The organism is Mycobacterium sp. URHD0025, assembly GCF_000426065.1.
Lineage (GTDB): Bacteria > Actinomycetota > Actinomycetes > Mycobacteriales > Mycobacteriaceae > Mycobacterium.
In genome coordinates this window covers 45668-376258 of the sequence record NZ_AUEQ01000010.1, presented here as the reverse complement: position 1 = coordinate 376258, position 330591 = coordinate 45668, and the positions used below count along the sequence as shown (strand labels likewise).

At 67.3% G+C, this 330591-nt stretch carries 313 protein-coding genes, 3 tRNA genes, 1 rRNA gene, 1 other RNA gene and 2 pseudogenes; 126 read left to right on the top strand and 194 right to left on the bottom strand.

Annotated elements, in window-relative coordinates; genetic code table 11:
• The 3 genes from H977_RS0116930 to H977_RS0116920 form a co-directional block, all read right to left on the bottom strand.
• Positions 1-428, bottom strand: a 16S ribosomal RNA gene (locus tag H977_RS0116930); the annotation flags it as partial.
• Positions 429-830: 402 nt separating this feature from the next.
• The gene (gene tyrS, locus H977_RS0116925) at positions 831-2126 is read right to left on the bottom strand and encodes a tyrosine--tRNA ligase (protein ID WP_029108959.1); all 1296 of its coding nucleotides are present in this window, start codon (positions 2124-2126) and stop codon (positions 831-833) included.
• 18 nt (positions 2127-2144) lie between these two features.
• Positions 2145-2756 carry a DNA-3-methyladenine glycosylase gene (locus tag H977_RS0116920; RefSeq protein WP_029108958.1) on the bottom strand — a complete coding sequence of 204 codons (612 nt, stop codon included), beginning with the start codon at positions 2754-2756 and terminating at the stop codon, positions 2145-2147.
• A gap of 80 nt (positions 2757-2836) precedes the next feature.
• On the opposite strand from H977_RS0116920, the gene H977_RS0116915 reads away from it, so the two are divergent.
• The 3 genes from H977_RS0116915 to H977_RS0116905 are packed head-to-tail and all read left to right on the top strand — an operon-like array spanning position 2837 to position 5007.
• Complete coding sequence (locus H977_RS0116915; RefSeq protein ID WP_029108957.1) at positions 2837-3622, top strand: ABC transporter ATP-binding protein; 786 nt, start codon at positions 2837-2839, stop codon at positions 3620-3622.
• Positions 3547-4374, top strand: a complete 828-nt coding sequence (locus H977_RS0116910) for an ABC transporter permease (RefSeq protein ID WP_081681752.1) — start codon at positions 3547-3549, stop codon at positions 4372-4374. Before H977_RS0116915 ends, H977_RS0116910 begins: the two co-directional genes overlap by 76 nt.
• Positions 4375-4380: 6 nt before the next feature.
• Positions 4381-5007 (top strand): TetR/AcrR family transcriptional regulator, encoded by a 627-nt coding sequence (locus H977_RS0116905; RefSeq protein ID WP_036476213.1) that lies wholly within the window; start codon positions 4381-4383, stop codon positions 5005-5007.
• On the opposite strand, the gene H977_RS0116900 is transcribed toward H977_RS0116905, so the two are convergent.
• The 3 genes from H977_RS0116900 to H977_RS0116890 form a co-directional block, all read right to left on the bottom strand.
• Positions 4990-5208 carry a Trm112 family protein gene (locus H977_RS0116900; protein ID WP_003885152.1) on the bottom strand — a complete coding sequence of 73 codons (219 nt, stop codon included), beginning with the start codon at positions 5206-5208 and terminating at the stop codon, positions 4990-4992. The two genes, H977_RS0116905 and H977_RS0116900, sit on opposite strands and share 18 nt — an antisense overlap.
• Before the next feature lie 9 nt (positions 5209-5217).
• Positions 5218-5748, bottom strand: a complete 531-nt coding sequence (locus H977_RS0116895; RefSeq protein ID WP_029108954.1) for a hypothetical protein — start codon at positions 5746-5748, stop codon at positions 5218-5220.
• 76 nt (positions 5749-5824) lie between these two features.
• A complete protein-coding gene (locus H977_RS0116890) occupies positions 5825-8824 on the bottom strand; it encodes an acyl-CoA synthetase (protein ID WP_036476284.1) in 3000 nt (999 codons plus the stop codon).
• 154 nt (positions 8825-8978) lie between these two features.
• On the opposite strand from H977_RS0116890, the gene H977_RS0116885 reads away from it, so the two are divergent.
• Positions 8979-10772, top strand: coding sequence for an ABC-F family ATP-binding cassette domain-containing protein (locus H977_RS0116885; protein WP_029108952.1), 1794 nt, complete (start codon positions 8979-8981; stop codon positions 10770-10772).
• Here H977_RS0116885 and argH read toward each other — a convergent pair.
• The 9 genes from argH to H977_RS0116840 are packed head-to-tail and all read right to left on the bottom strand — an operon-like array spanning position 10769 to position 20102.
• Complete coding sequence (gene argH / locus H977_RS0116880; protein ID WP_029108951.1) at positions 10769-12196, bottom strand: argininosuccinate lyase; 1428 nt, start codon at positions 12194-12196, stop codon at positions 10769-10771. The two genes, H977_RS0116885 and argH, sit on opposite strands and share 4 nt — an antisense overlap.
• Before the next feature lie 31 nt (positions 12197-12227).
• Positions 12228-13427, bottom strand: a complete 1200-nt coding sequence (locus H977_RS0116875; protein ID WP_029108950.1) for an argininosuccinate synthase — start codon at positions 13425-13427, stop codon at positions 12228-12230.
• Positions 13428-13450: 23 nt separating this feature from the next.
• The gene (locus tag H977_RS0116870; protein ID WP_029108949.1) at positions 13451-13927 is read right to left on the bottom strand and encodes an arginine repressor; all 477 of its coding nucleotides are present in this window, start codon (positions 13925-13927) and stop codon (positions 13451-13453) included.
• A 7-nt stretch (positions 13928-13934) separates the two neighbouring features.
• A complete protein-coding gene (gene argF / locus H977_RS0116865) occupies positions 13935-14876 on the bottom strand; it encodes an ornithine carbamoyltransferase (protein ID WP_029108948.1) in 942 nt (313 codons plus the stop codon).
• The gene (locus H977_RS0116860) at positions 14873-16048 is read right to left on the bottom strand and encodes an acetylornithine transaminase (protein WP_029108947.1); all 1176 of its coding nucleotides are present in this window, start codon (positions 16046-16048) and stop codon (positions 14873-14875) included. Before H977_RS0116860 ends, argF begins: the two co-directional genes overlap by 4 nt.
• The gene (gene argB, locus H977_RS0116855; protein WP_029108946.1) at positions 16045-16923 is read right to left on the bottom strand and encodes an acetylglutamate kinase; all 879 of its coding nucleotides are present in this window, start codon (positions 16921-16923) and stop codon (positions 16045-16047) included. The genes H977_RS0116860 and argB overlap by 4 nt, the downstream gene beginning before the upstream one ends.
• Positions 16920-18119, bottom strand: a complete 1200-nt coding sequence (gene argJ / locus H977_RS0116850; protein ID WP_029108945.1) for a bifunctional glutamate N-acetyltransferase/amino-acid acetyltransferase ArgJ — start codon at positions 18117-18119, stop codon at positions 16920-16922. The genes argB and argJ overlap by 4 nt, the downstream gene beginning before the upstream one ends.
• 38 nt (positions 18120-18157) lie before the next feature.
• On the bottom strand, positions 18158-19192 hold the full coding sequence (gene argC, locus H977_RS0116845; RefSeq protein ID WP_029108944.1) for an N-acetyl-gamma-glutamyl-phosphate reductase: 1035 nt from the start codon (positions 19190-19192) through the stop codon (positions 18158-18160).
• 49 nt (positions 19193-19241) lie between these two features.
• Complete coding sequence (locus H977_RS0116840; RefSeq protein ID WP_051288898.1) at positions 19242-20102, bottom strand: helix-turn-helix domain-containing protein; 861 nt, start codon at positions 20100-20102, stop codon at positions 19242-19244.
• 45 nt (positions 20103-20147) lie between these two features.
• Here H977_RS0116840 and H977_RS0116835 point away from each other — a divergent pair, with 45 nt between their 5' ends.
• Positions 20148-20777: a maleylpyruvate isomerase family mycothiol-dependent enzyme gene (locus H977_RS0116835; RefSeq protein WP_029108960.1), complete on the top strand. Its 630-nt coding sequence runs from the start codon at positions 20148-20150 to the stop codon at positions 20775-20777.
• Positions 20778-20784: 7 nt separating this feature from the next.
• On the opposite strand, the gene pheT is transcribed toward H977_RS0116835, so the two are convergent.
• From pheT to H977_RS0116815, 4 genes are all read right to left on the bottom strand, one after another.
• Positions 20785-23277: a phenylalanine--tRNA ligase subunit beta gene (gene pheT, locus H977_RS0116830; RefSeq protein ID WP_029108942.1), complete on the bottom strand. Its 2493-nt coding sequence runs from the start codon at positions 23275-23277 to the stop codon at positions 20785-20787.
• Positions 23277-24317, bottom strand: coding sequence for a phenylalanine--tRNA ligase subunit alpha (gene pheS / locus H977_RS0116825; protein WP_029108941.1), 1041 nt, complete (start codon positions 24315-24317; stop codon positions 23277-23279). Before pheS ends, pheT begins: the two co-directional genes overlap by 1 nt.
• Before the next feature lie 110 nt (positions 24318-24427).
• Positions 24428-26578 (bottom strand): protein kinase domain-containing protein, encoded by a 2151-nt coding sequence (locus H977_RS33375; protein ID WP_036476206.1) that lies wholly within the window; start codon positions 26576-26578, stop codon positions 24428-24430.
• Between the two features lie 35 nt (positions 26579-26613).
• Positions 26614-27501 (bottom strand): adenylate/guanylate cyclase domain-containing protein, encoded by an 888-nt coding sequence (locus tag H977_RS0116815; RefSeq protein ID WP_029108940.1) that lies wholly within the window; start codon positions 27499-27501, stop codon positions 26614-26616.
• A 228-nt stretch (positions 27502-27729) separates the two neighbouring features.
• On the opposite strand from H977_RS0116815, the gene H977_RS0116810 reads away from it, so the two are divergent.
• Both H977_RS0116810 and H977_RS0116805 read left to right on the top strand, forming a co-directional pair.
• Positions 27730-28752, top strand: coding sequence for an oxygenase MpaB family protein (locus tag H977_RS0116810; protein WP_029108939.1), 1023 nt, complete (start codon positions 27730-27732; stop codon positions 28750-28752).
• Positions 28753-28779: 27 nt separating this feature from the next.
• Positions 28780-30018, top strand: a complete 1239-nt coding sequence (locus H977_RS0116805; RefSeq protein ID WP_029108938.1) for an acyl-CoA dehydrogenase family protein — start codon at positions 28780-28782, stop codon at positions 30016-30018.
• 73 nt (positions 30019-30091) lie between these two features.
• Here the strand turns inward: H977_RS0116805 and H977_RS0116800 are convergent, their stop codons facing one another.
• From H977_RS0116800 to infC, 4 genes are read right to left on the bottom strand one after another with little or no spacing between them, the layout of a single operon-like run.
• Positions 30092-30835, bottom strand: a complete 744-nt coding sequence (locus H977_RS0116800) for a TrmH family RNA methyltransferase (RefSeq protein ID WP_029108937.1) — start codon at positions 30833-30835, stop codon at positions 30092-30094.
• A 23-nt stretch (positions 30836-30858) separates the two neighbouring features.
• Positions 30859-31257, bottom strand: coding sequence for a 50S ribosomal protein L20 (gene rplT, locus H977_RS0116795; protein ID WP_029108936.1), 399 nt, complete (start codon positions 31255-31257; stop codon positions 30859-30861).
• A 40-nt stretch (positions 31258-31297) separates the two neighbouring features.
• Complete coding sequence (rpmI, locus tag H977_RS0116790) at positions 31298-31492, bottom strand: 50S ribosomal protein L35 (RefSeq protein ID WP_003885176.1); 195 nt, start codon at positions 31490-31492, stop codon at positions 31298-31300.
• Between the two features lie 40 nt (positions 31493-31532).
• On the bottom strand, positions 31533-32144 hold the full coding sequence (gene infC, locus H977_RS0116785; protein ID WP_196808264.1) for a translation initiation factor IF-3: 612 nt from the start codon (positions 32142-32144) through the stop codon (positions 31533-31535).
• Positions 32145-32408: 264 nt separating this feature from the next.
• Here infC and H977_RS0116780 point away from each other — a divergent pair, with 264 nt between their 5' ends.
• From H977_RS0116780 to H977_RS0116770, 3 genes are all read left to right on the top strand, one after another.
• Complete coding sequence (locus H977_RS0116780; RefSeq protein WP_029108934.1) at positions 32409-32768, top strand: DUF1844 domain-containing protein; 360 nt, start codon at positions 32409-32411, stop codon at positions 32766-32768.
• Between the two features lie 68 nt (positions 32769-32836).
• A complete protein-coding gene (lysX, locus tag H977_RS0116775) occupies positions 32837-36163 on the top strand; it encodes a bifunctional lysylphosphatidylglycerol synthetase/lysine--tRNA ligase LysX (protein WP_029108933.1) in 3327 nt (1108 codons plus the stop codon).
• 74 nt (positions 36164-36237) lie between these two features.
• On the top strand, positions 36238-37572 hold the full coding sequence (locus H977_RS0116770; RefSeq protein WP_036476281.1) for an alpha/beta hydrolase: 1335 nt from the start codon (positions 36238-36240) through the stop codon (positions 37570-37572).
• 51 nt (positions 37573-37623) lie between these two features.
• Here H977_RS0116770 and H977_RS0116765 read toward each other — a convergent pair whose 3' ends face one another.
• The 3 genes from H977_RS0116765 to H977_RS0116755 form a co-directional block, all read right to left on the bottom strand.
• Entirely contained in the window at positions 37624-38160 is a 537-nt protein-coding gene (locus tag H977_RS0116765) for an AAA family ATPase (protein WP_029108931.1), read from the bottom strand.
• A gap of 101 nt (positions 38161-38261) precedes the next feature.
• Positions 38262-39365 (bottom strand): hypothetical protein, encoded by a 1104-nt coding sequence (locus H977_RS0116760; protein ID WP_029108930.1) that lies wholly within the window; start codon positions 39363-39365, stop codon positions 38262-38264.
• Positions 39362-40705 carry a hypothetical protein gene (locus tag H977_RS0116755; RefSeq protein WP_029108929.1) on the bottom strand — a complete coding sequence of 448 codons (1344 nt, stop codon included), beginning with the start codon at positions 40703-40705 and terminating at the stop codon, positions 39362-39364. The genes H977_RS0116760 and H977_RS0116755 overlap by 4 nt, the downstream gene beginning before the upstream one ends.
• 61 nt (positions 40706-40766) lie before the next feature.
• Between H977_RS0116755 and H977_RS0116750 the strand changes: the two genes are divergently transcribed.
• Entirely contained in the window at positions 40767-41210 is a 444-nt protein-coding gene (locus H977_RS0116750) for a hypothetical protein (RefSeq protein ID WP_036476203.1), read from the top strand.
• Between the two features lies 1 nt (position 41211).
• On the opposite strand, the gene H977_RS0116745 is transcribed toward H977_RS0116750, so the two are convergent.
• The 3 genes from H977_RS0116745 to H977_RS0116735 form a co-directional block, all read right to left on the bottom strand.
• Entirely contained in the window at positions 41212-42435 is a 1224-nt protein-coding gene (locus tag H977_RS0116745; protein WP_036476201.1) for a CHAT domain-containing protein, read from the bottom strand.
• Positions 42417-44165 (bottom strand): ATP-binding protein, encoded by a 1749-nt coding sequence (locus H977_RS0116740; RefSeq protein ID WP_029108926.1) that lies wholly within the window; start codon positions 44163-44165, stop codon positions 42417-42419. The genes H977_RS0116745 and H977_RS0116740 overlap by 19 nt, the downstream gene beginning before the upstream one ends.
• Before the next feature lie 72 nt (positions 44166-44237).
• A complete protein-coding gene (locus tag H977_RS0116735) occupies positions 44238-44726 on the bottom strand; it encodes a lipoprotein LpqH (protein ID WP_029108925.1) in 489 nt (162 codons plus the stop codon).
• A 252-nt stretch (positions 44727-44978) separates the two neighbouring features.
• Here H977_RS0116735 and H977_RS36250 point away from each other — a divergent pair, with 252 nt between their 5' ends.
• Together H977_RS36250 and H977_RS0116725 are read left to right on the top strand one after the other, a co-directional pair.
• Positions 44979-45206 carry a PspA/IM30 family protein gene (locus H977_RS36250; protein ID WP_029108924.1) on the top strand — a complete coding sequence of 76 codons (228 nt, stop codon included), beginning with the start codon at positions 44979-44981 and terminating at the stop codon, positions 45204-45206.
• Positions 45207-45209: 3 nt separating this feature from the next.
• On the top strand, positions 45210-46379 hold the full coding sequence (locus tag H977_RS0116725) for a winged helix DNA-binding domain-containing protein (RefSeq protein ID WP_029108923.1): 1170 nt from the start codon (positions 45210-45212) through the stop codon (positions 46377-46379).
• 16 nt (positions 46380-46395) lie between these two features.
• Here H977_RS0116725 and uvrA read toward each other — a convergent pair whose 3' ends face one another.
• Positions 46396-49290, bottom strand: a complete 2895-nt coding sequence (gene uvrA, locus H977_RS0116720; RefSeq protein ID WP_029108922.1) for an excinuclease ABC subunit UvrA — start codon at positions 49288-49290, stop codon at positions 46396-46398.
• Between the two features lie 73 nt (positions 49291-49363).
• On the opposite strand from uvrA, the gene H977_RS0116715 reads away from it, so the two are divergent.
• On the top strand, positions 49364-50047 hold the full coding sequence (locus H977_RS0116715; protein ID WP_029108921.1) for an MBL fold metallo-hydrolase: 684 nt from the start codon (positions 49364-49366) through the stop codon (positions 50045-50047).
• An 18-nt stretch (positions 50048-50065) separates the two neighbouring features.
• Here the strand turns inward: H977_RS0116715 and H977_RS0116710 are convergent, their stop codons facing one another.
• Positions 50066-50509 (bottom strand): universal stress protein, encoded by a 444-nt coding sequence (locus tag H977_RS0116710; protein WP_029108920.1) that lies wholly within the window; start codon positions 50507-50509, stop codon positions 50066-50068.
• A gap of 368 nt (positions 50510-50877) precedes the next feature.
• Here H977_RS0116710 and H977_RS0116705 point away from each other — a divergent pair, with 368 nt between their 5' ends.
• Positions 50878-52416, top strand: a complete 1539-nt coding sequence (locus H977_RS0116705; RefSeq protein ID WP_029108919.1) for a glycosyltransferase family 39 protein — start codon at positions 50878-50880, stop codon at positions 52414-52416.
• 1 nt (position 52417) lies between these two features.
• Here H977_RS0116705 and H977_RS0116700 read toward each other — a convergent pair whose 3' ends face one another.
• Positions 52418-53266, bottom strand: a complete 849-nt coding sequence (locus H977_RS0116700) for an acyl-CoA thioesterase (RefSeq protein WP_029108918.1) — start codon at positions 53264-53266, stop codon at positions 52418-52420.
• Positions 53267-53426: 160 nt separating this feature from the next.
• Here H977_RS0116700 and H977_RS0116695 point away from each other — a divergent pair, with 160 nt between their 5' ends.
• Positions 53427-54317 (top strand): tachylectin-related carbohydrate-binding protein, encoded by an 891-nt coding sequence (locus H977_RS0116695; protein WP_029108917.1) that lies wholly within the window; start codon positions 53427-53429, stop codon positions 54315-54317.
• Positions 54318-54379: 62 nt separating this feature from the next.
• On the opposite strand, the gene H977_RS0116690 is transcribed toward H977_RS0116695, so the two are convergent.
• The 4 genes from H977_RS0116690 to uvrB all read right to left on the bottom strand — a co-directional run bounded on the left by H977_RS0116690 (position 54380) and on the right by uvrB (position 58977).
• Positions 54380-54450, bottom strand: a tRNA-Cys gene (locus H977_RS0116690).
• A 61-nt stretch (positions 54451-54511) separates the two neighbouring features.
• Positions 54512-55279 carry a DUF899 domain-containing protein gene (locus tag H977_RS0116685; protein WP_029108916.1) on the bottom strand — a complete coding sequence of 256 codons (768 nt, stop codon included), beginning with the start codon at positions 55277-55279 and terminating at the stop codon, positions 54512-54514.
• A 75-nt stretch (positions 55280-55354) separates the two neighbouring features.
• Positions 55355-56761 (bottom strand): MFS transporter, encoded by a 1407-nt coding sequence (locus H977_RS0116680; RefSeq protein ID WP_029108915.1) that lies wholly within the window; start codon positions 56759-56761, stop codon positions 55355-55357.
• Between the two features lie 44 nt (positions 56762-56805).
• Complete coding sequence (gene uvrB, locus H977_RS0116675) at positions 56806-58977, bottom strand: excinuclease ABC subunit UvrB (RefSeq protein WP_029108914.1); 2172 nt, start codon at positions 58975-58977, stop codon at positions 56806-56808.
• 81 nt (positions 58978-59058) lie between these two features.
• Here uvrB and H977_RS0116670 point away from each other — a divergent pair, with 81 nt between their 5' ends.
• Both H977_RS0116670 and H977_RS0116665 read left to right on the top strand, forming a co-directional pair.
• Positions 59059-59565, top strand: coding sequence for a ribonuclease FAU-1 family protein (locus tag H977_RS0116670; protein WP_196808262.1), 507 nt, complete (start codon positions 59059-59061; stop codon positions 59563-59565).
• A gap of 11 nt (positions 59566-59576) precedes the next feature.
• Positions 59577-60149, top strand: coding sequence for a hypothetical protein (locus H977_RS0116665; RefSeq protein ID WP_029108912.1), 573 nt, complete (start codon positions 59577-59579; stop codon positions 60147-60149).
• Between the two features lie 2 nt (positions 60150-60151).
• On the opposite strand, the gene H977_RS0116660 is transcribed toward H977_RS0116665, so the two are convergent.
• The 3 genes from H977_RS0116660 to rpsA form a co-directional block, all read right to left on the bottom strand.
• Entirely contained in the window at positions 60152-60886 is a 735-nt protein-coding gene (locus H977_RS0116660; protein ID WP_029108911.1) for a FadR/GntR family transcriptional regulator, read from the bottom strand.
• 106 nt (positions 60887-60992) lie between these two features.
• Positions 60993-62156, bottom strand: a complete 1164-nt coding sequence (gene coaE / locus H977_RS0116655; protein WP_029108910.1) for a dephospho-CoA kinase — start codon at positions 62154-62156, stop codon at positions 60993-60995.
• 75 nt (positions 62157-62231) lie between these two features.
• Complete coding sequence (rpsA, locus tag H977_RS0116650; RefSeq protein WP_029108909.1) at positions 62232-63671, bottom strand: 30S ribosomal protein S1; 1440 nt, start codon at positions 63669-63671, stop codon at positions 62232-62234.
• 226 nt (positions 63672-63897) lie between these two features.
• Between rpsA and H977_RS0116645 the strand changes: the two genes are divergently transcribed.
• The gene (locus H977_RS0116645; RefSeq protein WP_029108908.1) at positions 63898-65085 is read left to right on the top strand and encodes a PrsW family intramembrane metalloprotease; all 1188 of its coding nucleotides are present in this window, start codon (positions 63898-63900) and stop codon (positions 65083-65085) included.
• On the opposite strand, the gene H977_RS33370 is transcribed toward H977_RS0116645, so the two are convergent.
• Entirely contained in the window at positions 65082-65465 is a 384-nt protein-coding gene (locus H977_RS33370; protein ID WP_036476200.1) for a helix-turn-helix domain-containing protein, read from the bottom strand. The genes H977_RS0116645 and H977_RS33370 overlap by 4 nt on opposite strands.
• A 51-nt stretch (positions 65466-65516) precedes the next feature.
• On the opposite strand from H977_RS33370, the gene H977_RS0116635 reads away from it, so the two are divergent.
• The gene (locus tag H977_RS0116635; protein ID WP_051288897.1) at positions 65517-66461 is read left to right on the top strand and encodes an MBL fold metallo-hydrolase; all 945 of its coding nucleotides are present in this window, start codon (positions 65517-65519) and stop codon (positions 66459-66461) included.
• Positions 66462-66485: 24 nt separating this feature from the next.
• On the opposite strand, the gene polA is transcribed toward H977_RS0116635, so the two are convergent.
• Positions 66486-69158: a DNA polymerase I gene (gene polA / locus H977_RS0116630; RefSeq protein WP_196808261.1), complete on the bottom strand. Its 2673-nt coding sequence runs from the start codon at positions 69156-69158 to the stop codon at positions 66486-66488.
• Positions 69159-69289: 131 nt separating this feature from the next.
• On the opposite strand from polA, the gene H977_RS0116625 reads away from it, so the two are divergent.
• On the top strand, positions 69290-70756 hold the full coding sequence (locus H977_RS0116625; protein WP_029108905.1) for a glycosyltransferase family 39 protein: 1467 nt from the start codon (positions 69290-69292) through the stop codon (positions 70754-70756).
• A gap of 118 nt (positions 70757-70874) precedes the next feature.
• The gene (locus tag H977_RS0116615) at positions 70875-71720 is read left to right on the top strand and encodes a hypothetical protein (protein WP_029108904.1); all 846 of its coding nucleotides are present in this window, start codon (positions 70875-70877) and stop codon (positions 71718-71720) included.
• Here H977_RS0116615 and H977_RS0116610 read toward each other — a convergent pair.
• Both H977_RS0116610 and H977_RS0116605 read right to left on the bottom strand, forming a co-directional pair.
• Positions 71693-72406 carry a hypothetical protein gene (locus H977_RS0116610; RefSeq protein WP_029108903.1) on the bottom strand — a complete coding sequence of 238 codons (714 nt, stop codon included), beginning with the start codon at positions 72404-72406 and terminating at the stop codon, positions 71693-71695. The two genes, H977_RS0116615 and H977_RS0116610, sit on opposite strands and share 28 nt — an antisense overlap.
• 102 nt (positions 72407-72508) lie before the next feature.
• Positions 72509-72748: a hypothetical protein gene (locus H977_RS0116605; RefSeq protein ID WP_155946677.1), complete on the bottom strand. Its 240-nt coding sequence runs from the start codon at positions 72746-72748 to the stop codon at positions 72509-72511.
• A 290-nt stretch (positions 72749-73038) separates the two neighbouring features.
• Here H977_RS0116605 and H977_RS33365 point away from each other — a divergent pair, with 290 nt between their 5' ends.
• Entirely contained in the window at positions 73039-73275 is a 237-nt protein-coding gene (locus H977_RS33365; RefSeq protein ID WP_036476275.1) for a hypothetical protein, read from the top strand.
• Between the two features lie 55 nt (positions 73276-73330).
• On the opposite strand, the gene H977_RS0116590 is transcribed toward H977_RS33365, so the two are convergent.
• Both H977_RS0116590 and H977_RS0116585 read right to left on the bottom strand, forming a co-directional pair.
• Positions 73331-74749 carry an FAD-dependent monooxygenase gene (locus tag H977_RS0116590; protein WP_029108901.1) on the bottom strand — a complete coding sequence of 473 codons (1419 nt, stop codon included), beginning with the start codon at positions 74747-74749 and terminating at the stop codon, positions 73331-73333.
• Entirely contained in the window at positions 74746-75315 is a 570-nt protein-coding gene (locus H977_RS0116585; protein WP_036476193.1) for a TetR/AcrR family transcriptional regulator, read from the bottom strand. The genes H977_RS0116590 and H977_RS0116585 overlap by 4 nt, the downstream gene beginning before the upstream one ends.
• Positions 75316-75418: 103 nt before the next feature.
• On the opposite strand from H977_RS0116585, the gene H977_RS0116580 reads away from it, so the two are divergent.
• From H977_RS0116580 to H977_RS0116570, 3 genes are all read left to right on the top strand, one after another.
• Positions 75419-75886, top strand: a complete 468-nt coding sequence (locus H977_RS0116580) for a Zn-ribbon domain-containing OB-fold protein (protein WP_029108899.1) — start codon at positions 75419-75421, stop codon at positions 75884-75886.
• Complete coding sequence (locus H977_RS0116575; protein WP_029108898.1) at positions 75883-77085, top strand: lipid-transfer protein; 1203 nt, start codon at positions 75883-75885, stop codon at positions 77083-77085. The genes H977_RS0116580 and H977_RS0116575 overlap by 4 nt, the downstream gene beginning before the upstream one ends.
• Before the next feature lie 71 nt (positions 77086-77156).
• On the top strand, positions 77157-77381 hold the full coding sequence (locus H977_RS0116570) for a DUF167 domain-containing protein (protein WP_029108897.1): 225 nt from the start codon (positions 77157-77159) through the stop codon (positions 77379-77381).
• Here the strand turns inward: H977_RS0116570 and H977_RS0116565 are convergent.
• From H977_RS0116565 to H977_RS0116555, 3 genes are all read right to left on the bottom strand, one after another.
• Positions 77374-79368, bottom strand: coding sequence for a DUF7064 domain-containing protein (locus tag H977_RS0116565; RefSeq protein WP_029108896.1), 1995 nt, complete (start codon positions 79366-79368; stop codon positions 77374-77376). The genes H977_RS0116570 and H977_RS0116565 overlap by 8 nt on opposite strands.
• A gap of 45 nt (positions 79369-79413) precedes the next feature.
• Positions 79414-81363 carry a primary-amine oxidase gene (locus H977_RS0116560; RefSeq protein ID WP_029108895.1) on the bottom strand — a complete coding sequence of 650 codons (1950 nt, stop codon included), beginning with the start codon at positions 81361-81363 and terminating at the stop codon, positions 79414-79416.
• Between the two features lie 65 nt (positions 81364-81428).
• On the bottom strand, positions 81429-82940 hold the full coding sequence (locus H977_RS0116555) for a carboxylesterase/lipase family protein (protein WP_029108894.1): 1512 nt from the start codon (positions 82938-82940) through the stop codon (positions 81429-81431).
• Between the two features lie 76 nt (positions 82941-83016).
• Between H977_RS0116555 and H977_RS0116550 the strand changes: the two genes are divergently transcribed.
• Positions 83017-83733 carry a hypothetical protein gene (locus H977_RS0116550; protein WP_029108893.1) on the top strand — a complete coding sequence of 239 codons (717 nt, stop codon included), beginning with the start codon at positions 83017-83019 and terminating at the stop codon, positions 83731-83733.
• On the opposite strand, the gene H977_RS0116545 is transcribed toward H977_RS0116550, so the two are convergent.
• On the bottom strand, positions 83730-84071 hold the full coding sequence (locus tag H977_RS0116545) for a hypothetical protein (protein ID WP_029108892.1): 342 nt from the start codon (positions 84069-84071) through the stop codon (positions 83730-83732). The two genes, H977_RS0116550 and H977_RS0116545, sit on opposite strands and share 4 nt — an antisense overlap.
• 124 nt (positions 84072-84195) lie before the next feature.
• Between H977_RS0116545 and rbpA the strand changes: the two genes are divergently transcribed.
• Positions 84196-84534: an RNA polymerase-binding protein RbpA gene (rbpA, locus tag H977_RS0116540; RefSeq protein WP_003880369.1), complete on the top strand. Its 339-nt coding sequence runs from the start codon at positions 84196-84198 to the stop codon at positions 84532-84534.
• Between the two features lie 58 nt (positions 84535-84592).
• On the opposite strand, the gene H977_RS0116535 is transcribed toward rbpA, so the two are convergent.
• The 7 genes and pseudogenes from H977_RS0116535 to cobN all read right to left on the bottom strand — a co-directional run bounded on the left by H977_RS0116535 (position 84593) and on the right by cobN (position 93611).
• A complete protein-coding gene (locus H977_RS0116535; protein WP_029108891.1) occupies positions 84593-85378 on the bottom strand; it encodes a polyprenol monophosphomannose synthase in 786 nt (261 codons plus the stop codon).
• A gap of 9 nt (positions 85379-85387) precedes the next feature.
• Complete coding sequence (lnt, locus tag H977_RS0116530) at positions 85388-87289, bottom strand: apolipoprotein N-acyltransferase (RefSeq protein WP_155946676.1); 1902 nt, start codon at positions 87287-87289, stop codon at positions 85388-85390.
• A complete protein-coding gene (locus H977_RS0116525) occupies positions 87279-88874 on the bottom strand; it encodes an amidohydrolase (RefSeq protein WP_029108889.1) in 1596 nt (531 codons plus the stop codon). Before H977_RS0116525 ends, lnt begins: the two co-directional genes overlap by 11 nt.
• Positions 88875-88891: 17 nt before the next feature.
• Positions 88892-89404 (bottom strand): FxsA family protein, encoded by a 513-nt coding sequence (locus tag H977_RS0116520; protein WP_029108888.1) that lies wholly within the window; start codon positions 89402-89404, stop codon positions 88892-88894.
• A 60-nt stretch (positions 89405-89464) separates the two neighbouring features.
• A pseudogene (locus H977_RS34900) lies at positions 89465-89569 on the bottom strand (PPOX class F420-dependent oxidoreductase); the annotation flags it as partial.
• A gap of 5 nt (positions 89570-89574) precedes the next feature.
• On the bottom strand, positions 89575-89958 hold the full coding sequence (locus H977_RS0116510) for a PPOX class F420-dependent oxidoreductase (protein ID WP_029108887.1): 384 nt from the start codon (positions 89956-89958) through the stop codon (positions 89575-89577).
• Between the two features lie 20 nt (positions 89959-89978).
• Positions 89979-93611, bottom strand: a complete 3633-nt coding sequence (gene cobN / locus H977_RS0116505; protein ID WP_029108886.1) for a cobaltochelatase subunit CobN — start codon at positions 93609-93611, stop codon at positions 89979-89981.
• A 398-nt stretch (positions 93612-94009) separates the two neighbouring features.
• On the opposite strand from cobN, the gene cobG reads away from it, so the two are divergent.
• The 5 genes from cobG to H977_RS0116475 all read left to right on the top strand — a co-directional run bounded on the left by cobG (position 94010) and on the right by H977_RS0116475 (position 99207).
• A complete protein-coding gene (gene cobG / locus H977_RS0116495) occupies positions 94010-95128 on the top strand; it encodes a precorrin-3B synthase (protein WP_029108885.1) in 1119 nt (372 codons plus the stop codon).
• Positions 95129-95137: 9 nt separating this feature from the next.
• Positions 95138-95764, top strand: a complete 627-nt coding sequence (locus H977_RS0116490; RefSeq protein WP_029108884.1) for a precorrin-8X methylmutase — start codon at positions 95138-95140, stop codon at positions 95762-95764.
• Entirely contained in the window at positions 95761-97284 is a 1524-nt protein-coding gene (locus H977_RS0116485; protein WP_029108883.1) for a precorrin-2 C(20)-methyltransferase, read from the top strand. The genes H977_RS0116490 and H977_RS0116485 overlap by 4 nt, the downstream gene beginning before the upstream one ends.
• Positions 97285-97504: 220 nt before the next feature.
• Positions 97505-98137 carry a TetR/AcrR family transcriptional regulator gene (locus H977_RS0116480; protein ID WP_029108882.1) on the top strand — a complete coding sequence of 211 codons (633 nt, stop codon included), beginning with the start codon at positions 97505-97507 and terminating at the stop codon, positions 98135-98137.
• Entirely contained in the window at positions 98134-99207 is a 1074-nt protein-coding gene (locus tag H977_RS0116475; protein ID WP_029108881.1) for an aminoglycoside phosphotransferase family protein, read from the top strand. Before H977_RS0116480 ends, H977_RS0116475 begins: the two co-directional genes overlap by 4 nt.
• A gap of 9 nt (positions 99208-99216) precedes the next feature.
• On the opposite strand, the gene H977_RS0116470 is transcribed toward H977_RS0116475, so the two are convergent.
• The 5 genes from H977_RS0116470 to dprE2 all read right to left on the bottom strand — a co-directional run bounded on the left by H977_RS0116470 (position 99217) and on the right by dprE2 (position 104289).
• Positions 99217-100758 carry an adenylate/guanylate cyclase domain-containing protein gene (locus H977_RS0116470; RefSeq protein ID WP_029108880.1) on the bottom strand — a complete coding sequence of 514 codons (1542 nt, stop codon included), beginning with the start codon at positions 100756-100758 and terminating at the stop codon, positions 99217-99219.
• A 10-nt stretch (positions 100759-100768) separates the two neighbouring features.
• Positions 100769-101518, bottom strand: a complete 750-nt coding sequence (locus tag H977_RS0116465; protein WP_029108879.1) for a cobalt-precorrin-6A reductase — start codon at positions 101516-101518, stop codon at positions 100769-100771.
• Positions 101518-102273 (bottom strand): precorrin-4 C(11)-methyltransferase, encoded by a 756-nt coding sequence (gene cobM / locus H977_RS0116460; RefSeq protein WP_029108878.1) that lies wholly within the window; start codon positions 102271-102273, stop codon positions 101518-101520. The genes H977_RS0116465 and cobM overlap by 1 nt, the downstream gene beginning before the upstream one ends.
• Entirely contained in the window at positions 102270-103448 is a 1179-nt protein-coding gene (locus H977_RS0116455) for a bifunctional cobalt-precorrin-7 (C(5))-methyltransferase/cobalt-precorrin-6B (C(15))-methyltransferase (RefSeq protein WP_029108877.1), read from the bottom strand. Before H977_RS0116455 ends, cobM begins: the two co-directional genes overlap by 4 nt.
• A gap of 64 nt (positions 103449-103512) precedes the next feature.
• The gene (dprE2, locus tag H977_RS0116450) at positions 103513-104289 is read right to left on the bottom strand and encodes a decaprenylphospho-beta-D-erythro-pentofuranosid-2-ulose 2-reductase (RefSeq protein WP_029108876.1); all 777 of its coding nucleotides are present in this window, start codon (positions 104287-104289) and stop codon (positions 103513-103515) included.
• A 35-nt stretch (positions 104290-104324) separates the two neighbouring features.
• Here dprE2 and H977_RS0116445 point away from each other — a divergent pair, with 35 nt between their 5' ends.
• On the top strand, positions 104325-104750 hold the full coding sequence (locus tag H977_RS0116445; RefSeq protein ID WP_029108875.1) for a F420-dependent biliverdin reductase: 426 nt from the start codon (positions 104325-104327) through the stop codon (positions 104748-104750).
• On the opposite strand, the gene H977_RS0116440 is transcribed toward H977_RS0116445, so the two are convergent.
• Together H977_RS0116440 and H977_RS0116435 are read right to left on the bottom strand one after the other, a co-directional pair.
• On the bottom strand, positions 104747-105349 hold the full coding sequence (locus H977_RS0116440; RefSeq protein ID WP_029108874.1) for a DUF305 domain-containing protein: 603 nt from the start codon (positions 105347-105349) through the stop codon (positions 104747-104749). The two genes, H977_RS0116445 and H977_RS0116440, sit on opposite strands and share 4 nt — an antisense overlap.
• Positions 105346-106872 carry an LVIVD repeat-containing protein gene (locus H977_RS0116435; protein WP_051288894.1) on the bottom strand — a complete coding sequence of 509 codons (1527 nt, stop codon included), beginning with the start codon at positions 106870-106872 and terminating at the stop codon, positions 105346-105348. Before H977_RS0116435 ends, H977_RS0116440 begins: the two co-directional genes overlap by 4 nt.
• A 228-nt stretch (positions 106873-107100) precedes the next feature.
• Here H977_RS0116435 and H977_RS0116430 point away from each other — a divergent pair, with 228 nt between their 5' ends.
• A complete protein-coding gene (locus tag H977_RS0116430; RefSeq protein ID WP_231395975.1) occupies positions 107101-107580 on the top strand; it encodes a TetR/AcrR family transcriptional regulator in 480 nt (159 codons plus the stop codon).
• A 12-nt stretch (positions 107581-107592) separates the two neighbouring features.
• On the opposite strand, the gene H977_RS0116425 is transcribed toward H977_RS0116430, so the two are convergent.
• The gene (locus H977_RS0116425) at positions 107593-108720 is read right to left on the bottom strand and encodes a M24 family metallopeptidase (RefSeq protein WP_029108871.1); all 1128 of its coding nucleotides are present in this window, start codon (positions 108718-108720) and stop codon (positions 107593-107595) included.
• Positions 108721-108772: 52 nt separating this feature from the next.
• Here H977_RS0116425 and H977_RS0116420 point away from each other — a divergent pair, with 52 nt between their 5' ends.
• Both H977_RS0116420 and H977_RS0116415 read left to right on the top strand, forming a co-directional pair.
• Complete coding sequence (locus H977_RS0116420) at positions 108773-109648, top strand: hypothetical protein (RefSeq protein WP_029108870.1); 876 nt, start codon at positions 108773-108775, stop codon at positions 109646-109648.
• Positions 109645-110628: a 5'-3' exonuclease gene (locus H977_RS0116415; protein WP_029108869.1), complete on the top strand. Its 984-nt coding sequence runs from the start codon at positions 109645-109647 to the stop codon at positions 110626-110628. The genes H977_RS0116420 and H977_RS0116415 overlap by 4 nt, the downstream gene beginning before the upstream one ends.
• Before the next feature lie 116 nt (positions 110629-110744).
• Here H977_RS0116415 and H977_RS0116410 read toward each other — a convergent pair whose 3' ends face one another.
• From H977_RS0116410 to H977_RS33360, 10 genes are all read right to left on the bottom strand, one after another.
• The gene (locus H977_RS0116410; RefSeq protein WP_029108868.1) at positions 110745-111530 is read right to left on the bottom strand and encodes a DUF4333 domain-containing protein; all 786 of its coding nucleotides are present in this window, start codon (positions 111528-111530) and stop codon (positions 110745-110747) included.
• Between the two features lie 38 nt (positions 111531-111568).
• Positions 111569-114469 (bottom strand): DEAD/DEAH box helicase, encoded by a 2901-nt coding sequence (locus tag H977_RS0116405; RefSeq protein WP_029108867.1) that lies wholly within the window; start codon positions 114467-114469, stop codon positions 111569-111571.
• Positions 114453-115409 (bottom strand): twin-arginine translocase subunit TatC, encoded by a 957-nt coding sequence (gene tatC / locus H977_RS0116400; RefSeq protein WP_029108866.1) that lies wholly within the window; start codon positions 115407-115409, stop codon positions 114453-114455. Before tatC ends, H977_RS0116405 begins: the two co-directional genes overlap by 17 nt.
• Before the next feature lie 75 nt (positions 115410-115484).
• Positions 115485-115742 carry a Sec-independent protein translocase subunit TatA gene (gene tatA / locus H977_RS0116395; RefSeq protein ID WP_029108865.1) on the bottom strand — a complete coding sequence of 86 codons (258 nt, stop codon included), beginning with the start codon at positions 115740-115742 and terminating at the stop codon, positions 115485-115487.
• A gap of 30 nt (positions 115743-115772) precedes the next feature.
• Complete coding sequence (locus H977_RS0116390) at positions 115773-116729, bottom strand: helix-turn-helix transcriptional regulator (protein WP_029108864.1); 957 nt, start codon at positions 116727-116729, stop codon at positions 115773-115775.
• The gene (locus H977_RS0116385) at positions 116726-117715 is read right to left on the bottom strand and encodes a helix-turn-helix transcriptional regulator (protein WP_029108863.1); all 990 of its coding nucleotides are present in this window, start codon (positions 117713-117715) and stop codon (positions 116726-116728) included. Before H977_RS0116385 ends, H977_RS0116390 begins: the two co-directional genes overlap by 4 nt.
• 18 nt (positions 117716-117733) lie before the next feature.
• Complete coding sequence (gene pafA / locus H977_RS0116380; RefSeq protein ID WP_029108862.1) at positions 117734-119092, bottom strand: Pup--protein ligase; 1359 nt, start codon at positions 119090-119092, stop codon at positions 117734-117736.
• 87 nt (positions 119093-119179) lie between these two features.
• Positions 119180-120211 (bottom strand): agmatine deiminase family protein, encoded by a 1032-nt coding sequence (locus H977_RS0116375; RefSeq protein ID WP_029108861.1) that lies wholly within the window; start codon positions 120209-120211, stop codon positions 119180-119182.
• Positions 120208-121200, bottom strand: coding sequence for a nitrilase-related carbon-nitrogen hydrolase (locus tag H977_RS0116370; protein ID WP_029108860.1), 993 nt, complete (start codon positions 121198-121200; stop codon positions 120208-120210). Before H977_RS0116370 ends, H977_RS0116375 begins: the two co-directional genes overlap by 4 nt.
• A gap of 86 nt (positions 121201-121286) precedes the next feature.
• Entirely contained in the window at positions 121287-121958 is a 672-nt protein-coding gene (locus tag H977_RS33360; protein WP_155946674.1) for a TetR/AcrR family transcriptional regulator, read from the bottom strand.
• Positions 121959-122040: 82 nt separating this feature from the next.
• Between H977_RS33360 and H977_RS0116360 the strand changes: the two genes are divergently transcribed.
• Positions 122041-122478 carry a hypothetical protein gene (locus H977_RS0116360; RefSeq protein ID WP_029108859.1) on the top strand — a complete coding sequence of 146 codons (438 nt, stop codon included), beginning with the start codon at positions 122041-122043 and terminating at the stop codon, positions 122476-122478.
• Here the strand turns inward: H977_RS0116360 and H977_RS33355 are convergent.
• Complete coding sequence (locus tag H977_RS33355; protein WP_036476188.1) at positions 122410-123036, bottom strand: TetR/AcrR family transcriptional regulator; 627 nt, start codon at positions 123034-123036, stop codon at positions 122410-122412. The two genes, H977_RS0116360 and H977_RS33355, sit on opposite strands and share 69 nt — an antisense overlap.
• 55 nt (positions 123037-123091) lie before the next feature.
• Between H977_RS33355 and H977_RS0116350 the strand changes: the two genes are divergently transcribed.
• The gene (locus H977_RS0116350; protein ID WP_029108858.1) at positions 123092-123817 is read left to right on the top strand and encodes an SDR family NAD(P)-dependent oxidoreductase; all 726 of its coding nucleotides are present in this window, start codon (positions 123092-123094) and stop codon (positions 123815-123817) included.
• 45 nt (positions 123818-123862) lie between these two features.
• On the opposite strand, the gene prcA is transcribed toward H977_RS0116350, so the two are convergent.
• The 9 genes from prcA to H977_RS33345 all read right to left on the bottom strand — a co-directional run bounded on the left by prcA (position 123863) and on the right by H977_RS33345 (position 131857).
• Positions 123863-124603, bottom strand: a complete 741-nt coding sequence (prcA, locus tag H977_RS0116345; RefSeq protein WP_029108857.1) for a proteasome subunit alpha — start codon at positions 124601-124603, stop codon at positions 123863-123865.
• Positions 124604-125401, bottom strand: coding sequence for a proteasome subunit beta (gene prcB, locus H977_RS0116340; RefSeq protein WP_155946673.1), 798 nt, complete (start codon positions 125399-125401; stop codon positions 124604-124606). It abuts the gene before it with no gap.
• A 62-nt stretch (positions 125402-125463) separates the two neighbouring features.
• Positions 125464-125658: a ubiquitin-like protein Pup gene (locus tag H977_RS0116335; RefSeq protein WP_019343292.1), complete on the bottom strand. Its 195-nt coding sequence runs from the start codon at positions 125656-125658 to the stop codon at positions 125464-125466.
• Positions 125659-125763: 105 nt separating this feature from the next.
• Complete coding sequence (gene dop / locus H977_RS0116330) at positions 125764-127272, bottom strand: depupylase/deamidase Dop (protein WP_029108855.1); 1509 nt, start codon at positions 127270-127272, stop codon at positions 125764-125766.
• Between the two features lie 9 nt (positions 127273-127281).
• Complete coding sequence (thpD, locus tag H977_RS33350) at positions 127282-128214, bottom strand: ectoine hydroxylase (protein ID WP_051288892.1); 933 nt, start codon at positions 128212-128214, stop codon at positions 127282-127284.
• Positions 128211-128603, bottom strand: a complete 393-nt coding sequence (locus H977_RS0116320; RefSeq protein WP_029108854.1) for an ectoine synthase — start codon at positions 128601-128603, stop codon at positions 128211-128213. Before H977_RS0116320 ends, thpD begins: the two co-directional genes overlap by 4 nt.
• A gap of 13 nt (positions 128604-128616) precedes the next feature.
• Entirely contained in the window at positions 128617-129903 is a 1287-nt protein-coding gene (ectB, locus tag H977_RS0116315; RefSeq protein ID WP_029108853.1) for a diaminobutyrate--2-oxoglutarate transaminase, read from the bottom strand.
• A 46-nt stretch (positions 129904-129949) separates the two neighbouring features.
• Entirely contained in the window at positions 129950-130495 is a 546-nt protein-coding gene (gene ectA, locus H977_RS0116310; protein ID WP_029108852.1) for a diaminobutyrate acetyltransferase, read from the bottom strand.
• A 402-nt stretch (positions 130496-130897) separates the two neighbouring features.
• Positions 130898-131857, bottom strand: a complete 960-nt coding sequence (locus H977_RS33345; protein WP_081681748.1) for a DMT family transporter — start codon at positions 131855-131857, stop codon at positions 130898-130900.
• A gap of 72 nt (positions 131858-131929) precedes the next feature.
• On the opposite strand from H977_RS33345, the gene H977_RS0116295 reads away from it, so the two are divergent.
• Positions 131930-132832 carry a LysR family transcriptional regulator gene (locus tag H977_RS0116295; protein WP_029108851.1) on the top strand — a complete coding sequence of 301 codons (903 nt, stop codon included), beginning with the start codon at positions 131930-131932 and terminating at the stop codon, positions 132830-132832.
• 84 nt (positions 132833-132916) lie between these two features.
• Complete coding sequence (locus H977_RS0116290) at positions 132917-134065, top strand: hypothetical protein (RefSeq protein WP_036476263.1); 1149 nt, start codon at positions 132917-132919, stop codon at positions 134063-134065.
• A 4-nt stretch (positions 134066-134069) separates the two neighbouring features.
• Here H977_RS0116290 and H977_RS0116285 read toward each other — a convergent pair whose 3' ends face one another.
• Positions 134070-134567 carry an adenosine-specific kinase gene (locus H977_RS0116285; RefSeq protein WP_029108849.1) on the bottom strand — a complete coding sequence of 166 codons (498 nt, stop codon included), beginning with the start codon at positions 134565-134567 and terminating at the stop codon, positions 134070-134072.
• A gap of 53 nt (positions 134568-134620) precedes the next feature.
• A complete protein-coding gene (gene arc, locus H977_RS0116280; protein WP_029108848.1) occupies positions 134621-136462 on the bottom strand; it encodes a proteasome ATPase in 1842 nt (613 codons plus the stop codon).
• 145 nt (positions 136463-136607) lie between these two features.
• On the opposite strand from arc, the gene H977_RS0116275 reads away from it, so the two are divergent.
• Genes H977_RS0116275 through H977_RS0116265 form a run of 3 tightly spaced genes read left to right on the top strand, consistent with a single transcriptional unit; the run spans position 136608 to position 137962 of the window.
• Entirely contained in the window at positions 136608-137111 is a 504-nt protein-coding gene (locus tag H977_RS0116275) for an MTB12 family secreted protein (protein ID WP_029108847.1), read from the top strand.
• A gap of 8 nt (positions 137112-137119) precedes the next feature.
• Entirely contained in the window at positions 137120-137662 is a 543-nt protein-coding gene (lppK, locus tag H977_RS0116270) for a lipoprotein LppK (protein ID WP_029108846.1), read from the top strand.
• 6 nt (positions 137663-137668) lie between these two features.
• A complete protein-coding gene (locus H977_RS0116265) occupies positions 137669-137962 on the top strand; it encodes a DUF503 domain-containing protein (RefSeq protein ID WP_029108845.1) in 294 nt (97 codons plus the stop codon).
• 105 nt (positions 137963-138067) lie between these two features.
• On the opposite strand, the gene H977_RS0116260 is transcribed toward H977_RS0116265, so the two are convergent.
• On the bottom strand, positions 138068-138928 hold the full coding sequence (locus H977_RS0116260) for a tRNA (adenine-N1)-methyltransferase (protein ID WP_029108844.1): 861 nt from the start codon (positions 138926-138928) through the stop codon (positions 138068-138070).
• A gap of 85 nt (positions 138929-139013) precedes the next feature.
• Between H977_RS0116260 and H977_RS0116255 the strand changes: the two genes are divergently transcribed.
• The 7 genes from H977_RS0116255 (at position 139014) to H977_RS0116225 (ending at position 144066) form a co-directional block, all read left to right on the top strand.
• The gene (locus H977_RS0116255; protein WP_029108843.1) at positions 139014-139841 is read left to right on the top strand and encodes a RecB family exonuclease; all 828 of its coding nucleotides are present in this window, start codon (positions 139014-139016) and stop codon (positions 139839-139841) included.
• Positions 139838-140635 carry a thioesterase family protein gene (locus tag H977_RS0116250; RefSeq protein ID WP_029108842.1) on the top strand — a complete coding sequence of 266 codons (798 nt, stop codon included), beginning with the start codon at positions 139838-139840 and terminating at the stop codon, positions 140633-140635. The genes H977_RS0116255 and H977_RS0116250 overlap by 4 nt, the downstream gene beginning before the upstream one ends.
• Positions 140632-141150, top strand: coding sequence for a DinB family protein (locus H977_RS0116245; RefSeq protein ID WP_029108841.1), 519 nt, complete (start codon positions 140632-140634; stop codon positions 141148-141150). The genes H977_RS0116250 and H977_RS0116245 overlap by 4 nt, the downstream gene beginning before the upstream one ends.
• Before the next feature lie 346 nt (positions 141151-141496).
• Positions 141497-142483 (top strand): acyl-ACP desaturase, encoded by a 987-nt coding sequence (locus H977_RS0116240; RefSeq protein WP_029108840.1) that lies wholly within the window; start codon positions 141497-141499, stop codon positions 142481-142483.
• 107 nt (positions 142484-142590) lie between these two features.
• Positions 142591-142908, top strand: a complete 318-nt coding sequence (locus H977_RS0116235) for an ArsR/SmtB family transcription factor (protein ID WP_029108839.1) — start codon at positions 142591-142593, stop codon at positions 142906-142908.
• Positions 142905-143453: an SRPBCC family protein gene (locus tag H977_RS33340; RefSeq protein WP_051288890.1), complete on the top strand. Its 549-nt coding sequence runs from the start codon at positions 142905-142907 to the stop codon at positions 143451-143453. The genes H977_RS0116235 and H977_RS33340 overlap by 4 nt, the downstream gene beginning before the upstream one ends.
• Positions 143434-144066: a flavodoxin family protein gene (locus H977_RS0116225; RefSeq protein WP_029108838.1), complete on the top strand. Its 633-nt coding sequence runs from the start codon at positions 143434-143436 to the stop codon at positions 144064-144066. The genes H977_RS33340 and H977_RS0116225 overlap by 20 nt, the downstream gene beginning before the upstream one ends.
• Here H977_RS0116225 and H977_RS0116220 read toward each other — a convergent pair.
• The 4 genes from H977_RS0116220 to H977_RS0116205 form a co-directional block, all read right to left on the bottom strand.
• The gene (locus H977_RS0116220; RefSeq protein ID WP_029108837.1) at positions 144032-145408 is read right to left on the bottom strand and encodes an FAD-containing oxidoreductase; all 1377 of its coding nucleotides are present in this window, start codon (positions 145406-145408) and stop codon (positions 144032-144034) included. The two genes, H977_RS0116225 and H977_RS0116220, sit on opposite strands and share 35 nt — an antisense overlap.
• A gap of 3 nt (positions 145409-145411) precedes the next feature.
• The gene (locus tag H977_RS0116215) at positions 145412-145894 is read right to left on the bottom strand and encodes a DUF4126 family protein (RefSeq protein WP_029108836.1); all 483 of its coding nucleotides are present in this window, start codon (positions 145892-145894) and stop codon (positions 145412-145414) included.
• An 89-nt stretch (positions 145895-145983) separates the two neighbouring features.
• Complete coding sequence (hisG, locus tag H977_RS0116210) at positions 145984-146838, bottom strand: ATP phosphoribosyltransferase (RefSeq protein ID WP_029108835.1); 855 nt, start codon at positions 146836-146838, stop codon at positions 145984-145986.
• Positions 146839-146853: 15 nt separating this feature from the next.
• Complete coding sequence (locus H977_RS0116205; RefSeq protein ID WP_029108834.1) at positions 146854-147135, bottom strand: phosphoribosyl-ATP diphosphatase; 282 nt, start codon at positions 147133-147135, stop codon at positions 146854-146856.
• Between the two features lie 37 nt (positions 147136-147172).
• Between H977_RS0116205 and H977_RS0116200 the strand changes: the two genes are divergently transcribed.
• On the top strand, positions 147173-147649 hold the full coding sequence (locus H977_RS0116200) for a DUF7956 family protein (RefSeq protein ID WP_155946672.1): 477 nt from the start codon (positions 147173-147175) through the stop codon (positions 147647-147649).
• Here H977_RS0116200 and H977_RS0116195 read toward each other — a convergent pair.
• A complete protein-coding gene (locus tag H977_RS0116195) occupies positions 147622-149247 on the bottom strand; it encodes a sugar porter family MFS transporter (protein ID WP_029108832.1) in 1626 nt (541 codons plus the stop codon). The genes H977_RS0116200 and H977_RS0116195 overlap by 28 nt on opposite strands.
• Positions 149248-149304: 57 nt before the next feature.
• Positions 149305-149988, bottom strand: a complete 684-nt coding sequence (locus H977_RS0116190; protein ID WP_029108831.1) for an HAD family hydrolase — start codon at positions 149986-149988, stop codon at positions 149305-149307.
• 76 nt (positions 149989-150064) lie between these two features.
• Here H977_RS0116190 and H977_RS33335 point away from each other — a divergent pair, with 76 nt between their 5' ends.
• Positions 150065-150262, top strand: coding sequence for an NmrA family NAD(P)-binding protein (locus H977_RS33335; RefSeq protein ID WP_051288905.1), 198 nt, complete (start codon positions 150065-150067; stop codon positions 150260-150262).
• Positions 150263-150265: 3 nt separating this feature from the next.
• Here the strand turns inward: H977_RS33335 and metH are convergent, their stop codons facing one another.
• Entirely contained in the window at positions 150266-154036 is a 3771-nt protein-coding gene (gene metH, locus H977_RS0116180; protein WP_029108830.1) for a methionine synthase, read from the bottom strand.
• A gap of 447 nt (positions 154037-154483) precedes the next feature.
• Here metH and H977_RS0116170 point away from each other — a divergent pair, with 447 nt between their 5' ends.
• Positions 154484-155362, top strand: a complete 879-nt coding sequence (locus tag H977_RS0116170; RefSeq protein ID WP_029108829.1) for a PAC2 family protein — start codon at positions 154484-154486, stop codon at positions 155360-155362.
• A gap of 83 nt (positions 155363-155445) precedes the next feature.
• On the opposite strand, the gene H977_RS0116165 is transcribed toward H977_RS0116170, so the two are convergent.
• The 3 genes from H977_RS0116165 to H977_RS0116155 form a co-directional block, all read right to left on the bottom strand.
• Entirely contained in the window at positions 155446-156339 is an 894-nt protein-coding gene (locus H977_RS0116165; protein ID WP_029108828.1) for an SDR family oxidoreductase, read from the bottom strand.
• Between the two features lie 38 nt (positions 156340-156377).
• On the bottom strand, positions 156378-157616 hold the full coding sequence (gene mshC, locus H977_RS0116160) for a cysteine--1-D-myo-inosityl 2-amino-2-deoxy-alpha-D-glucopyranoside ligase (protein WP_029108827.1): 1239 nt from the start codon (positions 157614-157616) through the stop codon (positions 156378-156380).
• A 103-nt stretch (positions 157617-157719) separates the two neighbouring features.
• A complete protein-coding gene (locus tag H977_RS0116155; protein ID WP_029108826.1) occupies positions 157720-158481 on the bottom strand; it encodes a 3'(2'),5'-bisphosphate nucleotidase CysQ in 762 nt (253 codons plus the stop codon).
• Between the two features lie 78 nt (positions 158482-158559).
• On the opposite strand from H977_RS0116155, the gene H977_RS0116150 reads away from it, so the two are divergent.
• The 3 genes from H977_RS0116150 to H977_RS0116140 are packed head-to-tail and all read left to right on the top strand — an operon-like array spanning position 158560 to position 160730.
• Positions 158560-159591, top strand: coding sequence for an alpha/beta fold hydrolase (locus H977_RS0116150; RefSeq protein WP_155946671.1), 1032 nt, complete (start codon positions 158560-158562; stop codon positions 159589-159591).
• Positions 159592-159640: 49 nt separating this feature from the next.
• Positions 159641-160315: a DUF6891 domain-containing protein gene (locus tag H977_RS0116145; protein WP_029108824.1), complete on the top strand. Its 675-nt coding sequence runs from the start codon at positions 159641-159643 to the stop codon at positions 160313-160315.
• 7 nt (positions 160316-160322) lie between these two features.
• Positions 160323-160730, top strand: a complete 408-nt coding sequence (locus H977_RS0116140) for a DUF2628 domain-containing protein (protein ID WP_029108823.1) — start codon at positions 160323-160325, stop codon at positions 160728-160730.
• Positions 160731-160737: 7 nt separating this feature from the next.
• Here the strand turns inward: H977_RS0116140 and H977_RS0116135 are convergent, their stop codons facing one another.
• The 5 genes from H977_RS0116135 to H977_RS0116115 form a co-directional block, all read right to left on the bottom strand.
• Positions 160738-161574, bottom strand: coding sequence for an SCO1664 family protein (locus tag H977_RS0116135; RefSeq protein WP_029108822.1), 837 nt, complete (start codon positions 161572-161574; stop codon positions 160738-160740).
• Positions 161558-162145 carry a DUF3090 domain-containing protein gene (locus H977_RS0116130; RefSeq protein WP_029108821.1) on the bottom strand — a complete coding sequence of 196 codons (588 nt, stop codon included), beginning with the start codon at positions 162143-162145 and terminating at the stop codon, positions 161558-161560. Before H977_RS0116130 ends, H977_RS0116135 begins: the two co-directional genes overlap by 17 nt.
• 36 nt (positions 162146-162181) lie before the next feature.
• On the bottom strand, positions 162182-162853 hold the full coding sequence (locus H977_RS0116125) for a histidine phosphatase family protein (protein WP_029108820.1): 672 nt from the start codon (positions 162851-162853) through the stop codon (positions 162182-162184).
• Between the two features lie 87 nt (positions 162854-162940).
• Entirely contained in the window at positions 162941-163771 is an 831-nt protein-coding gene (locus H977_RS0116120) for an undecaprenyl-diphosphate phosphatase (RefSeq protein WP_029108819.1), read from the bottom strand.
• 55 nt (positions 163772-163826) lie between these two features.
• Positions 163827-164138, bottom strand: a complete 312-nt coding sequence (locus H977_RS0116115; RefSeq protein WP_029108818.1) for a hypothetical protein — start codon at positions 164136-164138, stop codon at positions 163827-163829.
• 102 nt (positions 164139-164240) lie between these two features.
• Here H977_RS0116115 and H977_RS0116110 point away from each other — a divergent pair, with 102 nt between their 5' ends.
• From H977_RS0116110 to H977_RS0116100, 3 genes are read left to right on the top strand one after another with little or no spacing between them, the layout of a single operon-like run.
• Positions 164241-165290: a YncE family protein gene (locus H977_RS0116110; RefSeq protein WP_231395974.1), complete on the top strand. Its 1050-nt coding sequence runs from the start codon at positions 164241-164243 to the stop codon at positions 165288-165290.
• Complete coding sequence (locus tag H977_RS0116105; RefSeq protein ID WP_029108816.1) at positions 165287-165556, top strand: DUF5703 family protein; 270 nt, start codon at positions 165287-165289, stop codon at positions 165554-165556. The genes H977_RS0116110 and H977_RS0116105 overlap by 4 nt, the downstream gene beginning before the upstream one ends.
• Positions 165556-166629 carry a quinone-dependent dihydroorotate dehydrogenase gene (locus H977_RS0116100; protein WP_029108815.1) on the top strand — a complete coding sequence of 358 codons (1074 nt, stop codon included), beginning with the start codon at positions 165556-165558 and terminating at the stop codon, positions 166627-166629. Before H977_RS0116105 ends, H977_RS0116100 begins: the two co-directional genes overlap by 1 nt.
• A gap of 56 nt (positions 166630-166685) precedes the next feature.
• Here the strand turns inward: H977_RS0116100 and H977_RS0116095 are convergent, their stop codons facing one another.
• Together H977_RS0116095 and H977_RS0116090 are read right to left on the bottom strand one after the other, a co-directional pair.
• Positions 166686-167210, bottom strand: coding sequence for a YbhB/YbcL family Raf kinase inhibitor-like protein (locus H977_RS0116095; protein ID WP_029108814.1), 525 nt, complete (start codon positions 167208-167210; stop codon positions 166686-166688).
• Between the two features lie 27 nt (positions 167211-167237).
• Positions 167238-168581, bottom strand: coding sequence for a M20/M25/M40 family metallo-hydrolase (locus tag H977_RS0116090; RefSeq protein WP_036476169.1), 1344 nt, complete (start codon positions 168579-168581; stop codon positions 167238-167240).
• A gap of 88 nt (positions 168582-168669) precedes the next feature.
• Here H977_RS0116090 and H977_RS0116085 point away from each other — a divergent pair.
• Positions 168670-168755 (top strand) — tRNA-Leu (locus tag H977_RS0116085).
• Between the two features lie 5 nt (positions 168756-168760).
• Here the strand turns inward: H977_RS0116085 and H977_RS0116080 are convergent.
• Together H977_RS0116080 and H977_RS33330 are read right to left on the bottom strand one after the other, a co-directional pair.
• A complete protein-coding gene (locus H977_RS0116080; RefSeq protein ID WP_029108812.1) occupies positions 168761-170104 on the bottom strand; it encodes an alpha/beta fold hydrolase in 1344 nt (447 codons plus the stop codon).
• A gap of 15 nt (positions 170105-170119) precedes the next feature.
• Positions 170120-171958, bottom strand: coding sequence for a S8 family peptidase (locus H977_RS33330; RefSeq protein WP_036476258.1), 1839 nt, complete (start codon positions 171956-171958; stop codon positions 170120-170122).
• Between the two features lie 209 nt (positions 171959-172167).
• Between H977_RS33330 and H977_RS33325 the strand changes: the two genes are divergently transcribed.
• The 3 genes from H977_RS33325 to H977_RS0116060 all read left to right on the top strand — a co-directional run bounded on the left by H977_RS33325 (position 172168) and on the right by H977_RS0116060 (position 177903).
• The gene (locus H977_RS33325) at positions 172168-174057 is read left to right on the top strand and encodes a peroxidase family protein (RefSeq protein WP_081681746.1); all 1890 of its coding nucleotides are present in this window, start codon (positions 172168-172170) and stop codon (positions 174055-174057) included.
• 8 nt (positions 174058-174065) lie between these two features.
• Positions 174066-175181, top strand: a complete 1116-nt coding sequence (locus H977_RS0116065) for a catalase family protein (RefSeq protein ID WP_051288889.1) — start codon at positions 174066-174068, stop codon at positions 175179-175181.
• A 121-nt stretch (positions 175182-175302) separates the two neighbouring features.
• Positions 175303-177903, top strand: a complete 2601-nt coding sequence (locus tag H977_RS0116060; protein WP_029108809.1) for a LuxR C-terminal-related transcriptional regulator — start codon at positions 175303-175305, stop codon at positions 177901-177903.
• Between the two features lie 15 nt (positions 177904-177918).
• Here the strand turns inward: H977_RS0116060 and H977_RS0116055 are convergent, their stop codons facing one another.
• From H977_RS0116055 to H977_RS0116030, 6 genes are all read right to left on the bottom strand, one after another.
• A complete protein-coding gene (locus H977_RS0116055; protein WP_029108808.1) occupies positions 177919-181989 on the bottom strand; it encodes a bifunctional nitrate reductase/sulfite reductase flavoprotein subunit alpha in 4071 nt (1356 codons plus the stop codon).
• 119 nt (positions 181990-182108) lie between these two features.
• Positions 182109-182501 carry a universal stress protein gene (locus H977_RS0116050; RefSeq protein ID WP_029108807.1) on the bottom strand — a complete coding sequence of 131 codons (393 nt, stop codon included), beginning with the start codon at positions 182499-182501 and terminating at the stop codon, positions 182109-182111.
• The gene (locus tag H977_RS36060; protein WP_286162645.1) at positions 182501-182626 is read right to left on the bottom strand and encodes a hypothetical protein; all 126 of its coding nucleotides are present in this window, start codon (positions 182624-182626) and stop codon (positions 182501-182503) included. Before H977_RS36060 ends, H977_RS0116050 begins: the two co-directional genes overlap by 1 nt.
• Complete coding sequence (locus tag H977_RS0116040; RefSeq protein WP_029108806.1) at positions 182623-184164, bottom strand: tripartite tricarboxylate transporter permease; 1542 nt, start codon at positions 184162-184164, stop codon at positions 182623-182625. The genes H977_RS36060 and H977_RS0116040 overlap by 4 nt, the downstream gene beginning before the upstream one ends.
• Positions 184165-184650 carry a tripartite tricarboxylate transporter TctB family protein gene (locus H977_RS0116035; RefSeq protein WP_196808256.1) on the bottom strand — a complete coding sequence of 162 codons (486 nt, stop codon included), beginning with the start codon at positions 184648-184650 and terminating at the stop codon, positions 184165-184167.
• On the bottom strand, positions 184647-185630 hold the full coding sequence (locus H977_RS0116030; RefSeq protein WP_029108804.1) for a Bug family tripartite tricarboxylate transporter substrate binding protein: 984 nt from the start codon (positions 185628-185630) through the stop codon (positions 184647-184649). The genes H977_RS0116035 and H977_RS0116030 overlap by 4 nt, the downstream gene beginning before the upstream one ends.
• 67 nt (positions 185631-185697) lie before the next feature.
• Between H977_RS0116030 and H977_RS0116025 the strand changes: the two genes are divergently transcribed.
• From H977_RS0116025 to H977_RS0116010, 4 genes are read left to right on the top strand one after another with little or no spacing between them, the layout of a single operon-like run.
• A complete protein-coding gene (locus tag H977_RS0116025; protein ID WP_051288888.1) occupies positions 185698-187320 on the top strand; it encodes a sensor histidine kinase in 1623 nt (540 codons plus the stop codon).
• Positions 187313-187996, top strand: coding sequence for a response regulator (locus H977_RS0116020; protein WP_029108802.1), 684 nt, complete (start codon positions 187313-187315; stop codon positions 187994-187996). Before H977_RS0116025 ends, H977_RS0116020 begins: the two co-directional genes overlap by 8 nt.
• Before the next feature lie 58 nt (positions 187997-188054).
• Positions 188055-188777, top strand: a complete 723-nt coding sequence (locus H977_RS0116015; protein WP_029108801.1) for a type 1 glutamine amidotransferase — start codon at positions 188055-188057, stop codon at positions 188775-188777.
• A 43-nt stretch (positions 188778-188820) separates the two neighbouring features.
• Positions 188821-189501 carry a phosphoribosyltransferase gene (locus H977_RS0116010; protein ID WP_029108800.1) on the top strand — a complete coding sequence of 227 codons (681 nt, stop codon included), beginning with the start codon at positions 188821-188823 and terminating at the stop codon, positions 189499-189501.
• Here the strand turns inward: H977_RS0116010 and H977_RS0116005 are convergent.
• From H977_RS0116005 to H977_RS0115910, 20 genes are all read right to left on the bottom strand, one after another.
• Positions 189498-189866, bottom strand: coding sequence for a hypothetical protein (locus tag H977_RS0116005; protein WP_029108799.1), 369 nt, complete (start codon positions 189864-189866; stop codon positions 189498-189500). The genes H977_RS0116010 and H977_RS0116005 overlap by 4 nt on opposite strands.
• Before the next feature lie 71 nt (positions 189867-189937).
• On the bottom strand, positions 189938-190753 hold the full coding sequence (gene wag31 / locus H977_RS0116000) for a DivIVA-like cell division protein Wag31 (RefSeq protein WP_029108798.1): 816 nt from the start codon (positions 190751-190753) through the stop codon (positions 189938-189940).
• A 207-nt stretch (positions 190754-190960) separates the two neighbouring features.
• Entirely contained in the window at positions 190961-191251 is a 291-nt protein-coding gene (locus H977_RS0115995) for a YggT family protein (RefSeq protein WP_029108797.1), read from the bottom strand.
• Positions 191252-191426: 175 nt separating this feature from the next.
• A complete protein-coding gene (locus tag H977_RS0115990) occupies positions 191427-192065 on the bottom strand; it encodes a cell division protein SepF (RefSeq protein WP_029108796.1) in 639 nt (212 codons plus the stop codon).
• Positions 192062-192895, bottom strand: coding sequence for a YggS family pyridoxal phosphate-dependent enzyme (locus H977_RS0115985; protein WP_029108795.1), 834 nt, complete (start codon positions 192893-192895; stop codon positions 192062-192064). Before H977_RS0115985 ends, H977_RS0115990 begins: the two co-directional genes overlap by 4 nt.
• 33 nt (positions 192896-192928) lie before the next feature.
• A complete protein-coding gene (pgeF, locus tag H977_RS0115980; RefSeq protein WP_196808255.1) occupies positions 192929-193639 on the bottom strand; it encodes a peptidoglycan editing factor PgeF in 711 nt (236 codons plus the stop codon).
• A gap of 34 nt (positions 193640-193673) precedes the next feature.
• Entirely contained in the window at positions 193674-194834 is a 1161-nt protein-coding gene (ftsZ, locus tag H977_RS0115975; protein ID WP_029108793.1) for a cell division protein FtsZ, read from the bottom strand.
• A gap of 234 nt (positions 194835-195068) precedes the next feature.
• A complete protein-coding gene (locus H977_RS0115970) occupies positions 195069-195932 on the bottom strand; it encodes a cell division protein FtsQ/DivIB (RefSeq protein ID WP_231395981.1) in 864 nt (287 codons plus the stop codon).
• Positions 195933-196072: 140 nt separating this feature from the next.
• Positions 196073-197491 carry a UDP-N-acetylmuramate--L-alanine ligase gene (gene murC, locus H977_RS0115965; RefSeq protein ID WP_502691176.1) on the bottom strand — a complete coding sequence of 473 codons (1419 nt, stop codon included), beginning with the start codon at positions 197489-197491 and terminating at the stop codon, positions 196073-196075.
• A 38-nt stretch (positions 197492-197529) separates the two neighbouring features.
• On the bottom strand, positions 197530-198720 hold the full coding sequence (gene murG / locus H977_RS0115960; protein ID WP_081681744.1) for an undecaprenyldiphospho-muramoylpentapeptide beta-N-acetylglucosaminyltransferase: 1191 nt from the start codon (positions 198718-198720) through the stop codon (positions 197530-197532).
• The gene (gene ftsW, locus H977_RS0115955) at positions 198717-200336 is read right to left on the bottom strand and encodes a putative lipid II flippase FtsW (RefSeq protein ID WP_502691175.1); all 1620 of its coding nucleotides are present in this window, start codon (positions 200334-200336) and stop codon (positions 198717-198719) included. The genes murG and ftsW overlap by 4 nt, the downstream gene beginning before the upstream one ends.
• A 14-nt stretch (positions 200337-200350) precedes the next feature.
• The gene (gene murD / locus H977_RS0115950; RefSeq protein WP_051288887.1) at positions 200351-201841 is read right to left on the bottom strand and encodes a UDP-N-acetylmuramoyl-L-alanine--D-glutamate ligase; all 1491 of its coding nucleotides are present in this window, start codon (positions 201839-201841) and stop codon (positions 200351-200353) included.
• A gap of 1 nt (position 201842) precedes the next feature.
• Positions 201843-202922 carry a phospho-N-acetylmuramoyl-pentapeptide-transferase gene (gene mraY, locus H977_RS0115945; RefSeq protein ID WP_029108787.1) on the bottom strand — a complete coding sequence of 360 codons (1080 nt, stop codon included), beginning with the start codon at positions 202920-202922 and terminating at the stop codon, positions 201843-201845.
• Complete coding sequence (locus H977_RS33320) at positions 202919-204541, bottom strand: UDP-N-acetylmuramoyl-tripeptide--D-alanyl-D-alanine ligase (RefSeq protein WP_231395973.1); 1623 nt, start codon at positions 204539-204541, stop codon at positions 202919-202921. Before H977_RS33320 ends, mraY begins: the two co-directional genes overlap by 4 nt.
• Positions 204538-206109 (bottom strand): UDP-N-acetylmuramoyl-L-alanyl-D-glutamate--2,6-diaminopimelate ligase, encoded by a 1572-nt coding sequence (locus H977_RS0115935; protein ID WP_029108786.1) that lies wholly within the window; start codon positions 206107-206109, stop codon positions 204538-204540. Before H977_RS0115935 ends, H977_RS33320 begins: the two co-directional genes overlap by 4 nt.
• Before the next feature lie 52 nt (positions 206110-206161).
• Positions 206162-208090 carry a peptidoglycan D,D-transpeptidase FtsI family protein gene (locus tag H977_RS0115930; protein ID WP_029108785.1) on the bottom strand — a complete coding sequence of 643 codons (1929 nt, stop codon included), beginning with the start codon at positions 208088-208090 and terminating at the stop codon, positions 206162-206164.
• Positions 208087-209271: a cell division protein FtsL gene (ftsL, locus tag H977_RS0115925; protein ID WP_029108784.1), complete on the bottom strand. Its 1185-nt coding sequence runs from the start codon at positions 209269-209271 to the stop codon at positions 208087-208089. Before ftsL ends, H977_RS0115930 begins: the two co-directional genes overlap by 4 nt.
• On the bottom strand, positions 209268-210479 hold the full coding sequence (gene rsmH / locus H977_RS0115920) for a 16S rRNA (cytosine(1402)-N(4))-methyltransferase RsmH (protein WP_231395972.1): 1212 nt from the start codon (positions 210477-210479) through the stop codon (positions 209268-209270). The genes ftsL and rsmH overlap by 4 nt, the downstream gene beginning before the upstream one ends.
• Positions 210454-210885 (bottom strand): division/cell wall cluster transcriptional repressor MraZ, encoded by a 432-nt coding sequence (mraZ, locus tag H977_RS0115915; protein WP_029108782.1) that lies wholly within the window; start codon positions 210883-210885, stop codon positions 210454-210456. The genes rsmH and mraZ overlap by 26 nt, the downstream gene beginning before the upstream one ends.
• A gap of 435 nt (positions 210886-211320) precedes the next feature.
• A complete protein-coding gene (locus H977_RS0115910; RefSeq protein WP_029108781.1) occupies positions 211321-211722 on the bottom strand; it encodes an SCO2097 family morphological protein in 402 nt (133 codons plus the stop codon).
• Positions 211723-211950: 228 nt separating this feature from the next.
• Here H977_RS0115910 and H977_RS0115905 point away from each other — a divergent pair, with 228 nt between their 5' ends.
• The 4 genes from H977_RS0115905 to H977_RS0115890 all read left to right on the top strand — a co-directional run bounded on the left by H977_RS0115905 (position 211951) and on the right by H977_RS0115890 (position 216030).
• Positions 211951-212553: a GNAT family N-acetyltransferase gene (locus H977_RS0115905; protein WP_029108780.1), complete on the top strand. Its 603-nt coding sequence runs from the start codon at positions 211951-211953 to the stop codon at positions 212551-212553.
• 11 nt (positions 212554-212564) lie between these two features.
• Positions 212565-213281, top strand: coding sequence for an LppM family (lipo)protein (locus H977_RS0115900; RefSeq protein ID WP_029108779.1), 717 nt, complete (start codon positions 212565-212567; stop codon positions 213279-213281).
• Between the two features lie 127 nt (positions 213282-213408).
• Positions 213409-214497: a bifunctional (2E,6E)-farnesyl/geranyl diphosphate synthase gene (gene idsA2 / locus H977_RS0115895; RefSeq protein WP_029108778.1), complete on the top strand. Its 1089-nt coding sequence runs from the start codon at positions 213409-213411 to the stop codon at positions 214495-214497.
• Positions 214498-214515: 18 nt separating this feature from the next.
• Positions 214516-216030 carry an alpha-(1->6)-mannopyranosyltransferase A gene (locus tag H977_RS0115890; RefSeq protein ID WP_029108777.1) on the top strand — a complete coding sequence of 505 codons (1515 nt, stop codon included), beginning with the start codon at positions 214516-214518 and terminating at the stop codon, positions 216028-216030.
• On the opposite strand, the gene H977_RS0115885 is transcribed toward H977_RS0115890, so the two are convergent.
• Complete coding sequence (locus tag H977_RS0115885; RefSeq protein WP_029108776.1) at positions 216019-216423, bottom strand: Rv2175c family DNA-binding protein; 405 nt, start codon at positions 216421-216423, stop codon at positions 216019-216021. The two genes, H977_RS0115890 and H977_RS0115885, sit on opposite strands and share 12 nt — an antisense overlap.
• 36 nt (positions 216424-216459) lie before the next feature.
• Here H977_RS0115885 and H977_RS0115880 point away from each other — a divergent pair, with 36 nt between their 5' ends.
• On the top strand, positions 216460-217731 hold the full coding sequence (locus tag H977_RS0115880; protein WP_029108775.1) for a protein kinase domain-containing protein: 1272 nt from the start codon (positions 216460-216462) through the stop codon (positions 217729-217731).
• 7 nt (positions 217732-217738) lie between these two features.
• On the opposite strand, the gene H977_RS0115875 is transcribed toward H977_RS0115880, so the two are convergent.
• From H977_RS0115875 to H977_RS0115865, 3 genes are read right to left on the bottom strand one after another with little or no spacing between them, the layout of a single operon-like run.
• Positions 217739-219136 carry a class II 3-deoxy-7-phosphoheptulonate synthase gene (locus tag H977_RS0115875; protein ID WP_029108774.1) on the bottom strand — a complete coding sequence of 466 codons (1398 nt, stop codon included), beginning with the start codon at positions 219134-219136 and terminating at the stop codon, positions 217739-217741.
• A gap of 33 nt (positions 219137-219169) precedes the next feature.
• Positions 219170-219688 (bottom strand): polyadenylate-specific 3'-exoribonuclease AS, encoded by a 519-nt coding sequence (locus H977_RS0115870; protein ID WP_029108773.1) that lies wholly within the window; start codon positions 219686-219688, stop codon positions 219170-219172.
• Positions 219688-220569, bottom strand: a complete 882-nt coding sequence (locus H977_RS0115865) for a hypothetical protein (protein WP_029108772.1) — start codon at positions 220567-220569, stop codon at positions 219688-219690. The genes H977_RS0115870 and H977_RS0115865 overlap by 1 nt, the downstream gene beginning before the upstream one ends.
• A gap of 83 nt (positions 220570-220652) precedes the next feature.
• Here H977_RS0115865 and H977_RS0115860 point away from each other — a divergent pair, with 83 nt between their 5' ends.
• Positions 220653-221966 carry a glycosyltransferase 87 family protein gene (locus tag H977_RS0115860; RefSeq protein ID WP_029108771.1) on the top strand — a complete coding sequence of 438 codons (1314 nt, stop codon included), beginning with the start codon at positions 220653-220655 and terminating at the stop codon, positions 221964-221966.
• On the opposite strand, the gene H977_RS0115855 is transcribed toward H977_RS0115860, so the two are convergent.
• From H977_RS0115855 to H977_RS0115835, 5 genes are all read right to left on the bottom strand, one after another.
• The gene (locus tag H977_RS0115855; protein ID WP_029108770.1) at positions 221963-222706 is read right to left on the bottom strand and encodes a lysophospholipid acyltransferase family protein; all 744 of its coding nucleotides are present in this window, start codon (positions 222704-222706) and stop codon (positions 221963-221965) included. The two genes, H977_RS0115860 and H977_RS0115855, sit on opposite strands and share 4 nt — an antisense overlap.
• Positions 222707-222823: 117 nt before the next feature.
• Complete coding sequence (locus tag H977_RS0115850; protein ID WP_029108769.1) at positions 222824-223231, bottom strand: hypothetical protein; 408 nt, start codon at positions 223229-223231, stop codon at positions 222824-222826.
• Positions 223228-224502: an ArsA family ATPase gene (locus H977_RS0115845; RefSeq protein WP_029108768.1), complete on the bottom strand. Its 1275-nt coding sequence runs from the start codon at positions 224500-224502 to the stop codon at positions 223228-223230. The genes H977_RS0115850 and H977_RS0115845 overlap by 4 nt, the downstream gene beginning before the upstream one ends.
• Entirely contained in the window at positions 224499-224936 is a 438-nt protein-coding gene (locus tag H977_RS0115840; RefSeq protein ID WP_029108767.1) for an SRPBCC family protein, read from the bottom strand. The genes H977_RS0115845 and H977_RS0115840 overlap by 4 nt, the downstream gene beginning before the upstream one ends.
• Positions 224937-225041: 105 nt before the next feature.
• Positions 225042-225431: a hypothetical protein gene (locus tag H977_RS0115835; RefSeq protein ID WP_029108766.1), complete on the bottom strand. Its 390-nt coding sequence runs from the start codon at positions 225429-225431 to the stop codon at positions 225042-225044.
• Between the two features lie 107 nt (positions 225432-225538).
• On the opposite strand from H977_RS0115835, the gene H977_RS0115830 reads away from it, so the two are divergent.
• The gene (locus H977_RS0115830) at positions 225539-227335 is read left to right on the top strand and encodes an AMP-dependent synthetase/ligase (RefSeq protein WP_029108765.1); all 1797 of its coding nucleotides are present in this window, start codon (positions 225539-225541) and stop codon (positions 227333-227335) included.
• Between the two features lie 31 nt (positions 227336-227366).
• On the opposite strand, the gene pimB is transcribed toward H977_RS0115830, so the two are convergent.
• The 4 genes from pimB to H977_RS0115810 all read right to left on the bottom strand — a co-directional run bounded on the left by pimB (position 227367) and on the right by H977_RS0115810 (position 230970).
• Entirely contained in the window at positions 227367-228509 is a 1143-nt protein-coding gene (gene pimB, locus H977_RS0115825) for a GDP-mannose-dependent alpha-(1-6)-phosphatidylinositol monomannoside mannosyltransferase (RefSeq protein WP_029108764.1), read from the bottom strand.
• A 49-nt stretch (positions 228510-228558) separates the two neighbouring features.
• On the bottom strand, positions 228559-229446 hold the full coding sequence (locus H977_RS0115820; RefSeq protein ID WP_029108763.1) for a peptidase: 888 nt from the start codon (positions 229444-229446) through the stop codon (positions 228559-228561).
• Positions 229415-230551, bottom strand: coding sequence for a peptidoglycan hydrolase RipC (ripC, locus tag H977_RS0115815; protein ID WP_029108762.1), 1137 nt, complete (start codon positions 230549-230551; stop codon positions 229415-229417). The genes H977_RS0115820 and ripC overlap by 32 nt, the downstream gene beginning before the upstream one ends.
• 152 nt (positions 230552-230703) lie before the next feature.
• Positions 230704-230970, bottom strand: a complete 267-nt coding sequence (locus H977_RS0115810) for a hypothetical protein (RefSeq protein ID WP_029108761.1) — start codon at positions 230968-230970, stop codon at positions 230704-230706.
• 42 nt (positions 230971-231012) lie between these two features.
• Between H977_RS0115810 and H977_RS0115805 the strand changes: the two are divergent.
• Positions 231013-232947: pseudogene (locus tag H977_RS0115805) on the top strand (DEDD exonuclease domain-containing protein); the annotation flags it as partial.
• On the opposite strand, the gene trpD reads toward H977_RS0115805, so the two are convergent.
• A complete protein-coding gene (gene trpD, locus H977_RS34895) occupies positions 232885-233979 on the bottom strand; it encodes an anthranilate phosphoribosyltransferase (RefSeq protein WP_081681743.1) in 1095 nt (364 codons plus the stop codon). The pseudogene H977_RS0115805 and the gene trpD overlap by 63 nt on opposite strands.
• Before the next feature lie 122 nt (positions 233980-234101).
• Between trpD and ctaE the strand changes: the two genes are divergently transcribed.
• The 4 genes from ctaE to qcrB are packed head-to-tail and all read left to right on the top strand — an operon-like array spanning position 234102 to position 238430.
• Complete coding sequence (ctaE, locus tag H977_RS0115785) at positions 234102-234713, top strand: aa3-type cytochrome oxidase subunit III (RefSeq protein WP_003885537.1); 612 nt, start codon at positions 234102-234104, stop codon at positions 234711-234713.
• Positions 234714-234748: 35 nt separating this feature from the next.
• Entirely contained in the window at positions 234749-235591 is an 843-nt protein-coding gene (qcrC, locus tag H977_RS0115780) for a cytochrome bc1 complex diheme cytochrome c subunit (protein ID WP_196808258.1), read from the top strand.
• Complete coding sequence (gene qcrA, locus H977_RS0115775) at positions 235588-236796, top strand: cytochrome bc1 complex Rieske iron-sulfur subunit (RefSeq protein WP_029108757.1); 1209 nt, start codon at positions 235588-235590, stop codon at positions 236794-236796. Before qcrC ends, qcrA begins: the two co-directional genes overlap by 4 nt.
• Entirely contained in the window at positions 236793-238430 is a 1638-nt protein-coding gene (gene qcrB, locus H977_RS0115770) for a cytochrome bc1 complex cytochrome b subunit (protein WP_029108756.1), read from the top strand. Before qcrA ends, qcrB begins: the two co-directional genes overlap by 4 nt.
• Before the next feature lie 301 nt (positions 238431-238731).
• Here qcrB and H977_RS0115760 read toward each other — a convergent pair whose 3' ends face one another.
• The 4 genes from H977_RS0115760 to ctaC all read right to left on the bottom strand — a co-directional run bounded on the left by H977_RS0115760 (position 238732) and on the right by ctaC (position 241844).
• Positions 238732-239316, bottom strand: a complete 585-nt coding sequence (locus tag H977_RS0115760; RefSeq protein ID WP_029108755.1) for a DUF2561 family protein — start codon at positions 239314-239316, stop codon at positions 238732-238734.
• Positions 239316-240191 (bottom strand): MmpS family transport accessory protein, encoded by an 876-nt coding sequence (locus tag H977_RS0115755; RefSeq protein WP_029108754.1) that lies wholly within the window; start codon positions 240189-240191, stop codon positions 239316-239318. The genes H977_RS0115760 and H977_RS0115755 overlap by 1 nt, the downstream gene beginning before the upstream one ends.
• A 183-nt stretch (positions 240192-240374) precedes the next feature.
• A complete protein-coding gene (locus H977_RS0115750; RefSeq protein WP_029108753.1) occupies positions 240375-240794 on the bottom strand; it encodes a cytochrome c oxidase subunit 4 in 420 nt (139 codons plus the stop codon).
• A gap of 12 nt (positions 240795-240806) precedes the next feature.
• On the bottom strand, positions 240807-241844 hold the full coding sequence (gene ctaC, locus H977_RS0115745; RefSeq protein ID WP_029108752.1) for an aa3-type cytochrome oxidase subunit II: 1038 nt from the start codon (positions 241842-241844) through the stop codon (positions 240807-240809).
• A gap of 189 nt (positions 241845-242033) precedes the next feature.
• Between ctaC and asnB the strand changes: the two genes are divergently transcribed.
• Positions 242034-244028 carry an asparagine synthase (glutamine-hydrolyzing) gene (asnB, locus tag H977_RS0115740; RefSeq protein WP_029108751.1) on the top strand — a complete coding sequence of 665 codons (1995 nt, stop codon included), beginning with the start codon at positions 242034-242036 and terminating at the stop codon, positions 244026-244028.
• A 54-nt stretch (positions 244029-244082) separates the two neighbouring features.
• Here the strand turns inward: asnB and H977_RS0115735 are convergent, their stop codons facing one another.
• Positions 244083-245057, bottom strand: coding sequence for a carbohydrate kinase family protein (locus H977_RS0115735; protein WP_029108750.1), 975 nt, complete (start codon positions 245055-245057; stop codon positions 244083-244085).
• Positions 245058-245230: 173 nt separating this feature from the next.
• Here H977_RS0115735 and H977_RS0115730 point away from each other — a divergent pair, with 173 nt between their 5' ends.
• Positions 245231-245857 carry an Rv0361 family membrane protein gene (locus H977_RS0115730; protein WP_029108749.1) on the top strand — a complete coding sequence of 209 codons (627 nt, stop codon included), beginning with the start codon at positions 245231-245233 and terminating at the stop codon, positions 245855-245857.
• 20 nt (positions 245858-245877) lie between these two features.
• Here the strand turns inward: H977_RS0115730 and H977_RS0115725 are convergent, their stop codons facing one another.
• Positions 245878-246234: a HesB/IscA family protein gene (locus tag H977_RS0115725; protein ID WP_029108748.1), complete on the bottom strand. Its 357-nt coding sequence runs from the start codon at positions 246232-246234 to the stop codon at positions 245878-245880.
• A 179-nt stretch (positions 246235-246413) separates the two neighbouring features.
• Here H977_RS0115725 and H977_RS0115720 point away from each other — a divergent pair, with 179 nt between their 5' ends.
• From H977_RS0115720 to H977_RS0115705, 4 genes are read left to right on the top strand one after another with little or no spacing between them, the layout of a single operon-like run.
• Positions 246414-247118, top strand: coding sequence for a DUF3043 domain-containing protein (locus tag H977_RS0115720; RefSeq protein WP_029108747.1), 705 nt, complete (start codon positions 246414-246416; stop codon positions 247116-247118).
• A gap of 23 nt (positions 247119-247141) precedes the next feature.
• The gene (locus tag H977_RS0115715; protein WP_029108746.1) at positions 247142-247684 is read left to right on the top strand and encodes a bifunctional adenosylcobinamide kinase/adenosylcobinamide-phosphate guanylyltransferase; all 543 of its coding nucleotides are present in this window, start codon (positions 247142-247144) and stop codon (positions 247682-247684) included.
• Positions 247681-248739 (top strand): nicotinate-nucleotide--dimethylbenzimidazole phosphoribosyltransferase, encoded by a 1059-nt coding sequence (gene cobT / locus H977_RS0115710; protein WP_029108745.1) that lies wholly within the window; start codon positions 247681-247683, stop codon positions 248737-248739. Before H977_RS0115715 ends, cobT begins: the two co-directional genes overlap by 4 nt.
• A gap of 17 nt (positions 248740-248756) precedes the next feature.
• Complete coding sequence (locus H977_RS0115705; RefSeq protein ID WP_036476247.1) at positions 248757-249479, top strand: adenosylcobinamide-GDP ribazoletransferase; 723 nt, start codon at positions 248757-248759, stop codon at positions 249477-249479.
• Here H977_RS0115705 and H977_RS0115700 read toward each other — a convergent pair.
• Both H977_RS0115700 and gcvT read right to left on the bottom strand, forming a co-directional pair.
• Entirely contained in the window at positions 249476-250582 is a 1107-nt protein-coding gene (locus H977_RS0115700; RefSeq protein WP_029108743.1) for a branched-chain amino acid aminotransferase, read from the bottom strand. The two genes, H977_RS0115705 and H977_RS0115700, sit on opposite strands and share 4 nt — an antisense overlap.
• Positions 250583-250623: 41 nt before the next feature.
• The gene (gene gcvT, locus H977_RS0115695; RefSeq protein ID WP_029108742.1) at positions 250624-251721 is read right to left on the bottom strand and encodes a glycine cleavage system aminomethyltransferase GcvT; all 1098 of its coding nucleotides are present in this window, start codon (positions 251719-251721) and stop codon (positions 250624-250626) included.
• 66 nt (positions 251722-251787) lie between these two features.
• On the opposite strand from gcvT, the gene H977_RS33305 reads away from it, so the two are divergent.
• Genes H977_RS33305 through H977_RS0115680 form a run of 3 tightly spaced genes read left to right on the top strand, consistent with a single transcriptional unit; the run spans position 251788 to position 255357 of the window.
• Complete coding sequence (locus H977_RS33305) at positions 251788-252870, top strand: adenylate/guanylate cyclase domain-containing protein (protein WP_036476163.1); 1083 nt, start codon at positions 251788-251790, stop codon at positions 252868-252870.
• Between the two features lie 10 nt (positions 252871-252880).
• The gene (locus H977_RS0115685; RefSeq protein ID WP_029108741.1) at positions 252881-254398 is read left to right on the top strand and encodes a leucyl aminopeptidase; all 1518 of its coding nucleotides are present in this window, start codon (positions 252881-252883) and stop codon (positions 254396-254398) included.
• 26 nt (positions 254399-254424) lie between these two features.
• Positions 254425-255357: a lytic transglycosylase domain-containing protein gene (locus H977_RS0115680; protein WP_029108740.1), complete on the top strand. Its 933-nt coding sequence runs from the start codon at positions 254425-254427 to the stop codon at positions 255355-255357.
• A 2-nt stretch (positions 255358-255359) separates the two neighbouring features.
• Here the strand turns inward: H977_RS0115680 and H977_RS0115675 are convergent, their stop codons facing one another.
• Positions 255360-257096 carry an SDR family oxidoreductase gene (locus tag H977_RS0115675; RefSeq protein ID WP_029108739.1) on the bottom strand — a complete coding sequence of 579 codons (1737 nt, stop codon included), beginning with the start codon at positions 257094-257096 and terminating at the stop codon, positions 255360-255362.
• A 68-nt stretch (positions 257097-257164) separates the two neighbouring features.
• Positions 257165-257518 carry a hypothetical protein gene (locus H977_RS0115670; protein WP_029108738.1) on the bottom strand — a complete coding sequence of 118 codons (354 nt, stop codon included), beginning with the start codon at positions 257516-257518 and terminating at the stop codon, positions 257165-257167.
• Positions 257519-257734: 216 nt separating this feature from the next.
• Here H977_RS0115670 and sucB point away from each other — a divergent pair, with 216 nt between their 5' ends.
• The 5 genes from sucB to H977_RS0115645 are packed head-to-tail and all read left to right on the top strand — an operon-like array spanning position 257735 to position 262885.
• Positions 257735-259483: a 2-oxoglutarate dehydrogenase, E2 component, dihydrolipoamide succinyltransferase gene (sucB, locus tag H977_RS0115665; RefSeq protein WP_029108737.1), complete on the top strand. Its 1749-nt coding sequence runs from the start codon at positions 257735-257737 to the stop codon at positions 259481-259483.
• Positions 259484-259507: 24 nt separating this feature from the next.
• The gene (locus H977_RS0115660) at positions 259508-260416 is read left to right on the top strand and encodes a TIGR01777 family oxidoreductase (protein WP_029108736.1); all 909 of its coding nucleotides are present in this window, start codon (positions 259508-259510) and stop codon (positions 260414-260416) included.
• A gap of 4 nt (positions 260417-260420) precedes the next feature.
• Positions 260421-261152, top strand: a complete 732-nt coding sequence (lipB, locus tag H977_RS0115655; RefSeq protein WP_196808254.1) for a lipoyl(octanoyl) transferase LipB — start codon at positions 260421-260423, stop codon at positions 261150-261152.
• A gap of 4 nt (positions 261153-261156) precedes the next feature.
• Entirely contained in the window at positions 261157-262128 is a 972-nt protein-coding gene (gene lipA, locus H977_RS0115650; RefSeq protein WP_029108734.1) for a lipoyl synthase, read from the top strand.
• 4 nt (positions 262129-262132) lie between these two features.
• On the top strand, positions 262133-262885 hold the full coding sequence (locus H977_RS0115645; protein WP_029108733.1) for a DUF4191 domain-containing protein: 753 nt from the start codon (positions 262133-262135) through the stop codon (positions 262883-262885).
• 39 nt (positions 262886-262924) lie between these two features.
• Here H977_RS0115645 and H977_RS0115640 read toward each other — a convergent pair whose 3' ends face one another.
• A complete protein-coding gene (locus tag H977_RS0115640; RefSeq protein WP_029108732.1) occupies positions 262925-263410 on the bottom strand; it encodes an RDD family protein in 486 nt (161 codons plus the stop codon).
• 155 nt (positions 263411-263565) lie between these two features.
• Between H977_RS0115640 and glnA the strand changes: the two genes are divergently transcribed.
• The 4 genes from glnA (at position 263566) to H977_RS0115620 (ending at position 266942) form a co-directional block, all read left to right on the top strand.
• The gene (gene glnA / locus H977_RS0115635; RefSeq protein WP_029108731.1) at positions 263566-265002 is read left to right on the top strand and encodes a type I glutamate--ammonia ligase; all 1437 of its coding nucleotides are present in this window, start codon (positions 263566-263568) and stop codon (positions 265000-265002) included.
• A gap of 222 nt (positions 265003-265224) precedes the next feature.
• Entirely contained in the window at positions 265225-265656 is a 432-nt protein-coding gene (dtd, locus tag H977_RS0115630; RefSeq protein WP_029108730.1) for a D-aminoacyl-tRNA deacylase, read from the top strand.
• Between the two features lie 31 nt (positions 265657-265687).
• A complete protein-coding gene (locus H977_RS0115625) occupies positions 265688-266098 on the top strand; it encodes a DoxX family protein (RefSeq protein ID WP_029108729.1) in 411 nt (136 codons plus the stop codon).
• A gap of 97 nt (positions 266099-266195) precedes the next feature.
• A complete protein-coding gene (locus tag H977_RS0115620; protein ID WP_051288886.1) occupies positions 266196-266942 on the top strand; it encodes a class I SAM-dependent methyltransferase in 747 nt (248 codons plus the stop codon).
• Here H977_RS0115620 and H977_RS0115615 read toward each other — a convergent pair.
• From H977_RS0115615 to H977_RS0115585, 7 genes are all read right to left on the bottom strand, one after another.
• Positions 266939-267796 (bottom strand): TIGR03619 family F420-dependent LLM class oxidoreductase, encoded by an 858-nt coding sequence (locus tag H977_RS0115615; protein WP_029108727.1) that lies wholly within the window; start codon positions 267794-267796, stop codon positions 266939-266941. The two genes, H977_RS0115620 and H977_RS0115615, sit on opposite strands and share 4 nt — an antisense overlap.
• Positions 267793-268422 (bottom strand): PaaI family thioesterase, encoded by a 630-nt coding sequence (locus H977_RS0115610; RefSeq protein ID WP_029108726.1) that lies wholly within the window; start codon positions 268420-268422, stop codon positions 267793-267795. Before H977_RS0115610 ends, H977_RS0115615 begins: the two co-directional genes overlap by 4 nt.
• Positions 268423-268519: 97 nt before the next feature.
• On the bottom strand, positions 268520-271522 hold the full coding sequence (locus tag H977_RS0115605; RefSeq protein WP_155946668.1) for a bifunctional [glutamine synthetase] adenylyltransferase/[glutamine synthetase]-adenylyl-L-tyrosine phosphorylase: 3003 nt from the start codon (positions 271520-271522) through the stop codon (positions 268520-268522).
• 37 nt (positions 271523-271559) lie between these two features.
• Positions 271560-272900 carry a glutamine synthetase family protein gene (locus tag H977_RS0115600; protein WP_029108724.1) on the bottom strand — a complete coding sequence of 447 codons (1341 nt, stop codon included), beginning with the start codon at positions 272898-272900 and terminating at the stop codon, positions 271560-271562.
• Positions 272901-272951: 51 nt separating this feature from the next.
• On the bottom strand, positions 272952-274475 hold the full coding sequence (locus tag H977_RS0115595) for an alpha/beta hydrolase (protein WP_029108723.1): 1524 nt from the start codon (positions 274473-274475) through the stop codon (positions 272952-272954).
• Between the two features lie 88 nt (positions 274476-274563).
• Positions 274564-276078, bottom strand: coding sequence for an alpha/beta hydrolase (locus H977_RS0115590; RefSeq protein ID WP_196808253.1), 1515 nt, complete (start codon positions 276076-276078; stop codon positions 274564-274566).
• Positions 276079-276143: 65 nt separating this feature from the next.
• Entirely contained in the window at positions 276144-277535 is a 1392-nt protein-coding gene (locus H977_RS0115585) for a WS/DGAT/MGAT family O-acyltransferase (RefSeq protein WP_029108721.1), read from the bottom strand.
• A 156-nt stretch (positions 277536-277691) separates the two neighbouring features.
• Here H977_RS0115585 and panB point away from each other — a divergent pair, with 156 nt between their 5' ends.
• Positions 277692-278549, top strand: a complete 858-nt coding sequence (panB, locus tag H977_RS0115580) for a 3-methyl-2-oxobutanoate hydroxymethyltransferase (RefSeq protein ID WP_029108720.1) — start codon at positions 277692-277694, stop codon at positions 278547-278549.
• A 66-nt stretch (positions 278550-278615) separates the two neighbouring features.
• On the opposite strand, the gene H977_RS0115575 is transcribed toward panB, so the two are convergent.
• Together H977_RS0115575 and H977_RS0115570 are read right to left on the bottom strand one after the other, a co-directional pair.
• Positions 278616-279401: an enoyl-CoA hydratase/isomerase family protein gene (locus H977_RS0115575; protein WP_029108719.1), complete on the bottom strand. Its 786-nt coding sequence runs from the start codon at positions 279399-279401 to the stop codon at positions 278616-278618.
• Between the two features lie 10 nt (positions 279402-279411).
• Complete coding sequence (locus tag H977_RS0115570) at positions 279412-280110, bottom strand: TetR/AcrR family transcriptional regulator (RefSeq protein ID WP_036476159.1); 699 nt, start codon at positions 280108-280110, stop codon at positions 279412-279414.
• Positions 280111-280263: 153 nt separating this feature from the next.
• On the opposite strand from H977_RS0115570, the gene H977_RS0115565 reads away from it, so the two are divergent.
• Positions 280264-281760, top strand: a complete 1497-nt coding sequence (locus tag H977_RS0115565; protein ID WP_029108717.1) for a CYTH and CHAD domain-containing protein — start codon at positions 280264-280266, stop codon at positions 281758-281760.
• A gap of 8 nt (positions 281761-281768) precedes the next feature.
• Here H977_RS0115565 and rnpB read toward each other — a convergent pair.
• An RNA gene (rnpB, locus tag H977_RS34475) (RNase P RNA component class A) lies at positions 281769-282170 on the bottom strand.
• Between the two features lie 29 nt (positions 282171-282199).
• On the opposite strand from rnpB, the gene H977_RS0115560 reads away from it, so the two are divergent.
• A complete protein-coding gene (locus tag H977_RS0115560) occupies positions 282200-282652 on the top strand; it encodes a helix-turn-helix transcriptional regulator (protein WP_029108716.1) in 453 nt (150 codons plus the stop codon).
• 9 nt (positions 282653-282661) lie between these two features.
• Complete coding sequence (locus H977_RS0115555; RefSeq protein ID WP_029108715.1) at positions 282662-283081, top strand: VOC family protein; 420 nt, start codon at positions 282662-282664, stop codon at positions 283079-283081.
• Positions 283082-283088: 7 nt separating this feature from the next.
• Here H977_RS0115555 and H977_RS0115550 read toward each other — a convergent pair whose 3' ends face one another.
• Both H977_RS0115550 and H977_RS36140 read right to left on the bottom strand, forming a co-directional pair.
• Positions 283089-284378 carry a 13E12 repeat family protein gene (locus H977_RS0115550; RefSeq protein WP_029108714.1) on the bottom strand — a complete coding sequence of 430 codons (1290 nt, stop codon included), beginning with the start codon at positions 284376-284378 and terminating at the stop codon, positions 283089-283091.
• Positions 284379-284414: 36 nt separating this feature from the next.
• Positions 284415-285968, bottom strand: coding sequence for an FAD-dependent oxidoreductase (locus tag H977_RS36140; RefSeq protein ID WP_029108713.1), 1554 nt, complete (start codon positions 285966-285968; stop codon positions 284415-284417).
• A 48-nt stretch (positions 285969-286016) separates the two neighbouring features.
• On the opposite strand from H977_RS36140, the gene H977_RS0115540 reads away from it, so the two are divergent.
• Positions 286017-286598, top strand: coding sequence for a helix-turn-helix domain-containing protein (locus H977_RS0115540; RefSeq protein ID WP_029108712.1), 582 nt, complete (start codon positions 286017-286019; stop codon positions 286596-286598).
• 1 nt (position 286599) lies between these two features.
• Here H977_RS0115540 and H977_RS0115535 read toward each other — a convergent pair whose 3' ends face one another.
• The 4 genes from H977_RS0115535 to cobC are packed head-to-tail and all read right to left on the bottom strand — an operon-like array spanning position 286600 to position 290669.
• Complete coding sequence (locus H977_RS0115535) at positions 286600-287709, bottom strand: bifunctional RNase H/acid phosphatase (protein WP_029108711.1); 1110 nt, start codon at positions 287707-287709, stop codon at positions 286600-286602.
• Entirely contained in the window at positions 287706-288434 is a 729-nt protein-coding gene (locus H977_RS0115530; RefSeq protein ID WP_029108710.1) for a zinc ribbon domain-containing protein, read from the bottom strand. The genes H977_RS0115535 and H977_RS0115530 overlap by 4 nt, the downstream gene beginning before the upstream one ends.
• A 55-nt stretch (positions 288435-288489) precedes the next feature.
• Positions 288490-289638, bottom strand: coding sequence for a Nif3-like dinuclear metal center hexameric protein (locus tag H977_RS0115525; protein WP_051288885.1), 1149 nt, complete (start codon positions 289636-289638; stop codon positions 288490-288492).
• Positions 289635-290669: an Rv2231c family histidinol phosphate aminotransferase CobC gene (gene cobC, locus H977_RS0115520; RefSeq protein WP_029108708.1), complete on the bottom strand. Its 1035-nt coding sequence runs from the start codon at positions 290667-290669 to the stop codon at positions 289635-289637. Before cobC ends, H977_RS0115525 begins: the two co-directional genes overlap by 4 nt.
• A 74-nt stretch (positions 290670-290743) precedes the next feature.
• Between cobC and H977_RS0115515 the strand changes: the two genes are divergently transcribed.
• The 3 genes from H977_RS0115515 to H977_RS0115505 are packed head-to-tail and all read left to right on the top strand — an operon-like array spanning position 290744 to position 292764.
• On the top strand, positions 290744-291421 hold the full coding sequence (locus tag H977_RS0115515; protein ID WP_029108707.1) for an HAD-IA family hydrolase: 678 nt from the start codon (positions 290744-290746) through the stop codon (positions 291419-291421).
• The gene (locus H977_RS0115510) at positions 291378-291929 is read left to right on the top strand and encodes a low molecular weight protein-tyrosine-phosphatase (RefSeq protein WP_081681741.1); all 552 of its coding nucleotides are present in this window, start codon (positions 291378-291380) and stop codon (positions 291927-291929) included. Before H977_RS0115515 ends, H977_RS0115510 begins: the two co-directional genes overlap by 44 nt.
• A gap of 4 nt (positions 291930-291933) precedes the next feature.
• A complete protein-coding gene (locus H977_RS0115505; protein ID WP_029108705.1) occupies positions 291934-292764 on the top strand; it encodes an SURF1 family cytochrome oxidase biogenesis protein in 831 nt (276 codons plus the stop codon).
• Here the strand turns inward: H977_RS0115505 and H977_RS0115500 are convergent.
• Complete coding sequence (locus H977_RS0115500; protein ID WP_231395970.1) at positions 292718-293701, bottom strand: cobalamin biosynthesis protein; 984 nt, start codon at positions 293699-293701, stop codon at positions 292718-292720. The genes H977_RS0115505 and H977_RS0115500 overlap by 47 nt on opposite strands.
• 148 nt (positions 293702-293849) lie before the next feature.
• Between H977_RS0115500 and H977_RS0115495 the strand changes: the two genes are divergently transcribed.
• The 3 genes from H977_RS0115495 to H977_RS0115485 all read left to right on the top strand — a co-directional run bounded on the left by H977_RS0115495 (position 293850) and on the right by H977_RS0115485 (position 296268).
• Positions 293850-294242, top strand: a complete 393-nt coding sequence (locus tag H977_RS0115495; RefSeq protein WP_029108703.1) for a VOC family protein — start codon at positions 293850-293852, stop codon at positions 294240-294242.
• Positions 294243-294305: 63 nt separating this feature from the next.
• A complete protein-coding gene (locus H977_RS0115490) occupies positions 294306-294809 on the top strand; it encodes a hypothetical protein (protein ID WP_029108702.1) in 504 nt (167 codons plus the stop codon).
• 283 nt (positions 294810-295092) lie between these two features.
• Positions 295093-296268, top strand: a complete 1176-nt coding sequence (locus tag H977_RS0115485) for a hypothetical protein (RefSeq protein WP_029108701.1) — start codon at positions 295093-295095, stop codon at positions 296266-296268.
• 7 nt (positions 296269-296275) lie between these two features.
• Here H977_RS0115485 and H977_RS33300 read toward each other — a convergent pair whose 3' ends face one another.
• The 5 genes from H977_RS33300 to H977_RS0115460 form a co-directional block, all read right to left on the bottom strand.
• A complete protein-coding gene (locus H977_RS33300; protein ID WP_051288884.1) occupies positions 296276-296611 on the bottom strand; it encodes a hypothetical protein in 336 nt (111 codons plus the stop codon).
• Complete coding sequence (locus H977_RS0115475; RefSeq protein ID WP_502691173.1) at positions 296611-296937, bottom strand: hypothetical protein; 327 nt, start codon at positions 296935-296937, stop codon at positions 296611-296613. Before H977_RS0115475 ends, H977_RS33300 begins: the two co-directional genes overlap by 1 nt.
• Before the next feature lie 198 nt (positions 296938-297135).
• A complete protein-coding gene (locus H977_RS0115470) occupies positions 297136-297351 on the bottom strand; it encodes a hypothetical protein (protein ID WP_029108699.1) in 216 nt (71 codons plus the stop codon).
• On the bottom strand, positions 297348-297497 hold the full coding sequence (locus H977_RS35335; protein WP_155946667.1) for a hypothetical protein: 150 nt from the start codon (positions 297495-297497) through the stop codon (positions 297348-297350). The genes H977_RS0115470 and H977_RS35335 overlap by 4 nt, the downstream gene beginning before the upstream one ends.
• Positions 297494-297736, bottom strand: a complete 243-nt coding sequence (locus tag H977_RS0115460; protein ID WP_029108698.1) for a helix-turn-helix domain-containing protein — start codon at positions 297734-297736, stop codon at positions 297494-297496. The genes H977_RS35335 and H977_RS0115460 overlap by 4 nt, the downstream gene beginning before the upstream one ends.
• 69 nt (positions 297737-297805) lie before the next feature.
• Between H977_RS0115460 and H977_RS33295 the strand changes: the two genes are divergently transcribed.
• Together H977_RS33295 and H977_RS0115450 are read left to right on the top strand one after the other, a co-directional pair.
• Positions 297806-298378 (top strand): hypothetical protein, encoded by a 573-nt coding sequence (locus H977_RS33295; protein WP_155946666.1) that lies wholly within the window; start codon positions 297806-297808, stop codon positions 298376-298378.
• Positions 298375-299760: a site-specific integrase gene (locus H977_RS0115450; RefSeq protein WP_029108697.1), complete on the top strand. Its 1386-nt coding sequence runs from the start codon at positions 298375-298377 to the stop codon at positions 299758-299760. The genes H977_RS33295 and H977_RS0115450 overlap by 4 nt, the downstream gene beginning before the upstream one ends.
• Before the next feature lies 1 nt (position 299761).
• On the opposite strand, the gene H977_RS33290 is transcribed toward H977_RS0115450, so the two are convergent.
• The 6 genes from H977_RS33290 to H977_RS0115420 all read right to left on the bottom strand — a co-directional run bounded on the left by H977_RS33290 (position 299762) and on the right by H977_RS0115420 (position 302587).
• Positions 299762-300115, bottom strand: coding sequence for a type II toxin-antitoxin system death-on-curing family toxin (locus H977_RS33290; RefSeq protein ID WP_286162643.1), 354 nt, complete (start codon positions 300113-300115; stop codon positions 299762-299764).
• Between the two features lie 14 nt (positions 300116-300129).
• A complete protein-coding gene (locus H977_RS0115440) occupies positions 300130-300693 on the bottom strand; it encodes a Panacea domain-containing protein (protein ID WP_029108696.1) in 564 nt (187 codons plus the stop codon).
• Between the two features lie 161 nt (positions 300694-300854).
• Positions 300855-300929: transfer RNA gene (locus H977_RS0115435), tRNA-Val, on the bottom strand.
• A 42-nt stretch (positions 300930-300971) separates the two neighbouring features.
• Positions 300972-301433, bottom strand: a complete 462-nt coding sequence (locus H977_RS0115430; protein ID WP_029108695.1) for a peroxiredoxin — start codon at positions 301431-301433, stop codon at positions 300972-300974.
• Positions 301433-301870: a DUF3052 domain-containing protein gene (locus H977_RS0115425; RefSeq protein ID WP_029108694.1), complete on the bottom strand. Its 438-nt coding sequence runs from the start codon at positions 301868-301870 to the stop codon at positions 301433-301435. The genes H977_RS0115430 and H977_RS0115425 overlap by 1 nt, the downstream gene beginning before the upstream one ends.
• Positions 301871-302014: 144 nt before the next feature.
• On the bottom strand, positions 302015-302587 hold the full coding sequence (locus tag H977_RS0115420; protein ID WP_231395969.1) for an Rv2240c family protein: 573 nt from the start codon (positions 302585-302587) through the stop codon (positions 302015-302017).
• Positions 302588-302732: 145 nt separating this feature from the next.
• Here H977_RS0115420 and aceE point away from each other — a divergent pair, with 145 nt between their 5' ends.
• From aceE to H977_RS0115385, 7 genes are all read left to right on the top strand, one after another.
• Positions 302733-305522: a pyruvate dehydrogenase (acetyl-transferring), homodimeric type gene (gene aceE / locus H977_RS0115415; RefSeq protein WP_029108692.1), complete on the top strand. Its 2790-nt coding sequence runs from the start codon at positions 302733-302735 to the stop codon at positions 305520-305522.
• Between the two features lie 99 nt (positions 305523-305621).
• On the top strand, positions 305622-306908 hold the full coding sequence (locus H977_RS0115410; protein ID WP_029108691.1) for a PucR family transcriptional regulator: 1287 nt from the start codon (positions 305622-305624) through the stop codon (positions 306906-306908).
• 172 nt (positions 306909-307080) lie between these two features.
• A complete protein-coding gene (locus tag H977_RS0115405; protein ID WP_155946682.1) occupies positions 307081-308010 on the top strand; it encodes an ACP S-malonyltransferase in 930 nt (309 codons plus the stop codon).
• Positions 308011-308099: 89 nt separating this feature from the next.
• Positions 308100-308396: a meromycolate extension acyl carrier protein AcpM gene (gene acpM, locus H977_RS0115400; RefSeq protein ID WP_003884427.1), complete on the top strand. Its 297-nt coding sequence runs from the start codon at positions 308100-308102 to the stop codon at positions 308394-308396.
• Positions 308393-309643 (top strand): 3-oxoacyl-ACP synthase KasA, encoded by a 1251-nt coding sequence (kasA, locus tag H977_RS0115395; RefSeq protein ID WP_029108689.1) that lies wholly within the window; start codon positions 308393-308395, stop codon positions 309641-309643. Before acpM ends, kasA begins: the two co-directional genes overlap by 4 nt.
• Positions 309644-309735: 92 nt before the next feature.
• The gene (gene kasB / locus H977_RS0115390) at positions 309736-310989 is read left to right on the top strand and encodes a 3-oxoacyl-ACP synthase KasB (protein ID WP_029108688.1); all 1254 of its coding nucleotides are present in this window, start codon (positions 309736-309738) and stop codon (positions 310987-310989) included.
• A gap of 46 nt (positions 310990-311035) precedes the next feature.
• Positions 311036-312460, top strand: coding sequence for an acyl-CoA carboxylase subunit beta (locus tag H977_RS0115385; RefSeq protein WP_029108687.1), 1425 nt, complete (start codon positions 311036-311038; stop codon positions 312458-312460).
• 85 nt (positions 312461-312545) lie between these two features.
• Here H977_RS0115385 and H977_RS0115380 read toward each other — a convergent pair whose 3' ends face one another.
• On the bottom strand, positions 312546-313295 hold the full coding sequence (locus tag H977_RS0115380; RefSeq protein ID WP_029108686.1) for an SDR family oxidoreductase: 750 nt from the start codon (positions 313293-313295) through the stop codon (positions 312546-312548).
• Between the two features lie 87 nt (positions 313296-313382).
• Between H977_RS0115380 and H977_RS0115375 the strand changes: the two genes are divergently transcribed.
• On the top strand, positions 313383-314261 hold the full coding sequence (locus H977_RS0115375; protein WP_231395968.1) for a LysR family transcriptional regulator: 879 nt from the start codon (positions 313383-313385) through the stop codon (positions 314259-314261).
• On the opposite strand, the gene H977_RS33285 is transcribed toward H977_RS0115375, so the two are convergent.
• The 3 genes from H977_RS33285 to H977_RS0115360 form a co-directional block, all read right to left on the bottom strand.
• On the bottom strand, positions 314258-315382 hold the full coding sequence (locus tag H977_RS33285; protein ID WP_051288880.1) for a T6SS phospholipase effector Tle1-like catalytic domain-containing protein: 1125 nt from the start codon (positions 315380-315382) through the stop codon (positions 314258-314260). The genes H977_RS0115375 and H977_RS33285 overlap by 4 nt on opposite strands.
• Before the next feature lie 80 nt (positions 315383-315462).
• Complete coding sequence (locus H977_RS0115365) at positions 315463-317010, bottom strand: glycerol-3-phosphate dehydrogenase/oxidase (RefSeq protein WP_029108684.1); 1548 nt, start codon at positions 317008-317010, stop codon at positions 315463-315465.
• On the bottom strand, positions 317007-317594 hold the full coding sequence (locus tag H977_RS0115360) for a TetR/AcrR family transcriptional regulator (RefSeq protein WP_029108683.1): 588 nt from the start codon (positions 317592-317594) through the stop codon (positions 317007-317009). The genes H977_RS0115365 and H977_RS0115360 overlap by 4 nt, the downstream gene beginning before the upstream one ends.
• A 50-nt stretch (positions 317595-317644) precedes the next feature.
• Between H977_RS0115360 and H977_RS0115355 the strand changes: the two genes are divergently transcribed.
• Together H977_RS0115355 and H977_RS0115350 are read left to right on the top strand one after the other, a co-directional pair.
• The gene (locus H977_RS0115355; protein WP_029108682.1) at positions 317645-319225 is read left to right on the top strand and encodes an FAD-binding oxidoreductase; all 1581 of its coding nucleotides are present in this window, start codon (positions 317645-317647) and stop codon (positions 319223-319225) included.
• Positions 319222-320121, top strand: coding sequence for a diacylglycerol kinase (locus H977_RS0115350; RefSeq protein WP_029108681.1), 900 nt, complete (start codon positions 319222-319224; stop codon positions 320119-320121). Before H977_RS0115355 ends, H977_RS0115350 begins: the two co-directional genes overlap by 4 nt.
• Here the strand turns inward: H977_RS0115350 and H977_RS33280 are convergent.
• Both H977_RS33280 and H977_RS33275 read right to left on the bottom strand, forming a co-directional pair.
• A complete protein-coding gene (locus H977_RS33280) occupies positions 320031-321080 on the bottom strand; it encodes an alpha/beta hydrolase (protein ID WP_051288879.1) in 1050 nt (349 codons plus the stop codon). The two genes, H977_RS0115350 and H977_RS33280, sit on opposite strands and share 91 nt — an antisense overlap.
• Before the next feature lie 15 nt (positions 321081-321095).
• A complete protein-coding gene (locus H977_RS33275; protein WP_231395967.1) occupies positions 321096-321851 on the bottom strand; it encodes a TetR/AcrR family transcriptional regulator in 756 nt (251 codons plus the stop codon).
• Between H977_RS33275 and H977_RS0115335 the strand changes: the two genes are divergently transcribed.
• The 4 genes from H977_RS0115335 to H977_RS0115320 all read left to right on the top strand — a co-directional run bounded on the left by H977_RS0115335 (position 321839) and on the right by H977_RS0115320 (position 327084).
• Entirely contained in the window at positions 321839-322723 is an 885-nt protein-coding gene (locus tag H977_RS0115335) for an SDR family oxidoreductase (protein WP_036476144.1), read from the top strand. The two genes, H977_RS33275 and H977_RS0115335, sit on opposite strands and share 13 nt — an antisense overlap.
• On the top strand, positions 322720-324174 hold the full coding sequence (locus H977_RS0115330; RefSeq protein ID WP_029108679.1) for a flavin-containing monooxygenase: 1455 nt from the start codon (positions 322720-322722) through the stop codon (positions 324172-324174). Before H977_RS0115335 ends, H977_RS0115330 begins: the two co-directional genes overlap by 4 nt.
• A gap of 124 nt (positions 324175-324298) precedes the next feature.
• Positions 324299-326557, top strand: coding sequence for a DUF4185 domain-containing protein (locus tag H977_RS0115325; RefSeq protein ID WP_029108678.1), 2259 nt, complete (start codon positions 324299-324301; stop codon positions 326555-326557).
• Positions 326558-326559: 2 nt separating this feature from the next.
• Positions 326560-327084, top strand: a complete 525-nt coding sequence (locus tag H977_RS0115320) for a hypothetical protein (protein ID WP_029108677.1) — start codon at positions 326560-326562, stop codon at positions 327082-327084.
• 4 nt (positions 327085-327088) lie between these two features.
• Here the strand turns inward: H977_RS0115320 and H977_RS0115315 are convergent, their stop codons facing one another.
• From H977_RS0115315 to H977_RS0115305, 3 genes are all read right to left on the bottom strand, one after another.
• Complete coding sequence (locus H977_RS0115315; RefSeq protein WP_029108676.1) at positions 327089-327601, bottom strand: DUF3145 domain-containing protein; 513 nt, start codon at positions 327599-327601, stop codon at positions 327089-327091.
• Positions 327602-327716: 115 nt separating this feature from the next.
• A complete protein-coding gene (locus tag H977_RS0115310) occupies positions 327717-328541 on the bottom strand; it encodes a serine hydrolase domain-containing protein (protein ID WP_029108675.1) in 825 nt (274 codons plus the stop codon).
• A 137-nt stretch (positions 328542-328678) separates the two neighbouring features.
• On the bottom strand, positions 328679-329563 hold the full coding sequence (locus tag H977_RS0115305) for a hypothetical protein (RefSeq protein WP_029108674.1): 885 nt from the start codon (positions 329561-329563) through the stop codon (positions 328679-328681).
• Between the two features lie 102 nt (positions 329564-329665).
• On the opposite strand from H977_RS0115305, the gene H977_RS0115300 reads away from it, so the two are divergent.
• On the top strand, positions 329666-330591 hold a 926-nt coding region (locus H977_RS0115300; RefSeq protein ID WP_231395966.1), incomplete at its 3' end, for an S-(hydroxymethyl)mycothiol dehydrogenase.

The following is a 330591-nucleotide window of genomic DNA, read 5'->3' as shown; positions in this document are numbered from 1 at the left end:
GAGGTTTACAACCCGAAGGCCGTCATCCCTCACGCGGCGTCGCTGCATCAGGCTTGCGCCCATTGTGCAATATTCCCCACTGCTGCCTCCCGTAGGAGTCTGGGCCGTATCTCAGTCCCAGTGTGGCCGGTCACCCTCTCAGGCCGGCTACCCGTCGTCGCCTTGGTAGGCCATTACCCCACCAACAAGCTGATAGGCCGCGGGCCCATCCCACACCGCAAAAGCTTTCCACCACACACCAGGAAGTGCGTGGTCATATTCGGTATTAGACCCAGTTTCCCAGGCTTATCCCAAAGTGCAGGGCAGATCACCCACGTGTTACTCACCCGTTCGCCACTCGAGTACCCCGAAGGGCCTTTCCGTTCGACTTGCATGTGTTAAGCACGCCGCCAGCGTTCGTCCTGAGCCAGAATCAAACTCTCCAAACAAAAACAACCCAACCCAAAGGCCAGGTGGAATTCGAATCAGAAAAATCCGATCACAAACAAAAGACACCAACAAACTGGCATCAAAAAACAACAACCACACCCTAAACGGGAAAAAGAGCGTGGCCAAAAAACAACAAACAAAAACCACCAAACACACTATTGAGTTCTCAAACAACACGCCCGAGTTTGTCGCGCAGAAATCCCGCGGCTAAAAGCCGCTGAGCTTACTGCGGGCAGTGAGAAGACCCACCGTAATGGGTGTCTCTCTCGGATTTCGTCTTCGCTCTCCGGCGCTTGTCCGTGTCGCTCTGACTTGGAATAAGTTACGGCAGCGCTAACAGCGAGTCAAATCGCCTGGTCGCTGTCGCGTTTGCGCAGGTCAGCGGCCCGTAGCCGACGGACCTAGACGCCGGCTCGCTCGACGCCGGCAATGTGCCGCTTGCCACGTCGCAACACGAGCCAACGTTCGTACAGGAAATCCGAATGCTGTGGTATCCACTCGTCGCTTTCGATACGGGCGTTGTTCACGTACACGCCGCCCTCGGCGACGGTGCGGCGGGCGTCCCCCTTGCTTTTCGACAGTCCGGTGGCCACCAACAAATCGATGATCGAATCCGGCCCGCCGGGCTTCAGTTCGGCCACCTGCCCACTGCTGGCCTCACGGAGGGCCGCACCCAGGGTGGATTCGTCGAGTTCGGTGAGCTCGGCCCGGCCGAACAGCGCCTGGCTGGCCAACTCGACCGCGGTCGTCGCACCTTGCCCATGCACCAACGTGGTCAGTTCGCGGGCCAACCGTTTCTGCGCTGCGCGTTCATGTGCACGGTTCTTGGTGGCGTCATCGAGCTCGGCGATCTCATCCGGCGACAGGAAGGTGAACCAGCGCAGGTACCCCATGACGTCGGCATCGGCGGTGTTCACGAAGTACTGGTACCAGGCATACGGGCTGGTCATCTCGGGATCGAGCCACACGTTGCCGCCGCCGGTCGACTTGCCGAACTTCTTGCCCTCGGAGTCGGTGACCAGTGGAGTCGTCATCGCATGCACGGTGGCGCCCAGTTTCTGGCGCACCAATCGCGCGCCGGCCACGATGTTTCCCCACTGATCGGAGCCACCGATCTGCAGCGCGCAGCCGTGCCGCTGGTGAAGTTCGACGAAGTCGTTGGCCTGAAGGAGCATGTAGCTGAACTCCGTGTAGGAGATGCCGTCGCCCTCCAGCCTGCGCCGGACTGTCTCCCGGTCCAGCATCACGTTGACCGAGAAGTATTTACCCAGGTCACGGAGGAATTCGATGGCGGACAGCTCAGATGTCCACGACAGGTTGTTCTCGACGATCGCGCCCGTCGGGGTGTCGTCGAATTCGACGAAACGCTCCAGTTGGCCACGGATCCGGCCGGCCCAGTCCTCGACGATGTCGGCGGTGTTCAGCGTGCGTTCTCCCGTGTCGCGCGGGTCGCCGATCATCCCGGTGGCTCCGCCGGCAAGCACGATCGGCCGATGGCCGGCGCGCTGGAATCGCCGCAAAGTGAGCAGGGGTACCAGGTGGCCGGCGTGCAGGCTCGGCGCGGTGGGATCGAAGCCCGAGTAGACCGTCATGGGGCCCTTGGCCAGGTCAGCCGCCAGGGCGTCGCGGTCGGTCGACTGCGCGATCAGCCCGCGCCAGTCCAGCTCATCGAGGATTCCCGTCGCTCCAGAAGTCATGCGATCAATCATCGCGTCTCAGTCACTTGCACCGGGCGCCGGGGCGCGCGGGCTGCGCCGATACGCCGAAACCTCTCCCCGATCCGCCAGCCACAACCGCCATCCGCGGTCGGCGGCCTTGCTCACACCGACTCGCGGTCCCGCTACTGCCGGAGCCGCATCGCGCAACGCCAGGCGCACCGGGCTGTCGGCATCGAATAGGTCAATTCCGTTGTCTTCCATGGTGATTCCCAGCGCCGAGCAGAGATTTCCTGGCCCCCGAGCCAGCGCGGCCGGCAGTATCGCCGGTCCGCGGCGCCGGCTGGCAAGCTCAGCGCCGGCGCACACCGACGCCGCCCGCAGCAGTACCGCGCCCGCGACTCCGTCGAATCCGCAGACCACATTCGCGCAGACGTGAATGCCGTGGCTGCGATAGGTGTACAGGCGCCCGGGCGGGCCGAACATCACGAGATTGCGTCCGCCCGCACCACGAAACGAATGCGAGGCGGCGTCGGGCCAGGGCCCGTCGGGTGGGCCGCCGTACGCCTCGACCTCGACGATGACGGCGCTGACACCGCGGCCGGTCAGCTCGGCCCCCAACAGTCGGCGGGCCGCAAGCAGGGGGTCACCAGTCAACAGCTCGGCGCCCATCTGCAAGCCCACCCGAGCGATTCTGCACTTCTCAACAATCTCCGTTGACACCGGCCGTGCGGGAGCGCAGTATTCATCACATGATGACTTCATCGATTGATGAATTCTCCACAGGATTCCCGACCGGGGCGGCTCCCCCGGCCATCGATATCGCCGGTTTGCAGGTCAACCGGGGTGGCAGGCCCGCGATCCGCGACCTCACCGTCCAGATCACCGGTGGAACCATCACCGGACTGCTCGGACCATCCGGCTGCGGCAAATCCACCCTGATCCGCAGCATCGTCGGAACCCAGATCGTCGCGGCGGGCACGGTCACAGTGCTCGGCCACCCCGCCGGTTCCGCGCCGCTGCGCCACCGCGTCGGGTACGTCACCCAGGACCCGACGATCTACGACGACCTCCGGGTGATCGACAACGTGCGCTACTTCGCCGCGCTCTACGGCACCTCGGCGGACTCGGCGTCCAGTGCCATCCGGTCGGTCGGCCTCGACGACCACCGCACCGCCTACTGCGGCAATCTGTCCGGCGGGCAGCGCACCCGGGTGTCGCTTGCCTGTGCGCTGGTGGCCGAGCCCGAGTTGCTCGTGCTCGACGAACCCACCGTCGGCCTCGACCCGGTCCTTCGCGTCGACCTGTGGGAGCAGTTCAACGAGCTGTCGCGGCGCGGCACCACGCTGCTGGTTTCCAGCCACGTCATGGACGAGGCCGACCACTGCGGCGATCTGCTGCTCATGCGTGAAGGACGACTGCTCGCCCACACCACACCAGACCTGCTACGGAAGGACACGGCATGCACGTCCCTGGAGGAAGCGTTTCTCACCGTCATCCGACGCAGCGGCTCGGACGCGCCCAACCAAGCCGGCTGAGCCCCGCGGCCTACCTGGCCACGACGGGCCGGATCCTGCGGCAGCTGGCCGCCGACCACCGCAGCGTCGCGATGATCCTGGTGGTACCCAGCCTGATCATCACGCTGATGTACTTCATGTTCCAGAACGCGCCGCAGTCGCCGGGCCACCCGAGTCCGTTCAACAACGCCTGCCTGATCATGCTCGGCGTGTTCCCGCTGATCGTGATGTTCCTGATCACCTCGATCACCATGCAGCGCGAACGCGTCTCGGGCACCCTCGAGCGCATCCTGACCACGCCGCTGCGCCGCTTCGACCTCTTGGCCGCCTACGGCACGGCGTTCTCGATCGCCGCCGCGGCGCAGGCCACCCTGGCCTGCATCGTCTCGTTCTGGTTCCTCGGACTCGACACCGCGGGCAGCCCTGGGCTGGTGTTCCTCATCGCGATCATCAACGCCGTGCTCGGCGTGGGGCTGGGCCTGTTGTGCAGCGCTTTCGCCCGGACGGAGTTCCAGGCCGTGCAGTTCATGCCCGTGGTGATCGCACCTCAGCTGCTGTTGTGCGGCATCATCGTGCCGCGCGCCGCCTTGCCGGAATGGCTTCAATGGATCAGCAACGTGCTGCCTGCCAGCTATGCACTCGAGGCTCTGCAGCAGGTCGGCGCGCATCCCGAACTCACCGCCGTCGCGGCGCGAGACATCGCGATCGTGGTCGGATTCGCCGTACTGGCACTGGGCCTGGCCGCGGCCACCCTGCGCCGCCGAACACCTTAGGAAACCGTGAGCACCCACATCGATTCCGAACGGGAACGCAAACGCCCGGGCCGGCCCGCCGGCCCGTCGGACAAACGCGAGCGCATCCTGACCAGCGCACGGGAGTTGTTCGCCCGCAACGGAATCGACAAGACATCAATCCGCGCCATCGCGGCTGACGCCGGGGTGGACGCCGCCCTGGTGCATCACTACTTCGGCACCAAGACGCAGCTGTTCGCCGCCGCGATCCACATCCCCATCGATCCGATGACCGTGATCGGAAAGCTGAAAGAAGTGCCGGTCGAGCAGATCGGGCATACCCTGCCGTCAATCCTGTTGCCGCTGTGGGATTCCGAGATCGGCAAGGGCTTCGTGGCGACCCTGCGCTCCATCCTGGCCGGCAACGACGTCTCGCTGGTGCGGTCGTTCCTGCAGGAGATCATCGTCGGCGAAATCGGCCCACGGGTGGACAACCCGCCGGGGAGCTCGCGGATCCGCATCCAGTTCGTCGCATCGCAACTGGTCGGCGTCGCCATGGCGCGCTACATCCTGGAACTGGAGCCTTTCGCCACGCTGCCGGTGGATCAGATCGTCGAGACCATCGCACCGACCCTGCAGCGCTACCTCACGGGTGAGCTACCCGGACTCCCCTGAGCCGGCCAATTCCATGAGCCGGCGATGCTCGGCGTCGTCATCGATGGCCACTGCCTCGTCGACCAGAAGCACCGGGATGCCGTCCTCGATCCGGTAGGCCCGCCGCAACCGGGGGTTGTAGAGCCAATCCGTTCCGGCGAGTAGCAGCGGCCCCCGGTCCTGCGGGCACACCAGGATGCTCAAAAGCTTGTCGTCGACCACCACGTGAAGTTAGCCCAGCGGGATCTGGATGCCACCACTCGGGCCGGGCTGCGCGCCCCCGCCCGGAACCGGAGCAATGCCTCCCGGGAACTGGCCGATCCCGGGGTTGACGGCACCCTGCTGCGGCACCTGTGCGGCCGACTGCGCCTGCAGCTTGCGCTGATAGGACAGCGTGCTCTTGAGCGCGTTGATCAGCGGAACCTGATTGGGACGCTTGTCGAGTGCCTCGGTGATGGCTTCCCGGTTGGCATTCGACGGCTTGAAGCCCTGCTGACGCAGTTTCAAGATGTCGTGGATCAGGGTCGAAATCTGTCCACCGCCCTCGCCGGTGTCGTAGTCCTTGGCGATGATCGACAGCGCTTCGTCGGCGGTCATCGGCGGCGCCGCAGGCGGCGCATCCGCCTGCGCCGTCGGCTCGGCGGGATCGGCAGCCGCCGTCGGCGCGCCCGCGCCCACGAGCAGCCCGAAGACCAGCGCACCGCCCGTCACCGATCCGGTGACGACGCGACGCCAGCTGTTCACGCCTGATCCCGATGCCATCGATCCTCCAGTCGTTCGGTCGTCTGCCGGAGCGTAACAGCGCACCCTCGCGCCGGCATCCCCTCGACAAACCGGCCTACCCGGACTCCGGCTCGTCATCGGCGGCCGTGCCCGCGACGAGTTCAGCCCGGCTGGCCGCCGTCAGTTTCTTGTACGTACCTGTATCGGCGTCGAAGTACCAGCAGTTACGCCGGCCCGCCTTCGGGATGCCCGCCGCCCGCAATGGCGCGAGCAGCGGCCGGTACGAGGCACCGAGTTCCATGTCGGCCACCACGTGCACGACGTCGGGCGGGTTGCCCACGGCGAGGGCCTCGAGGGCGAGCGAAAGATCGGCCGTGGGCACACTGCCCCCGGGGCGCAATGCCAGCGCCGTCACCGCGAGCTGCCGGCCCGCGGCCTCGACGCCGTAGGTCACCGACATGTCGACCGCGTCCAGTCGACCGACCGCATCGTTCACGGCCGTCGCGAACACCGGCCCCCGTTCGGTACGGATCACCGCGCCGCGGTTGTCGACCAGCCAATAGTCCCCGTCCTCGTCGCGGCGGAACAGGAATTCGGTGGACACCCAGGTGTCGGCGGGCGCGAAAACGCCGCGCTTGACCACGGCCGTCGGATCGACCGGGCCGCGCGGGTGAGCCAGCAGCACGCCCACCTCGTTGGCATCGGCCTTGCGGACAAATCCTTGCTCGTCCTCCAGGATGAGGTCGTCGTCGGCGTCATAGGCGGCCAGTTCGACGGTGCCCCCACCCGGCAGCGGCCGTCCCTTGCTGCCGATCTTGGCGCCGGAGACGTTGGCCAGCACGGCCTGGCCGTCGGTGGTGGCGAAGAACTCCACGACCTGGGCCGGCTCGAACACGTCGACCACCCGCTTCCACAGCCCGGCCGGCATGCCGGAGCCGATGAACAACCGGACCGGGTGGCTTCCGGTGAGCGAGAACGACGGATCGTCGATGACCTCGCGCAGCATGGCCCAGGTGTAGGACACGACCGTGACGCCGTACTGCCGGATTTCCTGCAGGAACCTGTCGGGCTGCAAGCCGCGGGACAACGCGATGCGCGAGCCGCCGACCACCGCACCGCCCAGGCTGACCAGCAGACCTGACTGGTGATGCAGCGGGGTCAGGCAGTAGACCGTGTCGCCGCGACCGAGATTGGCCGCCGACGCGGTGCCGAAAGCCGACAGCGCCCACCGGAAGTTGGTGATCTGGCGGGCCACGAGCTCGCCGCCGACCTCACTGAAGGCGACGAATGCCAGGTCGCGGGCCAAGCCCGGATTGGGGCGGTACCAGCCGGGCAGCTCGACCACATCGGGGTCGATCTTCTCCATGTCAACGACGGCGGCGATGTCGTCCGCTTCATCGGGCAGATCCAGATCACGGCTCTCGCCGCCGCCCAGAACCAGCACGCGTGTGTCGAGTTCGCGGGCCACGTCGAGGTGGCTCGGGTCGGCGATGATCTCGGAGACGCCGCCGAGACGGGCCGCCTCGGCCAGATCCGCCTCGGGAAGCAGCACCGCCACCGCCCCCAACCGGGACAGTGCCGCGATCGCGACCAGTGCGCTGGGCCGGGTGTCCATCAGGACACCGACCCGGGCGCCCTGGCGCACCCCGACGCCGATCAGGCCGTGCACCACGTTGTTGATCCGGCGGTCCACTGCCTCGTAGGTGTGCACCCGGCCGTCGAACAGCAGCGCCTCGCCGTTGGGGGCGCTGCGCGCCTGCTCGCTCATGATCCGGCCGAGTGAGATCCGGGTGTGGTCGTTGACCTGTCCCAACCGGGCCAGGCGCGGCAGCGTGCGGGCCGTCTCGATGACCAGGGTCCGGGCGTTTTTGTTCGCCGCCACCAACGCGTCGGCGGCCGAGCGGGCCACCCCGAAGGCCATCTCGGTGGCCGCGGTGGCTCCGTGCGTGACGCGGGTGGAAAACGACACCCCGCCCTCGGGATGATCGGCCGGCTGCAAACCCATCGGGACCACGCCCCCGGGCATCTGTTCTCCGCCAAGCCATTTCACCCATTGCGCCACCGTCGGCCAGGTCTGCGTGGAGGCCTTGGAGCCCACCACCAACCCGAAATGTCCTGCCCTGATGAGGTATTCGTAGACATCCGCATCGGGCGCGGCCCGCTTGATACCCCGCACGGCGGCCGGCTGGCCGATGTCGTCGACCTCGCCGACCACCGCGAGGATCGGGCAGTCGATGTCGGACAACGTGACCAGATCACCGTGGATGGAGAAGCCGCCGGTCATCATCCGGTTGTGCGAGATGAACTGCTTGAGCAGTTCGGAGATCGCGGGCCCGGACCACGCGATCCAGCCCTCCGAGGACAGGAACCGGCGCTGCTGTTCACGCGGCAGCAGGGCCTCACGGTCGTGCAACTGGCGCAGGAACTCCAGGCGCGACTGGGCGGTCTTGATCGGGTCGAGCATCTGGAAACCGGTGCGGGCCAACCAGCCCGGGATGTCGATGCGGCTGAACACATGGTCGGCCATGAAATCGGCCGCGCCGGCGGCGACCCCGGCCGGGAGGTTCATCGGCAACGCGGCCAGGGTGTCCACCGGGGCACCGAAAGCGATGATGCTGGCCAGATCCTTGGACCGCCGGTAGGCCGCGGTCTGGTAGGCGAACATCCCGCCTTGCGAGTAGCCGGCCAGGTGCACGTCACGACCGGTGACCTCTTTGACGATGTCGATGGCCTCCGACAGCCCCACCACATGGTCGGCGAGGTTGCGCTGCATACCGCCCTCGACCTTGTCGGGTGAGCCGAAGTCGATGACCCATGGGTCGATACCGGCAGCGTGCAGGATGCCGACCGCGCCGTCGTCGCGAGTCACATCCCACATGTCGGCCGACATCATCATCGGATGCACCATCAGCACCGGCGGGCGCGGATCCTGGACACCGGGGCGGGCATCCGGCGGGAAGTACCGCCGGAGCCGGTACATCGGCACGCTCTGGATGATCTGGAAGGGCGACGGCACCGCGCCGGTCTCCAAGCCGCCGTAGCGCAGTACCTCCAGACCGTTCTGCGCGGTCGCCAGCAACCGCTCGACCGGTCTGGTCACTGCCGAGAAATCCACCAGCTTGCTCCCCACACGACAACTCACCCCGACCCCCGGTTGACGAGGTCATCATGGCACAACAGCAACCGGGACCCGACTTGATCACTGCTATGCCCGTAGCCGTCCCATGCGGTGCCCGAGGCCGCGCCGCCGGACGATAGGGTCGGCGGCGATGGCACACCTGCTCGGGGGCGAAACCCTTCATCTGGAGTACCCCACCGGCGTGGTGTTCGACTCGGTCACCGTCGGCGTCAGCGAAGGCGACCGGATCGGCATCGTCGGCCGCAACGGCGACGGAAAATCCAGCCTGCTGGCCATGCTGGCCGGCCGGCTCGAACCCGATTCCGGCCGGGTCACCGTGCGCGGTGGGGTGCGGGTCGGCGTACTCGATCAGGCCGACACCCTCGACGACGCCGACACCGTCGGCCACGCCGTGGTGGGTGATGTGCCCGAACACGAATGGGCCGGTGACCCCCGGGGGCGCGACGTCATCTCCGGTCTGCTGGGTGACCTGCCTTGGGACGCAGAACTCCGCACGCTGTCGGGCGGACAGCGTCGCCGGGTCGCCCTGGCCCGGCTGCTCGCCGGGGATCACGACGTGCTGGCACTCGACGAGCCGACCAACCACCTCGACGTGGAGGCGATCACGTGGCTCGCCGAACACCTCAAGAAGCGCTGGTCCACGTCGTCGGGTGGGCTGCTGGTGGTGACGCACGACCGCTGGTTTCTCGACGAGGTCTGTACGACCACATGGGAAGTGCACGATCGCATCGTCGAACCGTTCGACGGCGGTTACGCGGCCTACATCCTGCAGCGGGTCGAACGGGACCGGCAGGCGGCCACCATCGAGGCGCGCCGGCAGAACCTGGCCCGCAAGGAACTGGCCTGGCTGCGCCGCGGCGCTCCGGCCCGCACCTCCAAACCGAAGTTCCGCATCGACGCGGCCAACGCCCTGATCGCCGATGTGCCGGAGATCCGGGACAAGGTCGCACTGCAGTCGCTGGCGGTGTCACGGCTCGGCAAGCAGGTCGTCGACCTACTGGACGTGTCGGTGAGCTACGGCGACCGCGAAGTGCTGCATCAGGTCGAGTGGCGGATCGCCCCGGGTGAGCGCACCGGCATCCTCGGCGTCAACGGGGCCGGAAAATCGACGCTGCTGGGCCTGATCGACGGTTCGGTGCAACCGACCGCGGGCCGGGTCAAACATGGTAAGACGCTGCAGGTCGCGACCCTCACCCAAACCGTGGACGAGCTTGAGCCCCACCTCCACGATCCGGTGCGCACGGTACTCGCCAACCTGCGCACGTCCTATGTGTTCGGTACCGGGTCGAAGGCCCAGGAACTCACGCCCGGACAGTTGTTGGAGCGTCTCGGGTTCTCCAACGCCCAGCTGTCCACACCGGTCAAAGACCTCTCCGGTGGACAACAACGCCGCCTGCAACTGCTGTTGATCCTGCTGGCACAGCCCAACGTGCTGATCCTCGACGAGCCGACCAACGACCTGGACACCGACATGCTCTCCGCCATGGAGGATCTGCTCGACTCGTGGCCCGGCACGCTGATCGTGGTGAGCCACGACCGGTATTTCCTGGAGCGGGTCACCGACCAGCAGTACGGGATCCTCGGCGGGCGTCTGCGGCATCTGCCGGGCGGGGTGGATGAGTACCTGCGGCTGCGGGCCGCGCATGCGTCGGCCACCGGCGCGGCGCCGGCACCGGCCGCAGGCACTGCGACCGACGGGCTGTCCGGTGCCGAGTTGCGCGCAGCGCAGAAGGAAGTGTCCGCGCTGGAACGCCGGCTGGAGAAACTGCAGGAACAGATCGACCGGTCCAGGACGGCGATGGCGGACCACGACCAGTCCGATTTCGAGGGACTCGCGGCCAAGGTGGCCGCGATCCGCGCGCTGGAGGACGAAGTCACCGAGGTCGAGGAACGCTGGTTCGAACTCGGTGAGCAGATCGGCTAGCGGCGCAAGCGGATTCGTAACTCCTCAGTGGTGTTACGGACCACGCCGAGCTGCTTGGCGACCTGAACCGGTGCGGTACCGCCGCGGGCGCTGCGCGCATTCACCGAGCCCTCGACGGTCAGCACCTCGCGCACCTGCGCGGTGAGTGCAGGGTTGATCGCGGCGAACTCGTCGTCGGTCAGCTCATCGAGTCCGACGCCGCGCCCCTCGGCCGCCTGCACCGCGGCACCCGCGGCCTCATGGGCAACTCGGAACGGAACACCTTGGCGCACAAGCCATTCGGCGATATCGGTGGCGAGCGTATAGCCCGCGGGGGCCAGCGCGGCCATCCTGCCCTCGTCGAAGGTCAGGGTGGCGACCAGTCCGGCCATCGCCGGCAACAACATTTCCAGCTGCGCCACCGAGTCGAAGACCGGTTCCTTGTCCTCCTGCAGGTCCCGGTTGTAGGCCAGGGGCTGCGCCTTGAGCGTGGCCAGCAGGCCGGTGAGATTGCCGATCAGCCGTCCGGACTTTCCACGGGCCAGCTCGGCGATGTCCGGGTTCTTCTTCTGCGGCATGATCGAACTACCGGTCGACCACGAGTCGTGTAGCGTGACGTAACCGAATTCCGTTGTGCTCCACAGGATGATGTCCTCGGCGAGCCGGGACAGGTCCACCCCGATCTGTGCGAAGACGAACGCCGCCTCGGCGGCGAAATCCCGCGCCGCGGTGGCGTCGACGGAATTGTCTGCCGCGGAAGCGAATCCGAGATCCTCGGCGATCGCGTCGGGATCGAGACCGAGTGAGGAGCCGGCCAGCGCCCCCGAGCCGTAGGGCGAGACCGCGGTGCGGTCGTCGAAATCGGCGAGCCGGTCGACATCGCGCAGCAGCGGATGAGCATGGGCCAACAGATGATGCGCGAGCAGGATCGGCTGGGCCGCCTGCAGGTGCGTCTTGCCGGGCATGATCGCCGTCGGATGCGCAGCGGCCTGGGTGGCCAAAGCATTCACGACCTCGAGCACCCCGTCGGCCACGCGGCGGACAGCGTCACGCAGCCACATCCGGAACAGGGTGGCCACCTGGTCGTTACGGGAACGGCCGGCCCGCAGCCGGCCGCCCAGATCGGGACCGACCCGGTCGATCAAGCCGCGTTCCAGCGCGCCGTGCACATCCTCGTCGGTGACCAGCGGCTCGAAGCTGCCATCGGCGACGTCGGAACCCAGGCTGTCCAGCCCGGCCAGCAGACCGTCGCGCTGGTCATCGGTGAGCAGCCCGGCCCGGTGCAGAACGCGGGCATGGGCCTTGGATGCGGTGACGTCGTACGGCGCCAGCACCCAGTCGAAATGGGTGGACTTGCTCAGCGCGGCAAGGGCGGCCGAGGGGCCGTCGGCGAACCGGCCGCCCCACAGCGATCCCTCGTTGGTGGTTCCGTCGTCGGTGCTCATGTCACCCTCACTGCTCGGCGGTGCTTGCTGCTCACAGACCCAGGTCGCGCTTGGCCGAGATCTTGGAGCTCAGGCCGTGCAGCTGCACGAAGCCCTTGGCCGCGCTCTGGTCGAAGCTGTCGCCCTCGTCGTACGTCGCGAGGTTGAAGTCATAGAGCGACTCACCCGAACGACGGCCGTTGACGATGATGGCCCCGGCGTGCAGAACCAACCGGATATCGCCGGAGACGTGCTGCTGGGTGTGCTCGACGAATGCCTCCAGCGAGCGCTTGAGCGGGCTGAACCACAAGCCGTCATAGGTGAGCTCGCCCCACTTCTGGTCCACGCCGCGCTTGTACCGGCCCAGCTCACGCTCCAGCGTCACGTGCTCCAGCTCGGTGTGCGCGGTGATCAGCACCATCGCACCCGGCGCCTCGTAGATCTCGCGACTCTTGATGCCGACCAAACGGTCCTCGACCACGTCGAGCCGGCCCACACCCTGCGCACCGGCGCGGGTGTTGAGCTCCTGGATGATCTCCAAGACGGACGTCGAACGTCCATCTATTGCTACCGGGCGGCCCTTGTCGAAGCTGATGATCAACTCGTCGGGGGCATTGAAGTTGACCGTCGGGTCCTGCGTGTAGTCGTAGACGTCCTTCGTCGGGGCGTTCCACAAATCCTCGAGGAATCCGGTCTCGACCGCGCGGCCCCACACGTTCTGGTCGATGGAGAACGGCGAGCGCTTGGTGACGTTGATCGGGATGGCGTTCTCCTCGGCGAACGCGATGGCCTTCTCGCGGGTCCAGGCGTAGTCGCGAACCGGCGCGATGACGTCCAGTTCGGGTGCCAGCGAGGCGAATCCGACCTCGAAGCGCACCTGGTCGTTGCCCTTGCCGGTGCAGCCGTGCGCGACGACGGTTCCGCCATGGCTGCGGGCCGCGTCCACCAGGTGCTTGACGATCAGCGGCCGGCTGATGGCCGACACCAGCGGGTAGCGATCCATGTAGAGCGCGTTGGCCTTGATGGTCGGCAGGCAGTATTCGTCGGCGAACTCGTCGCGCGCGTCGACCACCACGGCCTCGACCGCACCGCAGTCCAGGGCACGCTGGCGGATGACATCCATGTCCTCACCACCCTGGCCGAGGTCGATGGCGACGGCGACGACCTCTTGGCCGGTCTCTTTCCCGATCCAGCTGATCGCGACCGAGGTGTCCAGACCTCCGGAGTACGCCAGGATGACGCGTTCGGACATGAGCAATCTCCTTGTTTTCTGCTTTATTTCAAGTTCTCGATGGTGCGGGCCAGCTCGGCCCCGGTCATCGGGTCGCGCGCCACCACCAAGATGGTGTCGTCACCGGCGATGGTGCCGACCACATATGGCAGGGCAGCGCGGTCGATCGCGCTGGCCAGGTAGTGCGCCGCCCCTGGCGGGGTGCGCAGCACGGCAAGGTTAGCGCTGGCGTCTGTCGATACCAGCAAGTCCCCCAGCAAGCGGGTCAACCGTTCGGTACCGCCGGACACCCCCCGCACCGGACTGCCGTCCTCGGGGACGACGTACACACCGACGCCGCCGTCGGCGCCGCGAAGTTTCACCGCGCCGAGTTCTTCGAGGTCCCGCGACAACGTGGCCTGGGTGACCTCGATGCCCTCCTGGGCCAGCAGAGCCGCCAGCTCGGTCTGACTGCTCACCTGCCTGGCCGACAGCAGCGCGACGATGCGCGCCTGACGGCCGGCGCGGGTGGGTGCGCTCATCGCGACCTCATCGGTTCTCCAGCAACCAGACCAGCAGTGCCTTCTGGGCGTGCAGCCGATTCTCGGCCTCGTCGAACACCGCGCTCTGCGGCCCGTCGATCACCTCGTCGGTGATCTCATGACCGCGGTGCGCCGGAAGGCAGTGCAGCACAACGGCTGCCGGGTCGGCGAGCTTGAGCAGTTCGGCGTTGACCTGGAACGGACGGAACGGCCGCACCCGGTCGAGTCCGTCGTTCTCCTGCCCCATCGAGGTCCAGGTGTCGGTGACGAGCACGTCGGCTCCGTCGGCACCGGCGCGGGCATCGTCGGTGAGCGACACCGTCGCGCCCGTCTCGGCGGCGCGACGCTTGGCCGCGTCGACGAAGTGCGGGTCCGGTTCGAACCCGGCCGGCGCGGCGATGGTGACGTTGATGCCCGCGGTGACGCCGCCGAGCATCAGCGAGTGCGCCATGTTGTTGGCGCCGTCACCCAGGTACGTCATCGTCAACCCTTTGAGGCCCTCCACCCCGCCCCGGCGCTCTGCCAGTGTCTGCAGATCGGCCAGCACCTGGCAGGGGTGGAATTCGTCGGACAGGGCGTTGACGATCGGGACCGAGGCTCCCGATGCCATGGCCGTCAGCCGCTCCTGGGCGAAGGTCCGCCACACGATGGCATCGACGTAACGGGACAGCACGGCCCCGGTGTCCTCGAGGGTTTCCTCGCGGCCCAGCTGGGTGCTGCGGCCGTCGACCACCACGGCATGCCCGCCGAGCTGGGCGATGCCCATCTCGAACGAGAACCGGGTGCGGGTCGAGTTCTTCTCGAAGATCACCGCGACGCCGCGCGGCCCCTCGAGTGGGCGCCGCGAGAACGGCGCCTTCTTCAGCTCGGCGGCCAGGGCGAGCACCTCGGCCTGCTCATCGGGCGACAGATCGTCGTCGCGCAGGAAATGCCGGATCGGCGGGGTCATGAGGAAGCCTCCACAGCGGTGTCGAGAACGGCGGGCAGAGCGGACAGGAACGTCTCGATCTGCGGTTCGGTGAGGATCAGCGGTGGCGCCAGCCGGATCACGTCGGCGGCTGCCGCGTTGACGAGGAACCCGGCGTCGCGGGCGGCGGCCTCGATGGCCCTGGCGCTCGGCGCGGTCAGCACCACACCCTGCAGCAGACCCTTGCCACGCACGTGGTCGACGAGCGGGTGGCCCAGCTCCTCGATGCCGTGGCTCAGGGTCTTGCCGAGCACGCCGGCACGAGTGATCAGGTCCTCGTCGGTCAGGGTCTTGAGCACAGCCAACGCCGCCGCCGTGCACACCGGATTGCCGCCGAAGGTGCTGCCGTGCAATCCCGGGGTGAGCAGATCACCGGCCGGCCCGATCGCCAGGCACGCCCCGATCGGCAGTCCACCACCGAGCCCCTTGGCCAGCGTCACGATGTCGGGAGTGATGCCGTCGTGCTGATGGGCATAAAACGCACCCGTGCGCCCGACGCCGGTCTGGACCTCGTCGAGCACGAGCAGTGCGCCGTTGTTGGTGGTGATGTCCCGGGCGGCGGCCAGGTAACCGGCGGGCGGGACGACGACGCCGCCCTCCCCCATGATCGGTTCCAGGAATACCGCGGCGGTGTGCGAATCGACCGCGGCCGCAAGGGCTTCGACGTCGCCGTAGGGGACGTGGGTGATGTTGCCCGGCAGCGGTTCGAACGGTGCCTGCTTGGTGGGCTGGCCGGTCAGGGCCAGCGAACCCATCGTGCGGCCGTGGAATGCGCCTTGGGCCGCAACGATATTCGTCTTGCCGGTGAGCCGGGTGATCTTGAAGGCCACCTCATTGGCCTCGGTGCCCGAATTGCAGAAGAACACCCGCGCCTGGGTTCCCAGGTGCCCGACCAGCGCTTCGGCCAGGGCGATGCCCGGCTCGGTGGCATAGAGGTTGGAGGTGTGGCCCAAGGTGTTGAGCTGCGCGGTGACGGCCTCGATGACCGCGGGGTGGCGGTGCCCGAGGAGGTTGACCGCGATCCCGCCGAGCAGGTCCAGATAGGACTTGCCGTCGGTATCGGTGACCACGACGCCGTCGCCGCTGGCCAACGCCAACGGCGGGGTGCCGTAGTTGTTCATCATCACCGCTTCCCAGCGGTCCTGGAGGGTCATGCCGATACCACCTTGGTTCCGGTTCCTTCATCGGTGAAAAGCTCGACCAGCACACAGTGTTCGACGCGGCCATCGATCACGTGCGCACTCGGCACGCCGCCGGCCACCGCACGCAGGCAGGCCTCGATCTTGGGCACCATGCCCGATTCGAGCTTGGGAAGCAGTTGTGTCAGGGCCGCGGTGTCGATCTCGCTGACCAGCGAGGAGCGGTCGGGCCAATCGGTGTAGAGCCCCTCCACATCGGTGAGCACGACCAGCTTCTCGGCACCCAGCGCCTCGGCCAGGGCTGCGGCCGCGGTGTCGGCGTTGATGTTGTGCACCACCCCGTCGACGTCGGGGCCGATGGTGGAGACCACCGGAATACGTCCCGCGGCAATGAGATCCAGCAGCGATTCGGCATTGACATGCTCGACGTCGCCGACCAGTCCGATGTCGGTGGCCACGCCGTCCACGGTGACGCTGCGCCGCACCGCGGTGAACAGATGCGCATCCTCACCGGTGAGACCCACCGCGTACGGGCCGTGAGCGTTGATCAGGTTGACCAGTTCGCGGCCCACCTGACCGAACAGCACCATGCGCGCCACATCCAGCACCTCCGGCGTCGTCACCCGGAAGCCGCCCTTGAAATCGCCTGGGATTCCCAGCTTCTTGAGCATCGCGCTGATCTGCGGACCGCCACCGTGCACCACCACCGGGTGGATACCGCAGTTGCGCAGGAACACCATGTCGGCGGCGAAGGCCGCCTTGAGGGTGTCGTCGGTCATCGCGTTGCCGCCGTACTTGACGACGACGATCTTGCCGTGCAGTTGCTTGAGCCAGGGCAGCGCCGAGGCGAGCACGTGGGCCTTGACGCCGCGCTCTATGGCTTGGCTCATGAGCTGTAGGCCGAGTTCTCTTCGACGTAGGCATGCGACAGGTCGGTGGTCCGGATAGAAGCGCTATGGCCTCCCACGCCCAGGTCCACGACGACGTCGATGTCCTCTCCGGACAGGTCGACATCGCGGGCCCCGGGAGCTCCGGCGCCGTCGACGCATACCGGAGAACCGTTGAACGACACGCTGATCCGTTCCGGATCGAGCTTCACCGGGGCGATACCGACCGCGGCCAGGACCCGTCCCCAGTTGGGGTCGGACCCGAACAGTGCGGTCTTGACCAGGCTGTCGCGCGCGATGACGCGTGCCGCGACGAGCGCGTCGTCCTCGGTGTCGGCACCGGCAACGGTGATCAGGATGCGCTTGGTGACACCTTCGGCGTCGGCCTGCAGCTGTGCGCACAGGTCGTCACACACCCGGAGCACGGCCTCATCGAGGTCGTCCTGGCTCGGTGCGATCTCACTGGCGCCGGAGGCGAGCAGCAGCACGGTGTCGTTGGTCGAGCAGCTGCCGTCGACGTCGAGCCGGTCGAACGTCAGTGCCGCGGCCCGCCGGAGCGCACTGTCCAGTGCGGCGGCGTCCGCGACCGCATCGGTGGTCAACACCACCAGCATGGTGGCCAGCGACGGTGCCAGCATCCCGGCGCCCTTGGCCATCCCGCCGAGGGTCCAGTTCTCCCCCGATTCCACCGAATGGTGCAGCGCAACCTGTTTCGGCACGGTGTCGGTGGTCATGATGGCCCGCGCCGCGTCCTCGCCTCCGGTCAAACCTCCGGCGAGCTCGTGCACGATCTCGGTGACCCCGGTCAGCACCTTGTCCATCGGCAGCCGATCGCCGATCAGGCCCGTCGAGCACACCGCTACCTCGATGGCACCGGTCTCGGTACCCCAATCGCTCAGTGCGCCGGCCACGGCCTCAGCGGTGGCATGGGTGTCCTGGAAACCCAGCGGGCCGGTGCAGGCGTTGGCGCCGCCCGAGTTCAGGACCACCGCGCGCAACCGGCCGGTGGTCAGCACCTGCTGCGACCACTGCACCGGCGCTGCCTTGATCTTGTTGCGGGTGAACACCCCCGCCGCGGCGTAGTCGGGCCCCTCGTTGAAAACCAGGGCCAGGTCGGCCGCGCCGGATGCCTTGATGCCGGCGGCGATGCCGGCCGCCCGGAAACCCGCTGGGGCGGTGACTCCCTGGGTGCGAACCAGCTTGGCGGCCTGGGTCTTGTCGGCTTGACTCGCCTCGGTCACGGTGCCACTCCCACGATCGACAATCCTTCGGTTTCGGGCCAACCCAGTGCCAGGTTCATCGACTGCACCGCAGCGCCGCCGGTGCCCTTGGTCAGGTTGTCGATGGCGGCGATGGCGACAAGCGCGCTCGCCTCGGCATCCACGGCCACCTGGATCTGCGCGGCGTTGCTGCCGATCACCGAACCGGTCTTCGGCAGCTGCCCCTCGGGCAGCAGGTGGATGAACGGCTCTGCGTCGTAAGCCTTTTCGTAGGCAGCCCGAATCTCTGCCTCAGATGCCCCGGTCCGGGCGGTACAGGTGGCCAGGATGCCACGTGCCGTCGGGATCAGCACCGGCGTGAACGAGACGGTGACGTCTTTGTCGGTCACCGACCGCAGTCCCTGGGCGATCTCAGGCGTGTGCCGGTGCTTGCCTGCGATGTTGTAGGCGCGTGCGGAGCCGATCACCTCAGAGCCCAGCAGATCCACCTTGGCGGACTTTCCCGCGCCCGAGGTGCCGCTGACGGCGACCACGGTGACGGCCGGTTCCACGAGATCGGCGGCCACGGCGGGCAGCAGCGCCAACAGCGCGGCCGTCGGATAACAGCCCGGGACGGCGACGCGCTTGGTGTCCTTGAGCCGGCCGCGAGCGCCCGGCAGTTCGGGCAGCCCGTACGGCCAACTGCCGGCGTGCGCCGAACCGTAGAACTTCTCCCAGTCGGCGGCATCGGTCAGCCGGAAGTCCGCACCGCAATCGATGATCAGGGTGTCGGGACCGAGCTGTTCGGCCAGCGCCGCGCTATGACCGTGCGGCAGGCCCAGGAACACCACGTCATGACCGGCCAGCACGTCGGCATCGGTGGCCTCCAGGACACGCGAGGCCAACGGCAGCAGGTGCGGGTGATGCTCGGCCAAGCTGGTCCCGGCGCTGGACGCCGCGGTCAACGCTCCGATGGTCAACCGGCCGTCAGCGTAGGCGGGATGTCCGAGCAGTAATCGCAGGATCTCTCCGCCGGCGTAGCCGCTGGCGCCGGCCACCGCTATCGAAGTCATGCAGACGATTCTGCATTCTTATGCATTCAGTTGCAAATTCATTAACTGGTCAGGCGGCGACCACGCAGAGCGCGTCGTAGAGCCAGCGCTGAACGGATCCCACAGTAGTGGCCTCCCCCGCGATTTCACCGAACAGGTTCCAATACCGGCGGACGTCCGGATCGGTGTCGGCGCCGGCATTTGCGATGAGCGCCCGCCGAAAGCGGGGCGTGTCGGAAACGTGGCGGGCCCGGGCGTGCGCATCGACGAATCGGGCGACGGCAGGTCCGTCCGAGGGTGGCTGACCGGCGCAGACGAGCGGCAGAGCCATGTCACACGCCTCGGCGACACCGGCGACGAGGCCACCACGATCGCTGATGCCGGCCGGCTCGAACCGCCACAATTGCTTGGCCATGACCGTTTCGAACTCCGACCGTCGGGCGAGAGCCACCAGTTCTGCGTACGCGACGACGCGGGCCGCGCTCGTATCGCGGGGCTGTTGCGGCACTGTCATCTCGACGAACTCATCGAACACCGTCGTCGACGTCGCCCCCGCGAACAACCGCCGCCAGAACCCGACGAGGACATCGTGCCCGCGACGTCCGTCCTGAGCGGAGATCAGCCCCTCCAACGCTGCCCGGCGACCCTTCAGGCTGACCAACTCCGCCTCGATGGCTCGTTGTTCGGCCGCCACGGCCTCACCGACCGATGTCCGGCCCGCCAGAATGCCGGCGATGGCGTTCAGGCCGAGCCCGACCGCTCGGAGCCGGCGGATGAGCCGCAACGACTCGACGGCGGTGGCATCGAATATCCGGTGTCCACCGGAACTGCGTCGAGGCGCCAGCAGACCCTCGTCGCAGTAGTACCGAATGGTCCGCACCGGCACACCGGTGAGCCGCGACAACTCACCGATGCTTGTGCTGTGCGTCACAATCGCTTGAACCTCCCCCTGACTGGAGTTTCTAGCGTAGGCCGCATGAACACCGAGGACATCTGGCACGCCGTCGACACCGAAAGGCTCGGCCTGCTGCAACTACTCGAACAGCTCGACGCATCGCAATGGCGCCACGCCAGCCTGTGTGACAGATGGCGAGTCCGCGACGTCGTAGCCCACGTGGCGCTCTCAACCCATGCCCATGTCGGTCGAATTCTGGTCAATCTGTTGCGCGCACGCGGCAATCTCGACCGCATGGTGTGCGATACCGCTGTCCGCCACGCCGCGAGAACCGGTGACCGCGAGCTGCTCGGCGAAATCCGGGGCACCATCGGGTCCCGGTTCACCGCCGTCGGCACCACACCGACCGATCGGCTGATGGACCTGCTGGTACACGGACAAGACATCGCGGTTCCCCTGGGCCTTCATCACGAAATGCCCGTCGAGGCTGCACAGTTGGCGCTCGAACACATCTGGCACCCACGGTTCCCGTTTCATGCGACCACGAGGCTGGGCCCGTACCTGTTACGCGCGGCCGACACCGACTGGGCGGCCGGCGAAGGTCCGCTTGTCGAGGGACCGGTGGCGGCGCTGCTCCTGCTCGCCACCGGACGCGAGGCGGCCGCGCTTCCCCACCTGCGTGGCGCCGGGGTCGCCTCATTACGCCCGTGAGGAGAGGTCAGCCGCGCAGCACGGCTCCGACCCGCTCACCGGCCACAGCCACCGCGGCGTCGCGGGCGGCACTGGCCTCGTCCTCGGTGAGGGTGCGGTCGGAAGCCCGGAACCGCAGCGCCAGGGTCAGCGACTTGCGCCCCTCCCCGATCTGCGGGCCGGTGTAGACGTCGAACAGCCTGACGTCCTCCAGCAGCCCGCCGGCCCCATCGCGGACCGCGTCGACGACGGCCGCCGCGGCCACCTCGTCACCGACCACCACGCTGATGTCCTGGAACACCGCCGGGAAGGGCGATACCGACGGCGCAGGCAGCGCTTCGACGATCGGCACGGCATCGAGATCGAGTTCGACGGCGCAGGCGCCCTTGGGCAGGCCCGTCCGCTCGATGACCGCCGGATGCAGCTGGCCCGCATAGCCGACGGTGGTATCACCGACGAGTACCTCGGCACAGCGGCCCGGATGCCACGGCAGCTCCTGCGCGGCGCGCAGGGTGAACTCCACCCCGGCCGCCCGGCCTATCACACGTACGGCCTCGAACGCGTCAGCCGCCTCCACCGGGCGTCCGGAACCCCAGGGGCCGGCGGGCTCACGCAGACCGGCCAGCACCGCCGCGACGTGCTGGGGCTGGTGCGGCAGCGACGCGTCCAGCCCGGCGATCTCCTCATCGGTGGGCCTGCGGTCATTCGGGATGCGCTCAACGGACCGGGTCTGCTCGGTGGGGTGCACCACCTGCTGAATCGCGAACAGCGCCACATCTGCGGCACCGCGGGATACGTTGCGGCCCAACGCCTCAAGGAGTCCGGGGAGCAACGTGGTCGCCAGCTGCGGCCGGTCGGCCTCCAGCGGATTGAGCACCTTCGTGGCGTTGCGCCGCGGATCGTCGGCAGCAAGGCCCCACGCGTCGAACACCCCGGCAGGCAGGAACGGTGTCGGCAGCACCTCGACGAAACCGGCCAGCGCCAGCGACTTTCCGATCGCCCGGCGCCGCTTCTGCACCGCGCTCAGACCACGCCCGGCAGGTGCTGTCGGCAATACGGACGGAATGGACTCCAGGCCCTCCAGGCGCAGCACTTCCTCCACGAGGTCGGCGCGCTGACGCATGTCCGGCCGCCAGCTGGGCGGGGTGACAGTCAACGGGTCAGCCCCGGTCACGGTCGCGCCGATCTGGGTGAGGCGCCGTGCCGTGGTGCCCGCGGGATACGTGACGCCGGCAGTGCGGTCGGGCAGATCGGCCGGGATCTCGACGGCCGGTTGCGACCAATCGGTGCGTCCGTCCGCGCGCCAGTCGGTCAGTTCCGGCGCGACGGTACCGCCGGCGATCTCGGCGAGCAGGGTCGCGCAACGGTCCAGGGCCGCAACGGAAATGGCGGGGTCGACCGACCGCTCGTAGCGGCGGCCGGCCTCACTGGCCAGGTGCAGGCGGCGCTGGGTGCGCGATACCGCGGCCGGATCCCACACCGCAGCCTCCAGCAGCACGTCGGTGGTGGAATCGCGTACCTCGGTGGTGCCTGCGCCCATCACTCCGCCGATCGCGGCGGTCGCGACGTCGTCGACGATCAGCACGTCGGCCGAGTTCAGGGTGCGCTCGACATCGTCGAGGGTGACGACCTTTTCACCGTCACGCGCGAAGCGCACCGCGAAACCGCCGGTGATGAGACTGCTGTCATGAGCATGCATCGGATGACCGATTTCGAGCATGACGTAATTGGTGACGTCCACGGCGGGCGAGATCGCGCGAATGCCGCTGAGCATCAGCCGTCGCTGCAGCCACCACGGTGACACGGCAGCCGGGTCGATGCCGTTGACCGGGCGTAAACCGAAGCGCTGCACCCCGGTTCCGGGCTCGACGGTCAGCGGCCAGGCCTCCCCCTCGGCGGGCAGCGGCGCCACGTCGGCCAGATCGACGAAGTTCAGATCGTGCGCACAGGCGATCTCGCGCGCCAGCCCGCGCACCGAAAGGCAGTAGCCGCGGTCCGGCGTGATCGCCAGGTGAAACACCACGTCGTCGAGGCCCAGGACCTCGGCGGCCGGCGTGCCGGGTGCGGCGGTACCGGCCGGCAGCACCAGGATGCCCGCCTGATCGACACCCAGGTTCATCTCCGATGCCGAGCAGATCATGCCGTCGGAAACCCGGCCGTAGGTCTTGCGCGTGGCGATGGTGAAGTCCCCGGGCAAGACGGTGCCCGGCAGGGCTACGACCACCAGGTCGCCCACGGCGAAATTCGTCGCGCCGCACACGATGTCGCGCGGCTCGCCGTCCACATTCTGGATACCGACGTCCACCTTGCAAGCCCGGATCGGCTTCTTGAACTCGGTGAGTTCCTCGATCTGGGCGACGCGGCCGATGGTCAGCGGACCACTGACCGGGCCGATCGGGATGATCTCCTCGACCTCGTGGCCGATCCGGATGAACGTCTGCTCAAGCTCCTCGACCGATGCGTCCCAATCCGGGGCACCGGCGCGCACTGCCTCACGCAACCAGCTGAAGGGAATCCGCATCAGGCACCGACCCCGAACGGCAGCGAGAAGCGGACATCGCCCTCGACCATGTCACGCATATCGGGAATTCCGTTGCGGAACTGCAGGGTTCGCTCCAATCCCATGCCGAAGGCAAATCCGGAGTACACGTCGGGGTCGATACCACAGGCGCGCAACACATTTGGGTTGACCATGCCGCAGCCGCCCCACTCGACCCAGCCGGGGCCCCCCTTCTTACCGGGGAACCAGATGTCCACCTCGGCCGAAGGCTCGGTGAACGGGAAGAAGTGCGGCCGGAACCGGGTGCGCCCCTCGGGCCCGAACTGGGCCCGCGCGAACGCGTCCAACGTGCCGCGCAGGTGAGCCATGGTCAGGCCCTTGTCCACAGCTAGCCCCTCCACCTGGTGGAACACCGGCGTGTGGGTGGAATCCAGTTCATCGGTCCGGAAGGTCCGGCCGATCGAGATGATGTAGACCGGAAGCTCGCGCTCCAGCAGTGCCCGGATCTGCACGGGCGACGTGTGCGTGCGCAGCACCTGCCGCGACCCGTCCGGGGCGATCTGGAAGGTGTCCTGCTCACTACGGGCCGGGTGATCCGGCGGGAAGTTCAGTGCATCGAAGTTGAACTGCTCGGTCTCGACCTCGGGACCCTCGGCCAGTTCCCAACCCATCGCCACGAAGGTGTCGGCGACGTTCTCGGCCAGGATCGTGATCGGGTGACGGGCGCCCACCGGCTGGCGCGTCGACGGCAGCGTCACGTCGATGCGTTCGGCGACCAGCACCGCGGCGTCACGTTCGACACGCAGCGCGACCAGACGCTCGTCGTAGGCGCGCTGGGCCTCGCCGCGAGCGACGTTGACGCGTTTGCCGGCATCGGCCCGCTCCGCCTTGGGCAGTGTCGCCAGCGCCTGGCGGGCCAGCGCGATCGGTGCGCGATCGCCGAGGTGCTCGGTCTTGGCGCGTGCGAGCGCGTCGAGGTCACCGGCTTGATCGAATGCCTGCCGGGCCGCTTTCACCGCGTCTTCGAGCGCGGCGGCGGACAAATCCTTCTCGTCACCCACTCGGCGACAGCCTCCTTGATGTCTGCGGCACCGGTGTGACGCAAGTGCTGATCATATGTGATCGGCATTTGGCCGTGACGCTGCGGTTTTGGTTCGGTCGGGCCCGTCCGTCAACGGTGCGCGAGGGCGACTCGCAGCGGCACCGAGCTGTTTTTCCGCGAACCATCGCCCAACTGCCCGGCATCGCCGGCACCCCAGCAGTACACGGCCTCTCCGGCCAATCCACAGGCGTAATCTCCGCCGACGGCAACCTGGGTCACGTCCGCCAATCCGGTCACCCGCACCGGCGGCGAGGTCTCGCCGCCAACCCCGTCGCCCAGCTGTCCGGCGCCTCCGGAGCCCCAGCAGTACGCGGCACCGGCGACCACCGCACACGTGGACAGTCCTCCCGCGCTGACCTGAGTGGCCTGGGTCATCCCTGGCACGGCGATCGGCGTCGCAGACCCCGGGGTTTCCCGCCCCACGCCCAGTTGCCCCATGTCGTTGCTGCCCCAGCAGCTCACGACGCCGACCGACAGGGCACAGAAGTGGTCGGTTCCCACACTCACGTCGCTGACCCGGTCCAGGCCCTCCACGATCGACGGGCTCAGCACGTTGGCAGACGCATCGGCGGCCGGGTCCAGGTGTTGCCCCCAGCAGTAGACCCGCGTGGACGCGACCGCACAGGTCCGGCGTGCGCCCGCCGACACCGACGTCACCGTCCCGGGCAGCCCGGTGACCCGGACCGGCGACAACTCACGATCGCTCATCGCGCCGTTGCCCACCTGCCCGGACTGATTGACGCCCCAGCAGTACGCCTGCCCGTCGGCCAGCGCGCAGGTGTGGTCGTAGCCGGAGCTGACCGCGGTCACCCCGGTGAGCCCCGCGACTTCGACCGGTTTGGGGCTGTCGGCCGTTTTCCCGTTGCCCAGCTGTCCCTCACCGTTGTAGCCCCAGCAGTACGCTTTGCCGTCGGCAACCGCGCATCGATGAGTGCTGCCCGCACCGAGCGCGGTCGCGTCCGACAGGCCCGTGACCTCGACCGGGGTGGGGCTGCTCTCGGACGTCCCGTTTCCGAGCTGGCCATAGTTGTTCTCGCCCCAACAGAACACCGATCCGCTCGCGATCGAGCAGCCACCGGACACCACGCTGGGCACCAACGGCCCGGCCGGTTGGGCCGATGCCCCCGACACCGGGCCCGGCTGCGCGGCGTCGCCACCATGGCCCAGCGTCAGCCAGATCCCGGCTGCCACAGTCACAGCGATCACCGCTCCGATCGCACCGCCGACGACCCATGGCCGCCGCCGGCCTCTACTGCGGGTCACGACGTGAGGCGGCGGTGCCAGCACCGTCGGGTGCGCGGCCGTTTCGACGAACTCGGGCAACACCGCGGCCGGGACAGTGCTCGACACAGGAATGCTCGACACGGGAATTCTCTGCGCCGCACGACCGGCCGCCGACGCTGCGATTGCCTGAGCCAAAACCTCGGCGAACTCGGTACACGTCGGATATCGGTGTGCCGGATCCTTGGCCAACCCGCGCGCCATCACCGCATCAACCGGGCCCAACGCCGGGTCGACGGACGAAACGGGGCGCGGCTCGTCGAGCAGGTGCGCTCGCATCTGTTCGTGCGGCGAGCCAACCGCAAACGGCATCGCCCCGGTCAGCAGCCGGTACGCCGTCACCGCCAGCGAATACTGGTCCGCCGCAGGACCCACTGTCTCCCCGCGAAACGCCTCGGGCGCTCCGAAGGCGAGCGACCCGAGAAACATCGACGTCCCGGTCAACCCGGCGTCGTCGTCAAGCGCCTTGGCGATGCCGAAATCCAGGACCACGACGTCGTCGATGCCACCGGCATCGGTTCGCGTGATGAGTATGTTGGCGGGTTTGACGTCCCGATGCACCACTCCGCGGCCGTGCGCATAGTCCAGTGCCGCCGCCACGCGGGCGATGACGTCCGCCGCCTCGTCGGCGTCGAGCCGTCCGGCCTCCTGCAGATCGCTGCCCGCCAGGTAGTCCATCGTGAACCACGGTGTGCCGTCTTCGATTCCGAAATCGTGGATGCCCACAATGCCGGGGTGTCGCAACGCTGCGGCAGACCGCGCCTCACGGGCAAAACGTTCGCGTGCGGCGGGGTCGGCCATTGCCACAGAGATCACCTTCAACGCCTCGCGGCGCATCAGATGCGGGTGCTCGACGAGGTACACCGTGCCCATGCCGCCTGCCCCGAGCGCGCTCACCACCCGGTAGCCGGCGAACACCTCACCTGGTTCGATCCCCACCCGAAGATCGAATCACATCTCCACGTGCTCAAACGTCAGCGCGCCGGTGGTTGCCCGGAGGTCTTCACCCGGTACATCCCCAGATCGTCGGGCACGCCTTCGGGTTTGTTCGAGAACATCTGCCGCCGTTGGCGTTTCACGCTGACGGCGAGTTCTGCCAGCTCCTCTTCGGAGATGCCTTCCAGCGTGGTGTGGGACACGACGAGGCCGCCGCTGCCGGCCCGCTCCATCACCCGGGCGGTGATGTTCACGTCCACACCCAGCCAGTCCGATCCGATGCGCTGCGGGCGTCCGGTGTGGATACCGACCCGCATGCGCGGTGCGTAACCGTCCATGTCGATGCCCTTCACCCCGTCGAGCGCGACGAGCATCGCCCGCAGGGCGGTACCCGGGTCGGAGAACACCGCCATCATGCCGTCGCCCATGCGTTTGACGATGTGACCGCCGGCCTCCAGCACCGGCGGCTCGATCACTTGTGCGACGCGGCGCAGCAATCGCAGCGTGGCGTCATCACCGGAGCGCAGTGACCACGAGGAGAAGCCGACAAGGTCGGTGAACGCCAGCGTCACCTCGGGATTGGCCGGCGTCCCCGAGATGCGCTCGGTGAGCGCCTGCCACACCTGCAATGCGCCCAGGCTCACCTCGCGCGAGGCGGCGTCACGGTCCAGCAGCCGGTCGGCCACTCTGGCCGCGGCCCGCGGACCGCCCTCGCCGGACGCCGAGAGGCGGTCGCCGAAATCCGGATCCCCGGGAAGTGCCCGACGCGCTCGCCGGACCAGGTCGACGACGGCCGGGCTGCGGTTGGCGTTCTGCAGCCACCCGAACGGGCCCGGCAATCCGGGTCTCTGCGCCGGGCGCTGTTGCGGCGCCTGCTCGATATCCCCGACTTTGCCGGACGGGTCATCGAACGGCTCGCCATCCACAGCGCAAGACTAAGTGGCGCGCGGACCGGGCGGCAATCACGCCACGGGCGGGTTTGCCCGCACTTCCCCCACGTCGGCGAACCGGGCTGGTCACGGCGCTGTGGCGCCACGGTAGCCGCCGAATAACAGTGCGCGACGACGCGCCGCGCCAACGTAGACAACGTGCGTTGTCACTACTATCGTTGGCCGCAGCTGTGATCCACGTCATGACGAGTCAACGAGGACCCAATGACCACACAAGCCGCCACCGGCAGCGAACACGATCCACTCGGCCCCGATTCGCTCACCTGGAAGTACTTCGGCGACCTGCGCACCGGGATGCTGGGCGTCTGGATCGGCGCGATCCAGAACATGTATCCGGAACTCGGCGCCGGCGTCGAGGAGCATTCGATCCTGCTGCGTGAACCGCTACAGCGGGTGGCCCGGTCGGTGTACCCGATCATGGGAGTGGTCTACGACGGGGACCGCGCGCCCGACACCGGCGCGCAGATCAAGGGGTTCCACACCACCATCAAGGGCGTCGACAACCAAGGGCGGCGCTACCACGCACTGAACCCGGAGACGTTCTACTGGGCGCACGCGACGTTCTTCATGTTGATCATCAAGACCGCGGAGTATTTCTGCGGCGGCCTGACCGAAGCCGAGAAGCAACAGCTGTTCGACGAACACGTGCAGTGGTACCGGATGTACGGCATGAGCATGCGGCCGGTCCCCGAGAACTGGGAGCAGTTCCAGGAGTACTGGGACGCCAAGTGCCGCGACGAGCTCGAGATCAACCGGGCGACCCTCGACATCTTCACCATCCGGATCCCCAAGCCGTGGTTCGTTTTGATGCCGACGCCGGTCTGGGACCAACTTTTCAAACCCCTTGTGGGAGCGCAGCGCTGGATCGCCGCCGGACTGTTCGACCCGGCGGTGCGGGAGAAGGCCGGGATGCGCTGGACGCCCGGCGACGAGGTGCTGCTGCGGATCTTCGGCAAGATGGTCGAGTTGGCGTTCGTCGCGGTGCCCGACGAGATCAGGCTGCACCCACGCGCCCTGTCGGCCTACCGCCGCGCGGCCGGCAAGCTACCGGCGGACGGTCCTCTGGTGGAAGCGCCGGGCTTCATGGCCCCGCCGCGCGACCGCAGGGGGCTGCCGATGCATTACCTGCCGCGCAACAAGACCCTGCTGGACCGGGCCGGGGCCCTGGTACACACCACGTTCTCACTGCCGGCGCTGCGGCGTCCTGCCCGCCGCCCCGCGGCCTGACTTTTGACACGTGTCTAAGCTGTCGAGATGCTTGATTGGTCTGATGTAGACATCGCCGTGCGCGACGCGGTTCGCGAATTCGTGGACAAGGAGATCCGCCCGCATCTCGACGAGCTCGAGAGCGGCGATATGGAGCCGTACCCGATCGTGCGAAAGCTGTTCGCCACGTTCGGTATTGACACGATGGCCAAGGAATCGCTGGAAAAGCGGCTGGAGAAGCTCCGCAGCGGCGACGCCAAGCCCTCCGGCGCGCGCGGCGGCATGTTCGGTGGCAGCGGGTCCCCGGGCATGGGATTCGTCCTGATCAGCGAACTGTGCCGGGTATCGATGGGCCTGGTGACGGGCCTCGGGGTCAGCCTCGGCCTGACCGTGTCGACCATCCAGAGCCGCGGCACGCTGGCCCAGCAGGAACGCTGGCTCCCGGGCCTGGTGACCTACGAGAAGATCGGCGCCTGGGCGATCACCGAACCCGATTCGGGCTCAGACGCCTTCGGCGGTATGAAGTCCTATGTCACCCGCGATGGGGACGATTACATCCTCAACGGCCAGAAGACCTTCATCACCAACGGGCCCGACGCCGACGTCGTCGTCGTCTACGCCAAGCTGGATGAACGAGATGGGGCGGACAAGCGCAACCGCAAGGTACTGACCTTCGTCCTCGACCGCGGTATGGAAGGCTTCGTGCAGTCGAAGCCGTTCCGCAAGATGGGCATTCATTCCTCGCGCACCGGCGAGCTGTTCTTCAACAACGTCCGGCTGGGACGTGACCGGCTGCTCGGCGAGACCGAAGGCTCTGCGGACGGCACCGACGAAGGCCGGGCAAGCGCGCGGTCGAACTTTTCGGCCGAACGCATCGGGGTGGCCGCGATGGCACTGGGCGTGATCGAGGAATGCCTGCGGTTGAGCGTCGACTACGCCAAGACCCGCACCTTGTGGGGCCAGGAGATCAGCCAGTTCCAGTTGATCCAGCTCAAACTGGCCAACATGGAAGTGGCCCGGATGAACGTGCGCAACATGCTGTTCCGCGTCATCGAATCCTCTGAGAAGGGCGCCCCGATCTCGCTGGCCGAGGCCTCGGCCATCAAGTGGTACTGCTCGCAGGCCGCAACCGATGTCGCGATGGAGGCCGTGCAGTTGTTCGGCGGCAACGGCTACATGACCGAATACCGGGTGGAGCAGTTGGCCCGCGACGCCAAGTCGTTGATGATCTATGCCGGCAGCAACGAGGTTCAGATCACCCACGTGGCACGGGGACTGCTCAGTTAGGTTTCACATCGGTCCAATGGCCACTTGTGATACCTGAAACGCGAAAAAGCGTGCGACAAGTGGCCATTCGGCGCTAAACGCGGTGGGCGCGGGCGCTCTGATACAGACAGATCGACGCCGCAGACGCGATGTTGAGACTTTCGGAATGACCGGGCATCGGAATGTGCACCCGGTGGTCGGCTGCAGAGGCCAATTCGGTTGGCAGGCCATGAGCTTCGGGGCCGAAGAGCCAGGCCGTGGCCGGCGCGAGGTCCACATGATCGAGGCTGACCTCGCCGTCGATCGTGGTGGCCAGCACCTGCAATCCGGCTGCCTGCAGTCGCGTGACGGCTGCGGCCTCATCGGGTTCACTGATCACCGGCAGAGAGAAGATGCTGCCCGCCGAGGCGCGTAGGCACTTGCTGTTGTAGGGGTCCACGCTGTGGCCGGCCAGCACGACCGCGTCGGCGCCCATCGCATCGGCGGCCCGGATCAGCGTCCCGGCGTTGCCCGGCTCCGAGATCTGCACCGGTACCGCGATCAAGCGGGGCGCGGCAGCCAGAACGTCGTCGAGCGAGACCTCCGGCAGTGTGCACACCGCCACCAGGCCTACCGGGGTGACGGTGTCCGACAACGCTTTTGCCGCGCGTTCGGTGACCAGCTCGACGGGTGCGTCACCGAGCATGGATCGGAAGCGGTCCGCAGCTTCTTCGGTCGCGAACACCTCGGATACAAGTCCGCGCCGCAACGCGGCCTCGACGAGGTTCGGTCCCTCGGCAAGAAAGCGTGCGGCGCGGCGGCGCCCGACGTGGCGCTGCAGTTTGACTGCAGCAGCCACTCGGGCAGAACGCTCGGTGAGCGTCAGGCGGCCTCACCAGCGGACGTCGACGGCGCATTCACATCGGCGGGCAGCGCGGCCTTGGCGACCTCGACCAGTGCGGTGAACGCGGCGGCATCGCTGACGGCGATCTCGGCCAGGTTCTTACGGTCCACCTCGACGCCTGCGGCCTTGAGACCCTGGATCAGGCGGTTGTAGGTGATGTCGTTGGCGCGGGCCGCGGCGTTGATACGCGAGATCCACAGCTTGCGGAACTCACCCTTACGGGCACGGCGGTCGCGGTAGGCATAGGTCAGCGAGTGCAGCTGCTGTTCCTTGGCCTTGCGGTACAGGCGCGACCGCTGGCCGCGGTAGCCCTTCGAGGCCTTGAGTACGGTACGCCGCTTCTTCTGGGCGTTGAGTGCGCGCTTCACGCGTGCCATGGGATGTTCCTATTCTCGGTCGGTACGGGGAGCGGCAGATCTAGCCGTTGAGCATCTTGTTGACACGCTTGGTGTCGTTGGCCGCCACCACAGTGCGGCCGTCGAGCCTGCGGGTGCGCTTGGTGGCCTTGTGCTCCAGCAGGTGGCGCCGGCCGGCCTTCTGGCGCACGATCTTGCCGGTCCCGGTCTTGCGGAAGCGCTTCGATGCTCCGCTGTGGGTCTTCGCCTTGGGCATGAATCCTCAGTTCTGTGTTGAAACTAGTTCTGTGTTGAAACTAGTTCTGCGTGACGTCTGGTTCTTCTGATGCGGCTGGTGCAGCCTGCTGCTGCCCGCCGGGGCGCTCGGCCTGCTCTGCCGCCTTGGCGCGAGTCTTCGCACCGCGGTGTGGTGCCAGCACCATCGTCATGTTGCGGCCGTCCTGCTTGGCCGACGTCTCGACGAAGCCGTATTCGGCGACATCGGCGCCGAGCCGCTGCAGCAACCGGTACCCGAGTTCGGGGCGGGATTGCTCGCGACCACGGAACATGATGGTCACCTTGACCTTGGACCCGGCTTCGAGGAAGCGGACCACATGGCCCTTCTTCGTCTCGTAGTCGTGGTCATCGATCTTGGGACGCAGCTTCTGTTCCTTGACGACGGTCTGCTGCTGGTTCTTGCGAGACTCGCGCTCCTTGAGTGCCGTCTCGTACTTGAACTTGCCGTAATCCATGATCTTGCAGACCGGGGGTTTAGCGGCTGGTGCAACTTCGACGAGGTCGAGATCGGCATCCGCGGCGACGCGGAGAGCATCTTCGATGCGCACGATCCCTACCTGCTCGCCGTTCGGTCCGATCAGGCGGACTTCAGGTACGCGGATGCGCTCGTTGATGCGGGTCTCAGTGCTGATGGGGCCTCCTATGTTGGGTCTGCTGAGGAGACCCCGCCCATCCGCACTTCTGCCCTGTAGAACAGAAAAGCCCTGCTCAAAGCAGGGCCCAATGCCGACCGATCACGGCTTGCGCCGCCTGCAGCTCCGACGCTGGAGCACAGAACCGGCGTCCGAGGACACCGGCGACCGGACCGTTGTACCTTGTGGCCAACGGTGGGAGTGGGACTCCACTTGCTGTCCCTGACGTAAGCCGGGACGGTCGCGCATGACAGTCTAGCAGGCATGACGGATCCGACCGAAATGCCCGACGATGCGACGCCGCAGGTGCGGGAGCTGGCCGACATTCCCGCAGTCGAAGTGATCACCCGGGCTGCGGTCATGTTGATGAGCGCCGCGGCCGAGAAGATCGGGTTGTCTGCCGAGGATCCCGAGGATAGCCCCCACCGTGATCTCGATGAGGCCCGCCGGCTCATCACGGGACTGGCCGGGCTCGTGACGGCGTCGGCCGAGTATCTGGGACCCCACGCGGGCCCCGTGCGCGACGGCCTCAAAAGTCTGCAGCTTGCCTTCCGCGAAGCCAGCGCGGCTCCTGACGAGCCGGGCAAAGGGCCAGGCGAGAAGTACACCGGCCCGGTCTGGTAGGCACTCTCCCCGACCTCTGTGCGCGCGCTCAACCCAATTGACGGGTTGAGCGCCTATTCTCCGGGCGTATGACCGTTATCAGCGGCGGCCACCGCACCGGGCTCCAGCCCGCATCGAGGTTTTCCTGGGTTCCCGCAGCAGCCGGCTGGACCGTCGGGGTCATCGCCACCCTGTCGCTGATCGCCAGCGTGTCCCAAACGGTGCGCTGGCTGATCCAGGTCCCGCGCGAGTTCGTCAACGACTACATCTTCAACTTTCCCGACACCAGCTTCTCGTGGGCCTTCGTGCTGGCACTGCTGGCCGCGGCGCTGGCGGCCCGCAAGCGCATCGCCTGGTGGATCCTGCTGCTGTACATGGTGGGCGCCATCGGCTGGAACCTCGGCGATCTGGTCACCGGCGGCGACCCGCTCGCCGAGGACGTCGGCGAGGTGATCGGCCTGGCGTTCCACGTCACCGCCATCGCGTGTCTGGTGCTGGCCCGCAATCAGTTCTGGGCCAAGGTGCGTCGCGGTGCCCTGCTCAAATCCGCCGTCGTCCTGGTCGCGGGCATGGCGATCGGCATCCTGGCCGCGTGGGCACTGCTGGAGTTGTTCCCCGGCACCATCGCCCCGGAATGGCGGCTGCTCTACGCGGTCAACCGGGTGAGCGGGTTCGCCACCGTTCCGACCGAGGTGTTCGAGGGCTATTCGCATCCCTTCCTCAACGCCATCTTCGGCCTGTTCGGCGCACTGGCGCTGATGGCGGCCGCGGTCGTGCTGTTCCAGTCGCAACGCGCTTCCAATGCGCTGACCGGCGAGGACGAATCGGCGATCCGCGGCCTGTTGGAGGCCTACGGCAAGAACGATTCGCTGGGCTACTTCGCCACCCGTCGCGACAAGTCGGTGGTGTTCGCCCCCAACGGGCGCGCCGCGATCGCCTATCGCGTGGAGGTGGGCGTGTGCCTGGCCGGAGGGGACCCTGTCGGCGACCCCAAGTCGTGGCCGCAGGCGATCGCCGCCTGGTTGCAGTTGTGCCAGACCTACGGCTGGGCGCCCGGTGTGATGGGAGCGAGTCTGGCTGCGGCCGAGGCGTTCCGGGCGGCCGGACTCAACGCGCTGCAGCTCGGCGACGAAGCCATCCTGTATCCGGAGAACTTCCGGCTGTCCGGGCCCGACATGCGCGCGGTGCGTCAGGCCGTCACCCGCGCGAGGCGGGCCGGGGCCTCGGTGCGGATCCGGCGTCACCGCGAGTTGGAGCCGGCCGAGATGGCCGACGTGATCAAGCGCGCCGACGCCTGGCGGGACACCGAGACCGAACGCGGCTTCTCGATGGCGCTGGGCCGGCTCGGTGACCCGGCCGATGGTGACTGCCTGCTCGTCGAGGCGGTGCAGCAGCGCGGAGACACCTCCGAACCTGAAGTGGTGGCGTTGCTTTCGTTGGTGCCGTGGGGCACCAACGGCGTCTCGCTCGACGTCATGCGCCGTTCCCCGCAATCCCCCAACGGCACCATCGAACTCATGGTCAGCGAGCTGTGCATGCAGTCCGAAGCCATTGGGGTCAGCCGGATTTCACTCAATTTCGCGATGTTCCGATCGGCATTCCAGCAGGGTGCGCAGCTCGGCGCGGGTCCGGTGGCCCGGCTCTGGCGGGCGCTGCTGGTGTTCTTCTCCCGATGGTGGCAGCTGGAGACCCTCTACCGGTCGAACATGAAGTACCAGCCCGAGTGGGTTCCGCGGTACGCCTGCTATGAGGATGCCCGGTTGATCCCACGGGTCGGGGTGGCCTCGGTGATCGCCGAGGGATTCCTGGTGCTGCCGTTCTCGCGACGCAACAAGCAGCACACCGGTGAACACGTAGCAGCCCCTGCCGATCTGGTGGATTCGGGCCGGCTGCATCACGACGGCAGCGCACCGGACTTCTCCGGAATGACGACAGACCCCGACGGCGACGAGCGGCAACGGTTGCCCGAGCAGGTCAGGGTCCGGATGGCCAAATTGCGCCAGCTGCAGGCCGACGGTGTCGACGCCTATCCCGTCGGCCAGGCCCCCAGCCATACCGTCTCGGCCGCACTGGAATCCACCGACGGTGACACCGTGAGCGTGGCCGGGCGAATCCTGCGGGTCCGGGATTACGGCGGCGTGCTGTTCGCCCAACTGCGCGACTGGTCGGGCGAGGTGCAACTGCTGCTCGACAACACCCGGCTGTCGCAGGCCCGCACTGCCGACTTCACTGCGACGATCGACCTCGGCGATCTGATCGAGGTCACCGGCTCGATGGGGTACAGCCGAACCGGCACCCGGTCACTGCTGGTCGACAGCTGGCGATTGATCGGCAAGTGCCTGCGACCGCTGCCGGACAAGTGGAAGGGCCTGACCGACCAGGAGGCCCGGGTCCGCGCGCGCTACGTGGACCTGGCCGTCAACACCGAGGCGCGGGATCTGATCCGGGCCCGCAGCGGTGCCCTGCACGCGATCCGGGAAACGTTGTACGCCAAGGGTTTCCTTGAGGTGGAAACCCCGATCCTGCAGCAGATCCACGGCGGTGCCAACGCCCGGCCGTTCCTGACCCACATCAACGCCTACGACCTGGACCTTTATCTGCGGATCGCACCGGAGCTCTACCTCAAGCGGCTGTGCGTCGGCGGTGTCGAGCGAGTCTTCGAGCTGGGCCGCGCGTTCCGCAACGAGGGCGTGGACTTCAGCCACAACCCGGAGTTCACCCTGCTGGAGGCGTACCAGGCGCATGCCGACTACAACGTCTGGATCGACGGCTGTCGCGAACTGATCCAGAACGCCGCCGCCGCAGCCAACGGGGCCCAGGTCTTCATGCGGCCACGTGCCGACGGGGTCCTCGAACCCATCGACATATCGGGCCGGTGGGCGGTCAAGACCGTGCACGACGCGGTTTCGGAGGCCCTCGGCGAACACGTCACCGTCGATACCGATCTGACCACGCTGCGCCGGCTCTGCGACGCGGCACACATCCCCTACCTGACCCACTGGGACGCCGGCGCCGTCGTGCTGGAGATGTACGAGCACCTGGTCGAGGACCGGACAGAAGAGCCCACGTTCTACAAGGACTTCCCGACCTCGGTGTCGCCGCTGACCCGGCCGCATCGCAGCATCCCGGGAGTCGCCGAACGCTGGGATCTGGTGGCCTGGGGCGTGGAGCTGGGCACCGCCTACAGCGAGCTGACCGACCCCGTCGAACAACGCCGCCGGTTGCAGGAACAGTCGTTGCTGGCCGCCGGCGGCGACCCCGAGGCCATGGAACTCGACGAGGACTTCCTGCAGGCGATGGAGTACGCCATGCCGCCGACAGGCGGTCTCGGCATGGGGGTCGACCGTGTCGTCATGTTGATCACCGGCCGCAGCATCCGCGAGACATTGCCCTTTCCGCTGGCCAAACCGCGTTAGCAGGCGTCTCACAGCCGATCCCAAGATTCGGCGGCGACGATGTCAGTGTGACGTTCACCCACCACCTGTCCTTGATGCACGGCTGGGTTCCGACCAGCGTTCAAGTCATCACCGCCGTGGTACTGATCGCCGCAATCGGCTGGCGGACCCGTCGCTGGGCGCTCATCTGGCTGCCGCTGGCAGCTGCGGTGGGCGGCATCCTGGTTGCCGGCACCAACTGGTACATCGAGTCCGAGGGGCTGGCGGGCAACCCGGCGCCCCGGTCACTGTGGGTGTGGATCGCACTGTCCGGTGTGGCGCTGGTGGTCCTGGTCGCCGGCTGGCGCGGCAGCCGGTGGTGGCGGCGCGGGACCGCGGTCATGGCGGTACCGCTGACCCTGCTGTGCACGGCCCTGGCGCTGAACCTCTGGGTGGGTTACTTCCCCTGGGTACAGACCGCGTGGAACCAGCTGACCGCCGGTCCCCTACCCGACCAGACCGATCAGGTCACCGTCGCCGCGATGCAACGTCAAGGCGCCATCCCCGCCAAGGGCAGCGTGGTCGCGGTCGACATTCCCAACACCGCCTCCGGTTTCCGGCACCGTGGTGAGTACGTGTACCTGCCGCCGGCCTGGTTCGCCGCCAATCCCCCGCCACAGTTGCCGACCGTGATGATGATCGGCGGAGAATTCAACACTCCGGCCGACTGGATGCGGGCGGGCAACGTGGTCAAGACGATGGACGACTTCGCCGCGGCCCACCACGGTTACGCGCCGGTGCTGGTCTTCGCCGATCCGGGCGGAACCTTCAACAATGACACCGAGTGCGTCAACGGCAAGCGCGGGAATTCGGCCGACCACCTCACCAAAGATGTTGTGCCCTATATGAACAGCCATTACGGCGTCAAGCCGACCGCGGCCGGCTGGGGCATCGTCGGCTGGTCCATGGGCGGCACCTGCGCGGTGGATCTGGCCGTCATGCACCCCGAGTTGTTCAGTGCGTTCGTGGATATCGCTGGTGACATCGGCCCCAACTCGGGCACCAAGGCGCAGACCATCGACCGGCTGTTCGGCGGGAACGCCGCGGCGTGGGATGCCTTCGACCCCACCACCGTGATCAACCGCCACGGCCAGTACGAGCAGATGGCCGGCTGGTTCGACGTCAACGACACGTCGACGGCGGGCAAGCCCGCGGGCCGCGCCAACGATCAGGCCAAGGCGGCCAACGCGCTGTGCGCGCTCGGGTCGAAGAACGGCATCGCCTGTGCCGTGGTGACCCAGCAGGGCACCCACGACTGGCCGTTCGCGAGCCACGCGTTCTCCTCGGCCCTGCCCTGGCTGTCCGGCGTCATCGGCACCCCGCAGTCGCCCCCGATCGGCCTGCCACAGTCATCGACCTCGCCGGCCTTCATCCAGACCGCCGCCAAATAGCGACGGGTCCAGTACACGAAAACCCGTGTACGGCTTGACCCATCGACCCGCTCAGATCGTATGCGTCCCTGCGCCGACTGCTCGGTGAACGGCTTCGACGGTTTCGGAGATGTCGAGGTCGGTGGTGTCGATCACATTCGGCGCGTAGGGGCCCAGATCGAAGAATTGGTCCCAGAGGGCCAGTATCGGCTGTTCGTCGGTGAGCACTCCTGGTTCTGTGCGCTCCTGAGCACGCTTGAGGGCGGTGCGGCGGTCAGGACGAAGGACCACGTAGTGGACCGTGATGTCAGGGTGCTGACGGCTGACCCGCCGGTAGTGGTGCAGCATCCACGGTCCGACGATCCCGTCGACGATGGTCGTGTAGCCCCCTGCCGCGTAGCCGAAGGCCGCGGCTGCGACCACACCGACAACGGTCTGGTTCTGCGAATCGGATTCCGGCAGATAAGGAGGGATCGCACCGCTGACGATGGCATGCCAGAAATCGTCTGTGTGCAGGTGCACCGCGCGGGCGTACCGAAGAGCCAGCTTTCGCGCGATCGTCGTTTTCCCAGAACCCGGGGAACCGGACACGATGACTACATCGCTCATTCGAACCCCTCCCATGTTCCACGGGCGTCGGCGACGCGCTTGCTGCCCGATTCTTCGTTGCTGCCGGAGGAATTGGCAACGGAGTTTCCTGGCAGCTCTGTTCAGTAGTCGGATTCGGCCGCGAGTATCTCGGCGAGGAACGCATCGGCCGCCCCGGCGAGCCGCGAATTGGATGCCGCGGCCAACCGGGACCGCGCGAACGCACGCACCCGGTCCCGGTCCGTCGCGGACTCGGCAACTCCGACGGCGCCGACCCGCACCGTGGTGTGTGACCAATCCAGGTTCCACGCCCGGGTTTCGCTGAGCGGCATGCCATCTGGATCACGCAAGGGCAGTACGGCGCGGCCCGTGGCGTCGAGGGCACCGGAGCCGCCGCAGCCGCCGCCGTGCACTTCCACCTCGATGCCCGACGGTGAATCCGGACCTGCGAGTGCGACCTGCACCGCCGCATCCGTTCCCTCATCGGCTGCGGTGACCGACCACTCGACGGTGTCCTCGGCAGCATCGAACACCCCTGGCGGTACCGCCGACCAGTTCACGCTCGCCGTCCCGCCGGCGATCAAGCCGGCCGCGTTCGATCCACCGGTCCCGGCGGCCAGGGCGTAGTCCTGACGCCGTGGCGCCGCGCTGACACGTTCCGGCCAGTCCACACCGATGTCGCCGGCCACTTCCCGGCATCGCCTCACCAGTTCGGCGACCCTCGGATCACCTTGCCCGGCAAGCGAATTGAGCGCTTCCAGATGAGGTGACAGCAGGCCTGCCACATCGGAATCGAGGGTCTCGTCGGTGAAGAAGTCGTCGACGGCCACGGTCAACAGCGCGACTTCCGCATCGAGCACGGGACGCTCCAGCGCCGCGATACCGTCCCGGTCGCTGGCCGGCCACCACCGTCGTAGCCAGTGTCCGATCGCCAGACGACGCAACGTATCCGTCGGGCCAGGCAGCAGGTCCACACCTGGAACGTCGAGCGGCTCTCCCGGCTCGCGGTGGCGCAGCGCGTCCAGAACCGCGACATGGCCGGACTCGCCGAGCAGCCGCCACAGCCAGTCCGCGCGTTCCGGATCGGTGAAGGTGATCGCCGGCTCGGCGTCGCCGTCAACCGTCCACGACAGCACGGCGCCGCTGACCTCCAGCACCGCCAGCAACGGTGGCCCGGTGACGAGCGGGCCCGTACTCCACAACCCGGACTCAGCTCCCAATTTCACTGTGCCACCTGCACTTCCAGCATGGCCTTGATCCGCTGCCGGTGATCCAGACTGACTGACCGGGCCACCCCTTCCAGCAGCGACCGCAGGTCATCGACATCCGCGCAGGACTCCTGCCACACGTCGCGGCCGTGCAACCGCGCCCACAGCCGGCTCAGATAAGGCCGGGCGAACACGCCGAGATCATCGATGATCTGTCGCTGGCGCGGATGCACCGCCGTGCCTGCCGCCAGATACCGGCGGGCATGCAGCACGTACGCCTCCTTGGCCAGCCGGGCCTGGATGCGTGCCGACAACTGGTAGCGTCCCGACGCCGTCGCATCGAGCGGGTGCAGGTCGGTGGCCACCTCGATGCCGGCGAGAAGCCCGGCCTGCTTGTCCTCGCCGAGCAACCCCCACGGCGCGCACGCCCTGTCCACCTCCTCGGCGCACAGCAGCGGCAGATCGGGCAGTTCATCGCGGTCCAGCGCCCGGCGCAATGTCGCCCGCACCCGGTCCACCACGCTGCGGTCCAGCGGGCGGTCCCCCGCCCCTGGACCGCTGATCGCCGGAGCTGGTTGTGGCAGTACCGAACTCAGGCCGATGTCGACGAGCGACCATGGCAGCCCGGCCTCGGCCCGGCGCGCCAGGGCACCGAGGTTGTACGGGGTCGCGTCGGCCACCAGGGCCGACCACACGCGCTGCCGGGCCGCCTCGGCGCGGTGACTCTCGGCCGGTCCCAGCACTGTGACCAGACCGGCGAAGAACGGGCCGGTGATCGCGTCGGATGCGACGACGTCATCCCAGCTGCGCTCGAGTTGGCGGCCCAACCGATCGACGACCTGCGGCTCGGACACATACGCGGTGAGCGCCTCCACCGCCGTGCGGTCCCGGCCTCCGTGCAGCTCGGCCAGCACCTCCGCCGCGACCTCGGCCCGATCGGAGGCCGGGGCGCCCCGCGTCACCGCCAGCTCGAAACATGCCGGAAAGTAGAGCTCCTGGGCATTGCCGGTCGTGATGCGCAGCCGCCGGCGCTGCTGTTTGAGTTCGATGAACCAGGCCGCGGCGGCACGCAGGTGTGGCGCGCTGCGGGCCATCTGCTCGTGCAGCTCGGCCGCCACGTCGGGGGCCAGGACCGGCGCCGAGAAGTGTGTGTTGCTGCGCAGCCTGAGCACCAGCGGGTCGATGATCCGTTTGACCGTCCGGCGTAGCGGCCCCCCATCGCCGCCGCTGAACACCTCGACGCCGGGGCCGAGGGCGCGCCACGCCCGGTCGATCACGGCGCGGCGCGGTTGCGCCGCCGGCGTCGCGCCCGCTTTGGCACCGGCCTCGGCGCCGGCTGTATCGGACCCGATGCTCACCGGCACCAGGATAGAGCCGAAGTTGGGTTCGGTAGCGGTCACCCGGCCGGACCCTGGGAACATGACCGACGCCGTGCTCTTCACCGTCCTGTGCCTGTTGGGCGCCGGCGCCGCCATGACCGCCGCCCGTCGGGCGAGACGCCCCGGACCGAACGATGAGGCCGACGAGCGCCTGGTCACCCTCGGCGAACTGGTGGCCGAATTCGATCACATGCTGGTCCGCAAGGGATTGCTGACCGGGGCTCAGGTCGCGCTGATCCGGACCGGAACCCGGTCACGCGGCATCATCACGGGGATGCGCGCCACCGGCGCGATTCGTGAGGACTATCGCGAGGTGGAACTCGACCTGATGGTCAGCCGTCGCGGCGGAGGTCAGTTCCCGGTACGCCAGCGCGCGCTGGTCCCGGCGACGGCACTGGCGAAAGTGTCACCCGGCAACGTGATCGACACCTACTACCGGCCCGGTGACGAGAGCACAGTCGCGGTCTGCGTGTCCCCGGCCTGACTCAGCGGGCGCCGTCAACGGTGAAGGTGGCCAGCGCCGCCCAATGCAGCGGGGTGGCGGTCCGGTCGCCTTCCCGCCATCGGCGCATCGTGGCCCGCTGCCAGCGGTTCACCGCCAGCCCCGCATCGGCGGCGCGATGCGCCAGATCGACGCCGATGATGGTGTCCGCCATGGGATCTGCTTGGCCCGCACCCGCGCCCGCCGGGCTGAACTGGCGGAATCCGGCAGTCGTCGGCAGCGACCACAAGGTCGCCGTCACCGCCTGAGCGCCGCCCAGAATCATCGCCGCGACCAATCCGGCCGCTTCGTCGAACCGGTAGTCACCGCCAGATGCGCACGCCAGCAGCGCGACTCGCGGCGGGATCGGAAGCTGCGCCGCGATCATCTCCCCCGCGCTGAGCGGCCGGTCTTCGGCCAGGTGCAGGGCCGCACGATCGGCGTACCCGGCGGCATCGTCGGCGGCACTGGCATGCCCTACGTAGAGCAGCCGGCTCGGGTCCTGTGCACAGGCATCGGCCAACCAGCGCCGGTCGGTGTCGGTACGACGGAACAGCTCGACGGCCTCGTCGACCTGCGGCAGGACGGCGTGATCGGTCACCAGGTCACCGAAGTGCTCCGACAGCGGCGTCTGCGGCGAGGGGCGGCCCAGCACCGAGCCGAGAGCCGAATCCGGCCGCTGCCCGGGGATCCGGGGGTCGAGCACCAATACCGGTGGGCGATCTGCGCGGTCCTGCCAGCGGGCCGGGCTGCGCGGGGCGTGAACGATGTTGGGCGGCGCGGACATCAGCACGTCGGCCAACTCCATCAATCGGAAGCCGTCGGCGCCGGGCATCGCCACCTGCCCCCACGGCACGCGGCCCAGCCGCGGGCTCGGCGTCACGAACAGCACCGGCCGGATGTCGGCGACGCAATCGGCCAGCAGCTGCCAGCCGTCGATCCCGATCAGGTGCGAGCCGAGTAGCCGGGCCAATTCGAGTTCGGTGTCCGGGGTGGCGAATGCGCCTGTGGTGACTGCCCGTTCGATTGCCTGAGCCGGTGTTTCGGTGTCCATCGGATCGGGCAGCGCCGGGTTGAGGGCGGCCTCCACCGCCTGCATGTGCGGTTCCTCTATCACCCAGGTGACCGACCGTTCCGGCGCGCCGACCACTCGTAGGCTGACGTAGGTCGCGATGCCGACGTCGGCGAACCGCATCACCAGAGTTTGCGTCACGGCCACGTCGTCCATTCCGCGCCCGGCGCGGTGACGTCCCGGCCGTACCGTTGCTGTGCCAGCTCTCGGTAGTGGCTCAATATCGGACCCGAACTGGGGTCGATCCTCAGCGGAGGCAGTGGGCCGAGCCTGGTCAGTGCGCCTTGACCACCGACTGGGGCCGCAGCGGCCGCGACGGCGAGTTGCGGTGCGAGCTCGGCCTCGACCGGTACGGCCGCCGTGGCGGTTTCGGTCCATTCGGCGGCCGTACTCGGCTCATCCGCTCGATCTGTGCTGAACGTTCCTCGTGCGCTGTGGTATTCGATCAGCTCACACGTCAGCTCGGTATTGTCCGATTCCCAGGCCACCGCGAACGCTCCCGCCATCAAGGGAGCCGCAACGCTGTTGGCCCACCGGGCCCTGGCCCCCGCGTCGGTGATCGTGTAGCGCACCGAGTCGACTGCCAATGCGGCCGGGACCTTCAGGTCGGCGGCCCGGTCCAGCTTGACCATCGCCCGGCGGTACTCCGGTGTGCCCGGCGCACAATCGACCACACCGACTCCCGCCGCATGTCGGGCTTCGACCTGGCTCCAGTCCTGACCCGGTTCCCCGACGCCGTCGAAACCCATCTCGACGAGTGCGTCGGCGCGCCAGATGTTGCCGAGGTGCGCATCCAGCCGGGCGTACTGCAACCAACTGCGTCGCGGCGAGGCATCCAGCAGGTCCCTGGCCTCGTCCACCATCGCGATTGCCTCATCGAAGGCGCCGCGGAACAGAGCTATCCAACTCCGTTGCAACAGAATTCGGTGAATATGCAAGGGTCGCTCAATTTCGCGCCAATGCCGCTCGGCGTGCTCCCAGCATTCGTCGGCCTCCCGCAACCTCCCCAGGCCCACCCGGATCAGTCCGAAGTACAGCCAGCTCCGGGATACGTCATGGGCGCGGGCATGCTCGGCGATCACCGGGTAGGCCTCGGTCACCAGGTCCTGGGTTTCGGAGTACTGACCGGCCGACCAGGCCGCGGCCCCCCGCTCGAGCTGGGCGCGGGCGGTGGCCAGTCCCCAATCACGGGCCTGTGCCCGGGCACCGGCCCGGCGTAACCATGGTTCGGCCTCGTCGAGGCGACCGGACTCGATGCAGAACCGACCGTAGCCGAGCGCTCCGGTGACGAAGAGGTGATCGGTCTCGGCATCCTCGGTGTTGGGCGCAGCGCGGTTCTCGAGGACGTCGAGCACCTCGGCCCACACCGGCACCGATGCGGCATAGAGGTCGTCGTCGCACAGGCTGCTCGCAATCAGAATCTTGGTGTGGCAGATCAGGTTGCGATGTTCGGTCCGCAAATCGTCGAAGTCCCCGGCAACTTCGGTCAGGGTCTCCAGATGTGCTGCGGCGCCGTCGTGATCGCCCCGAGCGGCAGCCAGTCCGACTTCGAGGAACTCGACCCGGCGTGTGTAGCGGCAGACCATGTGATCGATCTCGAAATCGGACATGGTGGCCTGTGCGGCGAGGTCGGGCCGTTGTCCCGATCGGATCGAGTCGTAGATCGCCAGACAATCGCGGATACGGGAAATACTCTCCACCACACCCTCATACGCGGTGCGTACCAGATAGATCTCACCGAGTTGGGCGAACACCTCGAGCGCGTAGTCGTCACGGTCGGCCTGCTCGATCAGGGGCAGGAGCGACACCAGCAGATCGCGGGCGGCAACCTCGTCGGCAGCCAGCGCCAGCTGACGGGCGCGGTCGAGATCGCCGACGATGGTCACCCGTGCACCATAACGAAAGCGGCGGGTGCACCCGGCAAATGGTCTGCCGGGCACACCCGCCATGTCGGGAGATCAGCTGCACGACACCGTGATGGTGAACGGCTTGTTGATCATCCCGGCCATCGGGTTCTTCATGTCGGCGCCCGACGCCTCACCGGTGATGGTGTAGGTGTCGCCGTCGACCTTGACCTCGGCAGAGCCGACCTTGACGCCCATGCCCTCACTCACGGCCAGTGCGCTTCCGTCGTACACCAGACCCAGGGATTCGACCTTCGGAGTCGCCTCGTCGGTCATCACCACACCCAGGCCCTGTTGACCACCGATCGCGGCGCTGGCCACGTTGATCTTGCCGCCCTGCTTCACACAGGTGACCGAATTCAGGTCGAGGCCCGCCAGGTCAGACCCATCGACCTTCACCTGGGTGTTGGCCCCGGAGCTGACCTTGGTCTCGGCCGCGGCCGGCTTGTCCGCGGGCTTGTCGGCCGGCTTGTCGTTCGAGCAGCCGACCAGCACCGCGCCGGTCGCGAGCAGTCCCATGGCGCCTGCGATAACTCGATTGATGGTCATTGGATGTTCCCCTTCGTTTCGCGTTGCCCCGATGGCTCCGTCGTGTCCTGAAGTCTTGGCGGGCCGATGCGCTACCGATCCCAAGAAACGTCGGTTCCCGCAGGTAACGTGAGGTGCATGACGGACCCATCGCAGCCGGACCGATCCGAAGAATCCGCAGCAGCCGAGGAGCCCGCCACCATCGAGGGCGAGGTGGTTCCCGCGGCTCCGGACACGGGTTCTTCGCCGGGGCCCGTCCCGGGACCGATTTCCGGGCCGGCCGACCCGGGCTACACCTCAGCCGGGGTGCCGACCTTCGACGCGGTCCGCGAGAAGATCGAGACCCGCTACGGCACCGCGCTCGGAGCGTCCGAACTGGACGCCGAGACACCTGAGGGCCGCTCCATCGAGGAGCAGTACGAGAAGCGCCAGAAGGCGGCGGCCGAACGCTTGCGGCAGATCCGTGAGTCCATGGACAAGCAGGACGACGCCTGACCCGTGCGATCGTTCACACCCGCCGAGCGCCGGGCCCGGCTGGCCCGACGCCATTTCTTGTGCCGACCGGCATCCTCCATCGACGACACGGCGCACGCCTTCGTCGGCCTGCATGCGACTGACCCCTCGACCCCCTACCTGTCCCTGTTCGCCCGCCTGCCCGGCTTCACCATCGACGATCTGGACAAGGAGCTTTACCAGCGGCGCACCGTGCTCAAACACCTCGCGATGCGGCGCACACTGTGGATCGTGCGCGCCGATGACCTCCCGCTGGTGCAGGCCGGCGCGAGTGACCGGGTGGCCGGCAACGAGCAGCGCAAGCTCATCGGCGATGTGGAGAAGGCCGGTGTGGCCGCCGACGGCGCCCAATGGCTGGACACGGCGTGCCAGGCGGTACTGGCCCACCTACGCGAACACGGACCTACGCCTGCGGCCCAATTGCGCAGCGCTCTACCCGAACTCGCCGGGAGTCACAATCCGGCGCCCGGAAAGCGCTGGGGTGGCGAAACACCGCTTTCCCCAAGAGTTTTGACGGTGCTCGGCGTGCGGGGTGAGATCGTGCGCGGCCCCAACGACAGTGGCTGGAACAACTCACGGCCGCGCTGGACGGTCACGTCCGACTGGCTCGGGGCGCCGGTGCCGACCGCCGACCCGGACCATGCGCGCACCGAGCTCGTGCGGACCTGGCTACGGACGTTCGGCCCGGCCACCGTCGCCGACATCAAGTGGTGGTTCGGCAACACCCTGACCTGGGCCCGCCACGCCTTGCGGGATACCGGCGCCGTCGAAGTGGATTTGGAAGGCGCTCCCGGCGCCGTGGGTTATGTACTGCCCGACGATCTCGACATCGAGCCGGACGCCGAGCCCTGGGCGGCCCTGCTCCCGGGCCTGGACGTCACGACGATGGGGTGGTTCGACCGCGACTGGTATCTCGGCGATCATCGTTCCCAGGTGTTCGACACCAACGGCAACGGCGGGCCCACGGCCTGGTGGAACGGCCGGATCGTGGGTGGCTGGGGTCAGGACGCCGACGGCCGCGTCCGGGTGCATCTGCTGGAAGAGATCGGGCGCGACGGCACTCGCGCATTGCAGCAGCGCGCCGACGCGCTGACCGAATGGCTGGCCGGCGCCCGCGCCAACCCCCGGTTCCCTTCGCCGCTGTCCAAGCGCTGACAGTGAAGGATGGGACCTAAGCACTCACCTTGCGCCGCTTGGGTTTCGGTGTGGGCACGTCGATGAGCTCGGCGAGGAACTGGCCGGTGTAGCTGTCGGGATTGGCGGCGACATCCTCCGGTGTGCCCTGCGCGACGACCGTGCCGCCACCGGCCCCGCCTTCGGGCCCCATGTCCACGATCCAGTCCGAGGTCTTGATCACATCGAGGTTGTGCTCGATGACGATCACCGTATTGCCTTTGTCCACAAGGCCGTTGATCACCTTGAGCAACTTGCGGATGTCCTCGAAGTGCAGGCCCGTGGTCGGCTCGTCGAGAATGTAGACGGTGCGCCCGGTGGAGCGCTTCTGCAGTTCGGCGGCCAGCTTGACGCGCTGCGCCTCGCCACCGGACAGGGTCGGCGCCGGCTGCCCCAACCGCACATAACCGAGACCGACGTCGACGAGGGTCTTGAGGTAGCGGTGGATCGAGCTGATCGGCTCGAAGAACTCGGCGGCCTCCTCGATGGACAGATCCAGCACCTCGGCGATGGTCTTGCCCTTGTAGTGCACCTCGAGGGTTTCCCGGTTGTACCGGGCACCCTGGCACACCTCGCACGGCACATAGACGTCGGGCAGGAAGTTCATCTCGATCTTGATGGTGCCGTCACCCGAGCAGGCCTCACACCGGCCGCCCTTGACGTTGAACGAGAACCGGCCGGGCTGGTAGCCGCGGACCTTGGCCTCGGTGGTGGCGGCGAACAGCGACCGGATCTTGTCGAACACCCCGGTGTAGGTGGCCGGGTTGGACCGCGGCGTGCGGCCGATCGGCGACTGGTCGACGCGGACCAGCTTGTCCAGTTGGTCGAGCCCGTTGACGCGGGTGTGCCTGCCGGGCACCTGCCGAGCACCGTTGAGCTTGTTGGCCATCACCGAGGCCAGGATGTCGTTGACCAAGGTCGACTTGCCCGAGCCGGACACCCCGGTGACCGAGGTGAGCACCCCGAGCGGGAACGCGACATCGATCTCTCTGAGGTTGTTCTCCCGGGCCCCGACGACGGTGACCTGACGACGTTTGTCGGTGGGCCGCCTGATGGCCGGGACCTCGATGCTCTCCTTACCGGAAAGGTAAGCGCCGGTGATGGATTCGGGGTTGGTCAGCAGATCCTGGTAGGTGCCGCTGTGCACGATCCGGCCGCCGTGCTCACCGGCCGCCGGGCCGATGTCGACCACCCAGTCGGCGTGCGCGATGGTGTCCAGATCGTGCTCGACGACGATCAGCGTGTTGCCCAGGTCGCGCAACCGCACGAGTGTGTCGATCAGCCTGCGGTTGTCGCGCTGATGCAAGCCGATGGACGGCTCGTCGAGCACATACAGCACACCGACAAGGCCGGAACCGATCTGCGTGGCAAGCCGGATACGTTGCGCCTCACCACCGGACAGCGTGGCGGCGGCGCGCGAGAGCGACAGGTAGTCCAGACCGACGTCGAGCAGGAACCCGAGCCGCGACTGGATCTCCTTCAGCACCTGACCGGCGATGGCCTGCTCGCGATGCCCGAGCGTCAGTGCGTTGAGGAATTCGGCGCAGTCCGCGATGGACAGCTCGGCCACCTGGGCGATGGACTTGGCGCCGAACTCCCCCGCGGCCATGGTCACCGCGAGGATCTCGGGCTTGAGGCGCGTGCCGTTGCATTCCGGGCACGGGATGTCGCGCATGAAGCCCTCGTAGCGTTCCTTCATCTGCTCCGAGTCGGTCTGCTCCATGCGGCGCTGAAGGAACGCCATCACGCCCTCGAAATCGGCGTAGTAGGACCGCGTACGGCCGTAACGGTTCTTGTAGCGGACGTGGACCTGGTGATCGGAGCCTTCCAGGATCGCCTTGCGCGCCTTGGCCGGCAGCTTCTTCCACGGGGTGTCGATGTCGAAACCGAGTTGGTCCCCCAGCCCGGACAGCATCCGGGTGAAGTACTCGGCGCTCTGGCCGATGGCCCACGGCGCGATCGCCCCGCCTGCCAGCGTCAGCTCCGGGTCGGGCACGACCAGTTCGGGGTCGACCTCTTTGCGGATCCCCAGGCCCGTGCACTCCGGGCAGGCGCCATAGGGCGAGTTGAACGAGAACGACCGTGGTTCAAGATCATCCACGGCCAGCGGATGGCCGTTGGGGCAGGCGAGCTTCTCGGAGAAACGTTGTTCCCGGTGCGGATGATCGTCCTCACGGTCGACGAACTCGAGCACCACGATGCCGTCGGCGAGGTTCAGCGCCGTCTCCACCGAATCGGTGAGCCGCTGCTTGGAGCTGGCCTTGACCGTCAGCCGGTCGACCACCACCTCGATATCGTGCTTTTCCTGCTTCTTGAGCTTGGGCGGGTCGGTCAGCGGGTGCACCACGCCGTCCACCCGCACCCGGCTGTAGCCCTGGGTGTTGAGCTTCTCGAACAGGTCGACGAACTCGCCCTTGCGGGTGCGGACCACCGGGGCCAGCACCTGGAACCGCAGGCCCTCGTCCATGGCCAACACCTGGTCGACGATCTGCTGCGGGGTCTGCCGGGCGATGCGCTCTCCACACACCGGGCAGTGCGGGGTGCCCGCGCGGGCGTACAGCAGGCGCAGGTAGTCGTACACCTCGGTGATGGTGCCCACGGTCGACCGCGGGTTGCGGTTGGTCGACTTCTGGTCGATCGAGACCGCCGGCGACAGGCCCTCGATGAAGTCGACGTCGGGCTTGTCCATCTGCCCCAGGAACTGGCGGGCGTAGGCCGACAGCGACTCGACGTAGCGGCGCTGGCCCTCGGCGAAAATGGTGTCGAAGGCAAGCGAGGACTTGCCGGACCCGGACAGGCCGGTGAACACGATCAGCGCATCGCGCGGCAGATCGAGATCGACTCCTCGCAGATTGTGCTCGCGGGCACCCTTGACAATAAGGCGGTCAGCCACGCGTTTCCTTTCCCACGACAGACTTCACGCCCATGCTATGTGCGGCCACCGACAAGCCCGATACGGTGGCGCTATGACCAGCCCTCACATCGCGGTGGACGATACGTACACAGGTCACCAGGAGCCGGGGACCGCCGCCCGGCGCACCCTGCCGAATGCCTCGATCATCAAGGTGTCGGTCGGCCCCATGGACAACAACGCCTACCTGGTGACCTGCACATCCACCGGTGAAACCCTGCTCATCGACGCCGCCAACGACGCCGAGGTACTGCTGGACCTGATCGCCCAGCAGACGCCCGAGCTGTCGCTGATCGTCACCAGCCACCAGCACTTCGACCATTGGCAGGCACTGGAGTCTGTGGCAAAGGTCACCGGGGCACCCACGGCCGCCCACGAACTCGACGCCGGACCTTTGCCCGTCGCCCCGGACCGGATCCTTGCCGACGGGGACACCGTGCGGATCGGTGAGCTCACCTTCGACGTGATCCACCTGCAGGGTCACACCGAGGGATCGGTCGCGCTGGCGCTCAAGTCCCCGGACGGGGTGACCCACCTGTTCACCGGCGACTGCCTGTTCCCGGGTGGTGTGGGCAAAACCTGGCAACCCGGTGATTTCGAACGGCTACTGGGTGATGTGAGCGCCAAGGTGTTCGACGTCTACGACGATCGCACCGTCGTCTACCCCGGCCACGGCGATGACACCACGCTCGGCGCCGAACGTCCCCATCTCGGAGAGTGGCGCGAGCGCGGTTGGTAGTCGGTCAGCCTGTTCGGCTCAGCTGGTGTGGACGATGAGCACGTCGGTCTTGGACCGGCGTGCCACGTTCGCGGGCACCGAGCCCAGCAGGCGTCCGGCAATGGTGCTCAGGCCCACGTTGCCGACCACCAGAAGATCCGCGTTGACATCCTCGGCCAGCTCCACGAGCGCATCGACCGGAGCGCCGACAACCGGCCGCTCTTCGATCTCGGTGGCGCCGGCAGCCTTCGCACGGTCGGTCGCCTCGCGGAGGATGGCGTAGATCGGCGCATTGCCTGCCATCTTGTAGCCCTCGTCCTTGAGCACATCAGCGGCACGCTGATCTTCGCTCTGGGGGAAGTAGGCGGTCGCCACGATCAGCTTGGCATTCGAGCCGGCGGCAATCTGACCGGCGCGGTCGACTGCACGCAATGACGAATCAGATCCGTCCGTGCCGACCACCACGGTTCGATACGCGCTCATCAATACCCTCCCACTGTCAGTTGCAACGCCACCCGAGACAGTAACCCGTCGTCCGCTGACCAGGGGGGCGAATCACGACACCCACTTGGACAGCCGACCACTGAACCCATTTTTCGGTCCCGGAACGGCGATTCGGCCCTGATGTTAACCCTCGGAACCACAAAATCGGTGCCGACCGTGACGTAGTCGACGCGGATCGAATCGGGGTTGCCGCCAGGACGATTCACCACTGTAGTGATCCAGCTCATCTACCGGTGCGCCGATCGACACAGCGGGCAGTAGCTGGGCAATAACACTGTCGGAGAGAGCGAGTCGGGTGCCTCAGGTTAATCTTTGGCATCGGTTGAGGGGGTGACACGGTCGCTGACGTGGATCTATCGCTGAATGAGCGCGCCGACGGCGCGGACCGGCGCCTCGATCGAGACAGCCGATTCGACGCCCTGGCGGTGGCCGCGTTCGCCATCGTGCTGAGCGCAGCAGGGGCTGCCCGGCCCTCACTGTGGTTCGACGAGGCCGCCACCATATCGGCGGCAACCCGATCGGTTTCCCAGCTCTGGGACCTGATCGGCCACATCGACGCCGTGCACGGCCTGTACTACCTCGGCATGCACGGCTGGTTCGCTGTTTTCCCCGCAACAGAATTCTGGTCCCGGTTCTCCAGCTGTCTTGCGGTCGGGGGCGCGGCGGGCGGAGTGGTCATTCTCGGCCGGCAGTTCGGCAGTCGGACGGTATCGGTCTGTGCGGGAGTCATTTTCGCGATGCTGCCCAGGATCACCTGGGCCGGCATCGAGGCCCGTTCCTATTCGTGGTCGACGCTGGCAGCGGTGTGGCTGACTGTTCTGCTCATCTCCGTGATCCGGCGCGATCGCACCGCGCTGTGGGTGTCATACGGTGCGCTACTGGTGATTTCGACCGTGCTGAACATCTTCGTGGTGCTCATGGTGATCCCACATGCCGTGGCCGTCATGATGCTCTGCGACCGCCGTCGCGGCAGAGCCGGCTGGGCTGTGGTCACCGCGGCCGCCGTCCTGATCGTGGTTCCCTTCATCTCGTGGTGCCGTTCGCAGAGCTTCCAGGTCGGCTGGATCTCACCACTGGGCCTACATACGGTCGGCGAAGTCGTCATGGAGCAGTATTTCGACCACAGCGTGGCCTTCGCGCTACTGGCCGCAGCCGTGCTGAGCGCACCTCTGCTGGTGAGTCGGCTACGGCCGACCGATGCCGGCACCCGGCGGCTCGTCGTCGTCGCCGCGGTGTGGGTGCTCGCACCGACCGCGGTACTTTTGGTGTATTCGGCCGTTTCCCAACCGCTTTACTATCCGCGCTACCTCTGTTTCACCGCACCGGCGATGGCACTGCTGCTGGCAGTCAGCGTGGTCGCGGTGGCCCGCAGCCGGGAATGGATCACCACGGCATTGGCGGTGTTCGCCTTGGCCGCGACACCGAACTACATCACGGTGCAACGCGGCCCGTACGCCAAGGAAGGCATGGACTTCAGCCAGGTGGCGGACGTCATCTCGGCCCACTCGTCCCCTGGCGACTGCGTGATCTTCGACAACACCACCTCGTGGAAGCCGGGCCCCATCCGGCCCATCACCGCCGCCCGTCCGGCCGCGTACGCCGACCTTGTCGATCCCGGTCGCGGCACCCCGGCGGCGCAGCGGAATCGGTTGTGGGACCAACACCTCGGGATCTGGGGCGTCGCCGACCAGGTGCGCCGCTGCACGGTGTTGTGGACGGTGTCGGAACGCGACCCTTCGGTGCCGAGCCGACAGAGCGGACCAAAGCTTCAGCCGGGGCCGCGGTTGGACCGTGCTCCGGCCTATCAGGTACCCGAAAGCATGGGCTTCCACATCGTCGAACGCTGGCAGTTCAACTTCGCTCAGGTGGTCAAGTCGACCCGGTGAGTCAATCGCGGCGCGCGCGGCCGAAGTACACCTCCTGGGTCGCCGAGCAGGCGAGTTGACCTGACCGGTTGTAGACGGTGGCGCTGGCCAGGCCGCGCCCGTTGATGCCACTGGGTGAAACCTGGTCGGACAGAACCCAATCCGTCAGATCGGCCGGGCGGTGGAACCAGATGGCGAGGTCGATCAACGCCGAGAAGACCGTGACCTGGGTGGCACGCCGCATCGTCACCGTGGCGTCCAGCAACGCGGTGCCCGAGAAGTAGGTCAGCAGACAGCTGTTGACGATCGGATCATCGGTGACGGGTTCGGCGGGGCGCCACCACATCCGGGTGCGCTCCGGCGGCTCCGGCAGGTCGATCGCCAGCCGAGGAGGCGGGTCGATGTATCGGCGCTCGATCCACTGCGGGTTCACCCAGTATCCGCCGGCCTCATCGGCGAACGCCTGCAACTGTTCTTCGACCGGCGGCAGGGTCTCGGGGTCGGGCACCGCGGGTCTGGGTTGCTGGTAGTCCGCGGCGTCCATCGGGACGCTGAACGAGACGAGCGCTTCCAGCAACACCTCGTCGCCCTGACGGCCGATCACCCGGCGGGTGGACAGCGATCCGCCGTCGCGCAGCTTGGTCACCTCCATGTGCACCGGATACCGGGCGTCGCCGGCCCGCAGCAGATAAACGTGCAGGCTGTGGGGCAATCTGCCGTCGACGGTGCGGCTGGCCGCCATGAGCGCCTGGGCAGCGATGTGCCCGCCCACGATGTGATGGCTGGCGTTGTCCCGCTGCTCGGCGACGAAAATGCCGTCACCCGACTCCACGAGTTCGAGCGTGGACAGGACGTCGGCAAGGGGCAGCATGGGCACCGCTGCATTATTCGATGCGGTGTCCAGCTGTTTGCGACGGGGTCCGTGTGACGGGCATCGACCGGTAACACAGGTAGCGCACTACGCTACGGCGTCCGGCGAGGCCGGCGCACGCTGAGGTCGATTGTCCTGTCGAGACGCTGAGGAGTGCACCATGACTTTCAAACATCTGACGTGTGGAGGCGCGGGAACCGTGCCCGTCGATAGCGGGCTACCCAGGGTCGGTGAACTCTATGGCGTTGAAGCCAACGGAGACCTGCGCTGGTATCGCTACGACGGTGCCGGTCGGAACGGCGAGAACCCGACCGATTGGGCTGCCAACTCACGCAACACGATCGGTAATGGTTGGGCCGGGTTCAAGTTCTTCTGCGGTGGTGGCGACGGGATATTGTTCGGGGTCGAACCCGACGGCGATCTGCGCTGGTATCGATACACGGCCGGCGACGGCATCGAGGACCGCGCCGGATCGCGCGGGTGGGATGCCAACTCACAGAACGTAATCGGTAACGGCTGGCAGGGGTTCGTCAGCCTGGTGTGCACACCGAAGGCAGGCCGCACGTCCAATGACCCGGCGAGCACGCTTTACGGCGTAGAGCCCAATGGCAACCTGCGGTGGTACCGGTATGTCGGCGACGGAAAAGAAGACCGGTCGGGCAATACCGGCTGGGCCGCCAACTCCGGCAACACCATCGGGAACGGCTGGCACAACTTCAAGATTCTGACCGCGGCCTCCAGCGTGCTGTTGGGCGTCGAGCAGAACGGCGACCTGCGCTGGTACCGCTATACCGGTGACGGCACCAACGATCCGAGCGGAGGCACCGGATGGCACGCCAACTCGCGCAACATCATCGGCCGCGGCTGGGACCGGTTCACCCGCATCGTCGGTGGGCCCGACGATCAGGGCGGCTTCGGCGTCGCGTTGTACGCCGTCGAGCCCAACGGCGACTTGTACTGGTACAAGTACCTGGGGAACGGTGAGCACGATCCCAGCGGTGCGACCGGCTGGCACCCGAGGTCAGGCACCAAGATCGGCCATGGTTGGTGACGGTCAGTTCAGCCACATGACGGAGCCCCCTGCAGAATCTCCACAGGGGGCTCCGACGCCCGAGCGAGTGACGGGATTCGAACCCGTGTAAACGGCTTTGCAGGCCGGTGCCTAGCCACTCAGCCACACCCGCGTCGATTGATTACTGTGCCAGGCACTTAGACGCGGGTCGATAGTTTCGATCGCAATGATCACTAATCGTCGGCATCCCCTACCGGCCTGCCGACCACTGCCCCACCCTGCGGCCACCCGGCCGGCGAGTCCTCCCACGGTTCTTGCCGCCCATACGGGGTGAGATCGAGGAACGGGTAGCCCACGGCGGTGTGGTCCAGGCCGCGGGCGAAGGCCGAGTAGGTGTGGAAGACCTCGTCGCCCCGGCGCAGGAAGACACTGGCACCCGGCCAGTCGCCGCGGAGGTCTTCGTCGGCGAAACCGGCATCGTGGAGCTCGTCGACGGACTGGTAGTTGTATTCGATCGGCGCCCGAGCCGGATCGAGCGTCACGTGGAAGTCGTAGGTGAAATCGCCATCGCGTGACGAGTACCACGGAAACGTCCAACCATGCGCGTCGCGGTACGCCGCGATGCTGGCGTAGGGCGCACGGGAGATACAGGCGAACGTAACGCCCTTGCCGTGCAACAGTTCTCGGTCCTGTGCGGTGAAGGTGAGATCGGCCGCAGCGGTGCAGCTGGGACAACCCTGGTCGATCGCATCGATCCACATGAAGTGGTGGATGTAGAGCTGGCTGCGTCCCTCGAACAGGTCGACGAGTCTCACTTCGCCATCCGGCCCTTCGAACGTGTAGTCCTTCTCCACCTTCACCATCGGTAGCCGGCGCCGTTGGGCGTTGACCGCATCGCGCAGGTGCGTCACCTCACGCTCGGCGGCCAGTAGCTTCTTGCGCGCCTCGAGCCACTCGTCCCGAGTGACGACGTCTGGGTAGGCATTGAGTGTCAGCGGCATCGAATCTCCTTGAATCGGTCCTATACGAGTGAGACTCGTACGGCCGGAGAAACTCATCGCGGGCGGCTCGCGGTGCTAGTGGGCCAGGTACTGAGCACCGCGGCCGGACCGGAAGGAGGCCACCGTGCCGACCACCGCCAGCACCGCGAATCCGGCGAACAGCCAACGCGCAGCGGCCGCATCCCCGGTATCGCGGAGGTTCACGACGACACCGGCCAGCCCCGCACCGAACGCCCCGCAGATCAGTTGCACGGTGTTGATCGCCGCCGCCGCGGCGGGACCTTCACCCGGATCGTCCACACTGCCCATGGCCCAGGCGGACAGATGTGGCCACGCGATGCCGATGCCGGTCCCGGTGACCACGAGCGACGCGGCCCACGCAACGACTGCCCACGGCGCCATCCCGTCCCGGATCAACAGCGCGCCGCCCGCCAATCCGACAGCCATGACGATGGGCGCAACTGCGACGGTCCGCCTGATCGTCCGCCGGTTCTGCAGCGACGCGCTGACGATCTCCCCCGCAGTCCAGCCGACAGACAACACCGCGGCGAAGAACCCGGCCATCACCGGTGTCAGGTGTGCCAACCGTTGGCCGAACAGCGGCACATACATGTCGACCATGGTGGCGGCCATCAGCACCCCGAGGCTCAGGTAGATCCATTTGAGCGGACCCGGGCCGAACGTGCTGGGCGGCAAGACCGCCGCGCGGGCCCGACGGTCGACGAACACGAAACCAGCCACCAACGCCACCCCGACTCCGAGCAGTGCGGCGGTGGCCCGCCAATCGTGCGGAATACCAGCCACACTCACCGCCATGGCTGCCGCACCCAGCAGTGCGAGGGACGGAACCGGAATGCCGGGAGCCCGCTCCGATACTGCGCCGGTGCGGTTCGGCAGTGCGACCGGCACCAGCGCGGCCATCGCGGCCGTCAGCACCACCAGCACACCGAAGGCCCACCGCCAGTGGCCGAATTGCGCGAACAGCCCACCCGCCGCGGGGCCGATGATCGTGCCGACGCCCCACATCGCCGAAACAAGCGCAGAAGCCTTGGTCCACAACGTATTCGGCAGCGCGGTGTTGATCACCGCATAGCCCAGACCGGCCAGCAGCCCGCCGGCAAAGCCCTGCACGGTCCGGCCGGCCAGCAACACCTCCATGCTCGGAGCCAACGCACACCCCAAGCTTCCGGCAGCGAATACGGTGAGTCCCGAAAGGTATGCCCGCCGCGGCCCCAGCCGCATCAGTGTCGAGTGAACGGTGGTGGCCGCAACCACCGAAGCGACCAGATACACCGTCGTCACCCACGCGTAGAACCGGTGACCACCGATGTCGGCCACCGCGCTGGGCAACAGGCTGACCGTCAGAAATTCGTTGGTGGCGTACAGAAGCACGCCGCCGGCCAACACGGTGGACGCACCCAGATGCCGGCCGCCCAGTAGTTGCCGCCAGGTCCCGCCGGTGGGCGTCACGGTAGAGGTCACACCGATGACGCTAGAAGCTGAACCACAGTTGAGGCCAACTTCGGCTACTTCAGTCCGGCCGCGTCCATTCCCCGGAGTTCCTTCTTCAGGTCCTGGATCTCGTCGCGGATCCGTGCCGCCAACTCGAACTGCAGATCCCGGGCAGCCGTCATCATCTGCTCGGTCAGATCCTTGATCAGATCAGCCAATTCGGCACGCGGCATGTTGGAGGTGTCCCGGCCCTCCACGATCCCGGCACTGACCGAACGTCCCGGCTCGCCCTGGGCGCGCCGGCCACGCGAGGCGTTGCGCCCCGAGCCTCCGATCTCGACCGACTCGGTATCGTCAGCCTCGCGGTACACCTGGTCGAGGATGTCGGCGATCTTCTTGCGCAGCGGCTGTGGGTCGATGCCCTTGGCCTCGTTGTAGGCGACCTGCTTGGCGCGGCGACGCTCGGTCTCGTCGATCGCCTCCCGCATCGAGTCGGTGATCTTGTCGGCGTACATGTGCACTTCGCCGGACACGTTGCGCGCCGCGCGACCGATGGTCTGGATCAGGCTGCGCGTCGAGCGCAGGAAGCCCTCCTTGTCGGCATCGAGAATCGCCACCAGCGACACCTCCGGAAGGTCGAGGCCCTCACGGAGCAGATTGATGCCGACCAACACGTCGTACTCGCCGAGCCGCAACTGCCGCAGCAACTCGACGCGTCGCAGCGTGTCGACCTCTGAATGCAGATACCGGACCTTGATGCCGAGCTCCAGCAGGTAGTCGGTGAGGTCCTCGGCCATCTTCTTGGTCAGCGTCGTCACCAACACGCGTTCGTCGCGCTCCGTGCGGGTGCGGATCTCCCCGATCAGGTCGTCGATCTGGCCCTTCGTCGGCTTCACCACCACCTTCGGGTCGACCAGGCCGGTCGGGCGGATCACCTGTTCGACGAACTCGCCGCCGGCCTGGCTGATCTCGTAGGCGCCCGGGGTCGCCGACAAATAGACCGTCTGCCCGATCCGGTCGGCGAATTCCTCCCACGTCAGGGGCCGGTTGTCGACCGCCGAAGGCAGCCGGAAACCGAAATCCACCAGGTTGCGCTTGCGCGACATGTCCCCCTCGTACATGCCCCCGATCTGGGGCACAGTGACGTGGGATTCGTCGATGACGAGCAGGAAGTCCTCGGGAAAGTAATCCAGCAGGGTCGCGGGTGCCGACCCGGCGGGCCGGCCGTCGATGTGGCGCGAGTAGTTCTCGATGCCCGAGCAGAACCCGACCTGCTTCATCATCTCGACGTCATAGTTGGTGCGCATCCGCAGCCGCTGGGCCTCCAGCAGCTTGCCCTGCCCCTCCAGCTCGGCCAGCCGAGCCTCCAGCTCGGCCTCGATGGTGGAGATCGCATGGGCCATCCGTTCCGGTCCGGCCACGTAGTGGGTGGCCGGGAAGATCCGCAGCGAGTCGACCTGCCGGACGATGTCGCCGGTCAGTGGGTGCAGGTAGTACAGCGCCTCCACCTCGTCGCCGAAGAACTCGATGCGCACGGCGAGCTCCTCGTAGGACGGGATGATCTCGACGGTGTCACCGCGCACCCGGAACGTGCCGCGGGTGAACGCCATGTCGTTGCGGTTGTACTGAACGTCCACCAACAGCCGCAGCAGCCCGTCGCGTGGCACCTCCGAACCGACCTCCAGCTCCACAGAGCGGTCGAGGTAAGACTGCGGGGTGCCCAGGCCGTAGATGCACGACACCGAGGCCACCACGACCACATCGCGACGGGACAGCAGGCTCGAGGTCGCCGAGTGCCGCAACCGCTCGACGTCGTCGTTGATCGAGCTGTCCTTCTCGATGTAGGTGTCGGTCTGGGCGATGTACGCCTCGGGCTGGTAGTAGTCGTAGTACGAGACGAAGTACTCGACAGCGTTGTGCGGCAACATCTCCCGCAACTCATTGGCGAGCTGGGCGGCCAGCGTCTTGTTCGGCGCCATCACCAGGGTGGGCCGCTGCAGCCGCTCGATCAGCCACGCGGTGGTGGCCGACTTGCCGGTGCCGGTGGCGCCGAGCAGCACGACATCGCGCTCGCCCGCCTTGATCCGGCGCTCCAGTTCGTCGATGGCCGCCGGCTGGTCCCCGGCAGGGTCGTACTCACTGACCACCTCGAACCGGGCACCGGTCCGGACCAGACCGTCGACGGCGTCGGCAGCTGGTCGGTACTCCGAATGCGCGAGCACGGGATGTTCGGTCGCGAAGGCCATGCTCACCAGCGTAGAACTGTGCACCGACAACTTCCGGTCGGTGCTGTTTCCGCGGCCCCCTCCCCGCGTTACGCTTGCCCCATCCACCCGCCCAAACACGAGACATTCGACCTGGTCGCCCGCACGAACACCGACCCAAAAGGCATCGTGCGGGCGGTTGACGTCTACACCGTCGAACCCTGGGGCCTGTACATGGCCCGGCCGACGCCCGGCCGGGCCCAATTCCACTACCTCGAATCGTGGCTGCTCCCCTCTCTCGGGCTGCGAGCCAGCGTGTTCCATTTCAACCCCGGCCACGAGCGCGACCAGGACTTCTACCTCGACATCGGCCACTACACCGCCGGACCGACCGCCTGGCATTCCGAGGACCATTACCTGGATCTGGTGATCCGCAGCGGTCGCGGCGTCGAACTGTGCGATGTCGACGAGCTGCTCACCGCCGTGCGGCACGGCCTGCTCAGTCCAGAGGTCGGCGAGCAGGCGGTGCAAACCGCGGCGACCGCGATCGAGGGCCTGGCGAGCTGCGGCTATGAGCTCGATCACTGGCTGTCTGGCAACGGAATGGCCCTCACGTGGCGAGGCGCGTAATGTCGGGATTCATGAGTTCAGCTAAGTACGTGTGGGGAGCCCTCCCCGCGGTGGCAGGACTGCTCACCGGCGCGCTGTTGATTCCCATTCCGGCACAGGCTGATCCGGAGGCCCCGCCTCAGGTCGAGCCGTTGCCCGGCCAGCAACTCCACAACGTCACCTACCGCGCCCGGATCGACGGGGTGTCGCGCAACGCGACCATCGCCTACAAGATCGACGACGACAACATCAACACCGCCGACCCATCGATGCTGCCGGGCCGGATCTTCGAAGCGACCGGCGTGGTGTCGAACCCGCAGACCGCGGGCATGACGGTACGTATCGACTGGCCGTACTCGGCGAACCTGCACTGCGAGATCCTGGTCGACGACCAGGTGACCGCCCAGGCCGACACCTTCGTCGGCCCGCGGCTGACCCGGCCCAAGGATGACCCGAACTACGGCAGCCTGCCCTGTGGCGCGCCGCTGAGCGCGCCGGTGCCGGGCAATGCCGTCGACACGGCGCCGACCGGAACCGACGCCGCGCTGCCGCCGGTCGATCCCGCTGTTCCGCCGGCAGCGGAACCCGAGCCACCGGCCGCCTAGCGTCAGCGTTTCAGCCAGGACTCCACCGTGTGGCGGGTGTCGTTGATGTGAGCGGTCATCTGCGCGGCGGCCAGCTCCGGATCACGGTTCTCGATCGCTTCGAGGATCGACTCGTGGTAATCGTTGGCGTTGGGCTCCAGGCGCCCGAACATCGCCCCTACCGGTAGCCACATCCGCCGGCGGGCGTCGGCGACCGCCTCCAGCAGCCGGTCATTCTGTGCAGCCTGCGCGATGCCGAGGTGAAACGCCGAGTCGAGGGTCTGAAAGTCTGTGGTGTGGCGCGCCGACTGCTCGTTCATCCCGGTCTGCAGGGCGGACTCCATGCCTCTGAGCAACTTACGCAGTTCGGTCACGTCGGTGGCGCGGCGGCGTTCGGCCGCCAGCCGGGTCGCGCCCGTTTCGACGATCGTTCGGTAGTCGAAGGCGTCGCGGATCTCCCGCTTGTTGCGACGCAACTCCCGGCGCATTTCGGCCGGATCGTACTGCGGTGCCTGCACGGTGAACCCGCCGCCACGACCGCGGCGCACCGTGATCAATCCCTCCCGTTCCAGCACCGCGACGGCGGCGCGCACGGTGGTCCGGGAGACATTGAGCATGTCGGACAGCTCGCGCTCGGTGGGTAGCCGGTCGCCGGGCCGGAACTGCCCGAGTTCCAAGGCCCGCCGCATCTGGTCGACCACCAGTTCGTGGGCGGCGATCTGGCGGACCGGAACCAATGTCGGCTTGGCTGTTGGCATGCGTCCCCCCTTCGGACGCACCAAACGCTACCGCACGAAGCTGTTCAAGGACCCAGACCCGTGACCGCCACGCATATGGACACGAAAACTGCTGTAGCTCAATGCGTTACGGCTTCCATCCGGTCGCATCAGCCCACTCCCAGGCGCGCCGGTAGGCGTCCAGGAACCACGGTTCTTTGGCCACCGCGTAGTCGGGTGTGGCCAGTGCGGCACGCTTGGCCGCCAGGTAATCGGCCCGCACCCCCGGGTTGGCCCGCAGCCAGTCGACGAACATCAGAGCGAAACGCTGATTGGGCCAGCCGTTCACGCGGATGTGCACGTTGGTGGGCCGACCCGGATCCGCCGACGCGTGGAAACGCTTGCGCCACACCGTGGGATCGTCATCGTGCGGGGTATCGGCCGTGATGTCCGGCACCACGGGATAGCCTGCCGTCAACAGTGCCTCGGCGAGCTCGTCGGCGACGGCCAATGACTCCACCGTCACCTGCACATCGATGACGTCTTTGGCATCCATCCCCGGAACAGCGGTTGAACCGATGTGGTCGATGCGCACGGCGCGGTGTCCGCATGCGGTGTTCAGCCGGGCCACGATCCGCCGGGCCTGGTCCGGCCAGGTCGGGTCGTAGGCCACCACGACAGGGTCACGGTGCGCCGGCTGCCGGATGTTGAGATTGTGCGCGAACGGCAGGATCCGCTCGTGCCACAGTGCGCGGGCCTGTTCGACGACGGCGCCGGGGCTGCCCGAGTTGTCCAGCCACACATCGGCCACGGCGCGACGCTGCTCCTCGGTGGCCTGTGCGGCGATGCGGGCCCGGGCGTCCGCCTCGGTGAAGCCGCGGTATTCGATGAGTCGCTTGACGCGCAATTCCGGGTCGGCGTTGACGATGATGACCAACGGGAACATCGGCGCCATCTGGGATTCCACCAGCAGCGGGATGTCCTCGACGATCACGGCGTCTTGATGAGCCGCGGCGATCAGCTCCGACCGGCGGTGCGCCACCAGCGGATGCACGATGCCGTTCAAGGTGGCGCGCTTCTCGTCATCGCTGAAGGCGACCGCGGCCAGCGCCGGACGGTTCAACGCACCTTCGGGCAGCAGGATCCCGTCGCCGAACGCCTCGACCAGCTTGGCCAGCCCCTCGGTTCCGGGTTCGACCACCTCACGGGCGATGACGTCACCGTCGACGATGATGCCGCCGAGATCGCTGAATGTGGCCGACACTGTTGACTTTCCGGCGCCGATACCGCCGGTTAACCCGATGCGAAGCACGCCCAACAGTCTGTCAGGCCCCCGCAACGACGAACGCCCCGACCCAATGGGCCGGGGCGTTCGTTGTGTTACTTCTTAGGCGTTGCCTGCGAGCTTCTCGCGCAGAGCGGCCAGCTGTGCGTCGCTGGCCAGCGTGCCACCAGTGGACTCCTCCGACCGCGAGGACCCGTTGGACACCGGACGCGCGGCCTCCTCGGCCTCCGCAGCGGCGAACTTCTCCATCTGCGTGGTGTGCATCTTGTGCCGGCGCTCGGCCTCGGCGTAGCGGGCCTCCCACTCCTCCCGCTGCTTGTCGAAGCCTTCGAGCCATTCGTTGGTCTCGGCGTCGAAGCCCTCGGGGAAGATGTAGTTGCCCTGCTCGTCGTAGCTGTCGGCCATGCCGTACTTCGACGGGTCGAACTCCTCGGTGTAGTCCTCGTTGGCCTGCTTGAGGCTCAGCGAGATCCGGCGACGCTCCAGGTCGATGTCGATGACCTTGACCATCGCGTCGTCGCCGACGGTGACCACCTGGTCCGGGACCTCGACGTGACGCTCGGACAGCTCCGAGATGTGCACCAGGCCCTCGATGCCCTCTTCGACGCGGACGAACGCACCGAACGGCACCAGCTTGGTGACCTTGCCCGGCACGATCTGGCCGATCGCGTGGGTACGGGCGAAGTGGCGCCACGGATCTTCCTGAGTCGCCTTGAGCGACAGCGAAACCCGCTCGCGATCCATGTCGACGTCGAGCACCTCGACGGTGACCTCGTCGCCCACCTGAACCACCTCGGACGGGTGATCGATGTGCTTCCAGGACAGCTCGGACACGTGGACCAGGCCGTCGACCCCGCCGAGATCGACGAAGGCGCCGAAGTTGACGATCGAGGAGACGACACCCTTGCGGATGGCGCCCTTCTGCAGCTGGTTGAGGAACTCGCTGCGCACCTCGGACTGGGTCTGCTCCAGCCAGGCGCGACGGCTCAGCACCACGTTGTTGCGGTTCTTGTCCAGCTCGATGATCTTGGCCTCAATCTCCTTGCCGATGTACGGCTGCAGATCGCGGACACGACGCATCTCGACCAGCGATGCGGGCAGGAAGCCGCGCAGGCCGATGTCGAGGATCAGGCCGCCCTTGACGACCTCGATGACGGTGCCCTTGACGGCCTCGTCCTTTTCCTTGAGTTCCTCGATGGTGCCCCAGGCACGCTCGTACTGAGCGCGCTTCTTGGACAGGATCAGGCGGCCTTCTTTGTCCTCCTTGGTGAGAACGAGGGCCTCGACCTCATCGCCCACGGAAACGACCTCGTTGGGGTCGACGTCGTGCTTGATGGAGAGTTCGCGAGAAGGAATGACACCTTCGGTCTTGTAGCCGATGTCGAGCAGAACCTCATCGCGGTCCACCTTGACGATGGTCCCTTCGACGATGTCGCCATCGTTGAAGTACTTGATGGTCTTGTCGATCGCGGCGAGAAAGTCCTCAGCCGAGCCAATGTCGTTGATGGCTACTTGCGGCGAGGTGATGGAGGGACTTGGCATGTGGTGGGTTGCTCCGGACAGGTTTACTCGTAGGGACAGTTATATTGCGGTATTGCGGTGGTGCTCATCCGTGGGCAGAAAAACTGTGCACACAGATACGTAACGAGGGTACTCGACCAGGCACACGCAGGACAAACCGCCTCCCTCGGCGCGGACGCCCGGGCCCGCCGATCCGTCGGCCGAATTTGTGCCGGGAATCGAACCGGCCCGCGGCTACGCTCGGCAGGTGGCGTACTACCCGACTCCCGGCCCGGCCCATCGGCAGTGGTTTCCGGTCACCGCTCCGATGCCCAGGCCCGTCCGCAAGGTCGGTGCCCCGCTGGCCGCGATCATCGCCTGCGGCGTCGTCATCGGCGTGTTGATCCTGCTGTTCACGGCACTCAACCCGGTCGGCGCGATCATCGGCTTCACGCTGTCCAGCATCGTGATGACCGGCGCCGTGTTCGCCTACCTGTGGCTGGATCGCTGGGAGCCGGAGCCACCCCGATTGTTGCTGCTGGCCTTCGGCTGGGGCGCGGCGGTGGCCGTCGTCCTGTCGCTCGTGCTGAGCCTGTTCACCGATGCGTTGCTGGCACCAGGCGTCGACTCGGCTGAATCAGCGCACAGTTTCGCCTCGGTGGCGATCCGGGCACCGTTCATCGAGGAGGCCGCCAAGGGCCTTTTCCTGCTGATCATGATGACCGGGCGCCGCCGCAACGAGCTCAACTCGTTGACCGACTGCCTGGTGTACGCCGGCCTGGTCGGGCTCGGTTTCGCCTGGCTGGAAGACATCATGTACATCGCGAGCGCCGATTCGCTGGCCGGATCGCTGCTCACCGCGGCGATGCGCCTGATCATGGCGCCGTTCGCCCACCCGCTGTTCACCACCATGACCGCGATCGGCGTCTACTTCGCGCTGCAACGGCGCAGCGGCATCGGCAAGACGCTGTGCATCCTGGCCGGCTACCTGGGCGCGGTGTTCATGCACGGCTTGTGGAACGGCTCGTCGCTGGTGGGCGCCGGAACCTACTTCGTCGTCTACGCGGTCTGGATGGTGCCGATCTTCATCACGATGGTCGTGGTGGCGATCCTCAGCCGCCGCCGCGAGCAGCGGGTGGTGGCCACCAAACTTCCAGGCATGGTCGCCGCCGGGCTCATCACGCCCAACGAGGCCACCTGGCTCGGCTCGCTGAAGACCCGCCACGCCCTGGTCAAGCACGCCGCGGTGGCCGGGGGGCGCCCCGCGGGCAAGTCCGTCGCGGCGTTCGCCGCCGCAGTGGTCGAGCTGGCCTTCGTCCGTGACCGGATCGACCGCGGGTTCGGCGATGCGCAGGTGTACGCGCTGCAGCAGGAAGAGGTGTACTCGGTGGCCGCCGCCCGTTCGGCCGCCCCGATCCTCCATTGGCTGGCCAATTACCAGGCGCCCGTCCGCTAACGCGCCGATTGCGCGAAACCGGCGCAGTCTGGGCACTCCGAAATCACCGGATGCACGCACGCGACGACGTGGGTGAGGAATTGCGCGGCCCGTTGCAGCCGGGATATGTCCCCCCGGATCCGCTCCAGCGTGGCGCTGATCATGTCGATTCGGTCATCACGGTCAGCGGCCCGCAGATCGCGGATCTCCGCCAACGTCAGGCCGGCATGCTGGCACAACCGCACCAGCCGGGCCCGGGCGATCAGCTCGTCGTCATAGCGCCGGTGACCCGAGGCACTTCGCGACGGAACGAGCACGCCGACGTCCTCCCAGTGCCGCAGCACGTGGGACTCGACACCGACCGCCGCAGCGGCGACTCCGACCGCATATGCCTCGCCCATACCGGTACACCCCTTGACTTCAGGTTGACCTGAAGTTCTAGCTTCGCACACATGACCACCAGTACCTTCCAAACTCCGGTTCGACAGCCGAGCCTGTGGGCCTGCTGCTCGGCATTCGCACAGGTGCCGACCGGGCTCGTCCGACCCCGTCGCCCCGACCGGAAGCTGCTCGACCGTTTGCACGACGCCGGTCTCCCACCCAGCCGCCAGACGGTCGCCGTCCGGCCGCTGCGCCAAGTGCCCAGATGGGCCCCCACCGTCGGCGTCGTCGAGGGAATCCGCACACCGAGGCGCATTCCCATCGCCATGACCGCGTTCGTGGTGGAACATCCGCAGGCCCGCTTCGTGGTGGATCCAGGCATGTGCGCCGATGTCGGTGCGCGCGTGCTCAGCCAGCTCCCCGCCGTGTTGCGTCCGGCCGTCGCGCCACCGGCCGATGCGGTCACCACCGCGGCGGCGCTGGCCGAGGAACTCGGCGAGAAACACGTCGACTTCGCATTGCCGACCCACCTTCACTGGGACCATATCTGCGGGCTTCTCGATCTGCCCGCCATCCCCGTGCACGTCCACCGTCGCGAACTTGAGTGGGCCACCGGAGGTCCGGTGGCACCCGTCGGCGGCGTGCGGGATTCACTCCACAACCGAACGATCACCACGTTCATCCTCGAGGGACCGCCGGTCCTGACGTTCGAGCGCAGCCATGACCTATTCGGCGACGGGGCAGTACAACTCGTCGACCTGGCCGGCCACACACCCGGCAGCATCGGCCTCCTGCTGAATACCGCAGCCGGATCGGTACTGCTGGCCGGCGACGCCGCCTGGCACGACCTCGGAGTGGAACACATCCGACAAAAACCCAGTTACCCGGGGGCTTTCGCCGACGAGGATCGCGACGAGTGCTTCCACACCCTGCACCGTTTACACGCGATCAGAGACCGGGTCCGGATCGTCCCTACGCACGATCACACCGCCGCGACATCGCTCTCCGGCCGCTAGTTGCCGGGCCCGGCCGGTGCGCCGTTAATGCGCCGCGGCGTCCCAACTGCGGCCATAGCCGACCGACACCTCCAACGGCACATCCAACGGATAGGCGTTGCCCATGTGCTCGCGGACCAGCGCCTCCAAGGTCTCGCGCTCGCCGTCGGCCACCTCGAACAACAGCTCGTCGTGAACCTGCAGCAGCATCCGTGACTTCAGGCCGGCTTCCTTGATCGCGGCGTCGACGTTGATCATCGCCACCTTGATGATGTCGGCAGCGCTGCCCTGGATCGGCGCGTTGAGCGCGGCGCGTTCAGCTGCCTCGCGCACGTTGCGGTTGCTGCTGTCGAGTTCAGGCAGGTAACGGCGGCGGCCGAGCACGGTCGAGGTGAATCCGTCCTTGCGGGCCTGGTCGACCACGTCACGCAGATAGTCGCGCACCCCGCCGAACCGGTCGAAGTACTGCTCCATCTGGACCTTGGCCTCTTCGGTGGAGATCTTGAGCTGGCTGGCCAGGCCGTAGGCGCTCAAACCGTAGGCCAGGCCGTACGACATCGCCTTGACCCGCCGGCGCAGCTCGGGAGTCACCTCGTCGATGGGCACCGAGAACGCCCGCGACGCGACGAACGAGTGCAGGTCCTCACCGGTGTTAAAGGCCTCGATCAGGCCCTCATCTCGCGACAGGTGCGCCATGATCCGCATCTCGATCTGGCTGTAGTCGGCGGTCATCAGCTCGGCGTAGGGGCCATCAGGGCCGTTTCCGACCACGAACGCGTCGCGGATGCGGCGACCCGCCTCGGTGCGGATGGGGATGTTCTGCAGGTTCGGCTCGGTCGACGAAAGCCGCCCGGTCGCCGCGATGGTCTGGTTGAACGTGGTGTGAATCCGCCCGTCGGAGGCCACTGCGTTGAGCAGGCCGTCGACGGTGACCTTGAGCCGGGTCGCGTCGCGATGCGCCAGCAGATGCTGCAGGAACGGATGTCCGGTCTTGTCGAAGAGGGATTGCAGCGCATCGGCGTCGGTGGTGTAACCCGTCTTGGTGCGCTTGGTCTTCGGCATTTCCAGCTCGTCGAACAGCACGGCCTGCAGCTGCTTGGGCGAGCCGAGGTTGATCTGCTTGCCGATCACGGCGTAGGCGGCCTCGGCGGCGTCGCGGATCTGATCGGCGAACTCGCTCTGCAGCTCCTGCAGCTTGTCCAGATCGACGGCGATGCCGATGGACTCCATCTCGGCGAGGGCCCGCTGCACCGGCAGCTCCATCCGGCCCAGCAGCGACGACGAGTCGATGCGGGCCAGTTCCTCGTCCAGCGCATCGGCGAGGTCCAAGACCGCGCAGGCGCGCAGGATCAGCGTCTGCACCGCCTGCTCGTCGACGCCGTCGGAGTCATCCAGCAACGAAAGTTGTTGCTGTTCAGGAGATTCAGCGCGCAGCTCGCGCCGCAGGTAGCGCACCGCCAGATCGTCGAGCGCGAAGCTGCGCTGCCCCGGCCGCACCAGGTAGGCGGCCAGCGCGGTGTCTGAGGTGACCCCGCGCAGCGTCCAGCCGCGTCCGGCCAGATCGTGTATAGCCAGCTTGGCCTCGTGCAGTGCCTTCGGCGGACCCGGATCGCCCAGCCAGCGCGACAACGCCTCCTCGTCCTCCGGCGTCAGCGTGGCGGTGTCGATGTAGCGCCCGTCGCCGTCGGCCGCCACGATGGCCAGCGCCGTGGCGTCGGCGTCGTACGCGAGATGCGTGCCGACCACGGCCAGCCCGAACCGGCTTCCCAAGCTGTGCTCGGCAAGCCACGCAGCGAGCTCGCCGGGCTCGAGCGCCCGACCCCGTACGTCGAACCCGTGCTCGACCTCGGGCTCGGACGCGACCAGCGTCTCGAACAGCCGATCGCGCAGGACGCGGAATTCCAGGTCGTCGAACAGCCGGTGAATCTGGTCGCGGTTCCAGGGTTGCATCCGCAGGGTGTCCGGCGTCTGCGGCAGCGGCACATCGCGCACCAGATCGGTGAGTTCGCGGTTGAGCACGACACTGGACAGGTTGGCGCGCAGCGAATCACCCACCTTGCCCTTGACCGCGTCGACGTTGTCGACGAGTGCCTGTAGGGAGCCGTATTCGGCGATCCACTTGGTGGCGGTCTTCTCCCCGACCCCGGGAATTCCGGGCAGGTTGTCGCTCGGGTCTCCACGCAGCGCCGCGAAGTCCGGGTACTGCGTGGGGCTCAACCCGTACTTCTCCACCACCGCCTCGGGTGTGAACCGGGTCAGCTCACTGACGCCCTTGCGGGGGTAGAGGACCGTGATGTTGTCGGTGACCAATTGGAGCGCGTCGCGATCGCCGGTGACCACCAACACGCGGTAACCGTCCCGCTCGGCCTGGGTGGCCAGCGTGGCGATGATGTCGTCGGCCTCGAAACCGGGTTCGGCCAGCGCCGTGATGCCCAGCGCGCCGAGCACCTCTTTGGTGATGTCGATCTGACCGCGGAACTCGTCGGGGGTCGCGGACCGGCCCTCCTTGTATTCCGGGTACTTCTCTTTGCGGAAGGTCTGACGCGAGACGTCGAACGCCGCGCCGACGTGGCTGGGCTGCTCGTCCCGCAGCAGGTTGATCAACATCGAGGTGAACCCGTAGACAGCGTTGGTGGTCAACCCGCCCTGAGTCTTGAAATTCTCGGCGGGCAACGCGTAGAACGCCCGGAAAGCCAGCGAATTGCCGTCGAGCAGCATCAGTGTGGGCTTCTCGTCGGCGGTGGGATTCAGCGCGTTCTTGGTCTCGGTCTTGGCGGGGCTCACGGCCCTCACTCTAGGCACCGGCGGTGACATCCCGTTGACCCCCGACGCCACTATCGTGGACCGCAGTGGCTGAAACAACGACGGACACCGTATCCGTGGACCCGCCGGTCGACGTCCCGCAGCCGGCCGTCCGCGCCGTCACCGCCATCACCCTCGTCACCGGAGCCGTCCAGCTGGCGGCCGCCATCGCCGGCCGGGGCTACTGGTTCGACGAGGTGTACATGCTGGCCATCGGCCGCCGCCATCTCGACTGGGGCTCGGCCGATCAACCGCCACTGGCACCGGCACTGGCCGCTCTCAGCGATCTCATCGCTCCCAATTCCATTGTCGCGCTGCGTATCCCGGCGATACTGGCGACGATGGCCGCCATCGTCGTGGCCGCCCTGATCGCCCGCGAGATGGGTTGCGACCGTCGCGCCCAGGCGTTGGTGGCCTTCGCCCAGTCGACCGGGGCGTGGGTGTCGTTCGCCGGACACTGGCTCACGCCGTACACACTCGAGCCGCTCGGGTGGCTGCTCCTGGTCTGGTTGGTGGTGCGCTGGCTCCGGCTGCGCGACGATCGACTGCTGCTCGCCCTGGGTGCGGTCGCCGGGCTCGCGGCGATGACGAAGTTCCAGGTACTGCTGCTGTGTGGGGTGATGCTGTTGGCCGCACTCGCGGTCGGTCCGCGCGCGCTGCTGCGCCGCCCGCTGCTGTGGGCCGGCGTCGGCGTGGGTGCGGCGATCACCGCACCGACCCTGTGGTGGCAGGCGCGGCACGGTTGGCCGCAGTTGAAGATGGCCGAGGTGGTGGCGTCCGAATCGGGACCTCTCTATGGCGGCCGTGGCGGTATCGCGGTGCAGCTGATCGTGTTCGCCGGCGTGATCGGGGCGGCACTGGCCCTCTACGGCCTCTTCCGTCTCGTCAGGGACCGCACCTTGGCCGATTACCGCTTCCTCGGCGTCACTTTCGTGGTGCTCTATGTTCTCTTCGTAGCCACCGCCGCTCGGCCCTATTACCTGTGCGGCCTGTTCCCGCCGCTGGCCGCAGTCGGTGCGTTGAGCCTGCAGCGCCGCCGCGAGGCAGGACACTACCGATGGCGATGGGTGGCGTGGCCGGCGTGCGTCCTCAGCGCCGCACTGGCGGCTGCGGCCATCGCTCTCAGCATCACGATCGGCCGCGAGGGCACCGACGAACAGATCGCGCAGCGCACCGCTGCGGCTTATGCGCGGTTGCCCGCCGGCCAACGGGAACACACCGCCATCGTCGGCGAGTCCTACATCGTGGCCGCCTTCCTCGACGGCTACTCCGACAAATACCAGCTGCCCGCGGCATTCAGCCCGACCCGCAGTTACGGCTACTTCCCCGCACCTGCGCCGGACGTCGACACCGTGCTGTTCATCGGCGAGGAGCCGGTGCGCCTACGCCCGTTCTTCGCCCATGTCCGCAACGTGAGCGGCATCACCGACGACCTCAGCGCGTGGTTGCTGACCGGCCGGACCGAGCCATGGGATTCGTTGTGGCCCAAGATCCGGACGCTGTCGGTGGGCTGATCACCCGGCGAGCCATCTCGATCAAAACCTTGGCGGCCGGACTCATCGGCCCCTGCGCCCGCGCGGCGCGATTGGCGCTGCGCCGGCAGCCGGTGTCGGTCGACGTACGATCCGCTGTGTGAAGCTGTCGACGCTGGATCTGGCAACGCGCAAGTTCTGGCGCGTCGCCGGCCGCGAGGTTGACCTGGGCGGTACCCAAGCGTGGCTGCAGGCGCCGATGGGTACCGAGGCCGGCGGCAACGGATGGTTGCGGGCCGAGGCTGCCCGGCGCGGCGGCGCACTGGCAGAGGATGATCCCGATGCGGGCCTGCAGACCGATCTCGTCGGCCTGGCGGGCCCGGGATTCGATCCCGCAGCCGTTCACCCGATGATTCACGACTTCTATACCCACACCGCGCGATGGCGTATGGAGGTCTGGAGCAGCTGGTCGCCGTTGTTCTGGCCCGGAGGTGAGCTGGTTTCGCGATTGTTCGGCAAGCGGGTGCGTCAGCTGGCGCTACCGATGCGTCCCCTCGATGTGGCTCGCGGCATGGACGGCACGGTGTCGGTGATCACCGATACCAGCGGCAACCAGGTGGCGGCAGGCTGGATCCGAACCCTACGCCGCAACGGCGACACCGTTTTCAGCGGATGTTATTCGCGCAGAACACTTCCCGGGGCGCTGCGGCCCAGCGTCCACGTGACCTTTCCGCTGGAGGAGGGCAACGTGCAGGTGTTCCTGCAGCCGCAGAACCGACCGGGCGACGGCCTGCGGCTCGTTTCCCCGGCCGGGCCGTGGGGCGCCGACGGTGCCTACGTGTTGGTGCGCGATCAGGGGCGCTACTTCGCCAAGCGCGTTCCGGTCCACGAGACATTCGATCTGTATGTCGACGATGAGCAGGTGCTGCGCACCGATCACGTACTCCGCATGTGGAACATGGCTGCGCTCCGCCTGCATTACAAGCTGGAACGCCGCGGTACATAACCGGTATGCCCGTTCCAGCTGCCGTGCTCGGACATCGGACGGAATCGGTAAGTCGCGAACTCGTGATGAAAGTCGCGGCGGCGCCGCTCCGCCATCGCGTCAGCATGCCGCGTGGGCTTATCGACATCACTGTGACCGTGCACCATGTCGGTCATCGCGCGCACAGACCGCCAGATCGAGAATGTGGAGATCGACCGGGGCGGACGCATCGCCGCCAGCGCGAGCGTGACGTTCGGATCGTCACGCACCAGTCGCTCCACCGGCTTGCCCCAGGTGAGAAAGCGGGGCACTTCGGGTAGCCGCATGCGTGCCAGCGTGACCGCGACAACGGGCTCCTCGTCGTCGGCGGTGTCGGCCTGCTGGGGCAGGTCGGGCAGCACAGCCAGCCGGGACCAGCGCCGCAGAAACGTCATCCGCACATGCCAGCCGGACGCGAACCGCTCACCAGTTCCGCCCAGGAAATTCTCGATCGCGGCCTCGTCGTCCCACCGGGCGAACATCGCCAGCCGCCGTAACTGCAGCCGGTCAGGCGAGACGGTCGGCGCGCCGAGCCGCATCAGTGACAGGCACTCGGCATAGCGCAGGCCCACCACGTCGTGCTGTTCCGGTGGACGCAGCAGTAGCGGCAGCGCGGCCGTCGCGGGCATCTCGACGAGATGGAACGTGAAGACGCCGAGATCGGTCATGTGCCAATTATCGGTGCGGCGGTCGATCTCCTCAGCACCAGTTTGGCTATTGGCTGTGCGTCGGTCTCTGGGGGTGCTCCGGCACGGTGTTCCGGCGCCGGCTCAGAAGACGTGGGTTGTCGTAGGAGTGAGAACGAATCCGTGGTCGCCGACCCGGCATGCTGTCGTTCTGTCGGCGGAGGTGGCACAGGTGATGCAGTCGTAGAAGATCTTGTGCATCGGCGGCAAAACCTCGGGCAGCTCTTCTTCGCTGGGCCGGTAGTCGGGATTGCCTGGCGCAGTAGCTTTTTCGATTGCTGCTGCGATGCAGACCCGCCCGAGCCGAGACAAGTTGTCCGACATGTCAGTACGCTCCCACCGCCCGCTCATCGAGTTCTACCGCTATGTCTGACCTGGGGGTGTCGACGCGCTGTACATCGGATACTTTGCTGCACCGCAACGGCCGCATCCATCACGATACTGTTGCGTCGTGAGTGAGCCGCAGCTAACTGCCACTGACGGCGCCGGTGGCGAACCGGTGCGTCGGCTCCCTCGCGGCGCACGGATCGCCGACATCACCGTGTGTGTGCTGTTGTTCGTGGGGCAGGGCGGGTTTGGGGTTGCTCGCGTTGATGAGCTTCATGGTTTTTCCGATGAGCACCGACAATTGCGCTTACGAGGCTTGTGGCGACGGCAACTGGATCAACTGGGCGATGTGGATGGCGCTCGGTTCGATTGTTCCGGCTGGGTTGTTCTTCAGTCTGGGTGTTATCCAGTTGGCGCGTCGTCGGATCGCGTTTTGGTTGCCGCTGCTCGGCGTCCTCGCCCAAGTTGGCCTCCTCCTGGGTGCCTGGCGCGTGGCCGATCTGGCCGGGCCGATCGCCGGCTGACCGACTGGCCAGGGGCCCGGATTCGCCGACCGGTCTCCCTTACGGCACGGTGACCTCACTCCCCGGCTCGACGGAGTTGGTCGCGGATGACCTCGGGCCGGGCGCTGATCGCGCCGACATAACCATCGGGCCGGACCAGGACGAACGTGCCGACGGGTACGTCGTAGTCCGCGCTGGGCGCGAGGCGCACCCCCGGGATTCCGAAATCGACTGGTTCGCAGCCGAATTGCAGCACGGTCCAGTGCGGGCCGCGGAACACGTCGAACAGTCTGCGACCGTCCGGCAGTAGGCCGTCGGGCGCCCGGTCGCCGGCGCGCAGCGCACCGGTCGGATCGGTGTCGACGGCGAGTGGGCCTCCGCGGTAGTTGATGTCCAACTGGTGGATGGCGGCCGGCGCGGGTCCCGCCGCGCCGAACCCCTGGCGGTGCAACAGGCCGCTGAGGTGCAGCACATCGGCGGCGACGGGCAGGCGCTCCGCCTCGTAGCTGTCCAGCAGACCGTCAGGCGCTCCGGCCAGCACTGCGGCCAGTTTCCAGCCGAGGTTGTGGGCATCCTGGACCCCGGTGTTGACACCTTGTCCCCCGGCGGGTGAATGGACGTGGGCGGCGTCTCCGGCCAGCAGCACCCGGCCCATCCGGAAGCGTTGCGCCAACAGCAGATTCACCCGGTACAGCGAGATCCACCGCAGATCCGACAGTGTCACGTCCCGGCGTCCCGACCTGTCCTGCAGTACCGCCTGCATACCCCCGAGAGTCAACGCGGGAATCTCGTCGCCTGGCGCCATCGTCACCACGAGTTGGTAGTGCTCGCTGCCCGGCAGGTTCCACAGCGAGAACCGGGTGGACCGGTCGCCGTCACGGGTCAGCAGGTGACAGCACCGACCGTTGAGCCCACTGGCCCGCACGTCACCCACGATGATCCGCTCCTCGGTGAGCGCACCACCGAGAAAGTCGACCCCGGATACCTTGCGGACCGTGCTGCGGCCACCGTCGGCCCCGACGAGGTAGTCGGCACGGATCGTCCCCCGGTTCGTGCACACCGTGACACCGTCGGCATCTTGCGTGAAATCCGTTACCTCGGTGTCGAACTCGATGGTTCCCCCGAGTTCGGCGAAGCGCGCCGCCAGGATCTGGTCGGTGCGCCATTGCGGGAGCAGCCACGTGTACGGATACGGCACCGCCGGCGAGGCAACCAGCTCCGGCAGTCCCAGCAGCTCGTAGATCGGTTTCTCCCACACCACGTCCGCGCCACTGTAGAGCCGCATGGGCGGAAAGGGCTCACCGGCGGCCAGCACGGCGCCGATCACGCCGATGTCGTCGAAGACCTCCAATGTGCGTGGCTGCAGGCCCTTGCCACGAGAGCCGGGAAACAACGTCGCGGCCTTCTCCAGCACTCGGCATGGCACGCCGCGCCGGGCCAGCTCGATGGCCAGGGTCAGTCCGGTCGGTCCGGCGCCGGCGATCACGACGGTCATCCGTGGGCACCTCCGAGCAGCATCAGCAGCACGTCGTCGACCAGGCGTGCACTGAACGCCGCGTCGACGGGGAGGTCGAGGTGGATCTGTCGCAGGATCATCGCTTCGGCGACGTCGTGGATCAACTCCACATCGGTGTCCGTCGCGATGTCTCCGCGGGCGATGGCCCGTTGCAGCGCGTCATGGAAGGGCGAGAGCTCTTCTTTGTCGAGATGTTCGCGCAGGGCCTCGGCCAGCTGCCGGTCGTGCCGCATGAGCGTGGCCAGCTCGGCGGTCACCCGGGTCAGCGGCTCGGCCACCTCCGCGGCCAGCGCGTCCATCACCGCCAGCAGGTCATCGCGCAGGTCACCGGTATCGGGCACGGCCGCGTTGCGTGCCGCGTCGGCTGCGTCCAGGGCGGCGCGGACCAGCTGGGCCTTGTTCGGCCACCGGCGGTAGATGGTGGCCTTGCTGGCGCCGGCCCGCGCGGCGACGGCGTCGATGGTCAGCGCCGGGTAACCCCGTTCACCCAGCAACTCGACCGTGGCGGCCAGGACCGCCTGCTCGCGTTCCATTCCTCGAACCATGGCGGAAGTGTACGAAACAGTTTCGTACACTTCAATCGGATATCGCGGAGCCGAAACTGCAACACGTTTCAGTTTCGCGGTCTTGATCGTTTAGGCTGGCCGCGTGCCAGCAGCATCTTCGCAACCCGCGATCGACGGATGGTTCGCCTCCGACGACGCCGGTGCCACCCACCTGATCGGCGGCAAGTGCACCCAGTGCGCGACCTACGTGTTCCCGCCGCGCGATAACAACTGCCCCAACCCGGCCTGTGACAGCGACACCCTGGACCTGGTTGCGCTGTCTCGTCGCGGAAAGGTGTGGAGTTACACCGAGAACCGGTATCTCCCGCCCGTTCCGTACCCGCAGACCGACCCGTTCGAGCCGTTCGCGATCGCCGCGGTCGAACTGGCCGACGAAGGCCTGATCGTGCTCGGCAAGGTTGTCGAAGGCACCCTCGCCGCCGATCTGAAGGTCGGTATGGAGATGGAGCTGACCACCATGACGCTCTACACCGACGACCAGGGCGTCGAGCGCACCACCCACGCCTGGAAGGTTGCGGACGCGAGGAGCATGGAGGAAACAGCGGAATGAGCACTCCCGAACCCCTGTACATCCTCGGCGCGGGCATGCACCCGTGGGGCAAGTGGGGACGCGACTTCACCGAGTACGGCGTCGTCGCCGCCCGCGCCGCACTGGCCGAGGCCGGTCTGGATTGGCGTCAGATCCAGTTGGTCGCCGGAGCCGACACGATCCGCAACGGCTACCCGGGCTTCATCGCCGGGTCCACGTTCGCCCAGAAGCTGGGCTGGAACGGCGTTCCGGTGTCGTCGAGCTACGCAGCCTGCGCATCGGGCTCGCAGGCACTGCAGAGCGCCCGCGCTCAGATCCTGGCCGGGTTCTGCGATGTCGCGCTGGTGATCGGTGCCGACACCACACCCAAGGGCGCCTTCGCACCCGTCGGCGGTGAGCGCAAGAACGATCCCGACTGGCAGCGCTTCCACCTGCTCGGCGCCATGAACCCGGTGTACTTCGCGCTGCTGGCCCGGCGCCGGATGGACCTCTACGGCGCCACCGCCGAAGACTTCGCGCAGGTGAAGGTGAAGAACTCCCGCCACGGCCTGCAGAATCCGAATGCGCGCTACCGCAAGGAATCCGCGATCGAGGACGTACTGGCCAGCCCGGTCGTGTCCGACCCGCTGCGCCAGCTCGACATCTGCGCCACCTCTGACGGCGCCGCGGCACTGATCGTCGCGAGCAAGTCGTTCGCCGAGAAGCACCTGGGCTCGCTGGAGGGGGTGCCGTCAGTGCGTGCGGTCTCGACCGTGACTCCGCGCTACCCGCAGCATCTTCCCGAATTGCCGGATATCGCAACGGATTCCACTGCCGTGGTGGCCGCGCCGGAGCGGGTGTTCAAGGACCAGATCCTCGACGCCGCCTACGCCGAGGCCGGTATCGGACCCGAGGACGTCAGCCTGGCCGAGGTATACGACCTGTCCACCGCGCTGGAGCTGGACTGGTACGAGCACTTGGGCCTGTGCGCCAAGGGTGAAGGTGAGCAGCTGCTGCGTTCGGGCGCCACCACCATCGGCGGCCGCGTCCCCGTGAACCCGTCGGGCGGTCTGGCCTGCTTCGGCGAGGCCATCCCGGCCCAGGCCATCGCGCAGGTGTGCGAGTTGACCTGGCAGCTCAAGGGGCAGGCCACCGGCCGGCAGGTCGAGGGCGCGAAGGTCGGCGTGACCGCCAACCAGGGCCTGTTCGGCCATGGCTCCTCGGTGATCGTCGCGCGCTAGTCACCGACGCCGAACGTGAACAAGATGTCGAGTTTTTCGCGAAAATTCGCACACTTCTTCACGTTCGGCGCATGACCACCGTCGTCGTGCGGGTCAAGCCCGGCAGCCGCAAAGGTCCTCTGGTCGAGGTCGGCGACGACGACTCGCTCACCATTTATGTCCCCGAGCGCGCTGTGGACGGCAAGGCCAATGACGCGGTCACCAAACTGCTTGCCGCACACCTCGGGGTACCGCGCAGCCGGGTGGAGTTGATCTCCGGAGCGACCGCGCGGCTCAAGCGTTTTCGTATCAGCTGACGTTGCGGTTCCACTCCAGCCAGCCGACACCGTCGCGCCCGTCGGCGGTACGCACCTTCGCCCAGGCGCGGGGGAACTGGCTGACCCGACCGTCCGCCGCCGTGAGCAGCACCGGGGCGTGGCCCTGGATGTCGATGCTCGCCTCGATGTCGCCGGGTTGCAGGGTCAGCGTCGTCGACACCGGCAGATCGTCGGCGCCGAGGGCGTGTTCCGCAGTCACCTTCTGCAGTTCGACAAGCGGTTCACCGGCACGCTGCGTGTAGCCGATACCGATCGGCGGCATCCCCGGGATCCGGATGTCGACGCCGTGCAGATGGGTGCCGTCGTCAAGATGGATGGCACTCCACACCCAGTTCATCGACCACCAGTCCCGCACACCCCACGAATGGTCGCGCTGGCCCGCGACCGCTTCGATGGTGTGGGTCTGATCGCCGATGATCACCGTTCCCGACACCGTGCACGGAATCTCGTAGCGCGGCGTGATCCGATACAGGTACGGGATCCCCGCGGTATGCCAGGTCAGGTCCAACGTCACCGAGACGGCCCCGCCCGACTCGCCCCGCAGCAATGCCGACGGGTCGTCGAAAGCCTCGCCGGTGCCCGTGGCGGTCAGGCGGTACACCTCCAGCGGCTGGTCCGGGTGCAGGTTCAGCTCGACCCCCTCACCCTTGACCGACGACGGATCGGCCACCGGTGCGTGAAAGTCGTTGAGCGCCACGGTCGGCAGCCCCGGACCGCAGAACAACACGTTGATCCACGCGGTGTCCTGGTTGGGGATGAGGCCCAGGCGGATCCAGCCGCCGAGGCCCGCGCCGGCGTCGACGAAGTCGAAGTACCAGCTCTCGTTCCACAGATCCTCGTCAGTGGGGGTATGCGCGTATTCGTCGTCGGCGGCGGGCACCAGCGGCTCCGGAACCGCAGGCGGCGCAAGGACATCGACCGCATTGGTGTCCAGCACGTGGCTGCAGTGCCGGTCGAGCATCGTCATGAACATCTGGTCCCCACGGTCGGTGCGCTCCACCAGCATCGAGGAGATGATCGCCATCATCACGCCGAAGAAACTCTGCCGGCGCACGCCCTCGCGGACCTGCCCGAGTGTCAACGCCGTGTCCGGCCCGAGCGCCTGGTGATAGGCGGCCAGCAACTCGTCGTAGTGGGCGCGGCGCTGCTCGACGGGCAGCGCGCAACCGATGAAGTACGCGACGTCGGTGAACGCCGGCCCCTTGGTGACGGTCTGCCAGTCGACCACGGTCAACGCACGTTCGGCGCCCTCGTCGCCGAACAGCATGTTGTCCAACCGATAGTCCCCGTGCACCAGGCCCTGCGGCCGCTGGGACGCGCCTTCCTCGGCGAGGTAGGCGTCGAAACTCTCCACGAGTCGTTCGCAGACCTGCCGCTGCTCGGGCGTGATCAGTTCCGCATAGCGCTCGACGAAGGCCGCGTACAGCCCAGAGATCAGGGCTTGGTTGACCGGCGCCTCGCGGTTGAGCCACTCGGCCCGGTTCAGCGCCTCGGCGCCGGCCGTCGAGCCATGCATGTGCCCCAATTCGGTGAGCGCCACGGTGGCCTGTCGCGTTGTCGCGCCCCGGATCTCATCACCGACCACAGCGGGTACCGCATCGCCGAGCAACAGGTCGAAGGCACCGGTCTGGGGATCGAAGGCGGCGTGATAGCACGGCGCCACCGGCCCGGGAGCCAGGGCAGGTGCGATGTCGGCGTAGAACCGGACCTCGCGCTCATAGAGGCCCAGCGCCAGCCCGGTCTGTCGGCTGTTGGGGTCGGTGGCCGCCACCTTCAGCACCACCGACGCGGGACCGTGCCCCTCGTCGGCGTAACTCAGCGAGACGCGGTAGCACTCGCTCATCTGGCCGGTCCCGATCCGCTCGAAACTGAAGGCACTGACCCGACCGGCACCGAGGGCGGCCGTCAGCCAATCGGAGGTCAGATCTTCGGGGCGGTCGAGAACAGCGGTCTCAGTCGGTTGCACACAGGCAACCTAGCAGTGTTCCGCATCACACATGACAGGTGTCAACTAATGATGTGCCGACCTGGCATGACCGTGTGCGCAGGAGTCCGGCGGGGTGGCCGCCACGTCCAGCGCCGGGTTGCGGTCGAAGAAGCCGAAAGGCTTGAGCCAGAACGACACCACGTCCACTGGCATCACCGGCCAATCCTCCGGGCGGGTGATGTGGTGGATGCCGAACACGTACCAGAGCACCACATCGGTGTTGTCGATCGACCGGTCGGCCTTGGTCCACTCACCCAACCCGGCGTCGGCCGCCGACTGGTTGACGAACTCCCCCGCCGGCCAGCGCTCGTCGGGCCGGTTCGGGGTGACCCACAAGGTGTGCCCGATGACGTTGGCGCGTTGCAGCACCGGGGACGACGGGTCGAACATCGCCGGGATGGCCCCGGTGGGCACCAGCTTGTACGACGGGTGCGTGCCCAGGCCGTTGACGACGTTGGTGTTGACCACCTTCCAGGCCCGCTGGGTGGCGAAGCTGACGTCTTGGCGGCCTTCCAGTTCCGTGCGCAACGCCTGATTGCGCACCACGAGCGACAGACCGTAGGGATTGTCCGGACTGATCGGTTCGGCGTAGGACTCGGTCATGCAGACGGTGTTGTCGGTTCCGTCTATGTCCAGGTCGAGCCGGGCGATCAGGAAATGCTGATGGAACGGCGCGTACGTGCGTTCGTCGACGAGCGTGCCGTTCGGATGGGGCTGTCCCGTCGGAACCGGCGTGGTGACCATGATTCCGGTGGCACGCACCTCGCATTCGATGTTGCCGTCCTGATAGAGCCGCCAGTACACCAGGTACTCGTAGTTCGCGACGGTGACGTGGAACGACAGGGTGAGCCTGCGCATCCGGCGCACCTCTGCCCCGGCGTCGTGGTCGACGTGCTTCCACAGCACGGCGTTGTCTTCCTCGTGGATGCAGATCGCGTTCGCGATGGTGTACGGCTCACCTGCGCTGTTGTGCAGAACCGCATCCAGGTAACGGATCTCACCGAGGCAGTCACAGCCGAGCTCGAGTGAGGTGGTCATGAACCCCAGGCCCCACTCGCCGATGTCGAAAGCGGTGCGCCGATAGTGGTCGACCGATGAGTCCCGGTAGGGAACCACCATCTCGGCGAACGACATCCGGTGCGCCACAGAACGATTGGTGTCACCGTCGCGGTACCGCACCGTGTGCAGCGTCATGCCCTCGCGGTGGTTGAAACCGACCCGCAAGGACCAGTTCTGCCACTGCAGCAGATTGCCGTCCAAGGTGAAGGACGGCCCCTCGGGCTGAGTGATGTCCAAGGGCTTGAGTGGTTCCCGGCGCGACGCCGCCCTGATCCGCTCCGGGATGTGATGCGGCACGTATTCGCCCATCACAGAGGGCATTTCGGGAGGCGTATCGTCGCTGCAGTCATCTTCGACGCGCAGCACCTCCATGGTGTTGATGTCGATCACGCAGTGCAGACCACTGACCGGGTGGGCGTAGGGATTGGCCCCGGCGGCCTGCTTGTACCAGGTGTCCGACCAGCCGATCCGCCGGTCGCGGTACTCCGGCGGCGCGACCGCGTCCCCATAGGTCCAGGTATCCATGAAGACGTTGTCCAGATCGGTGATGCCGCGTTTGGCGAGCGCGGCGATCACGTCGGGATTGCGGCGCAGTACCTGGTCACATTCGACGAACTCGTCGACGGTGAAGTTGGCCTGCACGCCCGGGATGTGGTCGAAAGCCTCGACCCGGTCGTCGGTCAGCGACACCACACCCTTGTAGGTGGCGTTCGCCGCCCGCTCGAGGCAGATCACGGCAGCCCGCCTGGGCGGTGTCGCGCCGCCGCCGTCGAAGGCGGCCAGTTCGGTCTTGGTCGGCTCCACGAGTTCCACCGAGGCGATGCGCCAGCCCTCCCCGACCCCGTGCTCACTCCGCAATATCGCTGCCACCGCGCGAAACTCGTCGGCGGACAGGGGGTCCAGGGGATAGTCCACGCCAAACACGCAACCACATCTCGGCGTTTCCCTGCAGCAAATCGCCCAGAGTGCCGGCGACGAACTCAGCGCTCGGCGAGGGTGAACCCTTCCCATGCCTTGCGCCGCGTCGCCCGGGGGTCGTACTCGACGCGCGGGCGGCGGTCGAACACGAACACCGCCCGGTCGTCGCGGTCGTAGGCCGGCCAGCCCGGTCCCGGCTCACCGGTCCGGGTGAACTCACGCCAGCGCCTCTGGACGTCACGGCTGACCCGCCGGGCCGAACCGCGGTCGCCCACCGCGGTCAGCAGCGCGCCGTATGTCGTGTGGTACGTGTCGAACACCGCCAGCAGCTCCATCGCGTGCGTCGCACCGAGCCCGGCCCAGTGCAGGGTCCGCGGCGCGTAGTCGTAGCGGTACACGTAGGTGGGCGCGTGGCGGCTGTGCGCCTCGGCGATCTGCCAGGTGGCCGAGGCGAAGGCGAAGTCCCCACCCAGCCGCACGCAGGCCGCGCTGCTCGGATAGTCCGGATAGGCCGCCACGATCCGGCGGCGCTCCTCGGGATCGGTACGGGCGAACAGCTTTTCGATCATCGGCTCGTTGGTCGGCAGCAACTGCAGGAACCGGGTGAACAGCCGCCCCTCGTCGGCGTTGTTGCCGACGATCAACGGCACCCGGTGTGCGGAGCCCTCGGACATGGCCGTGACCGGATCGACCGGCAGGTAATCGGTGCCGAAGGTCGGCCCGACGGGAAACGCGCCGGGAATGTCCGTCTGACCGCGCATGATCTGTTTTTCCAGGGCCCGGCCCAGCTCGGCCGGACGCGCGGACATCAGCGCTGCCGCCGCCGATCCCCCACCGGGACCGACCAATTCGGCGAGCTGACCTGCGATACGGGCGGCGGCATCCGCAGAGCTGACCATCCCGCTGGCCGGGCTCTCGGAGATCACCCGGGCGAACAGCCCTTCGGCATCGGGCACCGCGAGCAGGGTGGCGACCGCGTGCGCACCGGCACTCTCGCCGAAGATCGTCACGTTGTCGGGATCCCCGCCGAACACGGCGATGTTGTCGCGAACCCAGCGCAGCGCCAACACCAGATCACGCAGGAACAGGTTGTCGTCGATCGGATGCTCGGGCGTCGCCAACGACGAGAGCTCGACACACCCCAGCATGCCGAGGCGGTAGTTGACCGAAACGAACACACAACCGCGGCGGGCCAGCGCGCCCCCGTCGTAAATGGGCGTGGCGGAGCTGCCCAGGATGTAGCCGCCGCCGTGCACGAAGAACATCACCGGCAGTGGGCCTTCGGCGTCATCGTGCTCCGGCGCCACCACATTGAGCGTCAGACAGTCTTCGCTCATCGGCTGGTGCTTGCCGAGGCCGACGAGCGTGTAGCGATTTTGCTGGGGCGCGCAGTAACCGAACCCGTGGCAGTAGCGCACGCCCGGCCAGGGCTCGGCCGGCTCGGGCGCCCGCAAGCGCAGCCTTCCGACCGGTGGCTTGGCGTAAGGGATGGAGCGCCAACGATGTACGCCGTCGCGCGTGAATCCCTCGACGATGCCGGTCGTGATCTTTGCCCGGACAGTCCGCTCGTGCATAAACCGACCGTATCTAATTACATCGGTGGGGGCGGACAGGCGGTGGGCGTGGCACCCGACCGCTAGCCTTGCGGGTATGCGCACCGTTGTGACTGTTGGGGCTGCTGTGCTTTTGACGGCGCTCATGTCGGCCTGTTCGTCGGGAGGAGGGCACGAGTCGCAGCCGGGCTCGCAGCCCCGGATGTCGATGCCCGCCGGCGCTCCACATACCAAGGCCACCACACCCACCACGACGACGACCTCGCCGCTGCCCACCACGGCGCCGGCCCCCGGGACTCCGATGAACCGGGTGATCAAGTGGGTCGAGGCGGGCACCCCTGCCGATCCGTCCGGATTCCACACCGCCACACGGGAAGGTCAATCCACCAATCTCGGCGAGGACGTCGCATTCGTCGCGCCCTCGGGAACCGTTCGCTGCGCCACCGACAAGGTCCTCGAAGGCCAACTGGCGTGTCTGATCAAGGCCGAGGGCCTGCCGTCGAAGCCCGCCGATGTCGAGGGCCAGTGGATTCCGGGCTGGGTCGACTTCGCCGGTGAAACCGTGGATATCGGCTCGCTGCACGGAGATCCGGGCCGGTTCGGCTACGGCGACGGCGCGGAATTGGCCGAGGGCAAGTCACTGGCGTTCGGCGATTACCGGTGCCGGGCCGATGGCACCTCTCTGGTGTGCGTCAACTACGCGCATCAGTCCGCTGTGCTGCTGAACTCCTCCGGCGTCGAACCCCTGGGTTGTCTGAAGCCCGTCCCGCCACCGGTGGGCGTCGGGCGCCAGCTCAGCTGCCCGCCCGACTAACGCCAGCCGTCGGCTGCCTTCGCGGCTTCCATCAGCGCATCGCACAACTGCCGCAGCTCGTCCGCCCCCGCGCCCTCGTCGACCGCGATCGCCACATCCTCGGCCGCACACCTGACCTGATACACGCGGTCGGACAGCTGGGCCGCCTCGTCGGCGCTGAGCACCACCGAATCCGGGGCCAGCGAGGTGCCCTTGACCATCGCGCGTTGTTCGTAGGCGCGCTGCCGGCACGACTGCCTGCAATACTGTCGACGGCGGCCCATCTGCGCGTCGGCGACCTCTCGTCCGCACCACCGACACGGCTGGGGGCGGTCGCGTCTGCGGTTCCCGATCGCCATGGCTCACGACTGTAGACTGCCGGTCGCCTCGGCCCGCGTATCATCAATGGTCGAGTCGGGAACTTGGCAACGCCGTGCAGCGTTGATACATCCGGACCAAAACGCCAAATAAGGAGTGTTGACGATGGCTGATCGCGTCCTGAGAGGCAGTCGCCTCGGAGCCGTGAGCTACGAGACGGACCGCAACCATGACCTGGCGCCGCGTCAGGTGGCGCGTTACCGGACCGAGAACGGCGAAGAGTTCGACGTGCCGTTCGCCGACGACGCCGAGATTCCCGGCACCTGGCTGTGCCGTAACGGGCTTGAGGGCACCCTGATCGAGGGTGACGTCCCCGAGCCCAAGAAGGTGAAGCCGCCGCGTACCCACTGGGACATGCTGCTCGAGCGTCGCTCCGTCGAAGAACTCGAGGAGCTGCTCAAGGAGCGCCTCGATCTGATCAAGACCAAGCGTCGCGGCAGCTGAACCGCGCAAAAAACCGCGATACGCCCCGAGGGGTGTATCGCGGTTTTTTCGTTTCCGGTTAGCGCACCACGCCCCGGGCGCGGTCCAAGCGCCCACGGACACCCCACTCGGCGACCTTGAACATCGCCTCACGGATGTTGGAACCGCTCATCTTGGAGACCCCGAGCTCACGTTCGGTGAATGTGATGGGCACCTCGACGACCTTGAATCCGTTGTTGATCGCACGCCAGGTCAGATCGATCTGGAAGCAGTAGCCCTTGGAATCGACCGCTGACAGGTCGATCTTCTCCAGCACCTCGCGCCGGTAGGCGCGGTAGCCGGCGGTGATGTCGTGGATGCCGACACCCAGAAGGAGCCGGGAGTAGGTGTTGGCGGTCTTCGACAGGACCAGCCGGCGCACCGGCCAGTTGCGGACCGTGCCGCCGGAGACATACCGCGAACCGATGGCCAGATCCGCCCCGGCGTCGACGGCATTCAGCAGGCGGTTCAGTTCCTCGGGTGCGTGGCTTCCGTCGGCGTCCATCTCGACCAGCACCGAGTAGCCGCGGCCCAGGCCCCAGGCGAAACCGGCCAGGTAGGCCGCACCGAGGCCGGCTTTGCTGGTCCGGTGCATCACGTGCACGCGATCCGGGTCGGCCAGGGCCAGCTCGTCGGCCAACTGGCCGGTGCCGTCGGGGCTGCCGTCGTCGACGACGAGGATGTGCACCTCGGGGCTGGCGTGATGGACACGCCCGACGATCAACGGCAGGTTCTCCCGCTCGTTGTAGGTGGGAATGATCACCAGGGTGCGCTGACTCGGGCGTTCACCGTCCTGGGGGCGCGCTCCGTCACCAGGGACTGTCATGTGGCTCCTTCATCGTCGCGGGCCTTCGCCGGTGCGACGCCTCAACATTCTTTGCACGAACCTTCCATTGTGCAGTATGGAAACGACCACTGCGGCACCAATTGCTCCGAGACCGACCGTGACCAGCATCACCTGCAAGGCCGGTCCCCACTCGGTGGCCGGCGTCAGATCTGACTTCAACCTGATCTGACTGTCCAGATACGCGGGCTGGAACCAGTCGGTGCGGGCCAGCTCACGGCCGTCCGGCGCGATCACCGCGCTGATGCCGGTCGTCCCCGCGACCACCAGATACCGGTCGTGCTCGACGGCTCGGAGTTTGCCGAACGCCAACTGCTGGGCACTCATGTTCTCGTCGAACGTCGCATTGTTGGTCGGCACCGTGAGCACCTGGGCACCGCTGCGCACCGATTCACGCGCCGCCCGGTCGAAGATCACCTCCCAGCACGTGGTCACGCCGATCGGCACCCCGGCCGCGTGCACGACGCCGTTGCCCTCCCCCGGCACGAAATAGCCCGCCCGGTCGGCATACGACGACAGATGCTTGAAGAAGCTGCGCCAAGGCAGGTACTCGCCGAACGGCTGCACGATCTTCTTGTCGTGTCGCTCACCCGGCCCGTGTTCGGGATCCCAGACGATCACGGTGTTGGTGGCCACCGGATTGTCCGCGGTATATCCGTCGGCCTTGGTGACGGCGCCCACCATGATCGGCGCACCGATCGCGTCGGCCGCCGCGGTGATCTGTGCGGCGGCGTCGGCATTGGCCAGCGGATCGATGTCAGAAGCGTTCTCTGGCCACACCACGAACATGGGCTGCGGCGCCCGGCCGGCACGGACATCGCCGGCCAACCGCATCGTCTGGGTGACGTGGTTGTCGAGCACCGCACGGCGCTGGGCATTGAACTCCAGGCCCAGCCTCGGCACATTGCCCTGCACTGCGGCCACGGTGACGGTCTGCTCGTCGCCCGCTCCGGTACCGGAATGACGGACCTGAGGCCACAACAGTGCGGTGGCCAGCAGGACCACCGTGATGGACAGACCGGGCAGCATGACGGCGGGCGCCGGGAAGCCCGGCTTGTGTCCGTGATGCCACCACTGCACGATCTCGAGGGCCAGCAGCGTCACACTGAACCCGACCAGCGCCACCGCGAACGACACCAGCGGCGCGCCGCCCCAACGCGCGATGGCGAGCAACGGACCATTGGTCTGGCCGAAACCCAAAACACCCCAAGGAAATCCACCGAACGGCACGGTCGATTTCAGCCATTCCTGGGTGACCCACAGCGTGGCGAACCACAGCGGCCAGCCAGGCAGTCGTCTGACGACAACTGCCGACAGGCCGAAAAGCCCGCAGAACAGGGCCTCCATCGCCGACAGCGCCACCCACGGCACGGGGCCCACCAGACCGCTGATCCACGGCAGCAGGGGAATGTAGAACGCCAGGCCGAAGAGGAACCCGTAACCGAAGCCACCGGCTCGGGTGGTGGATTCGAGGGTCAGTACCCAACCGATCAGCGCCACGCCGACAAAGGCTGCCCACCACCATCCGGTCGGCGGATAGCTCAGGCACAACGCGAGTCCGCCGCCGACCGCGGCGCTCAACTGCGCCCAACGCCGCGCCGCGGCCCGTCCGAATCGCGACGCCCGGACGGTCACCACGGACCAGCGGTCCGGCGTGCCCGCGGCGGTCAGCCGGTACTCAAGCTCCTCGGGCTCTTCATCGGGATCGATGTCGGCGACGGGATCTCCGGTGACGCCCTCGTCCAGTTCCCCGAAGGCCTCGTCGTCGAGTTCGTCGAGCTCGGCGAGCTCATCTTCCTCGATGGCGGGGATCACTTCGGTGGATTCGTTCGGGCCCGGGCGGCTGATCGGCCGTCGCCGGCCCGGTCGGTCTCGGGGACGGTCACTCTCCATGGACGACGACACCCCGGTGAACGGTCTGACGGCAACGCGGCAGCTCCGCATCGGCGGTCAGTCGCGGCAGTGCGGGCACCCGTGATCGCGGATCGGTGGACCATCGCTGGACGGCGTTGGCCGGTGCGCTGACCTCCAGGTCAGCGGCCTCCCACACCGCGTAACTGGCCGGCGCCCCGGGGGTGAGTGTGCCGGTGACACCGTCACGCAATCCACCGGCCCGCCAGCCGCCGCGGGTGGCCGCAGCGAACGCGGCGCGAGGCGAGATAGCGCTGCCTGCGCTCCGGTGCGAGACGGCCGCACGCACGGTCTGCCAGGGATTCATGCTGGTGACCGGAGTGTCGGAGCCGAAGGCGAGGGGCACGCCTTCGGATGCTAACAGCGCAAACCGGTTGAGCTGGGCAGCTCGATCAACCCCGAGACGCTGGGCGTACATGCCTTCTGCACCACCCCACAACCCATCGAAGTTGGGCTGCATGCTGGCCATCACGCCCCATGCACCCAACTGGGCGGCCTGTTCGGGGCTGACCATCTCCAGATGCTCCAGGCGATGGCCGCAGCGGGCCAGCGCCGGACCGCCCAGCCGCTGTGCCACGGTGGCGAATCCGTCGACCACTGCCTGCACCGCGGCATCGCCGATCACGTGGAAGCCCGCCGGGATGCGCGCCTCGGTGCAGGCCTGCACATGTCGGGTGATGACCTCGACGTCCAGGTAACAGTTGCCGCAGGTGTCCGGCGCGTCGTCATAGGGCGCGTGCAGCCACGCGGTGTGCGAACCGAGGGCACCGTCGACGAACAGGTCTCCGGCCAATCCGCGCGCGCCCGTCTCGGCGATCAGGTGGCGGGCATGCTCCGCGTCCTGGGCCGGCTCGCCCCAATATCCGATGACCTCCACGCCGTGCTCCAGCGCACGCAGTTCCTGCCAATCGAGCAGACCGCCGATCTGCGGGCCCGCACATTCGTGGACCGCGACGATGCCCAGCCCTGCGGCGTGATCGAGGGCCGCGACACGGGCGCCGTGCCGTTGCTGCGGGGTCAGCTGCTCACGGGCGGCCGCGCGCACCAGGTGATGCGCTTCGGCGGTCAGCGGACGCTGCGGGTGGAACCCGGCGGCCTCGGCCAGGCTGGGCGCCGAGCGGCGAAGAGCTGTTGTGGCGGCGGCGGAATGCACATCCACCCGGGCCAGATACGCGGGCCGATCCCCCAGCACCGCGTCGAGATCCTCGGTGGTCGGACCGGTGCGCTCAGGCCAGCCCGACTCGTCCCACCCGTGTCCCCACACCGGCCCGTCCGGATGCTCACGCGCGTACTCGTCCACTAACTGCAGGCAGTGCTGCAGCGAAGCCGCCCCACGCAGATCCAGACCGTCCAGATTGAGACCGGTGGCAGTCAGATGGACGTGACTGTCGACGAACGCCGGAGCGACGAAGCCGCCGTCGAGATCGACGATTTCGGCGTCGGGAAACTGCGACCGGCCGATGTCGTCGGTACCCAGCCATGCCACAACGCCGCCGCGGACGGCGAAAGCGGTCGCGTCGGGATGACTGGGGCTGTGGATGCGCCCGTTGATCAGGAGTGTCGTCAAGCTGTTTCGGCTGGCTGCTAGGCCTTCGGAGGCAGGCGGTACGGGTCGACTTCGGTCACGTCGATGAACTCATCGACGTCGATTACTTCGCCGTCAATGTAGTCGCCCGTCCCCCGTCGATAACCGGCGGTACCGGTCGGTGCGCCGAAACCGGCGGGCGCCGCGGCGATCAGCGGCATCCGCCGGCTGACCAGTCCGGTGAGCACCGGGCGCGCGGCGGCCCGGGTGGGCGGCAGCAGCAACAACGCGCCGAGAACCGAGCTGGCCAGACCCGGAATCACGACCAACACGGTGCCCAACGCCACCAGCAGACTGTCGGACACGGCGCCACGGGTATCGGACACACCGCCCGACAGGCCCGTGCGTAAACGGCGGATCTGCCGGTTGAGCTGCGAACCCGCCAACACCAGACCGATCACGAACGAGGCCAGCAACAACAGCACCGTGTAGCCGAACCCGATGGTCGCCACCAAGGCGACCATCACCCCCACCTCTACGAGGAGGTAGATCAGAAACAGCCGCTTCGCCATATCGGGTCAACGATTCGGCCGGCGGATCGGTTCCTCACCGGCTCTCGGCCTGCCGGCGGCGTCGGGGACGCCCCACACCGCGGTCGGCTTGGGCTTGCCGTCCTTGGTGAAGGTGGTCAGCAGGAGGTACTTCTCGCGGTAAACGTCCTCGAAGCGGGGTGCCATGACCCTCAGTTCACCGGTTTGAGCAGGATCGAAACGTTGTTCTGCATGCCACCGCGCAGCTTGGAGAACAGGTTGAAGGTCTTACCCAGCAGTCCGTAGCGCTTGCCGATCGCGTCGTAGGTGCCGCCGTTTGCGGATTTGGGCAGGATCTCGGCGACGGCCTCGACGGCCTCACTCTTGGGGTTGCCCCGCACATCGCACACCGCCACGGTGACTCGCGGAGTGTTGCGGATCCGTTTCACCTTCCACGAGGACTCCTGGGTGATCACGACCAGGCCCTCGGCCGTCGGCGCCGCCCAGATCGCGGTCGGCTTCGGCCTGCCGTCCTTGGTGAACGTGGTCAGCAGAACGTAGTTGGCCTGGGCAACGTCGGCGAAGGTGAGAGCCATGGAGTGAATCTACTGCGCGGCTATCCTTCGAGCTCGCCTTCGGTCTCCAGCAGTACTTGGCGCAATCCGTCGAGCGTCGCCTGCTCAGGTGCGGCCCACATGCCGCGGCCCGCGGCTTCCAGCAGCCGTTCGGCCATGCCGTGCAGTGCCCACGGATTCGACTCGGACATGAACTTGCGGTTCTCGTCGTCGAGCACGTATTCGGCCGAGAGCCGCTCGTACATCCAGTCGGCCATCACATGCGCGGTGGCGTCGTAGCCGAAGAGGTAATCCACGGTGGCCGCCATCTCGAACGCGCCCTTGTAACCGTGCCTGCGCATCGCCGTGATCCAGCGCGGGTTGACCACCCGGGCGCGGAAGACGCGGTTGGTCTCCTCCGACAGCGTGCGGGTACGCACGGCGTCGGGTCGCGTGTTGTCGCCGATGTAGGCCGCCGGCGCCTCTCCGGTCAGCGCCCGCACCGTGGCCACCATGCCGCCGTGGTACTGGAAGTAGTCGTCGGAATCGGCGATGTCGTGTTCGCGGGTGTCGGTGTTCTTGGCCGCCACCGCGATTCGACGATAGGCGCGGTTCATGTCGTCGGAGGCCGGACGCCCGTCCAGATCACGGCCGTACGCGAATCCGCCCCATGCGGTGTACACCTCGGCCAGATCAGCGTCGTCGCGCCAGTTGCGACTGTCGATCAGCTGCAGCAGGCCCGCGCCGTAGGTCCCCGGCTTGGAGCCGAAAATCCTTGTGGTGGCGCGCCTTTGATCACCATGCTCGGCCAGGTCAGCCTGGGCGTGGGCACGCACGTAGTTGTCCTCGGCCGGCTCGTCGAGGCCGGCCACCAGCGCCACCGCATCGTCGAGCATGGTGACCACGTGCGGGAAGGCATCGCGGAAGAACCCGGAGATGCGCACCGTGACGTCGATCCGCGGCCGGCCGAGTTCGGCCAGGTCGATCGACTCAAGGCTCACCACCCGGCGTGAGGCGTCATCCCATACCGGGCGTACGCCCAGGAGGGCGAGTACCTCGGCGATGTCGTCGCCTGCGGTGCGCATGGCCGAGGTCCCCCACACGGACAGGCCCACCGACTGCGGCCAGCGGCCGTAATCGGTGCGGTAACGCTCCAACAGTGAATCCGCCATCGCCACACCGGTTTCCCAGGCCAGCCGCGACGGCACTGCCTTGGGGTCAACCGAGTAGAAGTTGCGCCCGGTGGGCAGCACGTTGACCAGGCCGCGCAACGGCGATCCCGACGGCCCGGATTCGATGAAGCCGCCGGCCAGGGCGCGCAGCACCTGGTCGATCTCGCCCGCGGTACCCGCCAGCCGGGGCACCACCTCGGTGGCGGCGAACCGCAGGATACGGGCCACCTCCGGGTTGTCGGTGATCTTCTCCACCGCGGAAGCGTCCCAACCGGACTCCTGCAACGCCGCCACCAATTCACGCGCCCCGGCCTCGGCGGCGTCGACGGCCGTACGCTCGTCACTGCCGTCCTCGATGAGGCCGAGAGCCTGACGCAGCCCAGGGACGGTCTGCTCACCACCGAACAGCTGGCGCGCCCGGAGAATGGCCAGCACCAGGTCGAGTTCGCCTGCGCCGGTGGGCTTTTGCCCCAGCACATGCAAACCGTCACGGATCTGAACGTCCTTGATCTCACACAGCCAGCCGTCGACGTGCAGCAGCATGTCGTCGAACGAGTCCTCGTCCGGGCGGTCCTCCAGGCCCAGGTCGTGATCCATCTTCGCGGCCCGCATCAGCGTCCAGATCTGCTGGCGGATCGCCGGCAGTTTGCCGGGGTCGAGGGCCGAGACGTTGGCGTGCTCATCGAGGAGCTGCTCGAGTTTCGCGATGTCGCCGTAGGTTTCGGCACGAGCCATCGGCGGGATGAGGTGATCGACGAGGGTGGCGTGTGCCCGGCGTTTGGCCTGGGTGCCCTCCCCCGGGTCGTTGACCAGGAACGGATAGATCAACGGCAGATCGCCAAGGGCCGCGTCGGTGCCGCAGGCCGCACTCATGCCGAGGGTCTTGCCGGGCAGCCATTCCAGGTTGCCGTGCTTGCCCAGGTGCACGACGGCGTCGGCCCGGAAGGAGTCGGGGAACGACGAATCCAGCCACCGGTAGGCGGCCAGGTAATGGTGGCTCGGAGGCAGATCCGGATCGTGGTAGATCGCCACGGGATTCTCCCCGAAGCCGCGCGGCGGCTGGACGATCAGCACCACGTTGCCGGCCTGCATTGCCGCGATGACGATCTCACCGTCCGGATCGCGGCTACGGTCGACGAAGAGCTCTCCCGGTGGCGGGCCCCAGTGCTCGACGACGGCGTCGGCGAGCTCGCTCGGAAGGGTGGCGAACCAGGCCCGGTAGTCCTTGGCCGGGACCCGAATCGGATTGGCGGCCAGCGCCTCGTCGGTCAGCCAGTCGGGGTCCTGCCCGCCGCGTTCGATCAGGGAGTGGATCAGGGCATCCCCATCGCCAGAGTCGACAATGGTCGCCAGATCGCCTGGCGCGGCGGCCTCACCGATGTCGTAACCGACATCGCGCATGGCACGCAACAGCGCGACCGCGCTGGCCGGGGTGTCCAAACCGACGGCATTGCCGATGCGGGCGTGCTTGGTCGGATAGGCCGAAAACACCAGGGCCACCCGCTTTTCAGCCGCGGGAATGGCGCGCAAGCGGGCATGGCGCACCGCGAGGCCGGCCACCCGCGCACAGCGCTCCGGGTCGGCGACGTAGGAGATCAGTCCCTCGGAGTCGATCTCCTTGAAGGAGAACGGCACCGTGATGATGCGGCCGTCGAATTCGGGGACCGCGACCTGGGTGGCGACGTCCAGCGGCGACATCCCGTCGTCACCAGCGGCCCAGTCGGACCTCGAACTGGTCAGGCACAGCCCCTGCAGGATCGGAATGTCAAGTGCGGCAAGGTGAGCGACGTTCCAGGAATCGTCGTTGCCGCCTGCCCCGACCGTGGCCGGGGTGGCGCCGCCGGCGGCGAGCACGGTGGTGATCAGAGTGTCGGCGCTGCCGAGCAGCTCGAGGAGTTCGGGCTCGGCGGTGCGCAACGAGGCGCAGAAGACGGGTAACGCACGGCCGCCGGCAGCCTCGATGGCTGAACACAGCGCCTCGACGTAGCCCGTGTTCCCGGCGAGTTCCTGGGCACGGTAGTAGAGCACCGCGACGGTCGGTCCGGCTGTGGGGGCCGCGGGCCGCTCCAGGATTCCCCACGTCGGGGTGCTCACCGGCGCGGCGAAACCGAAACCGGTCATCAGCAGGGTGTCGGACAGGAAGGAATGCAGATTCCTCAGGTTTTCGACGCCGCCCTGCGCCAGATAGATGTGGGTTTGCAGGGCGGCGCCCTGCGGAGCGGTCGAGCATCCCATCAACTCGGCGTCGGGCGACTGCTCGCCGCTGACCACCACCGTCGGCAATCCACTCGCCACCACGGTGTCGATGCCGTCCTGCCAGGACCGGTAGCCGCCGAGGATCCGGACCACCGCGATGTCGGCGCCGTCCAGGAGTTCCTCGAGCTCACCGCTGACCAGCCGCGACGGGTTGGCCCAGCGGTACCGCGCGCCACTGGCGCGGGCTGTGATCAGGTCGGTGTCCGAAGTCGACAGCAACAGGACGACGGGAGCAGCGGCGTCGTTCGTGACGGCCGAATCGGCCACGGTCGGCACTTCAGGCACTTCGGGCACTTCAGAGGGGTGGGACACCCCCCATTCGTACCGCACCGGCTACCCGATCGGGGTAGCCGGTGCGGCAGACGTGGTCAGGGTCAGGGCTGGGTCTCACCGAAGCGGTCGTGCCACGACTGCGGGTACGGCGAGCCTGCAGCCGCGATGAGCACCAGTACGAATACGGCGAATGCGCCAAAGGCAAGCATGGGTCGCTCCTTTCGTCAGAGCATTGGTCAAGCTGGTCAGCTTCCCGGTACCGGCGGTCCCGGGAACCTCCGTAAACGGTACGTCCCGCGGCGGCGAAAATCGCCGATCTGTAAGCGACCGAACAGGTTTCCGGGCCTGTGACCGATGTCACAGCAGTCGTCGAAAGTAAGATGGCGGGCGATATGACCCGAACCCGCGACCAGGACGCCTGCCCCGGTGCACTGACGGTGCACCAGGCCGCCGACGGCGCCCTCGTGCGGATCCGACTCCCCGGCGGGATGGTCAGTGCGGCCCAGATGACGGCGCTGGCGGAAGTGGTCGAGCAATTCGGTTCTGCCGCAATGGAACTGACGTCTCGCGGCAACATCCAGATCCGAGCGGTGACCGATACCGGCGCAGCCGCCGACGCGCTCGCCGCGGCCGGCCTCCTGCCGTCGGCGACACATGAGCGGGCCCGCAACATCGTGGCCTCGCCGTTGTCCGGACGTTCCGGCGGCGTCATCGACATCCGCCCGTTGGTCACCGAGCTCGACCTCGCCATCCAGGCCGACCCGGCGCTGGCCGGGTTGCCCGGTAGGTTCTGGTTCAGCCTGGACGACGGCCGCGGGGACGTCTCCGGCATCGACGCGGACGCCGGGGTGCATGCCCTCGACGACGGCACTTGCGCACTGTTGCTGGCCGGACGTGACACCGGGGTGCGACTGGACGCCGGTGATGCGGTGAAAACCTTGACCGGGATCGCACGGCGTTTCGTGGAGATCCGCGGAAAGGCGTGGCGGATAATGGAACTCGATGACCACGCTCCGCTGTTGGACGGATTGACCGCCACCGCCCCGACGGGGGCCACCTGGCCACCGACCATGAAGCCGCCGGTGGGCTGGATCGAGCAGCGAGACTCGCGGGTCGCGCTGGGTGCCGCACTGCCGCTGGGGATCCTGCAGGCCAGGGCGGCGCATTTCCTCGCCGCGATCGAGGCTCCGCTGGTGATCACCCCGTGGCGGTCGCTGCTGGTGTGCGATGTCCCCGAGGACAGGGCGGACACGTCGCTACGCGTGCTGGCGCCGCTCGGGCTGGTGTTCGACGAGAATTCGCCGTGGCTGGCTGTCAGCGCTTGCACCGGCAGCCCTGGTTGCGCCAAGTCGGCCGCCGATGTGCGTGCCGATGCCACCCGAGCGGTGGACACGCCGTCTGAAGTCCACCGGCATTTCGTCGGCTGTGACCGAGCTTGCGGAAGCCCGCCCGTCGGGGAGGTCCTGATCGCCGACGAGGACGGATACCGGCTGCGTATCGCGCCCCCGTAGGGTGTTCGCGTGCTCGACTACATCCGTGACGCCGCCGAGATCTACCGGCAGTCGTTCGCGACGATCCGCGCCGAGGCAAACCTGTCGCGCTTCCCCGACGATGTGTCGCGGGTGGTCGTCCGACTCGTCCACACCTGCGGCCAGGTGGACGTCGCCGACCATGTCTCCTACACCGACGACGTCGTGACCAGGGCGCATGCCGCGCTTGCCGCGGGTGCCCCGGTGTTGTGCGACTCGTCGATGGTCGCGGCCGGAATCACGCGCTCACGGCTGCCCGCCGACAACGAGGTCGTCTCCCTGGTGGCCGATCCCCGCGGCCCGGAGTTGGCGGCGAAGTTGGGATTCACCCGCTCGGCGGCAGCGGTCGATCTGTGGGCCGACCGGCTCGGCGGGGCGGTGGTGGCGATCGGCAACGCGCCGACCGCACTGTTCCGGCTACTGGAACTGCTCGACGACGGCGCGCCCGTCCCCGCGGCAGTGCTGGGTGGACCGGTCGGATTCGTCGGCTCGGCGCAGTCCAAGGACGAACTGATCGAGCGCCCGCGCGGCATGTCCTACCTGGTGGTGACCGGCCGGCGCGGGGGCAGCGCCATGGCCGCTGCCGCCGTCAATGCGATTGCGAGTGAGCGCGAGTGAGCACCGAGACGACAAAAGGCACCCTTTACGGCGTCGGCCTGGGCCCCGGTGACCCGGAGCTGGTCACCGTCAAGGCAGCTCGACTGATCGGTGCGGCCGACGTCGTGGCCTACCACAGCGCGCGGCACGGTCAGAGCATCGCGCGAGGTATCGCCGAGCCGTACCTGCGTGCCGGCCAGCTCGAGGAACACCTGGTCTACCCCGTCACCACGGAAACCACCGAGCATCCCGGTGGCTACGTGGGCGCGATGGAGGATTTCTACGCCGCGGCCGCCGAACGCATCGCCGCGCACCTGGAAGCCGGCCGCGATGTGGCCCTGCTGGCCGAGGGCGATCCGCTGTTCTACAGCTCGTACATGCACATGCACACCCGCTTGACCGAGCGGTTCAATGCGGTCATCGTTCCCGGCGTCACCTCGGTGAGCGCGGCCTCGGCCGCCACCGGCACCCCGCTGGTGCAGGGCGATGACGTGCTGACCATCCTGCCCGGCACGCTGCCCACCGCGGAACTGGAGCGCCGCCTGGCCGACACCGACGCGGCCGTCGTACTCAAGTTGGGCCGGTCCTACTCCCGGGTGCGGGACGCCCTGCAGGCGACCGGACGGCTGGATGAGGCGTACTACGTCGAGCGAGCCAGCACCGACCGGCAGCGGGTGTCGCCGGCGGGCGAGGTGGGCGGCGAAGGCGGCGCCGACGTCAAGGTGCCCTACTTCTCACTCGCGATGGTCCCCGGCCGATCACGGTCCACGGCATCGCAGGGCAGCGTGGTGGTCGTCGGCCTCGGGCCCGGCGACTCGGATTGGATGACGCCCCAGAGCCGCCGAGAGCTGGCCGCCGCCACCGACCTGATCGGCTACGGCCCATATCTCGACCGTGTCGGGGCCCGCGCCGGGCAGCACCATCATCCCAGCGACAACACCGACGAACCGGCCCGCGCGCAGCTGGCCTGCAAACTGGCCCAGGACGGCCGGACGGTCGCTGTGGTGTCCTCCGGCGATCCGGGCGTGTTCGCGATGGCCACCGCGGTGCTCGAAGAGGCCAAGCAGTGGCCGGGCGTCGAGGTCCGGGTGATTCCGGCGATGACGGCGGCGCAGGCGGTCGCCAGCCGGGTGGGCGCCCCGCTCGGGCACGACTACGCGGTGATCTCACTGTCGGACCGGCTCAAGCCATGGGACGTGATCGCCGAGCGCCTGACCGCCGCGGCCAAGGCCGACCTGGCCCTGGCGATCTACAACCCCGCCTCCAAGACCCGCACCTGGCAGGTGGGTGCCATGCGCGAATTGCTGCTGGAGTACCGCGACCCGAGCACTCCGGTGATCGTCGCGCGTGCCGTCTCCGGTGCGCAGCCCGGACCGGGCGAGCGGGTGACCGTGGTCCGGCTGGCCGATCTGGATCCGGCCCAGGTTGACATGCGCACCATGCTGATCATCGGCTCCTCGCAGACGCAGTGGTACACCGGTTCAGCTGCCGGCGACAGCACCGAGGATCGGGTCTTCACCCCGCGGCACTACCCGGGCTGAGCTGTCCGCCGAACTGCGCCAACGGATTTCACGGTGCGGCCAGGGTCTCCCTCTGGGCACCCCCCTCGTGTGGACCGACTCGTCATGTACGAGCACGGAGTGGCGTCTGTCAGCCGCACCCGGCCCGTCGACGCGAGCGTTCTGACTCAAGTCGACAATCATTGACGGCTGTCAGAATCGCGATTAGTGTCCAGCGTCACGTCCTGGAGATGGGAGCCCCGTGACACAGCACGGCGCAGGCGTACGGTCGCCGGTCGACCGACGTCAACCGCAACGCAGCGACCAGCGACGCACAGCGATCCTTGCGGCGCTCGACGAACACCTCAAGCAGACCGGGTTCGATGCGCTCAACATCGCCGAAGTCGCCCGGCAGGCCGGGCTGGGCCGCTCGGCCTTCTACTTCTATTTCGAGAACAAGGCCGCCGCCGTGGCGGCGTTGCTCGAGCCGATGCACGACGCGCTGTTCGCCGCCAACAAGATCCTTGCCGACACCACCCGGCCGCCGCGTGACCGCGTCCACGACACTCTCGAGGCTGTGTTGCAGTCCGCCGAGGATCACCGCTATCTGATGCAGGCCATGTTGGAGGCCCGCGGATCCAGCGCAGCGGTCCGCGAGCTGTGGGACGACGCGCGAGAGTCCTTTGTCCCCACTGTGTCGACGGTGATCACGGCCGAGCGCACCGCAGGCCGCGCCCCCGACGGCGTCGATCCCGTGGTGCTGGCGAACCTGCTCATGGAATTCAACGATCGACTGCTGGAACGGTTCATCGTCGGTGGGCCGCTCTCGCGACAACAACTGCTGGAAGGTGCGGAGGCAATGTGGATGGGCTCGATTTTCGGAAAAGTACAGTGACCGCGGCAGAGTCGTTGCCCAAGTCCATTCCGGGCACGCCTGCCGAGGTGACCGCCACATGGTTGTCGCGCGTGCTGGGCGCAGAGGTGGATTCGGTGCAGACCGCACCGATCGGTACGGGTCAGACTGGTGCGACCTACCGCGTTTCGGTTACCTACCGCGACGACGCCGACCTACCTGCCACGTTCGCGGTCAAACTGCCCTCGCAGGACGACACCGTGCGCGACCGCGTCACCATCGGCTATCGCTCAGAGCACGCCTTCTACACCAACGTGGCCGATCACGTGCAGATCCCGGTGCCGCACTGCCATCACTGCGAGATCGCCGGCGAGGGAACAGATTTCGTTTTGCTCCTGGCCGACATGGCACCGGCTGAACAGGGTGATCAGATCGCCGGATGCTCACCGGCCGAGGCCACCCTGGCGGTGCTGGCCCTTGCGGATCTGCACGGCCCGACATGGGCCGACCCGCGGTGGGCCAACTTCCCCGGCATCGCAATGCCCAAGCCGGAACCCGACTCGGCCAAGGGATTCGGCGACGTCGCCACGATGGCGACCGACATCACCCTGGACAAACTCGGCGACCGCCTGGATGCCGAGGACCGGGACACCATGCGTGCGGCGATGTCCGTGGTCACCCCGTGGCTACTGGCCGAACCGGACCGGTTCGCCATCCTGCACGGCGACTACCGCCTGGACAACATGCTGTTCGACCCCGACCGCACCCGGATCACCGTGGTGGATTGGCAGACCCTCGGCTCCGGTCTTCCGGCCCGCGACCTGTCGTACTTCACCGCGACCAGCCTGGACCCCGCAGTCCGGGCCTCCGCCGAGGCCGATCTGGTGGCCGCGTATCACGAGCGGCTGCTGTCCCACGGCGTCACGGGCTATGACCGCGAAACCTGTTGGCAGGATTATCGTTTGGGCATGCTGCAGGCGCCGCTGATCACCGTGCTCGGCACCGCTTTCGCCAACTCGACAGAGCGCGGCGACGACATGATGGTCGTGATGGCGCAGCGCGGCTGCCAGGCGATCCGGGAACTCGGCACGCTCGAGCTCATCAACGCCTGATCCTTGGGGTCACGTGAAGTTGGCCCGGGGGGTTACCCGGGCGATCCCGCGCATGATCCGAGGCGCTCGCCTCGCCATCACCGCCATCGCGTGATCGGATCGGCGCATCGTGGGCCTGGGCCCGGGGGTCGGCACCGAAGCCAGTTCCGCCTCCGCTGTTCCGGCCCGCGCGCCGTGGCGATCGACTGCCAGGAGTCTCCAGGTGCCCGGTACGCCACGCAGCTGGACGTCGCCGCGGTCCTCGAAACCGGTTCCCGAGCCCACCACCAGATCGCGGACGGTGCTGGACACCAGAATCTCCCCCGAACCGGCCTGACCGAGGATGCGCGCCGCGATATGGACCGCGATTCCCCCGATATCGCCGTCCAGCAGTTCGCATTCGCCGGTGTGGATGGCGGCGCGAATCTCGATGGCCATGGTCTCGGTCTGATCGCGTAGAGCCTCCGCGCAGCGAATGGCGGATGTCGGACCGTCGAAGGTGGCGAGGTATCCGTCGCCGGTGTTCTTCACCACGATGCCGCCGAATCGACCGGTCAGGTCGGCGGTGATATCCCCCATCCGGTGGAGCACCGCACGCCAGCGTTCGTCTCCGGTGGCTGCGGCGTGCTGCGTGGAGGCGACCATGTCGGTGAACAACACCGTGCGCAGGGCGCGATGCGACTGCGACGGTGCGGCATGGCAGCCGGTGAGGAATTCCTCTATCTCGCTGGTGATCTCGTCGGGATTGGCGATCCAGGGCGCATGGTCGGTGCCGTCCACCTCGAGCATTCGCGCGCCCGGGATGTGGTCGGCGAGATACCGCCCGCCCTGGATGGGAACGAGGTCACCGGTGGCATGGATGACGAGGGTGGGCGTCGTGATTGTCGACAGGATGGATCGGACGTCGATCCGGAACAACGCTTCGAGCGTCGCGCGCGCCATACCCGGGCTGGCGCTCATCCGCTCGATCATCCCGAGCTGGCGGACCGACCCGGCGGCCGGGAGCAAGCGTTTGAGTGCGGCACCGGTGCCCCACGCCGAGCCGCTGGCGCGCCCGAACTCCTGAAAATCGTCGAGCTGCCCGGTCGAGGGCGTGTACTCCGCGCCCATCTCGGTCAGGATCCGCGCGTGCAGCTCCGACGGGTCACGGTCGAAATCGGCCCACTCGGTGATACCGGAGTACGCGAAGGTGCCGGTGAGGATCAACGCCCGGGTGCGTTCGGGCCGGGTTGCCGCGAACAACATGGCCGCGGGGCCGCCTTCACTCAACCCGAACAGCACAGCACGCCCGAATCCCGCGGCGTCCATCACCGCCTCGATCTCGGCTGCCCGCTCATCGAGAGTGCGCACCTGAGGGACGGGATCCGACAGACCCACACCGGCCTTGTCGAACAGCAGGACACGGCAGAACGTGGAGAGCCGCTCCATGAAGGCCTCGAACTCGGGCATGGTCCAGAACATCTCGAGGTGGCTGACGAACGACCCGGCATAGACAAGCTCGACGGGTCCGTCGCCGAATACCTGATAGGCGAGACTCAGACCGCCGCATGGTGCGTATGACGTCTCCACCACGAGGTGGAGCCTACTGCGGTCGGGTGATACAACCTGCGCTTTTGACCCGAACCCAGGCTGCAGCCTCCTCGACCGTGGCCACCGAGTGCACCCCCGGCGGCAGTGGCGGACGATCCACCATCACCACCGGCACGTCTGCGGCCTCTGCGGCGCGCAGTTTCGGCTCGGTCATCGCACCACCGCTGTTCTTGGTGACCAGCGCGTCGATCCGGTGCTCGCGCAGCAGCGCCAGTTCTCCGTCGTAGTCGTATGGGCCCCGGGACAGCAGCAGCTCGTGATCGGCCGGTAGGGCATCCACATCGGGCGGGGTGACCGCACGAATCAGAAACCAGGCGTCGACCTTTTTGAAGGCCGCTGTGCCGGACCGTCCGGTGGTCAGGAAAACCCGCGAATAGCCCTTGACGGCCACCGTTTCGGCCGCCTCCCGGTCCGAGCCCACCACGATCGCGGTTCCCGGCGTCCAGGCCGGCCGGGCCAGCACCAGATGGGGCAGCTGAAGTTCGGCGCACACCTGCGCCGCGTGGGCGGTGATGGTGGCCGCGAAAGGATGGGTCGCGTCGACCACGGCATCGACGCGTTCGTCGATCAGCCATTGCCGCATTCCGGCCACACCGCCGAACCCACCGATGCGGACCGGCCCGACCGGCAGCGCCGGGTCGGGCACCCGGCCGGCCAGCGAGCTGATCACCTCGATCTGCGGGTGCAGCACCGCGGCCAGCGCACGGGCCTCACCCGTGCCGCCGAGCAGAAGGACTTTCATCAGTGGGTGGCTCCGCGTCGCCGATCCGACGAGTACAGGTAGCTGTCGGAAAACCCCTCGGCGGCAAGCACATCGCCGACGACGATCACCGCGGTCTTGGTCACCGACGCGGCATGCATCTTCGCGGCGATGTCGGCGAGCGTGCCACGCAACACGATCTCCTGCGGCCAGCTGGCGAATGCCACCACGGCACAAGGGGTTTCCGGGCGGTATCCGCCGTCGATGAGCTGCGGCACGATGTTGTCGATCTGGGCCGCGGCCAGGTGCAGCACCAACGTGGCGCCCGGGGCCGACAATGTGCGCAGGTCCTCACCCTCGGGCATCGCCGTGGACAGGGTGGCCACCCGGCTCAGGGTGACGGTCTGCGCGACGCCGGGCACGGTGAGTTCGCGGCCCAGCGCAGCGGCCACGGCAGCGAATGCCGGTACGCCGGGGACGATCTCGTATCGAACGCCGAGCTCGTCCAGCCTCCGGCACTGTTCGGCCAGCGCGCTGTAGATCGACGGATCACCGGAATGCAGCCGTGCCACATCCACACCCGCCTTGTCCGCGGCCACAAGTTGGTCGATGATCTGGTCCAGGTTCAGCGGCCCGGTGTCGACCACCTTGGCGTCGGGCGGACACAACGCCAAGAGGTCGTCGGGCATGATCGAGCCGGCGTACAGACACACCGGGCAGTCGCCGAGCAGTCGCGCGCCGCGCACGGTGATGAGATCGGCAGCGCCCGGACCGGCTCCGATGAAGTACACCGTCATCGCTTGACCACCAGCCACTGAGTCACCGGCAACGCGGGACGCCAGCCGGTGAAACCGCCGACCGCACCGCCTTGGTAGTGCTGATAACGCCGCACCTCGCCGCCTTCCTTCGAATACCATTGGGCCACAACTGCTTCTGATTCCAGAGTGACCGCATTGACCACCAGCCGCCCACCTGCGGGAAGGCGATCGAAACACGTCTGCAGCAGTCCGGGTTGGGTGACGCCGCCGCCGATGAAGATGACGTCGGGCTCGGGCGCACCGTCGAGTGACTCGGGGGCGCCGGCGCGGACGTCCACGCGGACTCCGAATGCCGTGACGTTGTCCAAGATCCGGTCTCGACGGGGCGCGTCGCGTTCGAATGCCACTGCCGTGCAACCTGGTGCGCTGCGCGACCATTCGATCGCGATACTGCCCGACCCCGAGCCGACATCCCACAACAGTTCCCCAGGACGCGGCCCCAGCGCGGCCAGGGTGACCGCGCGGATGGACTGCTTGGTGAGCTGCCCGTCGTGGGCGAACATCTCGTCGGGCAGCGCCTGGGCCCGGCGGTCGTCGGGCCGGTAGGCCACCGCGACCACGTTGAGATCATCGACGTCGGCCGGACCGGCGGTAGCCCAGTCCCGCGCGGTGCCGTCGTGGCGGCGCTCCCCCGGCCCACCCAGCTGCTCCAGCACGGTCAATTCCGAATCGCCCCGGCCGGATTCGCTGAGCAGACGCGCCAGTGTGACAGGCGTCTGTGCGTCGCGGGACAGCACGATCGCTTGGCCGCCGCGACGCACCGCGGTGTGCGGCCGGGCCGTGACCAGACTGATCACCTCGGTGTCGGGCACCGCCCAGCCCATCCGGGCACAGGCCAGCGTCACACTCGACACATGAGGCAGCACCCGCACCCGCTGCGTGCCGAACAACCGGATCAACGTCGTGCCGATGCCGTGCAGCAGTGGGTCCCCGCTGGCCACCACATGCACGTCGCCATCGCCGAAGAGCGTCGGCAGCGCGGGCAGCATCGGCGACGGCCATTCCCGGCGCTCCGACGTCACGCTGTCGTCGAGCAGTTCCAACTGCCGCGGCGAGCCGTACACCACGGTGGCGCTCGCCAGCTCGTCACGCGAGGTCTGCGACAACCCGGCCATCCCGTCGGCGCCGATACCGACCACGGTGATCGACCCCATCACCGGAGTCTTCTCTCTTCGCGCAAGCGGCTCATCTGCCCTCCGTTCTTCGCGCAAGCGCTCATCACCGCGGCATCCTGCGCCAGATCGGCCGTGGCACGAACCGCGTCACAAAGATCATCGGTCGGATCACCCACGGGACCCATACCGCACTCTTGCCCCGGCCCAGCGCCTTGGCGGTGGCATCGGCGACCTGAGCCGGTGTGCTGGAGAACGGCGCCGGTTCCATGCCCTCGGTCATCCGGCCGATCACGAATCCGGGGCGCACGATCAACAGTTGCACGCCGGTTCCGTGCAGGGCGTCGGTCAGGCCGGAGGCGAACGAGTCGAGGCCGGCCTTGGCCGAACCGTAGACATAGTTGGCGCGGCGGGCCCGAGCTCCGGCGATCGAGGAGAACACCACGACGCGGCCCCGGCCCGCTGCGCGCATGCGGTGGGCCAGCACCGTGAGCAGGCTGACCTGGGCGACGTAGTCGGTGTGCACGACGGCCACGGCATGCGCCGGATCCGCCTCGGCCCGGTCCTGATCCCCCAGCACCCCGAATGCCAGTACCGCTGTGCCGATCGGTCCGTGGGCGGTTTCGATCGCCTCGATGACACCCGTGTGGCCGGCGACGGCGTCGGCGTCGAACTCGTACGTGTGCACCTCGGCGGCGCCGGCTGCCCGCACCGCGGCGACCTGCGCCTCGAGGTGGTCGGCGCGACGCGCAGCCAGCACAACGACCGCCCCGGCCGCGAGCCGCACCGCGAGTTCGACACCGATCTCGCTGCGGCCCCCGAAAATCACCACGACACGAGAATCCGTGCCTGCCGTGTCAGCCGTGTCAGCCGTGTCTTCCATGGCAGCGATTATGTCCTGCGCTAGCGTGGACCCCGATGGCTACATCTCGTGGCAAGGCAACCACCAGGCTCACCAGCGAGGCGCTGGCGTTTCTCACCGAGCGCCATCTGGCGATGCTCACCACGCTGCGCTCGGACAACTCACCGCACGTCGTGGCGGTGGGTTTCACGTTCGATCCCAAGACGCACATCGCCCGGGTCATCACCAACGGCGGCTCGCAGAAGGCGGTGAACGCTCACGAGCGTGGGATCGCCGTGCTCAGCCAGGTCGACGGCGCACGTTGGTTGTCGTTGGAGGGGAAGTCCACCGTGCGCAGCGAGGCCGACGCGGTCCGCGATGCCGAGCTGCGTTATGCCCAGCGCTACCGCACGCCGCGGGTGAATCCCCGTCGCGTGGTCATCGAGGTACACATCGAACGGGTGCTGGGCTCCTCGGAGCTTCTCGACCGCAGCGAGGGTTAGCCCGGCCTGTCGAGCATCAGGGTCATCAGCTGGATCTCTTCGGTCTGCTCGGTGACCATGATGCTTGCGGCCCGGCGTACGGCGTCGTTGTCGCTGTGCTGAAATGCGTAGCCCGCCATGGTGATTCCGCCCTGATGGTGACGCGTCATCAGTTTCAGGAATTGCGTCTCGTTGTCGGGGCCGGTGCTGCGCTGCAGGCGGGCGAGATCGTCGGGTGTGGCCATACCGGGCATGGCCGTCGCGTGCTCGTGGTGATCGGTGCCGTGGTCCGACATCCAGGCCATCGGCTCGCTGGCCGACGGTGCGGCACCGGCGAGTTGAAGCCAGCCGGTCATCTGTCCGATTTCGACGAGCTGGGTGAAGCGGATCTGTTCGGCGAGCGCCCTGACGTCCGGCGAGGCGTCTGCGGCCAGCATGTCGGTCATGGTGACGGCCTGCTGGTGGTGTGCCGTCATGTCTTGGGCGAAGCCGATTTCCAGCGCCGAGAGGACCGGAGGACGGGGGTGGTCGCGGTCGATCACCGCAGCGCACAGGACGGCACCCGCCACAGCGGCGACGACGGCCATCACAAGGGCACGAAGAGCGCGGCGGACGGTCATCGTGGCGGGTACACCGACGGGTCGAGGCGCAGTGTCATGAAGCCGTTGTCCGAGCACGTCACGTACAGCAGATTGCCGCGGAATTCCGGTGGGGACATACACCAGTCCGCCGAGAGGTCCAGGCCGATGATCCGGCCGTCGCGGACGATGTCATCGCCGTTGATCTGGCCGTTGAGGATGGCGTGGGCCATGGCGATGACGCTGCTGGCCGGCGGCACCACGATGCCGCCGAAGCGCACATGCTGAGAGTTCGGCAACTGATCGTTCTTCCCGGTCTGGGCCGGTGGGTTGAAGTAGGCGATTTCGCGGATGCGGTCCGGATCGCGCACGTCGAACACCCGGATCCCGGATTGCGCCCACCCGCATGCCAACGCCTGGGGGTCTTGCCTGCGGTCGACGCTGCAGTAGTGGGATTCGTACCCGAAGGCTCCGCTGCTGGAGGCACTGGCGGCCCATCGATCGAGGTTCTGCGGCAGGTTGATGTCGAGTTTGACGGTGGTGCGCAGCTTCAGGTCGGCGAAATCGGAGGCGTCGAACAGTTTGACGCCGCCGGAGCCGAACTCGTCGACGTTGAACAGGTGCGGCACCCCGCCGTAGGTGACATAGATGCTGTGTTGGCTGATCAAACCGTCATGCCAGTGTTTGTACCCGCGGCTGGGTAACAGCTGGTGCATGGTCGTACCCGGGGCCGCCCGGTCCTGTACGGCGGAGGTGTCCAGCACGTTCAGCCCGGCGGCAGTGGACATGAACATGGTGTCGCCGTCCGGGGTGAAGTCCATGCCGTGGCTGGCGAAACCCGCGGGCGCGCTCCACACCACCGCGGGGTCCGTCGGATCGGTGACGTCGACGGCGCTGGCCCAGATCTGGCCGGAGGCCCAGTATGTGTTGCCGTCGGGCGAAAATCCGCCTTCGTGGGTGAGCATCGGGATCCGTACCCCGGGCAGTGATCCGCGGCCCTCGTTGAGCAGCCGGGGATGAGCGCAGTCGGTCGCGATGTCGTAGATGGAGATGTACCCGAGCCCGAACAGAAACGGCACTCCGGTCCCGGCCAGCAGGCCGCGGGTTTCGTTGACCTTCAATGATTCCCACGTGCCGTTGACCATGGCGGGTTGATCGAGCATCACGGTGGGACGGGGATGCGACGGATCGGAGACATCGACCACCTGCACCCCGTCCGTGTGCGGGAATGTCGAACCGATGTAGACGCAGTTCTTGTATGCCGCACTGGTCCAGCCGGCGCCGGGCCCCTGGTACTGGCCGACCAGGTCGATGTTGCAGTTGTAGCCCAACGTGCTGCGCCGGGAGTCGCGATCCCCGACGGGTACCTCACCCTGCAGACCGGTCTCGACACGATCGCCCGGACGACACGTCGCCGCCGCCACCGCGGTCGACCAGATGTCGTTGTTCGGGTCGAAACCCGGGGGAAGGCCTGCCCAGGCGGGCGATGCGGCGCAGATGAAAACCGTCAGCAGAATCGCGCATACCGCGGCCCAGCGCATACAGGACCCGTCGTTGTCCCCCATCGCCGCAACGTAACATCCTCTAAGGAATTAGAGGAATACTTCTAGAGGAATCCGCTCTGCTCATCCGTCGGTCGGCCGGTAGCTGGAGGTTAGGATTGCGCCATCAGCGCACCTCGTAAGTACAACCCGATCAAACGGCGCGCCGACCTGGCCGACGCCGCCATCGAGCTGCTGAGTACCGAAGGCGCACGGGGACTCAGCCATCCCAGGGTGGACAAGCAGGCGGGTTTGCCGGCAGGAACGACGTCGTACTACTTCCGTACGCGCAAACTCCTGCTGCACGGCGTCGCGGAGCGCCTCACCGAACTCGACCTCGGTGACCTGTCGATGATGGACGAGCGCAGCGATCGATTCGAGCGCCGATACGCCGGCACCTTGGGGCTCGCGCGGCTGGTGATGCTCTCGGGTACCGAGCCCTACCTGACCCGTACCAGGGCCCGCTTCGAGCTGATCCTGCACGCCCACCGGGACCCTGACCTGGCGGCGATCATGTCGACCTACGGCGTCCAGTTCTACAGCCGGGCACGCGAAGTCATCGCCCGCTGGTACGACGATCCCACCGTGCCGGCGTCACAGATCGAGGAAAGTGCCGTCGTGGTGCTCACCTTCATCAGCGGCATCATGACCAGCTTCATCCACGGCAGCCCCGTCATCACCGACGCCCACCACCTGGACCAGCTGATACGCCACCTGTTGCAGCGTGGCTAGCGGCGCGTACGCCTAGCCCACCGGGACCACGACAAGGTCGTGAGGCTGGTTGTTGACCGACACCGCACCGCCCTCGGTGACCACGACGATGTCCTCGATACGGGCACCCCAGTGCCCCGGGAAATACACGCCGGGCTCGACGCTGAATGCCATCCCGACCTCCAGGGGCAAATCGTTGCCGGCCACGATGTAGGGCTCCTCGTGCACCGACAGCCCGATGCCGTGCCCGGTGCGGTGGACGAACGCCTCGGCCAGCCCCTCGGCGGCCAGCACGTCGCGCGCGGCCGCGTCGATCTGCTCAGCGGTCACGCCGGGACGCACGGCCGCGACGGCGGCCTGCTGCGCGCGCTGCAGCACCGCATAGCGGCGCGCCACCTCCGGATCCGGCTCACCGATGCTGTAGGTGCGGGTGGAGTCGGAGTTGTAGCCGGGCTCGTACGGACCTCCGATGTCGACGACGACGATGTCCCCGGCGCGCAACTCACGGTCCGAGCACTCGTGATGCGGGTCCGCCCCGTTGGGGCCAGAGCCCACGATGATGAACGCAACTTCTGAATGCCCTTCGGCGACAATCGCTTCGGCGATGTCCGCGGCCACATCGGCCTCGGTGCGGCCAGGCGCCAGGAACTCGGGCACCCTGGCATGCACGCGGTCGATCGCAGCACCCGCCTTGCGTAGCGCGTCGATCTCGGCGGGGTCCTTGATCATCCGCAGCCGGCGCAGCACATCGGTGGCCAGCACCGGAATCACGCCGAGCAGGTCGGCCAGCGGCAGTAGATGCAGGGCGGGCATGGCATCCGTGACCGCCACGGCACTGCCCGGTCCGCCGAGCGCGTCGGCGACCATCTGATACGGGTTCTGCCCGTCCACCCAATCGCGAACCGTCACACCGAGTTCGGTGACCGCCGACTCGCGCAGCGCCGCCAATTCAAGGCGCGGCACCACGATCGTCGGGTCGCCCGAGGTAGGCAGCACCAGCGCCGTCAGCCGCTCGAAGGTCTGCGCCCGCGAGCCGACCAGGTATCGCAGGTCATAGCCCGGGGTGATGACCAGACCGGTCAATCCGGCGTCCGCCGCCGCGGACGCCGCCGCGGAAAGCCGTTGGGCGTAGACATCGGTGCTGAATCGGCTGACGCTCATGGCGTCGAGGCTAGTCCGTAGCTCGCCGAGACCACCGGCTACTGTCGCTGGAATGTTGCGTGACATCCGTGATCTCACCGACGATCCCGAGGCCTATGCCGCTGAGCTGCGCAGGCGCTGGGGCGGCCTGCTCAGTTATCGATACCTCGGGCGCTCGTATGCCTCGATGGACCTGGGACCGGTCGACGACACGGTGACGTTGCGTCGCGACATGCGCAACCCTGCGGGCGGATTGCTGCTTGCGGTGCTCGGCATCTCCTCTCCCGACAGCGGCGGAGTGAGTGATCTGGAGGCCGTGCCCAACCCGGTCATCCATTCCTGTCAGGTCCTGGATCCGGCCACGGATGTGGCTCGCATCCGGGTGGACACCGAGGTCCTCAAACAGGGTAGGCAACTGGCCTACAGCCGCTCGGTCATCGTCGACGCCGACAATCCGGACCGGGTCATCGCACTGACCGAGGGCCAGGGCATCTCGATCGGCACACCGCCGGAGGGCCTGGAGAAGATGCCCGTCGACCCGATAGGTGTCGTCGACGGACCGGATCTGCCGCCGCTGTGGCAGGTGTTCGGTGGCAGCAAGCGCGACAGCGGACCGTGGGCCGGGCACTGGGTGCTGCCGGAGCTGGCCGTCGAAGTGGCCTCACCGGACGCCGCCCTTCACATCGGCCCGCAGTTCGTGATACTGGAGACGGCCGCCATGGAAAGCGCGGTCGAGGCCACAAAAAGTGTTGCTTTGCAAGGGTTTTCGTCGCATGTGATGTTCCTGGCGCGCGGCAAGGCCGGCCCGTTCCGGGTCGACACCCAGGTACTGACCGGCGCTGGGAACGCGGGTGCCGGCAGCGTCGCCGTCAGGGCCACCCTGCACGACGAGGGCGCCGGCGGCAAAGCCGTCACCGCCGCCTCATACATCTTCGGGAGGATCCAGTGAGCGACCCGGTTCTGCTGCTCGACGGCGCCAGCATGTGGTTCCGGTCGTACTTCGGCGTGCCCTCGTCGATCAAGGCTCCCGACGGCCGGCCGGTGAACGCGGTGCGCGGGTTCCTGGATTCGATCGCCACTCTGGTGACCCGGGAACGGCCGCGCCGGCTCGTGGTGTGCCGCGACGACGATTGGCGGCCGCAGTGGCGGGTCGAGCTGGTGCCGTCGTACAAGGCGCACCGGGTCGCTCGGCCGGAGGCCGACATCGGGCTGCGGCCGCCTCCTGATGGAACCCTCTACGTCGAAGAAGTTCCCGACGACCTCACCCCGCAGGTCGACATGATCATCGAATTGCTCGACGCGTTCGGCATCACCATGGCCGGCGCCCCGGGGTTCGAAGCCGACGACGTGCTCGGCACGCTGGCGACACGTGAACAGCGCGATCCGGTCGTGGTGGTCAGCGGCGACCGTGACCTGCTCCAACTGGTGCGTGATGAGCCTGCCCCCGCCGTGCGGGTGCTCTACATCGGTCGCGGGCTGGCCAAGGCCACGAAGTTCGGTCCGGAGGAAGTCGCAGAGCTGTACGGGGTGCCCATCGACCGCGCCGGACCGGCATACGCGGAATTGGCCCTGCTGCGGGGTGATCCGTCCGACGGGCTGCCCGGGGTCGCCGGGATAGGCGAGAAGACGGCCGCGGCCCTGCTGGCCCGGTTCGGCTCGCTGGAGGGCATCAAGCTGGCGGCCGAGGACCCGAAATCCTCGCTGTCCAAAGCACATCGGGCCAAGTTGCTGGCCGCGGCCGACTACATGGCGGCAGCCGAGCCGGTGGTGCGGGTGGCCACGGATGCCCAGGTGACGATGACGGCTGCGACCGACGAGCTGCCGCTGGTCGCCAGAGACCCGGCCCGGGTCGCCGAACTCGCGGCGGCGTACGGGGTGGCGTCGTCGATCAGCCGATTGCAGTCGGCCCTGGACCGGCTGCCCGGCTGAACGCCCGGAATTCGGGGCTTTTTCTACCTACGGGTCGCTCGCGGCGCGGCGAGCCGCCCCCATGTGGAAATCGGAGGCGAGCCGGCCACTGCCACGAGCTGCCCGCGGCGGCCTGACTACTTGGGCCGACCGACCTCGTAGGTGCCCTTGTCGTCCTTGAACGTCACTGTCACCTTGCGCTTGGTGCCGTCGATGGTGACTTCGCAGTCGAAGGTCGAATCCTTCTTGACCGTCGGGTTCTCGCCGTCGTTGCACTTGACGCCGGTGACCTTGGTGGCGCCATAGCCGTTGGTCTTGTCGGTGAGGATCTGCTCGACACCGCTCTGGGCCTTGTTGATGTCGAGCTTGGTCGTCATCGCCCATCCCGGCAACCAGAACGCCGTGACGGCGACGATGGCCACCAACAGGATCACGAGGCCGCCGATGATCGCCAGCGAACGCTTGGAGTTGGAGCTCGCCTCGGCACCGGGCATCCCGTACTGGCCGAACTGGCCGGGGGCGCCGTACTGGCCGGGCTGCCCGTATGGCCCCGGCTGACCGTACTGCGGGGGCTGGCCCGGCTGCCCGTACTGGGGCTGCTGACCGTAGCCCGGCACCTGCCCGTACTGCGGCTGGCCCGGAGGCGGATAGGCCTGCTGGCCGTACTGCTCGGGCCCGGGGTACTGAGGCTGTTGCGGCTGTGAGTAATCCGGCTGCTGGACGCCCTGAGAAGGCGGCTGGTACGGCGGGTACTGCTGCGGCGTATATGCCGGCGGCTGCCAGGCCGGAGCGTGGGCCGTGGGGTCGTCGGAAGCGGGGGTCGGCGGCTGCCACGCTTCAGCACCCGGCGCCTGGTCCCCCCCGGGCTCAGGCTGCTGACCGGGCCACTGCTGTCCCTGGTCAGATCCCTGCGGTCCGCTCATGGTTCTCCTTGATCCTGTTCGGTATCGCCTGCCACACACTACCCTGCATCAACAGCAACAACACCGCGCCGAACGTCGTTGACAGCGCGTTTCGCGGTATTGCGCAGGGCAGGCGTGGGAGCGGCATTGCGCACCTGGTCGAGCAAATCGAGCACCTGGCGGCACCACCGCACGAAATCGCCCGCCGACAGTGCTGAACCTGTCCCGCCCACATCGGAGGCGGCGAGTGCGGCCGCCAGATCACCGGTGGTGGCCCACCGGTAGACGGCGGTGACGAAACCCTCGTCGGGCTCACGGCTCGGTGCCAACCGGTGCCGCTGCTCGTCGCCGCGCAGGTCCGCCGACAACCGCCGGGTCTGGGCCAGCGCCCGGCGCAGGCCAGGGGTGGGGATGTCGATACCCACCGCGCCACCCGCGGTGTCCCCGCGCGATTCGAACAGCACGGCCGAGAGAACGCCGGCCAGTTCGGCGGGCTGTAAACCGTCCCACAACCCGGCGCGCAGACATTCGGCCACCAGCAGATCGCTCTCGCTGTAGATGCGGGCCAACAGCCGGCCGGCATCGGTGACCTTGAGGTCCGGGCTGCGCTCGGGCTGGTTGTCGTCTTCGATGAAGCCGCGCTCACTCAGCAGCGCCACGATCCGGTCGAAGGTGCGGGCCAGTGAGTTCGTGGCCGCATTCACCTTCTGCTGGATCTGGGCATTCTCACGTTCGATGCGCAGATAGCGTTCGGCGATCCTGGCCTTGGGTTCACGGTCCGGGAGTTGATGCGCCGGGTGGCGGCGCAGTTGGTCCCGCAGCCCGGCCAATTCGGGATCGACGTCACGTTCGGGTGCTGGGGCGCGCCGGCTCGACCGGACCGAGGGCACCGACAGGTCGGCGGCGGCCGAGCGCAATGCCGACGCCAGGTCCCGGCGCACGCGTGGCTGCCGGTGTTCGACCCGCTTGGGTAGCGTCATCGCACCCAGCGGGGCCGACGCACCCGAATAGTCCGCCGACGAAATGCGGCCGGCCCACCGGTGTTCGGTCAGCACCAGCGGACGCGGGTCGTCGCTGTCGCGTTCGGCGGGCTCCAGGACCACGGCAAGTCCGCCACGGCGACCGTGGGTGATGGTGATGATGTCGCCGCGACGCAACTCGGCCAGCGCATCGGTGGCGGCCCTGCGCCGTTGCAACCGCGACGCCCGCGACTGCGCGCGTTCGCGTTCGCCGATCTTGGTCCGCAGCCTGACGTAGTCGAGGATCGGCGCTTCCGGAGTGCCGGATGACTCCTCGCGCGAGCGCTCGTCAGCGCCGGATGGCTCCTCGCGCAAGCGCTCGTCACCGCCGGATGGCTCCTCGCGCAAGCGCTCGTCAGTGCCGAGTTCGGCCGCCAACTCCGCCAGCATCCGTTCTCCGCGCGCGATTCCGCGCACCAACCCGACCACCGACCGGTCGGCCTGATACTGGGCGAACGAGCGCTCCAGCAGTTTGTGCGCCTGTTCGGGCCCCATCTGCTGCACCAGGTTGATGGTCATGTTGTAGCTCGGTGCGAACGAGCTGCGCAGGGGGAAGGTCCGCGTCGAGGCCAGACCGGCGACCTCGGCGGGTTCGGCGTTGCTGTCGTCGGGCCGCCACAGCACCACGGCATGGCCTTCGACGTCGATCCCGCGGCGCCCCGCCCGGCCGGTCAGCTGGGTGTACTCCCCCGGCGTCAACGGAACGTGCTGTTCGCCGTTGAACTTCACCAGCCGCTCCAGCACCACGGTGCGCGCGGGCATGTTGATGCCCAGGGCCAAGGTTTCGGTCGCGAACACCGCCTTGACCAGGCCCGCGGTGAACAGCTCTTCCACGGTGTGCCGGAAGACCGGGAGCATGCCGGCGTGGTGGGCGGCCAGGCCGCGCAGCAGTCCTTCGCGCCACTGGTGGTAGTCGAGAACGATGAGATCGGATTCGGCCAGATCGGCGCAGCGGCGGTCCACGATCGCCGCGATCCGGCCGCGCTCCTCGTCGGTGGTCAACCGCAGCGGTGCGCGTAGGCATTGTTGGACGGCCGCGTCGCATCCGGCGCGGGAGAACACGAACGTGATGGCGGGCAGCAGCCCCGCGCCGTCCAGCGTGGCGATGACGTCGGGCCGGCTGGGCGGCCGGTACAGCTGCGGACGCCCACCCCCGCGGCCACGTCCTCGAGGCTGCCAATCCGCCAGCCGGTCGGCCTCACGCCGGTGGCTGATGTGGCGCAACAGATCCGGGTCCACCAACGTCGACGTCGACGCCGGGGCGGCTCCGCCGGCGCTTCCGGTGTGCTCGAACAGATCGAACAGCCGCCTGCCGACGAGCATGTGCTGGGACAGCGGGACGGGCCGGTGTTCGTCGACGACAACGGTGGTATCGCCGCGGACGGTCTGGATCCAGCCACCGAACTCCTCGGCATTGCTGACCGTCGCGGACAGGCTGACCAGCAGCACCTCCTCGGGTAGGTGCAGGATCACCTCCTCCCACACCGCCCCGCGCATGCGGTCGGCCAGGAAGTGCACCTCGTCCATCACGACGTAGGAAAGCCCTTGCAGTGCAGGCGAATTCGCATACAGCATGTTGCGCAGCACTTCGGTGGTCATCACCACGATGTCGGCGTTACCGTTGATGGACTGGTCACCGGTGAGCAAACCGATCTTGTCCGCCCCGTAGCGGGCCACCAGATCGTTGTGTTTCTGGTTGCTCAGGGCCTTGATCGGTGTGGTGTAGAAGCACTTGCCACCCGCCGCCAGGGCCAGGTGCACAGCGAACTCGCCGACCACGGTCTTGCCGGCCCCGGTGGGTGCACACACCAGCACGCCGTGGCCGCTTTCGAGCGCGCGGCAGCCGCGAAGCTGGAAGTCGTCGAGAGCGAACGGGTATTCGGCGGTGAACTTGGTCAGCTCACCACCGGTGGGGGCATCGGTATCAGGTGGCATCGTCATCGATGTCGATCCGCGACGGTCGCACATCCGGCTCCGTCACCGGCTCGGGCCGCTCGAGCGGCTCCGCCGTCGGGATCGGTGCGGCCTCGTCCTCGGGCACCTCAAGCGCTTCCCGACGAGCCTTGCGTTTGTCATTGATCCTGGCGACCTGGATGGCGAACTCCAGCAGCACGGTCAACGCGCAGGCCAGCGCCAACATCGTGAACGGATCCGAGCCGGGCGTGGCGAACGCCGCGAACACGAACAACCCGAAGATCAATCCCCGCCGCCACGCCTTGAGCCGCTCGTAGGTGAGCATGCCGATCAGGTTCAGCATGATGATCAGCAACGGGAATTCGAAGCTGATGCCGAACACCAGCAGCAGGTTGATCAGGAAGCCGAAGTACTTGTCACCGGACAGGGCTGTCACCTGGACATCGCTGCCCACGGTGAGCAGGAAACCGAGCGCCGTCGCCAGCACCACATAGGCCAGCACCGCGCCCGTGATGAACAGCACCGCACCGATGCCCACGAACGCCATCGCGAACCGGCGTTCCTTCTTGTACAGGCCCGGGGTGATGAACGCCCACATCTGATACAGCCACACGGGGCAGGCCAGCACGATGCCGGCGGCCAGCGCCACCTTCAGTCGCAACATGAACTGGTCGAATGGCGCCGTCGCGAGCAGACGGCAGCCCCCACCGGGGGTGATATCGGCGCGCGCGGATGCGGGCAGTGCGCAGTACGGACCCCGCAGCCATTCACCGAGGCTGTGGAAGCCGAAAATGCCGTGGGTGTACCAGAGGAACCCGAAGATCGTGGTCACCACAACCGCGGCGACCGCGATCAGCAGCCTGGTGCGTAGCTCGTGGAGGTGGTCGACGAGCGACATCGTCCCGTCGGGGTTTACCCGCGAACGACGACGGCGAGGATCGAGCTTTTTGATGAATCCGGAGGTCACTGGCGTGTTCTACAGGCCTGGTCGTAGACGCGAAGCGGCACCGCGGGGCGATGACCGCGATCGTTGCCGGACCGGTCAGGCCGTGTGGCGGTCCGGGGACTGCTCAGGGGCGGGCGCCTCGACCCGCTCGGAGGCGATCGGCTTTGCCGGCGGCGTGTCGGCCGCGGAACCCGACGACCCGGAGGAATCCGACTGCATCTCCTTGATCTCCGACTTGAAGATGCGCATCGACTTACCGAGCGACCGTGCCGCATCCGGCAGCTTCTTGGCGCCGAAAAGCAGCACGAACACCGCGATGACAATGATCCAGTGCCAGGGTTGTAGACCACCCAATTTGGTTACCTCCAGACGTCCGTGCCGAGTCTACCCGCGTGCGTCGTCGGCGTCGTAGACACGCAGTGCCTCGGCCGCCGCATCCCGCACCCGCTGCGCCAACGACTCCGGGGCGAGCACGGTGACCGCCGAGCCGAAGCCGAGCACGAACCGTGTCATCCACTCGTCGGAGGCGTAGGTCATCGCAGCCTCGCAGCCTCCATCGGGCAGTTCGTTGACCACCCGCAACGGGTAGTAGTCGAACACCCATGAGGCAGTCGCATCGACCAGAAGGGTGGCCGACGGCAGGGCCGGATCCGCGTCGAACAGCGACGTGTCGGGCCCGGCCTGCACCGCGGGTGGCGGCGGCGAGGATGCCTCGTCGAGCACCTGCGCGTCGACGATGCGGTCGAAGCGGAACAGCCGGACCGCCTCGGCGGTGCGACACCACGCCTCCAGATAGCTGTTGTCTCCGACCAGTGCCACCCGGATCGGGTCGACAGTGCGTCGGCTCAACGAATCCCGCGACGCCGAGTAGTACTCCAGCGTCACCGCACGGCCGTCGCGCACCGCCGCCCGCACGGCCGCGGCAGCGACACTCTCGGTCTGCGCCGGCTCGTCGACGGCCGCCAGCTTGCTGCCTGCAGCGGATTCGATCTTGGCGATGGCGCTGCGCGCGGCTTCCGGATCGACCATGCCGGGCACGTCGACCAATGCCCGCAGCGCCACCAGGATGCCGGTCGCTTCCGTCGAGGTGAGCCTCAGCGGGCGATCGACGCCGGCGCTGAACGTGACCTCGACCGTGTCACCTTCGAAGTCGAAGTCGATGAGATCGCCGGGGCTGTACCCGGGCAGGCCGCACATCCACAACTGTCGAAGGTCGTCATCGAGCTGCTTACGGGTGACTCCCAGCACGCTGGCCGCCTCGGCCCGCGTGACCTTCGGATTGGCCTGGAAGTACGGCACCATGTTGAGCATCCGGACCAGCCGGTTGGAAACGTGGCTCATGCCCTGCCCGCCTGCGCCCGCAACCGCCCCACCACATCGTCGCGCAGCATCTGTGGCGACAGTGCCACCGCGTCGGCCCCGTAACTCGCGATCTCCCTGGCCAATCTGTCGTATCCGCCGATGTCTACGGTGATCTCCTCACCGACACGGCCGGCCAGCGTGCGCGGCACGGTGGCAATGGCCTGCCGGCGCAAGGCGGTCGCCCGGCCATCGGCCACCCACACCTGAGCCTGTTCCCCGGTCGGGGATTCGGCGACGACGCGCTGCACCACCTCACGAAGATTCACGCCGTCGGGCTTGTGCACGGCACCTGCTTCTCCGATCGCGGTGACCGTGTCGCCGAGACGCGACAGCCGGAAGGTCCGGGTGTCGTCGCGTAGACGGTCATGGCCGACGAGGTACCAACGGCCCCGGTGCGTCACCACACCCCAGGGCTCGACCGTGCGGGTGGTGTACGGGTCACTTCGCGAATACCTGTGTTCGAACTGCACCACGCGTCCGCTGTCGATGGCCGACAACAGGGTTCCCAGAACCTTCTCCGAACCTCGGATGCCGGGCAGCGCGGCCGTGGAGGTGATCGCGACGGACGGATCGCCGCCTTCCACATCCACTCCGGCCGCGCGCAACTTGAGCAACGCGCCCTGGGTCGCGGTGATCAGCTCCGGCGACTGCCACAGCTGGGTGGCCACCGCGACGGCAGCGGCCTCGTCGGTGGTCAACTCGACGGCCGGCAGTGCGTAGGCCTCACGGTTGATCCGGTAGCCCTCGGTGGGATCGAACTTCGACACCCGGCCGGTCTCCAGCGGGATTCCGAGATCGCGCAATTCGTTCTTGTCGCGCTCGAACATGCGCGAGAACGCCTCGTCGCTGGAGCTGTCCTCGTAGCCCTGAACGATCTTGCGAATCTTGTCCGCCGGCAGAAAACGATCGGTCGACAGCAGGGCGATGACAAGGTTCATCAGCCGCTCGACTTTGGATACCGCCACGAGATGAGAGCTTAGAGCTCACATGCTGGCGATCAGGCGCTTGACCCGCTCGTCGACCGACCGGAACGGATCCTTGCAGAGCACGGTGCGCTGCGCCTGGTCATTGAGCTTGAGGTGCACCCAGTCGACAGTGAAGTCGCGACCCGCCTCCTGTGCAGCACTGATGAACTCACCGCGCAGCTTGGCCCGGGTGGTTTGTGGCGGGGTGTTGACCGCGGCGTCGATCTCCTCGTCGGTGGTGATCCGGGCCGCAAGCCCTTTGCGCTGCAACAGGTCGAACACCCCACGACCGCGTTTGATGTCGTGGTAGGCGAGATCGAGCTGGCTGATCTTCGGGTCGGACAGTTCCATGCTGTAGCGGTCCTGGTAGCGCTGGAAGAGCTTGCGCTTGATCACCCAGTCGATCTCGGTGTCGACCTTCGCGAAATCCTGCGATTCGACCGCATCGAGCTGGCGGCCCCACAGATCGACCACCTGCTCGATCTGCGTGCTCGGTTCGCGGGTCTGCAGGTACTCCACGGCCCGCGCGTAGTACTCGCGCTGGATGTCCAGAGCGCTGGCCTGCCGGCCGCCTGCCAGCCGCACCGGGCGCCGCCCGGTCAGGTCGTGGCTGACCTCGCGGATGGCCCGGATCGGGTTGTCCAGGGAGAAGTCACGGAACGGGACGCCGGCCTCGATCATCTCCAGCACCAGTGACGCGGTGCCCACCTTGAGCATGGTGGTGGACTCGCACATGTTGGAGTCACCGACGATGACGTGCAGCCTGCGGTACTTCTCGGCGTCGGCGTGCGGCTCGTCGCGGGTGTTGATGATCGGACGTGACCGCGTCGTCGCGCTGGAGACGCCCTCCCAGATGTGCTCGGCGCGCTGGCTCAGGCAGAACGTGGCCGCCTTCGGCGTCTGCAACACCTTCCCGGCACCGCAGATGAGCTGGCGGGTGACCAGGAACGGCAGCAGCACGTCGGAGATCCGGGAGAATTCACCGGCCCGCACGATCAGGTAGTTCTCGTGGCAGCCGTAGGAGTTGCCCGCCGAGTCGGTGTTGTTCTTGAACAGATAGATGTCCCCGCCGATGCCCTCGTCGGCAAGCCGCTGCTCGGCATCGATCAGCAGGTCTTCCAGGACGCGCTCGCCGGCGCGGTCGTGGGTGACCAGCTGGGTCAGGTTGTCGCATTCGGCAGTCGCGTATTCAGGGTGACTGCCCACGTCCAGATACAACCGGGCGCCATTGCGCAGGAACACGTTGGAACTGCGTCCCCACGACACCACCCGCCGGAACAGGTAGCGCGCCACCTCATCGGGTGACAACCTGCGATGCCCGTGAAAGGTGCAGGTCACACCGAATTCTGTCTCGATGCCCATGATTCGCCGCTGCACGAGATCGAGCTTACGGGTTTGGGCAGGACATGGGCGGCAACCACCCCGATCCGACTGCCGAGTTGAGCTGCGTTTCGGTCCGGCCGGTCACTGCCCGCGCGGGGCGGGCTGCTGCTGGGTGATGCAGTGAATGCCACCGCCGCGCCCGAACAACGGGCGGGCATCGACGCTGAGGACACGGCGGCCCGGATACTGTTCGGCCAAAATCGCCGCCGCGTCCGCGTCGCGCGGGTCGCCGAAAGCGCAGGCGATCACCCCGCCGTTGACCACCAGATGATTGACGTAGCTGTAGTCGACGAAACCGTCGGCGTCGGTCAACTGACCGGGCGCGGGCAGCTCCACGATGTCCCACGGGCGCCCCGCGACATCGCGGCTCTGCTCGATCGATGCGCGAATTTCCTTGCACACCAAGTGGTCCGGATGTTCTTCCGCAGGCTGCGCATGCAGCAGCAGCCGCCCGGGCGACGGTATCGCCGCGACGATGTCGACATGTCCCCGAGTGCCGAAGCGCTGCGAGTCCCGGGTCAGCCCACGCGGCAGCCAGACCGTGTGATCGGCACCGATGGTGCGCGACAGCTCGGCTTCGATGTCAGCCTTGGTGGCGCCGGGGTTGCGGCCGGGGTCCAATTGCACCGTCTCGGTGACCAGCGCGGTACCCAGCCCGTCGACCTGGATGCCGCCGCCTTCGTTCACCAGGCTGGAGTCGACCACCGGAACACCGGCCCAATCAGCAACGGCGGCGGCGATTTTCGAGTCACGGTCCCACTGCGCCCAGTCTTGCGCGCCCCAGCCGTTGAACACCCAGTCCACCGCGGCCACCGAACCGTCGTCGGCATGCACGAAGGTGGGGCCGATGTCGCGCATCCAGGCGTCGTTCAGCGGCGCCTCGACGATGTCGACGGCCGCCGACAGATAGCGCCGCGCCGCAGGCATTTCGGCAGGGTCGACCACCATCGTCACCGGTTCGAACTCCGACACCGCGTGCGCCACTGCCGCCCAGGTGGCGCGTGCTTCGTGGTGTTCCTGGTCGGTGTCGCCCAATGAATAGCCTGCGGACGGGAATGCCATCCACACGCGATCCTGCGGTGCGGTCTCGGCCGGCATTCGGTAGGCGGTCATTTGACCACTGCGGTGGCCTCGTGGCCGACTCCGTACGGGTGCGCCACGTCGACCGGTGCGGTCAGGGCGGCGTAGGTGTCGGGCCGCCGCGTCAGCAGGAACGGGAAGAGCTCCAGCCAGTCCCGGCGCTGATCCAGATCGAGGTCGGCGACAAGCACTGCTTCCTCGTCCCGAGGCGCCTGGACCAGCACCCGGCCGAACGGGTCGGAGATGAACGACGAGCCGTAGAAGGTGACCTTGCCCTCGTCGCCGATCCGGTTGGGCACCACCATGAAAAGCCCGCTGCTGATCCCGTTGGCGACGATCACCTGCTGCCACAGCGGCTGGGTGTCGAAGGCCGGGAACACCGGCTCAGAACCGATCGCCGTCGGGTAGACCACGATCTCGGCACCGCCGAGTGAATAGCTGCGCGCCACTTCGGGGAACCATTCGTCCCAACAGGTCGGCAGGCCGACGCGCGCGCCCAGCCCCTCTGGGCTGTACACCGGATACGGCTCCCCCGCGGCGGACGGTCCCGGTCCGGGCCGGAAATAGGTGTCTTCGTAGTAGCCCGCCGAGATCGGGATGTGCAGCTTGCGAGTGTAGCCGGCCAACTCCCCCGAAGGGGCCACGAGGATTGCCGTGTTGAAACCCAATCCATCTGAGGCCGGGGCCTTTTCGTACAGCGAGGCGTGCACGAAGATGCCGTTCGCCCGGGCCGCGTCGGCAGCCAGGGAAAAGGTCGGCCCACCGGTGAGATCCTCGGCGGACGCACCCGGGTTCGCCCCGGCCGGGGTGTCCGCCGGGTAGCGCAGGAGCGTGATCTCGGGCAGACAGACCAATGTGGCCCCGGCGCCGGCCGCCCGGTCCACACCGTCACACAACACCTTGGCCAGCTCGGTCGCGTCGGGCCGCCAACGGTGCTGCACCAATCCCACCCGCAGCGGCGGGCGCGTCGACTCGGCGCTGCGGGACAACGACGCTGGCGCGGTGGCTGTCAGGGTGATCATCGGTCGCTCCTAAAACGAATCAAATTCGTTTTATTGTGACCGCCTCGACACCCGTTGTAAAGAGTGAGTGGAACCACCGGTTCGAACTACGACGCGCCGTGAGCCGACCGCAGAGATTCCGGAGGCGCGCCCAGGATGCGTTCGAACGCCTGCAGATAGGCACCCACGACCTTCTGCGCATGCGGCCCGCTGATGTCGTTGCCCGCGGCGCCGTCGGCCTCGATGGCCTCGATGAAGGCGTCGGCCAAGTGCAGCCCCATCCCGGTGATGACGCCCGCGGCCTCGTGCGGGTAGTCGGTGTCGAAGACACCCTCGGCGCATCCCTGGCGGATGATCACCTCGAGCATCGGCGCCGTGGTGCGCATCGAACCCTGCGTCATCTTCTGCCGCAACAGCGCGTTGTTCTCGTCGTGCCACAACCGGACCAGCGTCGCCACCTCGGTCGGACTGTCCGATTTCCATGCCCGGGAGGCGTCCAGGTAGGCGTGCAGCTTGTCCAGCGCGCCGCGGTTCGGGTCGTCGACGATGCCGGCCAAACGCGCGGCGGCACTCTCGCCCATCTGCTCGATCACGCCTTCGAGCAGGGCCTTTTTGGACCGAAAATAGTGGTAGAGCGCGCCTTTCGAGATCCCCAGATCAGCCAGCAGATCGTCGATGGTCATGGCTTCATAGCCCTTGTCATGCATCAGCCGAAGCGCGGCGTCGAGGATCTCGCGCCGCCGGGCGGCATGTTCGGTCGAGTTCACCTGCCGAGCCACGAATCCTCCATTGACGTTGGACGCTTCTCGAGCTTAGCCTAAAAATAGACCGACGGTCGGTTTATTAATCAGGAGCGTTCACATGCCCCAACCAACCCCACTGGCCCAGCAGCGCACCCGCGCGTTCGCCCGGGTTCTCGGCCCCTTCGTCGCCGTCGCGACCGTGATCATCGCGATCCGGCTGCCCAGCCTCGGCAACCTGCTGAGTGATCTGTTCACGAGCGGAACCCTGCCCTGGATCCTCGGTGCCGCAATGCTGCTGATGGGCCTGGTGGTGATCGCCTTCCATCAGTACTGGTACAGCGTCACCGCAGTACTGATCTCCCTGTTCGGCTGGTTCGTCGCACTGCGGGGAATGGCGATGATGGCCTTCCCGTCAGCAATCCAGACCGGCGCCGACGCGACCGTGACCAGCCCCGCGCTGCTGATCGCCGCGCGCGGCTTCTTCCTGCTACTGACCGTGATGGGGCTGTGGTTGAGCTACGTCGGCTGGCGGCCCGAGCGCACCGACGGGCCCTGACGCGGCGGGACCCTTCAGCCCGTCCAACACGAAAGCCAGGTGACGCCGCCATACGGCATCGTCACCGTCGGCCATCGCGATCACCTTGGACATCGCCCACATCAACGTTGCGAGGTCATCGGTACCGAAGTCGGCTCGCAGCGCTCCGGCGCCCCTGGCCCGTTCGACGACAACCTCCAGCAGTCCCCCGGCACGGCCGCACTCCCCCGCCACGTCGACAGCACCGACCGGATTGCGCGCCACCGCGTCGTTGATGCTGCGGTCGGAGGCCTGCATCGTGAACAGGCTGTCCAGGAATTCCGTGAACCCGCGCCACGCGTCGGCATCGCCGAGCGCCTGCTGCGCCAGCCCGTCGATGACGGCCAACCGGTCGGCCAGCACCACATCGAGGAGTGCGCCTCGGTTCGGGAAGTGGTTGTAGAGCGTGCCGATACTCACGCCGGCCCGGCGCGCGACCTCGTCGAGCGGTACGTCCACCCCGCGTTCGGTGAAGAGTTCGGCGGCCGCGGCCACCAGGCGGTCCCGGTTTCTGACCGCATCCGCGCGCATCGCCGTCATGGCACTGATCTTAGCGAAGTTGAGGGTCCACTCAACTTGTGGTAGCAAGTTGAGTATGACCTCAACTTCTGCTCCCGTCCTCGCCGTACTCGGCGTCGGCCCCGGCCTCGGTCTGTCCGTCGCCCACCGATTCGGCGTCGCGGGATACCGCGTGGCGCTGATTTCACGTTCACCACAACGCCATTCGGGCTATCTGGCCTCGCTGGCCGACAAGGGCATCGAGGCGGCCGCGTACGTCGCCGATGCCTCGCAACCCGATCAACTGCACAGCGCCATCGAGGCGGTCCGCGCCCGGTTCGGCCGGATCGACGTCGGCTACTACGGTCCGGCCGCGTTCGAAACGGCGCCCACGGACGACATCACCGATCTCGACGCCGCAGGAGCGAAGTCGGCGCTCGACACCGTGGTGCCCGCGGTCGACTTCGCCTCGCAGCTGTTACCCGAGATGCGGCAGCGCGGCAGCGGAGGATTGTTGTTCGCGGGCGGGCTGAGCAGCGTCGTGCCGATGCCCACGCTCGGCGGGCTGGCACTGGCGGCGGCAGCGCTACGCAACTACGCGATCACCCTGCATGCCGCACTCGCCCCCGCCGGGATCTACGCCGGCACCCTCACCATCGGTGGCCTCATCGAGCGCGGCGACATCCACCGGGCGATGGCCGATTCAGAGCAGTTCGCCGGCATCGCGATCCGCACGCTGAATCCCGATGATCTGGCCGAGCAGCTCTGGCAGCTCTACACCGACCGCGCGGACGCGGAAACAGTCGTCAATGTCTTCGCCTAGGCTCGACGTCGCGGCAGGTACCGGCAACCGGCTCTGACACAGCGGTTACTCAGCTGGCTCGGCATCCGAATCTGAAGCCGAATCCGCTTCGGGCAGAAGCGCTTCCAGCGCGGTGCCGGTGATCCGCCGGAAGCAGCGCCGCGGCCGGGTGGCGTCGAGGACCGCCACCTCAAGGGTGGCGGGGCCCAATGCGCGCGGCTCAGAGCCGTTGGGGCTGGCGCTCAGCGCCGCCACCGCGATCTTCACCGCGGCGGCGAGGTCCGCATTCTCGGCATACGACTCGTTCAGCGCGGTGATGACCGGCTCGGTGGTTCCGCCCATCACCACGAAGTGCGGCTCGTCGGCGATCGAACCGTCATAGGTGATCCGGTACAGCTCAGGGGGTTTGGTCTCGCCGTAATGCGCCACCTCAGCCACGCACAACTCAACCTCGTAGGGCTTGGCCTGCTCGGTGAAGATCGTGCCCAGGGTCTGCGCGTAGACGTTGGCCAACTGACGGCCGGTCACATCCCGGCGGTCGTAGGCGTAGCCACGGGTGTCGGCGAACTGGATGCCGCCGCGCCGCAGATTGTCGAACTCGTTGAACCGGCCGACGGCGGCGAAACCGACCCGGTCGTAGAGCTCGCTGACCTTCTGCAGCGACCGCGACGGGTTCTCCGCCACGAACAGCACACCGCTGTCGTAGGCCAATGCCACCACGCTGCGGCCACGGGCGATGCCCTTGCGCGCCAGTTCGGAGCGCTCACGCATCGCCTGCTCGGGCGAGATGAAATACGGGAAGCTCATTTACCCCTCACCGCCCGTCCGGGTCCGGCGCGCGATGACCTCGCGAGCCAGCTCGGCGATGCGTTCCTCGGTGATCTCCGCGGCGCCCTCGGCACCGATGGTCACCGCCGTCGGATAGATGCCGCGCACCAAATCGGGTCCGCCGGTGGCCGAATCGTCGTCGGCCGCGTCGTAGAGCGCCTCGATGGCCACCTGCAGAGCCGAATCGGCATCCGCCACCTTGGGGTAGAGCTTCTTGATCGAGGACTTGGCGAAGATCGAGCCGGAGCCCACCGATTGGTAGCCCTCTTCCTCGATGTTCCAACCACCCGCGGCGTCGAAGGACACGATGCGGCCCGCGTTCTCGGGATCGGCGGCGTCAACATCAAAGCCCACCAGCAACGGCAGCGCCACGAAACCCTGCAGTGCCGCACCGAGATTGCCCCGCACCATGATGGCCAACCGGTTGACCTTCCCGCGGAACGTCAGGGCGACGCCCTCGAGTTTCTCGTAGTGCTCCAGTTCCACGGCGTAGAGCCGGGCGAACTCCACGGCGATGGCCGCGGTGCCCGCGATACCGGTCGCCGTGTAATCGTCGGTGATGTACACCTTCTGCACGTCGCGCCCGGCGATCATGTTGCCCTGAGTCGAGCGGCGGTCACCGGCGATCAGCACCCCGCCGCGATACTTGATCGCGACGATGGTCGTCCCGTGCGGCACCGCGTTGGTCGGGTTGAACACCCCGTCGGCGACACGGTTCACCGGCAACAGCTCGGGAGCCTGTCGACGCAGCAGTTCAGAGAATGACGACAGGTCCATGGCTGCAGAAGGGGTACCGGTATGGGGCTGGGGCAAAGACGGAGAGAAGTTTTCGCGCCAGGTCACTGGCCGCCCTTTTGGACGTAGGCGCGCACGAAGTCTTCGGCGTTCTCTTCCAGCACGTCGTCGATCTCATCGAGCAGATCGTCGGTCTCCTCGGCCAGCTTCTCGCGACGCTCCTGGCCGGCGGCAGATGCACCCGGGAGGTCTTCATCCTCGCCGCCGCCACCGCCACGCTTGGTCTGCTCTTGAGCCATCGCTGCCTCCTGCAATTGTCATCGGCCGGGCTATCCGCCCAACCGGTCCTTCCACAGTACCGGTCGGCACCCGGATTGCCCGGGATAGCTCACCGCCGGAGATGGTCAGTTCGTGAGTTGTTCGACGAGTTCGGCGGCGCTGTCCACGGAGTCCAGCAGGGCGCCCACATGCGCCTTGCTGCCGCGGAGCGGCTCGAGCGTCGGAATCCGGACGAGCGAATCGCCGCCGAGATCGAAAATCACCGAGTCCCAGCTGGCCGCGGCGATGTCGGCACCGAAGCGGCGCAGGCATTCACCGCGGAAATAGGCCCGGGTGTCGGTCGGCGGGTTGTCGACCGCGTCGATCACCTGCTGCTCGGTGACCAGCCGCTTCATCGAACCCCGCGCGACCAGCCGGTTGTACAGGCCCTTGTCGAGCCGGACGTCGGAGTACTGCAGATCGACCAGGTGCAGCCGGGGCGCCTGCCAGCCGAGGTTCTCGCGCTGGCGGAAACCCTCCAGCAACCGCAGCTTGGCGGGCCAGTCCAGGATCTCGGCGCATTCCATGGGATCGCGTTCGAGCAGGTCGAGCACGTGGGCCCAGGTCTCGACGACGTGGGAGGCCCGCGGGTCGGGGTCCTTGATATCCACCAGTTTGGCCACCCGGTCCAGATAGACCCGTTGCAGCGCCAGCGCGGTCATCTCGCGACCGTCGGCCAGCGCGACCGTGGCCCGCAGCGAAGGATCGCGACTGATCACGTGCACCGCGTGCACCGGCCGGGCCAGCGCCAGATCGGACAGATCCAGCCCGAACTGCGGCCCCTCCTCGATCAGATCGAGCACCAGCGAGCTGGTCCCGACCTTGAGGTAGGTCGACGTCTCGGCCAGGTTGGCGTCGCCGATGATGACGTGCAACCGGCGGTACTTGTCGGCGTCGGCGTGCGGCTCGTCGCGGGTGTTGATGATGCCGCGCTTCAGCGTGGTCTCCAGGCCGACCTCGACCTCGATGTAGTCGGCCCGCTGGGACAGCTGGAAGCCGGGATCGTCGCCCGACGGCCCGATACCGACCCGGCCCGAGCCGGTCACGACCTGGCGGGACACCAGGAACGGCGTGAAACCCGCGATCACCGCGGAGAACGGCGTCTGGCGTGACATCAGATAGTTCTCGTGGGTGCCGTAGGAGGCGCCCTTGCCGTCCACGTTGTTCTTGTAGAGCTGCAGCTTGACGGCTCCTGGCACGCTGGCGACGTGGCGGGCCGCGGCCTCCATCACGCGCTCGCCGGCCTTGTCCCAGATCACCGCGTCCATCGGATCGGTGCACTCGGGCGCCGAATACTCCGGGTGGGCATGGTCCACATACAGCCGGGCACCGTTGGTGAGGATCATGTTGGCCGCGCCGACCTCGTCGGCATCGACGATCGGAGCCGGCCCCGAGGCCCGGGACAGGTCGAATCCGCGAGCATCGCGCAGCGGGCTTTCGACCTCGTAATCCCACCGGGTGCGCTTTCCACGCTGGATGCCGGCGGCAGCCGCGTATGCCAGCACCGCCTGAGTCGAGGTCAAGATCGGATTGGCGGTCGGATCGGACGGCGATGAGATGCCGTATTCGACCTCTGTTCCGATAATCCGTTGCATGTGGCCAGCCTAGGTGACGGCCTGCGCACCCCGACCCCGGGCCGCCAGGTATTCGGGCCGTCGCCGCGCGGCGGCGAACGGCTCCGTCAGCGCATTGTCGACGGAGTTGAACACCAGGAAGACGTTCGACCTCGGCAGCGGAGTGATGTTGGACCCCGAGCCGTGCAGCAGGTTCGCGTCGAACCACAGTGCGGTACCGGGCGGACCGGTGAACTGGTGGATGTCGTGCTCGTCGACAGCCTTGGTCAAGGTCGTCTGATCGGGTACCCCGATGCTCTGGACGACCAGGGAGGTGTCGTGGTTGTCCTCGGGCGTGGCGCCGACGCACGGGTAGAACGTCTGGTGCGAGCCGGGGATGACCATCAGCGACCCGTTGTAGGGATAGTTCTCGGTCAGCGCGATCGAGCACGAGACGGCACGGATCGCCGGCATGCCGTCCTCGGCATGCCAGGTCTCGAAGTCCGAATGCCAGTAGAACCCTGTCCCGGTGAAACCGGGCATGAGGTTGATCCGGGCCTGGTGGATGTAGACATCACCGCCGAGCAGCTGCCGGGCCACCGGCAGTACCGTGTCCAGCCGAACCACCTGGGCCACCAGATCGCTCAGCAGGTGCGGCTCGAAGATCGACCGGATCGTGCCGCCCGGTTCACGGATCACTCGTGGATCGTATTTCTCGAGATCCACTGCGACCCGGTCGATTTCGTGCCGCAACAACGGCAGCCAATCATCGGAGACCGTCTCGGGGGCGACCAGGTAGCCGTACTCGGAGAAGCCGTCGAGATGGTGCTGACTCAGCGGCCCGTCCGCCACCCCGCCCCACACCACGGGCTCCTGGCGCGGTATCGGCTCGATCGCGTGGTCCAGCCGGGTTGGGTAACGATCCTCGACAACGGCCGAGTCCGTACGTGATTCGCCGACGGGTTCTCGCTGGACTGCCGTCATGCGACAGACTGCGGCGCCGGGTAGACGCCGTTCTCGTCGTGGACCTCCCGCCCGGTCACCGGCGGATTGAACACGCACAACATCCGCAGCTGCTCGTCGCACGTAACTCGGTGGCGGTCATGGTTGTTGAGGACGTACATGGTCCCATCGGCGAGTGGGTACTGCTGGCCGGTCTGCAGGTCCGTCAGCGTGCCGGTCCCCTCGATGACCCACACCGCCTCGATGTGGTGCTGGTAGTGGAACTCGTTGACCGAGCCGGCCTCGATGGTGGTCTCGTGGAACGAGAAGCCGACACCGTCGCCGGCCAGGAGGATGCGCTTGGATCGCCAGGTTCCGTCGGCGACGTCGCGGTCCGTCCCGGTGATCTCAGCCGTGGTGCGAACGATCATGTTTCAAGCCTCCTCAGGCCAGCGTGACTGCGATGGACTCGGCGAGAATGTCGAGTCCCTCGGACAATTCGGTCGGAAGAGTGGTCAGCGGCGGCAGTAGTTTGACCACCTCGTCGGACGGACCGCTGGTCTCCATCAGCGCACCCCGGTCGAACGCGGCCCGGCACACCCGCCCGGCCAGCTCCGCCTCGTCGAACTTGAGCCCTTGTGCCATTCCGCGACCACGGGCGGTCACGCCTTCATGGGCAGCGGCGATCTCCTCCAGCCGGGCCCGGATCTGCTCACCCTTGGCCACCGCATCGGCGCTGAATTGTTCGTTCTGCCAATAGGTCTCGATCGCCGCGGTGGCGGTGATGAAGGCGGGGTTGTGACCGCGGAAGGTGCCGTTGTGCTCCCCCGGCGTCCACACGTCGAGTTCCCGGCGGAACAGGGTGAGCGCCATCGGCAGGCCGTAGCCACTGACCGACTTGGATATCGTGACGATATCGGGCACGATGCCTGCGGCCTCGAAGCTGAAGAACGGCCCGGTGCGGCCACACCCCATCTGGACGTCGTCGACGATCAGGAGGATGTCGCGTTCGCGGCACAATTCGGCCAGTGCGCGCAGCCATTCGATCCGTGCGACGTTGAGACCGCCTTCGCCCTGCACGGTTTCGACGATCACCGCAGCGGGGCGATTGAGCCCGCTGCCCGAATCGTCGAGCACGCGCGCGAACCACTGGAAGTCCTCGGTGACCCCGCCGAAGTAGTTGTCATAAGGCATCGGGGTGGCGTGCACGAGCGGGATACCCGCCCCGGCCCGCTTCATCGAGTTGCCGGTGACCGACAGGGCCCCCAGCGTCATGCCGTGAAAAGCATTGGTGAAGCTGATGACCGACTCGCGTCCGGTCACCTTCCTGGCCAGCTTGAGCGCCGACTCCACCGAGTTGGCGCCCGTCGGCCCGGGGAACTGCACTTTGTAGTCCAGCCCGCGCGGTTGCAGGATGAACCGCTCGAAGCTCTCCAGGAACCGCTGCTTGGCCGCGGTGGCCATGTCCAGCGAGTGCACGATCCCGTCGGAGGCAAGGTATTCGAGCAACGGCTCCTTCAGTGCGGCGTTGTTGTGGCCGTAGTTCAGCGCCCCAGCTCCGGCGAAGAAGTCGATGTAGGTACGTCCCGCGGTGTCGGTCACCCAGGAGCCCGCGGCACTGTTCATGACAGTGGGCCAGCCCCGGCAATAACTGCGCACCTCGGACTCGACCGTGCTGAACACGTCGGGAAGGTCAGATTCGGACAACGGCGCTGTCGTAGCGAGCAGCAAGGGATAATCCTTCCAATAAATCAAACTGGTTATCAGATAACTGATTTCAGCGAGAGAGCGGCGTGGCGATGGGCCCCATCCGCAGAATCGGCTCGTCCTCGTGCCCGCCGTCGGCATCGAGGAGATTGCATCCGAAATGCGGATCCTCGACGAGCGGGACGCCGTGACGGCGCGCGAAGGCACCGAAGAACGCGCGAGAGGCGGCATTTCCGGGCGATACCGTGGCTTCCACGGTCACCGGGCGCCCTTCGCGCTGCGCTCGCACCCGATGCACGAGCGCATCGAGCATGGTGCTGGCCAATCCCCCGCCCTGCGCCGACGGCGCCACGGCGACCTGCCAGACGAACAGGACATCCGGTCGCGGCGGCGGGTGGTAACCCGTGATGAATCCGTGCAGGTCACCGTCGCGTTCGGCCACTATTGACGTGGCAGCAAAATCAGTCGCCAGCAACAGATAGGCGTACGTGGAATTGAGATCGAGCACCCCGGTGGCTTCCGCAAGGTCGCGGATGCCAATCGCATCGGTACCCCGTGGAGGGCGCAGGAATTCTTCCCGGGAATGGCGTCCCGGGACGCTTTCTAAAACACGCATATCGAGTTAAAAGTCACCACCGAACTTCTCAGCGATCATCGTCAGTTTCAAGCCATCGGCGACATCGACGTAAGCACACCACCCTGCCGGGATCAAGCCGCGCCACCGCCGGGGAAGCCGCGATACGTCTGCCGGCACCCTCGTTGACCTGCAACAACTCCGCGAATCGTCAATCTCAGAAAAGTGTTAGCGTCGTTATCGAATCGTTACATTGGTGCAGGGGTACCAACTCCGGGTCGTTTCCCCCGCCGCCGCCGCATCGGGCGCGGCACAACGGAGGCGCGGCACACCCGCATCGCCCGCGCAGACCGCCGCCCGGGAAATTCAAATGAAAATCTAATGATCGCCTGCGCGTTCAACCCTGCAAATGGTGTCCGAATACGCTCGCTTCTCCGAATGTCGTCACCGTCGCACGCCCGCCGTAGCACATTCGGGCAACTCCACGGCATCCGTAGGCACGACTGGACCGCACCCACCGGGCCCCACGTCACGGTGAGCACGAGAGGGTGTCAGCAGCGCCCGGCCCCACCCGGTACCGGCGATCACCAGTGCGGCTCCGGCAACTCCGGCCACAGTGATCGGATCGCCGGCCACGGCGACACCGATGACGGCAGCCCACAGCGGTTCGGTGCCCACCAGCAGACTGACCCGGGCCGGACTGGACGTGCCCAGCGCCCGCAACTGCACCCAGAACGCGAATACCGTGCAGGCCAGCGCGAGGTACCCGATGAGCAGCCAATCACCTGGGCCGTAAGCCCCCGTCACCGCCCGTATGGACTGCCCCGATGCCACACACAGGGCTAATGTCCCTGCGGCGACCGTGAGCAGCTGCACCAAAGTGGTTCGTGCCGAGTCGATTCCACGCTCGTCCGACATCCGCGCCATGACGGTGACATGTACGGCGCGCAGCAGAGCGGCGATCACCATCACGACGTCCCCGGCTCGCAGGGACGTCAGTCCGCCGGATTGCGTCAGCAACGCGCAACCGATCACCGCCAGCGCCGCCGCGAGGTAGAAGCGACGACCAGCCCGGTGGCGCTGGATCACGGGTGTGGCCACGATGGTCAGCGCCATGATCAGACCGGCATTGGACGCCGATGTCATTGTCACGCCGTATGTTTCAGCAACGCATACGGCGGCCAGGAGCACGCCTCCGACCACGCCGCAGGCCGCCTCCACGCGGGTCAATCCCGTCAACCGCCGACACATGACAGCGGCCAGCACCGCTGTGGCGATGGCGAACCGCACCGCCAGTAGCCCGAAGACCGTGTCGCCCGCGGCGATCTCCTTGGTGGCCAGGTAACTCGATCCCCACACCACAGCGACGGCGAGCAGACACAGTTCGGTAGAGCGTCGGGGCATGCACTCAGCGTGTTGCCCTGCCTATGATTCAGTCAAGCTAATGTTTTTACACCTTATATGTAGCATTGCTTCATGGATGCCGGTCGCCTGCGAATGCTGCGTGAGCTCGCCGACCACGGCACGGTGGCCGCAGTGGCTCAGGTGCTGTCCATGACGCCCTCGGCTGTCTCCCAGCAGCTGAAGATCCTGCAACGTGAGGCCGGAGTGCCACTGATCGAACCCGACGGCAGACGGGTGCGGCTGACCGATGCGGGCCAGGTGCTGGTCGGTCACGCCGACGCCGTTCTGGCGGCATTGGACCGCGCCCGCACCGAGATGGATGCCTATCGGAGCACACCCCGCGGCACGGTCAGCGTGTCGTTCTTCCCCTCCGGCGCGGCAATGCTGTTGGCCCCATTGATTGTTCGCGCGGCACAGCACGGCGTACAGGTTGTCGGCCGCGATATCGACGTGCCGGCATCCAGGGCACCGGCGCAGCTCGCCGACTTCGATGTCGTGGTGGTTCATCGCGACGAACGCGACACGCTCTCGTGGGGCCCGCGCTTCGAATCCACCGAACTGTTGCGTGAGCCACTGGATGTCGTCCTGCCGCCCGGGCATCGCCTCGCCGGCCGCGATCGGGTGCGGCTGTCCGATCTGACCGACGAACCCTGGATCGGTGTCGAAGGCGGCTTGATGGTTGACGACGTGCTGAACTCGATCGCGATCCTCTCCGGGGTCCGGCCGCGAATCACCCAGCGGATCAACGACTTCCGGGTGGTCGAGGAGCTGGTCCACGCGGGCACCGGCATCGCCCTCATCCCCCGCCATGTGCGGCTCGCGCGTGAGTTGGTGCGGTTGCCGATCACCGACATCTCCGTCGCGCGACGGGTGGAGGCGGTCACGCGCGCGGGTGCCACGGCACGTCCGGCAATCGCCGTCGTACTCGACGAACTGCGGGCCATCGCCTCGCACATCGGTTCGTCGCCCGGTTGACCGGCCGGGGCCCCCGGCACGACACGCTTTCCGAGTCACGCGCGGTGCTTGCCGTACGGGTGATTGCTTGGTGCAGTAATGCTGATGGCGACCCCAGAATTCCCCGACCACATCGAGGCCGAACGCTGGTTTCTGGCCAACGGACTGCCGGCCGTGCTGCGGCCCGGCGCGCTGGTCCGGTCGGTGTGGGCCCGTTCGGCACCGGCACTGGCGGCCTACGCCTGGGTGACTTTCAGTTCGGTACTGGTGGTCGCCGTGACCGGCAAGCACACCATCGACATCGGTGGCACGCCGACGCGCACCGAGTGGTTCGTCCTCGCGGTACTGCTGTTGGTGTTGCCGGTCGCCGCCCTGGTCGGATGGGCCGTCTCCAGGCTCCCCACCGCGCGCACCGCCGGGACCGCGTCGACGGTCGCCGTGCTGGTAACCGTGGCGAGCGGATTCTACGGCGGCATGACCGCGCGTGACAGCGTCAACCTGGTCATCGAATTCCTGGTCATCGCGGGCGTATTGGTTTGCACCGCAACAGGAATCGGATCCATTCTGAGTTTCGCCGCCCAGGTGACGGTCTTGAATCTGGCGTCGGTCGGCAGCTTGTTCGTCCGGGCACTGCCGGTGGTCCTGCTGACCGTATTGGTCTTCTTCAACACCTACGTCTGGGTCATGGCGTCCACCCTCAGCCGGGCCCGGCTCTGGCTGGTCCTGATCTTCCTGTTCGCGGTGGCCGCAGTGTTCCTGGTCTCCAGCACGCTGGAGCGGGTGCGGCCGATTCTGCGGCCCGACGCCAAGGAACCCGAGGACGACCGGCGCCTGGCCGGCACCCCGTTCGCCACCATGGCCGACCGGCCACGGCGGGTGCGCCTGTCGAAGCCCGAGCGGTTCAACGTGGTGTTCGTGCTCGTACTCTCGCAAATCGTTCAGATAATGACCGTCGCGATCGTGACGGCGTTGATTTTCTTCGTGCTGGGCCTGATCGTGCTCAGTCCTGAACTGCTGGCCGCCTGGACGCGCAACGGGTCACCCGACGGCCGACTGCTCGGCATGACCTTCCCGGTCCCTCAGGCGCTGATCCAGACCACCATGTTCCTGGCCGCATTGACCTTCATGTACATGAGCGCCCGGGCGGTTTCGGACGCCGAACAGCGGTCCCGGTTCTTCGACCCGCTGCTCGACGACCTACGTCTCACCCTGGTGGCGCGCGACAGGTACCGCACTCATACGGCCGATTCGTGACCCGTCAGAGCTTGTAGCCGATCGTCCGCAACAGCTCTCGCCGGGCCGTCTCGTCCTCATCGGTTTCGACACCCAGCGGCGGCTGCCCGTCGATCACGCCGGCGATGCCGCGCCCCAGTGGGGTGACGGCGACGACGACCTCGACCCGATTGGCGGTGGCGCAGTAGATCGAACAGACCTCCGGAACCCCTTTGACCGGATTGAGGATGTTCACCGGAAATCCCTCGCGAAGGAAGATCACGAACACATGTCCCGCGCCGATGGCCAGCGCGTTGCGCACCGCCAACTCGACAAGGCCGGCGTCGTTACCGCTGCGGCGCACCAGCCGCGGACCCGACGCCTCGCAGAAAGCCAAACCGAACCGCAAGGAGGGGCTGACACCGATCAGCGCCTCGTGCAGGTCGTCGGCCGTCTTGATGAAGTGCGCCTGCCCGATGACGACGTTCAGCTCGTCGGGATTGTCGACGGGCACCACGTCCCACGACAGCGCCGGTGTGGTCACAGCTCCATGCTGCCACCGGCGCCGCCCGGACGGGGGCCGATTGGGCCAGGGCCCTACAGGTACTGCCCCAGGTTCGACTCGGTGTCAATGGCCCGGCTCGCACTCGACGACTTGCCGGTGACCAGAGTGCGGATGTAGACGATCCGCTCGCCCTTCTTGCCCGAGATCCGCGCCCAGTCATCGGGATTGGTGGTGTTGGGCAGGTCCTCGTTCTCGGCGAACTCGTCGACGATCGAATCCAGCAGATGCTGGATGCGCAGACCGGGTTGACCGGTCTCCAGCACGCTCTTGATGGCGTTCTTCTTCGCGCGGTCGACGACGTTCTGGATCATGGCGCCGGAGTTGAAGTCCTTGAAGTACATGACTTCCTTGTCACCGTTGGCGTAGGTGACCTCCAGGAACCGGTTGTCGTCGATCTCGGCGTACATCCGGTCCACGACCTTCTCGATCATCGTCTTGATCGTGAGCGAGCGGTCCCCGCCGAACTCGGCCAGATCGTCGGCGTGCACCGGCAGAGCCTCGGTCAGGTACTTGGAGAAGATGTCCTGTGCCGATTCGGCGTCGGGCCTCTCGATCTTGATCTTGACGTCGAGGCGGCCGGGCCGCAGGATCGCCGGGTCGATCATGTCCTCACGGTTGGAAGCGCCGATGACGATGACGTTTTCCAGCCCCTCCACACCGTCGATCTCCGAAAGCAACTGCGGCACAACGGTTGTCTCGACATCGGAACTGACACCGGTGCCGCGGGTGCGGAAGATCGAGTCCATCTCGTCGAAGAACACGATCACGGGCGTGCCCTCGGACGCCTTCTCGCGGGCCCGCTGGAAGATCAGCCGGATGTGACGCTCGGTCTCACCGACGAACTTGTTCAGCAGCTCGGGGCCCTTGATGTTGAGGAAATAGCTCTTCGCCTCGCGGGCATCATCGCCACGAACCTCGGCCATCTTCTTGGCCAGTGAGTTCGCCACCGCCTTGGCGATCAGGGTCTTACCGCAACCGGGCGGGCCGTAGAGCAGCACACCCTTGGGCGGGCGCAACGAGTACTCGCGATACAGCTCCTTGTGCAGGAACGGCAACTCCACCGCGTCGCGGATCTGCTCGATCTGCCGCCCCAGACCACCGATGTCGTTGTAGCTGACGTCGGGCACCTCTTCGAGGACGAGATCCTCGACCTCGGCCTTGGGGATGCGCTCGAAGGCGTATCCGGCCTTGGTGTCGACCAGCAACGAGTCACCCGGCCGCAACCTGCGCGGACGGTCGTCGTCCTGCCTGGCGTCGGGAAGGTCGGGCAGGTCCTCGGCGGCGACCAGCGGCTCGGCCAGCCAGACGATGCGCTCCTCATCGGCATGCCCGACCACCAGGGCCCGGTGACCGTCGGAGAGGATCTCGCGCAACGTGCTGATCTCACCGACCGACTCGAAATTGCCGGCCTCGACCACGGTGAGCGCTTCGTTCAGCCGGACCGTCTGGCCCTGCTTGAGCGATGCGGTCTCGATGTTCGGCGAGCAGGTGAGGCGCATCTTGCGACCCGAGGTGAACACGTCGACGGTGTCGTCCTCGTGGGTACCGAGCAGCACGCCGTAGCCGCTCGGTGGTTGTCCCAGCCGGTCGACCTCCTCGCGCAGCGCGAGGAGTTGCTGACGGGCTTCTTTGAGGGTGTCCATGAGCTTGGCGTTGCGCGAGGCGAGCGAGTCGATCCGCGCCTCGAGCTGGTGGACGTCGCGGGCACTGCGCAGTCCGCTCTGGGGCCCTACCGCATTCTCCAGTTGCTCACGCAGAACCGCGGCCTCACGACGCAGCGATTCCAGCTCGGCGGCCTCATCGCTGGACATGGGCTGCGAGTGGCCGGCCGATAAGCTCTCGGCATAGCCGTCCGAACGCTCTGACTCACTCATATTGCGCTCCCTCCCGCACCGCAAGTTGGTGCAGTAACAACTTCAACGCTACCGGCGATTCAGCCATTGTGTGCGCTCTAGGAACTAGACACACCAGCACCACTGTTAGCCTCTAAGTTCAGTTGGTCCGATCGAAAGGACAGTCGTGACCCCGAAAACCCTCGTTACCGGCTTTATCACCGCAGCTGCAGCCGCCGCCGTGGTGGGCGGAGCAGCGGCGGGTGTGACTTCTATTGCATCCAACGGCATGTCGACAAGCCCGGCGATTCAGCCGGTCGTCTTCGGCGCGCCGCTGCCGGCCACGCCTGCACCGGACCTGGCGTCGCCACTGGTGCAGACCCTGCAGGCGCTCGCCGGCGGTGGCTCGTTCAGCGGCAAGGCCCCCTACATCCAGGGCGGCATCGGCCGGATCGAGAGCATCGCCGCGGACCGCGCCTACAACAAGGCCGCGGCTGAAGGGAAGTTCCCGCTGACCTTCAACATCGCCAACATCGACGATCAGGGCGGCGTGGCATATGCCGATGTCACCGCGACCTCGGCCACCGGCGGCACCGCGACCCAGAACATCCAGTTCGTGGCGGGCCCGAGCCCGACCGGTTGGCAGATCTCCAAGGGATCGGCCATGACGTTGCTGTCCTCGGTCGGCTGAGTAGGTAATTGAACCGCAACCGCATCACAGTCCTGAGTGCCGCCACGATCGTGGCGGCACTTGGGCTCTGTGGGTGCAGCGGCGGAGATCACCCGGCGAAGAGTTCCCACCCGACGACGAGCGTGCAGACCTCGACGCCCGAAGCACCGCCGGCCGCGCCGCTGCCCGCTCCCGAAGCACTCACCGGCGTGCTGGACCGGTTGGCCGATGTCAACGTGCCCGGCGCCGACAAGGTCGTTCTGGTCGAACAGGGCACGGCAGACGACGCCGCCGCTCTGGACAAGTTCGGCCGCGCCCTGGCCGACAACGGATTCACCCCGCTGACCTTCGAGGCCACCGATCTCGCGTGGTCGCAAACCGAGCCGGCCAACGTGGTGGCCACCGTCAAGGTCACCGCGGGCGGCAACGGTTCGGCGCAGGACTTCAGTTTCCCGATGGAATTCACCCCGCACGGCGACGGTTGGCAGTTGACCCGGCACACCGCCGATCTGCTGCTGGTGATGGGCGCCGGTGCCGCACCCGCTCCGCCAGCGCCGACGCCGCCCCGCTGAGCTGTCATGTGGATCGGATGGCTGGAGTTCGACCTGCTGCTCGGTGATGTCCACTCGCTCAAGGAGAAACGTTCGGTGATCCGGCCGGTGATCGCCGAGCTGCACCGCAAGCTCGCGGTGTCGGCAGCCGAAACCGGTGTCCAGGACCTGCACCGCCGCGCCGGCATCGGCGTCGCTCTGGTAGCCGCCGACCGGACCCACGTGGTCGATGTCCTCGATGCCGCCGAACGCATGGTCGCGGGCCGTCCCGAACTCGAATTGCTCTCCGCCCGAAGGGGATTGCACCACAGCGACGACTAGCGACGACCAGCTAGTGAGCCTGCCACGCGCCGCTTTCGACCTGAGGGCGGTGATCGCCGGCGAGGCGCAACCGTGGTGCAGAAAGCGACGGCCGCCGATGCCCCGTCAGGCGCCCGACTCGGACTCGACGGCGAGCTGACGTTTCTTGCGCAGCGGCACCGGCGCCACGGCGCCCGGAGCCAATTTGCGCGCGCTGATCAGAAATGCGGTGTGGCCGCGCATGTTGTGTTCCGGGCGGACCGCCAGGCCCACCACGTGCCAGCCGCGCTGCATGCTTTCCCAGGCCCGCGGTTCGGTCCAGCACTGCTGTTCCCGCAGCGCCTCCACCACCCGCGACAGCTGGGTGACGGTGGCGACGTAGATCATCAGCACACCACCGGCGACGAGCGCCTCGGAGACTGCGGGCAGCACCTCCCAGGGCGCCAGCATGTCCAGGACCACGCGGTCCATCTCCGGGCCGTCGTAGTCGGCGAGGTCGGCGATCACCAGATCCCAGTTGTCCGGGCGCTCACCGAAGAACGTGATGACGTTGCGCTCGGCGGTCGGGGCGTGATCGTCGCGGATCTCGTATGAGGTGACGCGTCCCTCAGGGCCGACGGCGCGCAGCAGCGAGCATGTCAGTGCGCCGGATCCGGCGCCGGCCTCCAACACTCGCGCGCCCGGGAAGATATCGCCCTCGTGCACGATCTGTGCGGCGTCTTTCGGGTAGATCACCTGGGCGCCGCGCGGCATCGACATCACGTAGTCGACCAGGAGCGGGCGCAGCACCAGGAACTGATCGCCGTTGGTGGATTTGACCACGCTGCCCTCCGGCAGACCGATCACGTTGTCGAAGGCGATGATGCCGCGATGGGTGTGGAACTCACCGCCGGGGTTGAGCACCATCGTGTAACGCCGGCCCTTGGCGTCGGTGAGTTGCACCCGGTCGCCAACGGCAAACGGTCCGGTCGGTCTCTTCCCTGCCACGGACGTCCAGCCTGCCAGTACCCCCACCGGCCGGGATGCCCGGGGTTCCGCAACTTTGTCGGGGCCCGGTCCTAGGCTTCTCGGTGTGAGCGAAGAACCGGCCCCGGCACCGCGCCGCCCGGCGTTGTCACCGTCGCGGGCCGGCGATTTCAAGCAGTGTCCGCTGCTCTACCGGTTCCGCGCCATCGACCGGCTCCCCGAACCCCGGTCCACCGCACAGCTGCGCGGCTCGTTGGTGCACGCCGCGTTGGAGCAGCTCTATGGCCTGCCCGCGGCCGAGCGGGTGCACGACACGGCGCTGACCCTGGTCGAGCCGGCGTGGGAACAGGTGGTGGCCGCCGAGCCCGAGCTGGCTGACACGGAGTATCCGGCCACGCTGCTCGCCGAGGCCAGGGCGCTGTTGTCGGGGTACTACCGCCTTGAGGACCCGACTCGGTTCGACCCGCAGTGTTGCGAGCACCGGCTCGAGGTCGAGCTCGCGGACGGCACGCTGTTGCGCGGATTCGTCGACCGGATCGACGTCGCACCGACGGGTGAGTTGCGTGTCGTCGATTACAAGACCGGTAAGGCCCCGCCCGAGGCGCGGGCACAGGCCGAGTTCAAGGCGATGTTCCAGATGAAGTTCTACGCCGTGGCACTGATGCGCTCGCGGGGCGTGATGCCGTCACGGCTCCGGCTGTTGTACCTCGCCGACGGTCAGGTACTGGACTACTCCCCCGAGCACGACGAGCTGCTGCGGTTCGAGCGGACACTGATGGCGATCTGGAAAGCCATCCAGGCGGCAGGAGCCACCGGTGACTTCCGGCCCAACCCGTCGCGGTTGTGCTCGTGGTGTGCGCATCAGAGTTTGTGTCCAGCGTTCGGCGGCACCCCGCCGCCGTATCCCGGATGGCCAGAATCAGGAGTTGCATGATCGGGTGTCACTACCATCGGCGGGGTTCCGATGGTGACTACCAGCTGTTCGAGTCCACCGCCGACACCCGGAGCAACTGGGATCCGGCCATTCAGCACGGCTCGCCGCCGCTGGCACTGTTGACCAAGGCGATCGAGGAGTCGACCGCGGGATCCGGCCTGCGCGTGGGACGGTTGACGCTCGACATCCTGGGTGCGATTCCCGTTGCACCGGTTCGGGTTCGGGCCTGGGTGGACCGGCCGGGTTCACGAATCTCCATGGTCGTCTCGGAGATGGAGGCGGCCCGGCCCGACGGCACATGGCGGGCGGTGGCGCGGGTGACAGCCTGGCTGCTGGCGCCCAGCGACACCGGTGACGTGGTCACCGACCGCTTCGCGCCGCTGGTCGAGGGCGAGGTCACCGACGTGGCACATGATTGGGAAGGTGCGCCGGGCTATCTGGAGAGTGTGTCGTGGCGACGGCAACACACCGCCGACGGTGAGGCCGCGGTGGCGTGGATGAGTCCGTTGACGCCGGTGGTCGACGATGAGGAGACGACGGCTCTGCAGCGCCTGGCGCTCGTCGTCGATTCGGCCAACGGTATCGGCGCAGCGCTGGACCCACAGAAGTTCATCTTCATGAACACCGACACCTCGGTGCATCTGCACCGGCTTCCCGAGGGCTCGGACTTCGCGATTCGGGCCCGCGGCTCGATCGGACCGGACGGTATCGGCGCGACGACGGCGGAAATATTTGACCGCCAAGGATTCATCGGTACCTCGGCACAGACCCTGCTGGTGATGCGGGTGCCGTGATCAGCCAACTGCGCCGCCAGTTCGACCTCGCCTGGGCACTGACCGACCTGCACCTGTCGGCGCTGTCCGGCGGCGATCACCTGTGGGAACCCGGTCCGCTGGTGTGGACGGTGCATGAGGATTCATCGGGCCGGTGGTGGCCGGACTTCGCTGACGTCGAGCCCGACCCGATGCCGGTTCCGACCATCGGCTGGCTCACCTGGCACATGATCTTCTGGTGGTCCACCGCCCTGGCCCACCTCGAGGGCCGGCCTGCGACTCCGCGCGTCGAGATCGACTGGCCGGGTCCGATCGGCGCGGTGCAACAGATCAGGGAGCTCAGCGCACGGTGGCGCGGGCTGCTGGACTCATTGACCGACGCCGACCTTCTTGCCCCGGCGATGTTTCCGTGGGGCCCGGACTCCGGCCGGACACTGGCCGACATGGCGTTGTGGTTGAACGTCGAGCTGACGAAGAATGCCGCTGAGATCGGACAATTACGCATGCTGCGTGCGGCGGCCATGGAGATCAGGTGATCCCAGAACCGACGTGACTGCCGGAGCACCGAACCCGACGTGTGCGGTCGCCTGTGGCGAAACGCTCAGCTACTGAGCGAGTTGTGCCGGGTGATGGCCGGACGGACCTTGTTACAGTGTCGGAAGGAAATCACGTGCGTTGCAGTTTCGGGACAGTCCCCTCGCGGGGCTGGTAGATCTTTCCGGAGTCGTGGAACGTGGTTGTTGTGGATGAAAGTTTCTCCCACACGTCATCGCCTACCAGCGAAGATACGGTGGTATTGCCGTCCTACCGGGAGTGTTGCACCGGGCTTTCCTGAGCAAACAACGCGAGCACACTGCCCACAAGACGATTCCAGGGGAGCCTATGCAGAGGGATCTGACAGACGCCGAGTTTCTCGACGAACTCGAGCATGTCGCCGAAGAAAATCTCCACCACCACCTGGCGGTTGCCAAGGAGTGGCACCCGCACGATTACGTGCCGTGGGACCGGGGCCGCAACTTCGCGGCACTCGGAGGCGACGACTGGGACCCCGAGCAGTCGCAGCTGAGCGAGGTGGCAAAGGTGGCGATGGTCACCAACCTGCTCACCGAGGACAATCTGCCGTCGTATCACCGCGGCGCCGCCCAGCATTTCTCCCTGGACCGCGCGTGGGGCCACTGGGTCAACCGCTGGACGGCGGAGGAAAACCGCCACGGCATCGTCATCCGGGACTATCTCGTCGTCACTCGCGGTGTCGATCCGGTCGCCCTCGAGCGGGCACGCATGGAGCACATGCAGAACGGATATGACCCCAGCGAAGAAGAGCGCAAGATCCACGAGCCTGGTCCGCTGATGATCTCGGCTTACGCCACGCTGCAGGAACTCGCGACCCGAGTCAGCCACCGCAACACCGGCCGGATCTGCGACGACCCGATCGCCGAGGCGATGCTGGCGCGCGTGGCCACCGACGAGAACCTGCACATGGTGTTCTACCGCAACGTTTTCAGCGCCGGATTCGACCTGGCGCCCGATCAGGCCATGGAAGCGGCCTGCGCCATCATCGAAGGCTTTCAGATGCCCGGCCGCGGCATGCCGAACTGGCGGCGCAACAGCGTGATCATGGCCAAGAACGGCATCTACGACCTGCGTCAGCATCTGGAAGAAGTCGTGATGCCCAGTGTCAAGAAGTGGCGGATCTTCGAGCGCACCGATGTGAGTGCACGCGGCGAGAAGCGTCGTGAGCAGCTGGCGAACTACCTTGAGGACCTGCAGAAGCAGGTCCTCAAGTTCGAGGAACAGCGCGATCGCATGTTGGCCCGCGAGGCCGCCAAGGCCGAGCGGAACGCCGAAAAGGCCGCTGCCGTTTCCTAGCTCGAAAAGTCCCGTCGGTGTCGGCCGCTGAAAACCGACACCGGCGGGATCTTTATTGTTCCGTATATTTGCTTGTGTCTATATAGATGTAATGCGATACTCGACTCATGGACGTGTTCGAGGCAGTCGCCGAACCCAGCCGGCGCGCGTTGCTCGATGCCCTCGTCGATGGCGAACGCACCGCAGGCGAGCTGGTCGCCACCCTTCCGGGGCTGACCCAGCCAACGGTGTCACGGCACCTACGGGTGCTGCGAGAGGTCGGCCTGGTCGAGGTGCGGCCCGATGCGCAGCGCCGCATCTACGCCTTGCGCGCCGACGGCCTCGTGCAGATCGACGAATGGATCAAGCGGTACCGCCGCTACTGGTCGGATCACCTCGACGCCCTGGAACGTCATCTCAAAGCGACCCACAAGGAGACCAAATGACAAGCCGCGAAGGAAAACTCACTGTCGAGGGCGACCGGGCCGCGCTGAGCTTCGAACGCCGCCTGCCCTATCCCGTGGCCGCGGTGTGGGCCGCCATCACCGATCCCGGACAGCGCGGACAATGGATGGGCGAAACGACGATCGACGGCCGCGAGGGCGGCACGATCGAGATGATTCCGCATTCACCCCCGATCCCGCCGCAGCAGAAGAAGATGACCGGGCGGATCCGGGTATGGGACCCGCCGAGGGTTTTCGAGCACGAGTGGAACCAGGCCGTCCTGTCCGCCCCCGAATCCGGCGTGGTGCGTTACGAACTCATCCCCGACGGCGAGGGCACGTTGCTTCGTTTCACACACCGCGGTCTGACGGTCTCCGACGGGCAGGGATTCCACCCCGGCACCCACGCCTACCTGGACCGGTTGGAGGCACATCTCGGCGGACAGCCCTTGCCGGACTGGGCCCGGCGCTATCAGGAAGTCGCTCAAAAACTCGGAACCCAATGGACCGCAGAGACAGGAAATGACCATGCTGCACAACGGAACTGACATCGCCGCACCCACCGTCGCGGTGGTTTACCACTCCGGGTTCGGTCACACCGCGACCCTGGCCGACGCGGTCGCCGCCGGCGCCGCAGACGCCGGAGCCGACGTCACCGTGATGCACGTCGAGAGCATGACCGATCAGGACTGGGACAGGCTGGACAACGTCGACGCCATTATCTTCGGCAGCCCCACCTACATGGGCAACGTCTCGGCGGGATTTCAGGCCTTCGCCGAGAAGACCGGCCGGCGATGCATGGAAGGCAGCTGGCGGGACAAGGTGGCCGCGGGCTTCACGAACTCGGGAGGCAAGAGCGGCGACAAGCTCAACACGCTGAGTTCACTGGCGGTCTTCGCCGCCCAGCACCACATGCATTGGGTGAACCTGGGTTTGGGCGCCGGCTGGACCACCTCGTTCAGTAGTGAGGACGAGCTCAACCGGCTCGGCTTCTTCCTCGGCGCCGGCGCTCAGACCAACGTCGATGCCGGACCCGACCAGGTGCACCCGGCTGACGTCCAGACCTGCCGTCACCTCGGCCATCGTGTCGCACTGGTGACGCGTCAGCTCAACATCGGCCGCACGCTCAGTCCAGCGGCTTCAGCTCCTGCAGCATCGTAGGCACCAACTCACTGACCGTCGGGTGGATGTGCATGGTGCGCGATATCGCGGTGTAGGGCAGTTTCGCGGTCATCACATCGAGGATGGAATGCACCACCTCATCCCCGCCGACTCCCAGGATGGCCACTCCGAGAATCTGTTCGGTCTCGGCATCCACGACCACCTTCATGAAGCCCTGGGTCTCGCCTTTCTCGACCGCACGGCCGACCCGGGTCATCGGACGCTTGCCCACCAACGCTTTTCGGCCGGACTTGCGCACCTGATCGACGGTCATGCCGGCCCGCCCCAGCGGTGGGTCGATGTAGAGCGCGTAGGTGGTGACGCGGTCGCTCACCCGGCGCGGATCATCGTCGAGCAGATTGGCGGCCACGATCTCGAAGTCGTTGTAGGACGTGTGGGTGAACGCGCCCTTGCCGTTGCAGTCCCCCATCGCCCAGATGTGCTCTGCCGTGGTGCGCAGCTGATCGTCGACCACGACATAGCCACGTCCGTCGAGGTCCACGCCGGCGTTCTCCAGGCCAAGGTCGTCGGTGTTGGGCATCCGTCCCACCGCGAGCAGCAGGTGCGTGCCCGCGATCGGGTCCGCACCGTCGCGCGGCGTCACCTCGAAACCGTTCTCGCGCTTGATGAATCGGATGCCAGTGGCGTTGAGCACCACGTCAATTCCCTCGGCCCGCAGGATCTCGGCGATGGTGGCCGAGACGTCCTCGTCCTCGCGCGAGGTGAGTCGCGGTCCCTTCTCGATCACCGTCACCCGGGCTCCGAAGCGGCTGTACATCTGCGCGAACTCCAGCGCGATGTAACTGCCGCCCACGATCACCAGGTGCTCGGGTACATGGTCGAGATCCAGGATTCCGACGTTGGTCAGATAGTCGATACCGTCCAGGCCGGGAAACTCGGGAACCACGGCCCGGCCACCGACATTGAGAAAAACCCGATCGGCTCGCAGTGTTCGGCCGTCGACGTCGATGGTGTGCGGGTCGATGAAGCGGGCGTGGCCCCGCACGAGCACCGCGCCGTCCATCGTTTCGAGCCAATCCTCGACACCGGAACGGTCGGCCAGCATGATCGCGTCCTTGCGCGCCTTGACCTTGGCCATGTCGATGGCGACATCGCCTGTGCCGACACCGAAATCAGCCCCGCGCCGCGCGAGATGGGCCGCATGTGCACTGGCCACAAGGGTTTTGGTGGGAATGCACCCGTAGTTGACGCAGGTGCCGCCGACCAGCTTGCGTTCGATCACCGCGACGCTCTGTCCCGCCGCGGTCAACCGGCCTGCCAACGGCGGCCCGGCCTGACCCGCGCCGATGACGATCGCATCGAAATGTTGCGCGGCCGTCATGAGCTAGATGACCGAGGTCAGAGCCGCGATGGCGAAACCGCCGAGTACGGCGACCGCATCCTCGAACAGCGCGACGGGCAGATCGTGGCCGTCGTTGCGGGCTACCAGACGCTTGCGCGCCTCGTAGCCGCCGAGGGTTCCGATCACGGCGCCGATCAGGGCGGCACCGAGCGCGGTGAACGTGTAGCCCCACGCGGTGCCGATCACCGCACCGGCGAATGCACCGGTGATCAGGCGGGCGACGAACTGCATCGGGGTCTTGCGGCTGGGCGTGCGCGGCAGCTGATCGGTAACCAACTCCCCCACAGCAAGAATGGTCAGCACGGTGACCGTGATGGGGTGCGCCAACCACTGGGCCCAGGTGCCGTCGAGGTTGATCCAGCTCAATGCGGCCGCCCACGCCACCGCGGCCGGTGCGGTGAACGCCCGCAGCCCGGCCACCACGCCGATGAACAGAGCCAACAAGAGAACCAGAAAATGCGTCACGGCAACCTCCGAGGCCTGGAATTGTCCCCCGGACGCTAACACGCAACGTGCCGCCGCACCGGCCGATCAGAGACGGCGGTGTCTGCCCGTCAGAAGCGGCAGAACCGAATATCCGATGCCAGTATCGCTTTGGCCCCGATCGCCGAGATCTCATCCATGATGGCGTTGACGTCGCGCCGCGGTACCAGAGCCCGCACAGCCACCCAGTCCGGATCCGCCAGTGGCGCGATGGTCGGTGACTCCAGACCCGGCGTCACGGCGGTGGCCTGCTCCAAAACCGCACGCGGGCAGTCGTAATCCAGCATCAGGTATTGCTGGCCGAACACCACACCCTGCACGCGCGCTGTCAGCTGATCACGCGCGGACGCATTGCCGTCGCCATCGGAACCGTCGCGTTCGATCAGTACCGCCTCCGACTCGCACAGCGGCGCACCGAATGCCACCAGACCGTGCAGTCCCAGGGTCCGACCCGAGCCGACCACGTCGGCGATCACGTCGGCGACACCGAGCTGAATCGAGATCTCCACGGCGCCGTCCAGCCGGATCACCGACGCCTCGATCCCCTGCGCCGCAAGGTCCTTGCGAACCAGGTTCGGGAACGAGGTGGCAATCCGCTTGCCCGCCAGATCCTGCGGGCTCCACTCGCGGCCGGCCGGTCCGGCGTAACGGAAGGTGGAGTTGCCGAAACCCAGCGCCAGGCGCTCGCGCACCGGAGCGTCGGAATCGGCGGCGAGGTCGCGCCCGGTGATCCCGAGGTCGAGCTGACCCGAACCCACGTAGATCGCGATGTCCTTGGGCCGCAGGAAGAAGAATTCGACGTTGTTGACCGGATCGACGACGGTCAGATCCTTGGGATCACGCCGACGCCGGTACCCGGCCTCGGCGAGGATCTCGCCGGCCGCTTCGCTCAGCGAGCCCTTGTTGGGCACCGCGACGCGCAACATCTGATCGGCCACGGCTCACAACTTCCGGTAGATGTCGTCGAGGGTCAGGCCCCGGGAGATCATCAGCACCTGGGTCCAGTACAGCAACTGGCTGACCTCCTCGGCCAGCGACTCGTCGCTCTCGTGCTCGGCGGCCAGCCAGACTTCGCCGGCCTCCTCCAGGATCTTCTTACCGAGCCCATGGACGCCGGCGTCAAGTGCTGCCACCGTGCCGCTACCGGCAGGTCTGGTGCGCGCTTTGTCGCTGAGTTCGGCGAACAGGGCCTCGAAGGTCTTCACAGGCATGAATTGTTTCATGCTCGGCAGGGGTCGATTTGTGGGGTTCCATGGAGTGGTGAGCGAACCCGTCGGCGACGCGCTGCCGACCTACACTGCCCGGATCACGGCGATCCACGAGATCCTGACCAAACACGTGACCATGGAGGGCCTCGTCCAGAACAATCGGCTCGCCAACCCCATCCGGCCGCTCGATTGCCTGGCCGCGTCCTGGGGCACCGATCTGGATGCGCTTCCGACCCTCACCGTGTCGATCCACCCGGTGGACGACTTCGCCGCCGAGGTCGAGCAGCTGCGCTACGGCGCCGACCTGACGCGGGGGACCTACGAGACGCAACGTGCCGAACCCGATGAATTCGCCCTGGTGCAGGAACAACTGGGCAGCGTCTGGGTGGTCGTCGGGCACTGTGAGGTCTATCTGGCGCACCGCGACATCGCGCCGGAAAAACTGGTCGGGGCAGCGGTCGAGATCGCTCGCACCGTCGGCCACGCGCCGTATACCGACGATTACGAGCCGCCGCCGGAGCCGCGCTGAGCGCTCATCGCCTCGACGTGCATGTCCTCGAGGTGTTTGCCCTTGGTTTCCTGGACCCACTTCCAGACGAACAGCAGTGACAGCAATGCACACAGCGCGTAGAACCCGTATGCCACGCCCAACATGTTCCGCAATTCGGGGAAGGAAACGGTGATCAGCCAGTTGGCCACCCACTGACCCGCGGCCGCCAGGCCCAGCGCGGCGGCGCGGATGCGGTTGGGGAACATCTCGCCGAGCAGTACCCACACCACCGGGCCCCACGACATACCGAACGCCACCACGAAGAGGTTGGCCGCGATCAGGGCGATGGGCCCGGCCGCACCGCTCAACTGGGGCTGCCCGTCGACCTGCGGTGCGGTTCCGAAGATCACGGCCATGGTGCCCAGGGTGATCGCCATACCGGTGGACCCGATCAGCAGCAGCGGTTTGCGCCCGATCTTGTCGATCAGCGCGATCGCGATCAACGTGGTGACGATGTTGGTCAAGGAGGTGATCACGGTGATGGTGAACGCCTGACTCTCCTCGAATCCGACGGCCTCCCACAACACATTGGAGTAGTAGAAGATCACGTTGATGCCGACGAACTGCTGGAATATGGACAGCCCCAAGCCAACCCAGACGATGCCGTAAAGCCTGCTGATCACGGCCACCCCGATGCCGAGCGCACCGAAGACCACCGCAAGGATCCACAACCCGGCCGAAACCGACGCCACGGCCAGGACGATGAACACCAGCAGCAGCCACCACACGTACCGCCGCACCCACGCGGTGAACCCGCCTACGGACACGCCGGGAACGCGCGGCTTGAGCAGATCCTGCCAGGACGGCGGCTTTTCGGACTTCAGCGAGTCCTCGATCCGGTGGATGGTGATCTCCAGGTTCTTCTCGCCGAGCAGCATGGACAGAACCTTGCGCGCCTCAGGGATACGGAACTTGGCGACGAGGTACCGCGGCGACTCGGGGATCGTGTAGGCCAGCAGGCCGTACACCAACGCCGGGATCGCCATCACCAGGAACATCCAACGCCAGGCCGGTAGCCCCAACCACAGCTCTTCTCGGGAGCCGCCGGCCAGATGGGCCAGGAGATAGTCGATCGACAGGGACAGGAAGATTCCGGTCACGATGGCCAACTGCTGTAGAGAACCCAGTCGACCGCGGATGCGCGGCGGCGCTGTCTCGGCGATGTACGTCGGTGCGATGACGGAGGCCACGCCGACACCGAGGCCGCCGATGATGCGGAAGACCACCACCACCCAGATGTGTGTGGCAACGGCCGTGCCCAGCGCGCTGATCAAGAACAGCAACGCCGCGAGCTTCATCACCGACCGCCGGCCGATCCGATCGGCCAACTGACCGGCGGTCAACGCGCCCACCGCGGCCCCCAACAGCGCCGAGGCCACCGCGGAACCCAGAACGACGTTGTTGATCTGGAATTCGTCCTGAAGGGCAGCGACCGCCCCGTTGATCACCGCGCTGTCATAACCGAAAAGCAAGCCACCCAACGCGGCCACCGACGCGATCCGGATCACCTTGCCGCTGTGCTCGGATTCCTCGTAGTCCAGGTCCGATCCAGAATCGTCGGCCGGTCCGTGAGTCATGGCAAGCCCTTCCGCAGCAACGCGTGATCAGGCTCACATTGAATCACACGGGCCGGATCAGGCGGTGCGTTCTCCGACTTGCGAATTCAGCGCCCGGTAGGCAGCCCGCAGGTCCTCGACGCCCAGCGCTGCCAGTGTCTCCACGCGCCACCGGCCAGGGCCTTCGGGCACCTCGATGTCATTGGGTACCACCAGAACGGGGCAGCCGGCCGCTTCGGCCGACGCCGTGCCGGTCACGGAATCCTCCACGGCCAGACAGTGTTCTGCCGGTATCCCGAGCAGGCGCGCAGCCGTCAGGTAGGGGTCCGGCGCAGGTTTGGCCCGGTCCACCTCATCACCGCACACTGTCACGGTGAAGTAATGGCTGCCAATGCTTTTCAAGGCCCGCTCGGTGAGTCCGCGGCGGGTGTTGGTCACCAGCGCCATTGGGATCCCGGCGGCGGTGAGAGCGTCCAGGATCCTCTTTGCTCCGGGCCGCCACGGCAATCCCTGCTCGAAAAGCTCACCGGTGTAGTCATGCAGCCAATCCGCCGACTCGGCCATCGCGGCCGAGTCGCGCTCAAGGCCCAGGTCGTCGTAGATGGTGCGCATCACGCTCTCGGCCGAGCCGCCGACCGTCGATTCGCGTACCTCCGCGGTCAACACTCCGCCCATTCGCGCGTACAACGCGTGCATGGCTATGTCCCAGAGCTTTTCGGAGTCGACGAGCGTGCCGTCCATATCCCACAGCACCGCACGCATGACCCGATTTTGTCACGGCAACGCCGCTGCAGTCACATCAGCAAACGCGTCACACACCTCACCCACGGTGGATTCCATGACGATTCTTGTGACCGGCGCCACCGGAAACGTCGGCAGGCGCATCGTGGACCATCTGATCGGCTTGGGCGCGAACGACATCCGGGCGCTCACCAAAAATCCCGCCAAGGCCAAGCTGCCGTCCGGTGTGAGCGTTGTCACCGGCCATCTCGGTGGCATCGAATCCGGTCTCCCCCGCACTCGAGCAGTTCGGTAGAGCTCAGTCCTCCGGGTTGTAACCGAGGTTGGGGCCGAGCCAGCGCTCGGCTTCCTTCAAGGTCCAACCCTTGCGCTTGGCATAGTCGGCGACCTGGTCCTGGCCCAGCCGGCCGACCACGAAGTACTGCGACTGCGGGTGCGAGAAGTACCAGCCGCTGACGGCAGCACCTGGCCACATCGCCATCGATTCGGTCAGCTCGATGCCCGTCCGCTCCTTGACGTCCATCAGCGTCCAAAGCGTCGCCTTCTCGGTGTGCTCCGGGCACGCCGGGTAACCGGGGGCGGGTCGGATGCCCCGGTACTTCTCACCGATGAGGGCCTCGTTGTCCAGCTGCTCGTCAGGCTGGTATCCCCAGAACTCCTTGCGGACCCGCTCGTGCATCCGTTCGGCGAAAGCTTCCGCCAGCCGGTCGGCGAGCGACTCCAGCAGGATGGCGCTGTAATCGTCGAGGGCGGCCTTGAACTCCATGATCTTGTCCTGGCTGCCGAGTCCCGCGGTGACGGCAAAGGCGCCGACGTAATCCCGGTGCCCGGTCTCTCGGGGAGCGATGAAGTCGCCCAGCGACCGGTTCGGGATGCCGTCGCGGTGCTCACCCTGCTGGCGCAGGTTGTGCAACGTGGTCAGCACCTCGGAACGGGACTCATCGGTGTAGACCTCGATGTCGTCACCGACCGCGTTGGCCGGGAAGAACCCGATGACCGCGTTGGCGGTCAGCCACTTCTCCTTGATCAGGGTGTCGAGCATCTCCTGCGCGTCGTCGTACAGCTTGCGCGCGGTCTCACCGGACGCCGGGTTGTTGAGGATGTCCGGGAACCTGCCCTTCAGTTCCCAGGCATTGAAGAACGGCTGCCAGTCGATGTACTCACGCAGCTCGGCGAGGTCGTAGTCATGAAAATCGCGCACCCCGACGCCCTGAGCGGGCACCGGCGGCGTATAGCCCTGCCACTCGATCGGCGTCCGGTTCGCGCGGGCCTTCTCCAGCGTCAGCATCGGCCGTTCGTTCTTCTGGGCGTGCCGTTCGCGCAGCGACGCGTAGTCGGCCTCGGTGGCCTCCAGCAGTGCCGGCCGCTGCTTGTCGTCCAGCAGCGCCGCCGCCACCGGCACCGAGCGCGACGCGTCCTTGACCCACACCACCGGACCGGTGCGACGCGGCGCCACCTTCACGGCCGTGTGCGCGCGTGAGGTGGTCGCGCCGCCGATCAGCAGCGGGATCTGCAGCCCCTCGCGTTCCATCTCGACGGCGAAGTTGACCATCTCGTCCAGCGACGGCGTGATCAGGCCGGACAGCCCGATGATGTCGGCGTCGTGTTCCTTGGCCGCATCCAGGATCTTGCTCGCGGGCACCATCACGCCGAGGTCGATCACTTCGAAGTTGTTGCACTGCAGGACGACCCCGACGATGTTCTTGCCGATGTCGTGGACGTCGCCCTTGACGGTCGCCATGATGATCGTGCCGTTGGTGTCCTTTCCCGCAGCCGCACCCGACTCGGCTTTCTCCGCCTCGATGTACGGCAGCAGGTATGCCACGGCCTTCTTCATCACGCGGGCCGACTTCACGACCTGGGGCAGGAACATCTTGCCCGCGCCGAAGAGGTCACCGACGACGTTCATGCCGTCCATCAGCGGGCCCTCGATCACCTCGATCGGGCGACCCCCCGCAGCGGCGATCTCGGCCCGCAATTCTTCGGTGTCGTCGTCGACGTGCGCGTCGATCCCCTTCACCAGCGCGTGGGTGATCCGCTCGCGCACCGGGAGACTGCGCCATTCGGCTGCGGCTCGGTCGTCGCTTTCCCCCGAGTTCTTGGTGTTGAACCGTTCGGCGATTTCCAGCAGTCGTTCGGCCGCATCCTCGCGACGGTTCAGGACGACGTCCTCGATGCGGTCCCGCAGCTCGGGGTCGATCGAGTCGTAGGGCACCAGAGCGCCGGCGTTGACGATGCCCATGTCGAGGCCGGCCTTGATGGCGTGATAGAGGAACACCGCGTGGATCGCCTCGCGGACAGGGTTGTTGCCCCGGAACGAGAACGACACGTTTGAGATGCCGCCGGAGATGTGCACCCCCGGAAGGTTCTCCTTGATCCACGCGCAGGCCTCGATGAAGTCGATGCCGTAGGTCGCGTGCTCCTCGATACCGGTCGCGAGCGCGAAGCAGTTGGGGTCGAAGATGATGTCCTCGGCCGGAAAGCCGACCTCTTCGGTCAGGATCCGGTAGGCGCGTCCGCAGATCTCCTTGCGGCGCTGCAGGTTGTCGGCCTGACCCTGCTCGTCGAAGGCCATCACGACCACCGCGGCGCCGTACTTGCGGCACAGCCGTGCCTCGCGGACGAACTTCTCCTCGCCCTCCTTCATGGAGATCGAGTTGACGATCGGCTTGCCCTGCACATTCTTCAGGCCCGCCTCGATCACCTCGAACTTGGAGGAGTCGATCATCACCGGGACGCGGCTGATGTCGGGCTCGGCCGCGATCAGCTTGGTGAACCGGTCCATCGCGGCGACGCCGTCGATCATGCCTTCGTCCATGTTGATGTCGATGACCTGCGCACCGACCTCGACCTGCTGAAGTGCCACCGACAGCGCGGTGTCGTAGTCCTCGGCCTTGATCAGGTTGCGGAACCGGGCGGAACCGGTGATGTTGGTGCGCTCACCGATGTTGACGAACAACGAGTCCTCGGTGATGTTGAGCGGCTCCAGCCCGGCGAGCCGGGTGGCGACCTCGATCTCGGGAACCTTGCGCGGTGGCACACCCTCGACGACCTTCGCGATCTCGGCGATGTGCGCGGGCGCCGTTCCGCAGCAACCACCGACGAGGTTGACCAGACCCCCCTCTGCGAAATCGGCGACATAGCCGGCCTGGCGCTTCGGGGACTCGTCGTACTCGCCGAAGGCGTTGGGCAGGCCGGCGTTCGGATAGCAGGACACGAAGGTGTCGGCGATCCGGGCCATCTCGGCGATGTAGGGCCGCATCTCCGGCGCGCCCAGTGCGCAGTTCAGGCCCACCGCGATCGGCTTGGCGTGCCGGATCGAATTCCAGAATGCCTCGGTGACCTGACCGGACAGTGTCCGCCCGGAAGCATCGGTGATGGTGCCCGAGATGATCACCGGCCACCGGCGTCCACGGCCCTCGAACAGCGTCTCGATGGCGAACACCGCGGCCTTGGCGTTCAGCGTGTCGAAGATCGTCTCGACGATGATGATGTCGGCACCACCGTCGACGAGGCCGTTCGCGGCTTCGAGGTAGGCGGCGACCAGCTGGTCGTAGGAGACGTTGCGGGCTCCTGGGTCGTTGACGTCCGGGGAGATCGACGCGGTGCGCGTCGTCGGTCCCAATGCGCCGGCGACATAGCGGGGCTTCTCGGGAGTACTGAACTCGTCACAGGCCGCCCGCGCCAGGGCTGCGCCCGCGTAGTTCAGCTCGTAGCCCAGCTCGGCCATGTCGTAGTCGGAGAGCGAAACCGCGTTCGCGTTGAACGTGTTGGTTTCCAGGATGTCGGCGCCCGCCTCGAGGTACTCGCGGTGGATGCCCTCGATGATCTGCGGCTGCGTCAGGTTGAGCAGGTCGTTGTTGCCCTGAACGGGGCTCGGCCAGTCCTTGAACCGCTCGCCGCGGTAGCCCTCCTCATCCGGCCGGTCCCGCTGGATCGCCGTGCCCATCGCGCCGTCGATCACCATGATGCGCCGGCGCAGGGTTTCGGTCAGTTCGTCGGTGCAGTCCGGGCGGATGTTCGGCGCAAATGTCGTCGACTCGACGGATTTCGACTGAACAGCGCTCACGTGCACTCCTTCCGTAGCGGAAGGCGTCCTTGACTCTGCCGAGCGTGGCGGATACGGGCGAGAACCCGGAACCGTTGCAACGCCTCTCGACCAGAAGAGTCTACGTCGTCACCTGATAGACGTCTGGACGCCCAACTCGTCGCTGCGATCGATCCCGGCCCACGTGGCGACTTCGGTGCCCTTGAGCAGCGGCTCACCGATCTTGTCAGCAATGTCGTAGTTACCAAGGCTAACCAGATTGCAGCTGAACATATTTCGTCACGACGGCACCGTCACCCACCACCACCGGCATCGACAAGGTGCCGAGCAGGTCGGTCCCGTAGTCAGACACGTGTGCGGCAGCCACATCAACAGGGTAGTCGGTCTATCAAACACCGCTGTTCGGCGCGGCGGCGACCCGCCCGCACAACGGGCTCATCGGCACCCGCCAAGGCTTACGCTGATGGTGTGACACCGTCGTATCCGAACGCCGGCCGGCCGATGAACCTGCCCGAACTGAAGGACGCCACCATCGTGGTCGCCTTCGAGGGCTGGAATGACGCCGGCGACGCGGCCAGTGACGCGCTGGACCACCTGGATGCGATCTGGGAAGCCCAACCGATCGTCGAGATCGACGACGAGTCGTACTACGACTACCAGGTGAACCGGCCGGTGATCCGCCAGGTCGACGGCGTCACGCGGGAGCTCGAGTGGCCGTCGATGCGGATCTCGTACTGTCGACCCCCCGGCAGCAACCGCGACGTGGTGTTGATGCACGGCGTCGAACCCAACATGCGCTGGCGCACCTTCTGCGCCGAGTTACTGGCGATCGCCGACAAACTCAACGTGCAGACCGTGGTGATCCTGGGCGCCCTGCTCGCCGACACCCCGCACACGCGGCCCGTGCCCGTGTCCGGCTCGGCGTATTCGGCCGATTCGGCGAAGTTCTTCGGGCTGGAAGAGACCCGCTACGAAGGCCCGACCGGGATTGCCGGGGTGTTCCAGGACGCCTGCGTGCAGGCCGGCATCCCGGCCGTCACCTTCTGGGCCGCGGTTCCGCACTACGTCTCGCAGCCGCCCAGCCCGAAGGCCACCGTGGCCTTGCTGCGCCGGGTCGAGGATGTGCTGGACGTCGAGGTGCCGCTGGCCGACCTGCCCGCGGCAGCCGAGGAGTGGGAGCAGGCCGTCAGCGAGATGACCTCCGAGGACGAGGAGATCGCCGAGTACGTCGCCTCGTTGGAAGAGCGCGGCGACGCCGAGGTCGATATGCACGAGGCACTCGGCAAGATCGACGGCGACGCGCTGGCGGCGGAGTTCGAGCGCTACCTGCGTCGCCGAGGCCGGTAGCGGCCGACAGACGGTACCGAGGCCGGTAGCGGCCGACAGACGGCACCGAGGCCGGTAGCGGCCGACAGACGGCACTGCGGCCGCTAAGCCTCCGGCTTCTCTGGCTTCTCCAGCGCCTCGATGCGGGCGCTGGTCGAACGACCCAGCGCCGCCGCCTCGGCGTCCAGTTTGGGCAGCAGGGTCGGGGTGAACTTGCGGATGTCCCGCTCGGCCAGCGGCGTGGTGACGAACGGCCGGATCCAGCGGAACGCGCCGACCCAACCCGGGCTGTAGATACGTTTCTTGCGTCCCTCGATGCCCTTGACGAAGGCGCCGCCACAGGCGTCGACGGTCGTGGTCCGGTTCAGTGGCGGCGGCAGCTTGGACAGCATCTCCTGGAACGCCGAGAGGTCCGACTTCGCGTCCTGCACCAGCGGGGTGTCGATCCAACTCATGTGTGCCGAACCGACTTCGACGCCGAGATGGGCCACCTCTAGTCGCAGCGTGTTGGCGAAGTACTCGGCGCCGGCCTTGGAGGCGTGATAGGCGGCCAGTCCGGGCGCCGAGGTGAACGCCGCCAGCGAGGACACCACGAGTACGTACCCGCGACGCGCGATGACCGACGGCAGCGTGGCGCGCACGGTGTTGAACACGCCGACCACGTTGATGTCGATGACACGCTTGAACGCCTCGGGATCCACCTGCATGACAGAGCCGAAGCAGGCGATACCGGCGTTCGCCATCACGATGTCGATGCCGCCGAACCGCTCGACGGCGGCGTCGGCGGCCCGCTGCATGGCAGCCAGATCGCGCACATCGGCCAGCGCCGTCAGCACGTGGTCCTCGCCCAGTTCGGCTGCCAACGCGCTCAGCGGCGCCGCATCGAGGTCGGTGAGGACCAGTTTGGCGCCTCGGCGGCGCAACCGGCGGGCCACCTCGGCACCGATACCGCGCGCCCCGCCGGTGATGAAGACGACTTTCCCGTTGACAGAACCCATGGCGGCAACGTACCCCACCGGGGCTCCGCCGACGAGATCTAAATCTCGACGCCCAGCAACGCATCCACGGTGTCGGCAACCTGCCGTGGCGCGGACGTGTCGTGGCCACCGTAGGCCAGCGCATCGGTACACCAACCATCCAGCGCGGCAAGGACTTTGGGGGTGTCGAGGTCGTCGGCGAGGTACTGGCGCACCCGGGCCACCACATCGGTGGCGTCGGGCCCGGCGGGCAGCGCGGTGGCACTGCGCCAGTGCTTCAGCCGGGCGTTGGCCTCCTCGAGCACGGCATCGCTCCAGAACCGGTCACTGCGGTAGTGCCCGGCGAACAGGCCGAGCCGCACCGCCGAAGGATCCACGCCCTGCGCCCGCAGCCGCGACACCAGTACCAGGTTGCCGCGGCTCTTGCTCATCTTGTGCCCGTCCCAGCCGATCATCCCGCCGTGCACGTAGTGCCGCGCGAAACGCCGCTCCCCCGTGACACATTCGGCGTGGGCGGCAGAGAACTCGTGGTGCGGGAAGATCAGATCGCTGCCGCCGCCCTGGATGTCCAGGCCCGTGCCGATCCGGGTGAGCGCGATCGCCGAACATTCGACATGCCAGCCGGGGCGGCCCGCACCGAACGGCGAAGGCCAGCTTGGTTCGCCGGGCCGCTGAGCCCGCCACAGCAGGGCGTCGAGTTCGTCGCCCTTACCGGGGCGGTCCGGGTCACCGCCTCGCTCGGCGAACAACCGCAGCATGGTGTCCCGGTCATAGCCCGACTCATAGCCGAACTGCGCCGTGGCGTCGGCACGGTAATACACGTCCGGGTACTCGGCGTCCTCGACGACGTAGGCCGCACCCGAGGCCAGCATCTTCTCCACGAGTTCGACCACCTCGGCGATCGCGTCGGTGGCGGCCACATAGTCCTGCGGGGGCAGCACGCGCAGGGCCGCCATGTCCTCGCGGAACAGCTCGGTCTCGCGGTCGCCGAGTTCACGCCAGCCGATGCCATCGCGGTCGGCCCGTTCGAACAGCGGATCGTCCACATCGGTGACGTTCTGCACGTAGTGCACGGTGTGCCCGGCGTCCAGCCACAGGCGGTGCACGAGGTCAAAGGTCAGATAGGTCGCGGCATGACCCAGATGCGTGGCGTCGTAGGGCGTGATGCCACACACGTACATGGTGGCCGTCGGCCCCGGGGTCACCGGGCGCACCTGACGGTCGGCGCTGTCGTACAGCCGCAGCTGCGGACCACGCCCTTCCAGCACCGGAATTGACGGCGCCGACCACGATCGCATGGTCTCGACTCTAAGGTGCTCGCTCAGGACGGCCTCCCGCCGGTCGTGCCCGCACAGTTCTCCCAAGTCAGACAACCGCGCGGACGATTCCATTCCCGACCTGTCACCGCGCCCCCCCGATCGCCTCGAGCAGGACCGGCGCCAGCTCCTTGCGACACATGACGAAGTCCGGCAGATACGGGTCGGCCCGGTTGTACCGCAGCTCGGAGCCGTCCAGCCGGGACGCGTGCAGGCCCGCGGCCAGCACGACCCCTGCCGGCGCGGCCGAATCCCACTCCCACTGGCCGCCGGCGTGGATGTAGGCGTCGACGTCACCGCGCACCACGGCCATCGCCTTGGCCCCGGCCGAGCCGATGCGCACCATGCGGAAGTCGAGCTGCTCACGGATTCGCCACAGCACCGCCGGGGGCCGGTTCGAGCTCGCGGTGATCAACAACGGCCCGTCGCGCCGCGGCGCGGGCGGCATCACAGTGTCGCTGCGGTACACCTCGCCCCTGGCAGGCAAGGCCACCACGGCGTCCGACAACCCACCGTCGGCGCCGACCGACCGCTGCCACAGGGCGATGTGCACCGCCCAGTCCTCGCGGCCGGGCAATGAGAATTCATGCGTGCCGTCCACCGGATCGACGATCCAGACCCGGTCGGCATCGACACGGGCCAGGTCGTCGACCGCCTCCTCGCTGAGCACGGAATCGCCGGGACGAGCCTGAGCCAGGCGATCAAGGATCAGTGCGTTGGATCGCCGGTCCCCCTCGTCGCCGAGGTAATACGGATCGTAGAAACCGATCTCCTCACGAACGGCCAACAACAACTCGCCGGCCTCCTTGGCCACTGCGGCGGCCAGGTCGGCGTCGGTCGAGTGCACCGTCCAAGTATCGGTGGCGGGCAATACCGGTGTCGGATCGGGGCCCGGGATGCGCCGGCGCGCCAGTAACTTGGCAGCGTGAGGCGACTGGCCAAAATGATCCTGCTGTGCACCCTGGCGACTGTGGTCGTGATGACCGGATCGGGCGCGGCATGGGAACAGATCGAACGAAACCGCGCCACCAGGGAGTTTCCCGCGCCGGGCAAGATGATCGATATTGGTGGCCGCTCTGTTCACCTCGACTGTCGAGGCCACGGCTCGCCGACGGTGGTGCTCGAATCCGGCGCCGACACCAGCGGTTCCGCGTTGTGGTTCCCGGTGCATCGACAAGTGGCGAGCTTCACCCGGGTCTGTTCGTACGATCGCGCCGGGCTGATGTGGAGCGAGTCCGCCGGCGACGGGCCACGCGACCCCGTCGCAGTTGTCTCCGATCTCCAGCGAACGCTACGGACGGCAAACGAATCGCCACCTTATGTCATGGTCGGGGCATCGCTCGGCGGCCCATTCACGATGATCTTCACCAAGTATCACGGGAGTGAGGTAGCCGGCCTGGTCTTCGTCGATGCTGCCCACCCAGATCAGACTGACCGGCTGGCGGCAGCGACCGGGCACCCGGAGGAGGGCATCCCCGCAGCATTGAAGGTCCTGCGGTATCTCGTCTGGACGGGCTTGCCGCGACTGCTGATTCCCGAGCCGACCGTGAAGGAATTGCCGCCTGACATCGTGCGCGCAATCGGTGCCTACCAGCCTGTCTCGCTGGCCGCCTCATTCGATGAAGCCCAAGCGATGGAGAGCACGTTGCGCGAGGCCGGCACCTTTCGCGATCTGGGGGACCGGCCGCTGGCCGTCCTCTCCCGGGGCAAGCCCTGGAGCGCATACAGCGAAACCGAGCGGGCCGGCACCAGCATGACCCGGGAACAGTTCGACCGAATGCAACAGGTTTGGTCGGAGATGCAGATGGAGGAGGCGAGTTGGTCCACCCAGAGCACGCATCGCACACTCGACGATTCCAGTCACGTCATTCAGCTGGAGAGGCCTGACGCAGTCGTCGATGCGGTCCGCGCGGTGGTGTCGCAGGTACGCGCGAAAAACGCGGCGTCGACGCGGTAGCCGAAAATTGGTGCACTGACAGGGTCGGTTGCGCCGTTAAGGTCGGGCCATGCGCAGCCTCGACTGGCAAACCGGTGATCGCGACGAGCTCAGTGTGTTTGTCCGTTCTCACCTGGTCGCCGGGTTCTGGGGGTACGACGAGATCCTCGACATGGCACATGAATGGGTCGACGATTCCGGCGTGGTCGATCCCCGGGAAGCCACCGAACTCGTGGAGTCGGTGTGGCACCGGCGCCTGGGTGAGCAGGCAGCCTGGACGGACACCGGCGACTACGGCCGTTTGCAGTACACCTTCGCCCAGCTCGAATCCGAGGGCATCCTGGCGCGGATGTGCTTCTCGTGCTGTGTCACCTGCGCGACCCACGATATCGATGACGAGCGCTCCCCCAATCCCGAACCTCACGACTGGTACCGCTATCGGGAATGGGCCTACACGTATTTTCATGAGCAGGATGCTCTGCGGCTGGGCGACGCCGAGCCCACCCTGTATCTGGGTTTCAGCTCATTTCGGCCCCACCCGGCATTGCCGGACTCGCTGGTGAGTGCTGCCGCCGCCGGTGACGAGGCGGCGGTCGCCGAAATCACCGAGCGCACCGATACCATGGTCGGCGAACGAATCGTGGTGCTGGCCAACCACTACGGCCTCGACACCTCCTGGTCGGGATCGCATCGCAGCCGCATCGAGCTCAATGTTCCCCAATGGCGAAAGCCTCTGCCACAGTAGGAGATCCATGACCGAGCAGACCCCCGTCGACAACTTGTCCGACTCGTGGCGCTGGAAGTTCGACTTCTTCGACACCTACGGCCTGCCCAGCGCGACACCCGAGGCAAAGGACGCCTACCGCAATCTCAGCTTCATGGCCAAGCTACGGCTCACCTCGAACATCCTGGCGTTCTTGTTCGGACCGATCTATTTCTTCGTCAAAGGCATGTGGCGCAAGGGCTTGGCGCTGCTGGCCCTGACGATCGCGGTGGCCGTGGTGCTGGTGACGCTCGACGTCAGCGACTCGATCGGCCGAGCCGTCGGCATCGGTGTCGGGGCACTGGCGATGTCGACCGCCAACTACGCCTACTTCCTTCATGTCGTCCGCGGCAGCCAGTCCTGGAATCCGTTCGAGGGGTTCGGGCGCGCCCGCTAGAGCCTGGCTAGAAGGCGGGCCACGGGATCGGCCGGTGCCGATCAGGCGTCGGCATCACCGGATTGTTCAGTAGCCCAACGATTCTGGACCGCAACGCAGCGATCTCAGTTTCGGTGATGTGGGCACACAACTGCTCGGCCAGGCCGCCGAACCCGTCCCGCAGCGCCGCGACATCGGCCAGCGTCTCGTCATCGACGGGCTTGCCGGCCCAACCCCACAGCACGGTCCGCAGCTTGTCCTCGACATGCAGGCTCACCCCGTGGTCCACGCCGTACACCGCCCCATCGAGGCCGGCCAGGATGTGCCCGCCCTTGCGGTCGGCGTTGTTGATCAGCACGTCGAACACCGCCATGCGGAACAGCCGGGGATCGTCGGCGTGTACCAGCGTCACCTCGTCGCCGGCGTAGTCGTAGGCCTGCAGGATCGGCAGGAACCCGGGCGGCAGGTGCCCGGCAGGCAGCAGGTCCACCAGATCGGGGCCGGAACCGGGCTCGTCCCCCACCTGGTCACCGGGCTGATCCACCCACAGCTGCAGCATGCCCGGCCCGGCGGGCCCGTCGCGAATGATTGTGCGCGGCACGATATTCCAGCCCAATGCCGCTGACACCAGATAGGCGCTCAGCTCGCGGCCGGCCAATGTGCCGTCGGGAAAATCCCACAGCGGCGCCTCTCCCCGGATCGGCTTGTACACGCAGTGCACCTGCCGCTCACCGGAGGTCGCCTCACACAGGAAGGTGGCATTGCTGGCCGACCGGATCCGGCCGATCACCGTCAATTCACCGTCGGCCAGGACAGCGCCATCGGCTCTGGACTCGGCCGGAGTTCCGTCAGGAATCTGCGTCATCTTCGGCCCCGGCCACCTCACCGCGGAGGTAGCCGTTGGTACGCACACAGATGTGACCGTCTGGATCCAGCGGCTCGTCGCACAACGGGCATGGCGGGCGTCCGGCCGAGATCACCCGATTGGACCGGGTGGCGAACTCCCGGGCCGACTCCGGCGTCAGAAACACCCGCACCGCGTCGGGCCCGTCCTCGGCGTCGTCGAGCACCACCGAGGCGTCGAACTCGCCTTCGGAGACGGCGAGCAACTCGACCACGACGGTCTGCGCCTCCGAATCCCAGCCCAGCCCCATCGTCCCCACCCGGAACTCGGCGTCCACCGGAGTGACGAGGGGCATCAGGTCGCCGACCTCTCCGGTCTCCGGCGGGATCGGCGTGCCGAAGCGGCGATTGATCTCGGTCAGCAGTGCGGCGATTCGTTCGGCGAGGACGGCGACCTGCTGCTTTTCCAGGATCACCGAGATCACCCGTTTGTCGTGGACCGCCTGGAGGTAGAAAGTCCGGTTACCGGGTTGGCCGACAGTCCCGGCCACAAATCGGTCGGGAGTGCGGAAAACGTGAATTGCGCGGGCCATGGCACCTTCCAAAATACCGGTATCTCCTACCGCGGGTCAGTTGGTGGACCCACCCACCACGGCATCGGTGGCGGGTTTCGCGGCCAGTCCGGCACTCAACTGCGCGCCGGTGTGGTTGACGTGCATGACGAATGGGCGCAGGTCGGTGTAGCGGATCACGCTCATCGAGGCCGGGTCGGCCGTGATGCGCTGGAACCCGTCCAGGTGCACGCCCAGGGCATCGGCGAGCACCGCCTTGATCACGTCGCCGTGGGTGCAGGCCACCCAGAGCACATCGGCTCCGTGCTCGGCAGCCAGCGCGCGGTCCCGTTCGCGAACTGCGGCGACGGCGCGGGCCTGCACCTCGGCCAGGCCCTCGCCCTCCGGGAACACCGCCGCGCTGGGCTGCTGCTGCACGACCGCCCACAGCGGTTCCTTGACGAGCTCGCCGATGGCACGGCCGGTCCAGGTGCCGTAATCGACCTCGGTGAGCCGATCGTCGACGATCGGCTCCAGCCCGAGCGCCCCGGCCAGCGGCGCCACCGTGCGCTCACAGCGCAACAGCGGCGAGTGCACGATCGCCGTCACCGGAAGGTCCCCGACTCGGGTGACCAGGGCGGCGGCCTGTTCGGAGCCGCGCTCATCGAGGTCGACGCCATCGCTGCGGCCGGCCAGGGTATGCGCCGTGTTGGAGGTGGAACGGCCGTGGCGCAGCAGGATCACGGTCATTTCGGCTCCTCGCGCAAGCGCTCGTCGGTCATTTCGGCTCCTCGCGCAAGCGCTCGTTGGTCATTTCGGCTCCATCACTCCCACACATCATTGCGCCGCAACCACCCCGGTACCCAGCAGGGCCAGCACCACCACGCCCAGGACCACCCGGTAGCCCACGAACCAATACATGCTGTGCGACACCAGGAATTTCAGGAACCAGGCGATGGCGGCGAAGCCGACCACGAACGCGATCACCGTGGACACCAGAAGCTGCACACCGGTGGCGCTCATGCCGTCCCCGACCGGATGGAACGCATCGGGCAGCGAAAACAGTCCCGAGGCGAACACCGCCGGGATCGCCAAGAGGAAGCCGAAGCGCGCGGCCAGTTCGCGCTCCTGGCCGAGGAACAGTCCGGCGCTGATGGTCGCGCCGGACCGCGACACGCCGGGCACCAGCGCCAGACACTGGGCGAGGCCCACCACGATGCTGTCGCGCCAGGTCAGCTGCTCGACGCGACGAACCTGCCTGCCGTAGTACTCGGCTGCGGCGATCACCGCCGAGAACACGATCAGCGCCGTGGCCACCAGCCACAAATTCCGTGCACCGGTGCGGATTTCGTCTTTGAACAACAGCCCGAACACGCCGATCGGAATGCTGCCGATGATCACCCACCAGCCCAGCCAGTAGTCGGCCGACCGGTGTGCCGCGTCGAACAGTCCCGAGAACCAGGCCTTGATGATGCGGCCGATGTCGCGGGCGAAGTACACCAGCACCGCGAGCTCGGTGCCCAGCTGGGTGACCGCTGTGAAGGAGGCGCCCGCATCGTCGGCGAAGAACACCCGCGAGGTGATCGCGAGGTGCCCCGAGGACGAGACGGGCAGAAACTCGGTGAGCCCCTGGACAATCGACAACACAACAACTTGCAGCCAGGACATGGCACCGACGTCAGTCACGACGACGACCGTACCGTGGCGGCAGCGCGGGGATGCGTCAGCGAGCGGTACGCGAAACCGGCTGCGCGTCGGCGACGGCGTCGCGAACCGTTGCCGACAGACTCCGTTCGTCAGTCAGGTCGATGTCGGTCAGTTTGCGGGTGGCCACGGCCACCACGTCGTCATCGATCGGAACCGGGCCGGACAGCCGCGGACGGTAGATCTCGATCATGAGCTGCGCACGTTCGATGTGGAAAGAAAAACTCCGGCCATCGCCAACTTGGCCAAACCCACTGGCGTGTACACCAGTGGAAATATCCTCCATAGCAAACTCTCGGCTACCCAGTTCCCGGTCTGCGGCGAGGGTCATGATCGAACCATACCTCGACTTATGCCTGCGTTGGTCGCGGACGCGACCATTTCTGCCCAATGGCCGTGCCTAAACTGGATTCCTGCACGTCACCGATATCCATTGCCGATCGAGAGCCATCCGTTGCGCCTAATCCTTGCAGGTCAGCCAGTTCGCGCCGGCCTCCTTGCGCTGGCCCTGCTGCTCACCGCGGGCTGCACGTCCAACCCTTCCGACGCCCCGCCGCCCACCATCGAGCCCGCTCAGGCCGCCGTTTCGCCCCCGGTCACCGCCACTCCGGACGGGGAGATCCGGGAGTTGCGCGGGCATGCTGTGAGCACCGTGTTCGAGCCAGCAACCGGCACGCTGGCCGTCCTGACTCCAGGGCCCGAAGGCCAGTCGACCCTGAGCCTGCTCACCGGCAACCGGCCACGGCGCGACGTGACGTTGATGCCCGCGGCCACGGCGCTCACCGTCGGCGACAAGGGCGACATCCTGGCATCCACCCGGGGCGGATACTTCCGGGTGGACCTGGCCGACCCCAAGGCCGGCAAAATCGACGTGGACGGCGCCCAGGGCGTCGAATTCACCGCGATCGCACTGCGCGCCGACGGCAATCCGGTGCTCGGTACCTCCGACGGAGCGGTCTACACATTGAGCAGCGACCACACCGTCGCCGCTCACCTGAAGATCTTCGCCCGCGTGGACGCTCTTGTCACACAAGGCAATACCGCAGTGGTGCTGGATCGCGGGCAAACCTCGGTGACGGCCGTCAACCCCAGCGGTACCAGCGCCGCCCAGGCGCTACGGGCCGGGGAAGGCGCCACCACCATGACCGCCGATGCGCGCGGGCGGGTGCTCGTCGCCGATACCCGCGGCGACGAGCTACTGGTGTTCGGCACCGACCCGCTGATCATGCGTCAGCGCTACCCGGTGCCCGCGGCCCCCTACGGCCTGGCCGGATCGGCCCAGCTGGCCTGGGTGTCGCAGACGGCGGCCAATACCGTGATTGGTTACGATCTCTCCACCGGCATACCGGTGGAAAAGGTGCGTCATCGAACAGTGCAGCAACCGAACTCCCTGGCCTACGACGACAAGACCGACACCCTGTATGTGGTGTCCGGCTCGGGAGCCGGTGTGCAGGTGATCCGCACCGCGTCGGGTCGCCGATGACCACGATCCAGCAGGGCCGCATGCCCCCGGGATGGGACAAGGTGGTCGCGGAAGACCAGTCCGAGGAATACGACTGGATACCGCTTCGGCTACCGCCGGACGTCACCAGGATCAGCGCCTCGATGCGCTTGTCGATCGAGGCCGAGTACCGCGGCTGGGAACTGGCCCGGGTGCGGGCCTACACAGATGGGAGCCGACGGGTGCTGTTGCGCCGCAAGAAAACCGCGTCATCCATGCCGGGTACACCCCAGGCGCCTTCGCTGTGATCTACGCGGCACTGCGGCGGGCGCTGTTCCTTGTGCCCCCGGAACGTATCCACCACTGGGTTTTCGCTCTTCTGCGCACGGCCACCGGCCCGGCGATCCTTCGTCGCGCACTGGCACGCCGGTTGGCACCCACCGATCCGGCGCTGGCCTCCACGGTTTTCGGGGTGCGATTCCCGGGCCCGATGGGTCTGGCCGCCGGGTTCGACAAGGACGGCCGCGGGCTGGACATCTGGGGTGCGCTCGGCTTCGGGTACGCCGAGATCGGCACCGTGACGGCGCAGCCACAGCCGGGGAACCCCGAGCCCCGACTGTTCCGGCTGCCCGCAGACCACGCGCTGCTCAACCGGATGGGATTCAACAACGACGGGGCCGGGGCCCTGGCCATCCGGCTGGCCCGGCACACCCCCGACGTGCCGATCGGGGTGAACATCGGCAAGACCAAGGTCACCCCGCCAGAGGACGCGGTAGCCGACTACGCCGAGAGCACCCGGTTGTTGAGCGCACTTGCCGCTTACGTCGTCGTCAACGTCAGCTCGCCCAACACCCCTGGACTGCGGGATCTGCAGGCCGTGGAATCGCTGCGGCCTATCCTGGCCGCGGTCAAAGCCGAGACCAACAAGCCTGTGCTGGTCAAGATCGCCCCCGATCTCTCCGATTCCGATATCGACGAGATCGCTGATCTGGCAGTCGAATTGGGGTTGGCGGGGATTGTCGCGACCAACACCACGGTGTCACGGGACGGCCTGGCCACACCCGGCGTGGACGCCCTGGGCACCGGCGGGATCTCTGGGCGCCCGGTGGCGCACCGGTCACTGGAGGTGCTGCGCCAGTTGTACTCCCGCGTGGGCGGCAAGCTCGTGCTGATCAGCGCCGGCGGCATCGAAACCGCAGACGACGCGTGGGAGCGGATCACCTCCGGGGCCAACCTGTTGCAGGGCTATACGGGGTTCATCTACGGCGGCGGATTGTGGGCCAAGCAGATTCACGACGGCATCGCCGAGCGGCTGCACGCCGGCGGATTTTCGTCCCTCGCCGACGCGGTGGGCTCAGCCATCGACCGCGAGCAGACGTGAAACTGCCCTATTTCACTTGATTTTGGGCAGTTTTACGTCTGCTCGGCAGAGGAAAGTTACTTCTGCTCGTAGGTGCCGTGGATGACGGCACGGGCGATCGCCTGGCCGAACAGGTTGAAGCCGAGGTAGGCGGGAGTCGCGCCCTCGGGCAGGCCCAGCGATTCGACGGGCAAAGCATGTACGGCGATGTAGTACCGGTGCGGACCATGACCGGCGGGCGGGGCCGCACCGATGTACCGCTTGGCGCTGGCGTCGTTGGCCAGCGTGACCGCTCCACCGGGCAGGTCACTACCGTCGCCGGCCCCGGCGGGCAGTTCGGTCACCGAGGCCGGCAGATCGGCCACCGCCCAGTGCCAGAATCCCGAGGCGGTCGGCGCGTCGGGGTCGTACACCGTCACCGCGAAGCTCTTGGTCTCGGCCGGGAAGCCCGACCAGCTCAGCTGCGGCGAGACGTCCGAACCGCCGGCTCCCATGATCCCGCTGACCTGGTCATTGCCCAACGGCTGTCCGTCGGCGACCGATTCGGAGGTCAGGGTGAACGTCGGCAGCTTCGGCAGGCTGTCGTACGGAGATGTGCTCATGGTTCCCTCTCGTCGTGACTTGTGTGGTCAGCAGTTGCGCAGAAAGTGTTCCAGAACGCCCGCACCGAACTGCAGTGCGTCCACGGGTACCCGCTCGTCGACGCCATGGAACAGCGCCGCGAAGTCCAGCTCCGGAGGCAACCGCAGCGGCGCGAACCCGAAGCACCGAATCCCCAACCGCTGGAACGACTTCGCGTCCGTCCCGCCCGACATCATGTAGGGCACGGTGCGAGCCTCGGGATCAAGGGCCAGAATCGCCGCGTTCATGGCGTCCACCAGATCACCGTCGAACGTCGTCTCGTACGACGGCAGGTCGCGCTCCCAGCTGCGTGTGACGTCCGGACCGATCAACTCGTCGACCTCACGCTCGAACGCCTCCTTGCGGCCCGGCAGCACGCGGCAGTCGATGACGGCCTCCGCCGACGCGGGAATGACGTTGGCCTTGTAACCGGCCTTGAGCATGGTCGGATTGGCGGTGTCACGCAGCGTGGCCGAGACGATCCGGGCGACGCCGCCGAGCTTGGCGATGGTGCCGTCCAGGTCCGGCGAGTTCACGTCGAAGTCGTAACCGGTCTCCTCGGCCACCACGGTGAGAAACTGCTCCACGGCCGGATTGAGCACCAGCGGGAACTGGTGACGACCCAACCGGTCCACGGCACCGGCGATGGCCGTCACGGCGTTGTCGTCATGCACCATCGAGCCGTGCCCGGCCCGGCCCCGCGCCGTCAGCCGCATCCAGGACAGTCCCTTTTCGGCGGTCTCGATCAGGTAGAGCCGACGCTCGCCGCCGTCCTTGCGGGGCACGGTCAGCGAGAATCCGCCCACCTCGCCGATCGCCTCGGTCACGCCCTCGAACAAGTCGGGCCGGTTGTCCACCAGCCAGTTGGCACCGTAGGTGCCGCCGTGCTCCTCATCGGAGACGAACGCGAACACCAGGTCGCGGGGCGGGACGATGCCGGACCGCTTGAAGTGCCGGGCCACCGCGATGGACATCCCGACCATGTCCTTCATGTCGACCGCGCCGCGGCCCCAGACATAACCGTCTTTGACCGCACCGGAGAACGGGTGCACGCTCCAGTCGGCGGGCTCGGCCGGCACGACATCGAGGTGCCCGTGGATCATCAGGGCGCCGCGCGAGGGGTCGGCACCACGCAACCGGGCGAACACATTGCCCCGGCCGGGCGCCCCGGCCTCGACGTATTCGGTCTCGTAGCCGACCTCCTGGAGCTGCTCGGCCACCCAGTGGGCACACTCGGCCTCACCCTTGGTGGTGGCCGGGTCACCTGTGTTGGACGTGTCGAATCTGATGAGCGCACTGACGAGATCGACTACCTCGTCCGCGCTGGAGGCGGGGACCGTCACAGAGTCCATTGGTACCACCGATTGGCTCCAGGACACCGGTTTGGGTCTTGGGCACCCGATCCGATAACCTTAGGCGCCCAGCCCGCGAGGCTGGCGAGTCCGAGTGGCGGAATGGCAGACGCGCTAGCTTGAGGTGCTAGTGCCCTATTAACGGGCGTGGGGGTTCAAGTCCCCCCTCGGACACACACTCAAGCCGGGTTCAACTTCCCGGCAGTGACGGCAACCCAGGTCAATTCCTCGTGGAAGATGTCGCTGTGTGCCCCTGAGGGGCTCGTGTCCTCGATCACCACCTCCGAGGCATTCAGGTTCAGGATCTGACCGGGCTGGAACGGGTAGACCGCAGTCGCGGTGCCCAGGCTCTGGGTTTGCGACTGGTACGCCCCGTGTGAGCCCATGGCCCGCCAACGGAACAACGGATCGTCGACGGCGGCGGCATCCTCGCCCGCCGCGGCCGACGCCAGCGGATAGAACGTGCCGAGCGCCCGGTCATGGCTGGAGAAGCAGACCGTCAGCGGGCCGTCGATGCGGTTGAGCATGCCCGCCAGCTCGCCGGCCCCTCGCCGGAACGGCAACCGCTCGGTGAAGCTGAATCGCGAATACGCGCCCTGCAGCAGGGTCACCGCCTTGACGGGTGAGGGTTGCACATCGCTCATGCCCGCGAGTGCGTAGGACACCACTCGTGCTCCGAAGCTGTGGCCGACCAGGTGAATCCGCAGATCGGGGAAGGCTGCGTGGAGCTGATCGATGACGGGGCCCAGCCCGCGCCGGCCGACGACACCGGCGCGGTTCTTCATCTTCCAGTAACTGAGCTGACGCAGAGCCTCCTTGGCGCCGTGCCACACCCGGTCCACAAAATCTCCCAGCCCGGCTGCACCCCCCGCACCGTCTTCGAATTCCACACCTGCCGAGGCCAATTCGTCGGCGAAGGTGGTGAACAGCTTCTCCGGGTCCTGGTCGGGCGCGAGCATCCCGGGTCCGGCGTCGGGGGCATCGCCCTCGCCGTCGTTGAAACCGGTCTGGGTGGCAGCGCTGAACTCCCGCAACGCATCGAGCAGTTCCGGCACGCGTTCGGCGCTCGGCGGGGCGGCAAGCAGCGCCGCGACGGTGTCCAGCTGATCCTTGCCGGCGGGAAACATGTCCTTCAGTTCGTCGAGCTGGAGCGGGTCGATGGTCACCGGTCCGGCGGGCACGGCCACCTCGTCACCGAGTGCGGCCGCGCCGCCACCGTCGTGTGCCGGCGGTTCCCGGAAATCGGGGATCGGTTCGTCCCGCCAGAGTTGCGAAGGCCACCGCAGCCCGACGAAGCCGACCGTGCGAGCCGGGTCCAGCTGCGGCGCCAGCAGGCCGAACCAACGGTCGTACAACGACGTCGCGGCCGCCTCGTCGTTGTTCCAGCCATGGGAGAAGATGACCAGGTCGGTCAACCCCGCGGCACCGATCCGGCTCTTGAGGTCGGCCAGCACTTGCGGATCGGGATCGCCCTCGGCATCGAATACCAGGCGCCAGATCCGTTCGGCCACATCGTTGGTCATGAGATTCCCTTCCGATCACACGGATTGCAGAGCACGCATGAGGTCGACCAGGCCGCTGCCCTGGAATGCCGGGTCACGGTACAGTGAGGTGGCCGATTCGACGAAGATGCGTTTGATGGCCTCCGGTTCGCTGACGAACTCGCGTTGCACCGACAGGAACGCCGCGATCGCGCCGGACACATGTGGTGCCGCCATGCTGGTACCGCTTTCCTCGACGTACACCGGCACGTCTGCGGGCAACTCGATCTGATTGGCGACCTTTTCCCGGCTGCTGCCGGCCGCTGCCGAGGTGATGCGTTCCCCGGGCGCGACGAGGTCGGGTTTGCGTCGCCCGTCCCCGGTGGGGCCGCGTGAGGAGAAGTACGAAACGCCGAAGGTGTGCGGCGAACTGCGGTGGGTGGAACCGACGGTGATCGCGCTCTCGGTATTGCCCGGATCGTTGATCGTCATGTCGGCGGTGAACTTCATCGAATCCTTGCTGAACGCCGTATTCAGCGACACGTAACCGGAATTGCCCGCCGCCACGACCACCACCACGCCCGAGCGCACGGTCTTGTCGACCTCGATGCACATGGGGCTCTGCCCGCAGGCATACCACTCGGCGTCGAATTCGTATCCGAGGCTGAGGTTCACCCCGTGGATCCGCGGCACCCGTTCGCTTCCGGCGTTGAGCTTGCGAACATAGGCCAGCGCCAGCATCACCCGGCTCACACGAGAGGCCTCGTCCCCGGGGCCGAGCACCTTGAGGCTCACCAGCTTGGCCTTGGGCGCCATGCCCGCCAACCGGGCCGGGTCGGCGACCGTGCGCGGCGCGGTGATCGGGTCGCCGCCGAATTCGGGGTCGTTGAGCCGCTTCTCGACCACCACGATGTCAGCAGGTTTGCGGTCCACCAACCCGCCGGCGATGATGCCGGCCACGTGCGTGCCGTGTCCGTCGGTGTCGGTCAGCGGAGCGTTGCCTCCGGTGAAGTCGCAATGCAGATCGGCCACCGAGGGATCGTGCAGATTCTGGTGGGCCGCGAAATGCGCGTGTTTCTCGTCGATACCGGAATCGACCACCGCCCAGACGATTCCCTCACCGTAGCTGTCGAAGGACCGCTGGGCGGCGATGGCCTTGATGGTGGTGGAAGAGGCATCGATCTGCGGGTGCACCTCGAAGTCGGGCCAGATCCGGTAGACCGCTCGCTGGGGCCAACTCTGTGGGACGGCATCCGCGGACACGAGCGATTTGATCTGGTCGGACGTGAGATCCCCTGCCATGAACTGGTCGGCCAGCGGCATCGGCGTATCGGCGCCGCCGACCAGTTCCCACAAGTCGGTGACTCGCTCGATCGCGGCGCCCACCGTCGGCTGGAAGGTCAGGTTCAGCTCGATCATGATCGGTATCCGGGTGTCGTTACTGGACTCCGCCATGACCGTGCGCAGCGGCGGTGTGACCACTCCGGCGAGAACCGGATCGCGTTTGGGCGGTTCGGTCGTCCCGACCTCAAGGGCCGCCGCGCCCTCGTCCGACGGAGCGACCGTCGGCACGGAAGTCTGGGCCGCCGCGGCGGTCCGCTCCCGGGCACCCTGAACCGCCTGGCCTCCCGCCTCGGTCAATTGCACCGCGTCGCTGCCCGCTGCCTTCTTCGCGATCAGCCTGCGCCTGCGCAGCGCGCCGACGGCATCATGAACCCGGTTGTGCCAGTACGGCTTGTCTTTCTCGTACTGGCGGTCGCGCTCGGTGAACCTCGCTGCGAAATTGGCCGCGACAGCCTCGGTCAGCAATCGCATGTCCGCGGGCTTGCCGGAACCCTGCAGCTCCCCCAGTGCGACCAGCACCCGATCTTCCCAGTTCTCCCCAGTCGAACTCACCGCGCTCCTCGGCATAACCACCCATCCCAGGTTTTCCTGCGTCGATTGATGGTCGCTCAGCAGAGCCGCACGTACACGCGTATTCGACTACTCGAAACTCGACGGGCCGGCTGTTTCGGATCGAGTAGCCCACTACTCATGTCATTTCCGCCGTCGTGAACAACAATCGAGTACCGGTAGGCAGCGCATTCAGCCGGAGGGAACGACGAATGGTGACCACGGCCAGACAGGCTCCGGCGTTCATCGCCGTGGCCACGTCCCGGTGCCGATCGGTGGCGGTCACGTTCGCGGCCCGCGTCGCGCAATACATCGATCAGTCGGTGGGCTGGGCGGGCCTTCCCAAAGTCGTCGGCCTGGCGGTGCTGATCGGAATTCGACACCAGCTGCGGACGTCGAATCTCTATGCCGCCGAACCCTCGCCGGTTCCGCCCGCCGGGCCCGCCCATGCCGGCAACTATCTGGGCGCCCGCACCCGCGACGGTTCCTACAACGACCTCAATGACCCCGGCATGGGTGCGGTGGGCTGCCGGTTCGGCCGTAACGTCCCACCCGAGCATTCCTACCCGGAATCTGCCCAGCAACTGCTCGATCCCAACCCGCGGCTGATCAGCCGCACCCTGCTGACCCGCGACAGTTTCCAGCCCGCGACCACCCTGAATCTCCTGGCCGCCGCGTGGATTCAGTTCGAGGTGCACGATTGGTTCGCACACGGCTCGGACCCCACGCAGCCCTGGGTGGTGCCGCTGCGCGACGACGACCCGTGGCCCCAGCGGCCCATGCGGGTCGAGCGCACCCCACCGGATCCGCACCCGAGCCACGGGCCTCCCACCTTCACCACCCAGGAGTCGCACTGGTGGGACGCCTCCCAGATCTACGGGACCACACCGGCATTCGCCAGTGCCCTGCGCGCTCCCGAGCAGGGCAAACTGCGTATCGACGACGTAGGCCTGCCGCCACCCGAGGTCGAGGCGGCGGCCGACCTGACCGGCACCGCGGGGAACTTCTGGGTGGGCCTGGCACTGCTCCACTCACTGTTCATGCGCGAGCACAACGCCATCTGCGACCAGCTGGCGCGGACGTACCCGTATCTGACCGGGCAACAGCTCTATGACAAAGCCCGTCTGATCAATTCCGCACTGATGGCCAAGATCCACACCGTGGACTGGACGCCGGCGATCATCGCGCACCCGACCACCGTGACGGCCATGCGCGTCAACTGGTTCGGACTCATGGGCGAACGGTTGGGCACCCGGTTCCAGCGACGCTTCGGCCGGATCGGCACCAGTCCGTTGGTACACGGCATCCCCGGCTCGCCCACCACGCATCACGGCGTGCCGTATTCGTTGACCGAGGAGTTCGTCGCGGTATACCGGATGCACCCCCTGATTCCCGACGAGTTCACCTTTCGCTCGCTGGTCGACGACCACGTCACCGCGCAGCACGAATTGCCCGAACTCTCGGTGCTCAATGTGCGTGCCCGGCTGTCCGAAAGCCCGATGGCCGACCTGCTCTACTCCTTCGGCCGCGCCCATCCGGGGGCGCTGTCGCTGCACAACTTCCCGCGACACCTGCAGCACATGCATCGTGTCGACGGCACCCTGCTGGATCTGGCCACCATCGATCTGATCCGTTCCCGGGAGCGTGGTGTGCCGCGCTACAACCAGTTCCGGAAGTTGTTCCGGCTCAAGCCCGTGAAGTCGTTCGAGGAACTGACCGGTGAGACAACGCTGGCGGCCGAGCTGCGTGAGGTCTACGACGACGACGTGAACCTGGTCGATCTGATGATCGGCCTCTACGCCGAACCCAAACCGCCCGGATTCGGATTCAGCGACACCGCATTCCGGGTGTTCATCCTGATGGCCACCCGCCGGCTGGAAAGCGACCGCTTCTTCACCACCGACTTCCGTGACGAGACCTACACCGTCGCGGGCATGAGTTGGGTGCGGGACAACAACATGCGTTCGGTGTTGTTGCGGCACTTCCCCGAACTCTCCCCGGCCCTGGCCGGTGTGGCCAACCCGTTCGCCCCGTGGCATCCCGTAGCTCCCCGACCGACCACCCCCTCCACCACCGCCCCGACCCGAAAGGCGTCCGCATGACCCCAGCCATGACCGCAGACGAGATCCGTCGCATCGTCGACAGCCTCGACCCGGTTCGGTACCGCCCGGACCTGGAACAGCCCAAGGCCGGCGAGGCCGAGGACATCGAGAAGATCATCACGGCACTTCGCAAAAACAACGAACGGGCCTACAAGAAGTTCAAGCACGGCCTGCGGGACGCCCATGCCAAGAGCCACGCCATCCTTCGCGGGGAGCTCATCGTCAACCCGGACCTGCCCGAGGTGCTCGCCCAGGGAATGTTCGCCGAAACGCGCAGCTACCCGGTGATCGCCCGCATATCGACCACGTCCGGGGCACTGCGCAGCGACAGGAATCGCGGCGTGCGCGGACTCGCCATCAAGGCCATCGGCGTGCACGGCGAGCGCGCCATGCAGGACCCGGCGGATGACGAGAACGTGACGCAGGACTTCGTGCTCGTCACCCACGAGGAATTCCTGTTCGCCGACGCCCACGCATACCGCACCCTGGGGATGCTGAGCGCCACCCTGCTGGCCCGGTTGTCCGACGGCGCGCTGTGGGCGGGCAGCGAACTGCTCGGCGGACTCAAGAAGATCGGTCTGCCGATACCGCCGAATCTGGCAGTGTTCATCGCCGCCAACCGTCCCATCCTGGGCGAGACGTTCTTCTCGTCCGCCCCGATCCGCTATGGCGACTACGTCGCGCGGTTCAAGTACGAGCCCACCTCGCCAGAGGTGAAAGCGCTTGCCGACCAGGTTCTTCCGAAGAAGCCCGGTCAGGATGAGCACCGCGATCTGATCATGGCGTTCTTCGAAAAGCACTCCGCGGAATACACATTCAGCGTGCAACTGTGTCTCGACACGAAGGAGAACCCGATCGAGGACGCCACGAAACCCTGGAAATCCCCGTACCTGCCGGTGGCGAAGGTGGTGTACCCGAAGCAGAACCCGTACAGCGCGCTGCGGCGCGCATACGGCGACGATGTGTTGTCGTTCAATTCGTGGCGTGGCCTTGAGGCACACCGCCCACTGGGATCCATCAACCGGTTGAAGCGCAGGGTGTACGAGGCATCGAGCGACTTCCGGCACGCGGTGAACCACATCGACCGGCATGAGCCGGCCGATATCTCCGAGCTTCCTGACTGACGCCAGCGAACGGGAAATACTTGCAATGGGAAGAACATTCGCCGCCACCACCGACAAACACCGCCCCGTCGACCCCTTGTTCGGCAGCGATCCGGGCCCCTTACCCCTAGACTCGGGATTCATGCCTGGTCAGTGGCAGCTTCTGGACCGGCCCGCCGAGCACGATGCCATTCGGGCCGCCCTCAGCGGGACAGAAAGCTGCGGAGTCGTCCTTGTCGGGGCCGCCGGAGTCGGCAAGACCACGTTGGCCCGCACCGTGACCGCATCGTTGAGTCGCAAAGTGCACTGGACCGCGTGCACCGAGTCGTCGCGCAGCATTCCGCTCGGGGCCTTCGCGCATTGGGTGTCGTCGACGGGATCTCGCGATCCGATCGCCCTCATCGGATCGGCACGCGAATCGCTTGTGGCCGACGGTGACACCATCGTGGGCATCGACGACGCCCACCTGCTGGACCAGCTGTCGGCAACGCTGCTGCATCAGATCGCCGTAGAGCGTTCCGGTCACGTGGTCGCCACCGTACGCAGCGGCGAACCGGTTCCCGACGCGGTCACCTCACTGTGGAAGGACGGCTACCTCCAGCGCTTCGAACTCAGTCCGTTCACCAAGCAACAGAGCATCGCCCTCATCGAAACCGTGCTCGGCGGAACACTGGAGGGCCTCAGCGCCGACGTGATGTGGGAGACCTCCGGCGGCAACCCGCTGTTCCTGCGCAACATGGTCGAGGGCGCGGTCGACGCCGGCACCCTGGCCAAGGTCAACGGAGTGTGGCAGTTCCGCGGCCCCACCGTCATTCCGTCCGGTCTGGTCGAACTGCTCGACGAACGGCTGGCGCACGCCGGCGAGGACGTCCTGCACGCGCTGAAACTGCTGGCGTTGTGCGAACCGCTCGACATCGACGCGCTGGCCGAACTCGCGGGCGAGGACGCGGTGGACGCGGCCGAGATGCGCGGCCTGATCCGGATCGTCGCCGACGACGGACAGATCAACGTCCGCTTCAGCCATCCCCTGTTCGGCGAGGCGGTGCGTCGTCGGGTCGGCACCGCATCGGCCCGCAAGCTGCGAGGCCGCATCGCCAAGATTCTGCACGAGCGCAACCTCGACTCACCGGCCAGCCGAATCAAGTTGGCCCAGTTGGCGATCGAGAGCGACCACGGCACGGACATCGAACTGTTGATCACCGCCGCCAAGGACGCGGTGTTCCTGTCCAACCTCCCGCTCGGCGAGAAGCTGGCCCGGGCGGCCTTCGCCCACGGCGGTGGCCTGAGCGCGGCCGCGCTCCTGTCCCGCGCGCTGTTGTGGCAGGGCCATCCGGTCCAGGCCGACAGCATCCTCGAACAGTTCTCCCCCGCCGATCTCAACGAGATCGAGCTCGTGCAGTGGGGCATTCCGCGGTTGTCGATTCTGTTCTGGTCCATGGGCGACGTGTCGCGGGCCGATCAGGTACTCGCCCTCCTGCGGGAGCGGGTCACCCATCCCACCCTGAGACTCATCATCGACGCGACCGGTGCCGGTATGGCCGTCCACCGGAACAACATCCCCGAGGGGCTGGAGATCGCCGAACGGGTGCTGGCCAACCCCGAGGCGCCCCGGCAGGCCGTGGATTTCGCGGCATTCGCCGCCGGCCTGTCGATGCCGTTGATCGGACGCGGAAACGATTTCCTGCCGATAGCGTCGCGGTGCCGCGCCGAACGCAAGACCACCGACGGCATGGTCCGGATCATGGTGTTCTACGGCGAGGTGCTGGCACTGGTCTACACCGGCAAGTTCGAGCTCGCGCAGCGGCGGGCGACCGAGTACGCCGAGTTCTCCTCGTCCGGACAGTTCGCCGGGTGGGCCATCGCCAAGATCATGGAAGGCGTCGCCGCCACCCACAGTGGCCGCTTCCGCGATGCCATCCTGGCGATCGAACAGGCCCTGGCCGCGCTCAACGCCGAGAGCTCCCTGCCCTGGCAGCTGCCCGGCCGATTGCTGCTGGCCCGCGCATACGCCGGGGTGGGCAACCCGGCCGAGGCCGAACGGGTGCTCGAAGACGCCAAGGAGCACTCGGGTGAGTTCATGGCGCTGCACGAACCACTTCGGATGCTCGCCAAGGCCTGGCTGGCAGCTGCCAAGGGCGGCCACCGCTCGGCCATCGACCAAGCAAGGGCCGCCGCCGATGCGGCGCACTCCTCCGGTCAATTCGCGGTCGAGGCGGAAGCCCTGCACAGCGCCGCACGTTTCGGCGACCGTAGTGTGACCCGTCGGCTGCAGGACCTGGTCGACCGCACGGACGGTCCGCTGCCCACCCTGTTCGCGCGCCACGCCGCGGCTGTGGCGGCCGCCGACCCGGTCGAACTGGACAAGGTGGCCGCCGCGTTCGAGGAGGCGGGCCTGCTGCTGTCGGCGGCCGACTCCGCCGCCCAGGCGGTGCCCCTGCACGACAAGGCAGGGCATCGCCGCAACAGCACCGAATCGGCCGCGCACGCACTGCAATTGGCATCCAAGTGCGGCGGCGCCGCCACCCCGGCGATTCGATCCGCCGCCCGTCCGCTACCTGTCACCTCGCGCGAACGCGAGGTGGCCGGACTGGTGGCGCAGGGGTTGTCGAACCGCGACATCGCCGAACGGCTGACCGTCTCGGTCCGCACTGTGGAGGGCCACATCTACCGGGCCTGCATCAAACTCGGCGTGGCCGACCGCGACGAACTCGCCAAGATCATCTGGAACGACCTGGCTCGATAACCCGCTCGGTCGCCGTCAGTACACGTCGCGTACGTACCGCTTCTGGGCGACCAACTCCCGCTTGTAGTCTCGTGCGGCGTCTTCCGACATCCGGCCATGGCTACGCAGGATCGCGGTCAGTGCGGCGTCGACATCCTTGGCCATCCGGCTCGCGTCACCGCAGACGTAGAAGTGAGCGCCGTCGTCGAGCCAGCGCCATATCTCCGCGCCGCGGTCCAGCATCTTGTGCTGCACGTACACCCGGTCGGCCTGGTCACGAGAGAACGCCAGATCCAGCCGGCTCAAGAGCCCATCAGCAGCCATCTCTTCAAACTCGTCGCGATAGTAGAAGTTCTCGCTGCGGTGCTGATCGCCGAAGAACAGCCAGTTCCGGCCAGTGTGTCCCAGTGCGCGACGCTCCTGCAGGAATCCCCGGAACGGCGCCACACCGGTACCCGGACCGACCATGATCATCGGCGTTCCGGGCTCCTCGGGCGGGCGGAAATGCGGTGAGCGCTGCAGGAACACCGGCGCGGCCGCAGCGCGGTCGGCCATGAAGGTCGAGCACACGCCGCCCCGCGGCGCGCCCGCCGGCCCGCGGTACCGCACCACCGACACCGTCAGCTGAACCTCGTGCGGACTCACCAGCGGGCTCGAGGAGATCGAATAGCTGCGCGGGGTCAGCCGGACCAGTGCCTCTTGCCACTGTTCGGGTTCGGCGCGGACCGCGAACTCGGTCACGACATCGAGACCGTTGCGGTTGCGCAGCCAATTGCTGCGCCGCTCACCAGAATTGCGCAGGATCTTGGCCGCGGAACGGTCGGCGCAGGAGTCCGCCACGAACCGCAGCAGGTCCGGCGTCACCCGGCAGATGTCGTACGACGAGATGAGCGCATCGCGCAGCGCCTGCTCGACACCGTCCACCTCGATCACCGAGTCCGGGTTGAGTGCGGTGGCCGCCAGCCAGGAGTCCACCACGGCCGGATCGTTACCGGCATAGACACCCAGGGAGTCACCGACCGCGTAGTTGACGTCGTACTCCGATATGTCGAAGCCGAACTGGCGCACCTCTTTTGCCGCAGTCGGCGCCGTCAGCAGCTCATTGCGGGCCAGGACCGCCAAAATCGGTTTGGCCCTGGTGAATTCGTCGGGTTCGGTGGGTATGACGGTCCGGGCGCCGGCGCCGATGACGGCAGGCACGGGCGCTGGACCGGTCAGCACGGTGGTGACCTTGTCCGCCCAGTGTCGCAGGGGCTCGTCGTCGTAGGCCTCACACTCGGCGCGCTCGAGCAGTTTGGTGGCTCCCAGATCGGCCAGCCGCCGATCCAACGATTTCGCGTGCCCGCAGAAGTTGTCGTAGGACTTGTCTCCGATGCCGAGCACGGCATAGCGGAGCCCGGGCAGCTGCGGGGCGTCGTGGGCCTGCAGCCGGCTCCAGAAGTCGGCCCCGTTGTCCGGTGGGCCACCGTCGCCGAAAGTGCTGGTGACAACCAGGATGTCACGCGCGGCCGCCAAGTCGGCCAACGCGAGTTCGTCCATGTTGACCAACGTGGCGCCGGCGATACTGCCCGCCAGCCCGGCCGCGAACTCTTCGGCGGTACCGGTTTGAGAGGCCCACAGCACCAGCGGCCCGGCTGGCACCGGGCGCTCGCCGGGCCCGATGTCGCCCGCTCGTGAATAACGTCCGGCCAGTATCCCGTCCACCCACAGCCGCACCTTGGCGCTCAGTGGCGCTGCCGCCGGAACGACGGGGACGCCCACGGGAGCGTCCGGCAAGCCGGTGAAAAACCCGGTCAGATAGATCTTTTCGTCTTGACTCAGTGACGGCTTGTGCGCGGCGCCCAATCCCATCTCGGCCGCGAGCGGATGCACCGCGGGCGTGCCGTCGACAGATCGGACCGGACGCAGGCTGACGGCACACACCTTGAACTCCGGCTGCAACGAATCCGCGTCGACGGCATCGTTGGTCACCGCGTTGACGGTCAGGTACTCACCGTGTTCGTCGTTCCAGTGAAACGGCGCGAAGCAGTTGCCGGGGCGCACCCGATCCGATACCACTGCGGGAAGCACCGCGCGGCCACGCCGCGAGGCCAGCTCGACCGGCTGTCCCTCGACGATGTCGAGTTCCAGCGCATCCAGCGGGTGAATCTCGACGAACGGCGCCGGGTTGAGCCTGTTGAGCTTGTCCACCTTGCCGGTCTTGGTCATGGTGTGCCATTGATGTTGCAGCCGACCGGTGTTGAGCACCATCGGATAGTCGTCATCGGGCAGTTCCGCCGCGTCCATGTGCGGCCGGGCATGAAAGACGGCCCGTCGCGACGGCGTCGCGAAGGCCAGCCGGGGCCGGCGACCGTCGGCGTCGACGAACAGGTCCTGGCTGACACCGTCGTTGAGATAGCGGATGGGGTGCCGGTCGTCCTCGCCACCGGGGCCGTCGACCGGTGGAACCGGCCACTGCAACGGCGTCCGGCGCAGCCGCTCATAGTCGGCGCCGCGCAGGTCGTACCCGGTCTTCGGGTTGGCGAACCGGCGGATCTCGGCGAAGACCTCTTCGGCGGACCGGTAGGCGAAGTGCTCGGCGAAGCCCAGGTGCGCGGCCACGTCACAGATCAACTGCCAGTCCGGCCTGGCCTGGCCCAGTGGCGCGACCGACGGGGACAGCAGGGTCAGGTTGCGCTCCGAATTGACCATCACGCCTTCGGATTCCGCCCACAGCGCGGCGGGCAGCAGGATGTCGGCATAGTGGTTTGTGGCCGTGGAACGGTAGGCATCCTGGACGATGACCAGCTGCGCCGCCTCCAGCCCGTTGATCACGGTCTTCCGGTTGGCCACGCTGGCAACAGGGTTGGTACAGATGATCCAGCATGCCTTGATCAGGCCCTGTTCCATCTGCTCGAACATGCCGACGGTCCCCGGACCCACGTCGGAGCGGATGGTGCCGGGTTCGACGCCCCATTGCGCCTCGACGAAGGCGCGGTCGTCAGCGGCGAGTACCGAACGCTGGCCGGGCAGACCCGGTCCCATGTAACCCATTTCACGGCCGCCCATGGCGTTGGGCTGCCCCGTCAGCGACATGGGGCCACTGCCCGGGCGACAGATGGCACCGGTGGCCAGGTGCAGGTTGCAGATGGCGTTCGTGTTCCATGTTCCGTGCGTGCTCTGGTTGAGCCCCATGGTCCAGCAGCTCATCCACTCACCGGCCTCGGCGATCATCGCAGCGGCGGTGCGGATGTCGGCCTCGGGGATTCCGGTGATCTCGGCGACCCGGGCCGGCGGGTAGTCCGCCAGGAACTCCGGCATCGCCTCCCAGCCCGTCGTGTGCTCGGCGATGAACTCGTAATCAATCGCGCCGCTCGCAGCGTCTTCCAGGAGCAGGTGCAGCAGGCCATTGAGCAGTGCCAGATCAGTGCCCGGCCTGATCTGCAGGAACAGATCGGCCTTCTCGGCGGTCGCGGTCCGGCGCGGGTCCACCACGATCAGCTTGGCCCCGGCCTTGAGCCGATCGGCCATGCGCAGGAACAGAATCGGATGGCAATCGGCCATGTTCGCCCCGGTGACGAAGAACAGGTCGGCCCGGTCGAAGTCGGTGTAGGAACCCGGCGGCCCATCGGCACCGAGGGACTGCTTGAACCCGGTGCCCGCACTGGCCATGCACAACCGTGAATTCGACTCGATGTGCACGGTGCGCAGGAACCCCTTGGCGAGCTTGGTGGCCAGGTATTGCGCCTCGAGCGTCATCTGGCCGGACACATAGAGCGCGACGGCATCCGGACCGTGCTCGTCGACAATGGCCCGCAGCCGGCGGCCGGCTTCGGCCACCGCGTCGTCCACAGGCGTCGGTAGCAGTTCATCGGCACGGGTGGGCCGCAGCAAAGCGGACTTCAGCCGGTCGTCGTCGGCGGCCATCATCTCGGCGTGCATCGCCCCCTTGGTGCACAGCCGGCCGAAATTGGTGGGGTGCAGCTTGTCGCCGCTGACCCGCGCAATCACCGTGCGGCCGTCATCGACCCTGGTGGTGACCTCGATACCGCAACCGACACCGCAGTACGAACACGCCGTCCGCTGCGTCGAGTCCGGGACCGGACCCGGGGCCGCGCCATCCGCCATGCCCCTATCTTGTGGTGAGGGTGTTGTCGGATCTTTCCGGCGGCGTTATCGGCACGAAAACTCATCCTCACCGCCCGAACATGCCCGTTGTGAGCACAGTTACCGCAGTTCAGAGCGCTTTAATGGGACCCTGGTTTGACCGCCAGGACCGGTTTCGGGCACTCCAGCAGCAATTGCTGCGACACGCTGCCGAGCAGCAGCTTGCCCACCGGGCTGCGGTGCCGGATACCGATCACCAGCAACTCGGCATCGGGCGCGTCCATCGCATCGAGCAATTCGGTGGCCGCGTCGACACCCACCGGCTGCCGCAACTCGAACGGCACACCACTCTCACGCAACTGCTCCTCCACATCGTGGAGTTGTCTGGAGCGCGCGAAGCGTGAATCCACGTAGGCCTCACCGGACGTCGCGTTGATCACCAACAGGCTGGTCCCCCGCAGGGCCGCCTCTGCGATGCCGTGCTCGACGGCGGCGACGCCGAAGGCATCCGCGGTGTAGCCGATGACGATCATCAATTCTCCTCGCGCGAGCGCTCGTTCATCGTCTTCTCCTCGCGCGAGCGCTCGTTCATCGTCTTCTCCTCGCGCAAGCGCTCGTTCATCGTCTTCTCCTCGCGCAAGCGCTCGTCGGTGGTCACAGTTGGCCCGCCTTCTGCTGCTGATCCGCGTCATCCTCGACGATCAACAACGATTCCTCGCTGCGGTGCATCAGCTTGAGCACCAACGGCATCAACAACAGGATGGCCATGAGGACATAGGTGACGATCGCGACGGGTTCGGTGAACAGGCTGGTCCAGTCTCCGCCCCCGAGTTGCAGGCTCTGGCGCAGTTGCCGTTCGATGCGTGGGCCGAGGATCACCCCGATGATCAACGGCAGCACCGGCAGCCCGAACCGGCGCATCATCAACCCCAGCAGCCCGAACACGAGCAACAGGACCAGGTCCAGCGGTTGCACGTTGACGGCCAGCGCCCCCAACGTGGCGAAGAACAAGATGCCCGCGTAGAGGTACGGCCGCGGGGTGCGCAGCAGCCTGGCCCACAGCGGCGCCAACGGCAGGTTGAGAACCAGCAGCAGGAAGTTGCCGATGAACAGGCTGGCGATCAGCGTCCAGATCAGCAGCGGTTCCTTCTCGAAAAGGGTTGGGCCCGGCTGAATCCCGTAGGACACGAACGCGGTCAGCATCACCGCCGCCGTGGCGTTGGTGGGCAGGCCCAGCGACAGCATCGGCACGAGGGTGCCCGCCGCCGAGGCGTTGTTGGCCGCTTCGGGCCCTGCGACGCCTTCGATGGCGCCCTTGCCGAACTCCTCGGGATGTTTGGAGAGTCGCTTCTCGGTGATGTACGACAGGAACGTCGGCAACTCGGCGCCGCCGGCAGGCAGGGCGCCGAACGGGAACCCGTAGGCGGTACCCCGCAGCCAGGGCTTCCAGGACCGGGCGAAGTCCTGGCGGCTCATCCACGGCCGTCCCACCGGGATCACGTCGGCCGGCCGGCGACGCAGGTGCGCCGCCACCCACAGTGCCTCGCCGAGCGCGAAGATCGCCACCGCGATCACCACGATGTCGATGCCGTCTGACAGTTGCGGCAGGCCGAAGGTGGCACGTGGCTGGCCGGTCAGGAAATCGATGCCGACCACCCCGATGGCCAGGCCGAGGAACAGCGAGATCGCCCCGCGCAGCTTGGATGAGCCGAGCACCGCGGTGACCGCGACCAACGCGAAAAGCATGACCGCGAGGTAGGACGGTGCGCCCAGGGTGACCGCGAACCGCGAGATCGGCGGTGCGAAGGCAGCCAGCAGCGCGGTGCCGATCGCGCCTGCGACGAACGAGCCGATCGCGGCGGTGGCCAGGGCCTGCGCGGCCCGGCCGGCTTTGGCCATCTTGTTGCCCTCGATCGCGGTGATCACCGACGAGGACTCCCCTGGGGTGTTCAGCAGGATCGACGTGGTCGACCCGCCGTACATCCCGCCGTAGAAGATTCCGGCGAACATGATGAACGCGGCACTGGGGCTGACGTTGTAGGTCACCGGCAGCAGCAGGGCCACGGTCATGGCCGGACCGATGCCCGGCAACACACCCACCGCGGTGCCGAGCAGCACCCCGATCACCGCGTACAGCAGGTTCATCGGGGTCGCGGCCTCGGCGAACCCCTGAAGCAACCACTCGAAGTTACCCATCTACAGAATCCCGTCCAGAATGCCTGCGGGCAGCGGGATTCCGAGCCCGGAATAGAACGCATAGAAGCTCGCCACCGAAAGCACCGTGCCGATCGCGAGGTTGCGGATGTAATGGCGATTACCGAGAATCGTTGCCGCCCCGGCGAACAGCAGTGCACCGGTGATGGCCCAGCCCAACGGCTTGACCAGCACGATCACCAACACGAACAGTCCGACCAGCAGCCCTACGGTGCGCCAGTCCCCCGGCATGTTCGGATCGACGTCCTCGCCGGCATCCGCCTCACCGACCGATCCGCGCGGGATCGCGAGCGCCAGGACGATCGCCAGCGCGATCAGTACGATCCCGATCCCCAGTGGAAAGGCGCGCGGCCCAACGGGATCCACCTTGGCGAACCCGCTCGTCAGGGTCAGCGCGTCATAGATCAGGAATCCGCCCACGGCCAGCAGGACCGCGCAGACGAGATACTGGGCCTTGTCGACCTTCACAACAACCCCAATTCGCTCAGCGTCGTCGAGACGCGGTTGTCCTGATCACGCAGGAACTGCTCGAATTCCGCGCCGGTGCTGAACGCGTCACTCCACCCGTTCTTGACCAGCGCGTCACGCCACTGCTGGGTGCCGTGCAGATCTGTCAGCGCCCGTACCATCGCGTCCTTGGCCTCACCGGAAATACCTGGCGGCGCGAGTATTCCGCGCCAGTTGGTGAAGGTCAGGTCGATTCCCGACTCGGACAGGGTGGGCGCGTCGACGCCCTCGACGCGCTTGGCTCCCGACACCGCCAGCACCCGGACCTGCCCGGCCTCGATCTGGTCGACGAACTCGCCGAGCCCGGTCGTGCCCGCCGCGATCTTCTTGCCCAGCAGGGCTGTCAGCAGATCTCCGCCGCCGTCGTAGGTGATGTAGTTGACCTTGCGCGGATCGAGTCCGACCGCGCGTGCGGTTTCCATCGGGAACAGGTGATCGGGCCCGCCCGGTGAGGATCCTCCGCCGATGGTGATCTTGGCCGGATCGGCCTTCCAGGCCGCGACCAGATCGCCGATGGTGCGGAACGGCGAATCCCCCGGCACCAGAATGCCTTCCTGCTCCTCCACCATCTTGGCCAGCGCGGTGGCGTCGGACGCCCGCGCCGAGGAACCGTTGGTGTACACGGCTCCCACCACGCCGAGCCCCATCATCATCATCAGGTCGTCGTTGCCTTTTTCGTTCATCAGCCGGGCCATCGCGACGGTGCCGCCTGCTCCGATGACGTTGAACACCTCGATACGACCGGTGATGTCGGTGTCCTCCATGACCTTCACCGCGGTGCGCGCAGTCAGGTCGTAGCCGCCGCCAGGGCTGTTGGGCACCATCATGCGCAGCCGGTGCAGGCCGCGGGACTCATCCCCTCGCGTGACCCCGCACGCTGTCAGCAGCATCAGCGCGACCACGGCCACCATCAGCCCGGCACCTAGACGTCGAAACCTCATGTTCAGCAATACTGGACCCCGGACGTGACGCAGGTCACCCATTCGGACGCAAAGGAAGTTTTGTTCGTTGAGTTCATCGGTCGGGCGTTCGCCAGTCGCGCGCACACGGTTGTCGCGGGGCGGGAGCCTGGCCGGGCGCTTCCTGGCGTTTCAGTTGCTGGTGGTCGCGGTGGTGCTGATCGCGGTGGCCGCGGTGTCGGTGACGCAGTCCAACCGGGAGTTCCGGGATGTGCGCGGGCAGAGGATGATCGCGGTCGCCGAGAACATGGCCTCCACCCCCATCGTCCGGGATCGGTACGACGACCCGTTCGCCGCGCAGGTGCTGGCACCGGAGGTCGACCGTGCGGTGGCCCTGTCGGGTGCCGAACTGGCCGAGATCGCCGATCCAGCCGGAATCGTGCGGGTGTCGTCCGATCCGGCCCGCGTCGGGCAACGACTCGATCTGAGCACCACGCGCGCCGACGAGGGCCGTGCCTGGTCCGGCGACACTCACGTCGACGGCACCCATCGACTGGTGGGCCAGGTTCCCATCCTGGCGGCCGACGGCGCGGTGCTGGCGATCGCCTCGGTCAGCGAGCGCTACCCATCCGTATGGCAGCTGCTGGGCGGGGCCGGCGAACGGCTGCTGATCTACCTCGGGCTGGGTGCGGCGCTCGGGATGCTCGCGTCGTGGCTGTTGTCGCGTCGCATCACTCGGCACACTCGCGGTCTGGACATCGCCGAGATCGCCAGCCTGGCCGATCATCGGGAGGCGCTGCTGCACAGCATCCGTGAAGGTGTGGTGGCGGTGAACAACGAGGGTGTCATCACGGTGATCAACGACAGCGCATCCGAACTGCTGGACATCGGCGCAGATGCCGTGGGGCGCCGCGCCGACGAGGTCGGCCTGGACCCGGCGATCGTCGAATTCCTGTTGTCCGGCACCGGCACTCACGCCGATGAATCGGACGTGGTGATCACCACCCGTACCCGGGTGCTGGCACTCAACCGCCGCGCCGCTCGTAGTCAAGGGCAGCGCATCGGTACCGTGACCACCATGCGCGACAGCACTGAACTCGCCGCCCTGCAGGCGCAGCTGTCCTCGCACCGAAGCGTCACCGATACGCTGCGGGCCCAGACCCACGAGTTCTCCAATCAGCTGCACACCATCTCCGGGCTGGTGCAGCTCGGAGAATACGACGCGGTACGCGACGTGGTGGGTACCTTGACCCGACGCCGCGCCGAGATCAACGAGGCTGTCACCCAACATGTTTCGGACCCGGCAGTGGCGGCGCTGCTGATCGCCAAGACATCGCTGGCCGCCGAGAGCGGGGTCACTCTCGCCCTGACCGGCGACAGCCATCTCCGGGCACTCGCCCCAGCTCTGGCAACGGACGTGATCACGTTGCTGGGAAATCTGATCGACAACGCGGTCGATGTGTCTGTCGGCTCGGTGGCCGCGCGGGTGGATGTGCGTATCGATGACTCGGCCGGGCTGCTGCTGGCCGTATCGGATTCGGGACCCGGTGTGCCCGAACACCTTCGGGAATCGATCTTCTCCCGTGGCGTCACCTCCAAGGCCGAGGTGCCCGGCGGCAGGGGCATCGGCTTGGCCCTGGTGCGCCTGGTGACCGCCCAGCACGGCGGAGACGTGGAAGTCACCGACGCGCCCGAGGGCGGCGCCCTGTTCGTGGTGCGGCTCCATGCGTGACGTCCTGGTCGTCGACGACGACTTCATGGTGGCCGAGATCCATCGCCGCTTCGTCGAGCGCGTCGACGGCTACCGCGTCGTGTCAGTGGCGCGCAACGGGACCGACGCCCTCTCGGCCGCCGCCGAACTTCGCCCCGACCTGATCCTGCTCGACGTCTACCTGCCGGACATGACCGGGTTGGAGGTGCTGCGGCGGCTGCGCACCGAAGGCAACCTGGTCGGCGTCATCATGGTCACCGCCGCCCGCGAACTCGACACGGTACGCGGCGCGCTGGACGGCGGTGCGGCCGACTACCTGATCAAACCGTTCGACTTCGATCAACTGCAGGCGAAACTGGTGGCCTTCGCCGCACGTGCCCAGGCGCTGGCGGCCGAGGGCGGCGCGGACCAATCGACCATCGACGCCTTGTTCGGCGGCTCCCCTGCCGCTCTTCCCAAGGGGCTGGGCCCTGAAACAGGCCGACTCGTGATGGACGCCGTTCGCACCGCGGGCGAGGTGTCTGCCGCCGAATGTGCTGAGCTGGTGGGTATTTCACGGGTCAGTGCACGGCGCTACCTGGAGTACTACCTCAGCACCGGAGCGCTCGAGCTGCGGTTGCAGTACGGCGCGGGCCGGCCCGCGCGGCGCTACCGGGCCAGGCGAGCCGTCCCAGCCGGTGATGTCCGAGGCAGCTGAAGGTCCAAAAAGTGGACCTGAAATGCCGCCGGCCGGCGGGTACCGAAATAATGACGGTGTGACACCGAAGGTTCTCTTTTTGCGTAACGACAGCACGGCCACCGAGGCCATGCTGGCCGACGTCTTCACCGAATGCGGATTCGACATCGACGCCTTCGACGTCGTGGCGCCCGAGCGTGAAAACGAACCCGCCGGCGACGTGACCTTCCCCGACCCGACCGACTATGACGTCATCGTTCCGCTGGGCGCCCGGTGGGCGGTGTACGACGAAGCCCTGGTCAACAGCTGGGTGGGGGCCGAGATGGCGATGGTGCGCCGCGCCGTGGAGTCCGGCGTCGGCGTGCTCGGAGTGTGCTTCGGCGGACAGCTGATCGCACAGGCCCTCGGCGGATCGGTCAGCAGATCGCCCGCACCCGAGGTGGGCTGGTACGACGTGGCCTCCGACGACGAGGGGCTGGTTCCGGCCGGCCGATGGTTCCAATGGCATTTCGACCGCTGGACGCTGCCGCCGGGGGCCACCGAGATCGCTCGCACCCCTGGCGCGTCACAGGCATTCGTCCTTGGCACCGCTCTGGCCCTGCAGTTTCACCCCGAACTGGATTCGGAGCTGCTGGAGGTCTGGCTGGCCCACGACCGAGACGGCTCGGTGACCGAGATCGGCAGTACCCACCACGAATTACGCTCAGAAACAAAGGAATTCACCGAAGATGCGGCGGCAAGACTGCGCATCCTGGTCCGCGGCTTCCTGAACCGGGTGGTCCGGGCGCGGCTATCGACGTAGGCTGGCATCTACCGGCGGAATTGTCGAGTGCCGGTGACATTTCATGAACGCCTGGAGTCTGCGAGCGAGCAGGGATCGCATCTACCAGGACCGTCACGAAGCGGGCCGGGTCCTGGCCGAACAGCTGGCGCCCTACCGAGATCGACCCGACGTGCTGGTCATGGGCCTGGCCAGGGGCGGAGTGCCGATCGCCTGGGAAGTCGCTTCCCACCTGCACGCGCCGCTGGACGTCTTCGTCGTCCGCAAGCTGGGCGTACCCCAGTGGCCCGAGCTCGCCATGGGGGCCGTTGCCTCCGGCGGTGGTCTGGTGATCAACGACAGCCTGGTGGACCGACTCGGCATCGATGAAGACACCATCACCGAGACCATCCGGCGTGAGACCGCCGAGATCGAGCGCCGGGAACAGGCGTATCGGGGAGGACGAGACGCTCCCGAGCTTTCCGGCCGGACGGTGATCCTGGTCGATGACGGTATCGCCACCGGAGCCAGCATGCTGGCCGCGGTTCGCGCCGTGCGGGCGGCTCGTCGGGTCGTGGTGGCGGTACCGGTCGGTCCCCCCAACCTGACCGGCGAGCTGCCGGAAGAGGCCGATGAAGTGGTCTGCACCAGCACCCCGCCCCAGTTCGAAGCCGTGGGTCAGGCGTTCGCGGATTTCCACCAAGTCAGCGACGACGAGGTTCGCCGTCGGCTGGCCGAGCCCACCAGGGAGCCGGGCGCAAGCTAGTTCTTGTGCTTCTCAGCTGAATCGTCGGCCTCGACGTCCGCGTCCGCGGCGTCGGACTCCACGGCCACATCTGATTCAGGCTCGGCGACCACTTCGTCGGGATAGTCCACCGGCGCGTCCACCGCGTCGAAGGTCTCGGTCGTCTCGGTGGCGCCGGCATCAGCGTCGGCCACCGAGGCGGCGTCCTCGTCGTCACCGGTCTTCGTTCCGCGCGAGCGTTCGCGCAACGCGTCGACGATCAGCAGCAGCACGCCGATCACGCTGGCACCGATACAGACCCAGGCGATCAACTCATTGCTGGTGACCACGGCGGTCACCAGCGCGGCCAGGCCGATGACGGCAAGCACGAGCGCAATGATCAACATCGTTCAACCCTAAGTGTGGTGGCCCGCGACCGGGCCGGTTCACGACAGCGCGAGGAAGTCCGTCTTACCGGTCAGTTGTTGCCGCGGTTGAACTGGCTGAATCCGCCGGCCGAGTCGTTGTTGGCACTGGAATCCACCGGTGCGGCCGAACCGCGCTGGCCCAGCTCTTCCAGCTGGGATTCCAGATACGTCTTCAGGCGCGTCCGGTACTCCCGCTCGAACGTCCGCAGCTGCTCCAGGCGGCCCTCAAGGACCGTGCGCTGCTGGTTGATCGTGCCCATGATCTCCGAGTGCTTCCGCTCGGCGTCGGCCTGCAGGGCATCGGCCTTCTCCTGAGCCTGACGCAGCTGGGTCTCCGAGCGCGTCTGCGCGTCGGCCAGCATGGCGTCGGCACGGGTGCGGGCCTCCGAAACCGTGGTCTCGGCAGTCTTGCGGGCGTCACTGACCATGGCGTCGGCCTGCGCACGAGCGTCCGAGAGCAGCTTGTCCGACTCGGCCTTGGCCGTGGAGGTCAGACGGTCCGCGGTGTCCTGCGCCAGGCTGAGCACGCGGGCTGCGCGTACGGCAGTGTCCTCACTGGGTGGCGCGGCAGGGGCGGCCGGCGCCGGGGCCTCGTACACCGGCTGGGGCGCAGGAGTCGGCTCGGGCTCCTCGTAGCGCGGGATGGACTGGGTGGACGAAGTGCCACCGCCCGCCCGCGCCGAGGCCAGCTCCTGATCGAGCTCGGACACCCGCTGCCGGAGGTCGGCGTTTTCCTCGATGAGCCGAGTCAGCTCGTTCTCAACCAGATCGAGAAAGGCATCGACCTCGTCCTCGTTGTAGCCACGCTTGCCGATGGGCGGCTTGCTGAACGCGACGTTATGGACGTCCGCCGGAGTGAGCGGCATTGTCTGCCCCCTTGAAGTCTTGGACCGTCAATCGATCTCAAAGTGTAAAGCCTCGCTTGAACGCAACTGGAGTCCATCCTGTCACACCAGACCCGGCGGTTGCAGTGGAGGCCTATTTTTAAGAACGAATTTCAATCTTCTTACGCATTTGTGGACCATTCGGCAAACGGTGAGATCGCACTCAGAACACCGGCTTGGGCCAGCCGCCTACATGGCCGCGTTGAACGCCAACTGCATCCCGATGAACGCCGCCAGCAGCAGCACCATGATCGACAGGTCGAAGCGCACGGCGCCTATCGTGAGCTGGGGAATGAGCCGGCGCAGCAGTTTCACGGGCGGGTCGGTCACGGTCATGATGACCTCCAGCACCACGACCGTCAGCCCCTTGGGGTGCCAGTCGCGGCTGAAGGACCGGATGAACTCGACGACGACGCGCGCGATGAGCAGCAGCCAGAAGATGAACAGCGCGAAACCGAGAATTTCGAAGAACAGCGACAACTGAGCCGACCTCACTACGCACAGGTTGTGTGACATTGGATACAGGTCGCCGTAGGCCGTACACATCTCACACAGATGACGTGGTCAACCGATAGTGCGACGCCGCCAGCCTACCGGGCCCTATCTGGGCATCAGGTACGCGAGGCGGCGGCGTGCTGCGACAGAGGTCGCCGCACTACTGATAGGCGTAGAAGCCGGCTTCGGCGATCCGGCGCCGCTGCTCGGCGCTCACATCCACGTCGGCGGGCGACAAGAGGAACACCTTCGTGGCCACCTTGTCGAAGGAGCCGCGGAGCGCGAACGCCAGACCGGCCGCGAAGTCGACCAGCCGCTTGGCGTCGGCGTTGTCCATCGAGACCAGGTCCATGATCACCGGGGTGCCGTCACGGAAACGCTCGCCGATGGTGCGTGCCTCGCTGTAGTCCTTGGGCCGCAGCGTGGTGATCTTCGCCAGCGGGCTGCCGGCCTCGAACAACTCGGCCATCCGGCGGGGATCCATCGCCAGCGCACCACGGGTGGATCCGGCCAGTCCACCGAGACGCGGTGCGGGACGGTCGAATTCGCGAGGGCCGCGCAGCCGGGCATCGAACCGCTGCTCGTCGGCGAAACCACCCGGGTAGCCGCCTCGATAGGCCGGACCCTCCTCGTACTCGGGGGCCTCGTAGCCGTAGCCATCCTCCTCGAAGCGCTCGTCACGGGGACGGCGTGCGTAGCTGCGTGCAGTTCCGCGGTCGTCGTCCTCGTAGTACTCGTCGTCGTAGTCCTCCATCGGCGCCATGCCGAAGTAGGCCTTGACCTTGTGCAGTGTGCTCATCTCGGCGACCCTTCTGCGGACTGTGGGGGTGGTGGTGTCTGTGATGAAGATGTGACTGGAGTGACTACTGCGGGTGACGTTAGCGGGCGTTGCCCCATCAACGCGGTACCGACACGCACACACGTCGATCCGTGTTTGACGGCGCTTTCGAGATCTCCGGACATGCCCGCGGACAGTTCGAGCCGGTGCTGGTAGTCGCGCTGCACCCGCTCCCGCTCGGCGGCCAGTCGCGCGAACGCGTCATCGGGATCCCATTCCAGCGGCGGGATTCCCATCAGACCGACGAACTCCAACGCCTCGGCGGCGTTCGCTGACGCACAGATCTCGTCGACGAGATCGGGGGCATTTACATCGACTCCCCCGCGCTCGGTATCCCCGTCGAGACTGATCTGGATGTAGACGCGCAGCGGCAGTGAGCGCGTGCCGGCCGCCAAGGCCTCGCCGGTGGCCCGGTCCAGCGCGGTCAGCAGCCGCACGCTGTCGACCGAATGCGCGGTGTGCGCCCAGCCCGCAACGGCCCGCGCCTTCTTCCGCTGGATGCGCCCGACCATGTGCCAGCGAATCGGCACGTCCGGTAATTCGGCGCGAACAGAATCGACTTTATCGGCCGCCTCTTGTTCGCGGGATTCACCAAAAGCAAGGCATCCCAATTTATTGAGAATAATGATATCGGTGGCCGGAAAGTATTTGGTAATGGGAAGTAATTCAATTTCATTGACATTTCGCCCGACCGACTCCGCCGCACGCGCCAGGCGCGCTCGCGCCGCACCCAGCGCGGCGGTCAACTCAGCCGTCCGATCGGCGTCACGCCCGCGCTGCACGGTGCTCATCTCACACTCACTCCAGGCTCGTTCGGGCATCGGTCACCGCGATTTCTCCATCCACACCACACTGGCCAGACGTCCGGTCGGAGCCTCCCGACGATGACTGAACAACCTCCGGTCGGCGACCGTGCACCGCGGATCCACGTCGATCGCGGTGACGCCCAAAGCCCTTAATTGCCCGGCGATCCCGGCTCGAAGGTCCAAGCCCGGCGTGCCGCGCGAGGTTGTGGTGCGCGACCCGGGCAGGGCGTCCTCGACTTCGGCCGCCATCTGTTCGGGCACCTCGTAATTGGCCCCGCTGACCGCCGGGCCGAGCAGCACCGAAATATCGCCGACGTGCGCACCGGCGGCCAGCATCGTCTCCAGGGTCCTGACGACGATGCCATTTTGAGCACCGATCCTTCCGGCATGGACGGCCGCGACGACCCCGGCGCGCGCATCGCCCATTAATACCGGCACACAATCGGCGGTCACCACCGCCAATGCCAAACCTGGGGTCGTCGTCACCAATGCGTCGGCATTATCCACCGCGGTGTCGCGCGGGCCGTCCACGGTGACGACATGATCGCTGTGTACCTGATTCATCCAGACCAGCGCATCGGCGCCGACCGCGGACGCCAGTCTCCGGCGATTCTGGGCCACCGCCCGTGGATCGTCGCCGACATGGTCGCCGAGATTGAACGAATCGAAGGGCGGTACCGAGACGCCGCCGGCACGGGTTGTCGTCACCCGCCGAATACGAACACTCACGTTTCCAGTATCCGAACCCGCCGCCGGGCCCGCCTCAGTGCCGCATGAAGGGCGGCACGTCGACATCGTCGTCGGCGATCCCGCCGTCTCCGTCTCCACCGACACTCACAGTGGCACCGTTCGTGTGCGCCGGCACGCTCACCGCGTCCGTCGGCTCGAACAGCGATGTGGTGACCTTGCCCGCGCGCCCGGAGGCGATCGGCTGGGTCTGGGCCGCGCTGGGACTGACCACCGGCTTCCGGCTGGGCCCGGCGCTGTCGAAGCCGGCCGCGATGACCGTGACCCGAACCTCGTCGCCGAGCGAGTCGTCGATCACCGTGCCGAAGATGATGTTGGCTTCGGGATGGGCCGCGTCCTGCACCAGCGAGGCAGCTTCGTTGATCTCGAACAGCCCCAGGTCGCTACCGCCGGCCACCGACAGCAGCACGCCCTGCGCGCCTTCCATGGACGCTTCCAGCAGCGGAGAGTTGATCGCGATCTCGGCCGCCTTGAGCGCGCGACCGTCACCCCGCGCCGAGCCGATACCCATCAGCGCCGTGCCCGCGCCGCTCATCACGCCCTTGACGTCGGCGAAGTCGACGTTGATCAGGCCAGGAGTGGTGATCAGGTCGGTGATGCCCTGAACGCCGTTGAGCAGCACCTCGTCGGCACTGCGGAACGCGTCCATCAACGACACCGCGGCATCCCCCATCTGGAGCAGCCTGTCGTTGGGGATGACGATGAGGGTGTCGCAGCTCTCGCGCAACGACTGAATCCCGTTCTCGGCCTGGTTGCTTCGCCGCTTGCCCTCGAACGAGAACGGCCGCGTCACGACACCGACGGTGAGCGCGCCCAGCTTGCGTGCGATCGATGCGACGACGGGTGCGCCACCGGTTCCGGTGCCGCCACCCTCGCCTGCGGTGACGAAAACCATGTCGGCGCCGCGTAGCAGCTCCTCGATGTCGTCCTTGGCGTCCTCGGCAGCCTTGCGGCCGACGTCGGGATCGGCGCCGGCGCCGAGTCCGCGGGTGGAATCGCGGCCGACGTCGAGCTTGACATCGGCGTCGCTCATCAGCAGTGCCTGTGCGTCGGTATTGATGGCGATGAACTCGACGCCTTTGAGGCCCTGTTCGATCATCCGGTTGACGGCGTTGACACCGCCGCCGCCGATACCAACCACCTTGATTACCGCGAGGTAGTTATGCGGGGGGGTCATGGATCGTCTTCCTCCCAGGTCGGGTGTTCATGGCCGCCGAACTCTGCTCCTGCAAACCCTCAACCTCAACCATAGGCTTAGAGTTATGTCAAGTAGTTCCGCGCAAACAGAACGGTAGGGGGCCGACGGCGGTGATCGCGTCAGGCGCGCCGACGCGCCGCGCGGCAATTTTCTGGCCGAAGTCAGTTGCTCCTTGCGTCCGCGGCCGCCTGATCGCTCCGCGCATCCGCGGATCTACTTGACCGTGGGCAGATCCGGGCTCGACACGTCATACGTGTGACCCGGCTGCGTCAACAGTGCTGCCAACTTCAACGCCTTCTCGTCGGTCCGATCGTTGGTGCCCCACACCACAACCCGGCCGTCGCTGAGAGTCAGTGCGATCGAGGCCACCGACGGCGCGGCGATCCGGCCCACCTGTGCCACCACATCCGGCGGCAGGGCCAACATCACCTCGAGCGCGGCCTTGGTGGCCGGATCGGTCGGACCCGGATTGTCGGCATCCAGATACGGCAGCGTCGGCGGGGGCGGTTCGGTGGCGAAATCCACACCGTCGCGGTCGAACAGATGCGGACCGTCGGGATAGTCCTTGACCACCACGGGCACCCGCTCGACGACCGTGATCCGCAGGGTCGAGGGATATTCGCGCTGAACCCGGGCCGTGGCGATGCGCCGGATCGTGGCCACCCGCTCGGCGACCGCATCGGTGTCGACCTGCAACAGCGGCGTGCCCGGTGCCACCGCGGCGGCAGCCAGGACCTGCTCCTGCGGCACCGCGGTCGCGCCACTGACCTCGACATTGCGCGCCGACATCAACGGCGTGAAGTACAGCACCAGACCCAGCGCCACCGCGACCACACTCGCCAGCGCAGACCACAGTAAGACCTTGAGTCCACGAATCGTGCTGCGGGCCACGGTGTTCGAGGCATCTGCCGACTGCCCGGCCACTCGGCGTTTGGCCTCGCGGCGGGCATTCTCGATCGCGACCGCCCGGTCGCGCGCGGCCCGGCGTTCCTCGCGCTCGCGGCGGGCGCGGCGCCGGGGGCCCTCATAGTCGGCTTCTGCCGCGGGCGGCACATCAGAGCCTGCCGTGGGCGGCACATCAGAGCCAGCCGCGGGCGGCACATCGGACCCTGCCGCGGGCGGCACAGTCGGCTCACTGGGCTCGGCCTGGCCGGATTTCTGCGAATCCGGACTCGGCTCCTCAACCGGCTCGCCGGGACGATCAGGACCCGGATCGGTCACGGCGAACCCGTCGTCGGACGGCCCGGCGCACTGCGATTCTCCTTGATACCGAGCTCGGTCAGGATTTCCTTGCCCAGCATGGTCACGTCACCGGCACCCATGGTGAGCACGACATCTCCGGGGCGGGCCGCGGCCGCCACCGCAGCGGCGACCGCCGAGAAATCCGGGACATAGGTGACCGGCGCGCTGACGTGCTCGGCGACGGTGGCGCCGCTGATGCCGGGAAGCGGTTGCTCACGCGCGGCGTAGACGTCGAGCACGAAGACCTCGTCGGCAGCGCTCAGCGCTGCGCCGAACTCGGTCGCGAAAGTGGCTGTGCGCGAGTACAAGTGGGGCTGGAACGCGACGATGACCCTGCCACCGGTCTGGTCGACCACGGTTCGGGCCGCCTCCAGGGTGGCCCGGACCTCGGTCGGATGGTGCGCATAGTCATCGAAGACTCGGACTCCGCTGTGTGAACCCACCAGCTCGAAACGCCTTCGTACGCCCTCGAATCCAGCCAGCCCGTCGAGCACGGTCTCAGCGGACGCGCCCACCTCGATGGCGGCCAGCAGCGCGGCCAGTGCGTTGAGCGCCATGTGCCTGCCGGGCACCGCGAGCCGGATCGCGCGCGGATACGCCTCACCGGCGAGTTGGATGTGGGCCACTGCCCCGGTCCCCTGTTGTTCCCAGCTCAGCAAGGTGCCTGCGAGATCGTCGCCGGGAGTGCTGCCGTACCGCAACACCCGAATACCCAGTGATGCAGTGTGTTCGGCGAGTGCCGCGGATCCGGGATCATCGGTGCACACCACGAGGGCACCACCCGGCGCGATGCGGTCGACGAACGCGGAGAACACCGCGGTGTAGGCCTCCTCGCTGCCGAAGAAATCCAGGTGGTCGGCCTCGATGTTGGTGACGACCGCGACATTCGGGGTGTACTCCAGCAGTGAACCGTCGCTTTCGTCTGCCTCGGCGACAAAGCAAGTCCCGCTGCCGTGATGGGCGTTGGTGCCTGCCTCGCCCAGTTCGCCGCCCACGGCGAACGACGGATCGAAACCGCTGTGCTGCAACGCCACGATGAGCATCGATGTGGTGGTGGTCTTACCGTGGGTGCCCGTCACCATCAATGTGGTGTAACCGGCCATGAGCTTGGCCAGCACCACCGGACGCAGGATCACCGGGATCCCGCGGCGTCGGGCCTCGACCAGTTCGGGGTTGGTCTTGGGGATCGCGGCGTGGGTGGTGACCACCGCGGTCGGGCCGCCCGGCAACAGATCCAGCGACGACGCGTCGTGTCCGATCCTGATCTCGGCACCGCGGGCCCGCAGGGCCACCACGCCGCGCGACTCCTTGGCGTCCGACCCGGACACCAGCCCACCACGATCCAGCAGGATCCGCGCCACACCGGACATCCCGGCTCCGCCGATGCCGACCATGTGCACCCGCTGCAGCTCGACCGGAAGTGAATTACCGTTCACTGCAGCTTCTTTCGTTGAGCACGGGCGACATCGAGGGCGACCTGTGCCACTCGCCTCGCGGCATCGGGATGGCCGGACAACGAGGCAGCGGCCGTCATCGCCGCCAACCGCGCGTCGTCGGTCATCAGGCTTGCGACCGTCTCGGCCACGAATCCACCGGTGAGCTGGGCGTCGTCGACAACGATGCCGCCACCGGCCGACACCACCGGCAGCGCGTTGAGTCGCTGTTCACCGTTGCCGATCGGCAGCGGGACGTACACCGCGGGCAGTCCGACGGCGGTCACCTCGGCCACCGTCATCGCCCCGGAACGGCAGATCGCCAGATCTGCCGCGGCATAGGCCAGGTCCATCCGGTCGAGGTACGGCACCGCGACATAGGGCGGTACGCCCGCCGCCGTCCGCGGCAGGTCGAGGGTGTTCTTCGGCCCGTGCGCATGCAGAACCGAAACACCGGCAGCAGCAAGGGCTTCGGCAGCCGAGGACACCGCACGGTTGATCGATTGCGCACCCTGCGAACCGCCGAACACCAGCAGCACCCTGGCGTCTGGGGCGAAGCCGAAGAAAGCCCGGGCTTCGGCCCGCAGAGCGGCCCGGTCCAGCGACGTGATCGCCGCGCGTACGGGCACTCCGACCACCTCGACCTTGCGCAGTCCCGGTTCGGGTACCGCCGAGAGCACGCGCCGCGCCGATACCGCACCGACCCGGTTGGCCAGTCCGGCGCTGGCGTTGGCCTCGTGGACCACCACCGGAATGGCGCGCCGGCGACCGTGCAGCCCGAAGCCGCCGCGGGCCGCGAGGTAGGCCGGTAGCGCGACGTAGCCGCCGAAGCCGATCACCACATCGGCCTCCACACCGGCCAGGACCGAGCGGGTCTGACGGATCGCGGTGCGCACGCGCAGGGGCAACCGGACCAGATCGCCCGACGGCTTCCGCGGAAGCGGCACCGGCGTGATCAACTCAAGGTCATAGCCACGCGCCGGCACCAGCCGGGTTTCCAGACCGCGGGCGGTTCCGAGGGCGGTGATACGTACGTGCGGATCGAGTTCACGGAGTGCGTCGGCCACGGCCATGGCCGGCTCGACGTGCCCAGCCGTGCCGCCACCGGCCAGAACGACGGATATGCCCCGGTCACCACGCTCCTGCCCGCGAAGACCAGATGCCCCCCGGCCCGTTTTTCCCTGACTCACCCGTAACGCTGACCTTCCAAAGTCCGGGCCCGTTGACCCTGTTTTCGCTGGCCTGCAGGATATCGGACCGACGACCGGACGCTGCTGGGCGGCTGCTGACCGGAGGCACTGCCGGATCGGCGCACCGGCCGGTCGGCGTGATGCGGCGCACGGCGGGTCGCGCCCGCTTTCTTGCCTCCCTGTTTGGCCCTGACCTGTTTGCCCGCCTGTTTTGCCGCCGGCTTGGCTCCGGCCTTGCCCTTGGGCTTGGCCGCGCTGCGCGAGGTCGACTTCCGGCGATCGTGCAGCCGGTCACGGGCGGCCTCCAACCGCGTCGGGACGTACGGCTCCGGCAACGGCAGCCGCAACAGCCTGTTCACGCGGTCATCGCGTCCGGCCCGTAGCGCCGCCACCGCCTCCGGTTCGTGCCGGGCCGCATTGGTGATCAGCCCCATCATCAGAAGTGTTGTGGCTTGCGAGGATCCACCGGCCGAGATCAGCGGCAACTGCAGACCCGTCACCGGCAGCAGCCCCACCACGTAGCCGACGTTGATGAACATCTGACCGACGATCCACAGCGTGGTGGTGGCAGTCAGCAGGCGCAGGAACGGATCTGCCGAACGACGGGCGATGCGCATGCCCGTGTAGGCGAACAGCCCGAACAGCGCGAGCAGACCCAGGGCACCGACGAATCCCAGTTCCTCGCCGATGATGGCGAAGATGAAGTCGTTGTGCGCGTTGGGCAGATAGTTCCACTTCGCCGTGCCCTGGCCGAGACCGTCACCGAAGATGCCTCCGTTGGCCAGGGCGAACCGGGCCTGCCGGGACTGGTAACCGATCCCCTGCCCGTCGGCGCCGGGGTCCAGCCAGGACTGCACCCGGTCGGACCGATAGCCCGCGGAGACCGCGAGCACCGCGGCGGCCAACACCGCGGCCAGCAGGGAGGACAGGAACACCCGTAGTGGCAGGCCCGCGTACCAGAGCAGGCCCAGCAGGATGATGCTCAGCGAAACCGTCTGGCCGAGGTCGGGCTGGGCGACGATCAATGCCAGCGCGATCACCGCGGCGGGCACCAGCGGGATCAACATCTCGCGCAGCGAGGCGCGTTCCATGCGCCGTGCGGCCAGCAGGTGCGCGCCCCAGATGGCGAAGGCGATCTTGGCCAGCTCCGAGGGCTGCATCGAGAAGCCGGCGACGACGAACCAGCCACGGGAACCGTTGGCCACCTTGCCGATTCCCGGAATGAGCACGAGCACCAGCAGCACGATCGTGAAGGCGAACCCGGGGAACGCGAGCCGGCGCAGAGTCCGCACCGAGATCCGCAGCGCCAGGTAGAAAGCAATCAGACCGACGACGGTCCACATCACCTGACGACCGAACACCGCCCAGGGCGAGCCGTCGAAGTCGTAGGAATACACCCCCGAGGCCGAGAGGACCATGATCAGACCGAGCGTCGTGAGCAGCGCGGTGACCGCGATGATCAGGTGGAACGACGTCATCGGCCGGCTCAGCCAGACGCCGAACCGGGTACGCGGCGCGGTGGCCGTCGCCGTGGAACTCGCCTCGGAGGATCCGCCCTCGGCGGTGGTGTCATCGCCGGTCGCGTCACCGCCACGGCGGCGCAACCGGGCCAGGATGTCGGCCACCTCGCCTACCCGATCGCAGCGCGGACGGCGCCGGCGAATGCATCGCCGCGCTGGCCGTAGCCGCTGAACTGATCGAAGGACGCGCCTGCCGGGGCCAGCAACACGGTGTCACCCGATGCGGCCAGCCCACGGGCGGTGTCCACGACCGCCGCCATGACCGCGTCGGAGACCGGGCGGTCCGCGACGGCGATCACACGAGTCACATGATCATCAATAGACTCATTCGTCTCAAGCACCCCAGAATCCTCCCCCGTCACAACCTCGACGACGGGGACATCCGGGGCGTGTCGCGATAACGCGTCGGCAACCATCTGCCGGTCCCGGCCGATCAGCACCACCCCGACCAGCCGATTCGCCACCTCGCGGACCAATTCGTCGACAGAGGCACCCTTCAGCAATCCTCCGGCGACCCAGACCACCCGGTCGAACGCGGTGATCGAAGCCTGGGCGGCATGTGGGTTGGTGGCCTTGGAATCGTCGACGTAGCGCACCCCGTCGAGCTCGCCGACCAACTCGGCCCGGTGCCTGCCGACCTGGAACGACGCCAGCGCGGCGGCGATCGATTCCGGGGCCACGCCGACCGCACGGGCCAGCGCCGCGGCCGCCAGCGCATCGAGCACACCCACCGGCCCTGCCACGCTGATCGTCGCGGCGTCAGCCAACTCGACCCCGGTGCCGAAGGCACGGTCGACCAGCTTGCCTGCACGGACACCGAGCTCACCGTCGGCGGGCTCGCCCAGCCGGAAACCGACCCGGACCCCGGCGCCGGCGGTGGACAGCAGACCGGACGCCACCGGATCGTCGAGGCCCACCACGGCCACCCGGCCGGCCAGGGCCCTGGCCTTGTCGGCGGCGTACGCGGCCATCGAACCGTGCCAGTCCAGGTGGTCCTCGGCCACGTTGAGCACCACACCGGCATCCGGGCGCAGCGAGGGCGCCCAGTGCAACTGGAAGCTCGACAACTCGACCGCCAGCAACTCCGCCGGCTGATCAAGGACCGCCAGCACGGGATCACCGATGTTTCCGCACAACAGGCTTCGCCGCCCATCGGCCAGCAGCATCTCGTGCAGCATCGAGGTCGTGGTGGTCTTGCCGTTGGTACCGGTGACCACCAACCAGCGCCGTGGCGGACCGTAGCGGCCCGCCGCGTCCAGCCGCCAGGCCAGCTCCACATCACCCCAGATCGGGACGCCGGCCTCGATCGCGGCGGCCAGGACAGGCGCCGTGGGCGGGAATCCCGGGCTGGTCACCACGAGTGCGTAGTCGGCGATGCCGGCAATCGCGCCGGCCGGATCGATCACCGTGACACCTTGCTCGGCGTACACCTGCAGCGCCTCGGCCCGGTCGTCGCACAGCGTCGCAGCGACTCCGAGCGGTGCCAGCGCCGCCAATATCGCACGTCCGGTGACACCCGCACCGGTCACCAACACCGAAGCCCCGGGGGTCAGCAGCGACAGATCGTCGTCACCGCCGCGCCCGCCGGATGGGCCGGCCACGTCAGGCCCCGACAGCGGTGAGCCACTCGCTGTAGAACAGGGCCACACCCAGACCGCAGGCGATCGCCGTCAGCAGCCAGAACCGGATGATGACCGTGGTCTCCGCCCAACCAACCAATTCGAAATGGTGATGGAACGGCGCCATCCGGAAAACCCGGCGGCCCGTGGTGCGGAAGGTCAGGATCTGCACCACCACCGACGTCACCTCGGCCACGAACAACGCACCGAGGACCACCGCGAGGATCTCGGTGCGGCTCGTCACCGACAGCCCGGCGATGATGCCGCCCAGGGCCAGCGAGCCGGTGTCGCCCATGAAGATCTTGGCCGGCGCGGCGTTCCACCACAGGAAGCCGATACACGCGCCCGCCGTCGCGGCCGCGATGATCGCCAGGTCCAGCGGATCGCGCACGTTGTAGCAGCCCAGGCCCGGCGCCGTCGCGCAGGCATTGCGGTACTGCCAGAACGTGATCAGCACGTAGGCCGCGGTCACCATCGCCATCGCGCCGGCGGCCAGTCCGTCGAGGCCGTCGGTGAAGTTGACCGCGTTGGACCAGGCGCTGACGATCACCACGCAGAACAGCACGAACACCCATGACGCCAACGTCACCGTGGCGATCTCACGGACATAGGACAGTTCCGGGCTGCCCGGGGTGAGCCCGTCCCCGTTGCGGAACTGCAAGGCCAGCACACCGAACAACACCGCGGCGGTCAGCTGCCCGACGGTCTTGGCCGTCTTGTTCAGGCCCAGGTTGCGCGAGCGTCGCAGCTTGATCAGATCGTCGACGAATCCGACCAGGCCGAGCATGGTCGCCAGCCCCAGCACCAGAAGGCCCGATGCCGACGGCCCGTCACCGCCCAGCGCCACGCCGACCAGGTGGGTGCCCAGGTAGCCCGCCCAGATGCCGGCCACGATGGCCACGCCGCCCATCGACGGCGTACCGCGCTTCTTGGCATGGCTGGCCGGCCCGTCCTCGCGGATCTCATGGCCGAGTCCACGCTTGGTGAACAGCCGGATCAACGCGGGGGTCAGCAGGATCGAGACCGTCAGCGCGATACCGACGGCAATGAGGATGAGCTTCATCGGTCGCCGCTCCGATCAGTTTCCGCTGTCGGAGACGGCAATTCTGCTTCCGCTGTCGGAGACGGCAATTCTGCTTCCGCTGTCGGAGACGGCGATCCAGGGTCTGTGGCAATCAGCGCATCGGCAAGGGCGCCCAGCCCCACCGAGTTGGATGCCTTCACCAGCACCACATCTTCCGGCTGCAGCTCCGCCTGCAACACGGCCAGCGCGGCATCGGCGTCGTCGACCATCGTGGACTCAGATCCCCACGAACCCTCCATCACCGCGCCATGGTGCATGGCGTTCATAGTCCTCCCGGTTCCGACGACGATTAACCGAGACACATCTAAGCGCACCGCGAAGCGTCCGATGGCGTCGTGCTCGGTAATGGCGTCCTCCCCGAGTTCGGCCATCTCGCCCAACACCGCCCAACTGCGGCGCTTTTCCCCCGGCGCGGCGGTCGGTTCATCGGAGCTCCGACGGGCCATCCACGCCAGCGCCTTCAGCCCCGCACGCATCGAATCGGGGTTGGCGTTATAGGCATCGTTGATCACCGTCACACCGTCGGCGCGCGTGGCAACCTGCATCCGGCGCCGCGAGACGGGGCCGGCGCCCGCCAGCGCCGTGGCGACCTGATCCAGACGGGCGCCGCACTGCAGCGCCACCGCCGCCGCGCACAACGCGTTGCCGACCTGATGATCGCCGTGCACCGCGAGCGCCACCTCAACCTGCTCGTCGCCCGCGTGCAAGGTGAAACGCGGTCGCGCCAGATCATCGAGGGCGACCGGGCCGGCCCACACGTCGACCTCGGAGCCAGGCTCACGCGAGACCCGCACCACACGGGCCGCGGTCGTACCGGCCATCGCCGCCACCGCACTGTCATCGACGTTGAGGATCACCACACCCGAGGCCGGAACGGCTTGCGGCAACTCGGCTTTGGTTTTCGCGATGGCCTCGCGCGAGCCGAACTCGCCGAGGTGGGCAGTACCCACGTTGAGCACCACCGCGATCTGGGGCGGGGCGATCGCGGCCAGCGCGGCGATATTGCCCGGATGCCGGGCAGACATCTCCAGGATCAGGTAATCGGTCTCGGGCGTGGCGCGCAGCACCGTCCAGGGATGGCCAAGCTCGTTGTTGAACGAGCCCGGCGGCGCAACGACCTGACCGAGCGGCTCCAGCACCGCGGCCAGCAGATCCTTGGTCGAGGTCTTGCCGGAGGACCCGGTCACCCCGATGATCGTCAACCCGCCGGCGACGAGCTCGGCCGCCACGGCCGCCGCGAGCTTCGCCAGCGCGGCCAGCACCGCAGCGCCGGAGCCGTCCGTATCGAATTCCAAAGCGCCCGAAGAAACATCGACGCCCTCGCCGGTGACACCAGGCTTTTTCACGACGATCGCAGGCACTCCGACCGGACGCGCAGCCAGCACGGCGACAGCCCCTGAGGCCACCGCGGCCGCCGCGAAGTCATGCCCGTCGGTGCGTGCGCCCGGCAGCGCCAGGAACAGTCCGCCGGGGCCGACCGCGCGCGAATCGAATTCGACGGTGCCGGTGACGCGGGTTGCGGCGGCCTCCTCGGCAGTGATGTCGGCCAACTCGCCGCCCACGATCTCAGCGATCCTGGCGATGGTCATCTCGATCACGTGCCCGACTCCCCTGACTTGAGTAGCTCCAACGCCGCCGCCAACTCGTCGCGGTCGTCGAACGGCCGGGTCCGTCCGCCACCGGTCTGCCCGCTCTCGTGGCCCTTACCGGCGATCAGCACCACGTCGCCGGGCCTGGCCCAGGCCACCGCATGGTCGATCGCCGCGCGCCGGTCACCGACCTCCACGACCTCCGCCCCCGCGGTAGCCTCCGCCGCTCCGGTCACGATCGCCGCCCGGATCAGTGCGGGGTCCTCGTCGCGCGGATTGTCGTCGGTGACAACGACGAGATCGGCCAATTCCGCCGCGACGCGTCCCATCGGGGCTCGCTTGCCCGCGTCCCGGTTACCGCCGGCACCGAACACCACCGCGATGCGCCGCGGACCCGATGCATCGGGACCAGCTTCCCTCGACAGGCTCGCCCTCAATGTCTCCAGCACGGCCTGCAAGGCGCCGGGCTTGTGTGCGTAGTCGACCAGCGCCAGGAAAGGCTGTCCCCGGTCGATCGGCTGCAGCCGGCCCGGCACGGTCGCCGTACGCAGCCCCGGTGCCGCCCGATCGGGCGGTACCCCGGCCTGGTCCAGCAGCGCGACCGCCAGGGCCGCGTTCGCGATGTTGTAGTCGCCGGTGAGTCCGATCTCCAGCTCGTGGGGCACCCCGGACGGGTCGACCAGCGTGAACCGCTGGGCTCCCGCCCCGACGGCCGTGATGTCGCGTGCCCGCCAGTCGGCCGGAGCACCCATGGCGCTGACCGTCGTCGCCTTCTCGGCCCGGCGGGCCATCGCCGCGCCCGCATCGTCGTCGACACAGACCACGGCGGCGGCGGCGTGGTTGCGCGAGCGGACATCGAACAGACGGGCCTTGGCCTCGAAGTAATCCTCCATCGTCGGATGGAAATCCAGGTGATCGCGGGACAGGTTCGTGAACCCGCCGAGCGCGAAACCGATCCCGTCGACGCGGCCCAGGCTCAGCGCGTGGCTGGACACCTCCATCACCACGGTGTCCACACCGCTTTCGACCATCAGGGCCAGCAGCGCCTGCAGATCCGGGGCCTCGGGCGTGGTGAGCGCGCTCGGCAGATCCCGCCCGGCGATGCGCACCCCCACTGTGCCGATCAGTCCTGCGACCCGGCCCGCGGCCCGCAGCCCGGCCTCGACCAGATACGTCGTGGTGGTCTTACCTGAGGTTCCGGTGACCCCGATGACCGTCAGCTGCTCCGAGGGACGGCCGTACACCTCGGCCGCAACCTCACCGAGCACCGAACGCGGTTCGGGATGGACCAGCACCGGTACGTCGAGCGCACCCAGTTCAGCCACACCGGCCGCGTCGGTGAGCACCGCCACCGCACCGGCGGCGACCGCGTCGGCCGCATAGCGCGCGCCGTGCACCGCCGCACCCGGCAGCGCGGCGAACAAGTCCCCCGGCTGGGCGTCCTGACCGCGCAGGGTCACCCCTGTCACCCGAAGTTCCGGCAGCGGATTTCCGGTGGCGGAGACCGCTTGGACCTGTTCGGCGAGCGGCACTAGGTATTGGCCGGCGGGACGGCTGGGACGCAGCTTCATGGCCATGCCACAGTACCCATCTGCGGTCCGCCGACCGCACCACCCACGACTATCGCGGTCAGGTCGCCTGCAGGGTCAACCGCGCCCCCGGATCCGCCGACAACGGGACGTTGTGACGCTGCAGCAGCCAGGAAGCGATGTTGTGGAACAGCGGCGCCGCCGAGGATCCCGGTGACCCGTCGGCCGCGCGGTGCGGTGCGTCCATCATGATGCCGACGACGTAGCGCGGATCGTCCGCGGGCGCCAGGCCGGCGAAAGTGATCCAGTAGACGTCGTCGTAGTAGCAGCCGCATGCCGGATTGATCTGCTGTGCGGTACCGGTCTTTCCCGCGATCTGATAGCCCTCGACCGCGGCCTGCGGACCGGTGCCCTGCTGCGCGCCCATCGGGTCGCGCTGCACGATCGCACGGAACATGTCGCGCACGGTGCGGGCGGTCTCGGGGGTCACCACCCGAACCCCCTCCGGCTTCGGCTCTTCGGTGCGGGTGCCGTCCGGCGCGATGGTGGACTTGATGATCCGCGGAGGCATGCGCACCCCGTCGTTGGCGATGGTCTGGTACATCCCGGTCATCTGCAACAACGTCATCGAAAGACCTTGTCCGATCGGCAAGTTGGAGAATGAGCTGCCCGACCACTGATCGACGGGCGGCACCAGACCCGAGCTCTCACCGGGCAGGCCGACGCCGGTGCGCTGACCGAGGCCGAACCGGCGGACCATGTCGTAGAACCGATCCGGACCGACCCGCTGGGCGAGCATGAGAGTGCCGACGTTGGACGACTTCCCGAACACGCCGGTCATCGTGTACGGCATCACGCCGTGATTCCACGCGTCTCGGACCGTGACCCCGCCCATGTCGATCGAGCCGGGCACCTGCAGCACCTCATCCGGATTGGCCAGCCCGTACTCGATCGCGGCGGAGGCCGTGATGATCTTGTTCACCGAACCGGGCTCGAACGGCGAAGACACCGGGAGGTTACCCATCTGCCGGCTCTCCTGCCGACCGAGATCCTGACTGGGATCGAACGTGTTGTCGTTCGACATCGCCAGTACTTCACCCGATTTGGCGTCGAGCACCACTGCCGAGACATTCTTGGCACCCGAGGCGTCCTTGGCCTGCTGCACCTGCTGCTGGACGTAGTACTGGATGTCGTCGTCGAGGGTGAGCTCCACATTGGACCCGTTGACCGCGTCGTGCCGGTTGCGGTAGCTGCCGGGAATCACCACGCCGTCCGAACCGCGGTCGTAGGTCACCGAGCCGTCGGAGCCGGCCAACACCGAATCGAGCGAATCCTCCAGTCCCAGCAGACCGTGACCGTCCCAGTCGATGCCGCCGACGATGTTGGCGGCCAGCGAGCCGCCGGGGTACTGCCGCAGATCCTGGCGCTCGGCACCGACTTCCGGGAACTTGTCCATGATCGCGCTCGCGATCGCGGGGTCGACCGCGCGGGCCAGATAGACGAAACTTTCGTTGCTCCTGAGCTTCTTGAGCACGGTCTTGGCGTCGGGGCGATTGTCCAGCCGGCCGGCGATCTCCTTGGCGATCTCGGTGAGCCGGCGATCTGGATCTGGCGCCTCACTGGATTTCGCCTTCGCCTCGGCGAGTTGCTTGCGGACCCGGACCGGCTGGAACGTCAGCGCTTTGGCCTCGATGGTGAACGCCAGCTTGTCACCGTTGCGGTCGACGATGCTGCCCCGCATCGCCGGGTTCACGTCGGTGACCTTGAGCTGGCTGGCCGCCTCGGCGCGCAGGCCGGCCGCCCTGGGAACCTGAAGAGTGAACAACTGGACAGCGGCGATCACCAGCACCGCGAGCATGACCAGGTTTCCGGCGCGGTGCCGGAACACGAAAGATGAGCTGCGCAAACCGGTTTGGGCAGCAGCCACCCGGGTACGGCGAGCCCCGGCCTCGTGCCCCGGTCCGGGCGAGGCCTTCTTGGCCCGCTGCGGCTTCGGTGTCTGGCCCTGGCGCCCCGGGTGCCGGCTCATGCGGCGGGCACCGGGACACTGACGGCGGCGGCCGGCGCATGGAACGCCGGCGCCGCGGGCGGGCTGAACTGTTCCAGCGGGACAGCGGGACCCGGTGCCGCCAAGGCCGGCGCCGGTGCGGCCGGTGCGGCTACGGCCGGTGCCGCTACGGCCGGCGGTGGTGCGGCCGGTCCGGCCAGGACCGGCCCTGGCGCGGTGGGCACACCGGGCGCCGGTAGATGGGTCGGATCCGATGCGGCTTGCGGTGCGACTTGTGCCGGGTCAACGGCTGCATTGGGCACCGACCCCGGCGCGGGGGCCGCGAGCACGTCGGGTGCGGCCGGCGCCACCGGTACCGGCCCGGGCACGGGAGCAACGGCCCCGGGTACGCCGTGGGCGGCGTCGGCTTGCGGAACCGGAAAGCCGGGTACCGCAGGGGAACCGGCGCGCGGCGTGCGCACCGTCAGCTCGCGCGGATCGAGAACTCGTGGTGCCGGAGGCGCCGGCGGGGCGGGCGGGGCCTCTTCCGGTAGCGGCGCGTTCAGCGGGGGCGGAGGCACGCCTTCGGCGGGCTTGGGGGTGCCGACGACGGTCCAGTTGCCGGCCGCATCCTGCACCAGGTGCGCGGTGTCGCGCGACGGGATCATGCCCAGGTTGCGGGCGGACTCGGCCAGCGCAGGAGCGGCCTGCGCCTCGAGCACATCGCGTTCCAGCGCCTCTTTCTGTTGCATGAGGCCCTCGTTGACCTGACGGGCATGGCCCAGCTGGTAGGACCGCTCGGCCGATCCGGTGGACAGCCACAGGGTGACCGCGAGGCCGAGGCCCAGCGCCGCGATCACCAGCACGACGAAGGGCACCCGGGAGAACAGAACGCGTGGATTGAGTTCGATCGAGGCCAACCGGACCAGCAGACGTTCCCGGAGCCGGACTCGCAGTGGCGGACGGACAACCTTGGGAGCCTTGGCTTTACGCGCCTTGGCCCGCGCCTTCGCTTGGCTGGTGCTCTTGGGCCGCGCCGGGCGGGTGCCGGGGCGCTGGATCGGCCCGGTAGCAGGCGCGGTGCGCGCGGGGCGCTGCTCGGAACCCGGCCGACGCTTACGCGGCGGAGCCTGCTCGGTGCGCCGACCGCCCCCTCGCGCGGGTTGACGCACCGGACGCCTGCGATCTGACTCACGCAGCTGCTCGGGTCGCTTCACCTTCATGAGTTGCCCCCTTCCCCAACCTTTTCCAGTGCACGCAGCCGCACCGGAGCGCTACGCGGATTGCGATCGATCTCAACTTGGCGGGCCTTCTCGGCGCCGCGGGTCAATGTGACGAATTCGGGTTCGTGGCCGGGCAACTCGATGGGCAGGCCGGGCGGCGTCCTCGATGCGGTGGCCGCGGCGAACGCCTGCTTGACGATCCGATCCTCGAGCGACTGGTAGGACATCACCACGATCCGTCCACCGTCGACCAGAGCGGCAAGGGCGGCGGGCAGCGCGGACCGCAGCGAATCCAGCTCGCCGTTGACCGCGACCCGCAGCGCCTGGAAGGTGCGCTTGCCCGGATGCCCACCGGTGCGGCGTGCCGGTGCCGGGATCGCTTCGTAAAGCAGTTCGACCAACTCTCGTGTGGTGGAAAACGGTTGCTGTGCACGACGTTTGACGACCTTGTCGGCGATGCGGCCGGCGAAGCGCTCCTCGCCGAAATCGCGCAGGATCCTGGCGATCGACTTGGCGTCATAGGTGTTGAGGATGTCGGCCGCGGTCAGCGGCGCATCGGGATCCATCCGCATGTCCAGTGGCGCGTCCGCGGAGTAGGAGAAGCCGCGTTCCGTCTGGTCCAACTGCATCGACGACACCCCGAGGTCGAACAGCACACCGTCGATCTGGCGGTGGCCGGATTCGGTGATCGCGCCGGTGATTCCGTCATAGCGGGTTCGCACCGGGCGCATCCGGTCGCCGAACCGGGCCAGCCGGGCCCCGGCGATGCCCAGTGCGTTGGGATCACGGTCCAGACCGATGACCTGCAAGCCGGGGAATTCGGTCAGAAAACGTTCGGAGTGGCCGCCCGCACCGAGGGTGGCGTCCACCAGAACCGCGCCGGTCCCGTCATCGTGGTGGCGGGTGAGCGCGGGGGCCAACAGTTCCACGCAGCGGTCGAGCAGCACCGGGATGTGGCCGTGGTCGTGGGAGTCCGCGCCGTGCGAGGCCCCGTGGTCCTCGAAATCTGAGTGATCTGGGGAATCTGGCACCGCTGAAACCCTCCGCTCTCCATTGGCCCCTGCACCGGGGTCTCTGTCCGAATTAACGGACCTGGCGTTGGGGAAGTACGCCAGGGCCAATTCGGGCAGAGGCCTCGTTGCACGGGCTAGGTCCGGGCCGGCCGCCGGTTCGTGGGCCGCATCAGAGGATGTCGCGCAGAGCTTCATCGGTGGCCGCGGAGAAGTTCTCTTCGTGGGTCTGCTGGTAGGACTGCCAGGCTTCTGCGTCCCAGATCTCCAGGTAGTCGACCGACCCGATCACCACGCACTCCTTGGACAGGCTTGCGTAGCGACGGTGGTCCGCCGACAGGGTGATCCGGCCCTGCGCGTCTGGATGTTGCTCATCCGTAGCGGCCGCCAAGTTACGCAGAAACGCCCGAGCGTCGGGATTCCTACGCGAAGCGTCAGCAGCGCGCCGGGCCACCTTTTCGAACTCGTCCCGCGGATACACGGCAAGGCTGTGATCTTGGCCCTTGGTGACCATCAACCCTCCTGCCAGTGCGTCGCGGAACTTGGCGGGCAGCGTGAGCCGCCCCTTGTCGTCGAGCTTGGGCGTGTAGGTACCCAGAAACATCTGGACACCTCCCGCCACTCGGTTCGGATCCCGAGTCGCTTCGCCTTCTGCCCTCCGAACGGGGCTCCGATTTCCCCGTTGGCCGCCACTTTACCCCACGATCCCCCACTTTGCTCCATTTAGTCCTCAGAGATTGAGGTTTCTCCCCACCAACGCCCCCCGAAAACCACCCAGAGCGCGCGCCAAGTTCCGCCGACAGACAGTAGAAAAAGAAAAGCCGCAGGTAGAGCCCTGTGGCGAGGCGGTGGGGCGTTGTGGGGCGAGAATCCCTGAGAATCGGGCGTTCTCCCCCACACCGCCCCACGCACGCGCACGGGAGAACTGTCCGGCGTGTCGCTGGGGCGATCTCGGCATGGCCGTCCGGGCCCCCGCCGGAACGCACAAAAAAAGGGGGGCAGCCCCGTTACGGGCTACCCCCTGAAACCGTCGGCCGGCTCAGTCGTCGAAACGGCGACGGAACCGGTCTTCCATCCGAGTGGTGAACGACCCGCCGCGCTGACGACGCTGACGCGGTCCACTGCCAGGACCCTGAGCCGCGCGATCACGGCCGCCGGCGACACGGGGGCCGGTGACGGCGAACACCACACCGGCGAACATCGCCACGAAGCCGAACACGGACAGAACCGGGAAACCACCGAGCCACAGTGACTTCACCGCGACACCGACTACCAACAGCGCCAAACCGAGCACGAACAACAACGCGCCCTGCAGCCTGCGCCGTGCCGATGGCGCACGCAAGGTCCCACCACGAACGCTCGAGGCGAACTTGGGGTCCTCGGCATAGAGCGCGCTCTCGATCTGATCGAGCATGCGCTGCTCATGATCGGAGAGTGGCATTCGTCCCTCCTTGCCGACGCCGCCGTCGCTTTTCAAAATTTCACATGCCCGCAATCACGGGCACCTAAGCCTAATGATACGAGGTCGATCCGAGCCGTACCACCTTGTTCACTCTCGATTGTAGGTCGTTCCAAGATCCCCCGGGTCGAGGGGACCGACCACCTCGCAGCCGGATAATGCTGAAGATAATGAGCTCGGCAGATACCGGGCGGGCGAAAGGCGAAAGCATTGGCGACGTATCTCATCGATCTGTCGCCGGACGACATGAAGCGCCGGCTCCCCGAGGCGCTGCGCGTGTACGTCGACGCCATGCGATATCCACGCGGAACCGAGGACCAGCGCGCCGCGCTGTGGCTCGAACACACCCGGCGCGCAGGCTGGAAATGCGTCGCAGCGGTCGATGCAGCCGAATTCAGTGCCGGCGCCGAGCCGGGCGGGGCCGCCCTGACCGACGCTCCGCTGCAGGGAATCGCCTACGGCTACAGCGGGGCGCCCGATCAGTGGTGGCAACAGCAGGTCATCTCCGGCCTGCAGCGGGTGGGCGCCAGCCCCGCACACATCTCAGACCTGATGGCGAGCTACTTCGAACTCACCGAGCTGCACATCGATCCCCGAGCCCAGGGCCGCGGCATCGGCGAGGCCCTGACCAGGAGACTGTTGGCCGGCCGCACCGAATCTCACGTGCTGTTGTCAACCCCTGAGATCAACGAAGAGGCCAACCGCGCATGGCGCTTGTACCGGCGGCTGGGCTTCACCGACGTGATCCGCGGTTACCACTTCGCCGGCGATCCCCGGCCGTTCGCCATCCTCGGTCGTCCCCTGCCCTTGTGAGATCTGGCACGATGACCAGCGTGCATGTCCGAGTAGCCAGCCGCCCTCCCAGACGTAGCAGACGGACCCGACTGCTCACTCTGGTGATGCTGCTGCTGATCCTGCCCATGGCGGTTGGCTGTGTCCGGGTCCGCACCTCGATCACGGTCTCCCCCGACGACAGGGTGTCCGGTCAGATCATCGCTGCGGCAAAGCCGCGGGACGCCGACGACAAGGGCCCCCAGCTGCTGAACAACCTCCCGTTCGCCACGAAGGTCGCGGTCTCGGAGTACAGCCGCGACGACTACGTCGGCTCCCAGGCGGTGTTCTCCGACCTGACGTTCGCCGAACTTCCTCAGCTGGCCGGCATGAGTCGCGACGCCGCCGGTGTCGACATCTCTCTGCGCCGCGCGGGTGACCTGGTGATCCTGGAGGGCCGGGTCGATCTCACCTCGCTGTCCGACCCGCAGGCTGATGTCCTGCTGACCGTGTCGTTCCCCGGCGAAGTGACCTCGACCAATGGCGATCAGGTCAGCTCGTCCATCGTGGAATGGAAACTGCGGCCCGGAATCGTCAGCACGATGAACGCCCAGGCCCGCTACACCGATCCGAGTGCCCGGTCGTTCACCACAGCGACCATCTGGCTGGTCGTCGGCGCATTCCTGGTTGCCGGCGTCGTCGGGACCCTGGCCTGGATGAGCCGCGACACCTCGCCCAAGCCAGGTGATCCGGTCGCCGGCAGCGACTGACCGTGCGCACTTCCGCGGCTGGGCCCACAGCTACGCCGCACTCCCTTGGTACAAAACGCGTGGCACGCTCTACGCTGAGTGCACCTCACCGGACAACGTTGACGACAGAAAGGGGCGGGCGCTGAGCGTGCAAACATCGGCTCCGTCAACAGTCGAGCTGGCCGGAGCAGTCACCGACCAATTGCGCGACTACCTGCGTGAGCGCCGCCGTGACTGCGAATACATCGGAACCGACTACGCCGAGCTGACCGAGGCCCTGGAGGAATTCGTGCTCCGCGGCGGTAAGCGGCTGCGGCCGGCCTTCGCCTATTGGGGCTGGCGCGCCGTTGTCGATCCGGCCGATCGCCCAGCGGATCCCGGCGTGCTGACCCTGTTCGCGGCACTGGAGTTGCTACAGGCCTGCGCCCTGGTCCACGACGATGTCATCGACGATTCGGCCACCCGCCGCGGCCTGCCGACAGTGCACCGGCTGTTCGCCGACCGGCACCGGGACCGCAACTGGCACGGGTCCTCGCGGCAGTTCGGCCTTTCGGCCGCCATCCTGGCCGGCGATCTGGCCCTGGCCTGGGCCGACGACATCGTCGCCTCGGCAGCAATCCCGGCCGACGCGCAGCAGCGGGTCCAGCAGGTCTGGCGCCACATCCGCACCGAAGTGCTCGGCGGTCAGTACCTCGACATCGTCGCGGAAGCCAGCCGTGCCGAAACGGTGGCCTCGGCGATGAATGTCAACACCTACAAGACCGCGTCCTACACGGTGGCCCGGCCGCTGCAGCTGGGTGCGGCGGCCGCCGCAGACCGGCCTGACGTACAGCAGATATTCCACCAGGTGGGCAACGATCTCGGCGTCGCCTTCCAGCTTCGCGACGACGTCCTCGGCGTCTTCGGCGACCCGGCGGTGACGGGTAAGCCCTCCGGCGACGACCTGCGATCCGGCAAGCGCACCGTGCTGCTGGCCGAGGCGCTCGAACTGGCCGACAAGTCCGATCCCGCCGCCGCGGAACTGCTGCGCACCTCGGTGGGCACCGAACTGTCCGACGCGCAGGTGGGCGATCTCTGCCAGGCCATCGAATCTGTCGGCGCGCTCGCCGCCGTCGAGGAACACATCGAACTGCTCACCCACCGCGCGCTGGACACGCTGGCGGCCGCACCGATCCACCAGCAGGCCAAGACCGGCCTCGGCGAGATCGCCCGGTTCGCCGCGAACCGGACCGCGTAGGAGCACAGCCAGCACAAAATGACGGACCTGCCGACCGAGACCCCGAACACCGGGGTCGCGCAACATATCTCACGTCTGGCCGCATTCGCGGTCTCCGCCGAAGCCCGGCCCGCTCGGCTCGGTTGCCTGGGCGCCGCCCTGCTGACCATCGGCGGGCTCGGCGCCGGCAGCACCCGACTGCACGACCCGCTGCTGGAGTCACTGCACCTGTCCTGGTTGCGGTTCGGGCACGGCCTGGTGCTGTCCTCGATCCTGCTCTGGGCCGGTGTCGCGGTGATGTTGACCGCCTGGCTGTGGTTGGGCCGGCGCGTGATCGACCGCACCGCCACCGAATACACCATGGTCGCCACCACCGGGTTCTGGCTGGCCCCGCTACTGCTCAGCGTGCCGCTGTTCAGCCGCGACACCTACTCCTATCTCGCGCAGGGGGCGCTGCTGCGCGACGGTTTCGACCCGTACGTGGTGGGCCCGGTCGACAATCCGAATTCGTTGCTGGACAACGTGAGCCCGATCTGGACGACGACCACCGCACCCTACGGCCCCGCGTTCATCCTGGTGGCGAAGTTCGTCACCATGCTGGTGGGCGACGACGTGGTGGCCGGCACCATGCTGCTGCGGCTGTGCATGCTGCCAGGCCTGCTGCTGCTGATCTGGGCCGCACCGCGAGTGGCCCGGCATGTCGGCGCCAACGGGGCTGCGTCGCTGTGGATCTGCGTGCTCAACCCGCTGGTGATCGTGCACCTGATGGGCGGCGTACACAACGAGATGCTGATGGTAGGTCTGATGATGGCCGCGATCGCGCTGACCTTCGCGGGCCGGCCGGTGACCGGGGTCAGCCTCATCGCGATCGCCGTCGCGGTCAAAGCCACCGCGGGCCTTGCGTTGCCGTTCCTGGTCTGGGTATGGATGCGCCAACTGCGCAACAAGCGGGAGATGCCGACTGTGCGAGCGTTCGTGGTCGCCACCGCCGCCTCGGTGCTGATCTTCGTCGCGGTGTTCGCCGTGCTCTCGTTGCTCGCCGGCGTCGGCCTAGGCTGGCTGACCGCGCTGGCCGGCTCGGTCAAGATCATCAACTGGCTCACCGTGCCCACCGCTGCCGCCAACCTGATCAATGCCATTGGCGGCCTGATCTTTCCGGTCAACTTCTACGCAGTGCTCGAGGTCGCCCGGATCATCGGCATCCTCACCATCGTGATCGCCCTGCCACTGTTGTGGTGGCGCTACCGGCACACCGACCGTGAAGCCCTCACCGGCATCACGCTGGCCATGGTGGTGGTCGTGCTGTTCGTACCGGCCGCGCTGCCCTGGTACTACACGTGGCCGCTGGCCGTGGCTGCCGCCCTGATCCAGACCCGGCCCGCCATCGCCGCGGTGGCCGGATTCTCCACCTGGATCATGGTGATGTGGAAACCCGATGGGGCACACGGCATGTACTCGTGGGCACATGTCCTGCTCACCACGGCATGCGCTGTGGTGGCCTGGTACGCGCTCTACCGCGCGCCCGAGACGACGACCCCGGCGTCAGTAACCTAGCGCCTGCGCGCGGCGCAGGACCTCGCGTGCCTGGTGAGAATGCAGGGCGTCGACCGGGCGGGCATTGGAAACCGGCTCGGCGCGACCATCGGTGGTGATCGTCAGCGACTCGTCCGGCGTGAACAACCAGCGCACGATGTCCGTCTCGCGGTAGCCCCCGTCGCGCAGCACGACCAGCAGCCCGGGCAGGTGCTTGACGACATGACCGTTGTCGTCGAAGAAGATCTTCGGCACCACCAGGATGCGGTTGCGGCGCACGGCGATCAACTGACCGTCACGCAACTGTTGGTGGACCTTGGTGACCGGGATGCCGAGCAAATCGGACACCGTGGGTAGGTCGTAGACGTCCTCGTCGGGGGCCAGAACGTCCTCGGCCGTTGGAATGCTGCTCACCGCATCGATTCTAGGACCTCGGCCAGAACTCGTAACATGTGTCCGGTGGAGCAGCAATCGGATCCACTCGTCGGCACCATGCTCGACGGGCGCTATCGCGTGGACACGCCCATCGCCACCGGCGGCATGTCCACGGTGTACCGCGGGCTCGATGTCCGCCTGGACCGTCCCGTGGCCCTGAAGGTGATGGACTCCCGCTACAGCGGCGACAGCCACTTCCTGACCAGGTTCGGCCGTGAGGCCAAGGCCGTGGCCAGGTTGAAGGATCCCGGATTGGTCGCGGTGTACGACCAGGGCGGTGGCGGCACCGGGGGGCAGCCACCCTTCTTGGTGATGGAGCTGATCGAGGGTGGCACGCTGCGCGAACTGCTGGCCGAACGTGGTCCGATGCCCCCGCACGCAGTCGCCGCGGTGCTCGGGCCGGTGCTCGGCGGACTCGCGGTGGCGCATCGCGCCGGACTGGTACACCGCGACATCAAGCCCGAGAACGTGCTGATCTCCGACGACGGCGAGGTCAAGATCGCCGACTTCGGCCTGGTGCGTGCGGTGGCCGAGGCCAAGATCACCTCGACCAGCGTGATCCTGGGCACCGCGGCCTATCTCTCCCCCGAGCAGGTGAGCACCGGTGACGCCGACCCGCGCAGCGATGTGTATGCGGTCGGCATCCTCACCTACGAACTACTCACCGGCGTGACGCCCTTCACCGGAGATTCCGCACTCACTGTCGCCTACCAACGCATGGACAACGACGTGCCCGCGCCGAGCGCGGTGATCACAGGTGTGCCAATAGAATTCGACCGGTTCGTACGCCGGGCCACCGTCCGCGACCCCGCGCAGCGATTCGCCGATGCGGACGACATGCGGGCCGAACTGCACCAGATCGTCGACACCCTCGGCCTGCCGCCGTTCCGGGTGCCCGCCCCGCAGCATTCGGCACAGCACCTGGCCGCCACTCGCGTACACAACCTCGCCGAGTCTGATGAACGCTCCGACGGCGCCCCCACCGTCGTGACCACAGCACCGCCGTCCCCGCCGGCGGCAACCCCGGTTGCACCCGCGCCACGCCGGCCCACCCGCGAGATCACCCGCGACCAGCAAGACTGGGCGCCGATCCCGGCCGATCCCGACGGAGGCGAATACTCTTTTGGCGCAGGGCAATTCGCCGGTATCGAGTTGACCGAATTCTATTGGGCCCGCCAGCGCGCCAAACGGGCGCTGGCGTTCTGGGTGATTGCGATCATCACCTTGACCGGCTTGGTCGCCGCCGCGGCGTGGACCATCGGCAGCAACGTGGGCGCACTGCTCTGACCGAACGCTAGCTGCGCAACATCTCGGCGACGAGGAACGCCAACTCCAGGCTCTGCTGGGTGTTGAGCCGCGGATCGCAGGCGGTCTCGTAACGTCCGGACAGGTCCGAATCAGAGATGTCCTGTGCCCCACCGAGACACTCGGTCACGTTCTCGCCGGTGATCTCGACGTGGATGCCGCCGGGGTGGGTGCCCAGCGAGTTGTGCACCTCGAAGAACCCCTGCACCTCGTCGACGATGCGGTCGAAGTGCCGTGTCTTGTAGCCGGTCGACGATTCGTGGGTGTTGCCGTGCATGGGGTCGCACTGCCAGATCACCTTGTGGCCGGTCGCCTCGACCTTCTGGATGATGCCCGGCAGCAGATCGCGCACCTTGTTGTTGCCCATCCGCGTCACCAGCGTGAGCCGACCCGGCTCGTTGTTCGGGTCCAGCCGCTCGACGTATTCGACGGCCTGTTCCGGGGTCGTGGTCGGCCCCAGCTTGATTCCGATCGGATTGGAGATCACCTCGGCCAGCGCCACGTGCGCGCCGTCGAGTTGACGCGTGCGCTCGCCGATCCACAGGTAGTGCGCCGACTGGTCGTACAGCTTGGGCGGCCCGTCCGGGTTCTCCGCCGGGTCGGACAGGCGCAACATCGCACGCTCGTAGTCGATCACCAGCGCTTCGTGGCTGGCGAAGATATCGGCGGTCTGCAGATTGCGATCGGCCACCCCGCAGGCGGACATGAACTTCAGGCCCCGGTCGATCTCGCCGGCCAGCGCCTCATAGCGGGCGCCCGCGGGCGACGTGCGGACGAACTCGCGGTTCCAGTCGTGCACCAGATGCAACGACGCCAGCCCGGACGACGTGAGCGCGCGCACCAGGTTCATCGCGGCGCTCGCATTGGCGTAGGCCCGCACCAACCGCGACGGATCATGCTGGCGCACAGCGGCATCCGGCGCGAAGCCGTTGATCATGTCACCGCGGTAGGACTTCAGTCCCAGCGCGTCCAGATCGGCCGACCGCGGCTTGGCATACTGCCCCGCGATGCGTGCCACCTTCACCACCGGCATGCTGGCGCCATAGGTCAGCACGACGGCCATCTGCAGCAGCGTGCGGATGTTGGCCCGGATGTGCGGCTCGGTGTTGTCGACGAAGGTCTCGGCGCAGTCACCACCCTGAAGCAGGAACGCCTCGCCCTTCGCCACATCGGCCAGCTGGCTCTTGAGCTTCTCGATCTCCGACGGCACGGTGACCGGCGGCACGCTCTCCAGCACGGTGCGCATGGCCTTCGCCTCGTCCGCGTCCCAGCTGGGCTGCTGCACGGCCGGCTTGGCCAGCGCTGATTCGAGCCGTTGACGCAGCTCGTCGGTCAACGGAGGCAGTGGCGGCAGCTCGTCGATGGGAATGTCAACGGTCCAGTTCACCCGTTCATGGTAGCCGCCGGTGAACGGCGGTTTTCAGGGCTGTGTGATGCCGGACTCCCGCGCCGGTGCCAGGCCCAGACCCGTCATCAACTGGAACCGGTGCAGGTTGTGCCGTGCGTCGACCAGCGCGTCGTGCGCCTCGGTCGGTCGCGGGGGCATGCGCGGTGAACCGCGGTCCTCCCAGAACTGGCGCAGCTCGCGGGTGAACCGCGGCATCGCCGGAGGCAGATCGGTCATCGGGCCCCACAGCTGGCACAGCACCACATGGTCGTAGGCGCCCACCCAGGCCCACAACTCGATCGGCTCGTCACCGTCGATGTCGAAGAAATCCTCCAGCTCCGAACGGATCTGCCGCCGCGATCGCCACAGCTTCGAGGACGGGGACGGCAGTTTGGGCAGCACATGCCTGCGCACCCACCGGCCCGCGCGATCCGGGTTGAACTCGGTCGAGATGGCGTAGTACTCGCGGCCGTCCTCGGCCGCCACGCCGATCGAGATCAGCTCGATCGTGTGGCCGTCATCGATGAACTCGGTGTCGTAGAAGTAGCGCATCACCCGATCCGTCCCGTCGGCTCGTTCGAGGTGGCCTGCACGGCCGGGGCAGGTGCGGCGTGGATCTCCCGGTCGAGCTGCGCGTCCACGGCGGCGTCGTCCGGAAACTTCGGCATGCCGGTGATCGCGTCCTGCAACCAGAGTTTGGCCTGCACGACAGGCCGGCGCAGCCAACGCTCACGCTCCAGCGCACGGTGCATCTTGCGGGGACGGCTGGTGTAGCGCCAACGCGCCCACGGCGCATGCGGCCGCGACAGCCGAACCGCCCCGACGAACAACAACGGGGTTATGAACATGCCCACCAATCCAGTCCACACCTTGCCTTTGAGCAGGACCACCACCGCGAGCAGCAGGGTCAGCACCGCCATCACGACCACCACCGCGCGCACGGCCGGCGACTGGTCCTCGCGCCAGATACCGATATCAAAGAATGACAGCGGGTTGAAACCCAGGATCAACAGCCCCGCCACCGCCACCGCGGCGAACACCGCGTCCACCGAGGTGCGGCCGTCCTCGGCCCAGTACACATCCGACAGGTGCAGGATCAGCGCGAACTCGTCGAGCACTAGGGCCGCACCGATGCCGAAGACCACCGCTGCCGCCGTGAACTCCGGTACGCCGCCGTTGACCGCGAGCGTCACCATCGTCACGCCCGACACCATGACCAGCACGACCCCGATCACCATGTGGTGGATGTGCATCGAGCCGTGTCCCATGTTGCGGGGCTGCCACCACCTGGGCGGGCGTTCGCTGTCGGCATTCCGGCGGATGTAACGCACCACGATCCGGGTCACGAAGAACGTGAGAATGAACGCCACGAGGCAGCACAGCAACGGCAGGCGATCGCGCGTGAGGAAATCGAGGTGGACGGTCGCATGCACGGACAGAGAACTTACGCCGACCTGCGCGCGTCGCGAGTGCGGATGCGCCCTCCCGGGGATACCCCCGATAGTCTGTTGAGGACATGAGTAAGCGGCAGTCGCCCGGCGGAGCTGGTTGGGCACCGACGATCGGGTGGCGGCTTTTTCAGTTGCTCACAGTGGCCGGACTGATTCTGGTCGGCTGGCGGCTACTGGGCCACGTGCCCTATCGGATCGACATCGACGTGTACCGAATGGGCGGTCGGGCCTGGTTGGACAACCAACCGCTGTACGCCGACGGCGCGATCTTCCACACCCAGGGCGGCCTCGACCTCCCGTTCACGTATCCGCCGCTCGCGGCGATCATGTTCGCGCCCTTCGCCTGGCTGTCGCTGCCCGCGGCCAGTGTGGCCATCACCGTCACCACGCTGATGCTCCTGATCGTCTCGATGGTCATCGTGCTCACCCGGCTGAACGTCTGGCCGGCCACCACGATCACCTCGGAGCCCGCCTGGCTGCGCCGCTGCTGGCTGGCGACCGCGCTTGTGGTGCCTGCGGTCATCTGGCTGGAACCGATCCGGTCGAACTTCGAGTTCGGTCAGATCAACGTGGTGCTGATGGCGCTGGTGATCGCCGACTGCGTGCCGCGCCGCACCCCCTGGCCACGTGGTGTGCTGCTGGGCCTGGCGATCGCCCTCAAACTCACCCCCGCGGTGTTCCTTCTGTATTTCCTGCTGCGCCGCGACATCCACACGCTGCTGCGGACCGGCGTGGCCGCCGTTGTGGCGACACTCGCCGGATTCGTGCTCGCCTGGACGGATTCGATCGAGTACTGGACCGAGACCGTGCGCAACACCGACCGGATCGGCACGGCCACACTCAACACCAACCAGAACATCGCGGGAACACTGGCCCGGCTCGGCCTGTCCGAGGGGCCGCGGTTCGCGTTGTGGGTCGCCGCCTGCTTCGCGGTGTTGGCGCTGACGGTCTGGGCGGTGCGGCGTGTCCTACGCTCCGGCACTGACGAGTCCCCCGTGCTCGCGCTGATCTGCGTGGCGATGTTCGGTCTGGTCGTGTCGCCCGTGTCGTGGTCGCATCACTGGGTGTGGTCACTGCCCACTCTGTTGGTGACCGGCGTGCTCGCCTACCGGAAGCGTCAGGTACATCTGGCCTCGCTGGGTCTGGCCCTGGTGACGGTGATCGGATTCGCGCTGATGGTGTGGACGCCCATCGCCCTGCTGACACCGCACCACGAGACCGCGGCGTCGGTGGTTCGGCAGCTGGCCGCCGATTCCTACCTGTGGTGGGGACTCGCGGTCATCGTCGTCATCGGAGCCGTGTCCACAGCCGAGGCCCGCAAGACTCCCGCGGTCACCACCGCACCGGTGGTCCAGTTCAGCGGCGGCGAAGCCTCTTAACCCGCTGCGGCGTGCGGCAGCCGGGATGCCGGCTTGCCCGCGTCGACCGGCTGGCCGTTGGTCTGCTGGGTGCTCTCCTTGACCGCGGCGGCGTAGAGGTCGACGTACTCCTGACCGGACAGGTCCATCAGCTCGTACATCACCTCGTCGATCACGGCGCGTTCGATGAAGCGGTTGCCCGCCAGGCCGTCGAACCGGCTGAAGTCCATGGGCTTGCCGAACCTGACCTCGACCCGGCCGAACCGTAGGCCCTTCGATCCGGGTGGGTTGACGACGTCGGTGCCGACCATGGCCACGGGGATCACCGGGACCCCGGTCTCCAGGGCCAGCCTGGCGAGCCCGGTCTTGCCCTTGTAGAGGCGGCCATCCGGCGAGCGGGTGCCCTCGGGATACATGCCGAGCAGCTTGCCCTCGCCCAGGATGCGCGTGGCGGTGATCAGCGCTGCCTGTGCGGAATCCGCATCGGTGCGGTCGATCGGGACCTGGCCGACCACGGTGTAGAACCAGGCCAAGAGCCTGCCCTTGATCCCGGTGCCGGTGAAATACTCCTGCTTGGCCAGGAACGTGATGCGGCGGCTGACCACCAGCGGGAGGTAGAAGCTGTCCATCACCGCCAGGTGATTACTGGCCAGGATGGCCGGGCCGTCGGACGGAACATGTTCCAGCCCAGTGATTTTGGGCCGACCGAGGACGGCCAGCAACGGGCCCAACAGGATGTACTTGAACAGCCAATACCACATGGACCCTCCACCTTGTGCGCACTGCGCAATGCTCTGCGACAACTGTACCCAGGCCATGTTGTGGCTACCACAGCAAGCCCACGATGCCTGCTGAGTCTCAGCAGGCCCTCAGTCTTCTCAATCCTCTACGGTGACCGGGATGTGCTGGTAGCGGCCGGGCGGTGGCGGGGGCGGATAATCGTCGGGCGGCGGACCATCCGGCCCACCGTCGGGCGGCGGGCTATCTCCGCCGGTGCCGCCATCCCCTGATCCCTCAGCTCGGTCATCGTCCAAGACCGCGCGGATCACCGTCAGCAGCGCCACGCTGTGCTCGGCGATCACCGACAGCAGCGGATGCTGCTCACCGTTGACCACGGCGGCCAGCGCGCACACCGGGCACCACACCTGCTGACACTTGCCCGGACCGCTGTCGGCCGACGCCGTGAAGTTGGCCGCGGCCAAGCGCACCGCCGGATCCAGCCGGTCGAGGATTTCCTGCGCCAATTGCCGCAGCTCCGAACCAAGCTCGGGATGAGACCCCGTCATGACGGCCACACCTCCGGATTCGGACGAAAACGTACTGTCAGCTCGCTACCCCGTAATTGCGCGCCGGTCACGATGCACCGACGTAGGACAGAGGCCAACCGTACCCGCCGCCGCATCCCCGCGACGCCGATGATCAAGTCATCGTCGACGCGACCAAGCGTAAGGTCGGCCGAATCGATCTGCGGCAACTCTAGCCGCAACCGGTACACGGCTTCGAGTCCCGAACCCGACTCCCGGTCGACGATGGGTCGCAGCGGGCCCGGCGGCGGGGATCCGTCGCGCCGTCGCGACGCCTCGATGAGCTCCGTCAGCGCCTTGGGGCCGATCGGCTCACCCGGTACGTGCGGCACGAGCACCAGTTGGACATCACCGATCGCGGCATCGAGATCGTCGAGCACCGCCTGCTGCTCGGCAATCCGCTCGGTGTACCAGTCGAACGCGGGATGGGCAGGCAGATTGTGGTACTCGAACGAATCGTCTTGCACCAAAATCTGATTGACGATGATCTCGGTCACCTGGACGCCCATCAAGGCAAGCGAACCCAACGTCCGCGAGGCCTCGGCCGCCACCACCCGCTCGGGGGTGAGCACCAGATGGGCACTCACCCGGGACCCGTCGGTGAGCAGGGATCCCAGCCGGCGGATTCCGGAATCCACCCGCTCGATCAGCTCGACGATGGCTGCGCTGACCGCATCGGTTGCGCCCGACAGACGGCGGTGTCGCGGCCAGGCCCGCTCCAGATAGAGACCGAACGTCTCGGGCAGCGTGAGCATCCGCAACGCATCGGCTGTCGAGGCACAGTCCACCACCACGTGATCCCAGTTCCCGGAATCGGCGAGCTCCCCCACCTCGTGCAATCCCAGCACTTCCTGGATTCCCGGAAGTGCCGAAAGTTCTTCAGGGGCAACATCTCCCAGGTCCGACTCGGGGAAACGCGCCGCCAGCGGGCCGGCTGTCTCGACCCAGCGCGTACCCAGTAGGGCCAGCGTGTCGAGCGCCAGTGCGTCCAGCACGCCGCCCGCCGGCGTCAGTCCGGCGTCCAGATCGCTGAGGACCCGGGTTGGAGCACGTTGACCTGTTGGGGCGAGCGGGATTCCGAGGACATCGCCGGTGGAATGTGCCTGATCGGTGGAAACGATCAGCACCCGCCGACCGCTCGCGGCGTCACGCACCGCGGTGGCTGTCGCCAGTGTCGACTTACCTACCCCGCCTTTGCCGACGAAGAGGCTGATCCTCGCAGGGGAAGGTGCTCTCCCGTCCGGCGAAGTCACTCAGCCTCTGCTCGTTTCTTGAGATCTTTGAGCGCGGTGTCGGTGAGCCGCCGCTCGGCCTTGCGCTTGAGCAGACCGATCATCGGGATGACGAGATCTACCGACAGCTCGTAGGTCACCTCGGTGCCGGATCCCTTGGGCGCCAAGCGGTAGGCCCCATGCAGGGACCGCAACAAGGAACTGGACACCAGCGACCACGTCACCGAGGTGCGATCGGCGGGCCACTCGTAGGACAGCACCATGGTGTCTTTGAGCACCGCGGCATCGAGCACCAGCCGGGCGGTCTTCGGGTTGCCCTGTGCGTCGGTGTCGAGCACCTCGGCTTCCTTGTATTCGGCGACCCATTGCGGATACGAGCCGATGTCGGCGATGACATCCATCACCGTCACCGGATCAGCGTCGATGTAGATGGTCTGTGTCGTCTTGTCGGCCACCGCCACACCCTTCTCCCCGCCCCGCCGGGGGTGCCCATTCTCCCGCACCCGCGGGGGCTCCCCTGGGTCTCGCCGAGAAATCTACCCTCCCGTCGAGCAACCCGGTCAGGCCAGTCGGGACACTCCGACCGGGCGCGCCGACTCCAGCCGCTGCTTGATCCCGAAGGACATCGCCTTGCCCGCCACGCGGCGTTGGTGGTTCATCTTTGCCAGATCCATCTCGGCCAACTGCTTGGCCGTCGCGCCGGACGGTTCGGCGTGCAGGAAGTAATGAAGCACCACACCGTCCATCACCGCTTCGAGCCAGACCTCCATGGTGCCGGTCAACGCACCGGTCACAGTCCAGCGGTGGCCTTTCTCGGCGCGGTCCTCGACAACCTTGAGAACGAGGTCGGGCCACCACCGCCGCCAGTTGGCGGGATCGGCGACCGCGGCGCCCACGGCGACCGGATCGGCGCAGACGAACGTCTCGTCGGCGATCTGAATGCTGTTCATCGCCGACTAGCTTCACATATGCGTGATCGTCTGCCTACCGCGGCCGACTAGGCTGGCCCGCAAAGCCGGTATCACAAGCCTGGAGGGCCAAGATCGTGCGTGAGTCCATGCGGGAGTACAGCGTCCCCGCGTCGTTTGCCGTCGGCGAGCATGACAACATCGTCAGTCCGGTATCCGCACACGCGGCCGACAGCCCCGACCACGTCATCTTCCGGCGCCTGGTCAACGGCACCTGGACCGACGTGACCTGCACCGAAGCGGCCGACCAGATTCGTTCGGTCGCCCTCGGCCTGATCGCCGAAGGCATCCAACCCGGCGATCGGGTGGCCATCCTGTCAGCCACCCGCTACGAATGGCCGATCATCGACTTCGCGATCCTGTCGGTCGGCGCAGTGACCGTGCCGATCTATGAGACCTCCTCGGCCGAACAGGTCCGGTTCGTCCTCGACAACTCCGCGGCCAAGATCATCTTCGCCGAGACCGACGCGCACGCCGAGACCGTCGAACAGCTGCGCGGCCAGCTCCCCGAACTGCGCAAGGTGTTGCAGATCGAGGCCACCGGCACCCCCGCACTGGAGGCCATGGCCGCCGCCGGAAAAGCAGTCGACACCGCCGAGCTCGACACGCGCCTGGCCGGAATCCGCTCGGCCGACCCGGCCACCCTGATCTACACCTCCGGCACCACCGGCCAGCCCAAAGGCTGCCAGCTGACCCACGCGAACCTGCTCTACGAGATGAACGGGGCCAAGGCCTGCTTCCCGTCTCAGCTGTCCGCGGGGCAACGGATGCTGGTGTTTCTGCCGCTGGCCCATGTGCTGGCCCGCGCGATCACCATCGCCGCCTTCGCCAACAAAGTCACCCTCGGCTTCACCAGTGACATCAAGAATCTGGTCCCGACCTTCGGCGTGTTTACACCGACGCTGGTGGTCTCGGTGCCCCGGGTATTCGAGAAGGTCTACAACACCGCCGAACAGAACGCGCGCAACGACGGCAAGGGCAAGATCTTCTCGATCGCCGCCGACACCGCGATCGAGTGGAGCAAGGCCCAGGACACCGGCGGTGCCTCCCTGCTCCTGCGCGCCAAGCACGCGGTGTTCGACAAGCTGGTCTACGGCAAGCTACGCGCCGCCCTCGGTGGCGAATGCCACGCGGCGATCTCCGGCGGCGCACCGCTCGGCGCGCGGCTGGGTCACTTCTATCGCGGTGTGGGACTGAGCATCTACGAGGGCTACGGGCTGACCGAAACCAGCGCGGCGATCACCGTCAACCGGGTCAACGACCTCAAGGTCGGCTCGGTCGGCAAGCTGATGCCCGGCAACAGCATGCGCATCGCCGAGGACGGCGAGCTGCTGGTCAAGGGCGGCGTGGTGTTCAGCGGCTACTGGGGCAACGAGACCGAAACCAATGCGGTGTTCACCGACGGCTGGTTCCACACCGGTGACCTGGGCGCGATCGACGACGACGGCTTCCTGACCATCGTCGGGCGCAAGAAGGAAATCATCGTCACCGCGGGCGGCAAAAACGTCGCACCCGCGCTGCTCGAAGACCGGCTGCGGGCCCACCCCTTGATCAGCCAGGCGATGGCCGTCGGCGATCAACAGCCGTTCATCGCCGCGCTCATCACCATCGACCCCGAGGCGTTCCCGGGATGGAAGCAGCGCAACGGCAAGGACGCCGGCGCCTCCGTCGGTGACCTCGCCGACGACCCGGACCTGGTGGCCGAGATCGACCTGGCGGTCAAAGAAGCCAACCAGGCGGTGTCGCATGCCGAGTCGATCCGCAAGTTCCGGATCCTGCCCGTCGACTTCACCGAAGACACCGGTGAACTGACCCCCACACTGAAGGTCAAGCGCAAGGTGGTGGCCGAGAAGTTCGCCACCGACATCGCCGCGCTCTACGGCTGATCCAGGCCTGATCGTCGGGCTGGTCCGAGGATCAGCCCGACAGCAGCGCGGTCAGCTTCGCGCCCTGGGAGCGCCACTGCCAGTTGTCGACCGCCCAGTGACGTCCTGCCGCACCCATGGCGGCCGCGCGGGCAGGATCGCACAGCACGTCGCCCACGGCTGTGGCGACGGCAGCCACATCGGTGCCGTCCACCACGGTGCCGGTCTCGCCGTCCAGCACGGTTTCCGGCGCCCCGCCCGAGGTTCCGGCGATCACCGGCACACCACAGGCCGAGGCCTCCAGGTAGACGATGCCCAACCCCTCGACGTCCAGGCCCGCCCCCCGGGTGCGGCACGGCATGGCGAACACATCGGCCATCGCATGGTGTGCGGGCAGTTCGGCAGCCGGCACCGCACCGGTGAAGGTGACGTCGGCCATCACATCATGTGTGCGCGCCAGTTGTTGCAGGCGCTGCAGATACGGGCCCCCGCCGACGATCACCAACGCCGCATCGGGGACGCGGCGGCGGATCGCCGGCCAGGCGCGGATCAGCATGTCCTGGCCCTTGCGCGGCACCAGCCGCGACAGGCACACCACCACCGGGCGCTGCCCCAGCCCGTAGCGGGCACGCAACTCGGCCCGGGCCACCGGATCGGGCACGAACCGGTCGGTGTCGACGCCGGGCGGCAGGTGCTCGAGCGACGCGCGGGGACCGAACGCGGAGGCGAACCGGCCGCGGGTGTAGCGGCTGACGAACGTCACGACGTCGGCGTCGTCTCCGATACGGCGCAAGGCGGAACGTGCCACGGGCAGCATCGACCAGCCGACCTCATGGCCATGGGTACTCGCTACGATGCGTCCGGCTCCGGCCCGCCGGGCCAGCGGGCCCAGTAACGCCAGCGGCGCGGCCGCCCCGAACCACACCGTCTCGATGTCGTTCTCGGCGATCAACTTCTGCATGCGCGTCGCCACCCTCGGCTCGGGCACCATCAGGGTGGTGGGATGCCGTACCACGCGATATCCGGTCGCCGCGGCCTGGTCGTCGAACTCCGCGGCACCCTTCCATTTGGGTGCGTACACGGTCAGCTCGTGCGCCCCGTCACGCATCAACTCGCCGACGAACGCCTCCAGGTAGGACTGGATGCCGCCGCGACGCGGTGGAAAGTCGTTGGTGACCAACAAAACCCGCGTCATCGCTGCTGACTACCCATCTGCGGCACGTCTGTTCCCCATCGGCGCAAGGCTATCCGGTCAGCCAGCGACGCCAACCGGCGACCACGGCGTCGAGGTCGGTGCCCAGTGCCGCCTGGACTGCCGTGGCCACATCGGGATGACCGGGTCCACATGCCCGCAGGTACAGCTCGCGCAGCGCCGGCACCCCGTACGCGTCGGCAACGTAGCGGCTGAACCACCACGCACGGTCGTACGCCAGACTGCGCGCCGTCCCGGGAGTGTCGAGGTCCGCGTCGGTGGGCAGGTGGGCCAGCGCCTCAGCCTGCGCAGGACCCGGTCGCGCGGTGTGCGGGCGGCCGACATAGTCCGCCACGCCCTCGGTCAGCCAGCGCGGTGCATCGGCCGCCGTCGCCGACCGGGCCGCGTAATGGAACAGCTCGTGGCGCAACACAATTCGCAGCGCCGCCGGGCTCATGCCGGCAGCACCAGGGGCGAACATGATCCGCTGGGCGGTGGTGGTCGCGGCGATGTCGGCGGCCCCGCCGGCCAGCACGCTGAACTGCTGATCGGAGCCCGCGACCGCGATCTCGATGTCGGGCCGCCAATCCGGCCCCCAGAATGCCGTCACGGCGGCAGCCGCGGCAGGGAGTTCGGCGGCCAGCCGCTGCAGCAGGTCCGAGGACTGCGCGCCGCCGAGGGCGAGCAGCCGGGCGGTGCGCCCGTCCGGCAACTCCAGTGAGGTGACCGGCTCAGCGGGCGGCAGCGTCGAGGCGACCGCCGGAGTCGAGGGCCGAGCGGTGGGTGGCGGTGACGGTGATGCGACCTTCAGGAGCAGCACCGTGGCGAGAACCAGTTCCGCCGCCAGCACTGCCCCCAGCAGCCGCCTGCGGGCGGTCAACGTGAAAGCGGCCGCGCGATCGAGGTTCTCAGTAACGGCGAACGTTGTGGATCGGCGCATTGTTGACCGGCGCCACCCGAACCGGGGTGCCGTAGGTCGACGCGTGCACCATCATCCCGTCGCCGATGTAAATGCCCACATGCGAGGCATCGGAGTAATAGGTCACCACGTCGCCCGGTTGCATCGAGTCAGACGACACCGGCTGACCGCCCTGGGCCATGGCCTGGCTCGAGTGCGGCAGGGAGATCCCGGCGTGCTGGAACGCCCACATCACCAGACCTGAACAGTCGAAGGAGCTCGGACCTGCCGCACCCCAGGAGTAGGGCGAACCGATACGGCTCAACGCTGCCTGGATGACGGTGCCGGAGTGACCGCTGCCCGCATCAGGGAGGGCTCCCTCCGGAGGGGCGACGTCGCCGGGCGGGATGCCATTGGGCGGATCAGCCAACACGGCGGGATCCTGCGCCGGCGGCAACGCCTCGGGCGCGGGCACCGGCGGAGCCGGCGGCAGGGCCGTCATCGCTTCCCGCTGGGCCGGGCTCAGTGCCTGGTACTGCGACTTGACGATAGCGATCTGCACCTGCAGCTGACTTTGCTTGGATTGCAGGTCGGCGCGCACTGCGGCGGCCTGCTCGGCGGCGGTCTTGGCTTCGGCAGCCGATTGCGCCGACTCTTGCTCGGCCCGGGCGGCCTTCTCACCCACCGAGTGGAAGTTCTTCATCTGCGCCGACATCTCGGTCGCCATCACCCGCTGCACCGCGAGTTGCTCGATCAGCTGCTGCGGCGAGCCCGCGGTCAGGATCGCGTCCACACCCGAGGTGCGACCGCCCATGTACTGGGCAGCAGCTACCTTGTTGACCGAAGTTTGAAAGGTTGCCAGCTGCGACTTGGCCTGATCCACCGCCGCAGCGTCGTCGGCGTGCTTCTTTTCCGCATTCTCCTGTGCCGCAAGCTTGTTGTTGAGATCAAGCTGCGCGGAGTGCATCGCCTCGGTGGTCTGCTCCGCCTGCCGCGACAGCTCATTGAGCTTCGCCATGGCATCGTCGGCAGGGTCGGCGTGCGAACCGGCCGCGAGGATTCCGGATATCAAGGTCAAGCCCGCTATTACACCTGCGATGGGTCGCTTGATACGACTTGTGGGCCGGTGCGCGCGCTCGTGCCTCAAGTTTTTGTCCTCACAACTGGCGATGGCGAGCCGCCTCGAACTGCTCTTAGGTCTCAGATAGGTTACGAAACGGCATCGGGCTTGTCCAACAGAAGGTGCAAATTTAACAGGCCGCCCTGGGAATTTTCCTGTGCAGGTTGTGTTGCGTGTCGTCAGGCGACTCCGGATCTGCCGCCCCGGTGAATCGGGACGAGCCGCAGGCGCGGAGCAAGGCCCACGTCAGCGAGCACTTCCAAGGCCTGACGCTCGTCGGTCAGCAAAGTCTCGGGTACCCCGAGCAACACACTTACGACGCAATCCTGACACCCGGGCCCTCGTACCGCGCAATCGTCGCAGTCGATGGTCACGCTGCCGGTTTCCGGCTCGTCCGGGCCGGGGTCGTCGGCCCAGGACCAGTTGTCCTGCCGTACTCCGCTCATGTTGACCGTCCTCTCGTTCGGTGTTGCGCGCACCGTATCGCCATGTACCGACAAGGAGCGGAGCGGATCGGATCGGATCGGAGCGACAACCCGACAAGCCCGGGCGTGGCGACGCGCGCTTGCCGGTGTTTGTCGGGGGCAGTGCCTACCGTCATCGCCATGGGCCAGCGCACTATCGCCGACGCCGAGCAGCTGGCCTTCAGCTTGGGCGCCGCCGTCGACCCCGATGCCGCCCTCCCCCTCGCCGACACCACCTTCGTGGTGGTGGACCTGGAGACCACCGGTGGGCGCGCCACCGCGAAGGCACCGGGCGACGGCTACGACGCCATCACCGAGATCGGTGCGGTGAAGATCCGCGGCGGCGAGGTGCTCGGCGAGTTGGCCACCCTCGTCGATCCCGGCCGCTCCATCCCGCCGCAGATCGTCGAGCTCACCGGGATCACCACGGCGATGGTCCGTGACGCGCCACGTATCGATTCGGTGCTGCCGGCATTCCTGGAATTCTCCCGGGGCGCGGTGCTCGTCGCCCACAACGCCGGGTTCGACATCGGGTTCCTGCGAGCGGCGGCCCGGCGCGCAGAGCTCGACTGGCCGCGGCCCCCGGTGCTGTGCACGGTGAAGCTCGCCCGCCGCGTGCTGACCCGGGACGAGGCGCCCAGCGTGAAGCTCTCGGCCCTGGCTCGGCTGTTCGGGGCGTCCACCACGCCCACCCACCGTGCCCTCGACGACGCCCGCGCCACCGTCGACGTTCTGCACGGCCTCATCGAGCGGGTCGGCAACCAGGGCATCCACACGTTCGCCGACCTCAAGAACTATCTGCCCGACGTCACACCGGCCCAGCGCCGCAACCGCTCGCTGGCCGACCGGCTGCCGAACCGCCCAGGCGTCTACCTGTTCCGCGGTCCGTCTGACGAGGTGCTGTACGTGGGCACCGCGGTCGATCTGCGCCGGCGCGTCCGCCAGTACTTCACCGGCGCCGACCCGCGCACCCGGATGAAGGAGATGGCCTCGCTCGCGCGTGCCGTCGACCATGTGGAGTGCGCCCACGATCTGGAGGCCGGAGTCCGCGAGCTGCGCCTGCTCGCGGCTCACGCACCGCCGTACAACCGTCGTTCCAAGTTCCCGCAGCGTTGGTGGTGGGTGGCGCTGACCGACGAGGCCTTCCCGAGATTGTCAGCAGTGCGAAACCCAGGGCACCGCACCGCTTTCGGTCCGTTCTCGGCGCGGTCGGACGCCGTCCAGTCAGCCAACCTGCTGGCCCGGTTCACCGGCGTGCGTACCTGCACGGCCCGCTTCGGCGCTCGGGGAACCCACCACTGCCCCGAGGTCGAACTGTCGCCCTGCCCGGCCACACAGGACGTCGGGGCCGCGCAGTACGCCGACGCGGTACAGCGCGCCACCGCGCTGATCAACGGCACCGATCACGCCGCGCTGGCGGCGACACTGGCCCATATCGGTGAGGTGGCGGCGGCCCGGCGGTACGAGACCGCCGCACGATTGCGCGATCACGCCTCGGTGGCCATCGAGGCGCTGTGGCGGGGGCAGCGGTTGTGCGCCCTGGCCGAAGTGCCCGAACTCGTGGCGGCCCGCGGCGACGGCGACGGCGGCTGGCACTTCGCGGTGATCCGCTACGGGCAGCTGGCCGGCGCGGGCACCGCCCGGCGCGGCGTGCCCCCGATGCCGGTGGTCGATGCGATCTGCGCGGCAGCGCAGGTGATCCTGCCCAGCGCAACACCATTGGGTGGCGCGCTGGTGGAGGAGACGGCGCTGATCGCCCGCTGGCTGGCCACACCGGGAGTGCGCATCGTGCGGGCCGATTCCGGCTATGCGACACCGATCGGGGCCGCGGGCCGCTACGCCGAGTGGGCGGCCACGGCCCGCTCGGCCCGATTGGCCGCGGCCCAGCAGCAGAACTCAGAACTGCAGGCTGAACCGCACCCAACGCGCGAGCAGTTGTTCGGCCGCACCCGAGTCGATGGCCTCGGCGGCCCGGGCCAGCCCGGCCTCCCACGCCGGCACCCACTTGGCGTCGCTGGCTAGCCCGGCATGGGCCACCATCGCTCCCGCCGCGTTGAGTACCACCGCGTCGCGCACCGGCCCCTTGACACCGCCCAGCACGGCACGCGCCGATGCCGCGTTGGCCGTGGCGTCGCCGCCGATCAACTCACTGATGTCGGCGCGCTTGAAGCCGAAGGCCGCGGGATCGAACTTCAATCGCTCCACGGTGCCGGCCTGCACGCGCCAGATGGTGCTGGTGGTCGTGGTGGTGAGCTCGTCGAGGCCGTCGTCGCCGTGCACGACGAGCACACTGGAGCCGCGGGCGGCGTAGACGCCGGCCATCACCTCGGCCAGCTCGTCGAATGCGCAGCCGATCAGACCGGCCCGCGGCGCAGCCGGATTGGTCAGCGGCCCAAGCAGATTGAAGACGGTGGGAACCCCGATCTCCCGGCGCACCACCGAGGCGTGCCGGTACGACGGGTGGAACTGGGGCGCAAAGGCGAACCCGATGCCGACCTCGGCGACGCTGCGGGCCACCTCGTCGGGGCCCAGGTCGATCCGCACGCCGAGCGCCTCCAGGGTGTCGGCACCACCCGACAGCGACGACGCCGCGCGGTTGCCGTGCTTGATCACCGGAACGCCGCAGGCCGCGACCACGATGGCCGCCATGGTCGACAGGTTCACCGTGTTGGCGCCGTCGCCACCGGTACCCACGATGTCGACGGTCTCGTGACCGATCTGTTCGGTGGGCACCCGGCGGGCGTGCGACAGCATGATGTCGGCCAGCTCCCCTACCTCGTTCGAGGTCGGGCGCTTCATCTTCATCGCCACCGCGAAGCCGGCGATCTGGGCCGGGGTCGCCGCCCCGGTCATGATCTGGTCCATCGCCCATCCCGCGTACCCGTTGGGCAGGCTCTGCTCAGTGGTCAGGCGCCCCAGGATGAGTGGCCATGTCGGCGCCGCCGCAGAGCCGGAGGCAGGCGGGAACTGAGAAGAAGATGCGGGAGCCACCGCCGAATGCTATCTCTGCGTGCATTTGTGCCCGGGGCCACGCCGACCGAAGGCGACACGTTTGAGATCAATTGCTCGACCCGGGTGGAGTTCGACAACTACAAAGCGTCATACTTGCGGATGTGACGAGCGCTGTAGGTACCTCGGGAACGGCAATCACGTCGCGCGTTCATTCGCTGAACAGACCGAACATGGTCAGTGTTGGCACCATCGTGTGGCTTTCCAGTGAGCTGATGTTCTTTGCTGGACTCTTCGCGATGTATTTCACCGCGCGCGCGCAAGCCGGTGGCGACTGGCCGCCCGAGCCGACCGAACTCAATTTGGCCCTTGCCGTTCCGGTGACGCTGGTTCTCATCGCGTCATCCTTCACCTGCCAGATGGGCGTGTTCGCCGCTGAACGCGGCGACGTGTTCGGGCTGCGCCGGTGGTATGTGATCACGTTCCTGATGGGCCTGTTCTTCGTATTGGGCCAGGGATACGAGTACATCCACCTGGTGGAGCACGGCACCACCATCCCGGGCAGTGCCTATGGATCGGTCTTCTATCTGGCGACCGGTTTCCACGGCCTGCACGTGATCGGCGGACTTGTTGCGTTCATCTTGCTGCTGGCCCGCACAAAGATGAGTAAGTTCACGCCCGCGCAGGCCACCGCGGCGATCGTCGTCTCGTACTACTGGCACTTCGTCGACATCGTCTGGATTGCGCTGTTCGCCACCATCTACTTCGTCCGATGATCGGCTCGCCGAAGCGTCCCATGCGCGGCTCTCCGATGCGTCCGATGACCGACTCGATGAGAAGGGGTTCGATGACCAGCAAGTCGCGCCGACGACTGCGCCGACGACTGTCAGCAGGTCTACTGCTGCTGGTCGGCCTGTCGGTCGCAGGTGGTGTTGCGGCCACGCTGACGCCCACGCCGCAGGTCGCAGTCGCCGACGAATCGCAGTCGGCGCTGCTGCGCACCGGTAAGCAACTGTTCGAGACGTCGTGCGTTTCGTGCCACGGCGCCAACCTGCAGGGCGTGCCCGATCGTGGGCCCAGCCTGATCGGCACCGGCGAGGCCGCGGTGTACTTCCAGGTCTCGACCGGTCGCATGCCCGCGATGCGCGGTGAGGCCCAGGCGCCGTCCAAGCCCGAGCACTTCGACGAGAACCAGATCGACGCGCTCGGCGCGTTCGTTCAGGCCAACGGCGGCGGCCCGACGGTGATCCGCGACGAGCACGGCGGCGTCGCCCAGGAGTCGCTGATCGGATCCGATGTGGCCCGCGGCGCCGACCTGTTCCGGCTGAACTGCGCGTCCTGCCACAACTTCACCGGCAAGGGCGGCGCGCTGTCCTCCGGCAAGTACGCACCGGACCTCGGCGACACCGAGCCGGCCCAGATCTACACCGCGATGCAGACCGGGCCGCAGAACATGCCCAAGTTCTCCGACCGGCAGCTGTCGCCGGAAGAGAAGCGCGACATCGTCGCCTATGTCCGCGAGTCGGCTCAGACGCCCAGCTACGGCGGCTACGGACTCGGCGGCTTCGGGCCCGCGCCCGAGGGCATGGCGATGTGGATTATCGGAATGGTCGCCGCTATCGGCGTGGCAATGTGGATCGGGGCGCGCGCATGAGCCAGAACGGCCCAGATATGAAGGGCACCGACACTCCCGGGCAGACCGGTGAACCCGGCCAGCCCAGCGATGCACAGCTCGCCGAGATGTCGCGCGACAAGCTCGTTGAACTCGGCGGCAAGATCGACGGCGTCGAGACCATCTTCAAGGAGCCGCGCTGGCCCGTCCCGGGCACCAAGGCCGAGAAGCGCACCGAGCGGCTGGTCGCGTACTGGCTTCTGCTCGGCGGGCTTTCGGGCCTGGCGCTGCTGCTAGTCTTCCTGTTCTGGCCGTGGGAGTACCAGCCCTTCGGCTCTGAAGGCGAGTTCCTCTACTCGCTGGCCACCCCGCTGTACGGCCTCACCTTCGGCCTGTCGATCCTGGCGATCGGCATCGGCGCGGTGCTGTTCCAGAAGAAGTTCATCCCCGAGGAGATCTCAGTCCAGGACCGCCACGACGGGCGCTCCCCCGAGCTGCACCGCAAGACCATCGCGGCCAATCTGACCGATGCGCTGGAAGGCTCGACGGTCAAGCGCCGCAAGCTGATCGGCTTGTCGCTGGGCATCGGCCTCGGCGCGTTCGGCGCGGGCACCCTGGTCGCCTTCATCGGCGGACTGATCAAGAACCCGTGGAAGCCGGTGGTTCCCACCGCCGAAGGCAAGAAGGCCGTGTTGTGGACCTCGGGGTGGACCCCCCGGTTCCACGGCGAGACCATCTACCTGGCTCGTGCGACCGGCCGGCCCGGCTCGTCTCCGTTCGTGAAGATGCGGCCCGAGGATCTCGACGCCGGTGGCATGGAGACCGTCTTCCCCTGGCGGGAGTCCGACGGCGACGGCACCACCGTCGAGTCCGAGCACCACCTGACCGAGATCTCGATGGGTGTGCGCAACCCGGTCATGTTGATCCGCATCAAGCCGGCCGACATGCCCCGCGTGGTCAAGCGGAAGGGCCAGGAGAGCTTCAACTTCGGTGAGCTGTTCGCCTACACCAAGGTGTGCTCGCACCTGGGCTGCCCCTCCTCGCTGTACGAGCAGCAGACCTACCGCATCCTTTGCCCGTGCCACCAGTCGCAGTTCGACGCGTTGCACTTCGCAAAGCCCGTATTCGGTCCGGCTGCGCGCGCATTGGCGCAGCTGCCTATTACCATCGATAAAGACGGCTACCTCGTCGCCAACGGCGACTTCGTCGAGCCCGTCGGACCGGCATTCTGGGAGCGCAAATCATGAGCCCTGACCTTGCCAAGATCGCAGCGGCGCAAGGCGATGCGATCGATTCCCGTTACCACCCCTCGGCAGCGGTACGCCGCCAGCTGAACAAGGTGTTCCCCACCCACTGGTCGTTCCTGCTGGGTGAGATCGCTCTGTACAGCTTCATCGTGCTGCTGATCACCGGTGTCTGGCTGACGCTGTTCTTCGATCCGTCGATGGCACACGTCACCTACGACGGCGTCTACCAGCCACTTCGCGGTGTGCAGATGTCGCGGGCCTACGAGTCCGCACTCGAAATCAGCTTCGAGGTGCGCGGCGGTTTGTTCGTCCGCCAGATCCACCACTGGGCCGCACTGATGTTCGCCGCCTCGATCATGGTGCACATGGCGCGTATCTTCTTCACCGGTGCGTTCCGGCGTCCGCGTGAGGCCAACTGGGTGATCGGCTCGCTGCTGCTCATCCTGGCGATGTTCGAGGGTTACTTCGGCTACTCGCTGCCCGACGACCTGCTGTCCGGTATCGGTCTGCGCGCCGCGCTGTCCTCGATCACCCTGGGCATGCCGATCATCGGTACGTGGCTGCACTGGGCGCTGTTCGGCGGGGACTTCCCCGGCGAGATCCTGATCCCGCGCCTGTACGCGCTGCACATCCTGTTGATCCCGGGCATCATCCTGGCCCTCATCGGCGCGCACATGGCGCTGGTGTGGTTCCAGAAGCACACCCAGTTCCCCGGCCCCGGCCGCACCGAGCACAACGTGGTCGGCGTGCGCGTCATGCCGGTGTTCGCGGTGAAGTCGGGCGCGTTCTTCGCGATGATCACCGGCGTGCTCGGCCTCATGGGCGGCCTGCTGACGATCAACCCGATCTGGCAGCTGGGCCCCTACAAGCCGTCTCAGATCTCGGCGGGCAGCCAGCCCGACTTCTACATGATGTGGACCGAAGGCCTGGCCCGTATCTGGCCGGCCTGGGAGTTCTACCCCTTCGGCCACACCATCCCCGCGGTGGTCTGGGTCGCGTTGATCATGGGCGGTGTCTTCGGCCTGCTGATCGCCTACCCCTTCATCGAGAAGAAGGTCACCGGCGACGACGCACACCACAACCTGCTGCAGCGTCCGCGTGACGTGCCGGTGCGTACCGCGATCGGTGCCATGGCGATCGCCTTCTACATGGTGTTGACCCTGGCCGCGATGAACGACATCATCGCGCTCAAGTTCCACATCTCGCTGAACGCGACCACGTGGATCGGCCGTATCGGCATGGTGGTGCTCCCCGGCATCGTGTACTTCATCGCCTACCGGTGGGCAATCTCGTTGCAGCGCAGCGACCGTGCGGTTCTGGAGCACGGCATCGAGACGGGCATCATCAAGCGCCTGCCGCACGGTGCCTACGTCGAGCTGCACCAGCCGCTGGGACCGGTCGACGATCATGGTCACCCGATTCCGCTGGAGTACCAGGGCGCGGCCCTGCCCAAGCGCATGAACAAGCTCGGCTCGGCCGGCGCACCCGGCACCGGCAGCTTCCTGTTCGCCGATCCGGCAGTCGAGCACGATGCGCTCACCGAGGCCGCACACGCCTCCGAGCACAAGGCACTGACCGCTCTCAAGGAGCAGCAGGATCGAAATGGCAACGGGGAGACCAACGGTCACCACTGACCACTCCCCTAGCTCGACTGACGGCGCTGCCGTCGTAGATAAAACAATCGCCGCAACCTCCTCGAGAGGTTGCGGCGATTGTTTTATGTGCAGCCGGTGGATCGACGATCATCGAAATTGCAGGCAGGGACAAATCCGATGCCGATGTCGTCCCTGCGTGCAATCTCGATGCGGCGGGGCGGCCTGCTGCTCTGGACCGACCGCAGTGGTAGTGCCGGCAACGATGGCACGGATGGCGGAGAGATAGTCGGCGGACGCGTCCCGCCGTTGGGCTGAAGACCGATGCCGCGTGAACGTCGACTCAGGAGGCCGACAGGGTGTCCAGCCGGCGCAGCGCGACGATCAGCAGCGCCACGAGGGCAGCGGTGATGACGCCGGCCAGGCCATAGAGGCACCAGGCCGCCACATTGCTTCCGGTGGCCATGAGATAGGTGGCCAGCCCGATTGTCGCGGTCCCCGCACCGACGGCGCAGACGACCGCGAGGGTGAACCGCAGCCACACCGCCTCCACGGCGGCGGTGGCAGCGCTGCCCGCGGTGTAGCGGCTCATCGCCACCGGCGCGGCACGGTAGCTGCCTGAAATCGGGCGCGGTGAGCGGGCCGGCGGCTGAGGCCGGCGTCCGGGCTGCTGCCGGTTGTCTGCTTGAGCCCGGGCGCGCAGCAGCAGCGGCACGGCCCCGGCGATCACCACCACGGACAGGCCGATCACGGTGTAGAGCACCCATGGAGTGTCAGCGCTCTCGGCGCCCTGCGGATGACTGCGGCCCAGATCTACCAGGGCGACGACGGCGGCCACGCCGGCACCGAGCGCAGCCAGCCACACCGCGGCACAGGCTCCCAGCAATACCCGGTCGGTGGTGTCGAGTTCGCCGATCGGCCCGGACATCAGCAGGCAGTCTGTGCGGAGTTGTTGGCGTTCGAGGACAGCACTGTCCCGTCACTGGCCGTGATCGAGCAGTTCAGCCGGCTGACCAGGAACAAGCTGGACGCCTCGACGGAACCCACGTCCGAGTTGGAGATCGGGGTCATCGTGAAGGTCCACGGGATGTACACGTTGCGCAGGGTGCGGCGGTTTCCGTTCCCGTCGACGTAGGTGATCGTGATGATGTCACCCGGCGCCTTGGTGCCCGTCACCGAATAGGTGACCTGCCGTGGCCCTGCATGCGTCGTGGTCGTGGTCGGTGGGGCCGTCGTGGGGCTCGGAGCGGGCGGGGGCGGCTCGCCGGCAGGTGGGGGCGGTGGCGGCTCGGTGACCGTGACGGTCTCCGGGGGCGGCGGAGGCGGTAGCTCCTCCGAGCTGGGCGGCGGCGGAGGCGGGGGTGGCGGCGGAGTCGTCGTCGTGATCTCGTCCTGCACCGGGGGCGCCGACGTGGTGGTGCTCGGCCGCGGGGTCGCCAGGTTGGAGGTGTCGTCGTCCCGGGTCACCAGAACGGCCACCGAGGCCACCAGGGCGACGGCCGCGATGATGGCCGTGACACCGACCACCCACGGCCAGCGCGGCGGCGGGGCGGTATCGACGAGTTCGGTCGCCGGGTCGTAGTCGTCGTAGTCATAGAGCGCCACGTCTGCAGGCACGTACGGCCCGCTGGTGAACTGCTCCGACTCCGGCGCGGAGTACGCCTGTGAGTAGAACTCTGTGTCGCCGCCATCCGCGTCGGCGCCGGCTACCTCAGTCGGCTCCTCGGGTGCAGAGTGTTTTCCGGGTTGATCCGGCAAATCAGAACCGGAGGCACCCGGTTCCGGGGGATTCGGCCCGCTCATCTACGCCTATCCTTCTCGACAACTTCACTGCCACGCGGAGCGAACGAAACCTTCGCTGGTGACAGTGCCCCGGCAACATTACCGAACGAGATGATCGCGGCGAGTCCGGCGCTGCCGGTGGCGGATGAAGTGACGCTCCGATTGTGACCTTGAGCAAGGCCACAATCGGGGCGTCAGGACGGGTCAGTGCTTCTCAGGACCCCAGTAGTACTCGAAGACCAGGCCGCCGACGGCCGTCAGCACGAAGCAGATGCCCGCCACGATCAGCCAGGGAAGCCACAGAGCGGCACCCACGGCGGCGACCGAGAAGGACAGCGCGATCAGGATCGGCCACCAGCTGTGCGGCGAGTAAAAGCCCAGTTCCCCTGCGCCATCGCTGATCTCGGCGTCTTCGTAGTCCTCGGGGCGGGTGTCGAGACGCCGCGCCACGAAGCGGAAGAAGGTGCCGGTGATCAGGGTCAGGCCGGTGGTGAGCACGAGCGCGGTGGTACCGGCCCACTCGACGCCACCGGTGGCGAACATGGCGGTCAAGACGCCGTACACCACCGCCGACAAGGCGAAGAACGCCGTGAGGATCTCGAACAGTCGAGCTTCAATATGCATTGCGTGTAGCCCCTACTTGCTCGCCTGCGGTGCCTGCTCACCGCGCCGGGTATCGAACGGGTGCGTGGTGACGGCCAACGGCTCCTGGTTGATGGCCGCCAACGCCTCGGCATTGGTCTTGCCGGCGTTGCGCTGATCGATGTAGGCCTTGAAGTCATTGGGTTCGACGACCCGGACCTCGAAGTTCATCATCGAGTGGTAGGTGCCGCACATCTCGGTGCAGCGGCCGACGAACGCACCGGTCTGCTCGATCTTGCTGACCTGGAAGATGTGGTCCGAATGGTTGGCCACGGGATCGGGCATCACGTCGCGCTTGAAGAGGAATTCGGGCACCCAGAATCCGTGGATCACGTCCGCGGAGTTCAGCTGGAACTCGATGCGCTTACCCGCCGGGAGCACGAGCACCGGGATCTCGGTGGAGCTGCCCAGTGTTTCGATCTTGTCGAAGTTCAGGTAGGTGCGGTCCTCGGGGTTGATGCCGTGCACCGCGCCGACGCGCTCCTTGCCGTGCGCGTCTTTACCCTCGGGCTTGGACGTCATCGCGGACTTGCGCGCAGCGTCGGCACCGTCGTAATCGAACGAGCCGTCGGCGTAGTCGATCTTCTGGTAGCCGAACTTCCAGTTCCACTGGAAGGCGGTCACGTCGATGACGACCTCAGGGTTGGGGTCCTTGTGCAGCATGCGCTCCTGGACCACCACGGTGAAGTAGAACAGCACCGAGATGATGAGGAACGGGATGACCGTCAGCACCAGCTCCAGCGGCATGTTGTAGCCGAACTGGCGCGGCAACTCGGTGTCGCCCTTCTTCTTCCGGTGGAAGGCGCTCGACCAGAAGATCAGGGCCCACACGATGGCGCCGACCACGAAGGAGGCAATCACCGAGCCGATCCACAACTCTCGGTTGAGTTTGCCCTCCGGGGTGATCCCGGTCGGCCAGCCGAGCGCGAGTGCGTCCTGCCAGCTGCAGCCGCTCAGCAAGAGCGCCGAGCCACCCAAGACAATTGTCAACAACGCCGCTCGGGCCACCGTCTTAAGCCCGCGAGGTGTCACGTTGGCGCCTCCTAGATCGGTATTTCGCGACCGCGACCGGTCGTTGTTTTGCGAATACTACGCAGCGTAGACCACGCCGGTCCACGGGAGCGAAGCGACTCGGGAATGGCGTCGCGACGGGGACCCGGCGACTGGTGCAACGGCCCGGGCGGTGGTCTCGGGACCCGTCGGATCAGACATACTGGCGCGGTGTGCGGACTGCTCGCCCTGGTAACTGCCCCTACCGAGACCAACCCCGAAACCACCCGGGGTGACATCTCCCCCGAAGCTGGATCGAGGCTGGCCGACGCGGTGGCGAACGCTTCCCACCTGATGCGTCACCGGGGTCCCGACGAGCCCGGCACCTGGACCGACGGCGACGGACACGACGGCACCGTGGTCCTCGGCTTCAACCGGCTGTCGATCATCGACATCGCGCACAGCCATCAGCCGCTGCGCTGGGGGCCCGCCGAAGCCCCGGACCGCTACGTGCTGGTGTTCAACGGCGAGATCTACAACTACGTCGAACTGCGCGAAGTGTTGCGTTCCGAACACGGTGCGGTATTTCACACCGACGGCGACGGCGAGGCCATCGTCGCGGCCTACCACTACTGGGGCACTGAGGCGCTGAATCGCCTCCGGGGCATGTTCGCGTTCGCGTTGTGGGACACCGTCGAGCGTGAAATGTTCTGCGCCAGGGACCCTTTCGGCATCAAGCCGCTGTTCATGGCGACCGGGCCGGGCGGCACGGCGGTGGGTAGCGAGAAGAAGTGCCTGCTCGACCTGGCCCAGGATGCGGACCTGGCGCTGGGTTTCGACCTCAACATCGACGAGCGCGCCGTGCAGCACTACACGGTGCTGCAGTACGTGCCCGAGCCGGAGACGCTGCACCGGGGAATCCGCAGGCTGGAGTCGGGCAGTTACGCGCGGTTCAAGCCTGGCGCCCGCCCCGAGGTGACGCGCTACTTCGTCCCGAAATTCAACGCGGTGCCGTTCGTCAAGGGCGGCGACCAGGCCCGTTACGACGAGATCACTGCCGCGCTCGAGGATTCCGTGGCCAAGCACATGCGCGCCGATGTGACGGTGGGTGCGTTCCTGTCCGGGGGGATCGACTCGACGGCCATCGCCGCGCTGGCGATGCGTCACAATCCCCGGTTGATCACGTTCACCACCGGCTTCGAGCGTGAGGGTTTCTCCGAGGTCGACGTGGCCGTGGCCTCTGCAGAGGCGATCGGCGCGCGGCACGTCGCCAAGGTGGTGAGCCCGGCCGAGTTCGTCGAGGCGCTGCCCGAGATCGTCTGGTACCTGGATGAGCCGGTGGCCGATCCGGCCCTGGTGCCGTTGTTCTTCATCGCCCGTGAGGCGCGCAAACACGTCAAGGTCGTGCTGTCGGGTGAGGGCGCCGACGAGCTGTTCGGCGGCTACACCATCTACCGGGAACCCTTGTCGCTGCGGCCGTTCGACTATCTGCCGCGGCCTGTGCGCAAGTCGCTGGGTAAGGCATCGAAGCCGTTGCCGGAGGGCATGCGGGGCAAGAGCCTGCTGCATCGCGGCTCGCTGACGCTCGAGGAGCGCTACTACGGCAATGCCCGCAGCTTCTCGGACGATCAGTTGCGCGCGGTGCTGCCCGGCTTCCGCCCGGAGTGGACGCACACCGACGTCACCGCCCCGGTGTACGCGGCATCGCAGGGCTGGGATCCGGTGGCGCGTATGCAGCACATCGATCTGTTCACCTGGCTGCGCGGCGACATCCTGGTCAAGGCCGACAAGATGACCATGGCCAACTCGCTGGAGTTGCGGGTGCCGTTCCTGGATCCCGAGGTGTTCGCGGTGGCTTCCCGGCTGCCGGTCGATCAGAAGATCACCCGCTCGACGACCAAGTACGCCTTGCGCCGGGCGCTGGAGCCGATCGTCCCGGCCCATGTGCTCAACCGGCCGAAGCTGGGCTTTCCGGTGCCGATCCGGCACTGGCTGCGGTCCGGTGAGCTGATGGACTGGGCCTACTCCATGACGGCGTCGTCACAAACGGACGATTTCATCGATCGGTCCACGGTGCGCACCATGCTCGACGAGCATCGCAACGGGGTCAGCGATCACAGCCGCCGGCTCTGGACGGTGCTGATCTTCATGCTGTGGCATGCGATCTTCGTGGAGCACAGCGTGACGCCCCAGATCAAGGAGCCGCATTACCCGGTGCAGCTGTAGGCAGCTCTAGGCCCTTTCAGGCCCAGAGCCGCCCCGGGTGTCAGGCCGGCGGGATCAGGCCAGCGCCTTGCCGATCTCGGCGCCCGCATCGGCGCCGTAGGCGTCGGTGAGTCGCTGCACTGCCTCGGCCGCGTCCCACGTCCATTCCTGCGGACCCGTCGCCTCCAGGACCAGCACTGCGACCAAAGACGCGAGCTGGGCGGAGCGCTCGAGGTTCAATCCCGCGCTGCGACCGGTGAGGAAACCGGCCCGGAACGCGTCGCCGATGCCGGTGGGGTCCGCCTGATGCTTCTCGGGCACGACGCCGACGTGCACGAATGTGCCGTCCGAGCTGACCAGGTCGACGCCCTTGGCGCCCAGTGTGGTGACGCGCATGCCGATCTGGCCCATCACCTGGGCCTCGCTCCACCCAGACTTCTGCAGCAGCAGATCCCATTCGTAGTCGTTGGTGAACAGGTAGGTGGCGCCGTTGATCAGCTTGCGGATCTCCTCGCCGGAGAGCCGGGCCAGCTGCTGGGACGGATCGGCGGCGAAGGCCAGGCCGAGCTCGCGGCATTCCTCGGTGTGCAGGAACATCGCATCCGGATCGTTGGCGCCGATGATCACCAGCTCGGGCTTGCCCACTCGGGCCACCAGGTCGGCAAGGGAGATGTTGCGCGCCTCCGACATGGCACCGGGATAGAACGAGGCGATCTGGGCCATGTCCTCGTCGGTGGTGCAGACAAAGCGTGCGGTGTAGGCGCTCTCGGAGATCAGCACATTGCCGCAGTCGACGTTGGCACCCTCCAGCCAGGCCCGGTACTCACCGAAATCCTGACCCGCGGCGCCGACGAGCGCGACGTCACCGCCGAGGGTGCCGATCGCGAAGGCCATGTTGCCCGCCACGCCCCCGCGGTGGATCACCAGATCATCGACCAAGAAGCTCAGCGACACCTTCTGCAGGTGATCTGCCAGCAGTTGCTCGGAGAATTTGCCCGGGAACCGCATCAGGTGGTCGGTCGCGATGGATCCGGTAACTGCGATGGTCACGTGGTGTCACCCCTCATTTCGTTAAGTCGGCTACATAACAGTACCCGCGCGGCCTGTCAGCGCTCTGCGCGCACAGTCGCACGTCATCGGGTTGCGCTAACCTGCGTATAACCGTATTCCCGGTCACCGTAGACGGCTGACCAACCTCCAGATCACGCGGGGAGCGCCAATTAATGACTGGTTCTTACCAGTACCCCGAGCAGACTCCGCCTCAGCTGTATCCCGAGCAGGTGTCGCCCACACAGTCCGCATATCCCGGGACGCTGCCGCCTCCGGTGCCGTACCCGACGCGGCGGCGCTGGCCCAAGATTCTGGCGGGTGTGCTGGTCGTGGCGGCGCTCGCGGGCGTGTTGACCGCGGTGCTGGTCACCGGGCGCCGCGGTCCGGCTGCGCCGGTGGTGGTCTCCGACGCCCGGGCCCAGGCCGCGATCCAGGAGTACCTCGATGCGCTGCTGGCCGGGGATGACGAAACCGTTGCACGGCACACACTGTGCGGTCTGTACGACGGGGTGAAAGACCGCAAGGCCGATCTCGCGGTGGCAGGTCTGGCCAGTGACGCATTCCGTAAGCAGTTCAGCCAGGTCGAGGTGACGGGCATCGACGCGAACGTGCCGTGGTCCACCACGCAGGCACAGCTGCTGTTCACCATGCGGGTCGCGCCGGCCGGAGGGTCCGCACGCGGACAGCGCCCGGTCGATGAGGAACAACAGGGCGTGGCTCAGCTTCTGGTCAAGAAAGACGGGAAAAGCGAGCAGGTTCTGGTGTGCTCGTACGTGCTGCGCACCGGCGGTCAGTACTGACCGCCGGCCGCCGGCTCACGTCAGTTGAAGGAGTCGCCGCAGGCGCAGGAGCCGGTGGCGTTCGGGTTGTCGATCGTGAAGCCCTGCTTCTCGATGGAGTCGACGAAGTCGATGGTGGCGCCCTGCACATACGGTGCGCTCATCCGGTCCACGACCAGCTTCACACCGCCGAACTCGGCAGTGAGGTCACCGTCGAGGGCGCGATCGTCGAAGAACAGGTTGTAGCGCAGGCCGGCGCAGCCACCGGGCTGAACCGCGATACGCAGCGCGAGGTCGTCGCGACCTTCCTGGTCCAGCAGCGCCTTCGCCTTCGTCGCCGCAGCGTCGGACAGGGTCACACCGTGGGTTTCGGTGGTGGTGGCGTCCTGAACAGTCATAGCTCTCCCTAAGCCCTTGGGCATCACTGATGCCGGTACAGCTGAAGTACACAGGAAACGCGTGGACGTGCCGCGCGTCTACTACCTCAACGGTACCTTGTTCGGCCGCTATTCCCGACTTATCCACAGGCCCGGGGCATGTGACCAGGCCACCTGCGGCGGGCAGTAACCTGGCTGGCGTGAAGCTGCTGGGCCGTAAGAAGGACAACGAAGGCGAACCTGCCGTGACCGACCAGGTCACGAACGTCGATGGCGACGCCGGGTCACGTTCTGCCGATTCGACGCAGGCCGGCGGTGCCCCAGCTGGTACCGCCCCCAAGGGCAGGCCGACGCCCAAACGCAGCGAGGCCGCCAAGCGGCGCGGCCCGGTCGCCCCGGCGCCGCTGACCGCCGCCGAGGCACGTCAGCGCCGCAAGGAGCTGCGCGGGCCCAAGCTGTCCAAGGAAGAGCGCAAGATCGAGCGGCTGACCCGCCGCGCCGACATGGCCGACCGCCGCGAGAAGATGATGGCCGGTGACGAGTCCTACCTGCTGCCGCGCGACAAGGGGCCGGTGCGTCGCTACGTCCGCGACATCGTCGACTCCCGCCGCAACGTGCTGGGCCTGTTCATGCCCGCCGCTCTGGCGATGATCTTCTTCATGCTCGCGCTGCCGTCGCTGAAGTTCCAGCAGATCCTGTCCTACGCGATGCTGATTCTGGTCGTCATCATGCTGATCGACGGGTTGCTCGTGGGTCGCAAGGTGAACCACATGGTGGACGAGAAGTTCCCCGATAACACCGAAAGCGGTTGGAAACTCGGACTTTACGCGGCCAGCCGGGCGTCGCAGCTGCGCCGTATGCGCGCACCGCGGCCGGTGGTCGACCGCGGCGCCAAGATCTCTTGATGCCGTTTCAGGCGGCCTGAGGCGTGCGCACCCTGGTGCTCGGCGGCATCCGCTCTGGCAAGTCCCGATGGGCCGAAGGGGCCGTGACACATGGCGCCGGGGACGGTGCGCCGGTGCGTTATCTGGCCACCGGCCCGGCCGCCGACAGCGATCCGGCATGGGCGCACCGCGTGGGCATCCATCAGGCCCGTCGTCCCGCGCACTGGCGCACCGTGGAGACCTCTGATCTGGCGGCGGCCCTGACTGCAGGCCCGCACGCACCGAACGCCGCAACGCTCGTCGACGACATCGGAGGGTGGCTGACCGCGACCATGGACCGCCTCGGCGCCTGGACCGGTGGATCCGTGGGCCCCGAAGTCGACGCGTTGGTGCGGGCGGTGGACGCATTCACCGCTCCCCTGGTCCTGGTGAGCCCCGAGGTGGGGCTGACGGTGGTCCCCGCCACCGAGGCGGGACGCCGGTTCGCCGATGAACTGGGCACGGTCAACCAACGCCTGGCCGCGGTGTGCGACCGCGTGGTGCTGGTCGTGGCCGGCCAACCGCTCACGGTGAAGGAGCCGTCATGACCGAATTCGATGCGGCCTTTCCCCCGGTCACCGCACCGGACGCGGACGCCGCCGCGGCGGCGCGGGTCCGTCAGGCGCGGCTCACCAAGCCGCCGGGCTCGCTGGGCCGGCTCGAGGAGCTCTCGGTCTGGGCAGCCTCCTGCCAGGGCGTCTGCCCGCCGCGGCCGCTCACCCGGGCGCGCGTGGTGGTATTCGCCGCGGACCACGGAGTCACGGCAGCGGGGGTATCGGCGTTCCCGTCGGCGGTGACCGGCCAGATGGTGGCCAACTTCGACGCCGGTGGCGCCGCGATCAACGTGCTGGCCGAGGTGGCCGGGGCCACCGTGCGGGTGGCCGACGTCGCCGTCGACTGCGATGAACCGGCCTCCCCCGCGATCGGCGCCCACAAGGTGCGCCGCGGCTCGGGCAACATCGCGATCGAGGACGCGCTGAGCGCCGAGGAGGCCGTGGCTGCCGTCGCGGCGGGGCGCCAGATCGCCGACGACGAGGTCGATGCCGGTGCCGATCTGCTCATCGCCGGCGACATGGGGATCGGAAATACCACGGCGGCAACGACTTTGGTGGCCGCCCTGACGGGTGCCGAACCCGTCGTGGTGGTGGGACGGGGCACCGGCATCGACGACCAAGGCTGGATGCGCAAGGCCGGCGCGGTACGCGACGCGCTGTACCGGGCCCGCTCCGTGACGCGTCAGCCGCTGGGGCTGTTGCGGGTGTGTGGCGGCGCCGATCTGGCGGCCATGGCCGGATTCCTGGCGCAGGCCGCGGTGCGCCGCACGCCGGTGCTCCTGGACGGCTTGGTGGTGACGGCCGCGGCGCTGGTGGCCGAGGAGTTCGCACCGGGTGCCCGGGAGTGGTGGCAGGCCGGGCACCGATCGACCGAGCCGGCCCACAGCCTGGCACTGTCGCATCTGGGACTGGAGCCGATCATCGACCTCGGCATGCGGCTGGGCGAGGGCACCGGTGCCGCGGTGGCGTTGCCGATCGTGCGCGCCGCCATCGCCACCCTGGCCTCGATGGCCACCTTCGACGAAGCCGGAATCTCCGAAGAGACATGATGTCCCCACGCGGCGGAATGTCCGCACTCGGCGGGGCCTTCGCGTTCGGCACGGTGCTGCCGATCCGTTGCTCGGCCCCGGTGGGCCGCGGTGCGCTGACGGCGCTGCCGGTGGTCGGCCTCGCCCTGGGCGCGCTGGCGGCCGGCGTGGTCGCCGGCGGCCAATGGGCGTTCGGCACCGGCAGCGCACTGCCCGGCCTGCTGGCGGTCGCCGCTCTCCTGCTGGCCACGCGCGGGCTACACATCGACGGGTTCTGCGACACCGTCGACGGGCTGGGTTGTTACGGACCTCCCGAGCGGGCACTGGCGGTCATGCGTGACGGTTCGGCGGGCCCGTTCGGCGTCGCCGCCGTGATCGTCGTGATCGGTTGTCAGACATTGGCATTCAGTCAACTCGGCGCGGTGGCCATCGTCACCGCCGTCACGGCGGGCCGGGTCGGCGCGGTAATCGCCTGCCGACGTTCGGTACGGGCCGCCGCGGGCAGCTCGCTGGGCGGTGCGGTCGCGGCCACCCAGCCGGTCGCCGTGGTGGCGGGCTGGGTGATCGCGGTCGCCGCACTGGCCGCATGGGCCGGGCCCCGGATGTGGCAGGGCCCCGTCGTGGTCGTGGCCGCGCTCGGTTGTTCCGCGCTGCTGGTGGCCCACTGCGTGCGCCGGTTCGGCGGCATCACCGGCGACGTGCTGGGTGCGGCCGTGGAGGTCACGACGACGCTGACGGCGCTCGGTCTGGCGGTCGGCTAATTCAGCCGGGCCATCCAGCCGTGCGTGTCGGCGAAGGTGCCCCGCTGGATCCCGGTCAGGGTATCCCGCAGGGCCATGGTGATCTCGCCCGGTTGTCCGTCGGCGATGGTGAAGTCCCCGTCCGCGTACTTCACGTGTGACACCGGGGTGATCACCGCGGCCGTGCCGCAGGCGAACACCTCGGTGATCTCGCCCGCAACGGCTTTCTTCTGCCACTCCGCGACGTCGATCTTGCGTTCCTCGACAGCGAAGCCGGCGTCGGAGGCCAACTGCAGCAACGAATCTCGCGTGATACCGGGCAAGAGCGATCCGGACAGTTCCGGGGTGACGAGCCGGGCCGAGCCGCCGCTGCCGAAGACGAAGAACAGGTTCATCCCGCCCATCTCCTCGACGTAGCGACGCTCGAGTGCATCGAGCCACACCACCTGGTCGCAGCCGTTGTCGGCGGCCTGCGCCTGGGCGAGCAGCGACGCCGCGTAGTTGCCACCGAACTTGGCCGCACCGGTGCCGCCGGGTGAGGCGCGCACGTACTCGTGCGACAGCCACACGCTGACCGGCTTGATGCCGCCCTTGAAGTACGCCCCGGCAGGCGAGCCGATCACCAGGTAGCGGTACTCGTTGGCCGGACGCACACCCAGGCCCGGCTCGGTGGCGATCACGAACGGCCGCAGGTACAGCGACTCCTCACCGCCGGCCGCGGGCACCCATAACTCGTCGACCGCGATGAGTTGGCGCAGCGATTCGAGGAACATGTCCTCGGAAAGCTCCGGGATGGCCAGCCGCCGCGACGAGGCACGCAACCGCGCCGCGTTGGACTCCGGCCGGAACGACACGATCGAGCCGTCGGCCCAGCGGTACGCCTTGAGCCCCTCGAAGACTTCCTGCGCGTAATGCAGGACGATGGCCGACGGATCGAGCTCGATCGGCCCGTACGGGATCACCCGCGGATCGTGCCAGCCCTGTCCCGCGGTGTAGTCGATGGCCACCATGTGGTCGGTGTGGTACTTGCCGAATCCCGGGTTGGCCAGGATGGATTCGCGTACCGCATCGGTCGCCGGATTCGCGTTGGCTGAAACCGTGAACTCGATATGGCCGCTAGTCATGCAGCGATTGTATCGCCCGAGCGCTAGCGTATTTCCCCGCCTCAGCGGGTGTGCGGGGCTACGAACGGCGGCTTGACCACTTCACATTCGACGGCACGGCCGCGCACGTCCACACTCACCCGTTGCCCGTCCGCGATGTCGTGGGAAGTGTCGATGAGCGCCAGGGCGATCCCGACTTTCAGTGACGGCGAGAAGGTTCCCGACGTCGTGGTGCCGATTCTCGTTTCCCCGTCCAGAACCGCGAGATCGGCGCGCAGTACCCCGCGCCCGACGGCCTTGAGACCGCGCAGCACCCGGGCCGGGCCGGCCTCCTTCTCGGCCAGCAATGCCTCGCGTCCCCAGAAGGCGTCCTTCTTCCAGCCGATCGCCCAGCCGCACCGGGCCTGCAGCGGCGAGATGTCGAGCGAAAGCTCGTGGCCGTGCAGCGGATAGCCCATCTCGGTGCGCAGGGTGTCGCGGGCACCCAGGCCGGCGGGTTCGCCGCCGGCGGCCCGCACTGCCGCCACCAGAGCGTCGAACACCACGCCGGCGCGATCCCAGGCCGGCAGCAGCTCGTAGCCGTGCTCGCCGGTGTAGCCCGTGCGGCAGACTCGGACGAACACCCCGTCGTATTCGGCGTCCGCGTAACCCATGTAGTCCATGTCGGTGGGCAGCCCGAGCGCGCCGAGGACCTCGGCGGATTTGGGACCCTGCACTGCCAGCACTGCATAGGAGCGGTGCTCGTCGGTGATGGTCAGCCCTTGCGGGGCGTTCTTCTGCAGTTCGGCGACGACGGCCGCGGTGTTGGCGGCGTTGGGCACCAGGAAGATCTCGTCGTCGGAGACGTAGTAGGCGATCAGATCGTCCACAACACCGCCTGACTCGGTACAGCACAGGGTGTACTGCGCCTTGCCCGCCCCGATCCGGTTCAGGTCGTTGGTGAGGGCGGAATTGACGTAGGCCGCCGCGCCAGGGCCTTTGACCAGTGCCTTTCCAAGGTGGCTGACGTCGAAGAGGCCCACGGTGTCGCGCGTGGCGTTGTGTTCGGAGACAGTTCCGGCGTAGGACACCGGCATCAGCCATCCACCGAATTCGGCAAAACTGGCTCCCAGTTCACGATGGCGGTCTTCCAGCGGTCCGTGCAGCAGATCGTCAGTCACGGTTTCACCCTAATCTGCACGCCGGAACGGACCGCCTGATCGGGCCACCGGCTGCACACTTGTCTGGTGGTCGATTTGGATGAACTCGCGGCCGCCGGGATCACCGACGCCCACGATCGCGCCCCGCTCATCGAGTACCTGGACTCTCTCGGGTTCACCGCCGAGCAGATGGTCGAGGCGGAGTCGCGCGGCCGGTTGTTCGGGCTGGCCGGCGACGTCCTGCAGTGGTCGGGGCCACCGGAATTCTGCCTGGCCGATGTGGCGGCCGAGATCGGAGTTCCGCTCGACGATGTGCAGCGGGCCTGGGCCGCGCTGGGCCTGACGGTGGCCGGCTGCGACGTGAAGACCCTGAGCCTGGCCGATCTGGAGACCCTGCGAACGTGGGCGGAGCTGCGGGTACTGGTCGGCGACGCCGAGGCCACCGGCCTGCTTCGCGTGGTGGGCGCGGGTATGGCCCGGCTGGCCGAGGCGCTGTCGTCGATGAGCCGGGCCAACACCCCCGACATCCAACTGGGCATCACCCACGATGAGCTTGTCACCGCCAAGGCGTACCGGGCCGCCGCCGGTTTCATCCCGCGGATCGGGTCGATGGTCGATGCGGTGCACCGCCACCACGTGATGAGTGCGCGCAGCTATTTCGAGCATGTGGTGCGCGACGGAACATCCAGCGTCTACTGCGGCATAGGTTTTGCCGATCTGTCGGGATTCACCGCGCTCACCCAGATGTTGACCACCACCGAACTCTCGGCACTGCTCAACGAGTTCAGCGCCACCAGTACCGCTGTCGTCCACGCCGCAGGCTGCCGCGTGGTGAAGTTCATCGGGGACGCCATCATGTGGGTCGGCTCCGAACCCGCCGAAGTGCTGCAGGTGGCTGTCGACCTCGTCACTCACCCCCGCGCCGCCCAAACCGGCCTCCAGGTGCGGGCCGGTCTCGATTTCGGTGAGCTGCTGGCCATCGGTGGCGACTACTTCGGTAACCCGGCGAATCGGGCGGCCCGGCTGGTCGCCGCGGCCGAACCGGCCCAGATCCTGGTCTCCGAGCCGCTGCGCGATCTGCTGCCGACCAGGGCGTTCGCGCCGGTCCGGTCGCTGACCCTGAAGGGTTTCGACGCACCGGTCCCGGCATACCCGTTGTCCGGACTTTAAGGTGAAACGGGTGAGCAGCGAACCCGGCTACCAGGCCCCCACCGTCACCGTCAGCTCGTCGTTGCCCCGCAAGGGTGTCGCCGAGGCCGTCCTCGTCATCGGAGTCGTCAGCGATGACTCGAGCCCCAAGGTGCTGGCCGCCCAGCCCTATCTCGACGAGGAGACAGTGGCCGCCGTCGAATCCGGGCTGCAGGCCCTCGGCGCCACCGGAGGCGAGGGCCAGACGCATCGACTCGTTGTGGCGTCGCTTCCGGTCGCCAGCGTGCTGGCCGTCGGCCTCGGCAAGCCGCGCGACGAGTGGCCGGCCGACGCGATCCGCCGCGCCGCAGGCACCGCGGCGCGCGCCCTGGACAAGGTCTCCACCGTGGTGACATCGCTGTCCGCGATCGATCTGGAAGCCGCGGTCGAGGGGTTGATCCTTGGCGCCTACCGGTTCAACGACTTCCGTAGCGCCAAGACCGCGCCCACCGACAGCGGTCTGACCGCGATCACCGCGCTGGTTGCGGACACCGCAAAGGCGGCGGAGGCAGAGGCGCAGCGCGCGGTGGACATCGCAAGCGCCGTGGCCACGGCCCGGGATTTCGTGAACACTCCGCCGAGCCACCTGTTTCCCGACGAATTCGCCAAGCGGGCAAAGGCTTTGGGCGAGGCTGCCGGGCTGGAGGTCGAGGTGCTCGACGACAAGGCGCTGACCAAGGCCGGTTACGGCGGCATCATCGGGGTCGGCAAGGGCTCCTCGCGCCCGCCGCGTCTGGTGCGGTTGATCCATCGCGGTGCCGGCAACAAGAAGGCCAAGCGCGTCGCGCTGGTCGGCAAAGGCATCACGTTCGACACCGGAGGCATCTCGATCAAGCCGGCCGCCAACATGCATCACATGACCTCGGACATGGGTGGCGCGGCCGCGGTCATCGCGACCGTGGTGCTGGCCGCGCGGCAGAATCTGCCGATCGAGGTCATCGCGACCGTACCGATGGCCGAGAACATGCCGTCATCGACCGCGCAGCGGCCGGGCGACGTGCTCACCCAATACGGCGGTATCACGGTGGAGGTGCTCAACACCGACGCCGAGGGCCGGTTGATCCTGGCCGACGCGATCGTGCGGGCATGCGAGGACGAGCCGAACTACCTGATCGAGACCTCCACTCTGACCGGTGCGCAGACCGTCGCGCTCGGCGCGCGTACACCGGGCGTGATGGGCAGCCAGGAGTTCCGCGACCGCGTCGCCACACTGTCGCAGGCAGAGGGTGAAAACGGTTGGGCCATGCCGCTTCCCGAGGAACTGAAGGATGACCTGAAGTCGACGGTGGCCGACCTCGCGAACGTCAGCGGGTCGCGTTTCGCCGGGATGCTCGTGGCCGGAACATACCTGCGCGAGTTCGTCGCCGACGGGGTTCAGTGGACGCACATCGACATCGCCGCACCGGCCTACAACACCGGCGGCCCCTGGGGTTACACACCCAAGGGCGGAACCGGGGTGCCGGTGCGGACGATGTTCGCCGTCCTGGAGGATATCGCCGCGAACGGCTGATCATGTTGCCGCCCAAGGTGAACAAGATGTCGAGGATTGCCCGCGATCTCGCCATCTTGTTCGCCTTGGGCGCCGCGCTCGCGGGCTGCTCGGACTCACCGAGCCCGCCCGCTTCCGCTCCCCCGAGCACGACCGCGACGACGCAGCCGAGTGCCACCACCCCGGCGAGCCCCATCCCCGCGGCCGGGGCGCAGCCGCGCCTGGCCCCTGACCCGGGCCGGCTCGCGGCGGATCTGGTGGCCGACGAGCGGGCCCTGCGCAATCCGTCGACACCGGAGGCCGCGCTCACCCAGGCTGCCCGGCGCCAGCAGGTGGCCTACCGCGCCATCGGCCGTCATCCCGAATGGGACGCGATCGTCCGGCCTCGTATCCCCGCCGATCTTGTCGCGTTCTACGACCACAATGTCGACGCGCGACGGCAGCTCGCCACGCTGGCCGAACCGCGGGACACGCTGCCCGCGTGGCGCATCGAACCGCCGCCGCCTGCGGAGCTGCTGCTCGATTCCTACCGCGAGACGGAGGCTGCCTCCGGCGTGGGCTGGAACTACCTGGCCGCGATCAACCTGATCGAGACCCGTTTCGGCAGTGTCAGCGGGACCAGCCTGGCCGGGGCGCAGGGCCCGATGCAGTTCATGCCGTCCACGTTCGCGGCCTACGGTGCGGGCGGTGACATCCATGCGCCCCGTGACAGCATCCTGGCGGCCGGTCGCTACCTGGCCGCCAACGGTTTTGCGAACAACCCCGACCATGCGCTGTTCCGGTACAACAACGCCGACGAGTACGTGCGTGCGGTCCACGCCTACGCCGCGGCGCTCGCGGCCGATCCGGCGGCGTTCGGCGCGTTCTACCGCTGGGACGTCTACTACGTGTCCACCGCGGGCGACGTCCTGCTGCCGATCGGATATGCGACCGAATCACCCATTCCGGTAGGCGAATACCTCGCCTCCCATCCGCAATAGCGCTACAGCGAGCCGGAGCGCGCCACCCGGCGCAGCGCCGACGGCATCAGCCGCGCCACCCCGTATGCCGCGTACGCCTCCGGCGTGACGGGGCGGATGGCCTTGTCCTTACGGACGGCCGCGACGATGGCTTTGGCCACCTTTTCCGGCCCGTAACGTCGTGCGGCGAAGGCCTTTTTGGCCCGCGCCCGCATCTGCTCGCCCTTGTCCTGCTTGTCCGCGGGAAGGTCGAAGCGGGTGGTGTCGATGATGTTGGTGTCGATGACGCCGGGGCAGATCGTGGTCAAACCGACTCCCGCCGACTTCAATTCGGCACGCAGACAATCGGAGAACATGAACACCGCGGCCTTGCTGGTGGAGTATGCGTTCATCGTTGCCGACGGTGTATAGGCAGCCATCGAGGCCACGTTGACGATGTGGCCGCCGGTCCCTCGTTCGATGAGGCGTCGCGCAAATGACCTGCAACAGTTGACGACTCCGCCGAAGTTGACGTCGAGCACCCGGTCGTACTGGTCGGCGGGGGTGTCGAGGAACTTTCCGCCGTGGCCGATTCCGGCGTTGTTCACCACGACGTCGGGTGTCCCGTGCGTGCTGCAGACCTGCTCGACGAAACTCTCCACCGCCTCGGCATCGGACACGTCGAGGCCGTAGGCATGTGCGACGCCACCGCCGGCGGCGATCTCGTTGGCGGTGGACTTCGCGGATGCTTCGTCGATGTCGCTGACCACCAGTTCGGCGCCAAGCGCGGCGAATGCGAGGGCAGTGGCACGGCCGATACCGCTGCCTGCACCGGTAACCGAAACCAGTGTGTCGCTGAAGGATTCGTGTGACCGGCCGACTTGTGCGCGCCGCAGCGCCCGGGCTGCCGGAGCACCCTCGATGTGATCGATCAACTCGGCTGTCGCGCCGGCGATGGCCCGCCAATGCGAGAACGGGGCCCAGTGCCCGGCCTTGAGATCACGGCGCCACAGCATCGGTACCCACCTGGACTCGTCGTCGTAGCCGTGCCCGCGCACCACAGGATCGTGGTCGTTGCAGATCAGCTGCACCGGCACCGTCACGTAGTGGTCGCTGCGCAGCGTCGTGAACGAGCGAATCGCGTTGGCGCGGTAGATCTTGAGCGAGTTGGCCGCGTCGGTGTCGAGCGTCTCGGACTGGAACTTGGGACCGGGGGTGTCGATGGCCTGCAGTCGGCGCGCGGCGCCGCGGCGCATCAACGCCGGTGCGATCACGGGGATCGAGAACGGGATCCAGTAGCTGAACCGCGACGCCAGATTGACCGCCTTGGCGAAGCGAATGGGCCGGTACGGGCGAGCCAGCCGGCTCCGCACGAACGTCCCGTAGTGGTCGGTGCTGGGTCCCGACACCGAGGTGAAGGACGCGACGCGCGCGGAGGCTTCCGGGCGGCTCAGGTACTCCCACGCCCCGACAGAGCCCCAGTCGTGGGCCAGCACGTGCACGGGTCGCCCGGGGCTGACGGCGTCGATCACCGCCGACAGATCGTCGGCAAAGCGGTCCATCCGGTATGCGGCGACGGGTTTGGGAACGTCTGAGTCGCCGGCACCGCGATTGTCGTACCGCACGATGTGGAACCGGTCTCCCAGTTCACCTGTCACGCCGTTCCACAGCACATGTGAGTCCGGCCAGCCGTGCACCATGACCAGCGTGGGGCGCTGCCGATCCCCTTGTTCGTAAACCGCGATGCGGGTTCCATCCGAGCTGACGACGAAGCGCTGCATAGTCCACCCCTCCACGAGGTACCTGTGACGAACAGTATCCAATACCGGAGGTATCGGTTGCCTCGACTCTAACGGTCGTCCAGCTCGCGCCGCATGGCGCGCTCCCGTTCGATGCGCCGCCGCGCGTCGTAGTCCCGCATGCGTTGCGGATAGCCGACCTTCTGGACGTCGTACACCGGGATCTGCAACCGGTCGCTGAGCCGGCGTGCCCCAGCCTCACCACCGGCACGGCGCCGGGTCCATTCCCCGTCGGCAGCAACGAGCACGACGGTCACCTCCGTGACGGTGGTACGGGGTTCCACGAAAGCCTCGACGCCGGCGTGCTCGGCGACCCAGCGCTGCAGATACTGCAGATCCTCGGCCGCATCGCCGCCGGATCCGCGCGCCGAGCGGCCCCGGCGAAACGAATCGAACAACCCCAACGGAACGGTCTCCTCAGCTCTGGGGAAGTTCGTCGAACTGCCCTGCAAACCCTCACTCGATAGTGCCAGAGCCCGGAGCAACCCTGAGTTCGTGCGAATGGTGCTGCAGTGACAGGATGGTTCCGACAATCCACCTAGGTGCCGTACCCGGTGCACCTAGCTGTGGTAAGCCAGAGTTCGAGTCGTCACAAGTGACCGTCCGAGGAGTCAATACACATGGCAATCTCCGTCCAGATGCCCGCGCTAGGTGAGAGCGTCACAGAGGGGACCGTCACCCGCTGGCTTAAACAGGAGGGCGACACCGTCGAACTCGACGAGCCGCTGCTGGAGGTTTCCACGGACAAGGTCGACACCGAGATCCCGTCGCCCGCCGCGGGCGTGCTGACGAAGATCGTCGCCCAGGAGGACGACACGGTCGAGATCGGCGGCGAGCTCGCCGTCATCGGTGATGCCTCCGAGGGAGCTTCAGCGGCGCCGTCCTCGCAGCCGGAACCGGAGCCGGAACCCGAAGTCACCACACCGTCGGCCGCTCCGGCGGAGACCGCGGCGCCAGAGCCGGAAGCCCCGGCGCAGGCGGCACCGACCCCCGCCCCCGCCGCGTCCGGTTCCGCCACCACCGTCGTGATGCCCGAGTTGGGCGAGTCGGTCACCGAGGGCACCGTGACCCGGTGGCTCAAGAAGGTGGGTGACTCCGTCGGCGTCGACGAGCCGCTGGTCGAGGTCTCCACCGACAAGGTCGACACCGAAATCCCGTCCCCGGTGGCCGGCACCCTGCTGGAGATCACCGCCGAGGAGGACGACACCGTCGCCGTCGGTGGTGAGCTCGCCAAGATCGGCGACGCCTCGGCCGCACCCGCTGCCCCACCCGCTCCGGCCGCGCCCGCTCCCGAACCGAAACCGGAACCGGAACCGAAGCCTGAGCCCAAGCCGGAACCGAAGCCTGAGCCGAAGTCCGAGCCCGCACCCGCGGCACCGGCGCCTGCCGCCACGCCCGCCCCACCGGCACCCGCCGCCGGCGACGGCTCGCCATACGTCACGCCGCTGGTGCGAAAGTTGGCCTCGGAGAACGGTGTCGACCTCGCCGAGGTGAAGGGCACCGGCGTCGGTGGCCGCATCCGCAAGCAGGACGTCCTTGCCGCCGCAGAGGCCAAGAAGGCTCCGCCGGCGCCGGCTGCGGCAGCCCCGCAGGCCCCCGCGGCCGCACCCGCTACCCCGTCGGCACCGGCTCCGGCCCTGGCCCACCTGCGCGGAACCACGCAGAAGGCCAACCGGATTCGCCAGATCACCGCCAAGAAGACGCGGGAATCGTTGCAGGCGACTGCGCAGCTGACCCAGACCCACGAGGTCGACATGACCAAGATCGTGGCGTTGCGGGCCCGGGCCAAGGCCGACTTCGCCGAGCGCGAGGGCGTCAACCTGACCTATCTGCCGTTCATCGCGCGCGCGGTCATCGATGCACTGAAGATCCACCCGAACATCAACGCCAGCTACAACGAGGACACCAAGGAGATCACCTACTACGACGCCGAGCACCTCGGCTTCGCGGTCGACACCGATCAGGGTCTGCTGTCTCCGGTGATCCACAACGCCGGTGACCTGTCGCTGGGTGGTTTGGCACGTGCCATCTCCGACATCGCGGCACGTGCCCGGTCGGGCAACCTCAAGCCCGACGAGTTGTCCGGCGGCACGTTCACCATCACCAACATCGGCAGCCAGGGCGCGTTGTTCGACACGCCGATCCTGGTGCCGCCACAGGCGGCGATGCTGGGCACCGGGGCCATCGTCAAGCGGCCGCGGGTGATCTCCGATGCCTACGGCAACGAGTCGATCGGCGTGCGCTCGGTGTGCTACCTGCCGCTGACCTACGATCACCGGCTGATCGACGGCGCCGACGCCGGCCGGTTCGTGACCACCATCAAGCGCAGGCTCGAAGAAGGTGCGTTCGAGGCCGACCTCGGGCTGTAGGGCCGTTAGGAGGGGCTCCCCACTGTGGCGGATGCCGTCATCGCGATAGCGGGATCATCCGGTCTGATCGGTTCGGCGTTGGTGTCAACGCTGCGCGCGGCCGATCACCGGGTGCTCCGGATCGTACGCAGGGCACCATCGAACGGCGACGAGCTGTTCTGGAACCCCGACGCCGGGGAGTTCGACGCCGGCGCGTTGCAGGGCGTGGACGTGGTGGTGAACCTGTGCGGAATCGGCGTGGCCGAGAAGCGTTGGTCCGGCGCGTTCAAACAGAGTTTGCGCGACAGCCGGATCGGGCCCACGGAGGTGCTCGCCGGTGCCGTGGGCGACGCCGGGGTGCCGGTGCTGATCAACGCGAGCGCGGTCGGCTACTACGGCGACACCAGGGACCGGGTGACCGACGAGTCCGCACCCGAAGGGCACGGTTTCCTGGCCGGTCTGTGCGCGGATTGGGAAGCGGCCACCGCGCCGGCCGTCGCGGCCGGCTCACGGGTGGTGCTGTTGCGCACCGGCCTGGTGATGGCCCCGTCCGGGGGCATGGTGAACCGCCTCAAGCCGTTGTTCTCGCTGGGCCTCGGCGCCCGGTTGGGCAATGGCAGGCAGTACATCCCGTGGATCAGCCTCGAGGATGAGGTCCGCGCGGTGCTGTTCGCGATGTCGACCGAAAGCCTCTCGGGCCCAGTCAATCTCACCGGTCCCGCACCGGTGACCAACGCCGAGTTCACCGCCGCTCTTGGTCGCGCGCTCAACCGGCCCACCCCGGTGATGGTGCCGGGTTTCGCCCTGCGCACGCTGCTCGGTGAGCTGGCCGACGAAGGGCTGCTGGTTGGCCAGCGCGCCATCCCGGCCGCGCTGGAACACGCGGGCTTCACCTTCCACCACAAGACCGTCCGTGAGGCGCTGGCCTACGCCACCGCACCCAAAGACCTGTGACCGGATGCACACGCAACCGGGGCGTACCGTCGAGGCTGTGACATCCATCCGCGCATCCACTGCGCCCGTGGAGGTGCGGCACCTCGGCACGATCGGTTACGAAGCCGCTTGGGAGTTGCAGCGCGAGATCGCCGAAGCCAGGGTGGCCGGCGGGCCCGACACATTGCTGCTGCTTCAGCACCCCGCGGTCTACACCGCGGGCAAGCGCACCGAAGCGCACGAACGCCCGGCGGACGGCACGCCCGTCATCGACACGGACCGCGGCGGCAAGATCACCTGGCACGGTCCCGGGCAGCTTGTCGGCTACCCCATCATCGGGCTGACCGAACCGCTGGATGTGGTGAATTTCGTTCGGCGCCTGGAACAAGCGCTCATCAGCGTCTGCGCGGATGTCGGACTGGCGACCGATCGGGTCGAGGGTCGGTCCGGTGTGTGGGTGGGCGCCGCGGCGAGCCGCGAATCCGGTACCGATGGGCTGCGGCCGGCCCGCAAGGTCGGGGCGATCGGCATCCGGGTGTCCCGCGCGACGACACTGCACGGGTTCGCACTGAACTGCGACTGCGACCTGTCCGCGTTCTCGTCGATCGTGCCGTGCGGGATCTCCGATGCCGGGGTGACCTCTCTGACGGCCGAACTCGGCCGTCGCATCACCGTCGAGGACGTCACCGACCGCGTGGCCGCCGCCGTGAGCGACGCGCTGGACGGCCGGCTGGAAGTAGCTCTGAACGTAGGATGAAACAGTGACTGTGGTGCCTGAAGGTCGGAAGCTCCTGCGTCTGGAAGTTCGCAACGCGCAGACGCCCATCGAACGCAAACCGCCGTGGATCAAGACCCGGGCCAAGATGGGTCCGGAGTACACCGAACTCAAGGGTCTGGTGCGCCGAGAAGGCCTGCACACGGTGTGCGAGGAGGCCGGCTGCCCCAACATCTTCGAGTGCTGGGAGGACCGGGAAGCCACCTTCCTGATCGGCGGCGAGCAGTGCACGCGGCGGTGCGACTTCTGCCAGATCGACACCGGCAAGCCGGCCGAGCTGGACCGTGACGAGCCGCGCCGGGTCGCCGAGAGCGTTCAGGCGATGGGCCTGCGCTATTCGACGGTGACCGGGGTGGCCCGCGACGACCTGCCCGACGGCGGGGCGTGGCTGTATGCCGAGACCGTCCGCTACATCAAGCGGCTCAACCCGAACACCGGGGTCGAGCTGTTGGCGCCGGACTTCAACGGCAACCCCGACCAGTTGGCCGAAGTGTTCGAGTCACGCCCAGAAGTGTTCGCGCACAACGTCGAAACAGTGCCGCGCATCTTCAAGCGGATCCGTCCGGCGTTCCGGTACGACCGCAGCCTGGACGTGCTGACGTCCGCCCGCGACTTCGGCCTGGTCACCAAGTCGAACTTGATCCTCGGGATGGGCGAGACCATCGACGAGGTGCACACCGCCCTGCGGGACCTGCACGACGCGGGCTGCGACATCGTCACCATCACCCAGTACCTGCGGCCGTCACCGCGCCACCATCCGGTGGAACGCTGGGTGCACCCCGACGAGTTCGTCGAGCTGTCGAGCTATGCGGAGGGCCTGGGATTCGCCGGCGTGCTGGCCGGACCGCTGGTGCGCTCGTCCTACCGCGCGGGCCGGCTCTACGCGCAGGCCGCGCGGGTTCGGTTCGACAGCGCTCCCACCGGCGGCTCAGCCACCGGACGCCCCGCCGTATCCTGAAGTAATGGCGAAAACCCGCGATGCCGCGCAAACGAAGGCGGCAAAGGCCGAGGCGAAGGCTGCCCGCAAGGCGGCCTCCAAGCAGCGGCGTAGTCAGTTGTGGCAGGCATTCCAGATCCAGCGCAAAGAGGACAAGCGTCTTCTGCCGTACATGATCGGCGCGTTCGTGCTGATCGTGGCTGCCGCGGTGGTCGGTGGTCTGCTCATCGGCGGGTACACCATGTACACCCTCATTCCGTTGGGCGTGGTGTTGGGCGCGCTGGTCGCCTTCATCATCTTCGGCCGGCGGGCCCAGAAATCGGTGTACAAGAAGGCCGAGGGGCAGACCGGTGCCGCGGCCTGGGCGCTGGACAACCTCCGTGGCAAGTGGCGCGTCACCCCCGGCGTTGCGGCGACCGGTCATTTCGACGCGGTGCACCGCGTGATCGGCCGGCCCGGCGTGGTCTTCGTCGGTGAAGGTTCGGCCAATCGGGTGAAGCCGCTGCTCGCGCAGGAGAAGAAGCGCACGGCACGCCTGGTCGGCGATATCCCGATCTACGACATCGTCGTCGGCAACGACGAGGGCGAAGTTCCGTTGTCCAAGCTGGAGCGGCACCTGAACAAGCTGCCGGCGAACATCACGGTCAAGCAGATGGATTCGATCGAATCCCGGCTCGCCGCGCTGGGCACCAAGGCCGGTCCGGCCGGGATGCCCAAGGGTCCGATGCCCGCCGGCGCCAAGATGCGCGGCGTGCAGCGCACCGTTCGCCGCAAGTGAGTCTTCGCTCGTAACGCCACGGCGGTCCGGCTGACGTCCTTACCGGCGCACCACTGCGGTGAATGTCAGCCGGTCATGCAGGCCGCGCAGATCGCTGTCGGAAACCAACGGCGGGATCACCAGTGCGATCAACACCACGCGCAGGAACGCGCGCACGATGCCGATCCGGTCACGCCCGTCGGCCGGCACCACCACCAGCCCCACCGCGAGCTGTCCGGGCGTGAACGAGAACAGCCGCACGGCGACGGTGCCCAGCACCATCCAGATCACCAGGACGGCCGTCGACAGCATCGGCAGCGAGATCAGCCCAAGGGCCATCGCGAGTCCGGCCAGCCCGTAGGCCACCAGCCAATCGATACACAGGGCACCGAGCCGCCTGCCCATCCGGGCCAGCGAGCCGGGTCCCGATTCGGGCAGGCCGATGCGCTCACCGGGGTATTTGCCCTGACCGTCCTGCGCGTCTTCGCCGTCGCCGGCGTCGAAAGGTCCGGGTCCGGACAGCCAAGTTCCCATCGTGCGCGCCATAGGGCCAGAATAGGCGGGGCCGGTGTAGTGACGGCCGGTAGCTCACGTCACAAAGAACGGTCATCGCGTAACTTGCGCGCAACATATGGTTGACGACTGCGCAACATCGTGTCCTTAGCGTCAACCCGCGGGTTACCAGTAAAGGAGAACACTCAGTGGCAGAAAAGACGTCCGACGACATCTTCAAGCTGATCAAGGACGAGAACGTCGAGTACGTCGACATTCGCTTCTGCGATCTGCCCGGCGTCGTCCAGCACTTCTCGATCCCGGCGTCGGCGTTCGACCAGAGCGTCTTCGAGGACGGCCTCGCCTTCGACGGTTCGTCGGTGCGCGGCTTCCAGTCGATCCACGAATCCGACATGATGCTGCTGCCGGACCCCGACACCGCGCGCATCGACCCGTTCCGCGCCGCCAAGACGCTGAACTTGAACTTCTTCGTGCACGACCCGTTCACCCGTGAGGCGTACTCCCGGGACCCGCGCAACGTGGCCCGCAAGGCGGAGAACTACCTGGCCAGCACCGGCATCGCCGATACCTGCTTCTTCGGCGCCGAGGCCGAGTTCTACATCTTCGACTCGGTGTCGTTCGACTCCAGGATGAACGGCACCTTCTACGAGGTTGATTCCGAGTCCGCATGGTGGAACACCGGCGAGCCCTCCGAGGCCGACGGCTCCCCCAACCTCGGTTACAAGGTCCGCCCCAAGGGTGGCTACTTCCCCGTCGCCCCGTACGACCACTACGTGGATCTGCGCGACGAGATGTCGACCAACCTGATCAACGCCGGGTTCACCCTCGAGCGTGGCCACCACGAGGTGGGCACCGCCGGCCAGGCCGAGATCAACTACAAGTTCAACACGCTGCTGCACGCGGCCGACGATGTGCTGCTGTTCAAGTACATCATCAAGAACACCGCGTGGCAGAACGGCAAGACCGTCACCTTCATGCCCAAGCCGCTGTTCGGTGACAACGGTTCCGGCATGCACGCCCACCAGTCGCTGTGGAAGGACGGCAAGCCGCTGTTCCACGACGAGTCCGGTTACGCGGGCCTGTCCGACATCGCGCGGCACTACATCGGCGGCATCCTGCACCACGCGCCGTCGCTGCTGGCGTTCACCAACCCGACGGTGAACTCCTACAAGCGTCTGGTCCCGGGTTACGAGGCTCCGATCAACCTGGTGTACAGCCAGCGCAACCGCTCGGCCTGTGTCCGTATCCCGATCACCGGCAACAACCCGAAGGCCAAGCGCCTCGAGTTCCGCTGCCCGGACAGCTCGGGCAACCCGTACCTGGCGTTCGCGGCCATGCTGATGGCCGGTATCGACGGCATCAAGAAGAAGATCGAGCCGCTCGCTCCGGTCGACAAGGACCTCTACGAGCTGCCGCCGGACGAGGCCGCCAACATTCCGCAGGCGCCCACCTCGCTGTCCGCGGTGATCGACCGCCTCGAAGAGGACCACGAGTACCTCACCGAGGGTGGCGTGTTCACCGAGGACCTGATCGAGACCTGGATCTCCTACAAGCGGGAGAACGAGATCATGCCGATCCAGATCCGGCCTCACCCGTACGAGTTCTCGCTGTACTACGACGTCTAAGTCGGCACCGCCGACGCGACGTTTAGTCGGCACCGCCGACGCGACGCCTAGGTCGGCACCGCCGACGCGACGTCCAAGTCGGCACAATCGAGTCGTTGACGGGCCCGGGTGGTAATTCCACCCGGGCCCGCCTCATTCGCCGAGTTCTACGCCAGGGCTGTGGTTTTCGAAGTTGCACAACCCAGGTGTAGAAACCGCGGCCGTGCCCCGGACAATGGACCGATGCGAGTACTGGTGCAGCGGGTGACGTCTGCTCGGGTGACGGTCGACGGCGAAGTCGTCGGTGCGATCGAGCCCAATCCGCAGGGGTTGCTCGCGCTGGTCGGGGTGACCCATGACGACGACGCCGACAAGGCGCGGCGAATGGCTGAAAAGCTCTGGCAGTTGCGGATACTCGATGACGAGCGCTCGGCCGCCGACGTCGCGGCCCCGATCCTGGTGATCAGCCAGTTCACCCTCTACGCAAACATCGCCAAGGGCCGCAGGCCGTCCTGGAACGCCGCGGCACCAGGACCGGTCGCCGAGCCGCTCGTGACCGAATTCACCGAGGCGCTCAAGCGGTTGGGCGCGGTTGTCCAAACGGGGGTTTTCGGTGCGGCAATGCAGGTGGAACTGGTCAATGACGGACCGGTAACGGTGCTTCTCGAGCTGTGAGTTTCCTGCGGGCGACGCGTATTGTCTGCCTATGACGACCAATCTGGACACCCGGCTCGCCTCGCTCTCGCCTGCCGCCATCAGTCTGTTCCGTGTCGTGTTCGGTTTCTTGTTCACCATCCACGGCGCATCGAAACTCTTCGCCTGGCCCGTCGATTCGGGAAGCGGTGCCGTGCCGGTCGGTACCTGGCCGTACTGGTACGCCGGAGTCCTGGAGTTGGTGCTCGGCCTACTCATCATGGTCGGGCTGTTCACCCGCATCGCCGCGTTCATCGCGTCGGGCCAGATGGCGTTCGCCTACTTCACCCAGCATCAGCCAAATGCCCTGCTGCCGATAGAGAACGGTGGCGAGCTCGCCGTCCTGTACTGCTTCGGATTCCTGCTGCTGGCCGCAATCGGTGGCGGTGCTTACGCATTGGATACAGCGCGCAGTAAACGCTAGCGGTTCCGTATCGGTGGATTCCTGACCGGAAACGCCGGCTCTTGCCCCATCGGCAAATTTCCTTGCCGGTCTGTCGAGGCGTCGCGATCATGAAGTCATGGACGTCAGGCCACCGTGGGGAGATCGCGCCGTGAATTCGTTGCCCAAAGCGTTCACCGATCCGAGTTCCGTTGGGACGTATACCGACCGACCACCACGCGTGGTGCCCGGCTATGACGCCATGCAGCGCATGGCGACCATCTTGCTGGCTGAGCACGTACCCGACGACGGAAAGGTACTGGTGCTCGGCGCCGGCGGCGGACTGGAGCTGAGAACGTTCGCACAGACGCACTCCGGTTGGACATTCGACGGCGTCGACCCCGCCCGCGAGATGCTTCGGCTGGCAGAGGAAACGCTGGGTCCGCTGCTGTCGCGGGTCCGGCTCCACGAGGGCTATGTCGACGATGCCCCCGCCGGCCCCTTCGACGGGGCGACAAGCCTCCTGACACTGCAGTTTCTCGACCCGGACGAGCGGAGGCGAACCGCTGAACAAGTGCGCGAGCGCCTACGGCCCCGGGCCCCGTTCGTCGTCGCGCACTTCAGTTTTCCGTACCAAAGCGATGATGAGCGTCAGTTGTGGCTGTCCAGATATGCGGCTTTCGCGAGAGCAGGAGGCATCGATGCCGCGACCATCGCCACCGGGCTCGCCGCCATCGATGCGCAGCTGCACATCCTCACGCCCGACGAGGACGTGCAGGTGCTACGAGACGCAGGGTTCACCGATATCCGCCAGTTCTATGCGGGGTTCACCTTTCGCGGCTGGGTCGGCTACGCTTCGGCCGGCGAACCAGAGGCGGCCAATTAGTCCAGTGCCAGATCTTTGCGGAACCGCTTCATCCCGTCGATCTTCTGGGCCAGCGTGGCGTCGGGGCCGCTGTAGAACATCCACGGCATGGTGATGATCCCGTGGATACCGCCGGCCTCGGCACGCGCGTAATGCTCAGGAGTGAAGGCGTCGGTCAGCGGGGTGATGATGGTGAAATCATCCATCGTCAACCCCTTTTCGGCGCGCAGCTCACGTAACCTGCCGACCCGCTGCAAGGCAGCCTCGGTGGAGATCAGATCGCCGATCCAGCCGTCGTGCCGCGCCGCACGACGCAGCGCGATGTCGGACAGTCCGCCGACGTAGATCGGGATCGGTGGCGGTGTGGGCTCCATCTCGAGGCGTGGCGTGGTGTAGAACTCGCCGTCGAACTCGGTCCAGCCGGGCTCCCACAGCTTCTGCATCAGAGCGAGCATCTCGTCGGTGCGCTTGCCGCGTCGCGCGAACTGCTGACCGAGCAGCTCGAATTCGTCCTCGCACCAGCCGACCCCGACGCCGAGTTCCAGCCGTCCGCCGGCCAGATAGGCCGCCGTGCCAATGGCTTTCGCGGCCGAGTACGGGTTGCGCATCGCGGGCAGGTAGACCGTGGTGACGAATTTCAGGCGGGTGGTGACCAGCGCCAGCGCCCCGATCATCACCCACGGGTCGGGCCAGTCGGTGAACGCCTCCCATCGCCGCTTGCCGTCCTTGGTGTACGGATACGGCGTCCGCAGTGTCTCAAGGTTCACCACGTGATCCGGGATGCCCATGCCGTCATAGCCCAGATCGTCTGCGGCCCTGGCCACTTCGACGGCCTCACGGGTATCCATGAAGGCCATGCTCACGTAGAACTTCATCCGGCATCCCGGGCCCACGCCGGCGTGATGAAGACGCCCTCGGCTTCGACGGTGATCCCGTCGGCGTCGCTGATATGGCCCCGCGCAAAGGTTTTCACACCTTCGGTCCGGTCGATGTAGGCCTCGGCGCGCAACGGCCCCAGTGGCGTGCCTCGGCGATAACGGCACGTGATGGTTCCGGTGTAGCGCGGCTCGTTCAGTCCGCCGCTGGCGACCTCGCCGAGAATGTGGTCGAGCACCAACGCGCAGATGCCGCCGTGCACCCAGCCCAGCGGACCTTCATAGGCTGCGCCCAGGACGAATTCACTCCAACAGCTGCCGTCTTCGGCATGTTCGATCACCAGCGGCGGGGCCAGGGCGTTGCGCAGTCCGACGACCGGATTGGCCCACACCACCGGGCGGTTGGTCTCGGCATGCAGCATGGCCTGCGGCCCGTCGCGCTGCTCGCGGCGCAGCGAGGCGGTGACGGCCTCGACGGCCGCGGTGGCCTCGGAGATGGTCTGCGGGTCCACCTCGGTGCGCACGCCGGCGTCCACGAGTTCGCGCATCGCCCGGGCGAACGGCTCATAGAGTGCTTCGAGCCGATCGTGCTCGGCCGCGGTGATGACGTCGAACGTGTGCTTCATCCGGACTCCCAGTGAATTGGTTATACGCCCTTATTAACACCACCCACTGCGACGTCCTGCACGCGGGGCACTACTTGCCGCTTCATCCATTGGCGGCTCAGCCGCCGAAAATCTTCCGGACCACACCCTTCGCCCGACGCGTCACCCGCAGATAGTTGTCCAGGAACTCCCCGCCGTCGTCGCTCCCCCAGCCGGCTGCCAGCGCGACCGCATTGAGCTGACGGCCCGGCCCGGGCAACTGATCGGTCGGTTTGCCGCGTACGAGCACCAGGGCGTTGCGCGCCCGCGTGGCCGTCAGCCAGGCATCGCGCAACAACTCGACGTCGCTCTCGGGCACCAGTTCTGCCGCGCCGATCGCGTCGAGGGTCTGCAATGTCGAGGTGTTGTGCAGCGCAGGCAGATCGTGTGCGTAGCGCAATTGCAGCAGCTGCACGGTCCACTCGATGTCGGCCAGCCCGCCGCGGCCCAGCTTGGTGTGGGTGTTGGGATCCGCGCCGCGGGGCAGACGTTCGGCATCCACCCGGGCCTTGATCCGGCGGATCTCCTGGACGGCCTCCGCCGATACCCCGCCGGAGGGGTAACGGGTCTTGTCGGCCATGAGCAGAAACCGTTCGCCGAGTTCCACATCGCCGGCCACCCGGTGTGCCCGCAGCAGCGCCTGGATCTCCCACGGCTGCGCCCACTGTGCGTAGTAGGCGGCATATGAGGCCAGGGTGCGCACCAGCGGCCCGTTGCGGCCCTCGGGGCGCAGCCCGGTGTCGACCTCCAGCGGCGGGTCCGCGCTCGGTGTGCCCAGCAGCGCCCGTACCTGTTCGGCGATGCTGACCGACCACCGCACGGCCACCGATTCCTCGACACCGGAAGCCGGATCGCAGACGAACATCACGTCGGCGTCGGAGCCGTACCCCAGCTCGCCACCGCCGAGCCGACCCATGCCGATCACCGCGATGCGTGCGGGCACACCGGATTCGGGGGTATTGGCCCTGATGATCGCGTCCAGCGCGGCCTGCAGCACCGCGGCCCATACCGAGGTCAGCGCCTTGCAGACGTCGGTGACGTCGAGCAGGCCCAGCACGTCGGCCGAGGCGATGCGGGCCAGTTCCCGTCGGCGCAGCGTGCGGGCGGCCGCGATACCACGCACCGGGTCGGGATGCCGGCCGGCCGAGGCCACCAGAGAGCGCGCCACACTGTCGGGATCCCCGTCGAGCAGTTTGGGCCCGTTGGGACCGTCGGCGTACAGCTGGATCACCTCAGGGGCGCGCATCAGCAGTTCCGGAATGTAGGCCGAGGTGCCGAGCACCCGCATCAACCGTTTGGCCACCGCCCCCTCGTCGCGCAGGGTCGACAGATACCAGCGCTGCTCGCCCAGCTCCTCGCTGATCCGGCGGTAGGCCAGCAGGCCGGCGTCGGGATCGGGGGTGTCGGACAGCCAGTCCAGCAGGGTCGGCAGCAGCACCTGCTGCACGCGGCCGCGGCGTCCGCTCTGACCGGTGAGCGCTGCCAGGTGGGTCAACGCGCTCTGCGGCCCCTCGTAACCCAGTGCGGCAAGCTGACGTTCGGCCGCCTCGGTGCTCATCCCGGCACCGATGCCCACCGCCGGCTGGCCCACCGATTCCAGTAGCGGCTGGTAGAACAGCTTGGCGTGCAGCCGTGACACCCGCATGCTCTGCCGTTTGAGTTCTTCGCGCAGCACGCCCTGGGCGTCGTGGCGGCCGTCGGGGCGCACGTGCGCCGCCCGCGCCAGCCAACGGTAGGCCTCGTCGTCGCTGTCGTCGGGCAGCATGTGGGTGCGCTTTAGCCGCTGTAACTGCAGCCGGTGCTCGAGCAGGCGCAGGAATTCGTAGGAGGCGGTCATGTTGGCGGTGTCGTCCCGCCCGATGTATCCGCCCTCACCGAGCGCGGTCAGCGCGTCGACCGTGGACGCCACATGCAACAGGTCGTCATTGCGTCCGTGCACCAATTGCAGGAGCTGGACGGCGAATTCGACATCGCGCAGGCCACCGGTACCCAATTTGAGTTCGCGGGCCCGCACCCCCGCCGGGACGAGTTCCTCGACGCGCCGACGCATGGCCTGCACTTCGGATACGAAATCCTCACGCTCGCACGCTGTCCAGACCATGGGCATCAGGGCCTCGATGTAGGCCTTTCCGAGTTCCGGATCGCCCGCGGCGGGCCGCGCCTTGAGCAGGGCTTGGAACTCCCAGGTTTTGGCCCAGCGCTGGTAGTAGGCGATGTGGGATTCGAGTGTCCGGACCAGTTGGCCGCGTTTCCCTTCCGGGCGCAGCGCGGCGTCGACCTCGAAGAAGGCCTCGCCGGCGAACTGCATCATCTCGCCGGCGACTCGCGTGGCGGTGGCCAGGTTGTCGTCGCCGTCGCCGTCCGTGACGGGCTCCCCGACGAAGATGACGTCGACGTCGCTGACGTAATTGAGCTCGCGCGCACCGCATTTGCCCATGGCGATGACTGCCAGCCGGGGTTCGATCCCGTCCTCGCACACGACCCGGGTGGCGACCGTCAGGGCCGCACCCAGCGCGGCGTCGGCGAGGTCGGACAGGTGCGCGGCCACCTCGACGAACGGCAGCACCGGCTCGTTCTCCACGGTGGAGGCCACGTCGAGCGCGCCGAGGACCAACAGCCGGTCGCGGTAGAGGTCCCGCAGTGCGGGCACGGCACTGCTTGCGCCCCTGTCGATCTCGGCCTCGCGGGCAGCGGCGGTGAAGACACGGTGCAGCTCCTCGACGCCGGGCAGTACGACGCTGCCGGCCAGCAAGTGCCAAGACTGCGGGTGGGCGATGAGGTGATCACCGAGAGCCAGGGAGGATCCCAGTATCCCGAACAGGCGGCCCCGCAGTGCCCGGTCGATGAGCAGCTGACGGTTCAGTTCGTCCGCGCTGGCGCCCAGGGCGTCGGCCAGCCGGACCATGGCAAGCAGCGCGATGTCGGCGTCGGGTGCACGCGACAGCGACCACAGGAGTTCGACATGCGCCTCGGTGTTCCAGCCGAGCTGCTCCAGGTGGGCCGACGCCTGGGGATGCACCAGACCGAGCCGACCGACGCTGGGCAGTTTCGGGCGATCGGTTGCAGGCTTGGGCACGTTCACGACGGTAGCGCACGAGTCGCCGGCACCGGCGCCGACGCTACAGCGACAGGTAGGTCTTCAGCTCGTAGGGGGTGACGTGGCTGCGGTAGTTCTCCCACTCGGCGCGCTTGTTGCGCAGGAAGTAGTCGAATACGTGCTCCCCCAACGCTTCCGCGACGAGTTCGGAGTTCTCCATGGCCTCCAGCGCGTTGCCCAGGCTGGTCGGCAGTTCGCGGTATCCCATGGCACGCCGCTCTTCGGCCGTCAGGCTCCAGACGTTGTCCTCGGCCTGCGGGCCCAGCACGTAACCCTTCTCGACACCGCGCAGGCCGGCGGCCAGCAGCACCGCGAAGGTCAGGTACGGGTTGCATGCCGAGTCGGGGCTGCGCACCTCGACGCGCCGCGACGATGCCTTGCGCGGGGTGTACATCGGAACGCGCACCAGCGCCGAGCGGTTGGCCGCACCCCACGAGGCCGCGGTGGGCGCTTCGCCGCCGTGCACAAGCCGCTTGTAGGAGTTCACCCACTGGTTGGTGACCGCGCTGATCTCGCTGGCGTGCTCCAGGATGCCTGCGATGAAGGACTTGGCCACATCGGACAGCTGTAGCGGGTCGTCGGGGCTGTGGAAGGCGTTGGTGTCGCCTTCGAACAGGCTCATGTGGGTGTGCATCGCCGAGCCGGGATGTTCGGCGAACGGCTTGGGCATGAACGATGCGCGCACGCCGTCGGCCAGCGCGACTTCCTTGACCAGGTAGCGGAAGGTCATCACGTTGTCCGCCATCGACAGTGCGTCGGCGTAGCGCAGGTCGATCTCCTGCTGGCCGGGCGCGCCCTCGTGGTGGCTGAACTCCACCGAGATGCCCATCTGCTCCAGCGCCTCGATGGCGTGGCGGCGGAAGTTGGGCGCCGAATCGTGCACTGCCTGGTCGAAGTAGCCGCTGTTGTCAGCCGGCACGGGCACCGATCCGTCGTCGGGGCCGGGCTGCATCAGGAAGAACTCGATCTCCGGATGCACGTAGCAGGTGAAGCCGAGGTCGCTGGCCTTGGCCAGCTGGCGACGCAGCACGTGGCGCGAGTCGGCCCACGACGGTGAGCCGTCGGGCATGGTGATGTCGCAGAACATGCGTGCCGAGTAGTGCTTGCCGGCACTGGTGGTCCAGGGCAGCACCTGGAACGTGGACGGGTCGGGCCGGGCCACGGTGTCCGATTCCGAGACACGAGCGAATCCTTCGATCGAGGATCCGTCGAAACCGATGCCCTCCTCGAAGGCGCCTTCGAGTTCGGCGGGTGCGATCGCTACCGATTTCAGGTAACCGAGGACGTCGGTGAACCACAACCGAACGAACCGGATATCGCGTTCCTCCAGGGTGCGCAGCACGAATTCCTTCTGGCGGTCCATGAGCGCAGCGTATGCATCGGCTGTTAATTCTGTGTTACGGCCCTGGAAGAGTTAGCAGGAGAGGTTGCCGGGCGAGGTCTGGTTGACGAAGAAACCCAGCACGGCGGTGTCCACGCAGGCGTCCCCGTTGAAGACCACGGTGTGTTGAGTGCCGGTGAAAGAGATCAGCGCCGCGTCCATTTGGCGGGCCAGGTCCACGCCGGCCTGATACGGCGTTGCGGGGTCTCCGGTGGTGGACACGACCACGACCTTGCCCGGTCCGGGACCGGTGATCGCGTGAGGCGACGATGTCGCAGGGACGGGCCACAGCGCACAGATGTCGCGGGGCGCGTATCCGGTGAACTCGCCGTAGGACATGAACGGGGCCACGGTGCGCAGCTGCCTATCGGCGTCCGCCCAGACCGCCGGATCGGTGGGAAACGGCGTGTCGACGCAGCGGATCGCGGTGAACGCGTCCTGCAGGTTCTTGTAGTGCCCTGAGTTGTCGCGGTGCCAGTAGTCGTCGGCGAGCAACAACAGGTCACCGGCGTCAGTGCCGCGCGTCAGCCCGAGCAGCCCACTGGTCAGATACGGCCAGTAGCGGGCCGAATAGAGGGCATTGCCGGTTCCGGTGATCGCGTCGGCGTAGCCGAGGCCGCGCGGGTCCGAGGTGGCGGCCGGTGCCGTCACCAACGGATCGATCAGTCGCTGGAAGCGGCTGACGAACTGGGCGGGATCGGTGCCGACGGGGCAGTCGGTCGATTTCGCGCAGTCCGCGGCGTAGGTGTCGAATGCCTTCTGAAAGCCCGCGAGCTGGCGGATGTTCTTGGTGATCGGATCTTGGCTGGGGTCGACGGCCCCGTCGAGCACCATGGTGCGCACCCGGTCGCCGAACTTTTCGGCGTACGCGCCGCCGAGCTCGGTGCCGTAGGAGAAGCCCAGGTAGTTGATCTGCTCCTCCCCCAGCGCAGCCCGAACGGCATCCATGTCCCGTACCGCGGAGGCGGTGCCGACGTTGGCCAGAAACGGTGCGCCCATGCGATCGAGGCATTGTTGGGCGAACTGGCGGTAAAGGTCTTCGATGTGGGCCACCCCGGCTGGGCTGTAATCGGCCATCGGCTCACGGCGGTAGGCGTCGATCTCGGCGTCGGTGCGGCAGCGCAATTCCGGGGTGGAATGCCCGACTCCCCGCGGATCGAACCCGACCAGATCGAAATGTTCGGTGAGGGGCGAGCCTGCCAGCGCGGCCCCCATGCCGGCGACGGTGTCCACCGCCGAGGCACCGGGACCACCGGGATTGATGAACAGGGCACCGATCCGGTTGCCGGTCGCCGGTATCCGAATGACCGCCAATTGTGCTTGCGCGCCTTGGGGATCCGGCGAATCCCATTGGACGGGCACCGCGACCGTGCCGCATTGCGCGGTCGGGATCGCGGCCGGATCTTGCACCCACGGGGCGCAACTTCCCCATACCGGCCCCGATTCCGGCGCGGCTCGTGCGGCAGGTGCGGCGATCGGGCACACCACTGCGGTTGCGCCGAGGAGCGCCGCCGCCATAACGCGCATCGCCCCGCCCGCCCACCACACGGCAGTCATGGTCGCACGGCGGCCGGCACCGGGTCTGTGCCTGAGGCCGACCAGAGATCGGCCGGAGACCATCCGGTGACCTTACCGGCCGAATCGGTCAGCAGCGGGTCCCGGGCGGCGGCACGGTGACGTCGACGAGGTAGGTGGCCGCGATGTCGTCGATGCACTTGTTGCCCTGGAACACCACGGTGTGCTGGGTGCCCTCGAAGGTCACCAGCGTGCCGCCGAGCTGACGGGCCAGGTCGACACCAGCCTGGTACGGGGTGGCCGGGTCGTTGGTGGTCGAGACGACCAGGGTCGGGGGCAGGCCCTTCACCGAGATCTCGTGGGGCTTACTGGTCGGCGGCACCGGCCAGAACGCGCAGGTGCCCAGCGGCGCGTGCCCGGTGAACTCGCCGTAGCTCATGAACGGCGCCACCTCGCGGGCACGGCGATCCTCCTCGACGACGGTGGCCCGGTCGGTGATGGCGGGCTTGTCCACGCAGTTGACGGCGACGCGCACATCGGTCGAATTGTTGTAGTGGCCCTTGGCATCCCGCCCCATGTAGAGGTCCGCGAGCGCCAGCATCACGTCGCCGTTGCCGTCTTTCAGGCCCTTCAGACCGTCGGTCAGGTGTCGCCACAGATTCGGCGAGTACAACGGCAGGATGGTGCCCACGGTCGCGTCGCTGTAGCTCAGCCCGCGGGCGTCCCGCGTCTTGGCCGGATGCTCGACCAACGGGTCGACCAGGCTCTTGTACACATCGACAGCCTTGGCCGGATCGGTTCCCAGCGGGCAGTCGGCATTCTTGGCGCAGTCGGCGGCATAGTCGTCGAACGCCTTCTGGAACGCCGCGGCCTGACGGATGTCCTCTTCCACCGGATCCGCGTTGGGGTCGACGGCACCGTCGAGGATCATCGCCCGGACCTTCTCCGGGAACTGCTCGGCGTAGGTCGCGCCGATCCGGGTGCCGTAGGAGTAACCCAGGTAGGTCAGCTTGTCGTCGCCGAGTGCGGTCCTGATCGCGTCCAGATCCCTGGCGACATTCTCGGTGCCCACGTTCTCCAGGAACTCGGTGCCCATCTTGTCGACGCAGCGCTGGACGAAATCCTTGGTTTCCTTCTCCAGGTGTTCGACACCTTCGGGCGTGTATTCGACCGTCGGATCCGCACGCAGCCGGTCGTTGTCGTCGTCGGAGTTGCACCACACCGCGGGCGTCGAGGATCCGACCCCGCGCGGATCGAATCCGACGATGTCGAAGCGGTCCTTGACCGATTGCGGCAGGCCCGACAACAGGGAGACGGCGGAATCGACCCCGGACTCGCCGGGGCCGCCGGGGTTGATCACCAGCGAGCCGATCTTCTGGCCCGCTGCGGGGAAGCGGATCATCGCCAGGCGGGCGACTTCGCCTTCTGGCTTGGAGTAGTCGACCGGCACCGAGAGCATCCCGCATTCGGCGTTGTCGGGGATCTGCACGTGATCGCCCGAGCCGGCGTTGCACGGCAGCCATTGCACCGGCGTGCCGGGCCGCGGGACCGCGATCTTGGCTTGCCCGTCGACCACCTGGGTGCAGCCCGCTGCGGCTACCGCCGTCACCGCCAGCAGCGCGCCGACCCTCATCCTGAACTTCATGGCTGACCATGCTGCCATGACGCGACATCGCCGCAGGCCGCGCCCGGTCACGACGCGCAGGCAGACTATCGGGTAGCGGCGAGGAGTTCGCCGAGCGCGACGTGGAAATCGTCGGCCATATCCCAGAGGTCAGGCAGCAATTCCGGGCAGGACAGGATCCCGACGTCGAGCATGCCGGTCAGCGACATCACGGTGATGTTGAGGCCCGACCCGTGGAATATCGGGCCAAGCGGGTACATGGCCTTGACCTCGCAGCCCAGCAGGTACAGCGGCTCCTGGGGCCCGGGCACGTTGGAGATGACGAGATTGTGGACGGGTTTGGCCCCGGACAGCCGGCTGGCCGCGTAAACCCGCATCGCGGCGCCGAACACCGCAGGCGCGGCGAACTGCGTCCAGTCCTGCAGCAGCGTCGCACCGATCGCCGAACTATGTTGCTTGGCAACGGAATTCGATGCGGCGATGGCCAGCAGCCGCTTGGCCGGATCGTCGATGTGGGTTTCGAGCTTGGAGAACATCCCCGATACCTGGTTGCGCCCGGGCCGGTCCGACCGGTCGTGCACCGATACGGGCACCATCGCGACCAGGGAACTTTCCGGCAGTTCCCCGCGGTCGTTCAAGAACGTACGGAGTACGCCGGACACCAGCGCCATCACCACATCGTTGACCTTGACGCCGAAGTGGTTCTTGACGGTTTTGATGTCCTCGAGGTCCAACTGGGCGAATGCGACGCTGCGGTGACCGGTGATGTTGGTGTTGAACGCGGTTTTCGGCGCGTTGAACGGGGCTGCCATGGCCTGGCCGCTCACGGCCCGGCGCACGGTGTCGATGATCGTGTTGGCGGTGGTGGGCAGGACATTGGCCAGCTTGAGCGGCCGGGCGGCGAACCTCAGTGCCCCGCTGATGGCGATCTCGGCGGGGGTGGCACCGCCGACACCGTCGACCGCATCCGGTGGCGGTGCGTCGGCTTCGGTGGTGCACAACTGCGACATCAGGTTGGCTCCGGTCACCCCATCGACCCCGGCGTGGTGGATCTTCGTCATCAGCGCCAGGCGGCCACCGTCGTGGGCATCGGTGCCCGCCACGTTCTCGATGACCCACATCTCCCACAGCGGCCGGCTCCGGTCCAACGGCAGCGAGGCGATGTGGCCGCAGATCTCGGACAGTTCGGTCCGCCCGCCGGGAGCGGGCAGGCCGATCCGGTGCAGGTGCCGGTTGACGTCAAAGTCCTTGTCTTCCACCCACACCGGATGATCGAGGTTGAACCGGCTGTCGGCCAGCTTCTCCCGGAATTGCGGCATCGCCTTGATGGCCAACGAGAGTGCGTCACGCATCCGGTCGAAGGTGTATCCGCCGGGCATCGTCGAGGTGTCCAGTTCGAGCACCGAGCACACGTGCATGGGCTGCGCGGCGGTTTCGAGGTAGAGGAAGCTGGCGTCGAGTCCGCTGAGCCTTTGCATGCCGCTGATGGTAGGACGCGGACCTGAAACTGTGAGGAAATCCACTCAAACCCTGCTTTTGCCTGCGTCGGCCGCAGTGGCAGACTTGTCATGTCAGCCGAACCCGGGGACCGCGACGCGGCCTCGAGGATCGAAACGACCACCCAAAGGACGATGATGTCTGAACAGTCTGTTTATGGTGCCTCCGATTCCGCCGGTGAGTCCGTGGCCTCCAAGCCGCGCACCAAGGTCCGGACGCTCACCCTGCAGAAATGGAAGTCCGAAGGTCACAAGTGGGCGATGCTCACCTGTTACGACTACTCCAGCGCGCGGGTTTTCGACGACGCCGGGATTCCCGTGCTGCTCGTCGGCGATTCGGCGGCAAACGTGGTCTATGGGTATGACACGACCGTGCCGATCACCATTGATGAGCTGATTCCGTTGGCTCGCGCGGTGGTCAAGGGTGCACAGCACGCCCTCGTCGTCGCCGATCTGCCGTTCGGCAGCTACGAATCCAGCCCCCAGCAAGCCCTTGCGACGGCCACCCGCTTCATGAAGGAAACGGGTGCGCAGGCGATCAAGCTCGAAGGCGGTGAGCGGGTGGCCGAGCAGATCGCGACGCTGTCGGCGGCCGGCATCCCGGTGGTCGCGCACATCGGATTCACTCCGCAGAGTGTCAACGGACTGGGCGGATTCCGCGTCCAGGGCCGCGGAGACGCCGCCGAGCAGACCATCCACGACGCGATCGCCGTGCAAGAAGCCGGAGCGATCGCGGTGGTGCTGGAGATGGTGCCCGCCGAGTTGGCCACCCAGATCACCGGCAAGCTGACCATCCCCACGGTCGGCATCGGCGCCGGGCCCAACTGCGACGCCCAGGTGCTGGTCTGGCAGGACATGGCGGGGCTCACCAGCGGCAAGACGGCCAAGTTCGTCAAGCGGTTCGGTGACGTCGGCGGCGAACTGCACCGCGCGGCAGCGCAGTACGCCGACGACGTGGCGTCCGGCGTGTTCCCGGCCGAGGAGCACAGCTACTGATTTCCCCGCGAGCAGACGCAAACTGCCCCATTTCACAGTGAAATGGGGCAGTTTTGTGTCTGCTCGTCAGGCGAATTCGGCCCGGCGCTTGGCGAGGAACGCGTCCACGCCCTCGCGGCCGTCGGCCGAGTTGGCTCGCTCGGCGATGAACCGGGCTTCGGCCGCCATCTGCTCTTCCAGGCTGTTCTTGAACGACGACACCAGCAGCGACTTGACCGCGCCGTTGGATCCGCCGGAACCCGCGGCCACCTGCTCGGCCAGTTTGGTGGCGCGGGCCTGCAATTCATCGCCCGCGAGCACCTCGGTGACCAGCCCCCAGTCCTGCGCCTCGGCGGCCGAGAGCGTGCGGTTGGTCAGGATGAGTTCTTGGGCCCGGCGCAGCCCGACCAGCCGCGGCAGGTGGTAGGACGCGCTGCCATCGGGGCTCAGGCCCACCTTGGTGTAGGCCATGGTGAAGCTGGCCGATTCGGCGGCGAGGACCAGGTCGCCTGCCACGGCCAGGCTGAAACCGGCGCCGGCGGCGGTGCCGTTGACCGCGGTGATCACCACGGCATCCATGCGGGCGAACGAGGAGATGGCCTGGTGCAGGTCGTCGGCAACACCCTTGATGAAGCGGCCGCGGTCGGGCGCGGTGGCGAAGGTTTTCAGATCGCCGCCTGCGCAGAAGAATCGGCCGGCACCGGTCAGCACCACGGCCTTGATCGCGGGCGTGTCGCACCGCCGGGCGGCGTCGGCCAGTTCGCGAGTCATGGTGTCGTTCATGCCGTTCGCGGCGTCCGGTCGGTTCAGCGTGATCTGCGCGACGGCGCCGGACTGCTCGAATGCGATGGCTTCATAGGTGGGCTCGGTCACGGCCCGAACTCTAGCGGGCCGGCGTTTGGGGCGGCCGCAGCCCCAGTGCGGCGGCGGTCGCACTCACCAGCGGTCCGAAGTCGCCGTCGAATCCGAGGATCCGCAATGCGCCCTCTCCGATCACCCAAGGTTGTGCCGGCGTGGGGTCGACGTCGTCGGAGCGGCTGTTGACCACCGATTCGACCAGCCGGAACGGAAGGTCCGCGGCGTCGGGCGGGCCGGCGCACTCGGCGATCACCGCCTCCGAGAGCCGCCGGTAGACCTCGCGCAGTTCGGCGCGTCGGCGCCGGAACGGTTCGAACCGGTCGGTGCGCAGCTCGGGAAGCAGGTACAGGGCACCCAGATTCCACGGGCCGGTGCACAACTGATGGGCATCGGCGACCGCGAGTGTGTGCAGGTGCAGTGCGGCCGGGCCCGTGCTCTCGAGCAGCTCGGCTCCCAGTCGCAGGGCATCGTCGACGGTGCCGGCCAGCAACGCGTCGAGAATGTCGTCCTTGGTGGCGAAATGGTGATACAGCGAGGCCTGGCGCACCCCGACTTCGTCGGCGATGCGCCGGGTCGAGGTGCTGGCGTACCCGTGGGTGGTGAACAGCTCGGCGGCGGCATCGAGAATCTGTTCGCGGGCGGTCGTGCCGGGGCGGCGCGGCCGCTCCAGCCGTGGGCGTCCGCGTCCCGCGGCGGGGTTCACCGCATTCGACTCAGCACCCATACCAGCAACACTAGGAGACGACCGGGTGGCGGTGTGCAGCACGCTGACGAGGGCGCCGAGTCTTGACGCTGCTGTGACCATGGCACCGGTCGTGGCGGCCACCCGGATGTGGCACGCTGGTGCCATCCGATCTGGTGCACAGCGAAGGTGACTATGGCCCCCGGCAAGCCCAAAACCGCGAGGTACACCGAAATCGAGCGGAAGTTCGCGGTCACCGAGAACACCGTCTCACCGTCGTTCGAGGGACTGTCGGCCGTTGCCGACGTGGTCCGCGCGGAAACCCAGCACCTGGACGCGGTGTATTTCGACACCCCGAGTCGCGACCTCGCGGCGCACCGCATCACGTTGCGGCGCCGCACGGGCGGCTCTGATGCGGGCTGGCACCTGAAGCTTCCGGCCGGCGTCGACACGCGCACCGAAGTCCGCATGCCGCTGGGCACAGCTACCGACACCGTGCCCGAGGATCTTCGGGACATCGTTCTCGCCATCGTGCGGGACCGTCCGCTCTCACCGGTGGCCAGGATCAGCACAGCGCGCAATGTGCAGGTGCTGCACGGCGCCGACGGCGTCGCCCTCGCCGAGTTCTGCGACGACCGGGTGTCCGCGTCGGCCACCGGCCAGGAAGCGGAACAACAGAGTTGGCGGGAGTGGGAGCTGGAACTGCTCACCGCCGATCTGCCCGACGACTTGATGGAGCGGCTGTCGAACCGACTGGCGGATGCCGGGGCGGTTCCGGCCGGGCATGGTTCGAAGCTGGCCAAGGTACTCGGCACGGATGCGGCCCCAGCGCCTACTCCCCCGGCCGACCCGGTGCACCGGGCCATCGCCGAGCAGGTCGAGGCCCTTCTGGTGTGGGACCGTGCGGTACGCGCGGATGCCTACGACTCGGTGCATCAGATGCGGGTGATCACCCGCAAGATCCGCAGTCTGCTGCAGGAGTCCAAGGACGCCTTCGGTCTGGACGACGACGGCTGGGTGCTCGATGAGCTGCGTGCACTGGCCGCGGTCTTGGGTGTGGCACGTGACGCCGAGGTACTGGCCGAGCGGTATCAGCGCGCACTCGACGAGATGCCTGCCGACCTGGTGCGCGGACCGGTGCGCCAGCGATTGGTCGAGGGCGCCAACCGTCGCTACACCGCGGGGTGGCGACGGTCCTTGTTGGCGATGCGCTCGCAACGCTATTTTCGGCTGCTGGACGCACTCGAGGAGTTGGTCAGCGCCGAGCAGCCGGAATCCGCCGACGGGTCAACGTCTTCGGTGAACATCGACGCCGCGTACAAGCGGGTTCGCAAGGCCGCCAAGAACGCCGCGGCTGTGGCGGCGGACGATGTCAGCGCCGAGGAGAAGGATGAGGCGTTGCATCGAATCCGTAAGGGCGCCAAGCGTCTTCGGTATACCGCGGCGGCCACCGGAGCCGACAAGGTATCCGACCGGGCGAAGACCATTCAGACGTTGCTGGGCGAGCACCAAGACAGTGTGGTGAGCAAGGCGCACCTGAGCACCCAGGCCGACGCCGCGCATGCCGCCGGCGAGGACACGTTCACCTACGGGCTGCTCTTTCAACAGGAGGACGACCTGGCCCAGCGCAGCCGGGCGTCGTTGCAGGACGCACTCAAGAAGCTGGACAAGGCGGTTCGAAAAGCTCATTAGGGCTGGGGCGAACGAGCTGGCCTGTAAGCCGGATTCTGTCCCTCACCCCGGAGGGCAAGGCGGCGACCATCCATCTGGACACACCGTCGCCGGGTGCCTCGAGCGGCCTACCCGCAGGCTCGGGCGAGCAACCCTCGGACGCCTGCGCGGCCGCAACCAGGTTGCGGCCTTCTTGGCCTTGCTTCGGGTGGGGTTTGCCTAGCCACCCCGGTCACCCGGGGTGCTGGTGCGCTCTTACCGCACCGTTTCACCCTTACCCCCTGGCCGCAAGGACTCAGGTGGCGGTCTGTTTTCTGTGGCACTTTCCCGCGAGTTACCTCGGATTGCCGTTAGCAATCACCCCGCTCTGTGAAGTCCGGACTTTCCTCGACCCCGGTTTCCACCGGTGCCGCGGCCGCCCGGCCAACTCGTTCGCGCTGATCACCGTACCCTCAATCGCATGGCTCAGGTGCCACCGGCACGATATTTGCTCCGCGCGAAGGATCTCGCGGACGCCCGCTACGCGGATCCGATCACCGTCGACGACCTCGCGTTGGCGGCCGGTTTGTCCCGTGCGCATTTCAGCCGGATGTTCACCCGCACCTTCGGTGAGTCCCCACGGGCCTATCTCCAGAGCCGGCGCCTGGAGCGTGCCGCTGCACTGTTGCGCAACACCGATCGCTCGGTCGCCGACATCTGTGTGATGGTCGGCTTGCAGAGCGTCGGCTCCTTCACCACGAGTTTCGCCCGGGTCTACGGCAAGCCACCGGCGGCTTACCGTGCGAGTCTGCCGCCGGCCATGCTCCGGGCGCCGGTGCCCAGCTGCATTCTGGCCCGTGACACGCGGCGTCCCCATGCCGGCCGGGCCAAGACAGCACAAACGGAGAAGACGGCCGGGCCGAACCGAACGTAGCGTCGGACCATGATGAAAATCGCATACACGCACCTGTGGGTTCACGATCAGGATGTCGCGCTGAAATTCTGGACCGAGAAGGTCGGAATGGAAGTGCGCGAAGACGTTTCGTTCCCCGAGGAGATGGGCGCGTTCCGTTGGGTCACGGTCGGCCCGCCCGGACAGGACGACGTCGGCATCGTGCTGATGGCGGTTCCCGGCGATCCGGTGATGGACGAGCAGACGCGCAAGCAGGTCCAGGATCTGACCGCAAAAGGCTTCGCCGGCACCGTGTTTCTGACCACCGACGACTGCCAGAAGAGCTACGAGGAGCTGACCGCGCGCGGTGTCGAGTTCACCGAGCCGCCGAACCAGATGCCCTACGGTATCGACTCCGGCTTCCGCGACCCGTCGGGCAACAGCATCCGGTTGACCCAGCGCACCGACTGAGCCACGACTAAGCCGCGGCCGCGCATCGCGCGAACTCGATGGCGACCTGTAGCTCGGTCACGCTCTCGTATATTTCGGCCCGCCCGGGTGGCGGCGGGGCGGTCGAGCGGTAGACCGCCCCGGTCGGGGTGACGAATTCGGCTGTGTGGAAACCGTTCTCGTCACTCGTCGTCACCGTCCACCCGGGTGACTCTTTGACGTAATTGCAGCGTTCGCACTCCCCGAGACCGTTGAGCGCACTGGTCGGGCCACCGCCGGCGTGGGGTTGGGCGTGGTCGTGGTGACGAATCTGCGCGTCGCAGTAGGGAGTTCTGCAGGTCTGATCCCGCAATCCGATGAACTTGGCGAGCGCCTTGGGGAACAGCCGCGAGCGCGACTCCATCGCCGCCAGGGCGCCGGATACCGGGTGCCGGTAGAGCCGCCGTAACGTCGCCCGCGAACGCTCATCGGCCACCGCATTACTGACCAGGTTGCGGGCCACCGCCGCCGGCACGGGCCCGTAGCCTTCGACCACTGCCGGACTCTCGTCGTCCGCCAGCAGGGTCTGGTCGGAAAGCACCAGGTTGACTTCCACCGGTTCCGGCGCGTCGGCGGGGCGGCCCGTCACCCGCTCCGCAACCGTGTCGGCCATCACCTGGCCGCGGGTCCGGCCGTCGTACGTCGTATCGGCCGTCCGCCTGAGCGTCGCATAGACCCCGACGCCCTTCTGCATCGGCAACAACACCGTCAGTCGCGCCATGCAGTCGGGCGCCGGCCGGATCCATACATTTCGATCCTCTGGCGCCTTGGCCGCCCGATCGACGATGGCCTGCGGGTCCAGCCGGTAGGCAATCTTCTTGGCCTCCGCCTCGATCCGCTTGTCACCCAGACCGTCGAGCTTCGTGACATCGCCGCACATCTCGGCATCCAGCGCCCGGCGATCCTCGACCGTCAGGCACGCCGACTCCCGCACGATCAGGGTCGCCCGCCATTCCGACAGCACACCCGACTCCAGGGCGGCCAGCGTGTGCGGCATCTCGTACACCAACGCCTTGGCGAAGCCGAGATGCCGACTTCCACACGTCGGTGAATCGTGACGGGCCAGCGCGATCTCCGAGGCCACACCACGACCTCGCTTGGCCTTCGGCATCCGCGCCGCCGCCTCGTCGGCCCGCCGCTTCTCGTCCAACAAGGCCGCGCACCGGGCCTGACCGGCGGCCGCTGCCGACTTGGCCCGCTCGAGTTCCTCGATACGCCGATGCAACTCGGCCTCGTCAGCATGCCGATTGACCTGCGCCAACGCCGCCATATCGAACATACTTGCGACTATGCCACAGGGGTATGACAGGTTGATTCAGCCCCGACGCCGCAGCACCATCACGTTGTCGATCAGCGTGCCAGGCTGCCCGTCGGGCCCCGTTGCCTCCCGCTCGTCGGTGCCCACCCGGATCCGTTCCCATTGCGCGTCATCGAGGTTCAGTGAGTCCACGACGCTCTCGGCAGTGGGAAATTCGAACTTCCGGACATGCTCGGGCGCCCAGGGCGGCGCGGCCCCGTGGTCGACGATGACCAGCAGACCGCCGTCGTCCACCGCGCCGGCGGCACGACGCAGCAGCACGGCGCGGTCCATGGCGATCGGCGACTGCAGGAACTGAGCCGAGACCAGGTCGAAGCGGCCTTCCGGGAGGCTCTCAGAGAGGTCATGGCGTTCGAACGTGATGCGATCGGCAACTCCCCGATCCTTCGCCTCCCCGGCGGCCCGGGCGAGCGCGGTGTCCGACACGTCCACCGCAGTCACCTGCCATCCGTGTTCGGCCAGCCAGACGGCGTCGCCACCCTCGCCGCAGCCGAGATCCAGCGCGGTTCCGGCGGGCAGGTCGGCGGCGATCTTCGCCAGCTGGGCGTTGACCCGTCCGCTCCAGATGCGGCCGCGCTGCCCGTAATGGCGTTCCCAGTACTGGGCGGTGACCGCCGTCTGGTTGGGCCACGGTGGCACCGGGAGACCGACGTCCTCGCCGAGCAAGTGCTGTACGACGGCGGCGCCGGCCTGGCTGCCCGACGCGACGGCCGCGGCCACCTGCGGCATCTGGGCACTCAGGTCGCCGGCGGCGAACAGTCCTGGCACCGAGGTACGCGCGAATGCGTCGACAACGAGGGCGTCGGCAGCGATCGGCCCCGGTGCCGAGACCGCGCCGAGTTGCGCTGCCAGCGGTGAGCGCTGGTGCAGAGTGCTGGCGACGAGCGCGCCGCGCCGCTCCAGACGAGCGCCGTCGGCGAACTCCACCGCCACCAGTTCACCGTCGTGCGAGACGAATTGGGCGATCGAGCGTTCGTCCACACCGATTCCTGCGACGTCCAACTGCTTCACCTGTGCCTCGTCCAGACCGCTGTCCCCGTTGGTGAGTACCACCAGGTCGTCGGTCCAGCCTCGCATCATCAACGCCGAGTGCACGGCGCGGTCACCCTGCGCGATCACTGCGACCGGCGCATCGCGCATCTCCCAGCCGTGACAGAACGGACAATGGAAAACCGAACTGCCCCAAAGCTCTTCAATGCCGGCGATCTTGGGCGCCCGATACTCCATGCCGGTGGCCAGCAGCACTGTCCTGGCATGTTCGCGGGTGCCGTCGGCCAGTTCGAGGACGAATCCCGGCTCGCCGCGAACCACCTCACCGGTGCGCACCTGCACGGTGGGATAGGCGGCCAACTCCGCACGGCCGGCCGCGTAGAGGTCGGCGGGCGGACGGCCGTCGCTGCCCAACAGGCCACCGATCCCGTGGGCGGCCAGGTTGCTCTGATTCCCCGCGTCGACGAGCAGCACCTGCCGCCGGGCCCGGCCCAGTACCAGCGCCGCGCTCAGTCCGGCTGCCCCGCCGCCGACGATGACGCAATCCCAAACTTTTTCCATGCCTCCGAGCTTGCCCAATCACATGGCAAAGTGCCAAGCTGATTTGCCATGGAGGCAAAAGCCGCTGAGTCCGGCGACATCGACGCCCTGGTCCGGAGCCGGCTGCGCGAGTTGCGGGCCGAACGTGGACTCACTCTCGAAGACGTGGCGCGCCGCGCACAGATCGACGTCTCGACACTGAGCCGGCTCGAATCGGGCAAGCGCCGGCTTGCCCTCGATCACCTGCCCCGATTGGCAACCGCCCTGTCGGTGACCACCGACGAGTTGTTGCGTGCGCCGCAGGCCGAGGATCCTCGGGTGACCGGCAGCTCACATACCCACCACGACATCACGTACTGGCCGCTGACTCGCCAGGGCCCGGCGGCGGGGTTGCACGCCTTCAAGATCCGCATCAGCGCCAAGCGCCGGAAGCCGCCGTCCGAGTTCCCCGTGCACGAGGGACGCGACTGGATGTATGTACTGTCCGGACAACTGCGTCTGATCCTCGGTGATCAGGACTTCGTGGTCAATCCCGGTGAAGCCGTGGAGTTCTCGACCTGGACACCGCACTGGTTCGGGGTCGTCGACAAACCGGTCGAGGCGATCACCATCCTCGGCCCGCATGGCGAGCAGTTACACCTGCACGCCTGACCTACAGGTAGGCCGTTTGGTTCACCAACCGCACCGAAGATCCTCCGTCGCCGTAGAACTCGGCGATCGACAGCGATGCCAGGTCCAGGTGCAGCCGGTACAGGATGCCTTCTCCGGCATCGAGCGCCAGCCGCAGGATGGTCTTGATCGGGGTCACGTGCGAGACCACCAGAACCGTCGCCGCACCGTGGTCGGCGATGATCCGGTTGCGTGCCCGCCGGACCCGGTGGGCCACCGCGTCGAAGCTCTCGCCACCGGGTGGCTCGACGCTGGTGTCCCGCAACCAGCGCCGGTGAAGTTCCGGATCACGTTGGGCGGCTTCGGCGAACGTCAGTCCTTCCCATTCACCGAAGTCCGTCTCGATCAGGTCATCGTCGACGCGGACGTCGACGCCGAGCGCCTTGGCCGCCGCCGTCGCCGTCTCGTACGCCCGCTCCAGTGGAGAGGTGAGCACCGCGGCGACGTCCCCGCGTGCTCCCAGATACCGCGCGGCGGCGTCGGCCTGCCTGCGGCCCTCCTCGGTCAGCACCGGGTTGCCCCGGCCCGAATAGCGTCGGGCGATGGACAATTCGGTCTGTCCATGGCGCAGCAGCAGCAGCCGGGTGGGCTCGCCGGTGGCACCGGTCCACCCGGGTGCGGACAAGGTGGGCTTCTCGGCCGCGACGGGTTCGGCGGCCGGCTCGGCGACAGGCACCGCATTGACGATGCCCGCCGCGGCGTCCATGGCCTCGTTGGCCAGCCGGTCGGCATGGCTGTTGCGGGCCCGCGGGATCCACGTGTAGCTGACCTGCTCGAACCCCGCGGCCAGCTCGGCGGCCCGGCGCTGCAGTTCGATCAGGTCGGGATGTTTCACCCGCCACCGGCCCGACATCTGTTCGATGACGAGCTTGGAATCCATCGACACTGCCACCTCGGTGGCGCCCGATTCGGCGGCTGCCTCCAAACCGGCGATCAGACCGCGGTATTCGGCGACGTTGTTGGTGGCCCGGCCGATCGCTTCCTTGCGCTCGGCCAGCTCTACGGTGTGCTCGGCATCGAAGACGACGGCGCCGTAGCCCGCCGGTCCCGGGTTGCCCCGGGAGCCACCGTCTGCCTCGACGAGAACCTTCATTGTTTGATCCGCAAGAGGATCGCCCCGCATTCGGGGCAACGTAGTACGTCGTCCTCGGCGGCCGCGGCGATCCGCGCACTCTCGCCGCGGTCGATCTCGATCCGGCAGGCACCGCAGCGCCGGCCCTGCAGCAACCCGGCGCCTGGGCCGCCACGGGCTCGCTGCTTTTCGTAGAGATCGACGAGTTCGGGGTCGATGACGCTCACCAGCCCTTCGCGGCGGGTCGTCGCGTGATGCCGGGCCTGGTCGATCTCGACCAGCGCGGCGTCGCGGGCCTGCTGCGCCATCGACAACGCGGCCTGCAGATCATCGATGCGCTGCAGCGCCTCGGCCTGCCGGGCCGAGAGTTCCTCGCGCCGTTCCATGAGTTCCAGCAGGGAGTCCTCCAGGCTGGCCTGTCTGCGCTGCAACGTCTCCAGCTCGTGCTGGATCTCGGCGACCTGCTTGGCGCCCACCGTGCCGCCGTCGATCAGCGCCCGGTCGCGGTCCTCACGTTGACGTACCGAGTCGATCTCGCTCTCGAGCTTGGTCACCTGGGCGTCCAGGTCCTCCAGTGCGATACCGAGAACACCGACACCGTCGCTGGCCGCAGCGTGCTCGGCCTGCGCCTCGTCCATCTTCTTCTGTTCCGCCAGGTTCTTGGCACGGTGTGCGAGGCGCCCGAGTTCGGCATCGACCTCGGTCAGCGCGAGAAGCGAACGTTGTTGTCTTACTTCGGCCTTCATGCCCTGACTTTCATGTAGCTACTCTGTTGTCCTGCATTGATGAGTTCTCGTGCGGTCAGCACTCGACGTTCCACGGATCGGTACGCACCGACGACACCCGCACCGGAAGCGCGTCACCGAACTGCCTGCGCAACGCCTCGGCAGCCTGCGCGCACCACGGGAATTCGCTCGCCCAGTGCGCCACGTCGACAAGCGCGACCGGTGAGGCCCGGCGGTGTTCGTCGGCCGGATGGTGGCGTAGATCCGATGTGACATATGCCTGTACGTCGGCGCGGGCCACGGTGCCCAGCAGTGAATCGCCGGCTCCCCCGCACACGGCGACCCGCGACACCATGGCGTCCGGATCCCCCGAGGTCCGCACCCCCCACGAGGTGGCCGGCAGTGCGGCCCTCACACGAGACGCGAACTCGGACAACGGAACCGGTCGGTCCAGCGCGCCGATCCGGCCGATCCCCACATTTCCGGGGATCGGCGCCAGGGCGAAGATGTCGAAAGCCGGTTCCTCGTAGGGATGCGCGGCGCGCAGAGCGGACAAGATGGTGGCGCGCAACCGCGAGGGGGCGATCACCTCGACCCGATCTTCTGCCACCTGTTCGACGGTGCCCACCTCGCCGATGGCCGGCGCGGCGCCGTCGTGCGGCAGGAACTGTCCGGTTCCGGCCACGCTCCAGCTGCAGTGCGAATAGTCACCGATCCGTCCGGCCCCGGCGTCGAACAATGCCTCGCGCACCGTGGCAGCATCTGAGGCCGGTACGAACACCACCCACTTGTCCAGATCGGGTCCCGGCGCCGCGGGCGACAGCACGCCGTCAACGGTCAGGCCCAGCGCCTGGGCCAGCGCGTCGGATACGCCGGGTGAGGCCGCATCGGCGTTGGTGTGTGCGGTGAACAGGGCCCGGCCGGTGCGGATCAGCCGGTGGATCAGGGCGCCCTTGGCGGTGTCGGCCGCGACGGTGTCCACGCCGCGCAGCAGCAGCGGGTGGTGGGCCAGCAGCAGACCGCGTTCGGGCACCTCGTCGATCACGGCCGCGGTCGCGTCGACGGCGATGGTCACCGATTCGACCAGTTCGCCGGGGTCGCCGCACACCAGGCCCACCGAGTCCCAGTCGTGGGCCAGGTGCGGCGGGTACGCCGCATCCAATGCGGCGATCACATCGGCCAGTCTGATGCCCGCCCCTGGCACCTCGGCCGGTCGCGCACTCATCGCAGTACCTCCGTCATGGCGTCGATCAGTGCGGGCCATTCCGGCCGCACCGCGGCGCGCAGGTAATTCTCCGGCAGGCCCACGAAAGTATCGCAACGGCGTACCGCAATGCCTTTGCTTTCCAGATGTTTTCGCATCAGCTCCGCGTCGGGCACCGTGAACAGCACAAATGGCGCGTCGCCGGCCACCACGTCCAGTCCGAGCTCCTCGAGCCCGGCCGCCATCGAGGCCCGCAGTCCGGCGAGCCGCTGGGCACCGGCCTCGGCCTCGGCCACCGCTTCGGGGCTGTTGGCCGCGGCGATGGCCTCCAATTGCAATGTGCCCAGCGGCCAGTGCGGGCGCGGCGCGGTGAGCCGGGCCAGCACGTCGGGGGCGCCGAGGGCGTAGCCGACCCGCAGCCCGGCCAGCGCCCAGGTCTTGGTGAGGCTGCGCAGTACCAGCACGTCGGGCAGTGCTTCGCCGGCCAGCGTCTCGGCCTCTCCGGGGATGCCGTCGGCGAACGCCTCGTCCACCACGAGCAGCCGGCCCGGGCGGCGCAGCGCCAGGATGTCCTGGTGGCGGTGCAGTACGCCGGTGGGATTGGTCGGGTTGCCGACGACCACCAGGTCCGCCTCGTCGGGCACTGCCGCCCCGACGAGGGTGAAGGGAAACGGCAGCACGACGTGGTGGATCGGTATTCCGGCCGCGGCCAGCACCGCTTCGGGTTCGGTGAACGACGGGGCCACCAGGGCGGCCGAGTCGGGCCGCAATCCGGCCAGCAGGGCGAATCCCTCGGCTCCTCCGGCCAGCAGGGCCACCTCGTCAGCGCTGCGACCGTGACGTGCGGCGACCGCCTCGACCGCACGGCGATGGTCAGCCCGGCTGGGGTAGCTGCCGAGTTCGGGCAGCCGGGAAGCCAGCCGGTCGGTCAGCCACGCCGGTGGACCACCGGGACGCACGTTAACCGCGAAGTCCAGCATGCCCGGCAATGCCGCCTGGTCGCCGTGGTAGCGGGCCCCGTCACGGGTCTCGCCGTTGGGTGGGCAAAGCACCCCACGACCCTAGTGGTCGAGGCGCCCAACTGGGCATCCGGAGGACCGCGCGCGGCATACGGGAGAATGGGCACGTGACTGACACGCTGGAACTCACCCGACCGCAGCTGGTGCTGTTCGACCTCGACGGCACCCTGACCGATTCGGCGGCCGGGATCGTATCGAGTTTCCGCCATGCGCTGGCCCAGGTCGGCGCCGAAGTCCCAGACGGTGATCTGGCCGGACGCATCGTCGGCCCACCCATGCACGAGACGTTGCAGGCGTTGAGTCTGGGCGAGGCCGGGTTCGACGCCGATGCCGCGATCGCGGCCTACCGCGCCGATTACACGAGCCGCGGCTGGGCGGTGAACAGCCTGTTCGACGGCGTCGAGGCCTTGTTGGCCGATCTGCGGGCGGCCGGGGTACGGCTTGCGGTCGCGACCTCGAAGGCCGAGCCCACGGCACGACGGATCCTCGAGCATTTCGGTCTGGACGGCTATTTCGAGGTGATCGCCGGAGCCAGCCCCGACGGCGTCCGGGCGGCCAAGGCCGACGTGGTCGCTCACGCGCTGACCCAACTGCAACCCCTGCCGTCGCGGGTCCTGATGGTCGGTGACCGGATGCACGACGTCGAGGGCGCGGCCGAACACGGCATCAACACCGTGGTGGTCGGCTGGGGCTACGGCGCCTCGGATTTCACGGGACCCACCGCGGTGGCCGCCCACGCCCATGTCGAGAGCGTTGCCGGGCTGCGGGAGGTGCTCGGTGTCTGACGTCACCCCTGAGCCCGTCCTGCACGTCACCTTCGTCTGCTCGGGCAACATCTGCCGCTCCCCGATGGCCGAGAAGATGTTCGCCCATCAGATCAGCGAGCGCGGGCTGGCCGATGTGGTCCGGGTGAGCAGCGGCGGCACCGGCGGCTGGCATGCCGGTGGCGGCGCCGACGAGCGGGCCTGCCGGGTGTTGCGAGAGCGCGGCTATCCCAGCGACCATGTCGCCGCCCAGGTGGGCGAGGACCATCTCGGCGCCGACCTGGTGGTCGCGCTGGGCCGCAATCATCTGCGCATCCTGACCGATCTGGGTGTGACGGGCGACCGGCTGCGGATGCTGCGGTCGTTCGATCCCCGCTCGGGCGCGCACGCACTGGATGTGGAGGACCCCTACTACGGCGCCAAGGCCGATTTCGAGGATGTCTTCACCGTGATCGAGGCGTCCCTGCCGGGGCTGCACGCCTGGATCGATACGGCGCTGGCGAATCGGAAAGTCCTCGAGGAGTCCTGATCCGATGCGGCGTTTGACCTTTCTGCTGCGGCCCCAGTGGGTGGCGTTGTTCGTCGTGGTCGTCGCGTTCGCGTATTTGTGTTTCACGGTGCTGGCGCCGTGGCAGTTGGGCAAGAACACCAAAACCTCGCGGGAGAACAACCAGATCAGCCATTCGTTGCAGGCCGATCCGGTGCCGGTCACCAGCGTTCTGCCGCAACAAAATTCCGCTGCACCCGACGCCCAGTGGCAGCGCGTCACCGCGACCGGCCATTATCTGCCGAAGTCCGAGGTGCTGGTCCGCCTGCGGGTTGTCGACGGCGAACCCGCCTTTGAGGTGCTCACCCCGTTCGCCGTCGACGGCGGTCCGGTGGTGCTGGTCGATCGCGGCTACATCCGCCCGGTCGACGGAAACAAGGTGCCCGAGTTCGAGGCCGCACCAACCACACCCGTCACCGTCACCGCGCGTCTGCGTGACGCGGAGGCACTGATCGCCGGCAAGGCGCCGTTCCGCGGCGAAGACGGTGCGCAACAGGTGTATTCGATCAACACCGATCAGATCGCCTCGCTCACCGGCGTGCCGTTGACCAAGTCGTATCTGCAGCTGGTGGGCGGCCAACCCGGCGGCCTCGGCGAGATCCCGCTTCCGCATCTGGATGCCGGGCCCTTCCTGTCCTACGGCATCCAGTGGATCGCGTTTGGGATCGTCGCCCCGCTCGGGCTGGGCTACTTCATCTACGCCGAGATGCAGCAACGCCGCCGGGAACGCGCCGCCGCCCAGGCCAAGTCGGACGAGCCGCCCCGCGAGCTCACCACCGAGGAGAAGATCGCCGACCGCTACGGCAAGCGCCGCTGACCGCCAGCAGCACCGCCACTGCCGCCGCCGCAGCCTGCACCGCGCGCGAGAGCCGCACCGCCCTGGCCACATCGGGCACCTCGGGGATGCGTCCGTCGCCCAGCGTCGGGCGGATCTCGAGCTGATGTGCGTACTGTGTCGGGCCGCCCAGCCGCACGCCGAGCGCTCCGGCGAAGGACGCCTCGGCCACCCCCGCGTTCGGACTGGGATGGCGTGCGGCGTCGCGTCGCCAGGCGCGCAACGCTGCTCGGGGTGAACCGTCCACCACGGGGGCACACAGCACTGCCAGCACGCCGGTCAGCCGGGCCGGTAGGTAGTTCAGCACATCGTCGAATCTGGCGGCGGCCCAACCGAAGTGGTTGTACCTCGGAGAGCGGTGCCCGATCATGGCGTCCAGCGTGTTGGCGCCCCGGTACACGAGCACGCCGGGTACCCCACCGATCGCCGCCCAGAGCAGTGGCGCCACCTGGGCGTCAGAGGTGTTCTCAGCCAGCGATTCCACCGTGGCCCGGGTCAGTCCGGAGGCGTCCAGTGCGGCCGGATCCCGCCCGCACAGCGAGGGCAGCAGGCGCCGGGCCTCCGCCACGTCGCCGTCGGTGAGCAGCGTCGCCATCCGGTGCCCGACCCGGTTCAGGGAGGTGCCGCCGAGGGCGACATAGGTGGCCGCGGCCGTCACCCAGACCCGATCGCCGCGCCCCGTGGCCCAGCCCAGCCCGGCCAGCCCGCCGAGCAGCAGCCCGGTGTGCAGTACGCCCGCAGCGCGATCGTCGGCATAAGTCAGCTTTTCCAACCGCGCTGCGGCAGTGCCGAAACCAGCCACCGGATGCCCGCGGCGCGGATCACCCAGCAGCAGATCGGCCAGGAATCCGACAGCGACACCGGCGGCCCGACGGTGCCAGATGGGCGGGCACGCCCGCGGACTTCTGCGCGCAAACACCCCGGCAGCGTCTCATGAGGTGATCTACTCGCAGTCATGAGGCTGGGTGCACCGCGACGCCCGGGACGGTTCGGCTACCAGCTGTATCTGTGGGACATGCGGATCCGTGACCACTTCGGCAATCGAGTGGTCTGATCAGGAGGCGAAGATGACATTCCCAGCACTGGCTCACGTGGCCGTCACGGTCCGGGATCTGGCGGTCAGCGGGCCGTGGTACCGCACGCTGTTCGGCGCCGATCCGGTGCTGGACGAGGACACCGACGCCGGCTTCCATCACCTGGTGTGGCTGTTGGACAACGGCACCCTGTTCGGCATCCATCAGCACCGGGATCCGGCGCCCGATGAACGTTTCAGCGAGTTCCGGGTGGGGCTGGACCACGTCGGGTTCGGCTGTGCGTCGCGTGCGGATCTCCAGACCTGGGTGGACAAACTCGACGGCCTGGGCATCGCTCACGGCGGCATCGTCGACGCCCCCTACGGATCAGGGCTCAGTTTCCGCGATCCCGACGGCATCGCCCTGGAGTTCTTCGCCGGGAACTGAATTCGGGTGGTGCGGCAGGACACCCCCGATTCCGCGGATATGATCCGACGCGGAGGTCCCCTTTTGAAAGACGCCATTGTCCTGGTTGCCGTTTCGCTGGCAATCGGATTCGCCCTTGGCGGCCTTCGGGCTTCCGGCCCGCCTGTGGGGGCCCCGGAGCCACCGGCTCCGCCGCTGCCCCGCCCCGGCGTCTACACCGTCACCGAGACCTCAGGCCACGCTGCATCCCAGCCCTACGACTGGATGCTGTCGAACTGCGGACCACAGTGCTTGCGCGTGGACTCGCCGGCCCCTGAGGGTGCCTGGCAGCTGGACTTGGCGTGGGATTCCGCCGCGGATCGACACAGGGGTGCGTGGGTCGGTGAGCGCGTCAACCCCGGGGTGCAGTGCCGGGCCGGCAGCATTCAGGACAAGACGGGCCCGGTGCCGTTCAAGTACGTGATCCGGCCCGATCTCACGGGATTCGTCAACATGAAGTTCTCCGAGGACAGCCCGTCGTGCTGGGGCGACACCGCCATGCGCGGCCAGGAGCTCGCGCTGAAGCGCGCGAAGGCGGTGTGGTCCTAGGACCGGGAATTTCGATGGTGGGCGCGGACGGTATCGAACCGCCGACCGCTGGTGTGTAAATGTGTGTCGAACTGTTTACCTGGTGTTTTGCTGTGCCGTCTCGTTTACGAGATTCCCTCCGGCACATCATGTTTCGTATTTGTCGTGCCGTCTCGTGTCGGCCCGTTGTTGTGTGTGTTGGCCCATTTTTGGCCCAGCGGGGGGTTCACTCGATCAGGCGTTCGACTGCACCTACGGCCCGACGACACCCTGCTTGTCCGAGGCCCTTCCTAGACTGCGGCACATGGGCAAGTACCGAGGTGGAGCGAAGCCGTGGGAGAAGAACGATCCGAAGGGACGTCTGCTCAATCCCGCCCAGTTCCCAGAGTTGAATGCCGTGCTCTACACCGCCGACCCGGCTGAGTTCATCAAGATGCGGATCGAGTCGCTGTCGCTGATGGCGGGAACCGACGAGCAGCTTGCCCCGGTCTTCGCCGCTGACAAACTCATCGGAGCGGCGCACTTCGGTTCGATGGTGCCCCCCTCGTTGGCGGCACGGGATCGGTACATCCGCATGGAGGCGGTGATGATCGCCAACCACGCCTCCGAGACGCTGCTTCGCATGTTTCTCGCGCACATCGAGCACCCTGAGTGTCCCTGGCTCGGGCTGTCAGCCTCGATGACCTTCGCGGAGTTCAAGGAGCACGTCGCGGCGAAGCTGAAAAACGGGTTCGACCGGGAGGCCATCGCCACCGTGTTCCTGGGTGGCATCAGCCGAGTGGACTCGGTCATTCAGCTCACAAATGACGAGTTCGAGGACGCCGTTGACGGCCTGGAGATGCTGCTGGTCGACGCCGCCCACCGAGTACTCGGTGATGCTTTTCTCTACAACGCCGTGAAACACGGCGTGAGTGCGGTCGCGGTTGGCGACGACGGCGCGAAAGTTACCTGGCAGCCGATGAACGGTGAGCCCGTCACCATGCACGAAGGCCCGACCCACGTCTACCTTCACAAGTCGGCCTACCCGAACGCGCCCAAGACCGAGCCGCAATGGTGGCTCACCATGGAGGACTCCAATCCTGGACGGGAGGTGTCGGTTTCGGTGCTGATCACCAGGGCGCTCGACTCGTTGTGGGACGTCGCCCGTCGCCGCTACCTCGGCGCGAGCGGGACCATCAACTACGTCAGCAAGGCCGCTGTCGAGATGGCGGTGTACGCCACCACCATGGACGCGGCGAACCACCTCAAGCGCGAGGTCCATGAGCTGATCAAGTTGGAACCTGACGGCACCGTGGGCGGCACCGCACATCGGATTGTCGGGTACGACATCCCTCGGGAATGGTCGATGTCAGCGGCAGCAGCAGCAGCCGTCGAACTGCGGCCTGTCGCCCTGCCTGCCCGTGAGCGGGACCGCCAGCTTCACTCGACTGGCGCGCTGTCCTACCTGCCGATCACACCGCGCGGCTTCCAGCGCGGATGAGCGCCGGTCAGCCGCCCACCGGCAACGGCACCACGACGCCGCTGGTGGTCTCGACGCGGATCAGCGTCGGTACCCATGCGCCGCAGTCGTCACAGCTGGTGAACGACGACACCGCTACCCGCTCCAGTGCGTAGTCCACGGCCTGACGGTTGCTCAGGTGCCGGACAGCGGCCTCGGCCTCGGCAGCCGTCCAGCACGGTGGGGCGCACCGCGCACATTGGCAGCCGACCAGCTGTTCGGGCGCGGCAGGTGTCGTCATGTCGGTACACAACTTCGCGCGGCCCAACTGGGCCAACCGGCCACCGGAACCGTTGGGGCTGTGGCAGGTATCGGCGGCGGTCATCACGCGCCACCACCCACGCGCCGGGTCAGCCAGGCAGGCGGCGGGCCAAGCTTGCCTTCGCGGGCACGGCGGGCGGCGTCCAGCGGTGTCGCGAAGTGGATTTCGGCCCCGGCGCTGTGCGCCAGAACGTCATACGCAACCACCGCCGCAGCCACCCGGTCGGGCTGGTGCTGCCCGGCCTCCCAGGCGCACGCCTGGGCCTCGAAGTCGGGGAGGTAGCCAGCCACCCGAGCGCGGCCGGTCTCGAGCGCCGCCAGCAGTCCGGTGGCCCGTGCTACCGCATCGCCCTTGCCCCGGTCGGTGCCCTTGGGTGGCCAGCCAGTCACCCGCACCGGGCCGTGCGCAGTGAGATGAGCCGGTCATTGCCGGTGGTGGTGTCGGCCATGGCGACCTCCTCTCGGTATGAGCAACTAGAGCACACGACCGTGCAGAACTGAGTTATCCGACATCGGTAGGTATTCTCTTGCACCCCAGGGAGTTACGTGGTCATTACCGCTCCACGAAGTCGGTCGGGTTTGGGTGCCTCACGCCGCACCGCCCCCGGCCTCGGGGTCATCGGGCAGCACGCCGCCCGGCGCGTTGTAGCGGGCCTGAAACTCCGCATGGATGTGCGGAAAAGCCATGCGCAGCCGCGCGGCGTTCTGGCTGTCGGCCTTGCGAATTGCCGCCATGAGCAGCGCGTAGAACGGCGTGTCGATAGCGCTGATCGGCTGGGACGCGCGGTAGTCGTACAAGCTCACGCCGTACCTGCCTTGGCGTCGGCGCTGCTCGCCAGGGCCAGCAGCAGCTCCCCCGCACGCCTCAGCGCGTCAGCATCGAACTTGGCCACCTGGGCGGCAACCCAATCGGGATCGACGGCCACGGCGTCGGCAGTCGGCGTGCTCACTCGGCACCCCCAGCGATGTCATCGCCCTCAAGCATCCGCAGCAACTTCACCGTGGGCACGCGCATCCGCGTGTTGCTCAGCCGGATAACCGGCAGATTCCCCTGCCTTGCCATCGTGTACGCGAAACCGCGCGACACACCAAGGTATTCGGCAGCCGTGTCGATGCTCACGGTCGGCGGCCCCTGGCGCAGGCTCTCCAGTGTCAGATTGTTGTGTGTGGTGTCAGCTAACTTGCTCATGTGCCTAGCGTGGCTCAAGTAGTGATAAAAGTCTAGGCGATTAGCTATCATTAGCGTTATCATGTTTGCGTGACTTCTGATAACCCTGCTTTTACGCCCATCGTGGGCGACGTGCTCGCCGGTGACATTCGGCGCGTGAGCGGTAAGCCCGGCAGCGATGACGGCCTGATCGAAATCCCTTTGTACGGGCACGCTTTCAGCTATCAGGTGCGTATCGAACGCACCGGTGGAACGCCGCGCCTGGTGGAGCTGCGGATGGTAACCACCGACGACGGCGGCGACATCGACCCTGCTGCCGTGCGCCAGATACCGGTTCGGCGGCTGGCCAAGGCGGCGGCACAGTTCATCTCGATGACCGAGCACGGTGTAGCCAATGCCGGTGACCTGTTCGACCCGACCGGCCAGGCCCGGCCCGACCTGGAACCAGGCAAGCGCCGCCGCAATCTCGGACCAGAGCACTACCGCCAGGTCGCGGCACTGCTCGAAGGCACGCGCGAAATCGGGATGCCGCCACGGGAACACGTGGCCGACTACTTCGGGGTGTCTCTGCCCACCCTGGACCGCTGGATCGCCAAGGCCAAGGAACTCGGTTTCCTGCCTCGCGCCTGGAGCACCAACACAAAGAAGGCCAACCCGTCATGAATAACGAGCAGCCCGCGCGCACCCGCCGGGCAGAGCCGATCACCAAGAACGTCGCCAAGAACGGCGCGGTCAGCTACCGCTTCCGCGTCGATGTCGACATCCGTCCCGATGGCAGCCGCGAACGCCAACGGTTCACCTACCCCACCCTGGCCGAGGCGCGTAAGGAGCTGCGCCGCATCACCACCGAGGTAGCGGCGGGCACGTTCGTTCGGCGCGACAAGACCACCACGAGCGCGTTCCTGGCCGGATGGCTGGACTCCCGCCGCGACGTACGGCCCGTGACGCTGGCCGGGTACCGCTTCGCGCTGAAACCGGTGATCGAGCACCTGGGCTCGATCCCTTTGCAGCAGCTGCGTACCGCCGACCTGGATGCCCTGGTGACGCTGCGTATGGCGGGCCAGCCTGTGGCCCAACGGGACAAGCGCGGGCGGCGCAGCGCCGAGGTGCTGGCGTGGCTGCGGGCGCGCCCCGACGGTGCCAGCTACAGCGACATGTACGCCGAATTCGGCAACGCTGGCGAGAAGGCCCTCGCCCGCCTGGTGGCATCGGGTGAGGTGATCCGGCCCGCGCGTGGGCGGTACGCCGCCGCCCGGCCTGCCGATCCCGCACGGCCACAGGTGGCCGGTGGCGTCAGCGCCCGCACGGTGGTGACGATGCTGGTGGTGTTGTCGTCCGCATTGGACGACGCCATGGCCCAGGGGCTCGTCGCCTGCAACGTCGCCCGTCTGGTCAAGCGGCCCAAGGTGACTGCCGCCGAGATGGCCACGTGGACACCAGAACAGGCGGCGGCGTTCCGCGCGCATGTGGCCGACGACCGGCTGGCCGCGTGCTGGCTTCTGACGCTCGCCGGGCTGCGCCGGTCGGAGGTGCTGGGCCTGCGGTGGGAGGACGTGGACCACGACGCCGGGACTATCACCATTGCTCAGGGGCGGGTAGTTGTCGGCGGTGGCACGGTGACCGGTGCGCCGAAGTCGACACGTTCGGCGCGGACACTGCCGATGCCCAGCGATGTGCTGGCGGCGCTGCGGGCCTTCAAGACCCGGCAGGCCGAGGAGCACCTGGCACTCGGTGGCGGCTGGCCCGATACCGGTCTGGTGGCCGTCAACGCGGACGGCTCCCCCATCCGGCCCGAGACGTACTCAAAGGCATTCGCCGCCCACTGCGTGGCTGCGGGGGTACCGGTGATCCGGCTGCACGACGTGCGGCACACCGCCGCCACGATGCTGCTCGACGGCGGCACCACACCATCGGCCACGGCCAAGTGGTTGGGCCACGATCCGGCCATCACGCTGCGGGTGTACGGCCACGTCTACGACGACGCGCTGGCGTCGGCGGGCGATGCGCTGCTGGGCCGGTCACGCGCGAGCGCGAACGATAACTGATCTAAGTTCGGTCAAGCAACCAAAGCGCCGCATTACCCTGATCGATGTTGCCTACCACCACATCGACCACAAAGTCAGCGACCTCAAGGTCCGGAATACCTTGCAGCGGAGAACCTTCGCGGTCTAGGTAAGTGGCTGTGCTCAGCCACGCCGTCCGCTTGTTCCCATCGAAAAATGCGTGGGCCGTTGCCACTCCATGCAGCAACGCAGCTGCCCGTTCGATGAGCGTGGGATACAACAGCTGGCCACCGAACGTATGCATCGGCCGCGCCAGCGCTGATTCCAATTGCCCACGGTTAGTAACTGCGTGCGATGTGTCGGGGAGGCTGCGATTTATCAGGATCGCAGCCTCCACCGGAATACAGAATGTCAACGCTCAGCGAGCAAGTCGAGCGCGCCGCGCCATCTAGCGATCTGCGCGTCAACGAGTTCGTTCGATACATCAGACAGTCCCCCGACGTAGTCGGACGGAGGCTCGGGCGCGTCAGCACCTGTCAATGCCGCACGCGTGTGCCAACGCCGAATGTCACGTGTGGCCAGCACCCCGCCCTGCGCGTGTCGACCCGCATCCCCACGGGCGGCCTGCCAAACGGGTGTGTGGCTTGCCTCGACCAATTCGTCTTTCGACCAATCGCCGTAGTGAGCAATCACCGCGTCGATTACTGCCATTTGGCGGGGTGTGAGGCGTGAAACGTCAGCACCAAACAGGTCCGTAGAGAAGTAACCGCCGTCGCGGTAATACTTGTTTACCGCATACAGTTCGCGTTCAACCGGACCATCGGGCCATGCCTCAAGCTCAGAATCGAACAGTCCCTGACCATCCCACGCGAGGCTCCAAGCATGCGCGAAGTAGACGAGCTTCTGGAGACACCACGCGTTGACCCAGCCCTTCCGCTGGTACACGTACTGACCTACATCAATGGCCGTCGCCATCTCCATCACCTCCCTCGCTGCATTGGCAATACCACAAGTGTAACTATCCCTACCCACAAACCTATGGGTGCGGGCTCAGTGCGTTGGCCCATTATTGGCCCACCGGGGGTTCGATTGGACTGTGACCCAGACTCAAAACCGGGTTCTACCTGGGACTTTCTTGGTGGGCGCGGACGGTATCGAACCGCCGACCGCTGGTGTGTAAAACCAGAGCTCTACCACTGAGCTACGCGCCCCGTCGCAGGCACGGTACACGCCGAGACGGCGTGACCGGAAATTCAAGCCTGCAATGCCGTCAATGCTTCCCGCCACACCGCCTGATCCCGTGGCTGACCCGGGTCCATCATCTCCGCGAAGCGGATGGCGCCCGCCCGGTCGACCACGAACGTGCCACGATTCGGGTAACCGGCCTCGTCGTTGAACACGCCGTAGGCCTGGGTGACCGCGCCGTGCGGCCAGAAATCCGACAGCACCGGGAACGTGAATCCGCTTTCGACGGACCAGATCTTGTGCGTCGGGGTCGGGCCGACCGAGATGGCCAGCGTTGCCGTGTCGTCGTTCTCGTACAGCGGCAGCTTGTCGCGAATCTCCCCCAGTTCGCCTTCGCACACGCCGGTGAACGCCAGCGGAAAGAAGACCAGCAGCACGTCTTTGACACCGCGGTAGGAGCTGAGTGTGACCGGCCTGCCGTTCTGGTCCCGGAGCGTGAAATCGGGCGCCGGGGCTCCCACAGCCAGCATTATTGCCGCTTGCCTGCTGCCTTCGATTTCGGCTGCACCAGCCGGCTCGCCGTCCAGTCCCCCAATTTGGCCGACGAGGTCTGCATCAGACCGGCCGTCGGCGCCGATTCGGCGATCTCGGCGGGCTGCACATGCCCGGCCTTGCCGGTCTTGGGAGTAACCACCCAGATCACGCCGTCCTCGGCGAGCGGAGTGATGGCGTCCATGAGCCGGTCGACGAGATCCCCGTCGTCGTCCCTCCACCAGAGCATTACGACGTCGACGACTTCGTCCGAATCCTCATCGAGCAGCTCGGAGCCGCACGCTTCCTCGATGTCGGCCCGGATGTCGTCGTCGCTATCCTCGTCCCACCCCAGTTCCTGGACTACCTGATCCTTGTGGATGCCCAGTATTTGGGCGTAGTTCGGGCCTGAGTCCGTACCCGCCGCCGCGACCACCGTCGGTCCTCCTTACCTTTCTTCGAGCCTCTCTCAAGACTTGTCGGTTGCTCGTTCATCTGCGCATGTTGCGTGTTGCGACCTATCGTCGCACGACGGCGCACCACCGCGGGTGCCCGGCGGGCCACTTTGTCGCCCCACCGGTCAGTAAGCCTTGTCGCATCGGGTCAGCGCATTCTCTCGGGCGGTGTTCGATCGGTTGGACGCCGCATTGAACTCATCTGGGCCGACGTGGTCGGAAATGGCGGCGACGAGAGCCCTCGCCGAGTCGATCCACTCGGTCAGCGCGTCGCGCAGATCCGGTGACAGCGCGTCGGACAGACCCGAACTGACCAGATCGGCGCTGCGGTTCAATCCGTCGATCGCGGGACCGGCCTTGGCCGCGGTGTCACCGCCGTTGTTCACCGCTTCGACGTAGCCGTTGACCGCGTTGACCGCGTCGACGGCCGAGGTGCTGAGGTCCTCGCACACGGTGTGCACCGCCCGCGTGGTCAACGAGGCCTGACGTTCGGATTCGCGGGTCACCGAGCTGGCCGAGGATTCCTCGATCGAGGCCTTCACCGACGCCCGATACTCGGGAGCCACCGCGGAATCGACCTGTGCGTTACCGCCGGTAACGGAGGTACAGCCCACCACGACCATCGCGATCACCGCGGCGCCACCGAATGCGCGCGCGGCGATCCGCGCCTTTGCCCCAAACTGCCCATCAACCGGCACGATCTGCAGACGTTACCGGTTCGGAAAGCAACCGATGGGTAACTTGCGCAGCGCCACCCCCAGCGGCACGGAGGCGGCAAGATAGGTGGACGATAGAAGGTGCCACAAGCACTGTCAGTAGTAACCGCCTAACAAGGAGCGGAAGTTGACCACCGAGTTCGTGCGCCAGGATCTGGCCCAAAACTCCTCTACCGCAGCCGAACCCGACCGGGTTCGGGTGATTCGCGAGGGAGTTGCCTCCTACCTTCCCGATATCGACACCGACGAGACCGCGGAATGGCTGGAGTCGTTCGACGAGTTGCTGGAGCGATCCGGCCCGGCACGGGCCCGGTACCTGATGTTGCGACTGCTGGAACGCTCACGCGAGAAGCGGGTCGCCATCCCCGCGCTGACGTCGACCGATTACGTCAACACGATTCCCACCGAACTGGAGCCCTGGTTCCCCGGCGACGAGGACGTCGAGCGACGCTTCCGCGCCTGGATCCGGTGGAACGCGGCCATCATGGTGCACCGCGCTCAGCGCCCGGGAGTCGGTGTGGGCGGCCACATTTCGACGTACGCATCCTCGGCGTCGCTGTATGAGGTCGGGTTCAACCACTTCTTCCGGGGCAAATCCCACCCCGGTGGCGGTGACCAGGTTTTCATCCAGGGCCACGCCTCCCCCGGCATCTATGCGCGCGCGTTCCTCGAGGGCCGGCTGACGACCGACCAACTGGATGGTTTCCGCCAGGAGCACAGCCATGCCGGTGGCGGTCTGCCGTCCTATCCGCACCCGCGGCTGATGCCCGACTTCTGGGAATTCCCCACTGTGTCGATGGGCCTGGGCCCGATGAACGCGATCTACCAGGCCCGGTTCAACCACTACCTGCACGACCGCGGCATCAAGGACACCTCCGATCAGCACGTGTGGGCGTTCCTCGGCGACGGCGAGATGGACGAGCCGGAGAGCCGCGGCCTGATCCAGGTGGCCGCCAACGAGGCGCTCGACAACCTGACCTTCGTCGTCAACTGCAACTTGCAGCGCCTGGACGGCCCGGTGCGCGGCAACGGCAAGATCATCCAGGAGCTGGAGTCGTTCTTCCGCGGCGCGGGCTGGAACGTCATCAAGGTGGTCTGGGGCCGCGAGTGGGACGCCCTGCTGCACGCTGATCGCGACGGTGCGCTGGTCAACCTGATGAACACCACGCCCGACGGGGATTACCAGACCTACAAGGCCAACGACGGCGCCTACGTGCGCGATCATTTCTTCGGCCGCGACCCGCGTACCAAGGCCCTGGTCGAGCCGATGACCGACCAGGAGATCTGGAATCTCAAGCGCGGCGGTCACGACTACCGCAAGGTGTATGCCGCCTACCGCGCCGCGATGGAGCACAAGGGCCAGCCGACGATCATCCTGGCCAAGACCATCAAGGGCTACACGCTGGGCAGCCACTTCGAGGGCCGCAACGCCACGCATCAGATGAAAAAGCTTGCGCTGCAAGACCTCAAGGATTTCCGCGACGTCACCCGCGTGCCCATCAGCGATGAGCAGCTCGAGCAGGATCCCTACCTGCCGCCGTACTACCACCCCGGGCCCGAGGCACCCGAGATCCGGTACCTGCTGGACCGTCGCCGCGCGCTGGGCGGATTCGTCCCGGCACGGCGCAACAAGTCCACGCCCTTGGCGCTGCCGGCATCCGATGCGTACTCCGCCTTGAAGAAGGGCTCGGGCAACCAGGCCGTGGCCACCACCATGGCGACGGTGCGCACGTTCAAGGAACTGTTGCGGGACAAGAACATCGGCCCGCGGCTGGTGCCGATCATCCCCGACGAGGCCCGTACCTTCGGCATGGACTCGTGGTTCCCGAGCCTGAAGATCTACAACCGCAACGGGCAGCTGTACACCTCGGTCGACTCGGCATTGATGCTGGCGTACAAGGAGTCCGAGGTCGGCCAGATCCTGCACGAGGGCATCAACGAGGCGGGGTCGACATCGTCGTTCACCGCGGTGGGCACCTCGTACTCGACCCACAACGAGCCCATGATCCCGATCTACATCTTCTATTCGATGTTCGGGTTCCAGCGCACCGGTGACGGGCTGTGGGCGGCGGCCGATCAGATGGCCAAGGGATTCGTGCTCGGGGCGACGGCCGGACGCACCACCCTGACCGGTGAGGGCCTGCAGCACGCCGACGGACATTCGCTGCTGCTGGCGTCGACCAACCCGGCCGCGGTGACCTACGACCCGGCGTTCGCCTACGAGATCGCCCACATCATCCAGAGCGGTCTGCAACGGATGTACGGCGAGCACCCCGAGAACGTGTTCTTCTACATCACCATCTACAACGAGCCCTACGTTCAGCCCGCCGAGCCGTCCGATCTGGACACCGAAGCCCTGTTGCGGGGCATGTACCGCTACCGGCGGGCAGCGGAGAAACGTACGAATACCGCGCAGATCCTGGCGTCGGGAGTATCGATGCCCGAGGCGCTCCGGGCTGCCGACATGCTGGCCGAACACTGGGACGTGGCGGCCGACGTGTGGTCGGTGACCAGCTGGGGCGAGCTCAACCGCGAGGGTGTGGAGATCGAGCGGCACCGTCTCCGGCATCCCGATCAGCCGGCCCGCACGCCGCATGTGACCAGCGCGCTGGCCGACGCGGCCGGTCCGGTGGTGGCGGTGTCGGACTGGATGCGGGCAGTGCCCGAGCAGATCCGGCCCTGGGTCCCCGGTACCTACATCACGCTCGGCACCGACGGCTTCGGATTCTCCGACACCCGGCCGGCCGCTCGGCGCTACTTCAACACCGACGCCGAGTCGGTTGTGGTGGCAGCGCTGGAGGGGCTGGCCCGGGACGGCGAGATCGATCCCTCGGTGGCCATCGCGGCGGCCAAGCAGTACAAGATCGACGACGTGTTCGCCGCCGCGGTGTCCTACGTCGACACCGGAAGCGCCTAGGCGAGTTCTCGGGCGGGCGGTCGTTCCATAAGAGAACGACCGCCCGTCTGAGTAGGGCTGTTGGAGGATTCCACCAGAAAACAGGCGTACCTTTTAGGGGTGCCTGACAACAACCGGTTCGTTCCGCCCAAGTCGACCGTCGAGGTCCTCGCGAGCGTGCCCGACTCGGTGTTACGCCGGCTGAAGCAGTATTCCGGCAGGCTGGCCACCGAGGCCGTGCACGCGATGGCCCAGCGCCTGGACTTCTTCTCCGATCTCGACGCGTCGCAGCGGGCCAGCGTGCAGCTGGTGGTCCAGACCGCCGTGGTCAACTTCGTCGAGTGGATGCGGGATCCGGCAAGCGATGTCAGCTACACCGCTCAGGCCTTCGAGGTGGTGCCCCAGGATCTGCGTCGCCGTATCGCCTTGCGCCAGTCGGTCGAGATGGTGCGGACCTCGATGGAGTTCTTCGAGGAGGTGGTGCCCCTGCTGGCCCGGTCCGAGGAGCAGCTCAACGCGCTGACGGCGGGCATCCTGCGGTACAGCCGGGACCTGGCGTTCGCGGCGGCCAGCGCCTACGCCGACCAGGCCGAGGCTCGCGGCGCCTGGGACCTGCGAATGGAGGCCAACGTCGTCGACGCGGTGGTGCGCGGCGACACCGGACCCGAGCTGCAGTCGCAGGCCGCGGCGCTGAATTGGGACGCGACCGCGCCGGCCACGGTGATCGTGGGCCTGCCGCGCAAGGACCGGTTGGACCTGGCTCGCGACGACATCCACGATGTCGTGAAGCGCAACGACCGGGCAGCGCTGTCGGATGTGCACGGAACCTGGCTGGTCGCGATCGTGTCGGGCCCCCTGTCACCGACCGACCGCTTCCTGGCCGACCTGCTGTCGGTGTTCGCCGACGGTCCGGTGGTGATCGGGCCAACCTCCCCGACGCTGACCGCCGCGCACCGCAGCGCCACCGAGGCGATCTCCGGGATGAACGCGGTGGCGGGGTGGACCGGCGCACCCCGGCCGGTGTCGGCGCGTGACCTGTTGCCCGAACGGGCCCTGCTGGGCGATGCGACCGCCATCGCGGCATTGGAAACCGAGGTCATGCGCCCGCTGGGCGATGCCGGCCCGGCCCTCACAGAGACTCTCGACGCATTCCTGGACTCCGGCGGCGCCATCGAAGCTTGCGCCCGCAAATTGTTCGTTCATCCAAACACGGTCCGCTACCGGCTCAAACGGATCGGCGACTTCACCGGCCGCGATCCGGCCGTGCCCAGGGACGCCTACGTGTTGCGCGTCGCCTCGACAGTCGGCAGGCTGAGCAAACAGGCATACCAGCCGAGCACGCCAAATGGTGGAACCACGGTGATACCGGCGATTCGCCCGGCTCATTCCACCCGACAACGGGCCTGAACTGGCCTCACCGAGCGATCGAGGGGCTGTGACATATTTCGCTGCGGTGAAGGCAACGTCGCATAACATGCACTTTTGTAGGGAACCTACAAAAACATAAGACAAGGTTCATAATCTCTTACACCCCACAAAACCGTCTTCACAGTGTTCTCTTAAAGACGTGCCTCAACCCGTGCTCGCATTGCTTGCTCCCGGCCAGGGATCGCAGACGCCCGGCATGCTCTCCCCTTGGCTGGAGCTGCCCGGTGCCGCCGATCGCCTCGCCACGTGGTCGCAGATCAGCGGCCTGGATCTGGCGCGCCTGGGAACCACTGCCACCGCCGAGGAGATCACCGACACCGCGGTGACTCAGCCGCTGGTGGTGGCCGCCACGCTGCTGGCCTACGAAGAACTGGCCAAACGCGGTCTGCCCGATACCGCCGAGACTCTCGTGGCGGGTCATTCCGTCGGCGAGATCGCCGCTTACGCCATCGCCGGGGTCATCTCCGCCGATGACGCCGTCAAGCTGGCCGCCACCCGCGGCGCCGAGATGGCCAAGGCCTGCGCCGTCGAGCCGACCGGCATGGCGGCGGTTCTCGGCGGCGACGAGGCCGAGGTACTGGCCCGGCTGGAGTCACTCGACCTGGTCCCGGCCAACCGGAACGCGGCCGGCCAGATCGTGGCCGCCGGCGCCGTCGCGGCACTGGAGAAGCTCGCCGAGGATCCGCCGGCCAAGGCCCGCGTCCGTAAGCTGGCGACCGCGGGCGCGTTCCACACCCATTACATGGCTTCCGCGCTGGACGGCTACGCCGCCGCAGTTCGAGAGGTAACAACCGCTTCGTCCTTGAGGCCGAACACGACCCTCCTCTCGAATGCGGACGGTCAGCCGGTCACGTCAGCCGCCGACGCGATGGAGAAGCTGGTGTCCCAGCTGACCAAGCCGGTGCGCTGGGATCTGTGCACCGCGACCATGCGAGACCGTTTCGAGAATGCCGAGCGCCCCGGGATCGTGGAGTTCCCGCCCGCAGGCACCCTGGCCGGCATCGCCAAACGTGAACTGAAGGGCACCCCGGCCCGGGCCATCAAGGCCCCAGCAGACCTGGACGGCTTGGACGAGCTCTGAGTCCAGCGACAACTGAATATCGAAAAAACGAACGTCCCGGAATGTCCTCCGTACCCGGAGGGCGCGATCAACAACAAGAAGGAGCCATTGTGGCCGCCAGTCAAGAAGAAATCATCGCCGGTCTCGCCGAGATCATCGAAGAGGTCACCGGCATCGAGCCGTCTGAGGTGACCCCGGAGAAGTCCTTCGTCGACGACCTGGACATCGACTCGCTGTCGATGGTGGAGATCGCCGTGCAGACCGAGGACAAGTACGGCGTGAAGATCCCCGACGAGGATCTGGCCGGCCTGCGCACCGTCGGTGACGTCGTCTCCTACATCCAGAAGCTCGAAGAAGAGAACCCCGAGGCTGCCGCCGCCCTGCGCGAGAAGTTTGGCTCGGAATGACCAGACCTTCCACTGCTAACGGAGGCTTCCCGAACGTCGTGGTGACCGCCGTGGAGGCCACCACGGCGCTCGCTGCTGACATCGAGAGCACGTGGAAGGGCCTCCTGGCCGGAGAAAGCGGCATCCGTGAGTTGACCGACGACTTCGTCACCAAGTGGGACCTTCCGGTGCGTATCGGTGGCCACCTGGTCGATGACGTGGACAGCCACTTGACGCGCATCGAGCTGCGACGTAATTCCTACGTGCAGCGCATGTCGCTGGTGCTGGCCCGACGGCTGTGGAAAAACGCCGGAGCGCCCGAGGTCGATCCCGATCGGTTCTCCGTCGTGATCGGCACGGGCCTCGGCGGTGGCGAGAAGATCGTCGAGACCTACGACGCGATGAACGAGGGCGGCATCCGCAAGGTCAGCCCGCTCGCCGTTCAGATGATCATGCCCAACGGTGCGGCCGCGGTCGCCGGTCTTGAACTCGGCGCCCGCGCCGGGGTCATCACGCCGGTGTCGGCGTGTTCGTCGGGATCTGAGGCCATCGCCCACGGCTGGCGCCAGATCGTGATGGGTGATGCGGACTTCGCCGTCGTCGGCGGCGTGGAAGGCGGCATCGAGGCACTGCCGATCGCGGCGTTCTCGATGATGCGCGCCATGTCGACGCGTAACGACGATCCCGCAGGGGCGTCCCGGCCGTTCGACAAGGACCGTGACGGATTCGTGTTCGGCGAGGCCGGCGCGATGATGATCATCGAGACCGAGGAGCATGCCCTGGCCCGTGGCGCCAAGCCGCTGGCCCGGGTGATGGGTGCAGGCATCACCTCGGACGCATTCCACATGGTCGCTCCGGCGGACAACGGTCAGCGTGCCGGTGCCGCGATGAAGCGGGCGATGGAAACCGCGGGCCTGGACGCCAAGGACATCGATCACATCAACGCTCACGGCACCGCCACCCCGATCGGTGACACAGCCGAGGCCAATGCCATCCGCGTTGCCGGATGCGAGAACGCCGCGGTCTACGCGCCCAAGTCGGCGCTGGGTCACTCGATCGGCGCTGTCGGTGCACTGGAGTCGGTGTTGACGGTGCTCGCGTTGCGCGACGGGGTGATTCCCCCGACGCTCAACTACGAGACACCGGATCCTGAGATCGATCTCGATGTGGTTGCAGGCGAGCCTCGTTATGGCGACTACAAGTACGCCATCAACAACTCGTTCGGGTTCGGTGGACACAATGTGGCTCTGGCCTTCGGACGGTACTGAGGCCGGCGCACAAAACCTGATCGGTGGCCCCGAAAGGTAGCCCCGGACGGTAAAGAACCGAGGGAAAGCACGGAAGGAAGAACTCCGTAAATATGGCGGGATTGTCCACTGGGAATGGTCTTCCCAATGTGGTTGTCACCGGCGTAGCCATGTCAACGGCGCTGGCAACCGATGCTGAGAGCACGTGGAAGAAGCTGCTCGACGGTCAGAGCGGCATCCGCAAGCTCACTGATTCGTTCGTCGACGAGTACGACTTGCCGGTTCGCATCGGCGGCCACCTCCTCGAAGAGTTCGACTCCGAGCTGACACGCGTCGAACTGCGCCGGTTGTCATATTTGCAGAAGATGTCGACGGTCATCGGCCGTCGGGTGTGGGCCAATGCCGGCTCCCCCGAGGTCGATGCCCGCCGTCTCATGGTGTCCATCGGCACCGGTCTGGGTTCTACCGAAGAGCTCGTGTTCGCCTACGACGGAATGCGGACCAAGGGCCTTCGTGCGGTGTCGCCGCTGGTGGTGCAGATGTACATGCCCAACGGCGCGGCAGCCGCGATCGGACTCGAGCGCAAGGCCAAGGCCGGGGTGTGCACCTCGATCTCGGCCTGCGCGTCGGGTTCGGAAGCGATCGCCAACGCGTGGCGGCAGATCGTCCTCGGTGAGGCCGATATGGCGATCTGCGGTGGTGTGGAAACCAAGATCGAGGCCGTGCCGATCGCCGGCTTCGCACAGATGCGCATCGTTTTGTCCAACTCCAACGACGATCCCGAAGGCGCCTGCAAGCCCTTCGACAAGGATCGCAACGGTTTCGTCTTCGGCGAGGCCGGCGCCCTGATGGTGATCGAGACCGAGGAGCACGCCAAGGCCCGCGGCGCCAACATCCTGGCCCGGATCATGGGAGCGAGCGTGACCTCGGACGGCTATCACATCGTGGCCCCCGACCCCAACGGCGAGCAGGCCGGTCATGCCATGACCCGGGCCATCCAGCTGGCGGGTCTGCAGCCCCAAGACATCGACCACGTCAACGCCCATGCCACTGGCACCAGCGTCGGCGATGTGGCCGAGAGCAAGGCGATCAACAACGCGATGGTGGGCCACAAGCCCGCGGTCTACGCGCCCAAGGCGGCGCTGGGCCATTCTGTCGGTGCGGTCGGTGCGGTGGAGTCCATCCTCACCGTCCTGGCGCTGCGCGACGGCGTGATCCCTGCGACGCGCAACCTGCACAACCTCGATCCGGAGATCGATCTGGATGTGGTCGCCGGTGAGCCGCGGCAGGGCAATTACAAGTACGCAATCAACAATTCGTTCGGATTCGGTGGGCACAACGTCGCGCTCGCCTTCGGAAAGTACTGAGCTTCCGAACTACGGCGACCCAGCGCTTTCCATTAAAGGAGACCCTATGACGATCATGGCCCCCGAGGCAGCCGCCGAATCACTCGACCCGCGCGATCCGCTGTTGCGCCTGCAGACGTTCTTCGACGACGGCAGCGTCGAACTGCTCCACGAGCGGGACCGCTCGGGCGTGCTGGCCGCGGCCGGTACGGTCAACGGCGTTCGGACGGTTGCGTTCTGCACCGACGGCACCGTCATGGGTGGGGCCATGGGCATCGAGGGCTGTGCCCACATCGTCAATGCGTATGACACCGCGATCGAGGAGCAGAGCCCGATCGTGGGCATCTGGCACTCGGGCGGCGCGCGGCTGGCCGAGGGCGTCAAGGCGCTGCACGCGGTCGGTCTGGTCTTCGAGGCGATGATCCGGGCGTCCGGCTACATCCCCCAGATCTCGGTGGTCGTCGGATTCGCCGCCGGCGGTGCGGCTTACGGGCCCGCCCTGACCGACGTGATCATCATGGCTCCGGACAGCAAGGTGTTCGTCACCGGTCCGGACGTGGTGCGCAGTGTCACCGGTGAGGACGTCGACATGGTGTCGCTCGGCGGCCCCGACGCTCACCACAAGAAGTCCGGTGTGTGCCACATCGTCGCCGACGATGAGCTCGACGCCTACGAGCGCGGTCGTCGTCTGGTCGGATTGTTCAGCCAGCAGGGCCATTTCGATCGCAGCAAGGCCGAGGCCGGCGACACCGACTTGGCGGCGCTGATGCCCGAGTCCGCCCGCCGCGCCTACGACGTGCACCCGATCATCGAGGCGCTGCTCGACGAGGGTGTCCCGTTCGAGGAGTTCCAGGGCAAGTGGGCCCCGTCGATCGTTGTCGGTCTCGGTCGGCTGGCCGGCCGTTCGGTCGGCGTGATCGCGAACAACCCGCTGCGGCTCGGTGGCTGCCTGAACTCCGAAAGCGCTGAGAAGTCAGCACGTTTCGTGCGGTTGTGCGACGCGTTCGGCATTCCGCTGGTGGTCGTCGTCGACGTCCCGGGTTACCTGCCCGGTGTGGACCAGGAGTGGGGCGGTGTGGTGCGCCGCGGCGCCAAGCTGCTGCACGCCTTCGGTGAATCCTCGGTCCCCCGCGTGACCCTGGTGACCCGCAAGATCTACGGCGGTGCCTACATCGCGATGAACTCGCGCTCACTCAACGCCACCAAGGTCTTCGCCTGGCCGGACGCCGAGGTCGCGGTCATGGGCGCCAAGGCCGCGGTGGGCATCCTGCACAAGCGCAAGCTGGCGGCTGTCGAAGATGCTGCAGAACGCGACGCGCTGCACGAGGAACTCGCGCTGGAGCACGAGAGGATTGCCGGCGGTGTGGATTCGGCGATCGAGATCGGCGTGGTCGACGAGAAGATCGATCCGGCCCACACCCGCAGCAAGTTGACGCAGGCGCTGGCCGAGGCCCCGCACCGGCGCGGTCGCCACAAGAACATCCCGCTGTAACTCTTCAGCGCAAGGCCTTTCGCGAGCAGACACAGAACTGCCCCTTTTCAAGCGAAAAGGGGCAGTTCTACGTCTGCTCGGCGTGCTACCGCGTGGTGTAGCCGCCATTGGCGAAGATGGTCTGCCCGTTGATCCAGTGCCCCTCGCCGGCGAGGAACACCACCAGCGGGGCGATGTCGGTGATCTCGGTCAGCCGGTTGCCCATCGCCTGCGATTTGTGGAACTCGACCCGCTCCGGAGTCTCCTGCGGATAGAAGAAGGGCGTGTCCATCGGACCGGGGGCCACGTTGTTGACGTTGATGCCGCGCACTCCGAATTCCTTTGAGGCGGCCCGGGTGAAGTGCTCGACGGGACTCTTGGAGCCCGCGTACGTCGAGTAGCCGTCGGTGTAGGCCGCCAGCAGCGCGGTCACGATGGTGACGACCGAGCCATCGTCGTTCAGTCGCCTGCCCGCCTGCTGCAGGAAGAAGTAGGCCGCCTTGGCGTTGATGTCGAACATCGAATCATATTCGGCCTCAGTGGTTTCCACGAACGGCTTGCGCAACACCTTGCCCACGGTGTTGATCGCGATGTCGACGCTGCCGAACGCGTCGATGGCCGTGTCGAAGAGTTTCTCGACGTTGGCCGGCACGGTCAGGTCGCCCTGCACCTTCACGGCCTTCACACCGGCGTCCTGTACTGCCGCCACCGTCTTGTCGGCCTCAGCCTCTGTGGCGGCGCTGTTGTAGTGAACGGCAACGTTGACACCCCTCGAAGCCAACGTCGCGCTGATCAGGCCACCGAGATTCTTGGCCCCGGCAGCAACAATTGCTGATTTCCCTTCCAGTTTGCTCATGCCTCGCAGCGTAGTTTCGCGATCCACATATGAAAAACGCAAAATCCCGAGGTTTCCACAACCGGTACTTGTAGATAGATTGGGGCGGTGACCTCGAAGATCTCCGATCTACGCCGTTTGCGCCAGTTCATCGCGATCGGCGAGGCAGGAAGCGTTACCGCCGCGGCATCCGCGTTGCACGTTAGCCAACAGGCCCTCAGCAGCTCGATGCAGCAACTGGAGAAGGAACTCAACGCCACACTGTTCCGGCGCGAGGGCCGGCGCCTGACGCTCACCCTGGCCGGCGAAGTGCTTCTCACCGAAGGCCGAACACTGCTGGCAGCGGCGCACACGGTGGCCACACGGGTGGAAGAGACCGCCGCGGGCGCGGCCGAGGTCTTTGTCGTCGGCCACACTCCGGCACTCAGCGGCAGCGAAGCCTATACCCACCTCGAACCGGCCATCACCGCGTTCCCCGACACCTCCTTCACCTTCCGCCAGCTCTACCCCGATGAGCTCTCCGCCGCGGTGCTCGATGGCAGCGTGCAGCTCGGTGTGCGCCGAGGCGTGGTCCCTACCAACGAATTGGCCACGGCCGTCCTGGGTTACGACCGGGTACGGCTGGCCGTGCCCGGCGAACACCGGCTGGCCGGCTCGTCCGCCGTCGATATCCACGAACTCGCCGGGGAGCGCATCGCGTTGTGGGCGCCCCCGGGGGCGTCGTACTACAGCGACTTTCTGATGGGCGCATGCCGGCGTGCCGGATTCGAACCCGACTATGTCGTCAGCCGGGTCCAGGGCGCGGCGACCGTCGCCGCCCCACTCACCACCGGTGCCGTCGCGTTCGTCACCACTCCCGCCGGCCCCGCCATGGACGGACGCGTGGTGATCGCCGAGCTGGAACCGCCATTGCTGGTCGGTGTCCAGGCGATGTGGCAGCGCCACACCGGATCGGCCGTGCGCGACCAGATCCTGGCGCACGTCTAACCCACCCGGGTCAGATCCTCGGTCAGTTTGACCGGCACGATCCTGCGCTCCGGATCGTCGTCGGGTACCGGTGCTTTCCACCAGCCCCGCGAACGCTGTTCCCGGTCGACGGTCGAGGCGATGTACTCGTTGCCGCCTTTTCCACCCTCGCGCGCGTGCGGCGGCAGGAAGCGGTAGATACCCTTCCGTGAATTCTCGGGCTCCTGAGCGGGATTGGGGTCGATACGGGTGTACTCCTCGACGATCTCGTCGCCGGAGACCGGCTCTCCGCCGGCGGGTGGCTCACGCAAGAAGGACCTTTCGACGAATGCCAGCCCGGCGCCGCGGGCCTTCTCCAGCATCCAGCACAACGCGATGTCGCTGAGTCCGTGGTCGGCGTTGCCGCCACCCACATCGGAGTGCGATCCGGTGAACCACACCTGCTCCAGACGCTGCGTGGGCGGAGCCATGTTCGACCGGGACCAGACCGTCGGCACGAACGGGCCGCGCCGCTCGTCGATCGCGAGCGCCTGGTAGGCCTCCCCGACCCTCGAACTCAGCGTGGTGTCGTGAAATTCGTACCGCCGGTTGAACCGGCGGGCCAGCCACCCGCCGACCGATGGAATCCCCAGGGCACCAACGGTATCCCAGACCCCGATGAACCGGATATCGGTTTCGTAGGAGTACATCTTCCGGAACAACGCCGCCTCGGCGCTACGCGGACCGGTGGCGGGCCTGTGGTCGCGGTACAACGCGTACGCCTGCTGGATCTGATCAGAATTGTCGCGATGTAGCACTCCCGAGTTGCGGATCAGGCCCGCCGTGCTGCGTGCGGTGAACGCCCCGCGGCTGAATCCGAAGAAATACACCTCATCACCAGGCTGGTAGTTCTGGACGACGAATCGGTAGGTCTGGCAGACATCGCGGAAGAGACCGGCCCCGAAGGCCCCACCGAGCAGGCGGTCCGACCGGGTGGTGCCCACACCCCGGTGATAGAACAGGCGCTGCTCTCGCCCGTCGTCGTCGTGAGAAGACAGCGCCATCGCCACTTTCGCGACGTTGGTGGGCGTGGGCTTGCCGTCCGTTGTCTGATCAGGTGTGTTCCACGTGCCGTCGCAGCACACCACCAGCCGCTTCGCCATGATCGAGCTCCCTTACCGCACAGGTTTGCGCCTCAAGGGTCAGTGTGCTCACGGCGACCGGCCACGCCATGCGTAGTGGACTACTCGACTTCATTGAATTCGGCGATCATCTCGGCGGCTGCCTCAGCCGCGAGGTCCCGGTCGCCGCTCACCAACCCGATGCGCGTACGCCGATCCAGGATGTCGTCGGCCGACAGTGCGCCTTCGTGGCTGACGGCGTACTCGAACTCGGCGCGGATCACGTCGATGCCCTCGGCCACCGGGTCGGTCGGACGCACGCAGCGGGACTGCGCGATCACGTTGGGCGCCTCGGCCCCGTACCGCGCCACCAGCGAGGAGGGCGTCGCATGCGGGGATCGCAGGGTGGAGACCGGATTTGCGGGCGCGCCGACGAGGGGAAGATTGCCCGTGCGGCAGCTCGTCGCGGCCAGCCCGCGCAGAGCCAGCGCCCGGTCCAACACGTCTTGGGCCATGTACCGGTATTCGGTGAGCTTTCCGCCGATGATGCTGATCACCCCGCTCGCGGATTCGACCACGGCGTGCTCGCGGGACACATCGGCGGTATTGCCCTCGCCAGTGTCGATCAGCGGCCGCAGCCCGGCGTACGCCCCTCGTACGTCGGCAGTGGTCAGGTCGGTGGCCAGTGCGGTGTTGACGGTGTCGAGCAGGAACGCGATCTCACCCGGAGTCGGTTGCGGCACATCGGGAATCGGCCCAGGGGCGTCCTCGTCGGTCAGCCCGAGGTAGACCCGGCCGAGCTGCTCGGGCATCGCGAAGACGAACCGGTTCAACTCCCCCGGTATCGGAATGGTCAGGGCCGCTGACGGATTGCCGAACGCTGCGGCGTCGAACACCAGATGCGTACCGCGGCTGGGCCGCAGCATGATCGCCGGGTCGAGATCCCCGGCCCACACTCCGGCGGCGTTGATGACGACACGCGCACTCGCGTCGAAGGATTGCCCGGTCAGTTCGTCGGTCAGCTGCACCGACGTGGCATCGGCGGCACGGGCCGAGACCCGGGTCAGGATGCGGGCCCCGTGCTGCGCGGCGGTCCGGGCGACCGCGGTCACCAGTCGGGCGTCATCGATGAGCTGGCCGTCGTAGGCCAGGTATGCGCCGTCGAGCCCCTCGGTGCGAACGGTCGGCGCCAGTTCGACAGCCCGACGCGCATCCACCCGGCTCGACCGCGGCAGGGCCGACGCGCTGGTGCCCGCAAGCCTGCGCAGACCGTCGCCGGCGACGAATCCGGTGCGCACCAACGCCCGCGACGCGCGTCCCATCGACGGCAGCAGGGGTACCAGCTGCGGCATGGCCTTGACGAGATGAGGTGCATTGCGGGTCATCAGGATTCCGCGCTCGATCGCACTGCGGCGGGCGATCCCGACGTTGCCGGTGGCCAGATAACGCAGACCGCCGTGCACGAGTTTCGAACTCCACCGGCTGGTCCCGAAAGCCAGATCGTGTTTCTCCACCAGCACGACCCGCAGGCCCCGGGTGGCGGCATCCAGCGCGATGCCCGCACCGGTGATCCCGCCGCCGATGACGATCACATCGGCCTGTTCGCCGTCGGCGAGTTCGGCCAATTCGGTTGCGCGTCTTCGGCGGTTGAGCGCTGTGGGACCGGTCACGACGCCAGGTATCCGTTCAGCGCGTGGGTGAGCTCGGCCGCGAGGGCGTCGGCGTCGAGGATGGGCTCGACCATCTGGGCGGACTGGATCGCCGACTGCGTGATGAGCAGGCACATTGTGGCCAGCTGGCGCGGGTCTCCCGACCGGACGCGGTCGTTCTCCTTGCCGACCTCCTGGGCGAGCTTGAGCTCACCGGCCAGTGCGTCGATCAGGATCTGCTGGCTGGTGCCCAGCCGTTCGGCGATGTAGACCATCGCCAACTCCGGTGCGGAGTGCAGGACCGCCATGATCACCTCGTCGCGGCGCAGCCGTCCTGCCACCGTCACCATGCGCGCCACCAGCGCCGCACGACCAGGGCCCTGACTGCCGGTTTCGTCCAGCACACCCACGATCCGCGCGGTGAGCAGCGCGGCCAGGATCGACTGGGTGTCGGGGAAACGGCGGTACACGGTTGGTCGGCTGATACCGGCCCGCCGGGCGATCTCGGCCAGGGTCACCCGGTCCACGCCGAAGGCCAGCACACAGCTGGCGGCGGCGTCCAAGATCTGGTCGCTCAGCGAACGATCGTTACTGATTGACATCATGTGTAATACTGTAACGCATGACTCAGCCGGCTGAACAGTTTCTGCCTCCGATGAAGTGGAATGCCTGGGGCGACCCGCAGGCCGCCAAGCCGCTGTCCGACGGAATCCGGTCCCTGCTGCAGCAGGCTCTCGGCGTCGATGCCGCGACAGCCGAAGAGGTGACGCCCGAGCAGGTGCAGTTGCGTCCGTCGGCGCTGTCGGAGGCCGATCGGGACGCCCTCACCGCGATCGTCGGCGCACAGCATTGCGGTACCGACACCATGTCACGGCTGTTGCACGCCGGCGGCAAGTCGACACCGGATCTGCTGCGCCGCAACGCTTCGGGTGTACAGGATGCGCCCGACGCGGTGCTGCTCCCGGGGTCCGAGGACGAGGTCGCCGCGATCCTGGCTTGGTGCGCCGAACACCGGATCGCCGTCGTTCCGTTCGGCGGCGGGACGAGCGTCGTGGGTGGTCTCGATCCGCTGCGCGGGGGCTTCACTGCCGTCGTCGCGCTCGACCTACGCCGTCTCGATGAACTACACAGCCTTGACGAGGTGGCCGGTGAGGCCGAGCTCGGCGCGGGCGTGACCGGACCACAGGCAGAGGCATTGCTTGGCGCACAGGGCTTCTCGCTGGGCCATTTTCCGCAGAGCTTCCAGTTCGCCACCATCGGTGGGTTCGCTGCGACCCGCTCCTCGGGGCAGGATTCCGCCGGATACGGTCGCTTCGATGACATGGTCCGCGGCCTGCGAGCCGTCACTCCGGCCGGCACACTGGACCTCGGGCGGGCACCGGCCTCAGCAGCCGGTCCGGACCTGCGTCAGCTGCTCCTCGGCTCGGAAGGCGTTTTCGGCGTCATCACCCGGGTTCGGGTGCGCGTGCATCCGGTACCTGAGACCACACGCTACGAGGCCTGGTCCTTCCCGGACTTCGCCACCGGCGCCGAGGCCCTGCGGGTCGTCACCCAGACCGGCACCGGGCCCACGGTGATCCGGCTCTCCGACGAGGCCGAGACCGGGGTGAACCTGGCCACCACGGAAAGCATTGGCGGGCAGAGCATCACTGGCGGTTGCCTGGCCATCACCCTGTTCGAGGGCACCGCGGCGCACACCGAGAGCCGCCACGCCGAGACCCGGGCCGTCCTGGAAGCTCACGGTGGCACCACGCTGGGCGATGCGCCCGCCCGGGCCTGGGAGCACGGCCGGTTCAATGCCCCGTACCTGCGCGACTCTCTGTTGGCTGCCGGCGCGCTGTGCGAAACACTGGAGACCGCCACGACGTGGTCCAACCTGGCCGCACTCAAGGCCGCCGTCACCGGTGCGCTGACCACCGCGCTCGCCGAATCCGGCACGGCGGCCCTGGTGATGTGTCACATTTCGCATGTGTACCCCACCGGCGCCTCGTTGTACTTCACGGTCGTGGCCGCCCAGCGCGGCAATCCGGTCGAGCAGTGGCAGGCCGCCAAGAAGGCCGCTTCCGAGGCGATGGTGCGGGGCGGCGGCACCATCACCCACCACCATGCGGTCGGCGCCGACCACCTCCCGTGGATGCGTGAGGAGGTCGGTGAGCTCGGCGTCGCGGTACTGCGGGCGGTCAAGGCCACGCTGGATCCGGCCGGAATCCTCAACCCGGGCAAGCTGATTCCGTGAAGCAGGTCACGGTCCTGACCAATCCCATGTCTGGACATGGCAATGCACCGCATGCGGCCGAGCGGGCAGTCGCCGCGCTTCAGCGACGCGGTATCGATGTCTGCGCGATCGTCGGGACCGACGCCGCGCACGCCCGCCGTCTGGTCGACGATGCCCTCGACCGCGGCACGGACGCACTCGTGGTGGTCGGCGGCGACGGCGTGATCTCGCTGGCACTGCAGGCCCTTGCCACCGGCGACGTGCCCTTGGGCATTGTGCCCGCCGGGACGGGAAACGACCATGCCCGCGAATACCGCCTCCCTACAGGCGATCCCGAGGCCGCCGCCGACATCGTGGCCGATGGTCACACCGAGACGGTCGACCTCGGCCACATCCTGGATACCACCGGTGCGGTCAAGTGGTTCGGCACCGTGATGGCCGCCGGATTCGATTCTCTGGTCAGCGATCGGACGAACCGGATGCGCTGGCCGCACGGGCGGATGCGCTACAACGTGGCGATGCTCGCCGAGATTTCGAAGTTACGGCTGCTGCCGTTCCGGCTCACGTTCGACGACGGTCCCGAGATCCGCACCGACCTCACCCTGGCGGCGTTCGGCAACACCCGCAGCTACGGCGGCGGCATGCTGATCTGCCCCGGCGCCGACCATTCGGACGGCCTGCTCGACGTCACGATGATCACGTCGGCGTCCCGCACCAGGCTGATCCGCCTGTTCCCCACCGTTTTCAAGGGCACCCACGTCGACCTCGACGAAGTGACCACCAAACGCGCCAAGACCGTGCACGTCGAATGTCCGGGCATCAATGCCTACGCCGACGGGGACTTCGCACTCCCGCTGCCGGTGACGGTGTCCGCGGTGCCAGGGGCGCTGCGCTTGCTCGTGCCCAGGCACTCCTGAACGAATTCGACGATGCAGTCCTGGGCCTGGCGGCTCTCCGGAAGGAACGGTAGGAACGCCGGAAACGCATGGAGCTGACCGGGCCAGACCTTGAGTGTGCATGACCGCCCCGCATCGGTCAGCAGCTCGTGCATGCGTTCGGCATCGCAGCACAGCGCCTCGGATTCCGCCGCGATGATCAGGCTCGGCGGAAAACCGGTGAGTACTCCGTTGACCGGTGACAGGGCGTGACCGTCCGAGTTCTTGGGGCCGACGCATTCGACGACCATCGGCAGGGCAAGTCCGATGCCCATCCGGTCTGCGGCGAAGTTGGGATGCCCAGCCCGGCGTTCACCGTCGAGTTCGAGCAGCGGACTGATACCGATGACGCCGGCCGGCACCTCGACTCCTTGCTCCCGAGCGGCGAGAACGGTTGCGAATGCCAGGAATCCACCTGCCGAGTCGCCGGCGACGACTGTGCTGGCAGGGTCTGCGCCCTGACCCAGCAGCCAGCGGTAGGCGCGCAGGCAGTCCGCTACGGACTCGTCGACTGTCACGTCGGGGTGCTGCCGGTACTCGACGTGCACAACGGGAAGTTGGGTTCGGCGGGCAAGCGCGACCACGACGTGCGAGTGGGTATCGAAGCCACCGAGAACGAATCCCCCACCGTGCAGGTAGAGAATGGCACCGTCGGCGAGCGGCCGGTGAGCCGATTCCACGGTGCGGATCGTCTCGAGGGTGACCCGGCCGAGCGTGATCCGGCTGACCTGCAGGCCCCGCCGCGGGCGCAGGCGCTGGAGTCGCGCGAGCGCGTTGATCCGGCGGCCGATCGTGGCGAGGCGGTCCTCTACGGATCGATGTCCTTGGTAGGCAACCGATCTGCGCACCTGGACGAGGATTGTCCGGTGGGCGATGGCGTAGCACGCCCGGGATCTGCGGCTGGGGCGTCGTGTCGACAGTGTGGTGGGCGGTGATGCCATCCCTACTCCTTCGGGTTACTTCGGCGCCCCAAGGGCGGCAAGCAGTTTCACGAGGTGTCCGAAAGCGTCGGTGAACGGCCGCGCAGGGACCGACGGATCGATGGCCCGTTGGATGCCGAGGCCGATCCCGGCACTGAGCAGCAGGTTGCCGAGGTCTTCCAGGCTCGCCGCGACCTCACTGTTCGCCAGTTGCGCTTCGGTCAGCCCGAGTTCGGCAGACATGGACTGCAGCACGTCGATGACCATCTGCGCGGCCTCGTTGCGCAATGTGGTGATCATCTCGGCGAGCTCGGGATTGTTCCGTGACAGCACCGCGAATTCGAGTTCGAGCATGGTCCAGCCGACATCGCCGGCGGTGCGTTCGAGCCACGCACTCAATGCCGCCACCCGGCCTTCCAGTTCCGCATCGGAGATCGCGAGTGCGGCCATCTCGGCGAACTTCTCGCGGTGGATGAGCTCGAGGACGTCGCGGCACAGGTTGGGTTTGCTGCCGAAGTTGGAATACACGGCACCCTTCGAAAAACCCGCGTCGTCGGCGATGTCTTCGAGGCTGGTGGCCGCGTACCCGTGGCGCAGAAACCGCTGTTTGGCGGCCTCCAGGAGTTCGGCCCGCGTCTGTTCCTGGCGTTGAGCCCTGGTCAGCCGCGGCATCCGCTGATGATAGATCGCAGCGGACTCGGGGTATTGAATTAACTCGAAGTATTCAGATACCGTCAGTATGCGAATGGGACGGCTGACGACCTTCAGGGAGGCATGGCGTGCGGTTTTCACACGCGGAGGTGTCTGTCGACGACGCGGTGGTGGTGGTCACCGGCGGGGCACGTGGCATCGGGGCGATGACGGCGGAGCTCTTTTCCGCCCGGGGCGCCACGGTATGGATCGGCGACGTCGATGCCGACGTGGCCGCCACCACGGCAGCCGGCATCCCCCGCTGCCGGGCGGGGCACCTCGATGTCACCCAACGGTCGTCTTGGGAACGTTTCGTCGCAGACGCGGTCCGCGAGTCGGGGCCCGTCGACATCCTGGTCAACAATGCCGGGGTCATGCCGCTCGGCGCGTTCGACGCCGAGGACGAGGCCACCACTGACCTGATCCTCGACGTCAACGTGCGCGGAGTGCTGAACGGCATGCGGACCGTGGTGCCGTCGATGGTGACCCGCGGTCGCGGTCACGTCGTCAACGTGGCGTCGATGGCCGGCATGATCCCGATCCCGGGAATGGTGACCTACAACGCCAGCAAGTTCGCCGCGCTCGGTGCGTCACTCGCGGCACGTCGCGAGTACGCGGGAACCGGAGTCACGGTATCAGCGGTGCTGCCGTCAGCGGTCCGCACCGAACTCGCCTCGGGCGTGCCACTCGGAAACGGCCTTCCCACTGTGGATCCCGATGACGTCGCACGGGCGATACTCAAGACCACCCGTACGCGCGCCGCCCGCACGTCGGTACCCGGTTGGGTCGCCCCCGGGTGGGCACTCGTCGATGCCCTGGTCCCCGAACGATTGCAACGGGCGGTGCGCGACAGGATCAACGACCGCCGCGCGCTGACCGCCCTTGACGAGCAGGGCCGGTCCGCTTACCTGCAGCGCCTTGACCGGCAATCGAAAGCCCATGCGGCACCGCATGATTCCGGACGGGTCGAATGATGCGCGAGGTCCGTATCGTCGTCATCGGCGCCGGGATGGCCGGCATCGCCACCGCCTATACGCTCAAACAGGCCGGATTCACCGATTTCACGATGCTCGAGAAGGGTTCGGACGTCGGCGGAGTCTGGCACTGGAACCGCTATCCGGGACTCACCTGCGACGTCCCGTCGCAGATCTACCAGTTCTCGTTCGCACCGAAGCCTGACTGGGACCACATCTGGGCCGGCGGTGCGGACATCCAGCGCTACCATCGCGACGTCGTCGAACGGTTCGGCCTCGAGGCGCATCTGCGGTGCAACACCGAAGTCACCGAGGCGCGTTACGACAGTGCCACGACATCGTGGACGCTCACAACCGGTGAAGGTGACACTCTCACAGCCGATTTCGTCATCTGTGCCACCGGCGTGCTGCATCATCCGTCGATACCGGAGATCCCCGGCATGGACGCTTTCGCAGGGCAGATCGTGCACACCGCGCGTTGGGATCCAGATGTGGTGACCGACGACAGACGCATCGCCGTGATCGGTACGGGATCCACCGGTGTCCAGGTGGTTTCGGCTCTTCAACCGAAAGCCCGCACACTCGTGCACTTCGCGCGATCGCCGCAGTGGATCCTGTGGGCGCCGATGTCGCTGCGCCAGCCCTCGCTCCTCGCCAAGGCGCTGCGCCGGCGGCCGAAGTGGCATGACCTCCTCTTCCGGCGGCTGCAGTGGGCGTCCGGAATCCTCGCCGATGTCGTGACCAGGCCATCGTGGCGGCGCCGGCTGGTGCAGTCCTATGCGCGATTGAGCTTGCTCGCCCAGGTCCGCGACCCCGCGCTGCGGGCGAAACTCACCCCTGACTATGAACCGCTGTGCAAACGGCAGGTGGTCTCGGGCTCGTATTACCGGGCCATCAAACGGCCCAACGCGAGCCTGATCGACGATCCCATCCGGGAATTCACCGCCACCGGCATCCGCACTGCCGACGGCACTCACCACGATGTGGACGTTGTGGTGCTGGCCACCGGATTCCAGGCGCACAATTACATGCGGCCGATGACCGTCGTCGGCCGCGACGGCATCACCCTCGACGACGCGTGGATCAAGGGCCCACGGGCGTACCGCATGACGGCGATCCCCGGGTTTCCGAACCTGTTCACCGTGCTGGGACCGAACTCGCCCACCGGGTCCATCCCACTGCAGTATTCGGCCGAACTCACCGCCCGCTATATCGTGAACTGGCTCAAGCGCTTCCGGAACGCAGAGCTCTCCGAGGTCGAGGTGACCGAGAAAGCCACCGACGAGTTCAACGCCGCCGTCGCCGACGGCCTCGGTCCGACCGTCTGGAACACCGGCTGCAACTCCTGGTACTTCACCGAAGCCGGAACCATCGATCTCTGGCCATTCGACAGGGCCACCCTCACCCGGATGCTATCCGAACCCGACACTGCCCACTACCGGATCAGGTGACGCAAGGCTTCGCAGTTCAGACCCGGTTTTCGGCGAATCGGCGTGTTTGCCCGACGCCGTGAAGAGCACACGGTACGTTTCGCTTGGGCCGGGGTTTTGAGTGAGTGGACTGGTACGGAGCTTCATGGAATCGACCAAATACATCGGCCGCGTCGGCGCACTGGCCGTTGCTCTCGGCATCGGAACGGCATTGACCTCAGGGACCGGAATCGCCTGGGCCGAAGGCGGGTCCGGCGATCCTGGCAAATCCAGCGCCGGAACCTCCGAGGGCGCCACCTCGAGCTCGCCCGGGAAGAAGTCTCCGAGCAAACCTTCGGACACCGACAAAGCCAACACCACACCGTCGCGGACGCTGTCGAAGATCGGCGAGCGTGTCCGGCAGGAGGTCGAGTCCAGCCTGGACGGCGTCGGTGAGGCCGTGAAGCGGACGCAGGGCCGGCTGGATTCCGCACGCACGCCGCTGCGCAGCCGGGCGACCAAGCCCCGGAGCAAGATTCAGGGCACACTCACCGGCGTCCGCGACGACAGCGACAGGGCCGAAGCCGCAGACAAGCCCGGCACCACCCGGGTCGTCCCGGACGCTGCGAGCGCTGCGCCCGATCTACGGCGCGCACAACCACCCAGCACCGTGGTCGTCCGACTGCGCGAGGGCTCCAGGGACATCGCCGAGCGCAGCCTCGACGTCGTCTCGTCGCCGAGCTCTCGGACCACAGCCCTCGACGCTCCGCCCGCATCACAGGAAAAAGCAGCAGCGCCGGTCGCCATACCCGAGCCCGAGCCAGTCGCGCCCAAGGTCGCCGCGCCGCCGGTGGTCTCAGCGCTGTTGAGCGTCGCCGGGTTGTCACCGTTCGGCGCGGGCACCAGCCCGGTGGCACCCGCCCAGTCCCCCGCACTGTGGGCCATGATGGCCTGGACCCGAAGAGAATTCGAGCGGTCGATCAACCCGCTGAGTTCCCGCGTCATCTCGGCCAAGGATGCCGCCTCGGTGGTCGCCGAGGGTGACATCCAGCCGATGGCCGCCGTCGGCCCGAATGTGGCTACGCAGACCGATGATTTGACGCCCAAGCCCCAGGTTCCGGCATCCCTGGCGGAATTCACCAAAGCGATCGGCCCCGTCACCGGGCCCGGCGTCACCGATCACTGGTACGTCGCGGGCACCGACCTCGGCATCATGTGGAACAGCGGGTACACCGATCCAGTGACCGGGAAACCGATCATCTACACGCTGTTCGGCGATACCTACAGTGAGCCGGGCATGGCGGGCGACTGGCGCAACAACGTGTTGTTCCGCACCGCCGACACGGACCTGTCCGACGGTCTCCAGTTCAGCGATGCGCTGATCCACGCAGGCGCAGGGCCGGGTGTCCCCGGCACTCCGACGTGGTACGGCACCGGCGGCGATCCGGCCGGGGCGGCACAGATCATTTACGATCCGGGCGGCCTCAACGGACTGTTCGGCACCACGTACACGATGATCCCGACCTCGGCGATCGCGATCGAAAACCCCGATGTCGACAGCGGTTACACCCAGTACGCCACGGTGATGTCGATCCGTACCTGGGACAACCCGGGAAGCTGGACCACCAACTACTCCGGTATCGCCTACTCCAACGACGGCGGGAAGACCTGGACCGTCGACCCCGAGACCGTGCGCTCATCGGGCTGGTTCCGTTCGAGTAAGCCCTACGTACCGGGCGACGAGCACTTCCAGCAGAACGCTCTGGTGATGTCGGACGATCCGACCGATCCCTACGTCTACGTGTACGGAACGCCTTCGGGCAGGCAGGGTTCGGCGTACGTGGCCAGGGTCGAGAAGGATCAGATCGCCGATCTGGATGCCTACGAGTACTGGGCCGGCGAGGATGCGAGCGGCGCCGGGCAGTGGGTGACCGGTGATCCATCGGCGGCGGTTCCGGTGTTCGGTTCCAGCAGAACCGGATTCCTGCCGACGGTGTACCGGGTCGCGGACTTCTTCACGTTCGGGCTGTTCACCAAGGTCGCCAACGGCATCTGGGTCGGCGGACTGCCCACCGGAGGCAATGTCAGCGAGATGTCGGTGCAGTACAACGAATATCTGGGCAAGTACGTCGTGCTCTACACCGATGGCGGTAACAACGTGGTGATGCGGGTGTCGGACTCGCCCCAGGGCGAATGGTCGGACACCACGACGCTGGTGAAGAACAACCTGACGACCAACACCGGCATGTACGCGCCGATGGTCCACCCGATGTCGGGCACCGACTACTTCAACACCGTCGACGCCAACGGCAATGTCGTCGAGGACAACTCGCGGTACCTGTACTACAACCTGTCCTACTGGGGTGAATACAACGTGCAGTTGATGCAGACCGACCTGGAGTCGATGAAGACGGTCTCGGTGTGACGATGTGTCGAGCGTTCGCGTCGAGTGCGGCGGCGCTGTCCGTGGCCGCCGCACTCGCCACGGGTGCGTGTGCACACGCCGATCCGGAACCGGTGCCGGCCGGACCGTCGGAAACCACGGCGCCGCAACCAGATGCTCCGTGTGCTGATGGTCTTGCCGGCGCCCTGACCCCGGCCGATCCCGGAGCCATCGGCAACAACCGGCGTCTGCTGCAGTGCGATGACGGCACGTGGCAGGCGTTCGGTGGTCCATACCCTTCGTCGGACCGCTGGCTGACCACTGGGCCTGAATTGGTCGTGCACGGCCAGGGCCGGCGGAATCCGGAAGCCGCGGCGGGCACCTGGACGGGGATGCCGCAGACCACCGAGGCGCGCTGCAGTGCCGAAGTTGTCGACGTCGTCGCGGCGGGTCAGACCTCAGGGCCCATGACGTCAGCGGCTGACCCGGGCCAGCCGCTGACGCTCGAAATAAGCGATCACATGTTCACGGTGAAGCTCAGCGGCTACTGCCTCTGGGCGCGTAGCTGACGCGCTATCCCACGCCCCGGTTCAGCCAGGACACCTCGGCGCCGTCACCGCCGTTGCGGTAAGGCTCCAGGGATTCGTCCCACGCGGTGCCCAGCACGGTGTCGAGTTCGGCTGCCAACATGTCGGCGCCGCCGGCCATCAGGGAGCGCAGCCGCATCTCGCCCACCATCACATCGCCGTTGGCACTCATCGCGCCACTCCACAAGCCCAGCTGGGGGGTGTGGCACCAGCGGTGTCCGTCCACACCCGCGCTCGGGTCCTCGGTCACCTCGAAGCGCAGCACTGACCAGGAGCGCAGGGCATTGGCCAACTGCGCCCCGGTGCCGACGGGCCCAACCCAGTTGGTCACCGCGCGCAACTGGCCGGGCATGGCCGGTTGCGGTGTCCACTTCAGGTTCGCCCGCGCCGACAGGGTCGACGACAACGCCCACTCAACATGCGGGCATACCGCCGCGGGTGAGGCGTGGACATACACCACGCCCGTCGCCGCGTCGGCGAACTGGTTCGACGCACGCATTTGCTACTCCTTCGGATCACGAGGGACGTCTTCCCCAACGGCCTGGTGATTCCGATCGAGCATGCAGTTGTGTGTGCCGCGCGTGTCTATTGTGCCTTGTGAGGCGCGTGTTGCGCTAGTGTGTCCCGTTTTCTCTCAGCACTCCATCAGACACAGCGGGCCACAGCGGGTACGTCCAGTCCCCGAAGTCGCGGTCGGTGAGCACCACCAACGCCAGGTCAGCGACCGGATCGACCCACAAGAACGTCCCCGACTGACCGAAATGACCGAACGTGCGCGGAGAGTTTGCCGAGCCCGTCCAGTGCGGGGTTTTGCCGTCGCGCACCTCGAAACCCAGCCCCCAGTCATTGGGCCGTTGCACACCGAAGCCGGGCAGCACCCCGTCCAGCCCAGGAAACTGCACCGTGACCGCGTCGTCGTGCAGTTGCCGTGACACCAGCGCCGGGCGCAACAACTCCCGGGCGAACGCCGCCAGGTCGGCAACGGTGGACACACCGCCGTAGCCGGCGGCCTCCGCTCCGCCCAACAACGTCGACGCGGACATCCGTAGCGGCTCGAACACCGCCTCTGTGAGGTAGGCGCCGAACTCGATGTCGGCGGCCGCCTCGAGCGCGCGGGCCAGGAGTTCGAACCCGTAGTTCGAATAGATGCGACGCTGCCCCGGCCGGGCCAGCACCTCGGCCGACCGCATGGACACACCCGACGCATGCGCCAGCAGGTGGCGAATCGTCGAGCCGGGCGGTCCGGCGGGAGTGTCGAGCTCGACCGCACCCTCTTCGATCGCGATCTGCACGGCCCGAGCCACGAGCGGTTTGGTGACCGACGCCAACGTGAAGGGCTTGCTCGTGTCTCCATGACTGGCCAGCACCCCCGAGGGGCCGACCACCGCGGCAGCGACGGAGTCGACCGGCCAGGTGTCGAGAACGTCGAGAACCATCAGGACCGTCTGTTCTTCGCGCAAGCTCTCATCAGGGCCGTCTGTTCTTCGCGCAAGCTCTCATCAGGACCGTCTGTTCTTCGCGCAAGCTCTCATCAGGACCGTCTGCTCTTCGCGCAAGCTCTCATCACCCGCGAAATCTATCTGGTCCGCCCCACACTCCGGCTAAGCAATTCCTCGACCATGCCCGCGGCCACCGCGTCCACGTCGGCGACCAGGCGACGCAGGCCGACCACGCGTCGGATCAAATCCGCCGGATCGGCGTGACCGACCGCTGACAGTCGGTGCACATCGCAGAGAGCGCGGTACGCCGACTGCGTCGATTCCGGCTCGGTGGCGTCACACCACCGCTGCATCGATTCCGTCCAGGACTCGACGCGGTCATCCGCGCCCTGTCGGTGGGCCAGGGTCAACGCCCGCCGGTACACGTCGGCCGCCCATTCCATCGGCACCGGTTCGCCGAGCACCGGCAACAGCACCTGATCGAGGGCCTGGTATCCGGCAGCGTCGCCCGCAGCGGCAGCGGCCGTTCCGGTGAGTGCCCGCGCCAGCGTGTCCAGGGCCGCATCCTCCAAGTTCTCCGCAACGGCAGCCAATTGCCTTGTGACGGTGCTGAATTGGTCACGTTCTCCGGCGTCGGCCGCCGTCACTGCAATCAGGTACGCCAGATAGCCGTGTGCAGCTGTCTCGGGAACACCGTCGAGCAGTATCTGCGCTCGCTGCGCCCAGCTGCGGGCCAGCGCCAGGTGCCCGCGGGCCAGCCAGGCCAAGCCCAGTTCGGCGGCCTTCATCGCCGCCTGCACCGGGTCGGTCCGCAGCAGACGGGTGTGCACCCGCTCGTTGATCCGTACGGATTCGCGGCCGTGCCCCTGACGCCACGCCGCCGAGGCGTATACGGCAAGATCATCGGTGTCGAGGGTCTGCAGCCCATCGACCCGGCTGAAGGATTCATAGCTGGTGCGCCAGTCATTTCGCCGGTACGCCGTGCGCGCCACCACCAGCAGTTGAGTTCGATCGTCGACCACAACCCACGGTAACGCGATCCTGTGCGGCCCGGCCGGGATTCGTCCGGCCATGAGATGGCGCCACTAATTGGACACCTGTCCGGTCTGCATTAAGTTATAGGCATGCCTCAGACAGTGCGTGGTGTGATTTCCCGGAGTAAGAAGCAGCCCGTCGAGTTGGTCGACATTGTGATCCCGGATCCGGGTCCCGGTGAGGTGGTGGTCGACATCATTGCCTGCGGGGTGTGCCACACGGACCTGACCTACCGCGAAGGCGGCATCAACGACGAATATCCGTTCCTGCTGGGACATGAGGCCGCAGGCACCGTGGAATCGGTCGGCGACGGGGTCACCAACGTCGAACCGGGCGACTTCGTCATCTTGAACTGGCGCGCGGTGTGCGGACAGTGCCGCGCCTGCAAGCGCGGGCGCCCGCATTTGTGTTTCGACACCCATAACGCGGCCCAGAAGATGACGCTGACCGACGGCACCGAGTTGACCCCGGCGTTGGGCATCGGGGCGTTCGCCGACAAGACCCTGGTGCATGAAGGTCAGTGCACCAAGGTCGATTCGGCGGCTGACCCGGCGGTGGCCGGGCTGCTGGGCTGCGGGGTGATGGCCGGCATCGGCGCGGCGATCAACACCGGTGCGGTGACCCGTGACGACACGGTGGCGGTGATCGGCTGCGGCGGTGTGGGTGATGCCGCGATCGCCGGTGCCGCGCTGGTGGGCGCCAAGAAGATCATTGCCGTGGATCTGGATGACCGGAAGTTGGAGTGGGCCCGGGATTTCGGTGCCACCCACACCATCAACGCCCGTGACCTCGACCCGGTGGAGACCATCCAGGATTTGACCGGCGGTTTCGGTGCCGACGTGGTGATCGATGCGGTCGGTCGCCCGGAAACCTGGAAGCAGGCGTTCTACGCGCGCGATCTGGCGGGCACCGTGGTGCTCGTCGGTGTGCCCACCCCGGACATGACCCTGGAGATGCCGCTGGTCGACTTCTTCTCCCGCGGTGGGTCGTTGAAGTCCTCGTGGTACGGCGACTG

Bases quoted from the DNA above. Each gene is read 5' to 3' on its own strand.
- tyrS (WP_029108959.1), bottom strand. From the start codon at position 2,126: ATGACTTCTGGAGCGACGGGAATCCTCGATGAGCTGGACTGGCGCGGG.
- H977_RS0116920 (WP_029108958.1), bottom strand. From the start codon at position 2,756: ATGGGCGCCGAGCTGTTGACTGGTGACCCCCTGCTTGCGGCCCGCCGA.
- H977_RS0116915 (WP_029108957.1), top strand. From the start codon at position 2,837: ATGATGACTTCATCGATTGATGAATTCTCCACAGGATTCCCGACCGGG.
- H977_RS0116910 (WP_081681752.1), top strand. From the start codon at position 3,547: ATGCACGTCCCTGGAGGAAGCGTTTCTCACCGTCATCCGACGCAGCGG.
- H977_RS0116895 (WP_029108954.1), bottom strand. From the start codon at position 5,748: ATGGCATCGGGATCAGGCGTGAACAGCTGGCGTCGCGTCGTCACCGGA.
- H977_RS0116885 (WP_029108952.1), top strand. From the start codon at position 8,979: ATGGCACACCTGCTCGGGGGCGAAACCCTTCATCTGGAGTACCCCACC.
- argH (WP_029108951.1), bottom strand. From the start codon at position 12,196: ATGAGCACCGACGACGGAACCACCAACGAGGGATCGCTGTGGGGCGGC.
- H977_RS0116875 (WP_029108950.1), bottom strand. From the start codon at position 13,427: ATGTCCGAACGCGTCATCCTGGCGTACTCCGGAGGTCTGGACACCTCG.
- H977_RS0116870 (WP_029108949.1), bottom strand. From the start codon at position 13,927: ATGAGCGCACCCACCCGCGCCGGCCGTCAGGCGCGCATCGTCGCGCTG.
- argF (WP_029108948.1), bottom strand. From the start codon at position 14,876: ATGACCCCGCCGATCCGGCATTTCCTGCGCGACGACGATCTGTCGCCC.
- H977_RS0116860 (WP_029108947.1), bottom strand. From the start codon at position 16,048: ATGACCCTCCAGGACCGCTGGGAAGCGGTGATGATGAACAACTACGGC.
- argB (WP_029108946.1), bottom strand. From the start codon at position 16,923: ATGAGCCAAGCCATAGAGCGCGGCGTCAAGGCCCACGTGCTCGCCTCG.
- argC (WP_029108944.1), bottom strand. From the start codon at position 19,192: ATGACTTCGATAGCGGTGGCCGGCGCCAGCGGCTACGCCGGCGGAGAG.
- H977_RS0116835 (WP_029108960.1), top strand. From the start codon at position 20,148: ATGAACACCGAGGACATCTGGCACGCCGTCGACACCGAAAGGCTCGGC.
- pheT (WP_029108942.1), bottom strand. From the start codon at position 23,277: ATGCGGATTCCCTTCAGCTGGTTGCGTGAGGCAGTGCGCGCCGGTGCC.
- H977_RS0116810 (WP_029108939.1), top strand. From the start codon at position 27,730: ATGACCACACAAGCCGCCACCGGCAGCGAACACGATCCACTCGGCCCC.
- H977_RS0116805 (WP_029108938.1), top strand. From the start codon at position 28,780: ATGCTTGATTGGTCTGATGTAGACATCGCCGTGCGCGACGCGGTTCGC.
- rplT (WP_029108936.1), bottom strand. From the start codon at position 31,257: ATGGCACGCGTGAAGCGCGCACTCAACGCCCAGAAGAAGCGGCGTACC.
- rpmI (WP_003885176.1), bottom strand. From the start codon at position 31,492: ATGCCCAAGGCGAAGACCCACAGCGGAGCATCGAAGCGCTTCCGCAAG.
- H977_RS0116780 (WP_029108934.1), top strand. From the start codon at position 32,409: ATGACGGATCCGACCGAAATGCCCGACGATGCGACGCCGCAGGTGCGG.
- lysX (WP_029108933.1), top strand. From the start codon at position 32,837: ATGACCGTTATCAGCGGCGGCCACCGCACCGGGCTCCAGCCCGCATCG.
- H977_RS0116770 (WP_036476281.1), top strand. From the start codon at position 36,238: ATGCACGGCTGGGTTCCGACCAGCGTTCAAGTCATCACCGCCGTGGTA.
- H977_RS0116765 (WP_029108931.1), bottom strand. From the start codon at position 38,160: ATGAGCGATGTAGTCATCGTGTCCGGTTCCCCGGGTTCTGGGAAAACG.
- H977_RS0116750 (WP_036476203.1), top strand. From the start codon at position 40,767: ATGACCGACGCCGTGCTCTTCACCGTCCTGTGCCTGTTGGGCGCCGGC.
- H977_RS0116745 (WP_036476201.1), bottom strand. From the start codon at position 42,435: ATGGACGACGTGGCCGTGACGCAAACTCTGGTGATGCGGTTCGCCGAC.
- H977_RS0116715 (WP_029108921.1), top strand. From the start codon at position 49,364: ATGACCAGCCCTCACATCGCGGTGGACGATACGTACACAGGTCACCAG.
- H977_RS0116710 (WP_029108920.1), bottom strand. From the start codon at position 50,509: ATGAGCGCGTATCGAACCGTGGTGGTCGGCACGGACGGATCTGATTCG.
- H977_RS0116700 (WP_029108918.1), bottom strand. From the start codon at position 53,266: ATGCTGCCCCTTGCCGACGTCCTGTCCACGCTCGAACTCGTGGAGTCG.
- H977_RS0116695 (WP_029108917.1), top strand. From the start codon at position 53,427: ATGACTTTCAAACATCTGACGTGTGGAGGCGCGGGAACCGTGCCCGTC.
- H977_RS0116685 (WP_029108916.1), bottom strand. From the start codon at position 55,279: ATGCCGCTGACACTCAATGCCTACCCAGACGTCGTCACTCGGGACGAG.
- uvrB (WP_029108914.1), bottom strand. From the start codon at position 58,977: ATGGCCTTCGCGACCGAACATCCCGTGCTCGCGCATTCGGAGTACCGA.
- H977_RS0116665 (WP_029108912.1), top strand. From the start codon at position 59,577: ATGAGTTCAGCTAAGTACGTGTGGGGAGCCCTCCCCGCGGTGGCAGGA.
- H977_RS0116660 (WP_029108911.1), bottom strand. From the start codon at position 60,886: ATGCCAACAGCCAAGCCGACATTGGTTCCGGTCCGCCAGATCGCCGCC.
- rpsA (WP_029108909.1), bottom strand. From the start codon at position 63,671: ATGCCAAGTCCCTCCATCACCTCGCCGCAAGTAGCCATCAACGACATT.
- H977_RS33370 (WP_036476200.1), bottom strand. From the start codon at position 65,465: ATGGGCGAGGCATATGCGGTCGGAGTCGCCGCTGCGGCGGTCGGTGTC.
- H977_RS0116635 (WP_051288897.1), top strand. From the start codon at position 65,517: ATGACCACCAGTACCTTCCAAACTCCGGTTCGACAGCCGAGCCTGTGG.
- polA (WP_196808261.1), bottom strand. From the start codon at position 69,158: ATGCTGCTCGACGGCAATTCGCTGGCTTTCCGGGCGTTCTACGCGTTG.
- H977_RS0116610 (WP_029108903.1), bottom strand. From the start codon at position 72,406: ATGACCGATCTCGGCGTCTTCACGTTCCATCTCGTCGAGATGCCCGCG.
- H977_RS0116605 (WP_155946677.1), bottom strand. From the start codon at position 72,748: ATGTCGGACAACTTGTCTCGGCTCGGGCGGGTCTGCATCGCAGCAGCA.
- H977_RS33365 (WP_036476275.1), top strand. From the start codon at position 73,039: ATGAGCACCGACAATTGCGCTTACGAGGCTTGTGGCGACGGCAACTGG.
- H977_RS0116590 (WP_029108901.1), bottom strand. From the start codon at position 74,749: ATGACCGTCGTGATCGCCGGCGCCGGACCGACCGGACTGACCCTGGCC.
- H977_RS0116585 (WP_036476193.1), bottom strand. From the start codon at position 75,315: ATGGTTCGAGGAATGGAACGCGAGCAGGCGGTCCTGGCCGCCACGGTC.
- H977_RS0116575 (WP_029108898.1), top strand. From the start codon at position 75,883: ATGAGCACTCCCGAACCCCTGTACATCCTCGGCGCGGGCATGCACCCG.
- H977_RS0116570 (WP_029108897.1), top strand. From the start codon at position 77,157: ATGACCACCGTCGTCGTGCGGGTCAAGCCCGGCAGCCGCAAAGGTCCT.
- H977_RS0116555 (WP_029108894.1), bottom strand. From the start codon at position 82,940: ATGCACGAGCGGACTGTCCGGGCAAAGATCACGACCGGCATCGTCGAG.
- H977_RS0116550 (WP_029108893.1), top strand. From the start codon at position 83,017: ATGCGCACCGTTGTGACTGTTGGGGCTGCTGTGCTTTTGACGGCGCTC.
- H977_RS0116545 (WP_029108892.1), bottom strand. From the start codon at position 84,071: ATGGCGATCGGGAACCGCAGACGCGACCGCCCCCAGCCGTGTCGGTGG.
- rbpA (WP_003880369.1), top strand. From the start codon at position 84,196: ATGGCTGATCGCGTCCTGAGAGGCAGTCGCCTCGGAGCCGTGAGCTAC.
- H977_RS0116535 (WP_029108891.1), bottom strand. From the start codon at position 85,378: ATGACAGTCCCTGGTGACGGAGCGCGCCCCCAGGACGGTGAACGCCCG.
- lnt (WP_155946676.1), bottom strand. From the start codon at position 87,289: ATGGAGAGTGACCGTCCCCGAGACCGACCGGGCCGGCGACGGCCGATC.
- H977_RS0116520 (WP_029108888.1), bottom strand. From the start codon at position 89,404: ATGGCGAAGCGGCTGTTTCTGATCTACCTCCTCGTAGAGGTGGGGGTG.
- H977_RS0116510 (WP_029108887.1), bottom strand. From the start codon at position 89,958: ATGGCTCTCACCTTCGCCGACGTTGCCCAGGCCAACTACGTTCTGCTG.
- cobG (WP_029108885.1), top strand. From the start codon at position 94,010: ATGACCCGAACCCGCGACCAGGACGCCTGCCCCGGTGCACTGACGGTG.
- H977_RS0116465 (WP_029108879.1), bottom strand. From the start codon at position 101,518: ATGAAAGTCCTTCTGCTCGGCGGCACGGGTGAGGCCCGTGCGCTGGCC.
- cobM (WP_029108878.1), bottom strand. From the start codon at position 102,273: ATGACGGTGTACTTCATCGGAGCCGGTCCGGGCGCTGCCGATCTCATC.
- H977_RS0116455 (WP_029108877.1), bottom strand. From the start codon at position 103,448: ATGGGGTCGATCACCGTGGTCGGTATCGGCGCCGACGGGATGGCCGGG.
- dprE2 (WP_029108876.1), bottom strand. From the start codon at position 104,289: ATGGAAGACACGGCTGACACGGCTGACACGGCAGGCACGGATTCTCGT.
- H977_RS0116445 (WP_029108875.1), top strand. From the start codon at position 104,325: ATGGCTACATCTCGTGGCAAGGCAACCACCAGGCTCACCAGCGAGGCG.
- H977_RS0116440 (WP_029108874.1), bottom strand. From the start codon at position 105,349: ATGACCGTCCGCCGCGCTCTTCGTGCCCTTGTGATGGCCGTCGTCGCC.
- H977_RS0116435 (WP_051288894.1), bottom strand. From the start codon at position 106,872: ATGGGGGACAACGACGGGTCCTGTATGCGCTGGGCCGCGGTATGCGCG.
- H977_RS0116425 (WP_029108871.1), bottom strand. From the start codon at position 108,720: ATGAGCGTCAGCCGATTCAGCACCGATGTCTACGCCCAACGGCTTTCC.
- H977_RS0116420 (WP_029108870.1), top strand. From the start codon at position 108,773: ATGTTGCGTGACATCCGTGATCTCACCGACGATCCCGAGGCCTATGCC.
- H977_RS0116410 (WP_029108868.1), bottom strand. From the start codon at position 111,530: ATGAGCGGACCGCAGGGATCTGACCAGGGACAGCAGTGGCCCGGTCAG.
- H977_RS0116405 (WP_029108867.1), bottom strand. From the start codon at position 114,469: ATGACGATGCCACCTGATACCGATGCCCCCACCGGTGGTGAGCTGACC.
- H977_RS0116390 (WP_029108864.1), bottom strand. From the start codon at position 116,729: ATGAGCCACGTTTCCAACCGGCTGGTCCGGATGCTCAACATGGTGCCG.
- H977_RS0116375 (WP_029108861.1), bottom strand. From the start codon at position 120,211: ATGACCGCCTACCGAATGCCGGCCGAGACCGCACCGCAGGATCGCGTG.
- H977_RS0116370 (WP_029108860.1), bottom strand. From the start codon at position 121,200: ATGATCACCCTGACAGCCACCGCGCCAGCGTCGTTGTCCCGCAGCGCC.
- H977_RS0116360 (WP_029108859.1), top strand. From the start codon at position 122,041: ATGCCCCAACCAACCCCACTGGCCCAGCAGCGCACCCGCGCGTTCGCC.
- H977_RS33355 (WP_036476188.1), bottom strand. From the start codon at position 123,036: ATGACGGCGATGCGCGCGGATGCGGTCAGAAACCGGGACCGCCTGGTG.
- H977_RS0116350 (WP_029108858.1), top strand. From the start codon at position 123,092: ATGACCTCAACTTCTGCTCCCGTCCTCGCCGTACTCGGCGTCGGCCCC.
- prcA (WP_029108857.1), bottom strand. From the start codon at position 124,603: ATGAGCTTCCCGTATTTCATCTCGCCCGAGCAGGCGATGCGTGAGCGC.
- prcB (WP_155946673.1), bottom strand. From the start codon at position 125,401: ATGGACCTGTCGTCATTCTCTGAACTGCTGCGTCGACAGGCTCCCGAG.
- H977_RS0116335 (WP_019343292.1), bottom strand. From the start codon at position 125,658: ATGGCTCAAGAGCAGACCAAGCGTGGCGGTGGCGGCGGCGAGGATGAA.
- dop (WP_029108855.1), bottom strand. From the start codon at position 127,272: ATGCAACGGATTATCGGAACAGAGGTCGAATACGGCATCTCATCGCCG.
- thpD (WP_051288892.1), bottom strand. From the start codon at position 128,214: ATGACGGCAGTCCAGCGAGAACCCGTCGGCGAATCACGTACGGACTCG.
- H977_RS0116320 (WP_029108854.1), bottom strand. From the start codon at position 128,603: ATGATCGTTCGCACCACGGCTGAGATCACCGGGACGGACCGCGACGTC.
- ectA (WP_029108852.1), bottom strand. From the start codon at position 130,495: ATGCGTGTTTTAGAAAGCGTCCCGGGACGCCATTCCCGGGAAGAATTC.
- H977_RS33345 (WP_081681748.1), bottom strand. From the start codon at position 131,857: ATGCCCCGACGCTCTACCGAACTGTGTCTGCTCGCCGTCGCTGTGGTG.
- H977_RS0116295 (WP_029108851.1), top strand. From the start codon at position 131,930: ATGGATGCCGGTCGCCTGCGAATGCTGCGTGAGCTCGCCGACCACGGC.
- H977_RS0116290 (WP_036476263.1), top strand. From the start codon at position 132,917: ATGGCGACCCCAGAATTCCCCGACCACATCGAGGCCGAACGCTGGTTT.
- arc (WP_029108848.1), bottom strand. From the start codon at position 136,462: ATGAGTGAGTCAGAGCGTTCGGACGGCTATGCCGAGAGCTTATCGGCC.
- H977_RS0116265 (WP_029108845.1), top strand. From the start codon at position 137,669: ATGTGGATCGGATGGCTGGAGTTCGACCTGCTGCTCGGTGATGTCCAC.
- H977_RS0116250 (WP_029108842.1), top strand. From the start codon at position 139,838: ATGATCGGGTGTCACTACCATCGGCGGGGTTCCGATGGTGACTACCAG.
- H977_RS0116240 (WP_029108840.1), top strand. From the start codon at position 141,497: ATGCAGAGGGATCTGACAGACGCCGAGTTTCTCGACGAACTCGAGCAT.
- H977_RS0116235 (WP_029108839.1), top strand. From the start codon at position 142,591: ATGGACGTGTTCGAGGCAGTCGCCGAACCCAGCCGGCGCGCGTTGCTC.
- H977_RS33340 (WP_051288890.1), top strand. From the start codon at position 142,905: ATGACAAGCCGCGAAGGAAAACTCACTGTCGAGGGCGACCGGGCCGCG.
- H977_RS0116225 (WP_029108838.1), top strand. From the start codon at position 143,434: ATGCTGCACAACGGAACTGACATCGCCGCACCCACCGTCGCGGTGGTT.
- H977_RS0116220 (WP_029108837.1), bottom strand. From the start codon at position 145,408: ATGACGGCCGCGCAACATTTCGATGCGATCGTCATCGGCGCGGGTCAG.
- hisG (WP_029108835.1), bottom strand. From the start codon at position 146,838: ATGTTGCGCGTCGCGGTGCCCAACAAGGGCTCGCTGAGCGAAGCGGCC.
- H977_RS0116205 (WP_029108834.1), bottom strand. From the start codon at position 147,135: ATGAAACAATTCATGCCTGTGAAGACCTTCGAGGCCCTGTTCGCCGAA.
- H977_RS0116195 (WP_029108832.1), bottom strand. From the start codon at position 149,247: ATGACTCACGGACCGGCCGACGATTCTGGATCGGACCTGGACTACGAG.
- H977_RS0116190 (WP_029108831.1), bottom strand. From the start codon at position 149,988: ATGCGTGCGGTGCTGTGGGATATGGACGGCACGCTCGTCGACTCCGAA.
- H977_RS33335 (WP_051288905.1), top strand. From the start codon at position 150,065: ATGACGATTCTTGTGACCGGCGCCACCGGAAACGTCGGCAGGCGCATC.
- H977_RS0116165 (WP_029108828.1), bottom strand. From the start codon at position 156,339: ATGGGTTCTGTCAACGGGAAAGTCGTCTTCATCACCGGCGGGGCGCGC.
- mshC (WP_029108827.1), bottom strand. From the start codon at position 157,616: ATGCGATCGTGGTCGGCGCCGTCAATTCCGGTGCTGGAAGGGCGTGGT.
- H977_RS0116145 (WP_029108824.1), top strand. From the start codon at position 159,641: ATGCGCAGCCTCGACTGGCAAACCGGTGATCGCGACGAGCTCAGTGTG.
- H977_RS0116140 (WP_029108823.1), top strand. From the start codon at position 160,323: ATGACCGAGCAGACCCCCGTCGACAACTTGTCCGACTCGTGGCGCTGG.
- H977_RS0116135 (WP_029108822.1), bottom strand. From the start codon at position 161,574: ATGACGCAGATTCCTGACGGAACTCCGGCCGAGTCCAGAGCCGATGGC.
- H977_RS0116130 (WP_029108821.1), bottom strand. From the start codon at position 162,145: ATGGCCCGCGCAATTCACGTTTTCCGCACTCCCGACCGATTTGTGGCC.
- H977_RS0116125 (WP_029108820.1), bottom strand. From the start codon at position 162,853: ATGACCGTGATCCTGCTGCGCCACGGCCGTTCCACCTCCAACACGGCG.
- H977_RS0116120 (WP_029108819.1), bottom strand. From the start codon at position 163,771: ATGTCCTGGCTGCAAGTTGTTGTGTTGTCGATTGTCCAGGGGCTCACC.
- H977_RS0116115 (WP_029108818.1), bottom strand. From the start codon at position 164,138: ATGACCCTCGCCGCAGACCGGGAACTGGGTAGCCGAGAGTTTGCTATG.
- H977_RS0116105 (WP_029108816.1), top strand. From the start codon at position 165,287: ATGACCACGATCCAGCAGGGCCGCATGCCCCCGGGATGGGACAAGGTG.
- H977_RS0116095 (WP_029108814.1), bottom strand. From the start codon at position 167,210: ATGAGCACATCTCCGTACGACAGCCTGCCGAAGCTGCCGACGTTCACC.
- H977_RS0116090 (WP_036476169.1), bottom strand. From the start codon at position 168,581: ATGGACTCTGTGACGGTCCCCGCCTCCAGCGCGGACGAGGTAGTCGAT.
- H977_RS0116080 (WP_029108812.1), bottom strand. From the start codon at position 170,104: ATGACCAACGATGTGGCCGAACGGATCTGGCGCCTGGTATTCGATGCC.
- H977_RS33325 (WP_081681746.1), top strand. From the start codon at position 172,168: ATGGTGACCACGGCCAGACAGGCTCCGGCGTTCATCGCCGTGGCCACG.
- H977_RS0116065 (WP_051288889.1), top strand. From the start codon at position 174,066: ATGACCGCAGACGAGATCCGTCGCATCGTCGACAGCCTCGACCCGGTT.
- H977_RS0116060 (WP_029108809.1), top strand. From the start codon at position 175,303: ATGCCTGGTCAGTGGCAGCTTCTGGACCGGCCCGCCGAGCACGATGCC.
- H977_RS0116055 (WP_029108808.1), bottom strand. From the start codon at position 181,989: ATGGCGGATGGCGCGGCCCCGGGTCCGGTCCCGGACTCGACGCAGCGG.
- H977_RS0116050 (WP_029108807.1), bottom strand. From the start codon at position 182,501: ATGATCGTCATCGGCTACACCGCGGATGCCTTCGGCGTCGCCGCCGTC.
- H977_RS0116040 (WP_029108806.1), bottom strand. From the start codon at position 184,164: ATGGGTAACTTCGAGTGGTTGCTTCAGGGGTTCGCCGAGGCCGCGACC.
- H977_RS0116030 (WP_029108804.1), bottom strand. From the start codon at position 185,630: ATGAGGTTTCGACGTCTAGGTGCCGGGCTGATGGTGGCCGTGGTCGCG.
- H977_RS0116020 (WP_029108802.1), top strand. From the start codon at position 187,313: ATGCGTGACGTCCTGGTCGTCGACGACGACTTCATGGTGGCCGAGATC.
- H977_RS0116010 (WP_029108800.1), top strand. From the start codon at position 188,821: ATGAACGCCTGGAGTCTGCGAGCGAGCAGGGATCGCATCTACCAGGAC.
- H977_RS0116005 (WP_029108799.1), bottom strand. From the start codon at position 189,866: ATGTTGATCATTGCGCTCGTGCTTGCCGTCATCGGCCTGGCCGCGCTG.
- wag31 (WP_029108798.1), bottom strand. From the start codon at position 190,753: ATGCCGCTCACTCCGGCGGACGTCCATAACGTCGCGTTCAGCAAGCCG.
- H977_RS0115990 (WP_029108796.1), bottom strand. From the start codon at position 192,065: ATGAGCACACTGCACAAGGTCAAGGCCTACTTCGGCATGGCGCCGATG.
- H977_RS0115985 (WP_029108795.1), bottom strand. From the start codon at position 192,895: ATGAGCACCGTGCAGCGCGGGCGTGACGCCGATCGGACGGCTGAGTTG.
- ftsZ (WP_029108793.1), bottom strand. From the start codon at position 194,834: ATGACCCCCCCGCATAACTACCTCGCGGTAATCAAGGTGGTTGGTATC.
- murC (WP_502691176.1), bottom strand. From the start codon at position 197,491: ATGGTCGGCATCGGCGGAGCCGGGATGTCCGGTGTGGCGCGGATCCTG.
- mraY (WP_029108787.1), bottom strand. From the start codon at position 202,922: ATGAAGCTCATCCTCATTGCCGTCGGTATCGCGCTGACGGTCTCGATC.
- H977_RS0115935 (WP_029108786.1), bottom strand. From the start codon at position 206,109: ATGGCCATGAAGCTGCGTCCCAGCCGTCCCGCCGGCCAATACCTAGTG.
- H977_RS0115930 (WP_029108785.1), bottom strand. From the start codon at position 208,090: ATGAGCCGGCACCCGGGGCGCCAGGGCCAGACACCGAAGCCGCAGCGG.
- ftsL (WP_029108784.1), bottom strand. From the start codon at position 209,271: ATGAAGGTGAAGCGACCCGAGCAGCTGCGTGAGTCAGATCGCAGGCGT.
- rsmH (WP_231395972.1), bottom strand. From the start codon at position 210,479: ATGAAGCTCTGCGCGACATCCTCTGATGCGGCCCACGAACCGGCGGCC.
- mraZ (WP_029108782.1), bottom strand. From the start codon at position 210,885: ATGTTTCTGGGTACCTACACGCCCAAGCTCGACGACAAGGGGCGGCTC.
- H977_RS0115910 (WP_029108781.1), bottom strand. From the start codon at position 211,722: ATGCCACTCTCCGATCATGAGCAGCGCATGCTCGATCAGATCGAGAGC.
- H977_RS0115900 (WP_029108779.1), top strand. From the start codon at position 212,565: ATGACCAGCGTGCATGTCCGAGTAGCCAGCCGCCCTCCCAGACGTAGC.
- H977_RS0115890 (WP_029108777.1), top strand. From the start codon at position 214,516: ATGACGGACCTGCCGACCGAGACCCCGAACACCGGGGTCGCGCAACAT.
- H977_RS0115880 (WP_029108775.1), top strand. From the start codon at position 216,460: ATGTGTCCGGTGGAGCAGCAATCGGATCCACTCGTCGGCACCATGCTC.
- H977_RS0115870 (WP_029108773.1), bottom strand. From the start codon at position 219,688: ATGCGCTACTTCTACGACACCGAGTTCATCGATGACGGCCACACGATC.
- H977_RS0115860 (WP_029108771.1), top strand. From the start codon at position 220,653: ATGAGTAAGCGGCAGTCGCCCGGCGGAGCTGGTTGGGCACCGACGATC.
- H977_RS0115855 (WP_029108770.1), bottom strand. From the start codon at position 222,706: ATGTGGTATTGGCTGTTCAAGTACATCCTGTTGGGCCCGTTGCTGGCC.
- H977_RS0115850 (WP_029108769.1), bottom strand. From the start codon at position 223,231: ATGACGGGGTCTCATCCCGAGCTTGGTTCGGAGCTGCGGCAATTGGCG.
- H977_RS0115835 (WP_029108766.1), bottom strand. From the start codon at position 225,431: ATGAACAGCATTCAGATCGCCGACGAGACGTTCGTCTGCGCCGATCCG.
- H977_RS0115830 (WP_029108765.1), top strand. From the start codon at position 225,539: ATGCGGGAGTACAGCGTCCCCGCGTCGTTTGCCGTCGGCGAGCATGAC.
- pimB (WP_029108764.1), bottom strand. From the start codon at position 228,509: ATGACGCGGGTTTTGTTGGTCACCAACGACTTTCCACCGCGTCGCGGC.
- H977_RS0115820 (WP_029108763.1), bottom strand. From the start codon at position 229,446: ATGCGCCGATCCACAACGTTCGCCGTTACTGAGAACCTCGATCGCGCG.
- H977_RS0115810 (WP_029108761.1), bottom strand. From the start codon at position 230,970: ATGAGCGGAGTACGGCAGGACAACTGGTCCTGGGCCGACGACCCCGGC.
- qcrC (WP_196808258.1), top strand. From the start codon at position 234,749: ATGCGTCCGATGACCGACTCGATGAGAAGGGGTTCGATGACCAGCAAG.
- qcrA (WP_029108757.1), top strand. From the start codon at position 235,588: ATGAGCCAGAACGGCCCAGATATGAAGGGCACCGACACTCCCGGGCAG.
- qcrB (WP_029108756.1), top strand. From the start codon at position 236,793: ATGAGCCCTGACCTTGCCAAGATCGCAGCGGCGCAAGGCGATGCGATC.
- H977_RS0115760 (WP_029108755.1), bottom strand. From the start codon at position 239,316: ATGTCCGGGCCGATCGGCGAACTCGACACCACCGACCGGGTATTGCTG.
- H977_RS0115755 (WP_029108754.1), bottom strand. From the start codon at position 240,191: ATGAGCGGGCCGAATCCCCCGGAACCGGGTGCCTCCGGTTCTGATTTG.
- H977_RS0115750 (WP_029108753.1), bottom strand. From the start codon at position 240,794: ATGCATATTGAAGCTCGACTGTTCGAGATCCTCACGGCGTTCTTCGCC.
- H977_RS0115730 (WP_029108749.1), top strand. From the start codon at position 245,231: ATGACTGGTTCTTACCAGTACCCCGAGCAGACTCCGCCTCAGCTGTAT.
- H977_RS0115725 (WP_029108748.1), bottom strand. From the start codon at position 246,234: ATGACTGTTCAGGACGCCACCACCACCGAAACCCACGGTGTGACCCTG.
- cobT (WP_029108745.1), top strand. From the start codon at position 247,681: ATGACCGAATTCGATGCGGCCTTTCCCCCGGTCACCGCACCGGACGCG.
- H977_RS0115705 (WP_036476247.1), top strand. From the start codon at position 248,757: ATGTCCGCACTCGGCGGGGCCTTCGCGTTCGGCACGGTGCTGCCGATC.
- H977_RS0115700 (WP_029108743.1), bottom strand. From the start codon at position 250,582: ATGACTAGCGGCCATATCGAGTTCACGGTTTCAGCCAACGCGAATCCG.
- H977_RS0115680 (WP_029108740.1), top strand. From the start codon at position 254,425: ATGTCGAGGATTGCCCGCGATCTCGCCATCTTGTTCGCCTTGGGCGCC.
- H977_RS0115675 (WP_029108739.1), bottom strand. From the start codon at position 257,096: ATGCAGCGCTTCGTCGTCAGCTCGGATGGAACCCGCATCGCGGTTTAC.
- sucB (WP_029108737.1), top strand. From the start codon at position 257,735: ATGGCAATCTCCGTCCAGATGCCCGCGCTAGGTGAGAGCGTCACAGAG.
- lipB (WP_196808254.1), top strand. From the start codon at position 260,421: ATGCACACGCAACCGGGGCGTACCGTCGAGGCTGTGACATCCATCCGC.
- H977_RS0115645 (WP_029108733.1), top strand. From the start codon at position 262,133: ATGGCGAAAACCCGCGATGCCGCGCAAACGAAGGCGGCAAAGGCCGAG.
- H977_RS0115640 (WP_029108732.1), bottom strand. From the start codon at position 263,410: ATGGCGCGCACGATGGGAACTTGGCTGTCCGGACCCGGACCTTTCGAC.
- dtd (WP_029108730.1), top strand. From the start codon at position 265,225: ATGCGAGTACTGGTGCAGCGGGTGACGTCTGCTCGGGTGACGGTCGAC.
- H977_RS0115625 (WP_029108729.1), top strand. From the start codon at position 265,688: ATGACGACCAATCTGGACACCCGGCTCGCCTCGCTCTCGCCTGCCGCC.
- H977_RS0115620 (WP_051288886.1), top strand. From the start codon at position 266,196: ATGGACGTCAGGCCACCGTGGGGAGATCGCGCCGTGAATTCGTTGCCC.
- H977_RS0115615 (WP_029108727.1), bottom strand. From the start codon at position 267,796: ATGAAGTTCTACGTGAGCATGGCCTTCATGGATACCCGTGAGGCCGTC.
- H977_RS0115610 (WP_029108726.1), bottom strand. From the start codon at position 268,422: ATGAAGCACACGTTCGACGTCATCACCGCGGCCGAGCACGATCGGCTC.
- H977_RS0115600 (WP_029108724.1), bottom strand. From the start codon at position 272,900: ATGGACCGCCAGAAGGAATTCGTGCTGCGCACCCTGGAGGAACGCGAT.
- H977_RS0115595 (WP_029108723.1), bottom strand. From the start codon at position 274,475: ATGACTGCCGTGTGGTGGGCGGGCGGGGCGATGCGCGTTATGGCGGCG.
- H977_RS0115590 (WP_196808253.1), bottom strand. From the start codon at position 276,078: ATGAAGTTCAGGATGAGGGTCGGCGCGCTGCTGGCGGTGACGGCGGTA.
- H977_RS0115585 (WP_029108721.1), bottom strand. From the start codon at position 277,535: ATGCAAAGGCTCAGCGGACTCGACGCCAGCTTCCTCTACCTCGAAACC.
- panB (WP_029108720.1), top strand. From the start codon at position 277,692: ATGTCTGAACAGTCTGTTTATGGTGCCTCCGATTCCGCCGGTGAGTCC.
- H977_RS0115570 (WP_036476159.1), bottom strand. From the start codon at position 280,110: ATGGGTGCTGAGTCGAATGCGGTGAACCCCGCCGCGGGACGCGGACGC.
- H977_RS0115565 (WP_029108717.1), top strand. From the start codon at position 280,264: ATGGCCCCCGGCAAGCCCAAAACCGCGAGGTACACCGAAATCGAGCGG.
- H977_RS0115560 (WP_029108716.1), top strand. From the start codon at position 282,200: ATGGCTCAGGTGCCACCGGCACGATATTTGCTCCGCGCGAAGGATCTC.
- H977_RS0115555 (WP_029108715.1), top strand. From the start codon at position 282,662: ATGATGAAAATCGCATACACGCACCTGTGGGTTCACGATCAGGATGTC.
- H977_RS0115550 (WP_029108714.1), bottom strand. From the start codon at position 284,378: ATGTTCGATATGGCGGCGTTGGCGCAGGTCAATCGGCATGCTGACGAG.
- H977_RS36140 (WP_029108713.1), bottom strand. From the start codon at position 285,968: ATGGAAAAAGTTTGGGATTGCGTCATCGTCGGCGGCGGGGCAGCCGGA.
- H977_RS0115540 (WP_029108712.1), top strand. From the start codon at position 286,017: ATGGAGGCAAAAGCCGCTGAGTCCGGCGACATCGACGCCCTGGTCCGG.
- H977_RS0115535 (WP_029108711.1), bottom strand. From the start codon at position 287,709: ATGAAGGTTCTCGTCGAGGCAGACGGTGGCTCCCGGGGCAACCCGGGA.
- H977_RS0115530 (WP_029108710.1), bottom strand. From the start codon at position 288,434: ATGAAGGCCGAAGTAAGACAACAACGTTCGCTTCTCGCGCTGACCGAG.
- H977_RS0115525 (WP_051288885.1), bottom strand. From the start codon at position 289,638: ATGAGTGCGCGACCGGCCGAGGTGCCAGGGGCGGGCATCAGACTGGCC.
- H977_RS0115510 (WP_081681741.1), top strand. From the start codon at position 291,378: ATGTCGAGAGCGTTGCCGGGCTGCGGGAGGTGCTCGGTGTCTGACGTC.
- H977_RS0115505 (WP_029108705.1), top strand. From the start codon at position 291,934: ATGCGGCGTTTGACCTTTCTGCTGCGGCCCCAGTGGGTGGCGTTGTTC.
- H977_RS0115495 (WP_029108703.1), top strand. From the start codon at position 293,850: ATGACATTCCCAGCACTGGCTCACGTGGCCGTCACGGTCCGGGATCTG.
- H977_RS0115485 (WP_029108701.1), top strand. From the start codon at position 295,093: ATGGGCAAGTACCGAGGTGGAGCGAAGCCGTGGGAGAAGAACGATCCG.
- H977_RS33300 (WP_051288884.1), bottom strand. From the start codon at position 296,611: ATGACCGCCGCCGATACCTGCCACAGCCCCAACGGTTCCGGTGGCCGG.
- H977_RS0115460 (WP_029108698.1), bottom strand. From the start codon at position 297,736: ATGAGCAAGTTAGCTGACACCACACACAACAATCTGACACTGGAGAGC.
- H977_RS0115450 (WP_029108697.1), top strand. From the start codon at position 298,375: ATGAATAACGAGCAGCCCGCGCGCACCCGCCGGGCAGAGCCGATCACC.
- H977_RS0115440 (WP_029108696.1), bottom strand. From the start codon at position 300,693: ATGGCGACGGCCATTGATGTAGGTCAGTACGTGTACCAGCGGAAGGGC.
- H977_RS0115430 (WP_029108695.1), bottom strand. From the start codon at position 301,433: ATGCTGGCTGTGGGAGCCCCGGCGCCCGATTTCACGCTCCGGGACCAG.
- kasA (WP_029108689.1), top strand. From the start codon at position 308,393: ATGACCAGACCTTCCACTGCTAACGGAGGCTTCCCGAACGTCGTGGTG.
- kasB (WP_029108688.1), top strand. From the start codon at position 309,736: ATGGCGGGATTGTCCACTGGGAATGGTCTTCCCAATGTGGTTGTCACC.
- H977_RS0115385 (WP_029108687.1), top strand. From the start codon at position 311,036: ATGACGATCATGGCCCCCGAGGCAGCCGCCGAATCACTCGACCCGCGC.
- H977_RS0115380 (WP_029108686.1), bottom strand. From the start codon at position 313,295: ATGAGCAAACTGGAAGGGAAATCAGCAATTGTTGCTGCCGGGGCCAAG.
- H977_RS33285 (WP_051288880.1), bottom strand. From the start codon at position 315,382: ATGGCGAAGCGGCTGGTGGTGTGCTGCGACGGCACGTGGAACACACCT.
- H977_RS0115360 (WP_029108683.1), bottom strand. From the start codon at position 317,594: ATGATGTCAATCAGTAACGATCGTTCGCTGAGCGACCAGATCTTGGAC.
- H977_RS0115355 (WP_029108682.1), top strand. From the start codon at position 317,645: ATGAAGTGGAATGCCTGGGGCGACCCGCAGGCCGCCAAGCCGCTGTCC.
- H977_RS33280 (WP_051288879.1), bottom strand. From the start codon at position 321,080: ATGGCATCACCGCCCACCACACTGTCGACACGACGCCCCAGCCGCAGA.
- H977_RS0115330 (WP_029108679.1), top strand. From the start codon at position 322,720: ATGATGCGCGAGGTCCGTATCGTCGTCATCGGCGCCGGGATGGCCGGC.
- H977_RS0115325 (WP_029108678.1), top strand. From the start codon at position 324,299: ATGGAATCGACCAAATACATCGGCCGCGTCGGCGCACTGGCCGTTGCT.
- H977_RS0115320 (WP_029108677.1), top strand. From the start codon at position 326,560: ATGTGTCGAGCGTTCGCGTCGAGTGCGGCGGCGCTGTCCGTGGCCGCC.
- H977_RS0115315 (WP_029108676.1), bottom strand. From the start codon at position 327,601: ATGCGTGCGTCGAACCAGTTCGCCGACGCGGCGACGGGCGTGGTGTAT.